Source organism: Novosphingobium meiothermophilum, from assembly GCF_003171715.1.
Taxonomy (GTDB): domain Bacteria; phylum Pseudomonadota; class Alphaproteobacteria; order Sphingomonadales; family Sphingomonadaceae; genus Novosphingobium; species Novosphingobium meiothermophilum.
Window position 1 is genome coordinate 112,131 of sequence record NZ_QGHL01000007.1, and the last position, 461,373, is coordinate 573,503.

Here is a 461,373-nt window from a genome sequence, read left to right on the forward strand (position 1 = left end):
GCGTTCGCCATAACCCCGCTGGCCGCGCGGGTCATGCTGTCGCGGCATGAACATCCCGAAGGCAACCGCATCCTGCAAGCCGTGCAGCGCGGCATCCAGCGCTTCTACGGGCCGGTCCTGCACCGCGCGCTTGACCGGCCGCGGCGCTGGATCATCGGCCTGCTCTTGGTCTGCGTGCTGTCGCTGCCGCTGGTCAAGGTGATCGGTTCAAGCCTGTTTCCGCCTGCCGAAACTCCGCAGTTCCTCGTGCGCGTTGAAATGCCGCAGGGCACCGCACAGCGCCGCACCGATCAGGCGGTGCGCTGGGTGGAGCAGGTGCTGGCCAGCCGCCCCGAAGTGCGCTGGACATCGGCCAATGTCGGGCGCGGCAATCCGCAACTCTACTACAACGTCCCCCAGCGCGAGACCGATCCGGCCTTTGGCGAGGTGGGCGTGGGTCTCCACAAGTGGGAGCCGGGCAGGTCCGATGCGCTGCTGGCCGATCTGCGCCGCCGCTTCGATGCCTATCCGGGCGCGCGCATCAGCATTGTCACCTTCGTCAACGGGCCGGAAAGCGAAGCGCCCATCGTGGTGCGCATATCCGGGCCAGATGTGGCGCGGCTTGCCGTTCTGGCGCGCAAGGCAGAAACCGCCATGGCTTCGGTTCCGGGCGTGCGGGATATCGGCAACCCGCTGCGCCAGCCGCGCACCGACCTGCACCTCGCCATCGATCAGAACGCCGCCGCCGCATTGGGCGCCACGCCGGGCGCGATCCGCGATGCGGTGCAGATCGGCCTTTCGGGCGCCACGGTTGCCAATTTCCGCGATGCCGATGGCGATGACTTCGGTGTCACCGTTCGCCTGCCCAATGCGGGCCGCAACGATCTGGGCCAGCTTGGCAGCATCTACGTGCCTACCCGCAATGGCGCCAGCGCGCCGCTTGTGGCGCTTGCCGCCATGGAACTGCGTTCCGAACCGGCCCGCATCGACCGTATCCGCCGCGCGCGCATGGTCACGCTCACTGCCTATGTCGAACCGGGCGTGCTTGTCTCGAAAGCCACGGCGCAGGTGCTCGACAAGGTCACGGCCGCGCTTGATCTTCCGCCCGGCTATGCCATCACCCTTGGCGGCGAGGCGGAAAGCTCCTCGCGCAGCTTTGCGGGGCTGGTTCCGGCCATCGTCATTTCCTCGCTCGGCATCCTTGCGGTGCTGGTGCTGGAGTTCGGGCGCTTCCGCACGGTGGCGGTTGTGGCGGGCATCGTTCCCTTCGGCTTTCTGGGCGCGGTCGTCGCACTGTGGATCACGGGCAATTCGCTCTCGTTCACAGCGGCGGTCGGGCTGATTGCGCTGGTGGGCATCGAGATCAAGAACTCCATCCTCCTTGTCGATTTCACCCAGCAGCTTGAACGCGAAGGTCTGCCGGTGCGCGCTGCGGTGGAGAAGGCGGGAGAACTGCGCTTCCTGCCTGTCCTGCTGACCTCGGTAACGGCCATCGGTGGTCTGCTGCCGCTGGCGATCGACAACAGCGGCCTGTTTTCTCCCATGGCCATCGCCATGATCGGCGGGCTGATTTCCTCCACCGTGCTGGCGCGCATCGCCACGCCGGTCATGTATCTCCTGCTGGCCCCCGGAAAGGCACCCGAACCGTCCGCTCCGGCAATGGAAGGAGCCTTGGCATGATCCCTTCCGCCCTGCATCGACACGCGCTGCCACTTCTTGCGCTTGTGCTTGGCGCCTGCACCGCCGGGCCGGACTATGTCGCGCCCGAACTGCCTGTCGCCCCGGCGTGGCGCGCACCCGCGAATGGCGGCGCGGCCGCAAAGGCGCCGTGGTGGGAGGCGTTCGGCGATCCCGTGCTCGCCCGGCTTGAGCGCGAGGCTCTGGCGGGCAACCTCTCGGTCGAACAGGCACTGGCCCGGCTCGATCAGGCGCGCGCGGCCTTGCGCGGCACAGGTGCGGCGCGCCTGCCAGCGGCCGAGGCGGGCGCCACCGCCGCTCGTGCGCAACAGTCGCTCAATGCCGGGATCGGCCAGCTTTCGCGCTTCGTGCCCGATCTGCCGCGCACCGTGAACAACGGCGCGGTCACGGTCAGCGCCTCGTGGGATCTCGATCTCGCAGGCGGCCTGCGCCGACGCGAGGAGGCCGCTCGCGCCGGTCTTGCCGAGGCCGCTGCCGGGGTGGCTGCCGCCCGCCTTGCCGTCAGCGCCGAACTGGCGGCGGCCTATTTCCGTCTGCGCGTGGCCGAGGCGCAGCACAGGGCCGTTGCGGCGCTGGTCGATGACGCGCGCCTGCGCGAAAGGATCGGCGCGGCGCGGCTTGGCGCGGGCGCGGCATCCCTGGCCGAGCAGGAGCGCCTCTCCGCCCTTGCCGAACAGGCTGCCGCAAGCCTGCCCGATCTTGCTGCGCGAATTGAGCAGGAGCGCAGCCAGATTGCCGTCCTGTCAGGCCACTCGCCCTCGCTTCCGCCTGATCTTGCGGGCGGATTTGCCTTTGCCGCGCCCGATCCGCTGGCCGGTGTGCCTGCCGCCGTGCTGGCGGCACGTCCTGATGTAGCCGCGGCTGAGGCCCGGCTCATTGCCGCAAACGCGGGGATCGGCGCGGCTTTGGCGGAATACTGGCCCAGCCTTTCGATCAGCGGTCTTCTCGGCCTGCAAAGCAACGTTTTCGGCAACCTTGTTTCCGGCGATTCGGTGGCGGTGCAGGGGGCGGCGGGATTGCGCTGGCGCCTGTTCGATTTCGGCCGCATCGATGCGCAGGTAAAGGCCGCGCGCGGCCGCACGCGCGAAATGCTGGCCGCTTATCGGGAAACGGTCCTGCGCGCCACCGCCGATGTCGAAACCGCCCATGCCGCGCTTGCCGCCTCGCACGAAGCGCTGGCCCGCGCCGAAGCTGAAACCGCGCTCAGCCGCAAGGCGCACGCGCGCGATGCCGCGGCTTTTCGCACCGGGGCCATCAGCCGCGATGCCCTCAGCCTTTCGGCCAGCGCGCTTGCGCAATGCGAACTGCGCCTTGCCGCCGCACGCGGCCAGCGCGCATTGGCGGTGGTGGCTGCCGCGCGGGCACTGGCCCTGCCGGTGGACTGAACCTTGTGGGTGGGTCTGTCGGAAGGACGCAGACGCCAAGCTGTCATGGTGCCGGCTGAGGGGATCGAACCCCCGACCTTCGGTTTACAAAACCGCTGCACTACCGCTGTGCTAAGCCGGCCCAGATTGCGTCGCCGCGTTCCCTAGCGCCGGTCGGCGCGCTTCACAAGGGGCCGATCAAAAGGCCCCGCTCAAATGGCTCCGGCCAAGTTGCTCCGCCTAGCGGGCGCCAAACGTCCATCCTTCGGTGCGGGCAATGGCGGGGGTCAGCTCACGCGGGGCCCACAGCCGCGCATCGCTGGCGGCGCGGCGCAGCCATGCCGCCGTCACCATGGCATCGCAGGTGTGATCGTCGAGCGGGCCTGCCAGCCCCGAAGGCGCGCAGCCCAACGCATGAAGCGCCGCATCGAGTTCGGCGGCGCTGCGCATCTTCGACCGGCCCGCGCTGCGACCTGCGGCCATCGCGGCAATGGTGGTGTAAATCTCGCACACAACCGGCCCTTGCGGTGGCAGCGGGTCAACCGGCCAGACCGCCACGGCCGGTCCCAGCCGGTGCAGCATCCGCATTCCCGAAAGGCTGGATTTGCCCACTTGCGCAGCCCCCACCAGGTTGAAGTTGGAATAGGGCTGGCATCCCATCTGCTGCTGGGCGTGTTCGGTCACGCGAAGGCGGCCCTTGCCCCCGCCGAAATGTGCGCCCTCGCGCCCGCCGTGCCTGCGGAACCAGGCACACAGTTCGGGATGGTCGACCAGGGCCGAAACGCCCAGATGCGGTTCATCGGCGCAGATCGCGTCGATCATGGCCCACAGCTCGCGCGCGCTGGCCGGGCTTGCGGGCCAGCCGGGAAAGAACGCGCCCCCATCGGCAAACGGCAGCGAAATGCCAAGATCCACGCCCACCAGCGTATCGGCGGGGACATCCTCGCGCAGAAAGTCCAGCACTTCCGTGCGTGACCAGCGATGGCCGGGCCGCACGATCTGCGGCGTGTCGTCGCCGCGCCTCGTCATGGCAAGCGCGATGCCCCGGTGCCGTTCGCCCGCCGCGCCCGACCAGTCAATGGCAAGGAAATGTCCGAAGCGATCGGGCGTCATCGTTGCGGCATCAACCCTGCCGTTCGCGGCGTTTTCTGTCCCACCATTCCAGCCGCTTGCGCACCTCGCGCTCGAAGCCGCGCTCGACCGGTTCGTAGTAGGTTTGCGGCGCCATTCCTTCGGGCCAGTAGTCCGCACCTGAAAAGCCGTCTTCGGCATCGTGGTCATAGGCATAGTCCTTGCCGTAACCGATGTCCTTCATCAGCCTTGTGGGTGCATTGAGGATATGGGCAGGCGGCATCAGCGATCCGGTCTCGCGCGCCGATTTCCACGCCGCCTTGTGCGCCATGTAGGCCGCGTTGGATTTGGGCGCGCTCGCCACATAAAGCAGCGCCTGCACGATCGCCAGTTCGCCTTCCGGGCTGCCCAGAAACGCATAGGCGTCCTTGGCTGCAAGGCATTGCACCAGCGCCTGCGGATCGGCCATGCCGATATCCTCCACCGCCATGCGCACCAGCCGCCGCAGCACGTAGAGCGGCTCTTCGCCTGCCACCAGCATCCGTGCCATGTAATAGAGCGCGGCCTGCGGATCGGACCCGCGCACCGCCTTGTGCAGCGCGGAGATGAGGTTGTAATGGCCTTCGCGGTCCTTGTCGTAAACCGCCACGCGCCGCATCAGGAACCTGCCCAGTCCTTCGGGATCAAGCGGGGCGGGAAGCGAAACGTCGAACAGCATTTCCGCCTGATTGAGCAGGAACCGCCCGTCGCCGTCGGCCGATGCCACCAGCGCCTCGCGCGCGGGCGGGGTAAGCGGCAGCCGAAGCCCCGTGATCTCCTCGGCCCGGTTCAGCAGCGTGCCCAGCGCCGCCGCATCAAGCCGGTGCAGGATCAGCACCTGCGCGCGGCTGAGCAGCGCGGCGTTGAGCGCGAAGGACGGATTCTCTGTCGTTGCGCCCACCAGCGTGACCGTGCCGTTCTCCACGAAGGGCAGGAAACCATCCTGCTGCGCGCGGTTGAAGCGGTGGATCTCGTCAACGAACAGCAGCGTCCGCCGACCGGCAAGCGCCATGGCCTCGGCTTCGGCAAAGGCCTTCTTCAGGTCCGCCACGCCGGAAAAGACCGCGCTGATAGCCACATAGCGCATGTCCACCGCCTCGGCGAGGAGGCGCGCGATACTGGTCTTGCCGGTGCCCGGCGGCCCCCACAGGATCATCGAGGTCAGCTTGCCCGCGGCCACCATACGCCCGATGGCGCCATCCGGCCCGGTCAGGTGGTCCTGTCCGATCACCTGCGAAAGATCGCGCGGACGCAGCCGGTCGGCCAGCGGCGCCTGCGCCCCTGCCTGAGGTGGCGGCTGGTCCTGCGGAGGAGGGGCGAAAAGGTCGGCCATGCGCGGCTGAAATAGGCGGCGCTGGCAAAAAATGCACGGGCCTCTTGCAATCCGCCTAAAAAGATATATCTTAGACGCATCATGAAAGGATGTATGCACATGCAATTCGAACAAGGCCGCCCGTGCGGTGGTCGACATGCCATGAAGATCATGGCGATGAAGGGCGGACGCTTCGGCGGACGCTTTGGGGAACATGGCGATGACGGCCACGGATTTGGTGGCCGCCGGGGAAGAGGCGGCGGCCATGGCGGCGGGCCGCGCGGAGGCGGGCACCGGGGCGGGCCCCGTGGGGGGCGCATGTTTGCGGGCGGCGAACTGCGGCTGCTCCTGCTCCATCTGATCGCCGAGCAGCCGCGCCATGGTTATGATCTGATCCGTGCCATCAGCGATCTGACAGGGGGCGAATATGCACCCAGTCCGGGCGTGGTCTATCCCACGCTCAGCCTGCTGGTGGATGAAGGGCTGGCGCTGGAGGAAGCGAGCGAAGGACCGCGCAAGGCGTTTGCCGCAACCGGTGCGGGCAGGGCGGAATTGGCCGGGAAGGACGCCGAACTCGATGCCATTCTTGCCCGGCTCAAGGCGCTGGGCGAAGAACGCGATCGTGCCGAAAGCCCGCCGGTGCGCCGCGCCATTGGCAACCTTCACACCGTGCTGCGCAACCGCGCCATGGCGCAGGACTTCGACAAGGATACCGCGCTGGCCATTGCCGATATTCTCGACGATGCGGCGCGGCGGATCGAACGGCTCTGATGCAGCTCGAATCCGCCCTCTCACAGGCCTTTGACGACGCCTTGGGTCATGGTAGCCTCCTTCCCCTAAACCGGGGGAGGGGGCCCATGGAGAACCTGCAACCGACGCCTGCGCCAACGCCGGGCCATCTCTGGGCCGTGGCGGTGATCAGCCTGCTTTGGAACAGCTTCGGCTGTGTCGATTACACGATGACCAAGCTCGATCCGCTGGCCTACATGCAGTCCGTGGGGATGAGCGCCGAGGAAATCGCCTACATGCAGGCCATGCCCGCATGGCTCAGCGCGTTCTGGGCGCTGGGTGTCTGGGGTTCGCTCGCCGGATCGGTGCTGCTGCTCGCCCGCTCGCGCCACGCGGTAACGGCCTTTGCGGTCTCGCTGGTCGGGCTTGCCGTCAGCCAGTCCTACCATGTGTTCGATACGGCCATGCCTGCCTCGATGAACAGCGGGGCGATGATGGTGATGAACCTTCTGATATGGAGCGCGCTTCTGTTCTTCCTGTGGTATGCGCGCCGGATGGCCGCGGCAGGGGTGCTGCGTTAACGCCGGTTCTGCTTGGCCTTCTGGCGCACCAGCCGCAGGTATGTGTCGGCCACGGCCTGATTGATGCGGTCCCACGAAAACTCAAGGCTGCGCTCTTCGCCCGCTGCGCCATGCCTTGCCCGCAATCCTGCGTCTTCCACGTAGAGACGCAGCGCCTCGGCAAACTGGCGCACCGCGCCCGGCGTGATGAGGCGGCCCGATATGCCATCGTCGACAAGGCTCTGGCTGCCCGTGGCGGCGGCGGCCACCACCGGCACCGCGCAGGCCATGGCCTCAAGCGTCACGTTGCCGAAGGTTTCGGTCACGGACGGGTTGAACAATACGTCCATGCTCGCCACCGCGCGGCCCAGATCCGCGCCGCCCTGAAATCCGGCAAAAACCGCATCCGGCAGCCGCGCGGCGAACCAGTCGTGCGCGGGGCCTTCGCCCACCACCAGCACACGGTGCTTCACCCCGCGCCGGATCAACTGGTCGATCGAATCCGAAAAGACATCCAGCCCCTTTTCCATGACCAGACGGCCAAGGAAGCCGATGACCACCTCGTTGTCGGCAATGCCAAGGCTGCGCCGCCATTCCATGCTGCGCGCCGAGGGGTTGAAGATCTCCCGGTCCACCCCGCGCGACCAGATGTCGATATCGTAGTTCATGCGCTGGTCGCGCAGCACCTGCGCCATCGATTCCGAAGGGGCGACAAGCGCATCGCAGCGCCGGTAGAAGCGGCGCATCAGCGCCTCGATCACCGGCTCAAGCCAGGCCATGTTGTAATAGCGGAAATAGGTTTCGAAGCGCGTGTGGACCGAAGCAAGGATCGGCAAACGCCGCCGCCGCGCCCACGATACCGCGCGGTGCGCCACCACATCGGGCGAGGAGACGTGCACTACATGCGGATCGAAATCAGCCAGATCACGCCGCACGCGCGGGGAAAGCGAAAGCGGAAAACGATACTCCGCCCGCCCCGGAATGGCGAAAGAGGGCACGCCGATCAGTGTTCCGGTGGCCGGAAAGGCGGGGTTTTCAACCTTCGGCGCATATACGCGCACATCCGCTCCCTGCCGCAGCAGATAGCCTACCAGCCGGTTCAGCGCCTGATTGGCCCCGTCGCGCACATAGTTGTAGTTCCCGCTGAACAGCGCCACGCGCAGATCGGAAAGATCGGTGGGAAAGGAAGTCGCCTCGGCCTGGGTCATCGCCTGCGCCATAGACCGATGAAACATGAATGGCGAGTGACAGGCGTGCCGGACAGAGGAGATTTCTCTCGCGATAGGGCTTGCCAGAGGGGCCGGACAAGGCATATGTTCCACTTTTGTTTCCCCAGGGAAACATGGTGGAAGCAGGTCGGACGGTGGTAGCCCTCTGGCGCAATTGCCTGTGCGGCAAGAAAAAGGGCGGCTCCGTGAAGCCGCCCGTTCTCGTTCCTTACGCGGCTTCCTTCTTTCTGGAAGCCTTCTTGCGTTCGTGCGGGTCGAGGATGGCCTTGCGCAGGCGGATGGTCTTTGGCGTCACCTCGACCATTTCATCGTCGTCGATATAGGCGATGGCCTGTTCCAGCGTCATGATCCGGGGCGGGGTCAGGCGGATGGCGTCGTCCTTGCCGCTCGAACGGAAGTTCGTGAGCTGCTTCGACTTCATCGGGTTGACTTCAAGGTCTTCGGGCTTGGCGTTTTCGCCGATGATCATGCCTTCATAGACCTTGTCCTGCGGACGCACGAAGAGCACGCCGCGTTCTTCAAGGCTGTTGAGCGCATAGGCCACGGCCTCGCCCGATGCGTTCGAGATCAGAACACCGTTCAGGCGGCCCTCGATCGGACCTTTGTGTGGGCCATACTTTTCGAACAGCCGGTTCATGATGCCGGTGCCGCGCGTGTCCGAAAGGAACTCGCCGTGATAGCCGATGAGGCCGCGCGAAGGGGCCGAGAAGAGAATGCGGGTCTTGCCGGCGCCGGAGGGGCGCATGTCGGTCAGCTCGGCCTTGCGGCGCTGCATCTTTTCCACGACCGTGCCGGAAAACTCGTCGTCCACGTCGATCACGACGGTTTCGTAAGGTTCGGTGCGCTGGCCGTTCTCGTCGGTATCGAACAGCACGCGCGGGCGGCTGATGCCCAGTTCAAAGCCTTCGCGGCGCATGGTCTCGATCAGCACGCCAAGCTGGAGTTCGCCGCGCCCGGCCACTTCGAAGCTGTCCTTGTCGGCAGATTCGGTCACGCGGATGGCAACGTTGGTTTCGGCCTCACGCAGCAGACGGTCGCGGATCATGCGGCTCGTCACCTTGTCGCCCTCGCGGCCCGCGAAGGGGCTGTCGTTCACCGCAAAGCGCATGGCAAGGGTGGGCGGATCGATCGGCTGGGCAGCGATGGGTTCGCGCACCGAGGGATCGGCGATGGTGTTGGCAACGGTGGCCTTTTCCAGCCCGGCCAGCGCAATGATGTCGCCCGCGCGGGCTTCCTCGACCGGCACGCGGTCAAGCCCGTTGAAGCTCATCAGCTTGGAGGCGCGGCCCACTTCGATCACGTTGCCGTCCGCATCGAGCGCGTGGATCGGCTGGTTCACCTTGATCGTGCCCGACTGGACGCGGCCTGTCAGCACGCGGCCCATGAAGTTGTCGCGATCGAGCAGCGTTGCAAGGAAGCTGAACGGACCATCGACATCGAGGTTGGGGGCGGGGACATGCTCGACGATCTTTTCGAACAGCGGTTCGAGGGTGCCTTCGCGCGCGTCCTGATCGTCGGATGCATAGCCATTGCGGCCGGAGGCATAGAGCACGGGGAACTCAAGCTGTTCGTCGTTGGCATCAAGGCTGACAAAGAGATCGAAGACTTCGTCGAGCACTTCCTGAGGGCGGCCATCGGGACGGTCGATCTTGTTGACGACGACGATGGGCCTGAGACCGAGCGCGAGCGCCTTGCCGGTGACGAACTTGGTCTGCGGCATCGCGCCTTCGGAACTGTCGACCAGCAGGATGACGCCATCGACCATCGAGAGGATGCGCTCCACCTCGCCGCCGAAATCGGCGTGGCCGGGGGTGTCGACGATGTTGATGCGCGTGGTCTCGCCGGTCCTGGGTGAGGTCCATTCGACCGAGGTGCACTTGGCCAGAATGGTGATGCCGCGCTCCTTTTCGAGATCGTTCGAATCCATCGCGCGCTCTTCCACGCGCTGATTGTCGCGGAAGGTGCCGGACTGGCGGAAGAGCTGGTCGACCAGCGTGGTCTTGCCGTGGTCGACGTGGGCGATGATCGCGATGTTGCGCAGGGGCAGCGACATTGAAGAAAGGCTTTCTCAGAAAGGAATCGGTAAGGGCGGGCACAGCCAAGCCTCGCCCAAGTTCGGCGCGCGCTTACAGGCAATTGTGCGTTGCGGCAAGCACGCAGGGAGCGACGAGGCGCGTTGCGGCAAGCACGCGGGGAGCGACGAGGCGCGTTGCGGCAAGCACGCGGGGACAAGGGCGCGCGTTCAGGCAGTTGTCTGCCTTGTCGCCCGAATGGTTTCATATGTCACCACTTTGCAACATTGGCTCCGAAACAACCCAAAAACCTGTCGTTCGGGCGCGGGCAAGGATTGTTCCGGTGCGGCGCGCAGCCTATGGGCGGCGCTGTTGAGAAAGAGGATGAACCTGCAGCAGCGGCTCCTGTCCATTCCACCCGGCAGGGTCTTGCGGTTCGGCCGCGGGCCGGTGTCGGCGGCCAGTGCCTTCTTGGGCCAGTGCTTTCGGGATGCCGCGCTTCATAAAGGGATATCGACGATATGCGTTCCATTTTTGCCGGACGTTGCCGCCAGCGCGCGCTGCTTGCCGGAACCTGCTGTCTTGCGTTTGCCTTTGCCGCTTCTGCCCATGCGCAGGATGCCGCGCAGGCGGGGGCGGTCGAGGAAGCCCTGCCGGCAACGTCCGCGCCCGAACTGGCGAGCGACGGCAACGAAATCATCGTGACAGCGACCAAGCGCGAGCAGACTTTGCAGGACGTTCCGGTTGCCGTGACCGTGACGACGGCAAAGACGCTGGAGCAGGCGCAGATCCGCGATCTCAAGGATCTGGTGAGCGTGGTGCCTTCCTTGCGGGTGACGCAGCTTCAATCGAGCGCGAATACCAATTTCATCATTCGCGGCTTCGGCAATGGCGCCAACAATGCCGGCATCGAGCCTTCGGTGGGCGTGTTCATCGATGGCGTCTATCGCTCGCGCTCGGCCGCGCAGATTGGCGATTTTCCCGATGTGCAGCGCATCGAAGTGCTGCGCGGGCCGCAATCGACGCTGTTCGGCAAGAACGCCAGCGTGGGCGTGATCTCGATCGTCACCGATGCGCCCAAGTTCGATTTCGGCGGCAATGTCGAGGCGAGCTATGGCAATTACGATGCGCTGATCCTCAAGGGCGTTGTCACCGGCCCGGTGAGCGAGCAGCTCGCGGTGAGCCTTGCGGGCGGTATCAACAAGCGCGACGGCTATAATCAGGATCTGGGAACGGGCAATCGCACGAACGAGCGCAACCGCTGGTTCGTGCGCGGGCAGGCGCTGTGGGAGCCGACCGCGCAGACGCGCGTTCGCCTGATTGGAGATTACTCCAAGATCGATGAAATCTGCTGCGGCGTCGTCAATCTCCAGCCCTCGCTGGCAACGCTGGCGATCCGCGCGCTGGGCGGGCAGGTGAACGGGCCCGACGCGATCTTTGCGGACAAGGTCTATTCGAACATCGATTCCACCAACAATATCGAAAACTGGGGCATTTCCGGACAGATCGACCACGACATCGGGCCGCTGACCCTGACCTCGATCACGGCCTACCGGCGCACCAATGCCGTGACCGATCAGGATTCCGATTTTTCGAGCGCGGACCTGATCGGGCGCAATGCCGCCGACCAGTCGATCAAGACCTTCACGCAGGAAGTGCGGCTGGCGACCAACCTTGAGGGGCCGCTGAACTTCATTCTGGGCGGATACTATTTCAATGAAAGCATCGCGCAGGCCAACCAGATCGACTGGGGTGCCAGCGCGCGCGGCTATGCCGATTTCATCATTCGCGGGCTGACGGGCAATGCCCAGTCGCTGCCGCTGCTGGAAACCACCATCGGCAGTCTGACGGGAACGAACCAGACCGGCCGCTTCTTCGCCAACGGGCAGGGACTGGACGAGCGCTACCGCCTGAAGAACGAGGCGTGGTCGTTCTTTGCGCAGGCCGATTTCAAGATCGGTGACAGGATCACCGTGACAGGCGGCATCAACTATACGCGCGACCGCAAGGACTTTGCCGCCACGGCCACATCGAGCGACGTTTTCGCCAACCTCGATCTGGTGCAGATCGGCGCCACGGCGCTTGGCCAGCAGTTCGTGGCGACCGCGCTTGGCACGAGCGATCCGGCCACAATCGCGGCCTTCGCTGCGGCCAATCCCACCCAGTTTGCCGCGCTTCAGGCGCAGGCGGCCAGCTTTGCCGCGCTCAACGCCAACCTTTCGACCACGGCGGCGGCGGCCGACAGCAATCCGCTGACGGTGGGCAACCCGCTGCTGGCGCTCAAGCGCTTGCAGTATCTGCCGCCGTTCCTTGGCGTGCCCAACGCGGTGGAACCGGGGCGCACCAATGACGACAAGTTCACTTATGTGGTGCGCGTGGCCTATGACGTGAACAGCGCAATCAACGTCTATGCAAGCTATGCCACAGGCTTCAAGGCCAGCTCGATCAACCTTTCGCGCGACAGCCGCCCCGCGCTGAGTGACCGCGATGCGCTGATCGCGCGGGGGCTGACAGTGGTGAACCAGACTTATGGCAGCCGCTTTGCCGGACCGGAAACCTCGACCGTCTATGAAATCGGCCTCAAGGCCAACTGGGGGCTGGTGACGGCCAACCTTGCCGCCTTCGACCAGCAGATCGACGGGTTCCAGTCCAACACCTTCACCGGTTCGGGCTTCGTGCTGGCCAATGCGGGCACGCAATCGGTGCGCGGCATCGAGTTTGAAGGCAGCGTCAAGCCCGTCAAGGGGCTGCTGTTCAATGTCAGTATGACCTACCTCGATCCGCGCTACGACAACTTCGTGTTCTCGGCGGTGGGCGATCTTTCGGGCACGCGCCCGGCGGGCATTCCGGCAATCTCTTCAACCTTCGTGGCGACTTATGACCACGAGTTTGCCGGTGGCCATCACCTGATCCTGCGCGGCGATTATCACTATGAATCGCCGGTGCAGATCGTGGAAGGCCTGCCCGGCTTCCTTTCGGGCGGCACCGCGGCGGCAGTGGCGGCAGCGCGCCCGTGGCGCCGCGAGGTGAGCGAGATCAACGCATCGATCAGCTGGGTCATGCCATCGGGTGTGGAACTGACGGCGTGGGGCCGCAACCTTGGCAACAACCGCTATCTGCTCTCGATCTTCGACAGCCCGGCACAGGAAGGTTCGATCTCCGGCTATACCAACCAGCCGCGGACCTATGGCGTGGCGGCGCGCTACCGGTTCTGAGCAGACTTGCGCGCCCGCTCCGGCCTTGCGGCCGGGGCGGATGCGGGGCCTGCCGGTTCCAGACATGAAAAAACCCGGCGCGGTGATCCTCGCCGGGTTTTTTGATTCCTTGGCTGAGCGCTGCCGGTTACTTGGGCGCAAGCACCATCAGCATCTGGCGCCCTTCCATGCGGGGGAAGGCTTCGACCTTGGCGATTTCGGCCACATCGTCCTGCACCTTGCGCAGCAGGTTCATGCCAAGCTGCTGGTGCGAAAGTTCGCGGCCGCGGAAGCGCAGGGTAATCTTCACCTTGTCGCCATCCTCGATGAAACGCACGACATTGCGCATCTTGGTGTCATAGTCGTGGTCATCGATGTTCGGACGCATCTTGATCTCCTTGATCTCCTGCGTCTTCTGGCTCTTGCGGGCAAGGTTCGCCTTCTTCTGCGCCTCATACCGGTACTTGCCGACATCGAGGAACTTGCAGACCGGGGGATCGGCGTTGGGCGAAACCTCGACGAGATCAAGACCGACTTCGGCGGCCTGCTCGATCGCTTCGCGGGTGTACATCACACCCAGATTTTCGCCATTCTCATCGATCACGCGCACCTTGGGCACGTTGATCATGTGATTGAAGCGAGGCCCGCTCTTGACGGGGGGCGCCATCATGCGCCGCGGTGGGGGAGCTATAGTGCTTTCTCCTGCAGTTTACCCAGATAGACGATTGGTGCGCTCCTTATCACAAAGCGCGGCCAGATAAAGGCCCGGATTGCGGGAAGTTCGCAGTTTGTGCCGATTGATGCGAAGGTGTTGCGCGCGCACCGCGGCGCAGCCACGGTTCAGGCCGCCGCGCGCCAGAGTTCGAACCGGGCCAGCCGATCACCCGCCGGAACGATGGCATCGATGCTGCTGGCGGGCTGAAGAGCCGAGACGATGGCCGGATCAGCCGCGTTCATGCCGCCCGTGAGCGCGCCAAAAGCAGGCAGGATCAGGCGGTTCTCGCTGATGACGCCGCAGGCGCGCGCGATCGAACGGCCGCGCACCCTGATCTGGAGCTTGGGATGGAAATGACCGGAAATCTCGCCCCGTTCATGCCCGCGATGCGCCATGTGCCGCAGGGTGATGCCGCGCACTTCGAGTTCACAGGCAAGCGTGCCGCCGGGGGCTGCGGCATCCGCATCGTGGTTGCCGGTGATCCACACCCAGTCGGTTGCCCTGACCAGCGCATCGAGCATTCCCGCGGCATGAGGCTCCATCCGCGCGGCGGCGGCGGCATCGTGGAACGAATCGCCCAGACAGAAGACACGACGCGCGCCCGTCTCGCGCAGGGCCTGCGCCAGCCGTTCCAGCGTTGCCCGGCTGTCATAGGGGGGGAGCATCTGCCCGTGACGGGCAAGGAAGCTGGCCTTTTCCAGATGGAGGTCCGCCACCAGCAACGCATTCTCATCCGGCCAGAACACCGCCCGCGCCGGGCCGAGGCAAAGCTCGTGCCCCATGAAGGGGAAGGATGCGAACGAACCGGGAACCATGGCTTTCTCTTGCCGGAAGGCGATTCCCTTGGCAAGCCTGCGGGCATGAACGACTGGACACAGCACACCGCCCGCGCCCGCACATGGTTCGAATCCCTGCGTGACCGCATCTGCGCCGAGTTTGAAGCGATCGAGCGCGAGGCCGGATCGGACGCCGCGTTCACCTACACGCCGTGGCAGCGCGAGCATGAGGGCGAAGCGGTGGAGAATGGCGGCGGCGGCGTGCAGGGCCTGATGAAGGGCAAGGTATTCGAGAAGGTCGGCGTCAACGTTTCGACCGTGCAGGGCGAGTTTGCCCCGGACTTTGCCGCATCGATCAACGGCGCCAGCGCGCAGGCACCCGGTTTCACCGCAACCGGAATCAGCCTGGTGGCGCACATGGCGAACCCTCACGTTCCTGCGGTGCACATGAACACGCGCTTCCTGACCACCAGCAAGGCATGGTTCGGCGGCGGCGGCGATCTGAACCCGCCGATCCCCTACGCGGAAGATACGGCCGAGTTCCACGCCGAATACAAGGCCGCCTGCGATCGGCACGACCCGGAATATTACCCGAAGTTCAAGAAATGGGCCGATGACTATTTCTGGATTCCGCACCGCAAGGTGCATCGCGGGGTGGGCGGCATTTTCTACGATCATCTGGAATGTGCCGATGACGCCGCCTTCGAGGCGAACTTCGCCTTCACGCGCGATGTGGGCGAAGCCTTCATCAACGTGTTCCCGCGCCTTGTGCGCAGGCGCATGGGCATGACTTTCACGCCGGCCGAGAAGCTGACCCAGCTTGAGTATCGCGGCCGCTATGCCGAGTTCAATCTGGTGTGGGACCGGGGCACGCTGTTCGGCCTGAAGACGGGCGGCAACATTGACGCCATCCTGATGAGCCTGCCGCCCGAAGCGGTGTGGAGCTGAGGGGCGCCGCCTGATCGGCCAATCCCGGCCGTCACGTCAGTTGCATATGCGAGGTATTCCCCCTTGCGGGAAGGGCCTGCTTGCCGCCATCTAGGGCAAAGATGCTCCGCCAATACGAACTTGTCGAACGTGTGCTTGCCTATGATCCGGATGCGGACGAGGCGATGCTCAACCGCGCCTATGTCTATACCGTGCAGAAGCATGGCACCCAGAAGCGGGCGAGCGGAGACCCCTACTTCTCGCACCCGGTAGAAGTTGCGGGCCTGATGACCGAGCTGAAGCTCGATCAGGACACGATCATCACGGCGCTGCTGCACGATACCGTGGAGGATACCCTCGCCACGGTGGACGAGATCGAGCGCCTGTTCGGCCCGGACGTGGCGCGGCTGGTCGATGGCGTGACCAAGCTCTCGAAGATCGAGACGATGAGCGAGAGCGAACGCGCGGCCGAGAACCTGAGGAAGTTCCTCCTGGCGATGAGCGAGGACTTGCGCGTGCTGCTGGTAAAGCTGGCGGACCGGATGCACAACATGCGCACGCTCCACTACATCAAGAGCGAGGAGAAGCGCCGCCGCATCGCGCGCGAGACGATGGACATCTATGCTCCGCTGGCCGAGCGCGTGGGCATGTATGAATACATGCGCGAAATGCAACTTCTGGCCTTCGAGCAGCTTGAGCCGGAAGCCTACGCGACGATCACCGGGCGGCTGGCGGCGATCCGCAGCGAGGAGGGCGCCCAGGTTGATTCCATCGCGCTGGAAATCAAGCAGGCGCTGGCCGAGGCCGGATTGCGGGTCGAGGTTTCGGGCCGCGAGAAACACCCCTATTCGATCTGGCGCAAAATGGCCGAGCGGCATGTCTCGTTCGAGCAGATCACCGACATCATGGCCTTCCGCGTTCTGACCGAAACCGAGGATGACTGCTACAAGGCGCTGGGGATCCTGCACCGCGCGTGGCAGATGATCCCCGGCCGGTTCAAGGACTATATCTCGACTCCCAAGATGAACGGCTACCGTTCGCTGCACACGGCGCTGATCTATTCCAACGCCATGCGGGTGGAAGTGCAGATCAAGACGCGCGAGATGCACGAGCGCAACGAGTTCGGCCTTGCCGCACACTGGGCCTACAAGCAGGGCGGCAAGCCGGACGGGCAGGTGGGCTGGCTGCGCGATCTGATCGAGATTCTCGAAGCCAGCAATGATCCCGAAGAGCTGCTCGAAAACACGAAGATGGCGATCTATCAGGACCGCATCTTCGCCTTCACGCCCAAGGGTGCGCTGTTCCAGTTGCCCAAGGGGGCGACGCCCATCGACTTTGCCTTTGCGGTTCACACCAATCTGGGCGCGCAGGCCGTGGGGGCCAAGATCAACGGACGGCACGTGCCGCTGCGCACGCCGCTGGGCAATGGGGATGTGGTCGAGATCATCAAGAGCCGCAATTCCGAGCCGCAGCTTTCGTGGCTGGGCTTTGTCGTGACCGGCAAGGCGCGCGCGGCGATCCGCCGCTTCGTGCGCCAGAAGGAGCGCGCCGAAGTGGCCGCGATCGGGCGCAAGCTCTATGAGGAGATTGTCGAGCGGCTGCCGACCAAGGTGGGCAAGAAGGCGCTGGGCGATGCGCTGAAGCGGCTGAAGCTGGGATCCGAGGAGGACTTCATGTTCGCCATCGGTTCGGCCAAGCTGGATGACCGGCAGGTTATGGAAGCGCTGGTGCCGGGAAGCGCGGCGAACATTCCGGAGGAAAGCTGGCCAAGCCAGAAGCGCGCCATCGCGGTGCGCGGGCTTACGCCGGGCATGGCGTTCAAGCTGGCGGCGTGCTGCCACCCGGTGCCGGGTGATCGGATTGTCGGCCTGCGCCGCCCCGGCAAGGGCGTGGAAGTCCACGCGATTGACTGCATGAAGCTGGCCGATGGGGTCGATGCCGACTGGATCGACCTGTCATGGGATGCGCGCACCGATGGCGCCGTGGGCCGGATCAGGGCGGAACTGTATAACCGGCCCGGAACGCTTGCGGAAATGGCGGGCATCTTTGCCAAGAACCACGCCAATGTGGTGAACCTTGAGATGACGCAGCGGGAAAACCCGTTCCATACCTACGAGGTGGATCTGGAGGTGCGCGATCTGGCGCACCTGACCCGCATTGTCAGCGCCCTGCGTGCAAGCGAGGCCGTGGCGCAGGCGGAGCGGATCTAGGCCGTTCGGGCGCTGCGTTCCTGCGACCGGGCGCGGCCGCTGAAAAGCCAGCCAAGGAATGCCGTGAGGGCGATTGTCAGCACGTTTTGCAGGGCGGGCGCGCCATCGCGCATGATCTGGTGAGTGAGGAGCGATACCGCTTCCATGATGACGAATGCCGCGCAGACCCCCATGCCCAGCCGTGCGAGGCGAGGGCGCAAGAGTGCTGCAAGCAGAAGCACCGTCAAAAGCAGTTCAAGAAGACCCACGGCCTTGCCAAGCGCAATGGGCAGGTGTGCCGTCCATGCCTTGTGCAGCACGAGTTCGGCGTGGGGCGAGAAAGCCTTGTGCCAGCCGACGAAAGCGTGAAACGCCGCCAACGGCAGCGAGAGCGCTGCGATCAGTGCAAGCCGCACAAGCGCGGGCATCGTCGATTTGGCCATATCGGTTCTCTCCCGTTATTTTTAGAATACCAAATCTAATAATGTGGCGGGAAGGATGCAAGTTACGATGCCAGGGGCGAGCAACCCCACCCCACCGCTTTCGGCTTTTGACCTTGGCGGCGATCTGGTCTATGGTTCGGGCCATAACGGAGCAGGATCGGGCCGGGTCGTATCGGGCGGTCCGCCTTTTTCGTTGCGGTGGAGTTGACGCCGCCACCCAAAGCGCCTAAGCGCGCCTTTCACCTTCGACCGGCGGGCTTTCGGCCATTCAGGGTTATTGCCCTGAAATTAGCGCGATTTTTGCAGGTTTTCAGGTGTGTTTTCGCGATGAGATGGGGCGGCGAAGCTGATTCGGCCGTCCTGTGGAGCAAACGGAGAAGCAAGTGGCTCGTATTGCCGGGGTAAACATCCCCACCAACAAGCGCGTGATCATCGCGCTGACCTACATCCATGGTATCGGCCCGTTCAAGGCCAAGCAGATCGCCGACAAGCTGGGTATCGACCATACCCGCCGCGTTCAGGACCTTTCGGACGCCGAAATCCTTCAGATCCGTGAAACGATCGACGCCGAGCACACCGTGGAAGGCGATCTTCGCCGCGCAGTGGCGATGAACATCAAGCGTCTCATGGACCTCGCGTGCTATCGTGGTCTGCGCCACCGCAAGGGCCTGCCGGTCCGCGGCCAGCGCACCCACACCAATGCCCGCACCCGCAAGGGCAAGGCCAAGCCGATCGCCGGCAAGAAGAAGTAAGACCTGAACTGGTCCTTCTTCCGTCCCCAGTTTCTCGAGGATTGAAAAAATGGCACGCGAACCTCAGCGCATCAAGCGCCGCGAGCGCAAGAACATCACCAGCGGCATTGCCCATGTCAATGCCAGCTTCAACAACACCATGGTGACCATCACCGACGCGCAGGGCAATGCCATCTCGTGGTCGTCGGCCGGCATGATGGGCTTCAAGGGCAGCCGCAAGTCGACGCCCTATGCCGCTCAGGTTGCGGCTGACGATGCCGGCAAGAAGGCCGCCGAGCATGGCGTGCGCACGCTGGAAGTTGAAGTGAAGGGCCCCGGTTCGGGCCGTGAAAGCGCCCTGCGCGCGCTTCAGGCGGTGGGCTTCACGATCACGGCGATCCGTGACGTGACCCCGATCCCGCACAACGGCGTCCGTCCGTCGAAGCGCCGGCGCGTCTGAACCTGCCTCTGGCGGACGGGGCGCAGGTACCGGCACCCCATCCGCCCAAGATCTCGACCGGAGCCGGGCATCATGCATCCCGGCAACCGGCAAAAGCCCGCACAAACCCCAGGGGAATTCCATGACTGTCAACATCAAGAACTGGCAGGAACTGAAGAAGCCCAACACTCTCGAGATCAAGCCGGGCAACGACGCCAAGCGCCGCGCGACTTTCGTCGCAGAGCCGCTTGAGCGTGGCTTCGGTCTCACTCTCGGCAACGCCCTGCGCCGGGTGCTGCTCTCCTCGCTCCAGGGCGCGGCGGTCACTTCGATCAAGATCGAAAACGTCCTGCACGAGTTCTCCTCGCTTGCCGGTGTTCGTGAAGACGTGACCGACATCGTGCTGAACGTGAAGCAGATTGCACTGAAGATGCAGGGCGAAGGCCCCAAGCGCCTTCAGCTTTCGGCAACAGGGCCGGGCGAGGTGAAGGCCGGCGACATCGCCGTGACCGGCGACATCGAGGTGATGAACAAGGATCTGGTGATCTGCAACCTTGATGAAGGCGCGACCTTCAACATGGAGCTGACCGTCGATACCGGCAAGGGCTATGTCCCCGCGGTGTCGAACCGTCCGGTCGATGCACCGATTGGCCTGATCCCGGTCGACTCGCTCTACTCGCCGGTGCGGCAGGTGTCCTACAAGGTCGAAAACGCGCGTATCGGGCAGGAGCTTGACTATGACAAGCTGAGCCTGACGGTCGAGACCGACGGCACCGTGACGCCGGAAGATGCCGTGGCCTATGCGGCGCGCATCCTTCAGGACCAGCTCGCGCTGTTCGTGCACTTCGACGATCAGGTGCCGGTTGGCCATGTGCCTTCGGTGGCGGGCATTGCCGCCCACGCGCCGGAAGAAAGCGACGCCAACCAGCTCAACCGCTACCTTCTCAAGAAGGTGGACGAGCTGGAACTGTCGGTGCGTTCGGCCAACTGCCTCAAGAACGACAACATCATCTATATCGGCGATCTGGTTCAGAAGACCGAAGCCGAGATGCTGCGCACGCCGAACTTCGGCCGCAAGTCGCTCAACGAGATCAAGGAAGTCCTGTCGTCGATGGGCCTGCGCCTTGGCATGGACATCCCCGGCTGGCCGCCTGAGAACATCGAGGAAATGGCCAAGAAGCTCGAACAGGAGCTGCTGGGCTGATGAATTGCGGGGCGCTCCATGGCGGGGCGCCCTGTTTCAGCGGGGTTTTGGTCAGCCCCTGAACTGACCTGGATCGGGGTACCTTGCACGGCCCCCCTACGAACGGAAGGAAAGACACATGCGTCACAAGCTGGGCCAGCGCAAGCTGGGTCGCACCTCTTCGCACCGCATCGCGATGCTGCGCAACATGGCTGCCGCGCTTATCAAGCACGAGCAGATCACCACCACGCTGCCCAAGGCACGCGAACTGCGCCCCTATGTCGAAAAGCTCATCACGCTGGGCAAGAAGGGCGGCCTTTCGAACCGCCGTCTCGCCCATGCGCGCCTGCTTGACGAAACGCAGGAGCAGAAGCTGTTTTCGGTGCTTGCGGAGCGTTACGCCGACCGTAATGGCGGCTACACCCGCATCATCAAGGCCGGATACCGCGCTTCGGACGCGGCGCCGATTGCCGTGATCGAACTGGTTGACCGCGACACCTCGGCCAAGGGCCAGGATTCCGGCCCGGTGATGACCGCGGACGAGGACGAATACGAAGCCGCCTGAGGCTTCGCGATCCGCGCGAACGACAAGGACGGGCGGGGCGCAGGATGCGCTCCGCCCGTTTTCTGTTTGTGACGTAACCGTTTGCGTGCCGGGTGAGGGCGCCTCCATTTTCAGTGCTTTGCTTGCATTGAGGCGAGGTGCCTCTAGTTTCAGCGGCAACCGATATGAGTCGCATGAAAGCCTTCCATGATTTTGTCGCGCCCGTTCCTTGCAGCATGCGCTGCGATTGCATTTGCCGCTCCAGCCATGGCTGCTGATCCCGCGATGACCTATCCGCAGACCGAGCGCGGCGATGTGGTGGAAACCCTGTTCGGCGAGACGGTGGCCGACCCTTATCGCTGGCTGGAGGCGGATGTCCGCGTGGACGCGAAGGTTGCCGCATGGGTTGCGGAGCAGAGCGCGTTTACCGATGCCTATCTCAAGGCTTTGCCGGAACGCGCGGGGTTCGAGCGCAAGCTCAAGGGGCTGTTCGATTATGCCCGTTACGGCCTTCCGCGCGCGGAAGGCGGGCGCACCTTCTACACTTACAATTCGGGCCTGATGAATCAGGCGCAGCTCATGGTGCGCGATCAGGCATCACCGGCCGGGCGCGTGCTGCTTGATCCCAATGGTTGGGCCAGCGACGGGGCGACCGCGCTTGATGCTTGGGAACCTGCGCCTGACGGGGCCACGGTTGCCTATACCGTGCAGGATGGCGGTTCTGACTGGCGCACGATGAAGTTTGTGCGCGCGGCGGACGGTGCGGTGCTGGCCGACGAGCTGAAATGGGTGAAGTTCAGCGCGATTGCCTGGGTCGGCAGCGAGGGCGTGCTCTATTCGCGGTTCGATGCACCCAAGGAGGGAGAGGCGTTTCAGGCGCTGAACTACAACCAGACGGTGTGGTATCACCGGCTGGGCACGCCGCAGAGCGAGGACCGGCCCGTCCTTGCGACGCCCGACAAGCCGAAATGGGGGCACATTGCCCAGGTGACGAGCGATGCCCGCTGGATGGTGGTGACGAGCCATGAAGGCACCGATCCGCTTTCGGCGGTTGCCGTGGCGCCCATTGGGCGTGGCGACTGGAAACCGCGCTGGATCGTGCCTGACATGACCGCGCAGTGGGATTTCTTCGATGGCGTGGGCGACACACTGTGGTTTGTCAGCAGCAAGGACGCGCCGCTCAAGAAGGTGGTCAAGGTCGACATGTCCGGCACCGAGCCGGTGTTCACCACCGTTGTCGAGCAAAGCGATGCCAACCTTGAGGCGGCCGGGATCATCGGCGGGCGGCTGTTCCTGCACTACCTGCGCGATGTGAAGGCGCAGGTGAATCTGCACGATCTGGACGGGCGGTTCGTGAAGGAACTGGAACTGCCCGGCGTGGGTTCGCTGACCGGGGTGAGCGGCAAGCCGCAGGACAGGACGGGCTATTTCGGCTTCACCAGTTTCACCATGCCGGGAACAGTCTATCGCTTTGATCCGCAAAGCGGAAAGGCAACGGTCTGGCAGAAGATCGCGCTCAACTTCGCGCCCGATGATTACCGGGTGGAGCAGGTGTTCTATCCATCTAAGGATGGCACGAGGATCCCGATGTTCGTGGTGCGGCGCAGGGATGCGAAGGGCCCGGTGCCGACGATCCTTTATGGCTATGGCGGGTTCAACATCGCCCTGCCGCCCGCCTATTCGGCCGCGCGCATGGCATGGCTGGAGAGCGGCGGGGCCTATGCCATCGCCAACCTGCGCGGCGGCGGCGAATATGGCGATGCCTGGCACGATGCGGGGCGCCGCGCGCGCAAGCAGAACGTGTTCGACGATTTCATTGCTGCAGGCGAATGGCTGATTGCCAGCGGCATGACACCGCGCGACGGGCTGGCGGTGGAAGGCGGTTCGAACGGGGGGCTTTTGGTGGGCGCGGTGGTGAACCAGCGGCCCGATCTGTTTGCCGCAGCCCATCCGGCGGTGGGCGTGATGGACATGCTGCGCTTCGACCGGTTCACCGCAGGGCGATACTGGGTGGATGATTACGGCCGCCCCGATGTGGAGGCCGACTGGAAGGTGCTGCGCGCTTATTCGCCCTATCACAACATTGCGGCGGGCAAGCCCTATCCGGCGGTGCTGGTGACGACCGCCGATACCGATGACCGCGTGGTGCCAGGCCACAGCTTCAAGTATGCGGCTGCATTGCAGGCCGCAGGGCTGGGGCCGAAGCCGCAGCTTATCCGCATCGAGACGCGCGCCGGGCATGGTTCGGGCAAGCCCGTTTCCAAGCTGATCGAGGAATCGGCCGACGTCTTCGCCTTTCTGGCGCACTGGACGGGGTTGCAGCCAAAAGATTGACCTTCAAGCCACTTCCCCCGGCATCGGGCAACCTGCTAGGGTTGTGGCAACGATGGTTTGGGAGATGATCCGGAAGCGGTCCTTGCACCATGTGCGAGGCTTGCGCGCTGGCCTGTCGGCGGCAGTGCTGGCGTGCACACTGGCAGCTGCTGCAAGCCCGGCCGTGGCAGATGACCATGAGGCGGCAGGAGCAGCAGCTGCTGCGGCCGCGCTGCCCGACTTCGGACGGCCTGCCACAGGCGAGGCCCGCGGTGCGGGAGGTGCGGACAGGTTGCTGCTTCCGCGCGATGCCTATCCCCGGACGAAGCGCGATCCTGTGGTGGAACTGATGTTCGGTCAGCGGGTAGCCGACCCCTATCGCTGGCTTGAGGCCGACCCGCGCAGCGATGCCGACGTGGCGGCTTGGATCGGCCAGCAGAACGGGGTTGCCGCAGCTTATCTGGGCGGTTTGCCTGCGCGCGAACACTTTGCCGCTCGGATCAGGACGCTGTTCGATTTCGAGCGCTATGGCCTGCCGCGCAAGGCGGGGAGCCACTATTTCTATACCCGAAACACCGGCCTTCAGAACCAGTCGGCGCTGTGGGTGCGCAAGGGTGTGGACGGCAAGCAGCGCCTGCTGATTGATCCCAATGGCTGGAGCACGGACGGATCGCTTGCTCTGGCGCAGTGGGAGCCTTCGCCAAGCGGGCGCTATGTTGCCTTTGCCGAACAGGAGGCCGGGAGCGACTGGCGCACGCTGCGGGTGGTGGATGTGGCGAGCGGACGCGTGCTGGGCGCCCCGGTGCTTTGGGCCAACGATACCGAAATCGCCTGGGTGGGCGATGAGGGCTTTCTCTATTCCCGCTTTCCCGAACCGCGGGTGGGCGATGATCCGCGCAGCCCGCGCTTCAACAAGGCGGTGTGGTTCCACCGCGTAGGAACGGCGCAGGATGAGGATCAACTGGTTCACGCCACACCCGACCATCCCGAATGGGGCCACAAGGCGCAGGTGACGAGCGATGGCCGGTGGGCCGTGATCGTGAGCGAGGTGAGCACTGACAAGCGCAACGCGGTGCATGTGGTGCAACTGGAAGGCCGCAAGGCCGGGCAGTGGAAGGTCCAGCCGCTGGTTCCCGACATTGCCGATCACTGGCGCCTGATTGCGGGGCTGGGCAACCGGCTGTGGTTCCTGACCGATCGCGGGGCGCCGCTCTATCATCTGGTGAGCATCGATCTGGCCCGCCCGGCCGATGGCTGGAAAGTGGTGATGGGCGAGCGCGGCAACACGCTGGAAGGCGCGCGCATGATCGGCGACCGGTTCCTGCTGTCCTACCTCAAGGATGGACAGAGCGTGGCGGTGATGACCGACCGCAGGGGGCGTCCGGGCAAGGCGATCACGCTCAACGGTATCGGCACGGCCAGCGGCTTTGGCGGAAGGCCCGGCGATTTCGAGACGTTCTATCAATATACCAGCTTCAACCGCCCGCCCGCGATCTATCGCATGGACCTGCGCAGCGGCGCGATAGCGCCCTTCGCGGTGCCGAAGATGGCCTTCGATCCAGATGACTACGAAGTGGAACAGCGCCAGTTTCCATCGCGCGATGGCACGATGGTGCCGCTGTATCTTGTGCGCAAGCGGGTGCTGGCCAAGGCAGGCAAGCCGCTGCCCACGCTGCTCTATGGCTATGGCGGGTTCGATATCTCGCTGACCCCCGGATATTCGCCGGTGCGGATGGCATGGCTGGAGGCAGGCGGGGCCTTCGCGCTGGCCAACATTCGCGGGGGGGGCGAGTTCGGGCGGGAATGGCATGAGGCCGGGCGCCGCCTCAACAAGCAGAACAGCTTTGATGATTTCATCGCGGCGGGCGAATATCTCATCCGCGAGGGCATCGCCGCGAAGGGCGGGCTGGCGGTTCAGGGATCCTCGAACGGCGGGCTGCTGGTGGGCGCAGTGGTGAACCAGCGGCCCGATCTGTTTGCCGCGGCCAACCCTGATGTGGGCGTGATGGACATGCTGCGCTTCGACCGGTTCACCTCTGGCCGGTTCTGGGTGGACGACTATGGCCGCCCCGACCGGGAAGAGGACTGGCGCGTGCTGCGTTCCTATTCTCCCTATCACAACGTGGCCGCAACGGGAGACTATCCGGCCATTCTGGTGACGACCGGCGAAAACGACGACCGCGTGGTTCCCGCGCACAGCTTCAAATACGTGGCCGCGCTTCAGGCGGCCAAGATCGGCGATCGGCCCCATCTGCTGCGGGTGGAGCCGCGCGCGGGGCATGGCGCGGGCAAGCCGGTGGAGAAGATCATTGGTGCGGGCGCGGATGTGCTCGCCTTCCTGTCGCATTGGACCGGGTTGGATCGCGGCCTCTAGTTCGTTCATAAAAAGCCGCTCAATCATGAACACTGGCTGTCATGGCAGTTCAGCGATGCCTCACCGCGACTCCGGCATGTCCTTGTCCGTGGCAGGAATGATCCTGCCGTCAGGATGAAGGAGCGGACCTATGAAGACTTTCCCGATGGCTCTGGCTGCCGCTGCCGCTGCTGCTGCCGCGGCTACGCCCGCAATGGCATTGCCGCACACTTCAGTCGGTGCGGGGGTGAATGTCGCACTGAACGGCGGTTCATGGTGGAACGACGGGCGCGGCTGGAACGGACCGCGCGGCTGGGACGGACCGCGCGGCGGGCGTGACCATCCGCGCATTGCGGTGGAACAGTGCGTGCGCGCGGCCGAACGTGATGCGCAGCGCGCAGGTTTTCGCCGGGCCAATGTGACCGACATCCGCGACGTGCGCGACACGCGCTGGGGCTATGAGGTGCGCGGACGGATCGAGGTCAATTCCGGCTGGCGCGGGGATGGCCGCTTTGATCGGGGCTGGAACGACAACCGGCGTCGCTTCGACAGCGGGAACTTCCGTTGCCAGATCGAACGCGGGCGCATCACCCGGCTCAACTACAGCGGGATCCGCGGGCTCTGATGCCTGGCCGGCGTCCCCTGGCGAACGGTTCAGGCTTGCGACAGCCTGAACCGTTCATGCCGGAGGGTGCGGACGGAAGGAAACGGCAGATGGTGAAGACGACCGGCAGACTGGCGCTGGCACTGGGTGCGGCTGCGATGACCCTTATGCCGCTGGCGGCCGAGGCGCGGCCTGACCGCGGCTGGGGTGGCAGTTGGAATGGCGGCGGTTGGAACGGGCGGGGATGGCACCGTGACCGGGGCGGCATCGATGGCGGCGATGTGCTGCTTGGCCTGCTGCTGATCGGCGGGATTGCGGCGATTGCCGCTTCGGCCGACAATGCCAACCGGGACCGCAGACGCGAACGCGACGGCGATGACGGCTATCGCTATCGCGACGAAGTTCCTTCGCGCAATGACCCGCGCGGTGGTGGCTGGCAGCAGCCGCAAGCCCGCGATGATGCTGCGCGCGCGCCCTTGCGCGACATCGATGACGCAGTGGACCGCTGCGTGGCCGAGGCATCCGCGAAAGGCGAAGTGGCCGATATCTACAGTGCTGCGCGCAGCGCCGACGGCTTCAAGGTTTCAGGTGCGCTGACCAATGGCGACGGCTTTTCCTGCGACGTGAGCGCTCAGGGCGGCGTCCTGCTCGACATTCGCCGGCGTTGAGGCCGGTCGATCTGAGGAGGGCAGGTCGGGGGCAGGTTTCTTCGTGTTGGTCCCTTGCGGCGCGGGCGCGGCGTGATTATCGGCTTACGGGAAGGTTCTAATGAGGATTCCCGGCGCATGACCACTTTCGATGACCGCGAAAAGGCTTTCGAGGCCAAGTTTGCCCGCGACGAGGAAATGCTGTTTCGCGTCAACGCGCGTCGCAACCGGCTGCTGGGGCAGTGGGCTGCGGAACGCATGGGGCTGGATGCGGCGGAAACCGAAGCCTATGCAAAGTCGGTCGTTCAGGCCGATTTCGAGGAATCGGGCGACGAGGACGTGATCCGCAAGCTGCTGGGCGACCTGATTTCGGCCGGGATCGAGACCGACGAGGCCGAAATCCGCGCCGCAATGGATGCCAAGCTGGTGGATGCGCGTCGTCAGTTGATGGGTGAAGCCTGATGGCCATGCCTGCCTCGGAGATCGAGGCCATGATCCGGGCCGCGCTTCCCGATGCCGAGATCGAGATTACCGATCTGGCAGGCGACGGCGATCATTACGCTGCGCGCGTGGTTTCTGCCGCCTTTGCGGGCCTGCCCCGCGTGAAGCAGCACAAACTGGTCTATGAGGCACTTGGCGGGCGCATGGGCGGACAGCTTCATGCCTTGCAACTGACCACTGCCGTTCCCAATTGAGAGCGCGAAAGGATATCTGATCCCCATGTCGACCGAGCAGCGCATTTCCGAAATCGTCAACGGCAACGATGTCGTCCTGTTCATGAAGGGCACGCCGCTGTTCCCGCAGTGCGGCTTTTCAAGCAAGGCTGTGGCCATCCTCGAACATCTGGGCGTGGAATACGCCGCAGTGGACGTGCTTCAGGACATGGAAATCCGTCAGGGCATCAAGGCCTATTCCGATTGGCCGACGATCCCGCAGCTTTACGTGAAGGGCGAATTCGTAGGCGGTTCGGATATCATGATGGAGATGTTCGAAGCCGGCGAATTGCAGCAGATGATGGCCGACGCGGACGTGAAGTCTGCCTGAACAGGGCTGATGAGGCACGCCTGAGCCGGGGCGGCGCAATGGTGCCGTCCGGCAAGCCAAACCGGCAAACACATGCCAGCAGGCCATGAACGCCGGGATCACGGCGCGGACGCAAACGGCGTTCGCGCCGTTTGGCTTTTCTGTTGGGCGATGCGGGAATACCGGATGTGTGGGGAGGCCGGGAGAGGCGGAGCCAAGGGAGACCGGGGGGACTGGCTCCGCCTCGAGAAGAAGCTACTCTTCGGGACGCAGAGGGTTATGCAGAGATCGTGCCAGAATGGCAAAGTGGCTGTTTTCTGGGGTTCTTCCAATATCCCTGCGGTGCCGGAACAGGCCGGTTGTAAAGCGATCCGACATATCTTGCAGGCTTGGCAAGGCCGCGGCGGCAGGACATGATGGGCGGGATGGAAACGCACGATCTAGAACCGGAAAACCTGCTGGCAAAGACCACTCCGGCCGCAACCATGGTCATCTATCGCCGCGATCCGGCGGGTGGTCCGGCACAGATCCTGATGGTGGAACGCAATGCCAGCCTGAAGTTCGCAGGCGGGGCCACGGTCTTTCCCGGCGGCAAGGTCGATGCAGAGGATTTTGCGCTGGCGGCAAGGCTTTCGGGCCTTGCGCAAATGGAGCATGACGATCTGGCCGCCCGCATCGCCGCCGTGCGCGAGACGCTGGAGGAGACGGGGCTGGTTGTGGGCATAGCGGGCCGCGTCGATGGCGTGATTGCCGCCGAAGCGCGGTCCATGCTGATCGAGACCGGGCATCTGGCACCGGTGCTTGAAAGGTTCGGCTGGCATATCGTGCCGGAAAGACTGACGCTCTTTGCCCGGTGGTGGCCAAGGCACCGGACTGAAAGAATTTTCGACACGCGGTTCTATCTGGCCGATCTTGGAACGGGGGCTGTCGACATTGCAGTGGATGCGACCGAGAACCGCCACATGTTCTGGGCAAGTGCCGAGGAGGCGCTGAGGCTGGCGGAGGATGGGCGGATCAAGGTAATTTTTCCGACGCGGCGCAACCTTGAACGGCTGGCCCAGTTTACCACGTTCGAGCAGGCCCGCGCCCATGCCATCGAAACGCCCGTGCAGACGATCAGCCCCTATCTGGAAAAGCGTGACGGCCAGCATTGGCTGATGATCCCTGATGGCCTTGGCTATCCGGTGCGGGGAGAGCCGCTGGATCTGGCGCAGCGCGGTTGACCGGGCTGTTCGCAGCGCAACCGCGCAGTGTTTTCCCCTAGTCGGTTGGCATCCGGCGTTTACCGGCTTTGGGCAATAGCAAGGCTTCGCTGTTGCCGGGGCTGTTTGTGGTGCCTGTCCAGAAAGCTGCCATCAAGAAAGCTGCCATCAAGGATGAAGGGCTGGCGCATGACGAGGTGCGGCTGGCCCAGCCCGCTGATCCGTCCTTCGGTTCGCCGGTTCATGCGATGCACGAAGCGCTTGCCCGGCTGGACGAATCGCAGGGCATGCCAGAGTGCCGTGAAGGCACCGAATCGCGCGATGCCGGGTGGCCCGGATGGACGAGGCTGGCCGCTCCTGTGGTCCTTTCGGCAGGGTTGTGGGCGGCAATTTATCTTTTTGTTTCGCGGCTTATCACCAGCGTTATGTAACGTAACCAATTGTTGATGACCTGCGCGTTAGCCAATGCTCATGCGTAGCCCACTCGACAGCCTGACCCCCGGTCAGATCACCCGCATCGCCCGTGTCGTTGCCGTAGTGACGGCGGTGGGCCTTGGTCTTGCCTATGTGACGAATGTGCTTGAGCCGGTCTCGTCTGGCATCGGTTCGTTCCTGCTGGGCTGCGCGCTGCTGCTGGCCGCACCGCGCCAGCGCGCTACGGAGCTTCTGGGCGCCCTGACGGTATGGCACTGCTTTGCCGAGTTTCTTTCGACGCTCCAGAGCGGGCATTTTGCCTTCTGGCGGCTTGCGGTGTCGGTGGCGACGCTTGGCGGGGCCATGGCGGTGATCCGTATCCAGCACTTGCGCTTGCTGACGCGCGAGAGCCCGGATCATGCGCTGGGTGATCTCGATCGGCGCACCGTTGGCGGGATCGGTGTGCTGCCGCGCACCGATGCGCAACTGGCCGAATTGCGCAGGGAAAGCGCGGGCAAGGCTTGAGCGCCACGCTCCTCCCGCTCTTGCCAGAAGTGGGGGCGGGCGGATAGCACCGGCGCATGATCGCCGAAGTCGAACCCTTTCACGCCATTGCCGTCAGCCGTCTTGCCCATGACATGGAGGCGGCGGGACGCAGCGTCATTCACATGGAGTTCGGCCAGCCTTCAACCGGAGCGCCCGCAAAGGCCATTGCCGTGGCGCACGCGGTGCTGGACGCCGAGGCGATGGGCTATTGGGAGAGCGTGCCGCTCAAGGCGCGGATCGCCCGCAGCTATGCCGAGAACTATGGCGTGAAGGTCGATGCCGAGCAGGTGATCCTTACCTGCGGGGCATCTCCTGCGTTTGTCATGGGCCTTTCGTGTCTGTTCCGGCCCGGTGCGCGCATCGCCCTGGCGCGGCCGGGCTATGTAGCCTACCGCAACACCTTGCGCGCGATGTATCTGGAACCGGTGGAAATGGATTGCGGCCCGCATGAGCGGTTCCAGGTGACGGCCGCAGCGCTTGATGCGCTTGATCCCGCGCCTGAGGGGCTGATCCTTGCCAGTCCCGCCAATCCGACCGGCACGATCATCGAGCCTGACGAACTGGCCGCCATCGCCGAGGTGTGCCGTCGCAAGGCAATCAGGGTGATTTCGGACGAGATCTACCACGGCCTGACATATGGCAAGACGGCGGCTTCGATGCTGGAGCACTTGCCGGATGCGGTGGTCGTCAATTCCTTTTCCAAGTATTTCAGCATGGCAGGCTGGCGACTGGGCTGGCTGGTGGTGCCTTCGGGCCTGATCGATGCGGCAAGGGCGCGGATGGGCAGCCTGTTTCTAACGCCGCCGGTGCTGGCCCAGAAGGCCGGGCTGGTCGCGTTCGACTGCCGCGACGAGCTTGACGGGCATGTCGGGACTTATGCGCGCAACCGGGCCATGCTGCTGGAGGCCCTTCCTCGGATGGGGCTGGGGCGTATCGCGCCGCCCGATGGCGCGTTCTACATCTATGCCGATGCCAGCGAGTTTACCGACGACAGCCTTTCGCTGTGCGAGGACCTGCTGCGCGACACCGGCGTGGCGACCGCGCCGGGGGTGGATTTCGATCCGGTCAACGGCAAGCGCTTCATCCGGTTCAGCTTTGCCGTCTCGACATCGCTGGTGGAGGAGGCGGTAGAGCGCATGGCACCGTGGTTTGCCGCCCGCCGCGCGAGGATGGCGGCGGCGGTGCGGGCCTGATTGGGTATGTGACCTAGAGCGTCAGGCCGCCATCGACGACGAGAGTATGGCCCGTGACATAGGATGCGAGCGGCGAGGCAAGGAAGATCGCGGCTCCGGCCATGTCGGCAGGGGTGCCCATCCGGCGCTGGGGAATGGCGGCAAGCGCACCTTCAAGGCGCTGCGGATTGGCGGTTGTCACCTTCGTCAGCTTGGTATCGACAAGGCCGGGAGCAAGGCCGTTGACGCGAATGCCATCGGCGGCGAATGCCTGCCCCAGCGTTTTCGTGAGGCTGACCGCGCCTGCCTTCGAAGCGGCATAGGCCGGATTGCCGATGTTGGCCCGGAACCCCGAAACCGAACTGACGATCACGATCGTGCCCCGGCTTTCGGAAAGCTGCGGACGAAACCTCATGCAGCAGTGCATTACGCTGTCGAGGTTGACCGCCATGACCTTGCCCCACCCGTCGGGCGCGAACTCGCCGCGCTTGTAGAGCACCGTCCCCTGCGAGAGGACCAGCACATCAAGCGTTGGGAAAGGGGAGGGGGCAGTCGTGATCGCTTCCGGAGAGGCGACATCGACGCAGGTATAGCCAAGGCCGGAAAGGTCCGAACCTTCGGCGCCGGCATAGTCCTGCGCCGAGGCGCGGGTTCCCCAGACGTGAACCGCAGCACCGCGCTTGCGAAAGCCCTGCGCAATGCCATTGCCGATACCGCTTGACCCGCCGACGACAAGCACGGTCTTTCCGGTGAAATCGGTGTCGTCGATCATCGCCAATCCTTCCATCCTGACCGCCTGCTGCGACGGCATGAAACCTGCTGATGACGCCCGGTCAGGCAGGCAAGTGCCTGATTGCGCAGTTTCTCTTGCGGCTTGTCAAGCCGGGGCTGGACAGGTGCCGACCTTGGCGGCATTGTGCGTTTAATCGATTAATTGATCTTGACGGATCACGTCTCCCTATTGTCAGATCGTGTCATGAGCACAGCAGAGACCGGCCTTGCCCACGCCAGCGCCACGCGCCAGTTTGCCCAGTTCGCCGAAGTGGCGGGGCTTGATCTGAGGCGGCTCTGTCCGGCCGAACTCCATGCATTTGTCGAACAGGCGCGCACCGCCGAATGGCTGCCCGCCCATGTGCAGGTCGATCTGCTTCAGACTGTTGCGATAGAGGCGGGCAGGCCCGATCTGGGGGTGGCATTCGCGATGTGGTGCAACATCCGCGGGTTCGGTCCGGTGAGCCTCCTGTGGGATCACTGTTCGACGCTTGACGAGGCGACCCGGCTGACCCGGCGCTACATGCATCTGGAAAGCGCGGCGATGCGATCCAGCACTGACATCACCGGGCATGAGGCGGCCTTGCGCCATGTGCTGATGGTGCCAGCGCGCCTTGGCGGTTCGCAATACCTTCAGGGCACCCTGACCTTGCAGTTGCGGATCGCGCGCATGATGCTGGGAGATGAGTGGTTGCCGATCCGGCTTGAACTGGATCATCCCGCACCGCCAAGTCATCGCTATCATCAGACCGTGTTCCGCTGTCCGATCGTGTTTGAATCGGATCGCTGCGCACTGGTCTTCCGCAAATCGGATTTGCATCGGCCATCGCCGCGCGCCAATCCCAACATGCGGCAGTATCTGGAACGGCAACTGGCGCAGGCCGGCAGCCAGTGGCCCGGCGATCTGGTGCAGCAGGTGCGCTATTTCATTGCCAGCAACCTGACCGAGCGCAAGGCGAACCTTGCGCATGTGGCCGGTCTTGCCGGGCTTTCGCCGCAAAGCCTGCAACGTCGCCTTGCCGAACGCGGCACGAGCTTTGCGCTGATCCTGGAACAGGTGCGCAAGCAGACCGCTGATGAATACTTCCGCTCGGCGCGCCGCCCGAACCTGACCGAACTTTCGCATCGGCTGGGCTATACCGATGCCAGCGCTGCCAGCCGCTTTCTGCGCCAGCACATGGCGACGGGGGCAAGGGCGCTGCTGGCGCAGGTGCGTTCGGCCAAGGCCATGCCGGAGCGGCGGCTTTACGGCTGAAGCCTGCCGGACAGGCCGCAGCAAACCATCACCCCGGAGAGATCGCGATGCCGCCAATTCCCGATGACACGCCGGTGCTGGTCGGCGCAGGCCAGTTTGTCGAAAGGATCGACGCGCCAGGTTATCAGGGGCTTTCCTTTGCCGATCTTTCCGCACGGGCGGCAGCGGCGGCGCTGGCCGATACCGGGGCGAGTGCAGCCGTGGCGCAGCGGGTGAAGGCAGTGGGGGCGATCCGCACCTTCGAGGAATCGGGTGCAATGCAGGTGCCCTTCGGGCGAGCCAGCCATATGCCGCTGGCGGTTTCCCGGCGGCTGGGCCTCGCGCCGAAGGTGGCCATTCTGGAGAAGGTTGGCGGTCAATCGCCGCTGGCGCTCATGGCCGATCTGGGCAACCGCATTGCCGCGGGCGAGATCGAGGCGGCGCTGATGTTCGGCAGCGAGGCGATCTCTACCGTGCGCCACCTTGTGGGCAGCGGTGAGAGCCGCGACTGGGCCGAAACGGATGATCCCGCCGGCGCCGGTGTTGAATGGATCGACAAGGGGCCGGGTTTCGAAGGCACGCTTTCCGCCGCGAGCATTGCCCATGGCATCCGCGCGCCGGTGACGGCCTATGCCCTGTGCGAAAATGCGCGCCGTGCACGGCTCGGTCTGACGCGTGAGGCTTATGCGCTGGAAATGGGCAGGCTGTTTGCGCCTTTTACCCGTGTGGCGGCAGCCAATCCCTTCAGCGCTTCGGCCACAAGGCCCATGGATGCGGCCGAGATTGCCACCCCCGGCGCGCGCAACCGGATGATCGCAGACCCCTATCCGCTGAAGCTGGTATCGCGCGATCAGGTCAATCAGGCGGCGGCGCTGGTGCTGATGTCGGCCAAGGCCGCGCGCGAGGCAGGCGTGCCGCAGGAGCGCTGGGTCTATCTGCATGGCGCGGCGCTGGCGAACGAACGCGAACTGCTGGAGCGGCCGGACATTGGCGCCTATCCGGCCGCGAACGAGGCCATTGCGCAGGCCTTTGCCATGGCGGGCAGGAGCGCAGCTGACATGGCCGCCTTCGATTTTTATTCCTGCTTTCCCGTGCCGGTGTTTGCCACCGCCATCGACGGGCTGGGCCTTCGCCCCGACGATCCGCGCGGACTGACGGTGACGGGCGGGCTGCCCTATTTCGGCGGTGCGGGAAACAATTATTCGATGCACGCCTTTGCCACGATGATCGAACGCCTGCGCAGCGCGCCCGGCAGTTTCGGCATGGTCGGACTGAACGGCGGCTTCCAGTCGAAATATGGTGCTGCCGTGCTTTCGACCGCGCCCTGCTCATGGCCGGGGTGCGACAGGCAAATGGCGCAGGCGCGCCATGATGGCGTGGCCCCCGCCGCGATGGCAGACAGGCCAGCCGGACGCGGGACCATCCGCACCTATACGGTGACTTATGCAAAGGGGGAGCCGGAAGCCGCCATCGTGATCGGCACGATGGACACGGGCGGGAGGTTCATTGCCGCCACGCGCGAGGCCGATACGCTTGCAGCCATGCTGCGCGATGATCCGCTGGGCCGGGGCTTGATCGTGACGCCGGGCGAGAAGCGCAACGGCTTTGTGCTGGCCTGAGGGAGCGAGGCATGCAGCGATCGCCGACAATGCTTGAGGGAATCCGGGTGGTCGATCTGACGACCGTGGTGTTCGGACCCTATGCCACGCAGATCCTTGCCGATCTTGGCGCGGATGTCGTCAAGGTAGAGGCGCCGGGCGCGGGCGATGCGTTTCGCTGGTCGGGCAAGGCAGCCGCGACGCCGGGCATGGCACCGGCGTGGATGGCGCTCAATCGGGGCAAGAAATCAATCGCGCTCGACCTCAAGGCCGAGGAAGACCGGGCGGTGATGCTTGACCTGCTGCGCGGGGCCGATGTCTTCGTGGTGAACGTGCGGGGCAAGGCGCTGGAACGGATCGGGCTGGACTACGACAACGTGCGCGCGATCAACCCTTCGATCATCTACGTCCATTGCGTCGGCTTCGGGCAGGATGGGCCCTATGCCGATCTTCAGGCCTATGATGACGTGATTCAGGCCGCGACCGGCACTGCCACGCTCCTGCCGCGTGTGGATGGCAACGCGCGGCCGCGCTATCTGCCCTCGCTCATTGCCGACAAGGTAGCGGGGCTCCATGCCGCCTATGCTGCGTTGGCAGCGATTGTCCACCGCCAGCGCACGGGCGAGGGGCAGCGCGTGGAAGTGCCCATGTTCGAGGTATTCTCCAGCTTCATGCTGCTGGAACATCTTGGCGGGCTGACGTTCGACCCGCCCAATGGACCCGCCGGATACCACCGCCAGATCGACCCTGATCGCCAGCCCTTTCCGACGGCAGACGGCCATATCAGCATTGTCCTCTATGATGATGCTTCGTGGGAGCGGCTCTTTGCCGTTCTGGAACAGCCCGATTTCCTGCTGGCCGAGCATCTGGCAACACCGAAGCTGCGCTTGCAGAACTTGGCAGAGCTTTATCGCGCCGTGGCGCGGTTCAGCCCTGCATTCACGACGCAGGAACTGCTGCGCCGGTGCCACGCCGCGCAGATACCGGCGCAGGCCGTGCGCGATCTCGATGACGTGATGAGCGACCCGCACCTTGCCGCGACGGGCTTTTTCCGCCGTCGCCTCCATCCATCGGAAGGTGCCTATTTCGAGCAGTCATCGCCGGTGCGGTTTGGTGCGCGGGGGGCGCAAGAGGGCATTCCCCCGCCACTGCATGGCGAGCACGGCGCGGCATTGCGCGAACACGGGTGGTCAGCTTTCGAGGATTAGGGCGCCGTTCCGGGGCGCGGGTAAAGCCTGACTATTCGATCCTGTCGCTTGAGCCGACAGGACGCATCGGCGGTTCGGGCACGGGTTCCGCCGGGGCAGGAGGCGCATAGCCGCTCTGGACTGGTGCCAGCGATGGGTCGCTGCCCGTGTCGGCAGACCAGACATCGCCCGATGGATCATCCCCGGCAAGATTGCCGGCCGAGTGCGCGGCACCCGCCTTGCCCAGTTCGGCAACCGCGCTGCCGTCTTCCAGCAGAAAGGCAGCCAGAAGCAGGGTCATGAAGGCAAAGACAAGGGCGGTCTTGAGGTTCATGCAGTCATCCGAGGAGCACTGGGCGGCAACAGTGATGGAGGATACGCATCAGCAGAGCCTGCGGGGCAGGTTCTGCGTGTTGGTGATGTTCTGGTTGGTGCGTTCGCGCACGTTGAACGCCGCCTCATAGCGCAGGTTGGTGATCCGCGGGCTGAAATCGGGAAAGATGATCGGACGATAGCGATAATTCACCTCGACGAACATCACGGCTGTTCCTGGCGCGGCGGTGATGCGGTTCCCCGGCCGACCCATGCCAGAGCTAAGCGAGCCATTGGTCCTTCCCGTGCCTTCCACGCCATAGGCCGATCCTCCTGGCAGCGAGCCGAAGCAGCGCTGCCAGTTGATCATCTGGCCGTTGTTCGAGCCGGTCTGCTCGTTGGGTTGCAGTGAGGACAGGATAACGCGCCCATTGGCGGGAAAGTTGAACGGCCTGCCGATGAGTTCGGCACCGGCGAAGACTTCGTAGATGTTCTGCTCGTCGATCCCAGTGCGCACGCGTCCGGCATTGTCGGCCACGGTTATTGCGATCTGGTTCACACGCATATGCGTGACCACGAGGTTGGTCAGTTCGAGACCGCTGAGCAGAACAAACGTGATTGTGGGGATGGCAATAGCAAACTCGATCATCGCCACCCCTGCCGTGCAGGAGGCCAGTTTGCGCAAGTTCCGCCCCAGCTTGTCCATCAGGCGCATCTCAGACACATACCGTGGGTGGAACCCGCTGGCGGGTGTAGGGCTGGTTGCGGATCGCCGTTTCGCCACGGATCGCATAGTTGGGGCTGGTGTTGATGAACTGGTGAATGGGAAACAGACGCGGCATCCGCACAGTCACTTCGTAGAACACCACGTCATCGCCGCTGCCCACGCCTTCGCGTCCGGCATTCGCATCGAAGGCGCCGTTTTCGTTCAGATCGATGAAGCAGTCGCCGGGGTCGTAACGGCCATTGTTGTTATAGTCGGTGACGAGCTTCTCGCTTCGTCCGACGCCGACGAAATCGAAGTAGTTGCGGATGCGAACTTCGTAGGTGGCCTTGCGGGCGACGATGTCGGAGCGGCGCTTGATGGCGCATTCGACCTGCGCAACCACGGTCGTTCCCGTGCAGTTCAGTTCGGGTGCTTCAAGCGATGCCGTGCGCGCCACATCATTGAGCGCACCCTGCACGACCGATCGCAGATAGGCTTGATAACCCAGATCGAAGCAGCCCAGCAACGTTGCCATCAGCGGGGCGGCAACAAGGGCAAACTCGGTGGCGGCAGCGCCTTTGCGATTTTCGCGCAGGGCAAGTGCAGTGCGCTTTACACGGTCGAGGAAACGCATGGCCATCCCCTATTTCACCAGCCTCAAGGCGCCGATCTGGTTGCCGATCTCACGGAACTTGGCGATCAGCGCGGCGCTGCTGGAAGAGACGGACGCTTGTGCCGCATTGCTGGCGCAGCCGCGCACATCGGCGTTTATCGTGGTATCAAACCCAATCACCCATACTGAGACGTTCATGTTCTTGGCGGCGTTGCAGATCATGCGCAGGCGCTGCTGGTGACGCGCAAGCTGGTTCGATGTGGAACAGCTTGTCGATCCCGTCACGCGCATGTCGTTCTGCTCGATGCCGTAGGCGGTCAGCACGTTGCAGTAGGCGGTCTGCTCGCCGTCCGTCATGAAGATGATGTGCCGGTTGCAGGGCATGCCGTTGTATTCGGTGCAGCCATCGGCAAACACGCCGCCGGTTGAGATGAACCGTGCGCCCCAGAGCATCCCGATATCGAGATAAGTGCCGCCGATCGGTTGGAGCGAATTGACATAGTTCTCCATGCCGGTGCGCGTCCAGGTGTTGAGCCGTCGCGCTTCTGTGGGGCAGGCCCAGAAGCCGGTGCTGTAGGCGTTGTTGAGAATCCAGCCGGACGTCGTGTTGCGCGTGGTATTGCTGGTGGAGGTCGAGCCTTGGGTGCGGGTATAGACGACCTCAGGCAGCATCGGTCGCCAGCGGGTGGCGTTGCTGTCGGGAATGCGGTTTATGTCGAGGTCGAAGGCATCGGCAGGGATTGTCAGGCTCGTGCCGCCATTGATCGACGTGGTGGTGTTGCGCTCTTCGATGCAGCCGCTCCAAGTGGCTGTTCTGGTGCCGACTTCGCTGTTGACCGAAGGCAGTTGCTGAAGGTTGTAGGTGCCGCCCGGATTGGCCACGGTGCCATTGGCATCGGTGGCAATGACCATGGTGCCGCCCGGCTGCTTGAACAGCGAGGTGTCATAGGTTTCCTGACGGTAGGTCCAGCTCGTGAAATCGCGGCGGGTCTGATAGGTCGTCGTGGTGACGGTTCGCCACCGCCGACAGCTGCGATTGGTGCCCGATGTGACCGGTGCGCCCGCCCAGCCCCAGTCCTGACTGGCGACGTAGGCCGTGCTGGTCGACGTGCCGCTGTAGGTCGTTTGCGTGGTGGCGGTGGGAGCAGGCCCCCCGCCGTTCACCGCAGCAGACTGCACCCAGGTCTGGCACTGCGAGGTTGAGCGGGTGGCGGTGGGGTGCGGTGTGTCCTGGCCGGTTGTGTTGCCGTTCCAGTATTCCCAGCCGGAAGTCGATGTGGGCGGATTGGCGGGATAGACCAATGTATTGAAGTTCGCTACGCGCGAAGGATAGGTTGTGCTGTCGGTGATGTAGGACGGATTGACGTTGTAGAGCAGCCTTCCGACGTTCACCGTGCTCGAATAGGGGACGATCCCGTAGCGCAGACGAAGGCCCTGTGCCTGCAACTGGGTCTGCACCGGAGCAAGTTCATCATAAAGCGCCATGACCGCATCGCGCAGAGCCTCGATCTTTGGACGCCCATCCACAGGATCGGCCATGGAGCCCGTCACGTCCAGCACGAGCACGACATCGGTGTTCACGAAGTTCAGCGATGCATCGCAGCTGACCCGCAGAGGGATGGAATCGTACCCGAAGATGCCCATCAGCGTCGTCGGGATGCGGGTGGCCGCGGTCATGCGGACGACGCCCGTGGAGGGCCGCGTCACGGTCGGGGTGAACGGGGTGGTGTTGAAGCTGCCCTGCGGAAAGTTGAACGAGAAGAAGCGAACCGCGGTCTGTTGAACCTCGGTGGTCAGATCATCGTTGCGCATGATGCGGCGTGCCGCGAGCGAGCCGGCATCGCACGCGCTTTGCAGGCGTGTCTTGGCGGAATAGGCGCGGCTGAGGTCCACGGCGCTGCCAATCATTGCCGTAAGCGGAATCATCGCAACAGCCGTGATGACCAGGACATTTCCTGATGTTGCCTGCCACAAACGGCTGAAAAACTGGCGTAACGTGTTCATGCAGCCCGAACCTCGACCGATTCCGCGCGCTGTTGCGGGATTCGCTCCATCCGGCCTTTTCCCAGCAAGTGGTTAAGGTTGTCTTGTCGATCCCACGTATGGCCGGTTGGAAATGCGCATCCGGCCTCGGCTGGATGCGCCGATCCTGGGGTTGAGAGGGAGGGGCCGGGTGGGTGTTGCCGCCTGACATGGCGGATTGTTTGCGTTTGACGGGCATAGCAAATGGGGGCCAGCATTGCTGCCGGCCCCCACTCTACGTCCATTCCGGCTTATCAGCGTCGCGGTCGGTTTCGGTTTCAGGGTGACGGGACGCCCATCGGCATGCCATCAGCTCCATTCACTTTCGCCGGTAGAGCGCTGTGTCATCGCCATATCCTGCGGGATGCTTTTCAGGGCACGTAGCCCTTGAGCCGCGATCACTGCCTTGCTTGCGCATAGACAGATGCCGCTATCCCGCCTTCAGGCGACGGACCTTGACAGTCGACATGCTCCTGCCACGCTCCGCCTTTCGCGACAGCTCCGGATCGTGCCTTGCGGACAATCCGTTTCAAGCCATCATCGGGCGTTACCCCATCGCTGGGGCGCCTTTGCTTTGCTGGCCTCATCCTCAGGCGGCCTGCGCCGTCTCGGTCAATTGCAGCAAAGCAAGGGCGGAATGCCTTTTGCCACTCCATCCGGATTTTGCTGTGCCGGGTGCAGGCCAAGGCCCTTGCCGCACATCGCATCCCTTCAGGTCTGGCTTTCCAGCGTTCCTGTTCCGACCATGATGGCAACAGTTTCGCACAGCCGCAGATCAGCTTGGCGCCATTTGCAGGTTGGTTACGCTGTCAACCATTCATGTTCGCGTCACAAACATAATGACACTGTTTTTCAGCTATTTAGGCTGAAAACCTTGAGATGTTTCATGCTTCTGACACTTGCAGGCTGCGCCTCATCGCCGAGTCGCGCAAGCGAAAAGTGCGGGAGTTATCCACAGCCCCCGCACCTTCCGGTGGATAGTATTTTGCAGCGCAAAATGCGGCCTGCCAACCCTCTGGAATCAGGGCCGTGTCCGCATCCGCAGATGCTCAGCGTCCTCTTTGCGCAAGCAGGCGCAGGCGCAGCGCATTCAGCTTGATAAAGCCTGCCGCGTCCTTCTGGTCATAGGCACCAGCGTCGTCCTCGAATGTGACATGGCGTTCCGAGTAGAGGCTGTCGGGCGACTTGCGACCCACGACCCACGCGTTGCCCTTGTAGAGCTTGAGCCGCACTGTGCCGTTGACGCGCGCCTGCGAATGATCGATCGCGGCCTGGAGCATCTCGCGCTCAGGGCTGAACCAGAAGCCGTTGTAGATCAGTTCGGCATAGCGGGGCATCAGCTCGTCCTTGAGGTGTGCCGCACCGCGATCCAGCGTGATGCTTTCGATTCCGCGATGAGCGCGGGCATAGATCTCGCCTCCGGGCGTTTCATACATGCCGCGGCTCTTCATGCCCACGAAGCGGTTCTCGACCAGATCGAGCCGGCCGATGCCATGCTTGCGGCCAAGTTCGTTGAGGGCGGCGAGCAGCGTAGCGGGCGACATTGCCTCGCCGTTGAGCGCCACGCCATCGCCCTTCTCGAAGTCGATCGTGATGTATTCCGGCTGATCGGGCGCGTCTTCGGGATTGACCGTGCGCGAATAGACATAGTCCGGGGTTTCTTCCCACGGATCTTCGAGCACCTTGCCTTCGGAAGAGGTGTGCAGAAGGTTGGCATCGGTGGAAAAGGGGCTTTCGCCGCGCTTGTCCTTGGGAACCGGGATCTGGTGCGCTTCGGCCCAGGCGATCAACGCGGTGCGGCTGGTGAGATCCCATTCGCGCCAGGGAGCAATCACCTTGATGCCCGGTTCAAGCGCATAGGCACCCAGTTCGAAGCGGACCTGATCGTTGCCCTTGCCAGTTGCGCCGTGCGCCACCGCATCGGCGCCGGTTTCGCGGGCAATCTCGATCAGCCGCTTGGAGATCAGCGGCCGCGCGATCGAGGTGCCCAGCAGATAATCGCCTTCGTAGCGGGCATTGGCGCGCATCATCGGGAAGACGAAATCGCGCACGAACTCTTCGCGCAGATCGTCGATGTAGATATTCTCGTCGGGCACGCCCATCAGCTTGGCCTTGGCGCGGGCAGGCTCAAGCTCTTCGCCCTGGCCGAGATCGGCGGTGAAGGTCACGACCTCGCAGTTGTAGGTGACTTGCAGCCACTTGAGGATGACGGAGGTGTCGAGACCGCCGGAGTAGGCGAGAACGACCTTCTTGATATCGGACATGAGCGGAGCGACTCCCCTGAGCAAAAGGTGCCTGAAATGCGCGCCGCGCGCCTAACAGGCGGGACCGGGAACCGCAACCTTTTGCCGAAGCGCGCCCCTGCGGCTGCGCTCAGCCATGCAGATAGACCGCGCGTTCGTGGCTGAAGCAGCGGAAGCCGAACACGCCGTGATAGCTGCCCATGCCGCTGGTGTTGACGCCGCCGAAGGGCAGGTTGTTTTCGAGATAGTGCGAGAACACGCCATTGACCGTGACCCCGCCGGACGAGGTGCGGGCAAGCACTTTCTCGATGTTGGCTTCGTCGCGGCTGTAGATGTAGAGTGCCAGCGGCTTGTCGCGCGCGGCGATATAGCCGATCGCCTGATCGAGCGTGTCATAGGTCATGACCGGGATGACCGGCGCGAAGATCTCGTCTTGCAGGATGGTCATCTGCGGGGTGACATCGGTGAGCATGGTGGGGTGGATGGTAAGGTCATCGGCCTCGAAGGTGCCGCCGACCGCAACGGTTGCACCCTTCGCCACGGCATCGTCGAACATGGCCTTGACCCTGTCGAAGTTTGCCCGGTTCACGATCTGGGCGATGCTGTCCTTCCTGATCTGTCCGGCCTCGTCATAGAGGTTCTTCTGCACGTTGGCCCGGAAGCCTTCGACGAGAGCAGCCTTGCGGTCTTCCTTGACGAAGACGTAGTCGGGGCTGATGCATGCCTGGCCGCCGTTGAACTGCTTGGCCGCAGCAAGCTGGGCGGCCACCTGATCGATATCGGCGCTGTCATCGACGATGACCGGCGATTTGCCGCCCAGTTCGAGCGTGACGCTGGTGAGGTGCCGTGCGGCAGCCGCCATGACGATCCTGCCCACGCGCGGCGATCCGGTGAAGAAGATGTGGTTGAAGGGCAGGTCCAGCAGGGCCGTCGCCACCGAAACATCCCCCTCGAAAAGGGCGACATCACGCTCGTCGAAGGCTTCCTCGATGATGGCGGATGCAACGCGCGCCGTGGCCGGGCACAGGTCGGTCAGCTTGACGATGCAGGTGTTGCCCGCCGCGATGGCGGCGGCCACGGGGCCAAGCGCAAGGCCCAGCGGGAAGTTCCATGGGCCAAGGATGAGGCATACGCCGCGCGCTTCATGGATAATCCGTGCCCGGTCAGCGGGGTTGAGCGAGGAGCCGACTTCTACCGGCATCATCCACGCATCGAGATTGTCGATATTGCGCTGAATGTTGGCGATGACATTCATGACCTCGGTCACGCGGATTTCCGCGACAGGCTTGCGCGTATCTTCAAGGACGGCGGCCACGATGGCATCGGCGTGTGTTTCGACCGCAGCCTTGAGGCGCGCCAGCTTGTCCTTGCGCTCGGCAGCCGATGAAGCCTTGGCTTCCCATTGATGGGTCTGCTGGAGCGCGAAGACACGCGCGATGTCGGTCGCAAGATCGGCGGCGGTTGGCACGGATGTGGTCATGGCAATTCCTGATTGCGTGGCGCGGTTGACAGATGGCGCAGTGGGCATGCGGCCCGCGCGGTTTGCCGGCGGGCCGTTTCAGGAATTGGCGTGGACGTGTTTCGGTCTGCGGATCAAGCGCTACTCGGCGGCCGATTTCATCAGGTGCCATTCCGGCGCCTGATCCAGCCGGGCAAGACGCTCCCACTCATGCTGGATGTAGTCGCGCGTCATGGGCAGGGCGCTGCGGCGCTTAACGCTCTGGATATGGAAGTTGACCATACCGCCATGGCGGAAGCTCTGTTCCGCGCCTGCCAGATAGAACTGCCACATGCGGAACAGGCGTTCATCGTAAAGCGCGATGATTTCCTCACGGTGCAGACATGTGCGGCGATACCATTCGGCAAGAGTATAGGCGTAGTGATAGCGCAGAACCTCAATATCGCCGATTTCCCATCCGGTGCGTTCGAGCGCCGAAACCAGTTCGCTCATCGCGGGAATATAGCCGCCGGGGAAGATGTATTTGCGGGTCCACTTGTCGGTCGTCCCCGGCGGACCGGTGCGTCCGATGGTGTGGGTGAGCATGATCCCTTCGAGATCGAGCAGTTCGTTGGTCTTGGCGAAATACTCGCCGAAATTGGGGGCGCCGACGTGTTCGATCATGCCGACGCTGGTGATACGGTCGAACTGGCCGGTGACGTCGCGGTAATCGATGAGCTGGAACTTCACCTTGTCGGCAACGCCTGCGGCTTCGGCGCGCTCCTGCGCGAAGCGGACCTGATCTGGTGCGAGACTGACGCCCAGCACCTCGCAGCCGAAATGGCGATTGAGGTAGAGCGCCAGCCCACCCCAGCCACATCCGATATCGAGCACGCGCATGCCTTCTGCCCGGCCCGGCTCCAGCCGCAGCTTGGCCGCGATCAGGGCTTTCTTGTCGACCTGCGCGCGTTCCAGCGTGTTCGCAGGATCGGCGAAATAGGCCATGGTGTACTGACGGTCGGTATCGAGGAACAGTTCGTAGAACTCGCGCGTCAGATCATAGTGGTGGACCACGTTCTTTGCGGCCTGCGCGCGCTCGTTGATCTGGTCAAGTCGCGAGATGACCTTGCCCAGCAGGTTGCGCAGCGGACCCTTGCGATCGATGCCGCCGCCGGAATTGGCATTGCCCATGACCAGCAGGATCATGTCGCGGATGTCGTGCGGTGGTTCCACTACCAGGCGGCCATCCATGTAGGCTTCGCCGGCGCCGACGCGGGGGTCCTTGGCCACGTGCATGGCGGCCCCCTTGTCGGTGAAACGGATGGTGACAGGCGAAGCGGCCGGATCGCCATAGGCGTATTCCTTGCCGTCATGGTCAATCACCACCAGCCGACCCTTGCGGATCAACCGCTTCAACATCTGATCAAGCAGCCACATACCGACAGACTATGCCAAAAGCGTTCAATCGCAAGGGTTTTTGCCACCCTGCGGCGGTCCGGGGCGTTTAGCGGCAGCGTGCGCCGCTGCGCTCCAGTTCGCGGCCCAGCAACGCGCCGCCTGCCGCGCCAAGGACGGTGCCCATGGTGCGATCGCCGCGCGAATCGATGGCTCTGCCGATGAGCGCGCCACCGGCGGCACCGATGATGAGGCCGGTCGTGCCGTTGTTGCGGCGGCAGTAGTAGCGACCGTCGCGCCCGCGCCAGACGCGATCGTTGCGGGAGATGCGGCGCGGTTCGATATAGCGGCCGCGGCTGTCATAGACCCGGTCATGCTTGACCTTGTGGTATCCGTGCGCGGGCGCCCATCCCGGCGGGCTGGCAAGAGCAGGAGCCGCAGGAACCGCCAGTGCGGCCATCACAAGGGAAAGAACGGTCTTTTTCATGGATTTCTCCTGAATGCTGTCCGTCTGCAAGGACGGTTGTGGGGGACAACGCAAAGACTTGGCCGCTGATCCCCAACGCGGGATGAACGGCTCGTTGTGCTGAGCAAAGTGCGCCGAATTGATCCCCTTGCGCGACAAATTGATGAGATGGAGCCGGAGTTTGCGCCATGCGTGCACAATCCATTTTCCTACATGTGCCAATATGGTTATCTACTTTCGTCGATTGTTCCAAAAATGCTGCAATGGAGACATCGATGACCAATCCTGAAGTCACCTTCCCCTCGCGCATCGCTCCGGTTACGGCGCTGGCCTATGCCAAGCAGGACGGTTCGGCCGAAGTCGTCTCGCTGGACAAGCCGCTGCCGGTCAGCGGCGGGACAATGGCTTACGCCCTTCCGGGAGGCGCGGCGCAGACGGTGAGCGAGGCATCCCCCCTGCCAGTGCGGACCGCACCGCTGCCTGCCGGAAACGCGCATATCGGCAATGTCTTCCTTGACGACGTGGGTGACGGCCTGACCGTGGCGGGCAGTGTGACGAGTGCGGACGTGGTGGTTTCGGCACCGCTCACCGGATTTGCGGGGGGCACCTTTCAGGTGGTTTCGGGCGGCAATTCCTGCACCGTGAACTACGAACATTCGAACGACGGGATCAACTGGATCGCCATTCCGGTCATCGCGACGAACGGCGCGACCAGTTCCCCTTCGATCACCACGACGGCGGTCGGCCTCTATGCCTTTTCATCCAATGCGGGGTTTGTCCGGGCGCGGGTTTCAAGCTATGGCAGCGGGACGGTGTCGATCGTGCTTGTGCTCAAGCGCAGGCCGCTCAACGTGACGAGCACATCGCTTGCAGGCAGCGGTGCATCGATAGGCAACGTGGTTGTGACCGGCACGGTCAATACCAGCCTTGGCTATACCGACAGCACCACCGCGCTTGCCGCTTCGGCGAGCTTTACCGGCACCGGCAGGGTCGGCAATTCGACCCCGTTCTGCTTTTTCATTGCCACGGCCTTTGCCGATGTGGCTGGAACGCTGTTCATTGAGCATTCGCTTGACGGGGGAACGACCTACCACCCGATCCAGCGCGCGGATGTGCCAGCGGGCGAGGGGCGGCAGCTTGTGGCGCGCATGACCGGAACCTATGGCACGAATACGCTTTACCGGGTGCGTTACGTGAACGGCCTGGCCGCGCAGGGCACCTTCCGTCTTTCGAGCGCATTTTCGGCCCGCTGAGGCGCCTGCGCGTGGCGATGCTTCAGTAGTTCCACTGGACCTGCGCGCGGACCACGTCGCCCTTGGCGCGTCCGGTCCGCCGCTCGTCCGCCTCGTTGCGCTTGATGCTGGAATAGCTGAGCGTGACTTCAAGCTCCTTCATCGGCAGCCACTCCACGCCGGCTTCGTACTCGTCGGTTTCAAGCCGCGGGGCGTTGGTGGCGGCCTTGAAACCGCCCCGATACTTCTGCCAGCGCGCGAAGGGAATGATCTGGCCGACCGGGGATTGCGGCACGCGATACATCGCCATGACATAGCCGCCGGTGGCGCGCTGCGAGCGGATGGTGCCAAGCGCCTGATCCCACTGCGGCGCGGTGCCAAAGGTCCATTCGGCCTGCACGCCGATCGGGGCGGGGTAGATCATCCCGTGGAAGTTCACGTGGTTATCGTCATACGATACGGTCGAGACACCACCGGAGCGCAATTCAGGCCGGAACTGGTTGCGCATGGCGGTAACGCCGAACTCTGCCACCTGGCCGGGAAGGCCGATGCCATCGAGGCGGAATGGCACGGTTGCCATGCCGACCGTCATCAGCCCTCCATTGCGTTCTATGCGGTTGATTCCCTGACCGTTGTAGGCCGCCAGCGCAAAGGCGCCGTAGTTTCCGAACAGCTTCTGCCCATCGGCTGCAAGTTCGTCCCAGATCTTCTGGATCTTGGGCGGGGTGTAATAGAGCACGACGCCAAGATCGCGTTCGCCCGGCACCGGGGCATTTATCGCATCGGTGCGGTCAAGCGGGACGCGGTTGGACGAACTTTGCAGGTTTTCCCAGCCGTAGGGCACCTTCGACTGGCCGAAGCGCACCTTCAGGGTCTTGGCCTTGTCGAGATAGACATCGGCATAGGCATCGCGCATCTGGAAGAAGTGCTGGCGCGGTTCGCTGACCGACTGGTTATTCACTGCGGCCGCCATATCGCCCTGCATGTAGAGCGAGACGCGGTCCGAAATGTCGCCCTGGACGACGAGGCGCGCACGGCGCAGGCTGAAATTGCCGTTCTCGTTGATGCCGCTGTCCTGCACCGAACGCAGCCGCGAGATGCCCGCAGGGGCGGACTTGGGACCGCTGATGATCTCGTTCAGCCGCATCTGGGTGTAGCCGCGGATCATGAGCTTTTCATGCCACGCTTTCTTCTTCTTTGCCGGAGCTTCGGCCGCAGCCAGTTGCACGGGCCGAGCCTGCGCGGCGGGCGGTGCGGCGGAAGTGGTGGCAGAAAGGCCCGCCTGAAGCGTATCGGAAGGCGCGGTGGGGGCGGGCGCAGGCGCAGCTGCCCCCGCAGGCGCGCTGGCCATGCGCGCGTTGCCCTGCATGGCCTGAAGCGCGTGCACCATGGCCTTCAGTTCATCCACCTGCCGCTGGAGGTCGGCGATCTTTGCGGCCTGATCTTCGGGCGCGATCTGCGCCTGCGCCACACTGGCGGCGCTGATGAAAACGCATGCCGCAAGTCCTGCCCTGAAAGCCCTGCCGTTCATTTCCGCGAGAATCTCCGTGTCGGGTTCGGATCGACCCGGAGCGGCCGCTAGAGCGTCAAAATGACGGATATGTGACAGTCGATTGACGCATTCCTGCGGCGTTTGCGTGTTAAAAGTAGCGTAAGATGCTGATAAAAAGATGGAAATGTTTAATTACAATACAGTGATGATCGTCAGAAAAATGTCTTCGGATTGAAAACTTTGATGCGGTCGCGGGGCGCTGCCTGCACCAGCGCCCCGCGTGACTCGCAGCCTTGCACCTGCTAACGGCGCGCGCATGACAGACCTTTCGCTGATCCGTAACTTTTCGATCATTGCCCACATCGACCACGGCAAGTCCACGCTGGCGGATCGCCTGATCCAGTACACCGGCGGGCTGTCCGAGCGCGAAATGTCCGAGCAGGTGCTCGACAACATGGACATCGAGAAGGAGCGCGGGATCACCATCAAGGCGCAGACCGTGCGGCTTGATTACAAGGCGAAGGATGGAAAGACCTATCAGCTCAACCTGATGGACACGCCGGGGCACGTCGACTTTGCCTATGAGGTCAGCCGCAGCCTTGCCGCCTGCGAGGGGGCGCTGCTGGTTGTCGATGCCGCGCAGGGCGTGGAAGCGCAGACGCTTGCCAATGTCTATCAATCGATCGAGCACGATCACGAGATCGTGCCGGTCATCAACAAGATCGATCTGCCCGCCGCCGAACCCGAAAAGGTCAAGGCCGAGATCGAAGACGTGATCGGGCTGGATGCCAGCAACGCGGTGCTGACCAGCGCCAAGTCGGGCATCGGCATCGAGGAAGTGCTGGATGCCGTGGTCGAACGCATTCCGCCGCCAAAGGGCGACCGGGCCGCGCCGCTCAAGGCCATGCTGGTGGACTCGTGGTATGACCCCTATCTGGGCGTGGTCATCCTTGTGCGCGTGATCGACGGGGTGATCCGCAAGGGATTGCAGGTCAAGTTCATGGCCGGCGGAACCGAGCACCTGATCGACCGGGTGGGCTGCATGCGTCCCAAGATCGAGACACTGGACGAACTCGGCCCCGGCGAGATCGGCTTCATTACCGCCCAGATCAAGGAAGTGGCGCAGGCCCGCGTGGGTGATACGATCACCACGGTGAAGCAGGGCGCGAGCGAACCGCTGCCGGGGTTCAAGGAAGTGCAGCCGGTGGTGTTCTGCGGCATCTTTCCGGTGGACGCGGCCGAGTTCGAGAAGCTGCGCGAGAGCATTGCCAAGCTGCGGCTCAACGATGCGTCGTTCAGCTACGAAATGGAGTCGAGCGCGGCACTGGGCTTCGGGTTCCGCTGCGGGTTCCTGGGACTGCTGCACCTTGAGATCATTCAGGAGCGGCTGAGCCGCGAATATGACCTTGACCTGATTACCACAGCGCCATCAGTGGTTTACCGCATCCAGTTGCGCGCCAGCAAGAACGACGACGCGCGCGAGATCCTGCTGCACAATCCCGCCGATTATCCCGACCCCAGCCGTATCGAGCAGATCGACGAGCCGTGGATCAAGGGCACGATCTACACGCCCGACGAATACCTCGGTTCGGTGCTCAAGCTGTGTCAGGACCGGCGGGGAATCCAGACGGGCCTGACCTATGTGGGCGGGCGCGCGCAGGTGACATACGAACTGCCGCTCAATGAAGTGGTGTTCGACTTCTATGACCGCCTGAAGTCGATCAGCCGCGGCTATGCCTCGTTCGATTACGAGCAGATCGGGCTGCGCGAAGGCGATCTGGTGAAAATGAGCATTCTCGTCAACAACGAACCGGTCGATGCGCTTTCGATGATCGTGCACCGCAGCGCGGCCGAGGCGCGCGGGCGGCACATGTGCGAGCGCCTGAAGGATCTTATCCCGCGCCACCTGTTCAAGATCCCGATTCAGGCCGCCATCGGCGGAAAGGTGGTGGCGCGCGAGACCATCAGCGCGATGCGCAAGGATGTGACCGCAAAGTGCTATGGCGGCGACATCACCCGCAAGAAGAAACTTCTGGAAAAGCAGAAGAAGGGCAAAGCCCGGATGCGCGAATACGGCAACGTGTCGATCCCGCAGGAGGCGTTCATCGCGGCGTTGCGCATGGGCGAAGAGTAGGCCCTGCTTCGGACCTGAGAGGCAAAAGACCCGCCGGACTTGCATCTGGCGGGTCTTTGTCTATCAGCGAGCGCCCTGCGGGCCTTTGCGATGCGGTTTTCCCTGTGGGCGTTGTCCTGCCGGATGCGGGCGGCGAGGGCCACGCGGTCCATCGGCGCGCGGACCGTCGGCGCGCGGACCGTCGGCGCGCGGACCGTCGGCGCGCTGGAACTTGCGCGGGCCGTCGTTCGGGCTGCGGCGATTGTCGCGCGCGTGTTCGCGCGGGCCTTCAGGCGCAGGTTCGATGTGGATGCCGTTCTCGTCCTCGCCCTTCGGATCGGCGGTGCGGCGCACGGCATCGGTAAAACGATCCGCAATCGCGCGGGGAACCTGAAACCAGGTTTCGTTGGGGGCAATGCGGATCGCGCCGATTTCCTGACGCGAGACGTGGCCACGGCGGCACAGCGTGGGCAGGATCCAGCGCGGATCCGCGTTCTGGCGGCGGCCGACATCCATGCGGAACCAGACCACATCATCGAAGCCGGGCCGGTGCGCGGTCTGCCTGCGGCCTTCGTCAGAACCGGAAAGCAGTTCTTCCGGCTGGGGCAGGGCGGCGCGATGGGCGCGGACCAGCGCTGCGGCCAGCTCTTCGGCGCTGCGCTGTTCAAGCAGGGTGCGGGCGATGTCGAGGTCTGCCTCGTCCGGCTCTACGGGCGTCAGGATGGTGGCAAGCAGACGTTCGCGATCCTGCGCGCGGATTGCCTCAGGGGAGGGCACCTCGGTCCATTCGGCGTTGATCTTCGCGCCGCGCAGCATCATTTCCACGCGGCGACGGCGCGGGAAGGGCACGATCAGCACGGCGGTGCCCTTCTTGCCTGCGCGACCCGTCCGGCCCGACCGGTGTTGCAGCGTTTCGGCATCGCGCGGGATTTCCACGTGAATCACAAGGCTGAGCGAAGGCAGATCGATCCCGCGCGCAGCCACATCGGTTGCAACGCACACGCGGGCGCGGCGGTCACGCAGGGCCTGAAGCGCGTTATTGCGCTCCGACTGGCTGTGTTCGCCCGAAAGCGCCACGGCAGTGAAGCCGCGCTCGACCAGCGTGGCATGAAGGCGGCGCACGTTATCACGCGTGGCGCAGAACAGCATCGCGGTTTCGGCTTCGTGGAAGCGCAGCAGGTTGACGACGGCCGCTTCAATCTCGGCCGGGGCGACGGCAACCGCGCGATAGGCGATGTCGCCATGGCCGCGCGCTTCACTGACGGTCGAGATGCGCAGGGCATCACGCTGATAGCGGCGAGCCAGCGCCTCGATCGGCTTGGGCATCGTTGCCGAGAACAGCAGGGTGCGACGGCTTTCGGGCGTCGCGTCGAGCAGTTCCTCAAGGTCTTCGCGAAAGCCCATGTCGAGCATTTCGTCGGCCTCGTCGAGGACCACGCAGGCCAGCGCCGAAAGATCCAGCGCCCCGCGTTCAAGGTGATCGCGCAGGCGGCCCGGCGTGCCGACGACAATGTGCGCGCCGCCCTGAAGGGCGCGCCTCTCGCGCGAAGGGTCCATGCCGCCAACGCAGGTGGCGATGCGCGCATGGGTGGGGGCATAGAGCCATGCCAGTTCCCGGCTGACCTGAAGCGCGAGTTCGCGCGTGGGAGCAACGACAAGCGCAAGCGGAGCGACGGCGAAGGGCAGGGCGCTTTCGTCGCCGATCAGTTCGCCCGCCATGGCAAGGCCGAAGGCCACTGTCTTGCCCGATCCGGTCTGGGCCGAAACCACCAGATCGCGGCCCCGTGCTTCGGGCTGGGTCACGGCAGCCTGAACCGGGGTGAGGGCCGTGTAGCCATGATCTTCGAGCGCCTGCGCAAGCGGGCGCGGTAGGTGTGCAAAAGTCATCGTCAAAAAATCGCCATTCCTGCCGCAGATGCGGCATTCGCAAAGGTGTTGGGCCAGTATCGGCTGGGTGGCCGGTCTTTTCCCGGCACGAATCGCCTCAGCCCGTTCCCACACAGTGCACGGCGATACCTGTGCGGCGGCCCCTACACGTCTTTTGCCGGTTTGGCTTCAATTTCTTTTGCGGCGTCGGTTCCGTCCGCGTGGAGCGCCTGAATGGCCGGGGTGTCGGGCCATGCAACCGAATGCGGATGGCATTTTCCCCTGCGGACGGTTGACGCGCCGCCGATTTGCCGACAGGCAGCGCGGCATGATCGATCCCCGCCATTTCCGCAATGTTCTGGGCGTCTGGCCAACCGGCGTCTGCGTGATCACATCGGTTGACGCCGGAGGGCAGCGCCACGGGCTTGTGGTCGGCTCGTTCACGTCGATCTCGCTCAATCCGCCGCTGGTGGGCTTCTTCCCGGACAAGCGCTCGTCAACCTGGCCAAGGATCGCGCAAGTCGGACGGTTCTGCGTGAACGTGCTGGGCGCCGATCAGCTTTCGCTGTGCCAGCGCTTTGCCGCCCGTAGCGACGACAAGTTTGCCGATCTGGCGCACGGCACCACGCCTTCGGGCCAGCCTCTGCTTGATGATGCTATTGCCTGGATCGATTGCCGGGTGGAGCGGGTGGAGGACATTGGCGACCATCTCCTGGTCGTTGGCGCTGTTGATTCGCTCGACCGCCGGGAGGAAGGCAATCCGCTGCTCTTCTTCCGCGGGCAATACCACGATCTGGCGCGCCTTTCCGGAGAGTGAACCCTGACAGCAGGGTGAAGGGGGCGGATGAAGCGGGCTTTTTCTTCCATATGCGAGCGAAAAATCCGCCGATTTTGACATCCGTCAACGTCTGTCCTTCGCGCACGGGATAATCCTGTTTTCGACAGAGCGGTTGGTCACTTTTTCCGACCCGCCAACCTCTCTGGCGATTTCTCCCCAACTTGGGCGGCCCGAATGTTCGTGCCGCCCGATTTTTTTTGACAAGTATATCAGGATCAAGCGCTCCTATTCGCCAATTGCTGCAAAACCTGTCTCATGATACGTGAACCCGCATGTCAACGTGCGAAACCTGTGTGGTCCGTAACCGTGCGATCTGCGCCGGACTTGAACGCGATGAACTGGCCTTGCTTAATGCCATTGGTCGCCGCCGCACCGTTACGGCAGGTGAATCGCTGATCTGGGAAGATGACGATTCCCTGCTGGTGGCCAATGTGATCGAAGGTGTCCTCAAGCTGACCACCAGCACCGAGGACGGGCGCGAGCAGATTGTCGGCGTTGCCTATCCGGCTGATTTCATCGGAAGACCATTCGGACAGACCAGCCGCGCCAGCGTGGTGGCACTGACCGACGCGCGGGTCTGCGTTTTTTCACGCAACGATTTCGACCGCTTCGCCCGCGAGCATCCGGAGCTTGAGCACAAGCTGCTTGAACGCACCTTGTCCGAATTGGACCGGACGCGCTCGTGGATGATGCTGCTTGGCCGCAAGAACGCTGCGGAAAAGATTGCCACGTTTCTGCTGGAAATGTCCGAGCGGCTGGCCGAGACCGGCTGCACGCCCGCGTTCGGCCCGGCAGACAGGTTTGCCCTGCCTTTTTCGCGCCAGCAGGTGGCCGACGTGCTGGGCCTGACCATCGAGACCGTGAGCCGCCAGTTCACCCGGCTGAAGAACGAGGGCGTGATCGACCTGCCATCGCGCCGCGAGGTGGAGATCCTCGATCGTCCGGCCTTGAAGGCGCTGGCTGGCTGACATCCGCGCAGACCGTTCAGCGGCCTCGCCCTGGCAAAACTAAGTCACGGATAGATACGCGCCCAGCTGCATTGACCGCGTGAAGAGAAACACGCGGAAAGGAATGCAGCCATGCGTGAACCACAAAACCCTGAGGCCGATGCGCAAGGGCGAGTCCGGCTTCGTGCCACGCTTGGGCTGGTGCTGGCGGGCGCTGCGCTGTCGGCGTTCCTTTCTGCCGCCGGCCATTCCGGCTGGTTTGAACTGCGCCCGGCAAGCATGGGGGCTGCTGCCATGGCCGAGGCGGCCGGGCCTCCCGCTGCGGCCGATCGGGGCTGATGCGCCGGTTGGCTGGCAGGCCTTCTGCCGGAAGGTTTCGCACAGGAACATGCCTTGAAAGGTAGCGGGCAGGAACGCGGCGAGGTGATCCCAGAACCTCGCACGTTCCTGCCCGCCGTCCCCTGTCGTTGCGCCGCGCGTGGGGGTTGGCGAAGCGACCGGGGAATGGGGTCAGGAGGCCGGGAGCGGCGTCAGAACCGGTAGGACAGTCCTGCGCTCAGCACCCAGGGATCAAGCGAGTGCTTGGTGGCAAGCACTTCGGCGTTGCCGGCATAGAAGCGGGCCGTGGTGTCCATGAAGTATTTCTTGCCATCAAGGCTGATGCCCAGACCCTTGTCGTTCACGGGGATGTCGATCCCGGCCTGAAGGGCAAGGCCTACCTCGTTCGACATCTTCACCTTGGTGACGCCCAGCGGGGTTACGCTGGCACCGGGCTTTTCACCGAAGATCAGGAACATCGAAGGACCGGCACCGACATAGGGCTTGATCCCGCCGCCCATCGGCAGGTGATACTTGAGCGTGAGCGTGGCGGGCAGGATCAGCACGTGATCGACGATGCGATTGGCCGGTGCGAGCGTGCCCGTGCCGCTGACGCGGTGCTGGGTAAAGCAGCAGATCGTTTCGGCCGAGACATTGGGCGAGAAGAAATACTCGACCGCCAGAGTCGGCACGACATTGTCGTTCGCCTTGGTGTTGGCGCCGACGGTCAGATTGAGCGGATCGTTCTTCACTTCGACGATCTTGCCATCGGGCAGAACGCCCGTGCCGAGCACCTTGACCTGCAGCTTGCCCTCGGACGAACCGGCAAGGGCCTGTGTCGGCGACAGCATTGCAGCCGCAGCCGCGATGGCAGGAATGGCGCCGGAAATGACGGCAGTCATCAGCTTCTTCATTGATCTTGTCCTGCGCCACGGCTGGCCAACCCCTCGTTGGCCGAACGTCTCTCCGTGGCTCGCCCAGCCTGATGCACCGCGGCGAATCAGCCGACATTGACGAAGCGCAAAAATGGAAACGCGCAATCTGAGACCAAAGTCTGAGAACGCTTCCGGCGGATTTGACACGGGTCAATGTTCGCCCCGGCATTACGGTGCAGCGCGAAAGGCACATCACTCATGGAAGGGAAGGCTCCATGGAACTGGCAGTATCGCGCGCGGGCCTGTGGCTCGTGGCGCTGTTTATCGCCGTCGCCGCCTGCGCCGCAGCCGTCGACACCGGTTTTGCAATTCATATGGGGCTGGTTGCGCTTGCCTGCGTGATCGGCCTTGTCGTCACGCTGCGCGGCGTCGACCTGTCCAAGGCGATCCTTGCGCCCGATCCGGGCCGCTATGATGACGACGTGATCCGCTGGGGCGTGATCGCGACCGTCTTCTGGGGCATCACCGGGTTTCTCGCAGGGCTTTACATCGCCTTGCAGCTTGCGCTGCCGGTGCTGAACCTGAACCTTGAATGGACCTCGTTCAGCCGTCTGCGCCCGCTCCACACCTCTGCGGTCATCTTCGCTTTCGGGGGCAACGCGCTGATTGCCACGTCGTTCTACGTCGTGCAGCGCACTTGCCGGGCGAGGCTGGCCTTCCCCGGCCTCGCCCGTTTCGTGTTCTGGGGATACCAGCTCTTCATCGTCCTGGCCGCGACCGGCTATCTTCTGGGCATCACCCAGGGCAAGGAATATGCCGAACCGGAATGGTATGTCGACCTGTGGCTGACCGTGGTCTGGGTCGCCTATCTCGCGGTGTTCGTTGGCACGATCGTGAAGCGCACCGAGCCTCACATCTATGTGGCCAACTGGTTCTACCTTTCGTTCATCGTGACCGTGGCGATGCTGCACATCGTCAATAACCTGAACTGGCCGGTCAGCTTTGTCGGCAGCCGCAGCTATCCCATCTTTGCAGGCGTGCAGGGCGCGCTGGTGCAGTGGTGGTATGGCCACAATGCCGTGGGCTTCTTCCTGACCGCCGGGTTCCTGGCGATGATGTATTACTTCGTTCCCAAGCAGGCGGAGCGTCCGGTCTTTTCCTACCGGTTGTCGATCATTCACTTCTGGGCGCTGATCTTCCTCTACATCTGGGCCGGTCCGCACCACCTGCATTACACCGCGCTGCCCGACTGGGCGCAGACGCTGGGCATGGTGTTCTCGATCATGCTGTGGATGCCGAGCTGGGGCGGCATGATCAACGGGCTGATGACGCTGAACGGCGCATGGGACAAGGTGCGCACCGATCCGATCATCCGCATGATGGTGATGGCTCTGGCCTTCTACGGCATGAGCACCTTCGAAGGCCCGATGATGTCGATCAAGTCGGTCAACAGCCTTTCGCACTACACCGACTGGACCATCGGCCATGTGCATTCGGGTGCGCTGGGCTGGAACGGGATGATCACCTTCTCGGCGATCTATTATCTGGTGCCGCGCCTGTGGAACCGCCAGCGCCTCTATTCGCTGCGCATGGTCAACTGGCACTTCTGGCTCGCGACCATCGGGATCGTCTTCTACGCGGCCTCGATGTGGGTGGCGGGCATCACGCAGGGGCTGATGTGGCGCGAATATGGCGCTGACGGATACCTCGTGAACAGCTTCGTAGAAACCGTGGTTGCGCTCAGGCCCATGTTCTTCCTGCGTGCGCTGGGCGGCCTCCTGTTCCTGGCAGGCGCGCTGGTCATGGTCGTCAACGTGTGGCGCACCATTCTTGGCCACAGCCGCGATGAAGCGCCGATGCGCGATGCCGCCTTCGATCCCGAAAAGGACCGTCCCGTCGTCAACGCCGCGCCCGCTGCGGCCTGATCCGGCGATCACGGAGAAAATGCCATGACCACCATCGTGGAAAAGCACAAGAAACTGGAGCGCAACATCACGCTGCTCGGCATTGCGGCCTTTGCCGCAGTGACCGTGGGCGGGATCGTGGAAATCGCCCCGCTGTTCTGGATCGACAACACGATCGAGAAAGTGGAGGGGATGCGCCCCTATACTCCCCTCGAACAGGCCGGACGCGACATCTACGTGCGCGAAGGCTGCTATGTCTGCCACAGCCAGATGATCCGTCCCTTCCGGGACGAGGTAGAGCGCTATGGCCATTACAGCCTTGCCGCCGAATCGATGTACGATCACCCCTTCCAGTGGGGTTCGAAGCGGACCGGGCCGGATCTGGCGCGCGTGGGCAACCGCTATTCGGATGAATGGCATGTCCAGCACCTGAAGGATCCGCGCGCGGTCGTGCCGGAATCGATCATGCCGGGCTATGCCCACCTTGCCGAGAAGGATCTCGACATGGGCGACATGACCGCCACCTTGCGCACGCTTTATCAGATCGGCGTCCCCTATTCGCAGGAAGATATCGCCAAGGCCAACGACGACCTGAAGACTCAGGCCGATCCGGATGCCGATGCCACCGATCTCAAGAAGCGCTACCCCAAGGCGCAGGCTCGCGACTTTGACGGCAATCCCAAGCGGCTGACCGAGATGGACGCGCTGGTGGCCTATCTCCAGATGCTGGGCACGCTGGTGGACGTGAATGCGCCCGCCGCGCAGGAAGCCCTTGCCAAGGAGAAGGGCCGATGAGCGCCCACTCCACCTATGACATGCTGCGGCACCTTGCCGACAGCTGGGGCCTGCTGATGATGACGGTGATCTTCGTGGGGCTGAGCGCATGGCCGTTTCGCCCCGGCGCCAGGGCACTGAACCAAGAGGCCGCCAATTCGATCTTCAAGGACGAGAACGATGGCTAAATCCCGGATTGACGACGCCACCGGCGTCGAGACTGTCGGCCACGAGTGGGACGGCATCGAGGAACTGAACAATCCGCTGCCGCGCTGGTGGCTGTGGACCTTCTATGCCTGCATCGTCTTTTCGATCGGCTATTGCGTGGCCTACCCGGCCTGGCCGCTGATCGACAAGGCCACCGCGGGAACGCTGGGCTGGTCGAGCCGCGGGCAGCTTGAGGGCGAGATGAAGGCGGAGGCGGCGCGCAAGGCCGGGCTGCTTGCAGAACTGGACCGGGCATCGCTTGAACAGATCGCCACCGATCCGCGCCTGCGCCGTGCGGCAATTGACGGCGGGCGCGCCGCGTTCAAGGTCAACTGCATCCAGTGCCACGGCAACGGTGCGGCGGGCAGCCCCGGCTATCCCAACCTCAACGATGATGACTGGCTGTGGGGCGGCGATGTGGCCAGCATCCACCAGACGCTGGTCCACGGCATCCGCCAGCCTGGCGACGATGCCACGCGCATGAGCCAGATGCCCGCTTTCGGGCGCGACGGTATCCTGAACGCGGTGCAAGTGCAGGATGTGGTCAGCCATGTGCGCGTGCTGGCGGGCGAGGAAAAGCCCAGTGCATCCTCGCAGCGCGGTGCGCAGGTCTATGCCGACAATTGCGCCGTCTGCCACGGGACGGCAGGCGAGGGCAGCCGCATGGTGGGCGCGCCGCGCCTGAACGATGCGATCTGGCTTTATGGCGGCGATCGCAAGACGCTGACGCAGACCGTCACCAATGCACGCTATGGCGTGATGCCATCGTGGGGCAACCGCCTCGATCCGGTCACGGTCAAGATGCTGGCAGCTTACGTCCATTCGCTGGGCGGCGGCGAGGAAACGCCGGCACCGGAAGCCGCACCGGCCGAGGCTGCCGCCGGACCGGCTGCCGCCACCAAGTAAAATCCCAGCCAAGGACACACGGTCATGACTGCGCACGATCCCAAAATGAGCGCGGACCATTCCAACGAGATCGGCCTTTACGCCAAGCGCAAGTCGGTCTTTCCCAAGGCCATTGACGGAAGGTTCCGGCGCTTCAAATGGCTCGTCATGGCCGTGTGCCTTGTCATCTACTGGGTGACGCCGTGGATCCGGTGGGATCGCGGCCCCTATGCCCCCGATCAGGCGGTGCTGATCGATCTGGCCAACCGCCGCTTCTTCATGTTCGACATCGAGATCTGGCCGCACGAGTTCTACTTCGTGGCAGGGCTGCTGATCATGGCGGGCATCGGGCTGTTCCTTGTCACCTCGGCGGTGGGGCGCGCGTGGTGTGGTTATGCCTGCCCGCAGACGGTCTGGACCGATCTGTTCCAGCATGTCGACCGGCTGATCGACGGGGATCGCAACGCCCAGCTTCGCTTGCAGAAGGCGCCGTGGAACGCGGAAAGGATCGGCAAGCGCGCCCTGAAATGGGCCATCTATCTGGCAATCAGCTTTGCCACGGGCGGTGCGTGGATATTCTACTTCGCCGATGCGCCAACGCTTCAGCACGAGTTCTGGACGGGCAATGCCGCGCCTGTGGCCTATGCCACCACATTCGTGCTGACGATGACCACGTTCATCTTCGGCGGTTTCATGCGCGAGCAGGTGTGCATCTACATGTGCCCCTGGCCGCGCATCCAGACCGCGATGCTGGATGAGCGCAGCCTTATCGTTACCTACAAGGACTGGCGCGGCGAACCGCGCGGCTCGCTCAAGGCGGCGCAGAAGGCCACCACACCGCTGGGCGACTGCATCGACTGCATGCAGTGCGTGGCCGTGTGCCCCACGGGCATCGACATCCGCGAAGGGCCGCAGATCGGCTGCATCACCTGCGCGCTGTGCATCGATGCCTGCGACAAGGCCATGGCAGACGTGGGCCGTCCGCGCGGGCTGATCGATTACTGCACGCTTGAGGATGCCGAGAAGGAAAAGCGCGGCGAAGCGCCGACGCCGCTGCTCAAGACCATTTTCCGCCCGCGCACGCTGGTTTACTTCGGCATTTGGAGCGCCATCGGCCTTGCCTTGCTGTTCATGCTTGGCCAGCGCGCACGGCTTGATCTGTCGGTGGCCAAGGATCGCAACCCGGAATACGTGATGCTTTCGGACGGGGCCATCCGCAATGCCTACACGCTCAAGCTGCGCAACATGGAAGCGCGCCCCCGCACCTTCACCGTGGCGCTTGAGGGGTTGGACGGCGGCGCGATGTTCACCGACGAGATGGAGGCCGCATCGGCCCGCAAGGCGCTGAGCATCGAGGTTCCCGCCGATACGACCAAGCCGGTCCGGGTCTATGCAATCCGCCCGCGCGGGTCTGCGCCTGCGCAGTTTGCCTTCGTGATGACAGCCAACGACGATGAAGGCGGAACCGACCGGGCGCAAACCACCTTCACCACCGCACAAGGAAACGGCCAATGACCGGGATGCGCCGAAATCAGGGCAAGCGCGCCCCGCGCCCGTTCACGGGCAGGAAGATGGCGGCCATCCTTGTGGGCTTCTTCGCGGTGGTGGTCGGGGTCAACGTGGCGATGGCGCGGCTTGCCAGCTCCACCTTCGGCGGCGTGGTTGTCGAGAACTCCTATGTCGCCAGCCAGCATTTCAACGAACTTCTGGCCGAAGCAAGGGCCGATGCGGCGCTGGGCTGGACCGGCAAGATCGCCCGCGACGGGGAAGGGCGGGCAGCGCTGACCCTTGCCGACAGTTCCGGCAAGCCGATCGGTGCTGCGCGGGTTGCGGCGATTGCCGAACACCCCCTTGGCCAGCGCCCGCTTGCGCAGCTGGCGCTGCATGAAACCGCGCCGGGCATCTATGCCGCGCCGCTTGAAGCCGGCCGCTGGCGTCTGCGCATCACGGTCGAGGCCGACGGGCAGGTGTGGCGCACCATTGGAGAAGTGCAGTGAGCGCGCCGGCCAAGGCTCTTGCCGCGCCCGGCGATGAGATCACCACCGTCCTGGCGGTGCCGGGGATGCATTGCGCAGGCTGCATGGGCAAGGTGGAACGCGCGCTTGCCGCGCTGGAGGGCGTGACGAGTGCGCGCACGAACCTGACCGCACGCACGGTCGAAGTGGTCCATGCGCCTCTGGTCGAGACGCCGGCTCTGCTGGCCGCGCTTGCCGCCACGGGCTTCGAAGCGCAGCCCCGGCAGCTTGAGACCGAGCCGGTTTCAGCCGTCAAGCCGCTGCTCGCCCCGCTGGCCGTTGCGGCCTTTGCCTGCATGAATGTCATGCTGATGTCGGTCAGCGTGTGGTCGGGTGCCGATGGCACCACGCGGTCGCTGTTTCACTGGGTTTCGGCGCTCATCGGGGTTCCCGCGATTGCTTATGCAGGGCGCCCGTTCTTCTCCTCGGCGTGGAAGGTCTTGCGCCGCGGCAGGACCAACATGGACGTGCCGATCTCGATCGGTGTCGTCATCGCCACCGGGCTTTCGTTTTACGAAACGCTGACGCAGGGCCATGACGCCTGGTTCGACGGCGTGCTCATGCTCCTGATGTTCCTGCTTGCCGGGCGGGTGCTCGATGCGATGATGCGCGACCGGGCGCGGTCCGGCGTCGATGCGCTGCTGCGGCAGGCAGCCACGGGCACGATGGTGGTCGAGGCCAACGGCGCGACGCGCTGGGTGGATGCGAGGGATCTTGCCCCCGGAATGCTGATGCGCGTGGCCGCAGGCGAACGGCTTGCCGCCGATGGCGAGGTGCTGCGCGGCACGAGCCGCTTTGACCAGTCACTGCTGACGGGTGAGAGCGCACCGGTGCGCGCCGCACCCGGAACGCTTGTCCATGCCGGAACGCTCAATATCGATGCGCCGGTGGATGTGCGCGTGATGGCCAGCGGGCAGGACACGGCTCTTTCCGAGATCGCCCGGCTGATGGAGGCGGCAGGTCAGTCGCGCTCCAGATATGTGCGCATCGCGGATCGCGCGGCGCAGCTCTATGCGCCTGCGGTCCACACGCTTGCCGCGCTGACCTTTGCCGGGTGGATGATTGCGGGTGCCGGATGGTATCAGTCGCTGGTCATCGCCATTGCGGTGCTCATCATCACTTGCCCCTGCGCGCTTGGGCTGGCCGTGCCCGTGGCGCAAGTTGTGGCGGCAGGGGCACTGATGAAGCGCGGGGTGCTGGTCAAGGACGGCTCCGCGCTTGAACGCATGGCCGATGTGGACCGCCTCCTGCTCGACAAGACGGGCACGCTCACGCTGGGCCGTCCTGTGCCCGATGAGGTGTCTCTGGGCGCACTTTCCGGGCCGGAAGCCTCGGTTGCGCTGGCGCTTGCCAGCCATAGCCGCCATCCGCTCTCGCTCAGCCTCGTGCAGGCGCTGGGCAGCCGCGGCGTGCGCGCCGCCGTGCTTGAGGATGTGCAGGAAGAAGCCGGGCAGGGTGTGACTGCCCGCTGGAACGGTCTTGCCGTTGCGCTTGGCCGCCCGGCTTCGGCGCAAGGCATGGCAACCGCGCTGCGGATCGAAGGCGATCCGGTGCGGGTCATTCCCTTTGCCGATCGTCTGCGCCCCGATGCGGACGAGGCACTGGCGAGGCTGCGCACGCTTGGGGTGGAAGCATCGATCCTTTCGGGCGACTCCGTCCCTGCGGTGAGCGCGGTTGCACGCGCCACCGGGCTGACGGCGCAGGCTGCCGCATCGCCGAACGCAAAGCACGAGGCGATCCAGCGCCTTCAGGCCGCGGGCCGCCGCGTGATGATGGCAGGCGATGGCCTGAACGATGGACCAGCGCTTGCCGCAGCCAATGCCTCGATTGCGCCCGGAACGGCGAGCGATGTGGGACGGCAGGCGGCCGACATGGTCTTCACCGGTGAATCGCTTCTCGCCATTCCGCGAGCCATCGCGGTTTCGCGCGCGACGATGCGGGTGGTCCGCCAGAACTTTGCGCTGGCGATCGGCTACAACTTGCTGGCGGTGCCGCTGGCGATCCTTGGCCATGTGACGCCGATGGTTGCGGCCGTGGCCATGTCGACCAGTTCGCTGATCGTGGTGGCCAATTCGCTGCGGCTGGCAGGAAGCGGAAAATGAACGGTGTTGCCTTCATGCTGCCGATTGCGCTGGGCATGGGTCTGCTGGGCCTTGCCGCGTTCTTCTGGTCGCTCAAGGGCGGCCAATACGGGGATCTGGATGGCGCGGCCGCGCGCATCCTGATTGACGAGGACGAGGGAGGCGACGGGCACGGCGAGCCTGACGGTGCAAGCGGAACCCGGCCATGACCGGCGCCTTTCGCATCCTTGCGCCGCTGGCCGTGCTCCAGATGATTGCCCCGTCCCCTGCGGCGGCAGGGCGCACGATTATGCTGGCGGCCTGCGGGGGCAATGGCGCCAGCATCCCTGTTCGCCTGCCTGCGCGCGAGGATGGCAGCCAGAACCTGCCGTGCTGCAAGGTTTGTCATATCTCAATGCGCAAGCGTTCTGCTGCCGATAGCTGTTGCTCAAACGGCGGGGAAGGCGAGGACGATGGTCATGGCTGGTGAGGTGATGACGAAGCCCGAAGTCTTTGGCGGATGGACCTACTGGCCGGAACTTCTGGCCCGCCCGGTTCCGCGCTATACCAGCTATCCAACGGCGGCCGAGTTTGTCGAGGAAAGCTTCGAGGAACGCCAGTCCAGCGCCCTGCGCGCGCTGCGCGGCACCGTATCGCTCTATCTGCATATCCCCTATTGCCGCGAGATCTGCTGGTATTGCGGTTGCAACACCGGGGCGGCAAACAAAACCCACCGGCTGGCCGCCTACCTGGAAGCGCTGCATCACGAGATCGAGTTGGTCTCCCGGCTTCTTCATCCATCGGTGAAGGTTTCGCGCATCGCCTTTGGCGGAGGCAGCCCCAACGCCATAAGCCCGACCGATTTCGTGCGGATCGTTGATTGCCTGACGCTCAATTTCCGGCTGGTGAATCCGGTCCTATCGATCGAGCTTGATCCGCGCACCCTTGCGCCGGACTGGTTTCTGGCCATTCGCGGGATCGGGGTCATCAAGGCCAGTCTGGGCGTGCAGACGCTTGACCCGCGTGTTCAGACCGCGATTGGCCGCATCCAGCCGCGCGAGATGATCGAGCGTGCGACCGAAGGGTTGCGCAGGGCCGGGGTCAATTCGATCAATTTTGATCTCATGTATGGTCTGCCGTTCCAGACGGACGAGATTCTGGCCGAGACGCTGGATCAGTCGATCGCCATGGGCGCAGATCGCTTCGCGCTGTTCGGCTATGCCCATGTGCCGCACATGATCCCGCGCCAGCAGCGCATCGATGCCAGCCAGTTGCCCGATCAGCGCGCCCGTTTTCGCATGGCGGCCGAAGGCCATGCCCGGCTGGTCGATGCAGGCTACCAGCCGGTCGGCTTCGATCACTTTGCCCTTCCGGACGATGATCTGGCACTGGCGGCCCGCAATGGTGCCCTGCGCCGCAACTTTCAGGGGTTTACCGAAGACCAGTCACCCGCGCTCATCGGCATTGGCGCGTCCTCTATCAGCGAGTTTCCCGACCTTTTCGTTCAGACCGAGAAGAACGCCGGGCGTTATCGGATGCTGATCGGCGCGGACCAGCTTGCAGGGCGCAAGGGGGTTGTGCGATCTTCAGAAGATCGGCGGCGCGGCGCGATCATCACCGATCTGCTGTGCAAGGGCAAGGCAGTGATCGACGCCGATCTGCTGGCAGCGGCGCGCCCGCGGCTTGAGCCGTTCATCGCGCGCGGTCTGGCCCGGCTCGATGGCGCAACTCTGGCCCTCCTTCCCGGAAACGAGCCTTACGCCCGTTCCATCGCATCGGTGTTCGACGCCTACCGGACCGAGGCGCGGCAATTCAGTTCGGCAGTCTGACCGACGTGCCATGACCTGCATCCTGCGCCAAGAATAGCTATGCGTCCGCCTGCGGCGTCTGCACATTGTGCGCGCCAAGGGGTAAGCCGCTCACCTTGTTGCAATGCGAGGGAGCCCGCGATGAAGCCGATCGAAACCATCATGCGGACCGCGCCGGTCATTCCGGTGCTGGTCGTGGACGATGCCGATCATGCGCTGCCCATCGCGCGCGCGCTCGTGAAAGGCGGGCTGCGCGTCCTTGAGGTGACACTGCGCACCCCGGCAGCGCTTGATGTGATCCATGCCATGAAGGCAGTGGAAGGCGCCATCGTGGGTGCGGGCACCGTCACCAATCCCGATGAACTGAAGGCCGCGATCGATGCCGGGGCCGAGTTCATCGTCTCGCCGGGGCTGACCGACAATCTGGGCAGGGCCGCTATCGCATCGGGCATTCCGTTCCTGCCGGGCATCGCATCGGCGGGCGACATCATGCGCGGCCTCGATCTTGGGCTGACGCATTTCAAGTTCTTTCCCGCCTCCACATCGGGCGGCCTGCCTGCATTAAAGGCGTTGGCCGCACCGTTCCATCAGTGCAAGTTCTGCCCCACCGGCGGAATCAGCGCTGCCACCGCGCCGGAATGGCTGGGCTTTGAGCCTGTGCTCTGCGTGGGCGGAAGCTGGGTTGTGGGCAAGGGGGCACCTGATGAGGCAGCGATAGAGGCTGCCGCGCGCGAAGCCGCAGCGCTGGGGCGCTGACACGGCAAGGCACCGGGGCAATTGCGAGGAAAGACGGGGCACATGAAGACGGTCGCAAAGCTCAAGGCCAGGTTGCAGAAACTTCATGAGCGGACGGCCGAAACGCCGCTGTTCAACCCTGTGTTCCAGCTCAGCCACGATCTTTCGCGCCAGATCGAGGCAGGTGATCTCTCGCTCGACGATGTGGAAGCGCTGGTCAGCGAACTGGAATGCGAGGCGCTGCAAAGCCGCGCCGCCCGCCTGCGGCGTCTGGTGGCACCTACGGACACTGCCGAGAACCTTTCGCGCATTGCCGCACTCAATCCTGAAGAGGCGGGATTTTCCGAGTTCTGCGCGCGCTGGGAAAAGCCGCTGCTCCATGCCGTATTCACTGCGCATCCCACCTTCCTGCTTTCGGCGGCGCAATCCGATGCCGTTGCCACCGCCGCGCTGAGCGATGATCCTCAGGGCGCGACTGTCTGCGTCCTGCCTGCTGATGGCGCGAAGATCACGCTGGGCTTCGAGCATGACGAGGTCTGCGCGGCGATCGGGCGCGCCGCAGCCGCGCGTGACCGGATCAATGCCGCGCTGCTGGCCCATGCGCGCCAGCGCTGGCCGGGGCGCTGGCTTGATTTCCGACCGCTGCCGTTCCGCTTCGCCACGTGGGTCGGCTATGACATGGACGGCCGCACCGATATCGGGTGGACCACTTCGGTTGCGTTCCGCCTGCGGGAAAAGGCCCGTCGCCTTGCAGGCTATGCCGCATCGCTGCGCGCGATCGACGATGGCCATGCGCTGCTGGCAACGCTCGATGCCGCGCAGGCCCATTCCGCCGAAATGGCGGCGCTGTTCTCTGCCCCGCTGGATACGCCCGAAGCGCTGGCGGCGGCCGCCAACCGGCTGAGCGCTGATGATCCGGCCAAGCTGCTCAGCCTTGCGCCGCTCATCGCCGCGCTTGAAGCCGAAGCGGCGCAGGCGGACGAGGACAAGGCCGTGCGCCTTGCCACGCTGGCGGCGGCCATGCGGGCGGATGGCCTTGGCCTTGGCTGGATCCACTTCCGTGTCAACGCATCGCAGCTTCACAACGCGCTGCGCCGCCGGATCGATCCCGACGGGACGCTTGATCTTGGCAGCAAGAGCGCGCTTTCGCGCCTGCGCGAACTGCTGGCCGAAGTGAAGCCGCTGCGCGTAAACTTTGCCGCGCTGGCTATCGAGACCAGCACCGCCATGCGCCAGTTCCTCGTCATGGCCAAGATCGTGCAGCATATCGATGCCGATGCGCCGATCCGGATGCTGATTGCCGAATGCGAACAGCCACAGACAGTGCTGGCCGCGCTCTATTTCGCCCGGCTGTTCGGGATCGAGGGCAAGGTCGATGTCTCGCCCCTGTTCGAGACCGAGGCCGCGCTGGAGCATGGCGGGCGCTTCCTTGAGGCGCTGCTTTCCGAGGAAGCCTATCGCAGCTATGCGCGGCTGCGCGGGCGGGTTTCGATCCAGACCGGCTTTTCCGATGCCGGGCGCTTCATGGGGCAGATCCCCGCGGCGCTGGCGATCGAGCGATTGCAGGGCCGCCTTGCAGAAGCGATGAAGGCCAACGGGCTGACCGATGTGGCCGCTCTTGTCTTCAACACTCATGGCGAATCCATGGGGCGCGGCGCGCACCCTTCGGGCTTTGCCGACCGGCTGACCTGGCCGCTTTCCGGCTGGGCACGCCGGCGCTTTGCGCGCAATGGCATCACAATCGAGCCGGAGGCGAGCTTTCAGGGCGGAGATGGCTACCTCTTTTTCCGCAACGATGATCTCGCGCTTGCCACGCTGACCCGCATTGCCGAGCACGAGGCGCAGGAGCAGGACCTTTCCTTCAGGGATCCGTTCTACGATCGCACCGATCTCAGCCTTGATTTCTACCGCTCTATCCGCCGGGTGCAGCGCCAGCATCTGGAAAGCGCGACCTATTCCCGCGCCTTGACCGCGTTCGGGCTTGGGCTGCTGAAAGGCACGGGCAGCCGGGTCTCGCGCCGTCAGTCCGATATTGGCGCGGACCGCACGATGAGCCTGCGCCAGATCCGCGCAATCCCGCACAATGCCATCCTTCAGCAGATCGGCTATCCGGTGAACGTGATTGCCGGTGCGGGCACGGCTGCGGGCGAGGAGATGGAATCGGTTGCCGAACTGCTTGGCCGGTCCACCCGCGGCAACCAGCTTGTGCGGCTGCTGCGTGCCGCCAATGGCCTTGCCTCGATCAAGACGGTTGCCGCGCATGGCGAACTGTTCAATTCCGCCTACTGGGCCAGCCGCCCCTATCGCGGCACCGAAACCGCGCTGGAATCAGCCTGCCTGGCGCTTGCCGAATATCTCACCAAGGATGACCGGGCAGGGGTGTTCCGCCGTCTGACTTCGCGTCTGCGGGTGGACTGGATGAAGCTGCACCGCCTGCTGTCGCTGGTGCCGGGCCAGAAGGCCGGGCGCGATCCGGCTCAGGATGCAGACCGGCGCAATATCGGCCTGCTGCAATCGGTGCGGCTGGCGCTGCTGATGCACATGTTCATCCGCGCCGTGCAGGTGCCGCCCTTTGCCCGGTCGAACGATGTCAGCCGCGAGGACGTGCTGGAAATGGTCCTGTCCTTGCGCGTGGAGGATGCGCTTGCGCAGCTTCGGCGGGCCTATCCGGTGATCGAGCCGGAGATTGGCGATTTTCCGGTGAACGAGGAAACCGACTATCCCGATCATCGCGGCGAGGACTATGGCGCGATCCGTGCGCGGTTCATCGATCCGATCGAGCGGGCCCACGCCCTGAACATTCGCATTGCGGTGGCCATCGCCAACTACTTCGGCGCCCACGGCTAGGCGGTTCCTGAGCCGTGCCGCGCCCGGTTCAGAGCAGTGGGGCAAGCAGCCAGACAACGCCGACGAGCAGGAAAACGCCGGCCACATCCAGCGCGAAGCCTGCCTTCACCATGGCGCGCATAGAACAATGCCCCGTGGCCCATGCAAGGGCATTGGGCCCGGTTCCTGCTGGCAGCATGAAGCCCCATGTGGCGGCGAAGGCGGCAGGCAGGGCAAGCAGGACCGGGTCTGCGCCCAGCGCACCGACAAGCGCCGCCACCACAGGCATGATCCCGCTGGCGGCCGCGATGTTGCTGGCGAACTCGGTAACAAGGATCACGAACGCCACCAGCACCAGCGCGACCAGGGGCAGGGGCACGTGCCTCAGCGGCAGGAGCATGGTGACCATCCATTCGGTCAGGCCGCTGGTGGTCATACCCATGGCCATTGCCAGCCCGCCGCCGAACATCAGCACCACGTCCCACGGGGCGCGGTTGGCTTCGGGCCAGGTCAGCATCCGCCTGCCGGTTCCATCGGGCAGGATGAACAGGACCAGCCCGGCGATGGCCGCCACGGTGCCATCGGTAAAGCCGCCTTCGGGGAACGCTTTCTCGATCAGCGGCTGAAACACCCAGGCGAGAAAGGCGAGCGCGACCACGGGCACGAGCCGCTTTTCCGGCGCGCTCCATTGCGCGGCACTGTGGATCGCGGCGCGGGCCGCAGCCGGATCGAAACTGTCGGCGTCGAGCCGCTGCACCCGCGCGACGATGAAGGCTGCGGTCGGCACTGCGATCATGGCAATCGGCACGCCATACATCGCCCATTGCAGAAAGGTGACGCGCACGCCCAGCGCGCTGTCGATAAGGCCCGCGGCAATCGCGTTGGTGGGCGTTCCGATCAGCGTTGCCAGCCCGCCGATCGAGGCGGCAAAGGCGATACCGATGGGCAGGGCGCCGGCCATGCCGCCGGTCTCGCCTTCGCGCACACCGCCAGCGCGCAGCATGGCGACCGCCATGGGCATCATGATGAGCGCGGTCGAAGTGTTCGAGATGAGGCAGGAAAGGGTGGCCGTGGCGGCCATGACGCCCAGCAGCAACTGGCGCCGTCCGTGCCCGGCCAGCCCCATGATGAACAGCGCCAGCCTTCGGTGCAGGCCCGTGCGCTCGATCGCGAGCGCCAGAAACGCCCCACCAATGAACAGGAACATGATCGGCGAATAATAGGCGGCGGCGGTCTTGTTGGCATCGGCCACGCCGGTCAGCGGCAGAACGAGGAAGGGCAGCATGGCCGTTGCCGACAGCGGCAGCGCCTCGGTCATCCACCAGGCGGCCATCCACACGACAAGACCGGCCGCGCTCCATGCGGTGTCGGGCATTCCGGCAGGTGCGGCAAGCAGCTGCGTTGCCGCAAAGCCCAGCGGCCCTGCAATCAGTCCGATTCTGCGCGCGTCCAAAGCCAGACCCCTTCAGCTCCCCTCGACCGGCGACCGGCCTAGCAGAGGGGTTCGCGCGCTGGCAAATGGGCAGGTGCGGTTTTCAGAAAACCGGTTCGTAGCCCGGCGGCAGTTCGTTGCCCGGCTTCTTGCCATCGGTCGGCTGATGGATGCCGCACTCGGTCTTGTCCCAGCCTTTCCACCGCCCTGAACGGGGGTCTTCGCCGGGCGCCACCTTGCTGGTGCATGGCGCGCAGCCGATAGAAGGATAGCCCTGCGCCACCAGCGGATGGGGTGGCAGGCCGTGCTGCGCGAAATAGGCTTCGAGCGTGGCCTTGTCCCACGAGGCCAGCGGATTGATCTTCAGCCGCCCTTGCGCGTCGGAATGGTCTATCTCGAAGCGGGGAAGGCCCGCGCGGGTCTTCGACTGGAAGCCCTTGCGCCCGGTCAGCGAGGCGTCGTAGTGCAGCAGCGCCCTTGCCAGCGGCTCGACCTTGCGGATCTCGCAGCAGCCGTCGGGATCCCATGACCAGCGCAGGCCGTTCCCGTCCTTCGTGGCGATCACGTCCGGATCGGGTTCGATGATCTGGAGATTGGTCATCCCCAGAAATCCGATCAGTTCGTCACGATAGGCGAGCGTTTCGGCAAAGTGCTTGCCGGTTTCAAGGAACAGCACGGGCACCGAAGGATCGATTTCTGCAACAAGGTGAAGCAGGACAGCGCTTTCGGCCCCAAAGCTCGAAACGATGGCAAGATCGCCAGCCAGCCCGTCGCGGATCACCGAACGCAGCATGTCCTGCGTGTCGGTTCCCCGGAACAGGTGGTTGAGCCGGATCGCGTCGGTTTCGGTAAAGCGCGGGCGGGCGTCGATCAGGTCGATCTTGCGAGCCTCGGTGCGGGCGTTTCTGGTGCTGTCCATGCTTTCAGTCCTTGTCCCGCGGTTCAGGCGGGGTGACGCTTCGCCCATATGGCGGGGCGGCCGTCGACCGTCTTCTGATAGACCTCAGGCCATGTCGTGAAGGCCCTTGCGGCGGCTTCGGCGCTGATCGGCTGTTCAGGCGCGAAGCTGTCGAACCCGCAGCGGCGCATGTGCGAAAGCTGGTCCACCAGCACATCGCCCACCGCCCGCAATTCGCCGGTGTAGCCATGCTCGCGCAGGATGCGCGCTGCCGAATAGCCGCGCCCGTCGGTATAGGCGGGAAAGTTCACCTCGACGAGCGCGATCCGATCAAGATGCGGCAGAAGCGCGCGGGCATCATCGCCCGGCTCGATACGCACGGCGGTGGCGTTCGACTGATCGGCGAAGGCATCGACCGTCACGGCCGGATCGCCAACCGGCTCATCGTCGCGGAAGCGCAGGGTCTGCTCAACCATTGGCGGTCTCCTTGGCGTAGATCGCTTCCTTGAACGGGGTCATGCCGATGCGCCGGAAGGTATCGACGAAGCGTTCCCCCGGTGCGCGCTGGGCGAGATAGACCTCGGTGACCTTTTCGACCGCATCGACGATGCCGTCCTCGTTGAAGCCGGGGCCGGTGATCTGGCCGAGCGAGGTGTCTGCACCTTCGCAGCCGCCGAGGAGAAGCTGGTAGTTTTCCACGCCCTTGCGATCGACGCCAAGGATGCCGATGTGGCCTGCGTGGTGATGCCCGCAGGCATTGATGCAGCCCGAAATCTTGAGCTTGAGTTCGCCCAGTTCGCGCTGGCGGCCAAGATCGCCAAAACGCTCGGAAATCTTTTGCGCCACCGGGATCGACCGGGCATTGGCGAGGCTGCAATAGTCGAGACCGGGGCAGGCGATGATATCGCCGATCAGGTCAAGGTTGGCATTGGCAAGGCCAGCCTCTTCGAGCTTCTGCCAGATGGTGTAGAGATCGGCCTTGCGAACATGGGGCAGGACGATGTTCTGGGCATGGGTCACGCGCAGTTCATCGAACGAATAATCCTTCGCCAGATCGGCCATGAGGCGGATCTGGTCGGACGTTGCATCACCCGGAATGCCGCCAACGGGCTTGAGGCTGATATTTACGATGGCATAGCCCGGCTTCTTGTGGGCATGGATGTTCTGATCCACCCACAGGGCGAAATCGGGATCGGAAAGGTCAAGTTCATCCGGCGCAGCAGGATCGAACGCAGGATCGGCGAAGAAGCCCTTGATCCGTTCGAGTTCCGCCGGTGGCGGCTCAAGGCCCAGTGTCAGGATATGCGCGAACTCCTCCTCCACCTGACGGCGGTATTCGTCGGCGCCGATTTCGTGGACGAGGATCTTGATGCGCGCCTTGTACTTGTTGTCGCGGCGGCCGTGGCGGTTATAGACGCGCAGGCACGCTTCCAGATAGGAAATCATCTGAAGCGGGGGCACGAAATCGCCGATAACCGGCGCGATCATGGGGGTGCGGCCCATGCCGCCGCCGACGTAGAACCGGCAGCCGATCTCGCCCGCATCGTTCTTCACAAGCTGAATGCCGATGTCGTGCAGCTTCATGGCCGCGCGGTCGGTTTCGCTGCCGATGATGGCGATCTTGAACTTGCGCGGCAGATAGTCGAACTCCGGATGGAAGGTCGACCACTGGCGCAGCAGTTCGGCATAGGGGCGGGGATCGACCAGTTCGTCCGCCGCCGCGCCCGCGAACTGGTCGGCCGTGGTGTTGCGGATGCAGTTGCCGCTGGTCTGGATGGCATGCATTTCGACCGAGGCCAGATCGGCCAGCAGATCGGGTGCTTCTTGCAGCTTGATCCAGTTATACTGGATGTTCTGCCGCGTGGTGAAATGGCCATAGCCGCGGTCATATTTGTCCGCGATGTCGCCCAGCATCCGCATCTGGCGGCTGCTCAGCGTGCCATAGGGGATGGCCACCCGCAGCATGTAGGCATGGAGCTGGAGGTAGAGGCCGTTCTTCAGCCGAAGGGGTTTGAACTGGTCTTCGGTGATGTCACCGGCAAGGCGCCGCTCCACCTGATCGCGGAACTCCGCCACGCGGGCATCGACCATGGCCTGGTCATACTGGTCATACTGGTACATGTCAGATCACCCAGGTGCCGGCATCGGGATCGGCAGGCTTGAGGGAAAGGTCGAGCCGCACGGTGGGGCCAAGCGCCCGGATGCGGTCCTTGATATGGGCTGGCCGCACACCTTCTGCGGTGCGGGTGGCATCGATCACGTGGGTATCGGTCACGATCTGCTTGGCATTCTCGCGCGCGATGACTGCTTCGGCATGTTCGCCCGCTTCGACCGCGTCATTGACATGGCGCGACCATCCTTCGCCGGTCCACCACACGACATCGCCGGTGCGAAGATCGTTGCCGGTGATGATCTTGATTTCCCCGGTCTTCATCGGACCGCCTCCAGAACCTTGTTCAATTCCATCATGTCTCCCCGGCCCGCCACTTCACCGATCACGATGAGGGCAGGGCTGCTGACCTTGTTTCTCGCTACCACAGCACCCAGCGCCGCAAGTTGGCCGCGCAGCACGCGCATTTGCGGGCGCGATGCGTTTTCGATTACTGCCACGGGCATTTCGGGCGAAAGCCCGTCTGCCATGAGCTTTTCCGCAATGGCTTCGGCGGTGGCGACGCCCATGTAGATCACCAGCGTGCGGCCAAAGCCTGCAAGGCCCGCCCAGTTCTGATCGCTGAGGCCCTTGCACTGGCCTGCGACGAACGAGACGATGCTGGCATTCTCGCGGTGGGTGAGGGGGATCATGGCTGATGCGGCAGCGCCCATTGCGGCGCTGATGCCCGGCACGACTTCGACCGGCACCCCGGCGGCGATGCACTCCTCTGCCTCTTCTCCGCCCCGTCCGAAAACGAAGGGATCGCCGCCCTTCAGGCGCACGACATCGTTCCCGGCAAGGGCCTCGCGCACCAGCAGCGCATTGATTTCCTCCTGCCGCATGGTGTGGCGAGAGCGCTGCTTGGCGACCGAGATCATGCGGCAGCCCTGCGGGGCCATGGCAAGGATTGCGGGATCGACAAGGCCGTCATGCACCAGCACGCGGGCATTCATCACCAGCCGCGCCGCGCGCAGCGTGAGAAGATCAGGGTCGCCCGGCCCGGCGCCTACCAGATAGACGGTGCCGATTCTCGATGGAGAGTTGCTCATGGGGGCCACATGGGCGCAGGGCGCGCCAGTCGCCAGCGAGAATGCTTTGCCCCCGGACTAGATCAGCTTTAGCGATCCTGCTCGGGCGGGATGCCGGTTTCCTTCGTGCCTGCGCCTGCCGCAATACTGCTCGTGAGCAGGCGCAGGCCCTCGCTGTCGCGCAGGTGCAGATCCTGCTGCGGGAAGGGGATGGAAATGCCGTTTTCCCTGAACAGCCGCCACACGCGCTTGAGCACTTCGGAGCGGATGTTGGCCACGCCTTCTTCCGGGTCGTCGATCCACAGGAACACGGTAAGATCGACGCTGCTTGCGCCAAAACCGCTCAGCAGCACGCTGGGCGGGCGATGTTCGAGCACGCGCGGAGTGGCCTTCGCGGCTTCGAGCAGGAGTTCCTGCACGCGGTCGAGATCGCTGTCATACGAAACGCCGACCGGCACCGAGATGCCCACCTCGCGCGAGGAGTAGGACCAGTTTTCGACCTGGCTGGTCATAAGGATCTCGTTCGGGATCAGATATTCGCGGTTGTCGCGGGTGGTGACGGACACCGCGCGAATGCCGATCTTCTTGACCTCGCCGAAGGTGTTGCCCTTGCCATCGTTCACGGCAATTACGTCGCCCGGCTTGATCGATCGGTCCATGAGCAGGATGATCCCGGCAATCAGGTTGCCGAAGGTTTTCTGAAGGCCGAAACCGATAGCGAGGCCGAACGCGCCCGAAAAGACGGTGAGCGCCGTGAGGCTGATGCCGAGAACGTCTATCCCCATCAGCACCGCCAGGATCCATATGGCCAGCGAAACCAGCTTCTCTCCAAGGAGCTGCTGCGCGCCGTCGAGACTGTCGATCCGGCGGAAGGCTCGTCGAGCCAGCCTGCTGCCCAGCCGCGCGAACAGCACGACAAGCGCCATCACGATCAGGATGCGCAAGGCGCCCCAGACCGAGATGTGATAGCTGCCGATGGTAAAGCCGATTTCGTCGAGCAGGCGGACCGTTTCGGCCACCTGCGTCCTGAAGGTGTTCACGCGTTCGCTCCGTGCGCCGCCCACGCGGCAAGGCCGCGTTCCAGATCGGCAATGAGGTCGGCCGTATCTTCCAGCCCGATGGAAAGTCTAACGCCAAACCGGTCATCCGGTTCCATGCCGACAAGCGGCCACGCGCTTGCCGTGCGGATCGGGGCAGGATCGACCGGCGTTGCCAGACTTTCGAATCCGCCCCACGAATAGCCGATGCCGAAGAGGCCAAGCGCATCGATCAGGGCATCACGGGCCGCGCTGGTGCCGCCTTTCAGGACGAAGCTGAACAGGCCGCAGCCGCCAGTGAAATCGCGCTGCCACAGATCATGGCCGGGCGATCCCGGCAGCATGGGGCACAGCACGCGCGCCACTTCGGGCCGCGCTGCCAGCCAGCGGGCGATTTCAAGGGCTGCTGCGGTCTCGCGCTCCAGCCGCAGATTCATGGTGCGCAGGCCCCGCAGCATGAGGGCTGCATCGTCGGGCGAGACGACCGTGCCCAGACCCTGCGCGCGCAGCCGCAACCTGCGATACCATTCCGGCCCCGCACTGGCGCTGCCCATCATGCAGTCGGAATGGCCGGACACGTGCTTGGTGAGGCTCATCACCGTGATGTCGACGCCGCGAGCAAGGGCCGGAAAACCGAGCGGCGAGGCCCAGGTATTGTCGATAACGCTCACGATCCCGCGCGCGCGCGCCACCCAAGCCAGTGCGGGCACGTCCTGCACTTCCATGGTCAGGCTGCCGGGGCTTTCGAGCAGGACGCAGCGTGTCCGCTCGCAGCAGGCGGCTTCGAACGCGGCAGGATCGCAAGGATCGAACCAGCGGGTTTCGATCCCGAAATCCTTCAGCAGGCCGCGCCCCATGACCCGGCTTGGTTCGTAGGCATTGTCCGTCATCAGCAGAACGTCGCCGGGTCGCAGCACCGTCAGCAGCACGCCGGCAATGGCCGCGACGCCGGACGGGTAGAGCACGGTGCCTGCCGCGCCCGGTTCAAGCTGCGTAAGCGCCTCGGCCAGCGCCCACTGGGTCGGCCCGCCGCGGCGCCCGTAGTAGAATCGGCCGTCCTCGTTGGCCGGCGTGCTGCGCAGCGCCGCCATATCGGGGTAGAGATGGGTGGAGGCGCGCCACACGGGCGGGTTGACCACGGCGGCCGGATGATCGGTCGTGCCGGTCCATTCGCTGCGCCGTCCGGCCATCACGGCGCGCGTGCCGGGGCCGCGCGGTTCATCGTCTTGCATCATGGTCATGTCTGGCCGGATAGCAGCAACCTTGCGCCCCATAAAGCAGGGCGCCGATCTGCCGTGCAGGCGGGACCGCAGGCTTCGGATTGCCGGGAACGGCGGGCCTCAGGCAGGTCCGGTGGCCTTGGGTGTTGCCGGGTCCAGCCCCCACTCGCTCCATGATCCGTCATAGAGCGACACATCGTTCTTGCCGATGAGGTGGGCAGCAAAGATCAGGACATTGGCGGTCATGCCCGATCCGCACGAAGTGATGAGCGGGCGGGCAAGATCGACCCCTGCCGCCTCGAACAGCGCCCTTATTGCATCGGGCGATTTCCAGGTGCCATCGGGATTGAACAGGGTTGAATAGGGCAGGTTGCGCGCGCCGGGAATGTGCCCGCTGGCCAGCGCCGGATTCGTTTCCGGAACCTCGCCGGTGAAGCGGCCCGCGCCGCGCGCATCGACAAGCTGTTCGGCCATGGTTTCAAGGTTGGCCAGAACATCGGCCTTGGTCCGCACATGGCTTTCATCGGACCAGACGGTGAAGTGCCGCTGGCGGAGCGTTTCCACGCCCTGCGCGCAGCGCCGGCCTTCGGCCTTCCACTTGGCAATCCCGCCATCGAGCAGGGCCACGTTCTGCGCGCCGAACTTGTTCAGCATGAACCATGCGCGCGTTGCTGTCTTTACCGGGCTGTCATCATAGATCACGACGCGACTGCCATCGCCGAGGCCCAGCGACTGCATCCTGCTGGCGAACTTTTCGGCCGGAGGGAGGGTGTTGGGCACCGGTGATGCCGTATCCACCAGTTCCGACAGGTCCATGAAAACCGCGCCGGGAATATGGCATGCCTCATACTCCAGCCGCGCCACGCGGCCATGTTCTGGCAGAAATGCCGTTGCGTCGACGATGCGCAGATCGCTCGCGCCCATCTCGTCCGCGAGCCACTGGGTTGAAACCAGCGAATCCATAGATTTCCCGTGCTCCTGCCTGCCTGCTGCCCGGTCGGCTAAGCCAACCGGCTTGTGCTGCGACCCATCTGGCGTGGGTTCATCGGACAGGAGATTAAACAGGCCGCTAACCGGCGTCGACCTCTAAAATCGGTGACTTGGCCGGAAAGGCTGGCAGCGCGCGCAAACCACAGCACGGGATGGTCCAAAAGGCAAAGGCGAAGGCCCTTGCTCCGGGCTGGAGAGGGGTGCAAAGGGCGAACCGGTTCCCGGCGGGGCATGATCGCCTCCGTCGGGCATGGGATGTGATGATGACTGCTTCTCCGCGTTTCCTTGGACAGACGACGAGCCTTCCGGCCTCTCCCGACGAGGCCGTGCTCGACTATGTGCCCAACCCTCGGCCCGGCACGGGCTATGTCATCCGCTTTGCCGCGCCAGAGTTCACCTCGCTGTGCCCGGTGACGGGCCAGCCCGATTTTGCGCATCTGGTGATCGATTATGTGCCGGGCGAAACGATCGTGGAATCAAAGGCGCTCAAGCTGTTCCTTGGCAGCTTTCGCAATCACGCGGGCTTTCACGAGGATGTGACCGTTGGCATCGGCCAGCGCCTGTTCAACGAAATGCAGCCGCGCTGGCTGCGCATCGGGGGCTACTGGTATCCGCGCGGCGGCATTCCCATCGACGTGTTCTGGCAAAGCGGAGCGCCGCCTGCGGAAGTCTGGCTTCCGGATCAGGGCGTGGCATCCTATCGCGGACGCGGTTAGACCCCGGCAGAGGCCGGGCAGGAAGCTGATATCAGCGGTCCTTGCCGCTTTTCAAAGCCCACCGCCCCTTGCGCAGGCGGCGAATGGGCTTGCCGCAGCCCTTGCAGCGCGAGGAATAGTAAAGCGCTTCACGCACCACCGAACTGCGCACTGGCTGGTGCAGCCCAAACAGACATTTGAGCGAGAACATACCCCGATCCAGACCCCCGACAGATTCCCTCCAATCCGGCGAGAACTATCCGATCTGGATCAAAGCAAAAAGTTACAAATGGCGTAAGGCGCCGCTCAAAGCCAAAAAGGGTGGACCTTACCGCAGCGCCAGCGTCTCGTTCCGGTCAATCCCCGACATCGCAAGCCGCGCGGCGCGGCGCGAATCCACCCAGCGACCGTCGGCAAGCTGAACATCGTAGCGCTGATCGCTGGCAAGGGCCTTGCGGTAATGACGCGCGGCGACATCCTTGCGCCCGATCATCTTGTAGGCCGTTCCAAGATTGATGAGCGCGAGCGGATCATCCGCCTTGATCAGATCCCCTCCTTCGATCCGGCCGATGGCAGCCAGCGGGCGGCCCGCCATGATTTCGTTGTAGCCGACTTCTCCGCTCGGCAGCGCGGGGGCGGGCACGGTCAGCGGCGGCGTGATCATGACGGCAGACTGGCTCATCAGCGCGGCTGCAAGGAGGAAGGTGTTGGACATGATGGCTCTCCGGTCTCGAATTGCTCTTGTTGAGGATGAAGATGCCGTGATTCTCGTTTGATGCAACGAAACTGAAACATTGTCATAAAAGTGTAACTCCAAAGCCCGCGGTTTGGTGGAGGTTTTGTCATAATAGTCAAATAACCGTCAGATAATCTGACACAAATCTGTCAGGAAACCGCAAACAGGCTGTCACTTTGCGCGCCTAGACGGCCCATGCGTGACGGTCGGAATCGCTCCGGCCGGGTTTCATGGGGGATTTCTAGTGAAGACGAACCTCGGCCTGTTCCTCGTTGGTTGCAGCGTGCTTGCGCTGGCCGGATGCGGCCCCACCGATATTGCCTCGCCCGGCACCGGCGGCAATGTGACCATCAACAACACCACCAACAATCCGGCACCCACGCCGACGCCCACGCCGACGCCGACGTCGTCGCTGGTCACGCCCGCCGCTGGCTGCCCGACGATTGCCGATCCGCAGGGACTGACCGATTCGGGCACGATCACTGGCCCCGAAGGCACCTGGCGCGTCTGCACCCTGCCGAACCAGATCAACGTCTCCTCGCGTCTGGTGAAGCTGCCGGGGCTGCTCTATCGCCTGAATGGCCGCACCGACGTGGGCGTTGACCGTGGCTTCAGTTCGACAGGAACCAACGTTACCCTCACGATTGATCCGGGCGTGGTGCTCTTTGCCGCCACGGGCACGACCTGGCTTGCGGTGAACCGCGGCAACGCGATCGACGCTGTGGGCACCGCCACGCAGCCGATCATCTTTACCAGCCGCGACAACGTGCTGGGTCTGAACAACGAGTTCTCGAACCAGCAGTGGGGCGGTGTTGTGCTCATGGGGCGCGCGCCGATCACTGACTGCGGCTTCGGTTCGGTGGCCAGCGAAGGCGTTCCCAACACCTGCGAACGCCAGACTGAAGGCGCGACAGATCCCGCACGCTACGGCGGCAACAATTCGGCCGATAGCAGCGGCCGGATGAAGTATGTCCAGATCCGCTACTCCGGCTTCGTGCTCAGCGCGAACAGCGAGCTTCAGGCGCTGACGACCGAGGGCACGGGGTCGGGCACCGAACTTGATTACATCATGGCCTACAACAGCTCGGACGATGGCGTCGAGTTCTTCGGCGGCACCGTGAACCTCAAGCACCTCGTGGTGGTTGGCGCGGATGACGACAGCCTTGATATGGACACGGGCATTCAGGCCAATCTCCAGTATTTGCTCCTGATCCAGCGTTCGGGCCTTGGCGACTCGCTGATGGAACTGGACAGCAACAACAACGAAGCCCAGTTCCCGCGTCAGCGGGCGCGGATCACCAACTTCACCGCGATCCAGCCTGCCACGAGCAGCAACAACGAATCGAACAATCAGGCTGCGATGCTCTTCCGCGGCAACGCCGACGTTGAGCTTTACAACGGCGTTGTCGTTGCCCCGCAGAACGAGTGCATCCGCATGAACGGTTCGGGTGGCGCCAATGCCGCGACGCTGCTGGCCCGATCGGTCGTCATGACCTGCGGTCCGACGAAGTATATCGGCACCGGCACCTACACTGCGGCACAGGTAGCGACGTTCTTCGGAGCTGGTTCGAACAACAACCGCGACGATTTCACCTCGACACTGACGGGTGGCTTCATCAACGGCGCGAACGAAACCGCCGTCACCGCGTTCACCGTGACGGGCGTATCCTCGTTCTTCGACAACGTGACGTGGATCGGCGCGGTGCGCAACGCGAGCGACACCTGGTATGCCGGCTGGACCTGCAACAGCGATGCGGCGAACTTCGGTTCGACCAGCGGCCGCTGCACTGCGATCCCGACGACCTGATCGGCTGCCTTTCGGGAAAGCGGGGGGTGGCTGGCAACGGCTGCCCCCCTTTTCTCGCTACTGACCAAAAAGAACATTCCTCAGGCTGGAATACAATTCCTCAGGATGTTCCCCAGGGGGGACGAAGGACATGACAATGCTGCGGCTTGCCACGACGCTGCTGCTTTCGACGGCGTTCATTGCGCCTGCCATCTCATACGCCCAGGAGGCCGCCCCGGCGTCCGATGCGGCCGAACAGCCAAAGCCTCAGGAAGAGGCGCCGGAAGTCTCGATCCCCGGCGGGCAGATCGTCGTGACTGGCCAGCGTGACCGCAATATCCAGCGGGCTGCGCCGCAAGTCGTCTCGGTGCTGGGCACTGCCGAAATCGCGCGGACGGGTGAAGGCAACATCGCGGGCGCGCTGGGGCGGGTCACGGGCCTCAGCGTGGTCGGCAACGGTTATGTCTATGTGCGCGGTCTGGGCGATCGCTACAGCCTTGCCCTGCTCAACGGTTCGCCGCTGCCCAGCCCCGAACCGCTCAAGCGCGTGGTGCCGCTCGACCTGTTCCCGTCGAGCATCATTGCCTCGTCGCTCGTCCAGAAGTCCTATTCCGTGAACTATCCCGGCGAGTTTGGCGGCGGTGTCATCAACCTTACGACCAAGGCCGTGCCGAAGGAATCCTTCGTGACCGTTGGCGCAGGCGGGGCGTGGGATACCGAGACGACCAACCAGCTTGGCTACACCTATTACGGTTCCAGCACCGACTGGACCGGATTTGACAACGGCCAGCGCGACCTTACGGGGCGGCTTCGTGCCTTCTTCGCCAGCGGCGAGCGGCTCAGCTCCGGCAACATCGACAACATCGCGCTGGCGCAGGGCATCGTGAACACGCGCAACGGGCTGACCCAGCGCATTCCCAACATGCCGGCCAATGGCTCGGCATCGCTTTCGGCCGGAACGTCGTTCGATCTTGGCGGGGCAACGCTCGGCGTCATCGCCACTGCCGGATACAGCAACAAGTGGATCACGCGCGACATCACCAGCCAGACCTCGTTCGAAGCTGATCTCTCGATCCTCCAGTCCGATTTCCACCGTGTCGTGACCGACAACCGGATCGTGGCCAACGGGATGATGGGGGTTGGCGTTGAGTGGGGCCGCAACCGCATCCGCTGGACCAACCTCTATATTCGCGACACCCTGAAGCACACGCGCATCAGCCTTGGTCAGCGCAACCAGACCACGGCCGACTGGCAGCAGCAGGAAACTGCCTGGTATGAGCGCCAGCTCATCGACACGCAGATGGTGGCCGAACTCAAGCTGACCGACAAGCTGAGCGTCGATCTGCGCGGCGGATACGCCAACTCGCAGCGCGAGGCGCCTTACGAACTGGGCTTCGAATATGTGCGCACGAACGTGGCCGCCGACCCTCTCGGCAACCTGTTCGTGAACAACCTTGACGGCAATGCCGGCCGCGCCAACGTCAGCTTTTCCGACCTGAACGAGGATCTGTGGTCGGGCGGCATCGACATTGCCTACAAGATCATGCCCAGCCTGACCGCAACGGTCGGCTATTCCTATGCCGACTTCAACCGCGTCAGTTCGCGCCGCGACTTCCAGTTCCGTGCGGTCAACCTGCCGCAGGGCGTGAACACGCTGCGGCCGGATTACCTGCTGAGCGATGCTGTCATCAAGGCATTCAACATTCGCCTGATCGACGTGAACGAAGGCTTCCCGGCCTTCGTCGCCACGCTGAAGAACCACGCCGCCTATGCCAAGATCGATGCGCAGATCACTGATGACTTGCAGCTCGATACCGGTGTGCGCTTCGAAAAGGGCAACATGGTCGTCTCGCCGCTTCAGGTGTTCAATGACGTTCCGGTGGGTGCGAGCCAGACCCGCATCAACAAGGATTACTGGCTGCCCGCCGCGACCCTGACCTGGCAGATGCGCGATGACATGCAGATGCGGTTCAACGCATCGAAGACCATCGGGCGTCCCCAGTTCCGCGAGCTGATCTTCCAGTTCTATTTCGATCCGGACACCAACCGCGTTTTCCGCGGCAACCCGAACCTTCAGGACAGCACCCTGACCAATGCGGAAGCGCGCTATGAATGGTATTTCGCGCGCGATCAGCGTTTTTCGCTTTCAGGCTTCTACAAGCGTCTTAAAAAACCGGTGGAATCCTTCGTGACGACCGAGTCCGACGAAGTCATCACCAGCTTCGCCAATGCGCCGCGCGCCGATCTCTACGGTGCGGAAGTCGAACTGCAGAAGTATTTCGACCTTTCGGGCTGGGGCGGCATGTGGGAATCGCGGCGGCTCGTGTCGATCCTCAACTATACCTACACAAAGTCGAAGCTGCGGGTGAAGGAGGGTGATACGACCTCCTATTTCCAGGCCGCATCGACCCGCGCGCTCGACTATTTCCGCGATGGCGTTCCGCTCACCGGCCAGTCCGAGCATATCGCCAACCTGCAACTGGGAATCGAGGACACCGACAAGCTTTCGCAGCAGACGCTTCTGTTCAGCTATGCCAGCAAGCGTGTCTTCAGCCGCGGTCTGCTCAATACCGGCCAGCCCGACATCTTCCAGGATCCGGGCCTGCGGATCGACTTCGTCGCGCGGCAGGGCTTCAATCTGTTCAAGAAGGAAGTCGAACTGAAGTTCGAAGCGCGTAACCTCACCGGTCGCCGCAATATCGAGTTCCAGCAGCTTGGGGCCAACCGCGTTGAGGTGAACTCCTACGATGTCGGTCGCACCTTTGCACTCTCGGCATCGGTTACTTTCTGACCCTTTTTGACTTTCCACCCCTCTGGAGGCGGCTCTTCACCGGAGCCGCCTCTTTTTTTTGGGGAAGCAACGCCATGAAAAACCCCGCCGGGTGCGAACCGGCGGGGATGAGACTTTTGCCGTAAGGCCGGGGCGCATCAGGGACGGTCGAGCACGTATCCGAGCGAGCGGACCGTGCGCAGCGGCGATCCTGCGCCGACATCGCGCAGAGCGCGGCGCAGGCGGCTGACCCAGGCATCGACCGTGCGCTCGTCGATCGGCTGTTCGTTCTTGCCCAGTGCCACGATGAGCTGCTGTCGGCTGAAGACGTGGCCGGGCTGCTCCATCAGATAGCGCAGCAGGCGCAATTCGTTCGGCATGAGCATGAGCGGCTTTTCGCGCCAGCGGGCCTGCAATGCCGAGAGATCGAGCGTAAGATCACCCAGCTTGAGGATGCGGGCGGGCGCTTCGTGTTCGGGCAACTGGATCGAAAGGACGCGATCCAGCAGGGCGCTGCGATCAACCGGGCCGAGGATGTAATCGTCGGCCCCGGCGCGCAGGGCGCGGCGCTTGGCCTCCGGATCGTCCTCCTCAAGGATCATCGTGATATGCGCATCATGCCCCAGACTGTCGACAGCGCGCAGCCTGCGACACAGTTCAAGCCCCGACATGTCTGGCAGAACCCAGTCGATGAAGGCCCATGGCCGCCCTTCCATCAGCGGCAGGGGGGCATCGGATTTCCAGCGATGAAATACCACGCGCAGGTCGGAATGCTGGAAGGTCTCGCGCCCCCCCGCAAGATCATCCGTCAGTAGAATGTCGATACGCCGCATGTGCAGAAAGCCCCTGTCCTTGAAGGCTTTCTGTCGCGGCTATGTGACGGGGAAATGACGATGTTACAGCACGGTCCCGTCCATTGGGCCGTGCCATCGAGAAAGATGGAAAAGCAGCCTCAGACCGGCAGGCCGACGTAGTTTTCGGCAATGCTCGTCTGCGCGGCCTTGCTGGTGGAAATGTAATCGAGTTCGGCCACCTGCATTGCCCGTTCGAACGGGCCATCATCGGGAAAGCGGTGCATGAGCTTGGTGAGCGACCACGAGAAGCGTTCCGACTTCCACACACGGGCAAGAGCCTTGGCCGAGTAGGCGCCCACGGCATCGTTGTCGGAGTGCCTGAAATAGCCGACGAGGGCTTCGGTGGCATAGTGGACATCGCTGGCCGCAAGGTTGAGGCCCTTGGCGCCGGTGGGCGGCACGATGTGCGCGGCATCGCCGCACAGCAGCAGGCTGCCGTGACGCATGGGTTCGAACACGTAGGAACGCAGCGGCGCGATGGATTTTTCGATCGAGGGGCCGCGCGTGATGTTGGCGGCAGCTTCGGGGCCGAGGCGGATGGCAAGTTCGTCCCAGATGCGCTCGTCGGGCCAGTCCTCAAGCTTCTCCGTCAGCGGCACGTCGACATAGTAGCGGCTGCGGGTGTGGCTGCGCATGGAGGCCAGCGCAAAGCCGCGTTCGTGATTGGCATAGATCAGTTCGTGGTTGCAGGGCGGGACATCGGCCAGAATGCCAAGCCAGCCGAAGGGATAGACGCGCTCGTATTCGCGGACCGCGCCAAGCGGGATCGCCTTGCGGCTGGGGCCATGAAACCCGTCGCATCCGACGATGAAGCGGGCATCGAGGCGGCGCTCGTTGCCATCGTGCAGGAATGTGACATGGGGCGCATCGCTTTCGATGCCGTGCAGTGCCACGTCGGCCGCGCCATAAATCACTTCAAGTCCGCGCGAAGGGGCGGCATCCATCAGATCCTTGGTGATCTCGGTCTGACCATAGACCACCACGGTCTTGCCGGTCAGGTTTGCCACATCGATGCGGATCAGGCGTTCGCCATCGGCCAGATTGAAGCCTTCCTCGACAAGACCCTCGGCCTTGAGCCGCGCATTCAGGCCAAGCCGCTCCATCAGGCTCACGGTGATCTGTTCCAGCACACCCGCGCGGATGCGGCCGAGGACGTAATCAGGCGTCTGGCGTTCCAGCACGACGCAATCAATACCTTCGGCCTTGAGCAGATGACCGAGCAGCAGACCGGCAGGGCCTGCGCCGATGATGGCAACCTGGGTTTTCATGGCACTGTCTCCCACGCGCCGACACTGGGATGCCGGAAGCTCTGCACCGCAAATTGACAAGGGCGCAGGAATTGCGGAATGCAGCGGCAGGACAATCTTCTGGCACTTTCAGGACATGGCGCGATCGATCCCCAGCTATGCGCTTTATGGCGAAGGCGCGGCCAGAGCGCCGGGAGGATTTGCGCATATCGAGACAATCGCCGAACGCAGCGCGCTGCACGACTGGGAAATCGGGGTGCACCGGCACGATCACTTCGTGCAGGTCTTGCTGGTAGAGGAGGGACATGCGGCGGTCCTGCTGGATGGTGCGGACTATGCGCTTGAAGGGCCGGGGCGGGTCATCATTCCGGCAGGGGCCGTTCATGGTTTCCGGTTTCGGCAGGGAACAGGGGGATTTGTCCTCACCTTGTCGACCGACTTTTCCACAAGGGCATCGGGCGGGGCGGACCCGCTGATCGCCGTGCTTGCGCGGGGCGGGGTGGAGGCTCTTTCGTTCGATACGGCACGACGCGCCTTCTGGCTTGCGCGCGAGATGCTGGGGCTTCAGCAGGAGTGGCAGGAGCACGATCCCCTGTTCATGGCGCTGGCCGAAGCGCTGATCCGGTCTGTTGCGGCGGGGGGCTCGTCTGCTGGCGATGCGCGTTCCGACCGACGGCTGGAACGCTTCCGCCAACTGGTGGAAGTCCACTATCGGCAGCACCGCGATCTTGATTTCTACGCAGGTGCGCTGGGCATGACCCGCCGCACGCTCTCGCGCATGACGGCGGCCAGCCTCGGAACCAGCCCGATGGACGTGATCCATCGCCGTCTGGCGCTGGAGGCGCAGCGCCTGCTGCGCTTCACCAATGCAACCGCAGCTCAGGTGGCGGCCGAACTCGGTTTCGAGGATCCCAGCTATTTCTCGCGGTTCTACCAGCGGATGACCGGTCGGCGCCCATCACGGGAGAAGATGCCGACACACTGAAACGGCTTGTCTCGGCCTGATCTTCCGCTATGAAATCTTCACGGATATGAATTGCGGAGAGGTTTGCAGAATGGTGAAGATCAAGACCACCCATGTCGGAAGCCTCCCGCGTGGCGACGAACTTACCCCTCTGCTGCTGGCGCGCGACAAGGGCGAACCGTATGACGCCGCCGAGTTCGACCGTCTGGTATCGGCCGCGGTGGATGATGCCGTGCGCCATCAGGTGGAGGCCGGGGTTTCGGTTGTTTCGGACGGCGAACTGGGCAAGGTCGGCTACTCCACCTACATGATCGAACGGCTTTCGGGCTTCGGCGGGCACATCGATCGCAAGCCCGCGGCTGACCTTGCCGAAGTGCCCAATCTTGCGAAGAAGCTTTCGGCGATCATGGGCAGTCAGGAGTTCGTGCGCGCATCGTGCATCGGCCCTGTGCGCAAGGTCACGCTTCAGCCGCTGCATGACGATATCCGCCGTTTCAAGGCCGCGCTGGACAAGCATGCTGCGCCAGATACCGAAGCGTTCATGAATGCGGCTTCGCCGGGCCTCATCACCGCATTCCAGGTGAACCGGCATTATCCCAGTCACGAAGCCTATCTTGCCGATCTGGCCGATGCCATGCGCGAGGAATACGAGACGATCGTGGCCGAGGGCTTCTATCTTCAGCTTGATTGCCCCGATCTGGCCATGAGCCGACACACCGGGTATCAGGATCTGTCGGAGGAAGAGTTCCTCAAGGTTGCCGAAGCGAATGTCGAGGCGCTGAATGCGGCTACCGCCAATATTCCGCCGGAACGGATGCGGATGCACATCTGCTGGGGCAACTACGAAGGCCCGCACGATCATGACATTCCGCTGGAACGGGTGATCGACATCGTCCTCAAGGCACGGCCCGCCACGATCCTGTTCGAGGCCGCCAATCCGCGTCATGAACACGAATGGAAGGTGTGGAAGGACGCCAGGCTGCCCGATCACAAGATCCTTGCGCCGGGACTGATCGATACCTGCTCGAACTATATCGAGCACCCGGAACTGATCGCGCAGCGCATCGAACGCTTTGCCGCCATCGTCGGGCCGGAACGGGTCGTGGCCAGCACCGATTGCGGGTTCGGCACCTTTGCGGGCTATGGCAAACTCGATCCGATCGTGACGTGGCGCAAGCTCAGGTCGCTTCGCGAGGGCGCGGACATTGCCGCGAGCCGCCTGTGACGGCGGACGAGCGGCGCGCCGCTGAGGCTGATTGCGCGCGCCTGGTTGCGCTTTATGCCAATCTCAACGACGAAGCTCGCTGGGATGAGGTGGCGGCGCTCTATGCCGAAGATGGCGTGATGTATCGCCCGACCGCCCCCGATGCGGGAATTGCCGGGCGCGAGGCTATCCTTGCCGCCTTCAAGGCGCGGCCGCCCCGCAAGACGCGCCATGTCTGCTCCAACGTGGTCATCGACATCGAAAGCCCGACCACGGCACGCGGCACGAGCGCCATGCTGCTGTTTACCGGCGAGAGCGCGCCGCTGGTCGGCTCGTTCCATGACCGTTTCGTGCTGACGGGCGATGGCTGGCGATTTGCCGAGCGGCGGGGTAGCCTGACCTTCTGATGGCAAGCGCTGCTTCCAACCCGGTCAAATCCGCTATGCGCACGCTCGATGTGATCGAGTATGTCGTGGCGCGCCGGCAGGGCGTGGTGGCGCAGGAGATTGCCGCAGCGCTGGCCATCCCGGTCAGCAGCTTGTCCTATCTGCTCGCCACGCTGACCGAACGGGAATATCTTTTGCGGGAAGGGCGGCGCTATCTGCCCGGACCCGGCCTGCAAAGGCTGCGGGCGCCTGAAGCTGCGCTCACGCTGGAAGACCGGGTGGCACCGCTTGTGCGGGCCTTGCGCGCCGAGCTTAACGAAACATCATCGTTCATGGTCCGGCGCGGCTGGGAAGTCGAGGCGCTGATCACCGAGGCCAGCGATCAGGCGCTGCGCTATGCGGTCGATCCCGGCACGCGGCGGCCGCTTCATGCCCTTGCCGCGGGCAAGATCATGCTGGCCGCCTTGCCCGACGAGGAACTCGATCACTATTTCGCGGGCACGACAAGAGCCATGCTCACCGCGCATACGCGCGTTTCCGAAGGGGACCTGCGGGCCGATATTGTGCAGATCAGGCAGAGCGGCATCTGCCTTGCACGCGAGGAGGCAACGCCGGGGATCTGCGGCATGGCGGTGGCGGCTGTCATGGACGGGCAGATTGTCGGCGCCTTCAGCGTTGCTGTTCCGGCAGTGCGCTTTACCGCCGAGCTTGAGGCGAAGGTCGCGCAGCTTTTGCAGCGCAGTGCAGGCGCGCTGGCGCACTGAACTGCGGCTGCCCGCCTGCGGTCTTGCTCCTGAGGCTGCGTGATTTCAGCCTTGGGCGCCGGTATTGCGCTTTGACAGACCGCTCATGTCCGGCTGACGCCTGAACAGGTCCGGCGCTCCGGGGCGCTCCTCCAGCCCGAACAGCGGAAAAAGGCCGGGATGGCGGCCGAGTCCGTCGTAGAGATCGCAGCACCGCTCGATCCAGTCACGCAGGGGATCGTCGGCGGCAAGGACGGGAATCGTCGAGATGGACGAGATGAAGAGGAATGCCCCGATCACCCTGTAATCGGTGTAGTCGGGATTGGCTCCGCCCAGCCAGCGATGTTCGCGAAGGGCGCTGCGCAGTGGTTCGAGGCTGGCCGATATGCCGGGCAGACGCTCCTCGCGGCCTGCTTGAAGCACGTCAAGCGGCGCGCCAAACTTTTCTTCACGGCTGCGCGTGACGTAATCCTGATCCTGCGGCAGAGACAGGTCGCGGTAGTCCTTGATGAAGCATTTCATCCAGTGCCAGATTGCCGCGTCCCACAGCCACCGTTCGATGACCTTGGTTGACGCCGCAACGCCTTCGTGGGCCATCAGCATGGGCCGATCAGGATACTTCGCGTCAAGATGTTCGGCGATGTTCCAGCTATCGAGGACCCATTCGCCATTGTCCACGATGGCAGGAAGGCGTTCGCTGCGTCCGCCTGTCCGGTCGAGAATGCCGGTGAAGCCCCCCGGCACCAGATCGATGTCGAAGCCCTTGTGCCGCAGCGCAAACTTGGTCGCCCAGACAAACGGGCTGAGCGTAGCGCCAGTGGCGATGTTGAGGTCATAAAGCGTGATGACATTGCCTTCAGCCACGGCGACTCCTCCCGGTGGATCAAGCAGGTCAGGCCGCAAGGAGCGCCGGGCCAGTCGGGATTGGTCCGGCGCTCCCGCTTTCGACCCTGCGGGCCGTCAAGCCTGTGGTCTGCCGCTTATTTGCGAGTGCGCCAGCCTTCGGCATAGTTGTCGCGCGCCACTTCCGAATAGGGGACGGCCGCAACGGTCGCCTTGATTTCGGTCTGCACGTGCGGTTCGACCGTGGGCTTCGTGGTGCCGCCGTTCGGCTCGCCCCAGAGCAGGCTGACCTGCGTGCCCGGCTCCACGTAGCCTGCATCCATCATCGCCAGTGTGAGGAACTTGCCCTCGTTCGCGGTGTAGCCGATCCAGGTGGAAAGGCCGACCATCCTGCCATCGGCAAGCACCTGATCGAAGGGGTGCATCGCATAGACAGCGCTGGGATATTCCATGAACTTGGCGCGATCGCCCTTAGACAGGGCCGATGACTGGACCCGCATCACGTCTTCGTTGTCGAGCGCGAGCGTGACCTTGGTGCGGTGCCTGCCTTCGGCGGCCATGCGTTCAAGCGCGGCACGGCCGATGAAGTCATGGTCGAACTTGACGAAGGGGCCGTAACCCAGGTCCCAAGGGGTCGTGTAATAGCCTTCGATCGTTTCCGGCACATAGCTGCCGCCGACCGAGCACTTTGCCTCATAGGAATTGGCGGTGAGCCATTCGCGGTAGGGTTTGAGCGCCTCTCCGGTGTAGATCGCGGGGAAGGGCGATGGGATCCAGCCCGATTCCAAGGTGTTCGAGGAATAGGCGCGGCCACCCACGAGCGCCATCTGGAACTCCTTGCCCGCTTCCACCAGCGCGGCGTGGACCGCGCCGTAATCCTCCCACGGGCCCATCAGTTCAAAGCCGGGCTGCCCTGCCATGCCATGGCGCAGCGCGCGCACTTCCTTGCCGGCAATGGTCATGCGGCACATGTGGAAGAACTTGAGATCGGGTGCGGTCTTTCCCGTGGCCTTCTCGATGATCTTCATCGCGTTCGGCCCCTGGATCTGGAAGCGGTAGGAATTGCGCTTGCCATCGGTGCGCATCGCCCAGCGCTCGTCGCGTTCCACCGCCACGTTCCAGTTGCCGCTGGCCGCGTGATATTCCACCCATTCGATCGTGGGCGCACGCCCGACGAGGTTGAAGTGGTTCTCGTCGAGGTAGAACAGGATCACGTCGCCGATCACGTAGCCATCGGGCGTGACGGGCACGAACTGCTTGGCACGGTCTGGCTGGAAGTTCCTGAACGAGTTGATGCCGAGGTATTCGAGCATCTGAAAGGCATCTGGGCCTTTCACGGCCAGATCGACCATGTGATAGGACTGGTTGTAAAGCACGGCCGAATGCGCCCATGCCCACTGTTCGCTGCGCCAGTTGGAATATTCGGAAGGCACGCCGGGGTAGACGTTCGGGCCAACCTGCTGGTTGCGGACGAAGGTTACGAGATCACCGGCATTCCGGATGACCTGCTCAAGGCTCTGGGACATGATTACGTGCTCTCCCGATAGAGTTTCGCGGATGGGAAGAGTCTATGCCCTAATTTCGTATGTCTGAAAAGTTCGTAATGCTGAATTGGGTGAAAAATTGTATGCAAAGCATACGAAATCCGCAGGCAGCGCTCCTGGCCAACGCGCGGATGCCCGTCCCATCGGGATCAAGGCCTCCAAAGCAAAAGGGCCAGCCCTTGCGGGCCAGCCCCTTTCCTCAAAGACCTGACAGGCTGCTTAACCTTCGACGTGTTCGGCCAGAACGGTGAGGCCCTTGGCGCTGACTTCCGCGAAGCCGCCCTGAACCTTGATCTCTTCCGGCGCTGCGCCAGCAGCCTTGTAAACCTTGATGGCCCCGTCCTTGACCGTCGACATGAAGGGCGCATGGCCTTCAAGCACCCCGAATTCGCCGTCGGTGCCGGGGACGACGACCATGTGGACTTCCTCCGAGCGAACGAGGCGGGCCGGGGTGACGAGTTCGAAATGGAGAGACATCTCTTGCCTTTCGGTGTCCCCGGCCTGCGCCGGGGAACGAGGTCAATCAGGCTTCGGCAGCCAGCTTCTTGGCCTTCTCGACCGCCTCGTCGATGCCGCCCACCATGTAGAAAGCGGCTTCGGGGAGGTGATCATATTCGCCGTCGACGACCGCCTTGAACGAACGGACGGTGTCTTCGACCTGCACGAACTTGCCGGGGATGCCAGTGAACACTTCGGCCACGTGGAACGGCTGGCTGAGGAAGCGCTGGATCTTGCGGGCGCGGGCGACGGTGAGCTTGTCCTCTTCCGAAAGCTCATCCATGCCGAGGATCGCGATGATGTCCTGCAGAGACTTGTACTTCTGCAGCGTTTCCTGGACGCGGCGGGCGGTCTGGTAGTGCTCTTCGCCGACGACGGCGGGGGTCAGCACGCGCGAGGTCGAGTCGAGCGGGTCAACCGCCGGATAGATGCCGAGTTCCGAGATGGCGCGGTTCAGCGTGGTCGTCGCGTCGAGGTGGGCGAACGAGGTTGCCGGAGCAGGGTCGGTAAGGTCGTCGGCGGGAACGTAGATCGCCTGCACCGAGGTGATCGAGCCCTTGGTGGTGGAGGTGATGCGCTCCTGCAGCGCGCCCATGTCGGTGGCGAGCGTCGGCTGATAACCCACGGCCGAAGGAATACGGCCGAGCAGCGCCGACACTTCCGAACCCGCTTGTGTGAAGCGGAAGATGTTGTCGACGAAGAACAGAACGTCCTGACCTTCCTGATCGCGGAAGTATTCCGCCATGGTGAGGCCCGAAAGCGCCACGCGGGCACGCGCGCCCGGCGGTTCGTTCATCTGGCCGAACACCAGCGCCACCTTCGAGCCTTCCGGCGTCGGGTTGCCGTCGGCATCCTTGGCGATAACGCCCGCATCGAGGAACTCGTGGTAAAGGTCGTTGCCTTCGCGGGTGCGTTCACCCACACCTGCAAAGACCGACACGCCGCCGTGGCCCTTGGCGATGTTGTTGATCAGTTCCTGAATGAGCACGGTCTTGCCCACGCCCGCGCCGCCGAACAGACCGATCTTGCCGCCCTTCGCATAGGGGGCGAGGAGGTCGATCACCTTGATGCCGGTAACGAGGATCGAGGCTTCGGTCGACTGATCGATGAACTCCGGCGCCTTGGCGTGGATCGGTGCGGTCTGCTCTGCGCCCACCGGGCCACGCTCGTCGATGGGATCGCCCACGACATTCATGATGCGGCCAAGCGTCTTGGGGCCGACCGGCACCGAGATCTGCGCGCCGGTGTTGGTGACGGGCTGCCCGCGGGTCAGACCGTCGGTCGAGTCCATCGCGATGGTGCGGACGGTGTTCTCGCCGAGATGCTGGGCAACTTCGAGAACGAGGCGGTTGCCGTTGTTGTCGGTTTCAAGCGCCGAGAGGATCGCGGGGAGTTCGCCGTCGAACGTCACGTCGACGACGGCGCCGATGACCTGGCTGATCTTGCCGGTAGAGGAGAGCACGGTGGCCATGGTTGTTTCCTTGCCTTCTATCTCAGTCGTCAGAGCGCTTCGGCGCCAGCGATGATTTCGATGAGTTCGGTGGTGATCGCGGCCTGGCGGCTGCGGTTATACTGGATGGTGAGCTTGTTGATCAGCTCGCCGGCATTGCGCGTCGCGTTGTCCATCGCGGTCATCGAGGCACCCTGTTCGGAAGCCTCGCGCTCAAGCAGCGCGCCGAAGATCTGCGTGGTGACATAGCGCGGCAGCAGCTCTTCGAGGATTTCCTCCTCGCCCGGCTCGTATTCCACCACGGCGTCGATCACGACGATCTTGGTCGGGGCGGGGACGGGGATGATCTGCGTGGTCACAGGATCCTGCGCCAGCGCCGACTTGAACTTGGGCGCGACGAGATGGGCAACATCGAACTTGCCTGCCTCGAACATGGCCAGCAGTTCCTGCGCAATCGCCGCCGCCTCGTCGAAGCCGGGGGTGCGCACCGTGCTGGTATCGAACCCGGCGGCAATGGCGTTGGGAAAATCGCGCTTGATCGGCGCGCGGCCCTTCTTGCCCACGAGGTAGAAGGTCACGGTCTTGCCCGCTGCTTCCAGCGCCCGCGCCTGAAGCTTGGCTTCCTTGACGATGTTCGAGTTGAGGCCGCCGCACAGGCCCTTGTCGGTGTTGACCACGACCAGCAGGTGGCGCTGGTCCGACCCGGTGCCGCGCATGAGCAGCGGCCCGTTGTCCTGCCCTGCCACCTTGGCGGCGAGGCTGCCCATGACTTCGGCCAGACGGCTGGCATAGGGACGCGCAGCCTCGGCCGCAGCCTGTGCCTTGCGCAGCTTGGCCGCGGCGACCATCTGCTTGGCCTTGGTGATCTTCTGGGTCGATTTGACCGAGTTGATCCGACCCTTGAGTTCCTTCAGCGAGGCCATGACGGCTCCCTTGATCCGACACCCCGCCGCACCGGGCGGGGTGGCGTTGACTTCAAAGACTTAGGCGAACTGCCCAATCACGCGAACTGCTTTGCAAAGGCGTCGAGCGCCGCGACCAGCTTGCCCTTGGCTTCGTCGCCAAGATCTTTGGTGTCACGGATCAGGCCGAGCAGATCGGCGTGTTGCGAGCGCAGGAAGCTCAGCAGTTCGGCTTCGTATTCGTTGACGCGGTTCACGGGGATGGCGTCGAGATAGCCGTTGGTGCCAGCGAAGATCACGCAGGTCTGCTCTTCGAAGCCCAGCGGCGAGAACTGCGGCTGCTTGAGCAGTTCGGTCAGGCGTGCGCCGCGGTTGAGGAGCTTCTGTGTCGAGGCGTCAAGGTCCGAACCGAACTGGGCGAAGGCGGCCATTTCGCGATACTGGGCCAGCTCCAGCTTGATCGAGCCGGCAACCTTCTTCATCGCCTTGGTCTGGGCCGAGGAGCCGACGCGCGACACCGAGAGGCCAACGTTGATGGCCGGACGGATGCCCTGATAGAACAGGCCGGTTTCAAGGAAGATCTGGCCGTCGGTGATCGAGATCACGTTGGTCGGAATATAGGCCGAAACGTCGCCCGCCTGGGTTTCGATGATCGGCAGCGCGGTGAGCGAACCGGCACCGTTTTCGTCGTTCATCTTCGCGGCGCGCTCAAGCAGGCGGCTGTGGAGATAGAACACGTCACCCGGATAGGCTTCACGGCCCGGCGGACGGCGCAGCAGCAGCGACATCTGGCGATAGGCAACGGCCTGCTTGGAAAGGTCGTCATAGACGATCACGGCGTGCATGCCGTTGTCACGGAAGAATTCGCCCATCGTGGCGCCGGTGTAGGGCGCGAGATACTGGAGCGGGGCCGGTTCCGAGGCGGTCGCGGCGATCACGATGGAATATTCCATTGCGCCGTTTTCTTCGAGCTGACGCACGATCTGCGCAACGGTCGACCGCTTCTGGCCAACGGCCACGTAGATGCAGTAGAGCTTCTTGCTCTCGTCATCGCCGGCGTTGACGGCCTTCTGGTTGATGAAGGTGTCGATGGCGACGGCGGTCTTGCCGGTCTGACGGTCGCCAATGATGAGTTCGCGCTGGCCGCGGCCGACCGGCACGAGGGCGTCGATCGCCTTGAGGCCCGTCTGCACGGGTTCGTGCACCGACTTGCGCGGGATGATGCCCGGCGCCTTGACTTCCACGCGCTGGCGCGTGGCGCCTTCGATCGGCCCCTTGCCGTCGATCGGGTTGCCCAGAGCATCGACCACGCGGCCCAGCAGGCCCTTCCCGACGGGAACGTCGACGATCGTGCCGGTGCGCTTGACGACATCGCCTTCCTTGATCTCGGCGTCCGAGCCGAAGATCACGACACCCACGTTGTCTGCTTCGAGGTTGAGGGCCATGCCCTTCACACCGTTCGAGAACTCGACCATCTCACCGGCCTGGACCTTGTCGAGGCCGTGAATGCGGGCGATACCGTCACCCACCGAGAGAACCGACCCGACTTCCGAGACCTGTGCCTCGGTGCCGAAGCTGGCGATCTGGTCCTTGATGACCTTCGAGATTTCAGCGGCGCGGATTTCCATTTTCAGCCTTTCGTAGAGCCTTGAGGCTTCAAGCCTTCATCGCCTGGGCGAGGGAATTGAGACGGGTGCGGATGGAGCTGTCGATCATCTGGCTGCCGATCTTCACGACGAGACCGCCGAGAATATCGGGATCGACATTGGTCTTGAGCTTGATTGCCTTGCCGGTGCGCGCCTTGAGCTTTTCGGTCAGGGCAGCCGTCTGGGCTTCGTCAAGCGGGTGGGCGCTGGTGACTTCCGCGCTGACTTCGCCGCGATGCGCCGCAGCGATCTGGCCAAAGGCACGGATGATGTCGGGCAGGGAAGAAAGGCGGCGGTTCGCCGCCAACACGCCGAGGAAGTTCCTGGTGAGGCCATCAAGGCCGAGCAGCCCGGCGACCGCTTCAATCGCGCGGCCTGCGGCATCGCGGCCCAGCTGGGGGTTGGCAACAAGCGCCTGAAGATCGGCCGATTCGCGCAGTGCAGCAGAAAGCGTATCGAGATTGCTCTCGACGGACGGGACCAGACCCTTCTCGTTCGCCAGTTCGAACAACGCCGAAGCGTAACGTCCTGACAAGCTGGCAGTAATGCCGCCGGAAATCTCCACGCGCCGAGGTTCCTTCATCCAAGGATTAGCCGAAGCGGAACATTGCCGGTCGATGAACAGCCGGTTGCCCGCAGACGGGGCGCGCCTAGCAACGTCGCGGCCTTATGACAAGATGCGACTTGAGCGCTTGTGCATAGGTATGAGACTGCTTTTCACGCAGATCACGCGCCACTTGTCTGCCGGTCCGGCCGACCCTGCGGGCAAGGGCCGTCAATCCGCAGGCTGGCAGGTGTAACGCAGGCGCTCGTTCGGTTCGGGGGGCAGCAGGGCCTTGATCGCCTGCTGGCTCTGGCCGAACTGCCGGGCAGCATCCTCGCCGGCGTTGCAGGCCGGAGCATTCATCTTCGCCCTTGCGGTGCGTGCCTGCGTAATCACGTCCAGCCCGACAAGGTAGCGCTCGACTGTGTAGGTTCCGGTTTCCGGATCGAAGGTGTTGACCGAAACGGTGTCTTCGCCGTTAGGCACGAGGATGCGGCTCCAGCCATCCTGCGCAAGGCCATATTGCGTCTTGCCGTTCATGCAGCCTCCCTCGGACCATTCAATCGGAACGTCGGTGATGTCCGACACCGTGACCCGGCTGCGCTGGGGATCGAGCACGCAGATCATCGCGCCCGTGCTGCCTTTGCGGCTTTGCGCAGGCACGGCGCTGCTTCCGGGTTCGGGGTGGGGCAGAAGCTCCTGCGCGCGCTGGTCGATTGATTCGAGCGAGGGGCGCAGCATCCATGCGGCCACGGCCGCGATGAGCAACACGCCCGCGCCCGCCATCGTCTTTGCGGGCAATCTGCCACGGCTGCGCGATGCCTGAACGAAACCCCAGCCCCCCACGCCCCCAGCCGCCAGCAACAGCAGGGCCGCCAGCGCCAGGCCATTGTCGCGCTCGGCCAGAACGGCGCGCTCGGCATCGCGCAGCGCCTTGTCGAGCGCGCGTTCGCGCTTCTGCTCCTGCGCTTCGCGTTCGGCCCTCAGGCGCGCTTCCTCGCCTGCTGCGCGTTCCTGCTCGGCCCGGTCAAGATCGGCGATGGAGCGGCATGGCAGCCCGCTGGTATGGGCGCTGACATTGGCGCGGCGCAGGAATGCCGAAAGCTCGCGCATGGATATGGCGAAGTAGAAAGCCGAATCGGTGGTATTGTCGCTGACCGTTCCGAACGAGTTGACCCCGATCACCCGTCCGCAGGCATCCAGCAAGGGGCCGCCCGAATTGCCCGAACCCAGTGGAGCGGTGTGCAGCAGCGTATCGAACGAGCGCGAAGACCGGCCGCCCGAAAGGTAGCCGCGCGTCTTGACCGCAGCCTGCGGCCGCACGAGATCGGCCATGGAAAGGCCCTGCGCCAGATCGACATTGCCCGGATAGCCCACGGCATAGACTTCGGCGCCATCGCCGGGCACGCCGCCAAAGAGCGTGATCGGGGTAATTGATCCGCCCCCTTCGATCCGCAGCAAGGCAAGATCATTGCCGGGCGAATAGGCAACGAGACGCGCGGGAAAGCCATTGCGCCCTTCGGCGGGAACCACGCCCACGATGAGCGTGTCATCGCGGCGCAGCTCCTCCACGACGTGGGCATTGGTCACGATCAGTTCGGGCGTGACGGCAAAACCCGTGCCATGCGTGACCAGTCGGGCGCGTTCACCATCGGTCTCGATCAGCACTACGCGCACGACCGAGCGGCTGGCCGCGGTGATATCGGCAGGATCGGCCAGCGCAGCAGTGGCGCCAAGGGCTGCGAAGAGGGCGAGTAGAGTTGTGATTATCGATCTGGCGACACGCATGGCTCGCTTCTTGCGCCGTTTCGCTTTGATCGCAAGGTGCGGGAAGCAATGACCGGCGACGAGGGGCATCAAGGCAAGGGATCAAACCGGAAGCGCAAGGACAGACACTCTCGATGAACGCAGCATATCGCCTTTGCCGCCAGAACAGGCCGGGCTATGCCCACGGTGCCATGACCGACCTGCCGATCTGCGAGGAAGAAGCCTGGCGCGCTGTGCTTGCGCGCGACCGCAGTTACGACAGGCGTTTCGTTACCGGCGTGCTGAGCACCGGCATCTATTGCCGCCCCTCGTGCGCGGCGCGTCATCCCCGGCGCGAGAATGTGCGTTTTTTCGCCGATGGGCGCGCCGCCAGTGCAGAAGGGCTGCGGCCATGCCTGCGCTGCCAGCCGGATGCAGCGGCGCGCGATGAGCGGGCGGTGGAACAGGCAATCAAGACCATCCGGCAGGCGGATGAACGGGGCGAACGGCCACCTTCGCTTGACGAACTGGCGGGGGTGTGCGGCTATTCGCCAACGCATATCCAGCGCCTGTTCAGGCGGCACACCGGCCTTTCTCCGGCAGCCTATGCCCGCGCCCTGAAGCGCGAGCGCATGGCGCAGGGTCTATCGGGGGCGGCAAGCGTGACCGATGCCATCTATGATGCGGGTTTTTCCGGACCTTCGCGCTTCTATGCCGCGGCGCAGGAGCGGCTTGGCATGGCGCCATCGGCGTGGCGCAATGGTGGCCGCGGGGTGACGATCCGTTGGGCGGTGGTGACGACATCGCTGGGGCCAATGCTGGTGGCGGCGACAGGCAAGGGCGTGTGCCGCCTTTCCTTCAACGAGGACGAAAATGCCCTGCGCGCACGGTTTCCCGAAGCGCGGCTTGAAGCGGGCGATGCAGCATTTGCGGCGCTGCTGGGCGAGGTGATTGCCGCAGTGGAGACGCCCGGCCATCATCCGCACATCCCGCTGGATGTACAGGGGACCGCATTTCAGGAGGCGGTATGGCAGGCGCTGCGGCGCATCCCGCCCGGCGAAACCCGCAGCTATGCCCAGATCGCGGCCGAGGTGGGCCGCCCCGGTGCGGTGCGCGCGGCCGGATCGGCCAACGGCGCGAACAATGTGGCAGTGCTGATTCCCTGCCACCGGGTGATCCGTTCCGACGGGTCACTGGGCGGCTATGCCTATGGGCTTGAGATCAAGCGCCGCTTGCTCGACAAGGAGCGCGGTTCGCGGCAGGACTGAGGATGGAGCGCGCGGTGCAGGCAAAGGCAGGGGTCATACGGCGGATCATCGCATTTCCGCTGACGCTGCTTGTAATCGAGTTTCTGGCCGTGGGCCTTGCCGCATCGCTCGGCTCGGCGCTGCTGGTGCGCATGGCCGATCCGCAAGGGCTTTCGGGCCTTCTGGGGGCGACGGGCATCGCGCTGCTGTCGATTGCCGTCTATCTGGGCTGCCGACACTGGATCGAGCGGTCTGCCAACGATGAACTGTCGCCCGGCGCGCTGGCGCGGGAACTGCCGCTGGGGCTGCTGATCGGAGCGGGTCTGTTCACCGCGATGACGGCAATCGTGGCGGCACTTGGCGGGATCACGATCGAGCGGGTCAATGGCCTGGGCGCGCTCTGGGCCATGCTGGGGCTGGCGATCACGTCGGGCACGATCGAGGAAATCCTGTTTCGCGGCATTCTGCTGCGCCACATCGAGGCCATGCTGGGAACATGGGCCGCGCTGGTCATCACTTCGGCGCTGTTCGGACTTGCCCATCTGGCCAATCCGGGGGCGAGCCTGTTTGCAGCCTTTGCCATTTCCATGGAAGCGGGCATTCTGCTGGGTGCGGCCTATCTCTGGACGCGGCGTTTGTGGGTGCCCATCGGCATTCATGCGGCTTGGAACTTCACGCAAGGCTGGGTGTTCAGCGTGCCGGTATCGGGCGGCATCGCGCCGGACGGGCTACTGGTGACAAGCCGCGCCGGGCCGGACTGGCTCACCGGCGGAGCCTTTGGCCTTGAAGCCAGCGCGGTGGCCATGGCGGTCGCCACGCTGGCGGGGCTTTTTCTGCTGCTGCGCGTGGTGCGCGAAGGCGGCATTCGCCCGCCGATGTGGCGAAGCGCCTAGCGCGCCCAGCCTGCCCTCGCTGGCTCAAGCGTTGCAAGGAAGGCTTCAGCGCTTTCGAGATATTCCGTGCGCTTGTCCTCGCTCATCCGCCGCCATGTCGCATAGGGCTGGGCGAGGCGGGGATTGCGGGCAAGCCGTGCCTCGTTGCGGGCCAGAAAATGCCAGTAGAGCGCATTGAAGGGACAGGCATCAGGCCCGGTCTTGCGCTTCACGTCGAACCGGCACTGGCCGCAATAGTTGCTCATGCGGTTGATGTAGGCCCCGCTGGCGGCATAGGGTTTCGACGCCAGCCGCCCCTTTTCAGCATGAAGCACCATGCCGGCAACATTGGGCAGTTCCACCCATTCGAAGGCATCGGCATAGACCGCCAGATACCAGTCTGCCACGTCCTGAGGCCTGATCCCTGCAAGCAGCGCGAAGTTGCCCAGCACCATCAGGCGCTGGATGTGATGAGCATAGGCATTGTCGCGCGTGGCCCTCACGCAGTCGGCAAGGCAACGCATGGGCGTTTCGCCGGTCCAGTAGAAATCGGGCAGGGGGCGCGTGGCATCCAGCCCGTTCGCCTCGGCCAGACCCGGCATGTCCAGCCAATACATGCCCCGGATATATTCCCGCCAGCCGATGATCTGGCGGATGAAGCCTTCGACGGCCTCGATCGGTGCGCGTCCTTCGCGCCATTCCGCCTCGGCCCTGCGGCACAGATCCAGCGGATCGAGCAGCCCGATGTTGAGCGCGGACGAAAGCGCGGCGTGGAACAGGAAATCCTCTCCCGCAACCATGGCGTCCTGATATCTGCCGAACAGGGGCAGCCGTTCCTTCAGAAAGGCATCGCGCGCCGTCTCTGCATCCGCGCGGGTGACAGGCCAGCGGAAATGATCGAGCGAACCGAAGTGGTTGTCGAAGCGCGCTGCCACCATTTCGAGGACCTCGGCGGTAATGGCATCCGGCGCGAAGGCGGGCAGGGCTGGCGGCTGCAATCCCGCTTCCGGGCCGCCGCGGTTTTCCGCATCGAAGTTCCAGCGCCCGCCGACGGGCTTGTCGCCATCCATCAGCAGTCCGGTCCTGCGGCGCATTTCGCGGTAGAACCATTCCATGCGCAGTTCCTTGCGGCCCGCCGCCCATTCGAAGAAATCGGGCAGGGCGCAAATGAACCGCGTATCGGGCAGTATGCGCAGGCGCACGGGCAAGGTGGCGCGCCACTGCTCCATGGCCTGCCGCACGCGCCATTCGCCCGGCTCAGTCATCTGCACGCCGCGCGCGTTGTGGCGTGAAACGGCGCGGGCCACTTCGCCGCCAAAGCTGCCAGTGTTGGCGGGGTCATCAAGACGGATGTAATCGACCGTCCACCCGGCGGCGCGAAGTTCCTCGGCAAAGTGGCGCATGGCGGCAAGGATCAGCGCGATCTTGGCCTTGTGGTGGCGGACATAGGTGGTCTCTTCGGCCACCTCCATCATCAGCACCACGGTGTCGTCCGGCCTGCGGTCGGCAAGACTGGACAGCGCAGGCGAAAGCTGATCGCCAAGGATGGGCACGAGGACAGGGCCGGTCATGCCCTGGCAATGGCCGACGCACAGCCGCGCGCAACCTGCCCGTTGGGGTCAGACGAAGCTGTAGGGATCGATGTCCACCGCCACGCGCACACCGGGGGGGAAGCGCAGAGGATCAAGCCATTGGCGGATCACGCGTTGCAGTTCGGTCGATCGGCGCGCGTTCACCAGCAGGCGATAGCGATAGCGCCCGCGCAGCAGCGAAAGCGGGGCAGGTGCAGGACCAAGGATCAGCACGTCATCAAGCCGGGGCGCGCTGCCGCCGATGCCGCGCGCCGCATCGCGCGCCTCGGCCTCGTCCTCGCTCGAAACGATGATGGCGGCCCAGCGGCCGAAGGGCGGCGCGCCCGCATCGCGGCGGCTTTCCGCTTCGGCGGCATAGAAGGCGTCGCGGTCGCCGCTGGCAAGCGCGGCGATGACGGGCGCTTCGGGGTGGCGGGTCTGGATCATGACCTCGCCGGGCTTTTCGCCGCGCCCGGCGCGCCCGGCAACTTGCGCCACCTGCTGATAGGTTCGCTCGGCAGCACGCAGATCGCCGCCCTCCAGCCCCATGTCGGCATCGATCACGCCAACCAGTGTCAGTTCGGGAAAGTGATAGCCCTTTGTGACAAGCTGCGTTCCCACGATCACGTCAATTGCGCCGCTGCTGGCCATTTCGACGAACTCTCCCGCCTTGGCCGGACTGGTCAGCGTATCGGATGTCACCAGCGCCACGCGCGCCTGTGGCAGGATCTCGGCCACTTCCTCGGCAATACGCTCAACGCCGGGGCCGCAGGCGACAAGGCAATCGGGTTCGTGGCATTCCGGGCAGGCATCGGGCGGCGCGACTTCGTGCCCGCAATGGTGGCAGGCAAGGCGGCGCGAAAGCCGGTGCTCCACCAGCCATGCGGAACAGTTGGGACACTGGAAGCGATAGCCGCAGGTGCGGCACAGCGTTAGCGGGGCATAGCCGCGCCGGTTGAGGAACAGCAGCGATTGTTCCCCCTTGTCCAGCCGGTCCTTCAGCGCGCTGACCAGCGGCGGCGCGATCCAGTGTCCGCGCTCAGGCTGATCGGTGCGCAGGTCCACGATCTGCACGTCGGGCATGGTTGCCCCGCCAAAACGCGCGGGCAGGACGACGCGCTCATACCGGCCGGCCTCGGCCATTTGCAGGCTTTCCAGCGCGGGCGTGGCACTGGCGAGGATGACGGGCACGTTTTCGAAGCGCGCGCGCATCACCGCTACGTCGCGCGCGTTGTAGCGCACGCCATCGTCCTGCTTGAACGAGATCTCGTGCGCTTCATCGACCACGATCAGGCCAAGCGCGGCAAAGGGCAGGAACAGCGCGCTGCGGGCGCCGACCACGACCTGTGCTTCGCCAAAGGCCACGCTGCGCCATGCCCGCCGCCGCTCCGATGCCTTGAGCGAGGAGTGCCACGTGACCGGCGGGACCCCGAAGCGTGCCTCGAAGCGTTTCAGGAAAGTCTGCGTCAGAGCGATTTCGGGCAGGAGCACAAGCACCTGGCGGCCCTGTTCCAGCGCTGCGGCTATGGCTTCGAAGTAGGTTTCGGTCTTGCCCGATCCGGTCACGCCATCAAGGAGAAAGGGTTGGAAGCCCCGCGCATTCACGGCTGCGATGAAGCGCGCTGCGGCCCCTGCCTGCTCGGACGAAAGCGCCGGTGCATCGTGATGCGGGTCGGCCGCGGGATAGGGCCGGTCCGAATCGACCGTCACCGCCTCAAGCAGACCAGCGCCCACCATGCCGCGCAGCACCCCGTCAGAAACGCCCGCGATTGCCGCAAGCTCGCGGATCGTGGCCTGCTGGCCATCGAGCAGTTCCATCGCCCTGGCACGCTGCGGGGTCAGGCGTTCGGCGGTCTTTCCGGTCAGGCGGTATTCGGTGATCGTGCCGCCGCCCTGAAGGGCTGCGGTGCTTGACAGCGCCATCCGCGCCACCGCGGCAAGCGGGGCAAGGTAATAGTCCGCTGTCCATTCGATCAGGCGCCTGAGGGGGGTGGGCAGAGGCGGGACCGGCAGAACCGCAAGCAGCGGTCGCAGCTTGTGATCGGGAACCTCGGTTCCCGCAAGCCGTTCGGCCTCCCAGACCACGCCGATGATCTGGCGCGGGCCGAGCGGGGCAAGAACCACGCTGCCTGGTTCCACCGTCATGCCGGGCGGGACGCGGTAATCGAGCGGGCCAAGCGCGGCATTGAAGACGAGGCATCGGACACGGTTCATGTTAGGCCGTCTATATGGGGCGCGGACGCGGGCGGCAAAGCCTGCGGCGCAAGTGAACTGAGGAGAACGCAAAGTGCCGGACACGAACCTGCCTCTGAACCGCCGCCATGCGATAGGCGCACTGGCATCGGCTGCCGCGCTTTCGGTGGCGGCCTGCTCCGGGTATCAGGGCTTCTCGTTAGAGGAAGCGGTGCGGCGTCTGCTTTTCCTGTCAAGCGACCGCGCCTTCGCCCGACTGCTGGCACCCGGCGGCTTCTGGGACGATCAGATCACCCGTCTGGCCCTGCCCGATGCAATCGGTTCGCGCGGGAATGTTCTTGCCCGCATCCTGACCGGGCCGCTGATGAAGGACCGGTTGCAGCGTGCCTTCAACGACATGGCATTCGATGCTGCCGATCGGGCTGCGCCCTATGTCGCCGATGTGGTGCGCACCATCGGCGTGCGCGATGCCATGGCCCTGCTGCGTGGCGGCGATCCCATGGCGGCAACCGCGTTTCTCCAGCGCGAAATGGGCGGGCGGCTGGTCGAGGTCATGGTTCCCGCTTTCGGCAGTGCCCTGCGCGCCACGCGCGATCCGCTGGTGGGTGAAGTGCTGGCAGCGCTGACCGGGGTGGACCTTGGCGGCATTGCCAGTTCGCTTGCGCGCGATGCCGATGCCGCGATCTTCCGCGCGATCGGCCGCGAGGAAGCCGCGATCCGCGCCAATCCGCGTTCCACCAACGACCCGCTGCTGATTGCCGCGCTGGCGCTGAAATAGTGCGCAGCACTGGTGCATATGTCTGATTAATTCGTATGGTTCGTGCCTGACATCCCGTCCGGCTTTGCCTATAGGCAGGCGGGAATCGCTCTTCGTTCATCTGGAAGGCCCCCATCATGAAGTTCTTCGTCGATACTGCCGATACCGCCGAAATCGCCGATCTTGCCGCTACCGGCCTGCTCGATGGCGTGACCACCAATCCCACGCTGATTGCCAAGGCGGGCAAGGACTTCATCGAGGTGACGCGCGAAATCTGCGGGCTGGTCGATGGGCCGGTCTCGGCCGAAGTCGTCGCGCTCGACCACGAAGGGATGATGCGCGAGGCCGAAGTGCTGCGCAAGATTGCCGACAACGTCTGCATCAAGGTGCCGCTGACGATCGACGGCCTCAAGACCTGCAAGGCGCTGACCGGCGATGGCACCAAGGTCAACGTCACGCTGTGCTTTTCGGCCAATCAGGCGCTTCTGGCGGCCAAGGCGGGCGCCACCTTCATTTCGCCCTTCGTGGGCCGCCATGACGACAATGGCTTCGACGGCATGGACCTGATCCGCGACATCCGCCTTATCTACGACAACTACGCCTTCGAGACCGAAATCCTCGTCGCCTCGATCCGCCATGGGGTGCATGTGCTTGAAAGCGCGCGCATCGGCGCCGATGTCATCACCGCGCCGCCCGCCGTCATCAAGGGCCTGTTCAAACATGTCCTTACGGACAAGGGCATCGAAGGCTTTCTTGCAGACTGGGCGAAGACCGGCCAGAAGATCGTCTGATCTTCCTGTTGCACGGGCGCTGTTTCCTTGGCTGATGAATCCCCCCTCGACCGTTTCCGCGCGGTGCTGACCGGCACCGCGCGCGCCGTTTCGCTTGATCCAGAGGTTGAAGTGGCGTGGACGGCCGATGCGCCGGTGCAGTCGGGCAACGCGATGCGGGTGCCCATGCCGGGCCGCACGTTGCCAGCCGATCAGGTGGCACAGGCGCGTGGCCATGCCGATTCGATGGCGCTGCGCCTGCGCCATCACAATGCCGCCCTGCATGGCCGCAATGCGCCGGCAGAACCGCTGGCCCGCGCTTGCTATGATGCGGTTGAGCAGGTGCGATATGAGGCACTGGGCGCCAATGCCTATGCCGGGATGCGCGGCAATCTGGGTGCGGCGCTCGACATGCGCGTGGCATCCGATCCGATCGCGCGCGCGGCAAAGCCCGAAGACGTGCCGCTGCCCACCGCACTTGCCCTGCTGCTGCGCGAGAAGCTGACCGGGGCCGAAGTGCCAGCCTCTGCCAGCACCGGCATGGCCATGGTGCGAAGCTGGATCGAAAGCAGGATCGGCAACGATGTGGAGGCGCTGGCGCTGTCGCTCGACGATCAGCGCGCCTTCCAGCAGATCGCGCTCGACATGTTGCAGCACCTTGAACTCACCCAGTCTGCCAGCGATCAGGAGGAGGAGACCGACGAGGACGAGGGCGAGCAGCAGGAGGACGAAGGCGAGGAAGAGCCGAGCACGTCCGACGATCAGGATCAGCAGCCGTCCGAAGTGGCGGGTGACACCAGCGAGGGTGACGAGGAATCGGACTCCGAAGAGGAGGTCGAGCAGAACGACGATGCTGCCGATTCCGACATGGCCGACGAGGGCGAGGAAGGCATGTTGCCCACGCGCCCCAACCGGCCATGGACCGATTTGCCCGAAGATTTCGATTACAAGGCATTCACCGTCCAGTTCGACGAAGTGGTTGCCGCGACCGACCTGTGCGACGAGGAAGAACTGACGCGCCTGCGCGCCTATCTCGATACGCAGCTCAAGGGCCTTCAGGGCGTGGTCACGCGGCTGGCCAACCGTTTGCAGCGCCGCCTGATGGCGCAGCAGAACCGTTCGTGGGATTTCGATCAGGAAGAAGGGCTGCTCGATGCCGCGCGCCTTGCCCGCGTGGTGATCTCGCCGGGCCATTCGCTGTCCTACAAGGTGGAGCGCGATGTCGAGTTCAAGGACACCATCGTCACCCTGCTGATCGACAATTCCGGATCGATGCGCGGGCGGCCCATCTCGATTGCCGCGATCAGCGCCGACATTCTGGCCCGCACGCTGGAACGCTGCGGCGTGAAGACGGAGATTCTGGGGTTCACCACCCGCGCGTGGAAAGGCGGGCAAAGCCGCGAGGCATGGCTGGCGGGGGGCAAGCCTGCCCAGCCGGGCCGCCTCAACGATCTGCGCCACATCATCTACAAGAAGGCGGATGAGCCTTGGCGCCGCGCGCGCAAGAACCTTGGCCTGATGATGCGCGAGGGGCTGCTGAAGGAAAACATCGACGGGGAAGCCCTGCTCTGGGCGCACACGCGCCTGCTGGCCCGCCCCGAAGACCGCCGCATCCTCATGGTCATTTCCGATGGTGCGCCGGTTGATGATTCGACGCTTTCGGTGAACAACGCCGGATACCTCGAACAGCACCTGCGCAAGGTGATCGGCTGGATCGAGAAGCAGTCGCCGGTGCAGCTTGTCGCCATTGGCATCGGCCATGATGTGACGCGCTATTACCGCCGAGCCGTGACAATCATGGATGCCGAGCAACTGGGCGGCACGATCATCGAACAACTGGCCGATCTGTTCGAGGACGAATAGCCCCGTCACGGACAAGATGCCGCTTGCACACTTTGCAATAGTGCGGCAGTGTTCGGCATAGTGAACCGGGGGCCGTCTTTTCTTTTGCGCAAAGCGCGGACAGCCTGCGGGTTGGTGGTTTTCGCGCAGGTGCCTTTTGCGCCGATGGCCGCAGCGCAGGATGCCTCTGCTGCTCCTGCGGCATCTGATGCCCTGACCGATGCTCAGCCCATCGAAAGAGCCGCGGGCGCGTTGAAAGACGGCATGCCTGCTGATGTGCGGGCAATTCCGGCGCTGACGCCGGTTTCAATCGTGATCGATGCCGATCTTGGCAGCAAGATCAGCACCACGGGTCAGACCTTTCCCATTCATCTGGCCGAGACCATCGTGATCGATGGTCACGAACTGGCGCCTGCGGGAGCGGTCGGGGAGGGCGAGGTCATCCATGCCAAGAAGGCGGGAGGCAGTGGCGCGCCGGGCGAACTGGTCCTGACCGCGCGCTTCCTCACGGTGAACGGCCGGCCGCTGAAGCTCCGCTCGATGCGGGTCGGGCTGGTCGGAGGTGATGCGGTGAATGGTGTCGTGGCATTCAATGCTGCCACCGCCGCCACGCCTTTGCCCATCGGGATCATCGGCTTTGCCGTGACGGGGCGCAATGTCGTCTATCCGAAGGGAACGGTTGCCATGGCCAAGACGTCCGAGCCGTTCGTCATCGCGGCCGAAGGCGGGGCGACGCAGCCATCAAGCGCAGAGATTTCACCCGGCGATCGTGCCGGAATGCAGGGAAGGGGTAACGAATGAAGCGGACAACGACGCGCGCACTGGTCGCAGCGGTCACATTGGCCATGGCGCCTGCGGCGGGAGGCGTCTCGCACGCCGCAGACAAGGCGCCAGTGGTCATCCCGCCGCCGCCGCCGGGCAAGGGCCAGATCGTGTTCTACCGCACGGGCACGATCATGGGGGCGGCCATGGGCTGCGCTGTGAACGAAAACGGCCAGAAGATCAGCTCGCTGGGCGCGGGGCGCTATTTCATCCTCGTTACCGATCCGGGCCGCCACGAATACACCGTGAAGAGCGAGGCCAAGGACGTGCTGGCGCTTCAGGTCGAAGCCGATGAAACCCAGTATGCCATGTGCAAGATCAAGATGGGGATCATGGCCGGACGGCCCGACCTGCGCCCATCGACCGAGGCGGAGTTCGTCAAGTCGAGCACGGACCGTCTTGTCGATGCCGACGACATGGGGCCGGGACCGGGTGCGCTGCGCCCCGATGAAGTTGCCGCAGCCGTTGCAGCGATGAAGGCCAAGGGCTGAGGGCAAAGATTGCCGTGGCGGGTTGACGTGCCGGTTTTAACCGGGCAGTTAATCCGCCATGAGCACCATGACCGTCAGCGAAGCCGTCCTTTCCCGCCGTTCGATCCGCGCGTTCAAGCCCGATCCCGTGCCGCTGGAGGTTCTCCAACGGATCATGGACAAGGCGCGCTGGGCGCCTTCGGGCTGCAATTTCCAGCCTTGGGAAGCCACCATCGTCACCGGCGCGCCGTTGGCTGAATTGCAGGCGAAGATGCTGGCCGCCCCTTTTCAGGATCCGCCGGAATATTCCTGGTCCGATCCCGAAGTGATCCCCGAATGCAAGGCCCGGCTCCAGCGCGTGGGAGCGGCGATGTATCAGGCGATGGAGATCGGCCGCAGCGATGCCGACGCCCGCGCAGATTTCGTGCGCAACAATGTCACCTCGTTCGGCGCGCCTGCGGTGCTCTTGTGCTATTTCGACCGGCGCATGGGACCGCCGCAGTGGTCGGACGTGGGCATGTGGCTCCAGACCATTATGCTGCTGCTGCGCGAGGAAGGGCTCGATTCCTGCCCGCAGGAGTTCCTTTCGATGCACGCGAAGCTCATCAAGGAGTTCATCGGCGTTTCCGATGAAACGCACATTTTCTTCTGCGGCATCGCCATCGGCCGGCGGGTTGAGGACAATCCCGTGAACGGGTTCGAGCGTGAGCGTGAACCGGTGGAAGGCAACGTGCGCTTCCTCGGATTCTGAGCAAGAAGGGGATGGCGCGGTGAACGTCTCCGAAGCGGTATCCTCGCGCCGGTCCATAAGGCTGTTCCGCCCCGATCCGGTGCCGCAGGACATCTTGCAGCGTGTGCTGGAAAAGGCGCAGCGCGCCCCTTCGGGCGGCAATGTCCAGCCGTGGAATGCGCATGTCATCGCCGGTGAGCCGCTGGCCCGGCTGGTGGAGGAGGTGGCGCAGGCGCTCCCCGCAGGCCGCGCTGCCCATGCGCCAGAATATGCCATCTACCCGCCCGAACTGGATGGCGCTTACGAAGCGCGGCGGTTCGGCGTGGGCGAGGCGATGTATGCCGCGCTCGGCATCGGGCGCGAGGACAAGCGCGGGCGGCTGGCCCAGTTCGTCAGCAACTTTCGCGCCTTCGGTGCGCCCGTGCTGATGCTGGTGCACACCCCGCGCTACATGGGGCCGCCGCAGTGGTCCGATATCGGCATGTGGTTGCAAACGGTTATGCTGTTGCTGCGCGAGGAAGGGCTTGATTCCTGCGCGCAGGAAGCATGGGCGGTTTATCAGAAGCAGGTGCGCGCCTGCGTTCCGATCCCGCAGGATCACATCTTCTTCTGTGGTCTGGCCATCGGCTGGCGCGATCCCGACGCGCCCGTCAACACATTCGCGGTGCCGCGCGCGCCTCTGACCGAGGCCATCACCTTCGACGGTTTCTGAACCGCTTGGCCTGCATCCCCCGCACCAGATGCGGACAGTTTCGCATTGGCAGTGCAGCAACAATCGGCCATCATCGGATAACGAGGTGCGAGGGTGCCGGGCACTGGCTGACATCAGGCCGACGTGTCCGGCAAGGCCGGGTGGTCCTTGCCTTGCGGGCAGTTCGGAATGGGGGCCGGTCATGCCGTGGCGTAACGATGAGGCAGCAGCGGGCGCGGACGAGATTGGCCGCACCGCCCTGCGCGGGCTTGGCCAGCTCGGCACCCAGCGCACGATCATGGCGCTGCTGCTGATCGCGCTGGCGCTGTTCGTGGCCTTCAGCAGTTGGCGGCTGCCGCTGTTGCGTGATGCGGAAGCCGCGCTCTATGATCTGCGCGCCGCCAACTTCGCGCCGCCTGCCGATACTGACCAGCGCGTGACGCTGGTGGTCTATACCGCCGATACCAACCGCGCGACGGGCCAGATATCCCCGGTGGACCGCACGATCCTTGCCAAGGCGCTTGGCCAGATCGATGCGCTTGGCGCAAAGGGCGTGGGGATCGACATCCTGTTCGACAGCCCGCAGGACGACGACGAACTGCTGCGCGCCGCACTCATGGCAATGAAGACGCCCGTCTATCTTGCCTATGCCGACAATCGCACCAATCCCGAAGCAATCACCTACGAACAGGAGCAGGATCTCAAGGCATTCCTCAAGACGGTGCGGACGGACAAGGTCGGCCCGGCATCGATCCTGCTGGAAACCGATGCCGATGGCGTTGCCCGGCGCTGGCCCCGGCAATATCCCGGTCTGCCGCCGCTGCTGTCGCTGGCCCTGACGCAGAACGGTCCCGATGCCGATGCCCGCTTTGCCGCCTATACCGGACCGATCCGGTTTCGGGTGCCTACCGCCACTGACCGGCCCGTCTTCGACAAGATCCCCATCGACCTTCTGGCCGATCCGGAAACCGCTCCGCTTGTGGCCGATGTCGTAAGGGGGCGCTATGTCCTGATTGGCGGAGACTTTTCCGATTTCGACCAGTTCGACACGCCCTTTACCCGCACCGGCAACCCGGTCACGGGCGAGACTCGCATGATCGGTGTGGAAGTCCATGCCTCGATGCTGGCGCAATTGCTCGACAAGGCATGGAAGGCACCGCCTGCCACCTGGATGAAGCTGTTGGCGGCGCTGATTGCGGTTGGACTGGGGGTTGGCACTGCTGCGGCGCAGGTGCGCACGTGGGTTCTGGCTTTGGCGGTTCTGGCGCAATTCGCGCTGTTTCTGATCGTGCCATTCCTGGCCGAGCGGGCAGGCTTCGACACGCTCGATCTTCCCGCCACCGGCTGGCTGGTCGGCTGGCTTATCGCGTTTACCGCGGTCAGTTCGGCGCTGCGCGCGATCAACGCGGCGCAGCGCGAGTTTGCGCAGGGTGCGCTGGGCAAATACCTGCCCCGCTCGGTTGCCTCCGAAATCATGCGCAACCCCGAACGGCTTTCGCTTCACGGCGAGAAGCGCGAGATATTCTGCCTGTTCAGCGATCTGGAGGGCTTCACCAAGCTGACTCACGCGGTAGAGCCGGAAGTGATCGCGCGGCTGCTCAACGATTACCTCGATCGGCTGAGCGCGGTTGTGCTCGAATACGGCGGCACGCTCGACAAGTTCGTGGGCGATGCGGTCGTTGCGTTCTGGGGTGCGCCGATTGCCTATCCCGACGATGGCGAACGGGCGGTGAAGGCGGCATGGGCGATGTATCTTGCCGGCGAAGAGTTCCGCAAGGCAGCGCCCGCCGGGGTTCCCCGGATTGGCCGCACCCGAGTCGGCGTCCACTATGGCGAGGCGGTGGTCGGCAATTTCGGCGGCGAGGGGCGCATCCAGTACACCGCGCTGGGCGATGCCATGAACACGGCGGCGCGCCTTGAAGGGGCGAACAAGGCGCTGGGCACCAGGGTTCTGGTCAGCCGCGAGGCGGCCGAACGATCAGGGCTCGACTGGTTCCGGCCCATGGGCGAGGTGGTCCTGCGGGGACGTGCCACACCCGTCGAGGTGTTTGAGCCGGTTCCCGAAATGGCCGCCGAGGCGCGCGCGCTCTCGGCTGAACTGATCAGCGCCCATTCAGCAGGCGACATGCACCGAGTGCAGGCGCTCACAGACAGGCTGCTGGAAACAGCGCAAAGTGATGATGCATTGATGAACCTCGTCGAGCGATTGCGCGCGAGGCACAAGGGAGAAGCATATGGGTTGGGGTGAACGCAGGCGGATGCGCGCAGGACTTGCCGCGGCAATCGCGCTGGCCGCTACCGCAATCGGCGGGCAGGCGGCTGCGCAATCGGTGGTGGTGCGCTCGACCGGGCCATCGGCGGGCAGCTATCCGCAAGGACGCAAGCTTCCCGCCGATGCCACGGTTGTCCTGAAAGCGGGCGATCAGGTCACGGTGCTCGACAGGGCGGGAACGCGGGTTCTGGCAGGGCCGGGGACATTTATCCTGAACGGCGCGGTCAACCGTGACAATTCGGGGGCAGTGGCACTTGCAGCCATGATGACCCGCGGCGGCAGCGCGCGGACTCGCACCGGGGCCGTGCGTGGTGGGGGCGATGCGCCAGCCGCGCCCGTGGTGGCCAAGCCCGACAATGTCTGGCAGATCGATGTCAGCAAGGGCGGGGCCTATTGCGTTGCCGATCCGGCCGCTCTCGTGCTCTGGCGCCCGGACAAGACTGCGGACGGCACCGGCAAGCTGCTTTCGCAGGATGGCAGCACGGCAGATGTCACCTGGCGCGCGGGCAATCCGCTCAAGCTCTGGCCGGTGGCAAGCGTGCCCGTGATCGATGGGCAGACCTACACTTTCAGCAGCCTGGTTGGCGCGCCGGTGAAAATCCGCACGATGCTGCTGCCCGAAGTGCCCGCCGATGCGGTGGAGTTGGCCGCGCTCATGGCTGAAAAGGGTTGCACGGCGCAGCTTGATCTTCTGGCAGGGCTTTCTGCCGCCAGTCAGGCGGGTGGTTGATTCCGTGCGCAGGCTCATGATCACCGCGGCCTGCCTGCTGGGCGCTTCGGCCATGTCCGGCATGGCCCTGGCGCAGGCGGTGGTTGTCCGTTCCACCGGGCCTTCGGCGGTCAGTTACCCCAAAGGCAAGCGATTGCCGGTCAACGCGCCGGTCGTGCTCAAGGCTGGCGATGTGGTGACGGTGCTTGACCGTGCGGGCACGCGCGTCCTGAAAGGCGCAGGTTCCTTCGTGATCGACAATGCCGTGAACCGCGATCGCGGAGCGGCGGCCCTTCTGGCACGATCGCTCAGCAACCCGGCATCGGTCCGGGCGGGGGCCGTGCGCGGTGCGCCTGCGGGTGATGCCGATGTGGTTCTGCCGGTCAGCATATGGATTGCCGATACAGCGCAGGGCGGCAATGTCTGCGTGCCGCGCGGGAGCGACATCTATCTCTGGCGCGGCAAGGCCGAAGCCCGCGTCTTCACCTGGCTCACCGAGAGCGAGGGCGGCGAGATGGTGCGGATGCAATGGCCCGCGAGGACTGCCGGAATTGCCTGGCCCAAGACCATGCTCGCCCCTCAGGAGGGCCGCACCTACCGCTTCTATGACGAAGCGTCGCCGGAGAAGACGACAGAGTTCCGGATCGTGGTGCTGGAACCCGAAGCGGTGCCTGCCGATGCGGCGGCACTGGGGACGCTGCTGCTCGACAATGGCTGCAAGGCCCAGTTCGAATGGCTGGCCGAAGTGCTGGCGGAAGCGCCTCAGGAATGACGGGCCGCTTGGGGCTGGCTGCTTATGACTTGACCGGGGGCGCAAGGGCAAGGCAAGGCTCCGCGCCATGTCACATGCACCCGCTCCCTTCGCGCCTTCCGCGCCGCTGAGACTTTTCAACAGTCTCACCCGCAAACTGGAAGAGTTCCAGCCGGTCCATGCCGGAGAGGCGCGCGTCTATTCGTGCGGGCCGACTGTCTATAACTACCCGCATATCGGCAACATGCGCGCCTATGTCTTTGCCGATGTCCTGGGCCGCACGCTCACGTTCAAGGGCTATGCGCTCACCCATGTCATCAATATTACCGATGTCGGCCATCTCACTGATGATGCCGATGCTGGCGAGGACAAGATGGAGAAGATGGCGCGGGCGGAGGCCCGGTCCATCTGGGACATCGCGCGGCACTATACCCAGGCCTACTGGGAGGATGTGAAGGCGCTCAACATCCGCCAGCCCGCGCGGTGGACAATCGCCACCGAATATGTGCCGCAGATGATCGCCTTTGCCGAGAAGATTGCGAAGAAGCACTGCTACGAACTCGATAGCGGGCTGTATTTCGACGTTTCCACGGTGGCCGATTATGGCCGTCTCGCCCGCGCGCAGACCGAGGAGGGGGAAGGGCGCATCGAAGCGGTGGAAGGCAAGCGCAACGCTGCCGACTTCGCCATCTGGCGCAAGACCCCGCCCGGCGAGAAGCGCCAGATGGAATGGGACTCTCCCTGGGGCAGGGGCGCGCCGGGCTGGCATCTGGAATGCTCGGTCATGTCGGGCGAAGTGCTGGGTTTCCCGTTCGATATCCATACCGGCGGGATCGACCACCGCGAGATTCACCACCCCAACGAGATCGCGCAGAACCAAGCCTTCTGCTGCACCGATGGTCTTGATCTGCCCGCCAATTCCGGTGCGCGGGTGTGGATGCACAACAACTTCCTCGTCGAGCGTTCGGGCAAGATGAGCAAGTCCTCAGGCGAGTTCCTGCGGTTGCAACTGCTGATCGACAAGGGCTATCACCCGCTCGCCTATCGCATGATGTGCCTTCAGGCACACTATCGCAGCGAACTGGAGTTTTCGTGGGAAGGTCTGGCGGCGGCACTCACGCGCCTCAAGCGCATTCTCATCGCACTTGGCCAGCTCAGGGAGCGCGCCAGTGAGGACAAGGCCACACCGGGGCCGCGCTTCACTTCGTATCTTGAGCGCTTCGATGCGGCGATCTCGGACGATCTCAACACGGCCATTGCGCTGACCGTGTTCGAGGAGGTGCTTGCGCTCAAGAAGGTCGATCCCGCCGAGAAGCTGGCAGCGCTGGCTGCGATGGATGATGTTCTGGGGCTGGGCGTGCTGACGCTTGACCGCAAGGCGCTGCGCATCAGGCCCAAGGACGCAGGTATGGACGAAGCCGGGATCGAGGCCCTGCTTGACGCGCGCAAGGCTGCCCGCACGGAAAAGGACTTCGCGCGTTCGGATGCGCTGCGCGATGAACTGGCTGCGAGGGGCGTAGAGGTGATGGACGGCGACCCCCTCGGCTGGGAGTGGAAAATCACCTGATCGGGTTTCATTTCAGGACCGATACGATATGCCTTGAGCAGGATTCGTCCGGGAGAGCCTGAAAAGATGACCGTTCTGGTGATGAGTGCGCTTGCAGCCCCTCTGGTGGAGGGGCGTTTGCCCGACTGGGTGGAGCCGCGCTTCTTCCGCAGCATAGAGGAACTTTACGCGCTCGCCCCCGAAGCGGAAATCGGCTGGTTCGATGTGCAGGACTATCCGAAGATCGCGGGGGCAGTGCGCCTTGCGACAAAGCTCAAATGGCTGAACTCGATCTTCGCGGGGGCCGATTACTTTCCGCTTGATGTCCTGCGCGAACGCGGTGTCGTGTTCACCAATGGCACTGGCATCAACGCCATCACCATTGCCGAGTTCGTGGTCATGGGAATGCTCACCGTGGCCAAGGGTTACCGCGAGATCGTGCGTTCGCAGGAGCGGCACGAATGGATGGATGATGCGCCGGGCAAGGTGGAACTGGCTGGCAGCCGGGCGCTGATCCTTGGCTATGGCGCAATCGGACAGAAGGTGGATCAGCTTCTGCAAGGCTTCGACATGGATGTGGTCAAGGTGCGCCGATCAGGCGGGGAAGGCACGCTTGGGCCGGATGAGTGGCGCGCCGAACTGGGCACGTTCGACTGGGTGATCCTGTCTGTTCCGGGAACGCCCGAAACCGAAAAGATGATCGGCCCGGCCGAGATCGCGGCGATGAAGCCCGGCTCCACGCTGGTCAACGTGGCGCGCGGTTCGGTGGTCGATCAGGACGCGCTCGTTGAAGGGCTGAAAGCGGGCAGGCCGGGCCATGCCTTTCTCGATACGGTCACGCCCGAACCGCTGCCTGCCGATCATCCGCTGTGGAGCCTGCCCAATGCCCACGTCACCAGCCACCTTTCGGGGCGCGCGCAGACGAAGATGTTCCAGCGTTCGGTGGACCGGCTTCTCACAAACCTTGAAAGGTTCCGCCGGGGCGAACCGCTCCAGCCGCAGGTCGATCTGACGCTAGGTTACTGATCGCAGGTGCGGCTGGGGAAACCCCCGTGCGGGTGAGGAAATCATTGCCGAATTGTGTGCGCAAATTGCGTTTAGCCCCTTGAAGCGGTCTTGCCTCGTGGCCTAGTCTGAACGCCATCGGGGTCGCATTGCAGCGCTTCCGGCTTGGCGGATCGCAAAGGGCGCAAAGCCGGGCGGTTGGCCAGTCGGTGGGAACGAGGGGCAATGCTTGGCATTTTCAGGGTGATAGCGCGTCGCGTCGCGTCGTTCCGGCTGGTTTCGCCAGCGGTGCTGCTGGGCCTTGCTGCGGGGCTTGCCTTGGCCGGCCTGCTGACGCAGGCAGGCGGGGCGCTGCGTGCCTCTCCCGCGCAGGCCGAGGCATCGAGCGCCACACTGCCCGGCCACACCGGCGTAGCCAGCTGCGCGGGTTCCACCTGCCATGGCCGCAGCGTTGCCGATGGCGCGGTGGTGCGGCAGGACGAACTGCTCCGCTGGCAGGAAGAATCCTCACCTTCCGGCGCGCACAGCCGCGCATGGCGGGCGGTTCGGGAACCGCGCGGTCAGGCCATCATCCGGCGGCTCGGACTGGATGCGGCGGGCGTTCAGCGCGATTGCGCCGGATGCCACGCCACGCCCGGTGCGCAGCGCCAGTCGGACGGGGTTGATTGCGAGGCATGCCATGGCAGGGCATCGGGCTGGCTTGCCACCCACTATACCGTGGGCGCGACCCATGCCCGCAACTTGGCGCAGGGCATGACCGATCTCGTCAACCCGCGCGTGAAGGCGCAGGTATGCCTTGACTGCCACTTCTCCGGCGATGCCAAGGGTCAGTTCATTGCTCACCGGATCATGGCAGCGGGTCATCCGCGCCTTTCCTTCGAGCTTGATCTGTTCACCACGCTCCAGCAGCACCACGACGAGGATGCCGATTACGCGCGGCGCAAGGGCGGCAAGACCAACGCCATGCGCATGTGGGCAGTGGGGCAGGCCGAAGCGGTCAAGCGCAGCCTGGAACTGTTCAGCCAGCCTGCCCGCGCGGTTGACGGCATCTTTCCCGAACTGACCTTCTTTGATTGCCATTCGTGCCACCGGCGCATCCACGATGGCGAGGCTGGCGGCAATGTCACCGCCGTGCCCAATCCGGGCCGTCCGGTTGATCCGGGAACGCCTCCTTACAATGACGAGAACATGATCATGCTGCTGGCCGCGGCGAGGGTGGTTGCGCCGGATGCGGCAGCGATTTTCGATACGCGAGCAAGGGCATTCCACCGCGCCATGCTGGTTGGCCGCTCAGAGACCGTGGCCGCCGCGCAGGCACTGCGCCAATCAGCCGATGCGCTGTCGGGCCGCTTTGCCGTTGCCAGCTTTACGCGTGAACAGACCTTCGCGATCATGGAGACCATCGCCAGCGATGCTATCGGCGCGCGCTTCACCGATTATGGCGGTGCGGTGCAATCGGTCATGGCGGTGGACACGCTGCTTGGTGGAATGGTCAATCAGGGCATGGTCCCTGCTGCCGCAGCAAACGGTTTGCGAATCCAGATCAACGAAGCCTATGCCGCCGTGCGCGATCCCAACGGCTTCCAGCCCATGGCCTTCCGTCGCGCTCTGGAGGGTGCCGTCCGCTCCATCCGGAGCCTGCGCTGATGGGTGGCCTTGGGAAAGTCGGGGCGGTCCTTCGCGGGGCGACCGGGGCGGGCGCGTCGCTGGCGCTGCTCCTTTCCGGATGCGGGGGAGGGGAATCGGGATCGGGCGACACGTTCACGCCTGCGCCTGCGCCCACCGCGCCCTCGCGTTTCTTCGTCGATCCCGCGCAGGAGGCGCTGTCCGCAGCCGAGGTGCAGCAGATCGTGGCGCAGGCCGTGGGCGAGGCGCAGGCGCGCAGCAAACCCGCCATCATCAGCGTGGTTGACCGGGTGGGCAACGTGCTGGCCGTGTTCCGGATGAATGGCGCCCCCTCGCGGATGGTCACGAGCCGCCGCACGGCCACCGGGCGCATTTCCAGCCCCGGTATCGATGCGCAGGGTCTTGATGTGGAAGCCACGATGGGGGCCATCGCGAAGGCGATCACAGCCGCCTATCTTTCATCGAGCGGGAATGCCTTTTCCACCCGCACCGCCAGCATGATCGTGCAGCAGCATTTTCCGCCTGCACCCAATACGCCGGGGCTGGAATCCGGGCCACTGTTCGGCGTCCAGTTCAGCCAGCTTCCTTGCTCTGACCTCAATACCCGCTTCGTTTCCGGCAACGCGGGCAGCGCCGCCTTCATCGGGCCGAAGCGGTCGCCGCTGGGGCTTGCGGCCGATCCGGGGGGCTTGCCGCTTTACAAGAACGGCGTGGTCGTGGGCGGCATCGGCGTGATGGCCGATGGCGATTATGGCTATGATCCCGATGTCAGCGATTTCGACGCGGATGACGAGGAATATATCGCGCTGGCCGGGATGCAGGGATTCGCTCCGGCTGAAAGCATCAGGGGGGATCGGATCACGGCTGATGGCACCACGCTGCGCTTTGCCGACGCCGATGTGAGCCGCCTGGCGCCCTTGCAGACCAGCTTTGCTGCGATCAACAATGTGCGCGGCACGCTGATCCCCGTGCGCGGCTACTTTGATGGCAACGCGATCGTCGCCGGAACCGCATATGGCACCGAACGCAGCGGCATTCGCAGGGCCACTGCGGCCGAGTTCGCGCTCGCCGATGCCTATGTCCTGACCGATGGTTCGGGAGCCGCGCGCTATCCGCTGCGTGCGGGCACCGATGGGGCGGCCGTCGGCCAGGCGCTTTCGCTTGCCGAGGTGCGGGCGGTGCTGGAAGAAGCCTTCACCGTGATGACCCGCGCGCGCGCGCAGATTCGCCGCCCGCTCGACAGCCGGGCGCAAGTGACGATCAGCCTTGTCGATACCTTTGGTGAGGTGCTGGGCCAGGTGCGCAGCCCCGATGCACCGGTTTTCGGCATCGACGTGTCCCTTCAGAAGGCGCGCACGGCGGGTTTCCTGTCCAACCCCGTTGCCGCGCAGCAACTGCTGGGCAATCCTGATACCGGCATTGCCCCTTTTGTTCAGCGGATGCGCGATTTCCTTCAGGATCCGAACGCCCTGACCGGCGCAAAGGCGTTTTCCGACCGGGCGACCGGAAACGTTGCGCGGCCCTATTTCCCGGACGGGGAACTGGGCCGTGCGCCGGGGCCGCTGTCACGCCCGATCGATGATTTCAGCCCCTTTGCCACGGGATTGCAGATTGCGCTGGTGGCGTCCAATCTGGTTCAGCATGCGGGCTTCGTGCAAGGCGCAGGAAGCGATACGCCGCAGACCTGCTCGGCCGTGCCCGATACGCCTACAGGGCGCAAACGCATTGCCAACGGCATCCAGATCTTTCCCGGCGCAGTGCCGATCTACCGGGGCAACCGCCTTGTCGGCGCGATCGGGGTTTCGGGTGACGGGATCGATCAGGACGACATGATTTCCTTCCTTGGCCTGCACAATGCCGGGGTGAAAGTGGGCGGCATCGGCAATGCGCCCAGGGACATGCGGTCCGATACGATCCTTGTGGCGCTGGGCAGCCGCAATGTGCGCCTGCGCTATGTGAACTGCCCGTTCGCCCCGTTCCTTGATACGGGCGACCAGAACGTGTGCGAGGGCAAGTGATGCAGCCCGCGCTTGCCTTGCTCGCGCCGCTGCTGGGCATGGGGCAGCCCGCCGATCAGCTCGTCAGGGCAGAGCAGCCATTGCCGGTAGTGGCGGAGACTGCGGCAGGTGAAGCTGCATCCGCCCCGCCCGAAGGCGCGGCTGATGCCGGGTTGCCCGGCGGCCCAATCGATGCCGACAGCGCGCTGATCGATGGCCGCCGCCGCCCCGGCTGGAACAGGCGTCTGCCGGACCGTGCCGATCAGGACAATCCCGGTGCGGTCAACGCTCCGCCGCCAGAAGCCTTCTACGACAAGTATGACGGCGAGGGACCGCTGGGCAACCTTGCGCTCGATGTGGGGGTTCCCGATCGCTGGCGCATCGTCTCTTCGCTTTGCCCGCAGAAGGACAAGGCAACCGGCAGGAAGGACCGTTCGCTCTACACGCTCTTTCCGCGGCTGGAGCATGTCTGCCATTCCGCGCTTGATCCGTTCCATCACAGCCTGCTGAAAGGCGACAGGCCCCTGGCGCGGGGCAAACGGCCGGGTTTTCTCAAGGGCGACGACTGGTTCCTGATTGCCGGCGCCGTGTCCGACACCATCGTCGAGCCGCGCAGCTTTCCCATACCGGTTGGCAACCAGACGACGAGCGACCCCGGCCAGATCGACGTGTTCGGGCGCAGCAACAGCCTTGTTCTGGCGCAGACCTTCATCGCCAGCGTCTCGCTGCTCAAGGGGATGACCGCGTTCAAGCCGCCGACAGTGGAGTATCGCATCGCCATTGCCGGGAACATCAACCACGTGCAGGTGCCCGAACGGCGCGTGCTGTTCGTGGAACCATCGAAAGGCACCCGGCGCACCGATGGCTTCGTGGGGGTGCAGGAAGCCTTCATCGATTATCACCTCGGCCGGTTCGACACCAAGCGCTACGATTTCGTCTCGGTGCGCGCCGGGATCCAGCCGATGCAGTCGGATTTCCGGGGGTTCCTGTTCAACGACAACCAGCTTGGCATCCGCCTGTTCGGCAACCGCGACAACAACCGCTTCCAGTTCAATCTTGCGGCGTTCTGGCGACTGGAAAAGGATACCAATTCGGGCCTCAACGACATCACGCAAAGCCCGCGCGATGATTTCGTGCTCATGGCGAACCTTTACCGGCAGGATTTTCCGGTAGTGGGTCTGACCAGCCAGATTTCCGCCACATGGAACATCAACCGCGAGCGCGGGCAGGTGGCGGTGGACAAGAACGGATTTCCCGTGCGCCCCGCGCTGCTGGGCGATCTGCGCAGCCGCAGCTATGATGTGATCTATCTGGGCTATGCCGCCGATGGCCATATCGGCCGCCTGAACCTGACGGCGCAGGTTTATGGCGCGCTGGGAAATGACAGCAACAACTTCCTTACCAGCGCCCCTTCACGCATCCGCGCGTTCATGGCGGCGGCCGAACTTAGCTATGACATTGACTGGACGCGCATCCGCCTTTCGGGCCTGTGGGCCAGTGGCGACGATGACCCATACGACCGTGTGGAAGGCGGGTTCGATGCCATCTTCGAAAATCCGCAGTTCGCCGGGGCCGATACCAGCTACTGGGTCCGTCAGACCATTCCCTTTGCGGGGGGCGGACGCGCGGTTTCCGTGAATGGCCGCAATGGCATTCTCAATTCGCTGCGCTCCTCGAAGGAGCAGGGCCAGTCCAATTTCACCAATCCCGGCACGATGCTGCTGGGGCTGGGCACGGACTTTGATCTGACGCCAACCCTGCGTGTCTCGACCAATGTGAACCACCTGTGGTTCGAGAACACCAAAGTCCTTCAGGTGCTGCGCAACGAAGGCTCGATCCCGCGTGAGATCGGCTGGGATGCTTCCGTCTCGGCCATCTGGCGGCCCAATGCCTCGCAGAACCTTGTGTTCCGGCTTTCAGGCGCGATGCTTGAGCCGGGAGCCGGCTTTGACGACCTGTTTGCACAGCAGGGCAATGCCCGCCGTTTCTATTCCGTGCTTGCCAACGCGACCCTGGCTTTCTGATGGTTCCGATCATGCCTCTCGTGCGCCGCCTTCGCCCTGTTCCCCTGGCATGGTTCATCATGCTGCTGGCCGCGCTGGCCGCGCTGGCCGCGCCCAGCGCGCTCAGGGCTTCGGGGGAGGAACCGGCGCAGAAGGTGAAGCACCTGCGCGCGCCGCCTGCGCCGCGCGGCCAGCCGGGCGAGACCGCGGCAGAACAGTGGGCCTATGTTGACCGGCAGAACGCGGGCTGCACAAGCTGCCATACGCAGAGCGACCATCGCACCATGCATGCCAGCCCGGCGGTGATCCTGTCCTGCGTCGATTGCCACGGCGGCAACAACCGGGTCTTCGCGGACCGGTCGTGGAACCGCAATTCGATGGAATATGTCGGCGCGATGAAGGACGCCCATGTCCTGCCGAAATACCCCGTTGCGTGGGGCTGGCCGTCCTCGGCCAATCCGAAGCGGTCCTATGCGCTGCTCGCCAAGGAAAGCCCGGAGTTCATCCGCTTCGTCAATCCTTCGGACTACCGCGTGGCGCGCGATGCCTGCGGGGCATGCCACATGGCGATCATCGAGGCATCGGAGCGTTCGCTCATGGCAACGGGGGCTATGCTGTGGGGCGGCGCGGCCTACAACAACGGGATCGTGCCCTTCAAGAACTACATGTTCGGCGAAAGCTTCACCCGCAATGGCGAACCGGCGCTGCTGAAATCCGCATCAAAGGAAATCGGCGCCGATGGAAAGCCGATGTGGGGAACGGTTACGCCACGGGAAAAGGCGCGCGGCGCGCTGCCGGTGCTCTACCCGCTGCCGCGCTGGCACCAGATCCCGCCGGGCGATATTTTCCGCGTGTTCGAGGATGGTGGGCGCGTCATAAACCCGCAGTTTCCCGAAATCGGTCTGCCCAACTCCACGGGTCTGATCCAGCGGCTTGACGAGCCGGGGCGGCCCGATCTGAAGCAGTCGAACCGCGGCCCGGCCACTGGGCTGCGGGTCGCCATTCCCGTGCTCAATATCCACAAGACGCGCCTCAATGATCCGTTCCTGTTCCAGATGGGCACGAACGACCAGCCGGGCGATTATCGCTCATCGGGCTGCGCGGCGTGCCATGTGATCTATGCGAACGACCGAGAACCGCGCCACTCGCTCAATTACGGCAAATGCGGGCGAGACGGGCAGACAGTGACCGCCGATCCCGCCATCAATGGCTTGCGCGAAGGCCAGCACCGCAAGGGCGCCTATGGCACTTACGATGCCGCAGCCCATGAAGCGCACGAAAAGGTGCGCGGCACCGTGCTGGGCGGGAAGGGCAGCTATCTGGGCGGAGACAGGTCTGATCCCTCAGCCTCGGCAGACATGGCGGCCGATTGCGCGCGTGCCATCGCGTCGCCTGCACAACTTGTCTTCGCGCCAGCCCAGGGCGTCGCGCCGCATGGCACGATGGACCACAGCAAGCTGGATAAGGCATCGGCTCATGCCGCCGCGGGGCTGGACGAGAAGGGCCGGGTGAAAGCCGCCGCAGTGCATCGCGCGGATGGCGGCCATGCCGATGCGGCGCAGGATGCGGCCGGTCCCGTCGCCATGCAGGATCGCGAACGCGGGCATCCGCTGGTCCACGCCTTTACCCGCGCCATCCCCACCGCCCAGTGCATGAACTGCCACATGCACCAGCCGAACATCTTCCTGAACACCTATCTCGGCTACATCATGTGGGATTATGAGTCCGATGCGGATTCGCTGTGGCCGGGGCCGGAAAACCGCGCGCCAAGGCCCGCCGGAATGTCGGACGCGGAATACGCCAAGGCATTCAAAAGGCAGTTCTATCCCAACATCGACGAACAGCGCGAAGTGCTCGACCGCAACCCTGAAGGCGCGGCCACGCGCGGCCTGTGGCGCGATGTGGAGTTCCTGCGCAACATCTACGATCTCAACAGCCAGATGAAGGACACCCAGTTCGCCGACTATCACGGCCACGGGTGGAACTTCCGCGCCATCCTCAAGCGGGACCGCCGTGGCAATCTGCTTGATGCCGATGGCGACATGAGCACCTACGGGACCGACAAGGCGCATATCATTGCGCCCGACGATCCCGAAAAGTTCCGCAAAGGCGCGGAGGGCAAGTTCGTCAATGCCGGACCCGACAATCCGGGCAAGGCCGTCCACATGATGGACATTCATGCGCAGATCGGAATGCAATGCGCCGATTGTCACTTCGCACAGGACAGCCACGGCAACGGCCTGATCTATGGCGAGGTCGCCAACGCGGTGGAGATCGGCTGCAAGGATTGCCACGGCACGCCCGATGCCTATCCCAACCTTCTCACCTCAAACCTTGCCGCGCCGGAGAAGGGCAACAACCTTGCCCTTCTGCGCAACGCCGATGGCCAGCGCCGCTTCGAATGGTTCACCGAAGCCGATGGCCGCCGTGTGCTGATCCAGCGTTCGATCATCGATCCCAACCTGTCATGGCGGGTCAGTCTCGTGAAGGATGCGGTCGATGCACGCTATCAGGGCAAGGTGGACAGCACCGGCGCGCCGATCTTCAACCCCAAGGCGGCGCGCGCCAAGCTCATGGCAAAGTCTGCCGCCGAAGATGGCATCTACCGGTTCGGCACCGGCATTCCCAAGGAGCAGCGCGCGCACCGTGATGATGACATGGCCTGCTTCACCTGCCACCTTTCGTGGACCACATCGTGCGCGGGCTGCCACCTGCCGATCGAGGCGAACTGGAAATCGGCCACGCACAAGTATGAGGAAGACTATACCCGCAACTATGCGACCTATAACCCGCAGGTTGCGCGTGACGACATGTTCCAGATCGGCAAGCACCAGCGCAACAAGTCATCGGGTTCCGATCCGGTGCAGTTCGATGCGGCGGGCAATCCGGTTTCGGGCAAGGCGATCACTGCGCCGATCCGTTCCACCTCGGCGCTGATCCTCTCGTCCACGAACATCAACCGTGAACGCATCTACGTGCAGCAGCCGCCGATTTCCTCCATCGGCTATTCATCGCAGGCATTCGCGCCGCACTTTCCGCACACCGTCCGCAAGAACGAGACCAAGCAGTGCACCGACTGCCATGTCAGCCAGGACGACGACAACAACGCCATCATGGCGCAATTGCTGCTGCTGGGCACGAACTACGTGAACTTCGTCGGGCTTAATGCCTGGTTCGGACTTGAGCGCGGCTTCGAGGCCATTCGCGTGACCGAATGGGACGAGCCGCAGGCGGTGATCGGTTCCTACCTCCACCGCTATGCCTATCCCGATTACTGGCGCGAGCATGTGGAGAAGAACGGGCGCGAACTGAAGAACTGGACGCGCGGCCGGATCTTCGACGCCAACCTGTCGGGCGAGACGACCGGGCAGGAGCAGTTTACCAACATCGTCGAAGGCACGAAGGACGCGGTGCGCTGCCTGCAAATGCGCGGTGAATACATGTTCGTTGCCGAAGGGAAGGGAGGCTTTCGCGCCTACGATATTGCTGCGATCGGCGACAAGGGCTTCTCCGAACGGATCGTCACCGCGCCGTTCTCCTCGCTCGGTCACAACACGCACATCAGGACGAAGAACGCCACCTGCATGGCGCTGCCCACCAATCAGGCCATTGCCCCCACCCGCAACACGCCCGAACTGCGCGCGCTGAACCAGGAGCAGCCGTTCTCGCCGGTTTACAGCTACGCCTTCGTGACCGATGCGGTGGAAGGGCTGATCGCGGTCAATGTCGATACGCTGGCCGATGGCGAGTTCCGCAACAACTTCTTCACGCGCGCCTTCACCTTCAATCCTGATGGCGTGCTTGCGGGTGCGCGGCACATCACGCTGGCGGGGGACTATGCCTATGTGGTTACGGACAAGGCGCTCGTCACGGTCCACCTTACAAAGCCGTGGTCGGCGCAAAAGCCCTGCGAAGTCAGTGCGAAGAAGGGCGGCGAGACGTGTCTTGATCCGCGCGTAACCTCGATCGTGCCGCTGCGTGATCCGCGGGCAACGGCGGTGCAGTTCCGCTATCTCTGGGTAACGACCGCCAACGGCCTTGAGCTGATGGACGTGACCGATCTTGCCAGTCCCCGGCCGGTGGCCGAAGCAACCGTGCCGCTCGATGATGCGCGCCGGGTCTATCTGGCCCGCACCTATGCCTACGTTGCGGCAAAGGGGCAGGGGCTGGTGATCGTGGATATTACCGCGCCCACCCGGCCATCCATCCTGCTCAGTTATACTGCCGAAGGCCAGTTGAACGATGCTCAGGACGTGATCGTGGCCTCCACGAATGCTTCCGCCTTTGCCTATGTTGCCGATGGCCGGAATGGCGTGAAGGTTCTGCAACTGACCAGCCCGGCCAGCCAGCCCAACTTCTATGGCTTCTCGCCCGAACCCAGGCCGGAACTGATTGCGTGGGCGCGCACGCCCAGTCCGGCGCTGGCTCTGTCCAAGGGACTGGACCGGGATCGCGGCGTTGACGAGACCGGCGGCCAGATGGCGGTATTCGGCCGGCTGGGTTCTCGTCCCTTCACCCGGCCGGAAATGGAGCAGCTGTTTCTCAACAGCCGGCGCGAGGTATTCCGCGTGTCGAATGCGGTCGACATGAAGCTGTGGGTCGATGCCAGCCCCGCGCCCTTGCTGGCGCGGCCGGCAAATTAGCCCAGCGGCGGTCGTCGCTTGCTCAGTCTTCGTCCAGCAGAAGGATTTCGCATTCCACCTCCATGAGGGGCGCGGGCAGCAGTTCGTGATCGACGCGCATCACGCTGGCATCCGCCACCAGCTTGCCGCGCAGCTTGAACTCGTGGTCGGACAGGACGGCGATGAAGCGTTCCCCATCGCTTACCGCATCGCTTCCGGCAAAGCGCAGGGCGATCATGTGACGCTCTCCGGAAAAGGTGATGCTGGCCCAGGGCACTTCCCTGTGGCTGATGATTTCGGCAAGCGGGCCGCTGATATCGCGGATGGCCCGCAGGAGTCGCTCCGCAACGGACAGGCGGCGCGAAGCAGGCTGGGGACGGGCGAAGGCGGATTGGGCGACATCCGCTTTTGTCTCGAAGCGGTTCAGATCAAGCAGCATGGGTATTCTCCGAAAAATTGTTCATGAAATGTTCTACTCGTGCTATCATGGCAGAGCGCGGTTCCCGCCCGTTGCGCAGGTCGCCCACCAGGCGCGGGTCGTGCGCGGCAAGGCGGCCGAAGCGGGTTTCCGGCATTCCGGTGCGGCTGAGGAACTTTTCGATCTGGCGCAGAAGCATGGCTACGGACCCTCGTTGTCAGGCGGATCGCGGAAAGCGACTCGAAATAGGATTTTTCCTATGTTGATCTTGAAATCCTACAATGATAGGAAAAGTCCTTCGGATATGGAGGAAGACGAATGAGTGGCGGACCAGATGATGGGGCGCGGGAACGGCTGGTCTCGCTTGCCGCTGCGCGAGGCGTCAGCCTTGCCGCGCTTTCCGCGCTGATCGGCCGCAACACCACCTACCTTCAGCAGTTCGTGCGCAAGGGCAGTCCGCGCAAGCTGGAAGAGAATGACCGCCGCACCCTGGCCGAGTTTTTTGGCGTTTCCGAAAACGAACTGGGCGGCGTGCAGCGCGGCACGGCGGTGGCAGCGGGGCAGGGAAGGCAGGGTGTGCCTGCGGCGCGCAGCGCTCCTGCCGAATGGGCCGATATTCCGCGCCTGCCGCTTGGCGCGTCGGCCGGTCCGGGAGCCATGCCCGTCGAGGAAATCCCGTCAGGGCGTCTGCGTTTTTCCCATCGCTGGCTCAAGGCACAGGGGCTTGAGCCGGCAATGCTTTCGGTGATCGAGGTCGAAGGCGATTCCATGGAGCCGACGCTGCGCGATGGCGACGAGATTCTCGTTGATAGGGCGCGCCGGGCGCTGCGTGCCGGAATCTATGTGATCCGTCTGGACGAAATGCTGCTGGTGAAGCGGCTGGAACCCGGCCCGGCGGGCACGGTCCGCATCATTTCCGACAACGCTGCCTATCCTCGGCTTGAACGCCCGATCGAGCATGTCGAACTTGTCGGCCGCGTGGTGTGGAAGGGCGGACGGCTCTGAGTGATCTTGCCATTCGGCACGGCGCGGGCCATTCCCCTGTCCATGACCGAGCAAGCTGCCTCCGCCGCCGAGCCGCCTTTCAAGGTGGCCATCATTCCCGTCACTCCTCTCCAGCAGAATTGCACGCTGGTCTGGTGCTCGAAAACCATGCGCGGTGCCTTCATCGATGCGGGCGGCGATCTGGCAAAGCTGCGCAAGGCAATCGAGATCACGGGCGTGACCATCGAGAAACTGCTCGTCACGCATGGCCATATCGATCACTGCGGCAGCACAGGCATTTTCGCGCGTGAACTGGGTGTGCCGATCGAAGGCCCTCACGAAGCCGACCGCTACTGGATTTCAAGGCTCGACGAGGACGGGCAGCGCTGGGGCATAACCGGCGAGGTTTTCGAGCCGACGCGCTGGCTTGCCGACGGCGACAAGGTCACGGTTGGCGAGGTCGCACTCGATGTGATCCACTGTCCCGGTCACACGCCGGGGCACGTCGTCTTCCATCATCCGCAATCGCGCGTGGCGATCGTGGGGGATGTCCTGTTTCAGGGATCAATCGGCCGGACCGACTTTCCGCTCGGCAACCATCAGGACCTGATCGATTCGATCACCGGCAAGCTCTGGCCTTTGGGCAATGACGTGACTTTCGTGCCCGGCCACGGGCCCAGCAGCACCTTCGGCCGGGAACGTCAGACCAACGCCTTCGTCAGCGACTACGCGCTGAGCTGAGGCTCTCGGTATCTGGTGAAGGGGAGGGCGCTGAAGGCCGCTCCCCTTTGACGCAGGTCACATGTCCAGAGCGATGGAAACCGCCCAGACGCCAAGTCCCAATTGCGCCAGCATCGTCGTCAGCGTGCCGACGCCGCGCAGAAAGCGCAGCGGCCCGCCGTCCATGCCGATGCCGTGGCCCACGCGGCCCAGCATGTAGATGCCGGCCACGCCCGCCAGCCAGATATTGCCGGTGCGTGCCAGTTCGATCACCGCGATCAGGACCACCACGATCGGGGTGTTCTCGATGAAGTTGGCCTGTGCGCGCATGCGGGCGATCAGTTCCATGTCGCCGCCGTCGCCGATGCTGATCTTCTTCGCGCCGCGGATCATGCCGATCCGGACCGAAAGCCAGAGGTTGATTGCAGCGGCCGCCGCCGCCGCGCAGAGCGTGATAGGCAAGGTCATCATGTCTTTGTAAATACTCCCCCGTGTCACCGGCATCCTGCGTGATGCCTGCTCCTGCTAGCCTTGGCGCGCTTGCAAAGCATCAGAAAATCCGTATAGGCGCGCCTTCGCCCGTGATTGGCGAATCCCGTTCCTGCTGGCGATGCGTCGCTGCGTGCGGGTCCTGTGCCACACAGGGCTTGTGCGATGGTCCGGTTTTCCCTATCGCGCCCGCAACAAAACTTCGCAATTCAGGAACAGGTGCCGAAATGGCCGTCCCCAAAAGAAAGACCACCCCGTCCCGCCGGGGTATGCGCCGCAGCCACGATGCTCTCAAGGTCGAAGCGTTCCACGAATGCTCGAACTGCGGTGAACTCAAGCGCCCGCACATGATGTGCAACGCCTGCGGTCACTACAACGGACGCGAAATCATCGCCGTCGGGCTCTAAGCCTGTCTGCGGGAGGGGATTGAAGAGATGAGCCTGCCGCGTATCGCCGTCGATGCGATGGGCGGAGACGAAGGTGTGCGCGTAATGGTCGAGGGTGCGGCCCTCGCCCGGCGGCGCCACGATCGCTTCAAGTTCCTTCTGGTGGGTGACGAGGCCCGGATCAAGCAGGCGCTTGAACGGCACCCGAACCTGCGCGATGCGTCCGAGATCCTTCATGCGCCCGATGTTGTATCGGGCGACGAGAAGCCGACTCAGGCGCTCCGCCGGGCGAAGACCACCTCGATGGGGCTGGCCATCAATGCCGTGAAGCAGGGTCAGGCCGGTGCCGCAGTCAGTGCCGGCAACACCGGCGCGCTCATGGCCATGTCCAAACTGGCCCTGCGCACGATGCCGGGCATCGATCGCCCTGCGCTTTCCGCATTGCTGCCAACGCTGGGTGAGCATGATCTCATCATGCTCGATCTCGGCGCTAACACCGAATGCGATGCGCGCAACCTTGTGCAGTTTTCGATCATGGGCGCGGCCTATGCCCGCATCCTGCACGGGCTGGAGGCACCCCGCGTCCGCCTGCTCAATATCGGTACCGAAGAAACCAAGGGCACGGATGCGCTGCGCGATGCGGCAAACCAGCTCAAGGAGCTGGCGGGTGATCTGTCGGTGCGCTTCGACGGATTTACCGAAGCCGACAAGCTTTCGCGCGGTGATTGCGATGTTGTCGTTACCGATGGATTTTCGGGCAATATCGCGCTCAAGTCGATGGAAGGCGCAGCCCGCTTCGTTGCGGATCTCCTGCGGCGCAGTTTCTCATCGTCTCTGCGTTCGAAGTTCGGCTTCCTGATTTCCCGCCCTGCAACCGAACTGCTCAAGCACCACCTTGACCCCAACAATCATAACGGGGCCGTGTTTCTGGGGCTGAACGGTGTTGTCGTCAAAAGCCATGGAAGTGCATCGGCACTGGGCGTTGCCAATGCGGTCGCCGTTGCCGCAAGGCTGCTGGAGGAAAACCTGACCGAACGGATCGCAGCAGACCTTGCCCGCCTTGGCGCCGATACCATCCGCACGTCGGGCCGTGGCCGGGCCGCCGTGGCAAGTGGCGAGGACGCGGCATGAGCGCGCGTCCGGTTGTCAGATCCGTCATTCGCGGCAGTGGTTCTGCCCTTCCAGCGCGCTGTGTTGCCAATGCCGAAATGGCGCAGATGGTCGATACGACCGATGAATGGATCGTCGAGCGGACCGGCATCAGGCAGCGCTACATAGCGGGCGAGGGGGAAACCACGTCAACGCTTGCCACACTTGCCGCGCAGCGTGCGCTTGAGGCGGCCGGTATCGATGCGGGCAGGGTGGATCTGATCGTGCTTGCCACCGCCACCCCGGATCAGACCTTTCCGGCAACGGCAACGATCGTTCAGCACAATCTTGGCTGCCATGGCGGGATTGCCTTCGATGTCGCGGCAGTCTGTTCGGGCTTCCTCTATGCGATGGCCACCGCGGATTCGATGCTGCGCACCGGCATGGCCAAGTGCGCGCTGGTGATCGGCGCAGAAACCTTCAGCCGCATTCTGGACTGGGAAGACCGCACGACCTGCGTTCTGTTCGGCGACGGTGCGGGCGCAATTGTCCTCGAAGCGCAGGTGGTGGACGACAACGATCCGGCTGCGCCCGGCATTCTCGCCACGCGTCTGCACGCCGATGGTGCGCACAACGAACTGCTCTATGTCGATGGTGGTCCTTCCACCACGGGAACCGTCGGCAAGCTGCGCATGAAGGGACGCGAGGTTTTCCGCCACGCGGTATCCAATCTTGCCAGCGTTCTGCGCGAAGTGCTCGACGCGACCGGCCACCAGGCTGCGGAGATCGACTGGGTGGTGCCGCATCAGGCCAACTTCCGCATCCTCGATGCAACGGCGCGCAAGCTTGATCTGCCCGCCGAGAAGGTTGTTGTCACGGTTGACCGGCACGCGAATACCAGCGCGGCATCGGTGCCGCTGGCCTTTGATGTTGCCGTGCGCGATGGGCGGATCAAGCCGGGCAGTCTCGTGATGTTCGAGGCGATGGGTGGCGGCTTTACCTGGGGCGCCAGTCTCGTCCGCGTCTGATTTTTTCCCATCGATGACGCGCTGACGGCCCGTATCCGGATCGGAATGGCACTGCATTGCACTCCGCAGAATCCGCGTTATTGTGCGCCTTACAAGTCTTACGGATCGGGGGTTCTGGGGGAATGCGTTCAATTGGCACTCTGACGCGGGCTGATCTTGCCGAAAGCATCAACCGCCGTGTCGGTCTCTCGCGTGCGGATTCGCTCGAAATGGTGGAATCCATCCTTGGTCATGTCTGCGATGCTCTGGCGCGCGGCGAGAATGTGAAGATTTCCGGCTTCGGAACCTTTCTTCTGCGTGACAAGGCCGAACGCATTGGCCGCAATCCCAAGACTGGCATCGAAGTGCCGATCACCCCGCGCCGCGTCCTCAGCTTCCGTGCCAGCCAGATGCTGAAGGATCGCATCGGCAAGGGATGACGAGGCGGTTTTCATGAATGCGCCGCTGCTTCATGAAGGTGCGGACGGCAAGGCTCCTGAAGCGCTGCGCACCATTGGCGAAGTGGCGAAGGCTCTTGGCATCAAGCAGCATGTCCTGCGCTATTGGGAGGAGCAATTTCCGGCACTCCGGCCGCTGACCCGCGCGGGCGGCAGGCGGTATTACCGTGCGCAGGATATCGCCCTGATCGCCGAGATCGACCGGCTTCTCCACCGCGAAGGCTATACGATCAAGGGCGCTCGCCAGGCCCTTCGCGGGCGCAAGGTGGATGCTACTGCGCCCGTCGTGGCGCCGCAGCCCGAAAGAAGTGCGCAGGGCGAATCCGCAGCACCCCTGATTGCCTTCCTGCGCGGCATACGCGACCGGCTCGCCACGGCTCTCGACGAATAGCCTGACGGGGCAGGGCTAATCGATCAGCGCCGGTCCAAGGCTTGGATCAAGATCGCGCGGCCGCTTGATTTCCACCAGCCTTGCGCAGCCTTCGGTCACGTCAGCCCATCGTTCCACGTCGAGTTCCAGCACCGCGAAAGTGGCGGTCGGAAACTTCTCTTCCACGATGGTGCGCAGGGGCGATGAACCATCATCGGGAACCAGATCGAAAATCAGGTCTTCAAGGCCGGGATTGTGCCCGATCATCAGCACGCTGGCCGGATCGCCGGGAAGCTCTTTCAGCAGGTCGATCAGCGTTGCCGAACTGGCAAGGTAGATGCGCCGGTCCCATTCCACCTTGAAGGTGCATTTCCACGCCTTGCTGGCTTCCTCCACCGTTTCGGCTGCGCGCACGGCGGGGCTGGCGATCATCCGGTCAAAAGTGCGGCCGGTCTGCTTGATATATTCGCCCATGGCCTGCGCGCCGCGCTGTCCACGCGCGTTCAGCGGCCGGTCGAAATCGCGCGCGCGGGCATCGCTCCAGTCCGATTTGGCATGGCGGAACAGGGCGAGTGTCTTCACGAAATCCCCTCGGAGCGCAACGTTTCGGCCTTCGCATCTTCTGAAGCACGGCCTGAGACGCTTTGTAAAGCAACATCCAGCGTGACCCGGCGGATCGGGGTGCCTGCCGGAAAGGCCGACAGGAGCCGTGAAGGAAAGGCTGAGGACAGCACCACGAAGTGCCCCCTGTCCGTGCCTGAACGGATGAGCCGCCCGAAGGCTTGCGCCAGACGGGCGCGGATGATCCGGTCGTCATAGGCTTGCCCTCCGCCTGCCAGCCGCCGTGCGCGGTGCAGGATCGATGGCTTGGGCCAGGGAACCTGCTCCATGATGACCAGACGCAGCGAATGGCCGGGCACGTCCACCCCGTCGCGCAGGGCATCGGTGCCCAGCAGCGATGCGCGCGGATCGTCGCGGAAGATGTCGACCAGGGTGCCTGTGTCGATGGGGTCGACGTGCTGTGCAAAGAGTGGCAGGCCGCCGCGCGCCAGCCGGTCTGCTATCCGCCCGTAAACCGCGCGAAGCCGCCGGATCGCAGTGAACAGGCCCAGCGCTCCGCCTTCGGCAGCCTCGATCAGGCGGCCATAGGCCGATGCCAGCGCGGGAATGTCGCCCTTGGGCACATCGGTCACGATCAGGACTTCGGCCTGTCGAGCGTAGTCAAAGGGGCTGTCCGCGCTGAACCGGCGCGGGGCGATTTCAAGGTGCTGGGCGCCGCTGCGTTCAATGGCGCTGGTCCAGTCATCGCCATCGCGCAGGGTCGCCGATGTCATCATCACCCCGTGTGCTGGGGCCAGCACCGTTTCGGCAAAAGGCTTCATCGGATCAAGGAAGTGGCGATGCAGCCCCACATCCCATTCGCGTCCGTCAGACCGCTCCACGGCAATCCAGTCAACGAAATCGGGATCGCCCGGTCCACCCAGCCGCGCCAGCAGGCCAATCCAGCCCGCAATCAGATCGCTGCGCCAGCCAATGGCTCCGCGCGCGCCTTCGATGCGCGCACGGGCAGGGCCATCAAGCCAGTCCGGTCCGTCCTCGATCAGCGCTTCGAGCCGCAGCCCCAACCGCACCAGCGGCTTGCGCAGAGCTTCCAGCGCTTCCTGCGCCCGTCCGGCGATTTCGATGAAGCTGCCGTCAAGCTGCGCGGCTTCGGTTTCAAGGCCATAGCCAGCTTCCTGCCCGCCGCTCTCATCGCGGGCATAGGCAAGGGCGCGCGCCGCGTTCAGCAGTTCTTCCACCGGGCCGGAGGGCGTGCCTTCCACCACCCGCGCAAGCCAGCCATCGCCTGGCAGGGCCTCTGCTGCCTCGCGTGCCTGCGCAATCGCGCGGGCTCCTTCCTCGTCATAGCTGGCCACATCGGCCAGCCGCGCCGACAGCCCGCGGCGGCGTCCGCGCGATTTGCCTTCCGGCCCGATCACCCAGCGCCGCAGTTCGATCGTCTCGGCGCCCGTCAGCGCGGCCGAAAAGGTTGAATCCGCCGCCTCGAACACGTGGTGGCCTTCGTCGAACACGATCCGGGTTGGCCGTTGCGCCACATCCCGGCCCCTTGCCGCATTCACCATGACCAGTGCGTGGTTGGCGATGACCAGTTCGGCATCGGCCGATGCCCGCGCGGCCCGTTCGATGAAGCATTTGCGATAGTGCGGGCACCCGGCATAGACGCATTCGCCGCGCTGGTCGGTCAACGCCGCGATGCCGCGCTTGCGGAACAGCGTGCCAAGCCACCCCGGCAGATCGCCGCCGATCATGTCCCCGTCCTGACTATAGGCTGCCCAGCGAGCCACGAACTGCGCAAGGATTGCCGCGCGTCCGCCAAACCCGCCCTGCAGCGCATCTTCCAGATTGAGAAGGCAAAGGTAATTCTCACGGCCCTTGCGCACCACCACCGGCGGCTTTCCGTTCCGCGCTGCGGGAAAGGCGCGGCGGCTTTCGCGCCGCAATTGCCGTTGCAGGGCCTTGGTATAGGTCGAGACCCAGACCGTCCCCCCCGATTGCTCTGCCCAGAGCGAGGCCGGGGCGAGATAGCCGAATGTCTTGCCCGTTCCGGTTCCTGCCTGTGCAAGAACCACGTGCGGCTGGCGCTGCTGCTGGCGCGGGGCGAACATGCGCGCAGCCTCGCAGGCATACTCGCGCTGCGCCGGGCGCTGTTCAGCCCCGGCGCCGGTCAATTCGCCAAGACGGGCAATCACGGCCTCGTCGCTCAATACGATCTGCGCAGGCTGGGGCCGGTCGCTTGCCTCTTCCCATTCGGGGAGCTTTGCAAACAGCCAGCGCTCGGCCCGCTGCGGCCTCGCGATGCGCGGCGTCAGCAGGGTGGCCCAGGGCCAGCGCATCCGGACCAGTGCCTGCAATACGGTCCATGCGCCCTCACGCTCGGCCCAGTCTTCGCGCTCGCAGGTGGCCAGCAGGGTCTCGGCGGCCTGTTGCAGCAGCAGCGGAACAGCATCGTCGGCCGCGGGTTCTGGCAGATCGAGCGCGTGGGCCAGCCCCTTGGGCGTCGGCACCATGAACCGCGCCGGATGGACGAAGGCGAACAGTTCCAGCAGATCAAGGCCCGACAGATCGGGATAGCCAAGGCGGCTGGCCACGAGCGGGGCGTTGAGCAGGAGCAGCGGGGTATCGGCCGCCGCCACGATGGCATCGCCTTTGCCCACACCGCGGGTTGCTTCGCCATCGCGCAGCCAGCATCCGCCGTGGCTGGCGTGAATCGCCGGAAGCAGAAGGGCAGGACGCGCGCTCACTGCGCCAGCGTTAGAACAGGAATGGAACAGGGGGCAAGCCCGATCCGGCTTCGCTTAATTCCGCCGCACGGGCGCCGTCCTACACTGCGGGAACCAATACCGGACCGGCGCGAGCCATCCGGCCCATAGTGGAGAATGGGAAATGGCAGTCATCAACACCAATATCGCGGCCGTGCGTGCGGCCAATGCATCCAATTCGGCCAGCAAGATGCTGGGCGTGGCAATGGAACGTCTCTCGACCGGCAAGCGCATCAACGGCGCGAAGGACGATGCGGCGGGCCTTGCGATCACCACCACCATGACCTCGCAGATCAAGGGCATGAGCCAGGGCGTGCGCAACGCCAACGATGGCATCAGCCTTGCGCAGACCGCCGACGGCGCTCTCAACGAAGTAACGGCCATGCTCCAGCGCATCCGCGAACTGGCAGTGCAGGCCGCATCGGGCACCTATCAGGCATCCGACCGCGACGCCATGCAGTCCGAAGTCGAGAACCTCACCAGCCAGATCAGCGAAGTGCTGACCAAGACCACGTTCAACGGCAACAACCTGTTCACGGTTGCCACGAACCCCACGCCGGCCGACAACCTCTCGTTCGTGATCCAGACCGGTGCGGAAACCACGGACAATGTCACGCTGACAAGCGTTGCCTTCGATGGCGACGTGCTCTTCGGAACGGGCAACACGGCCTATACGGCTGGCGGCACGCAGTCGCTCAAGGTCAACGATACGGTCGCGGGCGATGGCAGCGGCGTGGCCAATGCCATCGCCACGATCACCAATGCCGATGCCGCGCTTGCCGCGGTCAGCGCCACGCGCGCGGGGCTTGGCGCCGGGCAGAACCGTCTGGAATCGGTCATCAACAATCTCAACGACAACGTGACCAACCTATCCGATGCCCGCTCTCGCATCATGGATACCGATTATTCGGCGGAAACCACGCAGATGGCCAAGGCGCAGATCCTCAGCCAGGCGTCCACCGCCATGATCGCGCAGGCCAATCAGGCCCAGCAGAACGTGCTCTCGCTCCTGAAGTAACCCCCTTCAGTCGGGCCTCCACGGGAAGGCGGATGCTGCCCTCGCGCGGTGTCCGCCTTCTCGTCGTAGCTTTTGCTTGCGCAAGCGGCTCTGCCGCGCAAAAGGGCGGGCGCTATGACAGACGCCATCATCACCGCCGCCCAGACCTCCAAGGCTTGGCCCTTCGAGGAAGCCCGCAAGCTCATCAAGCGGTATCCCGGCGGCAAACGCGATGCATCAGGCAATCTCGTACCGGTCCTGTTCGAAACCGGATACGGACCGTCGGGCCTGCCGCATATCGGCACTTTTCAGGAAGTGCTGCGCACAACGCTGGTGCGCCGCGCCTACGAGGTGCTGACAGGTGGCCACCCCACGCGCCTCGTCGCCTTCTCGGATGACATGGACGGCCTGCGCAAGGTTCCGGACAACGTGCCCAACAAGCCGCTGCTTGATGCGCACCTGGGCCATCCCCTCAGCCGCATTCCCGATCCGTTCGGCAAGTTCGAAAGCTTCGCGCATCACAACAATGCGATGCTGCGTGATTTCCTCGATCGTTTCGGCTTCGATTACGAGTTCGTCTCGGCCTCGGATCGCTACAATTCGGGTGCCTTCGACGAGGCCCTGAAGAATGTCCTGCGCAACTGGCAGGCGATCATGGACATCATGCTGCCTACCCTGCGTGAGGAACGCCGCAAGACCTATTCGCCGGTCCTGCCGGTGTCGCCCAGCACTGGCGAAGTGCTTCAGGTGCCGGTCGAGGTTGTTGACGCCGAAGCCGGCGTCGTCCGCTTTGCCGACAGCAACGGCGAGACGGTTGAACAGACCGTGCTTGGCGGCAAGTCCAAGCTGCAATGGAAGGTTGACTGGGCAATGCGCTGGGTTGCGCTGGGTGTAGATTATGAAATGTGCGGCAAGGATCTGACCGACAGCGTCACCCAGTCGGGCAAGATCGCCCGCGTGCTTGGCGGCCAGCGCCCAGAAGGACTGATCTACGAGCTTTTCCTCGACGAAAAGGGGGAGAAGATCTCGAAGTCGAAGGGCAATGGCCTGACGATCGAGCAGTGGCTCGAATACGGCAGCGAGGAAAGCCTTGGCTTCTACCTGTTTCGTGAACCCAAGAGCGCCAAGTCGCTGCACGTGGGCATCATCCCGCGCGCGGTCGATGAATACTGGCAGTTCCGCGAGAAGCTGCCCGATCAGCCGGTTGAACAGCAGCTTGGCAATCCGGTGTGGCACCTCCTGCGGGCCAACGGCTATCAGGGCGGCGATGGCGACAGGCTGCCTGTCACTTATGGTCTTCTCCTGAACCTCGTCGGCGTGCTGGGCGCGCAGGCAACGCGCGATCAGGTCTGGTCCTATCTTGGCAACTATGTGGAGGATGCCGATCCTTCGGCGCATCCCGCGCTGGACGGTCTTGTCACCCGCGCGCTTGCCTACAACCGGGATTTCATCGCTCCTACACTCAAGCGCCGCAAGCCCGAAGGCAACGAGGCACTGGCCCTTGCCGCTCTCGATGAGGAACTTGCCGCAACCTCCGACGATGCGAGCGCCGAGGAACTTCAGAACATCGTCTATGAGATCGGCAAGGATCCCCACTACGGATTCGAAACCCTGCGCGACTGGTTCAGGTGCCTTTACGAAACCTTGCTGGGATCGAGCGCCGGGCCACGCATGGGCAGCTTCATTGCGCTTTATGGCATCGGCAATACCCGCAAGCTGATTGCCGAGGCCCTGGAAAGCTGAGCTGCCGGAAGGCTAATCTTCAGCGCGCCGCACGGGTGGAGGCGATCCACCCGTGCACCTTGGCTTCCAGCACTTTCATCGGCAGCGCGCCGCTGCCCAGCACCTGATCGTGGAACTGGCGGATGTCGAAACGCGGGCCAAGCGCCGCCTGCGCTTCGGCGCGCAGCCGCTGAATGGTCAGCGCGCCGATCTTGTAGGACAGCGCCTGACCGGGAATCACGATGTAGCGATCCACTTCCGCTTCCGCATCGCTGCGGCCCATGCCGGAATTGGCCAGCATGTAGTCAACCGCCTGATCGCGGCTCCAGCCTCTGGTGTGAAGGCCGGTATCCACCACCAGACGCATGGCCCGCAGCATCTCGTCATCCAGCGTGCCCCAGTGCGCCATCGGATCCTTGTACAACCCCATCTCATAGCCCAGCGTTTCGGCATAGAGCGCCCAGCCTTCGATATAGGCGGTATTGCCGCCGAACCGCTGAAAATCGGGCAGGGAGGTATTCTCCTGCGCAAGGCTGATCTGGAAATGGTGGCCGGGCGCGGCCTCGTGCAGGTAAAGCGTGGCAATTCCCGTCAGGAATCGGCTCTTGAGATCGTAGGTGTTGAAGAAGAAGGTGCCCGGCTGGTGCCCGTCGGGCGATCCCTGCGCATAGCTGCCGCCCGCCTCGAACTTCGCGCGATAGGGCGGGTAGGGCTGTATCTGCAAGGGCGTGCGCGGCAGGTGCAGGAAATAGCGCGGAGCCAGCGCATCCACCTTGCGGCCGACCTGACGATAGCCTTCGGCCAGTTCCTGCTCGGTTCGGGGGTGAAAGCGCGGATCGCTGCGAATATGATCGAAGAAGCCCCGCAGCGGCCCTGCAAACCCCAGCTTGCGCTTCACCTCGTCCATTTCGCGCTGGATGCGGGCCACCTCTGCAAGGCCCAGTTCGTGCACTTCGTCGGGATCGAGATCGAGGGTCGTGTTGGCCCGCACCAGCGCCCGATACAGCGCCGCACCGCCAGGAAGCGCGGAAAGTCCCACCGTCTCGCGCGCGGCCTTGCGGTATTCGTCTGCCAGAAAATGCCGCAGTTCGCGGTAGGCTGGATAGATCTCGCGCCGGGTGACATTGAAGATCTCGCGCCGCAGGCGGACGCGTTCGGCGGCCGGGATGCTGTCCGGAAAGCGCCGCGCTGCCGCGAAGAAGGGCGATCGCTCCACCGGCTGCGCGAGCAGACCGTCAATCTGGGCAATCATGTTGTCAACGGTAAGGCGGGGCGCGGTCACGCCCCTGTTCATGCCCTCGCGGAATCGGGCTATCGCCTGATCGAACACCTCCGGCAGGGCGCGGTGCCGCGCGATCAGCAGGGCATAATCCTGCGCGCTGTCCAGAGCGATGCCGCTGCCCGGCGAGGATATCTCCGGATAGGAAACATGAAAGCCGCCGAAATGGTGAAACGGCTGGACTTCGCTAATCGCCAGCGCTTCGGGTGTCAGCAAGGCCTGTTCGGCACGCTTGGCATCTTCCAGAACCGCGCGTGAAATCTGCCGTTCGGCATCAAGCTGGTCGGGCGCGATTGCTTCCAGCTCTGCCAGCGTTCGGGCATTGGCGGCGCGGTGCTCGGCGGCAAGGCGCGGCGTGAACAGCATCCGGAAAGCACTGGCGGACACAGGCTTGCCTTGCTGGATCGCCCCCAGAGGATCAAGGCCAAGCATTTCGGCCTGATCGCGCGCAAACAGACGCTCAAGCCTTGCCGTGGCCGATGCTTCCGCGCGCAGCGGGGCTTGTGCCGCAGCTTCTTCCTGCGGTGCCGATTGCCGGGGCTGCGGCGAAGAGGATGCCGGGCTGGCTGCAAGCAATGCAGCGGTGATGGCGCTACCTGTGATCTTCCGGATCGCGCAGGACAGCGGGCTGGCCCCGTCGCTCATTTCCACGGGCGCGCCCTGTACCAGCGGGTCAGAACATACTTGACGCCGCGCACCACCGGCATCCCGGCATGCATGGCGCAGGGGTTGGGTGTGCCGTCGGGCTTCATGTTGTTCCAGATGAGCAGGGCGCCCGGCTGCGGCGGGATCGAAAGGTCGACCTTGGTGAAATCGGTCGTGCCGCCCTCTTCCACCGCGTTGAGATAGGCCATCGCGGTCCAGCTGCGCTGTCCGCCGCGCTTCTGCTCATCCTCCCAGAACGGTTGCGAAGGCAGAAAGTGATCGAAGTGGCCGCGAAACTCCTGGCCCGGCTGGTAGCGCTGCCCCTGTATCGTCTCGCCCAATGCCGGGTCTATGCCCATCAGATCGTCGATGCGCCGCTGAAGCATGAGGATGAAAGGATCGAAAGGGTCCATGTCTCCACTGTAGCTTGTCCGCCCGGTCTTGTCGGTTCCTTTGTAGGTTGGCGAGGGGCGGGCGACCGCATCCACCTTGGCCATCAGCGTCGCGCACTCCGCTTCACTGAAAAACTGCGCAACACCAAAGATTTCCAGACCATCAACCGGAAGCTGATAGACGCCGGGATCAGCCCTGAGCCGCGCACGCACGATTTCCCCGACGCGCCTGAGCGCAATTGTCTGCGATGAAGACTGAGTTTTTCTGCGAAACAGCGACATGCCAATAAACGTCTTGCTTCAATGCCTTCGGCTTCGCAAGAGCCGTCATTTAGTCCGATGTGGACGCTTAACGGCGAAATCCCCAAGCATTTTCTTTATGCTTGGGTTAACCATCCATCATGTTCAAAGAAGATAGCGGTCGCTGAAGGGTTGCAACTGGATACGGATTGAGCGCGGGGCGGCTCGGATTCTTCCAGTCAGAGCGGGGATATGGTGCCCGCAGCAGCCTTCTTTGTCCGGGAGGAGTATTGTTTGGACGCCTTCACCGACATGGAACTCGATAGCCTCAAGCTTGCCGTCGCACTTTACGCGCTCAGGCGCAAACGCGATGATGCCTGCGCGCGCAAGGGTCTGTTCGGAGAGCCAGGATGGGATATCCTGCTCGATCTCTACATTGCCGAACGGCGCAGGACCGATGTTCAGGTTTCCAGCGTCTGCCTCGATGCGGGCGTGCCGTCCACCACGATCCTGCGCTGGATTGCGCGGCTCGAACAGGAAGGCCTGATATATCGCATTGCCGACAGTTGCGATGCGCGCCGCCGCTATGTCCGCCTGACGGAGGATGGGCGTGAACTGATGCGCACTGTCCTGCGATCCATGTCGGGGGTTCTTGCGCCCTGACAAGATCGGCCCCTCTCACCCGCCGGGGTGAAAGAGGCCGATTGTGGCTGAACGAATACGGGAAATGCCCTACCAGAAGAAATCGTAAATAACGTCGACGACTTCTCCTGAATAGATGTCGACCAGCAGGACATCGTCAAAGTAGCGGACCCAGCGATAGGGACCGTAGGCCGGAGGTAAACGGAACGCCCAGGGGTCATTGATCCAGTAACTGCTGGCAAAGAACCCCTGGTTCAGGAAAATGCCGATCGAAAGCCGGTTGTAGCCATAACCCCGGAAAGGTGCGTAATAGGGCGGGAGCCGGAACAGTGCGCGGTTGGCCTGACGGTAGCGGTTCCAGTCATAGCGGTTGTCACGACGCCAGCTGCCATCCCAGCGCCGATAGTCACCCTGATAGCCGCCGCGCGACCAGTTGTTGCCCTGCCAGGAATTGCTTCTCCAATCGTTGCGGCGCCAGTCGTTGTCGCGCCTGCCGCTGTTGGCCCAGGACCCGCCGCGATTGCCGTTCTGCCAGTTGTCGCGCCAGCGTTCGCCGTCGCGCCAGCGGTCGGTGCGGTCCCGGTCGCTATTCTGGCCGTTCCACCAGCTCCCGCGATTGCGCTCGTCCCGCCCCCGGTTACGATCCGTATAGGTGGTGTTTCGGCCTTCGCCGCCGCCGTCGCGGGCCTGATCGCGATTGCGCTCCCGGCTCCAGTCGCGCTCCCTGCCACGCTCACCCGCGCCAGTGCGGTTGTTGGTCCAGCGGCCATCTGCGCTGCCCTGCGCCATTCCCGGAGCCCCTGCAGCAGGATCAGCGCCACGGTTCGCGCCCCAAGAGCCACCGCTGCTCCAGTTCCGCGAGGGGGGCGCGCCGACGGGCACCGATGCGCCGCCTCCATTGGCATTGGCGGTATCGCGCACGGGCGGGGCAGGGGGACTCATGCGTCCGTCCCTGTCCCCACGCCAATCGCCAGACGAGGGGCGCTGCGATGCGGCCGGAAAGGCTGGATTGGCCTGTGCCGATTCCCTTGCGGACCGAGGTGTTCCGGCGGATGCCTGTCCGCGTGGTTCAAATTGCGGCTGCGATGCAGTGCGTGCTCCCATGCCGTCGCCGCCGCGCATCCAGCCGCCCCTTGCGCCGCCATCCCTGCGGCTTTCGACCGCGCCGCTACTGCGCCAGTTCCCGCGCTGCTCGCTTTCCTGCGCCGCAGCCGTGGCAGGAACAGTGGCGGCGGCAATGCCTGCGGCCAGTGCCAGCAGAGCAGCGCTTCTGAAGATTGATTTGTCCGGCATGGTTGCCGACCCTTTCCGCTCGATGAGGCTTCGCCCAAACCGGATGCCTCGATAACTCCCGATAGATGATTCGCGCTGTCGGCTGGCTGAACCGGTAGCGCGCCATTCGTTCATGTTTGCACGGAGAAAGATGAATGGTCCTGGACCTTGAAAGTCTTCCCGGCGATGCCGCGCAGCGCCTTGCCGAAGCCGCGCGCAATCGTCGTCATGCCATGCATACTCCGGTGATCGGCACGTCCGATGGTGATCTGCGCATCATGGTCCTGCGCGAGGCGCATGCCGATCTTGCCTGCCTTCGCTTTCACACTGACCTGCGCAGCCCAAAGGCGGTGCTGATCGGGCAAGGGGCGGCTGTCTCTGTGCTGGCCTATGATCCGGTCGAGCGCGTGCAACTGCGCATGAAGGGCACCGGGCGCATCGAGCATGAAGGGCCGGTGGCCGATGCCGCATGGGCATGTGCGGCCGCATCAAGCCGCAGATGCTATTTGGCCGAGGCGGGGCCGGGGGCTGAGCTTGGCAGGCCCGGTTCGGCATTGCCCGAAGCCTTGCTCGATCGCGCGCCGCTGCTGGAAGAAACGCTGCCGGGACGGGCGCATTTCGCCGTACTGCTGGTCGAAGTTCTCAGTCTTGACTGGCTGCGCCTCACGCATCGGGGCGGGGAACGCGCCCGCTTCGCCCGCAGCCATGCCGCTGCGCCGTGGGAAGGGGCATGGGTAGCGCCCTGATCGGGCCTTCCTGATACAGGAAAGGCCCCGCAACCGCCCTGTTCAGATGCGGATGCGGGGCCTTCTCCGCTCAGGTCGTCAGGCGCATCAACGGGTCAGCTTCTTGTAGGCAAGCCGTGTGGGACGGTCTGCCGCATCGCCAAGACGGCGCCGCTTGTCCTCTTCATAGGCGGCAAAGTTGCCCTCGAACCATTCGACGTGGCTGTTGCCCTCGAAGGCGAGGATGTGCGTGGCCAGACGGTCAAGGAAGAAGCGGTCGTGGCTGATGACCACGGCGCACCCGGCGAAGTTCTCGATCGCGTCTTCCAGCGCCGCCAGCGTTTCGACGTCAAGGTCGTTGGTCGGTTCGTCGAGCAGGAGGACGTTGCCGCCTTCCTTCAGCATCTTGGCCATGTGCACGCGGTTGCGTTCACCGCCCGAAAGCTTGCCGACGTTCTTCTGCTGGTCCTGACCCTTGAAGTTGAACGCACCGACATAGGCGCGCGTCGACATGTCCTGACCGTTGACCTTCATGTAATCGAGGCCGTCCGAGATTTCCTCCCAGACGTTCTTCTTGGGGTCAAGATGGTCGCGGCTCTGGTCGACATAACCCAGATGCACGGTTGAACCGATTTCGATGGTGCCGCTGTCGGGCTGTTCCTTGCCGGTGATGATCTTGAACAGGGTGGACTTGCCCGCGCCGTTCGGCCCGATCACGCCCACGATGCCGCCCGGCGGCAGCGTGAAAGAAAGGTTCTCGAACAAGAGCTTGTCGCCGTAGGCCTTGGAGATGTTCTTGGCTTCGATCACCTTGCCGCCAAGGCGTTCGGGCACCTGAATGACGATCTGCGCCTTGCCCACGGGGCGGTTGTCCTGCGCGTTCTGGAGTTCCTCGAACTTGCGGATACGCGCCTTGGACTTGGTCTGGCGCGCCGCCGGGGTTTGCCGGATCCATTCGAGTTCGCGTTGCAGGGCTTTCTGCTTGCCGCTTTCCTCGCGCTCTTCCTGTTCAAGGCGCTTGGCCTTCTTTTCGAGGTAGGTCGAGTAGTTGCCTTCGTAGGGGAAGTATTTGCCCCGGTCGAGTTCGAGGATCCAGCCCACCACGTTGTCAAGGAAGTAGCGGTCGTGGGTGATCATCAGCACCGCGCCCGCATATTCCTTGAGGTGGTTTTCAAGCCATTCCACGCTTTCCGCGTCAAGATGGTTGGTCGGTTCGTCCAGCAGCAGGATGTCGGGCTTCTGGATCAGCAGACGGGTCAGCGCGATGCGGCGCTTTTCACCGCCCGAAAGGCTTTCCACCGACCAGTCGCCCGGAGGGCAGCGCAGTGCTTCCATCGCGATCTCAAGCTGGTTGTCGAGCGTCCAGCCGTCCACCGCGTCGATCTTGGCCTGAAGATCGCCCATTTCCTCCATCAGCGCGTCGAAATCGACGTCTTCCGGCGGATCGGCCATGATGTTCGAGATTTCGTTGAACCTGTCCACCAGATCGGCAGTTTCGCGCGCGCCGTCCTTGACGTTTTCGAGAACGGTCTTGGTCGGATCGAGCTGCGGCTCCTGCGGCAGGTAGCCCACGGTGATGTTCTCGCCCGGCCAGGCTTCGCCGGTGAAGTCGGTATCGATCCCCGCCATGATCTTCATGAGCGTGGACTTGCCCGCGCCGTTGGGGCCGACGATGCCGATCTTGGCGCCCTGATAGAATTGCAGGCTGATGTTGTTGAGCACCGGCTTCTGCGCGCCGGGGAAGGTCTTCGTCATGTTCTTCATGACGTAGGCGTATTGGGCAGCCATCTGTGGTCCTTGGATCTCTGGCAAAAGGGCTTTGCGCCGCCTCTACCTGCTGGGAACCGTGCGGGCAAGCGGCGCCTGACGATCGGCGCTCTCTCTTCCGTCTCCCTGCACTTCGGTGCGGGGCAAAGGCAGCGGCACGGCAGGCAACAAGGGTGGGCGGAGGGGCTTGGCAGGCAGGCACCACCGCTTTAGGCACCGTTTAATGCGAAACCAGTTCCGTGCCCTAGCGCTTGCCGCCGCCGCCATGACCACCGCCATTCCCTTTGCCGCGCGGGCGCAGGAACCTCAAGGCGACGTCGCATGGGATATTCTAGCCGGGCTGACCAGCGAAGTCGGGCCGCGCATGCCCGGTACCGAGGCCGAAGCGCGGGCGCGGGTCTGGGCCGAGGCGCGGCTCAAGGCACTGGGTTTCAGCAATGTCGTGGCCGAACCTTTCACTTTCCGCGGCTATTTGCGCGGACGCGATGAAGCCAGCCTGGTTGCGCCCATTCCGCTCCGGCTCGCCATTACGGCGCTGGGCTACAGCGGCACCACGCCCGATAAGGGGATTGAGGGTGAGGTGGTCTATTTTCCGACCCTCGACGCGCTCAGGGCAGCGCCTGCCGGATCGCTCACCGGCAAGATCGTCTTCATCGATCACGCGATGAAACGCACGCAGGATGGCAGTGGCTATGGCCCCTATGGCGCTGTGCGGCGGCAGGGCCCGGCCATTGCCGCAGGCAAGGGCGCGATGGCCGCGGTGATCCGTTCCATCGGAACCGACAGCCATCGCAATCCGCATACCGGCAGCACCAGTTTCCCGGAAGGCGTGAAGCCCATCCCGGCAGGCGCGGTTTCCAACCCCGATGCCGATCTCATCGCGCGCATCGCCCGCAGCGGCAAGCCTATGCGCCTGAACCTCGTAATGACGGGCAGAACGACCGACAACCTGCCATCGGGCAATGTCCTTGCGGAATTGCCGGGGCGCGATCCCTCGCTGCCGCCGATCCTGCTGGGCTGCCATCTGGATAGCTGGGATCTTGGCACCGGGGCTATCGACGATGCCGCAGGCTGCGCGATCATCACGGCGGCTGCGCTCAACGTTCACAAGACACAGCAGCCCTTGCGCACGATCCGGCTGCTGTGGGCCGGGGCCGAGGAACTGGGAGGCTGGGGTGGGCGCGCCTACGCCCAGCGCCACACCGAACCACATGCCCTTGCCATGGAAAGCGATTTCGGCGCAGGCAGGGTCTGGCGCGTGAGCTTTGCCATGGCGGACATGAACAAGCCTCTGGCAGACCGCATTGCCGCCGCGCTTGCCCCGCTCGGCATCGTGCGCGGCGAAGGGAAAGCCACGGGCGGCACCGATGTCCGCCCGGTGATCGAGCGGCAGAAGCTGGCTGTCGTCGATCTCGATCAGGATGGCACGCATTACTTCGATCTGCACCACACGCCCGATGACACGCTCGACAAGGTCGATGCCGCCGATCTCGCCCAGAACGTGGCAGCGTGGACGCAAACCCTGTCCATCCTGGCCAACGAGGCCGGAACGATTTCGGCGACGCCCTGACGTCAAACCTCTTCGGGGAACTCCAGCACCGTGGTCATCCCGCTGCTGCCATCGATGGTCAGCGTGCCGCCAAGCTGCATGGCAAGACCCTGAATGATCGTCGTGCCAAGGCCGCGCCACGGCTTTGGCTCGGCAGGCTCTGGACAGGAACCCCGGCCATTGTCCGAGATCGTGAGGCATAGCCGCTTCCCGGCAACCCTCTCCAGCCGCAGCACGACTTCGCCCGGCTGCCCTTCGTCAAAGGCATGGCTCATGGAATTGTTCAGCACTTCGGTGATGAGCAGCATCAGCGTCATCAGCCGGTCCACCGCGATGCGGGCATCCACGGCCTCGACGAAGATGGTCACATCGGTCGCACCTGCCACATCCTGCGCTTGCTGAACCACTTTGGCGATCTGGTCGGGAAGGGACAGCCCATGCGCGGCGGGATCGTATAGTTGGCGATGCACCCTGCCCATGAGTTCGATCCGCGCGTCCGCGCTGCCGAGGACGCCCAGCGCGACTGCGGGATCACGCTCGATCTGCCTGCGCTGCAAGCGGAGCATGGCGGAAATCGAGGCGAGGTTGTTGGCTACGCGGTGCTGAAGCTCCTTGAACAGCAAGGTGCGCTGTTCGGCCATCGCTGCCAGTTCCCGCTGGCTTTCGACCAGCTTTTCCTGCCGCTGCTGCAAGCCGTGGATAAGAAGGATGTCCACCAGCAGAACCGTGGCGAAGAACGCCAGCGCGGTTGCCACGGGCGCGTTCAGGGTGAAACTGCCCAGCGGCTCTATGAAGAAATACCACGCCGCCAGCAGGCTGAGCGCGGCACTCAGCACGGCAGGGCCGCGTCCTGCGAGAAACGCGGTGAGGATTACAGCCGGAAAGAACGTGAGAAACGGAAATCCCGGCGGCAACAACCGGTCCGAGGCAAACCTGACAATCACCGCCAGCGCGGACAGCGCAATGGCGAGCAGATAGCCCGCAAGCCTGTTCCTTACCGGTTTCGTCAGGGTGCGCTGCTTCAGGCCCATGTCCCCTTGGGGTTATCCACACCTGCGCTGCTTTGGCAATTGCGCACTCATGGGCAGGCAAGAAGGCCCGCCAGTGACGCTGGCGGGCCTCAGTGTTCTCATGCCTGTGCGGTGCAGCGCTGGCTCAGATCCGCTCGATGATGATGGCGGGCGCCATGCCGCCAGCCGCGCACATCGTGACCAGGCCATAGCGCCCGCCCGAACGCTCCAGTTCATCGAGTGCGGTGCCGATGAGGATGGAGCCGGTCGCACCGATGGGATGACCAAGTGCCATTGCGCCGCCGTTGATGTTCACTTTCTCGCGGTCGAGATCGAGGTCGCGGATGAACTTCTCGGCCACCACCGCAAAGGCTTCGTTGATCTCCCAGACGTCGATGTCATCCTTCGTCAGTCCGGCCTTGGCCAGAACCTTCCTCGCGGCCGGAACCGGGGCATTCAGCATCAGCGTGGGATCATCGCCCTGATTGGCATAGGCCACGATCCGCGCGCGCGGCTTCAGGCCATGCTTTTCGGCGTAGGCGGGCGATACGATCAGCAGCGCTGCCGCGCCGTCCACCACGCCCGATGAATTGCCGGCATGGTGGAAATGCTCGATCTTGAGGTCGGGATAGCGCCGGTTGATCTGCTTGCGGAAGGTGGTGCCGCCAAGATCGAAGTCCGCCATGGCGGCAAAGCTCGGCTTGAGTGCGGCCAGTCCTTCGGCGGTGGTTTCCGGCCGCGGAAACTCTTCGTGATCGAGCGCAACCGAGCCGTCCTCGTTATAGACCGGGACGACCGACTTGGCGAAGCGGCCTTCCCGGATGGCGCGGTCGGCACGCTGCTGGCTGACCAGCGCCAGCGCATCGAGCGCTTCGCGGCTGATGCCTTCCATGCTGGCGATTGCATCGCCGCACACGCCCTGATGCGATTGCGGATGCAGCGCATCAAGCGCCATGTTGCCCGAACCCATTCCCAGCGGCCTGATCCCGGCATTGGCCTGTTCGGCGGCATGGGCCTGCGTGAAGCTCATCATTTCGGTGCCGCCTGCGATAACGCAGTCTTCCATGCCCGACATGACCGATGCACAGGCAAGGTTCACCGAAGTGATCCCGCCGCCGCAGAACCGGTCAAGCGTCGTTCCGCTGGCGGAGATATCGTAGCCTGCGGCCAGTGCTGCCATGCGGCCCAGATCGCCGCCTTGCTTTCCCACTTGCGAAGAAGTGGACCAGATGATGTCGTCGACGGTCGATGTGTCGAGGTTGTTGCGCTCCTTCAGGGCCTTGAGCACGGTGGCTGCAAGGTGCTGTGGGTGAAGGTGCGACAATGCGCCCTTGCCGGGCTTGCCGATTCCGCGCGGGGTTCGGACGGCGTCGATGATGTAGGCTTCTGGCATGACATGCTCTCCGGGCAGTTATTTAACCGTTCGATTAACGCACGCTGCCCGCAGGTGCAAGCCTTATCCCCAAGGCTCGACAGGCAGCGCGCAACATGCAACCCTTGCCGTCATCATCACAACGAGGCCCCATGCTTCACCACGAACTGCTTGAACAGGCGCGCGGATTTTCCGGCGCCATCATTGCCCTTCGACGCGCGATCCATGCCGAGCCGGAACTGGGACTGCACACGCCGAAAACGCGCGACAAGGTGCGGGCGGCGCTGGCCCATCTGCCGCTCATCTGGCGTGAAGGGCCGTCCACCACCGGTCTGGTTGCCACGCTGAAGGGGCGTGCCGGACCGGGCCGCAGGGTGCTCCTGCGGGGCGACATGGACGCATTGCCCATGAACGAGGAAACCGGGCTGGACTTCGCATCCACCATACCCGGTGCAATGCACGCCTGCGGCCATGATACGCACACGGCCATGCTGGCAGGCGCTGCCGAAGTGCTCTGCGCGCGGGCCGACCAGCTTGCGGGCGAGGTGCAGTTCATGTTCCAGCCCGGCGAGGAAGGGTTTCACGGCGCGCGTTTCATGCTGGATGACGGGCTGATTGATCCTCTGCCCGATGCGGCCTTTGCGCTGCATGTCATGCCCAACAGCCCGCATGGGCTGGTGGCGGGCAGGGCAGGGGCGCTGCTGGCTTCGGCCGACCAGTTCGACGTGGTTGTCGAGGGGCGTGGCGGCCATGCCTCGATGCCGCACGATGCGCTTGATCCCGTGCCCGTTGCCTGCGAAATCGTGACCGCACTGCAAACCGCCGTCACCCGCCGATTTCCGGTCAGCGATCCGGTCGTTGCCACGGTGGCGAAGATCGAGGCGGGCACCGCGCACAACGTGATTGCCGACCGCGTGGCCATGCGCGGGACGCTGCGCACGCTTTCGCCGGCAAACCGCGCCCGGCTGCGCGAAGTGCTGGAACAGATCGCCAGCCATGTCGCGGCTGCCCACGGCATGACTGCCAGCGTCACCATCACCCCAGGCTTTCCCGTGACCGTCTGCGATGCCCGTGCGGTTGATCTGGGGGAAAGGGTGGTGCGTGAAATCGCGGGTGCGAAGGGCTTTCACCGGCTGGACCACCCGATCATGGGGGCAGAGGATTTTTCCTACGTGCTTGAGCGCGTGCCCGGTGCGATGTTCTTCCTTGGCGTGGCGCACGAAGGGGTGGACTGGCGTTCGTGCTGCTCGATCCATTCGACGAGGATGATTGTCGATGAAAGCGTGCTGCCGCTGGGCGCTGCGGTGCTTGCGGGCTGCGCCGAGCGCTTTCTGGCCGAAGGCTTTTCCGGATGACCGAAGTTATCTGGTGGAATGGCGTCATGCCCTCGCTTGAGCGGCTGACCCGGCTGGGCAGCACATCCATGCCCGCGCATATCGGCATCGAGTTCGTCGATTGCGGCCCGGACTGGCTGCGTGCGCGCATGCCGGTCGATCATCGCACCCACCAGCCCTACGGACGGCTTCACGGCGGCGCATCGGTGGCGCTGGCAGAAACCATCGGTTCGATGGCAGGCGCGATGGTGGTCGATCCGGAGCGCTTCCTTGGCGTGGGCATGGAGATCAACGCCAATCATGTCCGCCCGGTGCGCGAAGGCTGGGTCTATGCCACGGCCCGGCCCGAAGCGCTGGGGCGCACCAGCCATGTCTGGTCGATCAGGATCGAGGACGAGGGCGGCAGGCTGGTGTGCATCTCGCGCCTGACGCTGGCGATCATCCCGGTTGAACGGAAATGAACTTCGCGCAAGGATTTTCCCCAATGACAGAAGCCGGCGAAGATGGCCGCGTGATCCCCTTGTCGGGTATTCACAACTTTCGCGATTATGGTGGCTATGCCGCTCGCGCCGGGCGCCTGCGCCGGGGTGTGCTGTGGCGTTCGGGCCATCACAGCGAGGCCACCGAGGATGATCTGGCGCAGGTTGCCCGGATCGGCCTGGCCACGGTGATAGACTTGCGCGGCGACAGCGAGCGTCGCCAGAACCCGTGCCGCCGTCCGCCCGGTTTTGCGGGCGAAGTCCTGTTTCATCCGGGCGAGACGGCCATGCAGGCTGGCGGCGCTCCCGGCCGCGCTGTGCACGAGGAAGCCGCCGCCGAAGTGCGCAGCGCCGCCGATGCCCGCCGCGCCATGGAAGCGCTCTACCGGACCCTTCCCTATCGGCCGGTTCTCGTTGGCACTTTCCGGCTCTATATGCGCGCCCTTGCCGAAAAGCCTTGCCCAAGCCTGCTGCACTGTCTGGCAGGCAAGGACCGCACGGGCCTTGCCGCCGCGCTGGTTCATCATCTGCTGGGCGTCCATCGCGATGACGCCATGGCCGATTATCTCCTGACCAATAGCGCCGGCAACGCCGAGGCCCGGATCGAAGCTGGTGCGCGCCATGTGCGCGAAGGCTTCGGGCGCGATATGGAGGATGCGGCCATCCGCGTGCTCATGGGGGTTGAACCCGCTTTCCTCGATACGGCGCTTGGCGCCATTGCCGAAAGTCACGGCAGCCTTGAAGCCTATGCCGCCGATGTGCTTGGTGTGTCGTCCGATCTGCTTGCTGCGATGGAGCGCAATCTTGTCGAGGCGTAACCGGGCGCCCGGTTTGCGGCGGAAAGATTTTCTCGGTCCTTCCTGAGGAAAAACCGCCCTGCGCGGACTCGCTTTTGCCGCACCATCTGCCTATTTCGCGGCCATGATGCCGCCGCCGGTCAAGGCTCGCGATCGGCGTCTCAGACCGACAGGATGATTGCCATGGCCACCACGCACAAGACCCGAATGCTCATCATCGGCTCCGGCCCCGCCGGGCTTTCCGCCGCAATCTACGGTGCGCGTGCGGGCATGCAGCCGATCGTGGTGCAGGGGCTTCAGCCGGGCGGGCAGCTTACGATCACGACCGATGTCGAAAACTATCCCGGCTTCCGCGACGTGATTCAGGGGCCGTGGCTCATGCAGGAAATGCAGGCCCAGGCCGAACATGTCGGCACTCGCATGATCTGGGACACGATCCTTGATGTCAGCCTTGAAGGACCGCCGTTCCGCGCCACGGGCGACAGTGGCGACATCTATGAAGGCGATGTGCTGGTCATTGCCACGGGCGCGCAGGCCAAGTGGCTTGGCGTTCCCGGCGAACAGGAGTTTTCGGGCAAGGGCGTATCGGCCTGCGCGACATGCGACGGCTTTTTCTATCGCGGCAAGAAGGTGGTGGTCATCGGCGGGGGCAATACCGCCGTGGAAGAGGCGCTTTACCTGACCAACCATTCACCCGACGTGACGCTCATCCACCGCCGCGATTCGCTGCGCGCCGAAAAGATCCTTCAGGACCGCCTCTTTGCGCACCCGAACGTCAAGGTGCTGTGGAACCGGAAGGTTGACAGCTTCGTGGGCGAGGATGGCAAGGGGCTGACCGGCGTGAAGCTGATCGATACCGTGACGGGCGAGGAATCGCTTGTGGAAACCGATGGAGCCTTCGTTGCCATCGGCCATGCGCCCGCAACGGAACTGTTCAAGGGCAAGCTGGAACTCGACGCCAACGGCTACATCGTCGTCGAGCCGGGCACACCCAAGACCGCAATCCCCGGTGTCTTTGCCTGTGGTGACGTGATGGATCACACCTATCGTCAGGCCGTGACGGCGGCAGGCACCGGCTGCATGGCCGCGCTCGATGCTGAACGCTTCCTCGCCGAACATGACTTCAAGGCAGCGCAGGCGGCCAAGGTCTGAACCGGCGTTGCCGATCGGCTGCGAGGAGGCGGGGTATCCGTCAGCAAGCCCGACCGGCCAAGTCCTTTCGTTCCAGCATGTCCACCAGCCGCGCGTGCAGCCATTCGCGCGCGGCAGCGTCTGAAAAGCTGTGCGATGCGCTGTCGACATGCTCGATGCGCGGATCGGCGCGGTCCCACACCTCGGCGAACATCTGCGCTGTCCGGTCGCCACATGCCAGCAGGATCGAAACCGGCCCGTCGAATGCGGCAAGGCCGGTGCTCATTTCGGAAACCAGTCCGGCCGGGGCCGCGGGCTTCGTGGCGGCCGCGCTGCGCAGTCCCTTCGCCAGCTTGCCAAGGTTAACCCCGCCGGTAAGCAAACGCCAAACCTCGCGCGGGTTCGTGAGCTTGGCGATATAGCGGCGGCGGATGGCCGATGCGGGCATGGTCTGCGGCGCTTCTTCCCCGTCAATTGTCCAGGGATTGGCCAGCACCAGCCCTGCCAGTGGCAGCTCGCGGGCAAAGAGCATGAGGGCGGTGGCCGCATCGCAGTTGCCAAAGGCCACCACGCGCGAGATGTGCGGTGCCGCTGTCCTGAACGCGGCAAGGGCGGCGGCAATATCGGGTGCGCAATGGCGGAAGGTGGGGTTCTCGCCCTCGCTGTCGCCAACCCCGCGCCGGTCATAGCGGAACACCGGAAAGCCTTCGCGGGCCAGACGTGCGGCCAGTTGCGCCTGCCCGCACCATGCGCCGGATCGCAGTTCGTTGCCGCCGGAAACCAGCAGAAGTCCAGTCGCGCCACTGGCCTCGCCAATGTCGAGCGTGCCGAAGAGTTGCGCACCCTCGCACCGGAAAGTCAGGTGCCGCCGGGTCATGGAGCCACTTCCTCCAGAACGATTCGGGCCAGAGCCGCCGACTGATCGGGGGCAGCCGCTGGTTCGGCGCGCAGCCACAATCCGGCTCCGCCCAGTTCACTCTGCGCGATGATGCGCTGCCCTTCGATTTCGGGTGTTGTGTTCTCCAGTCCGGCTATCAGCGACGGCCCGCAGTGCCAGCCTGCCAGTTCCAGACCCGTTTCGCGTCCCTGCTCCAGAAGCTCGGCTGCGTTCTCGGCTCGCCCGGCTTCACGCGCGGCGATGGTGCGGGCGCGCAGCAACTGGCGGAGGATGCTTGCCCCTTTGACCGGTTCCAGCACCATGCCCGGAAGCACCTTGGGGAAGACCAGCGCACCGCCGCGCACGGCCAGCACATCACTGGCCCGGAAATGGCTTGCAGCCAGAGCCATGGCGCGCCGCCAGCCGTGAAGGCTCTGCGCCGAAAAATCCTGCTGGCTTTCGTTGCAGCCCGGCAGATCGGGCAGGAAGCAATCTGTCCCCGCCGCATCCAGCAGGCGCATGGTATCGACCAGCATCCGCCGCATCCGGTTGGCCTCGTCGAAAAGCGGCGGAACGATCAGCAGGCGGACCTTGCGACGCCGATCGAATGCGAGGGCATATTCCATGCTCTGTCCGTGCGGGCCGGGACAGGGCCATGGAGCGATGGAACCGGCGGTCACGCCGATCTCACCCCGGCAGCCTCTGCGCCAGCTTCGCTTCCAGAAACGCGGTCAGATTGCCAAAGGTTTCGAGCAGTTCGCCGTCAACCTCGTCATCTTCGATCACGATGTCGAGGCGATCCTCTATTTCCGTCAGCAGGCCAGCCACGGCCATTGAATCCAGTTCGGGCAGATCGCCAAACAGGCCGGTCGAAGCATCAAATCCCGCCACACGCTCGGCCGAAAGGCCCAGAACGTCCTGAAGGATTGCGCGAAGAGTGCGGTCAATATCGCTCATCAGGCCCCGTTTGCAGTTCGATTGCGCCTTGCTGCGCCTTGCTTCAATGTGCCCTTAGACACCCGGATTTGCCGATACAAGAGGCAGCGGCGCCGACCCGGCCGGAGCTTTTCGTGCCAGCGCGGTTCCTGCAAGCGCCCTCAGCATGGCCGGCCAGTGGCGGACGGCACCCTTGCGCCACGCCCGCAACCGCCAGCGAGGCCGCACCTCTTCCATCCAGTCACGCTTGTAGGGATCGTCCCCGGTGCCGAAGTCGATCAGGGCAACCTTGTCGGTGTCGATCACGTGCTCGAACATCGCCGCGCTCAGCAGGGTGCCGGGCGATGCCTTGCGGAAGCGTTCGTCGTGGGCCAGCTTGTGAATGAAGGCGGTTTCGCCTTCCACGGTCCAGAACTGCGCTGCCACCGGTTGGCCATTGATGCGGGCAATGCCAAGTCTCAGCCGCCCGGCGGCGCCATCCGCCTGCGCCCAGCAGCGCAGAAAGTCGGGCGATCCTTCGCCGGGCTTCCAGCTCAGTCGGTAAACCGTTTCGTAGGCGTCCCATTCGCCGGGATCGAAGCGCGATGATATATTCAGTGATACCACACCCTTGCGACCCTTTCGTCGCACCGTTTCGCGCAAGGCGCCTGGCCTTTGCGCCCAGTATTCGGCAAAACTTCGCCCCTTGACGGGAAGCACGTGGTTCAGGTCGCAGACCTGTGAAAGCACGATCCAGCCCGCCCGGCGAAAGGCAACGCCAAGCGCGGCAGCATCCGCTTCGGGCATTGGTGCAAAACTTGCCCGGCCTGCGGGCAATGTTCGTGCAATGTCGTAAAGAAGGCTGCTTTCACCAAGTGGACAAACGAAAAAGCTGTACCAGTTTGCCAGTGCCTCCGCCCCGTCATGGGCTTCGATCCAGGGCAGGACGGCAACGCCCTTATCTCCGGTCGCGAGGCTGATGCGCGCCTTTGACCGGTCAAGGCAATGGTCGGCAAGAAGCGCCAGCCAGTCCATCCGCTCGAACGGCGAAGCGCCTTGCACGCCAAGAACCCGCGTGTCGGCTTGCGCTTCGGCAAGACTGGCATGATAGACGTTCACTACGATCTGCATTCCTCTGCCGAGACCTGCGTGCCCGAAAGCCCCGATCCCACCGTCTTTCCGCTCGATCACCTCGCCTTGCGCGGCGAACGCGGCGCGCCCGCGCTGGTGTTGCGGCATGCAAGGCTTAGCCATGAACAGTTAAACGCGCGTGTAGGCAGCCTTGCCGCGTGGCTGAAGGCGCGCATTCCCGAAACTGGCGCAAGGATTGCCACCTGGCTGCCCAAGACCGAACTGGCCTGTATCATGCCGCTGGCAGCAGTCCGCGCCGGTCTGGTCCATGTGCCGATAAATCCCCTGCTGAAGCGGGCGCAGGTTGCGCACATCCTTGGCGACAGCGGGGCTGCGATGCTCATTTCGAACAGGGCGCGCCTTGAAACACTTGAGGCTGGCGACGCGCCTTGCCCCTGCATGGAGGAGGGCGGGGCATGGGAAGAGGTCGGTGCGCTGGCCGGGCAGTTGCCTCCCTCTGACGCCCGACCGGAAAGCCTTGCCGCCATCCTCTATACCAGCGGATCGACCGGGCGGCCCAAGGGCGTGATGCTCAGTCAGGCCAACCTCTGGCTCGGCGCGGTCAGCGTTGCGCATTACCTGAAACTTGGCCCGCATGACCGGGTTCTGGCGGTCCTGCCGCTGGCGTTCGATTATGGACAGAACCAGTTGCTTTCCACATGGTATGCGGGCGGCAGCGTGGTGCCGCTCGATTACCTGACCCCGCGCGATGTGGTAAAAGCGGTCGCGCGGCACGCCATAACCACCATTGCGGCTGTTCCGCCGCTCTGGCTGCAACTGGCCGAAGTTGATTGGCCGGTCGATGCGGTAAGATCGCTCAAGCGGCTGACCAACAGTGGCGGCGCGCTTACACCCTCGCTCGTGCGCGGCCTGCGCACCCGTTTTCCCGATGCGGACCTTTATCCCATGTATGGTCTGACCGAAGCCTTCCGCTCAACGTATCTTGATCCTGCGCTGGTCGATGCGCATCCCACATCTATCGGCAGCGCCATTCCCTTTGCCGAGATCCTCGTCGTCAATGACCGGGGCGAGGAGGCCGGGACCGGAGAGGAGGGGGAGCTGGTCCACGCCGGCCCGCTGGTGGCACAGGGTTACTGGCGCGATGCCGAACGCACCGCCGAGCGTTTCCGGCCCGCGCCCGCCTTCTCGCGCCTTGGGGGCACTGCTGTCTGGTCGGGTGACAGGGTGACGCGCGACGCGCAGGGACTGCTGCATTTCGTGGGGCGGCGCGATGCCATGATAAAGACCAGCGGCAATCGCGTCAGCCCGCAGGAGGTTGAGGAAGCGGCCGTGGCGACAGGCATCGTTGCAGAGGCAGTGGCAATTGGCCTGCCTGATCCGCAACTGGGACAGGCGATCCACCTCGTCGCACGGCTGGCTGCGGGGGCAGATCCCGATGCGCTGCTCCCCGCCCTGGGCAGCGCATTGCCCAATTTCATGGTGCCGCGCCACGTGCACTGGCGCGCGGTCATGCCGGTCAGCCCCAATGGCAAACTTGATCGTGTGGCGCTGGCGGCTGAACTGGCCGAAGGAGCGCGGACATGAAACCGCTTGGACCGATACCAGCAGGCTTTGGAGCAATCGATGGTGTGCTGGCCGTCGATGGCCGCAAGGTAACAGACCTGGTGGCAGAGGCTGGCGGGACCCCGCTCTTTGTCTATTCAAGCGCCATGCTGAGCGCACGCATGGGCGCTCTGCGTGCGGCCATGCCAAAGCGGCTTTCCATCCATTATGCAGTCAAGGCAAATCCTTACGCGCCGTTGCTGAGGCATATGGTGAGCCTTGTCGATGGGTTTGACATTGCATCGGGCGGTGAACTGGCAATCGTGAAAGAAGCCGGGATCAATCCGGAGAAGGTCAGTTTTGCCGGGCCGGGCAAGCGCGATGCCGAGATCGAGATCGCCATTGCGGCAGGCGTCACGCTCAACCTGGAATCCGAAGGGGAAGCAGAGCGGGCGTTCGCCATTGCCGACCGGCTTGGCGTGATCCCGCAACTGGCGGTGAGGGTGAACCCCGATTTCGATCTCAAGGGATCGGGCATGAAGATGGGCGGCGGGGCCAAGCCGTTTGGCGTCGATGCCGCGCGAGTGCCCGCACTGGTGCGCCGCATCATGGCAACAGGGGCGAACTGGCGGGGCTTTCACATCTTTGCCGGAAGTCAGGCGCTGGATGCAGGCGCGATCATCGAGACGCAGGCGCAGACACTTGCCCTTGCTGCGCGACTTGCAGACGAAGCTGGCGCGGTGCTGCCAAAGTGCAATCTGGGAGGCGGCTTCGGGATACCGTATTTTCCGGGTGATGAACCGCTCGATATCGCGGCGGTCGGCGCAGCCCTCGATGAACGGTTTGCCAACCTTCCCGCTGCGCTCAAGGATACAGCGTTCTGCATCGAACTTGGCCGCTATCTCGTTGGCGAAGCCGGGGTTTATCTGGCGTCGGTGGTTGACCGCAAGGAAAGTCACGGAGAAGTCTATCTCGTTACCGATGGCGGTCTGCATCACCAGCTTGCCGCATCGGGCAATTTCGGCACAGTCGTGCGCCGCAACTATCCCAGCGCCATTGCCACGAGGTTCGGGGCGGCGGCGGAAGAAGAGGCGAACATCGTGGGCTGCCTGTGCACGCCGCTTGACCGGCTGGCCGACAAGGGCGGCTTCCCGCGCGCCGATGTGGGCGATCTCGTGGCGGTGTTCTGCGCTGGGGCCTATGGCGCCACGGCCAGCCCGGCAATGTTCCTGGGTCAGGGACCGGCGCGCGAAATCCTTGTCTGACGGGGCCAATTGTGACTGGGCCGTCTATGAGGTCCGACGGCGCCTGAAAGGCCGCCAGAACCGGCGATTAACCGTTCGATATGTGGCAGTCCCGATGTGGCACAAGGGTCAGCGCCGCCTTGGCGTCACCTCTTGCAGCAATCAAGGCTAACGCAATCTTCACCCTTTTTGGCGATAGCCGGTGATGAATTGCGGTCCTTGCGCCCCGGCCACCGGCCGGACGCCGCAGGGCATATCGCAGCAAGAAGGAATGGCCATGCCCTTGAATGCCCGCGTAACCCGTATGCTTGCCGGAACGGCAATGCTCAGCCTTGCGCTTGCGGGATGCGGCGGAGCGGGGGGCGGTCAGCAGCTTCCGCCTGCCTCGTTCGTGGCCCTTCAGGAAGGGCCGGGCGAGGAATACGTCATCGGCCCGCTCGATGAACTGACGATCTTCGTGTGGCGCAATCCCGAACTGGGCGCTTCGGTGCAGGTGCGGCCCGATGGCCGGATCACCACGCCGCTCATCACCGACATGCCCGCCGTGGGCAAGACGCCCTCGATGCTGGCAGAGGACATCAAGCTCCAGCTTTCGCAGTATATTCAGGAGCCGATCGTCTCGGTCATCGTCAACAAGTTTGCCGGAACCTTCAGCCAGCAGGTGCGCATCGTCGGAGCGACCGAAAAGCCTGCCTCGATCCCGTTCCGTGCCAACATGACGCTGCTTGACGCCATGATCGCGGTGGGCGGCCTGTCGGAATATGCGGCAGGAAACAAGGCGCGTCTGGTGCGGTTCGACAAGCAGTCCGGCGCGCAGAAGGAATATGCCGTGCGCATCGGCGATCTCCTGCGCAAGGGCGATACCAAGGCGAATGTCCTGCTGATGCCCGGCGACGTCATCATCATCCCCGAAAGCATGTTCTGAGCAGCGGGCGGGGGATGGAGCAGGCATGACCAGCATCTACGAGGAAGTGCGCATCGCGCTCCACGGCATCTGGCACCGGCGCTGGATTGCCCTGGCCATTGCCTGGGCGGTTTGCCTGCTGGGCTGGCTGGCCGTGACACTGATACCCAACAGCTATGAGTCCAAGGCGCGCATCTTCGTCCAGATCGACGATGTGCTGGCCGATCAGATCGGCATTCGCGGAGATCGCAAGCGCGATATCGAGCGCGTGCGCCAGACGCTGACGAGCGCAGTCAACCTTGAAAAGGTCATCCGCGCAACGCGGCTGGGCGATGCCGTGGGCACCGACGCGCAGATGCAGGCCGCTGTCGAATCGCTGGGGCGCAACATTCAGGTTGTCAGCCAGCAGGATAACCTCTTCGCGATCACGGCCACGACGCGTGGCGGCGGTCGCAGCGATGGCGAGAACGCCCGGCTGGCGCAGGATGTGGTGCAGAAGATGATCGACATCTTCCGCGAGGAGAACCTTGCCGGCGGGCGCGGCGAGATGACCGAGACGCTGGCCTTCATGGATCAGCAGCTGGCCAACCGCAAACGCGAGCTGGAAGCGGCGGAACTGAAGCGCACCGAGTTCGAGGCCAAGAATGCCGGGATCCTTCCCGGCATCGGTTCGATCACGACGCGGCTCGAAGCTGCGCGCGGCCAGTTGCGTGATGTCGAATCGAACCTGCTGGCAGCGCAAAGTGCGCTGGCATCGATCAATGGCCAGCTTTCAGGCACGCCGCAGACCATTGCAGTGCCGGGGGCTGCGGGCGGTGCCAAGGGCGCGCTGGCGCAGGCGCAGTCAGACCTCGCCTCGATGCGCGCGCGCGGGCTGACCGACAGCCATCCTGATGTCGTTTCGATTCGGGCGCAGATCGCCAGTCTCCAGAAGGCAGCGGCCAGCGAAGGCAGCGGCGGCGGAACGCCGAACCCCGCCTATTCCTCGCTTGCCTCGATCAAGGCGGACCGTGAGGCCAGCATCGTGGCGCTGCAATCGCGCAAGGCGTCCTTGCAGGCCGAGATTGCCCAGCTTGCCGCGCAGCAGTTCAGCGAGCCGACCGCGGCCGCAGAGGCTGCGCGCATCAACCGCGACTATGATGTCCTCAAGGAGCAGTATGACAAGCTCCTGCGCGACCGCGAGCAACTGCGGCTGCGGGGCCAGGTCGAAACCGAGCGCGATGCGGTGAAGTTCGAAGTGATCGATCCGCCCACGATGCCACGCGGGCCTTCGGCGCCGGACCGTCCGCTTCTGCTGGTCTTCGTGCTCTTGGCCGGAATTGGCGCGGGAGGGGGCGGGGCCTTTGCGCTCGCCCAGCTCAAGTCTGCCTATTCGACCACGGGTCAGCTTGAACGGGCGACCGGCCTTCCGGTGCTGGGTGCGATTTCGGAAGCCCTGACGCGTGATGCCCGCGCACGGCGCGCAAGGCAGCTCAAGTGGTTCGCAGGCGGCTTCGCCGGTCTGTTCGTGGTCCTGTTCGTCCTGCTCGGCGTCGAGATGCTGAAGCGCGGAATGATGGCTTGAGGAGCGGAGCGCGATGACCGACCAGACAAAGATTCCGCTGCCGCCTTCAGGCCCCTCGTTGATCGAGCGCGCGTCCGGCAGCTTCGATTTCCGGGCGGTTGCCCGCAGTCCCCTGCCTGACCTGCCGCCGGAGCCGAACGTCAGGCCGGCATCGGCTGCGCGCCAGGCCGCCGTCGAGGTCGTTCACGAGACCGCTGTTGCCCAATCTGCTGACGAACCAGCTGTGGCCTCGGCTGCGCCGGTGCAATCCATGCCCGCGCCCGTGCCGTTCAGCGGACCGCGCCATCGGATCGACCGCGACCATCTGCGCGAGCAGTGCCTGATCGAGCCTGAGAGCGCCGTGACCGGGTTGCTGGAGGAGTTCCGCATCGTGAAGCGGCAGTTGCTCCGCACGGCGGCGGCATCGCGGGCCGGTCATGGACCGGTGCGCGGCGAGCGCATTCTTATCGCATCCGCGCATCCCGGTGAGGGCAAGACCTTCTGCGCGGTGAACCTTGCGATTTCGATTGCCGCCGAAAAGGACAACGAGGTTCTTCTGGTCGACGCCGATTTTGCCAAGCCATCGGTGCTTTCCACGCTTGGGCTGCCCGGCGGGAAGGGCCTGATGGACGCGCTTGCCGATCCTTCGCTGGCGGTGGAGGATTGCGTCATCGGCACCGATATTGCCGGGCTGTATGTGCTGCCCGCAGGCAACGCGACGGGATCGGACACGGAGTTTCTGGCCTCGGCGCGGACCGAGCAGGTGCTTGCCCGGCTGACCGCCCATGCTCCCGGCCGCATCGTGATTTTCGATTCGCCTCCGGTTCTGGCGGCATCGCCCGCCACGGTTCTGGCCAACCACGTGGGCCAGACGGTGGTGATCGTGCGGGCCGACATGACTGGCGAGGCAGCCCTTCGCGATGCGGTGGGCCTGCTGGGCGCATGCGAGGATATCAAGCTGCTGCTCAACGGCACGCGCTTTTCCACCACCGGGCGCCGCTTTGGCACCTACTACGGTTACAAGGAGTGACCGGCATGGCATGTCCTTCCCGCAAGACGGTTTCAAGCTGGCTGGCTCTGGCCGCTGCCGTCCTCGTGGCATCGCCGCTGCACGCGCAGACCATCGGCTACGAGAGCCTCGACGGCGATACTTCGGCGCCGCGCAGTTCTTCGGTAAAAGGCGCAAGCGCTGCCCGCACCACGGTTCGCCCCTATATAGAGGCCGTGCAGAACGTGCTGTGGGAGCTTTCGCCGGGCGACGATGTGCTGACTTACAGTTCGCTCGCGGCCGGGGTTGACGTATCGCTGGTGGGACGCCGCACCGAGGGGGCCATCTCCGTGCGCTACGAGCGGCGGATTTCGCAGTCCGACCGCGTGGCCGATGGCGACATACTTTCCGGCCTGGCCCGCGTGCGGCATGACCTTGTGCCGCGCAAGCTCTCGATCGAGGCAGGCGCTCTGGCAACGCGCACCAGCATTGGCGCAGGCGGCGCGGCTGCGCTGAACTCGCTGGCATCCGATGATGTCGTCAGCCAGATCTATTCGGTTTATGCAGGCCCGGCCTTCTCGACGAACGTGGGCGATGTGGCCATGTCGGGTTCCTACATGGTCGGCTACAACCGGCTCGATCAGGAGAACGTGCTGCAAGGCGCAGCAGGCCAGCCGCTCAACGACCTGTTCGACGAATCTTTCGTCCAGTCGGCCCAGCTTTCCGCGGGTGTCGCACCGGGAACCGTGCTGCCCATCGGGCTGACGGCAACCGGATCGTTCTTCCAGGAAGACATATCCAACCTTGACCAGCGCGTGCGCGACATGCGCGCCGGGGTTCAGGCGATCCTTCCGGTATCGAGCGAACTTTCGCTCGTGGGGGCGATTGGCTATGAGGACGTTGAGGTTTCATCGCGCGATGCGCTGCGTGATGGCAGCGGCGCCCCGGTGATCGGACCCGATGGCCGCTTCGTGACCGATACCTCTCGCCCGCGCCAGCTTGCCTACGAAACCGAGGGGCTGACCTGGGATGCAGGGGTGATGTGGCGGCCGAGCCGCCGAACGGCGCTGTCGGCCTTTGTCGGTCGGCGCTATGACAGCACCACCTACTACGGCAGCTTCTCCTACGTCCCCGATTCGCGCAGCGCGCTGACCATTGCGGCCTATGACAATGTTTCAGGCTTCGGCGGGCAGTTGACCCGCGCGCTGCGCGATCTGCCGACCGATTTCGAGGTGAACCGCGATCCCTTCAACGGGCAGATCAGCGGCTGCGCGCTTGGCTCGCAGGGCGGGGCCTGCGTCAACAATGCGCTGTCCTCGGTCGCCTCTTCGGTATTCCGGGCCAGAGGCGTCAATGCCACCTATTCCCGCCGCCTGGGACGGCTTCAGGCAGGGATTGGCGCAGGCTACATCCGCCGCAGCTTCATCGCGCGCGCCGATTCTGTGCTGGGCGCCGCAAACGGCGTGATCGATGAAAGCTACTACGTCGATGCCGGGATCAACGGCCCGATCGACCGGCGCTCGCGTTTTGCCGTTTCGGCCTATTCGGCGTGGTTCCAGTCGGGCGCTGCCGGACTTGGCGACACCAATGCGCTGGGCATCAATGCTGCCTACTTCCGCAACCTGACCAATCGCCTCGCAGCTTCCGCAGCCGTGAGTTTGGACAGTTTTAACCGTAATCTGCTTGAAGATCAGACGGTGGCGTCGGGCCTTGTCGGCCTGCGCTATTCCTTCTGAAGCCCGGAGACGGCCACGATGTACGATGAATACTATGGCCTCGCAGGCCGCCCGTTCCAGCTTACGCCCGATCCGCGCTTCTATTTCGAGAGCGCGACGCACCGCAAGGCGCTGTCCTATCTCGGCTATGGTCTGGCGCAGGGCGAAGGCTTCATCGTCATTACCGGCGAGGTCGGTGCAGGCAAATCGACGCTGGCCGCGCATCTCATGGCTACGGTCGATCGTCAGAGGCTGACCGCCGCACAGATCGTCACGTCCGCGCTTGATGGCGAAGAACTGATCCACGTGGCTGCGCGCGCCTTTGGGCTGGAAGTTGCCGGTCACGACAAGGCCACTGCGCTTGCACAGATCGAGGCATTCCTGCACCGCGAGGCGCGTGAGGGCCGCCGGTGCCTGCTGGTGGTGGACGAATCGCAGAACCTTTCGATCGAGGCGCTGGAAGAGCTGCGGATGCTTTCCAACTTCCAGCTTGGCGCGCACCCGCTCTTGCAGATTCTGCTGCTCGGCCAGCCGGAGTTTCGCACCCTCCTTCAGGCATCGCCCGAACTTGAGCAACTGCGCCAGCGGGTGATTGCTTCGCATCACCTCGATGCGATGGAGCCGGGCGAAGTCGGCCCCTATGTCCAGCATCGCCTGGCCCTTGTGGGCTGGCAGGGCCGTCCCGCCTTCGAACCGCGCGTCTTTGCCGATCTTGCCAAGGCCAGCGGCGGCGTGCCGCGGCGGGTGAACCAAATTGTCAACCGTCTGCTCCTGATGGGCGCGGTGGAACAGCGTGATACGATTGATGCGGCGATGCTGGAGGCCGTGCTGACCGATCTTGCCGGTGACGGCTTCGCATCGTCGCAGCCGCAGGTTACGCCGGTGCCGATTGCGGAAGCGCCAAAGGTGGAACTGGCCTCGCAAGGCGCGCCGCAACCCCTTGCTGCCACGCCGGGTCTTGAACCTGCACCCGCCGCAGCGCTTGACGAGGCCGCGTGGCGTGCGGCCCTTGCTGAACGCGATGAGCAGATTGCCGAACTTCAGCAGGCCATCATCGAACTGGCCGACACGCGCAGCGCGCCCGCCGCGCCGATGATGCCCGATTTCGAGACGCAGGCCCGCCTTGAGGAGGCACAGCGCCGGATCGCTGCACTGGAAGAGAAGGCGGCAATGCCCCCCGTGGCGGTTGATGCAAATCAGGCGGCGCTGCTTGAGGATCTGGTGGGTGCGCTGGAAGATGCCCATGCCCGCATTGCCGCGCTCGAAGCGCGTCCGGCGGCTGATGGCGTGATGCAGGCCATCGAGGACGTGCAGCGCCGCATTGCCGCACTGGAAACCCGCACTGCCGAACAGGAGCAGGCCATTCGCCACACGCTGACCATGCTTATCGAATGGATCGAGGGCGAAGACTTTCAGCGCGCCGCCGCCTGAGCGGCTCGATGGGGGGACACGATCATGAGCGCGCCTGCTGAGATGCTGAACGGCATGTCGGTCGATGTGGAGGACTGGTTCCAGGTTGGCGCGTTCGAAACGGTGATCGACCGCGCCGACTGGGACGCGATGACCTGCCGGGTCGAGCGCAACTGCGCCGAGATTCTGGCGCTATTCGATGTGGCCGGGATCAGGGCGACGTTCTTCACGCTGGGCTGGATCGCCGAACGTTATCCGGCGATGATGCGCAGCATTGCCGATGCCGGGCACGAAATTGCCAGCCATGGCTGGGACCATGCGCGCGTGTTCACGCTGGGCCGGGAAGCCTTTGCTGCCGATATCGCCCGCGCCCGCAAGGTTCTGGAAGACACGACCGGTCAGGCTGTGACCGGTTATCGTGCGCCAAGCTTTTCGATCGATGCCCGCACCCCCTGGGCGCATGAAGTGCTGGCCGAACAGGGCTATGCCTATTCTTCGTCGGTGGCCCCGATCGTGCACGATCACTATGGCTGGCGCGAGGCACCGCGCTTTGCCTTCCGGCCGGTTGCAGGCAGTGGCTTGCTGGAGATTCCCGTCACCACCGCAGAAGTGGCCGGGCGGCGCATGGCGGCGGGCGGCGGCGGGTTCTTTCGTCTGTTTCCCTATGCGGTTTCGCGCTGGGCCATCCGTCAGGTGAACCTGCGCGACCACCGCCCCGCGATATTCTATTTTCACCCTTGGGAAATCGATCCTGGCCAGCCCAGACCCGAAACCGCGCCGCTCAGATCGCGGCTGCGCCACTATACCAATCTAGATGTCATGGCGGGCAAGCTGGCGCGGCTCGTGCGTGATTTCCGGTGGGGACGGATGGATGAGGTGGCCTCGCACGAAGCGGCTCGAACATCGGTGAGCATGGCCGCATGAACGCACCTTTCCTGCCTTCGCGCGTCAAGGTCAGGCTGGCTGATCCGGGTGATCGCGGGGCGGTGGCCCGGTTTCTTGATGAACATCCCGATACCGAAGCCTTTCACCGGCTGGAATGGCTCGACGCGGTCGAGCGCGCCACCGGGCACCGCGTGCGCTTGCTCCTGTCCGAGCGGGATGGTGCAATCCGGGCGGTTCTTGCCCTGCATCAGGTCCATTCGCCGCTGTTCGGCCGGGCGCTGGTTTCAACCGGTTTCGGCGTTGGCGGCGGTGTGGTGGGCGAAGGAGACGATGCCCTGTTCGGGGCTGTTCAGGAACTTGCCCTGCGCCTGCAATGCCCGACGGTGGAATTGCGCGGCGGTGCCTTCCCGCATGGCTTCGGGTGGCACATCAAGGCCGACAGCCACGCCGGCTTCATCGCGCCCCTTGCCGCTGATGACGAGGCACAACTCCTGGCGATCCCGCGCAAGCAGCGTGCCGAAGTGCGCCGCGGTCTTGGGTATGGCATGGAGGTGCGCGTGGGCCGCGAGGCGCAGGACAGGGCGATGCACTATGCCGTCTATGCCCAGTCGGTGCACAATCTTGGCACTCCGGTATTTCCGCGCGCCCTGTTCGATGCCGTGCTTGATGCTTTCGGCGATGACGCCGACATCCTGACCGTGCTGCACGGGGGGACGCCGCTTGCCTCGGTTCTCAGCCTCTATCATCGCGGCGCGGTCATGCCTTACTGGGGAGGCGGTGTGTTTGCGGCGCGGACAATGCGCGCCAATGACGTGATGTATTATGCGCTGATGAACCATGCGCGCCGCCGGGGATGCGATCGCTTTGATTTCGGGCGGTCGAAGGTCGATACGGGCGCCTATCACTTCAAGCGCAACTGGGGATTTGTGCCGCAGCCCTTGTCCTATGCCCACTGGACGGCGGATGGGCATGCTCCGCGCGATGTCAACCCGCTAAGCCCCCGTTACCGGGTGAAGATCGCGCTGTGGCAGAAACTGCCCCTGGGGCTGGCGAACCGGATCGGGCCGTTCATCGCAAGGGGGCTTGCATGAACGAGGTGCTGTTCCTTGCCCATCGCATTCCTTTTCCTCCTGACCGGGGGGACAAGATCCGTTCCTGCCACATCCTGCGCCACATTGCCGGTCTGGCGCCGGTTCACGTCGCCTGCTTTGCCGATGACGCTGCCGACACGGTCCACGAGGGCGATCTGGCCGCCATCGCGGCAAGCCATTGTCTGGTCATGCGCGGGCGTTCGCTGGTGCGGGCAGGGGTGCAAGCGCTGCTGGCGGGAAAGCCGGTAAGCCTGACCGCCTTTGCCGATCGGCAGATTGCTGCCTATGTCGCGCGTATTCTGGCCGAACGGCCCATCGGCGCCATCTATGTCTTTTCCGGGCAGATGGCGCAGTATGTGCCTGCGGATTTCGCCGGGCGCATAGTGATGGATTTCGTTGATGTGGATTCGGCCAAGTTCGAAGCCTATGCTGCCGGTGCCGTCCCACCGATGCGAATGCTCTATCGGCGCGAGGCGCGTCTGCTGTCGCGCTTCGAAAGCGACATTGCGCGAAGGGCCAGTGTCAGCCTGCTGGTGACTGACGAGGAAGCGGAGCTGTTCGGCGAGCGGCTTTCTCCGGGACCGCAGCCCAAGGTCCGGTCCTTGGGCAACGGCATCGATACCGCCTTTTTCGATCCGGCCGGAGTTGAGGCTGCCGAAGCGGCCGCGCGATCGGGGCCGCAGATCACCTTTACCGGCCAGATGGACTATCCGCCCAATATCGCCGCGGTCGAGATGTTCGCCCGCAAGGTCATGCCGCTCGTCCGGCAAGAGTTTCCCGCCGCCTGTTTCAACATCGTCGGCCGGGCGCCAACCCCTGCCGTGCGTGCGCTGGGCGGCATTGGCGGAGTGCTTGTGACAGGGGCGGTGCCCGATGTGCGCCCGTGGCTTGCAGGCTCGGACCTGGTGGTGGCGCCCCTCATGATTGCGCGCGGAGTTCAGAACAAGGTGCTGGAAGCCATGGCGATGGCCCGGCCGGTGCTTGCAACGCCCGCCGCCGCGACAGGCATTCCCGCACGCCATGGCGAGCAGATCGTCGTTTCCGAAGGTTCGCAGGCGCTGGCGGGTGAGGCCATTCGGCTTCTGCGGGACAGGTCGCTGGCCGATGCCATCGGCCGGTCGGCGCGGAGCTTCGTGCTGAAGGAATGCAGCTGGCCGGGCGTGCTTGAACCGCTTGGAGGACTGCTTGGCCTGAATGATGCGGAACGTCCGCGTGCTGCCGCCTAGTTCCGGTCTGGCGTCGCCTGCTGGCTGTGCATGGGCAGCGCTTTCCCCGGCATGGCGGCGTGCGCTCATGCTTCTGGGGCTGGCGTGGCTGGGCAATCTTGTTGTTTTCGCGTCCGACTGGAAGGCGATGGCGCTGCAATGGTGGGACAGTTCCACCTATAACCATATCCTTCTGATTCCGTTCATCCTCGGCTGGCTGATCTCGCTGCGCTGGCGCGAGGTTCTCAAGATCACGCCGCACGGGTGGTGGCCGGGGCTGATCCCGTTCACGGGCGCCTCGCTTCTGTGGCTGCTGGGCCATTTTGCCGGAGTGGCGCTCGCCACGCAGCTTGCCGTCGTGCTCATGGCGCAGGCAAGCGTGCTGGTCGTGCTGGGTCTAAGGGCATCGGCGGGCCTGCTCTTCCCGCTGGCCTACATGCTCTTTCTGGTGCCTGCTGGCGATGAACTGATCCCCGCCCTGCAAAACATCACCGCCGCGATCACAATGGCCCTGCTGGATATCAGTCGCGTGCCTGCACAGATCGAGGGTGTCTTTATTACTACGCCGGGCGGCTATTTCGAGGTTGCCGAAGCCTGCTCCGGGGTGAAGTTCCTCATCGCCATGATCGCCTATGGCGCGCTTGTCGCCAATGTCTGCTTCCGTGCCTGGCCCCGCCGGATCGGCTTCATGGCCCTGTGCGTGGCGACGCCCATCCTCGCCAATGGCGTGCGCGCATGGGGCACGATCTACATCGCGCAAAGCCACGGGATAGAGTTTGCGGTCGGGTTCGATCACATCTTCTACGGCTGGATATTCTTTGCCGTGGTCATGGCGCTGGTCATGGCGGCGGCATGGCGTTTCTTCGATCGCGCCATCGATGACCGGATGATCGATGCTGACGCGATTGCAGCCAGCGGGCTTGTGCAAAGGCTGGAGCGCTTCGGGATCGGCGCGGGCAGGGGTGTGGCGGCCATGGGCGGAATCGTGCTGCTTGCCGCGGCATGGGCGCTGGGCGCCTCGCGGATCGAGGCGGAAGTGCCGCGCCAGATCTTCTTTCCGCAGGTTCCGGGATGGCGGCAGGTGGATTATCAGCCGCTTGCACTCTGGCAGCCCCGGCATGCTGGTGCGGACCATGTCCTGCTCGGCCGCTTCATCGACGCGCGCGGGCATGTGGTGGATGTGTCTTTCGCGCTCTATGCTGCGCAGGGCGATGGGCGCGAGGCGAGCGGTTTCGGCGAGGGGGCGCTCACCCCAGACAGCGGCTGGTCGTGGGAACGCAACCCAGCGCCGCTGGCAGGCGGCAGCGCCATGCGGATACAGACGGCCGGGCCAGTCTATCGGCTGGCCGAAACCTTCTACCGCACCGGGAATGTTCTGACGGGCAGCAACGCACGGCTGCGTCTTGCAAACCTTGCCGATCGTCTGCTCCTGCAAAAGGCAACCACGGCAACCCTTATCGTCTCGGCCGAAGACAGTGTGGAAGGCCGGCCGCCAGCGGCGGAATCAATGCGGGCCTTCCTTGATGCGATCGGGCCGGTCGGGGCGTGGATGGACCGCGCGGCTTCCGGCAGTTAAGGGCCGACAGCATGTGCGGGATAGCAGGCATCGTTCACACGGAAGGGCTGAAGCCCGTCGATCCCGATCGCCTGCGCCGCATGTGCGATGCGATCAGCCATCGCGGGCCTGACGGCGAGGGCATATGGACCGCGCCGGGCATCGGCCTTGGTCATCGCCGCCTGTCGATCATCGACCTTGCCGGATCACCCCAGCCGATGCTCGCTGCCAGCGGTGATGCGGTCATCGTCTTCAATGGCGAGATCTACAATTTCAGGGAACTGCGCAAGGAACTGCAGGGGCAGGGTGCGGTCTTTCGCACGGACGGCGATACCGAGGTGATTCTCGAAGCGTGGCGGCACTGGGGCGTCGAATGCCTGCCGCGTCTGCATGGCATGTTTGCCTTTGCGCTTTACGATCTGAAGCAGCGCATCACCCTGCTGGCGCGTGACCGCTTGGGGGTGAAACCGCTTTTCACGGCGCGTCTTGCCGATGGCGCGGTCATTTTCGGGTCCGAACTGAAGGCGCTCCTGGCCCATCCCTCTTTGCGGCGGGATATCGATCCCTTGGCGATCGAGGATTATCTTGCCTGGGGTTACGTGCCCGATCACCGCTCGATCCTCAAGGGCGCCAGCAAGCTCCCCGCCGGGCATTACCAGTTGCTGCGCCATGATGCGCCGCCCGGCCCGCCAGTGCAGTGGTGGGATGTATCCTTTGCCGAACGCACCCGCGAGAAGCCGGCCGATCTGGAAGCGCACCTTCTGCACCACATGCGGGAAGCTGTCACATCGCGGATGCTTGCCGATGTGCCCCTCGGTGCCTTTCTGTCGGGCGGCGTCGACAGTTCCAGCGTGGTCGCCCTCATGGCCGAGGCAAGCGCCGATCCGGTCAAGACCTGCTCCATCGGGTTTGACGTGTCGGCACTCGACGAGACTGCCTATGCGGACAGGATCGCCGCGCAACACAGGACCGACCACCGCAAGCGCACGGTATCTTCCGACGATTTCGCGCTCATCGACCGGCTTGCCGACATGTTCGACGAGCCGTTTGCCGATGCATCCGCCCTGCCGACGTTCCGCGTCTGCGAACTGGCGCGCGAACATGTCACCGTGGCGCTGTCGGGGGATGGCGCGGACGAGGCTTTTGCAGGCTATCGCCGCCAGACCTTCCACCATCGGGAAGAGCAGGTGCGCGCGTTCCTGCCCGCCGCGTTGCGCCAGCCTCTGTTCGGCACTCTCGGCCGCATCTGGCCGAAGGCGGACTGGGCGCCGCGCCCCTTGAGGGCGAAGTCGACCCTCCTCAGCCTGGCCCGTTCCGGCGAGGAGGGCTATGCGCACGCGCTTGCCGTAACCGCGCCGGATCTGCGCAACGCGCTTTATACCGATGATTTCAAGCGGTTGCGCGGCGATTACCTCGCTGAACAACCGCTGGTAGCACTGATGCGCAATGCTCCGGCACAATCGGGTCTGGACCGGGCGCAATATGCCGATCTCAAGTTCTATCTGCCCGGAGACATTCTGACGAAAGTGGATCGCACCAGCATGGCCGTGAGCCTTGAGGCGCGCGAGCCGCTGCTGGATCATCGTCTTATCGCGTTCGCTTCACGCCTGCCCGAAGCGGTGCGCGTGCGCGGCACTACCGGCAAGTGGCTTATGAAGCAGACCATGCGCCGCTATCTTCCCGATGAGGTGCTGTTCCGTCCGAAGATGGGCTTTGTGACGCCGATTTCCGCCTGGCTGCGCGGTCCGCTTGCGGGCGAGGCTCTGGGCCTTGCGTCAAGCGGCCCGCTCGCGGCGACCGGATGGTTTGATGCCAACCGCCTCGATGCGCTGGCCAAAGCGCACGTTGCCGGGCGCGCAGATCACAGCCGGCTGATCTGGCAGATGCTTATGTTGCGGAAATCATTGGCGCGGCTCGGTTGATTTGCCCTTAACCCCCTAAGGGTTCGGTAAGCCAATCTTCACCATTACGGACTAATCCGGTGTGGAAACAACGTCTGTGGGTCCATGCTGAAGAAACTGCGCTCTCCGCTGTATCTCGCGCTGCTGATCCCGGCGTTGTTGGCGCTGACCGATTTCGTCGCGCCGCTGGATCACGTGTATCGCAACATTCATGCGAAGCTGGGCGGCAAATCCTCAGCCGAATCAATCGTTGTCGTCACCTTCAGCAATGCATTCGAAGTGGCCGATGATTCCGGGAAATCAACGGCAGTCGGATCACGCGACCTTGCTCTCGTTCTTGAGAAGCTTGCGCTTCAGATGCCTCAACGGGTTGTCGTGGACAGTCCCGTTGCCTTTGGCGTGGACCGTGAAGGTGACAGCGCGCTTGCCTCTGCCTTCCTCAAGCTGCACCCCGATGCCATAGTCGTCGTCAGGAGCAAGAAGAACAACACCCTTGCGCTCGAAAGCAGGGCCGAAGACTTTGCAATTCCCGCAGACAATCAGATTCCCGGCGCCAAGGTAGCCCTGTCGGCGTGGGGGACCAACTTCATCGACTACGGAGTCGCTTCACGATATTCGATCGATCTTGGCGGACGGCGCTACCCCACCCTTCCGGCAGAGCTTGCCGGGGTCCAGACCGGGCCGCAGGACCGATTTCAGGCAGATTATCTGCTCGACATCGATTCGATCCCGCATCTGAGCGCAGGCAAGTTCCTGAAGGGTGATTATCCTCCGGGACTGCTTACGGGCCGCACCGTGATCGTCAACTCGACCGGTGTGGCAACTCCGCTGGGGCTTTTCGGTCGCGGGCGGGTCCATCCGCTTGCGCTCGATCTTGCCGGGTATCAGAGTCTGCGCAAACCCTTCGCGTTTGATCTGGGGCACTACCTGCTGCTGGGAGTTGTCTGGCTTCTGGTAAACTGCGCCAGCAGGCGGGAAAGGCGTCGCCAGAAGTTCCTGTTCTATGGGCTGGCGGTCGGGGCGGCGGTGTTCGCGCCGGCTGTGCTTTTCGGCATCGGGCTGAGCGTCGAACCTTCCGCCGCCATGCTGTGCCTGATGATCTATGGCGCGGCGCGGCTGTGGCAATTGCGCATGCGCAAGATCAAGCACACGAGCGAGGCCGGCCTTCCCAACCTTCTCGCGCTCAGCGCGCAACCGGTCGAGGTGGGCCACGACGTAATCGTTGCCGTCATCGCGCGCTACGAGGAGATTCTGGCAACGCTGCCCAAGGATCTTCACGGTGAATGCGCGCGCCAGATTGCAAGGCGCCTGTCCGTCGGATCAGGGATCGAGACGATCTACAAGGGTGAGGGCGGGCATTTTGCCTGGACCGAGGAAGCCCGCCCGCTAGAGATGCAGTTGAATCATCTCGAAGGATTGCGCGCGCTCTTTGCAGCCCCTTTGCAGATCGGCAGCCATACCTTTGATACCAATATCCATTTCGGCCTTGACCGGAATGAAGGCATCGATGCGCCGACGCGCGTCAATTCGGCACTGGCAAGCGCGAACGATGCGCTGGCCAGCGGCCGGGCAATCGAACTCTTTGAGGCCGCACGCCTTGCCGAAGCTCCATGGGAGCTTTCGCTTCATGCCAGGATCGACGAGGGGCTGCGCAACGGCGAAATCTGGCTTGCCTATCAGGCCCAATGGGACATGAAGCGCGGCCTGGCGTGCGGCGCGGAGGCGTTGGTCCGCTGGAATCATCCGACGCGCGGGCCGATTGCTCCCGATGCCTTCATCCTTCAGGCGGAAAGGGCCGGGCGAATCGATGCCCTGACATACTGGGTGCTCGAAGAAGCCATAACCGCAACGCTGACCCTCAACGGCAGCGTTCCGCCCTTCCACATGAGCGTCAATCTTTCGGCGCAGATGGTCGACAAGCCTTCACTTGTCTCGAACTTTGTCGAGATTGTCCGCCGCCGCGGGATCGACCCCCGCCTCCTGACCATCGAAGTCACGGAAACCTCCAGCGTCAGGAACCGCCCGGCTGCCGTGCAGAATCTTTCGCAGTTGCGCGCGATGGGCTTTCGTCTTTCGATCGATGATTTCGGGACCGGCGAGGCCAGTCTGGCCTATCTGGCGGATCTGCCGAGCGACGAACTGAAGCTCGACCGGCGTTTCGTCTCCAGAATCCTGACACACGATCGTGAGGCGAAGATCGTGCAGTCCACCATTCATCTTGCCCATGCCCTTGGCCAGACCGTGGTGGCCGAAGGTATCGAGGATCAGCCGACCTATCAGGCGCTCGTCAGGCTGGGCTGTGATGTCGGCCAGGGCTATTTTCTGGGCAGGCCGCAGCCCTTTGCCGAGTTTCAGCGCTTCCTTCTCAAAATGGGACAGCGCCGTTTTGGAAGTGTTTAGAAGTTGTTAACCATGTTTGATGGTGTTAACCGTGTGTCTCCAATCGTGGATGGAGGCACGAATGTTTGCAGCTCTGAATGCGGTTATCGAAATTCTCCGCTGGTTCTTCCTTTGATCGGGTCTCACTGGTTTCTGTAATGAAACCAGTGGCTTGATCAGCATAGGCGCTGTCGCTCGTTGCGGCAGCGCTTTTTGCTTGGGCGCACAATGATCGCCCGAGTCGTGGTCAACGGCTTGGGGGGAAATTGCGCTAGTTCGCGATGGGAAGAGGTTTGGACAGCCTCTGGCATCCGCAATTACCGCGGAGTTGCGACATCATCGCAGCGTTACGATTGGCCGTGGCCCAGCGCGAGATAATCCTGGCTTTGCATTTCCATCAGACGGCTGACCGTCCGGTCGAACATGAAGCGCCCTTCCTCGTCGCCCTTGCCGCTCCCGTCATAAAGCTCTGAAGGCTGGGCGTCGGCTGTGGCGATAAGCTTGACCTTGTGTTCGTAGAGTGCATCGATCAGCGTGATGAAGCGCGCGGTCTCGTTGCGCAGTTCCGGACCGAGCCGGGGAATCGCCACCACGATCACGGTGTGATAGTGGCGCGCAACGGCAAGATAATCCGCTGCGCCGCGGGCCTCGCCGCACAGCCTCTTGAAGCTGAACACACCCACACCCTTGAGGCTCTTGGGAACGTGCATCACGCGCCCGCCGCCAACATCAAGATCGGCGCTCGGCACGTTCTCGCTGTCTTCGGGTGGATAATCCGTCAGACGGAAGAAGGCATCGCGCACTTTCGCGGTGCTCTCTGGCCCGATGGGGACGTGCCAGGTGCCAACCCCTTGCATCCTTTCCAGTCGGTAATCGGTCGGGCCGTTCAGGGGCAGCACGTCCAGCCGTTCCTGCACCAGTGCGATGAAGGGCAGAAAATGCTCACGGTTGAGGCCATCCTTGTAAAGATCGGATGGCGGCCGGTTCGAGGTGGTTACAACGGTAACGCCGCCATCGCGCATGAGCGCGGTGAACAGCCGACTCATGATCATGGCGTCGGCACTGTTGTTTACGACCATCTCGTCGAAACACAGCACGCGTGTTTGCGCGGCGATGGCAGCGGCAACCGGAGGAATCGGGTCGCCGGTTTCCTTTTCGCGCTCCACGCGCAGGCGCGCGTGCACTTCAAGCATGAATTCGTGAAAGTGCGCGCGGCGCTTGGCGGGCACTGCCAGATTGGCATGGAACAGGTCCATCAGCATGGACTTGCCGCGGCCGACACCGCCCCACATGTAAATCCCGCGCGGTGGAGGCGGTGTCTTGGCGCCCAGCAGGCGCCCTAGCAGACCGGGCGAAGAAGGTGGGGTTTCCAGCTCGCGCTGGAGCGCATCAAGCCTTGTGGCCGCGGCTTCCTGTTCCGGATCAGGCCGCAATTCGCCTGCCGCAACCAGTTCATGGTAGCGTGCGAGGACGGAGGTCATCGCCGGGTGGGTTTGCGAATGGTGCCGTTGAAGGCGGCGATGGTCTCGGCCTCCTGCATCACCAGGCCGCGCAGGAATACCAGACGCCCGGTTTCGCGCAGGACTTCCGTCACGGCATCGAGCGGCTTTCCTATGTGGCCTGCGCCAATGAACTGCGTGGACAGATCAAGCGTGACCGAACCGGCCGCATCGCCATCAAGCAGTGTCCGCATTGCGGCGAACAGGGCAATGTCGACAAGTGACAGCGTCACCCCGCCATGAACGGCATCGAGCAGATTCGAATGCCGCCTTTCGGGGAACATCCGCAACCTTGCCCGGCGAATGCCGTCAGGCCCCTCTTCGATGCGCGTAAGCATCCGGCCCATGGTCTGGGCATTGAAGCGGGTTTCGTCGATGAGATTCCATGTGAACCAGCCGGGATGGTCCTCGGCCGGTTCATAGCGGAAGGTTTGTTCGCTCACCTTGACTGATGCTTCACCGGTCGGACACCACACCAATCAGACGAGGCGCTCGGCCTGCATCTTCTTGATTTCTGCGATGGCGCGGGCGGGCGAGAGGCCCTTGGGGCACACGTTGGCGCAATTCATGATGGTGTGGCAGCGATAGAGACGGAACGGGTCTTCCAGTTCGTCAAGCCGTTCGCCGGTCATCTCGTCGCGGCTGTCTGCCAGCCACCGATAGGCCTGAAGCAGGATGGCCGGGCCAAGGAACTTGTCCGAGTTCCACCAGTAGCTGGGGCACGAGGTGGAGCAGCAGGCGCAAAGGATGCACTCGTAAAGCCCGTCAAGCTTTTCACGCTGTTCGGGCGACTGGAGGCGTTCCTTGCCCGAAGGCGTGGGCGATACGGTCTGAAGCCAGGGACGAATCGAGGCATACTGGGCGTAGAAGTGCGTGAAATCGGGCACCAGATCCTTGATCACTTCCATGTGCGGCAACGGGGTGATGCGCACTTCGCCTGAAAGATCCTCGATCGCGGTGGTGCAGGCCAGACCATTGCGGCCATTGATGTTCATGGCGCACGAACCGCAGATGCCCTCGCGGCAGGAGCGGCGGAAGGTGAGCGTGGGATCCTGCTCGCTCTTCATCTTGATCAGCGCATCGAGCACCATCGGGCCGCACTGCTCAAGATCGATCTCGAAAGTGTCGTAACGCGGGTTTTCGCCGCTGTCGGGATCGTAACGATAGACCTTGAACTTGCGGACTTTGCCTTGGGTCGGCGATGCGTGGTGACGTGCCTTGCCGGTGATCGTGGAATTCTTCGGAAGCGAGAAAGTCGCCATCTTGGTTTCCTGTGCCGCGAAGTTCGCAAGAGTTTGAGTGAGTCGTCCTTAGCGAATGCAGCGCGGGGGGCAAGAGGCAGTGGCCTGCCCAATGGTAGAGGGGCTGGCCAGCTGCTATCGCTACAGGGTATGTGAACAAGACGGGGCAGGTTGGCGCAAGCGGACTATGCTCCCGCCGGTTCGATCAGCCGGGCGCTGATATCCGCGCTTTGGCGCGATGCGTGAAATCAGGCCGGTTCCGGCGCGCGCGCCGGCTCCACCGCTTCGGTGACCGCGGCGAGGAACTGGTCGGTTGCCCGGTCCCAGTTGTAGCGTGCGCCCTGCACCGCAGCGCCAAGCCGGTCGCATTGCAGTGCCTTGGCAATCGCGATCGACAGGTCTTCATCCAGCGCGCCGACCGTCATCGGCAGATTTGCGTCAGGACCGCGTCCGGCAATACCGATTACGTCGAGCGGACCGGGCACGGGATAGGCCGCAACCGGCAGGCCGCAGGCGAGCCCCTCGATCATCACGAGGCCGAAAGTATCGGTCCGGCTTGGGAAGACGAACACATCGGCCGCGGCATAGGCGCTGGCCAGCGCTTCACCGTGGAGCGGGCCAAGGAAGACGGCATCGGGATAGCGCGCCTTCAGCCGGACGAGATCGGGGCCATCGCCCACCACCACCTTCGTGCCGGGCACATCGGCATCAAGGAATGCGGTCAGGTTCTTCTCGATCGCCACGCGGCCGACATTGAGCAGCACCGGGCGAGGCAGGCTGGCGATTGCGGGCAGCGGTTCGGCGTGCGGATTGAACAGGCTGCGGTCAATTCCGCGCGTCCACAGGCGGGTGTGGCAAATGCCATGCTGCGCCAGCTCGGCGGCAAGAGTGGGCGTTGAGACAAGCACCGCGCGGCTGGCAGCATGGAAGCGGCGCATCAGCGGCCAGAAGTGTGCGGGCGACAAGCCGGTGCGGACGGCGGCATATTCGGGAAAGCGCGTGTGGAAGGCGCTGGTGAACGGGACCTTGTTGGCCTTGCACCAGCTCCGCGCGCTCCAGCCGATGGGGCCTTCGGTGGCGATATGGACGACATCGGGCGCAAAATCTGCCAGCGTCCGGCGCGTGCCGAAGCGCGGGGCCATGGCAAGTCGGATCTCGCTGTAGCCGGGCAGGGGCAGGGTGCGGAACTGGCCGGGGGTGATAAGCTCTACCTCATGCCCGCGCGAGGCGAGGCGGTCGACCGTGGCAGCCAGCGTGCGGACAACGCCGTTGACCTGTGGGTGCCAGGCATCGGTGCAGATCGCGATTCTCATGCCACGTTCTCCTCGGCCATCTGTTCCTCGCCGCGCTGTGCTTCGGAAGCTGCATCTTCCAGAGCGGGAATGGGCTTGAGGCTGGCCTTGAGCGCGGCGGCGCGGCGGGTCTCCTCGGCCCAGTCGATGATCGACATATGGCCCTGATGGTCTTCGGCGAGAGCGGTGCAGCTTTCGACCCAGTCGCCGTCATTGTAATAGGTGATGTCGCCGATCTGGCGGATTTCGGCGCAATGGATGTGGCCGCAGACCACCCCGTCCACCCCCAAGTCGCGCGCGGCGTGGGCCACGGCCTCCTCGAAATCGCAGACGAACTGGACCGCGTTCTTCACACGCTTCTTCAGATAGGCGGAAAGCGACCAGTAGGGCCGCTTGAACTGGCGACGGATCATGTTGACCCAGACATTGGCCCGCAGCAGCAGCGAGTAGGCCTTGTCGCCAAGGAAGGCGAGCCAGCGGGCATAGAGCACCACGCCATCGAAGCCATCGCCATGCGTCACAAGCAGGCGGCGGCCATCGGCGGTTTCGTGGATCATATCGAGCGCCAGTTCCACGCCGCCGAAGCTCATGCCTGCATAGGGGCGCAGCATTTCGTCATGGTTGCCCGCGATCAGGATCACCCGCGTGCCGCGATGCGCCATCTTGAGCACCCGGCGAACCACTTCGTTGTGCTCATCGGGCCAATACCAGCCCTTGCTGAGCCGCCAGCCATCGACGATGTCGCCCACCAGATAGAGCGTTTCGCATTCGATCGAAGAGAGGAAATCCAGCAGCATCGAGGCATTGCAGCCGCGCGTGCCGAGGTGCACGTCGGAAATCCAGATGGTGCGATACTTGCGCTTGGGCCGGAAGCCGCGCGGTTCCGGCAGGTCCAGCCAGTCGGGAATGGAAACGCTGACGGTGGTGGCTGAGCGGAAAAGCATCTGGCCGTCGATTCTGGCACGGGTTGCCATTGGCGCACCTATTCTTGGGTGGGGTAATCCAAACTGGTGCCGCTGTGGCGGATTCGCATTGCGTGCGTGTGGCATGGTGTCACGCAGGTGAAACAAGTGGGGAACGAATGCCGACAAGCGGTGGTGACGGCGCGCCAATGAGGCGCTAGAGAATCGCGGGATGCTGACCAGTCTTTCGATCCGCAACGTCGTCCTCATCGAAGCGCTCGACCTGTCGTTTGCCGGGGGGCTGGGCGTGCTGACGGGCGAGACGGGCGCGGGAAAATCGATCCTGCTTGATGCGCTGGGACTGGTGCTGGGAGACAGGGCCGACAGCAGTCTGGTGCGCAGCGGCGAGGATCAGGCTAGCGTGACCGCCACCTTCGAGTTCGACCGACTGCCCGACGGCATCCGCCATGCGCTGGCCGAGGCAGATGTGGAAATCGAGCCGGGCGAGCCGCTCATCATCAAGCGGCGGCTCAAGGCTGATGGCGGATCGAAAGCCTTCGTCAACGACCAGCCCGTGGGCGTGGCGCTGCTGCGCGAACTGGCCCGCAGTCTGGTGGAACTGCACGGGCAGCATGATGACCGGGGGCTGGTGAATGCCCGTGGGCACCGCGCCCTGCTTGATCGCTATGCCGGGGCCGACGTGGCCGGGGTCGAGGCGGCATGGATCAAGTGGCGCCGCGCCGAGGATGCGCTTGAGCAGGCACGGGCGCGGCTGGCCGAAGCGCGTGAAGAGCAGGACCTGCTGCTGGCCCATCTGGCCGAACTGAATGCCCTGGCGCCGGTCATCGGCGAGGAGCAGGAACTGGCCGGCCAGCGTGCCGACATGCAGAAGGGTGAACGGCTTTCGGGCGATCTGGCCGAACTGCAACGCCTGTGGGAAGGTTCGGATTCGGCTTTGGCCACCTTGCGCAGCGCCGCCCGGCGGCTTGACCGGATCGCGGGTGAGCATCCCATGTTGGCCGAAGCGCTTGAGGCGCTGGACAGGGCCGTGATCGAGGCGGGAGAGGCAGAGGACAAGCTTGCCCGCGCGGCCGAGGATCTGGCCCATGATCCCGCGCTGCTCGACCGGATCGAGACGCGCCTGTTCGATCTGCGCGCCGCAGCCCGCAAGCACGGATGCACGGTGGATGATCTGCCCCACCGGATGCAGGAAATGCGCGCCGCACTTGACGCCATCGAAGGGGGCGAGGAACAGATCGCCGGGCTTGAACGCGCCGCGCGTGATGCGGCGCTCGATTATCAGGCCAAGGCTGAATCGCTTTCGGTGATCCGGGCCGAAGCGGCGCGGCGGCTCGACAAGGCGGTTGCGGCCGAACTTGCGCCGCTGAAGCTTGATGCCGCGAAGTTTCACACCGCGGTTCTTCGATTGCCCGATGATCGCTGGGGCGCTGGCGGCATCGATGCGGTGGAGTTCCTGATTTCCACCAACCCCGGTGCGGACTTTGCGCCCCTGGGCAAGATTGCGTCTGGCGGCGAACTTTCGCGCTTCATCCTTGCGCTGAAAGTGGCGCTGGCGGAAGAGGGCGGGGCCGCAACGATCATTTTCGACGAGATCGACCGTGGTGTGGGCGGCGCGGTGGCGAGCGCCATTGGCGACCGGCTGGCGCGGCTGGCGCGGGGCGGCCAGTTGCTGGCCGTGACGCATAGCCCGCAGGTGGCTGCGCGCGGAGACCGCCACTACATGATCGCCAAATCATCCGAAGGCACGGTCACGCGCACCTCGGTCAGTCTGCTTGATTCGGCAGCGCGCAAGGAAGAGATCGCGCGAATGCTTTCCGGCGCGGAAGTGACCGACGAGGCACGGGCGCAGGCAAATCGCCTGCTGGAAAAGGCGTAGTGTTTGCGCGGCGCACCGTGCTGGTGGGCGCGGGCGCTGCGCTTCTGGTGGCTGGGAAGGGTCTGGCGATGGAAGAGGTCGAGCCTGAAAACGTCTATGCGATCATCGGCCAGATGAGGGCCGTGCCGGGCAAGCGTGAAGAATTGATCGGCTATCTCGGCGAAGGTTCAAAGGACATGCCCGGCAACCTTGCTTATCAGATCTGGCGCGACAAGGGCGACGAGAACAGCGTGTGGATCACTGAAGTCTGGCGCGACGAGGCTGCGCACAAGGCGAGTTTGGCGCTTCCGCAAGTGCAGGAAGCGATCCGCAAGGCGCGGCCGATCATTGCGGGTTTGGGCGCAAGGGCAGAAGTGGAGCAAGTTGTTTGAGTTTCCATCACCTCCCCGCTCTCTGCTCGGTAGAGGAGACGGAGAAAGTTGCGCCATGACCGCACTGACCGAAGCCGAAGCCGCCAACGAGCTGATGCGCCTTGCAAGGCAGATCGCGCGGCACAACCGGCTCTACCATGCCGAGGATTCGCCGGAGATTTCCGATGCGGAATACGATGCGCTGGTGCGCCGCAATGCCGAGCTTGAGGCTGCCTTTCCCCACCTGATCCGCGCCGACAGTCCGAGCGCACAGGTGGGGCACGAGATAGCATCCTCGCCGCTGGGCAAAGTCACGCACGAAGTGCGGATGATGAGCCTCGACAACGCTTTCACCGATGAGGAGGTGGAAGAGTTCGTCGCGCGCGTGCGCCGGTTCCTTGCCCTTCCGGACGATGCCGAAGTGGTGATGACCGCCGAAGACAAGATCGATGGCCTGTCCTGTTCGCTGCGTTATGAAGACGGGCGGCTGGTGCGCGCCGCCACGCGCGGGGACGGGCAGGTGGGCGAGGATGTTACCGCCAACGTTGCCCATATTGCCGACATTCCGCAGGAGCTGAAGGCCGCCGGGCTGTTCGACATTCCCGCCGTGTTCGAGATTCGCGGCGAGGTCTATATGGCCAAGGCTGATTTTCTCGCGCTCAATGCCCGTCAGGCCGAGAAGGGAGAAAAGGTCTTTGCCAACCCGCGCAATGCGGCCGCCGGATCGCTGCGGCAGAAGGATCCGGCGGTGACAGCGAGCCGGCCTTTGCGCTTTCTCGCGCACGGCTGGGGCGCGGCCAGCGAAGTTCCGGCGTCCAGCCAGTTCGAGATGATGCGCAAGATTGCCGATTGGGGCTTGCCCGTTTCAGACCTTCTGGTCCGGTGCGCTTCGGCTGCGGAAATGCTGGCGCATTACCGCGCCATTGGCGCGCGCCGCGCGGATCTGCCCTATGATATCGACGGCGTGGTTTACAAGGTTGACCGGCTCGACTGGCAGGAGCGGCTGGGCTTCGTCGCCAAGGCGCCGCGCTGGGGGATTGCGCACAAGTTTCCGGCGGAACGGGCCGAAACGACGATTGAGGCCATCGACATTCAGGTAGGCCGCACCGGCAAGCTGACCCCGGTGGGAAGGTTGCGCCCGGTGCTGGTGGGGGGAGTCACGGTCACGAATGTCACCTTGCACAACCGCGACGAGATTGCCCGGCTCGGCCTGCGGGTGGGGGACCGCATCGTGCTTCAGCGCGCAGGTGATGTGATCCCGCAGGTAGTGGAGAACCTGACACGCGAGGTATCGCGCGAAGCCTATGCTTTCCCCGATCATTGCCCCGAATGCCATTCCGAAGCGGTGGCCGAAGACGGCGAGGTCGATGTGCGCTGCACCGGCGGGCTGATCTGCCCGGCGCAAAGGGTCGAGCGCCTCAAGCACTTCGTCAGCCGTGCCGCGCTCGATATCGAGGGGCTGGGCGAAAAGACCATAATCGAGTTTTTCCAACTGGGCTGGCTGGAAAGCCCGGCGGACATCTTCCGCCTGAAAAGGCGCCGCAGCGAGATTCTTGGCCGCGAGGGCTGGAAGGACAAGTCTGTGGACAACCTGTTGGCAGCGATTGAGGCCAGGCGCGCGCCCGATGCCGCGCGGCTCCTGTTCGGGCTGGGCATCAGGCATGTCGGCGCGGTGACGGCGCGCGACCTGATGAAGCGCTTTGTCACGCTGTCGGCACTTCGCGCGGCAGCGGTGAAAGCGCGCGACGGTGATGCAGAGGCGGCGGGGGAGCTGCTTTCCATCGATGGCGTGGGGCCGGTCGTGGTCGGGGCGCTGGGCGATTTCTTTCATGAACCGCACAACCAGGCGGTCTGGGACGATCTCCTTTCCGAGGTTTCGCCACCGCCCTATGTGGTTGAAACGAAAGCAAGCGCAGTGGCGGGCAAGACAATCGTCTTTACCGGCAAACTTGAGACCATGAGCCGCGACGAGGCCAAGGCTCAGGCCGAAGCGCTTGGCGCGCGGGCGGCAGGTTCGGTTTCGGCCAAGACCGATCTGGTCGTGGCCGGGCCGGGCGCCGGATCGAAACTCAAACAGGCCGCAGCGCTGGGCATCGAAGTGATCGACGAGTCGGCATGGGCCGAAATCGTCCGGAACGCGGGGTAACACAATGCTTGATGAACTGGCGGCCATTGGTGCCGAGGCGGGCGCGCTGCTGAAGGCGCGAAGGCAGACGATTGCCGTGGTCGACGGATCGACCGGGGGTCTGATTTCGGCAAGCCTGCTGGCAATGCCGGGTGCTTCGGCGTTCTTTCTGGGCGGTTCGGTGATCTATTCGATGAAGGGGCGGCGCATTGCGCTGGGGCATGAGCCCGGCTCGCTGCGGGGATTTACATCGGCGACCGAGCCTTATGCCCTTGCGCAGGCGCGCCTGATCCGTGAACGGCTGGGCGCGGATTGGGGAATGGCCGAAACCGGTGCATCCGGGGGCAGCGCGCATCCTCTTGGCGTCGCTTCGGGGACGAGCGCAATCGGCCTTGTCGGACCAGACGGAATCGAGGCGTCCGTGCTTGTCACCAATGCCAGCGACAATCGCCTTCAGAACATGCAGGTCTTCACCAGGGCGGCGCTTGTTCTCCTGCGCGATACCCTTCAGGTTCACTCGGCCGCGTAATCCGGTCTGCGCTTTTCGAGGAAGGCCTGCATCCCCTCGCGGAAATTGGGACTGGCCGCCGTCATCAACTGGTTGCGGTTCTCCAGCGCGATGGCGGCTTCGAGGCTGGGAGCGTCGATGGCGAAGTTCAGCCCTTCCTTGGTCATCCTGAGACCCATGGGCGACGCGCCCAGAAGATCGGCGACGAGGCCTTCTCCGGCCTCTTCAAGCTGGTCGTCGGGGACGACTTGCGAAACGAGGCCGGTGGCCAGGGCGCGTGGGGCGTGGATGAAGCGCCCCGTCAGCATGAGTTCGCTTGCTACTGATGCACCGACGAGCCGCGGCAGGAAATAGCTGCATCCCATGTCGCAGGCCGAAAGACCCAGCTTGATGAAGGCGGCGTTCATGCGCGCGCTTTCACCGGCAATGCGGATGTCGGATGCCAGCGCCAGCGAAAATCCGCCGCCACAGGCCGCACCATGGACCAGCGCGACGATGGGCTGCGGGCAGCGGCGCATCTTTACATAGACTTCGGCCAGATAGCCCTGAAAGCCGAATCCTGCGGCAAATGGGGGCGTGTCGCGGTCGGTGCTGCGTTCGCGGATGTCCAGACCGGCACAGAATGCCTTGCCCGCGCCCCGCAGGACAACCACGCGGCAGTCCCGATCATGATGCAGTCGGCCGAAATAGGTGTGAAGATCATGCACCATCTGCAAGGAGATGGCGTTGAGCACATCGGGCCGGTTGAGCGTGACCCAATCGGCCTGCCCGCGCCTTTCGACGATGAAGGTGGCATATTCCATAATGCGCGGCTCCTCTCGTTTAATCGAAAGGTTAAACGCATTCCCGGTGCGCTGGCAATGCGCTTTGCTGCGCTCTCACCAGCGCTTCGACCACTCAGGCAAGGCGCCCACGCGCGAGGAACGGACGCGGCCAGCAGCGCGGCGGCGCAGCCACAGGATAGACCAGTCGCCCCGCACCATGCGGGCAGCCAGACGAAGTCCCGCCTTGCGATAGGCGGCACGCACGGCGGCTTCCTGCGTTTCCAGCAACCCCGCCAGCAGCACGCTTCCGCCCGGAACAACTGCACGGGCAAAGGCAGGGGCAAGTTTGACCAGCGGCCCGGCGATGATGTTGGCGATCAGCAGGTCATAGGGTGCTGCCGCTTCAAGCAGCGGATGATCCATGCCGGGGGCGATGACCATGGCCATGCGCCCCGGCCCGTCGCCCAGCGCAATGCCATTGTTCGCCGCGTTTTCAGCCACGACGGGGCCGCACACGGCATCGATGTCGCTGGCAATGGCGCGGGCCGTGGGCCACAGATGCAGCCCGGCAAATCCGAGCAGGCCCGTTCCCGTGCCGATATCGGCCAGATTGCGCACCCGGACCCCCTGCCGCTTCATGTGGCTGAGCATGGCGAGGCAGCCCGCGGTGGTGGCGTGCTGGCCGGTGCCGAACGCCTGGCTGGCAGGAATGACGAAATCGCGCACGCCCGGCCGGGCGAGAGGGGGGTATTCCGGGGTGTGAACGTGAAACACGCCCTCGCGGATCGGTTCGACACCCTGCTGGCTCAGCGTAACCCAATCGGCATCGGGAAGTTCTTCGATGTTCAGCCGGGGCGGCGTGCCTTCGAAAAGATCGGCAATGGCGTTCTGATCGGCTTTCGTGGGCTTGCGATCGAGCCACGCTTCAAGCTGCCAGTCATCGGGCTTGTCTTCGGCAATCTCGCTTCCGGCGATGACGATTTCGGGATCCCAGTCCCATGCATCCTCGTGCGCCACCAGCGCGGCCTGAATGATCGACCGCGGGGCAAGAACGGTGATCTTCCAGCTCATCGCGCCAGTGCCTTGTCAAGCCGGTCGCGTGCGGCGGCGGCAAGAGCCTTGCAGGCGGCCGGGTCGGCCAGCGGCTGGTCGCCTGCCATGCGCTCGAACATCGCGCTCGCGCCGGGGTGCGGGGTCAGCAGGATGCCGCAATCCAGCGCCTCAACCTGCGCGAAGGTGCGGCGGAACATGGCCACGCGCTCTGGATGATCGGCAAAGCGATAGGTGCCCAGCGGAAGGGCGGTGAGGCTGTCCACATAAGTGACCGTTCGGCAATCCCGATCGCCTGCGGCCCCTTCGCATGATTTCCAGTGCCAGCTTGTCGATCCCTCGGTGTGGCCGGGCGTGGCAAAGGCCGTAAGCCGCAGCGGGCCGACCGATACGACATCGCCAGTGCGGATGATCCGGTCCACCCGTGCCTTGGGGGAACCGTGGATTTTCTGCGCCTGCGGATCGGCCGGGCTGACCTTGCCGCTGCGGATAACCCGCGCGGCCTCGCGCGTGGCGACAAACCTTGCGCCGGTGGCCTTCAGGATGGCGGCAAGGCCGCCCACGTGATCGAAATGTTCATGGCTTGAGACGACAAGCCGCACATCCTGCGGATCGAACCCGGCCTTGCGGATGTTGGCGAGGATGGAAGGGGCGGCTTCCTCGGTCACGGCATCGACAAGAATATGGCCTTCGGGGCCAGCGACAAGCAGGGCGGAGACGGTGCAGGTGCCCACATACCAGACATTGCCGAACACGCGCGCCGGGGGCGCAGGGTCGGAAAAACTCTCCTTGCCCTCGCACTGTCGGATGATTTCGCGCGTGGCTGCGGGATCGGCGGGGGCAGGGGATGCTGCGGCTGCGGCTGCGGCTGCGGCAGCGAGGGCAAGGGCAATGCTCATGCCGTCAAGCGTCTAGGCATGGGGCAGGGGGCGCGCAACCGCCTTTGTCGGCATGAGTGGCGGCGCCTGCCGGGGCTGTCCTTTTTTACATCCCGCATACGCTTGCGCGGCAGGTCTTTTCGACTAATAGGACTTCGTTCCTTTCGCGGGCTTCCCGCAATCCTTGTACCTAGTCGAGGGGGTATATCCATGGCGCAATCGCGCAAGGCACGGCCGATTTCTCCGCATCTCCAGATCTGGCGCTGGGGTCCGGCCATGCTGGTTTCGATCCTTCACCGCATCACCGGCAATGGTCTTGCCTTTGCGGGGCTTGGTCTGCTGCTGTGGTGGATCGGCGCTCTGGCCAGCGGCGAGCAGGCCTATCAGATCTTCCTCGATTGGGTATGGCTCGGCACCGCGGGCGGCGTGCAGGCATTCACCGCCATTCTGGGCAAGGTTGTGCTCGTGGGCCTGACATGGGCCTTCTTCCAGCACGCCGCCACGGGCATCCGCCACCTCATCCTTGACATCGGCGCAGGCTACGAGCTTCAGACCAACGCCCGCTGGTCGATCCTGACGATGGTCTTTTCGATCCTTCTCACCATCGCCTTCTGGGCCTTCGTGCTGCTGCGCTGAGCGCCGGCACCGACGATATAGCAAGAGAGGCATCCAACATGGGTAACGGCACCTCCATCGGCCGCGTGCGCGGGCTTGGCTCAAGCCATCAGGGCACGCATCACTGGCTGACCGCGCGGCTCACGGCCGTGGGCAACCTTGTTCTCATCACCTTCCTGATCGTCAGCCTGGCACTGCTGCCGGATCATTCCTTCGCCACGGCGCGCAGCTGGGTGGCGCGTCCGGTGCCGTCGGTGGCGCTGATCCTCATCATGGTGAACACCTTCACCCATGCCCGTATGGGCGTGCAGGTAATGCTTGAGGATTATGTCCACGAAGAAGGCGGCAAGATCGCGGCGTGGCTGCTGGTCAACATCGTGCCCTTCGCGGCTGCCGCTTTCGGCATTCTTTCGGTTCTGCGCATTGCTCTTGGGGGCGCATAAGACATGACTTCGACTCAGCCTGCCTACAAGATCATCGACCACACCTATGATACCGTTGTCGTGGGTGCGGGCGGTTCGGGCCTGCGCGCCACGATGGGTTCGGCACAGGCCGGCCTGCGCACGGCCTGCATCACCAAGGTTTTTCCCACCCGTTCGCACACCGTTGCAGCGCAGGGCGGGATCGCCGCCAGCCTCGGCAACAACTCGCCTGACCACTGGACCTGGCACATGTACGATACCGTCAAGGGATCGGACTGGCTGGGCGATCAGGACGCCATCGAATACATGGTGCGCGAAGCCCCTGCCGCGGTTTACGAGCTTGAACATGCCGGGGTGCCGTTCAGCCGCAATCCCGAAGGCACGATCTATCAGCGTCCGTTCGGCGGTCACATGCAGAACATGGGCGAAGGCCCTCCGGTGCAGCGCACCTGTGCCGCAGCTGACCGCACCGGCCACGCCATGCTTCACGCGCTCTATCAGCAGAGCCTGAAGTATGATGCGGACTTCTTCATCGAATACTTCGCCATCGACCTCATCATGGAGGATGGCCCGGATGGTGTGCCGGTCTGTCGCGGGGTGATCGCGCTGTGCATGGATGACGGTTCGATCCACCGCTTCCGCAGCCATGCCGTTGTGCTGGCCACGGGCGGTTATGGCCGTTGCTACTTCACCGCGACTTCGGCCCACACCTGCACGGGTGACGGGGGCGGCATGGTGCTGCGTGCGGGGCTGCCGCTTCAGGACATGGAGTTCGTGCAGTTCCATCCCACCGGCATCTATGGCGCGGGGGTGCTCATCACCGAAGGCGCGCGCGGCGAGGGCGGCTATCTCACCAACTCCGAGGGTGAGCGCTTCATGGAGCGTTACGCACCTTCGGCCAAGGACCTTGCCTCGCGCGACGTGGTTTCGCGTTCGATGGCCATGGAAATCCGCGAAGGGCGCGGGGTGGGGCCGCACAAGGACCACATCTACCTGCACCTCGATCATATCGATGCCAATGTGCTGGCGGAACGCCTGCCGGGCATCACCGAAAGCGGCAAGATCTTTGCAGGCGTCGACCTTACCCGCCAGCCGCTCCCCGTGGTTCCGACCGTGCATTACAACATGGGCGGAATCCCGTGCAATTATCATGGCGAAGTCGTCACCATCGGTCCGGACGGCAATCCGGAAACGGTTGTCCCCGGCCTGTTCGCGGTGGGCGAAGCGGCATGTGTTTCGGTCCACGGCGCCAATCGTCTCGGCTCGAACTCGCTGATCGACCTTGTCGTGTTCGGCCGTGCCACGGGTCTGCGCCTCAAGGAGCTTATCAAGCCCGGCACGTCGCACAACTCGCTGCCGAAGGACAGCGCGGACATGGCGCTTTCGCGTCTTGACCATTTCCGCCATGCCAAGGGCGGCTCGCCCACGGCACAGGTGCGCACCGAAATGCAGCGCACCATGAGCCAGCACGCCGCCGTGTTCCGCACCGACGAACTGATGGCCGAAGGCAAGGTCAAGCTGGCCGAAACCTACAAGCGCATGGAAGACATCCATGTTTCCGACCGTTCGCTGATCTGGAACTCGGACCTTGTCGAGACGCTGGAACTGGACAACCTCATCAGCCAGGCCACGGTCACGATGCATTCGGCCCACAACCGCAAGGAAAGCCGCGGCGCCCACGCGCACGAGGATTTCCCCGATCGCAACGATGCCGAGTGGATGAAGCACACGGCCGCGTGGTTCAATGGCTGGGGCGGCAAGGGCGGCGAAGTGCGCATCGATTATCGCCCGGTCCACGAATACACGCTGACCGACGATGTCGAATACATCAAGCCAAAGAAGCGCGTTTACTGAGCGCGGCTTTTCTCAGGCACAAGCAATGCGGCGCCGGGGTGCAAACACTCCGGCGCTTTGCTTTGCGCGTCAGGGTATGCGCTGGACGACCGCCCTGCTTTCGAAGCTGACGGAACCGGTTTTCGCAGCGGGGACTTTGGCGGCCTGATCCCTTTCGGCCCTGTTATCGGCCTTCTTGTCCTTGGCGTCCTTGGAGGCCGCTGCTTCGCGTGCCTGCCAAAGGGCATCGGCGTCGGCCTTCGTGGCGGGGCGAGCCGGATAGGCGCACCCGCGCTGTTCGCCCACGCCCTTGAGGTAGGCGCGGCGGACCGAACCTGCATAGATCGCCTCGTTCCATTTGCGCTGCTGGGCATTGGCCCCGCTGATTTCGCGGATCACGCCGCCAAAGGGAATGAGCGAGCCTACTACCGATTTGGCCAGACTCCCGACCTTGATGGTGGAATTGCTCTCGTCGCGGGCCACGTCGATATCGTCGCCCAGAACCGCATCAAGTTCGGCCACGGCGGCAGCGATGGCGGTGCAGCGTTTCAGACCGGCAAGATCGTAGGGCTTCTCGCGTGCAGTCTGGAGAAGCTGGGGCACTTCGTCCTTCCTGAGGTTGAGGTCCGACAGGGGTTTGGTGACGACATCGCCGGGCGTGACCTTCTCCTGCGCCACGGCAGTCTGCGCCGCAGCAGGCGGCACGCTTGCCCATGCCAGCAGAGGTAGCGCCAGCGCCAGCAAGATCGGGGCGTGGCAGCGATTGTTGGCAGTGATGAGCGACATGGTTGCTCCTTCCTGCCTTGACTACGCCATGACCTGCCTTTCGGTTCCGTGAACCCGATCTACAGCAGCGCGGCAAAGGTGTCGCACTGGTCCTCGTCTGCGGTTTCCAGTCCGCGCCGCAGCCATTGCTGGCGCTGGGCCGCGCTGCCATGGGTGAATCCTTCCTCGACCGGACGGCGCCCAGCGGCCTTCATCAGCGTATCATCGCCGATCTGATGAGCAGCGCGCATCCCTTCCTCGATGTCGCCCGGTTCGATCCGGTCTCGGTTCCTGCCCGCCCAGACCCCGGCATAGCAATCCGCCTGAAGTTCAAGCGCGACGGACAGGCGGTTCGCCTGACTGGGGCTGCGCTGCTGCAACTTGCGCACTTCGGTGGAGGTGCCCAGCAGGTTCTGGATGTGATGGCCGTATTCGTGCGCCATCACATAGACGCGCGCGAAATCGCCGCCCGCACCCATCTGCTGGTCCATCTGGGTATAGAAGTCGGTATCGATATAGATGCCGTTGTCGGCCGGGCAGTAGAACGGTCCCATCGCGCTTTGCGCCGCGCCGCAGCCGGAACTGCCGTTCTGTGCATAGAAAACCAGCTTCGGCGCCTCGAACGGCACATTGGCCTTACGGAACAGCGGTTCCCACGTCTTGTTGAGCGAGGAGAGCGCATTGCAGCTTTCGCGGCTGAAGGCATTGGCCGAACAGCTTTCCGCAAGGCTTGCTCCGCCCTGCTGCTGCGGCGCGGGCGCCTGGGTCTGCACCTGTTGCAGCGTGCCCAGCATCTGCGCCGGATCGACGCCGAAGACCAGCGCCGCGATCAGCGCGATGACAATGGAGCCGCACCCCAGCTTGCCACCGCCACCGAGGGGGAATCTGCCGCCGCCGCGCTGGTCCTCGACATTGATAGAACTGTCGAAATCATCGAGCCGCATCGCATTGCCCCTCTTTTTCGCGTTCCGTCTGGACAAGCCGCACGTCTGCCGCAATGCCATCCGGACATGTCCATCCTTTCATGCCGGAGTAACCAAATGTTCCTGAAGGGCAAGTGCGCGCTGATTACCGGTTCAACTTCGGGCATCGGTCTTGCCTATGCACGGGCGCTCGCCGCCGAGGGCGCCGACATCGTCCTCAACGGGTTTGGCGATCCTGCCGAGATCGAGACCCTGTGCAGCGAGCTTGCCGCGACAAGCGGCGGGCGGGCGATCTTCGCCGCCGGAGACCTGACCCGGCGCGAGGGCACCGAGACCATGGTGGCAGCGGCACTGGCCGAGTTCGGCGCGATCGACATTCTCATCAACAATGCCGGGATGCAGCATGTTGCCCCGGTCGAGGACTTTCCGGTGGAGAAGTGGGATGCGATCATCGCGCTCAACCTGACATCGGCCTTCGATGCCTGTCGGCTTGTCATTCCGGGCATGAAGGCAAAGGGCTGGGGCCGCATCCTGTTCACGGCCTCGGCCCATTCGCTCACGGCCTCGCCGTTCAAGGCGGCCTATGTCTCGGCGAAGCACGGCATCGCCGGATTGACCAAGACCCTTGCGCTGGAACTGGCAACCCACGGCATCACCGCCAACTGCATCAGCCCCGGCTATGTCTGGACGCCGCTGGTGGAGAACCAGATCCCCGATACGATGAAAGCGCGCGGTCTGACACGCGAACAGGTCATCAACGATGTGCTGCTGACCCGCCAGCCGACCAAGCAATTCGTCCAGCCGGAAGACGTGGCGGCGCTCGCGCTTTTCCTGTGCCGCCACGAGGCGCGCAACATCACGGGCGCCAACTACAACATGGATGGTGGCTGGGTGGCGGAGTGAAGACGCGCCATCGGTAACATTGCGGATGGCGGCAGCCGTCCCGGCCGTGGCGACAAATGGGAACTTGCGCTGGCCTGCGGCTTTTGACAGCAAGGAGCTGCGACGAAACGTTTGAGGGCCGCGATGAATCGTGCTGTGGGCTGGCGATGGGCAAGGCGGGCGGGGCTGATGCTCTGCGCGGCCCTGACGCTGGGGGGCGCGCGTCCTCCGGCACGCCCGTCCGCCTTGCCGAAACCGCCCAGTCCGATCGAGATGGCGCTGCGCGGCCATGTCGAAGCGCTTTCCAGCGATGACTTTGCCGGGCGCGAACCGGGGACCGAGGGCGAGAGCAAGACCTTGCGCTATCTGGCCCGCCAATGGTTCGACATCGGGCTTGAACCGGGCACCAACATTCCGGGCAGCGGGTGGTTCGCGCCGGTCGATCTGATCGAGCGGCAACCCGTTTCCTCGCGTGCGGTCTTTACCCGTTCGGGGCGGCGCGTGCCCTTGCCTGCCGAAAGTGTTTATGTGGTCACATCGGGCCTGCGCGGCCTTGTTCAGGATGCACCGCTGGTCTTCGTGGGCCACGCCGCCGGAGCGCCGCCACCGCGCGCCGAAATGGCCGGCCGTATTGCGGTGATGCTTGACAGTCTGCCCGCCGGTATCAGTCATGATGCGGCGGGCGACAGGGTGGGCCGGCTGCTCGATGCCGGCGCGCTGGCGGTTCTCACGGTGCTTGATGACGAGCGGACGCTGCCCGACGTTGTCGCCCGCCGCAGCAGGGCAGGTCATGCCGTCGCGGGAGGTCCGGTTGTCAGCGAGATCGAGGGCTTCATAACCCCCGAAGCGCTGGATCTTCTGCTGCCGGGTGCGCACCATGCCTCGCTTGCCCGGCTGAAGGCCGAGGCTGCAAGCAACCGCTTTGTGCCGCACCTTCTGGGGCTTCAGGCAACCCTTGAGGCGACCAGCCGGGAAACCCGTATCCGCACGCACAATCTGATCGGCCGGTTGCCGGGCCGCAGCCGCGATGCCGGGGCGATTCTGGTGCTGGCTCATTGGGACCATTTCGGAACCTGTGCTGCCCCCCCGGCACAGGACGTCATCTGCAACGGCGCGATCGACAATGCCTCCGGCCTTGCGGTCGTTACCGAAACCGCGCGCCTTCTTGCCAAGGGGCGGCCGCTTGAACGGGATGTCTATTTTCTGGCAACGACCGCCGAAGAAGTGGGGCTGCTGGGTGCGGTGGCCTTCGCCGAAAACCCGCCAATACCGCTGGACCGCTTCGTTGCCGCGCTCAATGTCGACAGCACCGGGCTGGCCCCCGCGGGAAGCCCGCTGGGCATTGTCGGCAAGGGGCTGACACCGCTTGATCCGTTGATCGAGGAAGTGGTCCGGCGGATGAAGCGCAGACTGGCCGACGGCGATGGGGCGAATGCCTATATCCGGCGACAGGACAGCTGGGTGCTGCTGCGCCATGACGTGCCCACGGTCATGGTCAGCAACAGCTATGGCGACATGACGCTGCTCGAACGGTTCATGCAGGAAACCTATCACCGCCCCTCCGATCAGGCGGGGGCAGGCATCGATTATGGCGGCATGGCGGATGATGTGATGGTGCAGGTGGAACTGATCCGGACATTTGCCGATCCGCGCCGCCTGCCCGCGCGGGGATGGCCGGGGAACGGATTGCCGTTGACGGGAAGCGCTGCAAAAGGGGGCGGAGCAGCCCTGGAACCGGGTCAGGCGCGGCAGGGTCAAACCCCCTAGCGGAACCGGTCCTTCCTGTTTACATGGGCCGCCACGAATCTCCCCGGATACAAAGAAGTGGCTCCCATCATGGATATCCCTCTCGGCCTTACCTTCGACGACGTGCTGCTGCGTCCTGCCGAATCGGATATCGTGCCTTCGCAGGCTGACACCCGCACGCGGCTGACGAAGGAAATCAGCCTCAACATCCCGGTGCTGTCATCGGCCATGGATACCGTTACCGAGGCCGACATGGCGATCGTCATGGCGCAGCTTGGCGGCATCGGCGTGCTGCACCGCAATCTTTCGATCGAGGAACAGTGCGCGGCGGTGCGTGCGGTCAAGCGGTTCGAGAGCGGGATGGTGGTCAATCCGATCACCATTTCGCCCGACGCCACGCTGGGCGAGGCCAACGCGATCATGCGCACCAACAGGATCAGCGGCATTCCTGTGGTGGAGGCTTCGGGCCGTCTGGTCGGTATTCTCACCAACCGCGACGTGCGCTTTGCCGACAATCCCAACCAGCCCGTGCGCGAACTGATGACGCACGAAAATCTCGCGACGGTGAAGCTGGGCACGAGCGGCGATGAAGCGCGGCGCCTTTTGCACCAGCGCCGGATCGAAAAGCTGCTGGTGGTGGATGATGATTTCCACTGCATCGGCCTTATCACGGTCAAGGATATTGAAAAGGCCGTGACTTTCCCCGATGCTACCAAGGACGCGGCCGGGCGCCTGCGCGTGGCAGCCGCCACCACTGTTGGCGACAAGGGCTTTGCCCGGACCATGGCTCTGGTCGAGGCGGAATGCGATGTCGTCATCATCGATACCGCGCATGGCCATAACCGGGATGTTGCGCGCGCCGTTGAAGCGGCCAAGAAGCTGTCCAATTCGGTTCAGGTCATTGCTGGCAATGTCGCGACAGGCGAGGCCACGCGGTCGCTGATCGATGCGGGGGCTGATGGTGTGAAGATCGGCATCGGTCCCGGCTCCATCTGCACCACGCGCATCGTCGCGGGCGTGGGCGTGCCGCAGCTCACCGCGATCATGGAATGCGCTGCCGAGGCGGAAAAGTCGGGCGTGCCGGTGATTGCCGATGGGGGCTTGCGCACTTCGGGTGATGCCGCCAAGGCGCTGGCGGCAGGGGCAAGCTCGGTCATGATCGGATCGATGCTGGCCGGGACCGAGGAAGCGCCGGGCGAGACGTTCCTCTATCAGGGGCGCGCCTACAAGTCGTATCGCGGGATGGGGTCGGTCGGTGCCATGGCACGCGGCAGTGCAGACCGCTATTTCCAGCAGGACATCAAGGACCAGATGAAGCTGGTGCCCGAAGGGATCGAAGGGCAGGTGCCGTTCAAGGGCCCCGCCAAGGATGTGGTCCACCAGCTTGTCGGCGGGATAAAGGCGGCGATGGGTTATACCGGCAGCCGCACCATCGAGGACTTGCGCAAGCGCGCGCAGTTCGTGCGCATCACCAATGCGGGCCTGCGCGAAAGCCATGTCCACGACGTGACGATCACCCGCGAGGCACCCAACTACAAGGTGGGCTGAAGCCGCACAGGGACCGGGCGATGACACCGGCGGCGAGGGTTCAGGCTGCGATCGACCTGCTTGACGAAGTGATCGGCGCGGCACGCGCGCAGGGCGCCTCGGCCGATCGCATCGCGGCAGACTGGTTCCGTTCGCGCCGTTATGTCGGCTCCAAGGACCGCCGGGCGATCCGGGAACTGGTGTGGGGCGCGATCCGGGTTTGTGGAGAGGTTCCGCCATCCGGTCGGGCTGCCATGTTGCGGCTTGCAGCCGATGATGCCGCCTTGGCGGCGCTGTTCGATGGATCGAACTATGGCCCTGCTCCGGTCAGACCGGGCGAGCCGGTTGCGGCGGGCGGCATTGCCCCGGCCTGGCTGGTGGAACGGCTTGCCGCGGCCGGGCTTGGCCCGCGGGATCAGGCATCGTTGTTGGCGCGCGCGCCGCTCGACATCCGGGCCAACAGCTTGAAAGTCGGGCGCGAGGCCCTGCGCGGCAGGCTGCCGGTGGAGGCAGAACCGCTGGCCGTGCCGGATGGCCTGCGTCTGCCTGCGGGAACCCCGGCCGAAGGCTGGCCGGAGTTTGCCGAAGGGCTGTTCGAAGTGCAGGATGCCGGCAGCCAGCTTGCCTGCATGGCGCTGGCCGCCAGCCCCGGCGAACGGGTGGTTGACCTGTGTGCAGGCGCGGGTGGCAAGACGCTCGCGCTGGGTGCGGCAATGGCGAACCGCGGGCAATTGCTGGCCTGCGATATCGACCGCGCACGCCTTTCTCGCCTGCCCGAACGTGCGCGCCGGGCCGGTGTGCTGGCGCAGGTGCGCCTGCTTAATCCCGGACGCGAGGCCGAAATGCTGAGCGACTGGCAGGCACGTGCCGATGCAGTCATGATCGATGCCCCCTGTTCAGGCACGGGCACATGGCGGCGCAATCCCGAAGCGCGCTGGCGGCTCGATCCGGCGGCGATCGACCGCTACTGCCGGATGCAGGCCGGAGTGCTTGATGTGGGGGCAGGGCTGGTGCGCCCCGGCGGACGATTGACCTACGTTGTCTGTTCCCTGCTCGATGCCGAAGGCGCCGACCGCATCGATGCGTTTCTTGCCCGCAATCCCGGCTGGGAGCCTGCAACGCCATCGCTGGGCGGGGGTGCGCCGCATCGCAAAGGGTGGCGGCTCGTGCCCTTTCGGGACGGGACCGACGGGTTTTTCTTCGCAACGCTCGTGCGGCGTGTTAATTGAAGCGACATGGACGACGGTGCATCCCGTGACAGTCTCCGGTTCAAGGAGTTGCACCGCAGACAGTTGCGTCCGAAGGAGTTGCTGATGCGTTACGCCCCCGCCGCGTTTGCTCTTTCGCTGCTGGTCGCCGTGACCGGCAGTATGGGGTCTGCGCGGACGAACGGCCCTTCCGATCCGCGCGTGGTCGCCCTTCTGGCCGAGGGTCGCGCTGCCCTCGCCAAAGGCGACGTGAGCGGCGCGACGGACCGCTTCGAGGCTGCGCTGACGATCGAACCGGGAAGCGCAGCGGCGCTTCTCGCTCTGGCCGATGCGGCCCGGCGGGACGGCTTGCAGGGCAAGGCGATCCATTATTACCGGCAGGTGCTGGCGAGCGACCCCAACAATCTCATGGCAATTTCGGGTGAGGGCGGCGCCATGGCCGAGAAGGGCGCGCTGGAAAAGGCGCGGCGCAACCTTGCCCGGCTTGAGGGGCTGTGCGGCAAGGGCTGCGCCGAAACCGCCGAACTGGCCGCTGCCATCGCGCGTGGCCCGATGACCAAGGTTCTGGCTGCCGAAACCGTCACGGCTGACACCACGGTCGAAAACAACTGAAGGCAGTCAAGGCAGGAAGCGCTGCGGCGCAGGCCTGCCCGCGACTGTTTCGGACAGGTTCAGATAAGGTCACGAAACTCTTCGACGACCTGCCGATAGACTCGCTTCTTGAACGGAACGATGAGTTCGGGGAGCTGGTCGGGTTCCACCCACTGCCATGCCTCGAACTCGGCGTGCTCATGGGCGTCAAGGCGGATATCCGCATCCTGTCCGTTGAAGCGCATGAGCAGCCATTTCTGCCGCTGGCCGCGATACCTGCCGCCCCACATCCGACCCATCAGGAAATCCGGCAGATCGTAGAGCAGTTCCTCGCGGGTTTCGGCGATGATGGTCACGAGGTGCGGGGCAATGCCCGTTTCCTCTTCCAGTTCGCGCAAGGCGGCAAGGTGCAGTTCCTCGCCGTCATCGATGCCGCCCTGCGGCATTTGCCAGGCCTCCGATTCCCGGTTGTCGATCCGCTTGCCGACAAAGACCCGTCGTGCGTGGTTGACCAGCATGATGCCGACACATGGACGATAGGGAAGCCCGGCAAACGGATCTGTCATTTCAACCTTTCCAGCAGCAGCCGAACGGCCTTGAAGATCGACTGCATGTCTTCCTGCGCGCTTGGGATGGCCTTGCGCAACTGGGTGAAGCCGTGGATCGTGCCCTTCATCTCAAGGAACACGACTTCGGCCCCGGCCCGGATCAATTCCGCGCCATAGACCCTCCCGCTGTCGCGAATCGGATCAAGGCCCGCCGTCACTAGCACTGTTGGCGGTGTGGTCGAATGGTCGGAATAGATCGGATAGGCGCGCTTGTGCCCGGTCATGGCGCGATAGGCATCGGCAAACCAGCGCATGGTGTCCGAAGTCAGGAGGAAGCCTTCGGCGAACTGGGCGAACGATTCATGATCGGGCCTGTCATCGGAGAGCGGATAGATCGGCACCTGCATCACAACCGGCGCGGCAGCGGGCTGGTCCATAAGGGCCTGTGTGACCACGATGGCAAGATTTCCGCCTGCCGAATCGCCCATCGGAATAAGGCCAGTGATCTCGCGGCCAAGCGTGGTGGAATTGCCCGCGATCCAGCGTGCGGCGGCCTCGCAGTCATCGGGCGCGGCGGGGAAGGGATGCTCAGGCGCCAGACGGTAATCGACCGCGATCACCGGCAGATCGAGCTCCGCGGCGATTTCGGTGCAAAGGCTGTGGTGGCTTTCAAGATCGCCGATGACGAAGCCGCCGCCGTGGAAGAAGACCACCGCCGGACCTGCCTCGCGCGTTTCGCGCAGGTCATAGAGCCGCAGCGGGATCTCTCCGGCAGGGCCGGGGCAGGAAAGATCGCGGATCACCGCAAGCGCGCGCGGCTCTGCTTCGGCGAGTTGACCCATCGCAATGTAGCTGGCCCGCGCTGCCTCCAGACCGAGCTGGCTCATCGGCGGCGCATCGGTGCTGTTGAGAAAGGCGAGAAAGGCCTGAACATCGGGGCGCACGTAATGGGTCGTCTGTTCGGTCATGAATTGCTCCTCGTCCCGTTGGCAGGAATCGTTATGAACGTCGGTGTAAGTTTGGTTTTGCAACTTGACTGGCAAGGCCGATGGGAATCAAGAGCGCAGGAGGATTTTTCGGCTCGCGCAGATTTTCTTCTTTGCGAACCCGGCACGAGAGGCATAGGCGCGCTGGCATGATCGGGTGAAAGTCCCGGCGCGCAGCAGAGGACGATATGGCGACACTTGTTGATGGACCGGATGCGCTGACGGGCGGCAAGGATACCGGCGGAACCGATGCGAAGGCCCCCGAAGCGGTGGTCGTTCGCTTTGCCGGGGATTCGGGTGACGGGATGCAGCTGACCGGTGGTCAGTTCACGCTTTCCACCGCGCTTGCGGGCAACGATCTGGCGACCTTCCCGGACTTTCCGGCCGAAATCCGCGCGCCGCAGGGCACGCTGTTCGGCGTTTCTGCTTTCCAGATCAATTTCGGGTCGACCGAGATCGACACCGCGGGTGACCAGCCCGATGTGCTGGTGGCCATGAACCCGGCCGCGCTCAAGACGAATGTCGGCGCGCTCAAGCCCGGCGGGCTTATCATTGCCGACAGCGGCGAGTTCACCAAGCGCAACCTTGAAAAGGCGAAATACGAGGTAAACCCGCTGGAGGACGGCAGTCTCGAAAAGTGGCAGCTTCTGGCCTTCGACATCTCGGCCCTCACGCTTGAGGCGGTCAAGCCCTTCGGCCTTGGCAACAAGGAAGCCCTGCGCTGCAAGAACATGTGGACGCTGGGCCTTGCCCTGTGGATGTTCGACCGTGACCGCCAGCCGCTGATCGATTGGCTCAACGCCAAGTTCGCTAAGAACCCGGTTCTGGCCGAGGCCAATATCGCCGCGCTCAACGCAGGTCATGCCTATGGCGAAACGGCCGAACTTTCAGGCCCGCTCAAGCAGTATCACATTGCCCCGGTCGAAAGCGAACCGGGCCTTTACCGAACGGTGACGGGCGCGGAAGCCATCAGTCTTGGTCTGGTTGCGGGCGCACAGCTTGCCGATCTGCACATGTTCTTCGGTGGCTATCCGATCACGCCGGCATCGGCGATCCTGCACAATCTTGCCCGGCTCAAGGAGTTCGGCGTCACCACCTTTCAGGCCGAGGACGAGATCGCGGCCATCGCATCGGCCATCGGCGCAAGCTATGCCGGCCAGCTTGGTGTAACCTCGTCATCCGGTCCCGGCATTGCCCTCAAGGGCGAGGCCATGGGCCTTGCCATCATGACCGAACTGCCGCTGGTGATCGTCAACTCCCAGCGCGGCGGCCCTTCCACGGGCCTGCCAACCAAGACCGAGCAGTCCGACCTCTATCAGGCGGTCTATGGCCGCAATGGCGATGCGCCGATGCCGGTGATTGCCGCCCGCAGCGCTTCGGACTGCTTCGAGGTTGCCATCGAGGCCTGCCGCATTGCGGTGGAATACATGACCCCGGTCATGCTCCTGACCGACGGCTATATCGCCAATGCGGCCGAGCCTTGGAAGGTGCCCGATCCGGCGAGCTTCAGGCCCTTCCCGGTCAAGTTCCTCGAAGCGAAGAACGGCCCCAACGGCGAGCTTCTTCCTTTCGCGCGCGACGAGAAGGGCGCACGCCCATGGATCCGGCCCGGCACGCCCGGCCTTATGCACCGCATCGGCGGGATCGAGAAGAACCCCGGCACCGGCAATATCGACTACAGCCCGGCCAGCCACCAGATCATGACCGATGCCCGCAAGGCCAAGGTCGACGGTGTGGCGAAGAGCATTCCGCCGCAGGAAGTCAGCCATGGCGAGACTTCGGGCAGGCTCGTGGTCGTGGGCTGGGGCAGCACTTATGGTCCGATCCATCAGGCCGTGCGCCGCGCCCGCCGCAAGGGTCTGGACGTGAGCCATGTCCATGTCCGCCACATCTGGCCGATGCCATCCAACCTTGGCGATCTGCTGCGCGGCTACGACAAGGTGCTGGTGCCCGAAATGAACACCGGCCAGTTCAAGACCGTGCTGCGTGACCAGTTCCTGATCGACGCCCAGCCGCTCAACAAGACCAGCGGCCAGCCCTTCACCATCGCGGAAATCGAAGCCGCGATCGAGGAGGCGCTGAAGTGATACTGCCAACCGGCAATCGCGGATCATGGTGCGCGATTGTGGATGGTGCGCGGATACCGTGTGTTCACGAGTATTGGAAAAATGGAATGCGCTATGAAGATCCGGGATGCATGCCCGGCGTCGGAAAGTGGCCAAATTTCATCAAGGCAATTCAAGAGAATCAGGTGGTCCTGCTAACTCGAAGCAAGGTTTCAGACGCTCCTCAAAGGAAAAGTGGAAAGTCGATGGCACGTTCGGCTTATCTCTCTGTCTGGGAAGTCAGAAATGTTGAAGCTGATGAGCGCAGCCTGCGCTTTGAGTTCAGCAACCTCCTGCACTCGTTCGAATGATTGGACGAAACCAATGAACGACATGACCCCCATCGCTAAGGTCCAGACCACGCTCAAGGACTGGGAAACCGATCAGGAAGTGCGCTGGTGCCCCGGTTGCGGAGACTATGCGATCCTCAAGGCCGTGCAGCGCACCCTTCCTGAGATTGGTGCCGATCCTTCGAACACCGTGTTCGTATCGGGCATCGGCTGCTCCAGCCGCTTTCCCTATTACGTGGAAAGCTATGGCTTCCACACGATCCACGGCCGCGCGCCCGCCTTTGCCACCGGCATCAAGCTCGCAAATCCGGACCTCGACGTCTGGCTGGTGACGGGCGATGGCGATGGCATGTCGATCGGCGGCAATCACACGATGCACATTCTGCGCCGAAACGTGAACGTGCAGATCCTGTTGTTCAACAACGAGATCTACGGCCTGACCAAGGGGCAGTATTCGCCGACGAGCCGCGAGGGGACGAACAGCCCCACATCGCCGCTCGGTTCGGTTGACCGTCCCGCGCTGCCTTGCGCTTTCGCGCTGGGATCGGGCGCGCGCTTCATTGCGCGGGCCTATGACGTGTCGAAGAACCTTCCCGGCGTGCTCAAGGCGGCTCATGCCCACAAGGGCGCGGCCTTCGTGGAAATCTTCCAGAACTGCATCGTCTATAACAAGGACCGCTTCGACGATTTCGTGGCGAAGGGCGTTGCCGATCAGAACCAGCTCTGGCTGACCGATGGCGAGCCGATGCTGTTCGGTTCGGAAAAGTCGGGCGGGGTGAAGGGCATCGCGCTCGACATGGAGACGCTGACGCTCAAGGTCGTCGATGTGATCGATGGCGACTGGCAGGCCGCAGGCGTGCTCGTCCACAATGTCAGGAACCGCGCGCTGGCGCACATGCTGGTGGAAATGCCGTTCGGCCCATTCCCGATGGCGCTGGGCGTGATCTATGACGATCCGCGCCCGACCTACGAGGAAACGCTGCTCGGTCAGGACGAACAGGCCCGCAAGGGCAAGGATGCCAACCTCGCCAAGCTGCTCGGCAAGGGGCAAACCTGGACAGTTCAGGCGGCCTGATCGGATCACGACCCCGGCCTGTCCCTATGGGCAGGTCGGCAAGACTGGAAAGGCAGCGGCGGCAGCGCCAATAGGAGTGCATGAGCGCACCCCATATCGTCTGGTTCCGCCGCGATCTTCGCCTTGCCGATCAGGCGGCACTGCTGGCAGCGGCGAAGGCCGGTCCGGTCATCCCGGTCTATGTGCTTGATGACCAGACGCCCCGGCACCGCCGGATGGGCGGCGCCTCGCGCTGGTGGCTCCACCACAGCCTCGCCAGTCTTGATGCTTCGCTGCGGCGGCTGGGTTCGCGCCTTGTTTTGCGGCGCGGGCGCTCCGAGGACGTGCTGACGGCGCTTGTGGCGCAAACCGGCGCGGCTGAGGTGCACGCGCTGCATCACTATGAGCCGTGGTGGCGCAATGCCGAAAAGGCCGTTGCAAAGACAGTGCCCCTGCATCTCCACCATGGGAACTATCTGGCGCCTGCCGGTTCGGTGCTGACGGGTGGCGGCGCGCCCTACAGGATCTTCACGCCCTTCTGGAATGCCCTGAAGGGCCGGATGCCGCCGCCCCTGCCAACAGCGGCCCCTGCGGCACTCGATACCCCCGCAAGCTGGCCCGAAAGCGAAAGGCTGGAAGACTGGGCCTTGCTGCCGACCAGCCCGGACTGGGCGGGCGGAATGCGAGAGACGTGGCAGCCCGGCGAGGCCGGTGCGATGGAGCGGCTTGACAGCTTCGTGGCCAAGGCCCGGCGCTATGACGAATGCCGCAATCTGCCTTCGCTTGAAGGAACATCGCGGCTTTCCCCGCACCTGCATTTCGGAGAGATCTCGCCCGCAACCGTCTGGCACCGGGTGGCGGATGCCGGGGGATCGGTCGATGTGTTCCTCAGCGAACTGGGCTGGCGTGACTATGCCCAGAACGTGATCTTGCAGATGCCCGAATACGGATCGCGCAACGCCCGCGAAGCCTATGACCGGTTGCAGTGGCGCGATGATCGGCAAGACCTGCGGGCATGGCAGCAGGGGCGCACCGGCTATCCCATCGTCGATGCGGGAATGCGCGAGCTGTGGCACACCGGCTGGATGCACAACCGCGTGCGGATGATCGCAGCCAGCTTTCTGGTGAAGCATCTCCTGATTGACTGGCGTGAAGGTGAGCGCTGGTTCTGGGATACGCTGGTCGATGCCGATTACGGATCGAACGCGGTCAACTGGCAGTGGACGGCCGGGACGGGCGTTGATTCCAACATGTTCGTGCGGATCATGGCGCCGCTCACCCAATCGCCCAAGTTCGATGCCGCCGGTTATATCCGCAGATGGGTGCCGGAGCTGGCGCACCTGTCGGATGCCGATATCCACGATCCCGCCTTGCCGCCGCGTGGCTATCCGCGCAAGCTTGTGGCCCATGCCGAAGCCCGCGCCCGCGCCCTTGCCGCGCACGATGCAATGAAGGGGCAAGGCTGATCTTGCGCCGCCCTGCAATGCACCACATACAAACGCCATGACCGCACAGATGCCGACACGGGGCGCGCACCTTCTTTTGGGGGGCTGGAACATGTCCGGTGCAGGGCGCTGGGCGGCGCACCTGTTTGCCGGATCGTTCGGCAAGGTGGTGGAACGGATCGACCGCGGCCTGATGCACGGCACGATTCACGCGGTCCTTCCGGATGGATCGCAGACCACCGTGGGCGGGCGAGGCGAAGGCCCGGTGGCGCGCATCCGCCTTCATAGCTGGAACGCGCTTGTCCGGCTGGCGGCCGCAGGTTCGATCGGCTGGTATGAGGCATGGGCGGCAGGTGAATGGGATAGCCCCGATCCCGTGCCGATCTTCGATCTGTTCATGCGCAATGCCGCCACACTGGGCGATGTGGGGCGCGCGAAGGGGCCCTGGCGGCTGGCGGGGCGCGCACTCAACCTTCTGCGCAGGAACTCGAAGACTCAGGCCCGGCGCAACATTGCCGCGCACTATGACCTTGGCAACGATTTCTACCGGCAGTGGCTGGACGAGACGATGAGCTATTCCAGCGCTTCGTGGCAGGGCATTGCCCCCGATGCCTCGCTGGCCGAGGCGCAGGCCAACAAGGTGGACCGACTGGCCGCAAGGCTTGACCTCCGGCCCGGAAGCGAGGTTCTGGAGATCGGTTGCGGCTGGGGGTATCTCGCGCGCCGTCTGGCGCAGACCGCCGGCGCGCGTGTGACGGGCATCAGCCTTTCCGACGAACAGCTTGAATGGGCACGGCGTGAGCTGGCGGCGAGCGGCCTTCAGGGCATCGATTATCGCCATCAGGACTACCGCGACGTTTCCGGGCAATTCGATGCGATTGCCAGCGTCGAGATGGTCGAGGCGGTGGGCCGCGAATACTGGCCCTCGTTCTTCGATTGCCTGGCACGCTGCCTGAAACCGGGCGGGCGCGCTGCCCTGCAATACATCACCATCCGCGACGATCTGTTCGACGCCTATGCCGCAAGCGCCGACTTCATTCAGGCCTATGTCTTTCCCGGCGGGCTGCTCATCAGCGAAAAGGCCTTTTCCATGCTTGCGCAGGAGCGCGGGCTGAGCTGGCAGGACCGCGAGGACTTCGGCGCCGATTACGCGCGCACCCTGAAGCTGTGGCGCGATGCACTGGACAAGGCCGCAAGCGAGAACCGCCTGCCGCAGGGCTTCGATCAGCGCTTCATCGATCTGTGGCGCTATTACCTGATGTATTGCGAAGGGGGCTTTCGTGGAGGCGGGATCAACGTCAGCCAGATAACGCTGGTCAAGCGCTGAGGCTCAGATCCGCCGGAACGCCGGGGCCGGGCGGTTGCGCGCTACGATGGTGTCGAGCACGACAGGGCTGAGCAGATCGTCGAAAGCGCAGCCGACGCGGCCTGCATCCCACCAGACGACGTGCGCCTGAAGCGCGGCCATGCCGGGCAGGGTCAGCCAGCAGCGGTTGCCCGGATACATCTTCTTCAGTGCGTTGGCGCAAAAGCCGCTGAGCGACAGATCGAGAACCACCGTCGGAAATCCGCGTCCGCCCGATGGCCGCAAGGTTGCCGGAATGTTGACTCGTTCGCGCGGGGCGCTGCGATCTTCGAGCGCAGCCTGCGCATAGACGTTGGTGTTCCAGTCGGTCGTATCCATGCCGGGCGCCCTCATTCGCCGTGGCCTGCCTGGCTGGCTGCCCGCAAACCTTTGCAAAGAATCGACGACAGTCGTTAACGCGCGGTTTTCAGTCTTGGTTAACCCGTTCCCGGTGCGGGCTGGAAAACTGTTCACCAAGAAGGGCCACGATCCGCTCCGCCACAACTTCGGGTGGCTTCACGCTTTCGGGATTCTCGCCCGGATAGGCTTTGGCGCGCATCTTGGTGCGCGTGGCGCCCGGATCGACAATGGCAACACGGATCGAGGCGGTGTTGCGCACTTCCTGCGCATAGGACGACAGCAGATTTTCGAACGCGGCCTTGGTTGCACCATAGGCGCCCCAGTAGGCCCGCGGCGAGGCGCCGACACTGCTGGTGAGGCCGATGACGCGCGCATCACGGCTCTTGCGCAGCATGCCGTCAAAACCGGCCAGAAGGGCCTGCGTGGCCAGCACGTTCAGGGTAAGTGCCTGATTGAACTCGCGTGCGTCGATCTGCCAGACCGGGGTGAGCGTGGGAAAGCCCGCAGCATTGATGACCAGAATGTCGAGCGCGTTCCACCGGCCGGAAATGGCAGTGGCAAGGCGGGCGATGCCATCGGCTTCGGCAAGATCGACCGGCGCGATCGTGGCCGTGCCGCCTGCTTCGAAAATCTGCTCCTCGACGGCTTCGAGATCCTTGGCCGTGCGCGCCACGAGAATGACATGCGCCCCTTGCGCGGCCAGCGCCTTGGCCGTTGCGGCACCGATCCCGCGGCTGGCACCGGTGACAAGCGCAAGCTGGCCTGCCAGCGGCTTTTCAGGAGTGCTGGTGGCATCCGTCACGTCAGGCCACCTTTTCCACGGGCAGGGTCAACTGATCGGGGTTCTCGCGCTCGGCAAGATCGGTCAGCCGGGTGGGATAGTCACCGGTGAAGCAGGCATCGCAATACTGCGGGCAATCCGGATTGCGGCGCGCTTCACCCACGGCACGATAGAGCCCGTCGATCGAGACGAAGGCAAGGCTGTCGGCGTGGATGAACTCGGCCATGGCTGCCACGTCCATGCGCGCGGCAAGCAGCTTGGAACGTTCAGGAGTATCCACGCCGTAAAAGCATGAATGCTCGGTCGGCGGGCTGGCAATGCGCATGTGCACTTCGGCAGCGCCCGCATCGCGCATCATCTGCACGATCTTGAGGCTGGTCGTGCCGCGCACGATCGAATCGTCAATGAGGACGATGCGCTTGCCCGCCACCAGCGCGCGGTTCGCGTTGTGCTTGCGCTTCACATCGGCATTGCGTGCGCCGTCCGATGGCTGGATGAAAGTGCGGCCCACATAGTGCGAGCGGATGATGCCGAGTTCGAAGGGAATGCCTGACTGCTGGGCATAACCAAGTGCGGCGGGCACCCCGCTGTCGGGCACGGGGATCACAAGATCGGCATCGGCCGGGCTTTCCAGCGCAAGCTGCATGCCGATGGCCTTGCGCACCTGATAGACAGAGTTGCCGCCCATCAGCGAATCCGGTCGGCTGAAATAGACATGCTCGAAGATGCAGGGGCGCGCGGCGGGCGTCCCGAACGGGCGGTGCGTGCTGAGCGTGCCATCAAGGCCGACCTGAACCAGTTCGCCCGGCTCGACCTCGCGGACGAACTCTGCCCCCACCACGTCGAGCGCCACGGTCTCGCTGGCGAAGATGATGGCATCGCCGATGCGTCCCATCACCAGCGGACGGATGCCCAGAGGATCACGGCAGGCGATCATCCCTTGCGGGGTCATGCAGATCAGCGAATAGGCGCCTTCCACCAGCCGCAGCGCATCGACGAAGCGATCCAGCAGCGTGGGGTAGCGGCTCGTCGCCACGAGGTGGATGATGACTTCGGTGTCCGAAGTGGACTGGAAGATCGCGCCCTTGCGCACGAGATCGCGCTTGAGGAACATCGCGTTCGAGATGTTGCCATTGTGCGCAATGGCAAAGCCGCCGGATGCGAGATCGGCAAAGAGCGGTTGCACGTTGCGCACGCCCGCGCCGCCAGTGGTGGAATAGCGCACGTGCCCTGCCGCCATCGAGCCGGGAAGCTCTGCCAGCATGGAACTGCTGGAAAAGTTCGCCGCGACATGGCCAAGTCCCTTGCGCGAATAGAACTCCTGCCCGTCGAAGCTGGTGATACCGACGGCTTCCTGGCCGCGATGTTGCAGCGCATGAAGGCCCAGCGCCACTGTCGCGGCAGCGTCACGAACGCCCAGTACGCCAAAGATGCCGCACTCTTCGCGCAGCTTGTCGTCGTCGGTGCCTATGTCCCAGGGCGTGGCGTCGGGGAAAGCGTGATCTGTGGTCATGGGGCCTGTGGACTCGCGTGGACGCAAACGGCGTCGGCCAAAGCTGGCGCCCAAATGGCGACCTTTGCCGCGCATGGCAAGTGCTGCGTGATGCACAGGCACGATGCAGGAAAGCTTGCGCGCAATTCCGGCCGGACGGCGATGCGGAATATTAACCGTTTCCGTTCAAGAACAGGCAATGCGCTCCGCCCGAATGCTTGCCAGCCCGGCCGCACTGGCAACAGCCTATTTCCTTGCAGCCGCCTTTGCCGTGGCATTTGCGCGTTTCGCGGGCGGGGTGGCGATGGTCTGGCTGGCGAGCGCGGTGCTGGCCGGACGCCTCGTCCATGTGCCGGAGAGGCGCTGGCCGCACTGGCTCATGCGATGCGGGCTTGCCAGCGCGCTGGCAACCGGGCTTTTCGGTCTGGGCTGGCTTGCCGCCGTGCCCTTTGCGGCGATCAACATGATCGAAGCGGCAGGCGCGGCCTTTGTCTGGCGCCGGATCACGCGATCATTCTGGCCGGGCGATACGCTTGAATGGGTGGCCAGCTTCTATATCGGCATCGGACTGATGGTGCCGCTCCTGTCGGGCTTCCTTGCGGCAACGGCAGCGTGGGTCATCCTCGACATGCCGTTCATCGACAATCTCACGCGCTGGATCATCGGGCATTCGCTGGGCCTGCTTTCATGCCTTCCGGTGTTCCACTTCATCTATGCAAGGTTGAGCAAGGGACAGAGCTTCCTGCCCGATCCGCGGCAATTGCCGATGACCCTCGTCGTTGTGGGCAGCTTCACGCTGCTTACGATGCTGGTGTTCGCCATGGATGTGCGGGCATTGCTTGTCTTTCCGCTTGCGTTTTTCGTGGTCTGCGCGGCCACCCTGCCGAGCGCGGTGGTCACGCTGCTGCCGATCCTCCTCATTCTGATCGGCGGGGCGGCAACGGCGGCACAGATCGGCCCGATTGCGCATATGGAGATGGACTATGGCGACCAGATCCAGTTCTTCCAGCTCTATGTCGGGGTGACAGTGCTTACGGCACTCCCGCTGATGTGCGAGCGGCTGCGCCGGGTTGAGGAAATGCGCCGGATGCGCGCACGGATTGCCGAACTGGAAGACCGTGCCGGGCAGGCCGTTCCTGATCTGACCTGCTGATCGGCCGCACGGAGCCATCAGGCTCCTTGCGGCAATACCTCCACAAGTGGACAGACGGCCTGTGCGGACAGTTCCCTGATGGACAAGCATTGCCGTTTGGCCTTTCACGCCCTAAATCGCTGCGCGTGCAAGCCGCCGTGCCGGCGCTGCGTGCGGACACATGGCGTTCAATCCGAAGGGCTGCTGCTTGATCCTCTCCCCGTTCGAATGGACCATTGCCAAGCGATACATGCTGCCGGGACGCGGCGAGGCATTCATCGCGCTTGTCGCCGGAATCAGCCTCGTGGCGGTCATGCTGGGTGTTGCCGCGCTGGTCATCGTGATGAGCGTGATGAACGGCTTTCGGGCCGAACTGCTCGACAAGATCGTTGGCCTGAATGGTCACGCCATCATTCAGGCCTATGGCGGTCGGCTGGACAACTGGCAGGATATCCTGAAGCGTGTGCAGGCAACGCCGGGCGTGACCCATGCCTCGCCGCTTATTGAACAGCCGTTGCTGGCCAGCTTCAACGGCCGCGTCGAAGCGGTGCTGGTGCGGGGCAACACCGAAGAGGACATCCGCCGTCTGGAGGACAAGCGGGTTGACGGGGTGATGGCCGCGCTCAGGCCGGGTTCCGGCCATATCGCGCTGGGATCCCGGCTTGCGCAGAACCTTGGCGCGCGGGTGGGCGATACCATCACGATCATCAATCCGCAGGGCCGGGCCACCCCATTCGGCACGGTCCCGCGCGAGATCGGCTACAACGTCGCCGCCATCTTCGAGGTGGGCATCTACGATTACGACAACGCCTATGTGGTCATGCCCATACCCGATGCGCAGACCCTGCTGCTGACGGGCGATACCATCGGCATGATCGAGGTGACGACCCGCAACGCCGATACGGTGATGCAGACGCTGGGAGGGCTGGCGAAGGAACTGGAAGGCACCGCGGTTGTCACCGACTGGCGCACGATCAACGCCAGCCTGTTCGAGGCACTCGCGGTGGAGCGGGTGGCCATGTTCATCGTGCTCTCGATCATCGTGCTGGTGGCCGTGTTCAACATCCTGTCCTCGCTCATCATGCTGGTGCGCGCCAAGACGCGCGACATCGCCATCCTTCGCACGATGGGGGCAACGCGCCGCAGCCTGCTCAAGATCTTCGTGACGATCGGCTTCGTGATCGGGGCGCTGGGCACGCTGACGGGCCTTGCGCTGGGCTTCGTGTTCCTGTTCTTCCGCCAGCCCATCGTCAATGCGATCCAGTGGATCACGGGACAGAACCTGTGGGACCCCTCGATCCGCTTCCTCACCGAACTGCCTAGCCGTTCGGACCCGGTGGAAATACTCGTCATCTGCCTGATGGCGCTTCTCTTCAGCTTCCTCGCCACGCTCTATCCGGCGCTGAAAGCCGCCAGCACCGATCCCGTGCAGGTGCTGCGCTATGAGTGATCCAATGATTGCAAAGCCTGTTGTGCGCCTTCATGATCTGCGCCGCTCCTTCAGCCAGGGCGGCGTGACGATCGATGTCCTGCGCGGGGTCAACCTTGAAATCCGGCCCGGCGAGATCGTCGCGCTTCTGGGGCCTTCGGGTTCCGGCAAATCCACCATGCTTCAGGCGATCGGCCTGCTGGAAGGGGGTTTTTCGGGACTGATCGAGATTGCCGGAACCGATGCCTCCAGCCTTTCTGGAGACGATCGCACGGCCCTTCGCCGGGATCATCTGGGCTTTGTCTATCAGTTCCATCACCTGCTGCCCGATTTCAATGCGCTTGAAAACGTGGTGCTGCCGCAGATGGTGGCAGGGACCGCTCGCGCCATTGCCGAGGACCGGGCGCGCGAACTGCTGACGGCGCTTGGTCTTGCGCAGCGACTCGATCACCGGCCCAGCCAGCTTTCGGGCGGAGAGCAGCAGCGCGTTGCCGTGGCGCGCGCGCTTGCCAACCGGCCCGAACTGGTGCTTGCCGACGAACCTACGGGCAATCTCGACGAGGCGACCGCCGACCGGGTGCTGGAGGAGTTCCTCAAGCTGGTGCGCGGCGAAGGCAGTGCGGCGCTCATCGCCACGCACAACGAGCGGCTTGCCCAGCGGATGGACCGGGTCGTGCGGCTTCACGAGGGCGTGCTGCACTGAGCCGCAATCCGTCAGCTTTGGCGGATTGATCGCGCGCGCCGGTCATGCCAGCCTGCTGGCCGGAAACGCGACAGGGGAGCATGGCAAGGATGAGCGCGCCTTCGACGATTGCCGATTTCAAGGTGAAGAAGCCGGGCGGCGAGATGGTCGATCTTGCCGAGAAGCTGGGCAAGGTGCTGCTGGTGGTGAACACCGCATCCAAATGCGGCTTCACCCCCCAATATGACGGGCTCGAAAAGCTCTGGCGCACCTACGGCGAGCGGGGTTTCGAGGTGCTGGCCTTCCCGTGCAACCAGTTCGGCGGGCAGGAGCCGGGCACCGCGGACGAGATCGAGAGCTTCTGCAAGGTCAACTTCGGGCTGAGCTTTCCGCTGATGGCCAAGATCGAGGTGAATGGCGACAACGCCGATCCCCTGTACGACTGGCTCAAGCAGGAAGCGCCGGGCGTGTTGGGCACCAAGGCAATCAAGTGGAACTTCACCAAGTTCCTGATCGACCGCGATGGCAAGGTGGTGCGCCGCTATGCCCCGACCGACAAGCCTGAAAGCATAGCCAGGGATATCGAGAAGCTGCTCTGACATCCGTTTCGGTTCGGGGGAAAAACGGGCCGCGCCTCTCGCAAGAGCGCGGCCTTTTTCATACCTTGCAGTCATGCCCCACGCCCCCTTCGTTCCGCTGCGCATCTTCTCGTCCTACACGATGCTGGACGGCGCGATCGATCCCAAGGTCATCGCCAAGACCGCGGCCGAGCGCGGGTTTCCGGCCGCTGCCATTACCGATCGGAACGGCCTTTACGGCAGCGTTGCCTACGCCAAAGCCTGCAAGGACATGGGCGTGCAACCCGTCATCGGCACGATGCTGGCAGTTGCACGGCCGGAACGCGAAGGCGCCGGTGCCGGGGTGGGCGGGGGCTTCGGCCCCGCCGCGCCCACGATCGACTGGCTGGCGCTCTACGCAAAGGATGCGCGCGGCTATGACAATCTGTGCCACCTTGTAAGCCGCGCACATCTTGACCGGCCGCTCGAGTTCGACGCGCATGTCGTTCTGGCCGATCTGGTTGGCCATACCGAGGGGCTGATCTGCCTGACGGCGGCGGGCGAGGGCGCCTTGGCGAGGCTGCTTGCCGGACAGCAGAATGCCGCCGCCCAGACCTATCTCGACCGGTTGCAGGAATTGTTCCCGCAGCGCCTTTATATCGAGATCGCACGGCGCAGCGACCCGGTCGAGGAAGCCGCGGAGGAAGCGCTGATCGATCTTGCCTATGCCCGCGATCTGCCGCTCGTGGCGACCAACCCCGCCTGCTTTGCCGAACGCGGGTTCTACGAGGCGCATGACGCCATGCTGTGCATCGCCAGTTCCACCCACGTTGACAGCCCTGACCGCCCCCGGTCGAGCCGCGAATGGTGGATCAAGCCCGCCGAGGTGATGGAGGAACTGTTCGGCGACCTGCCAGAAGCGCTGGCCAATACGCTGGTGGTGGCGCAGCGCTGCGCGGTCATGCCGCCCAAGCGCAAGCCGATCCTGCCAAGCCTTGCCGGCGACAAGGAAGGCGAGGCGCGCATGTGCGCCGAAGACAGCCGCAGGGGCCTCGTCCTCAGGCTGAAGCCCTATTACCCGGAAGGCACGCATGCCGAACTGGAAAAGGTGCTTTGCCTTGGGCCTGAGACAGAACCAGAGGCATCCGATTATCCGGCACTTCGGGAAGCGGGCGCGTGGGACGAAGTGCTCGATTACCGCAAGCGGCTTGAGTTCGAGATCTCGATCATCAACCGCATGGGTTTCGGCGGCTACTTCCTGATCGTGGCCGACTTCATCAAGTGGGCGAAGGAAAACGACATTCCCGTAGGGCCGGGGCGCGGTTCGGGCGCCGGATCGCTGGTGGCATGGGCGCTCACGATCACCGATCTCGATCCGATCAGGCTGGGCCTGCTGTTCGAGCGCTTCCTCAATCCCGAACGCGTCTCGATGCCGGACTTCGACATCGACTTCTGCGAAACCCGGCGCGGCGAGGTGATCCGCTATGTCCAGCGCAAATACGGGCTGGATCACGTTGCGCAGATCATCACCTTCGGCAAGCTGAAGGCGCGCGCCGTGCTGCGCGATACCGGCCGCATTCTCCAGATGAGCTACGGGCAGACCGACCGCCTGTGCAAGATGGTGCCCAACCATCCGACCGATCCGTGGCCTCTGCCGCGCGCCCTGAACGGTGTTGCGGAACTGAAGCGCGAGTATGACCGCGATCCCGAAGTGAAGCGCCTGATCGATCTGGCGATGCAGCTTGAGGGCCTGCCGCGCAACAGTTCGACCCATGCGGCGGGCGTGGTGATCGGCGACCGGCCACTGGCGCAGCTCGTGCCGCTCTACCGCGATCCGCGATCAGACATGCCGGTCACGCAGTTCGACATGAAGCATGTCGAGGATGCCGGGCTGGTCAAGTTCGACTTCCTCGGCCTCAAGACGCTGTCAGTGCTGCGCAAGGCCGTGGACCTCATGAAGAAGCGCGGCATCGAGATCGATCTGTCCGCGCTCGCCTGGGATGACGAGCAGACCTACAGGCTGCTCCAGTCGGGCGATACCGTCGGCGTGTTCCAGCTTGAATCGGAAGGGATGCGACGCACCCTTGCCGCGGTGAAACCTACCAATTTCGGCGACATCATCGCGCTCGTCTCGCTCTACCGGCCGGGGCCGATGGACAATATTCCGCTGTTCGGCCGCCGCAAGAACGGTCTGGAGAGCATCGAGTATCCACACCCCAAGCTTGAAGGCATTCTGTCCGAAACCTACGGGATCTTCGTCTATCAGGAACAGGTGATGCAGGCCGCGCAGATCCTTGCGGGATATTCGCTGGGCGATGCCGATCTGCTGCGCCGCGCCATGGGCAAGAAGGTGCAGGCCGAGATGGACGCGCAGCGACAGCGCTTTGTCGACGGATGCCGCGAGGTATCGGACATTCCGGCGGACAAGGCCAACGAACTGTTCGACTTGATCGACAAGTTCGCCGGATACGGTTTCAACAAGAGCCACGCGGCGGCCTATGCGCTGCTGGCCTATCAGACGGCATGGCTCAAGACGCACTATCCGCACGAGTTCTATGCGGCTTCGATGTGCTTCGACATGCACCAGTCCGAAAAGCTGGCGGTGTTCGTCGACGACATGCGGCGTAACGGGGTGGCGCTTGCCGGGCCGGACATCAATCGCTCCGAGGCCGAGTTTACCGTCGAGCGCACACATGACGGGTTTGCCGTGCGCTATGCACTGGCGGGCCTGAGGAACGTGGGCGAGAAGGCGATGGAGCAGATCGTGGCCGAGCGTGAGGCAAACGGACCGTTCGCTTCGCTCGACGATCTGTTCCGGCGCATTCCGGCAGGCGCGATGAACCGCCGCCAGTTGGAAGCGCTGGCGGCAGGCGGCGCGCTCGATGGCCTTGAGCCCAACCGCGCGAAGATCATCGCCAACGCCGAACTGCTCATGGCGGTTGCCGACGAGGCTGCGCGTTCGCGCACATCGGGGCAGGGCGGGCTGTTCGGTGGCGACGATCACGCCACGCCCGCAACGCGCCTTGCCGAAACGAAACCGTGGAGCCGGGCCGACCAGATGGCAGCCGAGCGCGAGAACTTCGGTTTCTATTTCGCCGCGCACCCGGTGGAGGAATATCGCGCGGTCGCCTCGGCCAATGGCGCGCGCACATATGCCAGCCTGATGACTGGTGGCGGCGAAGGCGGAGGGCGGACCGGAGCGGTCATGGCCGCGCTGGTGGAGAATGTGCAGAAGCGCAAGACGAAGAAGGGCAAGGACTTCGTCATGGCCGATTTTTCCGACAGTTCCGGTCTGTTTTCTGCATCGTGCTTTGAAGAGAGCCTTGTCGAACCTTTCCAGCAATGGGCGCGCGATGGCACTTGCGTCCTGCTGAGCGTGGAACTTGACCGGCCCAACCCGGATGAACCGCCGCGCGTGACCGTGCGCAGCGCGCGCCCGCTGGCGTCAGTCACCAGCGCTTCGCGGATGTTGCTGAGGCTGGAAGTGCGTTCGGCGCAGGCGATTACCGAACTGGCCATGCTGTTGCCGCGCGGCGCCGACGGAAAGGGCGAGGTGCTCGCCCGGCTGAAGACCGGAGGGCCGAAAGAGCCGCTGGTCCGGCTGGGAAATGATTTTAAACTGGACAGCGACTTAATCGAGCGATTGATTCCGATAGAAGGGGTTGCCAATGTAGCTCTGACCGCAAGACCGGAAAGGCACCTGCGGCTGGTTGAATAGGATCATTCGGGAGAGAGATGATGCAGCAGGCCGGACAGTCGGGGCAGCACGGTGGCGCTCTTGGCGCAATGCAGGACTGGAAGCTGCGCGTCACTCATCTGATCGACCATGCCGCGCGCGAACACGGCACGCGGGAGATCGTCAGCCGCTGGGCCGATGGCACCGAAAGCCGGACCAACTGGGCCGGCATACGCCACGATGCCCTGCGCATGACTCAGGCCCTGCGCCGTATGGGCATTCAGCCCGGAGATCGCATCTGCACGCTGGCGATGAACCATCACCGCCATCTCGTGACATGGTATGGCGCGGTGGGGGCGGGCGGCATCCTGCACACGCTGAACCCGCGCCTGTTTGATGACCAGCTAGAGTATATCGTAAATCATGCCGAAGACCGGGTGATGCTGTTCGACAAGGTCTGGGCGCCCATCGTCGAACGGATGAAGCCTCGCTGGCCCACGGTCGAACATTACATCTGTTTCGACAGCAGCGAACCGGCGCAGCATTTCGAGGACTGGATCGGTGCCGAGGACGGGCAGGCCGAATGGGTCGATGGCGACGAGCGCGATCCGTGCATGCTGTGCTACACCAGCGGCACGACGGGCAATCCCAAGGGTGTGCTCTATGAGCACCGCTCGACCGTGCTTCACGCCATGACGGCGGTGACGCCGGTAATCTTCGGCATGGATTGCCGGTCGGTGATGTTGCCGATCGTGCCCATGTTCCATGCGGCGGCATGGGGTCTGCCGTGGGCAGGGGCAGCGGCCGGGGCAAAGATCGTCTATTCCGCCGTCAACGACGGGCAGGTTCTGTGCGATCTGATGAACCGCGAGAAAGTGACCTGCTCGGCCGGGGTTCCAACCGTGTGGCTGGCTCTGCTGCAACATGTCGATGCTACGGGTGGCGAGATTCCGCCAACGCTGGATACCATCGTGTGCGGCGGATCGGCGATGCCCCGCGCCATGATCGAGCGGTTCATGCGCGCCGGGCGGCGGGTCGCCCACGCATGGGGGATGACCGAAACATCGCCCATTGGCACGACCGGCTGCGAAACCTGGAACTGGGACGAGTTAAGCTTTGACGAGAAGGTCAGTGTCAAGGCCATGCAGGGTCGCCCGCCCTTCGGCGTTGAAATCCGCTGCGTGGACCTTGGCGATCCCGAAAAGGTGCTGCCGCGCGATGGTGTGACCGCCGGGGCCTTGCAGGTGCGCGGCCCGTGGATCATCAAGCGCTACTTCAAGGCAGAGAAGGATGCCGTGGTAGCCGGGCAGTGGTTCGACACCGGCGATGTCGGCGTGATTCATCCCGACGGCACCCTGCAACTGACCGACCGCACCAAGGATGTCATCAAGTCGGGCGGTGAATGGATCAGTTCGGTCGAGCTTGAGAATGCTGCCGTTGGCCACCCTGCGGTGGCCGAGGCGGCTGCCATCGGCGTCTATCATCCCAAGTGGGACGAGCGGCCTTTGCTTGTGGTCGTGACCAAGCCGGGGATGCACGTGACCCAGACAGAACTGAAAGCCTATCTGGCACAGCACGTTGCCAAGTGGTGGGTGCCTGATGCCGTGGCCTTCGTCGATGCGATCCCGCACACTGGCACGGGCAAGATCAGCAAGAAGGACCTGCGCGAGCAGTTCCGCGAATATACGTGGGATCAGGTGGCCTGAAGGATCGGCGGGCGGGCAGGCTGGGCCGCGGCACGGTTCGCGGCTTGGCCCGCCTGTAATCCAGATTCGCGCCTGCGCCTGCGTATGGGAACAGGCGCTACTGTTCCAGCAGCCGGGGCATGAGCTCCACGAAGTTGCAGGGGCGGTTGCGGCTGTCGAGCTGTTCGTCGAGTATGCCGTCCCAGCCATCCTTCACCGCGCCGTTGGAACCCGGCAGAGCGAAGATGTAGGTGCCGCGAGCCACCACTGCGCAGGCACGCGACTGGATCGTGCTGGTGCCGATGGTCTTGTAGGAAAGCCAGCGGAACAGTTCCCCGAAGCCGGGAATGTCGCGCGTCTTCACGCGGTCAAGTGCTTCGGGCGTAACGTCGCGCCCGGTAAGGCCGGTGCCCCCGGTGATGATGACGACATCGGTGCCGCGATCATCGATCCAGTTGTTGAGCCTGCTGGCGATGCGGTCGGCATCGTCCTTCTCGATGGCGCGGGCGACGAGGCGATGGCCCTTGGCCCTGATACGTTCAGCCAGAATATCGCCTGAGGTATCCTCTGCGGGGCCTCGCGTGTCCGACACGGTCAGCAGGGCGATATTGACGGGCTTGAATTCGCGCGTGAGATCAATTGCCAAGCAAGGCCACCTTTGCATGATCCGGCCGTGGTGCAGCGAGCCTCACGTTCTCGGCCCCGGCCAGCCCCGGAAACTTCGGCCACATGCCCTGAACCAGACCGATGCGGCTGTCGGAAGGGCCGCCAGCCTGCCGTTCATACATCCAGTAGTTGCGCATGACGATGGCAACATAGCCACGGGTTTCCCAATAGGGAATCGATTCCATCCACAGCAAGGGATCTTCGCCGCCGCGGATCTGCGTGTTCCAGCGCGCTACCGGAAGCGGACCTGCATTGTAGGCAGCCATGACCTTGGGCAGCAGCCCCTGAGTCGCTTCGGCCTTGCGCAAGTGTTCAAGATATTGCTGGCCGAACGCAAGGTTGACATCGGGCTGATCGAGCTGGCTGTCGCGTCCGGCCATCGCAGGCTCGACCTTGGCCATGTCGCGCGCCGTTCCGGGGCGAAGCTGCATGAGGCCGCGTGCGCCCGCCGGGCTGACCGCCGAAGGGCGGAAGTTCGATTCCTGAAGCGAATGCGCAAAGACAAGCGCGGGGTCCACCTTCCAGCCAGTCGCCGGGGTCCACTTCGGTGCGGGGAAGCGGGCGGCTTCATCGGGACGGGCGCCGGGCGGCGCGTTATAGGCCATCCAGAGCTGGGTGGACGGAAGGCCAAGATCACGCGCAAGGCGCGAGAGCGGCGCATATTGGCGGGGATCGCCAATCCGGGCCTGATGGCGCAGAACTTCATCGGCAAGGCCGTCCTTGCCGATCTCGGCAAGCTGCACGGCGGTGCGCACATTGGGCACATCGCGCAGCGCAAGCCAGTCTGCCTGCGAGAAATCGGGTGCAGAGACAGGCGCAGTCTCGCGCAGGCCGAGTGCCTCTGCGGCCATCATGCCATAGAGCGTATCGCGCAGTCCGGCAGCCTGACGCAGTGCCGACGCAACCTTTTCAGGCTTGCGGCAGCGCTGCCACGAACGGCTGGCCCAGTAGTGCGCAGCGGCGGCAAGCTCTTCGTTGCGGGCACTGCCAGCGGTCCTTTCGAAGGCATCGGCAGCGGCAAGGCAATCGCCCATGCGCCAGCTTGCCAGACCTGCCGTCCAGAAGGCTTCGGCCAGCCAAGGACCAGCACCGCCATCAGCCGCCGTCAGCGCAATGGCGCGCGCAGTCGCATCGTCGTTGTTGATATAGAAGGCCCAGCCGATCTTCTGGCGCCATTCGGCCCGCGCTTCGGCCGAGAGCACGGCGTCTATCCCGTCGAGAAGGACGCGCGCACCGACCGGATCGTCGAGCTTGATGCGTTCCTGAATGGCTGCGGCAATGGCCGGTGGCATCGTGCCGTCATCGATAGAACGGGGACGAATGCGCTTGGATACCGTTGGCAGGGGCACAAGCCGCTGCGCCTGCGGCAAAGCGGGCAGTTCGGTGGCCCCGCGCTTCAGCGCAAGGCGGCCGAGCTGTTCGGCCCAGGGAAGGTGCGGAGCGCTGCCGAGAACTTCGGTAATGGGCGCAAGTTCGGCCTTGGGCGAACTTGCGGCAAGCATGTATTGCGTCCGCGCCACGGCATGGAGGGGGCCGTCGCTGCGCTGGGCGAGGAGCGCCTGCACCTGTGTCCAGTCGCTGCGGTCGATCGCGGCGAAGAGGGTCTTGTAATAGGTGCGGTCTTCGGCACCGAGCAGACTGGGAACCGCGCTGCGATCAGCCCGGCCGCGGAAATAGTCCACAGCGGCGCTGTTGGCCTTGGCGGGAGCAGCCGCAAGCATGACCGGGGCCGCCAGAAGGGCTGCAAGAGCGACGCGCGCCATGCGATTGGACCGTCCCGGTTTCAAATCGAACTACCCCCTGTGAACCCCATCATCGTGAATGAACCCGATCATCGGGATGAAGCATCACTGTCCTGTCCATGCGAGCCAGTTGGCCCAGAATGACCCTTTCAACTGCGGTCTTGCGAGCATGGCTTCCAGATCCCGTGCAGCCATGACCGGCACCGGTGCATCTTCTTGATTAATTGCGGGTAAACTTTGAGCTGAAATCGGCAGATCGTGGCCGAGCAGCGCCGAAATGCCCGATGCGCCGAAGATGAGCAGCCTGCGCGGTGCGGCCAGCGTGATGTGGTGCATCAGGATTGTGCCCAGCCCGGCGCTGTTCAGCGCGGCCCAATCGGGTGCGGGCATGTGCGCCGGACACGCCGAGGCGATGTAGCAGTCGGTGCGCGAAAGACCGGCTGCCGCAAGAAATCCGTCGAGAAGCCTGCCTGCAAGGCCCGTGAGAAGGCCGGTCTCGTCATCGCCCATTGGCATGGGCACCACGATCATCAGCGCTGCCCGTGCAGGACCGGCAGGAGGCAGGCGGCGCAGCCCGGACGGTGCGAGAAGGGGTTCTTCCAGCCACCATTTTGCGAAAGCATCAAGCGTCTGCGGCCAGTTGGCGGGATCGGCCAGCCTTGGCGGTGGTGGTGATTCGGCAGGGGGCTTGCGCGGTGCCGCGGGGGCTGGCCGGGCCGCTGTTGCGTTCGCCGCTTCGGCTGCGCCAGCCAGCCAGTCTGCCGGTTCATCAACATAGGCATGATCGACACCAGCCAGCCGCCACCAGTCCAGCGCTGCCGTAACGGCAGCGTGCCAGCCGAGGTCATGCATGTCGGCGGTATCGGGCAACCTGTGCTTCCTCCCAGTCTGTTTTGCGGTCTTGACCTTGGCGGTAGCCTCTTTCAAGGCACAAAGCGACATCGCACAGCGCAATCAAGCAAACGGTGCAATCAAGCAATTGGTCGGGAGTGACAGGGGCATGAGCGAACGGGAATCGATGCCGTATGACGTCGTCATCGTTGGCGGCGGACCGGCGGGGCTGGCGGCCTCGATCCGGCTGAAGCAGGCCAACCCGGAAATATCGGTCTGTATCCTTGAAAAGGGTTCGGAGATCGGCGCGCACATCCTTTCCGGCGCGGTTGTCGACCCCAAGGCTCTCGACGAACTCCTGCCCGACTGGCGGACGATGGGTTGCCCGATGGCCGAGGTGCCGGTAACGGACAACTGGCACTGGGTCCTGTCGAAGACCGGCAAGATAAGCATTCCACACTGGCCCATGCCCCCGTTCATGTCGAACGACGGGAATTATACGGGAAGCCTCGGCAACCTGTGCCGCTGGCTGGCCGAGCAGGCGATGGAACTGGGCGTCGAGATCTTCCCCGGTTTCCCCGCAGCCGAAGTCCTGTTCGACGAGACCGGCGCGGTCATGGGCGTTGCCACCGGCGACATGGGCATTGCCAGGGACGGGTCGAAGAAGCCCGATTATCAGCCGGGCATGGAACTCCACGCAAAATACACGCTGTTTGCCGAAGGCGCGCGCGGGCACCTGACCAAACGGCTGAAAGCGCACTTCGACCTTGAACGCGATTGCCAGCCGCAGGTCTATGGCATCGGCATCAAGGAGCTGTGGGACATCGATCCCGAAAAGCACGTGCCCGGCCGTGTGATTCACACCCAGGGCTGGCCGCTTTCGGAATCGAACTCGTGGGGTGGCGGTTTCCTTTATCATCAGGCGAACAATCAGGTTGCGCTGGGCTTCGTCACCGCGCTCGATTACGCCAATCCCTATGTCTATCCCTTCGAGGAGTTCCAGCGCTGGAAGCAGCATCCGGAAATCCGCGCCATTCTCGAAGGCGGTCGCCGCGTGTCCTATGGTGCGCGGGCAATCAATGAAGGCGGCTGGCAATCGGTGCCGCGCCTGTCGTTCCCCGGCGGTGCGCTGATCGGCTGTTCGGCCGGTTTCGTGAACGTGCCGCGCATCAAGGGCAGCCACACCGCCATGAAGAGCGGGATGCTGGCCGCCGATGCCATCGTGGCTGCCATCGCGGCAGGGCGCGAGAAGGACGACATGGTGGAATATGACACTGCCGTGCGCGAAAGCTGGATCGCAACCGAGCTGAAGAAGGTTCAGAACGCGCAGCCGCTTGTGGCCAAGTTCGGTGGTGAACTGGGCACCGTGCTGGCGGGTGCAGACATGTGGCTGCGGACCCTTGCGGGCTTCGGCATCTGGAAGCCGATGAAGCACCACAAGGATGCCGAAGCCACGCAGCGCGCCGATCTGTTCAAGCCCATTGCCTATCCCAAGCCCGATGGGGTCATCAGCTTCGACCGGCTGACCAGTGTGTCCTTCTCCTATACCAATCACGAGGAGGACCAGCCTTGCCACCTCGTTCTCAAGGATCCGACGGTTCCCACGCGGATCAACCTGCCGATCTATGCCGCGCCGGAAACGCGCTATTGCCCCGCCGGCGTCTATGAATATGTCGGCGTGGAAGAAGGCAATCCGCGCCTCCAGATCAATGCGCAGAACTGCGTCCACTGCAAGACCTGCGACATCAAGGACATGACCCAGAACATCGACTGGGTGACGCCCGAAGGCGGCGGCGGTCCGAATTATCCCAACATGTGATCTGGGCAGAAGACCATCTGGCAGAGGCGTCGGGGCTTGCTCCGGCGCCTCTTTTGGTTTCAGGGAATGCGCATGACCTTGCGAGAAACCGCCTTTGCCAAGATCAATCTTGCCCTGCACGTGCGCGGGCGCAGGGATGACGGCTACCATGATCTGGAAACGCTGTTCGCCTTTGTCGATGCGGGAGACGAACTGGCAGCAAGCCCTGCGCAGGCGGATTCGCTGCGGGTTACGGGCGCGTTCGCCAGTGCGCTTGATGATCCTTTCGGCAATATCGTGGCCAAGGCCCTTGGCGGCCTGCCGCACAGCGGGGGCTGGGCGGTGACGCTCGAAAAGAACCTGCCGGTGGCCGCAGGGCTGGGCGGTGGGTCGGCCGATGCGGGAGCGATCTTCCGCATGGTGCGCCGAGCCTGCGGGCTTCCCGATGACTGGCTTGCCCGCGCGGCGAAGCTGGGCGCGGACGTGCCTGCCTGCGTTGAAAGCGTGGCCTGCATCGGGCGCGGCACAGGGACCGATCTTGCGCCGGTGGCGAATGATCTTGCCGGAACGCCCGTGCTGCTCGTCAACCCGCGCATCCCGTTGGCGACGGGGCCGGTGTTCAGGGCATGGGACGGCGTGGATCGTGGTGCGCTGGAAGGCGCAAACCTGCGCGAAATGGCGCTTGCGGGGCGTAATGACCTTGAGGCACTCGCGCTGCGCCTCGTGCCGGAAATCGGCGGGGTGCTGAATGCCCTGCGCGGCACCGGAGCCTGGCTTGTGCGCATGTCGGGATCGGGCGCGACCTGCTTTGGGCTTTACGACACCACCGATCGGCGCGATGCGGCACGCGCGGCAATGCAGCCCGGCTGGTGGACCATGGCGGGGATGCTGCGATGAGCGAAGCCTTCCGAATCATTGGCACCCCGCGCTTTGGCGGCATCCTTGTGGTGTCCGACCATGCCTCGAACCATGTGCCGGATGATATTGCCCTTGGCATTGCGCCAGACCTTCTGGACCAGCACATCGCCGTCGATATCGGGGTGGCTGAAGTTGGAGCGATCATGGCGCAGCGCACAGGCATCGCGGCGTTTCAGGGCGCGGTCAGCCGTCTTGTGTGCGATTTCAACCGGGAAGAGGATGCCGCCGCCGTAATCCCGGTGGAAAGCGATGGCCATGCCATTCCCGGCAACGCGCTGGATGCGGCCAGACGCGAGGCGCGGCTGGCACGGTTTTTCCGGCCCTATCACGATGCGCTGGAAGATCTGTTGGCCAAGGTGCCGCAAGCGCTGATCGTCTCGCTGCACAGTTTTACCCCCCAACTCGCATCGCGCGACGAGGCGCGGCCATGGCATGTCGGCGTGCTTTACAACGAGGATGACCGGGCCGCGCGCATCGCCATCGCACTGCTTGAAGCCGAGGGTCTGTGCGTAGGCGATCAGCTTCCCTATTCGGGTAAGCTGCTCAACGCGACGATGAACCGCCATGCCGAGAGCGAGGGGCGGCCCTATATGGGGATCGAGGTGCGGCAGGACTTGATCGCGGATGCGGCAGGACAGGCAGTCTGGGCCGCGCGGCTGGCCCGGATTGCCAATCAGGTTGCGCTTGAAATGGGTTGATTTGCGCCTGTTTGCAGCGGACGCCTGCTCACATAGTTGTAATTAATACTTTCGACATCAGCCGGTCTGCTGCGGTAGGGAACCGGACAGGTCGCGCACCGGAAAATGCCGATTCCGCCAAAGGAATCCAAGTGGAGTTACACAAGATGCCCGCCTATCGTTCACGCACCACGACCCACGGCCGCAACATGGCGGGCGCGCGCGGTTTGTGGCGCGCCACCGGGATGAAGGACGAAGATTTCGGCAAGCCGATCATCGCTGTGGTGAACAGCTTCACCCAGTTCGTGCCAGGCCATGTGCACCTCAAGGATCTGGGCCAGATGGTCGCGCGCGAGATCGAGGCCGCTGGCGGGGTTGCCAAGGAGTTCAACACCATTGCGGTGGATGACGGCATCGCGATGGGCCATGATGGAATGCTCTATTCCCTTCCCAGCCGCGATCTTATTGCCGACAGCGTTGAATACATGGTCAACGCGCACTGCGCCGATGCGATGGTGTGCATTTCCAACTGCGACAAGATCACGCCGGGAATGCTGATGGCGGCGATGCGCATCAACATCCCTTGCGTCTTCGTCTCAGGTGGTCCGATGGAAGCGGGCAAGGTCATCCTCAATGGCAAGGAGCATGCGCTCGATCTGGTAGATGCGATGGTGGCTGCGGCGGACGACCGCTATACCGACGAGGAAGTGACCGCGATCGAACGCTCCGCCTGCCCGACCTGCGGATCGTGCAGCGGCATGTTCACCGCCAATTCGATGAACTGCCTGACCGAGGCGCTTGGCCTTTCGCTGCCGGGCAACGGATCGACGCTGGCCACCCATGCCGACCGCAAGCGCCTGTTTCTTGAAGCGGGCCGTCTGGCCGTGGACCTGTGCAAACGCTATTATGAAGAGGACGACGCCAGTGTCCTGCCGCGCTCGATCGCCGGCTTCGATGCCTTCGAGAATGCGGTGTGCCTCGATATCGCCATGGGCGGATCGACCAACACGGTGCTGCACCTGCTTGCCGCGGCCTTCGAGGCGGGGGTCAACTTCACCATGGCCGACATCGACCGGTTGAGCCGCCGTGTGCCCTGCCTTTCCAAGGTGGCCCCGGCCAAGGCCGACGTCCACATGGAGGACGTCCATCGCGCAGGCGGCATCTATGCCATTCTGGGAGAGCTTGAGCGGGCCGGTCTGCTGCACACGCATGTTCCCACGGTCCACAGCCGCACGCTGGGCGAGGCGATCGAGCGCTGGGATGTGCGCCGGACCGCTTCCGAAAGCGTGCGCGAGTTCTTCAGGGCGGCACCGGGCGGCGTGCCCACCCAGGTTGCCTTCAGTCAGGACCGGCGCTGGAAGGAACTGGACCTCGACCGCGAAACCGGCGTGATCCGCAGTGCCGAACACGCCTTCAGCAAGGACGGCGGGCTGGCGGTGCTTTATGGCAACATTGCGCGCGATGGCTGCATCGTGAAGACGGCGGGCGTGGACGAGAAGATCCTGAAGTTCACCGGCCCGGCCAAGGTCTATGAAAGCCAGGATGCCGCCGTGACGGCAATCCTGACCGGACAGGTCGTTGCCGGTGACGTGGTGGTCATCCGTTATGAAGGGCCGAAGGGCGGCCCCGGCATGCAGGAAATGCTCTACCCCACCAGCTATCTCAAGTCGAAGGGGCTGGGGGCTGCCTGTGCGCTGCTCACGGACGGACGTTTTTCGGGTGGCACATCGGGCCTCTCGATCGGTCATGTCTCTCCCGAAGCGGCCGAAGGCGGCGAGATCGGGCTGGTCGAAGACGGCGACATGATCGAGATCGACATTCCCAATCGCACCATCAACCTTGCCATTGCGGAAGCGGTGCTGGCTGAACGCCGCAAGGCGCAGGATGCCAAGGGATGGAAGCCCGCCGAAGCCCGTCCCCGCAAGCTGACGACCGCGCTCAAGGCCTATGCCGCGATGACCACCAGCGCGGCGCGCGGCGCGGTGCGCGATCTTTCGCAGATCGGGGTGGACTGATGCAGCAGGGCGGGCTGGTCCTCCTCGCGGGCGTCGGGCTGGCCGCAATGGTGCTGACCGGATGTTCGCGGGGCGAGGACAAGCCGCAGGGGCGCGTTATCGATTGCCAGCTGGCCGGAGCGGCGAAGTTCACGCCCGACTGCTTCGTTCAGGATTCGCGCATCGGGCAAAGACGCTTCCTGATCGTGCAGCACCGGGATGGCGCATTCCGCCGGTTCGAAATGGTGGACGACGGGCGCGGGGTGATTGCCGCCGATGGTGCCGACGAGGCCACCGCGCGATGGTCTGCCGAAGGCGTGCTGGAAGTGACCGTGGCCGGTGATCGCTACCGCTTTCCGGCGCAGGTAAAGGCCGATGCCCCGCAGCCGTGATGCCGTCTTGCGGCAAGTCCTGACCGTTGCACAGATGCGCGCGGCAGAGGCAGATCTCATTGCCGGCGGGACAAGTGTCGATGCGCTGATGCAGGTGGCGGGGCGCGGTGCGGCAGAATGGGTGCGCCGCGTGGCAGGCGGCGGTTCGGTGACGGTGCTGTGCGGGCCGGGCAACAACGGCGGTGATGGTTGGGTGATCGCGGAGACCCTGCGCGAGAATGGCAACTCCGTCAGGGTCATTGCCGCCCGCGAACCGGCCACACCGGCAGCGGTGAACGCGCGTGCGCGCTATCGCGGCGAAGTGGCGATGCCCGATGCGGTGCCGGGCGGAGATGTGCTGGTTGATTGCCTGTTCGGCAGCGGTCTCACCCGTGCCTTGCCCGATGATCTGGCCATTCTGCTGACGCGCATGGCCGCATGTCACCGGCACCGCATTGCCATCGATGTGCCCAGCGGAATCGAAAGCGACAGCGGCGCAGTGCTGAACCGGGGCCTTCCCGAATGGTCGCTTACGGTTGCGCTGGGTGCCTGGAAGCACGCGCATTTTGCCATGCCGGGCTGCGCCGCGATGGGGGCGCTGCGGCTGGTGGACATCGGCGTGGCAGAGGTGCCGGGCGCTGCGCGCCTGCTTGCCCGCCCGGCTGTCGATGCGCCTGCGGCCGATTCGCACAAGTATCGGCGCGGAATGCTGGGGATCATCGGCGGCGCCTTGCCGGGGGCGGCAGTGCTGGCGGCCGAGGCTGCCCTGCGGGGCGGCGCGGGCTACGTGAAGCTTGCAACCGGAACGGTGCTTGCCGCTTCGCTGCCGGAACTGGTCGTTACCGGGAATGCTGCCGACTTGTTCAACGACAGACGTCTTTCCGCGCTGCTGATCGGGCCGGGGCTTGGCCGCGATGATTCTGCCGCCCGGCTGCTGGCAAGTGCGTTGCAGTCCGGATCGCCCTGCGTGATCGATGCCGATGCGCTTGTGCTGCTGCGGCCTGCGATGCTTGCGGGGCAGGCATGCGTGCTGACGCCGCACGAAGGCGAAATGGCGGCGCTTGAGCACAGCTTCGGCCTTTCCGGTGATGGCTTGCGGCGTGAGCGCGCCTTGGTGCTGGCGCGGGCAACCGGCGCGGTTGTGGTGCTGAAAGGGCCGGACAGCCTGATCGCATCGCCTGATGGACATGTGATTGTGGCGGCGCGCGCATCGTCATGGCTTTCGGTGGCGGGGAGCGGCGATGTGCTCGCCGGCATAATCGCCAGCCGCCTTGCGGTGCATCGGCAGCCCTTGCGCGCGGCGGAAGAGGGCCTATGGCTCCACGCCGAGGCGGCCCGGCAGTGCGGGGCCGCATTTACCGCCGGGCAACTGGCCCGCGCCGTTCAGAGCGCGCTTAGGGAATGTATTGAATGAACAAGCCGGGCCTGATCGTGCGCGTTGCCGCCAAGGGGGAAGGGGCAACCGCCGATGGCCGATATGCCGCGCTGGCGGCGCCGGGTGACGAATTGCGGGATGATGGTTCGCTGCTCAAGGGACCGAACCATGTCGATCCGGCCTGCCGCCACTTTCCCGCATGTGGCGGCTGCCAGTTGCAGCACCTTTCGGAAAGCGCGCTGGCCCGGTTCGTGGCCGACCGCGTGGTCGGCGCGGCCAGCGGTCAGGGCATTGCCGATGTCGTCGCCGCGCCCGCGCACCTTTCTCCGCCGCACTCACGCCGCCGTGCCACGCTGCATGCACAGGCCATCGGCAAGCGCGTGGTCATTGGCTTTCGCGAACAGGGATCGCACCGGATCGTCGACATGCGCGAGTGCCATGTGCTGGCACCATCGCTGGTGGCGCTGGTTGCGCCGCTGCGCCGCCTGCTCGAAGGCTGGGGCGAACGCAAGCTGGCCGTGGATGTCGAAATGGCCTTGTGTGATCAGGGTGTTTCGGTGGGGCTGAAGGGGCTTGCGGCCGAAGGTCTGGCCAAGACCGAGGCGCTGCTCGATTTCGCCCGCGACCATCAGCTTGCCCGCTTGACGCTCGACAGCGGGTTTGGACCCGAAGGGGTGTGGGAGCCTGAACCGGTCACGGTTACGCTGGGCGGCACGCCGGTTTCGCTGCCGCCGGGCGCTTTCCTGCAGGCCACCGCGGATGGCGAGGCGGCGCTGGTGAATGCGGCGCGTGAATGGCTGGAAGGGGTGGCAACCATTGCCGACCTGTTTGCAGGACTTGGCACTTTCGCCTTCGCGCTTGCGGGGCCGAGGACCAAGGCGCTGGCCGTTGAGGCGGCGCGCGATGCCTTTACCGCCTGTCAGGGGGCGGCACGGATCCATGGGCGGCCGGTTCATGCCCTGCATCGCGATCTGTTCCGCAATCCGCTGCGGGTGGAAGAGCTAGACCGGTTCGGCGCGGTTCTGCTCGATCCGCCGCGCGCCGGGGCGCAGGAGCAGGTGGCGCAGATCGCGCTGAGCAAGGTGCCGCGCGTGGTCTATGTCAGCTGCAATCCGGCGAGCTGGGCGCGAGATGCGGCGAAGCTGATTGCGGGTGGCTACAGGCTGGAGCAAGTGCGCCCGGTGGGCCAGTTCCGCTGGTCGACCCATGTGGAACTGGCCAGCCTGTTCGTGCGGGATTGACGGTCAGAACACCACGCGCGCGGCGTGATAGATGAGCGCCATGAGCGCGAAGGTAGAGGCGGTGAACAGCAGGAAGCGGATCATTACCTTGTTGACCGTGGATTGCACGATGGAATGCACCACCCTCAGGGCGACATAGACCCATGCCACCGTGGCACTGGTGCCGTTGCCTTGCCCGGCAAGTGCGATCACCGCGCAGACCGCGTAGAACAGCGTCGGCGCTTCGTGCAGGTGATTGTAGTTGTGGGCCTTCCACTGCACCGGGGCGGGCAGGATGTCATCCAGCGTGCGTGTCGGATCCTGAGCGAGATTGTCGGGATCGAGCTTGGCAGCATTCATCGCCGGAATGCGTGTGGCATACATCCACAGCCACATGACCATGGTCCACGCCATCAGCGCGACCGCCGGTTGCAGGATCTTTGCAGGTTCCATTCGGTATTCTCCCCCTTCGTCGTGATTTCTAGCCGTGCGCCAGAGTCGCCAGCAGCGCGCGCAGCGCGAGCACCGTCAGGCAGATCGTGGACAGCAGGAACAGCAGGAAGCGCACCGGCACCCGGTTGACCGTTGCCTGCCAGACCGAGTGCACCACCCGCAGCAGGACATAGGCCCACGCCAGTGCCACGTCTGCCGCGCCCGGCCCCATGATCGCCAGAATGGTAACGGTTGCATAGAACAGCGTAGGCTGTTCCATCAGATGCGCGTAGTTGTGCGCCTTCCAGTTGACCTGATCGGGCAGGACGCCTTCCAGATCCTGCCCGCGTCCGCCGGGTTTGGCATTGCCAAGGCCGCCCAGCTTCCTGAGCGCGGGAAGGCGGCTGCCCGCCATCCAGAACAGCATCACGATCGACCACAGCACCAGCAAAGCTGCCGGTGTCAGGATTTGCGTCTGCATCCGATTTTCTCCCCCCGGACCGGAAAGAGACTGCGTGGATGAAGTTCGATTGTCAAATGCAACTTATCGCCGCAGCGTGACTCGCCGGAAATAGCCCCAACGCCCGCGCAATGTGCGCAAGGTAAGCCCCCGGTCTGCGGCGATGCGCATGGCGGCACCCACAAGATCGCGGCGCGGGCTTACGTGAAAGCGGGCAAGCCAGCGGTTCATCAGGCCGCGCAAGGGGCCGGGCAGGCCCTCGAAGTCGCCGAAGTCGACCACGTGAAGTGAACCACCGGGGGCAAGCAGGCTGGCGGCATGGCCCAGCGTGCGTTCCCAGTGCGGGATCATCGACAGGGCATAGGAAATGACCACGCGATCAAACGTGGTGCGGCCGAACAGCACCTTTGCATCGAAATCGGTGGCATCGCCGCGCGCCAGCGTGCAATCCGCACCAAGGCGAGTGCGTGCGACCGAGAGCATTTCCTCCGAAATATCCAGCCCGTGAAGCCGCGCACCGGGCCAGGCGCGCGCGATGCAGGCAAGATTGCGCCCGGTGCCGCACCCCACTTCGAGAACGGCCATCCCCGGCGCTGCTTCCAGCCCTGCGATCAGGCCATCGCGCCCGAAAAGGTAATACTTCCGGGTGGCATCATAGATGTGCTTCTGGCGCCGATAGACCGCGTCCATCAGCGCGCCATGTCCTGCGGGTTGAGCCTTCGCTGCCATCAGGCCAGTTCGTAAACATGAACACCGCCATAGATCGACGAGCGATCCTGCGCGGTGCATTCGGCGGAAAGTGCCTCGTGATAGTGCCAGCGTGCCAGCAGCGCATCATCGAGGCGGCCCGGCAGCAGACTCGGCTCGGCGGCGGTGCGGAACAGCACGCGCGCAGCGGGACGCGCGGTGCGGGTGATTTCCCGCCACAGGGCATCAAGCTGCTCGTCGCTCATCCAGTCCTGCGCATCGAGCAGCACATAGCGATCGAGCGAGGCGTCAGGCTGGCGGCACAGGTGTTCGGTCAGGTTGGCATGACAGACATCGACCCGGTCTGCCCGGTCGCGCACTGCCTGCCAGTTGGCGGCCTGCAAATAGGGTGGCAGGGGAGCGTCATCGCCGCGCCCGTAACCCCGGCCGAAGGCTTGCCAGGCGAAGTAGTTGTCCTCCACCGGAAAGTCGCAGGCAAGACGGGCGAGGCGCCGCCGCAGCACTTCGGCCATGGGTTCGTTCCCGGCCAGTGCCTCGAACTGCGCGGGCGGAATGCCCAGCCCGAAAAGCGAGGCGGGCTGATCGGTCAGCCAGCGCACGAAGCGCTTGTCGAAAACCGGCGCCATCTCGCGTTCGAACACGCGCCGCTGTTCATCAAGGCTGCGCGCGGCGAGGATGGCCGAAAGGTCGATCCGGTAAAGCCGGGCGAGGAGATGGGCGATGCCGATGAAGTTGCCGAGGAGGCCGCGCTTGTAGATGTTGCCCGCAAACCCGTTGATCCGGCGGCGTCCGACGATGTCGCGCCCTTCCCAGTAACGGCGCGTCGGCTCGTCGAGATGCGGGGCCAGGTGTTCGCGGTAGGCAGCGATATTGGCCGCGCAGTCAGCCTCGGCAAAGAAGCGCCGGAAGTGCTGATAATCGGGCAGGTGCCGCGCCGAGGCGAGCTTCAGCTTGTTGAGCGCGATATGCGCGGTGTTGAGATCAACCGCAGTGATCTTTGCCGGGTCGGCTGTGAGATAGGACAGGACATTGCAGCCCCCGCTGGCAATCGCGATGATCCGGCTGTCCGGCCGGATTGCCAGCGCCTTCATGTCGACTTCGGGGTCTTCCCAGATCTGGGCATAGACGAGGCCGCGAAAGGCGAGGGCAAAGGCATGATCGAGCACGCGGCTTGCAGCACCCGTGCCCTTGCGGACGACCGAGCGCGTTATGGGATGGGAACCGGCGCGTTCCAGCATGGCAATGACCCTTGGCAGGATTGGCTTCGGCCATGCTACTGGAACGTGACCATTGCGCCCGTGTGGCACATGGCCGCCAATTGTCAGGAAGCTGTAAGACGAACGCTCAAGTCTGCGCGATCATGGCGGCAAAGGCTGCCGGATCGACATTGCCCCCTGAAAGAACGATCGCCGTGCGCCCATCGGTCGGCACCTTTCCGGCCAGAACCGCCGCAAGCCCGGCCGCACCGCCCGGCTCGATCACCAACCGCAGCCTTGCAAAGGCGAGGGCCTGCGCCGCGCGCACTTCCGCTTCGGTAACGCTGATTCCCTTGAGGCCGCGCGACATCATCACGGCGAAGTTTATCGGAAAGGTGGCCGGTGTCTGAAGCGCATCGCAAGCGGTCGGCGGGGCGCCTGCCGACACGCGCTGGATAGTGCCGCTTTCCAGACTGCGCGCCACATCGTCCCAGCCTTCCGGTTCAACCGGAACAATCTCGGCATTAGGCAGGGCAAGGGCCAGCCCCGCAGCCAGTCCCCCGCCGCCGCAGGGTGTGACCACGCGGGTGGGCGTCCCGCCTGAAAGGCATTCCATCTGCGCGGCGAGTTCTACCCCGCAACTGCCCTGTCCTTCGATCACCCAGGGATCGCCATAGGCGTGGACCAGCGTTGCGCCGCTTTGCGCGGTCAGCCGCAGGGCCACCTCATCGCGGTCCTCGCCGCCGGGGCGGTCGTAAAGGACGATTTCGGCGCCAAGAGCGCGGGTGGCCTCAAGCTTTACGGCAGGCGCATCATTGGGCATGACGATCCGCGCGGCAATGCCCAGCCTGCGCGCGGCCCAGGCCACGCCCTGTGCGTGATTGCCGCTCGATACCGCGACGATTCCGCGCTGGCGTTCTTCATCGGTCAGGTCCGAAAGCCTGTGCCAGGCGCCCCTGATCTTGAATGCCCCCACCGGCTGGAGGCTTTCGGCCTTGCACCAGACAAGAGCGCCTCCGGGCAGTTCAAGCGGCAGGAGCGGGGTTTGCGGAAGAAGCGCGGCGATCTTCTCGGCTGCGCGCACCACACCCGCGCGCGTCGGCATACGGCAATCGACAGAAGGAATTGGTTTTGTCATGCCACTCCTCTAAAGGCGTGCTCCATGATTGTCCTGCGCAAGCATGGCGCGGGATGCAAAAAGACAGTTGGAGTCACCATGGCAAAAGTTCTCGTCATCGGCGCAGGCGGCGTCGGCTCGGTCGCGGTCCACAAGATGGCGATGAACCCGGATATCTTCAGCGGTATCGCGCTGGCCAGCCGCACCAAGGCGAAGTGCGATGCCATTGCCGCCTCGGTGAAGGAGCGCACCGGCGTTGACATCGATACCTACCAGATCGATGCTGACGATGTGGCAGCGACGACCGCGCTCATCAACGCGGTAAAGCCCGTCCTCGTGGTCAATCTTGCGCTGCCCTATCAGGATCTCAATGTCATGGATGCCTGCCTTGCCGCGGGCGTCAACTACATGGATACCGCGAACTACGAGCCGATCGACGAGGCCAAGTTCGAATATTCGTGGCAGTGGGCCTATCAGGACAAGTTCAGGCAGGCGGGTCTGATGGCGCTGCTGGGTTCGGGCTTCGATCCGGGCGTGACCAGCGTGTTCGCCACATGGCTCAAGAAGCACAAGCTCGACACGATCCGCACGCTTGACATCCTCGACTGCAACGGCGGCGATCACGGTCAGCACTTCGCGACGAACTTCAACCCGGAAATCAATATCCGCGAAGTGACCGCGCCCGCCCGCCATTACCTGAAGGGGGAATGGATCGAGACGCCTGCGCTGACCATCCGCCAGCAGTTCGACTTCGAACAGGTCGGCCCGAAGAACATGTATCTCATGTATCACGAAGAGCTTGAGAGCCTTGCCAAGCATCTGCCCGAAATCGAACGAATTCGCTTCTGGATGACCTTCGGTGATGCCTATATCACGCACCTTACCGTGCTCCAGAACGTGGGCATGACCCGGATCGATCCGGTGATCTACGAGGGCAAGGAGATCATCCCGCTCCAGTTCCTGAAGGCCGTTCTGCCTGAGCCGGCCTCGCTTGGTCCCACGACCAAGGGCAAGACCAACATCGGCGACATCGCCACAGGTCTGAAGGACGGGGTGGAGAAGACCTTCTACATCTACAACATCTGCGACCATGAAGACGCCTATCGCGAGACCGGCAATCAGGCGGTGAGCTACACCACCGGCGTGCCAGCGATGATCGGCGCGGCGCTGATGGTGCAGGGCATCTGGAAGGGTGAGGGCGTGTTCAACATGGAACAGTTCGATCCCGATCCCTTCATGGACATGCTCAACCGGCACGGGCTGCCGTGGCAGGTGAAGGAACTGGCAGGGCCGCTGGAGTTCTGATTGTTCCTGCCGCTGCGGAGGCGGGGCGTTCAGCCGGTTGCAGTGCGGCTTGTGGGTGCAAGGTTGCGGGCCGTTCTGCGGTCCCTGCCGCAGTTTGAGGATTGAAGATGGAAACCAGAGCCGGTGATCCGGGAGCATTTGCCCATTTCGATCTTGGTCGTGTGGACAGCCCGGCTTTCGTGGTCGACGCTGCAAGGCTCCGCGCCAATCTGACGGTTCTCGCCGATGTGCGTGATCGCGCCGGGATCAAGGTTCTGGCGGCGCTCAAGGCCTTCTCGATGTGGAAGGTTGCGCCGATTATCGGCCAGTATCTCGATGGAGTGTGCACGTCCGGCCTGTGGGAAGCGAAGCTGGCGGCCGAGCACTATGCGGGCGAGATCGCCACCTATTGCGCGGCCTACAAGGCGCAGGACATGGCGGAAATCCTGCGACTTTCCGACCATGTGATCTTCAATTCGCCAGGGCAGCACGCCCGCTTTTCCGCCGAGATCGCGCAGGCACGGGCCGCAGGCGACGTGTTCGACTTTGGCCTGCGGATCAATCCGCTGCACGCCGAAGGCGAAGTGCCGCGCTATGATCCGTGCGCGCCGCATTCGCGCCTCGGTTTTCCGGTGGACCAGTTGCAGCCCGAACATCTCGATGGCGTTTCGGGCCTGCATTTTCACACCCTGTGCGAGCAGGACTTCGAACCGCTGAAACGCACGTGGGACGCACTTGAGCCAAGGATCGCGCCATACTTCGGACGGCTCAAGTGGCTGAACTTCGGCGGTGGTCATCACATTACCCGCGCCGATTACCAGCGCGACGATCTGGTTGCCTTCCTGCGCGAGGTAAAGGCACGCACGGGCTGCGAGATCTACCTTGAACCGGGTGAGGCGGTTGCGCTCGATGCCGGCATTCTCGTCGGCACGGTGCTGGATAGGCACTGGAACGGAATGCAGCTTGGCATCACCGACATTTCCGCCACGTGCCACATGCCCGATGTGATCGAGGCGCCCTATCGCCCGGCAATGCTGGGCGAACTGCCGATCGACGAATACGAGGATGGCGGGGAGGGCGGCGTGCCCGTGCGCCTTGGCGGCCCTTCATGCCTCGCCGGAGACGTGATCGGCGATTACCGGCTGCCGGGCGGAATGGAGCCGGGAACACGCTTCGCTTTCCTCGACCAGGCCCATTATTCCATGGTCAAGACGACCACCTTCAACGGTGTGCCGCTTCCTTCGATCTGGCTCTGGGACAGCGAAACCGACGCACTGGAGAAGCTGCGCAGCTTCACCTACGAGGACTTCCGCGACCGCCTTTCCTGAGGCATGGTGCCCGCCAGAACAGACATGGCGGGAGAACAGGGATGGCGGGTGAGCTGCTTGATGGCGTGACGAGTGATCCGGTCCGGATGGGCTGGATGCAGGGCTTTCCGCCTTCTGCGGACAAGCTGCTGCTTGCTGCGCGCGCCGATCACATGCGCTTTCCGATGATCCGCTGGTCCTATTCGAACATGCGCCAGTTCGTGCCCTCGCGGCGTGTTGCGGCCGCAGTCGGCGCAAAACCCCTTGCACGCGCGCTGCGCGATGATCTGGGGCAGGTGCGGTTCGTGCCGCTGGGCGCGGATGCTCCGGTGACGCTGGAACAGTCGCTTACCGATGCCTTTACCGACGCGATCATGGTGCTGCACCGGGGTGAAGTCGTGTTCGAACGGTGGTTCGGCGTGACCGGGCCAGATACGCGCCACATCGCCTTTTCAGTGACGAAGAGCTTCGTCGGCACGCTTGCCGAAATGCTGGTCGAGGGAGGGCGGATCGATCCTGATGCTACCGTGGACGCCATCCTGCCCGAACTGCACGGCAGCGGGTTTGCCGATGCCACGATCAGGCAGGTCATGGACATGACCACCGCGCTCGATTTTTCAGAGGACTATGCCGATCCCAATTCCGGCATCGGCGCCTACAGCGCGGCTCTGGGGCTGACGCCAAGGCCCGCTGGCTATGCCGGGCCGGGGGATCTTGCCAGCTATCTTCCTACCATTGCCAAGGCTGGTGAGCATGGTCAGGGATTCACCTATCGCACGCCCAATACGGAAGTCCTGGCGTGGATCATCGCGAGGATCGAAGGGGCCCACTTCGCGGACGTTCTTTCATCGCGCCTGTGGCAGCCGCTGGGAATGCTGGGGGATGCCGATCTCATTGTCGATCAGGCCGGAACAGCCTTTGCCGGTGGCGGGCTGAACCTGCGGCTGGAAGATCTTGCCCGTTTTGGCGAGGCCATGCGGCTGGGCGGACTTGGCGTGATTGCAGAAGGCGTGGTCGAACGGGTGCGGCGAGGCGGCGATCCCGCCCTGTTCGATACGGCGCGCTATCCGCAATTGCCGGGATGGAGTTATGGCAGCCAGTGGTGGCACGCGCACACCAACAGCGGCTGTTTCAGCGCGCGGGGCATTCATGGGCAGACGCTGTGGATCGATCCGGTTGCAGAGATGACGATTGCACGATTCGCATCGCATCCGACTGCGGCGAACGGCGCGAATGATCCACTGTCGCTTCCGGCGTGGGCCGCGCTGGCAGATGCGCTAAGGTGCTGATTTTCGGCGATCTGTCTGGAAATGTTTCATTTTTCTGACATCTTTGTTGGGGCGTGAGATTTTCACTTGAGATTCAGCGTGGGGGGCTTATTACCGCGCTCTCGCTGCCCCATGGGGACTTCCAAACCGCAAGGCAGCTTTGTTCAACTGTTCCGTTTGGGGGTCCCTTGAGTTGCACATCCATCCTGACGCACTGGCTGTAGTTCGCGCCTCCGCGCCTGAACAACCCGCCATTCTGAACCGCCCGCACGCTGCTGCGCGCGCTGCCCGCTTCTTCGTCGAGAAGTTTCCGGGCAAGTCGCTCTATGCGGTGAAGGCGAACCCTTCGGCAGATCTCATCCGCATCCTGTGGGACGCGGGCGTGACGCATTACGATGTCGCCTCCATCGGCGAAGTGCGTCTGGTGCGTGAAACGCTGCCGCAGGCAACGCTGTGCTTCATGCACCCGGTGAAGGCACCTTCCGCGATCCGCGAGGCCTATCATGAGCATGGCGTGCGCGTGTTCAGCCTCGATTCGTTCGAGGAACTGGAAAAGATCAAGACGGCCACCGCCGACGCCGATGGCAACCTTGCCACGGATCTGACGCTGTGCGTGCGCCTGCGCGTTTCGTCCGAATATTCCGAACTGAGCCTTGCCTCCAAGTTCGGCTGCGATCTGACGCAGGCGGGCGAACTGCTTCAGGCCACGCGGCAGGTGGCGGATTCGCTGGGTGTTTGCTTCCACGTCGGCAGCCAGTCGATGAGCCCGCACGCCTATGTCCAGGCGCTTGAGCGCGTGCGTGCGGCGATCGTGGATGCGTCGGTCCTGGTCGATATCATCGATGTCGGTGGCGGTTTCCCGTCGATCTATCCGGGCATGGAACCACCGCCGCTCGAAGATTATTTCGGCGTGATCGACCGCACCTATGAATCGCTGCCGGTGTCCTATTCGGCCGAACTGTGGTGCGAACCGGGCCGGGCACTCTGCGCGGAATACAACTCGATGATCGTGCGGGTCGAGCGTCGCCGCGGCACGGAGCTTTACATCAACGATGGCGCCTATGGCGCACTGTTCGATGCCGCGCATGTGGGCTGGCGCTTCCCTGTCCGCGTTCTGCGCGATGAGGTTGCCAACGATCTGGAAACCGAGATCGAGATGGAGGGCTTCAGCTTCTATGGCCCGACCTGCGACGACATGGACCACATGGAAGGACCGTTCGAACTTCCTGTTGACGTGAAGGCAGGCGATTACATCGAGATCGGAATGCTGGGTGCCTATGGCGCGGCCATGAAGACCGCGTTCAACGGCTTTGGCGCAACCGAAGTCTTCGAGGTTTCGGACGAACCGATGGCCAGCCAGTATCGCGGTGATCGCCGCGATCCGCGCGTTTCCGACAATGTGGTTTCGCTGCGCTGATCCAAAACGACGCAATCTGGTTCGGATAAGGCCCTGCCGGAAGGCGGGGCCTTGTTCTTTTCTCATGGTCTGAGGCAGGTGCAATGCTTCTGCGCTGATCGGGAAGGCGCGAACGCTGGCGCAGGGAGCGCATCCGCGTATGGCTGGTGTGCTGGCTCAGTGAAGTTTCAGAACCCGACGAACCTTGCCGCCTCATCTACGCTCTTTCGCCTGCTCACCACGGCATTGGCGGGAAAGGCGGGATCGGGCCAGCCTAGGGCAACGGCCTTCATGATGACCTGATCGTCGGGGATGCCGGCATGTTCGCGCACGACGGGCGACTGCATGATGCCTTGCGAGTTGATTACGCAGCCAAGACCGCGTGACCATGCAGCATTGACCAGTGCCGTTGTCACCGCGCCGCAATCGAAAGCGGTGTCGTCGCTATCAGCCAGTTCTCGATCATAAGTGACGATCACGCAGACGGGGGCATCGAACTGGCGGAATCCGCGCAGGACCCAGTCCTGACGGGCAGCGGCATCATCGCGCGCGATGCCCATGGCACCGAAAAGCTGTTTGGCGACCTCTACCTGCCGGTCACGGTGCACGCCCTTGAATGGCTGGCCCCGGCGGAATTCGCGGCTGTCCGGTTCGCCCGCCAGAATCCTTGTCGTATTGCCCTTGCGGATGCGTTCGAGCGGCTCGCCGGTGATGACATGGAAGTGCCAGGGCTGGGTATTCATCGAAGAGGGAGAGCGCATCGCGAGGGCAAGGATCTCTTCGATCAGCGATTTCGGCACCGGCTTGTCGAGATAGCCGCGGATAGAGCGTCGGCCGAGAACCACTTCATCGTAAGACGGAACCTCCATGCAACCTCCCGGATTTAATTGAGCGATTAAGGCTAGCGTGGCGGACGAGAAAGGCAAGCATGTTGGCTTTGGTTCAGGCCGCAACCACAACGAAAAAACCCTCCCGCATAACGGGAGGGCTTATCGGTCAGGCTCGCATACCGGATCAGGCAGCCCGGCGCAGCTCCAGTTCCATGCGCTGCCAGATTTCCACCAGCGCCGCGGTCAGTTCGTCCATCATCGCTTCGGTGTGCGATGGTCCCGGCGTGAAGCGCAGACGCTCTGTTCCGCGCGGCACGGTGGGGAAATTGATGGGCTGCACATAGACGCCGTATTCCGCCAGCAGGATGTCGCTGATCTTCTTGGCGCGCACGGGATCGCCCACCATCAGCGGAACGATGTGCGTGGTCGATGGCATGACCGGCAGGCCCGCCTCCGCAAATGCCTTCTTGAGATAGGCGGCGGCAGCCTGCTGGCCTTCGCGTTCGACGCTCGAGGTCTTGAGATGGCGCACTGATGCGAGAACACCGGCCACCAGCACCGGAGAGAGCGAGGTGGTGAAGATGAAGCCCGGCGCGTAGGAGCGGATCACGTCGATGATCTTGCGGTCAGCCGCGATATAGCCGCCCATCACGCCGAATGCCTTGCCCAGCGTGCCCTCGATAATATCGATGCGGTGGGCGGCCTCATCGCGGTCGGTGATGCCGCCGCCGCGCGGGCCATACATGCCGACAGCGTGCACTTCGTCGATATAGGTGAGCGCATTATACTTGTCGGCAAGATCGCAGATGGCGTGGATCGGCGCCACATCGCCATCCATCGAATAGACGGATTCGAACGCGATCAGCTTGGGCAGGGCCGGATCCGTTTCGGCCAGAAGCTGTTCGAGGTGCGCCACATCATTGTGGCGGAAAACGCGCTTTTCCGCACCGGAATTGCGGATGCCCGCAATCATCGAGGCGTGGTTCAGCTCGTCCGAGAAAATCACGCATCCGGGCAGGATCTTGGCGAGCGTGGACAGCGTGGCATCGTTCGAGACATAACCGCTGGTGAAAAGCAGGGCGGCGTCCTTGCCGTGCAGATCGGCCAGTTCAGCTTCAAGTTCGATGTGATAGTGCGTGTTGCCACCAATATTCCGCGTCCCGCCCGATCCTGCGCCCACGTTGTGCAGCGCTTCTTCCATGGCGGCGATCACCTTGGGGTGCTGTCCCATGGCGAGATAATCGTTGGAGCACCAGACCGTTATCGGCTTCGGGCCGTTGTGGCCGGCAAAGCAGCGTGCGTTGGGGTAGGCGCCCTTGTTGCGCAGAATGTCGATGAAAACGCGGTAGCGGCCTTCGGAGTGCAGACGCTCGATAGCGGAATCGAAAACCTGATCGTAATTCACTCCGCCGCTCCTTCCTGCAACCGGGGCTGTGACGCTCCCGGAAGGCCCTGAACCCGTGGACCTATCGGCGATATGGGGGCGCTTCTACGCGGGTTGAAGGGGCTTTGCCAGTGTCAATTCGGGCCTGTGTCCCAAAGGCGGAGACGAGGCCGCTGCGGCAGGCGGGGCCTTTGGCGCGAGATCGGGAGCGATGCTGAAGCCCTTTTCCGCTGCGGCATCGCCGATCCAGTCGGCATCGTGCGAAGGCAGGATGACCAGGCGCGGCTCCTTCTTCTCAAGCGCATGAAGTGCCTTGACCCAGCCGATGACGGCATGGCGATCCTCCTGCACCAGAAAATCGGTAAGCAGGCGCGAGCGCGGCACGGCTTTTTCGATGTTGAAGGCAAGCGATGCGGTGTCTCCCGCGAAGAGAAACTCACGCCCGTTGGCAAGCTTCACGAAGATCATTTCCGATGCCGGGGTGTGGCCGGGGGTCTGGATCAGCACTACGCCAGGGGCAATCGCTTCGATCGGTGCAAGGCTGCGCGTGCCTTTGATGTGGCTGCCGTTCTCGCGGTAGAGCGCATTGATGGTGGCGAGCATCCCCGGTGTCAGAATGGCCTTGCCCATGATTCCGTCGAAGCGCGGATGATCGAGAAACAGGCCGACGTGATCCAGATGGGCATGGGTCAGCAGTATCAGCCCCGCCTCGTCGATCCATCGCTCGACCAGCGCGGCCGCAGCCGGATCATAGTCCTTGAAGCCCGTGGCCAGCGCGTCGGCCCGGCTCAGGCCGGGATCGATCACGATGCTGCCTCCGGGCGCCTCGATCTTCCACGCGATGACGCCTGCCGTCGTTGGCCTGAAACCTGTTCCGGCCGCCAGCGCCGCCGAAGGCACCTCGCGCGAGGCGACGAGCGCAAAGTGGATGGCCGTGGGCTTGTCTCCCGGAAAGGCATCGGCGGCCCTGCGCACTGCGGCCATATCGAAGGTGCGTGGCGGGATGGAAGCGGGGCCGGAATCGACCAGCAGCCAGTAATAGGCCAGCCCCGCCACTGCGAGGATGGCTATGGCCACTTTCGATAATGGACCCAATGTCCCGCCCCCCGCGCTGCTGAACCTAGAACACCGCCGTGCGGCCAAGGCCATATTCGGCAAGCGCCGAACCTAGCTGCTCGATTTCGATTCCGCCACGGGTGAACAACGCCAGATCGGGAGCAGGCCGCCCATCGACTATCGGGCACTGCCATGGCTGCCCCGCCGTCAGCGCGGCGATGCGGCGTGCGATGCCGTCAGAACCGTCGACAAAGGCAACGCCGGGGCCGAAGGCGGCGGCCAGTTCGTCCTGAACCAGCGGAAAGTGGGTGCAGGCCAGAACCACCGTATCGATCCGTTCGCCGCCGGGCTGTGCGCGCAGTGCCGCGGCCGCATCGGAAAATACCTTGGGATCAACGGGCTGGCCACGCAGCTTCGCCTCGGCCGCGGCGACCAGTTCCGGCGCTCCGTGGCGCAACAGGTGCTTGTCGGCGGCAAACTCGGCTTCAAGCCGGTCCACATAGGATTGGCGGATCGTCGCCTCGGTGCCCAGCAGGCCGATAACTCCCGTCCGGGTCATCGCGGCGGCGGGCTTTATCGCGGGGACGGTTCCGACGATAGGCACTTCGAGCACTTCGCGCACCGCGGCCAGCGCAATCGTTGAGGCCGTATTGCAGGCAATGCAGACCAGCCGGGGGTGAAGACGCTCGGTCAGGCGGCCGAGAAGGCCCGAAACACGTGCGGCAATCTGCGCTTCGGTCTTCGCGCCATAGGGCAGGCCGGCATTGTCGGCGACATATATTACCGGGGCTTCAGGCAGCAGCGCGCGGACCTTGCGCAGGACCGACAGGCCCCCAACGCCCGAATCGAACAGGAGGAGCGGCGCGGCAGGATCGACGGACGGAGGCTTGGCGGGAACGGTCATGGACGCGCGCCTTGTATCGGGATTGGCAGCAAATTGGGAAGTGGCCTCTTTCGCTTGTCACCCGGTTGCGGATATGAGCAGGCGGTGGACATGCTTCTTTCCCTGCTCGCCGGCTACCTGCTTGGCTCTGTGCCCTTCGGCCTCATTCTCACCCGGATTTCCGGCGGCGGCGATCTGCGCGCCATCGGATCGGGCAATATCGGCGCCACGAATGTGCTGCGCACCGGGCGCAAGGGCATTGCGGCGGCAACCCTGCTGCTCGATCTTGGCAAGGGACTTGCCGCAGTGCTTCTGGCCCGCCAGATCTGGCCGGGTGCCGAGGCTCTCGCAGCGCTTGGGGCGGTGCTGGGGCACTGTTTCCCCCTGTGGCTCCGCTTCAAGGGCGGAAAGGGCGTGGCCACCATGATGGGCATTTCGCTTGGCCTCGCGTGGCAGATCGGGCTTGTCTATGCTCTGGTTTGGCTGGGCGTGCTCTTTGCCAGCCGCATTTCCTCGCTTGGCGGGATGAGCGCTGCTGTTGCCGCACCGGTCGCGGCACTCGCGCTTGGCTTTGGCGGCTATGCTCCGGTTCTGGTCTTGCTGGCGCTTCTGGTGATCTTCCTGCACCGCGAGAACATTGCCCGTCTGCGTGCGGGAACCGAACCGAAAGTCGGCAGCGGCAAGTGATGGCATGCGGCGCGCCTGCGGCAGCACCTGCGCTGACCCGCGATGAGGCGTTCGCGCGCATCCGCCTCTTGCGTTCACCCAATATCGGTCCGGTATCCTATCGCCAGCTTTTGCAGCGCTTTGGGACGGCGGCCGCTGCGCTGGATGCGCTGCCCGATCTCGCAGGACGTGGCGGGGCGCGCTACCGTGTGGCGGCAGCAGACCGGATCGAGGCCGAGATTGGCAACGTGCGCAAGGCGGGCGCGCGCTACCTCTTCCATGACGGTCCCGATTACCCGCGCCTGCTGGCCGCGCTGGAAAATCCGCCTCCCATCCTGACGGTTAGGGGCGATGCGGCGCTGCTTTTGCGGCCGTCGGTTGCGCTGGTGGGTGCGCGGAATGCCTCGGCTGCGGCAACCAAGCTTGCGCGCGAATTCGCAAGTGCGCTGGCCGCCCGTGGCTATTGCGTGATTTCGGGTCTTGCGCGCGGCATCGATGCTGCGGCCCATCGCGGCGCCCTTGCGGGAATGGCGGACGGCGGCGGCACGGTGGGAGTTATCGCCTGCGGTATCGACATTGCCTATCCCCCGGAAAACGCCGAACTTCAGGATCAGGTCGGCCGTGACGGATTGCTCGTGGCCGAAATGCCGCCGGGCACAGAGCCATTGGCCCGGCATTTTCCCCACCGCAACCGCATCATCGCCGGTCTTGCCACGGGCACACTCGTAGTGGAGGCCGCGCCGCAGTCCGGCTCGCTCATCACCGCGCGCCTTGCGGCCGAATCCGGGCGCGAGGTCATGGCGATACCGGGATCGCCGCTCGACAGCCGTTCCCACGGGTGCAACCAGTTGATCCGCGACGGTGCGATACTGGTGCAATCACCCGATGACGTGATCGAACTGCTGGCAGGGTTCGACGGGCGGCCGCGCTCGGCATTCCGCGAAGGCGAGGTGCCGTTCGCCATCGGCGAGGAAGAGGAACCGGCAGATGTTGCCAGATTGCTCACACAGGCGCCCGTGGCGGTAGATGAACTGATCCGGCAAAGCGGGGCAAGTGCGGGAGCCGTCCAGATGGCCCTCATCGAACTGGAACTGGCCGGGCGGTTGCAGCGCCATGCCGGGGGCAGGGTCAGCCTTTCGGTGTGATCCGGCTATGGGGCGAGCCTCGCGTTCGAGGCGCTTGACGAACTGCCATGGCAATCCCCACCCTCGCGCACACGTACACGTAAGGACCGATTTTTCAGATCATGCAGCTTGTCATCGTCGAATCTCCGGCCAAGGCCAAGACCATCGAGAAGTATCTGGGGCCGGGCTACAAGGTGCTCGCTTCCTACGGGCATATCCGCGACCTGCCGGTAAAGGACGGCTCGGTCCGTCCCGACGAGGACTTCGCGATGGACTGGGAACTTTACGGCGACAAGCAGTCGCGGGTGAAGGCAATTGCCGATGCGGCCAAGGGGGCCGACCGCCTGATCCTTGCGACCGACCCCGACCGCGAGGGCGAAGCCATATCCTGGCACGTGCGCGAACTGCTGGCCAAGCGCCGGGCCCTGCCCAAGGCAGTGGAGCGCGTTACGTTCAATGCGATCACCAGGCAGACCGTGACCGAGGCGATGCAGCGCCCGCGCGAGCTGGATCAGGATCTGATCGATGCCTATCTGGCGCGGCGAGCGCTGGATTACCTGTTCGGCTTCACGCTTTCTCCGGTGCTGTGGCGCAAGCTGCCGGGGGCAAAGTCTGCCGGGCGGGTGCAGTCGGTAGCGCTGCGCCTCATCGTTGAGCGCGAGCGCGAGATAGAAGCTTTCCGGGCGCAGGAATACTGGTCGGTCATTGCCCGGCTCGAACATGCCGGAACCACGTTTGCCGCAAGGCTCGTCAGGTTCGATGGCGAGAAGCTCGACAAGCTGACGCTTGGCGATGAAGGCGCGGCGATGAGGGCAAAGGCCGTGGTCGAGGCGGCCACCTTCCGCGTGGAGGAGGTCGAGACCAGGCCCACCCGGCGCAATCCCTATCCGCCGTTCACCACCTCGACCCTTCAGCAGGAAGCCGCGCGCAAGCTGGGCTTTTCGGCCAGCCACACGATGCGCGTGGCGCAGACGCTCTACGAGGCAGGCGCGATCACCTATATGCGCACCGATGGCGTGCAGATGGACCCCAGCGCGATTTCGGCCGCGCGCAAGGCCATCTCGGATCGCTTTGACGGGCACTACCTTCCCGAAAAACCCCGTCATTACGAGACGAAGGCCAAGAATGCTCAGGAAGCGCATGAAGCGATTCGGCCCACCGACTTTGCGAAGGACAGGTATGGTTCGGGCGATGAGGCGCGTCTTTACGACCTGATCTACAAGCGGGCCATGGCCAGCCAGATGGCGTCTGCCAGCATTGAGCGCACCACCGTGACGCTGCGCGATGGAACGGGCCGCAACGAACTGCGCGCAACCGGGCAGGTCATCAGGTTTCCGGGCTTCCTTGCGGTTTACGAGGAAGGTCGCGATCAGAAACAGGATGGCGAGGATGAGGAGGCAACACTGCTTCCGGCGCTTGCGGCGGGCGATTGTCCGGCAAAGCGCGGCGTCGAGGCGACCCAGCACTTCACCCAGCCGCCCCCTCGCTATTCCGAAGCGAGCCTTGTCAAGCGTCTGGAGGAACTGGGCATCGGGCGGCCTTCGACCTATGCTGCCACCTTGCAGGTGCTGAAAGACCGCAATTATGTGCGCACCGAGAAAAACCGTTTCTTTGCAGAGGAATCGGGTCGTCTTCTGACAGCATTTCTCGAAAGATTCTTCCCGCGCTATGTCGCCTACGAGTTCACCGCCGGAATGGAGGAGGAACTTGACGATGTTTCCGGTGGGCGCGCCCGGTGGAAGCAGGTGCTGGCCGATTTCTGGCGGGACTTCAAACCCAAGTCCGACGAAGTCATGGAGAAGAAGCCGAGCGAGGTCACGGCCGAACTCGACGCGTTTCTCTCGGATTACTTGTTCCCCCCGCGCGAGGATGGCGGCGATCCGCGCCAGTGCCCGAAATGTCAGGCCGGGCGGCTTTCGCTGCGCGGCGGGCGGTATGGCGCGTTCGTCGCGTGCTCGAACTATCCGGAATGCAAATATACCCGCAAGTTTGCCCAGCCCGGCGGGGCAGAGGCCGAGAGCGGCGAGGACGGCGTTCTCGGACAGGATCCGGCAACGGGGCAGGATGTCGTCCGCAAGGCGGGGCGCTTCGGCCCCTATGTGCAGCTTGGTGAAGGCAAGGACGCAAAACGGGCCTCGATCCCCAAGGACATGGGCGAGATCGATCTCGAAGGGGCGCTGAGGCTTCTGTCCCTGCCGCGCGAGGTGGGCATCCATCCCGAAAGCGGAAAGCCGATCACTGCCAGCATTGGCCGTTACGGACCCTATCTGGCGCATGATGGCAAATACGCCCGGCTCAAGAGCACGTCCGAAGTGTTCGAGACGGGCATGAACGCGGCAGTGATGATGCTCGCCGCTGCTGCTGCTGGTGCGGGCGCACGGGGCAGCCGGGCTGCGGCGGAACCCTTGAAGGTTTTCGGGGCGCACCCGGTTTCCGGCGGCGAGATCAGGCTCATGGCAGGCCGCTATGGTCCCTATGTCACCGATGGCACCACCAACGCCACCCTGCCGAGGGACAAGCAGCCTGAAACCCTGACCGCAGAAGAAGCCGTTGCGCTGATTGATGAACGTGCGGCAAAGGGGCCTGCAAAGGGCAAGAAGGGGGCGGCCAGGAAGACCACCGCCAAGAAAGCGCCTGCAAAAAAGGCCCCCGCCAAGAAGGCGGCTTCCAGCAAGGCCGCATCAGGCACAGCAGCAGGCCGAAAGGCGAAGGCGGAGCAGTGACCGCACCGACCGGATGCTCGCTGGCATCCGGTCGTCATGAATCAGCGGCGGGTAGTGCCTGCCAGAAATGCGGCAAGGGCCTTGGCCGTAGCGGCATGACCAAGCCGGTTCGGGTGCACCGGAATGCCATCGCCCGGCGGCGCAGTCAGGCCATTTGCCCACGGCTTGGCAGAGCAGGGGGCGTGCGGTCTGGACATGGCCGACAGGCGGAACACTTCGGCCCTTTCCTGCCGTGCCACACGTGCCGTCATGGCGGCAAGACGGGTGGCGGCGTCCCTGCTCTGGGCCAGACGCCTGCTGCTGATCGGCAGGGCAGCGCAAGGAGTGCGGGCAGGAAGAACGGTCATGTAATCCACGAACACGATGCGTGCTTCGGGTGCCCGCTGACGGATCTGCCGCACGATCTGGCGCATCCTTTCTTCGTTGCCTTCCCAGTCCGCGTCGCTGATCTCGCGCCAGGCCTGACAGCGCGGGAGGGGATTGGTCATCGTCTCGCAGCCGGCGGCAAAGATATTGCCCACGAAGTTCACATCGTTGCCGCCAATCGTGATCGTCACCAGCCGCGTATCTGCGGTTATGCTTTCGATCTGTGCGGGAACCTCGTCCCAGGGGCCAAGCACGTATTCGGTGGTGGCTCCGCTGCATGTTGCGTCGACAAGCGCCAGCTTCAGATGGCTTGCCAGCAGGTTGGGATAGTTGAGCGTGCCTCTGCCGCACCGTTCCGGCGAGCCCGGCGTATTGGGGCCTACACCGGGGCCTGCGGCAAACGAACTGCCCAGCGCCACATAGCGCGCACCTTCGGGCAGGGCCTGCGGCTTGGCCCAGGCTGGAAGCGCCGCCAGCGCCATCAGGATGAAAGGCATGGCAAGACGCTTCACTTCACCCACTCCAGTCCGATTTCCTCGTAGATTTCCTTGGCATCGGCCCAGCGCTCGTCCACCTTGACGTGCAGGAAAAGGTGCACCTTGCAGCCAAGCAGTTCTGCCAGTTCCTTGCGCGCGGCTTCACCGATCGCCTTGATCCTGGCGCCACCCTTGCCCAGCACGATGGGACGCTGGGTTTCGCGTGCAATCACGATCTGCTGGTGAATCTCGATCGATCCATCCTTGCGCGTCAGATACTTTTCCGGGCGCACCGTGCTGTCATAGGGCAGTTCATCGTGGAGCTGGCGATAAAGCTGTTCGCGGGTAATTTCGGCGGCCATCAGGCGTTCGCTGGCATCGGAAACCTGATCTTCGGGATAGTTCCATGGGCCTTCGGGCATGAGCGCGGCCAGCCGCTGCTTGAGTTCCGGCACGCCATCGCCGGTCAGCGCGGAAACGAAGAACACTTCGTCGAATGCGGCTGCGGCGCTGAGCGCCTCGGCCATGACCAGCAGCGGTTCCTTGGGTGTGGAGTCGACCTTGTTCAGGACAAGGATCTTGCGCTCCGGCCGGTCGCGCAGACTGGCGAGGATCGGGTCGAGGTAATCCCGTTTTTTCTTGCGCGCATCGACCACCAGGAGGATCGCATCGGCTTCCTGCGCGCCGTCCCATGCGGCATTGACCATCGCACGGTCAAGCCTGCGCCGGGGCTCGAAAAGGCCGGGGGTATCAGCCAGAATGATCTGGGCTTCCCCTTCGATCGCGATGCCGAGCAGGCGAGCACGGGTGGTCTGCGCCTTGGCAGAGACGATGGCGACCTTCTGGCCGACAAGTGTGTTGACGAGGGTTGATTTGCCGGCATTGGGCGCGCCGAGCACGGCCACGAGGCCACATTTTTCGGTCATGGGTCTGGTCTTTTCGAGAGGGATTGGATGCCTTTAAGGCAATTCGGCCTCAGGCGTAAGCCTGCATGAAGGCGCGCGCGGCGGCGGTTTCGGCTTCCTGCTTGCTCGATCCGCGAGCGCTTGCCTCGCCCACGCCCTTGACCGCGACGGACACGGTGAAGGTGGCGGCGTGGTCCGGGCCTTCGCGTGCAACCAGGGTATAGACCGGCGGCTTGCGCCGGTTGCCCGCAGCCCATTCCTGAAGCGCGGCCTTGGGATGCTTGCGCTGGCCAGTGCCCGATGCCATGGGTTTTGCCCATAGCCTGCGAACCAGCGCCCGCGCCGCATCGAAGCCCTGTTCGACGAACACCGCCCCGATCAGGGCCTCCATGACGTCACCGAGGATGTTTTCGCTCTGCGCGCCGCCGTCATCGCGGGCCTGTTTGCCAAGGCGGATATGTTCCGAAAGGCCGATGCTGCGCGCGACATCGGCGCAGGTCCCGCGGCTGACAAGTGCGTTGAGCCGCTGCGATAGCTTGCCTTCGGCCGCATCGCTCTGCTCGTGCAGCCATTCTGCAATGACCAGCCCCAGCACCCTGTCGCCAAGAAACTCCAGCCGCTGGTAATCACGCGCTTCGCCCATCGAACCGTGGGTGAGCGCATCGGTCCACAGGTCGATGCGCTTTGGCTCATGCCCGGTCAGGCTGGAGATGAAGGCAAGGGCCGAGGCGGAAAGCAGGCTCAGAACGTGCCTCCGATCCGGTTCCAGCGCGCGGCGGTGAACCATGTCCACGGCAGGAACCAGTTGGCGCTGCCATCAGTCGACCACATCATGATCGTAGCACGACCCACGAGATTGTCCTGTGGCACAAGGCCGATCCCGCCACCTTCCATGGCCGGGAAGCGGCTGTCCATCGAATTGTCGCGATTGTCGCCCATCATGAAGAGGTGGCCTTCAGGCACGACCACTGGCGGAGTATCGTCAACCGCGCGCTGGCCAAGGTCCAGCACGTTGTAACTGCGTCCGCCAGGCAGGGTCTCGCGGAACTGCGGATAGTGGCAGGTCTGCCGCCCGTCCGCCTCGGTGACGGCGAATTCGGCCGCCACGCAATCGGTATTGGGGCTTACGGCGATCACGAAGTCCTCGATCCGCTGCTTGGGCACGGCCTGCCCGTTGAGATGCAGCACGCCGCCGATCATCTGCACCGTATCGCCGGGCAAGCCGATCACGCGCTTGATGTAGTCGATGTCGTTGCCCGGAGGCGCCTTGAAGATCACGATCTCGCCGCGTTCGGGCTGGTGCGCGAAAATCCGTTTGGGCAGCAGCGGAAGGCTGAAAGGCAGCGAATACCGGCTGTAGCCATAGGGCCACTTGGCGGCGAGCAGATAATCGCCCTTCACCAGACGTGGCAGCATCGATTCCGAGGGGATGTTGAAGGGCGAAAAGATGAAGCTGCGAAAGATCGCCACGATCACGATCAGCTTCAGCAGGAAGACGGGGAAGCTGTCTTCCTTCTTTTCCTTCTTCAAGGGCTGCGGCGCCAGTGCAGCGTCAGCCTGTGCAGGATTGGCCTGCGAAGGGGCGGTGGAGGGTGTCGGGGGGGCTTCGGGCGTATCCTGCATCGTCGGGGTCATGTTGCCCCCGCTGGCCTTCGTCAAGTGTGTTATTCGTGTAATACGCCGGTTGAAATACGTTTGCGCATGGCGCGCGCCTGCCAAGACCATGCTTGGCGCAGACCGGCTTAGCGGGCATTAGGGCCTTGTGCAGTTGCGAAAGGATGAGGATCACGATGACGTTAGCGCAAGCAGGAACGCTCTGGGCCGCGCTGGAAGCCCTGCCTCGGCCCACGCTTTCGGCCTTGTTCGCGGCAGGCGATCGTCTCGGCCGATATTCCGCCACGCTCGATCTTCCCGGTGGACCGATCCTGTTCGACTGGTCGAAGACGCATCTTTCGCCTGAGGTCGAGGAGCTGCTTGGCGCGATTGCAGAGGCGATGGACCTTGCCGGGCGTCGCGATGCCCTGATTTCGGGGGAGAAGATCAACAATACCGAAGGGCGCGCCGCCGAGCATACGGCCGAGCGGGGCATCGGCAAGGATACCAGTGTCGAGGAGGCTGATGCCCTCCACGCGAGGATGCGGATGCTGGTCGATGCCATTCATGAAGGCGCGCTTGGCGAGGTGAAGAGCCTGATCCACATCGGTATTGGCGGGTCGGCGCTTGGTCCGGCTCTGGCCATCGATGCGCTCACCCGCGAGGGGGCAAAACTTGCCGTCCATGTCGTCTCCAACATCGATGGCTGCGCGCTGGAAGCGGCCATGAAGGCGTGCGATCCGCATTCCACCCTGATCGCGGTGGCCTCGAAGACCTTCACGACGACCGAGACGATGACCAACGCGGCATCGGCGCTGGAGTGGCTGCGCGAGGGCGGGGTGGCCGATCCCTATGGCCGGGTTGTTGCACTCACCGCATCGCCCGAAAAGGCGGTGGAGTGGGGCGTGGATGAAACGCGCGTCCTGCCGTTTTCGGAAACGGTTGGCGGACGTTATTCGTTGTGGTCGTCGATCGGCTTTCCGGTTGCCATGGCGCTGGGCTGGCAGGGCTTTGCCGCATTTCTGGATGGCGCTGCGGCAATCGACCGGCATTTCATCGATGCGCCGCTTGCCGGCAACGTGATCGTCCGGGCTGCTTTTGCCGACCTTTACTATACGCAGGCGCGCCAGTGCCAGACCCGCGGCGTCTTCGCCTATGACGAGAGGCTCCGGCTCCTGCCCGATTACCTTCAGCAGCTTGAGATGGAATCCAACGGCAAGCGGGTTCTGGCTGATGGAACGCCGCTGGCCCGGCCCAGTGCCCCGGTAACATGGGGCGGTGTCGGCACCGATGCGCAGCACGCGGTTTTCCAGCTCCTGCATCAGGGCACCCATCTGATCCCGGTCGATTTTCTTGCCGTCAAGACGCCGGGGCACGATCTCGATCCGGTGCATCACCAGATCCTGCTGGCGAACTGCTTTGCGCAGGGTGCAGCGCTCATGGCGGGCAAGGCATCTGATGATGGCGCCCGCGCCTATCCGGGGGATCGCCCTTCGGCCACGATCCTGTGCGATGACCTCAATCCCGCCACGCTGGGCGCGCTCATCGCCTTTCATGAACATCGCACTTTCGTCTCGGCGGCGATGCTGGGGATCAACCCGTTCGACCAGTTCGGGGTGGAACTGGGCAAAGCCATTGCAAAGCAGATCGAGGCAGGCGGCGGCGACGGCTTCGATCCATCGACCGAAGCCCTGCTGGCCGCGGCGGGGATCGGCGGCTGATGGCAAAGCGCTGACCCGGCCGCGGTCTCCTGTGTCAAAGCCTCTGGTCTTGCCGATGGCAACGGGCCATATGCCCCGTGCAAGGAGTGCAGGACATGGCAGCAGGTGAGTTCGACTACGACCTTTTCGTGATCGGGGCCGGTTCGGGAGGAGTGCGTGCAAGCCGCATTGCCGCCAGCCACGGCGCGCGCGTGGCAGTGGCCGAGGAATATCGGGTGGGCGGCACCTGCGTCATCCGGGGCTGCGTTCCGAAGAAGCTGCTGGTCTATGGATCGCACTTTGCCGAAGAACTTCAGGATGCCGCCAATTATGGCTGGACCGTCGATGGCATGCGGTTTGACTGGCCAACGTTACGTGACGCCGTGCTCAAGGACGTTGACAGGCTCAATGCGGCCTACACGACGACGCTTGAGAGCAACAAGGTCGAGAGGTTTCTGGAGCGTGCGACCATTGCAGGGCCGAACGCCGTCAGACTGGCGAGTGGGCGGACCGTTACGGCACGCTACATTCTGGTGGCGACCGGTGCCTGGCCGGTGATGCCCGATTTCGAGGGGCGCGAGCATTGCATCACCTCGAACGAGGTGTTCCATCTGGAGCAGCTTCCCCGCCGGGTCGTGATTTCCGGCGGCGGCTATATCGCGATGGAGTTTGCCGGCATTTTCAATGCGCTTGGTTGTCACGTAACGGTTGTGAACCGCAGCGAGACGATCCTGCGCGGCTATGATGACTCGCTGCGTGACCGCCTGCTTCAGATCACCATGGCGCGCGGGATAGACTATCGGCTGAACTGCCATATCGAGCAGGTCTTGCAGCAGGACGACGGTTCGCTGGTCGTTCACCTTGATCGTCACCGCGAGCCTCTGCACGCCGATGTGGTTCTGGTGGCCACCGGCAGGCGTCCCAAGACCGATGGGCTGGGGCTTGAGAATGCGGGGATCACAACGGGCGAACGCGGCGAAATCCCGGTTGACCGGCATGGCAAGACCGTGTGCGACAGCATCTATGCCGTGGGTGACGTAACGGACCGCGTCCAGTTGACGCCTGTCGCCATCCGCGAAGGCCATGCCTTTGCCGACCGGGTGTTCGGCGGCAAGGACACCGAGGTCAGCTATGACTGCATTCCCAGCGCCGTGTTCTCGCAGCCCCCGCTGGCCGGGGTCGGCCTGACGGAAAGCGAAGCGCGCAAGGCTCATGGGGGCAACATAAAGGTCTATTCCTCGGACTTCCGGCCGATGAAGAACATTTTCGCGCATCGCCCCGAACGGGGACTTTACAAGATGATCGTCGAGGCGACGACGGGCAAGGTTCTGGGCATTCACATGATCGGCCCGGATTCCCCGGAAATCCTTCAGGCGGCGGCCATTGCGGTCAAGGCCGGGCTGACCAAGGCCGATTTCGATGCAACGGTTGCCTTGCATCCCTCGATGGCTGAGGAACTGGTTCTCATGCGGTAACGTTACGTCACGGTTCTTGGTTTAAGGGGGGGATCGGGCGCATTTGAATGGAGCCGCAAAGGCTCATATTCCGGCGAACCACTGATAGCCGGAGTGATCTTCCCAGTATCCGCCCTTGCCGCCGTATATCCCCGCGAGCGAGGCGACGGCTTCGATCCGCATGACATATTTCGCCTGCTTGTATCCCAGCGCACGTTCCACACGCAGGCGGACCGGGGCGCCATGCGCAACGGGGAGGGGTTGCCGGTTCATGGTGTGGGCAAGGATCGTCTGCGGATGGAAGGCATCGACAAGATCGATGCTCTCGTAAAAGGGCATTCCTGAGAAATCATCTGCACAATGGAATACAAGATATTGTGTTTTATCAGAAATACCTGCCATCTTGAGAATGGATGCTAAAGGCGTTCCGGTCCATTCAGCAATGGCGCTCCATCCTTCCACACAATCGTGCCGCGTAATCTGGGTGCGTTGCGGACCTGCCTTCAACTCGGCAAGGGTCAGGCGCAGGGGGCGGCGGACCAGCCCTGATACCTCAAGCCGCCAATCGGCAAAGCCCTTGGCCAGATGCGCCGCAAAGTCCGGCGAACGCGGCAGGAAGTTCCCGTTCACCCGGAAGCGCGGAGAAATATCGACCGGGGCGAACTCAGGGGCCAGCGCATTGCGATCGGTGAGGAAGCGCTGGCCGGAAAGCGTAGCTTTCTCGCCAAGAGTCAACACCTTGCGCACCGTGGGCGAAGTGGTGATGCGCTCGCACCCGGCCAGCGCGGCGCTGCCTGTCGCTACCAGCATCGAGCGGCGGGAAAATCCGGTCATGGCCTGTTCTCCTGTGCCTGAGGAAGTCTGAACCAGCCGGTGATGATCGCCCGCATTTCATTCAGGGGGCCGGCAGCAAGGATCATCAGAAGATGGATGAAGATAAACAGACAAAGTGCTGCTGAACATATAAAATGAATGGACCGGGCGGACTGCCTGCCACCAAACAGGTCCAGCAGCCAGGGAAAGGCTGCATTGAGATTGGGTGACATGGTTATGCCGGTCAGGATCGCCAGCGGAATCAGCCCGAAAATGACGCCCAGATAGGCCAGTTTCTGGAGCGGGTTGTAGCCTTTCGCGGCGTGCCCGGAGGCGAACCGAAGGCGCACATGCGCCACGATCTCCTTCCAGAGACGGGAAGGGGATATCTCCTTCCATCTCGGAAGAAGATCATTCCTCAAATGCTTGCTACAAAGCGAATAAATGAGAAATGCCGTGATTGAGACGACCAGCAGCCAGGCAAAGAAGAAGTGCCATTGCCGACCCTCGGCAAGGCTGTAGTAATTGGGGATCGTCAGCAAGGGTGGGATTGCCTTGGTCGAATAGGGCGTGTGTCCGAGAAAGCCGGTGGTGTTGAACTCGATCTGTCCGACCCGGAGGAACCCCGCCTCTCCATTGCGGCCTGCTGCCAGCCAAGCGTGATCGAAATTGGCACCCGCCTTGCCCCAGTAGAGCCGGGGATGCGCATTGAAAATCGTGGCCCCGCTCATCAGCAGAACGAAAATGCAAAGGGCGTTGATGCCATGCCAGATGCGCACCGGCAGGCTGATCCGGTAAACAAGCGGGCCGCAGGGCGAGTCTTCGCCGTTTTGTGACGTAACGCTTGCGGAATTGGCCGTCACGACTGCGCTCCACTCCATTGCCGGGCGAGTGTGCCAGCTATGGTGCGATTGGCAAGGCCCCGGTCAGGCGGTTCTCAGGCCATCGGCTGGCCGCGCTTCTGCCAGACGGACAAGGACGCTGCGGGTGAAGCGGCGCCTGGCGGATGCTGCCTCGCATTCCGGTGGCACGGCGCGCACCGCAGCCAGCCCGGCGCTGGCTATGAAGGCCACCTTGCGGGCGTTACTAACGAAAACGCGCTCGTCCCACGCATGTTCGCCCCGGCGGGCCACCTCGCGTGCAATCTCGCCATAGATGCTGGCTGCCGCAAGGATCGCCCAGCGCTGACGCGGTTTCAGGCGGGCGGCGCCGATCCTTGCCGAACACTCGTGTAAATGCGCCATGGCGCACATCTCGCCCACGATCCGTGCCAGATCGGCGCGGTGCCGAGGCTGATCGATCTGGCTGGCGGCAATACCGGCGTCGGCAAGCCAATCTGCCGGAATGTAGCAGCGGCCAGCCGCGGCATCCTCTGTTACGTCACGTGCAATATTGGCCAGCTGGAAGGCCAGGCCAAGGTCGCAGGCCCGGTCGAGCGTATCGGCATCTTCGGGCGAAACGCCCATGACCACTGCCATCATCACGCCGACCGCACCAGCCACATGCCAGCAATAGCGCATGAGGTCGGCTTCGGTTTGCGGGCGCCAATCGGCACTGTCGAGGGCAAAGCCTTCGATCACCGCGTCGGCCATTGCTTCAGTCAGCCCGGTTTCACGGGCGACCAGCCCAAGCGCGTCAAACGCGGCATCGCCGGTTCGCCTGCCTGCAAAGGCTGCCTGTGTGAGGTAACGGACGTGGTGCAGGCGCTCGGCCATGCCGGTCTGGGGACCAAGCGTGCCGCCATGGTCCTGCCCGTCGATCACATCGTCGCAGCGGCGGCACCAGGCATAGAGCAGCCACACGCGTTCGCGCGTGATCCGGTCAAACAGGTGGCTAGCGGCGGCAAAGCTTTTTGAGCCGCGCAGGATGGCTTCTCTGGCATGGGCAACAAGCGCGGTACGGTCCGCCATGGTCTTTACAGGTCATCCGCCTTCATCGCGAAGATCGGCTTGTGCGGGACATAGGCGGCCATCCGGGCGAGCAGGATATCAAGATCAGGTTCGGCAATGATGATGCCGGCATGGGCTTCGCGGATGAAGCCCACCTCGATCATATGGTGATGGAACGCGAGCAGGTGGTCATAGAAGCCGAAGGCATTGAGCAGGCCCACAGGCTTGGCATGATACCCAAGCTGCGCCCAACTCACCGCTTCCCACAACTCGTCCATCGTGCCAACCCCGCCGGGAATGGTGAGGAATCCATCCGACAGATCGGTGAAGCGCTTCTTGCGTTCGTGCATTCCCGAAACGACGTGCAGTTCGGTGCAATCGTGGTTTGCCACCTCGGTATTGACCAGTCCTTCGGGGATGATGCCGATGACTTCGCCGCCGGCATCAAGCGCGCCATAGGCAACTGCGCCCATGAGGCCGAGCCGCCCCCCGCCATAGACAACGCCGATTCCGCGCCGGGCCAGTTCCTGTCCGATTTCGCGGGCAAGCGTAACGTAACGGTGATCCTGCGGCGTGGCCGAACCGCAGTAAACAGCAAGACGTTTCAAGCAAGATCCTCCAGCATCAGCCTGGCCGTGGCCTTGGCGGAGCCGACAACGCCGGGGATCCCCGCGCCGGGATGGGTGCCGGCACCGACAAGGTAGAAATTGGAAATCGCGTCATCGCGGTTGTGCGCCCGGAACCATGCGCTTTGCGTGAGCAGGGGTTCAAGACTGAAGGCGCTGCCAAGATGCGAAGACAGATCGGTCCTGAAGTCGCTCGGCGCGTAATGAAACTTCGTTACGATACGCGAATGGATATCCGGGATGAGGCGACGGCCGACCTCGTCGAGAATACGCTTTTCAAGGATCGGTCCGACTTCATTCCAGTCAACCGGGAGTTTGCCCATATTGGCCACGGGCACGAGCGCGTAGTACGTGCTCTTGCCTTCCGGCGCGACCGAAGGGTCGGTCACGGTGGGGTGATGGAGGTAGATCGAGAAATCCTCAGGCAGGACCCCGTGGGTATAGATATCGTCGAGCAGACCCTTGTAGCGCGGGCCGAACAGGATCATGTGATGCGGAATGCCCGGCCATGTGCCTTCCAGGCCGAAGTGGACGACAAAGAGACTGGGCGAATATTTCTTTTTCCCAAGCGATTTTGCACGCCGTTTTGCATGTTGATTATCAGGCATGAGATCGCGGTAGGAATGCATGATGTCGGCATTCGAGGCAACCGCATCGAAGTTTGCCGACCATCCTGACTGCGTGCGCACACCCGTTACGCGCGCGCCCAGCGTTTCGATGTGCACGACCGGATCGCCGATGCGCACTTCGCCCCCGATGCGCCTGAAATGGGTCAGCATTCCTTCGATCAGCCGGTTGGTTCCGCCTCTGGCCCACCAGACGCCGCCATCCTTCTCCAGCTTGTGAATGAGGGCATAGATCGCGCTCGTGGTCATCGGGTTGCCGCCGACGAGCAGGGTGTGGAAGCTGAATGCCTCGCGCAGCTTCTCGTTCTTCACATAGCTTGAGACCATGGAATAGACCGAGCGCCACGCCTGATAGCGCGACAGCGCAGGCGCGGCCTTGAGCATCGCGACGAAATCAAGGAACGGCACCGCGCCAAGCTTGACATAGCCTTCCTCGAAAACACCCGCCGAGTAACGCAGGAACTCGTCGTATCCGGCAACATCATCGGGGTTCAGCTTGGCGATCTCGGCGCGCAGCGCGGCTTCGTCGTTCGAATAGTCAAAGTTCGTGCCATCGGCCCAATTGAGCCGGTAGAAGGGCATGACGGGCATGAGATCGACATCGTCGGACAGCCTGTGGCCCTTCAGCGCCCACAATTCCTCAAGGCAGGCCGGATCGGTGATGACGGTCGGCCCGGCGTCGAAGGTGAAGCCGTCCTTTTTCCAGTGATAGGCGCGGCCGCCCGGCTTGTCCCGCGCCTCGATCACCGTGGTCTGTATGCCGCCGGACTGGAGCCGGATGGCAAGGGCAAGACCGCCGAAGCCCGAACCGATTACGCAAGCACGCTTCATCTGGTGGTTCCCGAATTTGAAAGAGGCCGGGGCCGGGCGCCCAGGCCGGTAAGGACGCCCAGCGCGCGGGTGATCGGCAGAGGTGGCTTGCCCGCAAGGATGCGGGCCTTGTCGAGCACGGTCGTCCGACCGGCGTAGAAGCGTTCGATCAGGCCATGGCGCAGGCTGTAGAAGCGTTCAAGCACGCGGTAGCGGTCCTGCGGTTCCGCACCGGCAAACAGCAGCGCCGACAGCGCGCGGAAGTAGGCCGAGCGCTGCCAGTGTTCACGCGCCCAGTGCTCACTGAAAGCGGCAAGTGCATCGCCCCCCAGATTCTTTTCGCGGGCAAGCGCAAGAGCATACTTCACGGCGTCGGGAAGCGAATAGCTGGTGACGGCCTGAAATAGACCCGCGCGCACCCCGGCGCGGGCAACTGCCCCGCCGCTGGCGCGCCAGAATGCGCCAAAATCGCCCCCGGCCACAACGGGCAGAACGCCGTGCTCCTCGTCGAGAACCTCTTCGACCTGCCAGCCGCGAGCCGTGACGTAGTTGTCGATCCGCGCGCGGATGGCGTTGATGTCAAGATCCGGACCGTCGGCATAGTAGGTGTCTTCAACGAAGATTTCATCGGCCTTGAAGGGCAGGCAATAGACGAAGCGATAGCCGTCGATCTGCTCGACCGTGGCATCCTTGACCACGGGCGCATCAAGTCCGTGGGGCGCCGAAAGCCGGAAGCGGCGTCCGACGAACTTCTGCCAGCCGCCGCAGAGGTGACTGACATCGCGCAGGCCTCGCGCGTCGATTACCGCGCCTGCCTCGATCCGCGTGCCGTTCGAGAGGGTGGCGTTTGTTGCACTGCATGCCAGCGCCCGCACGCCCGTGAGGATTGCCCCGTCGCCAAGCCTTTCGCGCACGATCCTGTCGAAGCGGGCCGAGGTGATGGAATAGTAGCTCGTGCGCAGCCGCCGCTCATAGCGCGGGAAATGCACGGTATATTCGGGCCATGCCGCCACGATCATGCCGTCGAGCAGTTCGCGCCCGGCCTTGCCCACATCGGTGCCGAAGAACGACCAGACGTGATTGCCGCCGATGGTGCTGCCCTGCTCGACCAGCACCAGTTCCAGATCCGGCCGCTCGCGCTTGAGCGCAAGGGCCACCAGTCCGCCTGCGAGGCCCCCGCCGAGAATTGCGATGTCGCACTTGCGCACAGTCATGCTCCTGCGCTTAGGGCCATGCGGTTGCCGGTGCAACCACCGGCTTGAGACCTGCCGGACGACCCGTCAGAAAGGGCATGGCGGGCGGGGCGTGATGGCGCGATGCGCACCACGAAGCCACGCGGCTCACCTCACGGGGAGGGCTGATTTTCTTGACCGATAGCCTCAGGCCCAGCGGCATCGGGTTGCCACTTGATGCCGGTCAATGTCACCTTTCGCATCGTGCCTGACAACGGCCCCGCAAGCCCGGCAGAACCGGGAGCGGATCATGGAGAGGAAAAGATGGGCGAGCAAGCACTGCGCACTGCGGGCCAGCCTGATGCCGCGGCGGCCGATACGCCTTCCGGCGGCCATTTCGATGTCCTCATCATTGGTGCGGGGATTTCCGGGATCGGATCGGCCTGGCACCTTCAGGACCAGTGTCCCGGCAAGACCTATGCCATCATCGAGGCCAAGGATACCTTTGGCGGAACCTGGGAAACGCACAAGTATCCCGGCGTGCGTTCGGACTCCGACCTTTACACCTTCGGTTATCGCTTCAAGCCATGGGTGGGCGCTCCCATCGCCAGTGCGCAAGCCATACTCGATTACATGGGCGAGGTGATCTCCGAGGCCGGGATCGGGCGGCATATCCGCTATGGCCACACGGTGCTCAGCGCCAAATGGTCCAGCGTCACGAATCTCTGGACCGTGGAGACCCGCCGCCGCGACGGGGAGACAGTGACGTTTACGGCCGGCTTCCTGTGGATGTGCCAAGGATACTACGACCACCAGGTTCCCTACATTCCGCCCGAATGGAAGGGCGTGTCCGATTTCAAGGGCCTGTTCGTTCATGCCCAGCTCTGGGATCCGGCGACCGAATGGGAGGGCAAGCGCGTGCTGGTCATCGGATCGGGGGCAACGGCGGCAACCGTGGTTCCCGCCTTTGCCGAAAAAGCCGAAGTCACGATGCTCCAGCGTTCTCCGACCTATTTCTACTGCCATCCCAACCAGAACGAACTGGCCGACCGGCTGCGCCAGATCGGCATTGACGAGCCGACCATCCACCGCGTGGTGCGCGCCCAGATCATGCACGATCAGGCCGTGATCGACCGGCGCTGTGTTGAGGAACCCGATGTTGTCTTCGAGGAACTGAAGGCGGCCGCACGGGCCTATGCCGGAGAGGACTTTTCCTTCGAACCGCACTTCACGCCGAAATACCGTCCGTGGCAGCAGCGGCTTGCCTTCTGCCCGGATGGCGACCTGTTCCGCGCAGCGGCGCAGGGCAAGGTGCGCGTCGTTACCGACACGATCGACCGCTTTACCGAGAAGGGAGTGCTGACATCTTCCGGGGAACTGCTGGAGGCCGACATCATCGTTGCCTGCACGGGGTTTCACCTCAAGGTGCTGGGCGACATTCCGTTCGAGGTTGATGGCAAGCCGATCAGGTGGGGCGATACCGTGACCTACCGCGGCATGATGTTCACCGGTGTGCCCAACATGGTGTGGGTTTTCGGATACTTCCGCGCAAGCTGGACCTTGCGGGTCGACATGCTGGGTGATTTCGTCTGCCGCCTGCTGCGCCACATGGACGAACTGGGTGCGCGCAAGGTGGAAGTTGCATTCCGCGATGAGGACGCCGGGATGGAGATCCTCCCCTGGATCGAACCGGAAAACTTCAATCCCGGCTATCTCATGCGCGATCTCGACAAGATGCCGCGGCGCGGAAGCAAGGACGAGTGGCGGCACAACCAGAACTACTGGCTTGAGCGCGAGGTGATCCCCGCGATAGATCTGCATGGGCAGGAGTTCGTTTACGATGGCGTGCGCCGGGCAGCGCGCGTTGCGGAGGAAGCGGCGTAACGCGCGGCAAAAAGCAATGCGGGGCAGGGGCGGTGTTGCCCCATGCCGCATCGATTGCCGAATGGATTCGCTATCGCGGTCATCTCGTGCTAGGCGTGCCGATGCTGACGTCGAATTTTGCGACGGACTTCGGCAGAGACTCCCGTTGATGCGGCCATTCAGGCGGCATTTGCGGATTTTGACGACGGGCTCCTTTCAATTGACGATTCTGACGCACGACCCTGCGGCACTTGCGCCGCGGGGCAACCATCGTTCTTGAAAGGAACATCCCATGCCCGTAGGCACCGTAAAGTTTTTCAATACCGACAAGGGCTATGGTTTCATCCAGCCCGACAACGGCGGCGCTGACAGCTTCGTTCACATCTCGGCCGTTCAGGCGGCCGGCATGGCGACGCTCGATAAGGACCAGCGCGTGAGCTACGAAATCGAAACCGGCCGCAACGGCAAGGCTTCGGCGGTCAATCTCGCTTCGGCCTGATTGAGGCCATCGGCAGGGCGCAGGTCTTTTCAGATGATCCGCGCCCTGCCATGGCAGGGCCATGAGCCTTGCCCATGACAGCGGCGCGCTGGGTGCCGAACTTGCCATCAGGATGCGCCGCGCCGAGTTCAACCGTGCGCTGGCCGAGGGTGATCTTGCCGCGATCGCTGGATTGCTGGCACCTGAAGTCATTCTCATCACGGGGACGGACAGCGCCGTCATCGCGGGCCGGAAGGCCCAGCTTTCGGCATGGAAGCGCGAGTTTTCGGCAAGGCCGCGAACGCACTACACCCGCACTCCGCAAACCGTCATCGTCTCTACGGTAGAGCCGATCGCCATGGAGCACGGACACTGGCAGGGCGTGATCGAGGGGACAGGTGCAGCGGTCGCATCAGGCACCTATTGGGCAAAGTGGCGCGAGCGGCCGGGCGATGGCTGGGTGCTGATCGCCGAGATTTTCCTGACACTGGCCTGAAGTGACACTGGCCTGAGGTGAGATTGGCTTGGAGTGCCAGCGAGATTTGGTCAGCGCCATTCAAGCAGAAAGGGCGCTCCCTGCAGGAAACGCCCTTGCTGTTTTCAGTGGTTCAGCGCGAAGCTGGCCCTGCTCACGGGTGAGGCGCTGCTCGCCAGAAGGCGAGGCAGTCCCGTGTTGCGGGGCAGTCAATCGTTCGCGGCAGCAGCCTTGCTCGCGATGGGCTTCACGTCCTTGACATCGAAGCTGACCGGGCGGCCATTGAAGCGGCCGGTGACGGCGCGCTTGGTCACGCGCAGTTCGAACGGCTGCTTGCCGCCATTGGCCGTGCCCTTCAGCACCTTCACGTCGCCGATCTGTTCGGCGGTGTAATCATACTTCACGCCCTGATAGGTGAACGAACCGGCTTCCGGCTCGGCGGCGAGGGCGGGAACGGCAACCAGCGAAGCGGCTGCGAAAGCGAGGACGGTCTTGAACATGGCAATGTCTCCTGAAAGATAAGGAAAGATTGCCTTCAGCACCCCTTATCTTGTTGCGTTGCAGCATAGGGATTGGGTGCGGTGCGGCAATTGTAATTGCCGGAAAATGAGTTGCAGGAATCGCAAGTCATTCTGGTTTTCCAAGAAATCAATCACTTGATTAAGGCGCGGGCCAGCATGACCTGCACCAAGGCCCGTAATGCGTCATCCGGGCAAAGCCCCGCGTGATGATTCGTTGCGCGTGTTTGCGGCTCGGTAGCAAGGAGATTGCGCCGCTCCCCGGCCTGACAGTTCAACGCTTGCGCACGAACTCCGCACGCAGCACCAGGCCCTTGATCCCCGGATAGCGGCAGTCAATCTCTTGCGGATCACCCGTAAGCCTGATCGACTTGATGAGCGTGCCCTGTTTCAGGGTCTGGCCCGCGCCCTTCACTTCAAGATCCTTGATGAGCGTCACCTGATCGCCATCGGCCAGAAGATTGCCCACGGCATCGCGCACTTCGACCGCATCGGCGGCTGCGCGACGCGCCGCCAGCTCGGATGCGGGCATCCATTCGCCGCTGTCCTCGTCATAGACATAGTCTTCGCTGTCGCTCATCGCTATTCTCCGGCTGTCGCCGACGCAGGGCTGGTCGGCGGGAGAACCGGCCGTCATGGACAGAACGATCATCCGCCTTGGCGCCTGCCATGTGGATCAGGCCACCGCAACCCTTGTTGCCGCATTCATGGATGATCCGGCAATGTGCTGGATGTTTCCCGATCCTGCCGTGCGGGCGCGGCGCTTGCCCGGATTGATGCACTGGAGCGTGACCGATCATCTGCGGCACGGCATGGTGCTGGGCACGGCCGGGGCGGAAGCGGTGACGCTGTGGCGGCCGCCGGGTGCGGTGCATGAGCACGCACCGCTGACGCCGATCATGCTTGTCCGCTTTCTTGCCATGCTGGGGACCGCCGTTCTGCGAGCGGAGCGGCTTGACAGGACGATCGAAAGGCATCTGCCTGCGGGCGAGGCGCAGTTCTATTTGCGCATGGCGGGGGTTCATCCCCGATGGCAGGGCAAGGGGCTGGGTGGCCTTGCCATTCGTTCCGGGCTTGCCGAAGCGGAAGCCGCCGGGCTGCCGCAGGTGCTTGAAACGGCCAAGGAAGGCAATGTCGGCATCTATCGCGCGCTGGGCTTCAAGGTCATCGATACATGGCGCGTGGCCCGCAACGGTCCGCTTTTCTGGACCATGCAGCGCGAAGCCGCGCCTCAGGCCAGGGCATCAACCAGCAGCTTGGCGCCTAGCACCACCATCAGCAGGTAGATGATCGCATAAAAGCGATCCGGGCGCAGGCGGCGCACGAGGCGCACGGCAACCAGCGTGGTAACGATGGCAAGGGGAACCATCAGCAGCGCTGCCAGCATCACATCGGGCGTGAAGGCCCCCAGCAGCACATAGCTTGGCACCTTGAGCCAGTTGATGGCCGCGAACAGGATGGCGTTGGTTCCGGCATAGGTCAGATGCGGCAGCCTGCGCGGTGTGACCCACATCTGGAATGGCGGACCGCCTGCGTGGGCAATCTGGCTGGTGAAGCCCGTGGCCATGCCGAACAAGGCGCCCACCCATCCCGGTGACGTGGATGGCGCGACAACCCTTCCGCCACGTTCAATCCACAGGCGATAGAGACCGAACAGCAGCGTAATCGCCCCCAGAACGCCCATCAGCGCCTTTTCCTCGATCGCACTGGCCAATGCCCAGCCTGCGGATATGCCCACGATGGCGCCGGGCAGCATCCATCCGACGATCCAGCGGTCCCACGCATGGCGGAATGCCCAGACGCTGACCACGTCCTGGACGATCAGCACCGGCAGCAGGACGGCCGCAGCGGTCGATGGCGGAAGGGCAAGCGCGGCTATCGGCGTCCCCAGCGCGCCAAGCCCGGAAAAACCGCCCTTCGCCATGCCGATCAGGATCACGGCCAGCGAGCAGGCAACAAGCGTTGCGGGATCGGACAGGATCATCGGCAATCCGGGGCGCGGATCATGCGCCGGGGGACCATCCGGGGTCTGCCAGGATGAAACCATCGAACGAGAAGCCCGGCGCGACCACGCAAGACACCAGACTGTAGCCGCAAGGGCCTGCGGATGGCTCTGCCGACTGCCACTGATCGCGCGGCACTATGCCTTGAAGGTTGTGGCGAGGAGCGGTTGCGGGGCCAAGCAGAATTGTGCGCGGGGCAGCATTGTCTGCTTCGGCGATCTGAAGCGTCAGCGGATTACCTCCCTGCCAGAACCACAGTTCGTCGGCATCGATCTTGTGCCAGTGCGAACGCGCGCCCACAGGCAGCAGGAACAGGATGGCGGTGCTGGCGCTGCGGCCCGACGGAGTGGCCTCCGCACGCCAGGTTTCACGATAGAAGCCGCCTTCGGGGTGCGGTTTCAGATCGAGGCTGGCGATCAGTTCCTGCGCCGAAGCCATGTCCGCACCCGTCATGTGCCGCGCGTCGGGTCAGTCGCGCAGCAGTTCGTTGATGCCCGTCTTGCTGCGGGTCTGGGCGTCAACCGTCTTGACGATGACAGCGCAGTAGAGCGAAGGGCCGGGGGTGCCGTCGGGCAGGGGCTTGCCTGGCATCGCGCCGGGCACAACCACCGCATAGGGCGGCACGCGGCCGATGTGGACTTCGCCCGTCTGGCGATCGACGATCTTGGTGGACGCGCCGAGATAGACCCCCATCGAAAGCACTGCGCCTTCGCCCACGATCACGCCTTCGGCCACTTCGGAACGCGCGCCGATGAATGCGCCGTCCTCGATGATGACGGGGCCTGCCTGAAGGGGTTCGAGCACGCCGCCAATGCCCGCGCCGCCGGAAATGTGCACATTCTTGCCGATCTGCGCGCAGGAGCCGACCGTAGCCCAGGTATCGACCATGGTGCCTTCATCGACAAATGCGCCGATGTTCACGAAACTGGGCATCAGCACCACGCCCCGCGCGATGTGCGCGCCCTTGCGCGCCACTGCCCCCGGCACCACGCGAAAGCCCGCATCGCGGAAGCGGCCTTCGTCCCAGCCGGCAAACTTCGAGGGCACCTTGTCGAACGCAGGCGCGCCGCCCGAACCATTCTCGATCACGGCGTTGTCATTGAGCCGGAAGGACAGCAGCACTGCCTTCTTGAGCCACTGGTTGACCCGCCATGCGCCATCGACCTTCTCGGCAACACGCGCCTTTCCGCTATCAAGCAGCTCAAGCGCGGCTTCGACCACTTCGCGCACCGCATCGCTGGCGGGGGTGACATTGGCGCGGTCTTCCCATGCAGCTTCGATGGCGGCTTCAAGCGAGGTCGTCATGGCGTATCTCCGATTGGGCGCAAGCGGGCTGCGCGAAGTGCAGGGCGGACTAGCCGAGGCCGCCCGGATCGGCAAGCGCCCCCAGCGCATGATCGAGCCATTTCACGATATCGTCGGTCACGGCATCGATGGCGGCATCATCCTTGGCGCGGTCGCCCCAGTCAGTGGCGAGGTCAAGCCAGACGGTCTGCATGCCAAGGGCCTTGGCGGGGGCGAGGTTGCGCGCCATGTCCTCGATAAAGACGCAGCGTTGCGGGTTCAGGCCAAAGGCTTCAACCAATCCGGTGTAGGCGGCCATTTCAGGCTTGGGCCGGTAGGCCATGGCATGGATATCCCAGATGCCGTCAAAGCTGCCTGAAAGCCCAAGCGCGGACAGAACCCTTGCGGCATAGGCATCATCGCCATTGGTAAAGACCAGCTTGCGCCCCGGCAGCGCGGCCAGACGATCCGCAAGCCGTGGAGCCTCGGCAAGCGGCGAGAAATCGATGTCATGAACAAAATCAAGGAAGGTATGGGGATCGGTGGCATGATAGTGCATCAGGCCGGAAAGCGTGGTGCCGTGATCGTGGAAGTAGAGTTTCTGCACCCGCCGCGCCTCGGTTGCATCGCAGCCCAGCAGGTTCTGGATGAACTGGCCCATGCGCAGATCGATCTGGTCGAACAGCCGGGTCGTGGGCGGGTAGAGCGTGTTGTCGAGATCGAAAATCCAGCAGTCCACGCCGACAGGATCGAAAGCCATCGGGTATGTCATCCTTCGGGATTGAACGTATTATCCTGTTATTCCGGGTTATCCGGCATTTACGGCCAGCAACATATGGTCAAGATAACAGGACTTTCTTGAACGCAGGACGGATTGATGCGCAAGCCCGAAATGCCCGGTCGATGGGTGGCCCTGGTAATGCTTCTGGCGCTTTCGGCCTGCGGTGGCGGCGCAGGTTCGCCCGGTGCCGTGGTGAGCACGCCGCTTCCCACGCCAGCGCCCACACCGGCACCCACGCCAACGCCAACTCCCGCGCCAACGCCTACCAGCTTCAACACGGCAGAGTTTCGTCGCTCTGACGGGCCGGGGCTGCACGGAGCAGTAACCGCTTGGCAGGCGGGCGCTACCGGCAAGGGCACGACCATTGCCATCATCGATTCGGGGATAGACACCGCCAACAACGAGTTTTCCGGCCGCATCTCGGCGGCATCGCGCGATGTTGCCGCAAGTCGCCCGATCAGCAATCCCGAAGACGATCATGGCACCATGGTTGCGCTTCTGGCCGCGGCTGCGCGCAACAGTTCGGGCATCATGGGCATGGCGTGGGATGCCACCATCCAGATGCTTCGGGCCGACACGCCGGGATCGTGCAGCGGCAGTTCGGGCTGTTCGTTTTCGGATGCTAATATTGCCGCGGGCATCGATGCGGCCATTGCCGCGGGCGCAAGGGTCATCAACCTGTCTCTTGGCGGCGATCCTGCCAATGGCATGTTGCGCGCGGCCATCGGCAGGGCAAGCAGCGCCGGCGCAGTGGTGATCGTTTCGGCGGGCAATGATGGCGCCAAGACCGGCAGCGGGATCGATCCCGAAAATCCCGATCCCTTCGCTGTCTCGGTATTGCAGGCCGCTGGCGGCAACGCGATCATCGTCGGGTCGGTCGATGCAACGGGCATGGCATCGGCATTCAGCAACCGCGCCGGAACATCGGCAGCCGGCATGCTCATGGCGATGGGCGAGGAGGTCTGCTGCGTTTACGAAGGCAGCCAGATCAAGACGACCACCAACGGCGAAGGCACTTTCGTGACCGTGGTCAGTGGAACCAGTTTTGCCGCGCCGCAGGTATCGGGAGCCGCAGCGCTGCTGGCGCAGGCATTTCCCAATCTGACCGGCAGCCAGATCGTCAACCTTCTGCTGACCACCGCGCGCGATGCGGGCGCGCCCGGCACCGATGTCATTTACGGGCGGGGCATACTCGATATCGCGCGCGCATTTTCGCCTCAGGGCAGCACCAGTCTGGCCGGAACGCAGGTTCTGGTGCCGCTGGCGTCACCTAGCGCAATTGCCAGCCCGGCCATGGGTGATGCCCTGACGGGGAGCGGTGCCCAGACGGGCGCTTCCGCCGGTGCCGGGCTGCGCACGGTCATTCTCGATGGCTATGGCCGGGCCTATGCAATGAATCTGGCGCACGGTCTGCGGGCATCGCCCGGCTTCCAGCCCCTCCTTGCGGGACTTTCCGCTTCGGTCCGCCCGGTGGCGCTTGATATGCAAGACGCATCTCTTGCATTCACGGTCGACCGGCGGTTCGGCGCCGTGCCCATGCGATTGGCCCCGACAGAGCGGGAGCAGGCTCGCGTGCTGGCATCGAGCCTTGTCGCGCGGCTTGGTGACCGCCTCGACATGGCGCTGGGCTGGTCGGTGCGCGGTGATGCGCTGGCAGCGCGGCTTTCGCAGCGGCGCGAGCCGGATTTCCTCATCGCCGGGCGCGATCCGGGCCTTGGAGAACGCACCCGCATGGCCATGGCGCTGCGCTACCGGCTTGGAGCCACGGGCCTGAGCTTCGCCGCGGAGGAGGGCTATCTGTCGCAGGCAGCGCTACCGGGCCTGCCGGGATTGCAGGGCGCGTTCATGCAAGCGGCGCAAGGGCGCCTGTCCCGCGCCGAACGGCTGGCGCGTTTCGCGATCACGCTGGATGGAGGCGGCGCGAGATTGGCCGAGGGTGAAGGTGGGGCTTCGGGGCTGGACTGGAGCATCGGGCTGGGTCTGCTGCGCGAGGAACAGACCGTGCTTGGCGGGCGCTTTTCGGCAGCGCTTGGCGGCGGCGGAGGCTCTACCATCAGCGTGGAACCTGCCCTGGCATGGCGTTTGGCCGGGGGGTGGAGCCTTGGCGCGCAGGCGCGCGCAGGGCTGACGCGCCGGCCTGCAAGCGTGATCCTGCCGGGCGGCATGGAACTTCTTTCGTCGGCATGGTCCGTCGAGCTGGAACGCCGCGGCCTTCTTGTCGAAAACGACCGGTTGGGGCTGCGGCTGGCGCAGCCCCTGCGGGTGGAGCGCGGCGGACTGTCGCTCAACCTCCCGGTCGGTTGGGACTATGCCACGCAGACGGCGCAATTTGCGCCCACCATGCTTTCGCTTGCGCCAAGCGGGCGCGAGATCGATGCGGAACTGGCATGGTCCGCGCCTCTCGATCAGGGCAGTATTGCTGCCAGCACTTTCGTGCGGCGCGAACCGGGGCACCGCCGGGGCGCACCAGCCGATGCCGGGTTTGCGGTGCGCTGGTCGAAAGGGTTCTAGGGGCCAAACCCAATCAGGGTGCCCCGGAGGGGTTCGACCAGAATGGCCCAGCGCTGCGTCGGCAGGACTAGAAATATCGACTATTCCTGCGCCCCGCCTTCTTGCGCTGAGCCATTCTGCCTCGAACCTCGAATGCGCCCTGATTGGGTTTGGCCCCTAGCGCTTGGGCGCGATGTGCCGCAGGCGGCCGTCTTCGCCATCCTCAAGGACATAGAGCGTGCCGTCCGGGGCCTGCGCTATCTCGCGGATGCGGTTGCCAAGCTCGATGCGTTCCACCTCGCGGGCAGTCGTGCCGTCAATGGCAACGCGCACAATGCCGCCTGCACCAAGCGCCGCGATGAGCGCCTGTCCCTGCCACTGGGGAAAGGCCTTGCCGGTGTAGAAGATCATGTTGCCCGGTGCGATTACGGGGTTCCAGCTTATCGCTGGCTGGGCAAGGTCGGGGCGTGTGCGGTTGCGGGGGATGGGGCGGCCGTCATAGTGATCCCCGTCGGATACGAGCGGCCAGCCATAGTTGCGCCCCGGTTCGACAAGATTGATCTCGTCTCCACCTGCCGGGCCGTGTTCAATATCCCAAAGCCTGCCATCCGGCGAAAAGGCGATGCCAAGCAGGTTGCGGTGGCCCCATGACCATATCTGCGCCGGAACGCCGCCCTTTTCTGCCAGCGGATTGCCGGGCGCGGGGGTGCCATCGGGCAGAAGGCGGACGATCTTGCCGAGATTGCCGGTGAGATCCTGCGCCGGGGTCATCTTCTGGCGATCACCCGATGTGATGAACAGGTATTGGCCATCAGGCGAGAAGGCGATGCGGTGCGAATAATGCCCTTTGCCGCTGACCTTGGGATGCTGGCGCCAGATGACGGTGAGACCTTCAAGGCGCGGCTTGCCATCCAGCACCAGCCGCGCGCGGCCGACAACCGCGCCGCGTGTATCGCCTTCGCCGGGTTCCGCCCAGCTGAGATAGATCATGCCGGATGAGACGTAATCGGGGGCGGCGACCACATCGCCAAAGCCGCCCTGTCCGCCGTAGGCGACAGGCGGAACGCCCGCGACATCGCTGCTCGTCGCCTCGCCTTCGCGCCACAGCTTGAGCCGACCCTTCTTTTCGGTCACGAGCGCGAGGTCGGTGCCGGGGAGGAAGGTCATGGCCCAGGGTTCATCGAACGTTGCCACATCGGTCACGGAAAGACCGGTGGTTGCGGTTTCGACGAGCTCTGCCTTCTGGGCAGAGATTGGTGCGCCGCAGCTTGCGAGAAGAAGGGCGAACGGCGATAGCGAACGCAGCAGGGGATTCGTCATGACTGCCTTAATGCCGTCAAATCAGGCCGGTGCCACTACCCTTTCGTGCCCCGCTGCAATGTGCCCTCTTGTCATCGGCGTCGATGAGGCCGGGCGCGGGCCTCTGGCCGGACCGGTGGTGGCCGCAGCCGTAGTGCTGGGCAGCGGGCACCCACACGATCTTGCCGATTCCAAGAAGCTTTCGGCAAGGCGGCGGGCAGCGCTGGAAGCTGCGATCAAGCAGACCTGTCGCTGGGCGGTGGGCGTGGTCGAGGCCGAGGAGATTGACCGCATCAACATTCTGACCGCGACGATGCTGGCCATGACCAAGGCGGTAGCGGCGCTGTGTGCCCAGTTCGGGTCGGGCGAGGCCGTGGGCGAAGTGCTGATCGACGGGAACCTGACGCCGCAGGGCAGGGCGGGGCAGTGGTGCTGGCCCGCACGCGCCATCGTGGGTGGTGATGGCAGTGAACCTTGCATTTCGGCTGCCTCGATCATCGCCAAGGAGCATCGTGACCGGATCATGCGCGAGGCCGCACTGGCCTATCCGCACTATGGATGGGATCGCAACGCAGGCTATGGCACGGCTGCCCACATGGCGGCGCTGCGGCTCCACGGTCCAAGTCCGTTCCATCGCCGCAGCTTTGCTCCGGTGGCGCAGCTTGCTCTGTCTTTTGAAAAATAATTCCGTGATGCGGCTTTCGGGGTGCACCACCACATCTTGAGTCTGTTTGGCGCAGATGGACTCAACATCTCGATCCGGACTCGTTCCGTTCTCGTTTTCTTGACTGAGCGACTCGCGCAATTCTGGCGAGTCGCGGCTTGACGTGCGAGTCGCGATGACTCAAACGGTGGGCTTATCCACAAGGTTCGGGGACAAGATATGGTGGCCGCGGTCAAGGAACGTGCAACGGGCAGCAAGCTGGCGGCAAGGGCGCTGCGGGCCGCCCCGGCCAAGGTGCTCAAGGCCGATGTCGCCTTGCCGCTCAACCGCATCCTGCGCGGGGACTGCATCGGTGAAATGCGCAAGCTGCCCGATGCCTCGATCGACATGATCTTTGCCGATCCGCCCTACAACCTCCAGCTTGGCGGTGATCTGGCGCGGCCCGATGGCAGCCATGTGGATGCCGTGACGAACGACTGGGACAAGTTCTCCAGCTTTGCCGCCTACGATCAGTTCACCCGCGAATGGCTGACCGAGGCGCGGCGCCTGCTCAAGCCGGATGGCTCGATCTGGGTGATCGGCAGCTATCACAATATCTTCCGCGTGGGCACGATCCTTCAGGATCTGGGCTTCTGGATTCTCAACGACATCATCTGGCGCAAGGCCAATCCGATGCCCAACTTCAAGGGCACGCGCTTTACCAATGCCCATGAAACGCTGATCTGGGCATCGAAAAGCGAAAAGTCGAAATACACATTCAACTATCGTGCGATGAAAACGCTCAACGACGAGTTGCAGATGCGCTCTGACTGGGTTCTGCCGATCTGTTCAGGCCCGGAGCGGCTGCGGCGCAACGGCGCCAAGGCGCATCCGACGCAAAAGCCCGAAGCCCTCCTGTACCGGGTCATGCTGGCCACGACCAACAAGGGCGACGTGGTGCTCGACCCGTTCTTCGGCACGGGCACGACGGGCGCGGTGGCCAAACGCCTGGGGCGTGACTGGATCGGCTGCGAGCGCGAAGCCGATTACATCGAGGTTGCCGAGGAGCGGATCGAGATGGCGCTGCCGCTCGACGAATCTGCACTGGTGACGATGCAGTCGAAGCGCACTGCGCCAAAGGTTGCCTTCGGAGCGCTGGTGGAAAGCGGCTGGCTGGCGCCGGGCACGCGCCTTGTGGCGAAAAAGGGGCGGTTCGAGGCGGTGGTGCGCGCGGACGGATCGTTGCAGGCAGGCAGCGAGACCGGCTCCATCCACGGGCTGGGAGCCAGGCTTCAGGGCGCGCCCTCGTGCAATGGCTGGACCTTCTGGCATGTCGAGCATGAAGGCGAGGTCAAGCCTATCGACGCGCTGCGCCAGCTTTACCTCCTTGCTGTCGAGGACTGATGCAGACGGTTTACATCCGCCCCATCGGCCTTGCCGAAAGTCCGCAGTCTGAAGAGGGCGCGGCGATAAGGCTGGGTGGCGGGCTGGTCTATGCCAGCCGCTTCGCGCTGATCGTGCGCGATGGGGGAAAGGTCGTCTCGCGCCGGTTGCTTGGCGCGGCCGAGGTGCCGGAGGCGATCAGCGCTTTGCCCGATGCGCTCGTGCCGGAAGCGGCGGTGCAGTGGGATAACCTGCGCCTTGTCCACTCGCCGCTCGCTTGCGGCGCCCGCACCGTGCGGCTCGATCAACCGCAGGTCATGGGCATTCTCAACGTCACGCCCGACAGCTTTTCGGACGGTGGCAAGTTCCTCGACGATCCTGAGGCCGCGCTGGACCATGCGCATGCCATGGTTTCCGCCGGGGCGGCCGTGATCGATGTCGGCGGGGAATCAACCCGCCCCGGCGCGGCTGCGGTGTGGGAAGGCGACGAGGTGAAGCGGGTGGTGCCGGTGATCGAAAGGCTGGCGTCATCAGGAGCCGCGATTTCGATCGACAGCCGCCGCTCCAGCGTGATCGAGGCCGCGCTCGCGGCAGGGGCACATATCGTCAATGATGTTTCGGCCATGCGCCACGATCCGCGGACCAAGCAGATCGTGGCGCAATCGGGTGTGCCAGTGGTGCTGATGCACGCGCCGGGAAGCGATGGCGATCTTCATGCCGACGGGCAATACGCCGATGTCGTGCTTGATGTGTTCGATGCCCTGAAGGAGCGGCGTGATGCCGCGCTGGCAGCAGGTATTGCCCGCCACAACATTCTGCTCGATCCGGGCATCGGTTTTGGCAAATCGCTTGCCCAGAATCTGGCGCTGGTGAATGCCTTGCCGCTGTTTCATGCGCTGGGGCAACCGATCCTGTTCGGCGCCAGCCGCAAGCGCATGATCGGGGCGCTTTCCAACGAGGTTGCCGCGCACCGGCGCATGGCCGGATCAGTCATGCTGGCGGCAAAGGCCATGGATGCCGGGTGCCAGATGGTGCGCGTTCATGATGTTTTCGAAACGGTGCAGGCGCTTCATGTGTGGCGGGGGCTGCGCGATGCGGCGCTGACCGATTTCAGCCAGTTGGCGTAAGTCACGCCTTTCCGAAATCCCGGTTCAGAGCGAAACGCCGCCGTCAGCCACGAGACAGGTGCCGGTGATCGTCGCCGCAGCATCGGACAGCAGGAAACCGATCTGCGCCGCCACTTCATCGGCCGTGGCGAAGCGGCCAAGCGGCGTAGCCCCGGAAGCCATGGCGGCAAGCGCTGCCTCGCGGCTGCCATGCTCTTGCGCCATCTGGGCAAACCAATCGGCCTTGTCCCAGATTGCGGTGTCGACGCCGCCGGGGGCAATGGCATTGACGCGAATCCCGTGCCCAGCCGCTTCGGCCGCCGCCACTTTGGCAAGCTGGATGGTTGCGGCCTTCGATGCAGAATAGGCTGCCGTTCCGGCTGCTGCCTTGATCCCCGAAACCGATGCCGTAAGCACGATCGCCCCCCGGCGGGCCTGCTGCATCAGCCGCATGGCAGCGCGCAGCGAAAGGAACATGCCGTCAAGATTGGCCGACATTGTTTTGCGCCAGGTGGCAATGTCCAGGTCGGTTATGTTGCCGCTGGTGGCGATGCCTGCATTGAGCACCGCGTGATCGAGCCGGGCAATGTCGCGTTCCAAGAGCTTCCACAGCGCGGGATCGGCAACGTCCCCGCCATAGGGCCTTACCTTGCAGGCAAGGCCAAGCGTATCGAGCGCAGGACGATCAAGGTCGATCAGCACCAGTTCGGCGATCCCGCGTGCATCGAGCCAGCGCGCCACGGCCGCGCCAATCCCCGATGCGGCCCCGGTGACAAGCGCCACCCGCCCGGAAAACTCGCCATGATCTGCCATGGCTGCGATCTAGCGCCAATCAGGCGGCGTTGTCGATGCCAAGTTCCGACAGCTTGCGGTAGAGCGTGGAACGGCCGATGCCCAGCCTGCGCGCCACCTCGGTCATCCGCCCGCGATAGTGCCCGATGGCCAGCCGAATCACGTCTGCCTCGATCTCCTCAAGCGGGCGCAGGTTTCCATCGGGTGCGAAGAGCGTGATCCCCGCGCCATCCGAAACCTGTGGCACGCGGCGGTAGCCTTCACCGATCAGGTTGGAAAGGTTCGGAAAATCCTGCGGCGTCAGCGCCTCTCCCTCGCAGAACACGGCGGCGCGGAACAGCGTTGCCTGCAATTGCCGAACATTGCCCGGCCAGTCATAGGCGGCAAGCAGCGCCAGCGCGCCATCGGTGATGCCCAGCGGTCTCAACCCCGGCTGTTCGCCGATGCGGGCAAGGAAATGGCGGGCAAGCGCCGGGATGTCGCCCGGACGTTCGCGCAGCGCGGGAAGCAGCACCTGCGTCTGGCCTAACATCTGGTGGAGTTCCGCGCGGAAATCGCCGGTTTCAACCAGATCGCGCAAGCCCGCATTGGCGCAGGCAATCAGCCGCACATCCACCCGGAAAGAGTGCCGCGCTCCGATCGGCTGCACATCGCCGCGCTCAAGAAAGCGGACAAGGCGTTCCTGAACCGCATCGGGAACCCGGTCAATCTCGTCGATTACCAGCGTTCCGCCGTCGGCGTGTTGCAGCAGTCCGACGTGGCGCTCGAAGGCGCCGGCAAAAGCGCCCTTCTCGTGGCCGAACAGCGCGGATTCGATCTGGTTGGCTGGAAGCGCGCCGGCATTGAGAATGCGCAGAGGTATCTTGCCGCGCGGGCTTGCCGCGTGCATCGCCCGCACCAGCATTTCCTTGCCCGTGCCGCTTTCACCTTCGATCATGACGTTGGCATGGGTGCGTGCGGCCTTGGCCGCCACCGCCAGCGCTGCGCGAAAGGCAGGAGCGGCACCGATCATCGAATCGAAGTCCAGCGGGGCGCCCAGCTTTTCGGTCAGCGGTTGCAGTTCGCTTGCGTCGGTCTCGCGCGAGGTGGCGCTGCGCAGCGCCTGCAACAGCCGTTCGGGTGCAACCGGCTTGATGAGATAATCGGTTGCGCCGGCCCGCATCGCCTCGACCGCAAGCAAGGGTGAATTGCTGGTGGTGAGCATGAGGATGGGCAGGGCCGGACGACGTGCCTTGAGTTCGGCGATCAGCGAGCAGGCATCGTCGCCGGGAACCCACTGGTCGAGAATGATTGCACCCAGTTGCATCCCCTGACGCGTGCCCAGCGTGGCAATGGCGCTTTCGGAATCGCGGGCAATGATCGTGCGCCATCCTTCCCGCGAGGCGAGCGCCGATATCAGGCGGCACTGCGCGGGTTCATCGTCGATAAGCATAAGAAGGCGCTGTTCGGGTTCGTGCATAACCTCTGCTTTTGACTCCCCCCGCATTTCCGTCAGGCGCGCAGCAGTAGGATATTTGGGTAAAGACCCGATTAAGCGCGATGACAGTGTTCGAAGCGGAGTTCGGCAGCGTGGGGCAAGCCATTGCCCCTGTCGGCACTTGAGCCTGGGTCAGGCCGTCGCTAGAGCATGAGCGTCGCGCCACTTGCGGCGCAAGCAACATTGGGGAAGAACATGGCTCCTGCAAACGATATCAAGGCCGCCAAGGCCACATACGAAGGCTTCGTCAACATGGTGAAGTGGTCGACGCCGGCGATCTTCGTGATCGTTTTCCTCGTCATCCTCGCAATCCAGTAACCGCACCATGGCGGGGGCAATGAAGATCGCCGTCCTTCGGGAACGCGCGGCGGGGGAGACGAGGGTTTCGGCATCGCCGGAGACGTGCAAGAAGTTCATTGCCCTTGGGGCGAAGGTTGCGATTGAGAGCGGGGCGGGGATCACGGCCTCCATCTCGGACGAGGAATATCGCGCGGCGGGCGCGGAAGTTTGTGACAATCCTGTCGTGGGTGCGGACATTGTGCTGGGCGTGCAGGGGCCGGAGCCGGAGCTGCTGGCGGGCGCCAATCCCGGCGCGTGGATCGTGGCTGGGCTTGATCCCTTCGGCAAGCGTGCCCGCATTGATGCCTATGCCGCTGCCGGATACGAAGCGCTGGCGATGGAGTTCATGCCGCGCATCACCCGCGCGCAGTCGATGGACATCCTGTCCTCGCAGTCGAACCTTGCCGGATACAAGGCGGTGCTGGTTGCTGCGAACCTCTATGGCCGCGCGTTTCCGATGATGATGACGGCGGCGGGCACGGTCTCGGCTGCCAAGTGTTTCGTCATGGGCGTGGGCGTTGCCGGGCTTCAGGCCATTGCCACTGCCCGCCGTCTCGGCGCGCAGGTTTCGGCGACCGACGTGCGCTCGGCCACCAAGGAACAGATCCAGTCGCTCGGCGCCAAGCCGATCTTCGTGGAGAGCGTTGCTGGTATCGAAGGCGAGGGTGCCGGTGGCTATGCCACGGAAATGAGCGAGGAATACCAGAAGGCTCAGGCCGAACTGGTCAGCGCGCACATCGCCAAGCAGGACATCGTCATCACGACCGCGCTCATTCCGGGGCGCCCTGCACCGCGCCTGATCTCGGATGCGCAGATCGCCACGATGAAGCCCGGATCGGTGATCTATGACCTCGCCGTGGCGCAGGGCGGGAATGTTGAAGGTTCTGTGGCCGATCAGGTGGTCGAAAAGCATGGCGTGAAGATCGTCGGCTATGCGAATACGCCCGCGCATCTGGCGGCCGACGCTTCGGCGCTGTTTGCGCGCAACCTGTTCAACTTCCTGTCGGCCTTCTGGGACAAGGAACAGGGCAAGCCTGTTCTTGACGAGGAAATCGGCAACGCCATCCGGTGCACGCAGGGCGGCAAGGTGGTCAACGAACGTCTGCTTGGCTGAGGGGGAAGACCGTGGACTTCATTTCGATCCTGAGCATTTTCGTGCTCGCCTGCTTTGTCGGGTATTACGTTGTCTGGTCGGTCACGCCGGCACTGCACACACCGCTTATGGCGGTGACGAATGCGATTTCATCGGTGATCGTGGTCGGCGCGCTGGTGGCGTCGGCTGCGGCGGGTAGCCCCTCGGCCAAGTGGCTGGGGCTGGGCGCGGTGGTGCTGGCCTCGGTCAACATCTTCGGCGGGTTTGCCGTGACTGAGCGCATGCTTGCGATGTACAAGAAGAAGGAGAAGAAGTGATGCGCTTCACGCTCCTTTCGCAAGCCGCAACCGAGGCTGCCGGCGGCACGGCCGCATGGGTGGCGCTGGCCTATCTCGTTTCCGGCGTCCTGTTCATTCTGGCGCTGCGCGGGCTGTCCAGCCCTGCAACGAGCCGCGCGGGCAACCGCTATGGCATGATCGGCATGACCATCGCGGTCGTGACCACGCTGCTTACGCACTCGATCGCCAGCCTGCCCGAAATCATCGTCGCGCTCGCCATTGGCGGCGGCATCGGCTTCGTCATCGCGCGCAAGATCGCGATGACCGACATGCCGCAGCTCGTGGCGGCGTTCCACTCGCTGGTGGGTCTTGCGGCAGTGCTGGTGGGCCTTGCGGCCTATCTCAATCCCGATGCCTTCGGGATCATGCTGCCCGATGGACAGATCAACCCGGTCAGCCGCATCGAACTGGGCCTTGGCATCGCCATCGGTGCCATAACCTTCTCCGGTTCGGTCATCGCCTTCCTCAAGCTGGCAGGCAAGATGAGCGGATCGCCCATCCTGCTGCCGGGACGCCATGTGCTCAACCTCGGCACACTTCTGGCGATCCTTGGCCTTGTGGCCTGGTTCACGCAGGACCAGTCTGCATGGGTGATTGCGACGATCACCGTGCTCTCGTTCATCATCGGCTTCCTGCTGATCATCCCGATCGGCGGGGCGGACATGCCGGTGGTCGTCTCGATGCTCAACTCCTATTCCGGGTGGGCCGCGGCGGCGATGGGTTTCACGCTGCACAACACGGCGATGATCGTGACGGGTGCGCTGGTCGGCTCCTCAGGCGCGATCCTCTCCTACATCATGTGCAAGGCGATGAACCGCGGGTTCCTTTCGGTGATCGCGGGCGGGTTTGGCGCCGATGCGTCTGCGGGCGCCGGCGGCGCAGCACGCGAACAGCGTCCGTGGAAGCGCGGATCGGCCGAAGACGCGGCTTACATGATGAAGGAAGCCGAGAACGTCATCATCATTCCGGGCTACGGCATGGCCGTGTCCCAGGCGCAGCACGCGCTGCGCGAGATGGCCGACGTGCTCAAGAAGGAAGGCGTCAACGTCAAGTATGCGATCCACCCCGTTGCGGGCCGCATGCCGGGACACATGAACGTGCTGCTCGCCGAAGCCAACGTGCCCTATGACGAAGTGTTCGAACTGGAAGACATCCAGAGCGAGTTCGCGCAGGCGGACGTGGCCTTCATCATCGGCGCCAACGATGTGGTCAACCCGGCGGCAAAGACCGACAAGTCCAGCCCGATCTACGGCATGCCGGTGTTCGACGTCGACAAGGCCAAGACGATCTTCTTCGTCAAGCGCTCGATGGGCGGCGTGGGCTATGCCGGTGTCGACAACGACGTGTTCTACATGGACCAGACGATGATGCTACTGGCCGATGCCAAGAAGATGGTCGAAGACATCGTCAAGGCGTTGCAGCACTGATGCACAAGGCTGCCGCTGTCATCGCCACGGCCTTGGCGGTGGCAGCATGTTCGCCTTCGAAACTGGCTTACGGAAAGGTCCGCTCGGCTCTGGTCGATGCGGGCCTTTCCGCTCCGAATGCCGCCTGCATGGCAGAGCGGATGACAGACCGGCTGAACATCGGACAGTTGCAGCGGTTGCAGTCGTTGCGGGCGCCCAGGCGAAGCCTTGCCGATTATGTCGATACGGTGCGTCGTCTGGGCGATGCCGAACTGCTGGGCGTGACCGCCAGCGCGGCGGCCCTTTGTGCCAGCGGATTTGCACCAGAGAAAAAGTCGGCAAGCTGACGAACCCGGATCATGCCGGAAACGCTGGCACACCGGGGTCTGCACGGAGACTGGACCTGACCGGCCGGGTTGCGTAAGGCCCGACGCGACAAGGGCGGTGGTCTGCCTTGGGGAGAACATGTCTTGAGAAAGATCGGCCTGATCGGTGGCATGAGCTGGTTTTCCACGCGCACCTACTATGAAGATATCAACCAGCTTGTGCAGGCCCGCACATCCACGCTTTCGAGCGCGCCGTTGCTGATTGAAAGCCTTGATTTCAATGGGCTGGCCCGGTTGTCTTCAGCCGAGGAATGGAGCCATGCGGCAGCCGTTCTGGCCGATAGTGCTCGCCGCCTTGAACAGGCGGGGGCAACGGCGCTGCTGATCGGCGCGAACTCGATGCACAAGGTTTATGACGAAGTCGCTGCCGCCGTTGCGGTTCCGGTGATCCACATTGCCGACGCCGTGGCGCAGCGGCTCAAGGCTGATGGTGTGACCACGGCGGCACTGCTTGGCACGCGCTATGTCGTGATGGAAAGCTTCTACCGCAAGCGTCTGGTCGGCCATGGCATCACGCTGCTGCCGCCGGTGATGGAGGAGGTCGAGGAAACCGACGCCATCATCTATGACGAACTCATGCAGGGCAAGGCGACCCGGTCGGCAGAGCGCAGCTTCAAGACCATGCTGACCAACATGGAGCAGCGCGGCGCGCAGGCTGCAATCCTTGCCTGCACCGAGCTCGACATGGTGATCGATGTCGATGCCAATGTCCTGCCGATCTATGATTGCACCCGGATCCATGCCGAGGCAGCGGCAGACTGGATTCTGGGCTGATACGGCGATGATGCAAGGGCGCGCTGCATGGGCCAGCGATCCTGCGGCCACGCGAGGGCGCGAGTTCGGACTGGATGACAAGGCATCGCGCGGTCCGCGCAGCGCGTTTCAGCGCGACCGTGACCGTATCATCCATTCGATCGCCTTTCGGCGTCTGCGCCACAAGACGCAGGTTTTCATTGCGCCCGATGGCGATCACTACCGTGTCCGGCTGACCCACAGTCTGGAAGTGGCGCAGATCGGGCGGGTGATTGCCCGCGCGCTGGGGCTTGACGAGGATCTGACCGAGGCGCTGTGCCTGGCTCACGATATCGGCCATCCGCCTTTCGGCCACGCCGGCGAAGATGCGCTTGAGGCAGCCATGGCCGGGGCAGGGGGGTTCGATCACAATGCCAATACCCTGCGGGTGCTGATGCGGCTTGAAAGCCCCTATTGCGGGCACGAAGGGCTGAACCTTTCGTGGGAGACGCTGGAAGGGCTGGCAAAGCACAATGGCCCGATCCTTGAACCGACATGGGCGCTGCGCGAACTGGACGCAGCATTTCCGCTCGATCTCGGCACCTTCGCCTCGCTGGAAGCGCAGGTTGCGGCGATCTCCGACGACATCGCCTACGACAATCACGACATCGATGATGGCCTGCGCGCCGGGTTCCTGTGTCTTGACCAGTTGCTCGAACTGCCGTCACTGGCCGATCAGTGGCGCACGATCGAGCGCCGCTATCCCGGTGCGCCGCAGGACCGGCTTCTGCGCGAACTGGTGCGCGGGCAGATCGGACGGATGGTCAACGACGTGATTGCAACTGCTACGGCCAATATCCGCGAAACTGGCGTTGCCAGCGCTGACGAGGTGCGCCTTGCCGGGCGGCCGCTGGCCACTTTTTCGGCCGCGATGGGGGAAGAGGAGCGGGCGCTCAAGCAGTTCATGTATCAGCGGCTCTATCTGCACGAGGAGCAGCGCCAGACGGCCGACCGTGCGCGGGACGTGATTGCGGCGCTGTTTGCGGCCTATGCGGCCGACCCGGCGCTGATGCCTGAAAGCTGGCGGCTGTCTCTGCCCGGCGAAGAACCTGCGCGCACACGCCACATCGCCGATTTCATCGCAGGCATGACCGACCGTTATGCCATCGACTGTCATGCCCGCCTGTTCGGCCGGACGCCCGAAGGGCTAAGGAATGTCTAGCGGGGCAAGGTCTGCGCGGGCTCATGGCTGAAAAGACACGAGTGGTGCTGCTGGGGGCGACCGGGCTTGTCGGGCGCGCGGTCATGGCCGAGGCGGTGCAGCGTCCTGACATCCATCTGATGGCAGTGGCCCGGCGCGAAGTGCCGCTTCCCAAGGGTGCGCGCATGGAAATGCTGTTGTCCGATACTGCGCACTGGCCCGATGCCATTGCGGCGGGCAGGCCGTACGCGGTGGTGATTGCGCTGGGCACGACAATCCGTGCCGTGGGCGGAGATCGCCAGGCGTTCAGGGCCGTGGACCACGATCTCGTGCTGGAATGTGCAGCGGCGGCAAAGGCAGCAGGCGCCCGGCAACTGATTGTCGTTTCCTCGGCAGGCGCGCGGTACTCTGCTCGGAACTTCTACCTTTCGGTCAAGGGCGAGGTGGAGGACAAGCTTGCCCGCATGCAGTTTGACCGGCTTGACCTGCTGCGGCCGGGACTGCTCAAGGGGCGCCGGGACGGGACGTTTCGTCCCGCGGAGCGCATCGGCATGATGCTAAGCCCGCTTGCCGATCTGCTGCTGCAAGGGAGATGGCGCAAGTTCCGTTCCGTCAGGGACAGAGACCTTGCCCGCGTGATCCTTGCGCTGGCCGGAGCGAAGCAGCGCGGCCGGCATGTCCATCACCATGACGAGTTTTGCCGTATCCTGCGCCGGGGATAAGATTGCCGCACTGCGGTTGACAGTGCGTTGCAGTGCAGCGAAGAGGAAGCGTCGCTGATCGCGCGGGAGAGCTTTCCCGATTCGTTCAGTATCGGGAGACGCCGAAGGAGCAACCGCCCCGGAATCTCTCAGGCAAAAGGACCGCGTGGGTCAACAGCGACACTCTGGAAAGAGTCGCTTCCCGTAACGGGAAGGGCCGCCGAAGGGGTAACCCCATCCAAACCCGTCAGGAGAGGCGGGCGGGGGAAAGCTCTCAGGTTTCCGTGACAGAGGGGGCGCCGCATGGCGTCTGAACTGCACGGGAACGATATTTGTGAGCGACACTTACGAAATTGACCGGATCAAGGAACGCGAACCAGCCGGTCCGCTGGCGCTTGCGCTTGACCATTGGCACCGCGAAAGAGGCGGACGGATGGTCGAGTTTGCCGGTTACTGGATGCCTGTCCAGTTCGAAGGGATCATTGCCGAGCATCTCTGGACACGCTCCAGCGCAGGCTTCTTCGATGTTTCGCACATGGGCCAGATCCATGTTTCGGGCGCAGGGATCGAAGCAGCGCTGGAAGCGGTTCTTCCCATCGATCTTTCAACACTGCCGCTGGGCGGCGTGCGCTATTCGCTCCTGCTGAACGAGGCAGGCGGTATCCTCGATGATCTGATGGTCAGCCGCTGGGGACAGGGGTTCTATCTCGTCGTCAATGGCGCGACCAAGTGGGACGATCTTGCTGTCCTGCGCGAAAGCCTTCCCGATGGTATCACGCTGAACCATCTGGAGGACCGCGCGCTCTTCGCGCTTCAGGGGCCAAAGGCATTCGATGCGCTGGAGCCGCTGGTTTCGGGCGATTACCCGCTCTCCGCGCTCACGTTCATGCGCGGCGGGCAGTTCCGACTTGGCGGGGTTGAAGCATGGATCAGCCGCACAGGCTATACCGGCGAGGATGGATTCGAGATTTCGGTGCCCGCGGAAAGTGCCGCACAGATCGCCGATCTCGTCTGCGCCCAGCCGCAGGTCAAGCCCGTCGGCCTTGGCGCACGCGACAGCTTGCGGCTTGAGGCCGGGCTGCCGCTTTACGGCCATGACATGAACGAGGCGCTCGATCCTGTGAGTGCCGACCTTGCATTCGGCATCAACAAGCGCCGCCGCAGCGAAGGCGGCTTTCCCGGCGCGGACGTGATCCTTCCCCTGATTGCCAGCGGTGCGGCAACCCGCCGTGTCGGCCTTGTGATCGAGGGACGCATGGCCGCACGCGAAGGCGCCAAGGTGCTTTCAGGCGATGCCGAAGTCGGCACCGTCACTTCCGGCGGCTTTTCGCCCAGCCTCGAACGCCCCATCGCCATGGCCTATGTGCCCGCTGCTCTGGCGGCGCCCGGCACGCCCCTTTCCATCGACATGCGCGGCCGCAGGCTGGCGGCGCAGGTCGTGCCAATGCCCTTCGTTCCCCATCGCTACCATCGCAAAGGAGCCGCCTGATGACCCGCTATTACACCAAGGACCACGAATGGATCGCGGTCGAGGGCAATGAAGCGACGGTGGGGATCACCGATTACGCGCAGGGCCAGCTTGGCGACATCACATTTGTCGAACTGCCCGAAGCGGGCGCCGATGTCGGCATCGGTGACAGCGCCTCGGTGGTCGACAGCGTGAAGGCCGCCTCGGATGTCTATGCTCCTGTTTCGGGCAAGGTCACTGTGGTCAATGCTGCGCTTGAGGACGAGCCGGAGCTGGTCAACACCGATCCGGAAGGGGAGGGTTGGCTGTGGAAGATGACACTTGCCGATCCTGCCGAACTCGCCGGTCTCATGGACGAAGCGGCCTATCAGGCATTCGTGGCGGAGCTTTGATCCCATGCGCTATCTCCCCCTGACGGATGCCGACCGCAGCGCCATGCTCGCGGTGATCGGCGCTGGCTCGATCGATGAGCTTTTTGCCGACGTTCCCGCCGAGGCCCGCCTTGCCGCACCGATTGCCGGCCTGCCCGGCCACGCCAGCGAAATGGCGGTGGAGCGGCACATGGCGCGGCTTTCTGCCAATAATACTACGGCAGGCGCGGTGCCGTTCTTTCTGGGAGCGGGGGCCTATCGCCACCACGTTCCGGCAAGTGTCGACCACCTGATCCAGCGTGGCGAGTTCCTGACGGCCTATACCCCTTACCAGCCCGAAATCGCGCAGGGCACCTTGCAGGTGCTGTTCGAGTTCCAGACGCAGGTGGCGCGCCTGTTCGGGACCGAGATCGCCAATGCTTCGCTCTACGATGGGTCGACCGCGTGCTGGGAGGCCATCGCCATGGCCGGGCGCATCACCAGGCGCGGCAAGGCGGTGCTTTCGGGCGGTCTTCACCCACACTATGTGGAAACGGCGCGCACGATGGCGCGGTTCACGGGCGACCGGCTCGATACGGCAGCGCCCGAACTTTCCGCGACGCCCGATGACGAGGCAGTAATCGCGCGGATCGATGGCGAAACGTCCTGCGTCGTGGTGCAGTATCCCGATATTCTGGGCCGCATTCCCGATCTGGCGAAGATCGCTTCGGCCGCGCAGGCTGCGGGCGCCCTGCTGATCGCGGTGGTGACAGAGCCGGTGGCGCTCGGCGTGCTGCAAAGCCCCGGCAGCCTCGGTGCGGATATCGTGGTGGGCGAAGGCCAGTCGCTGGGCGTTGGGCTTCAGTTCGGCGGTCCTTACCTTGGCCTGTTCGGCTGCCGCGAAAAGTATGTCCGTCAGCTCCCCGGTCGTCTGTGCGGCGAGACGGTGGACGCGGATGGCAAGCGCGGCTTCGTGCTGACGCTGTCCACGCGCGAGCAGCATATCCGGCGCGAAAAGGCGACGAGCAATATCTGCACCAACTCCGGGCTTTGTGCGCTGGCCTTTTCGATTCACCTGACGCTGCTTGGCGGCAAGGGGCTGGCCGCCATGGCGAAGCTGAGCCATGCCGCTGCGCGCAGCACGGCCGCAGCGCTTGCCGCCATCCCCGGCGTTGCGGTGGTCAACAGCCATTATTTCAACGAGTTCACCGTAACCCTTCCGCGCGATGCCCGGCAGGTGGTGCGCGCGCTGGCGGACCGGCAGGTGCTGGGCGGCGTTTCGCTGGGCAGGCTCTACCCGCGCGAAGAGGGGCTGGCGAAAGCCATGGTCGTGGCGGCAACCGAATGCACGACAGATGAGGATATTGCGGCGCTGGCAGCGGCGCTCAAGGAGGTGCTGGCATGAACGTGATCAACCCCGCTGGCTGGCGCCCTGCCATGGGCGAGAATGTTCCCGGCACCCCGGTGCAGACCTTTACCGGCAACCGTGCCTTGCAGCTTGAGGAAGCACTGCTGTTCGAGCTTGGCTCGGCGGATCGTTCGGGCGTCGATTTTCCGGCGACGGACACGCTCGACCTTGCCGGCCTCGGTCCGATGGCCCGGAGCGATATCCCGGATCTTCCGGGGCTGTCAGAGCCTGAAACCGTGCGCCATTACACCCGTCTTTCGCGCCAGAACTATGCCATCGATCTGGGGCTGTTCCCGCTCGGCTCATGCACGATGAAGCACAACCCGCGGCTCGACGAGAAGGTGGCACGGATGCCTGGGTTTGCCGATGTGCATCCGCTCCAGCCGGTCCAGACCGTGCAGGGCGCGCTGGGTGTCATCAATGAACTGGCGCAGTGGTTGATCGAACTGACCGGGATGCACGGCGTGGCCATGTCGCCGAAGGCGGGCGCGCATGGCGAACTGTGCGGGCTGCTGTGCATCCGCGCCGCGCTTGAGGCCAAGGGAGATCCGCGCGACGTGATCCTTGTTCCCGAAAGCGCGCATGGCACCAATCCCGCCACGGCCGCATTTGCCGGCTTCAAGGTGGAGAACATTCCCGCCACTGACGAAGGCCGGGTGGATACGGCGGCGCTCATCGCGCGGCTTGGTCCCGATGTTGCTGGCGTGATGATTACCAATCCCAACACCTGCGGGCTGTTCGAGCGCGACCTGAAGGTGATTGCCGATGCGGTTCATGCCGCGGGCGGATATGTCTATTGCGATGGTGCGAATTTCAATGCCATCGTGGGACGGGTGCGCCCCGGCGATCTAGGTGTAGATGCCATGCACATCAACCTGCACAAGACCTTCTCGACCCCTCATGGCGGCGGAGGCCCCGGATCGGGTCCGGTTGTCCTGTCCGAGGCACTGGCCCCGTTCGGTCCGCTGCCCTTCACCGCGAGGCAGGCAGATGGTTCGATCAGGCTGATCGAAGAGGAGCAGGCGCACGAAGATCACCCGCAGGCGTTCGGCCGCATGTGCGCCTTCCATGGTCAGATGGGCATGTTCACCCGTGCGCTTGCCTATATCCTCAGCCATGGCGCGGATGGTCTGCGGCAGGTGTCGGGCGATGCGGTGCTGAATGCCAACTATGTTCTGCGCAGCCTTGACGATGTTCTCGACGCGCCTTTCGGCAATGCCGGGCACTGCATGCACGAGGCGCTGTTCTCGGACGATGGCTTTGCCGAAGGGTTCTCGACACTCGATCTTGCCAAGGGCCTGATCGACGAGGGCTATCACCCCATGACGGTCTATTTCCCGCTCGTCGTCCACGGCGCGATGCTGGTGGAGCCGACCGAAACCGAAAGCAAGGCCGGGATCGACCAGTTCATCGGAGCGATGCGCTCGCTTGCCCAGCGCGCGAGGGCAGGCGATGAACTGCTCAAATCAGCGCCGCATCTCGCGCCGCGCCGCAGGCTGGACGAAACACTGGCAGCCCGCAGGCCAAGGCTTGTTTACCGCGAGGGCTGAAGCACGCGGAATGCCGCTCCGGTCTGCCCCGGAGCGGCATTCCGCGCCTTTGCCCGCAGGTTCAGTTGATGGCTTTCTCGCCGGCCTGCCCAACCGACTGGATATCGCGGCCAAGACCCTTGACCGTGTTGCAGGCGCCAAGGCTGGCCAGAACGCTGCCGAGCACGGCTGCGACCATGAGTTTGCGCATCATCTCTCTTGCCTTCCAATAAGCGGGCCAATGAACGGGTTTCTTGAACCCTGCCACGCCGGTTGTTAACCGCTGCTTGCAACGCCCTTTGGTGAAAGCGGTTCCACAACCGGACCTGCCTCGTTCTGGCGCGTCTTGCTGCGCAGATGTTCACGCCAGGCAATCAGCAGGCTTGCCGAAATGATGACAGGCGCGCCGATCCATGTCGAGGCCGGGGGCAGGTGATTGAAGATCAGCCAGCCCCAGAACGTAGCCCAGCCCAGCTGGATATAGTCCACCACCATCACGCTTGCGACAGTGCCGTATCGCAGCGATGCCGTCATTGCCACCTGTGCGAACAGCCCGCTGATGCCAATGCCTGCCAGCATGAGCCATCCGACAGCATCGTGGCTGGCTCCGGTGCGGAACAGGAACAGGCCCAGAAACGGCGCGCTGATGGCCGAGAAATAAAACACGACCGTCAACGGTTCCTCGGTCCGGCCAAGATCACGCACCTGAATTGTCACGAGCGCGACCATGAAGGCAGCGGCAATGCCCGTCACAACGCCCAGCACGGGCAGGTTCGCCTGATCGGGACCAGCCATGACCACCACCCCGCCAAGGCCAAGCAGGACAGCAGACCAGCGCCACGGGCCAACTTTTTCCTTCAGCACCAGCGCGGCCAGAATAACCGCGAAGATGGGCGTGGTGAAACCCAGCACCGTCGCTTCGGCAAGCGGCAGCAGACGCACCACGCCGAGAGTCAGGAACATGCCGCTTCCGCCGATGAGCGCGCGCCGGGCATGAACCGCCAGCCTTTTTGTGCGCAGCCGGTGAAGCTCTCCGCGCGAGAGCAGCCAGAGGAAAATGCCAATGGCCGGAATGACCTGCCGCCAGAACAGGGTTTCGGGCAGGGCAATGCCGCGTTCGCCCGTCAGCTTGACCAGCAGCAGCATGACGGAAAACAGCACGGTGGCGGCAAGGCGCAGCGCCAGCGCCAGCATGGGGCGGTCATGAGAGGGCATTGCCGGTGCCATAGGGCCTTGGGGCTTGCGATCAACCCCTTCGTTGCCCATCTGCGCGGTGATGGAAGACTGGTTCGCCCGGATATGGCAGTTTCACCTTGCAGCGGGCAGTTTGGCCCTGGCGCTTGCGATACTGGCCGGGTGGGCCGATCGGCGCAGGCTGCGGCGCACCAACCTTGATGCAGTTGGCTTCATGCCATGGACGGTGATCTACCTCGTGTCCTTTTTGGCGGCCTGCGTGCTGATCGGCCTTGCCGCGCGCGAATGGTTTGCGGCCTGACGCCCTTTGCGGGGCGAAGAACACGCGGTGACAGCGATCAGAGACAGGCTTCGAGGTAGGCCTGATCGAAGCCGAACTGGCGTGCCTTTTCAAGCGTGTAAGGGCGGAGGCCCGACGAGCGGAACTCGCCGATGATCTTGCCGTCGTCGGTCTCGTCGAGATACTCGAACTTGAACAGTTCCTGCGTCACGATCACATCGCCTTCCATCCCGATCACCTCGGTGATGTTGGTGGTGCGTCGCGAGCCATCGCGCAGGCGCTTGACCTGAACGATGATGTCGACGGATTCCGCGATCTGGCGGCTGATGGCCTCCTTGGGGATCTTGATGTCGCCCATCATGATCATGTTTTCCATACGGCCAAGGCATTCGCGCGGGCTGTTGGCGTGAAGCGTGCACATCGAACCATCGTGGCCGGTGTTCATGGCTGCCAGCAGGTCGAAGCATTCCGCGCCGCGGATTTCGCCAAGGATGATACGATCGGGACGCATGCGCAGGGCGTTTTTCACCAGATCGCCGATGGTGATTGCGCCTTGCCCTTCAAGGTTCGGCGGGCGCGTTTCAAGCGGCAACCAGTGCGGCTGCTGGAGGCGCAGTTCGGCCGCGTCTTCGATCGTCAGCACACGCTCGCCCGGATCGATCATCTTCGACAGGGCATTGAGCATGGTGGTCTTGCCCGAACCGGTGCCGCCCGAAATGACGATGTTCATGCGGCAGGCTCCCGCGATCTTGAGCGCGGTGCACATCTTGTCCGACATCGAGCCGAAATCGCGCAGCATGTCGAGCGTGATCGGCTTTTCGGAGAACTTGCGGATCGAGATGGCAGTGCCGCGCAAGGACAGCGGCGGCACGATCACGTTGACGCGGCTGCCATCCTTGAGGCGCGCGTCGGCCAGTGGCGTCGTCTGGTCGACACGGCGGCCAACCTGATTGACGATGCGCTGCGCGATCTGGAAGAGGTGGCTTTCATCGCGGAATCGGATCGGCGCGAGCTGGAGCTTGCCCTTTTTTTCGATATAGGTCTGCTCAGGCCCGTTGACCATGATATCCGAAACATCGGGATCGTTGAGCAGCTCTTCCAGCGGACCGAAGCCGAGCAGTTCGTCGATCAACACCTTTTCGAGCGCAAACTGCTCGCGCCGGTTGAGCGTGACTTTCAGTTCGGCCAGCACTTCAAGGATGATCGGTCGGAACTCTTCGGAAAGTTCATCCTTGGTCAGCGTGGCCGCCGCTTCCGGGTCGACCCGTTCGAGAAGACGCGGGAGAACCTGTTCCTTGATCTTGTGGACCGAGGCTTCGAACCCTTCGGCCTGATAATTGCCTTCGGCAACGCCATTGGCGCGGTCGGCAAGACGGGTGAGCGCATCAGCCTTCAGGGCTGCGGCATTGGCTGCGCCATCATTGCTGTCGAAGGCCGGAAGCGGCGGGAACTGTTCGCCTCCCATCGGCATAGGCACGGGCGCGGCAGGCGTGGCCGGTGGTTCGGTTGCACGCATCGGGCGCGCCACGCCGAACGATGGACGCGATCCACCGCCCATGGTTCCGGCCATTCCCGTCTTTCGCCCGAACGCGCTCATCCAATGACCCCAATTCGCTGCATAATGCCATATCGTCAGGCGTCGTGCCGATCCTTGCGGACGGGTTCTTCGCCGATGCTTCACCATTCCTATCCAGAAATCGTTCAAGGATTCCTAACGGCTGACCATCGAAGGCTTTGGCAATCCGGCGACAGGGATGCTAGCGCACGCACCAGCATTCCCAGGGGGGGAATCCGGACAGGAAGCGGCAGAATTGTCGGAGAACAACAGATCGGGCCTGCTTCTGGCCTTGGGTGGTTTCGCGCTCCTTTCGGCAGGAGACGTGCTGGTCAAGAGCATGGCAGGCGCATGGCCTGGTTCGGCCATTGGCGCGCTGCGCTATGTCATCGGCGCCATTGGCCTGGGTGCGATCCTGCTGGTGCGGGAAGGGCGCGCGGGCTTTGCACTGCCGCACTGGCCTTGGCAGGTCCTGCGGGGTTTCAGCGTGGCGGTTTCCGCCGTTGCCGCATTCACCGCCATGCACCTCATGCCGATTGGCGAAGCGACAGCAATTTCCTTTACCAGTCCTATGATTACCGCGCTTCTGGCGGCGCTTTTGCTGCATGAGCCATTGCGGCGGCAGACGTGGATTGCCAGCGCCATGGCCTTTGGCGGCGTGTTGCTGATCCTTCGGCCCAATTTCGCCCTCCTTGGGTGGGTTGCGCTTCTGCCGATGATTGCGGCCTGCGGCATGGCGCTGCTGATGATCGCCAACCGCAAGGTGGCAGGAACGGGCAGCGTCCTGTCGATGCAGTTCAACGTGGCGGCCATCGGTGCGGCCTTTCTGTGCGTGGCCGCTTTTGCCGGGCATTACAGCGGCATCGCGTTGTTTCATGTGCCACCCCTGCCGGTTGCGGTTCTGGCGAAGTCGGCCGTGATCGCCGTCAGCGCAAGCACCGCGCACGCGCTGATCTACCTTGCCACGACGCGCACCGGAGCGGCGGCAATAGCGCCGATGACCTATGTCCAGCTGCTGATGGCCGGAGGCTTCGGGTGGGCCTTGTTTGGCGAAAGGCCCGATCTGCTTTCGGCCCTTGGCGCCACGATGATCGTGGCGGCAGGGCTTTACCTGTGGCGGTCGATGAAACCGTCCTGATGGCGCGCTCCGTCAGAGCGCCTGAAGCAGCGGTTCAAGATCGGCAAGCAGCACCGAGGGGCGATCCTTTTCGGGAAGCGCAGCATCGCTCCCAATGATGCCCGTCGCCAGACCGACCGACATGGCCCCCACGGCATTGGCCATGCGCATCTCAAGCGCAGGATCATCACCCACGACCACCATGTCCTTCGCTGCCGATCGGGGCAGGCCCATGACCTTCATCGCGGTGTCGAAGGCCACCTTCGATGGCTTTCCGAGAATGCGAGGGCGCTTGCGCGTCATGGCGGTGAGCATGGCGTTGATCGGAAAGCTCGCGCCGATGGCACGGCCGTTCTCGGTCGCGAAAAAGGGCACATTGCTGGCCGTAACCAGACGCGCGCCGTTCCACAGCGAATGACAGGCCGCTTCCAGCGCGCTGAAATCGAACTCGCGGAACCAGCCGGTATAGACCGCTTCCACGCCATCGGCTGCCTGCGATGGACCCACCACGTCGAGTCCGGCATCGATCAGGGGCGCGGCGCATCCCGGATTGCCAAGCACGCGCACCTTGCCCGTGCCTGTCTCGCCCAGCCAAGCCGCTGCCGAGGAGGAAGGAGTGAGCATCTGGCTGTCATCAAGCGCAAAGCCCGCATTGCGCAGCGATTGTGCATAGGCCGCGGGAGGCTTGGCCGTGCCATTGGTGAACACGACGAATGGCCTGCCGCTGGCCCTCAGCGCTTCGAGTACGGCAATGGCGTGGGGCAGGGCGCGATGGCCCCCGCTCTTGGCATCGCCGAGCGCGATAGTGCCGTCCATGTCGAAGATGAAGCCGGCTGCGCCGCGCAGGCGCGCCTTTGTCTGGGGCGTAAGGGTCAAAGTGATGCTCCGGCATGGAGTGCGAGGCGGAAGCCTTCGCGCTCGATCACGATGTCGCGCGCAGTCGGTCTTGCGGCGAGCTGGCGCAGCAACGAAAGAATGGGGGCCGCCTGCGGCGAGTAGGTTGCGCGCGAAGGTCCGGCGGCAAGCATGGCATCGACCTGTTCGGCCGGCATGACCGCACGCAGCAGGAACTCCTCATCAGGCATGTCTGAGCCGAACTGGCGGCGCAGGTCGGAAAGCGCCGGAAAGGTCGGCTCCTTTTCCAGCTCGCGCGCGCGGGGGCGGTCCATGATGGTTGCCAGAACCTGCGGATCGACGGGAGAAGTGGGCTTGCCGAACTTGCCCATGCAATAGCGGATGACCTGATCGGATACCTGTCCGTAGCGGCGCTCTCCAATGACGTTGAACAGGGCCTGCGTCATGACCATTTGCGGGAAGGGCGTGACCATGATCGGATAGCCAAGGTCCGCGCGGACCTGCCCGGTTTCGTTGATGACGGCTTCCATCCGGTCTGAGAGGCCCAGCTCCTCAAGCTGCCGGGCAATCGTGGTCATCACTCCCCCGGCGATCTGGTGGCGCAGGAAGCTGGCATCGAAGTTCTGCGGCCTGCCCGGCGGCAGTCCTTCGGCCAGTGCGACATTCTGCCAGTAGGTGGTGAGCCGTTTGAGTGCAGCCTTGTCGATTCCGACTTCAAAGCCCGCTTCCTCAAGGTTGGCAACCATGCGGTTCGCCTCTGGCAGCGAGGAACCATCGCCGCCGGGGCCGACGCCCACATGAATTGCGGAGATGCCAAGTTTAGCCGCCTCAAGGCTGGCGAGCATTCCCTGACCGACCGTGGTGTGGGCATGGATTTCAAGCGGGCGGTCGCCGATGGCCGCCTTCACCGCCGGGACCAGCGTGCGTGCGCGGTCCATCGAGAGAAGCCCTGCCGGATCCTTGATGTAGAACAGGTCGATGTGCGGGCTTTGCCCGACCGCGCGGGCAAAATCGGCATAGAACTGGTCGGTGTGTATTTCCGAAAGGGTGAAGGTCAGCGCGGCCATGACCTCGGCCTTGCCTTCCTCCTTCACCAAACGCGCTGCCTCGATCACGGCGGGCACTTCATGCATCGGATCGAGCAGCACGAAACGGCCCACGCCGTTGCGCTGGAGCGCGCGATAGACCAGCCGCATGAACTCCGGATCGGCCTGCTGCCATGCGATGAAGCGCAGGCCCGTGGTGATGAACTGGAGCGGTGTTGACGGCATGGCGGCGGCCATGCGGCGCAGGCGCTCCCACGGATTGTTGCGGAAATAGCGGACCGCAACGGCCATGTGGCTCGACGAGGTGAAATCGATGGCGCGAAAGCCGCATGCCTCGGTCAGGGCCGCGGCCTGGAGCATGTGTGCGGTGTTCAGGCCCGTGGCGCCCCACAGGCTTTGATTGCCATCGCGCATGGTGACATCGACGAGACGGATCTGGGTCATTGGCCAAGTCCTTCGAGAAACCCGGTATCGACGCCGCCAGCGATGAAGCGCGGATCGGCAATGATCCGGCGGTGCAGCGGCGCGGTGGTCGGCATCCCTTCTATGTGCAGCGCCGCCAGCGCCTTGCCGAGGCGGTGGACCGCCTCTTCGCGTGTCTCGCCATGGACGATGAGCTTGCCCATCAGGGAATCATAGAACGGCGGCACCTCTCCGCCCACGCTGATGTGGGTATCGACGCGCACGCCTTCACCGGCGGGCCAGGCCGCGCGGCCCGCGCGCCCCGGCGATGGGCGGAAACCGGCATCGGGATCTTCCGCATTGATCCGCACTTCGATGGCATGTCCATGCGGGCGCACCATGTCCTGCGTCAGCGTGAGCGGCTTGCCCATGGCGACCAGCAGCTGCTGCTCCACCAGGTCCACGCCGGTGATCGCTTCGGTGACCGGATGCTCCACCTGAATGCGGGCGTTGAGTTCAAGGAAATAGAACGAGAAATCATCTGCATCGACAAGGAATTCGGCCGTGCCTGCGCCCCGATAGCCAAGGTGCCTTGCGAGGCGGACGGCTGCCTGTTCGATACCCTCGCGTGCCGCCAGCGGCATGGCGGGGGCAGGTGCTTCTTCCACCAGTTTCTGGAAGCGGCGCTGGATGGAGCAATCGCGCGTGCCAAGGTGAATGGCGTTTGTGCCATCTCCCAGAACCTGCACTTCGACATGGCGACCGCGCGCGACGAAGCGTTCGACATAGACCGCGCTGTTGCCGAATGCGGCCTGCGCTTCGGCTTGCGCCATGTCGAGTGCGGCGTCGAGGTCTTGCGCCCGGTCGACCCGGCGCATGCCCTTGCCGCCGCCGCCCGCCACGGCCTTGAGCAACAGCGGGAAGCCGGTTTGCGCCGCACGGGCATGAACTGCCTCTCGCGTTTGTGCAGCACCGCCCGGCAGGACCGGCAGACCGGCCTCGACTGCAAGCGCGCGGGCGGCCAGCTTGTCGCCCATGCCTTCGAGCGTCGAAATGGCAGGGCCGACGAACCGCAATCCGGCGCTCTCCACGGCGCGGGCGAAAGCGGCATTCTCGGACAGGAACCCATAGCCCGGATGGACCGCATCGCAGCCAGCCCGCACTGCGGCATCAACAACCCTTTCGATCGCCAGATAGCTTTGCGGCGAAGGACCGGGGCCAACAGTGACGGCGTGATCGGCAAGGCGCGCCGGAAGCGAGCCGGCATCGGCTTCGGACACGGCCAGCACGGTTTCAATCCCCATGCGCGATGCAGTGCGGATCACGCGGAGCGCAATCTCTCCGCGGTTGGCGATGAACAGTTTGCGGATCATGGTTTTACCAGTCTTTGCAGGCCCGTGGCCGGGTGGGCGCCGCGCGGCTCAAGAGAGCCTCACGAGTGCAGCCCCCTTGGGCACGAGCGTGCCATCGGGCACGAGGATTTCCGCGACCTTGCCACTGCGCCCAGCATGCACCGGGTTCATCAGCTTCATGGTCTCGACAATGCCGATCACCGTTTCCGGGCCCACCGCATCGCCGGGCCTGACAAAGGGCGGAGCGCCGGGTTGCGGTGCATGATAGAAGGTGCCGGGCAGTGGAGAGCAAATCGCATCGGGATCGGCGGCGACCGCGTCGCCAGCCTCGGTGGCGGCCTCGCCCATGGCACCTGCCCACTGCCATTCCTGCGTTATTGCCGGTTCACCTTGCGGACCATCGGCTTTGCCCACCCGCAGCCGGAAACGGCGCGTGGCAAGATCAAGCTCGCGGTAGCCCGACTTTTCGAGGATGGCCGCGATCTCGGCGATGTCCTCATGGCTGAGCGGAAGATCTTCGGTCATGGCGCAATCAGTTCCTTGCGGCCAGCATCTCGCGCGCAGCGGCAATCACCGCGTCGGAGAAGGCTTCGTCGTTGAAGTGTGCATCCACGGCCATTACCGGGACGCCTTCGGGCATCACTCTGGCGAGATAGTCGGCAAAAGGGGCGGGGACGCTGGTGTCCTGAATGTGCCCGGCCGCGCTGTCGTGGCTGGAAAAGCCGCCGAGCGGGGTGAAGACGCGCACAGGCCCTTTGGCTTCGCGCACATTCGCGGCCAGATGATCGGCAAGGCGCTTCAGATCATCGATCGTGGTGCGCACCGCGGTCAGCTGCGGATTGTGCTTGTGGTAGCGCCGACCGGGAAACTGCGCCTGGGCCACATCGAAGGGGCCGCCAACGATGAAATCGGCATTGCCGGGCGCAAGGATCGTGGGAATCCCCTTGGCCAGCGCGGCCTTGCCGCGATCCGGCCCTGCATCGGCAAGGCCGCCAAGCAGATGATCGAGGATTTCGGTCTGCGACAGGTCAAGCACGAGCGCGACATCCTTGTCGGCCGCCAGACAGTCGAGCGTGGGTCCGCCAGCGCCCGACGAATGAAACACCATGACCTCGCAGCCGTCCGCCTCAAGGGCCTGCCGGATGCGCTTCACGCTGGCCTCGGTGGTGCCCAGCGTGGTGACGAGAACGAGCGGCCTGTCCGGCCCCTTGTCGCGGTCATAGCCTTTGGCCATGCCCGCCACCGCATTGGCGGCGTTGCGGAAGACATCGCGGCTGATGGTGTTGATGCCGGAGATGTCAGTCACCGCGTTCATCATCGCGATGTCCTTCACGCCCATGTAGGGCTTGGTGAAGCCGGATGCCATCGTGGAGACGATCAGCTTGGGCAGGCCATAGGGGAAACTTTGCATGACCGCGCCCGCCAGCGCCGAACCCATCGACCCGCCAACAGCAAGGATGCCTGACAGTGGCGAGTGCGCGTCCCATTCATGCGCGGCCACCAGTGCGCCCCGGATCATCGCGTCCTGACACTTGCCCTCATGGCCGAGCGCGCGCACCTCCTCGATGGTCATGCCCGCCGCTTGTGCGACCATTTCCGGCGAGATTTCGGCGCCGCCCACAGTGCGCCGGACACTGGGATCGAGATGGATCACCCTCACGCCCGCCGCTTCGAGCGCGGCACGGGTGAAGCGGGCTTCCTCTTCCTTGGTATCCTGCGTGCAGATGAACAGGACGCTGGGAGCGTCTGCTGGGGCTTGGGGCATCGTCGATTTCCTCTCCTTGGCCTTATTGCTGCGATACTGCGGTTGACTTTGCACCAGTGTTTCGGGATTTTGCGTTGCATGAGGTGAAACGCAGATTTCACCGAGTCCGTTCGGGACTCTTCCGGAGAGGTGCCATGCTGGACCGCAGGGTCAAAACCGTTCGCGCGCTTGAACGCGGGCTGGATGTGCTGATCGAGGTGCAGACGCGCAAGGCCGCGAGCCTGCACGAACTCCACCTTGCCACCGGTCTGCCCAAGGCCACCCTGCTGCGCATGCTGGTCACGCTCGGCCAGAAGGGTCTGGTCTGGCAGCGCCTTGCCGATGGCGCCTATCTTCCGCACGTCGATCGTGTTGAGCGCGCATCGGCCATGTCGGCGGCCCAGATTGCCGAAGTGGCATCACCCTACATGAAAGCCCTTTCCACCAAGGTGGCCTGGCCTTCCGTGCTTGCAGCGCCGCGGCTCGATCACATGGAGATCATTGAAACCAACAGCCCGCTGTTCCGTCTGGATTCGGCGGTGCTTGGGCCTGTCGGGGTCAAGCTTTCCTATATCCACACCGCCACGGGCCGCGCCTATCTGGCGGCATGCAGCGATGCCGAGCGCGATGCCATCATCGACCGGCTGCGGCCGGCCAATGCAGCCGAAGGCAGCGAGGAGGAACTGCGGCAGGTGCTGCGCAATGTGCGCCAGCGCGGCTATGCCACCCGCGATCCCCTGTTGCCCTGGCCGGACCGTTCAAAACAGCTGGTGTTGCGCGACGGTCGGCGCTCGATGGCCGTGCCGATCCTCGTGCGCGGCTCGCCAATCGCGACGATCAACGTGACATGGCCGGGGCGGCGCGGAGCCGATGAAGCCGTTGTCCAACGTCATCTCGAAGCGCTGAAGGCAACGGCACGGGCAATTGCGGGCGCATTGGAGCAGTCCATGACTTAAGTTTCACTGGATGAAATCAGTTTGTCTCGCTGATTAATTGTTGGGGCCAAATAGGGGATGCTCGGCGCATGGGAGATGAGACGCACATGCGCCGATGGATCATAACGGCAGGATCAACGTCGCTTGACGGCCTGCGCCTAGAGCGGGCCGAGCAGCCCCGGCCGGGGCCGGGCGAAGTTCTTGTAAAAGTGCGGGCATGCTCGCTCAACTATCGCGATCAGGCGATCCCGCTTGGTCTCTACCTTGGCGGCGTGGTGCAGGCCGATACGGTGCCGTTGTCCGACGGTGCCGGTGAAATTGCAGCACTTGGCGAAGGCGTAACTGGGCTTGCCGTTGGCGACCGGGTTGCCGGCATCTTCTTTCAGGGCTGGATGGATGGTCCGCCCAATCCGGGCATGGGCGCGGCCCTTGGCGCTCCGCCTGCGCCGGGCATGTTGCAGGATTATGTGGTTCTCCCCGCGCATGGCGTGGTGAAGCTGGCAACGACGCTCGATTTCGTCGAGGCCGCATGTCTGCCCTGCGCCGGAGTGACGGCGTGGAATGCTTTGATGGAAGGGCCGCGCCCCGTCAGGGCCGGAGATAGCGTGCTGGTTCTGGGCACGGGCGGGGTTTCGCTGCTTGCCTTGCAGATTGCCAAGGCCGCGGGCGCAACGGTGATCGCCACTTCCTCCTCCGATGAAAAGCTGGAGCGGGTTAAGGCTCTGGGTGCGGACCACGTCATCAATTACCGCACCACGCCCGAATGGGGCGCACAGGCAGCGCACCTTGCAGGCGGCGGTGTTGACAAGGTGGTCGAAGTCGGCGGAGCCGGCACGCTCAAGCAATCGATCATTGCCGTGGGTTTTGCCGGAGAGATCGCCCTGATCGGCGTGCTGACCCGCGAGGGCGACACCAACCCGCATGGGTTGATGTTCAAGGGCGCGTCAATCCGGGGCATTTTCGTCGGCTCGAAGGGCATGGCCGAGCGTCTCAACGCCTTCGTCGACAGCCATGGCATCAAGCCCGTTGTCGACAAGGTTTTTGATATGGAGGACGCGCTTGCCGCCTATGCCTATCAGTCATCGGCAGCATTGTTTGGAAAAGTGGCAATAACGCTCTAGAAACAATCAAGCGGCGCCACCAGCCACAGATAGGCGGGGTGCAGGAGAGGAACAGCATGGGGCAAGTGCTTGGCTTTGGCCAGCCAATGGGCGGTATCATCCAGACGGCATTCGTGGTCGAGGATGTTCATGCCTCGATCGCGCATTTCCAGCGGGATTGCGGGGCGGGGCCATTCTTCCTGCTCGACCATTTCCTTGGTCCGGATCAGTTCTATCGGGGTGCGCCGTCAACTGCCGACGTGGCGATTGCCATGGGATTTGCAGGCCACATGCAGATCGAACTGATCCAGCCGCTGGATGAAAACCCTTCGGTTTATCGCGAAACGATCGAACAGCGCGGCTACGGCTTCCATCACTTCGGTATCGCCTGCGCGGATGTCGATGATGCGCTCGCTGCCTATGAAGCGCGCGGCTATGCGCTGGCCTTCAAAGCCGCCGTGCCGACCGGCGGGAGCGTCGCCTATCTTGAAGGCGGGAGCGCTGCGGCGCCCGGATTTGTTGAACTGATCCCTGCAACGCCGGGGATGGACGCGCATTTCACCTCCATGTGGCAGGCAGCGCAGGGCTGGGACGGAACCGATCCGGTCCGCCCGTTCATCTGACCATCGTTCGAAGCAGCAGGAAGGGCAGAGTGACAGCAATGAGCGAAGGCCAGCCAAGCAGCCGAGGCTACCAGATCTGGGTTACGGCCCTGCTCAGTCTCAATTTCGGGATACTGTTCTTTGATCGCAATGCGCTCAACTTCCTGATGCCATTCGTGCAGCCGGATCTGAAGCTGTCGAACACGCAGGTCGGCATGTTCAGTTCCGCGCTTTCACTCACCTGGGCGTTGTCCGGTCTTTTTGTCGGGCGGATTTCAGACAAGCTGGGATCGCGCAAGCCCGTCATCGTGGTGGCAACAATTGCCTTTTGCGTCTGCTCGTTCATATCCGGCCTTGCTTCCTCTTTCCTGATGCTGCTGGGCGCGCGCCTGCTCATGGGCGCGGCCGAGGGCGGGGTCATGCCGGTCAGCCACTCGATGATCGTGGCAGAGGTGGCGCCCGAACGGCGCGGACTGGCAATGGGCGTAGCGCAGAACCTTGGTTCGAACCTGCTGGGTTCGGGGCTTGCGCCCATCCTGCTGGTGCCGGTTGCCATGGCGGTAGGCTGGCGCACGGGCTTCTATCTCGCGGCGCTGCCCGGCCTCGTCACTGCGGCGCTGATCTGGTTCACCCTGCGCGAACCTCCTGCCGAGGTGCATGATGCAGCCGCCCCCAAGGTTACGCTGCGCGAGGCATTTGCGCATCGCAATGTCGTGCTTTGCGCGCTCATTTCGATCCTGCTCGTTGCCTATCTGGTCGTCTGCTGGGCGTTTATGCCGCTTTTTCTGACCAGCATTCGCGGCTTCGATCCCGAAACGATGGGCTGGCTCATGGCAACGCTGGGAATCTCTGCGGGGCTGGGCAGCTTCGTCGTTCCGGCAATCTCCGATGTGATCGGACGGCGGCCGGTGATGATCTTCTTTGCGTTTCTTGGCGTCATCCTGCCGCTGGGCGGCCTGTATTATCAGGGTTCGGTCTGGGTGCTCGCGGCCATCTTCTTTTTCGGGTGGGGGCTGAATGGCCTGTTCCCGATGTTCATGGCGACCATTCCGGCGGAATCGGTTGACCCGCGCCTGACGGCGACACTCACCGGGGTGGTGATGGGAACGGGCGAGGTGCTGGGCGGGGTTCTTGCACCGTTTCTCGCAGGGGCGCTCGCAGATGTTTACGGGCTTGCGGCGCCGCTCTGGCTGATGGCCTGTTGCGCCCTGCTTTCCGGAGCGCTGGCGCTTGGTCTCATTGAATCCGCGCCGCGCGTGGTCGCACGGCGCGCGGCACCGGCATTGGCGATCGGGGCCTGAACCGACGGACTACGACGATGGGAGAAGAACCATGGGTGCGCTTCTCAAGTTCCATACCGGAGACGTTGCCCCGCAGGAGCGGGCAAGATACTGGAACGAGATTGCCGACCGGGTGTTTACCGGGACTTTCGTGAACGTGCCGGGCGAGGAGTTCGCCGGCCGGATGCTGGCCTGGCGGGTGGGCGATCTCGACATGATCCGCACTGACTCCACGCGGTCGGGCGTCGGGCGCACCCCGCTTCCCCAGGACGAGGAGCGGCTTATCCTGCATTTGCAGTGCCGGGGCAGCAGCGAGCATTCGCAGGGGCGCTCGCACTGCGCGCTGGAACCGGGCGACTTCGTGCTGGCCAGTCCGCACGATTCCTACTCGATCCAGTTGACCGGGCACGAGATGCTGGTCGTCGAGTTCCCGCGCGCGCCGCTGGTTGATCGCTTTCCCGGCGTTGACGATGCCCTGATGCAACGCATGTGCGGGGCTACGCCGGGCGGGCGCGTGTTCCATGATTTCCTGCTTTCGCTGTGGCAGCAGGGCGAACGGGCCGGCGAGGATCCCGAATGGGAGAGCGGGGTCAACGCCGTCTTCTATGATCTTGCAGCCATGGCCATGCGCGGTGCCCAGCGGCCGCACGCGGGACAGGGTGATGCCGATATGCGGCGGCGTATCGTCGCCATGGTTTCGGCCAATCTTGAAGACCCGGCACTGCGCACCGCGTCGATCGCGGATGCCTGCAATGTTTCGGTTCGCACGGTGCAGAACGTTTTCGCCGCCATGGGAACCACGCCATCGGCCTATATCCTTGAACAGCGGCTTCGCCGCGCGGCGGACCGCCTCATGGCGCGCCCGGATGCCAGCATTACCGAAATAGCGTTTGAACTGGGGTTCAACGACAGCGCCTATTTCACCCGCTGCTTCCGCCAGCATTTCGGAGCTGCCCCGCGAGACTGGCGTCTGGGCAAAACGAAAGAACTTTGAATCATGGCTTTGCCGCGCATCACGGCTGTTGCGCGGCAGTCCTGATCGGTTTGCGCGCCAGTGCAAGCCGCGCGTCTTGGCCAAGGGTAAAACCTCTGCATTGGGCCGGGAATTGGCGTTCCGGCCGTGGGGTTCAACAATCAGAACAGGGAGAGAATGACATGAGATTTGCACCCGTCTCCACTATGGCGCTGGCAACAGCCATCGCTGTCGGCACCTTCGCCGCGCCAGTCATGGCGCAGGATCAGGCTCAGGCTGAAGACACCGGCGGCATCGCCCAGATCGTTGTGACGGCACAGAAGCGCACGGAAAACGTGCAGGACGTGCCGATTGCGATCACCGCCTTTACCGCCAGTGCTCTTCAGGAGCGCGCAGTGGGCGATGTGTCCGCGCTTTCGGGCATCACGCCGAACGTCACGCTGGACGCATCGACGCCGTTTTCGGGTTCGAGCGCCGTGCTTGGCGCCACCATCCGCGGCATCGGTTCATCGGACTTCGCCTTCAACATCGACCCGGCCGTGGGCGTTTATATCGACGGCGTCTATCTGGGCCGTTCGATCGGTGCGAACCAGGATCTGCTCGATGTGGAACGCATCGAAGTGCTCAAGGGGCCGCAGGGCACGCTTTTCGGACGCAATACCATCGGCGGCGCAATCTCGATCGTGACCCACAACCCCGGCAAGGATTTCAAGGTCAAGGGAGACATTACCACCGGACGGTTCAACCGTATTCAGGCGCGCGGCCTCGTTGACCTGCCGCTGACCGATGGTCTCAGCTCGTCGGTGGCCTTTGGGCTGCACAAGCGTGACGGCTTCCAGAAGCGCGTTCCCTATCCGAACCCCGGCGCCAATGACAGCTTCACGCTTTTCCCGGCTTCGGGCTATGAAACGCGCGAGCGGCAGGGTGGTGACAATTCGTGGAACCTTCGCGGCAAGCTGCGCTGGGATGATGGCGGCAAGTTCCGCGCAACGCTGAGCGCGGACTATACCAACATCGATCAGGAATCGACTGCCAACACCGTTCTTGCAGTCACGCCCATTCCGGGGCCGTTCGCAGGTCTTGCGGCAAACAACATTCCCGGCACCGCGCTTGATGTCGTGACCGGAAGCTCCGGCTTCCTGTTTGCCGGTCTCTACAACTTCTGCATCAGCTCCACCGCCGAGCAGATTGCTGCACGCAACGCGACCAACCTTTGCGGTCCGCGGTCGAGCAATGCCGGTTATCTGACGCTGCCCGGACTTGCCAGCCGCAACGTCGATGGCAATCCTTTCAATAACCTGCTTCCCTACGACAGCCGCTGGGTCAATACCGACAAGGACATCAGCTATGCCGACGGGAACAACTTCTCGAAGCTGAAGCAGTGGGGTCTTGGCCTCAACCTCGAATATGACCTGACCGATACCGTCGCGATCAAGTCGATCACGTCCTATCGCGAAGTGGACTTCAGGGCCGGGGTGGACCTCGACAACTCGCCGCTGCCGATCCTCCAGACCAGCTTCATTGTCGACCAGTATCAGTTCAGCCAGGAACTTCAGCTTACCGGTTCGGCGATGGATGGCGCGCTGAACTTCGTGCTGGGCGGCTATGGCTTCAAGGAAAAGGGCGATCTGCGCGACTTTGTGACCTTCTCGGCGGGGCTGCTCCAGGTTGATGGTCCGGGCAAGGTCGATACCGAAGCCTATGCCGGTTTCGGCCAGATCGACTGGCGCGTGAACGACCTTATCGGCATTTCGGTTGGCGCCCGCTACACCAAGGAAAACAAGCGCTATGACGGCGCGCAGGCCGACGTGAACGGCTTCAACTACAAGCTCTTCAACTGCATGGATCTCAACCCGGCGACGGGCAACCCCAGCGCTGCCTGCGCCACGGCGGTCGGCTTCCCGATCCCCAGCGAGCCGTTCCGCTACTATCCTACCTCGCCGAACAAGCAGACTTTCGACGACTTCTCCTACAAGCTTGGCGTGCAGTTGCACCCGACGGATGACGTCATGGCCTATGGCTCATTCTCGCGCGGCTACAAGACCGGCGGCTGGACCACCCGCCTGTCGAACCCGCTGCCGGTTGCCCCGACTTTTGGCGAGGAAGTGGCGGAGACCTTTGAAATCGGCGTGAAGTCGCTCCTGCTTGACCGCAGGTTGCAGCTCAATGCCGCCGCATTCACCACCAACTACAAGGGCATCCAGCTCAACTTCCAGCAAGGTGTTTCGCCGACGATTCAGAACGCCGGTGATGCGCGCATCCGCGGTTTCGAAGTGGAAATGGTCGCGGCCCCGACGAAGGGCTTCACCGTTACCGCATCGGCGGGCTACATCGACGCGTTCTACACCAACGTGCTTGCCCCTGCGCAGGTTGCGCCCAATCCGTTCCAGCTTGGCGTGCAGCGCGGTTCGGCCCTGCCCAAGGCGCCGAACTGGAAGATCAACCTGGCGCCGCGCTATGAAACCGAACTGGGCAATGGCGCCAAGGTGGTCTTGCTGGCTGACTGGACCCACACCACAAGCATGCGCAACGACACCGAAGGCACGATCCTGCTGCTGCGCCCGACGACCGACATCGTCAATGCCAGCATCCAGTATCAGGCTCCGGGCAACCAGTGGAACCTCACGGTGGGCGGCACCAACATCACCAACGAGCGTTACCTGATCACCGGTCAGGCCCAGATCGCTGGTGGTCAGATCTACGGCACCTACAACCGCCCTGCCGAATGGTACGTGCGGCTTGGGTTCGAGTTCTGATCTGACGTTTTGCGCGGGCAGGGCGCGCCCTGTGCGTTCCTGCCCGCGCACCAGTTCAAGTGGAGAGAGACGATGCCAGAGGCGGCGCACAGCGAGTTCTGGAAAGACATCAAGCCGGTGGAGAAGGTCTTCCGCGAAGGCGGGCTGCCGGAAGTCTATATGCCCAAGATCGCGGAAGGCGACGAACGCTACTGGGTGCCGATTTCCGAAACGGTGTTCTCCAAGCCGGTCTGGATCAGCCCGACCAAGAACATGTGGGCCGACGTGCTGATGAGCAAGAAGGCGGGGCTGGTGAACCGCCATTATCATCCGCACCCGATCTGGGCCTATACGATCAGCGGCAAGTGGGCCTATCTTGAACATGAATGGACCGCGACGGCGGGCGATTTCGTCTATGAGACGCCGGGTGAGAGCCACACGCTGGTCTGTTATGAGCACGAAGATCCGATGAAGGTCTTCTTCGTCGTATCCGGCCCGCTCATGTGGCTGGATGACGATGGCAACACCGTGGGCCATTACGATGTGTTCGATTACATCAAGGCCGCCCGCGAACATTATGACCGTGTCGGCATCGGTGCCGATTACGTCGATACCCTGATCCGTTGAGAGGAACGCGCGCGATGTCCGTGATGACCGCACCGCCTTCGAACAAGGCCGAAATCGTTGACGTGCCCTTCGCGCACAAGGAGCTTGTCGCCCGCCTTAGCCCAGGCGGCCGCTACATCGATGCGCAGACCGACGTCGACAGCCCGTGGGTGCCGTTCGGAGACAATGCCGCGATCAAGCACTTGGCGTTCGATGTGCGGCAGAACCTGTTCTCGAACATACTGTGGGTGAAAGGACCGGGCGTGATCGGCACGCACCTGCATCGCGGCACGATCACCATGGTCTGCCTTGAAGGCAGCGTGCGCTATCTTGAATATGACTGGGTGGCCAGTCCCGGCGGCCTGATCCTTGAGGTTCCCGGCGAAAGCCACACGCTCGTGACCGAGCATCCGCATGGGTGCAAGCTGTTTGGCTGGATGCAGGGTCCGATCGACTTCTTCGACGAGCACGGTGCTCTCGTCGAGACGGCTGACGTGTGGTGGTATATCCATCATTACGAAACCTACTGCCGCGAGCACGGTATTCCCATCAATTCCAAGCTCTATCTGTGAGCCTGACCAAGCCTGCGAGGAAACGATGGCCACGATGAAAGCGCCCCCTTCCGGGGCATACAAGATTGTCGACGTTCCCGAACTCTATGGCGATCTGATCAGGGCGAAAGGCGTGGAGGGCACCTATGTCGGTTCCTCCGAGGCGGAAAGCCCGTGGGTTCCCTTCGGGGACAACGCTGCCATCCGTCATCTGGCGTTCGACGTGCGCGAGAACGTCTATGTCAACATCCTTTGGATCAAGGGCCCCGGCGTGATCGGCACGCACAAGCACCGGGGCCGAGTCTGGGCAGTGGGTCTGGAAGGATCGTTCCGCTATCTTGAATACGACTGGGTTTGCCGTCCGGGCGATTTCATCACCGAAACACCGGGCACGGCTCATACGCTGGTGACGGATGATCCCAACGGGATGAAGGCGCTGTTCCACATGCAGGGCGCCAACGAGTTCTTTGATGAACACGGCAACCACGTGGAAACGCTCGACGTCTGGTGGTTCATGAACCATTACGAGAGCTATTGCCGCGAGCACGGCATCGCCATCAATCCCGCGCTTTACCTTTAAGGCGGGCGGCGCATGACGGTGGCTGCGATGGATGGAAAGGCCCCGGTTCCCAAGCTGCCGGGCAAGGCGGCCGGAACCTATCTGCGCAACTCCTGGTATGTTGCCGGTTGGGCATCGGAGCTTGGCGATGCGCCGCAGCAGCGGACTTTCCTGGAGGAACCGGTAGCCCTGTTCCGCGATGGTTCCGGGCTGGCGCAGGCGGTAAGCGGGCGCTGTCCGCACCGCTTTGCGCCGCTGGGCCACGGCAGCGTTGTGGATGGCGCCTTGATGTGCCCTTACCACGGGCTGCGGTTCGACGGTGCAGGGCGCTGCGTTCATAATCCGCATCCGGGCGGGCAACTGCCGGATGTGCAGATCAGGGTCTATCCGCTGGTCGAGCGTCATGCGTTGCTCTGGATATGGATGGGCGATGCGGAAAAGGCCGATTCCGCCTTGATCCCGGATTTTTCGTGGCTTTCCAACCCCAGATGGGAGGCCGTGCGCGGCTCCACCCTCGCCGAGGGGCATTACGAACTGTACAGCGACAATATCCTTGATCTCAGCCACGCGAATTTCGTTCATCCCGCACTCGTCGCCAGTGCCTTCACCGAAGGCGAGCGCAGGTTCTGGCAGGAAGGCGAGAACGTCTTTGCCGAATATGTCCGTCTTAATGATTACCTTTCGGTGGGCATTTCAGCGGTCATGGGCACCGAAGGACGCAGGCAGGACTTCTATGGTCTGGTCCGGTGGCATGCGCCAGCCGTGCTCTATTTCGACTTCCGAGCCGGAGAGCCGGGCACGCCCCGCGAGGCGTGCACCCTGCTGCCCTCGCTCCACGCCTTCACGCCGGAAACGCCCGACACGACACACTACTTCTGGGCCACCGCGCGCGACTACAAGCTGGGCGATGCCGAATTCACGGCAATGATGCGCGGCGCGCTGGAATATGCCTTCGAGCAGGAGGACATGCCGATCATCCGCGACAGTCACCGGCTGATGCGGGGCGAAGACTTCTGGGATCTGCGCCCCCTTGTCCTTGGCGGCGATGGTGGCGGCGTGCGCGCCCGGCGAATGCTGCAACGGCTCATCGAACGCGAGCGACAGGCAGGCGCTGCTGGATAAGCGCCAAGGCTTGGCATCGAGTGCGATGAAGCGCGAGTGACATGGTGACAAACAGAGGGATGCCAATGGGAACGCTTGACAAGTTCAACATCGCTGGGCGCACGGCACTCGTCACCGGCGCTGCATCGGGCATCGGTCTGGCCTATGCCGAGGCCATGGCCGAGGCCGGTGCTGCGGTGACGCTTACCGACATCGACGCGGAAGGCGCCGAACGCGAGGCGGCGCGGCTGCGCGCCGAGGGATACGAAGCTCGCGCGGACCAGCTTGATGTTTCGGACTGGGATCAGGTGGTTGCTGCATTTAATGCCCATGCCGCAGCTTATGGCGGGCTGGACATCTGCTTTGCCAATGCCGGGATCGATACCGGTGCGGGCTTCTGGAATCCGGCGGGCCATCGCAATCCTGAAGGGCAGGTCGATACCTACGATCACGAGCGCTGGAACCGCTCCATCGCGGTAAACCTCAACGGCGTCTTCTATACCGTGAGCAACGCGGTGCGGATCATGAAACAGGAAGGGCGGGCGAATGGCCGGACGGGCGGCTCGATCATCACCACCGCTTCGAATGCCGGTTTCGTGACCGAGCCGATCGTGGGTCTGCCCTACATGCCGGCCAAGGCCGGTGTTCTGCACATGGTGCGCGCGCTGGGGCTTGAACTGGCCGAGTTCGGCATCCGGATCAATGCCATCGCGCCGGGGCCGTTCGTCACCAATATCGGCGGAGGCTGGGTGAAGAAGGATCCCGTGGCTCGCGCGGCATGGGATGCCATAATTCCGCTGGGCCGGATGGCTGAAACCGACCAGATCAAGCCCCTTGCCCTGCTGCTGGCGTCCGATGCTTCCGATTACATGACCGGCAGCCACTGCGTGATCGATGGCGGCATGATGCTGGGCAAGTTCAAGTAGGGAGGCTTTGCCATGCGCGCCGCCGTGATGCAGGGCCTGCACCGGCCTTTGGCGATAGAGAACGTGCCCGATCCTGTGCCGGGCGAGGGCGATCTGGTGGTGAAGGTGGGTCGCTGCGGTATCTGCGGCTCGGACCTGCACATGACCGAAGACCCGGCCTATGGTCAGGGTGCTGGTTCCATCCTCGGCCACGAGTTCGCCGGCGAGGTGGTGGCGCTGGGCAAGGGCGTGGAGGGGCTGAAGCCCGGCGATCTCGTTGCTGTCATTCCCCTGCAAAGCTGCGGGAATTGCCACGCCTGCCGGACGGGCGCCGTGCAGTGGTGCGAGCAGTTCGGTCTGCAAGGTGGCGGCTATGCCGAATATGCCCTGACCCGCCCGAACCAGTGCGTGCGTCTGCCGGCGAGCGCCAGTCTTGCCGATGGTGCGATTGTCGAGCCGCTGGCGGTTGCCTTGCATGGCGTCGCGCTGAGCGGGATGCGCATAGGCGACAGGGTTCTTGTCGTCGGTGCGGGGCCTATCGGGCTTGCGGTTGCGTTCTGGGCGCGGCGCCTTGGCGCGGGGCGGGTGGTTGTTCAGGACATTGCCGAATGGCAGCGGAACCGCGCCTTGCAGATGGGAGCGCATGATTTCGTGGTTGACGCCGCCGACCCTGTCGGTGCCGCCCAGCGCGCACTGGGCGGCAATGCCGACGTAGTCTTCGAATGTGTTGGCGCGCCGGGGCTGATCGCGCAATGTGTGGAACAGGTGCGCAATGATGGTGCCATCGTGCTTCTTGGACTTTGTACCAAGCCCGATACCTTCAACAGCTTTGTCATGTTGTCCAAGCAGGTCCGGCTCGTGACATCGGCCTTCTTTACCCGTCAGGAATACGAAGCGGCGCTGGATGCGCTGGATCGTGGCGCAGTAGAGCCGCGGCTGCTGGTGACCGATACTATCCCGCTTGGGGCAACGCCTGAGGTGTTCGAGGGTTTGCGCAGGCGCACGCACCAGTGCAAGGTGCTGATTGATCCGGCAAACTGAATGACTTGACTGGCGGTTCCATCAGGCCGCCGCTTTCTTCGCGGAGCGGGCAACCTCTTCCGGTCAATTTATGCAATCGATTGTTGTAATCGCCATGAAGCTGTGACATGGTTCATCCCGCAAAGCCAGAAAGGCAACCGGGGGAGTGTCGGAATGAGTGCAGGCGCGGATTTCAGCGGGCCGGTGCCGGGCGTTGAGGCGGTTGGCAAGCCGCGTCCGCGGCTTTCCCTGTTGCGCATTCTTGAGATGAACCTTGGCTTTCTGGGCCTTCAGTTCAGCTTCGGCCTGCAACAGGGGAACATGGGGCCGATCTACAGCTATCTTGGCGCCGACGAGGCGCAATTGCCGTTGCTCCAGCTTGCGGGGCCGATCACGGGCCTGGTGGTCCAGCCGATCATCGGCGCGATGAGCGACCGGACCGACAGCCGCTGGGGGCGGCGCACGCCCTATTTCCTGATCGGTGCGGTGCTCTGCGCCCTTGGCCTGTTCTTCATGCCGTTGTCCTCCTCGATCCTCATGGCCATGTCGCTGCTCTGGATTCTGGATGCGGGCAACAACATCACGATGGAGCCTTACCGGGCCTATGTCTCGGACCGTCTCAATCCCGATCAGAGGCAGCTCGGCTTTCTCTCGCAAAGCGCCTTTACCGGTCTGGCGCAGATGCTGGCCTTTCTCACCCCTTCGCTGCTGGTGGGGCTGGGCATGGATCAGGACTGGGTGGACGATCACGGCATTCCCTATACCGTGCGCGTCGTGTTCATGGTGGGGGCGGCGCTGTCGCTTGTGACCATCCTCTGGTCCATCGTGCGCGTGCCGGAACTTCCGCTCTCGCAGGCCGAACGCGATCATATTCGCGCGCAGCCGAAGGGTGCTTGGGCAACGCTGCGCGAAATCGGCGCCGCGATCATCGAAATGCCGCAGGCCATGCGCAAGCTTGGCCTGATGAGCCTGTTCCAGTGGGCGGGCATGTCCGGTTACTGGACTTATGCGGTCTATTCGATGAGCCGGTCGGTCTATGGCACGACCGATGTGCACAGCAGTGCGTTCCATTCCGCCGTGCTGACCAACGGCGAAGTGGCGGCATTCTACAACGCGGTCGCCTTTGTCACCGCATTTGCCATGGTCCCGCTGGCCCGGCGCATCGGGCCGGGGCCGCTTCATGCGCTGTGCCTGTTTGCCGGAGGGCTGGGAATGGCCGTTTTGCCCAACGTGACCGACAAGGCCCTGCTTTTCGTTCCAGCAATCGGCATCGGACTGGCCTGGGGGAGCATCATGGGCAATCCCTATGCCATCCTGACCAATGCGATCCCGCCTGCCCGCACCGGCGTTTACATGGGCATCTTCAACATGATGATCGTCATTCCCATGCTGATCTTCGCGGTGGTGATGAGCAGGCTGGATCTCGGCTTCGTTGCGCTTGGCTTCGATGCCTACAAGCAGGTGCTGGGCGGTGATCCGCGCAACATGCTGATGTTTTGCGGTGCGAGCCTTGGGCTGGCGGGTCTTTCGGTGCTCTGGGTCCGCGAAGGGCGGGCAAGCGCGGTTGCACATCAGGCTCTGGCGGCTGCATGATGGCACGGATCGTCACGCTTGATGCAGGCCAGGGCACGATGGCCTGGGAACTGCGCGGGGATGCAGGCGTGCCGCTATGGCGCCACTTCGGGCCGCGGGCGGAGGTGGCAGGGTTGGCACCGTTGGCCGATGAGCGCACACCCGCATCCTTCTCGCTCGACCATGATGTTCCGCTGACGATTGCGCCCGTGGGCGGGCAGGGCTGGTTCGGGCCGGAACAGGTTCGTCTGCGTCGCGAAGGTGCGGCGCTTGCACTGACTTTTGCGCTCGCCGATTGCAGGGTCGAACACGATTGCGCCCTGTTCATCCTGCGTGATGGAGTGGCAGGGGTGGAACTCAGCCTGTCATTCCGTATCAAGGGCAGGGCGTGGACCTGTGCAAACAGCCTGCGCAATGTGGGCGATGCGCCCTTCGAAGTGGAATGGCTGGCCAGCGTTCTTGTGCCGGTGGCCGCCGAGGCGCGCGAGATTGTCTCATGGCGCGGCCGCCACAATGCCGAGCTGGTCGAGTGCCGCGATCCCATGCCGGGGCAGATCTGGCTGCGCGAGGGGCGCAGGGGCATTTCCGGCCATGGCGGCCCAGCCGGATGCTACATTCTTGATGAAGGCGCGGGTTTTGCCAGCGGCACCGTGCGTGCCTTGCAACTGGCGTGGTCGGGCGACAGCCGTTTGGCCGTGGAGCGTGACGACGAAGGGTTCTGGATCGCCAGCGCCGGGGCGGTGCTTCAGCCAGGAGAAGTGCAGTTGCAGCCGGGCGAGGAATGGTCAGCCCCCGATGCCATCGTGGCGGTATCGTGCGACGGTCGCAACGCAGCCGCCGCCGCCTTCCACGATGCCGTGCGTGCCCGTTTGTGCTGGCCGGGAGAGGCAATGCGGCCAAGGCCGGTTCATCTCAATTCGTGGGAAGCCTGTTACTTTGACCATGACGAGGAGCGCATCATCGCGCTGGCCGAGGCCGCCGCGGCAATAGGCGTTGAGCGCTTCATCCTTGACGACGGCTGGTTTGCGGGGCGCCGCGATGATGCTGCCGGGCTGGGCGACTGGACCGCCGATCCGGCAAAGTATCCGCGCGGGCTTCTGCCACTGGCCGAGCGTGTGAAGGCGCTTGGCATGGAGTTCGGCCTTTGGGTCGAACCGGAAATGATCAATCCCGACAGCGATCTTTATCGCGCCCGACCCGACTGGGCACTGGCGCTTGGCGGGCTTGGCCGTCCGACCGCGCGCAACCAGCTTGTGCTCGACATGCGTCGCGGGGACGTGCGCGATTACCTGTTCGGGTGCATCGACCGGCTGCTTTCGCACTTGCCCATCAGCTATCTCAAGTGGGATCACAACCGCGACCTTGCCCCCGCTGGCGGCGCTGCGCAGGTGCGCGGGACATATGCTCTGATGGCGCGGGTTCGCGCTGCGCATCCTCATGTCGAAATAGAAGCCTGCGCCGGGGGCGGCGGACGTAACGATGCGGGCATGGCGGATTTCTGCCATCGCTGGTGGACCAGCGACAACATCGATGCCGCAAGCCGCATCGCCATCCAGCGCGGCTTTCTGGCATTCCTTCCGCCGGAAGTCATGGGATCGCATATTGCGGCAAGCCCGGCTCATGCAACCGGGCGGCGCCATGCGCTGGGCTTTCGTGCAGCAATGGCCATGTGCGGGCACCTTGGCGTGGAAATGGACCCGCGCACACTTTCCGATACCGAACGCGCCGAACTTGCGGGCTGGATCGCGTTTCACAAGCAATGGCGCGGCCTGCTGCATCCTGGCAGCGTTTGGCTGGGTGAAGGGGCTGACGGGCTGGTCTGGCAGGCGCAGGGCAACGAGCACGAGGTGCTGCTGTTCGTCATCCGGGCAGCGCCGCCGCAGGATCGTCGTCCGCAGCCGCTGCCGCTGCCGTTCGCGGGAGCGCAAGGCCACTGGCAGGTCCAGTTGCTGCGCGTCGGTGGCGGAGAGGGCGGACATGCCAGCCACAGCGCCCCGTTCTTCGATGCGATGGTGCAGGCACCACTGGCCATCCCGGCAAGCTGGCTGGCGCGCCATGGTTTGTCACTTCCGCCAACGAAGGCCGAAACCGTTCTTGTCTATCACCTTTGGCGCACAGTCTGACGGTCACACGTTCAAAGCCAATCAGAAAGTCCTTCATGTCCGAGATTCTCGTCCATTCCGATGCCAAGGCCGCCTTCGGTGCGACCCGCTGGGAACCTTGCGCTTTTGCTGCGCCCAAGCGCATCCCGATCATCGGTGCGGACCAAGTCGTCAGGCTGTTTGCCGACCTCGATCTGTGGGACTGCTGGCCGCTGGCGCACGAGGACGGCCGGACCGTCAGCCATCAGGGGCGAAACTGGTGGTTCTTTCTTTCAGCGCCGGCCTTTCCTGATCCCGTGGACCGCCATGGCCATGCCCGTATCCGGTTGCTGTCGCTTGGCGCTGATGGCTGGCACGATCACGGCAATGCCTTCCCCGACGGATTTACCCCCGGCAGCCGCGAATGGGCAGGCTCATGTGTCCTGATGGACGATGGCGTGACGGTGCAGCATTTCTTCACCGCATCGGGCCGCCGTGGTGAGCCAGCGCCCACCTTCGAACAGCGCCTGTTCGCAAGCGAAGGGCGATTGGGCACTGATGGGCCCGGTGACTGGCAGGTTCCGCGCGAAATCGTTGAAGCCGATGGTGTGCGCTATGTGCTCGACCGGCAGGACAAGGGCGCGCCGGGCCTTATCAAGGGGTTCCGCGATCCGGCCTGGCTGCGCGATCCCGCAACCGGCAAGGCGCACCTGTTGTTCACCGGCAGCGCGGCATGGTCGAACCATGCTTTCAACGGGGTGATCGGCATTGCCACACTGGAACACGGCGAATGGCGTCTCGGCGATCCGCTGGTCGAGGCCGTGGGAGTGAACAACGAGCTGGAGCGGCCGCACGTGGTGATCCGCGACGGGCGTTATTACCTGTTCTGGTCAACCCAGACTCACACCTTTGCGCCCGATGCGGCGGCCGGGCCCAATGGCCTTTATGGCATGGTTTCCGAGAGCATCGAAGGCCCCTGGCGTCCGGTCAACACGGGGGGGCTGGTCGCGGCAAACCCGGACGCAGAGCCGAAGCAAACCTACAGCTGGTGGGTTACGGGTGAGGGCGAAGTGTGGAGCTTCGTTGACTACTGGGGTATGGCCGGTCGCACGCTTGCCGATCATCCCGAATTGCTGCGCGGCAATTTCGGCGGAATCCCTGCGCCGCGCTTCTGTCTGGAGTTTGACGGCGACCGGGTTTTGGTGGCCTGATCGCTGACGCCTTAGCGAATGCCCGCCCGTTCAATAGTGGTCTTTGCGCAGGGGCAGCCGCCCATAGCCGCCAGACGGCTTTCGTGCGATCAGGCGCTTTCGCGCACTATCAGTTCGGGTTGCATAACCGTAGAAGGCGCGTCCTCGCCCGCGATCCGGCGTTGGAGTGCGGCAACCATGGCCTTGGCACCTGCCGCAATATCCTGACGCACCGTGGTCAACTGAGGGACCATGCGGGACGCAATCGGCAGGTCGTCGAAGCCGGTGACGGCCACTTCATCGGGCACGCTCCGGCCGCGTTCATGCAGCAGCCGGATCGTGGTCATCGCGATGATGTCGGATGCGCAGACGATGCCGTCCACTGCCTTGCCAAGCTGATCCAGATGTCCGGCAATCTGGTCCGCCATCTCGTCGCTTGCAAGATGCGTGGAGAAGGGCTGAAGACTGGCACCTGCTACGGCAGATACGGCACTGTTTGCGCCATGAAGCCGGTCGGCGATCTCCGGGCCATTGGTATCTCCAAAGAACGCCAGACGCCGTGCGCCTCTCTTCAGAAGGTGTTCGGCGGCAAGCCTTCCGCCGGCAGCGTTGTCGACCCCGACCGTGCACTGCACCTGACCTTCGCGATGGCTGCCCCAGACAACCAGCGGCCGGTATTCGCGCGCGACACGTTCGATCACTGCGCTCTGGTTCGACTGACCGATCACGAATGCGCCATCGAGCATTCCCGAATCGACGATGCGGTCCAGCCATTCGTCATCACCGGGAATGACGCGCGAAAGCATGATGTCATGTCCGCTTTCGGTAAGTTCATCAGCCAGATAGCCGAACAGGGTCATGAAGAACGGGTCGGAAATGTGCTGGCGGCGTTCGTGGCCCAGGGGGATGACCACACCGATCACGCCTGTCTGCTGTGTGCGCAGGCGCCGAGCCATCTGGTTCGGTCGAAACCCATGTTCGCGGGCCAGCGCCTGAATGCGCTCGCGCGTTTCCTTGTTGACCAGCGACTTGTTTGCAAGCGCGCGCGATACGGTCCCAGCCGAAACGCCCGCCATGCGCGCGAGTTCGGCGATATTCCTGATCTTTTGCGGCTTGTGCGCGTCGTTCATCGCAAGAGGTGTTCCTCGGTGAATGCAGGGTTTTCCCCGCCCCGGTTCCGTTCGGCCGGTGTGATGGAGCGCATTACCAGCGAATGTCAACCGGAATGGACCAAGCTTTCCGGCGTTGCAGACGCTTTAGGTGTTGCGCGAGTGCAACGAGATCATCTTCGTCGCGGCTTCGGATACAATCGATTGCGAAAAGGATTGCAAACGATTGTATCACAGATTAACAAGCCCTGACTGATTCCTGCAAACGACGCAGGAGCTTTTTGGCGGGAGGAAATATGAAGCTGTCTCCACTTTATGCCTGTGCATCGTTCGTTGCGCTTTCCGCAGCGCTTGGTGCCGCGCCGGTCATGGCGCAGGATGCCGCGCAGAGCGACGCCGCGCCCGAAGCTGTCGGGCTAGACGCCATCGTCGTGACGGCATCGGGCCGCGACAAGACCCAGCTCAACAGTGCAATTTCGGTCAGCTCGATTTCGGCTGACACGATCCAGGCAATCCGCCCGACTTCGGAAGCTGAAGTTTTCCGCGCCATTCCGGGCATTCAGGTTGCGGGCACGGCCGGTCCGGGCGGCAACTCGAACATTGCGGTTCGCGGTCTTCCCGTAGCGACGGGCGGTTCGCCCTTCGTGCAGATCCAGGAAGATGGCCTGCCGACCGTCCTGTTTGGCGATATCCAGTTCGGCAACAACGACTACTGGACCCGATTCGATGCCTCGGTCGCCAATGTCGAGGGCGTGCGCGGCGGTTCCGCCGGCACTTTTGCCTCGCAGGCACCGGGCGCGGTCATCAACTACATCAGCCACACCGGCAAGCAGGAAGGCGGTTACGTCTCGATCAACCGCGGTCTGGGCTATGACGAGACGCGCGTCGACTTCCGTTATGGCGGCCCGATCAACGACACCCTTTATTTCCACGTCGGCGGCTTCGTGAAGAACGGCCGTGGTCCGCTCCAGATGGATTACACGGTGTCCGATTCCTTCCAGGTCAAGGGTAGCGTCACGAAGGAGTTCGATGAAGGCCGCGGCTACTTTCGCGTGCTCTTCAAGGTGGCCGATACGCAGGAGCCGAACTATACCGGCTCGCCAGCTCTGGCCACGGTCAACGGGCGCAAGATCAGCAATGTGCGTGCCTTCCCCGGTTTCGATGGGCGTGAAAGCTCGAACTATTCGATCTACAATCAGGACTTCCTGATCTACAATCGTGAGGGCAACCTTGAGCGTGTCCGCATGGACGGCATCACCACCAAGGCAACATCGTTCGGCGGCCAGTTCCACTACGAGTTCGACGGCGGGATCACCGTCGACAACAATATGCGCTATACCGACATGAGTGGCGCCTTTGCTTCGCCGTTCCTGAACGTGGCGCGGACATCTTCGGTTCTTGGCTCGACGGTCAACGGACGGACGGTGGCTGCCATTCGCTATGCCAGCGGCCCAAAGGCGGGGCAGCTCTTCACCGACACCTATCTCGACAACAACGTGAACGTGCGCACCAACATCCGCGACATTGGCAGCTTTGCCAATGATCTGACTGTTGCGGGCAAGTTCGATGTGGCAAGCGGCAAGCTGACCACCCGCGCTGGTCTGTTTTTTATGAACCAGAAGATCGCGATGGACTGGCACGTCAACAAGTCGCTGCGCGAACTGAACGGCGACAATCCCTCGCAGCTCGACCTGTTCGACAGTGCGGGCAACAAGCTGACTCAGGCGGGCCAGTCGGGCTACAACAACAACTGGGGTGAATGCTGCGCGCGCGACTATGATCTGTCCTACGCCAACACTGCGCCCTATCTCTCGCTCGATTTCGATCATGACCAGTTCGGGGTCGATGGCTCGGTGCGCTTCGAGCGCGTGAAGGCCAGTGGCTATGCCATCGGCGGCGGTTCGGAGTTTCTGGTCAACAGCGGAGGCGTGAACATCCCCACGATAACCGCCAACGGTGTGCGCGAGAACCTCGACTATACCCGCAGCTATACATCTTGGACGGTGGGCGCCCTGTTCAAGGCCACCCCGAACATCACGATCTTTGCGCGCACCTCGCGCGGCGGCCGCTTCAACAGCGATCGTCAGACGCTGGGCGGCAAGATCCGCAACGACGGGGCACTGTGCACTTCCGCCGATATCGGGCGCAATGGCTGCTCGGCTGATGGCGTGACGCCCTCGGTCGATTTCGTGACCCAGCACGAACTGGGTGTGAAGAGCCGCGGTGATCTGCTGGGCGGCAGGTTCACGATGGAAATGACGCTGCTCAAGGGCAACTTCAAGCAATCGACCTACGAACTTTCGGCAACCCGCTGCCCCGGCGGTTCGGGTGGATGCGTGATCGACGCCAAGTTCAAGTCGACCGGCGCGGAGTTCTTCGCAACCTATCGCAACGGCGGCTTCAGCTTCACCGGCAACGCCACCTATTCGAAGGCGCGCCGCCAGGCTGCCGGGGCAACCGCGTTCAGCCGTGCACCGGGCCTGCCGGATCTGATCTATACCGCATCGGCCAACTATGACTTCGGTGATCTGGTCACGCTGGGCCTTGCGGTCACGGGCCAGACCAGCTCGATCGATGATGCCGGTTTCGAGTATCCGGGCAACGCGATCTTCAACCCGTCGATCCGCGTCTATCCCATCCGCAACCTCGAACTCGGATTGCAGGTTTACAACGTGTTCAACACGTTCGACCTGCGCGGTAACGGCAACGTGGTCGATCCGTCGGTTTCGCCCACGGTCATCTCCGGCGCTCCGGCACTTGGCCGCACGGTGTCGGCCTCGGTCCGTTACAACTTCTGATGCCGGGCATGGCGGCGCCCTGCAAAGGTGCGCTGCCATCCCCGCTTCGGGTCGCAAGGCAGGGCGGGCTGAGTGCGCGACGCGCCTCTGCCCGCCATTGTCTTCGGGTTCACGTTTCCACATCGCCGCAAGAGCGATAGGGAGCGACTGACGAGAGGGCGCTAGGCAAAGGCAGGCCGCATGACAAATCCCGACCTTCTGATCCGCAGCATTGCCATTGTGGGAGGCGGCACGGCAGGCTGGATGACAGCCGCGGCCCTCGCACAGGCGCTCAGGCACAATTGCGCCATCACGCTGATCGAATCCGACGAGATCGGGACTGTCGGCGTGGGAGAGGCAACCATTCCGCCGATCCGCACCTTCAACGAGACCTTGCAGATCGACGAGCGCGAATTTGTTCGCAGAACGCAGGGTTCATTCAAGCTCGGCATCGAGTTCGTCAACTGGGGCAGCCTCGGTAACCGCTATTTTCACCCGTTCGGACCGCACGGGCGCGCCTTCGACATTGTCAGCCTGCACCACTACTGGTTGCGTGCGAGGGAGGCCGGAGAAAGAGCGCCGCTCGACGATCACTCCATGGCGTGGGCGCTGGCGAAGGAAAATCGCTTCGCCCGGCCATCGCCCGATCAGCGGCACGTTCTTTCAACTTTCGACTATGCCTATCACTTCGACGCCGGACTCTATGCCCGGTTCCTGCGCGAATATGCCGAAGCGAAGGGCGTTGTGCGGATCGAGGGCAAGGTCGCAAGCGTTGGCCAGAACGCCGAGAACGGCTTTGTCACCGGTGTGACACTGGAGGACGGACGCACGATCGATGCAGAACTTTTCGTGGACTGCTCCGGTTTTCGTGGCCTGCTGATCGAGGGGGCTTTGAAGGCGGGCTATGAGGACTGGACTCACTGGCTGCCCTGTGACCGGGCGGTGGCCGTGCCGTGCGAGAATGCCGGGCCGCTCACGCCCTACACGCGATCGACCGCGCAGGAAGCGGGCTGGCAATGGCGCATTCCCCTGCAACATCGCACGGGCAACGGCTACGTGTTTTGCAGCCATTTCCTGTCCGAGGAGGAGGCCGCAGTCAGGCTGATGGCGCGTCTTGACGGAAAGGCGCTTGGCGAACCGCGCCCGCTGCGCTTCGTGACAGGACGGCGCAAGGCGTTCTGGGACAGGAATGTCGTGGCGGTGGGGTTGTCGAGCGGCTTCATGGAGCCGCTCGAATCCACATCGATCCACCTCATTCAGGCCGGCATTTCCAAGCTGCTCGCGCTTTTTCCCGATCGCACTTTCGATCCGCTGGTGATCGAGGAATACAACAGGATCGCGGTCAACGAGTTCGAGCGCATCCGCGATTTCCTGATTCTGCATTACAAGCTGACCACCCGCACCGACAGCGAGCTTTGGCGCTATTGTGCGAACATGCCTGTCCCCGATACGCTTCTCACCAAGATCGAGCATTTCCGCCGCTATGGCAGACTGGTGCAGCGCGATGCCGATCTGTTCGGCGCGCCATCGTGGCTTGCGGTGCATGTGGGGCAGGACAATATTCCGGAGCGCACCGATCCGCTGGCCGATTATCGTGGCATCGACGGGCGCGACTGGCTGGCAAAGCTGCGCGCGGCAATGCACCACGCCGCCTTGCAGCAGCCAGCGCATGAGGACTTCATCGCCGCCCATTGCAAGGCGGGATAGAGATCAGGCGTGAGCGAGGGGCATGCCCTGATGCAGCAGGCCGTCATGCTGCGCGAGGCGCAGGACATGGCAGGCGCGATCGAGGCGATCAGGGGCGCACATCGCCTTGCGCCCGATGATCCGAACATTGCCCTCGGCCTCGCGCAGATTTCCTTCGAGGCCGGACTGCCCGCTGCCACGCTCTATGCCCGCGCCGCAGACCTTGCGCAGGGCCGCCTTGATGTTCAACGCAGCCACGCCGTCGCGCTGGCCGCCGAAGGCGCGGTGGCCGAAGCTGATGCATTGCTGGCGCGCCTGCTCGAAAGCTATCCCGGATGGATCGAGGGGCATCGCTGCCTGTCCGGAATACGGACCACCGCAGGCGATCCGGATTTCGCTCGCAGTTTTGCCGAAGCGGTGCAGCGCAGACCCGAAGACTTTGCGCTGCGCATGGCATGGTTTCATGTTCTGGCAACTGCCCGCCAGTGGGAGCCTGCCCGGCAGGTCATTGCCGAGGCTGAGGCTGCGCTGGGCGAGCGTCAGGCATCTCTTCTGGGCAAGCTGTTCATCGCCAGCGAAAGCGGCGAAGAGGCGGACAATCCGGCCCTGTTCGATGGCGTTGAGCAAATCGCTGACGTTGGACTGGACATTGCCCGCGCGCGCCACTTCCTGCGCACGGGGCAGGCCGCCCGCGCGCGCGATGTCTGTGCGCGGCACCTTGGCGCGCCGACCATCCGCGCTTTCTGGGCCTATCTTTCGCTCGCATGGCGATTGCTGGATGACGCGCGTGCCGACTGGCTCGATGGCGGGATGCGCCATGTGTGCCATTACGATCTGGACTTCACCGCTGATGAGTTGACCCGGCTTTCCGCCTGCCTGCGCTCGCTCCACACGATGCAGCAGCCGTGGCATGAGCAATCGGTGCGGGGCGGAACGCAGACCGAACGGCCGCTTCTGCTGCGGCTCGATCCGGTCATTGCCGGTGTTCGCCGCAAGATCGAGGCAGCGGTGCGCAGCTACATTGCACGTCTGCCACCGCCCGATCCTGCGCACCCGCTGCTTGCGGCACCGCGCGGCCTGTTCCGCTTCGCCGGGAGCTGGTCGGTGCGGCTGCGTCCTGGCGGCTATCATGCGGTGCACACCCATCCGATGGGCTGGATCTCTTCGGCGCTTTACGTGACCGTGCCCCGGCCGGAACAGCGCGGCCCGGCGCCTGCCGGAAATCTGCACTTCGGTGCGCCCCCGCCAGAACTCGCCCTGCCGCTTGAACCCTATGGCGAAATTGTGCCCCAGCCGGGCAGGCTGGCCCTATTCCCGTCCACCATGTGGCATGGCACGGTGCCCTTCGATGATGGCGAACGCATGACCATCGCCTTCGATATCGTTCCCGTCATGAAAGCCTGAAAGATGCGCCCGCGTTATCATTATGCCCCGGCCGCCAACTGGCTCAGCGATCCCAACGGGTTGGTCTGGGCCAATGGCGAATGGCACATGTTCTATCAGTATAACCCGTTTGGCGAAGATTGGGGGCACATGTCGTGGGGCCATGCCACGAGCCGCGATCTGGCGCGCTGGCAGGAACTGCCTGTGGCGCTGGAAGAGGCGGACAGCACGATGATCTTTTCCGGTTCGGCGGTGATTGATCGCGATGATACAGCCGGGTTCGGGCACGGGGCCATGATCGCCGTCTATACCGGTGCGCGGACGGACCGGCAGCACCAGTTCCAGTGCATTGCCGCCAGCACCGATTGCGGACGAACCTTTGCGAAGTTTGCCGGCAATCCCGTTCTCGACAGGCAGATGGCTGATTTTCGCGATCCCAATGTCTTCTGGCATGCGCCATCGGGCCAGTGGGTCATGGTGGTGGTCCTTTCCGACGAGAACCGTGCCTTGCTCTACGGCTCGGTCGATCTGAAGCGCTGGCACGAACTTTCGCAGATCCCGCAGGACGGCGCGCCGGGGCATTTGTGGGAATGCCCTTTTCTGATTCAGCTTCCGGTCGAGGGAACGGACGCGACGCGCTGGCTGTTCAAGGTGGACGTGCTTTCAGGCGCGCCGGGATCGGGTGCGCTCTATCGTGTCGGCCAGTTCGACGGGGTGCGGTTCGTGCCTGAAACGGGCTGGCAGGTGGCCGACCATGGTGACGAGTTCTATGCCGCAATCGGCTGGATGGAACCACGCGATGCGGCGGGGCGTCCGGCATGGATTGCGTGGATGGGCAATCATGCCGTGCAGAAGCACTTGCCCCAGCAGGGCTGGCGGGGCGCGATGAGCCTGCCGCGCAGGCTGTCGCTTCGCCAATCAGGCGGGGGATTTAAGCTTGTGCAGCAGATTGAACCGGCGTGTCGTGCCCTGTTCGGCGCGGCAGAGCCTTTGCTGCTGGCGCAAGGGTGCTCTCCGCTGGCATCGGCCGCCCTTATAGAACTGCCCGCAGAGCAGGATGTGCGCCTTGATCTGGCGGATTATCTGGGACGCAGCATTTCGTGCAGCATAGCAGGCGGCGTGCTGGCCGTTCAACGCACCGATCCCGTAACCCCGCAGCTTGATCGAAGCTGCAAAATGCACCTTGGCACGGGGCCGGTGGAGTTGTGGATCGACAGCGGCAGCATCGAAGTGATCGCCAATGGCGGGGCGCAGTGCCTCACCTTGCAGCACCGTATGGCGGGCGAAGCCTATGCGATGCGGGGCGAGGGTTTCGCTAGATTTCGCTATCTGCTTAGCAGCGCCTGACGGCCCAGTTCGATGGCGCCGGTAATGCCGGCATCGTCGCCAAGGCCGGGAGTGACGATATAGCGCTCAAGCCCCGGATCAAGCCGGGGATGGCGCACATATCCGGCCAGTGCTCTTTCGGTCTGCTCGCGAACGGCCTCGATCAGTCCGGCAGCCTTCATCACTCCGCCACCGAAGATCAGCCGGTCGGGCATGTGCAGCAGGACCAGTGTGCTGGCAAGGTGCGCGATATAGCCCGCGACGAGATCGACTTCTTCCGGGCCGAGCCGGTCGAGACTTTTGCCCCAGCGCTGCTCGATGGCTGGCCCGCAGGCCAGCCCTTCGAGGCAATTGCCATGAAACGGGCAGATGCCCTCGAACGCATCGCGCGAGCGGTCATGCGGGGGGCGGATGTGCCCGCTTTCGAAGTGGGAAATGCCCATGATTGATCGCCCTTCATGGACAACGCCCGTGCCGATGCCCGTGCCGATGGTGGTATAGGCCAGGGTGCGGCAGCCTTGGCCTGCACCTTCGAGCCATTCTCCGATGGCCGCACCGTTCACGTCGGTATCAACCTTGATCGGCGCCCCGAAGCTGCCAAGCGCATCGTGAAAGCGCGCCCCCGCCCAGCCCGGCTTGGGGGTGGTGGTAAAGGTGCCATAAGCTGCCGAGCAGGGATCAATGTCAATCGGCCCGAAGCTCGCCACGCCAAAGGCGGAAATGGGACCATGCTGCGCGCTGCTTTCGGCAAAGAAGCTCTGCATTGCAGGCCAGGTCTGCTCAGGCGTGTTGGTGGGAATGCGCACGCGGGCGAGGATAGTGCCATCGCGCCGTGCCAGCGCGAGCACGAACTTGGTGCCGCCTGCCTCGACCGCTCCGATCAGACCCTCCTCGCTCATGCCGTCATCCTCTTGTTCTGCAAGCTCACGCTGCGACGTTGCAGAAACCGCGCATGACTGCAATCGATGCGCATACGAATATTGCTGGGGTTGAAGGCCAGTTCCGTCGTTCTGCGGCTGCCAAATTGTGCGCTGGCCCCTAAAGTGCGGCAACACCCTCTCTCACGGACATTGAAACGCGATGACAACGCCCGATACCGCCGCAGGCAAGATGTCCACTCCGGATGCGGCCGCCGTTCCGTGGTGGCGCGGCGCAGCGATTTACCAGATCTATCCGCGCAGCTTCTGCGATTCCAACGGGGACGGCATTGGCGATCTGCCGGGCATTACGTCACGGCTCGATCATGTTGCGCGTCTTGGCGTCGATGCCATTTGGGTTTCGCCGTTCTTCACCTCTCCGATGAAGGATTTCGGCTACGACGTGGCCGATTACTGCGGCATCGATCCCATCTTCGGCACGCTTGACGATTTCGATGCCATGGTGACGCGCGCGCACGAGCTGGGGCTGAAGGTCACGATCGATCAGGTCTATGCCCATACATCTGACCAGCACCCATGGTTCGCGCAAAGCAGGCAGGATCGGACCAACCCCAAGGCCGACTGGTATGTCTGGGCCGATCCCAAGCCCGACGGCTCGCCGCCGTCGAACTGGCAATCTGTGTTCGGCGGCCCCGCGTGGACATGGGATGCGCGTCGGCGACAGTATTACCTGCACAACTTTCTTTCCAGCCAGCCTCAGATCAACGCGCACAACCCGCAGGTGCAGGAGGCTCTGCTTGGCGTAATGCGTTTCTGGCTTGATCGCGGGGTCGATGGCTTCCGGCTCGATGCGCTGAACTTCCTGATGCACGACCAGACCCTGCGCGACAATCCGCCGGCGCCCGACGATGGCCGCCGCAAGACGCGCCCGTTCGACTACCAGCTAAAGCTCTACAACCAGTCGCACCCCGACATCATCCGTTTCATCCGGCGTGTGCGAAGGCTTTGCGATGAATATGGAGCGGTGTTCACCGTTGCCGAAGTGGGCGGCGATCTGGCCGAGACCGAGATGAAGGCCTTCACGGCCGGTAACGACCATCTCAACAGCGCCTATGGCTTTGACTTTCTCTATGCCGACAGGCTGACTCCGGGAATCGTGAAGCAAGCAGTCGAGAAATGGCCCGATGCGCCGGGGATTGGCTGGCCAAGCTGGGCTTTCGAAAACCACGATGCGCCGCGCGCGCTTTCGCGGTGGTGCGCTCCTGAGCACCGCGAGGCGTTCGCGCGGGTCAAGGCCATGCTCTTTGCATCGCTGCGGGGGAACATCATCGTCTATCAGGGCGAGGAACTGGGCCTCGTGCAGGTCGACATCCCTTACGAGCAGTTGCAGGATCCCGAAGCGATCGCGAACTGGCCGCTGACACTTTCGCGCGATGGTGCGCGCACGCCGATGCCATGGGCGGTGCAGGCAGCGCAAGGCGGGTTCAGCGCGAGTGCGCCGTGGTTGCCGCTGGGCGAAGAGAACCTTGCACAGGCGGTCGATCGTCAGAAAGCAGATGCTGATTCGCTGCTCAACCTGACGACACGCCTGCTGGCGCTGCGGCGCGCCAATCCGGCTATGCGGATCGGCAGCTGCGATGTTCTCCATGCAGACGAATGCCTGCTTGTCATCCGGCGGGTTTCCGGTAAACAATCGATTGCAGGATTGTTCAACCTTGCGTCGTTTCCGGTAGTCTGGCCGCAGGAACTGGCGCTTGACGGACAGGAACTCGCGTCGGTCAACGGCGCGGCAATCGGGCGGCTCCCGCCATTCGGCGCGCTGCTGATCGAAGAGAGGATCTGATGCGCTATACCTTGATGCTTGCAGCGCCGCTGGCGCTGGCGCTTTCGTGCGCCTTCATAACGCCCGCAGTGGCCGAAACCGTTACCGCTTCATCCCCGGACGGCACACTTGTCGTGACCGTGACGACCGATGCCGACGGACGCCCGACCTACAGCCTCAGCCGCAAGGGCAGGCTGCTCATCGGCGCGTCAATGCTCGGCTTCATTCCCAGCGACGGACCCACGATGCAGCGCGGCAACAGGATCGTCGGTCACGAGACGGGTGGCGGCAAGGAAACATGGGAACAGCCATGGGGCGAGCGCCGCTTCGTCAACGATCATCACAATGAACTGCTGGTGCGTTTCGAGCAGGTGCCGGATTGGGGTGGGCGGCGCATGAACGTGCGCTTCCGGCTGTTCAACGATGGTTTCGGCTTCCGCTACGAAATCCCGGAACAGCCCGCAATGAAGGTGATGAGGATCGCCGATGAACTGACCGAGTTCAACATCGCGCAGAACGGCACGGCGTGGTGGATCCCCGGCGGCGAATGGAACCGTTACGAACAGGTCTATCAGAAAACCCCGATCGACGGCGTATCCACTGCACACACGCCCATCACCATGAAGCTGGCGGACGGAACCCACCTTGCGTTCCATGAGGCTGCACTGGTCGATTATTCGGCCATGTGGTTCAAGCGCCAGACCGGCACCGCGTTCCGCACCACGCTTTCGCCTTCGGGCAACGGGCCGAAGGTGGTGCGTGCGCTGCCTTTCAACACGCCGTGGCGCAGCTTGCGCATTGCCGACGGTGCCAGGGGGCTGGTCGAGAACGATCTGGAACTCAATCTGAATGAGCCGAACCGTCTGGGAGATGTTTCGTGGTTCAAGCCGATGAAATACATCGGCATCTGGTGGGGCATGATCCGGGGGGACTGGTCATGGGCCGAAGGCCCCAACCACGGCGCCACTACCACGAGGGCAAAGCAGTATATCGATTTCGCCGCTAAGCACGGGTTTGGGGGCGTGCTTGTCGAAGGCTGGGACAAGGGCTGGAACGGCACCTGGTTCGGAAACGGCAGGGATTTCAGTTACACCGAGGCCACGCCCGACTTCGACCTTGAAGCGGTGGCCAGATATGGCGCCCAAAAGGGCGTGATGCTGATCGGCCATCACGAGACCGGCGGCAACATCGCCAATTATGAAGCGCAGCTTGATGATGCGATGAAGCTTTATGACCGGCTTGGCGTGCGCGCCGTGAAAACGGGTTACGTCGCCGATGCGGGCGGCATTCTGGCTCCCGGTGATGCGCCGGGCACCTACCGGGCCGAGTATCACGACGGGCAACGCGCGGTGCAGCATCATCTCAAGGTCGTGCAGACTGCGGCAAGATACCGCATCGCCATCAATGCGCACGAACCGGTGAAGGATACCGGCTTGCGCCGCACCTATCCCAACTGGATCGACCGCGAAGGCGCGCGGGGCATGGAATACAATGCGTGGGGCCAGTTTGCCAACGGCCCGGACCACGAACCGACGCTGGTCTATACCCGGATGCTGTCCGGTCCGATGGACTTCACGCCGGGCGTTCTCAGCCTTGAGGGTGCCAACAAGGTGCCGCTGGCATCGACGCTCGCCAAGCAGCTTGGCCTTTATCTGGCGATCTATTCACCGATCCAGATGGCCGCCGATTTCATCGAGAATCTGGAAGCGCACCCCAGAGAACTGGCGTTCATCAGGCAGGTGCCCGCAGACTGGTCGGAAAGCCACCTCATTGCCGGCGAAGTGGGCGATTATGCGATTTTCGCGCGCAAGGACCGCAACAGCGATGACTGGTATGTGGGCGGCGTGAACGACGCAACACCGCGCGATCTTTCCCTGAAGCTCGATTTCCTCGATCCCGGACGGGTCTATACCGCCACGATCTGGAAGGACGGCGAGGGCGCAACATACGAGACAGAAGCGCGTCATCGCATCGTTTATGCCACGCTGAAGGTGAAGAAGGGAGATGTGCTTCCCGCATGGCTTGCGCCGGGTGGCGGCCTTGCGGTGCGTTTGAATCCCGGCAAATAGCCACCTGACCGGCAGGGAAGGGCCGGGAGAAAGAGGCGGGAAGGGCAAGTCGCGTCTGCCCTGCCGCTTTGCCTTTGCGGTGCATAGCTATCCTGCATACTTATGCGTGCTGAACCCTGCCCATGATGGGTTTAGGGGCTTGGGCGAGGCACGGGCTTTTTCGCGCGCTGCGCGCCCCGCCCGCAGTGCCAATGGGAGAATTGCGTCGATGATCGAAAAGAGCTGCTCGGCCCTGCTGCTGTTCGGCGCGACCGGGGACCTTTCGCGGCGCATGCTGCTGCCCTCGCTTTATGCCCTGCACGAGGACGGGCTGATCCGTTCCGATCTGCGTATCGTGGGCACCGCCCGGTCCGAACACGATGATGCCGAGTTCCGCGAGTTTGCTCGCGCGGCTCTGGCCGAGTTCCTGCCGGAAGACCGCAGGGACGAAGCCAAGCTGGCCAGCTTTCTGGAAAGGCTTGAATACCAGACGCTCGATGCCTCGAACATCGACGGCTTCGGCGAACTGGCCGCAAAGCTGGGCGATACCTCTTGCGGCCTGTCGATCTTCCTTTCGACCGCACCTTTCCTCTTTGAACCCACCATTGCCGGATTGAAGCAGGCCGGGCTGACGCACGGCAATGTGCGGATCGGCCTTGAAAAACCGCTGGGCAATGATCTGGCCTCGTCAAACCGCATCAACGATGCCGTGGCGGCCGCCTTTGCCGAGGATCAGATTTTCCGGATCGATCATTACCTCGGCAAGGAAACCGTGCAGAACCTCATGGCGCTGCGCTTTGCGAACATGATGTTCGAACCGCTCTGGAACGCGGGCGGCATCGATCATGTCCAGATCACGGTGAGCGAGACCGTGGGTCTTGAAGGGCGCAAGGGCTTCTACGACGATACTGGCGCGCTGCGCGACATGGTGCAGAACCACATGCTGCAACTTCTGGCGCTCACCGCCATGGAGCCGCCCGCAAACCTTGATGCCACCTCGATCCGCGACGAAAAGGTGAAAGTCCTGCGCGCGCTGCGACCCGTGAAGGCCGAGGAAATGGTGCGCGGACAGTATCGTGCAGGCGCGGTGAAGGGCGTTTCGGTCAACGGCTATCAGGAGGATCTGGGAAGTCCTTCAGACACCGAGACTTTCGTTGCCATCAAGGCCCACGTCGACAACTGGCGATGGACGGGCGTGCCCTTTTATCTGCGCACCGGCAAGCGGCTGGGCGAGCGGCGGAGCGAGATCGTCGTCGAGTTCAAGCAGGTGCCGCACAATGTCTTTGCCGAGCGCGGTGGGCGGCTGCGGGCCAATCGCCTCGTGATCCGGCTTCAGCCCGAAGAATACGTGCGCTTGCAGGTCATGGCGAAGGAGCCGGGGCTGGACCGTGGCGGCATCGTGCTGCGCGAGGTGAACCTCGACCTTTCGCTGACCACTGCCTTTGCCAAGGCGCGCCGCCGGATTGCCTATGAACGGCTGCTGCTGGACCTGATCGAAGGCGAACAGACGCTGTTCGTGCGCCGAGACGAGGTGGAGGCCCAGTGGCGCTGGGTGGATGCAATCCGCAAGGTCTGGGCCGAAACCGACATGGAGGCCAAACCCTATGCCGCCGGAAGCTGGGGCCCCAACGCGGGTATCGCGCTGACCGAACGGGACGGGAGAAGCTGGAATGACTGAGCTGGTTCCGGTCATGGTGCAATGGGCTGATCCGGGCGATGCTTGTGCCGTTGCCGATCACATCGCCCGCGTGGTCTCGGCACCGGGGCACAAGCGCATTGCCTTTACCGGCGGCTCCACCCCGATCAGGGTGCTGGCCCTGCTGAAGGATCGCCCGCTCGACTGGCGCAGCGTAACCATTGCGCTGACCGATGATCGGCGCGTGCCTGACGATCATCCCGCCAGCAACTTTGCCAAGATTCATGCCGCCCTCGGCACTTCGGGCGCCACGTTCGAGCGGCTGGAGGAAGGAGCGGAAGTTGCGCCCTTCGATCTTGTCTGGCTGGGCATGGGCGAAGACGGCCACGTGGCATCGCTCTTTCCCGAAATGCAGGCCCATGTGCGGCCGGGACCGGCCGTTATCGCCACCACGCCCATTCCGCTGCCACCCGAAGCCCCGTTTGACCGACTGACGCTCAACGCAAAGGCGCTGAAGGCCACACGCGAAATCATCCTGGTGGTGACCGGGCATTCCAAGAAGGCGCTGCTGGAAAGCGCGCTTGGCGGCAATGACCGCTACCCCGTCACCGAGTTTCTGCACGGCTACGGCCCGCCTGTCACCATCTACTGGAGCGAATGATGCCGCTGAACCCTGTTGTCGAGCGCGTGACCCAGCGCATCGTCGAACGCTCGCGCAAGAGCCGCGCGGCCTATCTCGATCTGATCGAGCGTTCGCGCGATCAGGGGCTGAACCGGCCGCAGCTTTCGTGCGGCAATCTGGCGCACGGGTTCGCGGCTGCCGGTGATGACAAGGCGCTCATCAAATCTGGCAAGGCGATGAATATCGGCATCGTCACCGCCTATAACGACATGCTTTCTGCGCATCAGCCCTATGGTCGCTATCCCGAACAGATCAAGATCTTCGCGCGCGAGGTGGGCGCCACGGCGCAGGTTGCGGGCGGCGTCCCGGCCATGTGCGACGGTGTGACCCAGGGGCAGGATTCGATGGAACTGTCGCTGTTCAGCCGCGACAATATTGCCATGGCTGCCGTCGTTGGGTTGAGCCACGCCATGTTCGAGGGCGCGCTCCTTCTTGGCATCTGCGACAAGATCGTTCCCGGACTGCTGATCGGCTCTCTGCGTTTTGGCCATTTGCCCACCATCCTTGTTCCGGCAGGCCCGATGCCCAGCGGCCTTCCCAACAAGGAAAAGGTGCGCATCCGCCAGCTCTATGCCGAGGGCAAGGTGGGGCGCGAGGAACTGCTGGAAAGCGAGAGCGCAAGCTATCATTCCCCCGGAACCTGCACGTTCTATGGCACGGCCAATTCCAACCAGATGATGATGGAAATGATGGGCCTGCACATGCCCGGTTCCAGCTTTGTCCAGCCGGGCCTCAAGCTGCGTCAGGAATTGACGCGCGCGGCGGTGCACCGCATCACGCAGATCGGTTGGAACGGCGATGATTACCGCCCGCTTGGCCGGTGTATCGACGAGAAAGCCATCGTCAACGCCGTGGTTGGCCTTCTGGCAACGGGTGGATCGACGAACCATGTGATCCACCTGCCCGCCATAGCGCGCGCGGCGGGGATCATGATCGACTGGGACGATATGGACGAGCTGAGCAGCGCCGTCCCGCTGATCGCCAGTGTCTATCCCAATGGTTCCGGGGACGTGAATGCCTTCGCGGCTGCGGGCGGAATGCCTTACGTGATCCGGGAACTGATCGGCGCGGGGTTGGCCCATGCCGACATAATGACGGTCTATGGAAAGTCGCTTGCGGAAGGTGCGCAGGAGCCGGTGATGGATGGCGATGCGCTGAAATGGATCCCTGCGCCGGAACAGTCGGGCGATGAAACCATGCTGCGCCCCGTGTCTGCCCCGTTCCGCACGGAGGGCGGCTTGCGCCTGCTGAAGGGTAATCTGGGGCGGGGGACCATCAAGGTCAGCGCGGTCGATCCCTCGCGCTGGACGATCGAAGCCCCAGCGCGGGTATTTCAGGATCAGAACGCCGTGCTGGCAGCCTTCAAGGCGGGCGAACTTGAGCGTGATGTGGTGGTCGTCGTCCGGTTCCAGGGACCAGCGGCCAACGGAATGCCCGAACTGCACAAGTTGACCCCGCCGCTGGGCGTGCTTCAGGATCGCGGCTTCAAGGTTGCACTCGTGACGGATGGGCGCATGTCGGGCGCATCGGGCAAAGTTCCGGCTGCCATTCATGTTTCGCCTGAAGCAAAGCAGGGCGGCGCGCTGGCCAAGCTGCGCGATGGCGACATGGTGCGGGTCTGTGCAGTCACAGGCACGCTGGAGGCACTGGTGCCCCAAGCCGAGTGGGCAGCGCGTGAACCGGCGCCCGCGCCTGCTGCGGCAGACGGTGTGGGCCGGGAACTCTTCGCACTCATGCGCCTTCATGCAGACGAGGCCGAGCGCGGCGGATCGGCCATGCTCGCCGCGGCAGGGCTTTAGGTCCAAGGTTGGCGGCACGGCCGCGTAACAGCCCCGGCACGGGAAGGGGGAGAGAAGAGGATGCAGGTCGTCGCGGTTGATATTGGCGGAACCCACGCGCGCTTTGCCATTGCGGAAGTTGCGCAAGGGCGCGTTCTTTCTCTGGGCGATGCCGTAACCCTCAAGACCGCAGAGCATGGCTCGTTCCAGCTTGCCTGGGAAGATTTTGGGCGGACGGTCGGCGCGCCGCTGCCATCGGCTGCGGCCATTGCCGTTGCCGGGCCGGTAGGGGGTGAAGTTATCCGCTTCACCAACAATCCGTGGATCATCCGCCCAGCGCTGATTCCCGAAAAGCTGGGTGCGGAACGGTTCGTCGTCGTCAATGACTTTGCCGCCGTGGCTCATGCCGTGGCGCAGGCCGGAGACGACCATTTCCTGCATCTTTCTGGGCCTGATGCACCGCTGCCCGAAACCGGTGTCATCAGCGTTGTCGGCCCCGGAACGGGGCTGGGCGTGGCCCAACTATGGCGCGATTCCACGGGCTACCGGGTTGTCCCGACAGAGGGCGGGCATATCGATTTTGCCCCGCTCGATGCCATAGAAGATGCCATTCTGGCGGGCCTGCGCAAGCGGCACCGTCGCGTATCGGTGGAACGGGTCGTTGCCGGGCCGGGCATTGTCGACATCTACGAGGCGCTTGCCCACCTTGAAAACCGCCCTTTCCGCCCGCTAACCGACCGTGAACTGTGGGAACTGGGCACGCTTGGGCACGACAGTCTGGCTGCCGCGGCGGTGGATCGGTTCTGTCTTTCGCTGGGTAGCGTTGCGGGCGATCTGGCGCTTGCCCACGGCGCCACGGGCGTGGTCATGGCAGGCGGGCTGGGCCTGCGTATCAAGGATACGCTTGTGCGTTCCGGCTTTGCCGACAGGTTTCGTGCCAAGGGCCGCTTCGAAGGATTGATGGCGGCGATCCCGGTCAAGCTCATCACCCATCCGCAACCCGGCCTGTTCGGAGCCGCAGCCGCCTTTGCGCAGGCATACGCCAACTGACGATTCTGTCGATGGCCATGCCGCTGCCCGGCGACTAACGCGTGGCAGTGGTTGAATTGTGGCATGCGCCTTAACCGGTCAATTAATTCTGGTGGATTTGTGCCATCGGCAGGTTATGACCGGAAGGACTGTTTTGGCGGTGCCGAAGGAAAGGGTGGCCTGATGGAATACGAAACCATTCGCGTTGAACGCAGCGGCGAAGTGCTCAAGATCGTGCTCAACCGGCCGGAGCGGCTCAACGCCTGCCCGCCCAACATGGCGCTTGAACTGGCCAATGCGCTGAATGATCTGGGCGGTGCGCGCGCCGTGCTGATTACGGGCGAAGGCCGCGCGTTCTGTTCAGGGGCGGATCTGGCGGCCCGCGGCGAACGTTCCATTTCCGGCGGGCGCGGTACCTATACTGCTCTGACACAGGCCTATAATCCCCTCATGCTCACGCTCTCGCGCCTCGCCGTGCCGGTCGTGACGGCGGTCAATGGTCCGGCGGCCGGGGTCGGATGCTCCATCGCGCTCGCGGCTGATTTCGTCATCGCCGGGCGCAGCGCCTATTTCCTTCAGGCGTTCGTCAACATCGGGCTTGTTCCCGATGGCGGTGCCTCGTGGATGCTCACGCGGCTTGTGGGCAAGGCCCGCGCCACCGAGATGATGATGCTGGGCGAGAAAATCGGCGCAGAGAAGGCAGAAAGCTGGGGCCTCATCTACAAGGCCGTGGACGATGCCGCCTTGCAGGATGAAGCGATGGCGCTGGCCAAGCGGCTCGCCGCCGGTCCGACCGTGGCACTTGGCACCATGCGCCAGAACCTCGCGCGGGCGCTTGAACTCGATTATGCCAGCGCCTTGCAGGTCGAGGCGGAAGGCCAGTGGATTGCCGGCGACAGCGCCGATGCGGCCGAAGGTGGCCTTGCCTTTCTGGAAAAGCGCAAGCCGGTCTTCAGCGGCAAGTAGGCGGCAATCGGTGCGGGCGGCCGATCGGGGCGCGCCCGCACTGGATGCGTTTCCGCCTTGTTCAGGCGCGCAGTTCCTCATCCAGAAACGCAGCCACCGCGGCCAGATCGACATCGCGTGCTACAAAGGTCTGGCCGATCCCGCGCATGAGCAGGAAGGGCAGGGTTCCCGCGTCCATCTTCTTGTCGTGCAGCATGTGGCCGACAAGGGTCTGCCCGTCGCAATCGAGACCAAGCGCAGCAAGGTTGGCCGGCAGGCCGGCCGCGCCGACATGCGCCGCGATGCGCTGCGCCGCGCCCGTGTCCATCAATCCCAGACGGGCAGAAAAACGCGCGGCCAGCACCATGCCAAGCGCCACGCCTTCACCATGCAGAAGGCGGTCCGAAAATCCCGTTTCGGCTTCAAGCGCATGACCGAAGGTGTGGCCAAGGTTGAGCAGGGCGCGCAAATCCTGCGTTTCCCTTTCATCGGCCGCCACGATCCGCGCCTTTGCAGCGACACTGGCGGCAATTGCGGTTTCGCGCGCCTCGGCATCGCCTTCCAGAAGGCGCGCGCCATTTTCCTCGCACCAGGCAAAGAAGGGCGCATCGTCGATCAGGCCATACTTGATGACTTCGGCATAGCCGGCGCGCAGATCGCGCAGCGGCAGCGAATCTAGTGCCAGCGGATCGGCCAGCACCAGCGATGGCTGGTGAAACGCCCCGACAAGGTTCTTTCCTGCTGCGGTGTTGATTGCGGTCTTGCCGCCAACGCTTGAATCGACCTGTGCCAGCAGGGTGGTGGGGATCTGGATGAAACCGCAGCCCCGCTTGACCATCGAGGCGGCAAAGCCGGTCAGATCGCCGATCACGCCGCCGCCCAGAGCAACGATCCTGTCCTTGCGCTCAACCTCCTGCAGCAGCAGCCATTCCACCACGCGCGCGAGATATTCCCAACTCTTGGTTGCCTCTCCGGCGGGCAGGACAAGCCATTCGCTCGCGATGCCGACAGCCTCGAACGATGCCTCGACAGCGGCGCGCCACTGGCGGGCGACATTCTCATCGGTGACGATGGCAACGCGGTTCTTGCGCAGCAGCGGACGGCAATGCTGCCCGGCCCTTGTCAGCAGACCGGCCTCAATGCGCACCTCATAGGGGGCGCCAGCTATGGCAACCGGGATTACAGCCATTCGTCGATTTCTTTCAATATCTTGCAGGCAGTCATGTGATGGGGCTGCGCCGCACTCACAACCCGGATCGGGGCCTGACGATAGAAGGGTTCGCGCTCTGCCTTCAGGCGGGTGAGGATTTCGCGCGGATCGCCCGTCCTGAGCAGGGGGCGATTGTCCTTGCGGCCGACGCGTTCAAGCAGCGTTTCGACATCGCTGTCGAGCCAGACGGCAATGCCCTTTTCCAGAATCAGGGCGCGGGTTTCGGCATCGCAAAAGGCGCCGCCGCCGGTGGAAAGCACCTTGCGATCGACATGGCGGCCACTTCCCATCAACCGGGCGATGACCCTGCGTTCACCGTCGCGGAAATAGGGTTCGCCATAGGTTGCGAAGATTTCGGGGATCGGCATCTGGGCCGCCTTCTCGATTTCCTCGTCGGCATCAACGAAGGGCAGATGGAGCAGGGCAGCCAGCTTGCGCCCGACCGTTGTCTTGCCCACGCCCATCATCCCCACCAGCACCAGCGGACGGTCTATCCGGCGCGCGATCCGGGCGATTTCCGCAGGGGAAAGAGTGGACGCTGCTTGTTCCATTGCCGCGCCGCCTATACTTGCGCTAGTGCCCGTTGCAAGCACCGCATGACGTGATGCAAACAGCAGGTCCGCCTGAACGATAGCCGGAAGTGCGTTGATGAAGAAGATTGCCGTGGCTGGTCTGGTTCTGCTGGCCGCATTTCTGTTAATGGCCTGGATAAGGGGCGGCGCGCAACCGATGGACTGGATTGAACAGCCGGTAGAAGGCGGGATGACGCGATGAACAGGTCACGGCTGCTCATTTCCGCAGGTGCGATGACAGGCGTTGCCGCGCTGGCACTGATTTCGGGCGGGCTCTTGGCGCAGGAATCGCTGCTGCCACCGGGCTTTGACAGTCCGCCTGCGGCGCGTCCTTCACCCGCGCCACGCCCGTCGCAGGCCACTCGCCCGGCAGCCACGCGCGCCCCTGCCCCCGCATCCGCGCCAAGCCCGGTTGCCGCGCAACCCGCAGCCCCTGCTGCGGCCAGCCCTCCCAGCGTTTCCGCGCCGGTGGTGCAGCCTGTTCCTGCCGCCACTTCTGTTGCCACCGCAACAGGGCTGAGTGACGAGGAACTGCTCCAGTCCATCGATCCCGAACTGCTGGCTCGCCTGCTCGAATCAGCGCGGCCCAAATCGGACATACCTCCTGGCGGCAGACGAAGCCTTGAAGTGGTCGGGGTGGTGGACGAGCGTGACGGCGGGCTGCCCATGGCCTCGACGCGCAATCTGAATGGCCCCTTCGTCGAAGCTGTCATCGGCAAGACGCGCGGCCGGTTCGTTTCGCGATGGGGGCATATCCTTTTGCGGCGCGCACTGGCGAGCCGCCTTGCCACGCCCGTTGGCATGAACGGTGCCGATTGGGCGGCCATCCGCGCCAGCCTGCTCCTGCGCATGGGCGAAGCCGATCTGGCGCGCTCGATGGTGCAGGCGGTCGACAGCGGAGACTTCACCCCCGCACTCGAAGACGCCGCCATGGCAAGCTATCTGGCCACGGCCGATCCGGTGGGCCTTTGCCCCATAACCGCGCTGACTGCGGCACGCCGCGAGGGTGCGCAGTGGGAACTGATGCGCGCCATCTGCGCCGGGTTCAGCGAGGAAGGCGGCAGCGCGATGGCCCAGCTTGATCGCGCCATGCGCCGTGGCACCGCCAGCAAGATCGACATTCTTCTGGCGCAGAAGTTCGCGGGCGCCGCAACCAACGCCCGCCGTGCCGTGAAGATCGAATGGGACGGCGTCGAAACGCTGACTCCCTGGAGCATCGGCATGTCTTTCGCCACCGGACTTGAGCCGCCGGAGTCCCTGCGCGCCAGCAGCGGGACGGATTACGCGCTGATGGCGGCGCGCGCACCGATGCTGCCGCCTGCGGCAAGGGCTGCGGCGGCCGATGTGGCTGCGGCACGCGGGGTGTTTTCCAGCGCTGCGATGATCGATCTCTACAGCCAGATCTATGCCTTGCGCGGCGCATCGGCGACGAACGGCGATGTCGATCAATGGACACGCCGCGCCGAGAGCCTGCGCACAGCCTATGTGGCCCAGGACGCCGGCGACAGGCTTGAGGCAATCCGCACGCTGTGGGGCGACGGGCGCGACCCCGACCGTGCCTATGCCGGGCTGGTGCTGACTTCGCACGCCGCCGCGCGCGTGATCCCGGCCGAGAACATCGCAGACGAGGCCGCGCCGCTGATTGCGTCGATGCTGACTGCGGGCCTTGATCGCAACGCGCTCAAGTGGGCACGGTTCTGCCCGGTCGGCAGCGAGGCATGGGGGCTTCTGGTCCTGTCGAATCCGGGGCGTGCCACGACCGTCAGCGGCGAGGCGCTGGGCACATTCCTTGATGGCGACGATTCGGAAGGTTCGCTGCGCACGCGCTTCCTGCTGGCCGGGCTGATGGGGCTGGGCCGTGTCGATCCGGGCGCGGCTCGCGATCTGGCGGCCAAGCTTTCGGTCGATTTCAACCGGCAGACCCGGTGGACGCAGGCCATCGATTCCGCTGCCGCATCCGGCAATCCGGCTCTGGTGTCCCTGCTCGCGGCATTCGGCATGCAGGCGGACAGGTGGGACCGCATGACCCCGCTGCACCTTTACCATATCGTATCGGCATTGCAGCGCGTCGGCCTTTCGGCCGAAGCACGGATGATTGCCGCCGAAGCGGTTTCAAGGGTCTAGGCGCGCGTTGCAGGAACAAGGGAGGCGAAGGTGAAGCCGACGCCGGAACCGGAAGTCGAGCTGTTCCTTGCCATGCTCGCGGCGCAGCGCGGGGCGGCTGCCAATACCTTGGCGGCCTATCGGCGCGATCTGGCCGGGGCGGCGCAGGTCATCGGCCCGCTTGCGAGGGCCACCACACAGGCGCTGGAGCGGCTCGGCGCGGCATGGTCAGGGCTGGCGCCGTCCTCGCTGGCGCGCAAGGCATCCGCGCTGCGGCAGTTCTATGGATTTCTGGTGGACGAGGGATTGCGCGGCGATGATCCGTCAAGCGCCTTGCCTCGCCCGCGCGCGCGTCGGCCGCTGCCGCGCCTGCTCGGCCATGCGGAGGTTGCGGCACTGTTCGAGGCGGCCGAGGCCGATGCGGCGGGCGGCTCGCCGGAAGCGTTGCGGCTGCTGGCATTTCTCGAACTGCTCTATGGATCGGGTCTGCGCGCCACGGAACTGGTCTCGCTGCCCCTGTCGGCGGTCCCCCGCGATGCGCCGTTCCTTGCCATCACGGGAAAAGGCGGGGCGCAGCGCATGGTGCCCGTTTCCGCCCGCGCAACGAAAGCTCTGGCCGAATGGCTGGCAGTGCGCGGACGCGGCGGACGCTATGTCTTTCCTTCGCCACGCGGAGGTCACCTTTCACGGGTGCGGCTTTTCCAGTTGCTGCGCGATCTGGCGTTGCGGGCAGGGCTGGACCCGGAAAAGGTCAGCCCCCATGTCTTGCGCCATGCCTTCGCCACGCACCTGCTTGAAGGCGGGGCCGATCTGCGCGTGCTTCAGACCCTGCTGGGCCATGCCGATATTGCCACCACGCAGATCTATACCCACGTCGATGCGGCAAGGCTTGTCCAGCTCGTCAACCAGCGTCATCCGCTTGCACGTGGTTGACCAAATCTCCGCTCCGGCCTAGCGGAAGGCCCATGATTTCCTATCTCGAGTTCGAAAAGCCGGTCGCCGCGCTCGAAGCCCGCATTGCCGAACTGCGCGAAACCGCGCAGAGCGGCGATATCGATATCGCGTCGGAAATCCGGCGGCTTGAAGCAAAGTCGGCGGATCTTCTTGCCAGCACCTACCGGGCTTTGACTCCCTGGCAGAAGACCCAGGTGGCGCGGCATCCGGCCCGTCCGCACATGCGCGACTACATCGAGAAGATATTCACCGGTTTCATGCCGCTCGGCGGCGACCGCTGCTTTGGCGAAGATCAGGCAATCATCGGTGGCTTCGCACGGCTTGGCGATGATTATGGCGGCCGCCGGGTCATGCTGATCGGGCACGAGAAGGGCCACGATACGCAAAGCCGCATTCGCCACAACTTCGGCATGGGCAAGCCGGAAGGCTATCGCAAGGCGATCCGCTTGATGGAACTTGCCAGCCGGTTCGGTCTTCCGGTGGTGACACTGGTCGACACATCAGGTGCCTTCCCCGGTGTCGAGGCGGAAGAGCGCGGACAGGCAGAGGCTATTGCCCGATCAACCGAGGCCTGCCTTGCGCTGGGCGTGCCGATGGTGGCAACGATTGTGGGCGAAGGCGGATCGGGCGGCGCCGTGGCGCTTGCCAGCGCCGAGCGCGTCTTGATGCTTGAACACGCGATCTATTCTGTCATTTCGCCCGAAGGTTGCGCGTCAATTCTCTGGCGCACAGCGGAAAAGGCGGCCGATGCGGCAGAGGCCATGAAGGTCACGGCGCAGGATCTCCTGTCGCTGGGCGTGATTGACCGCATCGTGCCGGAGCCGATCGGCGGCGCGCACCGCGATCCTGCCGCAGCCTGCACGGCGCTGGGCAAGGCGATTGCAGAAGAACTGGCTGGCCTTGCCGGAAAGTCGGCGGACGAACTGCGCAATCTCCGGGCCGAGCGTTTCCTGCGCATCGGCGCCTGAGGCCACCCCCGCTGACCTGATTTTGTGTATGCTCAATTGCCAAACTGGCCTTGGGCGACCTTCTTTGCGACGAGCAGCGGGGGATGTCGGTCTGTCGGGTGGCGTTCAGGCTGGACGTGGCAATGATGTTGTCCGATGTTGTCGGGTAGCTATCGGGGAGAGTTTCATGTCGATCATCGCTCGTTCGCGTGCCGGATTGCTGACCGTTTCGGTGCTTGGTCTCTCGGTCCTGCCGGCCTGCGTGGGGCAGGGCGGCGCGCCCGCGAACGCACAGGGCACCGTCCAGACCATCAGTGCAGCCGACAAGAAACAGGGGGCCGAAGCGCATCCGCAACTGCTCCAGGAGTTCGGCGGCGCAATGACAGGGCCGCAGGCTGCCTATGTCGAAAGCGTTGGCCGGTCGATCGCAATGCAGTCAGGCCTTGGCAATGCCAGCACCGATTTCACGGTCACGCTGCTCAACTCGCCGGTGAACAATGCCTTCGCAATTCCCGGTGGCTACATCTACGTCACGCGCCAGCTTGCCGCGCTGATGAACAACGAGGCCGAACTGGCAGCGGTGCAGGGACACGAGGTCGGCCATGTCGCCGCGCGCCATTCCGCCAAGCGGCAGAGCGCCGCCACCCGCAACTCGCTGCTTGGAGCGCTCGGAACGGTGCTTGCGGGTGCGGTGCTCGGCAATGGTGCACTTGGCCAGATCGGACAGCAGATCTTCTCGACTGGCAGCCAGCTTCTCACGCTCAAGTATTCGCGCGGTCAGGAAACCGAGGCCGACAATCTTGGGATAACCTACCTCCAGCGAAGCGGATACGATCCGCGCGCGATGTCGACGCTCCTGCAAAGCCTTGCGAATCAGAATGCGCTCGATGCTGCGCTCAAGGGAACGGCCAATCAGGTGCCTGAATGGGCCAGCACCCACCCCGATCCGGCATCGCGCGTGCGGGCCGCGCTGGTTCGCGCGGGTGCCAACGCCACAGGCCGGACCAACCGCGATGCGTTCCTCGCCGGGATCAACGGGCTGACCTATGGCGATGATCCGGCGCAGGGCATCGTGGACGGAAGCCGATTCACCCATCCGGTGTTGCGCCTTGCGTTTCAGGCGCCGAACGGGTTCTACCTGGTCAACGGAACGCGTGCCGTCGCCATTTCCGGGCAAAGCGGCAAGGGTGAGTTTTCGACCGCGAGTTACAGCGGCGACCTGAACCGCTACGTGACTTCGGTTTTTGCCGGTCTTTCCAGCCAGCAGCGGCTCGCGCCGCAATCGATAGAGCGCACGACCGTGAACGGTATTCCCGCCGCCTATGGCTTTGCCCGCGCCAACAGCGGCAACGGGCAGGTCGATATCGTGGTCTTCGCCTACGAATTCGGCCCGACGCAGGCTTATCATTTTGCCACGATCAGCCAGGCCGGGCAGGCACAGCAGTTCGATGCGATGTTCAATTCCGTCCGGCGGATCAATGCCGCCGAGGCATCGGCCGTCAAGCCGCGCAGACTTTCCGTGGTGACTGTAAAGGCTGGCGACACTGTGCAGACTCTGGCCGCGCGTATGGCATTCACTGATCGCCAGCTTGACCGCTTCCTCGTGCTCAATGGCCTCACGGCATCAAGCAGGTTGCAGGCGGGCGACAAGGTCAAGCTTGTCGTTTACTGAACACAGGTCCGCAACAGCTCGCTTGCTCAGCCCCGCAAGGGTATTGGTGCGCGCTTGCGCTGGAGCACACACGAAGAAGGGGCGCCCTGCTGGGGCGCCCCTTCCGGTTTGCGTGATGGCGACCGGTAAGGCCGCGGCGCTCTATTAGAGCGAGTTGTCCATCGAGGTGGCGACGCCCGTGAAGGTGTTGCCGAGCGAGCTGCCGAGCTGGGTCATGGCGGCGATCGCGGCGACAGCGACGAGGGCGGCGATCAGGCCGTATTCGATCGCGGTGGCACCTTCGTTGTTGGCGAGCAGGTTACGGAAAAGCTTCATGGTCGGTCTCCTAGAGTATGGTCTTCTTCTTCCCGTCCCGCCCCAACTTTGTCCCCGGAGCGAGCATTCGTAGAACTACGTGGCAAAGCCTAAGAAGCAGTTAAGGCCCCTGAACTTTCTCAAGGGTATTTTCGTTCACAGTGACGTACATGTTGTACATGGCACTGCCGAACTGCTTCATGCCAAAGGTTGCAGCCAAGCCGATCAGCGAAATCAGCAGGCCGTATTCGATGGCCGTAGCACCGCATTCGTTGCGAATGATGTTTCGAAGCAAGGTCTTCATCGTCGTTCCCACGAAAGCGGCCCTGTGGTTTTTACGTTGGGTTCCCTAAGAAAGGGTTGATAGTCGGGATGCGTGTGGAAGATTCCTCGACACCGGTGATTGTCGTTGCGCTGGCCCTGATGGATGGTGAGGGGAGGGTGCTCATGCAGCAGCGCCCGGCAAACAAGGCTCATGGTGGGCTATGGGAGTTTCCCGGCGGCAAGCTGGAGGCAGGCGAAACCTGTTGCGCGGCACTTGTAAGAGAAATCGACGAGGAACTTGGCATCGTCCTCGACGAAGGCGATCTCTTCCCGATTTCTTTTTCCACAGAATGGCTTGCGGCTAAGGAGCGGGTGATGCTCCTTCTGCTTTACGGAGCGCGGCGCTGGCAGGGCGAACCTCGCCCGATCGAAGCGGGTTCGGCGCTTGTCTGGGCATCCGCTGACGACATTTCCCGTTTTGCGGTGCCCCCGCTGGATGTTCCCTTGGTGCAAGCGGTCATTCCCTTGCTGTGACTTGTTCTGGGGGGTTGCCAAAGCGAAAAGAGCGCCCTAAAGGCGCGTCTCCCAAGCACCCGTAGCTCAGCTGGATAGAGCATCAGACTACGAATCTGAGGGTCGGACGTTCGAATCGTTCCGGGTGCGCCATTCCCCTTGCGGTTTGGTTTGGGATGACATTGGCAGGCACCCGTAGCTCAGCTGGATAGAGCATCAGACTACGAATCTGAGGGTCGGACGTTCGAATCGTTCCGGGTGCGCCATTTCTTCCAACACAATGATCCCCCCTGTGTTGCTATGGCGCAGTCGCGTGCGCGATCCGGACGCGGCTTCGCGCGTATTTTCCGTCTTTGTGGTAAGTGTCGCAAAATATTTCAGTTTGAATGACGGCTTTACCTGTCAGGCGATAATTTTCGGGTTGTGCTATTACGAAATTATGCGAAGCTACAGTATAGCTTCATGACAAATATTGAGAAATCTGCTCGTTTCAGGACTGATCCAGAGAGATGCGTTACACCTCATCCCTGTTGGCTGTTGTTGCCAGTTTCTTTCTTGTGTCTTGCGTCGACAAAGAAGGCAGGGTCAGGAGCAATCTGATTGAGTTCGGTTTTTCGGATTCGGTCGCACGGTGTATGGCCCGGCCGCTGGCGCAGGATCTCAGCATCGCCCAGTTGCAAAGGCTTGGGGCACTGGCCAAGGCTTTCAAGGCTTCAGATCAGCCGCGCGGCACGCAGCGCGTTCTTGAACGGTTGGCTGGGATGGGCGATCCGGAAATCATCGGTGTGGTCGGACAGGCCACGCTTGGCTGCATGTTTGCAGGCTGAACGAAGGCGCGTTGAAGCGGCCGCGCTGGGCGGTCTATCGCGGCGCCCACACCACAAGCTTCACCGGCCCGGCCGCGGGCAGGCGGTCGGTTGGGCCAAGGCCGTTAAGCGCCCGGAAGCGCTGTTCGCGCAAGTTGTCATAAGCCATGCGTTCCGACAGTGCAGCGATGGTGTCTCCCGGACGGATTTCGACCACTTTGACCCGCCTTACCCTGACATTTGCGGCTTCCTGCGCCGATAGGCGCTGAACCGAAGCGATAATGCTGTCGATTTGTGGTTGTGCTTTCATGCCCTTGTCGATGGCAACAATGCGGATGTAGCCCTGATTGCTCCAGCGATAGACCGCGAGCGTGACATCAACCATGGCCGCTTGCGTGCCGGTGCGTGCAGAGCCGGTAGCGCGGACAATGCCGCCAAGATCGGCTACGGACGGCGTTGGTGGCGCTTTGCCCGGCTTGAACTCGTCGGTCCAGCTTTTGGCGAACAATTGCTCGGCCGTGCCACTTCCGGCGTGCATGGTCATCACAACGATCCCGCCCGCCTTGTTGGTGAACACGACCTTCTGGCCGTTGCGCATGGCCCAGCCATCGGGAATCGTCAGTGCCAGACCGATTGCCGGATGCCGGAATACGCGCCCGTCCAGAATGCCGTCGTTCGGTCCGTCGTCAAACAGCATCCCGTCCAGCGCGCGGATATAGGCGGCACGGGCGGCTGGCGATGTGGGCGGGCCGGTAAAAGTCTGTGCCGCCGTGGTGATAAGGCTCAGCCGCTCCGCATTGACCGGATGCGAACGCAGCCAGTAATCCATCGCGCCTTCGGAGCGTGCGCCGAACTCGGCATTGTCCAGCTTCTCGTAAAGATCGAGTGCGCGGATGCCGCGATACATGCCCAGCGGGTCCATTCCCAGCTTGGACAGGAACTTGACCCCGCTGATATCGCACTGATGCTCCTGCGCCCGGTCGAGAACACCCAGCACAAGGTCGCCGGATACCTTGGCCATGTTGCCGACCTCCGGCAGGAAGGTGCCCAGCACCGCCGCTCCCGCCTTTTGCGGTGTGCGCAGGGCCATATCGATGTTGCCGTGGCGGAAGATCACGTGACCCGCCTCGTGGCCCATAATGCCGATGAGATCTTCCTCGGTATTCGTCAGTGCAAGAAGCTGGCGCGTGATATAGGCATTTCCATCGGGGTAGGCGAAGGCATTGAGAACCGGCGAGTTCAGAAGCGTCACCCGATAGCCGCCACGCGGCGCAAACGTGCCCGCTGCCAGCGAGATGCGCGTAATGGCAGACTGGACAAGGGCGGTCTGCGGCCCGGAGAATACGCCGCCATATTCCTTCAGCATCGCCTCGTGGGCGGGAGAGGTAGCTGGCACGGGTCCGGGCTGCGGAAGGAGATTGGGCAGTTCGAAGCCGTTGGCGCCGGTGCCTCCTGGAAGCGGCAGCGGCAATTGCGGCAACCCCGGAAAGGGCAGGCCCGGAAATGTCGGACGCGAGGCTGATTGTGACCAGGCCGGCCCGCTCGCCCAAGGCAGCGCCGCCAATGCCATTGAAATCGCCACGAAGAGCCGGAGCAACTGAGGCCTGCTCTGGCTCCGAGCCAGCAAGATATCTTCCGGCGCCGTCATGCTTGCTTCTCCATCATTGCCTTGCGGCCAAGCTGTCTGTCGGCAAACAGGGCGAGCATGGCCGGCGTTGCCGTCAGGTCGAACAGAACAGCCGCCAGGATCGACGCGGCAATCATCCAGGATTGCTGCGCGGTCAGGGCAAACTGGCTGAAGCCCAGCAGCGCAAAGCCGCTGGCGAGCACCACGCTTGTCACGACGATTGGCGTGCTCACCTGCGCCATGGTCAACGCCGTGGCGGTTGCCGCATCCAGTCCTTGCCGCACAAGGCGGTCGAACTTCATGAAAATGTGGGTCGTATCATCCACCACGATGCCCAGCGCCACGCTCAGCACGGTTGTGGCGGCGAGGTTCAGTTCACCCGAAATCCAGCCCCAGGCGCCGAACACAAGCGCGACCGGCAGAACATTCGGGGCAAGGCTGAGCAGTGCCTGTCGGCCGCTGCGAAAGGCAAAAGCCATGCAAATGGTAATGCTGATGATCGTCAGCACCGTTCCCTGCGCCGTATTGGCGATGTTGTCCTCGCCAAGCCGGGCAAAGACCACGGCCGCGCCGCCCGCAAGGGTCGGCCGGTCGGGAATGGTTCGCGCTGCGGCAGCCCTGACTTCATCGACAACGCGCAGAAGATCGCCGTTGCTGGAAACGCCTGCATCGACAGTGCGCAGCAGATAGGACCGCTTGCCCGCTTCGAATGGCGAGGCAACACCTGCGTCCTCAAGCATGGCAACCGAAGGCACTGCAACGTCGATTGCCTCTGCGGCCTGCGCTGTGCTTATGACCAGGCTGGACCTGTCCGATGTGGCGCCATCTGCTGCTTGTTCAAAGGCGCTGCGCAACTGCGAGGGCGTAAGCGCGGCGCGAACGCCGGTCATCCGCGCCAAGTCCCGGTCGAACGTCTGTTGTCGCTCGATAAGCTCGGACGCCACCGGCCATCCACTGGCAGCCTCGCGATCGGCGTTGTCAGCCTCGGTGGCGATACTGAACGACTGGACGGCGGTGTAATCACGGTTCAGCAGATCGAGGCCCTTCCTGAACTCGGCCCTTGGCGAAAACCATCCGGCCATCGAATCGTGCAGGAAGCTGTTGGCGATACCCGGAAGAAGCAGCGCTGAGATGGCCAGCGTTGCCAGCAATACGCGGGGTGGATGGCGGCTGCACAGCGCGCCCAGCCGGTCGAGCGCACGGATGCTGGAATGGCCAAGCCCCTTGCCGCTTTGTCCGGTGCCCAGAACGAGTGCTGGCACGACTGTCAGGGTAAGGAAAACGGCGAAGAATGCGCCGAAGATCATGACAAGGCCCATCGTCCGCACGGCCGGAGAACTGTTGTAAAGCAGGACGGCCTCACCGATGGCGGTTGTCGCGCTGGTGGTGCAGATGGCCCAGAAGTTGTGATCGAGCGTGTGTTCGAGCGCCTCGATGCGGGTGGCGCCTTCGCCAAGCCGCAAGGAGAAGCCGCTGATCACGTGCAGCGCTTCGGCGACAGACAGCGTGGCCACCAGCAGAAGTCCCGAAAAGACCAGAATGGTTACTGGCGCACCTGTCCAGCAGAGCGTTCCGAGCGCTGCAATGCACGCCGCAATGCTGATGCCCAGCACGATGGCAGCCTGCGCCATGCTGCGAAACAGCGCGAAGAGAAGGACGAAGAACAGCACAAGCCCGACCGGAGCAAGCCGCATTGCGTCTTCCGAAAGGATCTCCGCCAGCGCGCTGTCGAACAGCGCCGGTCCCACAAGCGTAACCTGATCGCCGCCACGCAAGCCCTGAACATCGACCCGTGCATTCGCCACGGCATCCTTTAGGGCCGCGAGGCGCGCCTGCCGCTCGCTGCCATCCTTTCCCATATTGACTGCCAGCAGGACCAGAGCGCTGCTGCCGTCGCGTGCCACGAGGCGTCCACCCAGCGAAGGCAGAGCTGCCGCATCGCCGCGCATCCGCGCGAAACCGGCATCTTCCAGCAATCCGTCGGGATGAATGAAGGGCACGATGCGGTAGCGGTCGCGATCTGATGCCGCCGTGCCGGAGTCACTCAGCCTTACCAGCTTGCGAGCGGTCAGCAGGGACTTCTGCTGGTCCACATGCGGCATTCGTGAAGCAAGATCAGCCAGCTTGGCAAGTTGCAGAAGGCTGGTGGATTCGAAGACCTGGCCCGATTCCGGCCGGTAGATGATTGCAAGCGATTCCCGGCCGCCTGCAGTGATCGATGCAAGCTGATCGGACAGGCTCAGCTCGGCGTTGCCGGCATCAACGAACCTGCGATAGTCGTGCTGTATCTCCAGCGAACGCAGTCCCATCCCGGCAATGACGCAGACCAGCAGCGCAACGCCCAGCATCGCCCACCGCATCCGGACGATGAAGCGGGCAATCCGCTGCGACAGCAAGAAGGGGCCTGCCTGATCGCCGGACGCATTTGGCGGCGTTGAAGATGCGATGTTCACGCGCGATGGGCCGTCAGCGCCTCCGGTGATCGGTCAGGCAATTTCCGGCACCCCATCGGGCATGATGCAGGATTTTACCGAGGGCGATTCCTGTTTGTTCGTGGCTTCGTTGCGAATGGTCACGGTCGATTCCGAACAGGGCACTTCAACCTTCACCGAAGCGCTCTTGTAGGTCTGGCCGCTGATCGTCTGTTCTTCGGCGGGCGGTGTTGCTTCGGTCCAACCGGCCGCACGCGCCCAGCCAGAGGCGACATAACCCTGCTCAGGGTCCTGCCTTGCAACAAGCAGCCAGTTGCCATTGTCTGCCGACCCCATGACGAATGCGGGCGTCTTGGGCTGGAGGCTGGACAAGGGCTTGCGCGCGGCTGCGGTCGATGGGTTCAGCGGCATGGCCGCAGCGGGTTGCCGAAAACCGCCAATTGCCCGCAAGGTGCCTGCGGGCGGCGATACAGTTTCAAGCATGGCAAGCTGCACTTCGCGCGGCTCATAGACTGGCTCGCCCTTGGGTTCGGCCAGCGCACAGCCATTCTTGAGCGCAATCGATACGGGACGCTGCGTCAGTGCGGCCTTGTAGCTGGCTTCCGCAACCTTGCGCTCGTCCGATTTCTCGATCAGTTTTCCAAGGGCAAATCCTGCCGCGCCACCGATGGCGCCATACTTGGCAATGCAGCCCGCGCTGGCTCCGCCCCTTTCGTTCTTGCACAGTTGCGAGCCGATGACCCCGCCCAGAATTGCGCCGCCGATTGCGCCGAAAAGGCCCGCGTTCTTCTTCTTCTTTGGCTTGGCTTCATCGGCGATCTTCTTTTCCTGCAACTTTTGCAGACAAGGTGATGTTTCTGCCGAAGCTGCAACTTCTGCGGAGGAAGGGTTCTGTGCTGCGGAGCCAGAGGCACTTGCACTGCCGGCCGACAAGCTGCGCACTGCGGATTGCGCCGCCGCCGAAGGGATGACCAAGGCTGCATTGCTGTTCTCGACGATTCGGCCGTCAATATTTGCCGAAACGACCGCAGCGCAAACGAAGCTGCTGATTGCTATGGAAATATTCTTTCCCATGACGCTTTTTTGCCCCCGAAGCGCGAAACTGATCCGAATATGAGTGAATGATATTGGTGAGTCCACGGCCAAGATAAGCTTTTTTGTCATGGATCACCGTCAGAAGTGCTTGACGAAGGTTTTAAACTTGCGATCTTCAAGAAGTTCATTTGATCCGTTTTGGGGGTGTCGCCGATGCGCAGCCGGTTCTCTTGCGATCCTCGCAGAAATTACACTTTCTTTACAATGGGAGGTATTGCCAGCATTGCTGCGCTTATGGCCATGCCGGGTGCAATTTCGGCGCAGAAAGCCTTGCCGGGAAAACTGATCGGCCGTTCCGGAGCGGATCTGGCAGCCTATGCCGAAGCTCCGGTCTGCGCCGAGAGGGTGGTCGTGACGATCGTGGGGCAGAAACCGGATCTGTTCAAAGGCGGCATTTCACCCGCGGCCCGTTTCTTCGGCGCCGTCCGCGCAGGCCACAGCCTTTCCTGTCCCAAGATGCAGCGGATGGTGGCCAAGGGGATAAACAACGACAAGGTGATCTTTTCCGGCATGGCAGATCGCAGCAACAACTGGGAAGCGGTGATCCTTGGCGCCACAGTGCTGGACGTGAGCGCCGAGAACGCTCTTGCCGCCCAGAAGGGGCCAAGCGAACGTTCGGTCTTCCTCAAATCACCCAATCTGGTTGACGCGCATACCGTTGTGGCAACAGCCAAATCCGTGCGCTACCTTTGCCATGATCCTTCGCCCAAGGGATGCGGCATCGTCTCCGAGTTTGCCGAGAGCGCTGGCGGTGTCGTGACCGTCACGAACCGATATCCGCTAAGCGCCGCCGGAACGGTGGCGGTGGTTTCGACCACGGCGCAGTATCGCGACGGATTGCTTTGCGCCGATGCCCAATCCTCGAACGTGAAGATCGAAGACGCGCGCATGAGCCCGGAGGCGCGCAACGACTACATGGAGCAGGTGCGCGACCGCATGCGTTCAAGCGGGGATGTCTGCACGGGCTTTTCCGGCAATGTCCGCACCGGGTTGACAGTGAATGCCTTCAGCACGGTCGGCCGCAAGCTTGGTGAGCCTACTGCCGCGCGCTTCCAGCCAAATCTGCCCAATCTGGCATTCGCCCAATGATGTCTGGCGAAGAAGGCGCCTTGCGTTCGGCGACTGGCCGGACTGTCGCCGCGGTGGCGGCACTGGCGGCTGCTTTCGGGGGAGACGCATCCGCGCTCGCACGTGCTGGAAACCCGGAGCGGGAGATTGCCGAATCGCGTTCGGGCGCTCTTGCCGGACTTTCGGTGGTCGAGGCACGGCGCTGTCCTGCCTTTGGCGAAACAGGCTACGTCGAAGGAATTGGCGACAGCACACAGTTGCGCAATGCCCGGCTTGGCGAAATTGATTTCGTCCGATCCGGCCTTTCCTCGCTCGGACAGATTGCCGGGGACGGCCGCCTTTCCGCTGCGGGGCGACAGCAACTGATGGCACTTGGCAGCTGGAACGTGGTCTCCTCGCTCACCAACTGGACCATGCTGTCTATTGCCGAGCAGGCTCTGGTCGATCCGCAAGTCGTGCCTGGCGGACCGTTTCCGCTCTCCCTGATCGACAGCGCGTCAGCCGAAATGTCTCGCCTCGATCTGCGATACCTTGCGCCGGAAGCAGGTGCGGCGGTCCAGCGCTTGCGAACCGCTCTGGGCCGCTGCGCGGCGACAAGTTATCAATCTCTTCTCGCCCGCAACGAAAGCAGCTTCGCCTCAGAGGTCGAGCGCGCGCGCAGCACGGAGGAGCTGAACGCACTGGCCGCGCGCTATCAGCTTTCCAGAGCATCGACGGAACCGGCCGCAAAGGCATTTCTCGATCGGATCGAAGCGCGAAGAGCAAAGCTGGCCGCGCTGGTGCGCGCGCCGCGTGCTCCCGCCGGAACGCGGCCTGCCGCTGTTGGTGCTGCTGCCTTCACACCGGTGCAAATGGAAACGGCCCGCCGTTTCGCGCGCGCAGCCTCAAGCGGCAACGAACAGGGGGCGCTCAAGGAACTGGCGGAGGATGTGGTGATGTCCACCCCAAGCGGCACCTATCGGGGCAGGAGCGAGGTGGCCGCCGCTGTGCGCGAGCAGAACAAGAGCGGCAAGTCCGGCTCGATGGGTGAGCCGTTCGGCGATGCGCGCGGTATCGGCATGCGCGGACGCGTCGGCAGCTTTGGCGTCACCAGCAGGCTGGGTTTCAACGCCGAGAACAAGATCAATCGCATCAACGTGAGCCTCGGCTCGAACTGAAGCCGACATCGGCATCCGGTGAAGGAGAGCACTCACGCACTGGGCCATGTAACCAATCTGGTTTCCATAAATCGAATAGGTATCCATTCGCGTTTCAGTTGTCGCAAGAGCGTTGCGAACTGCGGGCGGTAGGGTATAGGCAAGCCGTGCGTTCTGGAAATTGCAGAACGTGAGGCTGCCAGAAAAGGAAACCCAGACTTGGCAAAGTCCGCCAGGCCCAGCGCCCCCAAATCCGCCGCCAAGACACCCCGCAGACCCGCCGCGCGCAGCGCTTCTTCCGCTGCGGCAAGCGCAGCGCAAGCCGAACCGGTTATTGCATCGTCCGTTGCCGAAGAGGCCGCTTTTGCGCTGCGCAGCCTGCAGCAGGCCCATGCCAACAACAAGCGCTACGATGCCAGCGACGAGGAACTGCTCAAGTTCTACGAGCAGATGGTTCTGATTCGCCGGTTCGAGGAAAAGGCGGGCCAGCTTTACGGACTAGGCCTGATCGGCGGTTTCTGCCACCTCTACATTGGTCAGGAAGCGGTCGCCGTCGGGCTGCAATCAGCCCTCAAGGAAGGGCATGACAGCGTCATCACCGGCTATCGCGATCATGGACACATGCTGGCCTACGGCATCGACCCCAAGGTCATCATGGCCGAACTGACCGGGCGCGGCGCGGGCATCTCGCGGGGCAAGGGCGGCTCGATGCACATGTTCAGCACCGAGCACAAGTTCTACGGCGGTCACGGGATCGTGGGCGCGCAGGTGCCATTGGGGGCCGGACTTGCCTTTGCGCACAAGTATCGCGGCGACGGCGGCGTCTGCATGGCCTATTTCGGTGATGGCGCGGCCAATCAGGGGCAGGTTTACGAGACCTTCAACATGGCGGCGCTGTGGAAGCTTCCGATCATCTTCGTGGTCGAGAACAACGGTTATGCCATGGGCACGGCGGTGCGTCGCGGCTCTGCGGAAACCCACTTCTATCGCCGTGGCACCGCGTTCCGCATTCCCGGCATGGACGTGAATGGCATGGACGTGCTGGAAGTGCGCCAGGCGGCCGAAGTTGCGCTTGAATATGTGCGTGCAGGCAACGGTCCAGTGCTCATGGAACTCAAGACCTATCGCTATCGCGGCCACTCGATGTCAGATCCCGCCAAGTATCGCAGCCGTGAGGAAGTGCAGGAAATGCGCGACAATCACGACCCGATCGAAGGCGCCAAGGCCGAATTGCTGAAGCGCGGCGTGGCAGAGGAGAAGATCAAGGAAATCGACAAGCGCATTCGCCAGATTGTCGCGGAATCGGCAGACTTTGCCGAAACCTCACCTGAGCCGGACTTGGCCGAACTCTACACCGACGTTCTGGTGGAGACCTACTGAAATGGCGATCGAACTGAAGATGCCCGCGCTTTCCCCGACCATGGAGGAAGGCACACTCGCAAAGTGGCTGGTTAAGGCTGGCGATGAAGTGAAGTCTGGCGACATTCTTGCCGAAATCGAAACCGACAAGGCGACGATGGAGTTCGAGGCCGTCGATGAAGGGGTGATTGCCGAACTGCTTGTTGCCGAAGGCACGGAAGGCGTGAAGGTCGGCACCGTGATTGCCACGATCAAGGGCGAAGACGATGACGCTGCTACGGCGTCGGCAGCCGTCGCGCCGCTGTCTGCCCCCGTTGCCGAAAATGCACCTGCGGGCCTTGATGCCAAGGCCAAGGCAGCTGCGGCCATTGCGCCGCGCAGCGATGCAAAGCCCGCAGCCGATCCGGAAATCCCGGCAGGCACGGCGATGGTGCCAACCACCGTGCGCGAGGCACTGCGCGATGCCATGGCCGAGGAAATGCGTGCCGACAGCCGTGTCTTCGTGATGGGCGAGGAAGTGGCGGAATATCAGGGCGCCTACAAGGTCACGCAGGGGCTGCTTGACGAGTTCGGACCGCAGCGGGTGATCGACACGCCCATTACCGAATATGGTTTTGCCGGGATTGGCGCGGGCGCGGCCATGGGCGGTCTGCGTCCGGTGATAGAGTTCATGACCTTCAACTTCGCCATGCAGGCGATTGATCATATCATCAACTCCGCCGCCAAGACCAACTACATGTCGGGCGGACAGATGCGCTGCCCGATCGTGTTCCGGGGCCCCAACGGCGCGGCAGCCCGCGTCGGCGCCCAGCACTCGCAGAACTACGGCCCATGGTATGCCAGCGTGCCCGGCCTCGTGGTGATCGCGCCCTATGACAGCGCCGATGCCAAGGGCCTGCTGCGCGCCGCGATCCGCAGCGAAGACCCGGTTGTCTTCCTTGAGAACGAACTGGTCTATGGCCGCACTTTCGATGTGCCGCAGATCGATGATTTCGTGCTGCCTATCGGCAAGGCACGCATCGTCCGTCCGGGCAAGGACGTGACCATCGTCTCCTACTCGATCGGCGTCGGCTTCGCGCTTGAAGCGGCGGAAGCGCTCGCGGCCGAGGGCATCGATGCCGAAGTGATCGACCTGCGGACGCTGCGCCCGCTCGACAAGGAAACCGTTCTCGCCTCGCTGGCAAAGACCAACCGCATGGTTGTGGCCGAAGAGGGCTTCCCGGTCTGTTCGATCGCATCGGAAATCATCGCCATTGCGATGGAAGAAGGCTTCGATCACCTCGATGCTCCGGTGCTGCGGGTTTGCGACGAGGACGTGCCGCTGCCCTATGCAGCCAATCTCGAAAAGGCGGCGCTGATCGATGCCGCGAAAATCGCCGCCGCCGTGCGCAAGGTGTGCTATCGCTAAGGACCGGGTGGTCGGCTTGACCGTGATGCAGGGGTGCCGCGCCGCTGGCACCCCTTTTTTGCATGTGGCGCTGACCGGCCCTGTTTCCGCGCTTATGGAAGGATAGCGCACTGCGCATGTCATCGCCGCCGAACGATCTTGATCCCCAACATCGCATTGCGCTTGCCTATGCCCCGAAGTCCGCACGGGCAGCATGGCTTGCGCTCCTCGCGTTCGAGCAGCGCATGGCCGATACCGCGCGCCCCGGCAGGGAGCCGATCATGATCCAGTTGCGGCTTGCCTGGTGGCGCGACCGGCTCGCCGAGGACGGGACCAACTGGCCGGTGAGCGAACCATTGCTGGCGCAGCTTGTATCGTGGCAGGGGCGGCATGGCGCGCTAGGCGCTCTGATCGATGGCTGGGAAGCAATGATCGTCGGCGAGGATGGCGGCACGCAGCTTTGCGAGGCACGGGTGAAAGCGCACCTCGCCCTTGCCGACCTGCTGGGCGTGACCGCGCTGGAGCCGGTTGAGCGGATGGCGCGCGATCTGGCGACGGGTAAGGGGGATGTCAGCCCCGGTCCGCCCGTTGCCCGCCCCATGCGGCCTTTGGCGGTGCTGCGCGTCCTTGCCCGGCGCGAGAGAAGGGATCGCAGATCCAGCCCCTTTGCCGACCTTTTGCGGGTCATGCGCGCCGGATTGCTGGGCTTCTGACAATCCTGCCAAAGCGGAACCGTCTGTCTCTGCCGCCTTTGTGCGCGAACCTTTAGGCTGCCCGCGTTCTTGCGGGAGGGGTTGCGATGCTTCGAGGTCTGCTTGGCGCGCTGGCTGCGCTCCTGCTTGCAGCAGCGGGCGTGTTCTGGTGGCAGGGGCGTGCCGCCAGCAGTCTTGATTCAGCAGTTCCGGCGCCGCCTGCGGCTTCAGCAGACGAACTGGAACCGGAAGACCTGCCAAGCGCCGATGTGGAAGGGCTGATGGGCGCCGCGCCGCCGGAGGCTACCGCCATCGGCAGGGAAACGCGGCGCTTCAACCTGCTCGACAAGGATCGGGACAATCGCATCAGCCGCACCGAAATGCTCAGCACCCGCGCCAAGGCGTTTCGCAAGCTCGACAAGGACGGCAACAACCTCCTCACTTTCGAGGAATGGGCACACGCCACGGTCGACAAGTTCGCTGCCGCCGATGCCAATGGCGACCTGTTCCTGACGCGCGAGGAGTTTGCCACCACGCGGCCGAAGGACAAGCCGAAGATCAAACAGAAATGCGTCTGCAAATAGGCTTCAGACGAGGGCGCCTGTCCATTTGGAGAGATCGCGTTTGGCGCGTTCGGTATAGGCTTCCTTGCGCACCTTTTTCTTCACATCTGCCAGTGGCGGGAACAGCCCGAAATTGACGTTCATCGGCTGGAAGCTTTCAGCCTCTGCATCGCCGGTGATATGGGCAAGCAGCGCGCCCAGCGCTGTTGTGCGCGGTGGTGCCTGCCATTCACGCCCGGCCAGTTCGGTCGCCGCCATAAGGCCCGCCAGCAGACCGACCGCACCGCTTTCGACATAGCCTTCGCAGCCGGTGATCTGGCCGGCAAAGCGGATATGCGGGGCACGCTTCAGGCGAAGCTGCCGGTCCAGCAGTGTGGGGGAATTGATGAAAGTATTGCGGTGCAGGCCACCAAGCCTTGCGAACTCGGCCCGCTCCAGGCCCGGAATGGTGCGGAAAACGCGGACCTGCTCGGCGTGCTTGAGCTTGGTCTGGAAGCCGACCATGTTCCACAGCGTGCCCAGCTTGTTGTCCTGCCGGAGCTGGACGACGGCATAGGGCCAGCGGCCATTGGGGTGTTCCGGTGTTGCCCAGTGCGGGTTGTCCAGCCCGACCGGCTTCATCGGGCCGAAGCGCAGCGTTTCCTCGCCGCGGGCGGCCATGACCTCGATCGGCATGCAGCCGTCGAAATAGGGGGTGTTTGCCTCCCATTCCTTGAACTCGGTCTTCTCGCCTGCCAGCAGTTCCTCACGAAACGCCAGATACTGCTCGCGGGTCATCGGGCAGTTGATGTAGTCGCGTCCATCGCCTCCCATGGCAAGCGAGGCTTCCGCGCCCTTGTCCCAGCGCGAGGCCATCCAGGCCACATCCATGTCGATACTGTCGCGATAGACGATGGGAGCAATGGCATCGAAAAAGGCAAGGCTTTCCGCACCGGTGGCGGCACCGATGCTGTGCGCGAGGGAGGGCGCGGTGAGCGGACCAGTGGCGATGATCGTCAGTCCGTCCGTTGGCAGCACATCAACCCGCTCACGCACGATTTCCAGCGTCGGCTGAGTGCGCAGGGCCGCCTCGACCTCGGCTGAAAACACGTCGCGATCCACGGCCAGCGCAGAGCCTGCCGGAACCCGCGCCTTTGCTGCTGCTGTCATCAGCAGGCTGTCGCACTGGCGCATTTCATGATGCAGCAGCCCCACTGCGTTCTTCTCGTCGTCGTCCGAGCGGAACGAATTGGAGCAGACCAGTTCGGCAAGACCAGCGCCGTTATGGGCCGGTGTGGTATCACCGCCTCCGCGCATTTCCGAAAGGCGCACGCGGATGCCGCGCCGGGCAAGTTGCCAGGCGGCTTCGGAACCGGCCATGCCGCCACCGATGATGTGAACCTGATACGTCATGGGTTGCGCCTTGGCATTGCATGGCGGCTGCGGCAATAGCGTTGCGAGGACTGGCGAAGGGGGAAAGTGTGGCAGGTGGTGCCCTGATGGAAAAGCGGCCCTGGCTGGCGGCCAGTCTTGTTGCCGGAACAAGCTACTGGCTGGCGGCCAAGGGGCAGGTTCCGGGGCTGTGGCTGATTGCCTGGAAGGGGCTGGGGGTGGCCTTGCTTGCCGCTTATGCCTGGGCACATCACCCTTCGCGCAATGCGCATCAACTGGCGCTGGTCATGGCGCTGGGGGCCATTGGCGATATGGTTCTTGAAGTCCATTTTGCCGGCGGCGCGGTGGCCTTCCTGCTGGGGCATCTGGCAGCTATTGCGCTTTACCGGCGTTTCCGGCGCGAACGGCCTGCGCCCAGCCAGAAGGCGGCGGCCATCGCCACCTTGCTGGGGGTGCCGCTTATTTCGTGGCAGCTTACCGGCCGGGCAGACGTGGCATTCTATGCTTTTGGCCTTTCCGGCATGGCCGCAGCGGCATGGCTCAGCAGCTTTCCCCGTTACCGGGTGGGGCTGGGTGCCATGATGTTCGTGGCATCCGATCTGCTGATCTTCGCACGCATGGGGCCGCTGGCAGGGACTGCTGCAGCGCAAATGCTGATCTGGCCGCTCTATTATTTCGGCCAGTTCCTGATCTGCACCGGGGTCATTGCCACCTTGCGGGCGCGCGGCGAGTTTGCGCAGGAATGACGGACCGGGTTCAAGTCAGTCTGCGACAGGAAGAATGACCTGTCCCGCAGTGTCCCGCTGCAACGGGCCACTGGCAATGGCCGCGCTCCACGGCAGGTCGGCGTAGATGTGCGGGAACAGCGCGCCACCGCGCGACGGTTCCCACCGCACCGCTTCGCCAAGCTGCGCCAGATCGACGGCAACGACGTGAAGACCGTCCTGCCCGGCGAAGTGTTTGTCCACTGTTTCGGTCAACTGCTCGGCCGTTGAGAGGTGAATGAAGCCATCCGCCAGATCGACAGGCGCTCCCCGGCACACGCCATCAGCCTTGAACTGCGCCATCTGCCCGGATGTGAGCACCTTGTAGGCGACAGCAGGAGGAGACGACATCATCACTTTGGTCAAACCTGCGTTGCGTCTGACGCTGTCCCGCCGGCTTCGGCTTCCGGGCCGTCCGCGCCATCTTCGGCCTCTGCCAGGCGCACGGCGCTTACCACATGCTCGTCGCCAGAAACGTTGAACAGGCGCACGCCCGCGCTGCCGCGTCCGATCACGCGCAGCGAATCGAGCGGCAGGCGGATGAGCTTGGCCTGATCGGTAACGAGCATGAGCTGATCGGCCTGTGTTGCCGGGAAGCTCGCCACGACCGGGCCATTGCGTTCGATGTTGTCAATATTGGTAATGCCCTGTCCGCCGCGTCCGGTGCGGCGGTATTCATAGGCAGAAGACAGCTTTCCATAGCCGTTGGCGCAGACGGTGAGGATGAACTGCTCGCGTGCCGCCAGTTCGGCCATGCGCTCGGCCGAAAGCACGGGCTCGCCTTCCTTTTCACCCTTCCACGGGGCAAAGCGCAGATAGCCCTCGCGCTCTTCCTGATCCTTCACGCCAACACGGTGCAGGATCGAGAGCGAGATGACCTCGTCATCGCCCTTCAGCGTCATCCCCCGCACGCCGGTGGAGGTGCGGCTGGTGAACTCGCGCACTTCATCGCCCGCAAAGCGGATTGCCTTGCCCGACCGCGTGGCCAGCAGCACGTCATCGCTCGGCTCCAGCAGTGCCACCCCGATCAGCCGGTCATCACTGTCCTCTTCGAACTTCATCGCGAACTTGCCGTTCGAGGGAATGTTGGCGAACGCATCCATCGAGTTGCGGCGCACGTTGCCCTTTGCCGTGGCGAAGACCACCGAGAGCTTGCCCCATTCGGCCTCGTCTTCCGGCAGCGGCAGCACGGTGGCGATGGTTTCGCCCTGATCGAGTGCAGGCAGCATGTTGACGACCGGGCGCCCGCGCGTGGCCGCCCCGCCTTCTGGCAGACGCCATACCTTGAGGCGATAGACCTTGCCCGCCGTCGAGAAGAACAGGACCGGTGTGTGCGTGCTGGCCACGAACATCGTGGCAACGGCATCCTCGTCCTTGGTGGCCATGCCCGAACGACCCTTTCCGCCCCGGTTCTGGGCACGGAAGGTGGAAAGCGGGGTCCGCTTGATATAGCCGTCGAGGGTGATGGTCACGACCATGTCCTCGCGCTCGATCAGGTCTTCGTCCTCGATGCCGTCGGCAGCAGGCGCGATCTCGGAAAGGCGCGGCGTGGCGAAAGCCAGGCGCACTGCAAGCAGTTCCTCGCGCATGACGCCATAGAGCTTGGCCCGGTCGGCAAGGATGGAGAGGTATTCGGCAATGGCCTTGGCCAGCCCCTCCAGTTCATCGCCGATCTCGTCGCGGCCCAGCGCCGTCAGGCGGTGCAGGCGCAGGTCGAGGATGGCGCGGACCTGGATTTCCGAAAGGCGATAGGTGGCCGCATCGGCAACGCCGGCATCCTCGATCGCCTCGACAAGGCGGATATAGGGCGCAATCTCGCCCATCGGCCATTCGCGGGCGAGCAGGGTGTCACGCGCAACCTGCGGATTGGGCGAGCCGCGGATGATCCGCACCACCTCGTCAAGGTTGGTCACGGCAATCACGAGGCCCAGCAGGATATGCGCCCGGTCGCGTGCCTTGTTCAGTTCGAATTTGGTGCGGCGGGTAATCACTTCCTCGCGGAAGCGCACGAAGGCTTCGATGATATCTTTCAGGTTGAGAACTTCGGGCCTGCCGCCGCGAATGGCCAGCATGTTGGCCGGGAAGCTCGATTGCGCGGGCGTGTTGCGCCAGATCTGGTTGAGCACCACTTCGGGCGTGGCATCGCGCTTGAGATCGATGACCACCCGCACGCCTTCGCGGTTGGATTCGTCGCGGATGTCCGAGATGCCCTCGATCCGCTTGTCCTTGGCCGCCTCGGCGATCTTTTCCACCAGGTTCGACTTGCCGACCTGATAGGGAATGCTCGTCAGAACGATGGAACGCCGGTCGCCCCGGCCTTCCTCGATTTGATGGCGGGCGCGCATGATGATCGAGCCGCGCCCTTCATGATAGGCCTTGCGCGCACCGGATGCACCAAGGATGAGGGGGGCGGTGGGGAAATCGGGTCCGGGGATGATCTGGATCAGTTCGTCGATCGTGATCCGGGGATTGTCCATGTAGGCAAGGCAGCCGTCGATCACCTCGCCCAGATTGTGCGGGGGGATGTTCGTGGCCATGCCGACGGCAATCCCGCCCGCGCCGTTGACCAGCAGGTTGGGAAAGCGTGCGGGCAGGACCTGCGGTTCATGCTCGGAGCCGTCATAGTTCGGGCTGAAATCGACGGTATCCTTGTCGATATCGGCAAGCAGCGCATCCGCGACCTTGGCCAGACGGGCTTCGGTATAACGCATCGAGGCCGGTGGATCGGGGTCCATCGAGCCGAAGTTGCCCTGTCCGTCGATCAGCGGCAGACGCATCGACCAGTCCTGCGTCATCCGAGCGAGCGCATCGTAGATCGCGCTGTCGCCATGCGGGTGATACTTGCCCATCGTATCGCCAACGATGCGGGCTGACTTGCGATAGGCCTTGGTCGAGACGAACCCGTTTTCGTGACTGGTCCACAGGATGCGGCGGTGGACGGGCTTCAGGCCATCGCGCACGTCAGGCAGCGCGCGGCTCACGATCACGCTCATCGCGTAATCGAGATAGCTGGTCTTCATCTCGTCGACGATGTCGATCCGCTGGAACTCGCCGTCGGGGGCGGGGGCAGGGGGGTCGATGATCGTGGTGTCGTCGCTCACGGGAACAGCTTTTCGTTATGGGAACAAGGGATGATCTGCGGCCCTAGACCCATCGGCCGCCAATGGCCAGCAACAGACCGCCCAAGACCGGCGTTAAGGCCCGGTTTTCCACATTTGCGAGCCGCTGCGACCAGTTGCATGAATATCGGGGTGAAGCGTCATTCAATCAGCGTTCACGGGAACAAGGATAGCGCACAGACCGTTGCCAAGGGGACATTTCCGCGCCACTAGCGGAAGCCGACAATCTGGCGAGAGGGCCGCAAGGGAACACGCATCCGGGCAGGGTCGCCCGCGTGGGCCACCGGTCGAAGAGGAGACGAGTTCTATGCGTTCGAACTTCAAGCGTATTACCGGAAGCATGATCGGCAAGACCGCGCTGGCCGTGGCGCTGTGCACCGGCGCGCTGACTGTCGGCGCAACCGCGGTCGCGGCCAAGGAAAAGGAACAGAAGGCTGCCAAGGCGACCTACTCGAAGGAGTTCGTGGCGGCGGCCGGTCCTATCCAGAAGTCGATGACCGCCATTGACGAAGTGAAGAAGAAGGGTGGCGATGCCGCCGCGCAGAAGGCCGCCGCGCCCAATGCTGCCGCCGAACTGGCTGCGGCCGAAGCCGCAATCCAGACCCCGCTTGATCGCATGGCGGCCGGCGGCTGGGCGGTAAGCCTCGGCGGGTTGCTGAACGATGTGGGGATGCGCCAGCGCGGCATCCAGTACATGCTCGACAGCGGACAGGTGCCTGCCGCCAACCTGACCGAGTATCAGTTCTACCTCGGCAACTTCGCCTATTCCAACAAGGACTTCCCCACGGCGGTGAGGGCGCTGACGGCGGTCGTTCAGGCAAATTACAACGATGACAGTGCGGCCGAACTGCTGGCTGATGCCTATGCCCAGCAGGGCCAGAACGCAGAGGCACTCGCTGCGCTGAAGATGGCGCTGGATGTGCGCAAGGCAGCAGGCCAGCCCATTCCCGAAGCGTGGTTCAAGCGCGCCAACCTCATCGCCTACAAGAACCGTCTGGGCGAGCAGGCGATCGAATGGTCGACGCTTATGGTCGAGAACGAACCGAATGCGCTGAACTGGCTTGGTGCCGGTCAGCTCGTGCGCGAGTTCGGTCAGTTCACCGCGCAGGAATCGCTCGATCTGGGACGTCTCCTGCTGCGCGCCGGCGGGTTCCAGAACGATCCGAAGTATGTCGAGCGCGAATATGTCGAGTATATCGAGGCTGCTGACCCGCGCCGCTTCCCCGGAGAGGTGGTCAAGGTTGCCGAGGCAGGGATCAAGGCAGGTGTGCTGCGCGCCAACGACGCCTTCGTTGCCGATGCGCTTTCGCAGGCCAAGAGCCGAGTGGCAGCCGACAAGGCATCGCTGCCTGCGCTCGACAAGGAAGCCCGTGCGAGCAAGGATGGCCGCAGCGCCGTCGCCATGGCCGATGCCTATCTGTCCTACGACGAACCAGCCAAGGCCGAGGAAATGTACCGGATGGCGCTGGAAAAGGGCGGCGCGATCGACCGCGATCGTGCGCTGACCCGGCTTGGCATCGCGCTGGTCGATCAGGACAAGTTCGACGAAGCCAAGACCGTGTTTGCCCAGGTTGGCGGAACCCGTGCCAAGCTGGCGCGGCTCTGGTCGGCCTTCGCAACCGTGCAGGGCCGTCCCTGAGCATTCGCCGTCCTGAGCTTTCAGGGCCTTGCGGCAAGACGGAAAGGGCGGCCTGAACAGCCGCCCTTTCTTCGTCTGGTGTGATGGTGTGTGCAGCCGGGCTGATGCCAGCGGCGATCAGGCTACCGGATGAAACTCGCCCGAAGCCTCGTCAAGCAGATTGAGCACGCCGTCGTTGATCGCAAAGAAAGCGCCGCGCAGACGCAGGCTGCCTTCCTTCTCCTTGCGGCTCACGAAAGGAAATGTCCGCAGATTGGCAAGGCTTTGCCGCACGCCCGCCAGTTCCATCGCGAGTTCGGCGGCGCGGCCTTCGGTGCCGTGCTGCGCAACCACCGCCTCGCGCGCTTCGTCCAGAAGCGAAATCCAGTCGGTTATAAACCCACCGTCGCCATGTTTTGCACCTTTCAGGCTGTGGGTCAGCGCTGCCTTGCATCCGCCGCACATGCCGTGCCCCATGACGACGATTTCCTTGACCTCAAGAACCTGCACCGCGAACTCCAGCGCTGCGGACACGCCGTGATGGCCCGGCGCGGTCTCGAAGGGAGGGACCATTGCGGCAACGTTGCGGACGACGAAGATCTCGCCCGGATCGACATCGAAGATCTGCGCGGGATCGACCCGGCTGTCCGAGCAGGCAATGACCATGACTTGAGGCGACTGGCCTTCGCTCAGTTCGCGCCAGCGTTCAAGGTTCGGCTTCCAGCCGGATTCGCGGAAGCGGCGATAGCCGGCGAGCAGGCGCTCAAGCCCTGGTGAGTTCTCGTTCATCGCCTGAGCTAATGGCCGCATCGATTGGGTCTTTCAAGAGCGGAAGGAACGGCCTATCTCGCAAGCCATGACCGAACCTGCCCAGACCATCCGCCCGGAACGCCAGCGCAAGCCTGACTGGATCCGTGTCAAAGCGCCCACCAGCAAGGGTTATGGCGAAACGCGCAACCTGATGCGCGAACTTGGGCTGAACACGGTGTGCGAGGAAGCGGCCTGTCCGAACATCGGCGAATGCTGGACCAAGAAGCACGCCACGGTGATGATTCTGGGCGATGTCTGCACGCGCGCCTGCGCCTTCTGCAATGTGAAGACCGGAATGCCCCGCGCGGTCGATCCGATGGAGCCTTTCAACGTTGCAACGGCGGCGGGGAAAATGGGGCTTGAACACATCGTCATCACGTCGGTTGACCGCGACGATCTGCCCGATGGCGGGGCAGGCCATTTCGTCAAGGTCATCAGGGCCCTGCGCGAAATGACCCCGGCCACCACCATCGAGATCCTGACGCCGGATTTCCGCAACAAGATGGAAGCCGCGGTCGAGGCGATCGTCGATGCGGGGCCTGACGTTTACAACCACAACCTCGAAACCGTGCCCCGGCTCTATCCCACGATCCGCCCCGGTGCGCGCTATTACGCGTCGCTGCGCCTGCTCGAACAGGTCAAGCGGCACGATCCGCGCATCTTCACCAAGTCGGGCATCATGCTTGGCCTTGGCGAGGAACGCCTTGAAGTGCATCAGGTCATGGATGACATGCGATCTGCCCAGATCGATTTCCTGACGATGGGCCAGTATCTCCAACCCACGCCCAAACACGCGAAAGTGATGGAGTTTGTGACGCCCAAGGCTTTCGAGGCTTATGGTGCGATCGCGCGCGCGAAAGGTTTCCTTCAGGTCGCCTCCAGCCCGCTCACCCGGTCAAGCTATCATGCCGGCGACGATTTCCGGCAGATGCGTGCCGCACGCGAGGCGCAGCTTGCCAAGGCTGCACTGAAAGCCTGATCTTGCCCCGCATTTCGGAAACCCGGACCCTGCCCTGGTCGGCTGAGCAGATGTATGATCTGGTCGCCGACGTGCGTCGTTATGCCGAGTTTCTGCCGTGGGTGGTGGCCACGCGCATCAAGTCCGACAGCGAGACCGAAATGGTGGCCGACATGCTGGTAGGCTTCAGCGCCCTGCGCGAACGCTTCACCTCGCGCGTGCACAAGCGGCGTCCGGACGAAAGCGGGACGGGTGAAATCAGGGTCGAATACATCGACGGGCCGCTCAAGCGGCTTGAGAATGACTGGACCTTCACCGCCAGAGCCGACGGTGGCTGCACCATCGGCTTCAGCGTGGATTTCACGTTCCGCAATGCGATTTTCGAAAAGCTGGCGGGGCAATATCTCGATGCCGCATTCCGCAAGATGGTCGCCGCGTTCGAGAAGCGCGCCGAACAGCTTTACGGCAGCAGCAGCGCCAGCGCGGTCATCGCTGCTTCATAACGCACTTCGGCGCGCGTCTGCGCCTCGTCGAATACCTTGAGTTCGGCGTTCGTCGCTTCGGGATCCTCGCCGCGCTTCGCGCAGGCGAAGACCACGGTTCCCACGGGCTTGTTCTCGGAACCGCCATCTGGCCCCGCAACTCCCGTAATCGCCACGGCAACGTCGGCCTTGGACCGGTGCAGCGCGCCTTGGGCCATCGACCATGCTACCGCGATGGACACTGCACCGAAGGTATCGATCAGATCCTCCGACACGCCGAGCATTTCGGTCTTCGCCTCGTTCGAGTAGGTCACGAAGCCGCGGTCGAGGACGGCCGAGCTGCCGGGCACTTCGGTGAGGGCGGCGGCCACCAGACCGCCGGTGCAGCTTTCCGCCACGGCAACCGTGCGGCCGATGGCCGAGTTCTCGGCAATCACCCGGCGGGCAAGGTCGCACAGCGGGGCGGGAAGAAGGCAATGCATGGTCATGGGATCAGGCCAGAACCGTGCTGCCGGGGCATTCCGCCGAATCATGCCAATCACACATCGTCCAATTCCTCGTTCAGGTTTCAGTGGCAACCAGAGTTGCCGCCGCCTGGGCTGCAATTCCCTCGCCGCGGCCGGTCATGCCAAGCCGTTCCGTGGTTGTCGCCTTGACGGATACGGCAGCGCTGTCAATCCTGAGAATCCGGGCAAGCGTCTCACGCATGGCCGCTTTGTGCGGTCCGATTTTCGGTGCCTCGCAGATGATCGTGACATCGACATTGCCGATACGATAGCCGGCCTCCTGCACGAGGCTGACAGCATGGTCCAGAAATCGGTCGGATGAAGCGCCCTTCCACCGGGGATCGGATGGCGGGAAATGATCGCCGATATCACCCGCTGCAATCGCGCCAAGCAGAGCATCGACAAGCGCATGAATGGCCACGTCAGCGTCGGAATGCCCTGACAGTCCCTTGTCGTGAGGGACCTTGACGCCGCAAAGCCACAGAGCTTCCCCTTCAACAAGGCGGTGCACATCAAAGCCTGTGCCCATTCGGACCGGCAGGGTCATGGCCTTCCTTCTCTCGCTATGCCTGCCTGTCTCCGTTTCGGATGATGCGGCAGGATATTCCAGCAGATCATGCGCGAAGGTTACCTTGCGCAGCGCCTCGTCGCCTTCGACCAAAAGCACCGTGTGGCCCGCTGCCGTCGCGACTTGCGCATCATCTCCCGCGTCGGGCAGTCCTTGCCAGTTTCGATGTGCGGCAAGAATTGCCGTGAAATCGAAGGCTTGCGGAGTCTGCACACGGTAAAGCTCCTCGCGGGCAACGGTTGCCGCCATGGTGCCATCGGCGCCGCGCACCATGCTGTCGACCACAGGCAGCACCGGAACAGCCGCGCGCCCCTTGCGGAGTGCTCCGAGCAGGCGGGCGATCACGGGTTGCGGCAGCACGGGGCGCGCGGCATCATGAATGAGCACGGTTTCGGGAGGGGCGCCCGCCAGTTCTTCAAGCGCGCGGCGCACCGATTCCTGTCGTGTTGCACCGCCGGTCACGAACACCACCTGCCGAAGACCAGCAAGAGCGGCCTCGGCTTCGGCTTCCCACCCAGAAGGTATCGCCACGACGACCGGTGCGATGCCCGCACGCAGCAGGCTTTCAACCGAATGCCTGAGCAGCGGCTTGCCTTGCCAGATCACGAATTGCTTCGGCAGCTTGGTGCCCGCCCGCAATCCTTTGCCTGCTGCCACGACGACGGCTGCGCCGCGCGATTGCGCGGTGCTAAGTGTCTGCTCGGTAGCCGAGGCTTGATCGTCTGCTGCGCGTTCCATTGCCCGCGCCTCTACCAGCGCACTGGCTTCAGGAGCAACAACCTTGCCGTTGCATTTGCAATCGACTATGCGCGTGCCTGTTTTTTAGGCAGAATGACCCCAGCATGTCGAGCATTCCCGTCCCGCCAGTTCTGGCCCCGATCCGCGTAGGCCCCGTCACCATCGATTGCCCGGTGGTGCTCGCGCCGATGACGGGCGTGTCCGACCTGCCTTTCCGCACCATCGTGCGTCGCTTCGGCTCCGGTCTCAATGTCACCGAGATGATCGCCAGCCCTGCGGCCATCCGCGAAACGCGCCAGTCGATCCAGAAGGCGGCCTGGCACCCGATGGAGGAGCCGGTCTCGATGCAGCTCGTCGGTTGCGAACCGGAGCAGATGGCCGAGGCCGCGAAGCTATCGGAAGACAAGGGTGCGGCGATCATCGACATCAACATGGGCTGCCCGGTGCGCAAGGTCGTGAACGGGGATGCGGGCTCTGCCCTGATGCGCGACATTCCCCTTGCCACGCGGCTGATCGAGGCAACGGTCAAGGCCGTGAAGGTTCCGGTCACGGTCAAGATGCGCATGGGCTGGTGCCATGACAGCCTGAACGCCCCTGAACTTGCCCGCATCGCGCAGGATCTGGGCGCGCAGATGATTACCGTTCACGGCCGCACCCGCAACCAGATGTACAAGGGCCACGCCGACTGGGCTTTCGTGCGCCGGGTGAAGGAAGCGGTGAGCATTCCGGTCATCGTCAACGGCGATATCTGCGGGATCGACGATGTCGCCACGGCTGTGGAACAGAGCGCGGCCGATGGCGTCATGATTGGCCGAGGATCCTATGGACGTCCCTGGCTGCTGGGGCAGGTGATGCACTGGCTGCGCACGGGCGAGCGGCTGTCCGACCCCACGCTTGCCGAGCAATATGCCCTGATTGTCGAGCATTATCACGCGATGCTTGCCCATTACGGAACGGTCACGGGCGTCAACATGGCGCGCAAGCACCTTGGCTGGTACACCAAGGGGCTGCACGGCTCGGCTGATTTTCGCAACAAGGTCAACTTCATTGACGATCCCGATGCGGTGCTCGCGAGCCTTGCCGAGTTCTATGGCCGGGCGATAGATCATCAGCTTGCCACGCAGGACAGCGCGGCGGGCGTCGGGATCGGCCAGCGCGCAGCGGCATGATCGCCTTTCCGGAATGGCATCGCAGCGAACCGGGGCAGAAGCCCGACCCAAAGCGCGTTGTCTCCAGCCTGCCACTGGCCCTGCTCCAGCTTGATCCCGATCTGGTCGTGGCGTCGGTCAACCCGGCGGCCGAACAGCTCATGGGGCAAAGCTACCGGCGTCTTGTGGGCCGCAAGGTTGCGGACCTGTTTGACTTTGAAGAGCCGCTGATCCTTGATCGCCTTGCCGAGGGCGAGGCGCACCTCTTCGCGCGGGGAGTGCGCGTGCGGATACTGGGGCAGGCAGCACGCGAGTTCGACGTGATGATCAGCCCGGTCAATCATTGCCCCGGCTGGCAACTGCTGATGCTTCACGAAGGCGTGGGTGTGGAGGCGCTGACGGGGGATGGTGCCGGTGCCGGGGGAGGCGAGGGCGTGGCCTTGCGCGCGCCCGAAGTGCTTGCCCACGAAATCAAGAATCCGCTTGCCGGCATTCGCGGCGCCGCACAACTGCTTGACCGCAAGCTGGATGATCGGGACAGAGCCCTGACCGGGCTGATCACCGGCGAGGTCGACCGGATCGCCAAACTGATCGATCAGATGCAGTCGCTGTCCCGGCGCAGCCTTGAGCCGGCGCAGCCCTGCAATCTTCACGAAGCGGTGCGTCGTGCCGAAGCGGTTCTGACGGCCGGGCATCCCGGCAGCGTTGCGATCCGCGAAGAGTTCGACCCTTCGCTGCCCGCAGTGACAGCGAATCCCGATGCCTTGGTGCAGGTGCTGCTGAACCTGCTCAGCAATGCGCGCGAAGCCTGCGAGGGTGTGCCCCATCCCGCCATCACCGTGCGGACCCGATTCGCGAGCGGCATCCAGCTGCACGCCGGGCCAGGCGGCAAGCCTTTGCGCCTGCCGATAGAACTTCGTGTTTCAGACAATGGGCCGGGCATTGATCCCGTTCTGCGCGATCACATTTTCGAACCGTTCGTCACTGGCAAGAAGCACGGGCAGGGCCTTGGCCTTGCGCTGGTGCAGAAGCTGGTGCGCGAGATGAATGGCCGCATCACGCATGATCGTGACGAGGTGAAGGGGGTGACCCATTTCCGTCTGCACCTTCCCGTGGCGGGGTCCGTATCCTGATGTCCAAACGTATCCTTCTGGTCGAGGACGATGCGTCGATCGCTTTGGTTATCACGGCCGCACTGGAAGCCGAGGGCTTCACGGTGGACCGCTGCGAATCGATCGCCGAGCGTGACCGTCTGCTTGCCGGGCACGGCTACCTGCTGCTGATGACCGATGTCATGCTGACCGATGGCGATGGGATCGCCACGCTTGGCCCGGTCCGCGAAGCGCATCCCGATCTTCCGGTCATCATCCTTTCGGCACAGAACACGCTCGATACGGCGGTTCGGGCCAGCAATACCGGCGCCTTTGAATACTTCCCCAAGCCTTTTGATCTTGAAGAACTGGTCCGCACCGTAACCCAGGCCATCGGCAGGGCCGAGGCCGCAGCAGCCACCGCAGAGCCGGAGGTGCCGCAGGGTTTGCCGCTGGTCGGGCGCAGCGCTGCCATGCAGGCGGTCTATCGCATGATTACGCGCGTTCTGCGCAACGATCTGACCGTCCTCATTCTCGGCGAATCCGGAACCGGCAAGGAACTCGTGGCAGAGGCCATTCATCAGCTTGGAAGCCGCCGCTCCGGCCCCTTCATCGCTGTCAATACGGCCGCGATTCCAGCCGAGCTGATCGAAAGCGAACTGTTCGGCCATGAGAAGGGAGCATTTACCGGTGCGGTTGCGCGCTCCATCGGCAAGTTCGAACAGGCCAGTGGTGGCACGCTGTTCCTCGACGAAATCGGCGACATGCCGATGCAGGCGCAGACCCGCCTTCTGCGCGCGTTGCAATCCGGTCGCATCCGGCGGGTTGGCGGACGTGACGAGATAAAGCTGGACTGCCGGATCATCGCGGCCACGAATCGCGATCTCCTGCCGATGATTTCCGCCGGAACGTTCCGCGAGGATCTCTACTATCGGCTCGCGGTCGTTCCGATAGAGCTGCCGCCGCTGCGCGAACGCGCCGATGACATCGAGGCGCTGGCACGCCATTTTCTCGTTCAGGCGGCGAGCGAGGGCCTGCCGCGCCGAAATCTTTCCAAGTCGGCGGCCGAGGTGCTGGCGCGCCATCCGTGGCGCGGCAATGTCCGGGAACTGCGCAATTTCATGTATCGGCTGGCCCTGCTGGCGCGTGAGGAGGTCGTCGATGCGGCGGGCGTCGAAGCTCTGCTGGATGCGTCGGGTGCGGCAGGCGCGCCGGCCTCGCACAGGCAGGACGATGACAGGCATACGGGCGCGCCGCCTGCGGCCTTGCCTGCCCAGACGGCCGGTCCCGCCGATCTCTCCGCTGCGGTCGAATACTGGCTCGAAGCAAATGCCCCGGCGCAGGGTGAGGTTTATGACGCAGCGCTTGCCGCCTTCGAGCGTCCGCTGTTTCTTCACGTGCTTTCACGCACAGCGGGCAACCAGCTTCGGGCCGCGCAGATTCTGGGGATCAATCGCAACACCCTGCGCAAGCGGCTGGTCGAATTGCAGATCAATCCTGAGGATGCGGCGACGACCCGTCATTAATTCTGCTTGCAACGGCGCAACAGTGGTGTTGTATATGTGCAACGATGCAGCAGTCAGGCAAAGACACCTCGCGCCGAATGCCCCGCTGGTTCCGGCGTCTGCTGGTTGCGCTGCGGCGGGCCAATGTCTTCTTCCTGCTTGAGCTTGCGGCATCCACAATCCTTGTCCTGATGCTTTCGGTCAGTTGGCTGACCGTGACCGGATCAACCGGCGAGGGGCAGATCCTTCCCTCAAGGCTCACCTCAAGCCTGCTGATCGGCACGCTTGTCCCTGCCATGACCTTGCTGGTGCTGGCAGGACGGCGATTGGCCATCCGGCGTGCGGCCCGCAGCGTGCTTGGCTCAAGTGGCCGCCTGCATGTGCGCCTCGTCTGGCTCTTTTCGCTGATCGCGGCGATTCCGACGCTGCTCGTGGTGGTATTCGCCTCGCTGCTCTTCCAGTCCGGGGTCGAGTTCTGGTTTTCCGACAGTTCGCGGGGAATGCTTGAAAATGCCAACAAGCTGGCGCGCGGCTATTACGAGGACAAGCTGCGCGACGTTTCCAACCAGACCGTTGCCATGGCGGGCGACATCCGCGACTTTCTCGATCAGGCCAATATCGCCTCGATCGAGTTTGCCGAAGGCTATTCCTTTCAGGTCCTGAGCCGCCAGCTCAACGAATCCGCGATTGTCGAACGTGGCTCGGACGGGAGCCTGCGCACTGCGGCCATCGTCGATCCCGACAAGAACACCGAGCGCGAGCGCGTCACGCCGCAGGATATTGCCCGGATCGAAAAGGGCGAGGGGGTCGTGGTCAAAGCCTCGGCCGAAAGGATCGAGGCGATCACTCCGATCGATCGCAAGCGCGAGATCTACCTCTATACCGCGCGCAATTCCGACATGCTCGCGCTTGGCCAATGGGAGCGCGCGCAGAGCGTGCTCAAATCCTACGACATGCTGACAACGCGCGCGCGCGCGCTGCAACTGCGGTTCAACATCCTGCTCTTCGCGGTAAGTCTCGGCCTTGTCGCCATTGCGGTCTGGGCGGCGCTGCGATTTGCCGACCGCCAGGTGGCGCCTCTGGCCGAACTGGTTTCGGCGGCGCGCACGATCGGCAGCGGCAATTTTGCCATGCGCGTCGCGCAAAGCAGCGGCACCGACGAGGTGGGCCTGCTCGCCCGTGCTTTCAACCGCATGACCCAGCAGCTTGAAGGGCAGACAAAAGCACTCGTTTCCGCAAATGCCCAGCTTGAGGTGCGCCGCGCCTTCATCGAAGCGGTGCTTGAATCGATCACGGCCGGGATCGTCTCCATCGGTCGCGATGGCTCGGTCCTGCTTATCAATTCTTCGGCCCAGCGAATGCTTGTGCCTGCCGATGCACCCAGCCCCATCGGGCGGCCTCTGGCCGAAGTTTCCCCGGTGTTTGACCAGCTCGTGACGTCGGGACAAGCCAATCATGTCATCCAGCAGCCGATGGGCGGCGATCTGAGAACGCTTGCGGTGAGGGTGGTCAAGGACGACAACGGCCATGTCATCACCTTCGAGGACATCTCGCGCCAGTTGCTGGACCAGCGCCGGGCGGCATGGTCGGACGTTGCCCGGCGCATCGCGCACGAGATCAAGAACCCGCTGACGCCCATCCAGCTCGCCACCGAGCGGCTCAAGCGGCGCTATGGCCGCCAGATTGCCAACGATCCCGAACTTTTCGAGGAACTTACCAGCACGATCATTCGTCAGGTTGGCGATCTGCGCAAGATGGTCGACGAGTTTTCCTCGTTCGCCCGTCTGCCCAAGCCGGTGTTTCGAGCCGAAGATGCCAGTGATCTGGTGCGACAGGCCCTGTTCCTTCAGGAAGTAGCGCATCCGGCGCTCGATTTCAGCTTCGCGTGTGACGTCAGCACCATGCCGCTGCAATGCGATCGCCACCAGTTCGGACAGGTCATGACCAACGTCCTCAAGAATGCGATCGAGGCCATTGAGGCGCGGGCAAAGCACGAGGACATCGATTATCGCGGGCGCATCGCGGTCACGCTTTCAGGCGATGAAACGTCCGTCACGGTTGAAGTGGTCGATAACGGCATAGGGCTGCCGGCAGAGCGTGATCGCATTCTTGAGCCCTACATGACCACGCGCGAGAAGGGCACGGGCCTTGGCCTTGCCATCGTGCACAAGATTGTCGAGGAGCATGGCGGCGAGATGGCTTTTGCTCCCGAACCCACTGGTGGCACGCGCGTCATCATGCGCTTTGCGCGTGATCCGCTTTCCGCATCTCCGGCATCTGCTGCACACGCTGAACAGGACTGACAGGACCCCGACATGGCACTCGACATCCTCATCGTGGACGACGAACGCGATATCCGCGAACTAGTTGCGGGAGTCCTTTCCGACGAGGGCTATGGCTGCCGCCTTGCTGCCGACAGCACTGCCGCGCTTGCCGCCATTGATGAACGCCGCCCCAGCCTTGTCCTGCTTGACGTATGGCTTCATGGCAGCCCCATGGACGGGCTGGAAGTGCTGGACGAGATCAAGAAGCGCGAGCCGGAACTGCCGGTCATCATCTTTTCCGGCCACGGCAATATCGACACCGCGGTATCCGCGATCAGCCGCGGTGCGATGGACTTTCTGGAAAAGCCCTTCGAAGCCGAACGCCTGCTGCTGCTGGTTGAACGCGCAACCGAGACCGAGCGCCTGCGCAGGGAAAACCAGCGCCTGCGGCAGGGCTTCGCCATGGCTGAGGAGTTCACCGGCAACAGCTCGGCCATCAATCAGGTGCGCGCCACGTTGAAGCGCGTGGCGAATACCGGCAGCCGCCTGCTGATTTCCGGGCCTGCCGGATCGGGCAAGGAAGTGGCGGCGCGCCTGCTGCATTCGTGGAGCCCGCGCGCGCAGAATGCCTTCGTTACCGTGAACTCCGCGCGTATCACGCCCGAACGGTTCGAACAGGAACTGTTCGGCGAAGAATCGGACGGCAAGCTGGTTCGGGCAGGGCTGCTGGAAATGGCCGATGGTGGCACTCTGTTCCTTGATGAAGTGTCGGACATGCCGCCGTCCAGTCAGGCACGCATCCTGCGAGTGCTGACCGAGCAGTCCTTCGTCCGGGTCGGCGGGCATCGGCAGATCCGCGTCGATGTCCGCGTCGTATCCTCTTCCTCGCGGCCTCTTGAACGCGAGATTGCCGAGCGCCGCTTCCGCGAGGATCTCTACTACCGGCTGAATGTCGTTCCGGTTGCGATTCCCCCGCTGGCAGAGCGGCGCGATGACATTCCCGCGCTGGTCGATCATTTCTTCACGCGCTACGCCAACGAGCAAGGCGTTCCCCCGCCTGCGGTAACACCCGAAGCCATGGCCGCGCTCCAGAGCTATGACTGGCCGGGCAACGTGCGGCAACTGCGCAACGTGGTTGAAAGGACGATCATCCTTGCCCCGCGCGAACGCCTTGCGCGGATCGACCCCGACATGCTTCCTTCCGAGATCGTGGCAATGCCCATGGGCGGCGAGACCGGTGCATCGGCGCTGATGGGAGTGCCCCTGCGCGAGGCGCGCGAGAACTTCGAGCGCGAGTATCTCAAGGTCCAGATCCGCCGCTTCTCCGGCAACATTTCGAAGACCGCAGCCTTCATCGGGATGGAACGTTCTGCGCTCCATCGCAAGCTCAAGCTCCTTGGCATGGCCGAACGCCGCGAGGGCGAAGACGAGGACTGACTGTCGGGTGATACCGGTGGGCGAGGGCTACGCATTCGCATGAATTGGCCCCCCTCCTCAATTTGGCATGTTTACCTTCGGTCGATGCGGCCCTACATTGCCCGACGAAGCCGGCCGGAACGGGATTTTGCCTTGGTGCGCATCCCCCGATGGCCAGATTGCCTGTGACCGGTTCCGGTGCAGGCCAATACCAAACGGAGTCACGTGAAATGACCGGAAAGACCTTGTCCGCTCGCCCCCGGCCCAAACCGGAACCCGCCCCCGCGGTCGAAGCTCCTGCGGTTACCCCCGGCGCGACAGGCGGTAAGGGCCAGAACCTTCAGGACCTCTTCCTCAATCATCTGCGCAAGAACAAGATCCCGGTCACGATGTTCCTCGTGAAGGGCGTCAAACTCCAGGGAATCGTCACCTGGTTCGACAATTTCTCGATCCTTCTGCGCCGCGACGGACAGTCCCAGCTGGTTTACAAGCACGCAATCTCGACGATCATGCCCGGTCAACAGCTTTCCGTTGCGCACTTCCAGACAGGTGGCGACGAGAACGGCAAGAAGGCGCGTCTTTTGCAGGAAGTCTTCCTGTCAAGTGTCCGTGATGCGGCGGTCCAGGTCACAATGTTCCTTGTCAACGGTGTGATGCTTCAGGGGCGGGTGGCGTCCTACGATCTCTTCTGCATGCTGCTTGAGCGTGAGGGCTACGTCCAGCTCGCCTACAAGCACGCTGTTTCGACGATTCAGCCTGCCGGTCATGTGGACCTGACTGGCGACTGGGATGGTGAGGATTCCTGAGCACTTTTGAATTTGGCAACAACGCCGGCGACATTGCCGGCGAAGTCACCCGCGGCGCACGCGCCATTGTGGTCCTGCCTGATATCCGTCAGCGCGGCGGCGGTCTTGGTATCGATGCCGAGTCCCGGCTTGAGGAAGGGCAGGGCCTCGCCCGCGCGATCGGGATCGAGGTGGTTGATGCCTTCATTCTGCCTGTCCGTAACGTTCGTCCGGCCACGTTGTTCGGTGAAGGACAGGTGGAACGAATGGCCATTGCGTGCAACCAGTCCGACGCCGAACTGGTCATCGTCGATGGCGCGCTTTCGGCAATCCAGCAGCGCAATCTCGAAGAGAAGCTCAAGCGCAAGGTCATCGACCGCACGGGCCTGATCCTTGAGATCTTCGGGGAACGTGCAGCGACCGCCGAAGGACGGCTTCAAGTTGAACTTGCCCACCTTGATTATCAGGCGGGGCGTCTGGTGCGCTCGTGGACGCATCTTGAGCGCCAGCGCGGGGGCTTCGGCTTTCTCGGAGGGCCGGGCGAGACCCAGATCGAGGCCGACCGGCGCCTCATCCGCGGACGCATGGCCCGGTTGCGCCGCGAACTTGAGCAAGTTCGTCGCACCCGCGGCCTGCATCGCGAACGTCGCCAGCGCGCACCTTGGCCAGTGATTGCGCTTGTTGGTTACACCAACGCCGGAAAATCCACCCTGTTCAACCGCTTGACCGGGGCTGACGTCATGACGGAAGATCTTCTCTTCGCCACGCTTGATCCCACTATGCGTGCCATCCGCCTGCCCGGCGTCGAGAAAGCAATTCTGTCAGATACGGTTGGCTTCATCTCGGATCTGCCGACCCAGCTTGTAGCGGCCTTCCGGGCAACGCTGGAGGAAGTGACCGCAGCCGACGTGATCGTCCACGTGCGCGATGTGGCCAATCCGGCCAGCGCAGACCAGAAGGCCAAGGTGGAGCAGATCCTCGCCGATCTGGGTGTGATCGGGGAAGGGGGCGCCAAAGTCCCGATCATCGAGGCGTGGAACAAATGGGATCTTCTCTCGCCTGAGGAGCGGGCGGTCCGCAGCGATCTCGTCGCAGCCAAGTTGACGCAAGTTCCGGTCGTCCCGATTTCTGCGCTGACCGGCGAAGGGATAGACAGGCTGCTTGAAAAGCTTGGCGAATTGCTCACGGGCGGCGCGCAGGTCGTCGAACTTACCATTCCCCTGTCTGATGGACAGCGGCTGGCATGGCTCCATGCGCATGGGGAGATACTGGAGGAGCATGAGATCTCTGGAGAGGATCGGCCTGCGATGCGCATCAGGGTGCGGCTGAGCCAGCGCGAACTGGGGCGCTTTACTGCCCTGAACGCTTGACTGCCTGCCACAGGGATTCCTGTTCATCGAGCGAAAGATCGGCAAAGCGGCCTTCGGCAAGCTGCTCCATGGCGCGAAAGCGGCGTTCAAACTTGGCGTTGGCCGCGCGCAGTGCCTCCTCAGGGCCTATGCCATGCTTGCGCACAAGATTTACGGCAGCAAACAGAAGATCACCAGCTTCGGCAACGCGTTCCTCGTCTGAGGAAGCCTGTGCAAGTTCTTCTATTTCTTCAAGAACCTTATCTCTAGCACCATCTGAATCCGGCCAGTCAAAGCCTTGCCGGGCAGCGCGCTTCTGGAGCTTTTCAGCGCGCATCAGTGCCGGGAGGGAAAGCGCCACACCGTCAAGGGCGCTTTGCGCGCCTTTGGCGGCGCGCTCGGCGGCCTTGGCAGTTTCCCAGCGATCTTCGCGTTCCTCTTCGTTGCCATCAATGCCGCCGAAGACATGGGGATGGCGGGCTTCCATCTTTTCCGAGATCGTTGCGGCGACATCGTCGAAATTGAACAGGTCGAGTTCCTCGGCCATGCGGGCGTGGAAGACGACCTGCAAAAGAAGATCGCCCAATTCCTCCTTCAAACCCGGCATGTCGTCGCGGGCTATGGCGTCCTCGACTTCGTAGGCTTCCTCAATCGTGTAGGGCGCGATTGTGGCGAACGTCTGGGCGCAGTCCCATTCACAGCCGCGCTCCGGATCGCGCAGGCGCGCCATGATGCCCAGCAGGCGGACGAGATTGGTGGTGGGGTTTTGGTTCATTGCATCAGTCCGGATTTTGGTGCCGCCGGATTTTGGGCGATGTCGAAGCGGAGGCAGCAGAAGCGTCGCAGGAACACGGCTACGCAAACAAAGAAATAAGTTCGATAATAAGTATTATGTAAATTAGGATTGCGATGGCTTGGCACCATCATCACCAGCCCAGCACCGAAAACAGCAAAGCCGCCGCAAGGATCAGGAAAGCCCACAAGGCTCCCATTCGCAGCCCTTCCGACATCCCGATCCGCTGGCCGCGCCAGTTGGCCACAAGCAGCACCAGCGCCATGACCAGACCGATGAACCGGACAATCTGATCCGCGCTCACAGAACGATCTCCATGCCGTCGTATGCCGGTTCGACATGATCCGGGGTTTCCGCACAAAGCGTCCGGTAATCCATCGACTTGTCGAGATGCGTGAGGATGCCGCGATCAGCGCGGCTCGCCTCGATCAGTTCCAGTGCCATGGCAAGATGCGCATGGGTTGGATGTGGCTGGCGCCGCAGACAATCCACCACCAGAACGTCAACCTTGTAGAACAGGTCGATCATCTCCTTGGTAATCTCGCTGAAGTCTGTGGCGTAAGCTATGGCTTTTCCGGCCTGAGCGAAGCGATAGGCAGTTGACTGAGCCGGGCCGTGCGGCATCTGGCAGTGGCTGATTCCGATGCCGCACAGCATCCTCACGCGGTCCAGATTATCGAGTTCGCAGATCGTGTGGTATCCGTGCTGCCCGGCAAAGACGTAGCCAAAGCGCTGGCGCAGGCGCCGGACCGTCTCTCCGGCGGCATAGGCCGGGATCGGCCCGCCGCGTCCGTATCGCAGGGGCCGCAGATCATCGATTCCATGGCAGTGATCGGCGTGGTCATGTGTCCACAGCACCCCGTCGACACGGTCTATCCCGCAGGCCAGGAACTGCTGGCGAAGGTCTGTGGGCGTATCCACCAGCAGACGGCTGCCGTCCTCTCCCTCGACCATGATCGCCACGCGCGTGCGCCGGTTGCGCGGCTCATTCGGATCGCAATCGCCCCAGTCATTGCCGATGCGTGGAACGCCCGTGGACGTGCCGGAACCGAGTATGGTCAACTTCATGACCGCGCCTTCACAGCGACGCTTTGCGGAACAGGTTGAAGAAGTTTCTGCCGGTAACGTCCGCCAGCGCTTCCGTGCTGGTGCCGCGCAAGGTCGCGACGAAAGCGCATGTGTCCGAGACAAAAGCCGGTTCGCATGTCTTGCCGCGGTGAGGCACCGGTGCCAGAAACGGCGCATCGGTTTCGACCAGCAGCCGGTCCTCAGGCAAGCTGGCCGCTATGGCCTGCAAGTCTTTCGCATTCTTGAATGTTACAATTCCTGAAAGTGATATCGAAAGGCCCAGGGCCAGCATCTTCGAGGCAAAGTCGGCCGATGCCGTGAAGCAGTGGATCAGCGCGGGAAAGGCCCCCTTCCCCATTTCCTCTTCAATGATCCGCGCCGTATCCTCCTCGGCGTCGCGAGTGTGAACGATCAGCGGCAGGCCGGTTTCGCGCGCAACGGCGATGTGCACGCGAAAGAGATCCTGCTGGACCCCGCGGTCGGAATGGTCGTAGTAATAGTCCAGACCAGTCTCTCCGATGCCGATCACCCTCGGATGGGCTGCCGCCTTCAGCAGCGCTGCCTCGCCCAGATCGGCATGTGCATCGGCCTCGTGCGGGTGAATGCCGATGCTCGCCCAGACATCACCCTCGCGCTCGGCCGTGCCGACAATATCGGGCCATTCGCGCAGTCGGGTCGAAATGTTGAGAAAACCGCGCACACCGCTTTCGCGTGCGCGGCCAAGCACTTCACCCTGCTGCTCGACGAGCCCCTTGTAGTTGAGATGACAGTGGGAATCGATCAGCATCATTGCGCGGCAGGCTCCTCAGGCAGATCGAGCCTGGGAAAGGCTGGAACCGGCTGCGCGATATGTTCGCCAGTGGCGACCCTCGCCAGATACCAGTCGGCATCGGCAAGGTCGGCATAGGCCCGCGCTTCGAGCGGAATGCCGAGCTGATCCAGCACCTTGGCCGCTGCCGCGGGCACGACCGGGGCAATTGCGATCGTCAGGTCGCGGATCGCCATGAACAGGGTTAGCAGAACGGCCTTCATCCGTTCGGGATCGGTCTTGCGCAAGGCCCAGGGTGCCTGCTCGTCGACATAGGCATTGCAGGCAAAGACCGCGCGCATCCATGCCTCGATACCCGCAGAAAAGTTCAGCGCGGCAAACTCGCGCGGCAGTTCGTCGTGACACGCGCTGAAGACCGTCGCCAGAAGTCTGTCGTCGGCCTCGACCGTCGAGAACTTCTCCAGTTTTCCGCCCATGTTCTTGAAGATCATGGACAAAGTGCGCTGAACCAGATTGCCGTAGCTGTTCGCCAGTTCGGCGTTGCACCGAGTGACGATGGCTTCGGGGGAATAGGAGCCATCCTGACCGAAGGCGACTTCGCGCATCAGGAAATAACGCAAGGGATCAACGCCGAAGCGCTCTGCCAGATCGAGCGGATCGGTGACATTGCCCAGCGACTTCGATTCCTTCTGCCCGCGGTTGAGGAGGAACCCGTGGCCGAACACCTGCCTTGGCACGGCCACGCCCGCACTCATAAGGAACGCAGGCCAATAGACCGCATGGAACCGCACGATGTCCTTGCCGATCAGGTGCAGATCTGCTGGCCAAAACCTTGCAAAATCTCCGCCTTCATCAGGAAACCCCAGCCCGGTCAGATAGTTGGTGAGCGCATCTACCCACACATACATCACATGGCCATCGCTTCCGGGCACCTTGATGCCCCAGTCGAAGCTGGTTCGCGAAACAGACAGATCGCGCAGACCGCTTTCGACGAAGCGCATGACCTCGTTGCGACGGCTGTCAGGCTGGATGAATTGCGGGTTTTCCGTGTAGAGCCGCAGGAGTGGCTCGGCATATCTGGAGAGTCTGAAGAACCAGCTTTCCTCGACTGTCCACTCGACCGGCGTGCCCTGGGGCGAAAGCTTTTCGCCACCCTCCCCGACTACGAGTTCGCTTTCGTCATAGAAAGCCTCGTCGCGCACCGAATACCAGCCTTCATACCGATCGAGGTAGAGATCGCCGCGCGCTTCCATGCGGCGCCAGAGTTCTTGCACCGATGCGTGATGACGTTCTTCGGTGGTGCGGATGAACACATCATAGGATACATTCAGTCTATCGCACATCTCTATGAAATAGGATGACATTTCATCACAAAGTGCGCGCGGGGTCATGCCCAGTTCGCGGGCCTTCTGGGCCATCTTCAGGCCATGTTCGTCTGTGCCAGTCTGGAACCTGACGTCCCGCCCCATTGCCCGCTGGAACCGTGCGATCACGTCTGCGGCAATGGCTTCGTAGGCATGGCCGATATGCGGCTTGCCATTGGGATAGGAAATGGCGGTGGTGATGTAAAAGGGTTCGCCCATCGGGCCGGTCACTTTCTGGTCTGAAGGCAGGAGACTTGATGCGCCCCTTCCCTAATCGGCGCAGCCGATGCCAGCAAGGAGCCGATTTCGGTCATCAGCATTCCCGCGTCGAAGTTGTAGATGGGCGCTTCTGCGGCAAGCCTGACCAAACGGGCATGGACATCCACCAGACGCAGGCGCTCAGGATCAGCGGCGCGGTTCAGCGCACGCACCACCGTCATCCGCGCGGCCTCGATCGTCGCGGCGAGGCGTTCGCGATCAGGCCGCGCTCCCAGCACACTGGTCAGCGATGCGCGCAGGGAAAGATCCGGATCGCCACGCTCAAGCAGCCTTTCGAAGATGGCGTGCGCCCTCGCCAGATCCTGTCCGGCAAATGCGAGCGCCGCCCCCGGCGCGCCTCCTGCGAGCAGAAGCGCCATCCGGCGGGTGTCGGCATCAAGATGGGGCGCTTCGGCATCGAGCGCACGCGCGACATCGGCCTCGGTCAGCGACTGGAAACGCAGGATCCGGCAGCGCGAACGCACTGTTGGGAGCAAGCGCCCAAGAGCATGGACAACCAGCAGGAAAAAGGTTCCGAGCGGCGGTTCTTCGAGGCTCTTGAGCAGCGCGTTGACAGCATTCTTCTCAAGCAGATCCGCTGCATCGATGATGACAGCGCGCCGCCGCCCCAGCGTAGGCCGTGTCGTCAGCCGACGTTGCAATGCGCGCACCTGATCGATCGTGATGTTGCGCTTCAACTGGAACGGCTTGCCATCATCCCGCTTCTTCGCCTCGTCATCGTTGGCCGGAAGCGGCGACAGGACCAGAATATCGGGATGGGCTTCAGCCGAAGGCTGCGACACGCCCGGTTCCGCCACGAGTTCGGCTGCTGCCGCCATCGCGAAGCTGGCCTTGCCCAGCCCTTCCCGCCCGGCCAGAATCCAGCCGTGGTGCATGCGCTCGCCCATCATTGCGGCACGCCAGATCCGCCATGCCTCATCGTGCCCGATCAGGGGAGCGGGGCCAGTCATGCGGGAAGATGAGGCCCAAGGGCGGCCATGATGCGGTGATGCACATCATCGACGGTGCCGAGCGCATCGATCACTACAAAGCGCTCCGGTTCCTGTTCGGCAAAGCCCCGGAATGCACTGGCCACGCGCACGTGAAACGCGGCCGAACGGCCACCGATCCGGTCGGCATCATCACCATCGCGCTTGGCAAGCCGCGCTGCCGCTGCTTCGGGCGGGAGAGTGAGCAGTATCGTCACGTCGGGGAGGAGAGAACCGCTACCAATGCGGTGAAGCGTCATGACCTCTTCATCGCACAGACCACCGCCTGCGCCCTGATAGGCGCGGCTGCTGTCCACGAAACGGTCACAGATGACCCAGGCACCGCGCGCCAGCGCCGGCCGGATCAGGCGCTCCACATGGTCGGCGCGTGCGGCGGCAAACAGCAGGGCTTCAGCGCGTGCTCCCCACCCCTCGCCTTCGGTGCTCAGCAGCATCGCACGGATCGCCTCGGCACCGGCCGTCCCGCCCGGTTCGCGCGTGGTGACAACTTCAAGTCCGCGCTCGCGCAGGGTAGCCGCCAGAAGCCTGCCTTGCGTGGATTTGCCGACACCCTCGCCGCCTTCGAAGGCAATGAAGCGTCCTGCCGAATGGCTTGCAGCGTTCATCGTCCGAAGATCCCCAACATGCCATCACGCAGGCGTGCCAGCATTCCGCCTGCGGCAACGTCCTGCCCGGCGACGAGCGGAAGGATTCGCACCGGCTCTCCCGGAACCCGCACAAGCAGACTGGCAACCGCATCTCCTCGCGATACCGGGGCCTTTAACGGCCCCCTGTAGCGCACCGAAAGCGTGTAGCGGGCCTTTTCGCCTTTCGGCACCGTCACGCTCAGCTCTCTTGGGGCAATCAAAGGCACGCTGCGCTCCCTTCCGCCCTGCACGCTTGCCGTCGCAACTTGTGCTCCCTTGGAAAAGATCGGCTTTGCATTCCAGGCAGCAAAGCCCCACTCGATCAGGGCACGCGACTGGCGCGCCCGGTCCTGCGGCCTGTCATAGCCCCCAAGCACCATGACCAACCTGCGTCCATTTCGTTCGGCCGAACCGACAAAGCCATAGCCCGCCTCGTTGGTAAACCCTGTCTTCACACCATCGGCGCCCTGCACATAGCCGTAAAGTGGATTGTGGTTCGGCTGGGTGATCCCGCCCCAGGTCATTTCTGCGTGGCCATAGAAGCGCCGGTAGAGATCGGGAAAGCGCGTCATGAGAGCACCGCTCAATGTGGCAAGGTCGGCGGCGGTCACGTAAGTTTCGCCTTCGTCCATCCAGCCGTTGGGGGTGTTGAAGTGGCTGTCACGCATCCCAAGGTCTGCTGCCGCCGCATTCATGAGCGCAGTGAAGGCGGGCACAGATCCGCTCGCCCCCTCCGCCAGAACGACGCAGGCATCGTTGGCCGAAACCGTCACGATGCCCTCGATCAGTTCCGCCACTGTCGGCTGCGCATCGGCAGGCAGGAACATCGTGCTGCCCACGCCGCGCCATTTGCGAAACGTTTCAGGCCGCACGCCCAGGCGCTGGTCCAACCGCAGCCGCCCCTTGCTGAGAAGGTCGAAAGCCACATAGCTGGTCATGATCTTGGTGATCGAGGCGGGAACGAACCTGCGGTGCACGTCTCTGGCATAAAGAACGCGCCCCGATCCGACATCCACGAGCAGGGCAATCGGTGCATCGATCGCCGGCATGGCCTGAGCGGTCCCGGACTGACCGACGGTCGCTGCAACGTCAGGAGAGGCCGCAGAGGTGGCCCCCCCCGCAAATGCCGCCAGAGCCATGCCAATCAGGATATTCGAGCGCAACTGCATTCCCCGCAAAACGACAGGGACCAGATCCGCGCACGACAGGCTTAAGGCGCGGTCATGATCCGAGCGTCGGCATAGCCTTGCGCGCGCACCTTCGCCAGCGCTGCATCGGCTTGTCCACGATCGTCATGCGGCCCCACCCGCACGCGCCAGAACTTCCCTGCGGGCGAAACAGTGCCCCCCACCGTCCGGGCCACGCCTTCGGCCCGTGCCCTGGTCGAGAATGCACCCACCTGCACGAACAGGCCGCGCTCGGCCTTGGCGGTGGTGCCCGGTGCCGGGCGGGCAACCGACACAGCCTTTGCGTCTGTTGCCGGGTGCGGTTCAGGCTTGGCGGGGGCTGGGGGCTGGGTGGCAGTGACGCGGTTCGCCTGCTCGGCCGGCTTTGCCGGTGGCTTTGGCGCGGGCATTTTCGTTTCCTGCGCCATCGCTGTGCCAATGGCTGCGGGTGGAGCGTCCACAGTTGTGGCCGGCATCGCAACCGTTCCCAGCTTACGCCGCAGCGCGGCAAGCAGGCCCGGCGGCGTGTCCATGCGCACGGGCGCCTCGGCACCGCTGCGCAACAGTGCACGCTCCGCCTCAGGCGGGTTGACCCTGCGCACCCGAACCGCAACGCGACCGTTCTGCGGCGCGCCAAGCTGGTTCCATGCAGCCGGTGACAGCGCAAGAAGATCAGAGCCGGTCATCGGGCCGCGCATCGTCAGCCTGACCAGTATCGTCCGGCCGGTCTCCAGCGAAGTAACCTCGACATAGCTTGGCAGAGGGAGCGTGCGATGCGCTCCGGTTATGCCTGTGCCCAGCGCACCATCTGCGGCCCGCTGCGCCTGCCCGACCGAATCGTAGTTGAGCGTATCTGCGGGCGTGTAGGTGACGCCATCGATCACGAAAGGGGCGCCCAGAACCATCGGGTAATCCCCGGCCGGTCCGCGTGCGGCACCGTCTGGAAGAGCGGAAACCCGCGCATTGGCACCACCACAGGCGGCCAGAAGCAGGGTGGAAGCGAGAGCGATCCGGCTAGCGGCTGATTTCATCTGCAAGAAGTCCTACGGACAGAGCGTAAAAGTTCGAGCAGTTGTAATCGAGGATAACCCTATAATTTCCGGTTAGCAGATATCCGGTCTTGCCGCGGCCATCCGGTTCCAGCAGCGTTGCCATCACATTGTCTGCCGGCCACGCGCCCGATCTGGGAACCACGCCCAGCGCACGCCATTCGGCCATGGTCTTCCATCCGGTATGCCGGTCGAACACGCGCGGGCAGCGCGGGCTGCGCAGCGATGTGCCCAGCCTTTCGCGGTTAAGCTCATCAGGCACGCTTACCGCAAGGCCCCATGGCTGACCCGGCCGCCAGCCCGCATCGCGAAAATAGTTGGCGATGGAGGCGAGGGTGTCCGCACGGTTCGACCAAATGTCGGCAAGGCCGTCGCCATCCGCATCCACGGCGACGCGCAGATAGACGGATGGCAGAAACTGCGGATTTCCGAATGCCCCTGCCCAGCTTCCGACCAGCCTTGAACGCGGAACTCCCCGGTCCACCATCTTCATCGCCGCGATGAACTCGTCAGCGAACAGTTCCCGGCGCCGTCCTTCGTAAGCCAGAGTCGCTAGCGAGCGCGGCAGATCGAAGTTTCCGGTGTAGCTACCGTAATCGGTCTCGTGCCCCCAGATGGCGAGGAGAATCGGCCCCGGAACACCGTAGCGCGCCGATATCGTGGCGACTTCACGCGCCGCTGCCATTAATTGCTGTCGCCCACGTGCAATCCGCGAGGCATCGACATGGCTGCGGCGATAAGGCTCGAATGCCGGGATTGCGCCGCTGTTCGATCCGGGCTGCGCCCTGTCCAACTGGACAACGCGCGGATTGAAGGTCAGGCCTTGCGTCACCTCGGCAATGGTGCGCTCGCTCACGCCCTCTGAACGGGCGCGTGCGCCAAGAAGCTGCAAATAGCCCTGAAATCCTGCTTCCGAACCGACCTCCTGCGCAACTGACGGGGCAGGCTGCATAAGCCAGCCGAGAAAAGCAACGGCGCCGATCAAAGCCCGCTGAAGCTTTGGGGCCATCTTGAGGCCCTTCGCATTCGTCCGGTATTCCATCCCGAACCTGTCGCACGTCTGCGCCACAATGGGAATCCCCCTTTGCGCCGCCACGCAAAACCGCTAACGGCTCCCCGTCGGCGGCGCGTTCGTCGATCTGCGGACAGGTGGCCGAGTGGTTTAAGGCAGCGGTCTTGAAAACCGCCGTGGGTGCAAGCTCACCGTGGGTTCGAATCCCACCCTGTCCGCCATTTTCACCCGTTTTGCTTCACGGCAAGCATCACCTGATGCCTTGCCAACGACGGTGCTGGCTACGTCACTCGATCTCAGGGCTGACCGGGTTCGGGCGCGTCGGGCCGCTGGGGAGCGCGGCGCATCCTTGCGGAAAGCATGATGCCTGCGATCATGGCGGCCATGAATGGAGCGGTTGCCGCAGGGGCCAGCACCAGATCGACCAACGCGGGACCGGGGCAGATGCCTGCGAGGCCCCAGCCCACGCCGAACAGCACGGCGCCGCCGATCAGCCGACGGTCGAGCATCTGCCGATCCGGCTTGTCATAAGCTTCGCCGACCAGGGGGCGCTGGCGCCGGTTGGCCAGCCAGAACAGCGGAGTTGCAGTAATCACCGCGCCGCCCATCACGAAGGCAAGGCTTGGGTTCCACGTCCCGGCCAGATCAAGGAAGGCCAGCACCTTTGCGGGGCTGCTCATGCCTGAAACCAGCAGGCCGAAGCCGAAAGCCAGACCTGCAATGAATGCGACAAGCGTTCTCATGCCAGTCCCCCATGGCGGATTATCCACACCGTCAGCATCGCCACGGCCATGAAGATCAGCACCGACACCAGCGAGCGCAGGGAGAACCGCGAAAGACCGCAAACGCCATGGCCGCTGGTGCAGCCATTGCCAAGGTCGGTGCCAATGCCGACGAGCAGCCCTGCCCCCACCAGTGTCCACACCGGAATATCGTTCAACCCTTCGATCGCCTGCGCCACATTGCCTGTCAGCAGCCAGACCAGGGCAGCGAGCGCCATCCCGCCAATGAAGGCGATGCGCCAACCGCGCGCCGGTCCGCCAACCGCGCGCCGGAGTATTCCGGTAATCCCCGCGATCTCGCCTGCGAGGAAATAGAGCCCGCCCGATGCCAGCCCTATGAGCACGCCCCCGGCAAGGGAGATTGTCCAGCCATCAGGCATTGTTTCATTTCCTCAGAACAGAAAGCCGGCCGAAAATCCTGCGGCCGTTTCAGCCAAGCGGATATTGGCTTCGCCACCACCATAGGGCTGCGGAATCGATCCCGAACCGTAAACCCAGTTGCGGGGTGCGTGCATGACATACCCGGTAAGTTCAAGCTTTCCGTCAACCTTGACCGTTGCGCCAGCGGTGAAATGATCGGTGACGACCCCCGGAGCCAGAAGATTGAGAAAAGTCTGCGACGCGGGAACCGGGTTATCCGATCGGCCATACCCTGCGCGCAGGGTCAGCGTGTCGCTGGTTTTGTAGGCAATGCCGAACTTCACCACGTCGATGTTCTGCCAGCCAAAGCCGGGGCCATTCTCGGATCCGAAGAGATTCCCGGAGAAGAGCGGTGCAAGCGGATTGCCGACAGAAGCCACGCCCGCATATTCAATGCGCTTGTAGTCCGCGCCCAGCGTGAGCCTGCTGCTTGGCCGGAGCGCAACGCCGAAACCCCAGGACGCGGGAACATCGAAATCCCCCCGCCCGGCAAACAGGCCTGCATACTTTTCGAACCGCCCGGACCACACCTTTGACTGATAGAACGCCCCGACTGATACCGACTTGCCCAGATGGCCCAGATAGCCGACGCGCAAGCCTGCACCGAAGGCCCAGTCGTCGCCGTTGTTCGTCATTTGCAGCGGCGCGCTGCTGGCCGCGGTGAATGGCTGGATGCCAGTCATTGAAAAGCTTTGCAGCAGCAGAATGGGGGAAATGCCAATGCTGTGGCCTTCGGCAATCCGCGCCGCGATGGTCGGTGTGATGAATATCTGACGCAGATTCACCCCGGCCTCACCCTGCGCACCGAAGTTGCCGAACGGATTGGCATCGTAGTTGGTGTTCATGCCGCCGTTGCCGACAACGGTGATTCCAGCCGCGAAAGTCTTGTTCAAGGGCTTCACGTAGGCCACTTCAGGCAGGACGAAGGGGTTTGCGCCATTGCCTGACCATTTGCCGCCCAGCGGAACGTTTCCGGTGATTTCGACGCCGCGGCTCGGCACAAACACCTCGATCCCCAGATCAAGACGCTCGCCCAGATCAACTGCGGCAGCGGGATTGGCCGCAATAGCCACGGCATCATCGGGCATGGCGATGGCAACCCCACCCGCGCCCTTTGCCTTTGCGCCCATTCCGTTCACGAAGTAACCATCGGTTGCATTGGCGACACCCGAAAACGCAAGGGCGGCACCGACAGCCAACGCAGCGCGGAAGAAATGGCGATAAGTCATTGAACGGATCCCTCATGGCCCGGACCTGCACCGGGCGAACAGATGTTTGCGCTGCCCATACCGCCCTTGGCGGTGCAGAGAACAAAGCTTTCACTTGGTTGCTGAAAGCGCAGGTTGCCGACAGGCGGTCTGCCTCATCACACTATGCCCACCGAAGTGCGCATTGCGCCGCGTTCGTCAATCCCGAAGGGTGAGCCTCGGTGCTGGCGGTCAATCCCGCTGGTTGCGGTGCTTCCTGTCCTCGCGGAAGGTGCTGTAACGGTCGAGCACGGCGCGCATCTCGTCTATTGCCTTCTGTCTTGCACGGGCATCGCGGATAGCGACAAGGCGACGTTTCAGGCTTGTGGCGAGGTCGGCATAACTGTTCTGCCAGTCGCGACCGATAGCCTCATGCAGTTCAGCCGATCCCGTAGCCGTGCGCCGCGCCGCAGTGCCGGGCATCAGTTCATAGGTTTCACCGATTTCAGGGATGATGATGGATGATGCCAGCCCGCGTTTCTGCACTTCGCTGCGGAGAGTTTCTACGGCCCCGCTTTCTCCGTGGTCGAGGAACAGGCTTCCCGCAATCGGCCCACGCTCGGCGATCCAGTCGAGCAACTCGCCCTGATCGGCATGGGCGGAATAGCTTTCGATCTCGCGAATGCGCGCCCGCACGGCAACATCACGCCCGGATATACGCACCCGCTGCGCACCATCCAGAATGACGCGTCCAAGCGAACCTTCCGCCTGAAAGCCGACGAACAGAATGGTCGAATCGCGCCTTGGAAGATTGTAGAACAGATGGTGCCGGATCCGGCCAGCCTCGCACATGCCAGAGGCTGCGAGGATGATTGCTCCTGAAACGGAATTGAGCCGCATGGATTCGGTCACATCGTTGACATAACGAATGGCAGAATGGCCGAAGACGTCGGCGCCTCCCGTATCCTCAAGCTGACTGGCATACTTGCGGAACACGCCTGTCGCCCGGTTTGCGAGCGGTGAATCCACGAATGCGGTTGCGTTGCCGATCCTTCCGCTGGCAGAAAGTGCAGCAATATCAAGGAGAAGTTCCTGGGTTCGCTCCAGGGCAAATGCGGGAATTACCAGATTCCCGCCGCGTCGGCGCGCCTCCACGATCTCGGCAGCGAGCAGTTCACGCCGTTCGGCGATCGTGGCGCGCTGGCGCAGACGATCACCATAAGTGGATTCGCAGATCACGTAATCGAATCCGGCCGGGGATTCCGGATCGGCGTGAAAGGCCTTGTTGTCCGGTCCTATGTCACCGGAATAGAGCAAGCGCACCCCGCCAGCCTCGACCTCGATCGAGGCCGAGCCGAGAATGTGCCCGGCATTCCAGAGTCTGACCCGAAATCCGGGTGCCGGTTCGAACCATTCTTCCAGCGCCACCGGCCTGCTTGCTCGCCAGATCGCTATGCCATCCGCCTCGGTGTAAATGGGCTGAAAGGCGTCATCACCGGCCCGGTCGGCGCGTCGGTTGCGGCGCTCTGCCTCCGTTTCCTGTATCCGTCCGGCATCGGCCAGCATGAACTCAAGCAGATCGGCCGTCTCGGCAGTGCACCATACCGGCCCGGTATAGCCTTCGGCGGCCAGACGCGGAAGAAGACCGCTGTGATCGATGTGGGCATGGCTCAGAACCACCGCGTCGACTGATTGCGGATCGAAAGCAAGAGCCTGATGATTGAGACTTTCGAGCGTGCGTGATCCCTGAAACAGGCCGCAATCGAGGAGGACGCGCGATTTGCCGTGACGAAGTTCAAGGCAGGAGCCGGTGACTGTACGTCCAGCGCCGTGAACTGTCAGGGAAAGCGTCATGGAGGACTCCTGCTTGGCCAATCTCCGCTTGCAGCAATTTCCTGTAAGGTATGCCGAAGCTTGCATCATTGCGACAGAACAAACAACATCGGCGCAGCAGGTGCTAACGGCTGCCTGCCCGTGATGGGGATGGTAACGGCGCGCCCGCAGGGCTTGTTGCTGGTGGAAGGCCCAGGAAAAGCATGTTCAGGATCAGGCTGGTCGCGATCGACACCTACCCGGAGAATACGGCATTCCTTCCGCGCAGGGGGAGCACATACGGGGCAGAACAGTTCCGCGCGCTGCGCAAGATCGAGGTCTGCCATGAAAACACGGCCATCCTCGCCACGCTGGCAATCATGGATGACGAGCACCTGCTCCAGCCTGGAGAGATCGGGCTGGGAGAACAGGCGTTTCGCAGAATGGGTCTGCCTGAGGGCACCGCTGTTGCCATTGCCCAGGCCAAGCCGCCTGCGAGCCTGGAAGCGGTGCGCCGAAAGATCCGCGGGGACACCCTTGCCGACGATGAGATTGCCGCCATCATTCGCGACATTTCCCGGCATCACTATTCGCCGATGGAGATTGCCGCATTTCTTGTGGCGTGCGCCGGGTTCATGACCACGCAGGAAACCCTTGCGCTGACAAGGGCCATGGCTAACGTCGGCAGCAGGTTGCAGTGGGAATCCCCGCTGGTTGTCGACAAGCACTGCATTGGCGGTATTCCCGGCAACCGGACTTCAATGATTATCGTGCCGATCGTGGCCGCACACGGCCTCATCATTCCCAAGTCGTCTTCGCGGGCGATAACATCGCCCTCCGGCACTGCCGATACCATGGAGGTGCTCGCCAACGTCGATCTTTCTGCCGAACGGATGAAAGAGATCGTCGCACGAGAGAACGCGGTTCTGGCGTGGGGCGGCAGGGTCAACCTCTCTCCGGCAGATGACGTGCTCATCTCGGTGGAACGACCGCTGCGCATCGACACTTTCGAGCAGATGGTGGCTTCGATCCTGTCCAAGAAGCTGGCCGCGGGATCCACCCACCTCGTGATCGACATCCCGGTCGGGCCGACGGCGAAGGTGCGCGATCAGACCGAGGCTGTCCGGCTGCGCAAGTTGTTCGAATATGTCGCGGGCAAGGTGGGCCTTGCGGTCGACATCGTCCTGACTGATGGGTCGCAACCCATAGGTCGCGGCATCGGCCCCGTGCTCGAAGCGCGTGACGTCATGGCAGTGCTGCGTAACGATCCCGATGCTCCGTCGGATCTCAGGGAACGTTCCTTGATGCTGGCAGGTCGCTTGCTTGACTTCGACCCGCGTCTGCGTGGCGGACAGGGATATGCGCGGGCGGCGGAATTGCTCAATTCAGGGGCGGCGCTTGCCGCGATGGAGAGATTGATCGACGCGCAAGGCAGGCAGGAGCACGAGGCCGAGGTCGGTCATCTTGTACACGAGGTGCTGGCGCCTTGCGATGGGCAGGTCGTCGCGATCGATTGTCACCTCATTGCCCGCGTTGCCCGCCTTGCCGGGGCGCCGATGGACAAGGGCGCCGGGATAGACCTGCTCCGCAAGGTCGGCGATCCCGTCGGGAAAGGCGAGACACTTTACCGGATACATGCAACCTCGCAGGCAGGTCTTGGCTTTGCTGTCGAACTGGCCTCGCAGGATGCCGGGTTTGTGGTCAGGCAATGACAGCGATCCTTCACTATTTCCGCACTGACGCCAGACCAGCCATGCGCCTGGCCAAAGCGCTGGGCATGGCGCATGCGCTGATAGTACACCGAAGGTTTCCGGATGGGGAAAGCCTGATCAGGGTTGGACCTGCGGCGGACACCTGCCTCATCCACTGCTCGCTGCATAATGCCGATGCACGGCTCATGCCGTTGCTGCTCGCCGCTTCTGCCTTGCGCGAGGGCGGCGCAAAGCGGCTGATCCTGATTTCCCCGTATCTTGGCTACATGCGTCAGGATTGCGCCTTCACACGCGGAGAAGCCGTCTCGCAGCGCGTCCTGGGCCGGCTCCTGTCCGGGCATTTTGATGCCCTCCTGACTGTAGATCCGCATCTTCATCGCACGTCGAGACTGGAAGATGTCGTGCCGGGCATTCCGGCCATCAACGTGCCCGCCGCGCCTGCGCTTGCCGCTGCTGTTGTCGGAATTGCAGGCGCCCAGCCATCAGAAGGGTGTGTTCTCGTTGGACCGGACGAGGAATCGCGCCCCTGGGTCGAAGCCGTGGCCGCACCCATCGGACTTGAGATCATCGTTGGCCGCAAGCATCGCACCGGGGACCGTTCGGTGCAGATCGAACTGCCCGCTGCATCCGCAGTGCGCAACCGGCAGGTAATTCTCGTCGATGATGTCATTTCCAGCGGCGGAACGATGCTGGCATGCGCACGGCAACTGCAAGCAGCAGGGGCAATCGCCATTGCGGCGGTGGCCAGCCATTGCCTTGCCCGCCCTGCCGATCTTTCGGCACTTGCAGCCACCGGCATAGGTCCTGTCCTTGCCACCGACAGTGTTCCGGGAAAGCCCTGCAAGATTGCCATGGCGGGCTATATCGCAGAGGCTGTCAGAAAGGCGGCTCTCGCCTGACTGAACGTCTGGCGCGCTGCCGGAGACATGCACCGAAGCGGGAACGCCTGATCGCAAAGGCCGCAATGCAATGCCCACCCCCGTCAGCTTGAAAGGGGTGGGCTGCAAGTCTGGACAGAAGCAAACGGTGCCAGCCAGAGGGCCGGTCAGGGCTGGCCGCGACCATACCAGTCGGGCACATCAACGCCCATGTCTCTTGCGCGCTCTCTTGCCATCGTCTGCATTTCGGTGCGGATGCGGGCGCGTTCCTGTTCGGTTGTGGCATTGCGCATCCGCTGATGGAACTGAAGTCGCTCCTGCTCAGTCAATGCCTGTGCCAGATAATAGCCATCGCGCTGGCCGCTTCCTGCACGTTCAGGCCCGAAGGGAGCATCGACACCGAAATTGCGCGCGCGTTCCCGGATCATCTCCTGATTCTCCGCGCGCACACGCTGGCGTTCCTGTTCGGTTGTGGCATTGCGCATCCGCTGATGGAACTGCTGCCGTTCCTGTTCGGTCAGCATCTGCCAGCCTGAAAGCTGACCTTCGATGTTGCGGCTGATCTGAAGTCGATCACGGTCCTGAAGCTGGTCCCGATCCCGTGTCCGATCACGATCGCGGTCACGGGTGGCATCCCTATCGTGCAGCCGATCGCGATCCTGCATCCTGTCCTGATCGCGCATCCGGTCCATATCTCCGGTGCGGCCCTGACTGGGCATCTGCATCGTTCCAGAGGACATCCCTCCCCCGCCATGCCCTCCGGCGCGCTGGGCCAAGGCGGCGGGTGCCATCACGGTCATGGCGGCGGCACAGGCAAGCAAGCTGGTCATGATCCTTCGTGACATTACAACTCTCCTTGTTTCTGGTGAGGGCGGCAACTTCGATCCCGGCATCGGAATTGGTTCAGAAGACGGGGCTGACCTTTCAGCGGCTCAACGACCGCTGCGGATGTCCGGCCCGATCCGCCGGATGACGTCGCGTGCATCGAACGCCTTGAGATTGGTTGTCGGCATGAAGCCACGGCCCATCCGGATTTCCGCAGTCACTTCAAATCGTTCGACCTGGCGCGTGTCGACCCGGCCTGTCCAGAAGGGATCGCCGAAGTATGGATCCCATGTCTGCCAGCCCAAGCCCGGTCCATAGTAGCGCCAATAGGGCCGCCAGTAGGCATAATCATCGTAGAACCACGGACGGTAGAGCGGATCGGGACGAAAATCGCGCTCAACCCGGCGTTCGGTTTCCCGATCCTCGATCACGAACCAGTCATTACCCTGTTGCAGAGTGAGTTCGGCGGCCCGGTAAAGGAGCGAAGCCTCTACCCGCTCGCGCGAGGTAAAGCTGTTGCCGGCAAAGGTTACGCGGAAGCGGTCCGGGGCAAGCTGGACCTCGGAATATCCTCCCTCGCTCCTGCTGGCAGACGATATCGGCTGATATGGTGTCGGTGTTCCGGCACATCCTGCAACAAGCAGCGCCAAGGCCACTGCTTCTGCCATTCGCGAACCGCTGCCCATACTTGCCTCCTCTATCCGGTTTGAAACTTGCTCCAATGTCGAAGAATACGGGTGTTATGGCCTGCTCCGGATTGTCCCGTCCTTGATCGATATCAACCAGAACGGACTGTTTCGAAACTTCTTCGCGCCGACCGGCTCACGCGCGCACGAAGAAAAAGGCGCGGGAAAATGCCTTCCCCGCGCCTTCCGGATTGTGCCGAACGTCGGTCAGGTCAGATGTGCAATGCCCGTCCGTAGGCTGCCAGCACGCTTTCGTGCATGGATTCGCTGATGGTCGGATGCGGGAACACCGTGTGCATCAATTCGGCTTCGGTGGTCTCCAGCGTCTTGCCGACAACGAAGCCCTGTATCATCTCGGTCACTTCCGCGCCGATCATATGCGCGCCAAGAAGTTCGCCGGTCTTTGCATCGAACACCGTCTTCACAAAGCCTTCCGGCTCACCAAGCGCAATTGCCTTGCCGTTGCCGATGAAGGGGAACGTGCCAACCTTCACCTCGTGCCCGGCTTCCTTTGCCTTGGCTTCCGTCAGGCCGACGCTGGCGATCTGCGGGTGACAATAGGTGCAGCCGGGAATGTTGGCGCGGTCCATCGGATGCGGGTGCACGTCCTTGTTGCCCAGTTCGGCGGCAATGGCTTCCGCGGCGATCACGCCCTCGTGGCTTGCCTTGTGCGCGAGCCAAGGCCCCGGCGTCACGTCGCCGATGGCCCAAAGGCCCTTGACGTTGGTGCGGCCATAGCCGTCGATGGCGATAATGCCGCGTTCGGCCTTCACGCCCAGCGCTTCAAGCCCGATATTCTCGGTGTTGGGAACAATGCCTACAGCCACGATCACATGGCTGAAATCGGCTTCGGCAACCTTGCCGTCTTTCCCCTTGATCTTCGCCTTCACGCCAGATGCCGATACGGCAAGGCTCTCGACGCCGGCGCCGGTCATGATCGTCATGCCCTGCTTGGTCAGCGCCTTTTCAAGGAAGGTGGAAACGTCCGCATCCTCGACTGGCACGATCCGGTCCATCATCTCCACCACGGTCACGGCAGCGCCCATGTCGTTGTAGAAACTGGCGAACTCGATGCCGATTGCGCCCGAACCGATGACCAGCAGCTTCGTCGGCATTTCCTTGGGCGTCATGGCGTGGCGATAGGTCCAGACACGTTCGCCATCGGCCTTGGCAAAAGGCAGGTCACGCGCGCGGGCACCAGTGGCGACGATGACGTGCTTTGCCGAAATCGTCTCGGTGCCCTTCTCACCCGTCACTTCAACGCTTGTCGCGCTTTTCAGAACACCGTTGCCCATATGCACGGTGATCTTGTTCTTGCGCATCAGGTGCGTGACACCCTGGTTGAGCTGCTTGGCAACCCCGCGCGAGCGCTTGACCACGGCGTCAAGGTCAGCCCGTATATTGTCGGCCGCAAGGCCATAGGCAGCCGCGTGCTTCATGTGGTTGAGCACCTCGGCCGAACGCAGCAGAGCCTTGGTGGGAATGCAGCCCCAGTTAAGGCAGATGCCGCCCAGATTCTCCCGCTCGACGATGGCGGTCTTCAGGCCAAGCTGTGCGCAGCGGATGGCCGCGACATAGCCGCCGGGACCCGATCCGAGAACGATGACATCGTAGTTTTCAGCCACGCAAATGCTCCTTGAAGGCCCTCTTCCGGCCGATTTTCTAGCGGATCGAGCAGCACGTTGCCGCTCGCAGATTTGTCAGGCCACCAGTCCCAGCGGGTTTTCGATCAGCGCCTTGAAAGCCTGCATCAGTTCCGCCCCGTCTGCGCCGTCGATCGCGCGGTGATCAAAGCTTCCCGTGGCCGACATGACCGTGGCAATGCCAAGCGCGCCGTCGATCACATGGGGCCGCTGTTCGCCCGCGCCCACCGCCATGATCATGGCTTGCGGCGGATTGATGACGGCATCGAAGCTCTTGATACCGAACATGCCGAGGTTCGACAGCGACGCCGTGCCGCCCTGATATTCGTGCGGTTGCAACTTGCCCTCACGGGCCTTGGCTGCGAGCGTCTTCATCTCGGTGGCAATGGCCGAAACCGACTTGCTGCCCGCATCGACGATGATCGGCGTGATGAGGCCGGATGGAGCGGCAACGGCCACCGAAATGTCGGCGCGTTTGAAGCTGCGCAGTTCATCACCCGCAAAGCTGACGTTGCACTTTGGCACCTGCACCAGCGCCTTGGCCAGGGCCTTGATGATGAGATCGTTGACCGAAAGCTTCACGCCCTGCGGTTCGAGCGCCGTATTGAGCTGCCCGCGAAGCTTGAGCAGAGCATCGAGACGGATATCGACCGTCAGGTAGATATGCGGAATTGTCTGCTTGGCCTCGGTCAGGCGGCGCGCGATCGTCTTGCGCACGTTATTGAGCTTCTGCGCTTCGTAGGGAATACCGAAATCGGGCACCGCAGGGGCAGCAGCGGCAGTGGGCTGGATCGGAGCCGGTGCGGGCGCAGCCACCGCCGCAGCCGCTGCCTGCGGCTTTGCTCCTTCGACGTCTGCCTTGACGATGCGCCCGTTCGGACCCGATCCGGCAACTGCGGCAAGATCGATGCCCCGGTCTGCGGCAATACGCCGCGCCAGAGGCGTGGCAACAACGCGATCACCCTTGGCTACTGGTGCGCTGGCCTTTGCCGGCGCGGCAGTCGGCGCTGGGGCCTGAGTGGCAGGCGCTTTCGCCGCTTCGGCGACGGGGACGGCTGCAACCGGCGCAGGTGCGGGCGCATCGGCATCTTCGTCTTCCCCGGCGATCACGGCGATCACGGTGCCAACCTTCACGCCTTCGCTGCCTTCGGGCACGTCGATCGACACGACAGTGCCCTCGTCGACCGCTTCGAACTCCATAGTGGCCTTGTCGGTCTCGATCTCGGCCATGATGTCGCCAGAGGAAACCTTGTCACCCACCTTGACCAGCCACCTGGCGAGGGTCCCTTCTTCCATCGTCGGAGACAGGGCGGGCATCTTGATGGCGATGGGCATGGGAGCGCGTTTCCGTATCCTTGGAGGGCGGGATCAAGGCCCCTGAGAAGGAAACCTGACCTGCATCTTTTGTCGGCCCCATTTCACCAACATGGCGCGTCGGGTCAAGTAGCTTGGCGCTTGCGCTGAATACGAATTAGCCGATACCAAGGCATCGAGAGGATAGGCGGCATGACACAGCGCATCTACCTGGTAATCATGGACGAAACCGACGAGGCGAGAAGCGCGTTGCGCTTTGCCGCCCGCCGGGCGGTGCGGACCGGCGGCACCGTGCACATCCTCGCTCTGGTGGCGCGCCAGCAGTTCGTGGCCTTCGGCGGGGTGCAGGCCACGATGGAACAGGAAACGCGCGATCGGGCCGAGGTTCTTGCCATGACCGCCGCGGGCAGCCTTGCAAGCGAATCGGGGCTGACACCCGTTATCTCTGTCCGTCAGGGCGACGGGCCGAAAGTGGTGCGCAGGTATCTTGACGAGCATCCTGAGATTTCGGCGCTGGTGCTCGGCGCGGCGCAAGGCAATTCGCCGGGGCCGCTGGTTTCGCACTTTTCGGGCATTGCCGGACAATTGCCGTGCCCGCTGATGGTGGTTCCGGGCGGAATGTCCGATGAGGAGATCGACCGCTTCAGCTGATCGGCCGCCCTTTCGTCATTTCCGGCGTCCCTGATGCCGGATGTTTGCGGGACGCCCACGCTTGCCCACACCAAACTTGCCCTGCTTGCGCGGTTTGGGTTCCATGCGACCGCCGCGCCGCTCGATGCGCTGGACTCCTTCGGCAACATCCACTGGCTCGAACTTGAGAGCGCCGGTCAGCGGATTGGCTTCGGCAAGGCGGAGCTTCAGGATTTGCCCCATGGCAAAGGTTTCGCCGCTTGTCTCGCCGACAAGACGCTGCGCCTTCTCCTCATAGGTGAAACGCTCTGCGCCTAGGGTCGAGACGGGAACCAGCCCATCGCCGCCAAGACCGATGATCGTGGCGAACAGGCCGAACTTCTGCACGCCTGTGATGCGCGTGTCGAAAACCTCGCCCACCTTTCCAGCAAGCCACGCAGCAACATAACGGTCAATGGTCTCGCGCTCTGCCTCCATGGCGCGCCGCTCGGCATTGCTGATGGCTTCCGATACGCGGGCAAGATCGGCGCGGTCGCGGTCCGATAGGCCCGATGCGGGCGGCAGCCCGGTCCGGGGGCGCGGCTGTTCAAGGCCATAGGCATCGACCAGCGCACGATGCACCAGTAGGTCCGAATAGCGGCGGATGGGCGATGTGAAATGCGCATAGGAACCAAGCGCCAGGCCGAAGTGGCCAGCATTGCGCGGGCCATAGTAGGCTTGTGTCTGGCTGCGCAGCACAGCCTCCATGATAAGCGCCTTTTCCGCGTCGTCCGACACATCCTTGAGCATCCGGTTGAACAGGGTCGGCGTAATGACCTGCCCCAGCGCAAGCTTGCGACCGAAGGTGGCGAGATAGTCCTTGAGTGCGATCAGTTTCTCGCGGCTCGGCGCTTCGTGGATGCGATAGACAACCGGGGCCACCTTGGCCTCCAGCGCCTTTGCGGAAGCTACATTGGCCGCGATCATGAAATCCTCGACCACGCGGTGCGCATCAAGCCGCTCGCGCATGGCAATGTCCACAAGTCGACCGTGCTCATCCAGCACAACGCGGCGTTCTGGCAGCTCAAGGTTGAGAGGATCGCGCGCGTTGCGGGCCTTTTCCAACAGCCGCCATGCGTCCCACAGGTTTTGCAGGTGCGCTTCGGCCTCGCCAGCATCAATGCGGCGCTGCGCTTCCTCATAGGCGATAACTTCGGCGATACGCACGATGGCGCGGGTAAAGCGCCATTCGCGGATGTGGCCGGAACCGTCGATGTGCAGGTGACATGCCATGGCGGCACGATCCGCTCCCGATTTCAGCGAACAGACGTCAGCGCTGAGCACTTCGGGCAGCATCGGCACCACGCGGTCGGGAAAATAAACAGAGTTGCCACGCTTGCGAGCTTCACGGTCAATCTGGCCGCCCGGCCGCACATAGAAGCTGACATCCGCGATGGCGACGATTGCCCTGAAGCCTCCTTCTCCATCGGGTTCGGCCCAGATCGCATCGTCGTGGTCACGCGCGTCGACCGGGTCGATGGCCACGATCGGCAGGGCGCGCAGGTCTTCGCGGTGATCTTCACTGAGTGGAAGTCTGGCGGCGGTTTCGGCTTCGGCCAGCGCACTATCTGGAAAGACAAAGGGAATGCCATGCCGGTGGATCGCAATCAGGCTGAAAGAACGCGGCGCCAGCGGGTCGCCCAGCACGGCCACGACCTTCATGCCCGACCGCGAGGAGCGACCCGCCGGTTCGGCCAGCACGAGCTGGCCAGCCTCTGCGCCGCCAAGATCGGAAATCGGCGCGGCGTTGCGCACGCGCTTGTCCACGGGAGCCAGCCAGCCCTTGCCAGCACCGTCAATCTCGACCACGCCCATGAGCTGGTCTTCGCCGCCTTGCAGCTTCTTCATCGGATGGGCGATCCAGCCCTTGCCCGCTTCTTCCGTGCGCGCCAGCACCCTGTCGCCCACGCGCAGCGCGGGTCCACGATCCCGCGCCTTGCCCTTGGGTTCGACCACGCGCAGCCGTGGCGGCGGGCTGGCATCATCTGGTTGCCAGCTATCGGGAATGGCCACAGGTTCGCCTTCGTCGATCTCGACGATCCGCAGCACTGTCACACGCGGCACACCGCCCATGGCGTGAAACGCGCTGCGATTGCCGTCGATCAGCCCCTCTTCGGCCATGTCCTTGAGCAGGGCCTTCAGCGCAATCTTCTCCGCGCCTTTCAGGCCAAACGCCTTGGCGATCTCGCGCTTGCCGGCAGGTTCTGCCGATCGGGCGATGAAATCGAGCACCTGCTGGCGCGTTGGGAGCCCCTGAGGAAACGAATGCTTTGCCATCGGCGGCATGTGGTCCCTAAGTGTGCCGATGGCAAGCGTTCACGGTCTGGTCAATGGTCCGAACTGGCCGCCGGGCACTGCTGAAGCCACAGGACTTTCGCTGCCATCGGCGGCAATGGCGCTGACGCCGAACAGCCAGTCGTCCGCGCGGACGCCGCGAAGGCTCACACTCGTTCCGCCTGTTTCCTGCACTCGCGTGTCCCACATCGGCGCATCGGTGCGTCGCTGCCACACCACGTAGCGGACGGCACCCGGCACGGCCTGCCATTCAATATCGGTATCCGGCTTGACCGCTCCCTTGACGACGGGAGCGGGCGGCATCGGTGTGCGGGCCAGCCTGGCGAGCGCGCGGACATTCAGCCGGGTCACTCTTGCAAGGTAGGGAAAGTCCATCTCGTCAGCGGTATCGCCATACTTCACGCCATCTTCGGTGCGCAGATCCTGATGCTGATGCTCGTAGTCCTCAACCGCCACCGTGAAGCGGACCGCTGGATAGCCCTTGTCGGAGAAGGGCAACTGGTCGCCGCCCCTGCCCATGCGGTCGGCGCGCCAGATCTGCCGGACAGCAAGGCCCTTGCCCGCATCGGCTTCGGCAAGCGAGGCAACCCAGCGTGAAATGTTGCGCGAAGGGCTGTCATTCTCGCCGCCGAAGCGGCGCATCTGGGCGCGCAACGCGTCGGTGGAATCGGCTCGCAGACCTTCCGACAGAACGCGGACATGGGCATTGTCCCTGTAGCCATCCGAACCGGTGCTGCCACCAACGATATCGTTGTTGAGAACGGCCTTTACGGTCCATCCCTGAGCTGCGGCATAATCGGCAAGAAGCTTGCCGCCCAAGAGGCCCTGCTCTTCGCCCGAAAGCGCGGCATAGACGATGGTGGTCGGAAACTTTTCGCGCGAGAGGACGCGCGCCGCCTCAAGCACCAGCGCGGTCCCTGATGCATTGTCGTTGGCACCCGGTGCGTCCTTCACCGCGTCGAGAACGTCTGACACGCGGCTGTCTATATGGCCTTGAACGATAACGACTTCACTCGGTCGCTCGGTGCCGCGCTGGATTGCAACCACATTTACCAGACGCGTCGGCACAGGCACGCGGTCGCCAGAGACAACGGCTTCCGGCAGAACGATTTCAAGGCAGTTTCCGCAGGCGGCAGAAGTCTTGCGAAACTCTGCTTCGGCCCATTTGCGCGCGGCGCCGATGCCGCGCTTGGGATCGGTCTGCGAGGACAGCGTATGGCGTGTGCCGAAGCTGACGAGTTTTTCCACATCCGCCCGCAACCGGGCTTCGGAGATGGAGTCTTCAGGGGCGGCAAAGGCCGAGGTGGCCGCGAAAAGCGGAAGCAGGATCAGGAAGTTGCGCATCGCCGCGTCATGCAACGTCGCGATTATTGCCACAAGCCGGGGAAGTGAAAAGGGTGACGATTTTTTCAGCCACCCTTCCCCGCGGTCAGTAGGCGCGCGCGATGAGGATCTTCTCCACCGCAGGTTCACCCGTGAAGGGGCATGTGCCCTCAGGCGGGCCTGCATCCATTGGCGTATTGCGGATGGTAAGCTTCAGCGCCTTCAGCTGCTCGACCACTCTCGCCAGAGCCTCGCCGGTGGGCCTGCTCCATCCCAGCTCAACCCAACCGGGATATTTGACGCCTTCGGCAAAATAGGCCCTCAGCCCGTCAAGATCGGTCACGTCGCGCACGATCCGGTCGTGAAGGCGTTCGCGCGCCTCCTTGTGAAGCGCGTTCTGGATGTCTTCAAGTTCGGCGCCTGCAGCAGCAATGAAGGCCTCGCGGGCCTGCGCGACGAAGTTCGGCTTGGCATCGGCGCGCCACAGCCGATCGCGGCGAAGCGCCGAAACCTGCCCCGAATCCGCGTCGCGTCCGCCGATTTCGAGAATCAGCGGAACCCCCTTCTTGACCCATGCCCACCGCTTCTGCGTTGCCTTGCCGGGCCGCTTGTCAAGCAGGACGCGGACGCGTTCTGCGAAAGCGGACTGTTTTGCCAGCGCCGCGCGGATCTCCTCGCAGTAGGCCAGCAGCGCCTCGTCGGCATCGGTCTCGCGCAGCATGGGCAGGATCACGATCTGCTGCGGGGCAACCTGCGGCGGCACGCGCAGACCGTCATCGTCACCGTGGGTCATGATGACACCGCCGATCAGCCGGGTTGAGACGCCCCACGATGTCGTGTGCGCCAGCGTCTGCTGACCATCCTTGTCCTGATAGCGGATGCCGGCAGCCTGCGCGAAGGTCGTGCCCAGATAGTGGGAGGTGCCTGCCTGAAGCGCCTTGCCATCCTGCATCATCGCCTCGATCGAATAGGTCTCGACCGCGCCGGGGAAACGCTCGTTCTCAGGCTTCGCTCCGGCGATCACCGGCATGGCCAGCGGACCTTCGGCAAAGGCGCGATACATTTCCAGCGCGCGCAGCGTCTCCTTCATGGCATCGGCCTCGTCGACATGCGCCGTATGGCCTTCCTGCCACAGGAACTCGCTGGTGCGCAGGAACATGCGCGTGCGCATTTCCCAGCGCACCACGTTGGCCCACTGGTTTGTGAGCAGCGGGAGATCGCGCCACGACTGCACCCAGCGCGCCATGGCGGCACCAATCACCGTTTCCGATGTCGGCCGCACCACCAGCGGTTCTTCAAGCCTTGCTTCGGGATCGGGCGCCAGTCCGCCCTTGCCATCGGAAATCAGCCGGTGGTGGGTGACAACCGCCATTTCCTTGGCAAAGCCTTCAACGTGTTCGGCTTCCTTGGCAAAGTAGGACAAGGGAATGAACAGCGGGAAATAGCAGTTCTCGACGCCTGCTTCCTTGATCTGTGCGTCCATCAGCGTCTGGATGCGTTCCCAGATGCCATAGCCCCACGGCTTGATCACCATGCAGCCCCGCACGCCGGATTCCTCGGCAAGCTCGGCTTCGGCGATCACCGCCTGATACCACTGGGCAAAGTCGTCGGCGCGCTTGACGTTGAGCGCGTGCTTTATCGTAGGCTGGTTCATGAGGTGGCGCGATAAAGCGCCAGACGGCTTCCCGCAATGCCCGCGTTGGGATTGCGGGAACCGATTTAGCCTGTCAGCTGGTCGAGCTTCTTCTGCATCTCGGCCATCTGCTTGCGCAGGGCATCAAGATCATCGGCATCAGCAGCCTGCTTCGGCTCCGCCGCCGGCTGGGCCGTGGGCACGAAGGCGGCTGCGGCAGCCTTGAACATTTCCATGTTGCGCTGCGCGATCTGCGCCAGCGGATTGGCACCGATGCTTTCCTCGATCGCCTTTCGCATCTTGGCCTGATTTTCGCGGAAGTGCTCCATCGATGCTTCGAGGTATCCGGGCAGGAATGCTTGCATGGAATTGCCATACATCGAAATCAGTTGCCTCAGAAAGTTGGTCGGGAGCATCTGCTCACCGGCGGACTCTTCCTCCATGATGATCTGTGCAAGGATGGAGTGCGTCAGATCCGCACCCGTCTTGGCATCGATCACTTTGAAGTCGATGTTGTCCTTCACCATCTGCGCCAGATGGTCGAGCGTGATGTAGCTCGATGTGCTCGTATTGTAGAGGCGACGGTTGGCGTATTTCTTGATTATCACCGTGCCGCCGTTCTTGGATTCACTGGCCATAGGTGGGCCCCCGCTGCGACGTCCTAGGATATTAGCACGTGCAGCATGTGCGGCGCAACAAATCTTAACAAGTCTGGTTAGCCGCCGTTTTGGCGCGAAAACCGTTCTCCGAGCAGGGTCAGCAGTTCATACTGCGACAGCCCGGTCAGCCGTGATGACTCGGGAAGGCTGTATGCGGCAGTCAGCCAGTCTCCCTCACGGCATTGCGGCAGAGCCTCCAGATCGACAATGGTGAGATCCATCGATACACGGCCAATCACTGGTGCGATCGTGCCGTCATGCGTGAACGCGCCCTTGCCCGCCCAGCTCCGCAGATAGCCGTCGGCATAGCCGATGCTGAGGGTACCCACGCGCATCGGCCTGCTTGCGGTAAACAGCGCGTTGTAGCCGACAGTATCGCCCGGCCGAAGCTTGCGGACCTGAATGAGCGCAGCCTCCGGGCGGATTACCTGCGCAATCCTGCCTTCCAGTTCCGGACGCACGATGCCGCCATAAAGCGCAATGCCGGGGCGGGTGATATCGGCATGATAGTCTGCGCCGAGCGCGATACCGGCGCTGTTGGCCAAGCTGTAGCGCTTCGCCGCAACCGTGCTGCGCACCTGCGCGAAGCGATCGCGCTGGATGAGGTTCAGCGCACTGTCCTCGTCAGCACTGGCAAGATGGCTCAGGCAGATGTCGATATCCAGACTGCGCAGCAAAGGATCGGCTAGATCATCCATGGACAGTCCGAGACGGCTCATGCCGGTATCCACCATGAGATGACAGATGCCGCCGCCGGTCTGCGTCCAGATTGCGGCCTGATGGAGGCTGTTGATTACCGGCCGCACCCCCGTCTGGCGCGCAAACGCTGCCTCTTCGCGGGTAAGCGGGCCATGCAGCACAGCGATCATGGCGGGTGATGCGTGTGGCAAAAGCGCGGGCACTTCAGACCAGTGAGCCACGAAGAAGTCCCGGCAACCCGCGCTGGCCAGTGCTTCGACAACGCGCCCGGCGCCGAGGCCATAGGCATTGGCTTTCACCGCTGCCCCGGCCGCAGCATTACCGGAAAGGGCATCGAGAGCGCGCCAGTTCGCCACCAGGGCTTCCCTGTCGAGAGCAAGGCGCAGGGTTGACGACGGGAGGAGTATCGAAATCTCAGTCGTCCTTGAAATCGCTGGGCATTCCGGGCTTCAAGCCCCAGAGCGCCACCAGAAAAGCCACCAGAACCACGGCCCAAGTGTACCACAATCCTGCGTGGGGATCACCCGTGCGCGCAACGATATAGCTTGAAATGAGCGGCAGGAACCCGCCGAAATAGCCCGTGCCGATATGGTAGGGTATCGACATCGAACTGTAGCGGATGCGCGGCGGGAACATTTCCGAAAGAAGCGCCGCCACCGGCCCATAGGTAGCGCCGGAAAGCGCCATGAGCAAAAGCAACGCAGCGATGACTATGGCGATCCTGCCTGCCGATGGCGTCACCTTTGCAAAATCATAACCATGCCCGGAAAGCTCGGCCTGCAGGGCCGCGATCCGTGCCGCGGCCTTCTCGTCCCATGGATAGCTGTCAACCATCATGGGATCGGCGCCGATCGACACGCTGAATACAGGCGCCTCTGCCAGTTCATAGCTGATGCCGGACGCGGCAAGGTCCGAGAGGAGTTTGCCGCAGTTGCTTTCCTGTTCCGAAGCGAAGGGGCTGTAATGGCAGTCCGGCCCGGAAACGACGACCGGGTTGCGCCGAGCGGCCTCGGCCAAGCCGGGGTTGGCTGCCGAACCGATGACCCAGAAAATCGGGAACAGGAGTAACAGGGTCAGCGCATATCCGATGACGATGGGCTTCTTTCGTCCGACCCGATCGGACCATGCACCGGCCAGAAGATAGAAGCCCATACCGACCGCCCCCGCCACACCAACGATGATTTCGGCAAGGGTATCGTCCACGCGCGCAGCCGATTTCAGAAAACCGAGGCTGGAGAACATCGCCGTATACCAGATCACCGTAAGGCCCGCGGCAATGCCGAAAAGGGCGATGAAGATGCGGCGCTTGTTGCCCGGATAGGTGAAACTTTCGACGAAAGGATTGCCCGCGAGTTCGCCCTGCTCCTTCATGGCCTTGAACACGGGGCTTTCGGAAAGCTTGACCCGCATCCACAGCGAGATGGCCAGCAGCGCAAGACTGACAAGGAAGGGCACACGCCAACCCCAATCGAGCCAGACGGCCTCGCTCATCAGTGCCTTGCTGGACAGAACGACGATCAGGCTAAGGACGAAACCGCCAACCACGCTGGCCTGAATGTAGCTTGTATAATAGCCGCGGCGGCCATCCGGGGCATGTTCGGCCACGTAGATTGCGGCACCACCATATTCCCCGCCAAGAGCAAGACCCTGAAGCACCCGCAGGAGAATGACGATGGCCGGCGCGATGATGCCTATGCTGTCGGCAGAAGGAATCAGGCCCACACCGGCCGTGGCGATTCCCATCAGCGTGACCGTGACCAGAAACGTGTATTTGCGGCCAAGCCTGTCACCCAGATAGCCGAACAGGACAGCCCCCAGCGGACGGAAGCCAAAGCCAACGGCAAATCCGGCCCAGACCAGCAGAACCTGAAGCGTCGCATTGTCGGAAGGGAAGAAGGTCTTGCCGATGATTGCAGCAAGCGTGCCGTAGATGAAGAAATCATACCACTCGAACACGGTGCCAGCCGAACTTGCGGCAATGACCAGCCTGATATCCGATGCCGATGGCTCGGCCACCGTCTGACTGGCTTCCTTGGCCGATAGGTCTGAGCCTGACACGCTGCTTTCCCCCAATCCCGTTCCCTGCCTTCAGGGCCTCGCTGCCAGTCGCTCTAGCCAAGCGCCCGGCGCCACGGCAAGCCCTGCTTTTTGTGCGGGATCACCCCGTGCGAAGCGCGTCAAGCGCGGCATCCCATGCCAGCAGAATCGCCGGGTGCCGCGCGCTGTGGGCGCGGGCCGGTTCCAGCAACGCAAGCCCCGGCCAGTCTGGAAAGTCATCGCCGCCTGAAAGCCATTCGGCGATGGCGTCCCGCGCAGCCGCTATGGCCGCTGCGTCCCTGCCAGCGGCACTGCGCAGGAAAAGCGCGGCGGCTGCCTGACCGATGGCGCAGGCGTGCGGGCGCGCACCGATCCGCACGATGGCGCCATGACCATCCGCTTCCAGCGCCAGCTCGATCATGCTCCCGCAGGTGCGCGAACGCGCGATGCCGCGTAGGGGCCAGGTATCGTCCCACGGGTGGCCCGCAAGTTCCATGGCTGTCGCCAGAACTTCGGGCGTGTAGAGCCCACGCGAAGCGTTCATCTCAATCGCCCAGAAGCTGCCTGCGCGCCTTGCGCCGGGCCAGGTCGCTCGCCTGTTCGGCCGCCTGTTCGCGCCGTTCGGAGATCAGCGTCAGAAGTTCTTCGCTCGCCGCATTGAGGAAGGGATAGGCTCTCGCCTCTGTCATCCAGCCGGGGCGGCCGTCCTCACCCCATGCCAGATCATAGCCGAACACCACGATGGAATAGCCCATCACCACGATGATGAAGCCTTTGACTACACCGAAGCCCAGCCCCAGAAGGCGATCTACGGGACCGACAGCGGAGTCCCGACTTGCCGAGCCGATGCTGCGCGCCAGCATTCGCGTGCCGAGATATGGAATCAGCAGCAGCAGGAAAAAGGCCAGCACTCCTGCCCCGGTTTCGGTCGGCAGATGCCCTGACAGCCAAAGCGTGGCTGGTGCGTGTCCATAATGGACGGCAAGCAGGGCAAGACACCACGCCGCCAGAGACAGCACTTCCTCGACAAAGCCGCGCAGGAACCCGCCAACCGCACCGATGCCGACAAAGAGCAGCACAACATAATCGAAACCGGTCATGCCGCGGTTCCTATGAAGCGCCCATGACCCGGTCAATCAGATTTGGCAGCAGGCGCAGCGGAGAATAGTGAAGGCCCGGCGCCTGCTCAGCCCCCGCTTCGGGGCCGCATCCGCGGGTAAAGCCAAGCTTGGCCGCTTCGCGCAGGCGGATCGGGGCGTGGGCCACCGGCCTGACCTCGCCCGAAAGGGAGACTTCGCCAAACCAGATCGACGTGGCGGGCAAGGGCCGTTCGGACAGTGCGGAAACGAGCGCGGCGGCAACGGCCAGATCCGCTGCCGGATCGGTAAGCCGATATCCCCCCGCAACGTTGAGATAGACTTCGGCTGTCGAGAAGTTCAGGCCGCAACGCGCCTCAAGCACGGCAAGCAGCATGGCAAGGCGCCCGCTATCCCAGCCCACCACCGCGCGGCGGGGCGTCGCCCCACTGGCAAGCCGCACGGTGAGCGCCTGTATCTCGACCAGCACGGGCCGTGTGCCTTCCAATGCCGGGAAAACCGCGCTTCCCGCAACCTCCTCTGCACGTCCGGAAAGAAACAGCATCGAAGGATTGCCCACTTCCTCCAGCCCTGCACCGGCCATTGCGAAAACGCCGATCTCGTCAACCGCACCAAAGCGGTTCTTGATCGCGCGCAGAATGCGATACTGGTGGCTGCGCTCGCCCTCGAAGCTCATTACCACATCGACCATGTGTTCAAGCACCCGCGGACCGGCGATCGAACCGTCCTTGGTGACATGGCCGACGAGAACGAGCGAGACGCCATTCTCCTTGGCATAGCGGATCAGTTCGAACGCGCAGCCGCGCACCTGACTGACGGTGCCGGGGGCTCCCTCGATTTGATCGGAGTGCATGGTCTGGATCGAATCGATGACCAGAAGCGCTGGCGGCGGCATCGCACCCAGCGTTGTCAGAATGTCGCGCACGGACGTGGCCGAGGCGAGCCGGATCGGTGCCTTGCCAAGGCCAAGCCGATCGGCGCGCAGTCGCACCTGATCAGAGGCTTCCTCGCCGCTGATATAGACGGCTTCCGCCCCGGACAGGGCGACCCTCGCCGCCGCCTGAAGCAGCAGCGTCGATTTGCCGATGCCAGGATCGCCGCCCATGAGAATGGCGCAACCGGGAACCAGCCCCCCGCCCAGCGCACGGTCCAGCTCGGCAATGCCGGTCTTGCGCCGTTCCGGCAGGGCAACCGGCTCGTCAAGGCTGACAAAGGCAACCCTTCGGCCGCCGCTGGAAAGATCGTGCTTTGCGGAAAAGACGGTTTCCGGGGCTTCTTCGGCCAGTGTGTTCCATTCACCGCAATCGGCACATTGCCCTTGCCAGCGATGGGTCACGCTTCCGCAGGCTTGGCAGGCATAGCGACGTTTGGGTTTGGCCATGCCCTGTGATTACCAGAACATAGAAAGAACGCAAGCCACGCGCCGGCGTTGTGGAAGTCAGTCTGTCCTGGAAATGGTGCCCCTGGCCCGACTCGAACGGGCACGTATTTCTACAAACGATTTTGAGTCGTTCGCGTCTACCATTCCGCCACAGGGGCACGCGCGCCGCCGAGCCTTAGCCAGCGGCGCGGATAAAGGTCAAGCGTTACGGACAGCCCCGGCGAGCAACTTGTGCAGCTTCGAATGAAGTGCGTCATTGCCGGCCAGAACGGTCTCGTCACAGACAGGAAGCGAACGCCCCTTGAAGTCGGATACGAAGCCCCCGGCCTCGCGCACGAGCAGGCATCCCGCAGCCGTATCCCACGGATGCAGCCCGCTTTCCCAGAACCCGTCGAAACGTCCGGCGGCAACCCAAGCCAGATCGAGCGAAGCCACCCCGAAGCGCCGGATTCCCGCAATGCGCGGGCCCAGTTCCGCATAGATGCGAATCCATTCGCCCATGTCGCCACGCCCGGCAAAGGGAATGCCCGTGGCGATCAGCGCTTCATCCAGATGTCGGCGCGCCGATACGCGCAGCCGTCGGTCCTGAAGCCATGCACCCTGCGACTTTTCGGCCCAGAAGCTTTCATCGGTAATCGGCTGATAGACCAGCGCTGCGGTTATTTCACCCCAGCCTTTCCCGTCGGGCGTTGGCTCCTGCACCGCTATCGAGATGGCGAAATGCGGGATGCCGTGAAGGAAGTTGGTGGTGCCATCCAGCGGATCGATGATGAAGCGCGGCTTGCCGGGTTCCCCGGCAATCTCGCCGCCTTCTTCCATCAAGAAGCCCCAACCGGGGCGCGCGGTGCGCAGTTCATCCCAAAGCGTGCGTTCGGCGTGCTGATCGGCCTTCGACACGAAGTCGGCCGGTCCCTTCTTCGAGACCTGAAGGTGTTCAATCTCGCCGAAGTCACGGCGCAGGCGGCCGCCCGCCTTGCGCGCCGCGCGCTCCATCACACGCATCAGGCCGGAAATGGCTGCCATCGATCAGTTCGCCTTGCCGACGTAGGTGCGCTCGTAAACATCGACGATGATGCGCGTGCCGCTTTCGATGTGCGGCGGAACCATGACGCGCACGCCGTTGTCGAGGATGGCGGGCTTGTAGGACGAGGAAGCGGTCTGCCCCTTCACCACGGCATCGGCCTCGACGATGGTAGCTTCGACCTGTTCGGGCAACTGCACCGAGATCGGCCGCTCGTCATACATTTCGAGAAGGACCGTCATGCCATCCTGAAGAAAGGCGGCCGCATCGCCCAGAAGATCGGACGGCAGCGTGATCTGATCGTAGGTTTCCACGTCCATGAACACCAGATCATCGCCTTCGGCATAGAGGAACTGGAAGTCCTTCGTGTCGAGGCGCACGCGCTCGACCGTGTCGGCGCTGCGGAAGCGGACATTGGTCTTGCGGCCGTCGATGAGGTTCTTCATCTCGACCTGCATGAATGCGCCGCCTTTGCCGGGCTGGGTGTGTTGGGTCTTCGCGACCTTCCAGATGCCCTTTTCGTATTCCAGGATATTGCCCGGACGGATGTCCACGCCGCTGATCTTCATGATGGAAAGAGCCTTGCCATAGGTTTGCAAAGCGCGCGCCTTAGCGCCTCGTGCCGGTTGCTTCAAGCCGCTGCGGCATGCTAGCGCGCAAATGATGAGACGGCTGTTCCTGATGACAGTGATTGCGCTGTGCGCCACAGATGTTGCCCATGCTGTTCCTGGCGGGCGCCTTGGCGTGCTGCAACAGGGCGCATGGACCTGCGAAAAGCCTGGCAGCGCCGAGGCTCTGCCCGTGGAAGTTCCGGAACTGAACTTCACGACCATCCCCGATTCCAGCTACATCGCGCCGGATGGCGGGCGCGGCAGCTATCTCAGGCTGGCGGATCGGCTGACGCTCACCAGTGGCCCCTTCGCCGGGCGCGGCTTCGTGATGGATGGCGAGGAGATCCTGCGCGAGCTTGATACGAAGGAGAGCATGACCGGTTTGCGCTGTGTCCATTCCGGCCCGGTTTCACTGGCTTCCTGATTCCCGCATGAGGGTCTGGCGCGGCAGACTGTCGCGGCGCATACGGTAATAGGCCCAGACGACTATTGCGACGAAGATCGCGGTGCCCGCAGTCACGCTTCCGGAAAAATCTGCCACCACGGCCAGCGCTTCGGGATTGTCGGTGCCCGCCACGATTCCAGCGAACACGATGTTGAACAGGCTGTCACCCACGATCAGCCCGGTTGCCGTGAGCACGCCCATACGTTCGGCAAGTTCCGGCGCGTTCTGACGCGCCGCCCATCTGTTGTACAGGTGTCCGAGCACAGTGCCGAGAATGACGGTCGAGGTGACCTGCGTTGGCAGATACATCCCCATCCCCACTGCAAGTGGCGGCAGCGCGCCGCGCTTTGTGCGCTTCAGCAGCTCATCCACCACGATGACGGCGGCCCCAATTGCCGCACCAAGGCCGATCAGGCTCCAGTCAAGGCTGCCCCCAAGCACGCCCTGCGCAATGGCGGAAATAAGCGATGCCTGCGGTGCCGACAGCGCTTGATCGCCTGCCCCAGGTGCGCCCTGAAATCCGAAGGTCGAGTTGAGCAAATCGAGAATGGGCGGAATTACCAGCGCACCGAACAGGACGCCGAGGATCAGCGCCACCTGCTGCCGCCATGGCGTTGCCCCTACGAGCTGACCCGTCTTGAGATCCTGCAGGTTGTCGTTCGAGATCGTGGCAACGCCGAAAACGATCGCTGTCACGAACAGGGCAAAGGCAACCAGCGCCTTTGTATCGGCAGTGCTTGCGCCTTTGCCGAAGAACACCAGCAGCAGCACCGAAATGCCCAGCGCTGCCAGTATGCCCACGCCGGAAATCGGGCTGTTGGATGCACCGATCAAGCCGGCCATGTAACCGCAGACCGATGCAATCATGATCCCGGCAATCAGCACATAGACAACCGTCGCCAGCAGCGTCAGCCCCAACGATGCAGCGAGTGGACCGCCTGCGGCAAAATCCGCGAGCAGCAGGCCAATGGGAAGCATCGAAAGGAGGATCGTGCCCCCGACAATGCCGATGGGAATGTCCCGTTCAGTAAGCGCCAGCGCGGCCAGCCCGCCGTCTTTTCGCGCGCGATTGGCAGAAATCGCTGCGGCAATCCCGCGCACAATCGGCCCGATCACGCGCAGCAATGTCCAGATGGCGGCAATGCCGATTGTGCCGGCACCGATGAACCTGACCTGCTGCCTGAAAACCGTGGTGACCAAATCCTCAAGGCTGATCCCCTCAGGTGCGCCTGCCGCGGTCAGATGCGGCAGCAAATAGCCAAAGCTGATGAGGATGCCGGCAAGCATGGCAACACCAACCGCAAGCCCAACGAGGTGCCCTACCCCGACAAGCGCCAGCGAGAGGCCGCCGAAGAGCATCGATCCGCCGGAACCGACCTTGAAGACGCCGCCAATTTCCTCGGCCGCCAGCTTCATCTTGGCAAGCAGGGGATAGAATGCAGAGAGCAGCCCGCCAACTGCGACAGCGACCAAACCCCTGCGGTTCTCATCGGCACCGCCTACGCCCGCGCCAACCTTCAGGACTTCCGCGGCCGCAACACCTTCAGGATAAGGCAGGTCCGATCCAGTCACCAGCGCACGGCGCAGCGGGACCGAATACATGACCCCCAGCAGCCCGCCAACGGCGATGACCGCCACCGATTCCCAATAGGGAAATCCTGTCCACCAGCCCACCATGACCAGACCGGGCAGGACGAACACGATGGCTGACAGCGTTCCGGCCGAACTGGCAATCGTCTGAACGATGTTGTTCTCCTGGATCGTCGTGCCTGAAAACGCGCGCAGGACCGCCATCGAGATGACCGCAGCCGGGATCGAGGTGGCAAAGGTAAGGCCGATGCGCAGGCCGAGATAGACATTGGCCGCAGTGAAAACGACCGTAAGGACCGCGCCGAGGACGATACCCCGCAAGGTCAGTTCACGTGGTGATCCGCTACCGCTCATGCCCGCTCCGCTAACCCGTCCATCGGCCAGCCGAAGAAGTGGCACGCAAGCCGCATGAAAGGAAGCGTCACGCAGGCGTTTTGCGCATCATTTCGGACGTTTCAATCGTCTTCCGATACACGCGGGTTGGCGCGGATCGCATCGAGGAAGGCCGTTACCGCAGCCACTTCGTCTCCGCCCCAGATCGCATTGCTGATTGCCAGAAAATCAGCCCCTGCCCTTACCAGCGGCCCGCAGTTTTCCGGCGTGATCCCCCCAATTGCAACGCAGGGCAATTCGAAAATCGACTGCCACCATTCAAGCAGATCAAGCCCGGCGATGTGCTTTGTGTCCTTGGTGCTTGACGGGAAGAATGCCCCGAACGCGACATAATCCGCCCCCGCCTCGCCAGCCTCCATCGCAAAATGGCGGCTGTCATGGCAGGTTACGCCGATCTGGGCATTGCGGCCAAGTCTGTCGCGGGCTTCGCGCACGTCACCATCGTCCTGCCCAAGGTGCACGCCATCGGCGCCAAGCCGCTTTGCAAGGCTGATCGAATCGTTGACGATAAAGGCCACATCGCGCTCGGCGCAGATACGCTGCAAGGGTTCGGCCAGCTTTGCCGCCTCATGTTCGTCAATACCCTTCACGCGGAACTGGAAGGCCGCCACCGGGCCCGCATCAAGCGCGCTCTTCAGACGATCGGGAAACGCCCCGCCCACGTCGAGCGGCGAAATCAGATAGAGTTCGGATGAAAGCCTGACCATGGCGGGCGCCATATCCGCGCATCCGGCGCCCTGCAAGAAAAACGCCCCGCCCCGGCTTGTGCCGGTGGCGGGGCGTGCCTTTGCCGTCCTCTCAAACGGAAACTTTATGCAGCAACCAGCGTCTTCTGGGTGGAACCTGCGAAGATCTCGTCAATCGCGGCGCCAAGGGTTGCGTCGAACTCGGTATCGCTCATCTGCGCCCGCAGGTCTTCCAGCAAGGCGCGCGAGAAGCTGGCGATGATCCCTTTGTTCTTGGCAAGTTCGACACAGGCTTCAGGACGCTTGTAACCGCCCGAAAGCGCGACGACGCGCAGCACCTTGGGGTGCGAAACAAGCGGGTCGAACGTGCCTGGCATCACAGGGAGCGAGAGTTTGAGCATGACCTGTGTTCCATCGGCCAGCCCATCGAGGTTGTTCAGGATTTCCTCAAGCAGGATCGCATCGCATTCAGCGCGCGTCTCGCTCTTGATGTTCACTTCTGGTTCGATGATCGGCATCATGCCATGGGCCAGAACCTGCCGACCAACTTCGAACTGCTGGGCAACAACAGCGGCAATGCCTTCGCGGTTGGCCGAATTGATGACCGAGCGCTCCTTGGTGCCATAGACGCCCAGTGCCTTCGAGCGGACAAGAAGTTCATCAAGCGTGGGCATCGGCTTCATCAGCTGGACGCCGTTCGCTTCGTCTTCCAGACCCTTGTCGATCTTGATGAAGGGAACAACGCCCTTCTCGATCAGGGCTTCGGGAACCGGCTTGCCGTCCACGGTGCCGTCCATCGTGCGTTCGAACAGGATGGCGCCGATCACCTTCTCACCGGTGAAGGCTGCCGATCGGATGATGCGGGCGCGCATCTCGTGGATCAGGCCGAACATCTCCTCTTCGGATGCCCAGGCGCCTTCTTCGATGCCGTACCCCTTCAGAGCCTTCGGAGTCGAACCGCCCGACTGGTCGAGAGCGGCAATGAAGCCGTTGCCTGAAGCCATTTTGGCGGTCATTTCGGTCGTGTTCATCAGCCCGTCCTGTTCTCGCGGAAAGCCTGCAATTGCTACTCCGCATACCTATGCACAATTGCGTCATAAAAAGACGCCCGTCACGAGAGAGGAGCGTCCGTTGCCGCGCATTCCTATGCAGGCGTGCGCAATAATGGAGCGCGTGCCGCAGTGCAACACGCGCTCTCGACTTTTTATGCCTCCAGCGCGGCGACGCCGGGCAGTTCCTTGCCTTCCATCCATTCGAGGAAGGCTCCACCGGCGGTCGATACGTAGGAAAAATCGCCCGCAACGCCTGCATGGTTTAGCGCGGCCACCGTGTCCCCGCCACCGGCGACCGAAACCAGCGAACCTTCCTTCGTCAGCGCGGCGGCGGTCCGTGCAAGTGCCACCGTAGCGGCATCGAACGGCGCGGTTTCGAAAGCGCCCAGAGGACCGTTCCAGACCAGGGTGCGGCAGGTCTTGAGCGCATCGGCCAGTGCCTCGACGGCCGCCGGGCCAACATCGAGGATCATTTCGTCCTCGGCCACTTCGTGCACATTACAGGTGCGCAAGGACGGAGGATTGGCAGCGAACTCCTTCGAGACGACCACGTCATAGGGCAGGTGCACCGTGCAGCCGGCCTTGTCAGCATTGTCGAGGATTTCCTCGGCAGTGCCGGTAAGATCATGCTCGCACAGAGACTTGCCGACATTCACCCCGCGGGCGGCAAGGAACGTATTGGCCATGCCTCCGCCGATAATGAGGTGATCCACCTTGCTGACAAGGTGCTTGAGCACGTCAAGCTTGGTCGAAACCTTTGCGCCGCCAACCACGGCGGCAACCGGCCGCTCCGGCTCACCCAGTGCCTGCTGCAATGCTTTCAGTTCGGCTTCCATGGCGCGTCCGGCATAGGCGGGCAACACCTTTGCCAGCCCTTCGGTCGAAGCATGGGCACGGTGGGCGGCGGAAAACGCATCGTTGACATAGGCCGAGCCGAGACGGGCCATGGCAGCAGCCAACGCAGGATCGTTCTTTTCCTCGCCCGCGTGGAACCGGGTGTTCTCCAGCACTGCAATCGCGCCAGCAGGAAGCGCGGCAACCGCGGCCTCTGCCGCTTCGCCCGCACAATCATCGATGAACGATACCGGGCGACCCAGCACGCCAGACAACGCCGCGACGACCTGCTTCAGGGAATACTGCGCGTTGCGTTCCCCCTTCGGACGGCCGAAATGGGCAAGAACCAGAACCTTCGCGCCCTTGTCGGCCAGTTCGCCAAGCGTCGGCACAGCCGCACGCAGGCGCGTGTCGTCTGTCACCACCCCTTCGGCCATGGGCACGTTCAGATCCTCGCGGACCAGCACGGCCTTGCCGGAAACATCCCCCAGATCGTCCAGCGTCTTGAAGCTCATTCCTCGATCCTCACTTCATCGCCCACGACGATCTCGCCGTCGGTCAGCACCCGGCCGAGCACGCCGCCCCGCCAATCCGGCACAAGCGCGGCCCGCAAACCGGGCAGTATCTCGTCCATGCGGTGGCACGGATCGCATTCACAGGTCACTTCGATGCGCAATGCCGGGCCAATGGCTATGACCTTGCCCGGCTCGCGCGGCAGGCGAATGCCCTCGACCAGCAGATTGGCGCGGCGCACATGCCAGGGCAGTGCTTCATCTTCGAAGCGGCCGAGATCCACCATGGCGGCAGACCAGCTTTCCGCCTCGATCAGCGAAACCTGCCTGCGTCCCGATTTTCCGGGAAGTATCACACCGCGGCAGTTCCCGATGACACCACATTCGCGCGTCACCGCAACGTGATCGAGCGTCTCGATCGGTCCGCGCGGCCGACTGTGCCGTGCAATACCGCCGAGACGCCCGTTCATGTCAGCGCTTCCTCAGAGGAACTTCGCCATCGCGCCCGCAGTGTCGAGCATCCGGTTGGAGAAGCCCCATTCGTTGTCGTACCACGAAAGCACTCGCACCAGCTTGCCTTCAAGCACGGCCGTTTCGAGGCTGTCGATGGTCGAGGAGTGCGGATCGTGGTTGAAGTCGATCGAGACCAGCGGTTCGTCGGTATAACCGAGCACGCCCTTCAGCGGGCCTTCGGCAGCGGCCTTTAGCAGGCCGTTGACTTCCTCGACGCTGGTATCGCGCTTCGGCGTGAAGGTCAGGTCCACGACCGAGACATTGGGCGTCGGCACGCGGATCGACGATCCGTCGAGCTTGCCCTTGAGGTCGGGCAGAACCTCGCCAACCGCGATAGCGGCGCCGGTGCTGGTCGGGATCATGTTCATCGCGGCGGCGCGGGCGCGGCGCGGATCCTTGTGGATCTGGTCAAGGATCTTCTGATCGTTGGTGTAGGAATGGATCGTGGTCATCAGCCCGCGCTCGATCCCGATGGCTTCATGCAGCACCTTGGCCATCGGCGCGAGGCAGTTGGTGGTGCACGAGGCGTTCGACACGATCAGGTGATCGCCGGTCAGCTTGTCGTGGTTCACACCGTAAACGACGGTGAGGTCAACGCCCTTGGCCGGTGCCGAGATGAGAACACGCTTTGCGCCTGCATCAAGGTGCTTCTGGCCACCTGCGCGGTCGGTAAAGAAGCCCGTGCATTCCAGCGCGATATCGATGCCGTTGGCGGCATGCGGCAGGTTGGCGGGATCCTTCTCGGCAGTTACCTGGATGCGCTTGCCATTGACGATCAGGTCGCTGCCATCGACTGACACCTCACCCGCAAAGGGGCCGTGCACGCTGTCGCGCTTGAACAGCAGCGCATTGGCCTTCGCATCAGCCAGATCGTTGATCGACACCAGTTCAAGGCCGCATTCGGGCCGCTCAAGAATGGCGCGGGCCACATTGCGCCCGATGCGTCCGAAACCGTTGATCGCAACCTTGATCGCCATGTCAGCTTTCTCCTGTTGAACTTAAGCAACCCGCGCGAGGATCTGCGGGACAATCTTTCCGGCAGTAAGGCCGAAGTGGTCGAAAAGCACTTCGGCGGGTGCCGATGCGCCGAACGAATCAATGCCGATGGTCAGCCCGTCACCGACATATTTCTGCCAGCCCAGGGTAACGCCGGCCTCGATCGAGACCTTGAGCGCATCGGGGGGCAGGAGGTCGGCCCTGTAGGCGGGATCCTGCTCGTCGAACAGTTCCCAGCAGGGCATCGAGACGACATCGGCGCCAATGCCCCGTTCCTCAAGAGCCGCCGCGGTCTTCATGGCGACCTCGACTTCCGATCCCGTCGCAAGCAGCACGACCTTGCGCGGCGCCGCCGCGGCAACAAGCCGATAGGCGCCTTTCGCGCTCTTCATCTCGGCATCGAAGCGCACCGGGGGCAGGTTCTGGCGCGTGAGGGCCAGAACGCTCGGCCGGTCCTTCGCCGCCAGCGCCAGCGCCCATGCCTCTGCAGTTTCGATCGCGTCTGCGGGGCGGAACACCAGCAGGTTCGGAATCATGCGCAGGCTCATCACATGCTCGACCGGCTGATGTGTCGGTCCATCTTCGCCAAGCCCGATCGAATCGTGCGTGAACACATAGATCGCGCGCAGGTGCTGAAGCGCCGACATGCGCACCGCGTTCCGGCAATAATCCGAGAACACGAGGAAAGTGCCGCCGTAGGGGATAATCCCGCCGTGCAGCGCCATGCCGTTCATCGCCGCGGCCATGCCAAACTCGCGGATGCCGTAATAGACGTAACGGCCATCATAGCTTGCCGGGGTGAACGGCGCGGTCGACTTGGTCTTGGTGTTGTTCGAGCCAGTGAGATCGGCCGAGCCGCCCACCATTTCCGGCACGTGCGCAGTCAGCGCTTCCAGCGCCATTTCACTTGACTTGCGTGTAGCGACCTTGGGCGGGTTGGCAATCAGCGACTGTACATAGGCATCATACCCGGTATCGGCCGGAAGCTCTCCGGCCATGCGCCGGGCCAGTTCGGCTGCCTTGGGATTGCTGGCAGCGCGTGCTTCCCATGCCGCGCGCGCGGCCTTGCCGGCCTCCGCCGAAGCGCGCCAGTTGGCAAGAATGTCGGCCGGAATCTCGAACGGCGCAGCGGTCCAACCCAGATACTCACGCGCAGCTGCAATTTCATCTGCGCCCAGCGGAGAGCCGTGAACGCTGTGGCCGCCCTGCTTGTTCGGCGCGCCCTTGCCGATCACGGTGCGGCATGCCACGAGCGAAGGCCGCGGATCGGCCTGCGCCTCTGCCAGAGCGCGCGCAATATCGGCAAAGTCATGTCCGTCACAGGCGGTCACATGCCACCCCGATGCGGCATAGCGCGCCAGCACGTCTTCGCTGGTGGAAAGCGAGGTATCGCCGTCGATGGTTATCTTGTTGTCGTCCCAGAGCACGTTGAGGCGGCCCAGGCCAAGCGTTCCGGCAAGGCCCACGGCTTCGTGGTTGATGCCTTCCATGAGGCAGCCGTCGCCGGCGATCACCCAGGTGCGGTGGTCCACCAGATCATCGCCGAAGTGCGCATTCAGATGGCGTTCGGCCATGGCAAAACCCACCGCCATGGCCACCCCCTGCCCCAGCGGGCCGGTGGTCAGCTCCACGCCGGGAATCAGGAAGTTTTCGGGGTGGCCTGCACACACGCTGTCCAGTTGCCGGAACTTGCGGATGTCATCCATGGTCGGGCTGTCGTAACCCGTGAGGTGCAGCAGGGCATAGATGAGCATCGAGCCGTGACCTGCCGAAAGGATGAAGCGGTCACGGTCAGGCCATGCCGGGGCGGCAGGATCGTGTTTCAGGAACTGGGTCCACAGCACGGTGGCCACGTCGGCCATGCCCATCGGCATTCCCGGATGGCCCGAATTGGCTGCCTGAACTGCGTCCATTGCAAGCGCACGGATCGCGTTGGCCATGGGTGCCAGCGCGGCGGTATCGCGTGTCATGCCAGAAATGCCCTTCCCTGTTCGTGCGGTAGGTTCACGCCATGTGTCAGCGGAGAGCACGAAATCCGCTGATTCGGAAGCGGTGCCTCTTTGGTCACGCACGCGCGCAGGGTCAAGGCTGGGCCGTGCTGATCCAGCCAGAGCAGCGCGCGATGGCAAAAGGTGCGCGGAGATGTGTGGCCCTTATGCACTACACGGCGAGAGCCAGCATGGCCGCCAAGATGGTCCCTGCCTTTGCGCGCTTAAACTGTGGGCGGCGGGCATCGCGTGGTTGTCAGGCAGGGGCGTTCTGCTAGTCTTGCGCGTCATGGCGGACACAGCACTCGACAGCGCAATCACAAGGCTGGAACAGGCTCTTGACCGGGCGGAAGCTGCCGCCGGGCGACTTGGCAGGGGCGCGGACGAAACCGCGCAGGAGCTGGCATCGCTCAAGCTGCGCCACCGCAAGCTTAAAGATACGGTTGCACAGGAACTGCGCCAGCTTGATCTCCTGCTGGCGGGGCTGCCGAAATGAGCAACGTCACGCTGGAGATCGCTGGCCGCCCATTCGCCGTGTCCTGCGCCGATGGCGAAGAGGCGCACATCGAAATGCTGGGGCGCATGATCGATGATCGCGCGCGGCGCATCGGCAGCGGGCAGAGCGAGCCAAGAATGCTTCTGTTCGCGGCCCTCATGCTGGCCGACGAGCTTCACGAGGCGCATCGCCAGACCCCGGCAGCCCCCCCGCAGGCAGCGGCTCCGATTGCCGCACCGGCGCAAGATGATGCGGCAGCGGTGGAACGGATCGTGCAACTGGCCGAGCGGATCGAAAACCTTGCCGCAACCCTTGAGCAGGCGGTTCATAGCGCCTAGATGGAACGCGACGGGTTCTGCCCGGCACGAGCCGCATGAACATCCCTGAGGCTATAAGCAATCCAAGGGGGCTGCCCCTGTCCGGGATCCTGGTCCTGGGTATGCGGTCCCCACCTGACGTCGAGGCGTCAGAGGATTTTCCGAGCAAACGACCCATGGTGGGCCCGTCACCCCCCGCAGAATCGCCGCCGGTGGAATGGTCCGGCGAACTGAAAGCTGGAGCCATCGCGTGGATGCCAAGACTGCGTTGCGCAAGGAATTGAGAGCGCGGCGCAAAGCCCACGTCGCTGCGCTCGATCCGAAGATCAGGGCGCTCATGTTCATGCGCCCGCCCTCGGCGGTTGAGGCCATGGTGCCGAAGGGCGCGACCATCGGGGTCTATCTGGCGGGCAAGGCCGAGGCGCCGGCCGCCGCCTATGCCCGGCATTTCCATGAAGCTGGGCACAAGGTGGCCCTCCCCTGGTTCGCTGATCGCGATGCCCCGATGACATTCCGGCAGTGGCAGTCGCCATGGCTTGATGACCTCCTTGTCGAAGGGCCATGGCAGGGAATTGCACAACCTATTGCCGACGCCCCCGAACTCGTCCCCGATGTGCTGTTCGTCCCGCTGGTGGGCTTCAGTGCCCATGGACACAGGCTGGGACAGGGTGGCGGGCATTATGACCGCTGGCTCTCCGCAAATCCTGGGGCCGTTCCGATCGGTCTTGCATGGGATTGCCAGAGGGCCGACGATCTGCCCCGCGAGACACATGACCGTCCGCTGCGCGCGGTGATAACGCCGACGCGGATATACGGACCATGGGAACATGCCGCATGAACAGACCCGAACCCTCTGGCCCGGAAAAGCCCGACTGGAAGCCCACCTGGCGTAAACCCGCAGGGATCATCGCGTTGGTGCTGGGGCTGATCGTCTACGCCATGGGCGTGGCTTCGGCATCCACCGTCATCGGGCAGTGGCATGTGCTGCTTCAGACGCTTGCCTATATCGTGCTCGGAACGATCTGGCTGCTGCCGCTGCGGCGCTTCCTGATCTGGATGGAAACGGGCCGCTGGGGATAAGCTCGCCCGCAGGAACTTCCTGAGAGAACAGGCACCGTCACCAATTTTCCGAAATCCCAAGGTGGCGCGAGTGACGGGGCTTGAACCCGCGACCTCCGGCGTGACAGGCCGGCACTCTAACCAACTGAGCTACACCCGCGTGCCCCTTGGGAGCCGCGCATCTATGGCAGGCAATCCGGCCTGTCAACGGGCTGCAACAATGATTTTTGAGCGTTCCCGGACAGCCTCGCCAGCAACGAAAAAGGGCACCCGAAGGTGCCCTTTGCAATCATCCCAATGGCGCGAGTGACGGGGCTTGAACCCGCGACCTCCGGCGTGACAGGCCGGCACTCTAACCAACTGAGCTACACCCGCTCGCCGTTGGGAGCGCTGCCTCTATGGCAGACTTTGCAGGCTGTCAACGCTGTTCGTGCAGCATTTTTCACACCCTGCGGATTTCCGTCAGACAGCCGTAAATCCGGTCAGTCCGCCAGCAGCAGCACCGGGGTTTCGATCAGCGTCTTCACATCCTGAACGAAGCTTGCGGCATCGTGCCCGTCAACCACGCGATGATCGCAACTGATCGAAATGTTCATCAACTTGCGCTTCTCGATCCTTTCGCCGCCCATGCCATCGGGCACGAACATGGGGCGCTCGACGATGCGGTTCGGCCCGATGATCGCAACTTCCGGCCGGTTGATCACCGGGGTTGTCGCAACACCGCCCAACGGGCCAAGCGAGGTGACAGTCAGGGTCGAACCCGACAACTCCTCAGGCTTCGCCTTGCCGCTGCGCGCCGCCTCGGCAAGGCGGGCGATCTCGCGCGCCAGTTGCCAGATGTTGAGACCCTGCGCATTGCGAATCACGGGAACCATAAGGCCAGCGGGCGTCTGGGCCGCCATGCCAAGGTGCACCGCGCCATAGCGCGTCACGATCCCCGCCTCGTCGTCATAGCGCGCGTTGATCATCGGGAAGCGCGGCAAGGCGCGGCAAATCGCCGTCACAAGGAGCGGCAGCATCGTCAGCCTCGGCTTGTCGCCGCGATTCGCATTAAGCTGGGCACGCATGGCCTCCAGCGCGGTTACATCGCACTCCTCCACATAAGAAAAGTGGGGAATGTGCCGCTTCGATGCCGCCATGTTCTCGGCAATCCGGCGGCGCATGCCGATGACCTTTATTATCTCGTCGCCGCGTTCCGGCCCGGCGGCGCGGTATCCGCCCATGGCATTGTAGGCAAGGAACTGGTCGAGATCGGCATGACGGATGCGCCCCTCTTCCGAAGGACGCACTTCGGCAAGGTCGATGCCCAGATCGCGCGCCCTTTGCCTCACGGCGGGGCTGGCGAGAACCTTTGCTCCACCCGATGCATCCGCCAGCGCAGGCAGAACGGGCGGCTTTTCGGCAACCGCGCGCGGCGGCGCGGCGACGACCGGTTCAGACCTTTGCAGCCCGACGGATGATGGAGCCGGTTCCTCGCGCACCTTGGCTTGCGGGAGGGCATTTGCAGGGGCGGACTCTTCAGACGGCTGCGCAGGGGTGATCTCGCGGGTCTCGCCAGACGATTGCTCCTCGCCTTCCCCCTCTCCCTCGGTCTCGATCACGACAAGAGCCGAGCCAATGGCGACGACATCGCCAACCTCGCCCGCCACCGACACGACCCTGCCTGCAACCGGGCTTTCCATCTCGACCGTTGCCTTGTCGGTCATCATGTCGGCAAGGCGGCCGTCCTCTTCGACCATATCACCGACTTTCACGTGCCAGGCCACGATCTCTGCCTCGGCAATACCCTCACCGATGTCGGGCAGACGGAATGTATAGGTTCCCATAGGGTTCAGGCTTTCATCAGGCGGTCGATCGCCTCGCCAATGCGGACGGGACCGGGAAAATAGGCCCATTCGAGGCTGTGGGGATAGGGCGTGTCGAAACCGGTCACGCGTTCAATCGGCGCTTCGAGGTGATAGAAGCAGCGTTCCTGGACCAGCGCGGAAAGTTCCGCACCGAAGCCCGAAGTGCGTGTTGCTTCGTGCACGATCAGGCATTTGCCGGTCTTTTCCACCGACTTTTCCACCGTCTCGATATCAAGCGGGACGAGCGTGCGCAGATCGATGATCTCGGCATCGACGCCCTTCTCCGCACAGACCGCGCTGGCGACATGAACCATTGTGCCATAGGCGAGCACGGTAAAGGCATGGCCCGGCCGCACGATCCGCGCCTTGCCGAGGGGAATCGAATAATATCCTTCGGGCACCGCGCTGTCCGGATGCTTCGACCACGGTTCCACCGGCTTGTCGTAGTATCCGTTGAATGGTCCGTTGTAGATCCGCTTCGGCTCGAAGAAGATCACCGGATCGTTATCCTCGATCGCCGCGATGAGCAGGCCCTTGGCATCGTGCGGCGTGCTTGGCACCACGGTTTTCAGGCCGGCCACATGCGTGAACAGCGCCTCCGGGCTCTGGCTGTGGGTCTGGCCGCCGAAGATGCCGCCGCCGAATGGCGAACGCACTGTCATGGGCGCGGTGAACTCGCCCGCCGAACGGTAGCGCAGGCGGGCTGCTTCCGAAACAAGCTGGTCAAGGCCCGGATAGATATAATCGGCAAACTGGATTTCCGGCACCGGGCGCAGGCCATAGGCCCCCATGCCCACGGCCACGCCAATGATCCCGCATTCGCTGATCGGGGTATCGAACACGCGGGTCTTGCCGTATTTCTTCTGCAAGCCTGCGGTTGCGCGGAACACGCCGCCGAAATAGCCGACATCCTCGCCCATCACGACGACATTGGGATCACGCTCCATCATGATGTCGAGCGCATCGTTGATCGCCTCGATCATGTTGAGACGGCGGGTGGGAGCTTCGGCAAGGCTCACCGGGGTTTCTTCGTAGGTCATGCCTGATTCCACCCTTCCGACCATTCCGGCCATTTGACCCGGCGCTCGTGGATGGCCTGCTCGCTCTGCTCCTTGAGATGCCAGGGCAGTTCCTCGAACACGTCCTCGAACATGGTGTGGAAGGGATGATGCAGCCCGTGCCCAAGGATGCCGTTCTTCTCGGCTTCCTTCGTGGCAACCTTCACCTGTTCCATCAGTTCGCGGTCCATCGCGGTGTGCTGATCTTCCGACCATTCGCCCAGCGCAATGAGATGCTGCTTCAGGCGGTTTACCGGATCGCCCAGCGGCCACTCCTCGCGCTCCTGCGCCGAGCGATACTGGCTTGGATCATCGGACGTGGAATGCCCTTCTGCGCGGTAGGTGAAATGCTCGATCAGGGTTGGCCCGGCATTGGCACGGGCGCGGTTGGCCGCCCATTGGGTTGCGGCATAAACCGCCAGCGGATCGTTGCCATCAACCCGCAGCCCCGCGATGCCATAGCCAATGGCGCGGGCGGCAAAGGTAGTGCGTTCAGCGCCGGCAAAGCCCGAAAAGCTTGAAATGGCCCACTGGTTGTTGACCACGTTGAAGATAACCGGTGCGTTATAGACAGCCGCGAAGGTCATGGCCGAATGGAAATCACCCTCGGCGGTGGACCCTTCGCCCACCCATGCCGCCGCGATCCGGCTGTCACCCTTGATCGCGCTGGCCATGGCCCAGCCCACCGCCTGCGGAAGCTGCGTGGCCAGATTTCCCGAAATGGTGAAGAACGAAGCCTCGCGCGCCGAATACATGATGGGAAGCTGCCGTCCCTTCAGCTTGTCGGCCCGGTTCGAGTAGATCTGGTTGATCATCTCGACGATCGAATAGCCGCGCGCGATGAGAATGCCCTGCTGGCGATAGCTGGGAAACACCATGTCGTCGCCCGCCAGCGCCATGGCCGGGGCAACGGAGGTGGCTTCCTCGCCTGTGCACTTCATATAGAAGCTGGTCTTTCCCTGGCGCTGCCCGCGATACATGCGGTCATCGAAAGCGCGCGTCAGGGCCATCGCGCGCAGCATCCGGCGCAGGGTATCTGCATCAAGCCTGGGATCCCACGGCGCGGTCGCCCGATGCTGGTCGTCAAGCACGCGCACAAGATCGAGGCACAGGGGATGGGTTTCGGCAGCCGGACATTGTTCGTCCGGGCGTGGCTGCTCTCCGGCGCGGCTGATCTTCAGATGGCTGTAGTCAACCTTGTCGCCCGGCCGGAACCGCGGTTCCGGCACGTGCAGCGCCAGCGACGGCAGATTGCTGCGCGCGTTACCGCTCATGATACGAACACCTGCATCCCTTGTCTCCCGCATCGAATCGCACCGCAATGCCGGTAAATAGCAATTGATGCAAAGTTATAAGATGGTGTTATTTTATTACGCGTCGGTTTCCGAGTCAATCACGGTCTAAACGGCGACAGGAGCCGAAAGCGCACCCTGCGGGGTATAGCCTCGAACCTCGAAATCCTCGATCCGATACTCGAAAATCGAAGCAGGCCGCCGCAGGATCGCAAGGCGCGGCTCGCCCGATGGCTGGCGGGATAGCTGGGCCTCCACCAGTTCGGCATGGTTGAGGTAAAGGTGCGTGTCACCTCCCATCCACACCAGTTCGCCGGGCTCCAGATCGCACTGCTGCGCCAGCATCCTGATGAAAAGCGCCGCCCCCCACAGGTTGAACGGCAACCCCAGCGCGACGTCACAACTGCGCTGATAGAGCAAACCGTTCAGCCGGTTGCCGCTCACATGGAACTGATAGGTCTTGTGGCACGGCGGCAGCGCCATGCGGTCAAGCTCGGCAACGTTCCAGCCTTCCACGATATGGCGGCGGCTGCCGGGATTGTCGCGCAGCGAACGGACAACTTCGGCCACCTGGTTGACGCCCGGTTTGCGCTCGCGGAAAAGTCCGCCATCGACCGCTTCGTAAACCGGCCAATTCACCCATTGTTTGCCATAGACCGGGCCAAGATCGCCCCATTCGGCGGCGAATGCGGCATCGGCCACGATCCTCGCTGAGAAGTCTGCCCGTGAAATGTCCGATCCCGTGGCCTTGCGATAACGGTCCAGTGGCCAGTCGGTCCATATTTCCACCCCCTGGCTGCACAAGGTGCGGATATTGGTATCCCCGGTCAGGAACCAGAGGAACTCGCGCGTCGCGGTTTTCCAATAGACCCGCTTCGTCGTCAGCAGCGGCATCCGCTCGTCCGAAAGATCGAAACGCAAGGTTGCGCCGAAGATCGAACGGGTTCCCACACCGGTGCGATCGACCCGTTCGTCCCCGCGCTCCCAGATCGCGCGCATCAAGGCAAGATACTGGTCTTCGAAATGCCGGTCCGGCTCTGCTGTGGGAAGCTGCATGGCACGATTCTATGCGCCAGCCACCCGGCAAGGCCAAGGGCTGAAATCACGGTGTCTGCCACGTAGATGCCCTGATAGGGCAGAGAAGCGCCTGTCAACGGCGTAACAGTATGCCTTTGCCATGCAACCGGCGTTTCCCGCATTTTTCCGTGAATGGATTTTCCGGCCCGAACGGCTGCTATGCCTGCTCGTGCCCGCCATCTTCGTGCTGACTGCGCTCGCTCCGCGCGGTGGCAGTGGGGCTTTGCTTCTTTCCGCTTCCAATGCACAGGCAGGCCCAGTCATGCAATGGGCGGTGCAGCATGGCGCGGCCATCGCGGGAAGCACAGCAGTTGGTGGAATTGTGCTGGACCGCGCGCCCCCCGGCCTTCTGCCCAAGGCAATGAGTCACGGCATGATTGCCATTGCCATCCCTGCCGCGCTTTGCGCCGACCAGAACCAGAATCGGACCCGACCATGAGCGAACTCGATACACTGCGGGCGATGGGAATGCGCGTGCTTGGCGGCATCTGCGCCATTTCCGGAGCGATCATTTTCATTGGCGCCTTCTGGGCGCAATCAGGACTCATTCCCCCGTTCGCTGCCGCTGTCGTTTCTGGACTGGCGCTCATGCTTGTCGTCCAGGGCCGTAACGATGCTGCCGCACGTCACGCCATGGCGGCCGCCGTTATGAGCTTCCCGATGATCCTGCTCTACCAGTGGGCAGGCTATCCGTGGATGATCGACATGCACATGGTCTTCTTCGCTGCGCTGGCCACCATCGCCGTGCTGGCTGACTGGCGGCCGATCATCACCGCGGCGGCTCTCACCGCGGCGCACCATCTGCTTGGCAATTTCATTGCGCCAGAACTGGTCTATGGCAGCGCGGGCGACATCATGCGGGTGATCCTTCACGCCGCCATCGTTCTGGTGGAAACCGCAGCGCTCGTCATTCTCAGCCAGCAGCTGGAAAAGCTCATCCGCGACCAGGCAGCAGCGAGAGCGGCAAAAGAACTCGCGGATGCGCAAGCAGAAGCCGAGAGGCGCCGGATATCCGAAGAACAGCATCGCGTCATCTCGGCAATTGGCAAACGGCTTGAGCAACTGGCTGCCGGAGACGTGGCCAGCAAGATCACCGACCCGCTGCCCGAAGCCTATCTCGGCCTCAAGGACAGCTTCAATGCGGCAATTGACGACATTGGCAGGCTTGTCAGCGCGGTTAGCGCCACCACGGAACAGATCGCACAGGGCTCGAGCGAAATTCGCATGGCGTCGGATGATCTGGCCCAGCGCACCCAGCATCAGGCCAGCGTGCTTGAGGAAAGCTCGGCAACCACCAGAGCGTTGACCGCAGAAATCCGCCAGACCGCAAGCGGAGCCGATGCGACCCGGCAGGCCATATCCGAAGCGCAGGAATCCGCGCTTGCAGGAAGCAAGGTCGTCTCCTCGGCCGTCGAGGCGATGACGGGAATCGAGCGGTCGGCGGCCGAGATCGGCCAGATCATCACGCTGATCGACGGAATCGCCTTTCAGACCAATCTGCTTGCCCTTAATGCAGGTGTCGAAGCCGCGCGCGCGGGCGATGCCGGCAAAGGCTTTGCGGTCGTGGCCAATGAAGTGCGTGCGCTTGCGCAGCGCTCTGCCGAAGCGGCCAGCAGCATCCGCAACCTGATCCAGACATCGGGCGAGCAGGTGGCACAGGGCGTCAGTCTGGTCGGGCAGACCGGCGAAGTGCTTGGGCGGATCTTTGCCCAGATCAGCACTGTCAGCGAGGCAATCGCCGGAATCACCGAAACCACCTGCAGGCAGACCGCAGTGCTGGGCGAAGTGAACGAATCCTTCGCGAAGCTCGACATGGTCACGCAGCAGAATGCCGCGATGGTAGAGCAGAGCAATGCCGCCGCGCACGAACTGGCGCGCGGGGCCAGCGAACTGCGCGAACTGGTGCGCCGCTTCCGAACGTGCGAGACGGCGCGTTCAGGCGGCATTGCGCAAGGCTGGAAGGCCGCCGCATGAAACCGGCGTAGGACATCGATGCCGCCAATGCGCAGGGTTCAAAAAACTTTGTCCACCCCGCTTGCCAGCCTCTTTTGCGCTGCGTATAGGGCGCGCCTGCCTCGCAGCCGGTTCGCCGGTTGCTGATCGGTCGGGGAGTAGCTCAGCCTGGTAGAGCACTGTCTTCGGGAGGCAGGGGCCGGAGGTTCGAATCCTCTCTCCCCGACCACTTCATCCCTTCTCATTCCTCCGCATGCGAACCTCTGCTGGCATCGTCATGATCTGGCGATGCAGGTGAGCCGCGTCCGCTTCCCGATCAGGCGCAATACTATCTTTAGATATACTACATTATACCTTTAGATCATTTCGCCGTGAAAAATGCAGGACAGGCCGCCAAGCGGTTTCCGCGCGGGAACCCCCTTTGCACTCGCCCCTTTCGCTTGGGGATCAACTGCAAAGGAACTGACACGTGCTGTCCAAACCGATGAAATTCGCTCTTATCGCCACGATCGCCCTTCCGGCCGCAATCGCTGCCCCAGTGCAGGCCCAGTCCCAGGCGCAACCACAGGGCGAGGCGCAAGCATCAGCCATGGCCCAACCGACCGAAGGCACTGTCGTCTATGATGCAGCCGGCAATCAGGTCGGCACAATCAAGACCGTTGCCGCCCCCAACTTCGTGATCGATACTGGCAAGAACACGGCGACGCTCGCGGTTTCCTCGCTTGGTCAAGGCCCGAAGGGGCCGGTCATCGGTTTCACGCGCGACGAACTGGACGCCGCTGTTGAAAAGGCTGCCGCCGAAACCGCTGCTGCGCTTGCTGCGGCAATCGTCGTCGATGCCCCGGTGCACGCTTCGGATGGCGTAACCGTCATCGGCAAGATCAGCGAGGTTGCCGAGGCAGACTTCGTGCTCGATACCGGCACGGCCAAGGTGAAGCTGCCCCGCACGGCGGTTGCCAATGGTCCGAACGGCCTGTTCATCGGGATGACAGCGCAGCAATTTGCCGACGCCACCAAGAGCGCCGCAACCGGGCAGATGTAATCTTCGGGCCGCTTACAGACCCGACGGCGGAGCGGCAGTGAACCTGCCGCTCCCACCTCATCCGCCGCGCAGGAGCTGCACCCCCCAGTCGCGTTCGAACAAGTAGAGCAGGATGCGTGCAGCAGCACCGCGTTCGGATGAAAGGCCGCCATCGCGTTCCATCAACAGACGCGCGTCATCGTGTGCCAGCGGCAGCAGCCGCGCGATCTGATCGAGATCGGCGACACGGAATGGTGTGTCGCCCGATTGCCGGGTGCCGAGAAGCTCGCCCCCGCCCCGCAGGCGCAGGTCTTCCTCTGCCAGCCTGAAGCCGTCCTGCGTCTCGCGCATCAGGGCAAGACGCTCGCGCCCCGTCTCGGACAATGCGTCTCCGCGCAGCAGGAGACAAGTCGATTGCTGGCTGCCCCGCCCAACCCGTCCGCGCAACTGGTGCAACTGTGCAAGGCCAAAGCGCTCCGCCTGCTCGATCACCATCAGTGTGGCATTGGGCACATCCACGCCGACCTCGATCACGGTCGTTGCCACAAGCAGCTTTGCCTCGCCGCGGGCGAACCGCTGCATGGCGCTGTCCTTGTCTTCAGGACGCATCTGCCCGTGAACCATTTCCACGCCATGTCCGAAACGCTCGCGCAGCATGGCATGGCGAGCCTCTGCAGCGGCCAGATCGGCGCTTTCCTGTTCGCGCACCATGGGGCAGACCCAATAGGCTTGCGCGCCCTTTGCAATGTGCCGCCCGATTGCCTCGATCACGTCGCCCAGTCGCTCCTGCGCAATCACGCGTGTGTCGATCGGCTGCCTGCCCGGCGGCATCTCGTCGAGCCGCGAAACATCCATCTCGCCGTATTCCGCAAGGGTCAGCGTGCGCGGGATGGGTGTTGCTGTCATGGCAAGACAATGCGGGGTGCGCCGCCCCTTCTGGCTGAGCATCAGGCGCTGCCCCACCCCGAAGCGGTGCTGTTCGTCGATCACCACCAGAGCCAGATTGCGATACGTCACCGCGTCCTGAAAGATCGCGTGCGTGCCGACGCAAATGTCGATGCTGCCATCAACCAGGCCCATCAGAATGGACTCGCGTGCCTTGCCCTTGTCGCGGCCAGTGAGCAGCGCAATCGTCACCCCCGTGCCAGCGGCCATGCGCTGAAGAGTTTCGGCGTGCTGGCGGGCAAGGATTTCCGTCGGCGCAAGCAAGGCCGCCTGTGTGCTGCATTCCACCGCCATCAGCATGGCATGAAGCGCCACCGCGGTCTTGCCCGATCCCACATCACCCTGAAGCAGCCGCAGCATCGGCGCGCCTTGGGCAAGATCGCTTTCGATCTCGGCTATGGCCCGCTTCTGAGCACCCGTCAGCTCGAACGGCAAGGAAAGGCGGGCGCGCAGGTGCCCATCGCCATGCAGCGGGGTGCCCTTGCGCGCCCGGTTGCTCTCGCGCACCAGCATGAGTGCAAGGCTGTTGGCGAGCAATTCGTCATAGGCCAGCCGGTCACGCGCGGCCTTGTCGTGGCCGTGGTGCGCACGCTGCAAGGCATCGTGCCATGCCGGCCAGTCCATTCGCGCCACCAATCCCGGCTCGATCCACTCCGGCAGGTGTGGCAACTGGGCAAGGGCTTGCTGCACCAGCGCCTGCACCCGCCCCTGCGTCAATCCTTCGGAAAGACCATAGACCGGCTCGTTCAACTGGCCGAGCATGGCCGCGCCATCGGCGCTCACGTGATCCGGATGGACGATCTGCCACGTCTGCCCGAACTGGTCCAGCCTGCCTGCAACCCAGCGCCGCGCTCCAACTGGGAGCTGCTTCTTGGCGGTATAGGATGCGCGCCCGAAGTAGGTCAGCGCCACGATATTGCCGATGTCATCCTCGGCCATGACCCGGAACGGTCCCCGCCCGGATGACTGGCGATGCTCGCGCGGCGTGAGCGCGACCACGATCTGTTCGCCGGGCGCGGCCTCATCGAGGCTGGCAACGGCGCGCCTCTGCACAAACCGTTCCGGAAGATGATATGCCAGATCCCTGATCCGTTGCAGGCCCAGCCGCTCCAGCGGACGCGACAGGCCCGGCCCGACGCCCTTGAGACCGGCGGACTGCGCAAACAGACAATTGAGCACTTCGGGCCGCATGGTGCCGACATAGGCGCAACCACGGCCCTGCGCCAATGCCGCCGGCATGGAATCCTCCGGCTATTTTGCTTCGCGCATGCCATTTTGATTCCCATTTTGATTCAACGCATGGATGCGGCCGCGCTTCGGGTGCTTGCTGCGCCGGACAAGCACGGCAAAAAAGGAACGAATCCATGCTGATCCCGCACGGCACCATCATCGCTCTGGTTGATGGGAAGAACTGGGAACTTTGGCGCAACACCGGCAACGAGGCCGCGCCCGAACTTTCTGCGCTGCCCACACCAAAGCTTAACGAACACAATCACAGCTCAGGCGGACGTCATTACTCCAGCGCGGGCAATCCCGCCGGACACCTTCTTGACGAGGACGCTCACGCAGCAGCCGTGACGGGATGGCTCAACCGCGAAGTGCAGGCGCACCGGATCGCGCAGCTCGTCGTCATCGCCGCGCCCCGGACCCTTGGCGAGATGCGCCATCACTACAGCAAGGCCACCCAGCAGGTGATCGTGCGCGAGGTCTCGAAGGATCTCATTGGCCGCCAGCCTGCCGACATTATCGCGGCCCTGCGCGGCTGAAAACCGGACACCGCGCCGATACACCATCCCGCCGCTCGGCGCGCCATGCGACGGGATGGTGGCGGACTGTCAAAAACCCCCTGTCGCAACAGATCGAATCATGGCCCATCGAACAGGGCGCGAAGCCTTGTTTCGCGGCGTTTTTGCGCCTAACGGCCTTGCTGATGACCGATCCGACAAGCCCATTGGAAACTCCTGCGGCAAGCACCCAGCAAGCCTCAGCGCAACCCGACCTGCAAGCGCGCCTTCGCCGTCTGCAATTCAGGGCATGGCATCGCGGCACCCGCGAGGCGGACTACATGATTGGCTGCTATTTCGACCGTTTCCACGCCCAGTGGTCCGAAGATCAGGTTACCTGGTTTGAAGCCCTGATCGAGGAGGACGACGTCGACATCATGGCGTGGGCGCTTGGCACGCAGGAAGTGCCCGAAGAATATCGCGGCGTCATGATGGACGCCATGCGGCGGCTCGACTACGTCGACATTCCGCGCTGACGTTTTCGTTTCGGCCCCACCCGCTCCGCCATGTCCGATCTGTCCCGCATTCTTTCCGCCAGCTCGCCGCTGACCCTGGCCTCGGTTGCGCGCGGCGCGCAGCCGCTCGTGCTGGCAGACCTTGCACGGGCGAGCACGGGACGCGCGGTATTCATCGCGCCGGACGATGCCGCGATGCGGGCAATTGCCGAAAGCGCAGCCTTCTTCGCGCCTGATCTGGAAGTGATCGAGTTTCCGGCATGGGACTGCCTGCCGTTCGACCGTGCGTCACCAGCCCTGTCCATCAGTTCGCGCCGCCTGGCCGCGCTCTCGCGGCTCCAGCGCAAGCAGACCGGCCCGCAACTCGTGGTGACGACGATCAACGCCGTCCTCCAGCGCGTCCTCACGCCGTTCCGCATCCGTGAATCCACCCGCCTCCTCAGCCCCGGCATCGAGATCGGACGCGAAAGCCTGATCGCGCTGCTCCAGCGACAGGGCTATTCGCGCACCGACACGGTGGCCGATGCCGGGGAATATGCGGTTCGCGGATCGGTGTTCGATATTTTTCCGTCAGGTCTCGATCATGGCTTGCGGCTCGATTTCTTCGGCGACGAGCTGGAAACGCTGCGCCTGTTCGATCCGGCCACGCAGCGTTCGGTGCAGCCGGTAGAAACGCATCTTCTGCTCCCCGCCAGCGAGGCCCTGCTCGATGAAGGGAGCATCAAGCGTTTTCGCGGCCGCTATCGCGAGCTTTTCGGCGCCAACGCCACCGGTGATCCGCTCTATCAGGCAGTAAGCGAAGGTCGCCGTCTGGCCGGGATGGAGCACTGGCTGCCCTTGCTGGAAGACCGGCTCGTCACGCTGTTCGATCATCTCGACGCCGGTGATCTGGTGCTGATCGATGCGGTTGCCATCAAGGCGGCCGAACAACGCATTGCCGATATTGCCGACTATCACCAGTCGCGCGTCGAGTCCTCCTCCAAGGCTCCCGGCAGCTACCGGCCTCTGGCAGAAACCGCGCTCTACCTTTCACACGGGGAACTGCAGCGCGCGCTTGCCGCATGGCCGGTCCACCGCACGACGATCTTTGCCGAGCCGGAAGCGCCCCAGGTTGTCGACTTCGGATTTACCTCCAGCCATGATTTCGCGCCCGAACGTGCGGCTGCTGCGGCGGGCTCCAGCAACATTTATGAAGCGGCTGCCAGGTATATCGCGGCGCTTGGCACGCGCGGCCGCAAGCCCATCATTGCCGCCTACACCGCCGGTTCACGCGCGCGCCTTGCCTCGCTGCTTGCCGAAGCGGGCAAGGCTGCGCCGCTCATGGCCGAAACCTGGCAGGAAGCGCTTGGCCTTGCCGCATCTGGCAAGCCTGTCGCCGTGGTCCTGCCGCTCGAACAGGGTTTTGCCAGCGCCGATCTGGAACTGCTGACCGAACAGGACATCCTTGGTGATCGGCTCGTCAGGCGCAAAAGGAAGCGCAAGGACGCCGATGCCTTTCTGGCCGAGCTTTCAGCGCTTACCCCCGGCGATCTCGTTGTTCACATGGACCACGGGATCGGTCGCTACATCGGCCTCGAAGCCATCGGCGTGGGAGATAGCCCGCACGATTGTGTCCAGCTTGAATACGCCGGGGGCGACAAGCTCTATATTCCGGTTGAAAACCTCGATGTCCTTTCGCGTTATGGCTCGGACGCCGAAGGCGTCGCGCTCGACCGGCTGGGCGGCGAGGCATGGCAGCGCCGCAAGGCGCGGATGCGCGAGCGCATTCTCGAAATGGCGGGCCAGCTCATGGCCACCGCCGCCCGGCGCGCGCTGCGGCAGGGCACCGTATTGCCGGTCGACCCGGCCAGCTATGGCCCCTTTGTCGATCGCTTCCCCTGGGAAGAGACCGAAGATCAGGAACGCGCCATCGACGATGTGCTGTCGGACATGGTTTCCGGAAAGCCGATGGACCGGCTCGTGTGCGGCGATGTGGGCTTCGGCAAGACCGAGGTGGCGCTGCGGGCGGCATTCGTCGCGGCCATGCAGGGCCAGCAGGTTGCGGTCATTGCACCGACCACGCTGCTGGCACGCCAGCACTATGCCAGCTTCGTCGAGCGTTTTCAGGGCTTCCCGCTGGAGATCGGCCGCCTGTCGCGTCTCGTGCCTTCCAAGGAAGCAGCGGAAACCCGCGCCGGGCTGGCCAGCGGCAAGGTCGATATCGTCATCGGCACCCATGCGCTCCTGTCGAAGTCGATCGAGTTCAAGCGTCTCGGCCTTGTCATTGTCGACGAGGAACAGAGATTTGGCGTCACCCACAAGGAGCGGCTCAAGGAACTGAAGACGGACGTTCACGTCCTCACTCTCACCGCCACGCCGATTCCGCGCACCTTGCAGATGGCCATGTCGGGCCTGCGCGAACTGTCCACCATCCAGACCCCGCCGGTCGACCGGCTTGCCGTGCGCACGTATGTCATGCCGTGGGATGACATGGTCATGCGCGAGGCCCTGCTGCGCGAACACCAGCGCGGCGGACAGAGCTTCATCGTGGTGCCGCGTATCGCCGACATGCCCGAACTGGAGGAATGGCTGCGGCTCAACGTTCCCGAAGTCCGCTTCGTCACCGCGCACGGGCAGATGACCCCGACCGAGGTCGAAGACCGCATGGGCGCGTTCTACGAGAAGAAATACGAGGTTCTGCTGTCGACCACGATCGTCGAGAGCGGCATCGACATTCCCTCGGCCAATACCATCGTCATCCATCGCGCCGACCGCTTCGGCCTTGCCCAGCTTTACCAGCTTCGTGGCCGCGTGGGACGAGGCAAGATCCGCGCCTATGCCTATCTCACCGTGCCGGAAAATACCGCCCTCACCGAAGTTGCCGAAAAGCGTCTCAAGGTTCTGGGTGACCTCGACAGTCTGGGTGCTGGTTTCCAGCTTGCCAGCCATGATCTCGACATTCGGGGCGCCGGGAACCTGTTGGGCGATGAACAGTCGGGCCACATCAAGGAAGTCGGCTTTGAACTCTATCAGTCGATGCTGGAGGACGCGATCCTTGCCGCCAAGGCCGGTGACATCGGCCTCGCGCGCGAGCGTGAGGCGCTCAGCCCGCAGATCACGCTCGATGCGCCGATCATGATCCCGGAAGACTACGTGCCCGATCTGGCGGTGCGCATGGCGCTCTATCGCCGCATGAACGATGCTGAAGGGCCTGAAGCGGTTGAGGCCCTTGCCGCCGAAATGATCGACCGTTTCGGCCCCCTGCCCGCTGCAACGCAAAACCTGCTGCGCCTGATCGAAGTGAAACGGCAGGCCATTGCCGCCAATATCGCCAAGATCGATGTCGGCCCCAAGGGCGCGCTTGTCAGCTTCCACAAGGACAGTTTCCCCGATCCGGCAGGGCTCGTTGCCTATGTCGCGCGCCTCAACGGTGTGGCAAAGCTGCGGCCCGACAACAAGCTGGTGATCCAGCGCGCGTGGGGCACTGCGGAGGGGCGGCTCAATGGCCTGGTGCAACTGACCAAGGGCCTTGCCGCCATCGTGAAGCGGGCAAGGAAGGCGGCCTAGCCAGCAATATTGACCAGCGTCTCCAGCGTTGCGGCATCAACCGGGCCGGAGCGCAGAAAGCCCTGAAACACGTCACAGCCTTCCTCCGCCAGAACCGCAAGCTGGCTGTCCCGCTCGATCCCCTCGACCACGATCTTCTGGCCGAGCGCCCTTGCCATGGCCACGATGGCCCGCAGTATTGCCCGGTCGCGATTGTCGCTGTCCACGTCACCAATCAGCGAGGCATCGAGCTTCAGCGTATCGATGGGCAGTGCTTTCAGCGTGCGGAAATTCGCATATCCGGTGCCGAAATCATCCAGCGCGATGCGCACACCCAGCCCGGCCAGTTCGCCCAGAACCGCCGCTGAACGCACAAAATCGGCAATCAGCGTCTGTTCGGTCACTTCAAGCGTAATCAGTTCCGGGCAAACTGCGGTATCGTGCAGCACTTGCCGGAACATCGCCGAAAAACCCTGCGCTGCAAGATCTTCAGCAGTGATGTTGATCGACAGCGGCACCAGCCCTTTCCAGTTCTCGTCGCCGGACAGCGCCCTTCGCACGATGTGGCGCGAAAGCTGTCCGACATGATCGCCGCGCTCGGCTATGGCAAAAAGCGTTTCCGCCCCGATCCGCCCCAGTTGCGGATGGTTCCAGCGTGCCAGCACCTCTGCCCCCGCCAAAGCCCCATCTGCCACCCGGTATTGCGGCTGATAGACCAGACCGATCTCGTTGCGCGCCATCGCGCCAATGAGATCGGCCTCAAGGCGGGCGGCGCTGCGTCCGCGCGCACGGTGCGAACCATCCGCCCACAGCACGCGGGTTCCTGCCTTCTGCTCAAGACTGGTCAGCGCCTGATCGAGCCGGTCAAGCAGTTCGCGCCCGCTTGCGCGGCTGCTCTTGCGCAGCAGCGCAATGCGCGGGAGCAGATGCAGCACTTCGCCATGAAGCGGCAAGGCACGCCCCACGGTCTGCCCAAGCGCCTCTGCCAGCCATTGCCATCGCTCGCGGCTGAGCGGCGCAGTCGCCGCGACAAGAAACTGACCGCCGCCAATGCGCGCAACAAAGCCCGCAGGGCCAAGCTCTTCCAGTGCGAAATCACGGATGCGCCGGGCAATCTCGGCAAGCGCCATATCGCCGCCTGCATGGCCATAGGCGATATTGACCGAGCGGAACCGGTGCAGGCCCAGCAGCATGGCCTGAAGGTGGCCCCTGTCGGCGGCAGCATCAAGCCAGGCTATGGCCTCGCTGCGGGCCGGCAGCCCCGTCAACTCGTCGCGCACGAAAGAACCGGCTGCCTGATCCATAGCGGGCTGGCCTAACCTGAAAAACCTTGCAAAACCGTTCCGCCACTTGCCGCCTCCCGGTTTTGTGCATTGCGCCAAGGGCCCGCACCCCATATCCCTCCCGCCACGACCGCTTGCAAAGTGGACCATGCCGGGAGGCAAAAAGACTATGCCGGATTATGCCTGTCTCGCGCTACTCGCTTCACCTACCGAACGCGCGCAGGAAGCCAGAGAGACCCTTCTGCGGCAACGTGCATGGGTTCCGCTTGACGAGGCTGACGCCGCCGTTGTGATCGGTGGGGATGGCTTCATGCTGCAAACCCTGCACACCATGCTCGACATCGACCATGTCGTTCCGGCTTTCGGCCTGAACCTTGGCACGGTTGGCTTCCTGATGAACAAGTATCGTTCCGGCCGCCCGATCGAGGAGCGGCTTGCCAAGGCAACCGCCATTGCCATCTGCCCGCTGCGCATGACGGCCACGACCAATACCGGCGAAGAGCATTCGGTCTGCGCCATCAACGAAGTCTCGATTCTGCGCGAAACCCGTCAGACCGCCAAGCTTGAGGTAAGCGTCAATGGCAAGGTCAGGATGCCCGAACTGGCCTGCGACGGCGTTCTGGTTGCCACCCCGGCAGGCTCCACCGCCTACAATCTTTCGGCGAACGGGCCGATCCTCCCGCTCTCGTCCAACATGCTTGCGCTCACCCCGATCAGCCCGTTTCGTCCGCGTCGCTGGAGGGGGGCAATCCTGCCCGATACCTACGAGATCGTGTTCAAGGCGCTCGAATCGGTGAAGCGTCCGGTGCTGGTCGTGGCCGACCAGAAGGAAGTGCGCGATGTCAGCGAAGTGCGGGTGAAGGCATGGCCCGAACATCGCCTTACCCTGCTGTTCGATCGCGGTCAGAGCCTTGAGGACCGCATCTTCGCGGAACAGTTCATGGTGTGACGAAAAATCTGAAAACAGGTGCTTGCCAAACCCGAAAGCCCTGTTATTAGCGCGCACCTGCCCTGGGCAACCGGGGCTGCTCCCTGATAGCTCAGCGGTAGAGCACTCGACTGTTAATCGAGCGGCCGTAGGTTCGAATCCTACTCAGGGAGCCACTTCCGCCTCTTCAGGCGTCCTTATCCACTCACGTCGGTCAGCGCATTTCCGCCTTTGGCGATGGTAGTGCGTTGTTCCTGATCTGTGGCTCTCCGCGTATCGCGCCCTTCCATGTCACCGCCTCCACGGCGTTGTCTGCAATCAGGCAGTAGCGATCGAGGACGGTTGCGGGATTGTCGGTCCGGATCGCGATATTCTGGCCCAGAAATGCGTTGTGCGCGATCACCACGTGGCTCTGCCCGAAGGAAAGCTGGCTCGACATGCGGAAGCGCGGCTGTTCCTGCCCGCCATACCCCTTGTTCTCGAAGCGATTGCCCATCACCAGAACATCCGCGCAGCCGCCTTTGCCAGAGAGGAACAGGTTCTGCGCCACAATCCCCCTGGCATCGTTGTCCATGATGACGACGTTCTCCAGCGGGATACCGGTATGGTTCTTCTGGTAGAAGTCGGAGTGCAGATCAAAATAGCTGAAGATCGTCAGTCCGTCTCTCGTCACGGCAGCCGGGCCCCAGGGGCCGATGCTGCCCGCAATCTGCGCTGATGCAGCCAGACGGCTGTTGTCCAGCACCTGCGCCGACCATCCCTGCAAGCCGTTCAGCCATGCCGCCAGATCGGCAAAGGTATAGCCCGAACCGCTGTCTTTCGCGTGGAGTGCCTCGTCGTTGCCAGTGATCAGCTCGCCTACGATCCTTCCATCCACACGCGCAATGATCCGGCGCGACCGGGCAAGGTTGTTGCCGGAGCATTCCAGCGTTGCCGCCATGCCCGGCCTGTCGAACCTGACCTCCAGTGCCGGGCGATAGACCGTCCAGTCCAGCGTGCTGTCCCAGTCGACAACACTATTGCCGTAAATGCAAAGCCCTTCGGTGAAGATGTCGGCCGCGCCTTTCTCAAGCGTGCAATTGCGCGCCAGCGAGCAGCCATACATGGCGTTGAGAAGGTTCGACGCGCGCACTTCGGTGAAATAGGGTTTTCCCCGTATCATCTGGGCAATGCTGCGCGACCCCATCCGCCACAGAGCAGCCCTGCCAGCGGGCGCGCTGTTGGTCATGCGGCAACCATCCAGCCAGTGCTCACGATTCTCAGGCCGTTCGTGAAAGACGTGAAACATGTTTCTGAAATCAAGTGTGATGTTGCGCCCCCGAAAGCAGAGCGGGCCAAGCCTCGGCCGCATGGTGCCACCCGTGTCGATGCCGCGCTGTCCGATCGTGCGGGCGGCCTTGCCGATGACCACCGGAACGCTTGCCTCGATCACGGTGTAGCCCAGCGTCTCATGGCTGACGGACAGGCTGCCCCAGTCATGCAGGCCGGGTTCGGCAATGAGGATGCGGGGAAAGTTCCTGCCTGCGCTGCGAATGAACTCGGCGGCATCGCGCAAGGTGCGATAGCGCTTTCCCGGCACCGTTGGCCGCGATGGCGCAACCACCAGTTCCGCATCATGCATCGTCGCGCGCGGATAGAAGCGGTATGGCCCGATGACACGCGGCTGCATCGAGGGATCTTGCGGAATGGCGCGGAAATAGACTTCGGCGCCTCCATCGGGATGATCGGCCATGCTGCGGCCATCATGCGTCAGCTTGGCCCACCAGCCTGAAGCGTGTCGCAGTGCGCCATTGGCATCGCGGTATTTCAGAACGCCAGGGCGTTCGATCCTTGCGACATTGCCTTCGTAGCAGACTTCGACTGCCGCCAGTCCGAAGGTGTCGACACAATCGCCAAGGTTGTTTGCGCCTGCTGCAACACCGACAACCAAGGCATCGGTGAAAGCCTGTTCAGGCGGCACCAGCAGGCGCACGGCAGGCTTGGCCGTGCGCCGCTCAGGATCGACCGGCCTTTGGTTGGCAAAATCGCTTCTTTGCCAACTTCCAGCAATACCCTGCCACAGAGGGCCCGGACTGATCGCAGCGAGATCGGCTTGGACAAGCAGGGGCAAGCCGACGAGGCGCGCCGAGGATGGCAAAGCGGCCAGAACTTCGGCCCTTGGCCACCCCGGAAGGGCACAGCTGGCCACGCCCGCCAACAAGGCCGCGCTCGCTTCGCGCCTCGAACAGCGTGTCCATGGCGGTGTCCAAGAAGGCGGAGCCTTGCCCGAATCCGTTCGACCATTGCCCATGCCGCGCACCTGCCTTCGGCGGCAACCATAGCTGCGCCATGCTGTTCGGCAAGATTGTCAGGGGCAAGCGGTGCGCCGAACGGCCTACCCTAGGGGATGCGGCCAATTCTTCCGGCGGCCAGAGCATCGATCACGGCCGGGTGAAACGGCTCGACAAAGCGCAGGCGCGCGCGAAAGCCCGCGGAATGCAGCACCATGGCAGCGCGGCCTTCAATGCCCGGAAACGTAAGCCACACGAGCGTTCCCTCACGCGGGTTTTCCGGACAGTCGATCACCGCCTCGCGGCAATCGAGCATGTGAACCCCGACCTTCGCGCGCAGAACGCCGCGGCGATAAGTGGCGCAAGGAACTGCCGGGGCCGCGCGCCCGGCAGTTGCGCTCCACGGCTGCTCTGCAAGTTGCACGTTACGATCAAGCCACATTGCGCCTTCTCCGCCAGCCGGTTGCTGTCAGTAAGGCAGAACGGCAGGCCGCAAGCGCCATTCAGCCCGCAAGTCAGCCGTCTGGCTCGCCTGCGGGCTGATACGTAAAGGGCTTAAAATCCGGCGGTTCTGCCCGGCACCAGTGGCTTGGCTCCGTCACCCACGATGACGAATGCTGCCCAGTAGAAGGGATGCGACGTGTTGGGATCATCCATCAGCCTTTCCTGCGCGCGCTCAAGCCCAGCGGCAAGAGGTTCGCCGGGGCCGGCTTCGATCACCCCGCTGATAAGACGCTTGGTCGCGTCGAAATCGTCGGGCACGGGCCAATGGCTGGCTACCACCGACCGTGCCCCCGCGCCCACGAATGCGCGCACGAGACCGTCAAGCGCATAGTTGCCGCCGGTCGTCACCCCGGCCTCGCGGCTTGCTGCAACAGATGCAACCCCGGCAGTATCGCAGGCCGAAAGAATCACGAGATCGGCATCCAGCCTCAGATCGAAGATCTCGCGGAAGCTCAGCAGTCCGTCCGATCCGCCATCGCCGAAACTTGTCACCAGAGCCGGACGGGCCGGACAATCGGCACGCGGCGCTGTCACCAGCCCGTGCGTTGCAAAATGCACGATCCGGTATTGGTCAAGATCGGCTTTGGCCAGCAAGGCGTTGTCGTTGAAGGCCGCGTCGGTCATGACCACGCTGTCGCTCTTGCCCAGCCGTTGCTGTGCATGAAACAGTTCGGCCGCCGAAATCGGGTTCCGCCATGTGGCCAGAGGCCAGTCGCATTCGTCAGCCACCGCGGCTCTGATCGGCCGGGCGGAGGGCTTCGCGTTCTGGCCCAGACCCAGATAGCTGTGCGCCGCGCGTGAAGGGGCCAGCTTGCGGATATCGAGGAACCCGCGCGGGCTGACCGCAATGGAAACCTCACGCCCTCGCGCAAGCCACGCAATGCCGGTAAAATCGAAGGGATCGCCGTCGGGGCTTTCCATTCGCTTGTCATATGCGGCAATGCCCCGGTCATCGGTCACGAGCACACCGGGCGGCAACTGGAGCATTGCGCCATCCGGTTCAAAGACGAGGTGCCGCGTCTTGCCAAGCAGATCCTCGACCCCGCCGAATACAGTCCGGAACAGGCTGCGCGAGGTGTGGAGATCGAAAGGATAGTTCACCTGCCGCCCGTTTTCGACCTTGACGATCGTCTCGCGCAGTTCCCTTACCGTTTCGGCCAAAGCCGAAGGACTTGCAGCGATAGCGACAATCCGCGCATCATCGGGCGTGATGAACAGGCCGTAACTCGCCCCGCCCACCATCATCAGCTTGTAATAGCCTTCTCCGGGAAGGAGGGCCGCCTGCAACTCGGCAATGTCAACGGCCCTGGGTGCCAGCACGCTGTAGCGCGGATAAGCGGAAAGCTTGCTGACCAGCGCGGTCTGCTCCTGCTTCAGATAGGCAAGGTTATCCTGTGCAGTCTTGAGCGCAGGCGCCTTCTGGGCGTCGGTCTCGGCGGCAAGGGCAAGCTGCTGCACAGCAACTTCGGCGCGCGCAATATCGCGGCTTCGTGCAAGCGAGAGACGGAACAGCGCCGCCGCCTCGTCGTTTCCTTCGGACATCTGGCGGGCCAGAACTGCCTGCGTCTGCGCCACGCCGGGCCGTTGCAGCACCTGCGCCGCGGCAAACATGGCGGAAGCGCTCCGCATACCGCCTTGCCGGGAAAGCAGATCGAAGTAGGGATTGAGCAGTTCGCGCAAGGTAACGCCTGCGTCCGGCACACCAAAGCTGTCGTTCACAACCTTGCCGAAGAGGGCAACCGCGCCGCTTTCATCGCCATTTCGGCCCATCCATGCGGCCTTGCGCGCCTGCGTTGCCAGAAGGACCGGCGATTGCGGAAACGATTCTTCCAGCAGGGCAATCGCGCGATCGAAGGCTGCGCCGGCATCGCCCTTGCGGCCCTGTATTTCGGAAACGAGGGCTATTTCGATCGCGATTTCCGAGCGCAGCCAAGCGGTCGAGGCAACACGGCCATCGCGCACGGCGTCAAGCCGCCTTGTCGCCCGATCAAACCCGGCCATCGCATCGTCGAAGCGGCGCTGCATCCGCGCCGCGGTTGCCGCAAGCGCTTCGGCCTGCGCATCGAGAATCTCGCCCCGCTCAATGTCGGTAAGGCCGGGATCGACCGCGCCAAGCCGCTTCAGCCCACTGCTTTCGCGGTTGATCTGCTCGGCCAGCGGCAGGTTGATGACGCCCGCGGCAAGGCTCGTTCGGTCGAAGGCATCACCGATGGCGCTGACCGGTTTGTTCAGCTCCTCGATGGCACGGTCAGGGCGCTGCTGGTTCAGTTCGTTGATCGCGCGGTAATTGCGCAGCAAGCGCTGGTTGAGACCATCACCGCGCGCGATGCCTGCGGCAGCCTGATGGAAAAGCCGGTCCGCAGCAGTGAAATTGCCAAGGTTTGACTGCTGCAACCCCTGATTGGCCAATGCCTCGACAAGACCCGTCCCGCCGGTGGGCCGGTCCTTGGCGGCGAGTGCCTCGAAGAACTCGGATGCTTCGGCAAACCTTCCGCCATTATTGCGCAGATATCCCTCATCGCGCACGCCCAGCCGGTCCAGTTGCCCCGCCTGCACGCGCGCGAAGGCGGCAGGATCGCTCACCTCGGTGCTGGCCACGCGGATTTCACCCGGAACCGGCTCGTCCCGGATCACGCTGGCCAACGCCAGCCTCAGGGCCGGGTCATAGCCTGCCAGCCCTTCAACCAGATACGTGACGCCGCCCTTGCGCATGGCATAGCGCCGGTATTCGATCGCTCCGGTCTCATCCCGGCAGCGGGCGGCAGCGACCCTGCCGATGGCCGGGATCGTGGCGGCCCCCGTGTCACCGCAAACCAGCACCACGCCTGCAAACCCGCTAGGCTCGGCTTGCAGCGCCACATCGCGCTTGACCGCAATCAATGTGCCCACCGCACTTGCCGCATCGCGGCAGGACAAGCGGTAACCCCGGTCGAATATCCCGCCGAGGCGCTGGTCGAGCGGTGCATTCTGCGCGGTGCAGATCACGCCCGCGCTTCCCACCCGAAACGAATTACGCACCGACAGCGGCTGCTTCTGTCCGTCTGCCGCCTGCACCTGTCCGCCAAGGCCGACGCTGGCCAGAACGACCGCAACCCCAGCCAGCAACCAGCCCATGAGGCTACGCTGCGCGCGTGATGTTCCAGGCTCAACGCTCACCGGCCATCTCCTTCATTGCCGCGGCCACCCGATGCGGAACCGATGAGCGCTGGATTGCCGCTGCCTGCCACTGGCTGCTCGATCGGCGCCTGCGCATCCAGCGGGCCGCTGTTCACCAGTGGCATTGGCGGGGCAATCGGCGCAGAGGCTGCCGCATCGCCTTCCGCCACCTGAACCAGCGCCTGCTCGTCCTCTTCATCAAGCAACCCGTCGGGATCGCCCGTCATGGGCGGGGTATCGCCCAGCGTGCCCAGATTGTTGATCTGGAACTGTCCACTGATCGCCCCGATGACATCAGGCCCATCCCCTTCCACGCGGCAGACCGGCACCGAGAACAGGCAGCCGTTGATCTGGCTGTCAGCGGCAAGCTGGGAAAGGTCTGCCGCAGTGTCCAGAATGAGATCGTGCGCGGCAAGCCCTTCAACGATTCCCGTCGGTGTCTGGAAAGCACCATTGATAATGACCGAAAGCGAACCCGGCGTCGCATTTGCCGGCAGCGTCACATCGGAAAATGCGATGTCGGCAAAGAAGCCAGCAGGGTTGAGCGCGGTTCCGGTGTTCTGGATATAGAGCGTTCCGGTGGGATAGAGATCAAGTCCAAGCGCCCGCAATACACCTTCCGGCCGCTGCACTGCCGCCGGCGCATTCAGATCGGCGATGCGCCCGGCATAGAGCGGATCGGCGGCCAATCGGGTGAGGATGTCGGGCGCGGCGACGTGGATGTTGGCCGCGTTGATCTCGACGATTCCGCCAAGCGTGGTTCCGGTCGAGGCCAGCGAAATCAACCCGCTTGCGGCATCCAGCTCGAAGCGGCCCGTGGAGAACTCCAGAATGTTGCCCGCACCAAAGCCCGTGCCGTTGATGGCACCCGTCACACGGATGCTTCCGCCCGCGGTCTGCGTGGCGGCATTGCCGGTAGCAAGAATCAGGGTGCCGCTTGCTCCCGCCAGATTGCTGGTTCCTGCGGCGCCGCCCGCGGTCACATCAAGACGGCCTACCTGCATGTCGATGGCATTCGCCGCGTTGTCCGGTGCGGCAATCGTCAGCCGTCCGGCCGATATCAGTCCGAACTCGCCATTCGAAAGGGCATAGCCTGAACCGCTGAGGCCATCGCCCAGCAGAACCGGGCCGGTCGCGCTCGATATGAGTTCGACAGAGCCGCCATCCGCGGTGCGGATTCCCGACGGTCCCTGTGCGCTGGCACCATTGTCGGTTATGGCGATATCGGCAGAGACGATGCGCAGCGCAGGCGCCGTCCAGCGCCGCGCAACGGTTGCCGTTGCTGCCGTCGCAACGTCGATCCGTTCGAATGCGGTCAGCAGTCCGCCCGACATGGCTCCGACAGAGGCCGTCGCGATCCGCCGGGCTGCGGCAGAATCGGTAATCGTGATCGTCCCTGCGGTGGCAACCGGCGTTGCCGCCAGAAGGGTGCCATAATTCACCGATCCGGGCATGATGCCTGCTCCCAGCATCGAGGCGTTGCCAACCAGCAAGCGTCCGGTAGCATTGACCAGCGCCCCGCTTGACGCGTTGAACACCGCACCCGCCGTCACGCCCGCAACGCGAACGTTGCCGCCCGAGAGCAAGGCCACCTCCTGCGCCGCAATCGTGCCGAGATCCAGCGCGCCGCTGCCGCTGGCCAGGACGTTCAGGCCGGCACTCGCCCCGGCAAGGGTGATCCCTCCTGCGCGGGAGAAAAGTTCGATGTTGCCGTTCGCGCTCGACAGGGCACCAAAGGTGCCGTTCCCGCCGCTGACAACGCCAATGCCTTGCGCGGCATCGAATGCCTCAAGCGTTGCGGTTGTCCCCGCATAGACGCGCAGCAAGGACGCACTCGATGGCTGGGCCACGGCCACGGCGCCGGATGTGGCGACCGGCGCTGCGGCGAATATCTGGTCCTTGTCGAAACCGTTGTTCGGCAGCGCAGGATTGGGCGGCGGCACCATCGACCGGTTCGCCATGAGCACGCGCCCGGTTGCACCCATCCGGGATGCAGTAATGCTGTTTCCTGCCAGCAACAGGGTATCTGCGCCGGTAATCTGGCCAGTCAGAAGGTTCTGCTGTGCCAGCACGGCAACATCTGACGACGCCGCAAGATCGCCCGTTTGCGCGCTTGACCCGGCGGATAAGAAGATTGTGCCGGCCGCCGGTAACGAGGTTGGCGATTGTCCCGCCGTCACACGCCCAAGGGTTATGTTGCCGTCGCTGCTCACCGAGACCGAAGATACCGCATCGAGATTGCGCGCGACGACTGGCCCTGCTGCGGAAATGTCGATCAGATCCCCCGCGGTCACATCATCAAGCGTGGCACGGCCACCCGCCCTGACGAGGATCCTGCCGGGGCTGCTCAGGCTGCCGAACTGGATAAGTCCGTTTGCAACAAGCTCAAGATTGCCGCCCGACTGAAGGTTGGCATGTCCTGCCAGATCACCGCCCGAAAGGAGGGTCAGGCTGTCGGTCCCGCGCAAGGTGCCAAGCGTTGCCGGGGCCGGATCGGCAAGAACCCAGTTGCCTGCCGTTATCTCAACATTGCGAGCGGTAAGCGCCGACTGGTCGAGCGTGAGCGACAGACTGTTCGGCGAGGAAACCGACAGGTTGCCGGAAAGCGTTGCCGTCCCGTTGGTCATTGCGATCGTATCGACGCTCGCACCGGGCGCTACCGATCCGGCCTCGGCCACCATGGTAAGGTTGGTTCCGTTGAAGGTGCTGTTGCTCACAAGCAGGGCCAGTGCACCCTGGGCAATGCCCGTGACACCGCTGACGGCACCCGTCCCGGCGTTTGCGCTGGCACGGAAGAGGAGATCATTGGCATCAAGCCGCCCCGTCTGGGCAGGCTGATTGAAGCGATTGGTCACAACCAGCTTCGCCCCCGAAATCTGGCTGAGCGCGGGAAGGGTGCTGACCGTAGCATCTCCGCCATTGCCAATTGCCGATCCCGCGCCGCCGTTGCCTCCTTGCGCATCAGCGGCAAATGTCGAAGCAGCAGCAATCGTCACCGGCGCACCTCGCACGAGCAGCAATGAACCGCCGCCGAAGGCTGCGCCGCCATTGCCGCCCAGGCCGCTCGCCGCGTTGCCCGCGCCGCCGTTGCCGCCCGTAGCCGATGCCAGCGCCTCGATCTGGCCATAGCTGGCTGAACCCGTGTTGAGGGTGCCGGTGTCAACGCCACTGGCTAGCCCCATCTGGATAGTGCCGCCTCTGCCAATCCCGCCGGTTCCGCCATTGCCATCAAGCGCATCGCCGCCATTGCCACCTGTTGCCAGCGCGTTCGCCGCCACCGTGCCAACGGTCATCCTGCCATTGCCAGCGGTGCCGAAGATCTCGACGCTGCCGCCAAGAGCATTGCCGCCAGATCCGCCCGGATCGGTGGGATCGCCCTGGTTGGGCTGTGCGCCCCCGCTGCCCCCGGTTGCCCCTGCATCGGCAATCAGCGCACCGATCTGCACCAGGGCTGCACCATTCACGCTGCTGATGGCGTATATCTGAATCTCGCCGCCTCTTCCTTCGCCACCGGGGCCGCCCGCGCCGGCAGCGCCGCCGAACCCTGCCGCCGATGCCTCAAGGCTGGTCAGATCAAGCGTCCCCTGCCGCGCCGACGAGCCGACGAAGCCACCTGCGCCTGTGCCTCCGGAATTGCCAGCACCGCCAGTGCCTTGCGCCATCAGTTGCGCGGACCCGCTTACGGTAAGAATGCCATTGTTGCCGTCCACGGTGGGCGTGCCGACCGTGAGCAGGGCTGTGCCACCCGTGCCAGCCCCACCTGCACTGCCCAGACTGTCGACATCGGCGCTTCCGCCGGTTCCGTTCGCGCGGATGAGCGCGTTGCCGCCCAGTGCAATCGTTCCTCCTCCACTGAATAGGCGCGCAGTGCCGCCGGTTCCCGCGCCGCCCTGCACGGCCGATGCACCGCCTTCGCCATCGGCAAGGATCGTTGTCGCCCCGTCAATGCCGATCTGTGACCCTGAAGCGGCAATGATCTGAGCATTGCCGCCCTGCCCGGCTCCCCCGGCAAAGCCGACAGGATCGATGCCGCCAAGGCCGGTTGCGTCAAGAACAAGCGTTCCCGCGTCAAGGCTTATACCGTTGCCAAGCTGCGCGGTGATGCTCCCACCGCGCCCTGCTCCACCGTCGGCACCTGCACTGTTGCCGCCCTGCCCGCGCGCCGAAAGCGTGATCGACTGCGCATCAATGGTATTGCCCGCAGTCTGCCCTGCCGATCCCAGCAAGATCGTGCCGCCCAGTGCCGAACCACCGGCCGCCGCACAGGTTTCCTCGCACAAGCCGGCCGATCCGCCAAGGCCATTCGCTTCCAACCGCAGCGCCGTCTCGACTGCCATGGTGCTGGAGCCGGCATCCAGTTGCAGATCGATCGTGCCGCCCGATGCACTGCCGCCACTGCCCGGCACACCGAAGGACTGTCCGGGGCCGCCATCGCCACCAGCCCCGCCTATGGCACCGGCATCAGCCAGCACGGAACCGAACCGGTGCCCGCCTGCCGCCGTGCCGTTACCCCGCACTGCGCCGAAAATGATCTGGCCGCCCTGCGCACCGCCGCCGTTGCCGCCGCTCTCGCCTGCGACGGGTCCAGTGTCGCCCAACCCGCCTGCACCGCCAAAGCCCTTGGCCGAAACTTCAAGCCCATCGGTGCGAATGCTGCCACCATCGGGTGCGGTGTTCAGCCGGACGAGGCCGCCCAGCCCTGTGCCGCCATTGCCTGCGGCGGCACTGCCAAAACCGTTGCTTGCGCCATTGCCGCCAAATCCGTTCGCGCTCAGCAGCATGCCGGCGGCATCGATCACGCTTTCCGCGCGTGCATCCCCGCTCGCGGTAAGGAAGATGCTGCCTCCAGCACCAATGCCCCCATCACCCTGACCGAATCCGCCGCCGCTGCCCGCACCCTCCGCAAGAACCCGCATTTCTCCGGGTGTCGTGATCGTGGCGGCGTCCGCCCTGATCGAAACCACACCACCTTGAGCATTGCCCGGCGCAAGCCCCGTGCCTGCCACGCCGCTGGCGTCAAAGGTGACGCCCGCCAAAGCGCCCAGCACCACGCTGCTGAGGTCCGCGCTCAGACTGACAGTGCCGCCCTTGCCCTGTCCGGCAGTTCCTGTGGGAATGCTGAAGCCCGTTTCACCGCCCACACCAACCGCAGCAAACGTGGTAATACCCGATGCCAGAAGGTTCGCGCCCGCTATGTCGACAAGAGTGCGGCCTCCTTCGCCGGTGCCGCCTGAAGCAAAACCCCGTCCGCCAAAGCCGTTTGCCAGCACTTCGAGCGAGGCCGATGCGGTCATCTCGCCGCCGGCAAGGGCAACGCGCGCTTCACCGCCAAGGCCAAGCCCACCGGCCCCACCCGGCCCGCCAAGGCCCGCGCCCCCGGTGCCGTTCGCCTGCACGGTGAGCGCGTTTGCGAAGGCGATGCTGCCGCCGATCCCGGTGGCAACCCTCGCAAGACCGCCCCTCCCCGCGCCGCCGTTGCCACCCTCGAACTGGTCCCCGCCAGTGCCGTTGGCGCTCAATAGGCTGCCTGACTGAACCGTTATCGTGCCGCCTTGGGCCAAAACCTCGGTGCTGCCGCCTCTTGCGTTTCCAGCGGTCAACCCGCCAAAGGCTATGCCGCCGCGCGCGTCGGCCGCCAGTTCGAGGTTCTGGAACACGTCCAGTTCGCCGCCATTGCGGGTTTCAACCGTCACGCGCCCGCCAACGGCTTCGCCGACCCCGCCATAGCCGAAGGTCGTGAAGGCATCGGCATTGGCCCGAAGGCTTCCGCGCATGTCGAACCTTGTGGTGTCCTGCACGCTGATCAGAACCTGCCCGCCTTCGGCCGCACCGCCAATGCCGCCCGGCTCATCGCCAACGCCAGCGGTGGCATTGGCGAATATGTTGATCGCCTCGAACATGCGAATGCCGCCGCCATCGGCGCCCGTGCTGGATATATTGACCTGTCCGCCGGTCGCATTGCCGCCAAGGGTTTCGCTTGTCCCGCCAACCGCGGAAACATCGACGACCACCGGGCCAAGCCGCAGGTTGGCGCCGCTGGTTGCGAGCATGTTTGCCGCGCCCCCGCGGCCCTCGCCACCCGGTCCTGTGCGTCCGCCCGCTCCGTCGCCACGGCTTTTCAGGCGCATCGTGTTGTCGATCGTGATGGTCGAGGCACTGTTCGCCTCGATCCGGGTCTGCCCGCCAATGCCGCTGCCGCCATCAGTCAGGCAGGAAACGCAACCCGTTCCTGCCGCGCCATAGCCTGATGTATCCGTTTCCAGCGAACCGCCGATCGAGATGAGCGATGCCTGAGGGCCGCCCGCCGTCACGCGGGCAATGCCGCCGAAGCCGGAACCGCCGCCCGCATCGCCAACCTGCGAACCGCCACCTTCGCCGAAAGCCTGAAGGATGGCATCGCCCCCGATCGTGATGCTGCTGCCGTTGAATGCCTCGATGCGGGCAAGTCCGCCGATCCCGTCTCCGCCTGAGGTATCGGGCTGGAGCGTGAAGCCGCCGACCGCGCTTGCACTCAGAAGCGCGCTTCCCGCAATGGTTATGGTGCCGCCATCCAGCGCCAGCAGATCCGCTCCTACTGCCACGGCGGGGTTCGCGGCATTTGTTCCGAAGACGTCGCCCCGCAATTGGAGGTTGCCGGCCACATTTACGAAACCGGTGCCTTGTGCGAAGAGAATCGAGCTGCCACCGGTTGATCGCAGAAACACATCCGAAGCGAAGATCAGCCCATCAGGGGTTTGCGCACCGAACTGAATCCCGCCCGTGGCCTGCGCCTCAAGCGCGGAGGAGATGAAGCTGTCGCTGCCGATAATATTGGCGGAACCTGTGCCACCGCCTGGAGACGCGCCGAACTGCACGTTCCCGCCAATCACGTCACGCCCAGCCGAAAGGACGATGGCATTGCCATCGACATCAGCCGCCCCGGCAATGTCGAAGCCAAGCGAACTGCCCGCGCCGATGGCCATGGTCAGCGCATCGTTCTTGGGCACAGCGACCATATAGATGCGGTGGACATTGATGCCCGATGCCGCCGGCCCCGTGATCGTTCCCGTATTGAGAATGGCAAGGCCCGACGAACTGCTGCCCGATGTAACCTCTATGTCGAACAGGCCGCTGGGCGAGAAGGTCATGGTTGCTGCATCGGCCGCCACCAGTGCCGCCGAACCGTTAACCTCGATCCGTCCATTGTTCTCGATGTTCGGCGCAACCAGCGCCAGATAGGAGCCATCCTGCGACGCAGTGATCTGCGCCCCGTTCGTCACGGAAATGCGCGATCCCGGCACCGTGGCGGGCTGGAACACATACGATCCGTTCGTGTCGAAATTGCCCGCCGCATCGAAGCCGAGGTCGGAAGTCGTCAAGACGAGATTGCCAACATTGAAGATTGCCGACGAGCCGATGAGAATGCCGCCGGGGCTGTAGAAGAACACCGTCCCGCCCGGCCGCGGTCCGGCCACGGCACTTTGAATCTGGGAAATCACCTCGCCGTTGAACTGGATCGGCCGGTTCGAACCGGTCGGGATGATGCGGTTGAGCACGGCAAAGTCGGCAGGGCCGCTCACCCCGTTGCTGAAGGTCGCGGTCGTCCCCGAAGTCTGGAAGATGATCGGCCCGCCTGTCGGCGCGCTGTCGGTCGGTGTCCAGTTGATGACCGCGCTTGGGCCGGAAACCGTGATCGCTGTCGTCGTCGGGCCCGTATCAATCGTAACCGACCCGAAGGTCGCCGTCGGCGTTGCCTGAAAGGACTGCGCCCGGATCGCCGGACCAGCGGCTACCAGCGCCGTCGCCAGCGCAAGGCCCGATGCCGAAAGAAGCTGCGAACGGGTGAGAGGAAGAAGGGCGCGCATCAGAAGCTCCTCCACGGCACCAGCCGTGTCGTCAGCGAAACCAGAAAACGGGGATCGGGCTTGCGCCCCTGAAGCCCGGCACTCTCCAGCGGCACGGCAAGCGTGGCGTCCAGCCGCAGGCCGCTGGCCAGTTCACCCCGGACTCCGCCGCCTGCCGATGTCAGCCGCTGCGAACCGGCAAGCCCCTTGTTCCAGACCCATGCCGCATCTGCAAAGACAAAGGGCTGGACCCGCAGCCGCCCGCGCGATGCCAGCGCAAGGCGCGGCCCGCGCAGTTCAACCGTGCCGCCCACGGCGCTGTCGCCGATCAGTTCACCCGGATCGTATCCGCGCCCGACCGTGAAGTTGCCGGCGGAAAACTCCTCGAAAGCGAACAGGGGCCTGAACGCATACTGTCCGCGCGGTGCCAGCAGGAAAGAAACATCACCGAGCGAACGTTCATATTCGCCCTGCCAGCGCAGCACCGTGGCGCGCGCCGAGCCGTCAAAACGGCTTGTCGGAACAATCGCCGCGCAGCCTGCCCCCACGCATCCTTGCGTGGCGTCGAGCACGGAAAGGCCCTGCCGCAACTCCAGCGATGACGCGAGGCGCCATTGCGGACGGGCATGGCGCGTGTCGATAGCGTCAAGATCAAGCCGGCCCCACGCCACGCGGATGCGATCACGCGTGAGCGGTCCGATCAGGTCAACCTCCTGATTGACCAGATCGAAACCGCCACTGAGCCAGAGATTGCGCGCGAGCGAGCGTTCAAGCGGATAGCGCGCATAGATCCCGGCATAGAGCGTGCGCGCATCAAGCGTCACATTCGCAGGCAGACCGGCAATGCTCGGCCTTGTCCAGGCATAGGTAAGCTGTCCGCCCACCACCAGCCCGTGCGAACCGGGCCGAAACTCGTGCGAACCCTGAAGGATATGCTGTTCGCTGAAATCGGACGTCGCGTAATAGGAGATTGCGGTTGCATCGCCCATCCCGGTCAGCCCGAAGAACTGCGCGCGCGCCTGCCCGCCAAACCGCCCCGTTGCCTGTGCGGCAAGGTTCTGCACCGTGAGGTCGAGCGCAAACGGATCGCGCACCACGCTGACTTCGGCTACCAGTTCGCCGGCGGCCGTTCCCGTTGGCTTGAGCGTAAGCTGGACATTGTATCCGGGAAGATCGCGGGCCAGCAGCAGATAGCGCTCGGCGCGCTGCTGGTTGAACACCTCTTCGCGGGTCAATGCGGAAAGATACTGTTCCAGCTTGCGTTCGACGCCGCGCGTTTCGCCGCGCGCCCGCACGGCGGCAATGCGCGCATAGATCACCTCCATGCGCACCTTGCCGTCCTCGATCTTCTGGGTAGGCACCTGCACCGCAGCCAGATAGCCCCGGTTGCGCAGGATGGTGCCTGCCGCATCGCGGATTTCGCAAAGGACCGAAATCGGCTGCGGCGTTCCGGCGAGCGAAGTCCACGCATCGGCCAGCGCGGCGGGCGCGAGTTCCTTGAGGCCGTTGAACATGACCTCGCGCAACGTCACCTTGATGTCGGCATACTGCGGATCATCGAGCGGACAGGGCGACCGCTCGATCCCGCCCTTGATCGAAAGACGCGCCGCAGGCGGGGGCGCCTGTGTGGTCACGCCGCGAAGATCATCGCGCGATGGCGGGCTGATGGCCTGCCCCGTCAGGCCCTGCGCCGATGCAGCCGATGCCGCAGCAAGCAAGGCCACGCCGGCAGCGCCAACCCCGCGCCGCAGCAGACGCATAGTGCCCGGAAACTCCAAACCCATTATCACTCGCCCCCAATCGGCAATTTCGTGAGGCGGCCCGTTCCCGTTTTCTTTTATGGCAGGACACTAGTCCTGTCGCATCATTGCTGCAATCCGCGCCAGCAACGATCCGGAAAAATGCTGGTTAATTTCAGACAGGCTTTTGCACGCAATGGGACCAACCGGCGGGCAGGCGCCCGCCGCCCCACGCCGGCTCTCGCAAGGTTATTGAGCGATCAGGCCACCACGCCGTGACAATGCTTGTATTTCCGGCCCGAACCGCATGGGCAGGGCGCATTGCGGCTGATGCCCTGCCCCGCATAGGGATCGCCGCCTGCCAGCGCCGCCGCAGCCGCATCCCCGGCAACCAGCGTGCCCCCGGCCGAGGGCGGCAGCGTTCCGAACAGACCGGCTGAGGGGAGCGGTCCTTCGGCCGGAACCGCATCATTCTCTCCGGTGAAGGGATCGATATGGCTGGTGAGAAAGTCCGGCAGTTCGGGAAGCTGGAAATCGTCCATAGGACGCAGCCTGATCTCGCTCGTCATCAGGATGCGCGTCACGTCTTCGCGGATCGCCTCCAGCATTCGTTCGAACAGGCCGAAGGCTTCCTGCTTGTATTCATTGATCGGGGTCTTCTGCGCATAGGCGCGCAGGAACACCACCTGACGCAGCGCATCCAGCGTGGCGAGGTGCTCCTTCCAGTGATGGTCGAGCCGCTCCAGCAGGATCGACTTTTCCAGACTGCGCCAGGCATTGGCATCGACTTCGACCACTTTGGCATCCATCTTCGCATCAGCCATGGTCTGGATGCGTTCCTCGATCAGTTCCGGCTCGATCGCCTCTTCCTGCATCCATTCATCGAGGGGCACTTCCATGCCGAGCACTTCGGCTACGCGCGCCTTCAGACCCTCGATGTTCCACTGTTCCGGATAGGAACCCGGCGGGCAGGCATCGGCAACAATCGCGTTCACGGTATCGTGGCGCATGTCGGTCACAACGTCGCCCACCGCCTCGGCGTCCATGATGTCCGCACGCTGCTCGTAGATGACCTTGCGCTGGTCGTTCATCACGTCGTCGTATTCGACGACCTGCTTGCGAATGTCGTAGTTGCGCGCCTCGACCTTCTTCTGCGCTGTCTCGATCGCCTTCGAGAGCCACTTGGAACCGATCGCCTCGCCATCGGCAAGGTTGTTGTTCATCATCTTGGCGAACAGAGTATCCGGCCCGAAGATGCGCAGCAGATCGTCCTCAAGGCAGAGATAGAACTTGCTCATGCCGGGATCGCCCTGACGCCCGGAACGCCCGCGCAACTGGTTGTCGATCCGGCGGCTTTCATGGCGTTCGGTGCCGATCACGCACAGCCCGCCCGCGGCAAGAACCTGCTGCTTCTCTGCGGCCACCTCGGCCTTGATCCGTGCGATTCCCGCCTCGCGCTCAGGCCCATCGGGAAGATCGCGCAATTCGTCCTCGATGCGGAACTCGACATTGCCGCCAAGCTGGATGTCGGTGCCGCGGCCTGCCATGTTGGTGGCGATCGTCACCGCGCCGAGCCGCCCGGCCTGCGCCACGATGTGGGCTTCCATCTCGTGGAAGCGAGCATTCAGCACATTGTGCTTAACCCCTTCCTTGCGCAGAAACTCGGAAAGCAGCTCCGATTTCTCGATCGAAACCGTGCCGACCAGCACGGGCTGCCCCTTCTCGTGCCTTTCGCGGATCAGACGGGCAATCGCCGCAAACTTGTCCAGCGTGTTCTTGTAGAACTCGTCTTCCTCGTCCACCCGCTGAACGGGCACGTTGGTCGGGATCGAGACGACATTCATCTTGTAGATGTCGAAGAACTCGGCCGCTTCGGTGGCAGCCGTCCCGGTCATGCCAGCCAGCTTGGGATACATGCGGAAGTAGTTCTGGAAAGTGATCGAGGCCATGGTCTGGTTTTCCGGCTCGATCCGCACGCCTTCCTTGGCCTCTACCGCCTGATGCAGGCCGTTCGACCAGCGCCGCCCGTCCATCATCCGCCCGGTGAACTCGTCGATGATGATGACCTTGTCGTCCTTGACGATATAGTCGGTGTCACGCTTGAACATGACATTGGCCTTGAGCGCCTGATCCAGATGGTGGACCACCATCGTGTTCTCGACATCGTAGAGGTTCGAGCCGACCAGCAATCCGGCCTCTTCCAGCGCGCGCTCTACCCATTCCACGCCGTCTTCGGTCAGGGTGATGTTCTTGGTCTTCTCGTCCGCCTCGTAAAGATCAGGGCTTATCTGCTTCACGATGGCATCCACCGAAACGTAAAGCTCGCTCTTGTCGTCGGTCGGCCCGGAGATGATGAGCGGGGTGCGCGCCTCGTCGATCAGGATCGAGTCCACTTCGTCGACGATGGCGAAATTGAACGGGCGATGCACCATGTGTTCGCGCGAATGCTTCATGTTGTCGCGCAGATAATCGAAGCCGAGTTCGTTGTTCGTTGCGTAGGTAATGTCCGAGTTATAGGCTTCGCGCCGCTGCTCCTCGCCAAGGTTGGGCACGATCACGCCCACCGTCAGCCCCAGGAACTTGTAAAGCACGCCCATGGTCTCGGCGTCGCGGCGGGCAAGGTAGTCGTTCACGGTGACCACATGCACACCCTTGCCCTCAAGTGCGTTGAGATAGACCGCCAGCGTCGCCACCAGTGTCTTGCCCTCGCCCGTGCGCATTTCGGCGATCTCGCCGCGATGCAGCACGATGCCGCCGATCATCTGCACATCGAAGTGGCGCATCCCCAGCGTGCGCACCGAAGCCTCGCGCACGGTGGCAAAGGCTTCGGGCAGAATGTCGTCGAGCGTCGCGCCTTCGGCCAGCATCTGGCGGAATCTGGGCGTCTGCGCAGCCAGTTCCTCGTCGGAAAGTGCCTGCATCCGGGGTTCGAATGCGGCGATCTGGCGCACGATCTTGTCGAGCGACTTTACGTAGCGGTCGTTGGAGGAACCGAAGATAGCTTTTGCGATGGAGCCGAACATGGGCGAAATCATCCTGTGGAATCAATGCGGGGTAGAGAGCCGCGCAGATGCGGCGCGGCCATGCGGCAGGCACGGCTGCCACCGGAAAGGGGAACCTGTGCGCAGCCCTATTCGCGGGCGCGGTCACTCAGCTCGACGGTGCGGACCGGGGTGAGAGCCGGCAGCGGAAGCCAGATCGTTCGGCGGACCTTGCGGCAAGGCTGCGCAAGGGTGCCGGTGCGCGCGGCACAGCGCTGCTGGCGTTGCTCGACCGTTTGCGCGGCCTGAGCCGCAGCGCCGCTTTCTGCCACTTCCGCGCGCGAGAAGGCCACCGCCACATCGGGCAGCGATAGTCCGGTCAGCACGGCCAGAAGAGCAAGCAGAAGGCGCATCGGCAAGCGAGATAGGCATTATGCGCCGGTTCGTCCATCACGAAAACAATCGGCCTGCCGGTTCAGCAGGCAGTTGAAGCCGCTTCGCCCGCGCGCTAGGCGCATGAGCCATGTCAGACGCCGTCTCCCCGCTCGCCACGCCCTTTCCTCCTCTGGCGCCGATTGCCGGTGTCACGCCGCGCATTGCGCGCGCGGGATACAAGGACTGGGGCCGCTGCGACCTGACTTATGTCGAATTGGCCGAAGGCACTGCCGTTGCCGGGGTCTTCACCCGCAACCTGTGCTGCTCTTCCGAGGTCGAACTTGGCCGCACCAACATCGCGCAGGGCCGCGCCCGCGCTCTGGTGGTCAACGCGGGCAATTCCAATGCCTTCACCGGGTATCGTGGACGCGAGGCGGTGGAGCAGATCATGGACCAGGTGGCAACGCACCTTGCCTGCCCGCGCGACGAGGTTTTCGTGTCCTCAACAGGTGTGATCGGCGTGCCGCTGCCCAAGGACAAGGCGCAGGCCGGTGTCGAAGCCGCGCTGCACGCCCCGCCCTGCTCCTGGGAAGATGCCGCGCGCACCATCGGCACCACCGATACTTTCGCCAAGGGCGCATCGGCCAGCGCGATGATCGGCGAGGTGCGCGTGACTTTCAGCGCCATCATCAAGGGCAGCGGCATGATCGCGCCCGATATGGCAACGATGCTTGGCTACATCTTCACCGATGCGGCCGTCAGCCCGGCTTTCCTTCAGGAATGCCTCTCGGCAGCCAACCGGCGCACGTTCTCGTGCATCACGGTCGACAGCGACACCTCGACGAGCGACACGGTTCTGGCCTTCGCGACCGGCAAGGCCGGGAATGCGCTGCTGTCGGGCTTTGATTCGCCTGGAGCCGATGCCTTCGCCGCAGCGCTGGAGGACGTGTGCCGCCAGCTTGCGCACCTTGTCGTGCGCGATGGCGAGGGCGCGCAGAAGTTCATAGCCATCACCGTTTCAGGCGCCGTCTCGGATGAAAGCGCGCGCAAGGTCGGCCTCGCCATCGCCAATTCGCCGCTCGTGAAGACCGCGATTGCAGGCGAAGACGCCAACTGGGGCCGCGTCGTCATGGCCGTGGGCAAGGCGGGCGAGCCTGCCGACCGCGACCGGCTGTCCATTGGCTTCGGCGGAATCTGGACCGCGCGCGATGGTCAGCCCGTTCCCGATTATGACGAGGCGCCCGTTGCCCGCCATCTCAAGGGGCAGGACATCTCGATCGAGGTCGATCTGGGGCTGGGCAGTGGCAAGGCGACGGTCTGGACCTGCGATCTGACGCATGGCTACATCTCGATCAACGCGGATTACCGGTCATGAGCGCAGCGCTCGATGCGGCCGTTTGCGCCCTGATGCGCGAAACGGCGGAAAGAACGCTGCTCAAGCATTATCAGCGCCTTGGCTCAGGCGCGGTAACGAACAAGGCCGCCGATGATGTCGTGACCATTGCAGACACCGAAAGCGAGACCATGCTTGCCGAAGGTCTTGCGCGGATCATTCCCGAAGCGGCAATCGTCGGCGAGGAAGCGGCCCATGCCGATCCCGCCATCCTTTCGCGCCTGTCCGACAGTCTGTGCTGGATCATCGACCCGCTTGACGGGACGAACAATTTTGCCGTTGGCAAGCCGCCTTTCGGCATCCTGATTGCGCTTGCCGAAGGCGGCGAGACCGTCGCGGGGTGGATCTATGATCCGCTGTCTGGTCGCCTGTGCACCGCACATCGCGGGCACGGGGCATGGATCAATGGCGAACGGCTCTCAGCCCGCACCAGCGGCGCGGAAAGGCCCATTGCGGCGATCTCGCTCGTTTTCGTCGACAAGGCAAAGCGTGCCGCGCTGATGCAACACATCGCCCCGCATTACACTCTGGTGGACATTCCCCGCTGCGCCGCAGAGCAGTATCCCCGCATCGGGCTTGGCACGAACGACGTATCGCTGTTCGAGAAAACCCTTGCATGGGACCATGCAGCGGGCGTGCTGTTTCTCAACGAGGCGGGCGGCAGGGCGGCGCGGCCCGATGGCTCGCCCTACCGGGTTGACCGCCATCTCGAACCGGGCCTGATCGGCGCGGCCAGCCCCGCCCTGTTCGATGACATGGCCGAAAGGCTGGCGAAGCTGGGCTAGGATGAAGCCGGCCTGGAACATGGCATTTGCGCCCCCGCAAGGCCGGGGCACGGCAGGCAAGACGACCGGTCAAAGAACGCTTTCAAGCCATCCCTTGAGCTGGCTCTTGGGGGCAGCCCCCAGCTTCTGCGCCACGGGCTGGCCATCCTTGAACAGGATCAGGAGCGGAATGGACTGCACGCCAAACTGGCTTGCAGTGTCGGTGTTTTCCATGATGTCGACCTTGGCGATCTCCACCTTGTCGGCCAGTTCTTCTGATATCTCCTCAAGCGCCGGTGCGATCATCTTGCACGGCCCGCACCAGTCGGCCCAGAAGTCCACGAGGACGGGCTTGCTGCTGCCCAGAACTTCGCTGGCAAAGCTGGCATCGGTAACGGCCTTGGTCGGCATCTTGGGTAAACTCCTGTCTGTTTGAACGCCAATCTAGGCGCTTGTGCGCCATGCGCAACCGATCAGCCCGAAAAGGAATCCTGAACCACGTGAAGGCGCAGCTTTTCCTGAAGAACCACCTCGCGGGGCACCACGAACAATTGCGGGGTGTGCGTGTAAAGAAGCGCAGCCTCCACCGGCATTCCCGGATGAATTGCCTCCATCGCAAGAACGTAGGCAGCCATCTGGCGCATGTAGGCGGCGGGAATCTCGTCAGGCGAACGCGGCGGGCGTCGCGATGTCTTGAAATCGACAATTCGGATGCAGTCCTTGCCGATCACCAGACGATCAACCGTTCCGCTCAGAACACGGCCGCCAACCACGGCGGCAAGCGGCACTTCTGCCAGCGAATCCGGCCCGAACACATCCGCCCAAGCGGGGTCGGCAAGCACGGCAAGCGCCGCATCGACCATCTGCGCATGATCGGCAGCATCGAAATCGGCCGCCGCGCGGGCAAGCCAGGCAAGACCCGCATGACGTCTGGTTTCCGGATCGACTTCGGGAAGCCGCTCGATCAGGCGGTGCATCAAGGTGCCGCGCCTTGCCGCCAGCAATCCATGCGGGCCTGCCGGTGCGGGCGGATCAGGGGCATCCTCTTCGCCCAGCGACGACGGTGCCAGCGGGCGCGGCGGCCGGGGTTCCTCGCCAACCGGCTTCAACAGCGCATCAGGCAGGATGATGCGCGGCCCTGTCGCTTCATCCCGTCGAGGCGCGGCAATCGGCGCAGCAGGGCCGCCCAGCTGCTTGAACCCACCCCAAAGCGGATGATCGCGCCAGTCCTGTCCGAACAGAGGCTCCAGTCTGGCATACCAGCTATCGGGAGCGATCTCCTCGCCGCCCTTGATCGGCTTGCGCCCCTTCGCGCCGGCAATGAACAGGGCTTCTTCTGCGCGGGTCATGGCCACATAAAGCAGGCGCCAGTGCTCTTCGCGCTCGGCACGCATGGCAGCCGCCTCGGCCTCAAGCACTTCTGCGGGCTTTTCCTCCTTGCGCAGCGGCGGAAGCGGCACCTTGCGCTGCACGCCCGGCAAATCCTCGATCAGTTCCAGATCGCGCGGTCGCGAAGCATCGGGATCATCGGCAGCATCGGCAAGAATGACGATGGGCGCCTGAAGACCCTTCGAGCCATGCACCGTCATCACTCGCACCAGCCCTTCGGCCTTTCCGGCCTCGCGCTTCAGTTCGCCCTCGCCGGCATCGAACCAGTGCAGAAACCCGTTCAGGCTTGCCACGTTGGCGCTGGCATAGGCCATGGCGGCATTGACGAGTTCGTCGATGGGATCGTTCGCCTCGCGGCCCAGACGCGCGACCAGTCGCGCCCGGCCGTCCCATGGCCCCACCAGCAGCCAGTGCAGGAGAACCTGCGGCGGATCGAAATCGGCCCGGTCGAGCAGCTCCAGCAGTTTGCGGACAGTGGCCACAACGAAGGGGTCGCGTTCATGGCGCAGCCTATCCCACAGCCTGACGCCACGGGGGCGATACCCGTGCTTCAGCAGGTCTTCCTGCGACCATCCGATGAGCGGTGAGACAAGCAGCGAGGCAAGATTGAGATCATCAAACGGCTGAGCGGCAAAGCGCAGGGCCGCGACAAGATCCTTCACCGGCAGTGGAGCGCCCAGACGCAGGCGGTCCACCCCCGCAACCGGAACCCCGCGCGCATAGAGCCGCGCCACGATCAGCCCGGCCAGTTCCTTGCGCTTGCGCACCAGAACCATGATGTCACCGGCCCCGGCCCGCTTGGGCCCGCCCTTCGCAAGGGTGAAGCCATGGTCCAGCCAGTCCCTGACCTGAAGGGCTATCCGGTCGGCCAGCTTGCGGTCTGGGCGCGAAAGCCATGACTGGCCATCATCGGTATCCGTCCCGGCTTCGGCGCCATCGCCATGCGCTTCGTCTTCGGGCGCATCGTCGGCCACAATCTGCCAGATGCCCACGGTGCCGGGCATATCAAGCCCGACATGACGATCCGGCGGCTTTTGCAGGCCGAGACTGTCCCAGCCGATGCCGGCAAGGGCCGCATCCACGAAATCCAGAATGGGTCGGGCCGTGCGGAAAGACTGGCCAAGCCCCAGCTCCAGCAGTTCGCGGTCCGGATCGCCCAGGACGGTGGCCACTTGCGCCAGCTGGCGGCGCACCCGTTCGCTGGCCCTTGCGAAGTTTTCCGGGCTGGTGCCCTGAAAGCCGAAGATCGCCTGCTTGTAATCGCCCACCACGAAGAGCGTTCGCAGCGCTGTGCCATGCTGCCCTTCCCCGGTGAAGAAGTCCGATACCAGCCCTTCAAGCACGATATCCCACTGGGACGCATTGGTATCCTGCGCTTCATCCACAAGAACGTGATCGAACTGGCGATCCAGCTTGAAGCGGATCCATGCAGCGCTCGTGCGCCGGGTCAGAAGATCGGCGGCAGTGCGGATCTGGTCATCGAAGTCGATGAAGCCTTCGCGTGCCTTGGCCGCATCCCACGCCAGCGCGAAACGCCTGCCGACGCCAAGCGCCTTATCCAGCAGCGCTGCCAGTTCAATCCTGCTGCGACAATCCCTGACCGCGGCCAGGCAATCGATCACCCTCGCCGCATACTCCGGATAGTCAGGCTGATGCTTTTCGATGTTGGTGGTGGATCGGGGCTTGCCTTCGGCCGTCAGGAACACCGCAGCAAAGCTATCGAGCGACTGGAGCCGCTGTTGCGACCCTGCGGCAAGCCAGTCGCCAAGGACATTGGCGGCATCGATGCCGGTCTTGCGCCCCCACGCCGCATTCATTTCCATGCATCTGCGCACCGAACGGATGTCGAAGGCGTCATCGGCGCAAAGGGCGGCAAGGGCTTCCTCACCGGCATCCTCATCAAGGCCGATCAGGCGGTTGATGCGCGGGCGCAAAGGGGGCTGCCATGCGCCCGCGCCCTGCCAGAGATCGTGCGCTCCGGCGCAGCGCAGCAGGAATGCCTCTACCTGCCCTTCGCTGAAACGCAGCGACAGCGACGCCAATTGCTCGATCAGGGCATCATCGCCCTGCTCCTGCGCGCCGACGAGCATCTCCGCCAGCACCTGTCGCACCAGCACGGCGCGGTCCCGGTCTTCCATGGCGCGCGTGCCGGGACGCAGACCGGCTTCAACGGGAAACGCGCCCAGCAACCACTGGCTGAAAGCATGGATGGTCTCGATCCGCAGCCCGCCGCCCGGACAGTCGAGCACGGCGGCAAAGCGGCTGCGTGCGCGGGCCAGTGTCTTCGGATCGCACGGCGCGCCGATGGCCAGCATGTCCTTTGCCAGCAGCGTATCGTCCATCCGCACCCAGCTCGCCAGAACCTCGTTCACACGGGTGGCCATTTCGGCCGCGCCTGCCTTCGTGAAAGTAAGGCACAGGATCTGGTCCGGCTCGACGCCATCCTGCAACAGCAGACGCAGGACGCGCGCCGAAAGCACCTGCGTCTTTCCGGTTCCTGCCGAAGCAGAAAGCCAGACGGTGCGCTGTGGGTGCACCGCATCGGCCTGACTGGCCTTAAGCGGATAGACCTTGCTCATGCCTGCGGCTCCCCATCGCCTTCGCGGCCCTGCCATTCGTCAAGGCGCATGAGCTGGTCATAATCGGCATAGCCGGGGAGGTTCGGGTTGAGGCGCGCCGTGAACGGTTCGCTGCCCAGAAGCCACCGCGCGATCGCATCGCGCAGATAGCGCTCGGTTTCCGGCAGGAAATCCTCGCGCCTGACCCCGGCCTTCTTGCGTCCATCAAGGATCGGACTGTCGGCATAGCCAAAGCCACGCTGTTTGTTGCGGCCAAGCGACCAGTATTCGAATACCGATGGCTCTCCTGCCACGCCTGCCATCCCGCCCCGGCTGGCGATCAATCCGATAAGGCCAAGCTGCAGCGCAAATCCTTGCTCCACCATACTTCCGGAGGGCGGCTTGCCGGTCTTGTAGTCGACGATGGCCAGCGTGCCGTCAGCAAGCCGGTCGATCCGGTCGGCCCGGCCGTGAATGCGGATACCGTCAACCGTGATTTCGCCTTCGCACTCCACCGCAAGAACCTCGCGCCCTTCACCCGCCAGCAGGTCTGTGCGTTCCTCGATCCACAGCAGGGCATCGATCAGCCGAGGCTTCCACATTGCGCGCATGAAGGGGTGCGCACTCATTTCGTCGAACATGCGCTCGGCCAGCGGCACAAGGTTGCCGGGTATGCCGCCGCCTTCGTGCCATGCTTTCAGCACATCGTGCACCGCCGTGCCTTTCCACGCCGCGCTGGGATCGGCATCGATGGGATCAAGCTTGCGCAAGCCCAGAATGGCGCTGGCATAGAACTGGTAGGGATCGCTGCGCAGCCGATCGAGCGCCGTGACCGCGATCGGCACCCGGCGCTGCTCAGGTGCAGGCATGGGTTGCGGGCGCGGATGAGGCGGCACCGGATCGGGATTTGCAAGTGCGCGCGCCAGTTCGACCGCCCGCTTTTCCTTGCGCAGATCATCAGCCAGCATGGCTTCCATCCGCAGCAGGAACCGCGAGGGGATCACCGGGCCACTGGCATCGCGCACGGCGTAGCTGAGCACGACTTCGGGAGCGCCAAGCGCCGAGGCCAGATCGTGTGCGGCAAGACCAATGCGGAAATCCGCTCCCGGAATGCCCAGCGCCCGCAGGATGGCAGGTGCAAGGATCGGGTCGGGCGCAGCGCTGCCCGGCCAGGTGCCTTCGGTCAACCCGGCGCAGATCACCAGATCGGCCCGGCTCATCCGGGCTTCGAGCAGGCCGTAGATGGCAAGGCGGGGATGGCCGCCATAGGGAGGCCGAACGGCACAATCCTGCATGGCATCGCGCAGCAGGGCAGACAGTTCCTCGCACGGCAGATGAAGCGCAGCCAGAGGTGCCGCCTCGCGCCATTGCTCGATGAAGCGGGCGAGACTTCGCCCGTCGGCATTGGCCCAAAGTCCGGCTCCGCACAGCAGTTCGCCGACTTCGCACAAGGTATCGAGCGCCGCGTCCAGCCCGACCTTTCCTTCCAGCGAAACGATCGGAAACAGCAGGTCTTCAACCGATGACCACCACACTGCAAGACCGGGGTAGCGTTCCTCGGCACGCTCGGCGGCCTGCCGGATGGCGGCAAGTCCCGGCCCCGGTCGCGG

The 461,373-nt window shown here is 63.7% G+C and carries 403 protein-coding genes, 9 tRNA genes and 2 riboswitches (2 of these 414 running past the window's edge); of the genes, 230 read left to right on the forward strand and 182 right to left on the reverse strand.

What is annotated here, in order from left to right; translation table 11 throughout:
• Both DKM43_RS04740 and DKM43_RS04745 read left to right on the forward strand, forming a co-directional pair.
• Positions 1–1,659: the 3' portion of an efflux RND transporter permease subunit gene (locus DKM43_RS04740; RefSeq protein WP_109797342.1), read on the forward strand. It extends 1,425 nt beyond the left edge of the window; the window shows 1,659 of its 3,084 coding nt (coding positions 1,426–3,084); its start codon lies off the left edge, out of view; its stop codon occupies positions 1,657–1,659.
• Complete coding sequence (locus tag DKM43_RS04745; RefSeq protein ID WP_109797343.1) at positions 1,656–3,062, forward strand: efflux transporter outer membrane subunit; 1,407 nt, start codon at positions 1,656–1,658, stop codon at positions 3,060–3,062. Before DKM43_RS04740 ends, DKM43_RS04745 begins: the two co-directional genes overlap by 4 nt.
• Positions 3,063–3,108: 46 nt before the next feature.
• Here DKM43_RS04745 and DKM43_RS04750 read toward each other — a convergent pair.
• From DKM43_RS04750 to DKM43_RS04760, 3 genes are all read right to left on the reverse strand, one after another.
• Positions 3,109–3,183: transfer RNA gene (locus tag DKM43_RS04750), tRNA-Thr, on the reverse strand.
• Positions 3,184–3,281: 98 nt separating this feature from the next.
• Entirely contained in the window at positions 3,282–4,154 is an 873-nt protein-coding gene (locus DKM43_RS04755; protein ID WP_109797344.1) for a hypothetical protein, read from the reverse strand.
• Positions 4,155–4,164: 10 nt separating this feature from the next.
• Positions 4,165–5,484 (reverse strand): replication-associated recombination protein A, encoded by a 1,320-nt coding sequence (locus DKM43_RS04760; protein WP_109797345.1) that lies wholly within the window; start codon positions 5,482–5,484, stop codon positions 4,165–4,167.
• Positions 5,485–5,583: 99 nt separating this feature from the next.
• Between DKM43_RS04760 and DKM43_RS04765 the strand changes: the two genes are divergently transcribed.
• A complete protein-coding gene (locus DKM43_RS04765; RefSeq protein ID WP_109797346.1) occupies positions 5,584–6,234 on the forward strand; it encodes a PadR family transcriptional regulator in 651 nt (216 codons plus the stop codon).
• 86 nt (positions 6,235–6,320) lie between these two features.
• Positions 6,321–6,773: a hypothetical protein gene (locus DKM43_RS04770; protein WP_109797347.1), complete on the forward strand. Its 453-nt coding sequence runs from the start codon at positions 6,321–6,323 to the stop codon at positions 6,771–6,773.
• On the opposite strand, the gene DKM43_RS04775 is transcribed toward DKM43_RS04770, so the two are convergent.
• Positions 6,770–7,960: a glycosyltransferase family 4 protein gene (locus DKM43_RS04775; RefSeq protein ID WP_109797986.1), complete on the reverse strand. Its 1,191-nt coding sequence runs from the start codon at positions 7,958–7,960 to the stop codon at positions 6,770–6,772. The genes DKM43_RS04770 and DKM43_RS04775 overlap by 4 nt on opposite strands.
• Before the next feature lie 229 nt (positions 7,961–8,189).
• Positions 8,190–10,034, reverse strand: coding sequence for a translational GTPase TypA (gene typA, locus DKM43_RS04780; protein WP_109797348.1), 1,845 nt, complete (start codon positions 10,032–10,034; stop codon positions 8,190–8,192).
• Positions 10,035–10,514: 480 nt separating this feature from the next.
• On the opposite strand from typA, the gene DKM43_RS04785 reads away from it, so the two are divergent.
• Positions 10,515–13,208 carry a TonB-dependent receptor gene (locus tag DKM43_RS04785; protein WP_109797349.1) on the forward strand — a complete coding sequence of 898 codons (2,694 nt, stop codon included), beginning with the start codon at positions 10,515–10,517 and terminating at the stop codon, positions 13,206–13,208.
• Positions 13,209–13,335: 127 nt separating this feature from the next.
• On the opposite strand, the gene infC is transcribed toward DKM43_RS04785, so the two are convergent.
• Together infC and pdeM are read right to left on the reverse strand one after the other, a co-directional pair.
• Complete coding sequence (gene infC / locus DKM43_RS04790; RefSeq protein ID WP_109797350.1) at positions 13,336–13,857, reverse strand: translation initiation factor IF-3; 522 nt, start codon at positions 13,855–13,857, stop codon at positions 13,336–13,338.
• A 170-nt stretch (positions 13,858–14,027) separates the two neighbouring features.
• Entirely contained in the window at positions 14,028–14,717 is a 690-nt protein-coding gene (pdeM, locus tag DKM43_RS04795; RefSeq protein WP_109797351.1) for a ligase-associated DNA damage response endonuclease PdeM, read from the reverse strand.
• Positions 14,718–14,762: 45 nt separating this feature from the next.
• Here pdeM and hemF point away from each other — a divergent pair, with 45 nt between their 5' ends.
• The gene (hemF, locus tag DKM43_RS04800; protein WP_109797987.1) at positions 14,763–15,626 is read left to right on the forward strand and encodes an oxygen-dependent coproporphyrinogen oxidase; all 864 of its coding nucleotides are present in this window, start codon (positions 14,763–14,765) and stop codon (positions 15,624–15,626) included.
• A 101-nt stretch (positions 15,627–15,727) separates the two neighbouring features.
• On the forward strand, positions 15,728–17,815 hold the full coding sequence (locus DKM43_RS04805; RefSeq protein ID WP_109797352.1) for a RelA/SpoT family protein: 2,088 nt from the start codon (positions 15,728–15,730) through the stop codon (positions 17,813–17,815).
• Here DKM43_RS04805 and DKM43_RS04810 read toward each other — a convergent pair.
• Entirely contained in the window at positions 17,812–18,237 is a 426-nt protein-coding gene (locus DKM43_RS04810) for a hypothetical protein (protein WP_109797353.1), read from the reverse strand. The genes DKM43_RS04805 and DKM43_RS04810 overlap by 4 nt on opposite strands.
• Positions 18,238–18,304: 67 nt before the next feature.
• Here DKM43_RS04810 and DKM43_RS16445 point away from each other — a divergent pair, with 67 nt between their 5' ends.
• From DKM43_RS16445 to DKM43_RS04890, 16 genes are all read left to right on the forward strand, one after another.
• Positions 18,305–18,445 carry a hypothetical protein gene (locus tag DKM43_RS16445; protein WP_161554035.1) on the forward strand — a complete coding sequence of 47 codons (141 nt, stop codon included), beginning with the start codon at positions 18,305–18,307 and terminating at the stop codon, positions 18,443–18,445.
• A 175-nt stretch (positions 18,446–18,620) separates the two neighbouring features.
• Positions 18,621–18,989: a 30S ribosomal protein S13 gene (gene rpsM, locus DKM43_RS04815; RefSeq protein WP_109797354.1), complete on the forward strand. Its 369-nt coding sequence runs from the start codon at positions 18,621–18,623 to the stop codon at positions 18,987–18,989.
• Between the two features lie 49 nt (positions 18,990–19,038).
• A complete protein-coding gene (gene rpsK / locus DKM43_RS04820; protein ID WP_011446170.1) occupies positions 19,039–19,428 on the forward strand; it encodes a 30S ribosomal protein S11 in 390 nt (129 codons plus the stop codon).
• Between the two features lie 121 nt (positions 19,429–19,549).
• Positions 19,550–20,611, forward strand: a complete 1,062-nt coding sequence (locus DKM43_RS04825; RefSeq protein WP_109797355.1) for a DNA-directed RNA polymerase subunit alpha — start codon at positions 19,550–19,552, stop codon at positions 20,609–20,611.
• Positions 20,612–20,729: 118 nt separating this feature from the next.
• Positions 20,730–21,155 carry a 50S ribosomal protein L17 gene (gene rplQ / locus DKM43_RS04830; RefSeq protein WP_109797356.1) on the forward strand — a complete coding sequence of 142 codons (426 nt, stop codon included), beginning with the start codon at positions 20,730–20,732 and terminating at the stop codon, positions 21,153–21,155.
• Positions 21,156–21,401: 246 nt separating this feature from the next.
• Positions 21,402–23,468, forward strand: a complete 2,067-nt coding sequence (locus tag DKM43_RS04835; RefSeq protein WP_236632389.1) for a prolyl oligopeptidase family serine peptidase — start codon at positions 21,402–21,404, stop codon at positions 23,466–23,468.
• Between the two features lie 163 nt (positions 23,469–23,631).
• Positions 23,632–25,821, forward strand: coding sequence for a prolyl oligopeptidase family serine peptidase (locus DKM43_RS04840; RefSeq protein ID WP_269089604.1), 2,190 nt, complete (start codon positions 23,632–23,634; stop codon positions 25,819–25,821).
• Positions 25,822–25,951: 130 nt separating this feature from the next.
• Positions 25,952–26,425, forward strand: coding sequence for a hypothetical protein (locus DKM43_RS04845; RefSeq protein WP_109797358.1), 474 nt, complete (start codon positions 25,952–25,954; stop codon positions 26,423–26,425).
• A gap of 89 nt (positions 26,426–26,514) precedes the next feature.
• A complete protein-coding gene (locus DKM43_RS04850) occupies positions 26,515–27,072 on the forward strand; it encodes a hypothetical protein (protein ID WP_109797359.1) in 558 nt (185 codons plus the stop codon).
• A 117-nt stretch (positions 27,073–27,189) separates the two neighbouring features.
• Positions 27,190–27,513, forward strand: a complete 324-nt coding sequence (locus DKM43_RS04855) for a DUF1476 domain-containing protein (RefSeq protein ID WP_109797360.1) — start codon at positions 27,190–27,192, stop codon at positions 27,511–27,513.
• On the forward strand, positions 27,513–27,746 hold the full coding sequence (locus DKM43_RS04860) for a BolA family protein (RefSeq protein WP_109797361.1): 234 nt from the start codon (positions 27,513–27,515) through the stop codon (positions 27,744–27,746). The genes DKM43_RS04855 and DKM43_RS04860 overlap by 1 nt, the downstream gene beginning before the upstream one ends.
• Before the next feature lie 25 nt (positions 27,747–27,771).
• Positions 27,772–28,095, forward strand: coding sequence for a Grx4 family monothiol glutaredoxin (gene grxD, locus DKM43_RS04865; protein WP_109797362.1), 324 nt, complete (start codon positions 27,772–27,774; stop codon positions 28,093–28,095).
• A gap of 404 nt (positions 28,096–28,499) precedes the next feature.
• Positions 28,500–29,297 carry an NUDIX hydrolase gene (locus DKM43_RS04875; RefSeq protein ID WP_201739784.1) on the forward strand — a complete coding sequence of 266 codons (798 nt, stop codon included), beginning with the start codon at positions 28,500–28,502 and terminating at the stop codon, positions 29,295–29,297.
• Positions 29,298–29,389: 92 nt separating this feature from the next.
• Positions 29,390–29,707, forward strand: a complete 318-nt coding sequence (locus DKM43_RS04880; protein WP_145960472.1) for a hypothetical protein — start codon at positions 29,390–29,392, stop codon at positions 29,705–29,707.
• Positions 29,708–29,747: 40 nt separating this feature from the next.
• A complete protein-coding gene (locus DKM43_RS04885) occupies positions 29,748–30,215 on the forward strand; it encodes a hypothetical protein (RefSeq protein ID WP_161554036.1) in 468 nt (155 codons plus the stop codon).
• 56 nt (positions 30,216–30,271) lie between these two features.
• The gene (locus DKM43_RS04890) at positions 30,272–31,429 is read left to right on the forward strand and encodes an aminotransferase class I/II-fold pyridoxal phosphate-dependent enzyme (protein ID WP_109797366.1); all 1,158 of its coding nucleotides are present in this window, start codon (positions 30,272–30,274) and stop codon (positions 31,427–31,429) included.
• Positions 31,430–31,442: 13 nt separating this feature from the next.
• On the opposite strand, the gene DKM43_RS04895 is transcribed toward DKM43_RS04890, so the two are convergent.
• Positions 31,443–32,180: an SDR family NAD(P)-dependent oxidoreductase gene (locus DKM43_RS04895; protein ID WP_109797990.1), complete on the reverse strand. Its 738-nt coding sequence runs from the start codon at positions 32,178–32,180 to the stop codon at positions 31,443–31,445.
• Between the two features lie 204 nt (positions 32,181–32,384).
• Here DKM43_RS04895 and DKM43_RS04900 point away from each other — a divergent pair, with 204 nt between their 5' ends.
• The 3 genes from DKM43_RS04900 to DKM43_RS04910 are packed head-to-tail and all read left to right on the forward strand — an operon-like array spanning position 32,385 to position 36,219.
• Positions 32,385–33,434: an AraC family transcriptional regulator gene (locus DKM43_RS04900; RefSeq protein WP_109797367.1), complete on the forward strand. Its 1,050-nt coding sequence runs from the start codon at positions 32,385–32,387 to the stop codon at positions 33,432–33,434.
• Between the two features lie 47 nt (positions 33,435–33,481).
• On the forward strand, positions 33,482–35,032 hold the full coding sequence (locus DKM43_RS04905) for an acetyl-CoA acetyltransferase (RefSeq protein WP_109797368.1): 1,551 nt from the start codon (positions 33,482–33,484) through the stop codon (positions 35,030–35,032).
• A 29-nt stretch (positions 35,033–35,061) separates the two neighbouring features.
• A complete protein-coding gene (locus tag DKM43_RS04910) occupies positions 35,062–36,219 on the forward strand; it encodes a CaiB/BaiF CoA transferase family protein (protein ID WP_236632390.1) in 1,158 nt (385 codons plus the stop codon).
• A 31-nt stretch (positions 36,220–36,250) separates the two neighbouring features.
• On the opposite strand, the gene DKM43_RS04915 is transcribed toward DKM43_RS04910, so the two are convergent.
• The 8 genes from DKM43_RS04915 to DKM43_RS04950 all read right to left on the reverse strand — a co-directional run bounded on the left by DKM43_RS04915 (position 36,251) and on the right by DKM43_RS04950 (position 45,414).
• On the reverse strand, positions 36,251–36,532 hold the full coding sequence (locus DKM43_RS04915) for a hypothetical protein (protein ID WP_109797370.1): 282 nt from the start codon (positions 36,530–36,532) through the stop codon (positions 36,251–36,253).
• A 48-nt stretch (positions 36,533–36,580) separates the two neighbouring features.
• Complete coding sequence (locus DKM43_RS04920; protein WP_236632391.1) at positions 36,581–37,159, reverse strand: pilus assembly protein; 579 nt, start codon at positions 37,157–37,159, stop codon at positions 36,581–36,583.
• A 67-nt stretch (positions 37,160–37,226) separates the two neighbouring features.
• Positions 37,227–37,856: a TadE/TadG family type IV pilus assembly protein gene (locus DKM43_RS04925; RefSeq protein WP_236632392.1), complete on the reverse strand. Its 630-nt coding sequence runs from the start codon at positions 37,854–37,856 to the stop codon at positions 37,227–37,229.
• Positions 37,857–37,859: 3 nt separating this feature from the next.
• A complete protein-coding gene (locus tag DKM43_RS04930; RefSeq protein ID WP_109797372.1) occupies positions 37,860–39,833 on the reverse strand; it encodes a TadE/TadG family type IV pilus assembly protein in 1,974 nt (657 codons plus the stop codon).
• Positions 39,834–40,900: 1,067 nt separating this feature from the next.
• Complete coding sequence (locus tag DKM43_RS04935; RefSeq protein WP_109797373.1) at positions 40,901–42,115, reverse strand: argininosuccinate synthase; 1,215 nt, start codon at positions 42,113–42,115, stop codon at positions 40,901–40,903.
• A 109-nt stretch (positions 42,116–42,224) separates the two neighbouring features.
• On the reverse strand, positions 42,225–43,622 hold the full coding sequence (locus DKM43_RS04940; protein ID WP_109797374.1) for an aldehyde dehydrogenase family protein: 1,398 nt from the start codon (positions 43,620–43,622) through the stop codon (positions 42,225–42,227).
• A 72-nt stretch (positions 43,623–43,694) separates the two neighbouring features.
• Positions 43,695–44,951, reverse strand: a complete 1,257-nt coding sequence (locus DKM43_RS04945) for a cyclopropane-fatty-acyl-phospholipid synthase family protein (protein WP_330857612.1) — start codon at positions 44,949–44,951, stop codon at positions 43,695–43,697.
• A gap of 85 nt (positions 44,952–45,036) precedes the next feature.
• Positions 45,037–45,414, reverse strand: coding sequence for a glycine zipper 2TM domain-containing protein (locus DKM43_RS04950; protein ID WP_109797376.1), 378 nt, complete (start codon positions 45,412–45,414; stop codon positions 45,037–45,039).
• Between the two features lie 254 nt (positions 45,415–45,668).
• On the opposite strand from DKM43_RS04950, the gene DKM43_RS04955 reads away from it, so the two are divergent.
• On the forward strand, positions 45,669–46,646 hold the full coding sequence (locus tag DKM43_RS04955) for a hypothetical protein (protein ID WP_145960474.1): 978 nt from the start codon (positions 45,669–45,671) through the stop codon (positions 46,644–46,646).
• A 22-nt stretch (positions 46,647–46,668) separates the two neighbouring features.
• Here DKM43_RS04955 and DKM43_RS04960 read toward each other — a convergent pair whose 3' ends face one another.
• Positions 46,669–48,156, reverse strand: a complete 1,488-nt coding sequence (locus tag DKM43_RS04960; RefSeq protein ID WP_109797378.1) for a porin — start codon at positions 48,154–48,156, stop codon at positions 46,669–46,671.
• A gap of 277 nt (positions 48,157–48,433) precedes the next feature.
• On the opposite strand from DKM43_RS04960, the gene lepA reads away from it, so the two are divergent.
• A complete protein-coding gene (gene lepA, locus DKM43_RS04965; protein ID WP_109797379.1) occupies positions 48,434–50,251 on the forward strand; it encodes a translation elongation factor 4 in 1,818 nt (605 codons plus the stop codon).
• A gap of 63 nt (positions 50,252–50,314) precedes the next feature.
• Here lepA and DKM43_RS04970 read toward each other — a convergent pair whose 3' ends face one another.
• Positions 50,315–52,117, reverse strand: a complete 1,803-nt coding sequence (locus tag DKM43_RS04970) for a DEAD/DEAH box helicase (RefSeq protein ID WP_109797380.1) — start codon at positions 52,115–52,117, stop codon at positions 50,315–50,317.
• Between the two features lie 307 nt (positions 52,118–52,424).
• Between DKM43_RS04970 and DKM43_RS04975 the strand changes: the two genes are divergently transcribed.
• The 3 genes from DKM43_RS04975 to DKM43_RS04985 all read left to right on the forward strand — a co-directional run bounded on the left by DKM43_RS04975 (position 52,425) and on the right by DKM43_RS04985 (position 54,220).
• Positions 52,425–52,913, forward strand: coding sequence for a flavin reductase family protein (locus DKM43_RS04975; protein ID WP_109797992.1), 489 nt, complete (start codon positions 52,425–52,427; stop codon positions 52,911–52,913).
• Between the two features lie 293 nt (positions 52,914–53,206).
• The gene (locus DKM43_RS04980; RefSeq protein WP_109797381.1) at positions 53,207–53,902 is read left to right on the forward strand and encodes a Crp/Fnr family transcriptional regulator; all 696 of its coding nucleotides are present in this window, start codon (positions 53,207–53,209) and stop codon (positions 53,900–53,902) included.
• Positions 53,903–54,013: 111 nt separating this feature from the next.
• On the forward strand, positions 54,014–54,220 hold the full coding sequence (locus DKM43_RS04985; protein WP_109797382.1) for a hypothetical protein: 207 nt from the start codon (positions 54,014–54,016) through the stop codon (positions 54,218–54,220).
• Between the two features lie 191 nt (positions 54,221–54,411).
• On the opposite strand, the gene DKM43_RS04990 is transcribed toward DKM43_RS04985, so the two are convergent.
• The gene (locus DKM43_RS04990) at positions 54,412–55,113 is read right to left on the reverse strand and encodes an OmpW/AlkL family protein (RefSeq protein ID WP_109797383.1); all 702 of its coding nucleotides are present in this window, start codon (positions 55,111–55,113) and stop codon (positions 54,412–54,414) included.
• Positions 55,114–55,349: 236 nt separating this feature from the next.
• Here DKM43_RS04990 and ccoN point away from each other — a divergent pair, with 236 nt between their 5' ends.
• The 12 genes from ccoN to DKM43_RS05050 all read left to right on the forward strand — a co-directional run bounded on the left by ccoN (position 55,350) and on the right by DKM43_RS05050 (position 68,309).
• The gene (gene ccoN, locus DKM43_RS04995; protein ID WP_109797384.1) at positions 55,350–56,999 is read left to right on the forward strand and encodes a cytochrome-c oxidase, cbb3-type subunit I; all 1,650 of its coding nucleotides are present in this window, start codon (positions 55,350–55,352) and stop codon (positions 56,997–56,999) included.
• Positions 57,000–57,023: 24 nt separating this feature from the next.
• Positions 57,024–57,773 (forward strand): cytochrome-c oxidase, cbb3-type subunit II, encoded by a 750-nt coding sequence (gene ccoO, locus DKM43_RS05000; RefSeq protein WP_109797385.1) that lies wholly within the window; start codon positions 57,024–57,026, stop codon positions 57,771–57,773.
• The gene (locus DKM43_RS05005; RefSeq protein WP_109797386.1) at positions 57,770–57,940 is read left to right on the forward strand and encodes a cbb3-type cytochrome c oxidase subunit 3; all 171 of its coding nucleotides are present in this window, start codon (positions 57,770–57,772) and stop codon (positions 57,938–57,940) included. The genes ccoO and DKM43_RS05005 overlap by 4 nt, the downstream gene beginning before the upstream one ends.
• Positions 57,933–58,865 (forward strand): cytochrome-c oxidase, cbb3-type subunit III, encoded by a 933-nt coding sequence (gene ccoP / locus DKM43_RS05010; protein ID WP_109797387.1) that lies wholly within the window; start codon positions 57,933–57,935, stop codon positions 58,863–58,865. The genes DKM43_RS05005 and ccoP overlap by 8 nt, the downstream gene beginning before the upstream one ends.
• 24 nt (positions 58,866–58,889) lie before the next feature.
• Positions 58,890–60,359 carry a cytochrome c oxidase accessory protein CcoG gene (gene ccoG, locus DKM43_RS05015; RefSeq protein ID WP_109797388.1) on the forward strand — a complete coding sequence of 490 codons (1,470 nt, stop codon included), beginning with the start codon at positions 58,890–58,892 and terminating at the stop codon, positions 60,357–60,359.
• Positions 60,356–60,841, forward strand: a complete 486-nt coding sequence (locus tag DKM43_RS05020) for a FixH family protein (protein WP_236632394.1) — start codon at positions 60,356–60,358, stop codon at positions 60,839–60,841. The genes ccoG and DKM43_RS05020 overlap by 4 nt, the downstream gene beginning before the upstream one ends.
• Positions 60,838–62,961, forward strand: coding sequence for a heavy metal translocating P-type ATPase (locus DKM43_RS05025; RefSeq protein ID WP_109797389.1), 2,124 nt, complete (start codon positions 60,838–60,840; stop codon positions 62,959–62,961). Before DKM43_RS05020 ends, DKM43_RS05025 begins: the two co-directional genes overlap by 4 nt.
• Entirely contained in the window at positions 62,958–63,149 is a 192-nt protein-coding gene (ccoS, locus tag DKM43_RS05030) for a cbb3-type cytochrome oxidase assembly protein CcoS (RefSeq protein ID WP_109797390.1), read from the forward strand. The genes DKM43_RS05025 and ccoS overlap by 4 nt, the downstream gene beginning before the upstream one ends.
• Positions 63,146–63,409 carry a hypothetical protein gene (locus DKM43_RS05035; protein ID WP_109797391.1) on the forward strand — a complete coding sequence of 88 codons (264 nt, stop codon included), beginning with the start codon at positions 63,146–63,148 and terminating at the stop codon, positions 63,407–63,409. The genes ccoS and DKM43_RS05035 overlap by 4 nt, the downstream gene beginning before the upstream one ends.
• Positions 63,399–64,748: an oxygen-independent coproporphyrinogen III oxidase gene (gene hemN / locus DKM43_RS05040; protein ID WP_109797392.1), complete on the forward strand. Its 1,350-nt coding sequence runs from the start codon at positions 63,399–63,401 to the stop codon at positions 64,746–64,748. Before DKM43_RS05035 ends, hemN begins: the two co-directional genes overlap by 11 nt.
• A gap of 120 nt (positions 64,749–64,868) precedes the next feature.
• Complete coding sequence (gene eda / locus DKM43_RS05045) at positions 64,869–65,483, forward strand: bifunctional 4-hydroxy-2-oxoglutarate aldolase/2-dehydro-3-deoxy-phosphogluconate aldolase (RefSeq protein ID WP_109797393.1); 615 nt, start codon at positions 64,869–64,871, stop codon at positions 65,481–65,483.
• A gap of 42 nt (positions 65,484–65,525) precedes the next feature.
• The gene (locus DKM43_RS05050; RefSeq protein ID WP_109797394.1) at positions 65,526–68,309 is read left to right on the forward strand and encodes a phosphoenolpyruvate carboxylase; all 2,784 of its coding nucleotides are present in this window, start codon (positions 65,526–65,528) and stop codon (positions 68,307–68,309) included.
• A 28-nt stretch (positions 68,310–68,337) separates the two neighbouring features.
• Here the strand turns inward: DKM43_RS05050 and DKM43_RS05055 are convergent, their stop codons facing one another.
• From DKM43_RS05055 to sseA, 9 genes are all read right to left on the reverse strand, one after another.
• Positions 68,338–69,741, reverse strand: coding sequence for an SLC13 family permease (locus tag DKM43_RS05055; RefSeq protein ID WP_109797395.1), 1,404 nt, complete (start codon positions 69,739–69,741; stop codon positions 68,338–68,340).
• A gap of 82 nt (positions 69,742–69,823) precedes the next feature.
• On the reverse strand, positions 69,824–70,639 hold the full coding sequence (locus tag DKM43_RS05060) for a phosphoadenylyl-sulfate reductase (RefSeq protein WP_109797396.1): 816 nt from the start codon (positions 70,637–70,639) through the stop codon (positions 69,824–69,826).
• A 23-nt stretch (positions 70,640–70,662) separates the two neighbouring features.
• On the reverse strand, positions 70,663–71,094 hold the full coding sequence (locus DKM43_RS05065) for a DUF934 domain-containing protein (protein ID WP_109797397.1): 432 nt from the start codon (positions 71,092–71,094) through the stop codon (positions 70,663–70,665).
• Positions 71,087–72,739: a nitrite/sulfite reductase gene (locus DKM43_RS05070; RefSeq protein WP_109797398.1), complete on the reverse strand. Its 1,653-nt coding sequence runs from the start codon at positions 72,737–72,739 to the stop codon at positions 71,087–71,089. Before DKM43_RS05070 ends, DKM43_RS05065 begins: the two co-directional genes overlap by 8 nt.
• A gap of 1 nt (position 72,740) precedes the next feature.
• A complete protein-coding gene (locus DKM43_RS05075; RefSeq protein ID WP_109797994.1) occupies positions 72,741–73,037 on the reverse strand; it encodes a DUF2849 domain-containing protein in 297 nt (98 codons plus the stop codon).
• 11 nt (positions 73,038–73,048) lie between these two features.
• Positions 73,049–73,819 carry a uroporphyrinogen-III C-methyltransferase gene (cobA, locus tag DKM43_RS05080; protein ID WP_109797399.1) on the reverse strand — a complete coding sequence of 257 codons (771 nt, stop codon included), beginning with the start codon at positions 73,817–73,819 and terminating at the stop codon, positions 73,049–73,051.
• A gap of 68 nt (positions 73,820–73,887) precedes the next feature.
• Positions 73,888–74,838, reverse strand: a complete 951-nt coding sequence (locus tag DKM43_RS05085) for a mechanosensitive ion channel family protein (RefSeq protein WP_236632395.1) — start codon at positions 74,836–74,838, stop codon at positions 73,888–73,890.
• A complete protein-coding gene (metC, locus tag DKM43_RS05090; protein ID WP_236632396.1) occupies positions 74,835–76,076 on the reverse strand; it encodes a cystathionine beta-lyase in 1,242 nt (413 codons plus the stop codon). The genes DKM43_RS05085 and metC overlap by 4 nt, the downstream gene beginning before the upstream one ends.
• A gap of 99 nt (positions 76,077–76,175) precedes the next feature.
• Positions 76,176–77,018, reverse strand: a complete 843-nt coding sequence (gene sseA, locus DKM43_RS05095) for a 3-mercaptopyruvate sulfurtransferase (RefSeq protein WP_109797400.1) — start codon at positions 77,016–77,018, stop codon at positions 76,176–76,178.
• A 287-nt stretch (positions 77,019–77,305) separates the two neighbouring features.
• Here sseA and queF point away from each other — a divergent pair, with 287 nt between their 5' ends.
• A complete protein-coding gene (gene queF, locus DKM43_RS05100) occupies positions 77,306–77,761 on the forward strand; it encodes a preQ(1) synthase (protein ID WP_407938482.1) in 456 nt (151 codons plus the stop codon).
• A gap of 31 nt (positions 77,762–77,792) precedes the next feature.
• On the opposite strand, the gene DKM43_RS16450 is transcribed toward queF, so the two are convergent.
• Positions 77,793–77,951 (reverse strand): hypothetical protein, encoded by a 159-nt coding sequence (locus DKM43_RS16450; protein ID WP_161554038.1) that lies wholly within the window; start codon positions 77,949–77,951, stop codon positions 77,793–77,795.
• Between the two features lie 117 nt (positions 77,952–78,068).
• Positions 78,069–78,455, reverse strand: coding sequence for a hypothetical protein (locus DKM43_RS05105; RefSeq protein WP_109797401.1), 387 nt, complete (start codon positions 78,453–78,455; stop codon positions 78,069–78,071).
• 265 nt (positions 78,456–78,720) lie between these two features.
• Between DKM43_RS05105 and DKM43_RS05110 the strand changes: the two genes are divergently transcribed.
• Positions 78,721–80,283: a hypothetical protein gene (locus DKM43_RS05110; RefSeq protein ID WP_109797402.1), complete on the forward strand. Its 1,563-nt coding sequence runs from the start codon at positions 78,721–78,723 to the stop codon at positions 80,281–80,283.
• A gap of 130 nt (positions 80,284–80,413) precedes the next feature.
• Positions 80,414–83,053 carry a TonB-dependent receptor domain-containing protein gene (locus DKM43_RS05115; protein WP_109797403.1) on the forward strand — a complete coding sequence of 880 codons (2,640 nt, stop codon included), beginning with the start codon at positions 80,414–80,416 and terminating at the stop codon, positions 83,051–83,053.
• Positions 83,054–83,190: 137 nt separating this feature from the next.
• On the opposite strand, the gene DKM43_RS05120 is transcribed toward DKM43_RS05115, so the two are convergent.
• Both DKM43_RS05120 and pobA read right to left on the reverse strand, forming a co-directional pair.
• On the reverse strand, positions 83,191–83,865 hold the full coding sequence (locus tag DKM43_RS05120; protein ID WP_109797404.1) for a response regulator transcription factor: 675 nt from the start codon (positions 83,863–83,865) through the stop codon (positions 83,191–83,193).
• A gap of 119 nt (positions 83,866–83,984) precedes the next feature.
• Complete coding sequence (gene pobA / locus DKM43_RS05125) at positions 83,985–85,154, reverse strand: 4-hydroxybenzoate 3-monooxygenase (protein ID WP_109797405.1); 1,170 nt, start codon at positions 85,152–85,154, stop codon at positions 83,985–83,987.
• Here pobA and DKM43_RS05130 point away from each other — a divergent pair.
• The 4 genes from DKM43_RS05130 (at position 85,153) to DKM43_RS05145 (ending at position 88,451) form a co-directional block, all read left to right on the forward strand.
• Positions 85,153–86,118, forward strand: coding sequence for a helix-turn-helix domain-containing protein (locus DKM43_RS05130; RefSeq protein WP_236632397.1), 966 nt, complete (start codon positions 85,153–85,155; stop codon positions 86,116–86,118). The two genes, pobA and DKM43_RS05130, sit on opposite strands and share 2 nt — an antisense overlap.
• A 73-nt stretch (positions 86,119–86,191) precedes the next feature.
• A complete protein-coding gene (locus DKM43_RS05135; protein WP_109797998.1) occupies positions 86,192–87,322 on the forward strand; it encodes a cobalamin-independent methionine synthase II family protein in 1,131 nt (376 codons plus the stop codon).
• The gene (locus tag DKM43_RS05140) at positions 87,319–87,708 is read left to right on the forward strand and encodes a nuclear transport factor 2 family protein (RefSeq protein WP_201739786.1); all 390 of its coding nucleotides are present in this window, start codon (positions 87,319–87,321) and stop codon (positions 87,706–87,708) included. Before DKM43_RS05135 ends, DKM43_RS05140 begins: the two co-directional genes overlap by 4 nt.
• The gene (locus DKM43_RS05145; RefSeq protein ID WP_236632398.1) at positions 87,708–88,451 is read left to right on the forward strand and encodes an IclR family transcriptional regulator; all 744 of its coding nucleotides are present in this window, start codon (positions 87,708–87,710) and stop codon (positions 88,449–88,451) included. Before DKM43_RS05140 ends, DKM43_RS05145 begins: the two co-directional genes overlap by 1 nt.
• Positions 88,452–88,496: 45 nt before the next feature.
• Here DKM43_RS05145 and DKM43_RS05150 read toward each other — a convergent pair whose 3' ends face one another.
• From DKM43_RS05150 to DKM43_RS05185, 8 genes are all read right to left on the reverse strand, one after another.
• Positions 88,497–89,294 carry a beta-etherase gene (locus DKM43_RS05150; protein ID WP_109797409.1) on the reverse strand — a complete coding sequence of 266 codons (798 nt, stop codon included), beginning with the start codon at positions 89,292–89,294 and terminating at the stop codon, positions 88,497–88,499.
• A 116-nt stretch (positions 89,295–89,410) separates the two neighbouring features.
• Positions 89,411–90,799, reverse strand: coding sequence for a syringate O-demethylase (desA, locus tag DKM43_RS05155; RefSeq protein ID WP_236632399.1), 1,389 nt, complete (start codon positions 90,797–90,799; stop codon positions 89,411–89,413).
• Between the two features lie 237 nt (positions 90,800–91,036).
• Positions 91,037–91,294 (reverse strand): ATP synthase F1 subunit epsilon, encoded by a 258-nt coding sequence (locus DKM43_RS05160; protein ID WP_109797411.1) that lies wholly within the window; start codon positions 91,292–91,294, stop codon positions 91,037–91,039.
• Between the two features lie 46 nt (positions 91,295–91,340).
• Positions 91,341–92,786 carry a F0F1 ATP synthase subunit beta gene (gene atpD / locus DKM43_RS05165; protein ID WP_109797412.1) on the reverse strand — a complete coding sequence of 482 codons (1,446 nt, stop codon included), beginning with the start codon at positions 92,784–92,786 and terminating at the stop codon, positions 91,341–91,343.
• Between the two features lie 29 nt (positions 92,787–92,815).
• Complete coding sequence (locus DKM43_RS05170) at positions 92,816–93,688, reverse strand: F0F1 ATP synthase subunit gamma (protein WP_109797413.1); 873 nt, start codon at positions 93,686–93,688, stop codon at positions 92,816–92,818.
• 77 nt (positions 93,689–93,765) lie between these two features.
• On the reverse strand, positions 93,766–95,295 hold the full coding sequence (gene atpA / locus DKM43_RS05175) for a F0F1 ATP synthase subunit alpha (protein ID WP_109797414.1): 1,530 nt from the start codon (positions 95,293–95,295) through the stop codon (positions 93,766–93,768).
• Positions 95,296–95,323: 28 nt separating this feature from the next.
• On the reverse strand, positions 95,324–95,878 hold the full coding sequence (locus tag DKM43_RS05180; RefSeq protein WP_109797999.1) for a F0F1 ATP synthase subunit delta: 555 nt from the start codon (positions 95,876–95,878) through the stop codon (positions 95,324–95,326).
• Between the two features lie 210 nt (positions 95,879–96,088).
• The gene (locus tag DKM43_RS05185; RefSeq protein WP_201739787.1) at positions 96,089–97,645 is read right to left on the reverse strand and encodes a S1 family peptidase; all 1,557 of its coding nucleotides are present in this window, start codon (positions 97,643–97,645) and stop codon (positions 96,089–96,091) included.
• A 170-nt stretch (positions 97,646–97,815) separates the two neighbouring features.
• Here DKM43_RS05185 and ada point away from each other — a divergent pair, with 170 nt between their 5' ends.
• Both ada and DKM43_RS05195 read left to right on the forward strand, forming a co-directional pair.
• Positions 97,816–98,871 carry a bifunctional DNA-binding transcriptional regulator/O6-methylguanine-DNA methyltransferase Ada gene (gene ada / locus DKM43_RS05190; protein WP_109797415.1) on the forward strand — a complete coding sequence of 352 codons (1,056 nt, stop codon included), beginning with the start codon at positions 97,816–97,818 and terminating at the stop codon, positions 98,869–98,871.
• A 2-nt stretch (positions 98,872–98,873) separates the two neighbouring features.
• Positions 98,874–99,743: a CPBP family intramembrane glutamic endopeptidase gene (locus DKM43_RS05195; protein WP_109797416.1), complete on the forward strand. Its 870-nt coding sequence runs from the start codon at positions 98,874–98,876 to the stop codon at positions 99,741–99,743.
• Here the strand turns inward: DKM43_RS05195 and DKM43_RS05200 are convergent.
• Together DKM43_RS05200 and DKM43_RS05205 are read right to left on the reverse strand one after the other, a co-directional pair.
• Positions 99,740–101,293 carry a cryptochrome/photolyase family protein gene (locus DKM43_RS05200; RefSeq protein ID WP_109797417.1) on the reverse strand — a complete coding sequence of 518 codons (1,554 nt, stop codon included), beginning with the start codon at positions 101,291–101,293 and terminating at the stop codon, positions 99,740–99,742. The genes DKM43_RS05195 and DKM43_RS05200 overlap by 4 nt on opposite strands.
• A 48-nt stretch (positions 101,294–101,341) precedes the next feature.
• Positions 101,342–103,507 carry a primosomal protein N' gene (locus DKM43_RS05205; protein ID WP_109797418.1) on the reverse strand — a complete coding sequence of 722 codons (2,166 nt, stop codon included), beginning with the start codon at positions 103,505–103,507 and terminating at the stop codon, positions 101,342–101,344.
• 73 nt (positions 103,508–103,580) lie between these two features.
• On the opposite strand from DKM43_RS05205, the gene DKM43_RS05210 reads away from it, so the two are divergent.
• The 16 genes from DKM43_RS05210 (at position 103,581) to DKM43_RS05285 (ending at position 126,120) form a co-directional block, all read left to right on the forward strand.
• Positions 103,581–104,264, forward strand: a complete 684-nt coding sequence (locus tag DKM43_RS05210; RefSeq protein WP_109797419.1) for a DUF4197 domain-containing protein — start codon at positions 103,581–103,583, stop codon at positions 104,262–104,264.
• Between the two features lie 116 nt (positions 104,265–104,380).
• Complete coding sequence (gene fsa, locus DKM43_RS05215; RefSeq protein ID WP_109797420.1) at positions 104,381–105,034, forward strand: fructose-6-phosphate aldolase; 654 nt, start codon at positions 104,381–104,383, stop codon at positions 105,032–105,034.
• A 27-nt stretch (positions 105,035–105,061) separates the two neighbouring features.
• Positions 105,062–106,876, forward strand: coding sequence for a cobaltochelatase subunit CobT (gene cobT / locus DKM43_RS05220; protein WP_109797421.1), 1,815 nt, complete (start codon positions 105,062–105,064; stop codon positions 106,874–106,876).
• Between the two features lie 114 nt (positions 106,877–106,990).
• Positions 106,991–107,656: a hypothetical protein gene (locus DKM43_RS05225; RefSeq protein ID WP_145960475.1), complete on the forward strand. Its 666-nt coding sequence runs from the start codon at positions 106,991–106,993 to the stop codon at positions 107,654–107,656.
• Complete coding sequence (locus DKM43_RS05230; protein WP_109797423.1) at positions 107,653–108,168, forward strand: DUF2846 domain-containing protein; 516 nt, start codon at positions 107,653–107,655, stop codon at positions 108,166–108,168. Before DKM43_RS05225 ends, DKM43_RS05230 begins: the two co-directional genes overlap by 4 nt.
• Positions 108,169–108,226: 58 nt before the next feature.
• Positions 108,227–108,898, forward strand: coding sequence for a nitroreductase (locus DKM43_RS05235; RefSeq protein ID WP_330857613.1), 672 nt, complete (start codon positions 108,227–108,229; stop codon positions 108,896–108,898).
• A 19-nt stretch (positions 108,899–108,917) separates the two neighbouring features.
• Positions 108,918–109,589: a nitroreductase gene (locus tag DKM43_RS05240; RefSeq protein ID WP_109797424.1), complete on the forward strand. Its 672-nt coding sequence runs from the start codon at positions 108,918–108,920 to the stop codon at positions 109,587–109,589.
• Between the two features lie 181 nt (positions 109,590–109,770).
• On the forward strand, positions 109,771–111,816 hold the full coding sequence (locus tag DKM43_RS05245) for an adenylate/guanylate cyclase domain-containing protein (protein WP_109797425.1): 2,046 nt from the start codon (positions 109,771–109,773) through the stop codon (positions 111,814–111,816).
• Positions 111,803–112,570 carry a hypothetical protein gene (locus DKM43_RS05250; protein WP_109797426.1) on the forward strand — a complete coding sequence of 256 codons (768 nt, stop codon included), beginning with the start codon at positions 111,803–111,805 and terminating at the stop codon, positions 112,568–112,570. The genes DKM43_RS05245 and DKM43_RS05250 overlap by 14 nt, the downstream gene beginning before the upstream one ends.
• Before the next feature lie 16 nt (positions 112,571–112,586).
• Positions 112,587–113,321, forward strand: coding sequence for a hypothetical protein (locus tag DKM43_RS05255; RefSeq protein ID WP_161554039.1), 735 nt, complete (start codon positions 112,587–112,589; stop codon positions 113,319–113,321).
• A 67-nt stretch (positions 113,322–113,388) separates the two neighbouring features.
• On the forward strand, positions 113,389–114,867 hold the full coding sequence (gene cysS / locus DKM43_RS05260) for a cysteine--tRNA ligase (RefSeq protein WP_109797428.1): 1,479 nt from the start codon (positions 113,389–113,391) through the stop codon (positions 114,865–114,867).
• 66 nt (positions 114,868–114,933) lie between these two features.
• Positions 114,934–115,872: a D-2-hydroxyacid dehydrogenase gene (locus tag DKM43_RS05265; RefSeq protein WP_109797429.1), complete on the forward strand. Its 939-nt coding sequence runs from the start codon at positions 114,934–114,936 to the stop codon at positions 115,870–115,872.
• A 222-nt stretch (positions 115,873–116,094) separates the two neighbouring features.
• Positions 116,095–117,498 carry a multiheme c-type cytochrome gene (locus tag DKM43_RS05270; protein ID WP_330857614.1) on the forward strand — a complete coding sequence of 468 codons (1,404 nt, stop codon included), beginning with the start codon at positions 116,095–116,097 and terminating at the stop codon, positions 117,496–117,498.
• The gene (locus DKM43_RS05275; RefSeq protein WP_109797431.1) at positions 117,498–119,495 is read left to right on the forward strand and encodes a heme-binding protein; all 1,998 of its coding nucleotides are present in this window, start codon (positions 117,498–117,500) and stop codon (positions 119,493–119,495) included. The genes DKM43_RS05270 and DKM43_RS05275 overlap by 1 nt, the downstream gene beginning before the upstream one ends.
• Before the next feature lie 38 nt (positions 119,496–119,533).
• Positions 119,534–121,498 carry a hypothetical protein gene (locus DKM43_RS05280; RefSeq protein WP_407938486.1) on the forward strand — a complete coding sequence of 655 codons (1,965 nt, stop codon included), beginning with the start codon at positions 119,534–119,536 and terminating at the stop codon, positions 121,496–121,498.
• A gap of 11 nt (positions 121,499–121,509) precedes the next feature.
• Positions 121,510–126,120 (forward strand): LVIVD repeat-containing protein, encoded by a 4,611-nt coding sequence (locus tag DKM43_RS05285; RefSeq protein ID WP_236632400.1) that lies wholly within the window; start codon positions 121,510–121,512, stop codon positions 126,118–126,120.
• A 22-nt stretch (positions 126,121–126,142) separates the two neighbouring features.
• On the opposite strand, the gene DKM43_RS05290 is transcribed toward DKM43_RS05285, so the two are convergent.
• The gene (locus tag DKM43_RS05290) at positions 126,143–126,538 is read right to left on the reverse strand and encodes a hypothetical protein (protein WP_109797434.1); all 396 of its coding nucleotides are present in this window, start codon (positions 126,536–126,538) and stop codon (positions 126,143–126,145) included.
• A complete protein-coding gene (locus DKM43_RS05295) occupies positions 126,528–126,716 on the reverse strand; it encodes a hypothetical protein (RefSeq protein WP_109797435.1) in 189 nt (62 codons plus the stop codon). The genes DKM43_RS05290 and DKM43_RS05295 overlap by 11 nt, the downstream gene beginning before the upstream one ends.
• A 119-nt stretch (positions 126,717–126,835) precedes the next feature.
• Here DKM43_RS05295 and DKM43_RS05300 point away from each other — a divergent pair, with 119 nt between their 5' ends.
• Positions 126,836–127,522, forward strand: a complete 687-nt coding sequence (locus tag DKM43_RS05300) for a S24 family peptidase (protein WP_109797436.1) — start codon at positions 126,836–126,838, stop codon at positions 127,520–127,522.
• A gap of 42 nt (positions 127,523–127,564) precedes the next feature.
• Positions 127,565–128,242 (forward strand): MBL fold metallo-hydrolase, encoded by a 678-nt coding sequence (locus tag DKM43_RS05305; protein WP_109797437.1) that lies wholly within the window; start codon positions 127,565–127,567, stop codon positions 128,240–128,242.
• Positions 128,243–128,299: 57 nt separating this feature from the next.
• On the opposite strand, the gene DKM43_RS05310 is transcribed toward DKM43_RS05305, so the two are convergent.
• A complete protein-coding gene (locus DKM43_RS05310) occupies positions 128,300–128,692 on the reverse strand; it encodes an MAPEG family protein (RefSeq protein WP_201739788.1) in 393 nt (130 codons plus the stop codon).
• Between the two features lie 245 nt (positions 128,693–128,937).
• Between DKM43_RS05310 and rpmF the strand changes: the two genes are divergently transcribed.
• From rpmF to DKM43_RS05335, 5 genes are all read left to right on the forward strand, one after another.
• The gene (gene rpmF / locus DKM43_RS05315) at positions 128,938–129,117 is read left to right on the forward strand and encodes a 50S ribosomal protein L32 (protein WP_109797438.1); all 180 of its coding nucleotides are present in this window, start codon (positions 128,938–128,940) and stop codon (positions 129,115–129,117) included.
• A gap of 27 nt (positions 129,118–129,144) precedes the next feature.
• Positions 129,145–130,227: a phosphate acyltransferase PlsX gene (gene plsX / locus DKM43_RS05320; protein ID WP_109797439.1), complete on the forward strand. Its 1,083-nt coding sequence runs from the start codon at positions 129,145–129,147 to the stop codon at positions 130,225–130,227.
• Positions 130,224–131,213 (forward strand): beta-ketoacyl-ACP synthase III, encoded by a 990-nt coding sequence (locus DKM43_RS05325; protein ID WP_109797440.1) that lies wholly within the window; start codon positions 130,224–130,226, stop codon positions 131,211–131,213. Before plsX ends, DKM43_RS05325 begins: the two co-directional genes overlap by 4 nt.
• A gap of 122 nt (positions 131,214–131,335) precedes the next feature.
• Positions 131,336–131,632: an integration host factor subunit alpha gene (locus tag DKM43_RS05330; RefSeq protein ID WP_201739789.1), complete on the forward strand. Its 297-nt coding sequence runs from the start codon at positions 131,336–131,338 to the stop codon at positions 131,630–131,632.
• Positions 131,633–131,645: 13 nt separating this feature from the next.
• A complete protein-coding gene (locus DKM43_RS05335; RefSeq protein WP_109797441.1) occupies positions 131,646–132,041 on the forward strand; it encodes a MerR family transcriptional regulator in 396 nt (131 codons plus the stop codon).
• Positions 132,042–132,056: 15 nt separating this feature from the next.
• On the opposite strand, the gene DKM43_RS05340 is transcribed toward DKM43_RS05335, so the two are convergent.
• Together DKM43_RS05340 and DKM43_RS05345 are read right to left on the reverse strand one after the other, a co-directional pair.
• The gene (locus DKM43_RS05340) at positions 132,057–132,602 is read right to left on the reverse strand and encodes a SixA phosphatase family protein (RefSeq protein ID WP_109797442.1); all 546 of its coding nucleotides are present in this window, start codon (positions 132,600–132,602) and stop codon (positions 132,057–132,059) included.
• Positions 132,599–135,322: an ATP-dependent DNA helicase gene (locus tag DKM43_RS05345; RefSeq protein ID WP_109797443.1), complete on the reverse strand. Its 2,724-nt coding sequence runs from the start codon at positions 135,320–135,322 to the stop codon at positions 132,599–132,601. Before DKM43_RS05345 ends, DKM43_RS05340 begins: the two co-directional genes overlap by 4 nt.
• Before the next feature lie 142 nt (positions 135,323–135,464).
• Between DKM43_RS05345 and DKM43_RS05350 the strand changes: the two genes are divergently transcribed.
• Positions 135,465–136,358 (forward strand): flagellin N-terminal helical domain-containing protein, encoded by an 894-nt coding sequence (locus DKM43_RS05350; RefSeq protein WP_109797444.1) that lies wholly within the window; start codon positions 135,465–135,467, stop codon positions 136,356–136,358.
• Positions 136,359–136,472: 114 nt separating this feature from the next.
• Positions 136,473–138,080, forward strand: a complete 1,608-nt coding sequence (locus DKM43_RS05355) for a lysine--tRNA ligase (protein ID WP_109797445.1) — start codon at positions 136,473–136,475, stop codon at positions 138,078–138,080.
• A gap of 19 nt (positions 138,081–138,099) precedes the next feature.
• Here DKM43_RS05355 and DKM43_RS05360 read toward each other — a convergent pair whose 3' ends face one another.
• Positions 138,100–139,983 carry a DUF885 domain-containing protein gene (locus DKM43_RS05360; RefSeq protein ID WP_109797446.1) on the reverse strand — a complete coding sequence of 628 codons (1,884 nt, stop codon included), beginning with the start codon at positions 139,981–139,983 and terminating at the stop codon, positions 138,100–138,102.
• On the reverse strand, positions 139,980–140,588 hold the full coding sequence (locus DKM43_RS05365; protein ID WP_330857615.1) for a prolyl hydroxylase family protein: 609 nt from the start codon (positions 140,586–140,588) through the stop codon (positions 139,980–139,982). Before DKM43_RS05365 ends, DKM43_RS05360 begins: the two co-directional genes overlap by 4 nt.
• A 339-nt stretch (positions 140,589–140,927) precedes the next feature.
• Here DKM43_RS05365 and DKM43_RS05370 point away from each other — a divergent pair, with 339 nt between their 5' ends.
• Positions 140,928–141,278: a MarR family transcriptional regulator gene (locus tag DKM43_RS05370; RefSeq protein WP_109798003.1), complete on the forward strand. Its 351-nt coding sequence runs from the start codon at positions 140,928–140,930 to the stop codon at positions 141,276–141,278.
• 69 nt (positions 141,279–141,347) lie between these two features.
• Here the strand turns inward: DKM43_RS05370 and DKM43_RS05375 are convergent, their stop codons facing one another.
• Positions 141,348–142,550 carry an RcnB family protein gene (locus DKM43_RS05375; protein WP_236632401.1) on the reverse strand — a complete coding sequence of 401 codons (1,203 nt, stop codon included), beginning with the start codon at positions 142,548–142,550 and terminating at the stop codon, positions 141,348–141,350.
• Positions 142,551–142,684: 134 nt separating this feature from the next.
• Here DKM43_RS05375 and DKM43_RS05380 point away from each other — a divergent pair, with 134 nt between their 5' ends.
• Positions 142,685–143,275: a flavin-binding protein gene (locus DKM43_RS05380; protein WP_236632402.1), complete on the forward strand. Its 591-nt coding sequence runs from the start codon at positions 142,685–142,687 to the stop codon at positions 143,273–143,275.
• Positions 143,276–143,362: 87 nt separating this feature from the next.
• On the opposite strand, the gene ettA is transcribed toward DKM43_RS05380, so the two are convergent.
• Positions 143,363–145,042 (reverse strand): energy-dependent translational throttle protein EttA, encoded by a 1,680-nt coding sequence (gene ettA, locus DKM43_RS05385; RefSeq protein WP_109797448.1) that lies wholly within the window; start codon positions 145,040–145,042, stop codon positions 143,363–143,365.
• A gap of 244 nt (positions 145,043–145,286) precedes the next feature.
• On the opposite strand from ettA, the gene DKM43_RS05390 reads away from it, so the two are divergent.
• On the forward strand, positions 145,287–146,591 hold the full coding sequence (locus DKM43_RS05390; protein WP_236632403.1) for a M20/M25/M40 family metallo-hydrolase: 1,305 nt from the start codon (positions 145,287–145,289) through the stop codon (positions 146,589–146,591).
• Between the two features lie 2 nt (positions 146,592–146,593).
• Here DKM43_RS05390 and DKM43_RS05395 read toward each other — a convergent pair whose 3' ends face one another.
• Together DKM43_RS05395 and DKM43_RS05400 are read right to left on the reverse strand one after the other, a co-directional pair.
• Complete coding sequence (locus DKM43_RS05395; RefSeq protein ID WP_109797450.1) at positions 146,594–147,601, reverse strand: sensor histidine kinase; 1,008 nt, start codon at positions 147,599–147,601, stop codon at positions 146,594–146,596.
• A gap of 124 nt (positions 147,602–147,725) precedes the next feature.
• Positions 147,726–148,973 (reverse strand): acetyl-CoA C-acetyltransferase, encoded by a 1,248-nt coding sequence (locus DKM43_RS05400; RefSeq protein ID WP_109797451.1) that lies wholly within the window; start codon positions 148,971–148,973, stop codon positions 147,726–147,728.
• 131 nt (positions 148,974–149,104) lie between these two features.
• On the opposite strand from DKM43_RS05400, the gene DKM43_RS05405 reads away from it, so the two are divergent.
• The 4 genes from DKM43_RS05405 (at position 149,105) to trxB (ending at position 152,714) form a co-directional block, all read left to right on the forward strand.
• The gene (locus DKM43_RS05405; RefSeq protein WP_109797452.1) at positions 149,105–150,307 is read left to right on the forward strand and encodes a M20 metallopeptidase family protein; all 1,203 of its coding nucleotides are present in this window, start codon (positions 149,105–149,107) and stop codon (positions 150,305–150,307) included.
• Positions 150,304–150,747 (forward strand): hotdog fold thioesterase, encoded by a 444-nt coding sequence (locus tag DKM43_RS05410; RefSeq protein WP_109797453.1) that lies wholly within the window; start codon positions 150,304–150,306, stop codon positions 150,745–150,747. The genes DKM43_RS05405 and DKM43_RS05410 overlap by 4 nt, the downstream gene beginning before the upstream one ends.
• A 23-nt stretch (positions 150,748–150,770) precedes the next feature.
• A complete protein-coding gene (locus DKM43_RS05415; RefSeq protein WP_109797454.1) occupies positions 150,771–151,583 on the forward strand; it encodes a tyrosine-protein phosphatase in 813 nt (270 codons plus the stop codon).
• Positions 151,584–151,745: 162 nt separating this feature from the next.
• The gene (gene trxB / locus DKM43_RS05420; RefSeq protein ID WP_109797455.1) at positions 151,746–152,714 is read left to right on the forward strand and encodes a thioredoxin-disulfide reductase; all 969 of its coding nucleotides are present in this window, start codon (positions 151,746–151,748) and stop codon (positions 152,712–152,714) included.
• A 40-nt stretch (positions 152,715–152,754) separates the two neighbouring features.
• Here trxB and DKM43_RS05425 read toward each other — a convergent pair whose 3' ends face one another.
• The 4 genes from DKM43_RS05425 to DKM43_RS05440 all read right to left on the reverse strand — a co-directional run bounded on the left by DKM43_RS05425 (position 152,755) and on the right by DKM43_RS05440 (position 155,604).
• The gene (locus DKM43_RS05425; RefSeq protein ID WP_109797456.1) at positions 152,755–153,570 is read right to left on the reverse strand and encodes a hydrolase 1, exosortase A system-associated; all 816 of its coding nucleotides are present in this window, start codon (positions 153,568–153,570) and stop codon (positions 152,755–152,757) included.
• A complete protein-coding gene (locus tag DKM43_RS05430) occupies positions 153,567–154,196 on the reverse strand; it encodes an alpha/beta hydrolase family protein (protein ID WP_109797457.1) in 630 nt (209 codons plus the stop codon). Before DKM43_RS05430 ends, DKM43_RS05425 begins: the two co-directional genes overlap by 4 nt.
• 61 nt (positions 154,197–154,257) lie before the next feature.
• The gene (locus DKM43_RS05435; RefSeq protein ID WP_109797458.1) at positions 154,258–154,527 is read right to left on the reverse strand and encodes an acyl carrier protein; all 270 of its coding nucleotides are present in this window, start codon (positions 154,525–154,527) and stop codon (positions 154,258–154,260) included.
• A 54-nt stretch (positions 154,528–154,581) separates the two neighbouring features.
• On the reverse strand, positions 154,582–155,604 hold the full coding sequence (locus DKM43_RS05440) for a GNAT family N-acetyltransferase (protein ID WP_109798006.1): 1,023 nt from the start codon (positions 155,602–155,604) through the stop codon (positions 154,582–154,584).
• Between DKM43_RS05440 and DKM43_RS05445 the strand changes: the two genes are divergently transcribed.
• The 13 genes from DKM43_RS05445 (at position 155,590) to DKM43_RS16660 (ending at position 173,960) form a co-directional block, all read left to right on the forward strand.
• Positions 155,590–157,161 (forward strand): acyl-CoA ligase (AMP-forming), exosortase A system-associated, encoded by a 1,572-nt coding sequence (locus DKM43_RS05445; RefSeq protein ID WP_109798007.1) that lies wholly within the window; start codon positions 155,590–155,592, stop codon positions 157,159–157,161. The two genes, DKM43_RS05440 and DKM43_RS05445, sit on opposite strands and share 15 nt — an antisense overlap.
• A complete protein-coding gene (locus DKM43_RS05450) occupies positions 157,158–158,384 on the forward strand; it encodes a pyridoxal-dependent decarboxylase, exosortase A system-associated (RefSeq protein ID WP_109797459.1) in 1,227 nt (408 codons plus the stop codon). The genes DKM43_RS05445 and DKM43_RS05450 overlap by 4 nt, the downstream gene beginning before the upstream one ends.
• A 256-nt stretch (positions 158,385–158,640) precedes the next feature.
• The gene (locus tag DKM43_RS05455; RefSeq protein ID WP_109798008.1) at positions 158,641–159,288 is read left to right on the forward strand and encodes an XrtA/PEP-CTERM system exopolysaccharide export protein; all 648 of its coding nucleotides are present in this window, start codon (positions 158,641–158,643) and stop codon (positions 159,286–159,288) included.
• 25 nt (positions 159,289–159,313) lie between these two features.
• Positions 159,314–160,831, forward strand: coding sequence for an XrtA system polysaccharide chain length determinant (locus DKM43_RS05460; protein ID WP_109797460.1), 1,518 nt, complete (start codon positions 159,314–159,316; stop codon positions 160,829–160,831).
• A gap of 13 nt (positions 160,832–160,844) precedes the next feature.
• Positions 160,845–161,840, forward strand: a complete 996-nt coding sequence (locus tag DKM43_RS05465; RefSeq protein ID WP_109797461.1) for an AAA family ATPase — start codon at positions 160,845–160,847, stop codon at positions 161,838–161,840.
• A gap of 5 nt (positions 161,841–161,845) precedes the next feature.
• Positions 161,846–163,534, forward strand: a complete 1,689-nt coding sequence (locus DKM43_RS05470; RefSeq protein ID WP_109798009.1) for a preprotein translocase subunit YajC — start codon at positions 161,846–161,848, stop codon at positions 163,532–163,534.
• 18 nt (positions 163,535–163,552) lie between these two features.
• The gene (locus DKM43_RS05475; RefSeq protein WP_109797462.1) at positions 163,553–164,944 is read left to right on the forward strand and encodes an XrtA/PEP-CTERM system-associated ATPase; all 1,392 of its coding nucleotides are present in this window, start codon (positions 163,553–163,555) and stop codon (positions 164,942–164,944) included.
• 42 nt (positions 164,945–164,986) lie between these two features.
• Positions 164,987–165,847 carry an XrtA system polysaccharide deacetylase gene (locus DKM43_RS05480; protein WP_109797463.1) on the forward strand — a complete coding sequence of 287 codons (861 nt, stop codon included), beginning with the start codon at positions 164,987–164,989 and terminating at the stop codon, positions 165,845–165,847.
• The gene (locus tag DKM43_RS05485; protein ID WP_109797464.1) at positions 165,844–166,899 is read left to right on the forward strand and encodes a FemAB family XrtA/PEP-CTERM system-associated protein; all 1,056 of its coding nucleotides are present in this window, start codon (positions 165,844–165,846) and stop codon (positions 166,897–166,899) included. The genes DKM43_RS05480 and DKM43_RS05485 overlap by 4 nt, the downstream gene beginning before the upstream one ends.
• Entirely contained in the window at positions 166,896–168,125 is a 1,230-nt protein-coding gene (locus DKM43_RS05490) for a TIGR03087 family PEP-CTERM/XrtA system glycosyltransferase (RefSeq protein ID WP_109797465.1), read from the forward strand. The genes DKM43_RS05485 and DKM43_RS05490 overlap by 4 nt, the downstream gene beginning before the upstream one ends.
• On the forward strand, positions 168,094–169,680 hold the full coding sequence (gene xrtA, locus DKM43_RS05495; protein WP_236632405.1) for an exosortase A: 1,587 nt from the start codon (positions 168,094–168,096) through the stop codon (positions 169,678–169,680). The genes DKM43_RS05490 and xrtA overlap by 32 nt, the downstream gene beginning before the upstream one ends.
• Positions 169,681–169,691: 11 nt before the next feature.
• Positions 169,692–171,581: an XrtA/PEP-CTERM system amidotransferase gene (locus DKM43_RS05500; protein ID WP_109798011.1), complete on the forward strand. Its 1,890-nt coding sequence runs from the start codon at positions 169,692–169,694 to the stop codon at positions 171,579–171,581.
• 84 nt (positions 171,582–171,665) lie between these two features.
• Entirely contained in the window at positions 171,666–173,960 is a 2,295-nt protein-coding gene (locus DKM43_RS16660) for an EAL domain-containing protein (protein ID WP_236632406.1), read from the forward strand.
• Between the two features lie 326 nt (positions 173,961–174,286).
• Here DKM43_RS16660 and zapE read toward each other — a convergent pair whose 3' ends face one another.
• The 5 genes from zapE to DKM43_RS05530 form a co-directional block, all read right to left on the reverse strand.
• The gene (gene zapE / locus DKM43_RS05510) at positions 174,287–175,420 is read right to left on the reverse strand and encodes a cell division protein ZapE (protein WP_109797466.1); all 1,134 of its coding nucleotides are present in this window, start codon (positions 175,418–175,420) and stop codon (positions 174,287–174,289) included.
• The gene (locus tag DKM43_RS05515; RefSeq protein WP_109798013.1) at positions 175,417–175,881 is read right to left on the reverse strand and encodes a PaaI family thioesterase; all 465 of its coding nucleotides are present in this window, start codon (positions 175,879–175,881) and stop codon (positions 175,417–175,419) included. Before DKM43_RS05515 ends, zapE begins: the two co-directional genes overlap by 4 nt.
• A gap of 36 nt (positions 175,882–175,917) precedes the next feature.
• Complete coding sequence (locus tag DKM43_RS05520) at positions 175,918–176,700, reverse strand: succinate dehydrogenase iron-sulfur subunit (protein WP_109797467.1); 783 nt, start codon at positions 176,698–176,700, stop codon at positions 175,918–175,920.
• 227 nt (positions 176,701–176,927) lie between these two features.
• Positions 176,928–177,992, reverse strand: coding sequence for a glycosyltransferase family 4 protein (locus DKM43_RS05525; RefSeq protein WP_109797468.1), 1,065 nt, complete (start codon positions 177,990–177,992; stop codon positions 176,928–176,930).
• The gene (locus DKM43_RS05530) at positions 177,989–178,945 is read right to left on the reverse strand and encodes a UDP-2,3-diacylglucosamine diphosphatase (protein ID WP_201739790.1); all 957 of its coding nucleotides are present in this window, start codon (positions 178,943–178,945) and stop codon (positions 177,989–177,991) included. Before DKM43_RS05530 ends, DKM43_RS05525 begins: the two co-directional genes overlap by 4 nt.
• A gap of 160 nt (positions 178,946–179,105) precedes the next feature.
• Between DKM43_RS05530 and recN the strand changes: the two genes are divergently transcribed.
• From recN to DKM43_RS05550, 4 genes are read left to right on the forward strand one after another with little or no spacing between them, the layout of a single operon-like run.
• Positions 179,106–180,770 carry a DNA repair protein RecN gene (gene recN, locus DKM43_RS05535; protein WP_109797469.1) on the forward strand — a complete coding sequence of 555 codons (1,665 nt, stop codon included), beginning with the start codon at positions 179,106–179,108 and terminating at the stop codon, positions 180,768–180,770.
• Positions 180,770–181,141 carry a putative quinol monooxygenase gene (locus DKM43_RS05540; RefSeq protein ID WP_236632407.1) on the forward strand — a complete coding sequence of 124 codons (372 nt, stop codon included), beginning with the start codon at positions 180,770–180,772 and terminating at the stop codon, positions 181,139–181,141. Before recN ends, DKM43_RS05540 begins: the two co-directional genes overlap by 1 nt.
• Positions 181,142–181,196: 55 nt before the next feature.
• Complete coding sequence (gene ligA / locus DKM43_RS05545; protein WP_109797470.1) at positions 181,197–183,266, forward strand: NAD-dependent DNA ligase LigA; 2,070 nt, start codon at positions 181,197–181,199, stop codon at positions 183,264–183,266.
• 4 nt (positions 183,267–183,270) lie between these two features.
• Positions 183,271–183,774, forward strand: coding sequence for a CinA family protein (locus DKM43_RS05550; RefSeq protein WP_109797471.1), 504 nt, complete (start codon positions 183,271–183,273; stop codon positions 183,772–183,774).
• Here DKM43_RS05550 and DKM43_RS05555 read toward each other — a convergent pair.
• From DKM43_RS05555 to bla, 3 genes are all read right to left on the reverse strand, one after another.
• Positions 183,759–184,556 (reverse strand): enoyl-CoA hydratase/isomerase family protein, encoded by a 798-nt coding sequence (locus DKM43_RS05555; RefSeq protein ID WP_109797472.1) that lies wholly within the window; start codon positions 184,554–184,556, stop codon positions 183,759–183,761. The genes DKM43_RS05550 and DKM43_RS05555 overlap by 16 nt on opposite strands.
• A gap of 75 nt (positions 184,557–184,631) precedes the next feature.
• Positions 184,632–185,588, reverse strand: a complete 957-nt coding sequence (locus DKM43_RS05560) for a 50S ribosomal protein L11 methyltransferase (RefSeq protein WP_109797473.1) — start codon at positions 185,586–185,588, stop codon at positions 184,632–184,634.
• Positions 185,585–186,466 (reverse strand): subclass B3 metallo-beta-lactamase, encoded by an 882-nt coding sequence (gene bla, locus DKM43_RS05565; protein WP_109797474.1) that lies wholly within the window; start codon positions 186,464–186,466, stop codon positions 185,585–185,587. The genes DKM43_RS05560 and bla overlap by 4 nt, the downstream gene beginning before the upstream one ends.
• Positions 186,467–186,655: 189 nt before the next feature.
• On the opposite strand from bla, the gene sdhC reads away from it, so the two are divergent.
• From sdhC to sdhA, 3 genes are read left to right on the forward strand one after another with little or no spacing between them, the layout of a single operon-like run.
• Positions 186,656–187,081, forward strand: coding sequence for a succinate dehydrogenase, cytochrome b556 subunit (gene sdhC, locus DKM43_RS05570; protein WP_109797475.1), 426 nt, complete (start codon positions 186,656–186,658; stop codon positions 187,079–187,081).
• 38 nt (positions 187,082–187,119) lie between these two features.
• Complete coding sequence (gene sdhD, locus DKM43_RS05575) at positions 187,120–187,503, forward strand: succinate dehydrogenase, hydrophobic membrane anchor protein (protein ID WP_109797476.1); 384 nt, start codon at positions 187,120–187,122, stop codon at positions 187,501–187,503.
• 3 nt (positions 187,504–187,506) lie between these two features.
• Positions 187,507–189,336 (forward strand): succinate dehydrogenase flavoprotein subunit, encoded by a 1,830-nt coding sequence (gene sdhA, locus DKM43_RS05580; protein WP_109797477.1) that lies wholly within the window; start codon positions 187,507–187,509, stop codon positions 189,334–189,336.
• Between the two features lie 69 nt (positions 189,337–189,405).
• Here sdhA and DKM43_RS05585 read toward each other — a convergent pair whose 3' ends face one another.
• Entirely contained in the window at positions 189,406–190,101 is a 696-nt protein-coding gene (locus DKM43_RS05585; protein ID WP_201739791.1) for a hypothetical protein, read from the reverse strand.
• Between the two features lie 59 nt (positions 190,102–190,160).
• Positions 190,161–191,024, reverse strand: coding sequence for a KPN_02809 family neutral zinc metallopeptidase (gene ypfJ / locus DKM43_RS05590; protein ID WP_109797478.1), 864 nt, complete (start codon positions 191,022–191,024; stop codon positions 190,161–190,163).
• Between the two features lie 96 nt (positions 191,025–191,120).
• Between ypfJ and DKM43_RS05595 the strand changes: the two genes are divergently transcribed.
• The 5 genes from DKM43_RS05595 to DKM43_RS05615 all read left to right on the forward strand — a co-directional run bounded on the left by DKM43_RS05595 (position 191,121) and on the right by DKM43_RS05615 (position 196,978).
• Complete coding sequence (locus tag DKM43_RS05595) at positions 191,121–191,906, forward strand: 3-hydroxybutyrate dehydrogenase (protein ID WP_109797479.1); 786 nt, start codon at positions 191,121–191,123, stop codon at positions 191,904–191,906.
• Between the two features lie 168 nt (positions 191,907–192,074).
• The gene (locus tag DKM43_RS05600) at positions 192,075–193,652 is read left to right on the forward strand and encodes a M28 family metallopeptidase (RefSeq protein ID WP_236632408.1); all 1,578 of its coding nucleotides are present in this window, start codon (positions 192,075–192,077) and stop codon (positions 193,650–193,652) included.
• Positions 193,653–193,721: 69 nt separating this feature from the next.
• Positions 193,722–195,179: an IMP dehydrogenase gene (gene guaB, locus DKM43_RS05605; RefSeq protein ID WP_109798016.1), complete on the forward strand. Its 1,458-nt coding sequence runs from the start codon at positions 193,722–193,724 to the stop codon at positions 195,177–195,179.
• 20 nt (positions 195,180–195,199) lie between these two features.
• Positions 195,200–196,387, forward strand: coding sequence for an RsmB/NOP family class I SAM-dependent RNA methyltransferase (locus tag DKM43_RS05610; RefSeq protein WP_109797481.1), 1,188 nt, complete (start codon positions 195,200–195,202; stop codon positions 196,385–196,387).
• 84 nt (positions 196,388–196,471) lie between these two features.
• The gene (locus DKM43_RS05615; RefSeq protein ID WP_109797482.1) at positions 196,472–196,978 is read left to right on the forward strand and encodes a tetratricopeptide repeat protein; all 507 of its coding nucleotides are present in this window, start codon (positions 196,472–196,474) and stop codon (positions 196,976–196,978) included.
• Between the two features lie 59 nt (positions 196,979–197,037).
• Here DKM43_RS05615 and DKM43_RS05620 read toward each other — a convergent pair whose 3' ends face one another.
• Together DKM43_RS05620 and DKM43_RS05625 are read right to left on the reverse strand one after the other, a co-directional pair.
• Entirely contained in the window at positions 197,038–197,523 is a 486-nt protein-coding gene (locus DKM43_RS05620; RefSeq protein ID WP_109797483.1) for an RNA pyrophosphohydrolase, read from the reverse strand.
• A complete protein-coding gene (locus DKM43_RS05625; protein ID WP_109797484.1) occupies positions 197,520–198,473 on the reverse strand; it encodes an alpha/beta hydrolase in 954 nt (317 codons plus the stop codon). The genes DKM43_RS05620 and DKM43_RS05625 overlap by 4 nt, the downstream gene beginning before the upstream one ends.
• A 206-nt stretch (positions 198,474–198,679) precedes the next feature.
• Between DKM43_RS05625 and DKM43_RS05630 the strand changes: the two genes are divergently transcribed.
• From DKM43_RS05630 to DKM43_RS05645, 5 genes are all read left to right on the forward strand, one after another.
• Entirely contained in the window at positions 198,680–200,578 is a 1,899-nt protein-coding gene (locus DKM43_RS05630) for a 2-oxoacid:acceptor oxidoreductase subunit alpha (protein WP_236632409.1), read from the forward strand.
• The gene (locus DKM43_RS16340) at positions 200,575–200,907 is read left to right on the forward strand and encodes a hypothetical protein (protein ID WP_145960477.1); all 333 of its coding nucleotides are present in this window, start codon (positions 200,575–200,577) and stop codon (positions 200,905–200,907) included. Before DKM43_RS05630 ends, DKM43_RS16340 begins: the two co-directional genes overlap by 4 nt.
• A gap of 13 nt (positions 200,908–200,920) precedes the next feature.
• Positions 200,921–201,961 (forward strand): 2-oxoacid:ferredoxin oxidoreductase subunit beta, encoded by a 1,041-nt coding sequence (locus tag DKM43_RS05635; protein WP_109797485.1) that lies wholly within the window; start codon positions 200,921–200,923, stop codon positions 201,959–201,961.
• Between the two features lie 80 nt (positions 201,962–202,041).
• On the forward strand, positions 202,042–203,406 hold the full coding sequence (locus tag DKM43_RS05640; RefSeq protein ID WP_109797486.1) for a cryptochrome/photolyase family protein: 1,365 nt from the start codon (positions 202,042–202,044) through the stop codon (positions 203,404–203,406).
• A 37-nt stretch (positions 203,407–203,443) separates the two neighbouring features.
• The gene (locus tag DKM43_RS05645) at positions 203,444–204,712 is read left to right on the forward strand and encodes an SAM-dependent methyltransferase (protein ID WP_109797487.1); all 1,269 of its coding nucleotides are present in this window, start codon (positions 203,444–203,446) and stop codon (positions 204,710–204,712) included.
• A gap of 3 nt (positions 204,713–204,715) precedes the next feature.
• On the opposite strand, the gene DKM43_RS05650 is transcribed toward DKM43_RS05645, so the two are convergent.
• The 3 genes from DKM43_RS05650 to purF form a co-directional block, all read right to left on the reverse strand.
• Positions 204,716–205,069 carry a PilZ domain-containing protein gene (locus tag DKM43_RS05650; protein ID WP_109798018.1) on the reverse strand — a complete coding sequence of 118 codons (354 nt, stop codon included), beginning with the start codon at positions 205,067–205,069 and terminating at the stop codon, positions 204,716–204,718.
• An 88-nt stretch (positions 205,070–205,157) separates the two neighbouring features.
• Positions 205,158–205,892, reverse strand: coding sequence for an SDR family NAD(P)-dependent oxidoreductase (locus DKM43_RS05655; RefSeq protein WP_109797488.1), 735 nt, complete (start codon positions 205,890–205,892; stop codon positions 205,158–205,160).
• A 1-nt stretch (position 205,893) separates the two neighbouring features.
• Positions 205,894–207,384: an amidophosphoribosyltransferase gene (gene purF, locus DKM43_RS05660; RefSeq protein WP_109797489.1), complete on the reverse strand. Its 1,491-nt coding sequence runs from the start codon at positions 207,382–207,384 to the stop codon at positions 205,894–205,896.
• A 178-nt stretch (positions 207,385–207,562) separates the two neighbouring features.
• On the opposite strand from purF, the gene DKM43_RS05665 reads away from it, so the two are divergent.
• The 6 genes from DKM43_RS05665 (at position 207,563) to DKM43_RS05690 (ending at position 216,545) form a co-directional block, all read left to right on the forward strand.
• Entirely contained in the window at positions 207,563–208,516 is a 954-nt protein-coding gene (locus DKM43_RS05665; RefSeq protein ID WP_161554040.1) for an MASE1 domain-containing protein, read from the forward strand.
• A 187-nt stretch (positions 208,517–208,703) separates the two neighbouring features.
• A complete protein-coding gene (locus DKM43_RS05670; protein WP_109798019.1) occupies positions 208,704–209,945 on the forward strand; it encodes a lipoprotein-releasing ABC transporter permease subunit in 1,242 nt (413 codons plus the stop codon).
• Between the two features lie 4 nt (positions 209,946–209,949).
• Positions 209,950–210,627 (forward strand): ABC transporter ATP-binding protein, encoded by a 678-nt coding sequence (locus tag DKM43_RS05675; RefSeq protein ID WP_109797491.1) that lies wholly within the window; start codon positions 209,950–209,952, stop codon positions 210,625–210,627.
• Positions 210,628–210,716: 89 nt separating this feature from the next.
• Positions 210,717–211,205, forward strand: a complete 489-nt coding sequence (locus DKM43_RS05680) for a glutathione peroxidase (protein ID WP_109798020.1) — start codon at positions 210,717–210,719, stop codon at positions 211,203–211,205.
• Between the two features lie 73 nt (positions 211,206–211,278).
• Positions 211,279–214,881 (forward strand): DNA polymerase III subunit alpha, encoded by a 3,603-nt coding sequence (gene dnaE, locus DKM43_RS05685; RefSeq protein ID WP_109797492.1) that lies wholly within the window; start codon positions 211,279–211,281, stop codon positions 214,879–214,881.
• A 17-nt stretch (positions 214,882–214,898) separates the two neighbouring features.
• Complete coding sequence (locus DKM43_RS05690; RefSeq protein ID WP_236632410.1) at positions 214,899–216,545, forward strand: long-chain fatty acid--CoA ligase; 1,647 nt, start codon at positions 214,899–214,901, stop codon at positions 216,543–216,545.
• A gap of 97 nt (positions 216,546–216,642) precedes the next feature.
• Here DKM43_RS05690 and moaB read toward each other — a convergent pair whose 3' ends face one another.
• From moaB to DKM43_RS05705, 3 genes are all read right to left on the reverse strand, one after another.
• A complete protein-coding gene (gene moaB, locus DKM43_RS05695; RefSeq protein ID WP_109797493.1) occupies positions 216,643–217,170 on the reverse strand; it encodes a molybdenum cofactor biosynthesis protein B in 528 nt (175 codons plus the stop codon).
• Positions 217,160–218,953 (reverse strand): lytic transglycosylase domain-containing protein, encoded by a 1,794-nt coding sequence (locus tag DKM43_RS05700; protein ID WP_109797494.1) that lies wholly within the window; start codon positions 218,951–218,953, stop codon positions 217,160–217,162. Before DKM43_RS05700 ends, moaB begins: the two co-directional genes overlap by 11 nt.
• Positions 218,954–219,037: 84 nt before the next feature.
• A complete protein-coding gene (locus tag DKM43_RS05705) occupies positions 219,038–219,802 on the reverse strand; it encodes a uracil-DNA glycosylase family protein (protein ID WP_201739793.1) in 765 nt (254 codons plus the stop codon).
• A 130-nt stretch (positions 219,803–219,932) separates the two neighbouring features.
• Between DKM43_RS05705 and DKM43_RS05710 the strand changes: the two genes are divergently transcribed.
• The 7 genes from DKM43_RS05710 (at position 219,933) to DKM43_RS05740 (ending at position 228,137) form a co-directional block, all read left to right on the forward strand.
• Entirely contained in the window at positions 219,933–221,582 is a 1,650-nt protein-coding gene (locus DKM43_RS05710) for an electron transfer flavoprotein-ubiquinone oxidoreductase (protein WP_109797496.1), read from the forward strand.
• Positions 221,583–221,654: 72 nt separating this feature from the next.
• Positions 221,655–222,458: a 4-(cytidine 5'-diphospho)-2-C-methyl-D-erythritol kinase gene (locus DKM43_RS05715; RefSeq protein WP_109798022.1), complete on the forward strand. Its 804-nt coding sequence runs from the start codon at positions 221,655–221,657 to the stop codon at positions 222,456–222,458.
• Positions 222,455–223,177, forward strand: a complete 723-nt coding sequence (locus DKM43_RS05720) for an N-formylglutamate amidohydrolase (RefSeq protein ID WP_109797497.1) — start codon at positions 222,455–222,457, stop codon at positions 223,175–223,177. The genes DKM43_RS05715 and DKM43_RS05720 overlap by 4 nt, the downstream gene beginning before the upstream one ends.
• A 146-nt stretch (positions 223,178–223,323) precedes the next feature.
• A complete protein-coding gene (ilvD, locus tag DKM43_RS05725; RefSeq protein WP_109797498.1) occupies positions 223,324–225,171 on the forward strand; it encodes a dihydroxy-acid dehydratase in 1,848 nt (615 codons plus the stop codon).
• Positions 225,171–225,542: a hypothetical protein gene (locus DKM43_RS05730; protein ID WP_109797499.1), complete on the forward strand. Its 372-nt coding sequence runs from the start codon at positions 225,171–225,173 to the stop codon at positions 225,540–225,542. Before ilvD ends, DKM43_RS05730 begins: the two co-directional genes overlap by 1 nt.
• Positions 225,526–226,935 (forward strand): NAD(P)H-hydrate dehydratase, encoded by a 1,410-nt coding sequence (locus DKM43_RS05735; protein WP_109797500.1) that lies wholly within the window; start codon positions 225,526–225,528, stop codon positions 226,933–226,935. Before DKM43_RS05730 ends, DKM43_RS05735 begins: the two co-directional genes overlap by 17 nt.
• Positions 226,932–228,137: a class I SAM-dependent RNA methyltransferase gene (locus tag DKM43_RS05740; RefSeq protein ID WP_109797501.1), complete on the forward strand. Its 1,206-nt coding sequence runs from the start codon at positions 226,932–226,934 to the stop codon at positions 228,135–228,137. The genes DKM43_RS05735 and DKM43_RS05740 overlap by 4 nt, the downstream gene beginning before the upstream one ends.
• A 3-nt stretch (positions 228,138–228,140) precedes the next feature.
• Here DKM43_RS05740 and DKM43_RS05745 read toward each other — a convergent pair whose 3' ends face one another.
• From DKM43_RS05745 to DKM43_RS05765, 5 genes are all read right to left on the reverse strand, one after another.
• A complete protein-coding gene (locus DKM43_RS05745; RefSeq protein ID WP_109797502.1) occupies positions 228,141–228,569 on the reverse strand; it encodes an MAPEG family protein in 429 nt (142 codons plus the stop codon).
• A gap of 28 nt (positions 228,570–228,597) precedes the next feature.
• A complete protein-coding gene (locus tag DKM43_RS05750) occupies positions 228,598–229,029 on the reverse strand; it encodes an MAPEG family protein (RefSeq protein ID WP_109797503.1) in 432 nt (143 codons plus the stop codon).
• A gap of 63 nt (positions 229,030–229,092) precedes the next feature.
• Entirely contained in the window at positions 229,093–229,737 is a 645-nt protein-coding gene (locus tag DKM43_RS05755; RefSeq protein WP_109797504.1) for a class I SAM-dependent methyltransferase, read from the reverse strand.
• Positions 229,737–230,954: a DUF3419 family protein gene (locus tag DKM43_RS05760; protein ID WP_109797505.1), complete on the reverse strand. Its 1,218-nt coding sequence runs from the start codon at positions 230,952–230,954 to the stop codon at positions 229,737–229,739. The genes DKM43_RS05755 and DKM43_RS05760 overlap by 1 nt, the downstream gene beginning before the upstream one ends.
• A gap of 106 nt (positions 230,955–231,060) precedes the next feature.
• The gene (locus DKM43_RS05765; RefSeq protein WP_109797506.1) at positions 231,061–232,050 is read right to left on the reverse strand and encodes a threonine ammonia-lyase; all 990 of its coding nucleotides are present in this window, start codon (positions 232,048–232,050) and stop codon (positions 231,061–231,063) included.
• Between the two features lie 78 nt (positions 232,051–232,128).
• Here DKM43_RS05765 and DKM43_RS05770 point away from each other — a divergent pair, with 78 nt between their 5' ends.
• From DKM43_RS05770 to DKM43_RS05785, 4 genes are all read left to right on the forward strand, one after another.
• Positions 232,129–233,334, forward strand: coding sequence for a saccharopine dehydrogenase family protein (locus DKM43_RS05770; protein WP_109798023.1), 1,206 nt, complete (start codon positions 232,129–232,131; stop codon positions 233,332–233,334).
• Between the two features lie 107 nt (positions 233,335–233,441).
• The gene (locus tag DKM43_RS05775) at positions 233,442–234,641 is read left to right on the forward strand and encodes a carboxynorspermidine decarboxylase (RefSeq protein WP_109797507.1); all 1,200 of its coding nucleotides are present in this window, start codon (positions 233,442–233,444) and stop codon (positions 234,639–234,641) included.
• A 41-nt stretch (positions 234,642–234,682) separates the two neighbouring features.
• Positions 234,683–235,909, forward strand: coding sequence for a serine hydrolase domain-containing protein (locus tag DKM43_RS05780; RefSeq protein WP_109797508.1), 1,227 nt, complete (start codon positions 234,683–234,685; stop codon positions 235,907–235,909).
• A 172-nt stretch (positions 235,910–236,081) separates the two neighbouring features.
• Positions 236,082–237,305, forward strand: coding sequence for a type III PLP-dependent enzyme (locus DKM43_RS05785; protein ID WP_109797509.1), 1,224 nt, complete (start codon positions 236,082–236,084; stop codon positions 237,303–237,305).
• 167 nt (positions 237,306–237,472) lie between these two features.
• Here DKM43_RS05785 and DKM43_RS05790 read toward each other — a convergent pair whose 3' ends face one another.
• The 4 genes from DKM43_RS05790 to murI form a co-directional block, all read right to left on the reverse strand.
• Positions 237,473–238,153 (reverse strand): nitroreductase, encoded by a 681-nt coding sequence (locus tag DKM43_RS05790; RefSeq protein ID WP_109797510.1) that lies wholly within the window; start codon positions 238,151–238,153, stop codon positions 237,473–237,475.
• Between the two features lie 145 nt (positions 238,154–238,298).
• Positions 238,299–239,519, reverse strand: a complete 1,221-nt coding sequence (hemA, locus tag DKM43_RS05795) for a 5-aminolevulinate synthase (protein WP_109797511.1) — start codon at positions 239,517–239,519, stop codon at positions 238,299–238,301.
• Positions 239,520–239,603: 84 nt separating this feature from the next.
• Complete coding sequence (locus DKM43_RS05800) at positions 239,604–240,575, reverse strand: MBL fold metallo-hydrolase (protein WP_161554041.1); 972 nt, start codon at positions 240,573–240,575, stop codon at positions 239,604–239,606.
• Between the two features lie 43 nt (positions 240,576–240,618).
• Positions 240,619–241,458, reverse strand: a complete 840-nt coding sequence (gene murI, locus DKM43_RS05805) for a glutamate racemase (protein ID WP_109797513.1) — start codon at positions 241,456–241,458, stop codon at positions 240,619–240,621.
• 90 nt (positions 241,459–241,548) lie between these two features.
• On the opposite strand from murI, the gene plsY reads away from it, so the two are divergent.
• The 3 genes from plsY to topA all read left to right on the forward strand — a co-directional run bounded on the left by plsY (position 241,549) and on the right by topA (position 245,950).
• On the forward strand, positions 241,549–242,124 hold the full coding sequence (gene plsY, locus DKM43_RS05810; protein WP_109798024.1) for a glycerol-3-phosphate 1-O-acyltransferase PlsY: 576 nt from the start codon (positions 241,549–241,551) through the stop codon (positions 242,122–242,124).
• A complete protein-coding gene (gene dprA / locus DKM43_RS05815; protein ID WP_109798025.1) occupies positions 242,124–243,248 on the forward strand; it encodes a DNA-processing protein DprA in 1,125 nt (374 codons plus the stop codon). The genes plsY and dprA overlap by 1 nt, the downstream gene beginning before the upstream one ends.
• Positions 243,249–243,349: 101 nt before the next feature.
• The gene (gene topA / locus DKM43_RS05820) at positions 243,350–245,950 is read left to right on the forward strand and encodes a type I DNA topoisomerase (RefSeq protein WP_109797514.1); all 2,601 of its coding nucleotides are present in this window, start codon (positions 243,350–243,352) and stop codon (positions 245,948–245,950) included.
• A 41-nt stretch (positions 245,951–245,991) separates the two neighbouring features.
• On the opposite strand, the gene DKM43_RS05825 is transcribed toward topA, so the two are convergent.
• From DKM43_RS05825 to lepB, 4 genes are read right to left on the reverse strand one after another with little or no spacing between them, the layout of a single operon-like run.
• Entirely contained in the window at positions 245,992–246,837 is an 846-nt protein-coding gene (locus DKM43_RS05825) for an SGNH/GDSL hydrolase family protein (protein WP_109797515.1), read from the reverse strand.
• Positions 246,825–247,718 carry a GTPase Era gene (era, locus tag DKM43_RS05830; RefSeq protein WP_109797516.1) on the reverse strand — a complete coding sequence of 298 codons (894 nt, stop codon included), beginning with the start codon at positions 247,716–247,718 and terminating at the stop codon, positions 246,825–246,827. The genes DKM43_RS05825 and era overlap by 13 nt, the downstream gene beginning before the upstream one ends.
• A 49-nt stretch (positions 247,719–247,767) precedes the next feature.
• Positions 247,768–248,484, reverse strand: coding sequence for a ribonuclease III (rnc, locus tag DKM43_RS05835; protein ID WP_201739794.1), 717 nt, complete (start codon positions 248,482–248,484; stop codon positions 247,768–247,770).
• On the reverse strand, positions 248,439–249,320 hold the full coding sequence (gene lepB / locus DKM43_RS05840) for a signal peptidase I (RefSeq protein ID WP_109798027.1): 882 nt from the start codon (positions 249,318–249,320) through the stop codon (positions 248,439–248,441). Before lepB ends, rnc begins: the two co-directional genes overlap by 46 nt.
• Before the next feature lie 167 nt (positions 249,321–249,487).
• Between lepB and pgi the strand changes: the two genes are divergently transcribed.
• Together pgi and gorA are read left to right on the forward strand one after the other, a co-directional pair.
• Complete coding sequence (gene pgi, locus DKM43_RS05845; RefSeq protein WP_109798028.1) at positions 249,488–251,011, forward strand: glucose-6-phosphate isomerase; 1,524 nt, start codon at positions 249,488–249,490, stop codon at positions 251,009–251,011.
• A gap of 95 nt (positions 251,012–251,106) precedes the next feature.
• The gene (gene gorA, locus DKM43_RS05850) at positions 251,107–252,465 is read left to right on the forward strand and encodes a glutathione-disulfide reductase (RefSeq protein ID WP_109798029.1); all 1,359 of its coding nucleotides are present in this window, start codon (positions 251,107–251,109) and stop codon (positions 252,463–252,465) included.
• Positions 252,466–252,528: 63 nt separating this feature from the next.
• Here gorA and DKM43_RS05855 read toward each other — a convergent pair whose 3' ends face one another.
• The 6 genes from DKM43_RS05855 to crtY all read right to left on the reverse strand — a co-directional run bounded on the left by DKM43_RS05855 (position 252,529) and on the right by crtY (position 258,422).
• Positions 252,529–253,278 carry a molybdopterin-binding protein gene (locus tag DKM43_RS05855; RefSeq protein WP_109797517.1) on the reverse strand — a complete coding sequence of 250 codons (750 nt, stop codon included), beginning with the start codon at positions 253,276–253,278 and terminating at the stop codon, positions 252,529–252,531.
• A complete protein-coding gene (locus tag DKM43_RS05860) occupies positions 253,275–254,120 on the reverse strand; it encodes a cytochrome b/b6 domain-containing protein (RefSeq protein WP_236632411.1) in 846 nt (281 codons plus the stop codon). The genes DKM43_RS05855 and DKM43_RS05860 overlap by 4 nt, the downstream gene beginning before the upstream one ends.
• 63 nt (positions 254,121–254,183) lie before the next feature.
• The gene (locus DKM43_RS05865) at positions 254,184–255,167 is read right to left on the reverse strand and encodes a phytoene/squalene synthase family protein (RefSeq protein WP_109797519.1); all 984 of its coding nucleotides are present in this window, start codon (positions 255,165–255,167) and stop codon (positions 254,184–254,186) included.
• A 5-nt stretch (positions 255,168–255,172) separates the two neighbouring features.
• A complete protein-coding gene (locus tag DKM43_RS05870; protein WP_109797520.1) occupies positions 255,173–255,754 on the reverse strand; it encodes an LOG family protein in 582 nt (193 codons plus the stop codon).
• Complete coding sequence (locus tag DKM43_RS05875; protein WP_109797521.1) at positions 255,751–257,229, reverse strand: phytoene desaturase; 1,479 nt, start codon at positions 257,227–257,229, stop codon at positions 255,751–255,753. The genes DKM43_RS05870 and DKM43_RS05875 overlap by 4 nt, the downstream gene beginning before the upstream one ends.
• Positions 257,226–258,422, reverse strand: a complete 1,197-nt coding sequence (gene crtY, locus DKM43_RS05880; RefSeq protein ID WP_109797522.1) for a lycopene beta-cyclase CrtY — start codon at positions 258,420–258,422, stop codon at positions 257,226–257,228. Before crtY ends, DKM43_RS05875 begins: the two co-directional genes overlap by 4 nt.
• Before the next feature lie 282 nt (positions 258,423–258,704).
• Here crtY and DKM43_RS05885 point away from each other — a divergent pair, with 282 nt between their 5' ends.
• From DKM43_RS05885 to DKM43_RS05895, 3 genes are all read left to right on the forward strand, one after another.
• Positions 258,705–260,264, forward strand: coding sequence for a flavin-containing monooxygenase (locus DKM43_RS05885; RefSeq protein WP_109798030.1), 1,560 nt, complete (start codon positions 258,705–258,707; stop codon positions 260,262–260,264).
• Between the two features lie 271 nt (positions 260,265–260,535).
• A complete protein-coding gene (locus tag DKM43_RS05890) occupies positions 260,536–260,742 on the forward strand; it encodes a cold-shock protein (protein ID WP_109797523.1) in 207 nt (68 codons plus the stop codon).
• Between the two features lie 61 nt (positions 260,743–260,803).
• Entirely contained in the window at positions 260,804–261,217 is a 414-nt protein-coding gene (locus tag DKM43_RS05895) for a YybH family protein (protein ID WP_109797524.1), read from the forward strand.
• A gap of 188 nt (positions 261,218–261,405) precedes the next feature.
• On the opposite strand, the gene DKM43_RS05900 is transcribed toward DKM43_RS05895, so the two are convergent.
• Positions 261,406–261,696 (reverse strand): hypothetical protein, encoded by a 291-nt coding sequence (locus DKM43_RS05900; protein WP_109798031.1) that lies wholly within the window; start codon positions 261,694–261,696, stop codon positions 261,406–261,408.
• Positions 261,697–261,988: 292 nt separating this feature from the next.
• Entirely contained in the window at positions 261,989–262,294 is a 306-nt protein-coding gene (locus DKM43_RS05905; RefSeq protein ID WP_109797525.1) for an alkylphosphonate utilization protein, read from the reverse strand.
• 55 nt (positions 262,295–262,349) lie between these two features.
• On the opposite strand from DKM43_RS05905, the gene DKM43_RS05910 reads away from it, so the two are divergent.
• A complete protein-coding gene (locus tag DKM43_RS05910) occupies positions 262,350–263,000 on the forward strand; it encodes a GNAT family N-acetyltransferase (protein ID WP_109797526.1) in 651 nt (216 codons plus the stop codon).
• On the opposite strand, the gene DKM43_RS05915 is transcribed toward DKM43_RS05910, so the two are convergent.
• From DKM43_RS05915 to DKM43_RS05930, 4 genes are read right to left on the reverse strand one after another with little or no spacing between them, the layout of a single operon-like run.
• Complete coding sequence (locus DKM43_RS05915) at positions 262,946–263,698, reverse strand: sulfite exporter TauE/SafE family protein (protein ID WP_109797527.1); 753 nt, start codon at positions 263,696–263,698, stop codon at positions 262,946–262,948. The two genes, DKM43_RS05910 and DKM43_RS05915, sit on opposite strands and share 55 nt — an antisense overlap.
• Before the next feature lie 19 nt (positions 263,699–263,717).
• On the reverse strand, positions 263,718–264,170 hold the full coding sequence (locus DKM43_RS05920; RefSeq protein WP_109797528.1) for a cupin domain-containing protein: 453 nt from the start codon (positions 264,168–264,170) through the stop codon (positions 263,718–263,720).
• A gap of 15 nt (positions 264,171–264,185) precedes the next feature.
• Entirely contained in the window at positions 264,186–265,022 is an 837-nt protein-coding gene (gene dapD / locus DKM43_RS05925; protein ID WP_109797529.1) for a 2,3,4,5-tetrahydropyridine-2,6-dicarboxylate N-succinyltransferase, read from the reverse strand.
• A 49-nt stretch (positions 265,023–265,071) separates the two neighbouring features.
• Positions 265,072–265,761 carry a pyrimidine 5'-nucleotidase gene (locus tag DKM43_RS05930; protein ID WP_109797530.1) on the reverse strand — a complete coding sequence of 230 codons (690 nt, stop codon included), beginning with the start codon at positions 265,759–265,761 and terminating at the stop codon, positions 265,072–265,074.
• 117 nt (positions 265,762–265,878) lie between these two features.
• Here DKM43_RS05930 and DKM43_RS05935 point away from each other — a divergent pair, with 117 nt between their 5' ends.
• Positions 265,879–268,293 (forward strand): S8 family peptidase, encoded by a 2,415-nt coding sequence (locus tag DKM43_RS05935; RefSeq protein WP_109797531.1) that lies wholly within the window; start codon positions 265,879–265,881, stop codon positions 268,291–268,293.
• Between the two features lie 156 nt (positions 268,294–268,449).
• Here DKM43_RS05935 and DKM43_RS05940 read toward each other — a convergent pair whose 3' ends face one another.
• Positions 268,450–269,592, reverse strand: coding sequence for a PQQ-dependent sugar dehydrogenase (locus tag DKM43_RS05940; RefSeq protein WP_109797532.1), 1,143 nt, complete (start codon positions 269,590–269,592; stop codon positions 268,450–268,452).
• Between the two features lie 58 nt (positions 269,593–269,650).
• On the opposite strand from DKM43_RS05940, the gene DKM43_RS05945 reads away from it, so the two are divergent.
• The 3 genes from DKM43_RS05945 to folP all read left to right on the forward strand — a co-directional run bounded on the left by DKM43_RS05945 (position 269,651) and on the right by folP (position 272,724).
• Entirely contained in the window at positions 269,651–270,256 is a 606-nt protein-coding gene (locus tag DKM43_RS05945; protein WP_109797533.1) for a ribonuclease HII, read from the forward strand.
• 198 nt (positions 270,257–270,454) lie between these two features.
• Positions 270,455–271,618, forward strand: a complete 1,164-nt coding sequence (locus DKM43_RS05950; protein ID WP_109797534.1) for a site-specific DNA-methyltransferase — start codon at positions 270,455–270,457, stop codon at positions 271,616–271,618.
• Positions 271,615–272,724 carry a dihydropteroate synthase gene (gene folP / locus DKM43_RS05955; RefSeq protein WP_109797535.1) on the forward strand — a complete coding sequence of 370 codons (1,110 nt, stop codon included), beginning with the start codon at positions 271,615–271,617 and terminating at the stop codon, positions 272,722–272,724. Before DKM43_RS05950 ends, folP begins: the two co-directional genes overlap by 4 nt.
• 24 nt (positions 272,725–272,748) lie before the next feature.
• Here folP and DKM43_RS05960 read toward each other — a convergent pair whose 3' ends face one another.
• Positions 272,749–273,516 (reverse strand): SDR family NAD(P)-dependent oxidoreductase, encoded by a 768-nt coding sequence (locus tag DKM43_RS05960; RefSeq protein WP_109797536.1) that lies wholly within the window; start codon positions 273,514–273,516, stop codon positions 272,749–272,751.
• A gap of 19 nt (positions 273,517–273,535) precedes the next feature.
• Entirely contained in the window at positions 273,536–274,954 is a 1,419-nt protein-coding gene (locus tag DKM43_RS05965) for a sigma-54-dependent transcriptional regulator (protein WP_109797537.1), read from the reverse strand.
• 213 nt (positions 274,955–275,167) lie between these two features.
• Between DKM43_RS05965 and DKM43_RS05970 the strand changes: the two genes are divergently transcribed.
• The 12 genes from DKM43_RS05970 to gcvPB all read left to right on the forward strand — a co-directional run bounded on the left by DKM43_RS05970 (position 275,168) and on the right by gcvPB (position 285,944).
• Complete coding sequence (locus DKM43_RS05970; RefSeq protein WP_109797538.1) at positions 275,168–275,290, forward strand: aa3-type cytochrome c oxidase subunit IV; 123 nt, start codon at positions 275,168–275,170, stop codon at positions 275,288–275,290.
• A gap of 19 nt (positions 275,291–275,309) precedes the next feature.
• Positions 275,310–276,425, forward strand: a complete 1,116-nt coding sequence (locus tag DKM43_RS05975) for an NAD(P) transhydrogenase subunit alpha (protein ID WP_109798032.1) — start codon at positions 275,310–275,312, stop codon at positions 276,423–276,425.
• An 11-nt stretch (positions 276,426–276,436) separates the two neighbouring features.
• Positions 276,437–276,721: an NAD(P) transhydrogenase subunit alpha gene (locus DKM43_RS05980; RefSeq protein WP_109797539.1), complete on the forward strand. Its 285-nt coding sequence runs from the start codon at positions 276,437–276,439 to the stop codon at positions 276,719–276,721.
• Complete coding sequence (locus DKM43_RS05985; RefSeq protein ID WP_109797540.1) at positions 276,721–278,169, forward strand: NAD(P)(+) transhydrogenase (Re/Si-specific) subunit beta; 1,449 nt, start codon at positions 276,721–276,723, stop codon at positions 278,167–278,169. Before DKM43_RS05980 ends, DKM43_RS05985 begins: the two co-directional genes overlap by 1 nt.
• Positions 278,169–278,495, forward strand: coding sequence for a hypothetical protein (locus DKM43_RS05990; RefSeq protein WP_109797541.1), 327 nt, complete (start codon positions 278,169–278,171; stop codon positions 278,493–278,495). Before DKM43_RS05985 ends, DKM43_RS05990 begins: the two co-directional genes overlap by 1 nt.
• Before the next feature lie 123 nt (positions 278,496–278,618).
• A complete protein-coding gene (locus tag DKM43_RS05995) occupies positions 278,619–279,308 on the forward strand; it encodes an aspartate/glutamate racemase family protein (protein ID WP_109797542.1) in 690 nt (229 codons plus the stop codon).
• A 10-nt stretch (positions 279,309–279,318) separates the two neighbouring features.
• Positions 279,319–280,488 (forward strand): deoxyguanosinetriphosphate triphosphohydrolase, encoded by a 1,170-nt coding sequence (locus DKM43_RS06000; RefSeq protein ID WP_109798033.1) that lies wholly within the window; start codon positions 279,319–279,321, stop codon positions 280,486–280,488.
• Positions 280,489–280,511: 23 nt separating this feature from the next.
• Complete coding sequence (locus tag DKM43_RS06005; RefSeq protein ID WP_109797543.1) at positions 280,512–281,189, forward strand: NAD(P)H-binding protein; 678 nt, start codon at positions 280,512–280,514, stop codon at positions 281,187–281,189.
• 53 nt (positions 281,190–281,242) lie between these two features.
• Positions 281,243–281,343: riboswitch (glycine riboswitch) on the forward strand.
• A riboswitch (glycine riboswitch) is annotated at positions 281,344–281,469 on the forward strand.
• A 33-nt stretch (positions 281,470–281,502) separates the two neighbouring features.
• The gene (gcvT, locus tag DKM43_RS06010) at positions 281,503–282,657 is read left to right on the forward strand and encodes a glycine cleavage system aminomethyltransferase GcvT (protein WP_109797544.1); all 1,155 of its coding nucleotides are present in this window, start codon (positions 281,503–281,505) and stop codon (positions 282,655–282,657) included.
• Positions 282,657–283,028 (forward strand): glycine cleavage system protein GcvH, encoded by a 372-nt coding sequence (gene gcvH, locus DKM43_RS06015; RefSeq protein WP_109797545.1) that lies wholly within the window; start codon positions 282,657–282,659, stop codon positions 283,026–283,028. Before gcvT ends, gcvH begins: the two co-directional genes overlap by 1 nt.
• A 4-nt stretch (positions 283,029–283,032) precedes the next feature.
• Positions 283,033–284,391 carry an aminomethyl-transferring glycine dehydrogenase subunit GcvPA gene (gene gcvPA / locus DKM43_RS06020; protein ID WP_109797546.1) on the forward strand — a complete coding sequence of 453 codons (1,359 nt, stop codon included), beginning with the start codon at positions 283,033–283,035 and terminating at the stop codon, positions 284,389–284,391.
• Complete coding sequence (gene gcvPB, locus DKM43_RS06025; protein ID WP_201739795.1) at positions 284,388–285,944, forward strand: aminomethyl-transferring glycine dehydrogenase subunit GcvPB; 1,557 nt, start codon at positions 284,388–284,390, stop codon at positions 285,942–285,944. Before gcvPA ends, gcvPB begins: the two co-directional genes overlap by 4 nt.
• A gap of 61 nt (positions 285,945–286,005) precedes the next feature.
• On the opposite strand, the gene DKM43_RS06030 is transcribed toward gcvPB, so the two are convergent.
• Both DKM43_RS06030 and DKM43_RS06035 read right to left on the reverse strand, forming a co-directional pair.
• A complete protein-coding gene (locus DKM43_RS06030; RefSeq protein WP_201739796.1) occupies positions 286,006–286,137 on the reverse strand; it encodes an entericidin A/B family lipoprotein in 132 nt (43 codons plus the stop codon).
• A gap of 62 nt (positions 286,138–286,199) precedes the next feature.
• The gene (locus DKM43_RS06035) at positions 286,200–287,138 is read right to left on the reverse strand and encodes a DMT family transporter (protein WP_236632413.1); all 939 of its coding nucleotides are present in this window, start codon (positions 287,136–287,138) and stop codon (positions 286,200–286,202) included.
• A gap of 61 nt (positions 287,139–287,199) precedes the next feature.
• On the opposite strand from DKM43_RS06035, the gene DKM43_RS06040 reads away from it, so the two are divergent.
• Positions 287,200–287,418 carry a hypothetical protein gene (locus DKM43_RS06040; RefSeq protein WP_109797548.1) on the forward strand — a complete coding sequence of 73 codons (219 nt, stop codon included), beginning with the start codon at positions 287,200–287,202 and terminating at the stop codon, positions 287,416–287,418.
• Between the two features lie 37 nt (positions 287,419–287,455).
• Here the strand turns inward: DKM43_RS06040 and DKM43_RS06045 are convergent, their stop codons facing one another.
• The gene (locus DKM43_RS06045; RefSeq protein ID WP_201739797.1) at positions 287,456–288,994 is read right to left on the reverse strand and encodes a CpaF family protein; all 1,539 of its coding nucleotides are present in this window, start codon (positions 288,992–288,994) and stop codon (positions 287,456–287,458) included.
• Positions 288,995–289,208: 214 nt separating this feature from the next.
• Here DKM43_RS06045 and DKM43_RS06050 point away from each other — a divergent pair, with 214 nt between their 5' ends.
• Positions 289,209–290,090, forward strand: coding sequence for a DMT family transporter (locus DKM43_RS06050; protein ID WP_109797549.1), 882 nt, complete (start codon positions 289,209–289,211; stop codon positions 290,088–290,090).
• Positions 290,091–290,102: 12 nt separating this feature from the next.
• On the opposite strand, the gene DKM43_RS06055 is transcribed toward DKM43_RS06050, so the two are convergent.
• The 5 genes from DKM43_RS06055 to DKM43_RS06075 are packed head-to-tail and all read right to left on the reverse strand — an operon-like array spanning position 290,103 to position 295,489.
• Entirely contained in the window at positions 290,103–290,945 is an 843-nt protein-coding gene (locus DKM43_RS06055) for an HAD-IIA family hydrolase (protein WP_109797550.1), read from the reverse strand.
• Positions 290,942–292,414 (reverse strand): biotin carboxyl carrier protein, encoded by a 1,473-nt coding sequence (locus tag DKM43_RS06060; protein ID WP_109797551.1) that lies wholly within the window; start codon positions 292,412–292,414, stop codon positions 290,942–290,944. Before DKM43_RS06060 ends, DKM43_RS06055 begins: the two co-directional genes overlap by 4 nt.
• Positions 292,411–293,745, reverse strand: coding sequence for an acetyl-CoA carboxylase biotin carboxylase subunit (locus DKM43_RS06065; RefSeq protein ID WP_109797552.1), 1,335 nt, complete (start codon positions 293,743–293,745; stop codon positions 292,411–292,413). The genes DKM43_RS06060 and DKM43_RS06065 overlap by 4 nt, the downstream gene beginning before the upstream one ends.
• A gap of 48 nt (positions 293,746–293,793) precedes the next feature.
• Entirely contained in the window at positions 293,794–294,249 is a 456-nt protein-coding gene (locus DKM43_RS06070) for an acetyl-CoA carboxylase biotin carboxyl carrier protein (RefSeq protein ID WP_109797553.1), read from the reverse strand.
• Between the two features lie 7 nt (positions 294,250–294,256).
• Positions 294,257–295,489, reverse strand: a complete 1,233-nt coding sequence (locus DKM43_RS06075; RefSeq protein WP_109797554.1) for a Tm-1-like ATP-binding domain-containing protein — start codon at positions 295,487–295,489, stop codon at positions 294,257–294,259.
• Positions 295,490–295,623: 134 nt separating this feature from the next.
• On the opposite strand from DKM43_RS06075, the gene DKM43_RS06080 reads away from it, so the two are divergent.
• The 15 genes from DKM43_RS06080 to DKM43_RS06150 all read left to right on the forward strand — a co-directional run bounded on the left by DKM43_RS06080 (position 295,624) and on the right by DKM43_RS06150 (position 312,699).
• Positions 295,624–296,424, forward strand: coding sequence for an IclR family transcriptional regulator domain-containing protein (locus tag DKM43_RS06080; RefSeq protein ID WP_109797555.1), 801 nt, complete (start codon positions 295,624–295,626; stop codon positions 296,422–296,424).
• 68 nt (positions 296,425–296,492) lie between these two features.
• On the forward strand, positions 296,493–297,524 hold the full coding sequence (locus DKM43_RS06085; RefSeq protein WP_236632414.1) for a zinc-dependent alcohol dehydrogenase family protein: 1,032 nt from the start codon (positions 296,493–296,495) through the stop codon (positions 297,522–297,524).
• Positions 297,525–297,580: 56 nt separating this feature from the next.
• The gene (locus tag DKM43_RS06090) at positions 297,581–298,126 is read left to right on the forward strand and encodes a VOC family protein (RefSeq protein WP_109797556.1); all 546 of its coding nucleotides are present in this window, start codon (positions 297,581–297,583) and stop codon (positions 298,124–298,126) included.
• A 38-nt stretch (positions 298,127–298,164) separates the two neighbouring features.
• Positions 298,165–299,406, forward strand: a complete 1,242-nt coding sequence (locus DKM43_RS06095; RefSeq protein ID WP_109797557.1) for an MFS transporter — start codon at positions 298,165–298,167, stop codon at positions 299,404–299,406.
• 31 nt (positions 299,407–299,437) lie between these two features.
• The gene (locus DKM43_RS06100) at positions 299,438–300,379 is read left to right on the forward strand and encodes a helix-turn-helix domain-containing protein (RefSeq protein WP_109797558.1); all 942 of its coding nucleotides are present in this window, start codon (positions 299,438–299,440) and stop codon (positions 300,377–300,379) included.
• A 161-nt stretch (positions 300,380–300,540) separates the two neighbouring features.
• A complete protein-coding gene (locus tag DKM43_RS06105; protein WP_109797559.1) occupies positions 300,541–303,114 on the forward strand; it encodes a TonB-dependent receptor in 2,574 nt (857 codons plus the stop codon).
• Between the two features lie 72 nt (positions 303,115–303,186).
• Positions 303,187–303,720 (forward strand): 2,4'-dihydroxyacetophenone dioxygenase family protein, encoded by a 534-nt coding sequence (locus tag DKM43_RS06110; protein ID WP_109797560.1) that lies wholly within the window; start codon positions 303,187–303,189, stop codon positions 303,718–303,720.
• 14 nt (positions 303,721–303,734) lie between these two features.
• Positions 303,735–304,271: a 2,4'-dihydroxyacetophenone dioxygenase family protein gene (locus DKM43_RS06115; RefSeq protein ID WP_109797561.1), complete on the forward strand. Its 537-nt coding sequence runs from the start codon at positions 303,735–303,737 to the stop codon at positions 304,269–304,271.
• A gap of 25 nt (positions 304,272–304,296) precedes the next feature.
• Complete coding sequence (locus DKM43_RS06120; RefSeq protein ID WP_109797562.1) at positions 304,297–304,830, forward strand: 2,4'-dihydroxyacetophenone dioxygenase family protein; 534 nt, start codon at positions 304,297–304,299, stop codon at positions 304,828–304,830.
• A 12-nt stretch (positions 304,831–304,842) separates the two neighbouring features.
• Positions 304,843–305,931: an aromatic ring-hydroxylating dioxygenase subunit alpha gene (locus DKM43_RS06125; protein WP_109797563.1), complete on the forward strand. Its 1,089-nt coding sequence runs from the start codon at positions 304,843–304,845 to the stop codon at positions 305,929–305,931.
• Positions 305,932–305,996: 65 nt separating this feature from the next.
• Complete coding sequence (locus DKM43_RS06130; protein ID WP_109797564.1) at positions 305,997–306,836, forward strand: SDR family NAD(P)-dependent oxidoreductase; 840 nt, start codon at positions 305,997–305,999, stop codon at positions 306,834–306,836.
• A 12-nt stretch (positions 306,837–306,848) separates the two neighbouring features.
• A complete protein-coding gene (locus DKM43_RS06135) occupies positions 306,849–307,856 on the forward strand; it encodes an alcohol dehydrogenase catalytic domain-containing protein (RefSeq protein ID WP_109797565.1) in 1,008 nt (335 codons plus the stop codon).
• Between the two features lie 246 nt (positions 307,857–308,102).
• Positions 308,103–309,428, forward strand: a complete 1,326-nt coding sequence (locus DKM43_RS06140) for an MFS transporter (RefSeq protein WP_109798038.1) — start codon at positions 308,103–308,105, stop codon at positions 309,426–309,428.
• The gene (locus tag DKM43_RS06145; RefSeq protein ID WP_236632415.1) at positions 309,425–311,530 is read left to right on the forward strand and encodes an alpha-galactosidase; all 2,106 of its coding nucleotides are present in this window, start codon (positions 309,425–309,427) and stop codon (positions 311,528–311,530) included. The genes DKM43_RS06140 and DKM43_RS06145 overlap by 4 nt, the downstream gene beginning before the upstream one ends.
• 35 nt (positions 311,531–311,565) lie before the next feature.
• The gene (locus DKM43_RS06150) at positions 311,566–312,699 is read left to right on the forward strand and encodes a glycoside hydrolase family 68 protein (RefSeq protein WP_109797566.1); all 1,134 of its coding nucleotides are present in this window, start codon (positions 311,566–311,568) and stop codon (positions 312,697–312,699) included.
• A gap of 89 nt (positions 312,700–312,788) precedes the next feature.
• Here DKM43_RS06150 and DKM43_RS06155 read toward each other — a convergent pair whose 3' ends face one another.
• A complete protein-coding gene (locus DKM43_RS06155; protein ID WP_109797567.1) occupies positions 312,789–313,808 on the reverse strand; it encodes a LacI family DNA-binding transcriptional regulator in 1,020 nt (339 codons plus the stop codon).
• A 275-nt stretch (positions 313,809–314,083) separates the two neighbouring features.
• Between DKM43_RS06155 and DKM43_RS06160 the strand changes: the two genes are divergently transcribed.
• The 4 genes from DKM43_RS06160 (at position 314,084) to DKM43_RS06175 (ending at position 320,980) form a co-directional block, all read left to right on the forward strand.
• The gene (locus DKM43_RS06160) at positions 314,084–316,585 is read left to right on the forward strand and encodes a TonB-dependent receptor domain-containing protein (RefSeq protein WP_109797568.1); all 2,502 of its coding nucleotides are present in this window, start codon (positions 314,084–314,086) and stop codon (positions 316,583–316,585) included.
• A 180-nt stretch (positions 316,586–316,765) separates the two neighbouring features.
• The gene (locus DKM43_RS06165; protein ID WP_109797569.1) at positions 316,766–318,271 is read left to right on the forward strand and encodes a tryptophan halogenase family protein; all 1,506 of its coding nucleotides are present in this window, start codon (positions 316,766–316,768) and stop codon (positions 318,269–318,271) included.
• Between the two features lie 9 nt (positions 318,272–318,280).
• Positions 318,281–319,654 (forward strand): putative 2OG-Fe(II) oxygenase, encoded by a 1,374-nt coding sequence (locus tag DKM43_RS06170; RefSeq protein ID WP_109797570.1) that lies wholly within the window; start codon positions 318,281–318,283, stop codon positions 319,652–319,654.
• A gap of 3 nt (positions 319,655–319,657) precedes the next feature.
• Complete coding sequence (locus DKM43_RS06175) at positions 319,658–320,980, forward strand: glycoside hydrolase family 32 protein (RefSeq protein ID WP_109797571.1); 1,323 nt, start codon at positions 319,658–319,660, stop codon at positions 320,978–320,980.
• On the opposite strand, the gene DKM43_RS06180 is transcribed toward DKM43_RS06175, so the two are convergent.
• Positions 320,959–321,858, reverse strand: coding sequence for an ROK family protein (locus DKM43_RS06180; protein ID WP_109797572.1), 900 nt, complete (start codon positions 321,856–321,858; stop codon positions 320,959–320,961). The genes DKM43_RS06175 and DKM43_RS06180 overlap by 22 nt on opposite strands.
• Positions 321,859–322,039: 181 nt before the next feature.
• Here DKM43_RS06180 and DKM43_RS06185 point away from each other — a divergent pair, with 181 nt between their 5' ends.
• The 7 genes from DKM43_RS06185 (at position 322,040) to DKM43_RS06215 (ending at position 331,798) form a co-directional block, all read left to right on the forward strand.
• A complete protein-coding gene (locus DKM43_RS06185) occupies positions 322,040–323,680 on the forward strand; it encodes an alpha-amylase family glycosyl hydrolase (RefSeq protein ID WP_236632416.1) in 1,641 nt (546 codons plus the stop codon).
• Positions 323,680–325,728 carry a glycoside hydrolase family 97 protein gene (locus tag DKM43_RS06190; protein ID WP_109797573.1) on the forward strand — a complete coding sequence of 683 codons (2,049 nt, stop codon included), beginning with the start codon at positions 323,680–323,682 and terminating at the stop codon, positions 325,726–325,728. The genes DKM43_RS06185 and DKM43_RS06190 overlap by 1 nt, the downstream gene beginning before the upstream one ends.
• Before the next feature lie 208 nt (positions 325,729–325,936).
• Positions 325,937–327,385: a glucose-6-phosphate dehydrogenase gene (gene zwf / locus DKM43_RS06195; protein WP_109797574.1), complete on the forward strand. Its 1,449-nt coding sequence runs from the start codon at positions 325,937–325,939 to the stop codon at positions 327,383–327,385.
• Positions 327,378–328,004: a 6-phosphogluconolactonase gene (locus DKM43_RS06200; protein ID WP_109797575.1), complete on the forward strand. Its 627-nt coding sequence runs from the start codon at positions 327,378–327,380 to the stop codon at positions 328,002–328,004. Before zwf ends, DKM43_RS06200 begins: the two co-directional genes overlap by 8 nt.
• On the forward strand, positions 328,004–329,824 hold the full coding sequence (gene edd, locus DKM43_RS06205) for a phosphogluconate dehydratase (protein WP_109798041.1): 1,821 nt from the start codon (positions 328,004–328,006) through the stop codon (positions 329,822–329,824). The genes DKM43_RS06200 and edd overlap by 1 nt, the downstream gene beginning before the upstream one ends.
• A 60-nt stretch (positions 329,825–329,884) precedes the next feature.
• A complete protein-coding gene (locus tag DKM43_RS06210; RefSeq protein WP_109797576.1) occupies positions 329,885–330,853 on the forward strand; it encodes a glucokinase in 969 nt (322 codons plus the stop codon).
• Between the two features lie 162 nt (positions 330,854–331,015).
• Positions 331,016–331,798 carry an enoyl-CoA hydratase-related protein gene (locus tag DKM43_RS06215; protein WP_109798042.1) on the forward strand — a complete coding sequence of 261 codons (783 nt, stop codon included), beginning with the start codon at positions 331,016–331,018 and terminating at the stop codon, positions 331,796–331,798.
• 61 nt (positions 331,799–331,859) lie between these two features.
• Here the strand turns inward: DKM43_RS06215 and aroB are convergent, their stop codons facing one another.
• Positions 331,860–332,966: a 3-dehydroquinate synthase gene (aroB, locus tag DKM43_RS06220; RefSeq protein WP_109797577.1), complete on the reverse strand. Its 1,107-nt coding sequence runs from the start codon at positions 332,964–332,966 to the stop codon at positions 331,860–331,862.
• A complete protein-coding gene (locus DKM43_RS06225; protein ID WP_109797578.1) occupies positions 332,957–333,538 on the reverse strand; it encodes a shikimate kinase in 582 nt (193 codons plus the stop codon). The genes aroB and DKM43_RS06225 overlap by 10 nt, the downstream gene beginning before the upstream one ends.
• A gap of 97 nt (positions 333,539–333,635) precedes the next feature.
• On the opposite strand from DKM43_RS06225, the gene DKM43_RS16755 reads away from it, so the two are divergent.
• From DKM43_RS16755 to DKM43_RS06245, 5 genes are all read left to right on the forward strand, one after another.
• Entirely contained in the window at positions 333,636–333,761 is a 126-nt protein-coding gene (locus DKM43_RS16755) for a hypothetical protein (RefSeq protein WP_269089608.1), read from the forward strand.
• A complete protein-coding gene (locus DKM43_RS06230) occupies positions 333,758–335,683 on the forward strand; it encodes a hypothetical protein (RefSeq protein WP_201739798.1) in 1,926 nt (641 codons plus the stop codon). Before DKM43_RS16755 ends, DKM43_RS06230 begins: the two co-directional genes overlap by 4 nt.
• Positions 335,684–335,713: 30 nt before the next feature.
• Entirely contained in the window at positions 335,714–336,595 is an 882-nt protein-coding gene (locus DKM43_RS06235) for a tyrosine recombinase (RefSeq protein ID WP_109797580.1), read from the forward strand.
• Between the two features lie 32 nt (positions 336,596–336,627).
• A complete protein-coding gene (locus tag DKM43_RS06240; RefSeq protein WP_109797581.1) occupies positions 336,628–337,584 on the forward strand; it encodes an acetyl-CoA carboxylase carboxyltransferase subunit alpha in 957 nt (318 codons plus the stop codon).
• Positions 337,585–337,750: 166 nt separating this feature from the next.
• Complete coding sequence (locus DKM43_RS06245; RefSeq protein ID WP_109797582.1) at positions 337,751–339,235, forward strand: M48 family metalloprotease; 1,485 nt, start codon at positions 337,751–337,753, stop codon at positions 339,233–339,235.
• Between the two features lie 144 nt (positions 339,236–339,379).
• Here the strand turns inward: DKM43_RS06245 and DKM43_RS06250 are convergent, their stop codons facing one another.
• On the reverse strand, positions 339,380–339,550 hold the full coding sequence (locus DKM43_RS06250; RefSeq protein WP_109797583.1) for a Flp family type IVb pilin: 171 nt from the start codon (positions 339,548–339,550) through the stop codon (positions 339,380–339,382).
• A 100-nt stretch (positions 339,551–339,650) separates the two neighbouring features.
• Positions 339,651–339,833 (reverse strand): Flp family type IVb pilin, encoded by a 183-nt coding sequence (locus tag DKM43_RS06255; protein WP_109797584.1) that lies wholly within the window; start codon positions 339,831–339,833, stop codon positions 339,651–339,653.
• 68 nt (positions 339,834–339,901) lie between these two features.
• Between DKM43_RS06255 and DKM43_RS06260 the strand changes: the two genes are divergently transcribed.
• From DKM43_RS06260 to DKM43_RS06275, 4 genes are all read left to right on the forward strand, one after another.
• Entirely contained in the window at positions 339,902–340,327 is a 426-nt protein-coding gene (locus DKM43_RS06260; RefSeq protein WP_109797585.1) for a (deoxy)nucleoside triphosphate pyrophosphohydrolase, read from the forward strand.
• 55 nt (positions 340,328–340,382) lie between these two features.
• Positions 340,383–340,459, forward strand: a tRNA-Arg gene (locus DKM43_RS06265).
• A 36-nt stretch (positions 340,460–340,495) separates the two neighbouring features.
• Positions 340,496–340,572: transfer RNA gene (locus DKM43_RS06270), tRNA-Arg, on the forward strand.
• Positions 340,573–340,815: 243 nt separating this feature from the next.
• Positions 340,816–341,133 carry a hypothetical protein gene (locus tag DKM43_RS06275; RefSeq protein ID WP_109797586.1) on the forward strand — a complete coding sequence of 106 codons (318 nt, stop codon included), beginning with the start codon at positions 340,816–340,818 and terminating at the stop codon, positions 341,131–341,133.
• Between the two features lie 34 nt (positions 341,134–341,167).
• Here the strand turns inward: DKM43_RS06275 and DKM43_RS06280 are convergent, their stop codons facing one another.
• The 3 genes from DKM43_RS06280 to DKM43_RS06290 all read right to left on the reverse strand — a co-directional run bounded on the left by DKM43_RS06280 (position 341,168) and on the right by DKM43_RS06290 (position 346,005).
• Positions 341,168–342,508 carry a M48 family metalloprotease gene (locus DKM43_RS06280; protein WP_161554042.1) on the reverse strand — a complete coding sequence of 447 codons (1,341 nt, stop codon included), beginning with the start codon at positions 342,506–342,508 and terminating at the stop codon, positions 341,168–341,170.
• A 248-nt stretch (positions 342,509–342,756) separates the two neighbouring features.
• A complete protein-coding gene (locus DKM43_RS06285; protein ID WP_109797588.1) occupies positions 342,757–345,192 on the reverse strand; it encodes an efflux RND transporter permease subunit in 2,436 nt (811 codons plus the stop codon).
• 33 nt (positions 345,193–345,225) lie between these two features.
• On the reverse strand, positions 345,226–346,005 hold the full coding sequence (locus DKM43_RS06290; protein ID WP_109797589.1) for a hypothetical protein: 780 nt from the start codon (positions 346,003–346,005) through the stop codon (positions 345,226–345,228).
• On the opposite strand from DKM43_RS06290, the gene DKM43_RS16345 reads away from it, so the two are divergent.
• The 7 genes from DKM43_RS16345 to DKM43_RS06320 all read left to right on the forward strand — a co-directional run bounded on the left by DKM43_RS16345 (position 345,974) and on the right by DKM43_RS06320 (position 352,492).
• Positions 345,974–346,288, forward strand: a complete 315-nt coding sequence (locus DKM43_RS16345; RefSeq protein ID WP_145960478.1) for a hypothetical protein — start codon at positions 345,974–345,976, stop codon at positions 346,286–346,288. The two genes, DKM43_RS06290 and DKM43_RS16345, sit on opposite strands and share 32 nt — an antisense overlap.
• Positions 346,289–346,470: 182 nt before the next feature.
• Positions 346,471–347,355 (forward strand): hypothetical protein, encoded by an 885-nt coding sequence (locus DKM43_RS06295; RefSeq protein ID WP_145960479.1) that lies wholly within the window; start codon positions 346,471–346,473, stop codon positions 347,353–347,355.
• Positions 347,352–348,491 (forward strand): nuclear transport factor 2-like protein, encoded by a 1,140-nt coding sequence (locus DKM43_RS06300; protein WP_109797591.1) that lies wholly within the window; start codon positions 347,352–347,354, stop codon positions 348,489–348,491. The genes DKM43_RS06295 and DKM43_RS06300 overlap by 4 nt, the downstream gene beginning before the upstream one ends.
• Before the next feature lie 198 nt (positions 348,492–348,689).
• The gene (pdhA, locus tag DKM43_RS06305) at positions 348,690–349,850 is read left to right on the forward strand and encodes a pyruvate dehydrogenase (acetyl-transferring) E1 component subunit alpha (RefSeq protein WP_109797592.1); all 1,161 of its coding nucleotides are present in this window, start codon (positions 348,690–348,692) and stop codon (positions 349,848–349,850) included.
• A gap of 1 nt (position 349,851) precedes the next feature.
• Positions 349,852–351,237, forward strand: coding sequence for a pyruvate dehydrogenase complex E1 component subunit beta (locus DKM43_RS06310; RefSeq protein WP_109797593.1), 1,386 nt, complete (start codon positions 349,852–349,854; stop codon positions 351,235–351,237).
• 116 nt (positions 351,238–351,353) lie between these two features.
• Positions 351,354–351,929: a hypothetical protein gene (locus DKM43_RS06315; RefSeq protein WP_109797594.1), complete on the forward strand. Its 576-nt coding sequence runs from the start codon at positions 351,354–351,356 to the stop codon at positions 351,927–351,929.
• A gap of 86 nt (positions 351,930–352,015) precedes the next feature.
• A complete protein-coding gene (locus DKM43_RS06320) occupies positions 352,016–352,492 on the forward strand; it encodes an EF-hand domain-containing protein (protein ID WP_109797595.1) in 477 nt (158 codons plus the stop codon).
• A 3-nt stretch (positions 352,493–352,495) separates the two neighbouring features.
• On the opposite strand, the gene trmFO is transcribed toward DKM43_RS06320, so the two are convergent.
• On the reverse strand, positions 352,496–353,863 hold the full coding sequence (gene trmFO / locus DKM43_RS06325) for a methylenetetrahydrofolate--tRNA-(uracil(54)-C(5))-methyltransferase (FADH(2)-oxidizing) TrmFO (protein WP_109797596.1): 1,368 nt from the start codon (positions 353,861–353,863) through the stop codon (positions 352,496–352,498).
• 86 nt (positions 353,864–353,949) lie between these two features.
• Here trmFO and DKM43_RS06330 point away from each other — a divergent pair, with 86 nt between their 5' ends.
• On the forward strand, positions 353,950–354,588 hold the full coding sequence (locus DKM43_RS06330) for a lysoplasmalogenase (RefSeq protein ID WP_236632417.1): 639 nt from the start codon (positions 353,950–353,952) through the stop codon (positions 354,586–354,588).
• Between the two features lie 15 nt (positions 354,589–354,603).
• Here DKM43_RS06330 and DKM43_RS06335 read toward each other — a convergent pair whose 3' ends face one another.
• Positions 354,604–354,957 (reverse strand): DUF952 domain-containing protein, encoded by a 354-nt coding sequence (locus tag DKM43_RS06335; protein WP_109798043.1) that lies wholly within the window; start codon positions 354,955–354,957, stop codon positions 354,604–354,606.
• A gap of 11 nt (positions 354,958–354,968) precedes the next feature.
• On the reverse strand, positions 354,969–357,707 hold the full coding sequence (gene gyrA / locus DKM43_RS06340; RefSeq protein WP_109797598.1) for a DNA gyrase subunit A: 2,739 nt from the start codon (positions 357,705–357,707) through the stop codon (positions 354,969–354,971).
• 325 nt (positions 357,708–358,032) lie between these two features.
• On the opposite strand from gyrA, the gene DKM43_RS06345 reads away from it, so the two are divergent.
• Entirely contained in the window at positions 358,033–359,364 is a 1,332-nt protein-coding gene (locus DKM43_RS06345; RefSeq protein ID WP_109797599.1) for a tetratricopeptide repeat protein, read from the forward strand.
• 117 nt (positions 359,365–359,481) lie between these two features.
• Here the strand turns inward: DKM43_RS06345 and DKM43_RS06350 are convergent, their stop codons facing one another.
• Positions 359,482–360,132, reverse strand: a complete 651-nt coding sequence (locus tag DKM43_RS06350) for a carbonic anhydrase (protein WP_236632418.1) — start codon at positions 360,130–360,132, stop codon at positions 359,482–359,484.
• Positions 360,133–360,187: 55 nt separating this feature from the next.
• On the opposite strand from DKM43_RS06350, the gene lipA reads away from it, so the two are divergent.
• Positions 360,188–361,132 carry a lipoyl synthase gene (gene lipA, locus DKM43_RS06355; RefSeq protein WP_330857626.1) on the forward strand — a complete coding sequence of 315 codons (945 nt, stop codon included), beginning with the start codon at positions 360,188–360,190 and terminating at the stop codon, positions 361,130–361,132.
• A 2-nt stretch (positions 361,133–361,134) separates the two neighbouring features.
• Entirely contained in the window at positions 361,135–361,614 is a 480-nt protein-coding gene (locus DKM43_RS06360; protein WP_109797602.1) for a type II toxin-antitoxin system RatA family toxin, read from the forward strand.
• Here the strand turns inward: DKM43_RS06360 and DKM43_RS06365 are convergent.
• Together DKM43_RS06365 and DKM43_RS06370 are read right to left on the reverse strand one after the other, a co-directional pair.
• Positions 361,572–362,075, reverse strand: a complete 504-nt coding sequence (locus DKM43_RS06365; RefSeq protein ID WP_109798044.1) for a CinA family protein — start codon at positions 362,073–362,075, stop codon at positions 361,572–361,574. The two genes, DKM43_RS06360 and DKM43_RS06365, sit on opposite strands and share 43 nt — an antisense overlap.
• A gap of 79 nt (positions 362,076–362,154) precedes the next feature.
• Positions 362,155–363,405 carry a bifunctional 2-C-methyl-D-erythritol 4-phosphate cytidylyltransferase/2-C-methyl-D-erythritol 2,4-cyclodiphosphate synthase gene (locus DKM43_RS06370; RefSeq protein ID WP_109797603.1) on the reverse strand — a complete coding sequence of 417 codons (1,251 nt, stop codon included), beginning with the start codon at positions 363,403–363,405 and terminating at the stop codon, positions 362,155–362,157.
• 104 nt (positions 363,406–363,509) lie between these two features.
• On the opposite strand from DKM43_RS06370, the gene dusB reads away from it, so the two are divergent.
• The 7 genes from dusB to hflX all read left to right on the forward strand — a co-directional run bounded on the left by dusB (position 363,510) and on the right by hflX (position 372,984).
• Positions 363,510–364,574, forward strand: coding sequence for a tRNA dihydrouridine synthase DusB (dusB, locus tag DKM43_RS06375; RefSeq protein ID WP_109797604.1), 1,065 nt, complete (start codon positions 363,510–363,512; stop codon positions 364,572–364,574).
• Positions 364,571–365,686 (forward strand): two-component system sensor histidine kinase NtrB, encoded by a 1,116-nt coding sequence (locus DKM43_RS06380; RefSeq protein WP_109797605.1) that lies wholly within the window; start codon positions 364,571–364,573, stop codon positions 365,684–365,686. Before dusB ends, DKM43_RS06380 begins: the two co-directional genes overlap by 4 nt.
• The gene (locus tag DKM43_RS06385; RefSeq protein ID WP_109797606.1) at positions 365,686–367,170 is read left to right on the forward strand and encodes a sigma-54-dependent transcriptional regulator; all 1,485 of its coding nucleotides are present in this window, start codon (positions 365,686–365,688) and stop codon (positions 367,168–367,170) included. Before DKM43_RS06380 ends, DKM43_RS06385 begins: the two co-directional genes overlap by 1 nt.
• Positions 367,171–367,247: 77 nt before the next feature.
• Positions 367,248–369,452: a sensor histidine kinase gene (locus tag DKM43_RS06390; RefSeq protein WP_236632420.1), complete on the forward strand. Its 2,205-nt coding sequence runs from the start codon at positions 367,248–367,250 to the stop codon at positions 369,450–369,452.
• Between the two features lie 12 nt (positions 369,453–369,464).
• Positions 369,465–370,850, forward strand: a complete 1,386-nt coding sequence (gene ntrX, locus DKM43_RS06395) for a nitrogen assimilation response regulator NtrX (RefSeq protein WP_109797608.1) — start codon at positions 369,465–369,467, stop codon at positions 370,848–370,850.
• A gap of 209 nt (positions 370,851–371,059) precedes the next feature.
• Entirely contained in the window at positions 371,060–371,635 is a 576-nt protein-coding gene (gene hfq / locus DKM43_RS06400; RefSeq protein WP_109798045.1) for an RNA chaperone Hfq, read from the forward strand.
• Positions 371,632–372,984: a GTPase HflX gene (gene hflX, locus DKM43_RS06405; RefSeq protein WP_109797609.1), complete on the forward strand. Its 1,353-nt coding sequence runs from the start codon at positions 371,632–371,634 to the stop codon at positions 372,982–372,984. The genes hfq and hflX overlap by 4 nt, the downstream gene beginning before the upstream one ends.
• Here the strand turns inward: hflX and mazG are convergent.
• The 10 genes from mazG to DKM43_RS06450 form a co-directional block, all read right to left on the reverse strand.
• Positions 372,965–373,738 (reverse strand): nucleoside triphosphate pyrophosphohydrolase, encoded by a 774-nt coding sequence (gene mazG / locus DKM43_RS06410; RefSeq protein WP_109797610.1) that lies wholly within the window; start codon positions 373,736–373,738, stop codon positions 372,965–372,967. The genes hflX and mazG overlap by 20 nt on opposite strands.
• Before the next feature lie 151 nt (positions 373,739–373,889).
• Positions 373,890–374,060, reverse strand: coding sequence for a hypothetical protein (locus tag DKM43_RS16455; RefSeq protein WP_161554044.1), 171 nt, complete (start codon positions 374,058–374,060; stop codon positions 373,890–373,892).
• On the reverse strand, positions 374,057–374,824 hold the full coding sequence (locus DKM43_RS06415) for an MBL fold metallo-hydrolase (protein WP_109797611.1): 768 nt from the start codon (positions 374,822–374,824) through the stop codon (positions 374,057–374,059). The genes DKM43_RS16455 and DKM43_RS06415 overlap by 4 nt, the downstream gene beginning before the upstream one ends.
• 10 nt (positions 374,825–374,834) lie before the next feature.
• Positions 374,835–375,611 (reverse strand): TatD family hydrolase, encoded by a 777-nt coding sequence (locus DKM43_RS06420; RefSeq protein WP_109798046.1) that lies wholly within the window; start codon positions 375,609–375,611, stop codon positions 374,835–374,837.
• Positions 375,611–377,176 carry a methionine--tRNA ligase gene (gene metG, locus DKM43_RS06425; protein WP_109797612.1) on the reverse strand — a complete coding sequence of 522 codons (1,566 nt, stop codon included), beginning with the start codon at positions 377,174–377,176 and terminating at the stop codon, positions 375,611–375,613. Before metG ends, DKM43_RS06420 begins: the two co-directional genes overlap by 1 nt.
• Before the next feature lie 8 nt (positions 377,177–377,184).
• On the reverse strand, positions 377,185–378,186 hold the full coding sequence (locus tag DKM43_RS06430) for a DNA polymerase III subunit delta' (protein ID WP_109797613.1): 1,002 nt from the start codon (positions 378,184–378,186) through the stop codon (positions 377,185–377,187).
• The gene (gene tmk / locus DKM43_RS06435; RefSeq protein WP_109797614.1) at positions 378,183–378,830 is read right to left on the reverse strand and encodes a dTMP kinase; all 648 of its coding nucleotides are present in this window, start codon (positions 378,828–378,830) and stop codon (positions 378,183–378,185) included. Before tmk ends, DKM43_RS06430 begins: the two co-directional genes overlap by 4 nt.
• On the reverse strand, positions 378,827–379,900 hold the full coding sequence (locus DKM43_RS06440) for a D-alanyl-D-alanine carboxypeptidase family protein (RefSeq protein WP_236632421.1): 1,074 nt from the start codon (positions 379,898–379,900) through the stop codon (positions 378,827–378,829). The genes tmk and DKM43_RS06440 overlap by 4 nt, the downstream gene beginning before the upstream one ends.
• Positions 379,901–380,061: 161 nt before the next feature.
• Positions 380,062–381,048 carry an SPOR domain-containing protein gene (locus DKM43_RS06445; protein WP_109797615.1) on the reverse strand — a complete coding sequence of 329 codons (987 nt, stop codon included), beginning with the start codon at positions 381,046–381,048 and terminating at the stop codon, positions 380,062–380,064.
• Positions 381,032–382,075 (reverse strand): lytic murein transglycosylase, encoded by a 1,044-nt coding sequence (locus DKM43_RS06450; protein ID WP_407938483.1) that lies wholly within the window; start codon positions 382,073–382,075, stop codon positions 381,032–381,034. The genes DKM43_RS06445 and DKM43_RS06450 overlap by 17 nt, the downstream gene beginning before the upstream one ends.
• 134 nt (positions 382,076–382,209) lie before the next feature.
• Here DKM43_RS06450 and DKM43_RS06455 point away from each other — a divergent pair.
• Positions 382,210–382,299, forward strand: a tRNA-Ser gene (locus tag DKM43_RS06455).
• A gap of 75 nt (positions 382,300–382,374) precedes the next feature.
• Here the strand turns inward: DKM43_RS06455 and DKM43_RS06460 are convergent.
• From DKM43_RS06460 to DKM43_RS06475, 4 genes are all read right to left on the reverse strand, one after another.
• The gene (locus DKM43_RS06460; RefSeq protein WP_109797616.1) at positions 382,375–382,821 is read right to left on the reverse strand and encodes a DUF6691 family protein; all 447 of its coding nucleotides are present in this window, start codon (positions 382,819–382,821) and stop codon (positions 382,375–382,377) included.
• Positions 382,818–383,240 (reverse strand): YeeE/YedE family protein, encoded by a 423-nt coding sequence (locus DKM43_RS06465; RefSeq protein WP_109797617.1) that lies wholly within the window; start codon positions 383,238–383,240, stop codon positions 382,818–382,820. Before DKM43_RS06465 ends, DKM43_RS06460 begins: the two co-directional genes overlap by 4 nt.
• A 12-nt stretch (positions 383,241–383,252) precedes the next feature.
• Positions 383,253–384,509 carry an OmpP1/FadL family transporter gene (locus DKM43_RS06470; RefSeq protein ID WP_109797618.1) on the reverse strand — a complete coding sequence of 419 codons (1,257 nt, stop codon included), beginning with the start codon at positions 384,507–384,509 and terminating at the stop codon, positions 383,253–383,255.
• 210 nt (positions 384,510–384,719) lie between these two features.
• Positions 384,720–386,321, reverse strand: a complete 1,602-nt coding sequence (locus DKM43_RS06475) for an MBL fold metallo-hydrolase (RefSeq protein WP_109797619.1) — start codon at positions 386,319–386,321, stop codon at positions 384,720–384,722.
• A 182-nt stretch (positions 386,322–386,503) separates the two neighbouring features.
• On the opposite strand from DKM43_RS06475, the gene DKM43_RS06480 reads away from it, so the two are divergent.
• Positions 386,504–387,991, forward strand: a complete 1,488-nt coding sequence (locus DKM43_RS06480; RefSeq protein ID WP_109797620.1) for a thymidine phosphorylase family protein — start codon at positions 386,504–386,506, stop codon at positions 387,989–387,991.
• Positions 387,988–388,890, forward strand: coding sequence for a ribose-phosphate diphosphokinase (locus DKM43_RS06485; RefSeq protein ID WP_109797621.1), 903 nt, complete (start codon positions 387,988–387,990; stop codon positions 388,888–388,890). The genes DKM43_RS06480 and DKM43_RS06485 overlap by 4 nt, the downstream gene beginning before the upstream one ends.
• Positions 388,891–389,036: 146 nt before the next feature.
• Here DKM43_RS06485 and DKM43_RS06490 read toward each other — a convergent pair whose 3' ends face one another.
• The 4 genes from DKM43_RS06490 to DKM43_RS06505 form a co-directional block, all read right to left on the reverse strand.
• Positions 389,037–389,699: a hypothetical protein gene (locus tag DKM43_RS06490; protein WP_109797622.1), complete on the reverse strand. Its 663-nt coding sequence runs from the start codon at positions 389,697–389,699 to the stop codon at positions 389,037–389,039.
• Positions 389,700–389,801: 102 nt separating this feature from the next.
• On the reverse strand, positions 389,802–390,380 hold the full coding sequence (locus DKM43_RS06495; RefSeq protein WP_109797623.1) for a CC0125/CC1285 family lipoprotein: 579 nt from the start codon (positions 390,378–390,380) through the stop codon (positions 389,802–389,804).
• Positions 390,381–390,592: 212 nt separating this feature from the next.
• On the reverse strand, positions 390,593–392,005 hold the full coding sequence (gene lpdA / locus DKM43_RS06500) for a dihydrolipoyl dehydrogenase (RefSeq protein ID WP_109797624.1): 1,413 nt from the start codon (positions 392,003–392,005) through the stop codon (positions 390,593–390,595).
• A 75-nt stretch (positions 392,006–392,080) separates the two neighbouring features.
• The gene (locus tag DKM43_RS06505) at positions 392,081–393,358 is read right to left on the reverse strand and encodes a pyruvate dehydrogenase complex dihydrolipoamide acetyltransferase (protein WP_109797625.1); all 1,278 of its coding nucleotides are present in this window, start codon (positions 393,356–393,358) and stop codon (positions 392,081–392,083) included.
• Between the two features lie 171 nt (positions 393,359–393,529).
• Here DKM43_RS06505 and DKM43_RS06510 point away from each other — a divergent pair, with 171 nt between their 5' ends.
• A complete protein-coding gene (locus tag DKM43_RS06510; RefSeq protein ID WP_109797626.1) occupies positions 393,530–393,988 on the forward strand; it encodes a universal stress protein in 459 nt (152 codons plus the stop codon).
• Positions 393,989–394,003: 15 nt separating this feature from the next.
• On the opposite strand, the gene DKM43_RS06515 is transcribed toward DKM43_RS06510, so the two are convergent.
• The 12 genes from DKM43_RS06515 to efp all read right to left on the reverse strand — a co-directional run bounded on the left by DKM43_RS06515 (position 394,004) and on the right by efp (position 406,720).
• Complete coding sequence (locus DKM43_RS06515; RefSeq protein ID WP_109798049.1) at positions 394,004–396,283, reverse strand: ribonuclease R family protein; 2,280 nt, start codon at positions 396,281–396,283, stop codon at positions 394,004–394,006.
• A gap of 39 nt (positions 396,284–396,322) precedes the next feature.
• Positions 396,323–397,645, reverse strand: coding sequence for a M28 family peptidase (locus DKM43_RS06520; RefSeq protein WP_109797627.1), 1,323 nt, complete (start codon positions 397,643–397,645; stop codon positions 396,323–396,325).
• 85 nt (positions 397,646–397,730) lie between these two features.
• On the reverse strand, positions 397,731–399,278 hold the full coding sequence (gene proS, locus DKM43_RS06525; protein ID WP_109797628.1) for a proline--tRNA ligase: 1,548 nt from the start codon (positions 399,276–399,278) through the stop codon (positions 397,731–397,733).
• Positions 399,279–399,343: 65 nt separating this feature from the next.
• Positions 399,344–399,895: a polyhydroxyalkanoate synthesis repressor PhaR gene (gene phaR, locus DKM43_RS06530; protein ID WP_109797629.1), complete on the reverse strand. Its 552-nt coding sequence runs from the start codon at positions 399,893–399,895 to the stop codon at positions 399,344–399,346.
• A 77-nt stretch (positions 399,896–399,972) separates the two neighbouring features.
• Entirely contained in the window at positions 399,973–401,028 is a 1,056-nt protein-coding gene (gene alr / locus DKM43_RS06535; RefSeq protein ID WP_109797630.1) for an alanine racemase, read from the reverse strand.
• A 1-nt stretch (position 401,029) separates the two neighbouring features.
• Positions 401,030–402,673: an MFS transporter gene (locus DKM43_RS06540; protein WP_236632422.1), complete on the reverse strand. Its 1,644-nt coding sequence runs from the start codon at positions 402,671–402,673 to the stop codon at positions 401,030–401,032.
• A 100-nt stretch (positions 402,674–402,773) separates the two neighbouring features.
• On the reverse strand, positions 402,774–403,196 hold the full coding sequence (locus DKM43_RS06545; protein WP_109797632.1) for a Fe-S cluster protein: 423 nt from the start codon (positions 403,194–403,196) through the stop codon (positions 402,774–402,776).
• Between the two features lies 1 nt (position 403,197).
• On the reverse strand, positions 403,198–403,752 hold the full coding sequence (locus DKM43_RS06550) for a CvpA family protein (protein WP_109797633.1): 555 nt from the start codon (positions 403,750–403,752) through the stop codon (positions 403,198–403,200).
• A gap of 10 nt (positions 403,753–403,762) precedes the next feature.
• Positions 403,763–405,130 carry a DNA repair protein RadA gene (gene radA / locus DKM43_RS06555; protein WP_109797634.1) on the reverse strand — a complete coding sequence of 456 codons (1,368 nt, stop codon included), beginning with the start codon at positions 405,128–405,130 and terminating at the stop codon, positions 403,763–403,765.
• A 74-nt stretch (positions 405,131–405,204) separates the two neighbouring features.
• Positions 405,205–405,288 (reverse strand) — tRNA-Leu (locus tag DKM43_RS06560).
• A 40-nt stretch (positions 405,289–405,328) separates the two neighbouring features.
• Entirely contained in the window at positions 405,329–406,153 is an 825-nt protein-coding gene (locus DKM43_RS06565; RefSeq protein WP_109797635.1) for an inositol monophosphatase family protein, read from the reverse strand.
• A 3-nt stretch (positions 406,154–406,156) separates the two neighbouring features.
• A complete protein-coding gene (gene efp, locus DKM43_RS06570; protein ID WP_109798050.1) occupies positions 406,157–406,720 on the reverse strand; it encodes an elongation factor P in 564 nt (187 codons plus the stop codon).
• Positions 406,721–406,811: 91 nt separating this feature from the next.
• On the opposite strand from efp, the gene DKM43_RS06575 reads away from it, so the two are divergent.
• Complete coding sequence (locus DKM43_RS06575) at positions 406,812–407,186, forward strand: hypothetical protein (protein WP_109797636.1); 375 nt, start codon at positions 406,812–406,814, stop codon at positions 407,184–407,186.
• Here DKM43_RS06575 and DKM43_RS06580 read toward each other — a convergent pair.
• From DKM43_RS06580 to tkt, 7 genes are all read right to left on the reverse strand, one after another.
• The gene (locus DKM43_RS06580; RefSeq protein ID WP_109797637.1) at positions 407,172–409,151 is read right to left on the reverse strand and encodes an OPT family oligopeptide transporter; all 1,980 of its coding nucleotides are present in this window, start codon (positions 409,149–409,151) and stop codon (positions 407,172–407,174) included. The two genes, DKM43_RS06575 and DKM43_RS06580, sit on opposite strands and share 15 nt — an antisense overlap.
• A gap of 101 nt (positions 409,152–409,252) precedes the next feature.
• A complete protein-coding gene (thiE, locus tag DKM43_RS06585) occupies positions 409,253–409,897 on the reverse strand; it encodes a thiamine phosphate synthase (protein WP_109798051.1) in 645 nt (214 codons plus the stop codon).
• Between the two features lie 104 nt (positions 409,898–410,001).
• Positions 410,002–410,907, reverse strand: coding sequence for a fructose bisphosphate aldolase (locus DKM43_RS06590; RefSeq protein WP_109797638.1), 906 nt, complete (start codon positions 410,905–410,907; stop codon positions 410,002–410,004).
• 173 nt (positions 410,908–411,080) lie between these two features.
• Positions 411,081–412,277 (reverse strand): phosphoglycerate kinase, encoded by a 1,197-nt coding sequence (locus DKM43_RS06595; RefSeq protein ID WP_109797639.1) that lies wholly within the window; start codon positions 412,275–412,277, stop codon positions 411,081–411,083.
• Positions 412,274–412,744 (reverse strand): MOSC domain-containing protein, encoded by a 471-nt coding sequence (locus DKM43_RS06600; protein ID WP_109797640.1) that lies wholly within the window; start codon positions 412,742–412,744, stop codon positions 412,274–412,276. The genes DKM43_RS06595 and DKM43_RS06600 overlap by 4 nt, the downstream gene beginning before the upstream one ends.
• A 12-nt stretch (positions 412,745–412,756) precedes the next feature.
• The gene (gene gap, locus DKM43_RS06605) at positions 412,757–413,764 is read right to left on the reverse strand and encodes a type I glyceraldehyde-3-phosphate dehydrogenase (RefSeq protein WP_109797641.1); all 1,008 of its coding nucleotides are present in this window, start codon (positions 413,762–413,764) and stop codon (positions 412,757–412,759) included.
• 21 nt (positions 413,765–413,785) lie between these two features.
• Positions 413,786–415,753: a transketolase gene (tkt, locus tag DKM43_RS06610; protein ID WP_109797642.1), complete on the reverse strand. Its 1,968-nt coding sequence runs from the start codon at positions 415,751–415,753 to the stop codon at positions 413,786–413,788.
• A 307-nt stretch (positions 415,754–416,060) separates the two neighbouring features.
• On the opposite strand from tkt, the gene DKM43_RS06615 reads away from it, so the two are divergent.
• The 4 genes from DKM43_RS06615 (at position 416,061) to DKM43_RS06630 (ending at position 417,664) form a co-directional block, all read left to right on the forward strand.
• On the forward strand, positions 416,061–416,267 hold the full coding sequence (locus DKM43_RS06615; protein WP_109797643.1) for a hypothetical protein: 207 nt from the start codon (positions 416,061–416,063) through the stop codon (positions 416,265–416,267).
• Entirely contained in the window at positions 416,264–416,605 is a 342-nt protein-coding gene (locus DKM43_RS06620; protein WP_109797644.1) for a cell division protein ZapA, read from the forward strand. Before DKM43_RS06615 ends, DKM43_RS06620 begins: the two co-directional genes overlap by 4 nt.
• Positions 416,606–416,834: 229 nt before the next feature.
• On the forward strand, positions 416,835–417,422 hold the full coding sequence (locus DKM43_RS06625; protein WP_236632423.1) for a 5-formyltetrahydrofolate cyclo-ligase: 588 nt from the start codon (positions 416,835–416,837) through the stop codon (positions 417,420–417,422).
• Complete coding sequence (locus tag DKM43_RS06630; protein ID WP_109797646.1) at positions 417,419–417,664, forward strand: DUF2842 domain-containing protein; 246 nt, start codon at positions 417,419–417,421, stop codon at positions 417,662–417,664. The genes DKM43_RS06625 and DKM43_RS06630 overlap by 4 nt, the downstream gene beginning before the upstream one ends.
• 62 nt (positions 417,665–417,726) lie before the next feature.
• On the opposite strand, the gene DKM43_RS06635 is transcribed toward DKM43_RS06630, so the two are convergent.
• From DKM43_RS06635 to thyA, 6 genes are all read right to left on the reverse strand, one after another.
• Positions 417,727–417,803, reverse strand: a tRNA-Asp gene (locus tag DKM43_RS06635).
• Positions 417,804–417,941: 138 nt separating this feature from the next.
• Positions 417,942–418,018 (reverse strand) — tRNA-Asp (locus tag DKM43_RS06640).
• Between the two features lie 107 nt (positions 418,019–418,125).
• On the reverse strand, positions 418,126–419,469 hold the full coding sequence (locus DKM43_RS06645) for a dihydrolipoamide acetyltransferase family protein (protein ID WP_109797647.1): 1,344 nt from the start codon (positions 419,467–419,469) through the stop codon (positions 418,126–418,128).
• A gap of 5 nt (positions 419,470–419,474) precedes the next feature.
• The gene (locus DKM43_RS06650; protein ID WP_109797648.1) at positions 419,475–420,530 is read right to left on the reverse strand and encodes an alpha-ketoacid dehydrogenase subunit beta; all 1,056 of its coding nucleotides are present in this window, start codon (positions 420,528–420,530) and stop codon (positions 419,475–419,477) included.
• Entirely contained in the window at positions 420,527–421,822 is a 1,296-nt protein-coding gene (locus DKM43_RS06655; protein WP_236632424.1) for a 3-methyl-2-oxobutanoate dehydrogenase (2-methylpropanoyl-transferring) subunit alpha, read from the reverse strand. The genes DKM43_RS06650 and DKM43_RS06655 overlap by 4 nt, the downstream gene beginning before the upstream one ends.
• 126 nt (positions 421,823–421,948) lie before the next feature.
• Positions 421,949–422,896 carry a thymidylate synthase gene (gene thyA, locus DKM43_RS06660; protein WP_109797650.1) on the reverse strand — a complete coding sequence of 316 codons (948 nt, stop codon included), beginning with the start codon at positions 422,894–422,896 and terminating at the stop codon, positions 421,949–421,951.
• 456 nt (positions 422,897–423,352) lie between these two features.
• On the opposite strand from thyA, the gene DKM43_RS06665 reads away from it, so the two are divergent.
• The 3 genes from DKM43_RS06665 (at position 423,353) to DKM43_RS06675 (ending at position 425,912) form a co-directional block, all read left to right on the forward strand.
• Positions 423,353–424,891, forward strand: coding sequence for a methyl-accepting chemotaxis protein (locus DKM43_RS06665; protein WP_161554046.1), 1,539 nt, complete (start codon positions 423,353–423,355; stop codon positions 424,889–424,891).
• Between the two features lie 131 nt (positions 424,892–425,022).
• Positions 425,023–425,099: transfer RNA gene (locus tag DKM43_RS06670), tRNA-Pro, on the forward strand.
• Positions 425,100–425,354: 255 nt separating this feature from the next.
• Complete coding sequence (locus DKM43_RS06675) at positions 425,355–425,912, forward strand: hypothetical protein (RefSeq protein ID WP_109797652.1); 558 nt, start codon at positions 425,355–425,357, stop codon at positions 425,910–425,912.
• A gap of 57 nt (positions 425,913–425,969) precedes the next feature.
• Here DKM43_RS06675 and recG read toward each other — a convergent pair whose 3' ends face one another.
• A complete protein-coding gene (recG, locus tag DKM43_RS06680) occupies positions 425,970–428,027 on the reverse strand; it encodes an ATP-dependent DNA helicase RecG (protein ID WP_109798052.1) in 2,058 nt (685 codons plus the stop codon).
• Between the two features lie 173 nt (positions 428,028–428,200).
• Between recG and DKM43_RS06685 the strand changes: the two genes are divergently transcribed.
• The 3 genes from DKM43_RS06685 (at position 428,201) to mfd (ending at position 432,621) form a co-directional block, all read left to right on the forward strand.
• A complete protein-coding gene (locus DKM43_RS06685) occupies positions 428,201–428,602 on the forward strand; it encodes a host attachment protein (protein WP_109797653.1) in 402 nt (133 codons plus the stop codon).
• 164 nt (positions 428,603–428,766) lie between these two features.
• Entirely contained in the window at positions 428,767–429,096 is a 330-nt protein-coding gene (locus DKM43_RS06690; RefSeq protein ID WP_109797654.1) for an FAD assembly factor SdhE, read from the forward strand.
• Positions 429,097–429,126: 30 nt separating this feature from the next.
• Positions 429,127–432,621, forward strand: a complete 3,495-nt coding sequence (gene mfd, locus DKM43_RS06695) for a transcription-repair coupling factor (RefSeq protein WP_109797655.1) — start codon at positions 429,127–429,129, stop codon at positions 432,619–432,621.
• Here the strand turns inward: mfd and DKM43_RS06700 are convergent.
• Positions 432,618–433,904 (reverse strand): bifunctional diguanylate cyclase/phosphodiesterase, encoded by a 1,287-nt coding sequence (locus tag DKM43_RS06700; protein WP_109797656.1) that lies wholly within the window; start codon positions 433,902–433,904, stop codon positions 432,618–432,620. The two genes, mfd and DKM43_RS06700, sit on opposite strands and share 4 nt — an antisense overlap.
• 148 nt (positions 433,905–434,052) lie before the next feature.
• Between DKM43_RS06700 and DKM43_RS06705 the strand changes: the two genes are divergently transcribed.
• On the forward strand, positions 434,053–434,832 hold the full coding sequence (locus DKM43_RS06705) for an NAD kinase (RefSeq protein ID WP_109797657.1): 780 nt from the start codon (positions 434,053–434,055) through the stop codon (positions 434,830–434,832).
• An 80-nt stretch (positions 434,833–434,912) separates the two neighbouring features.
• Positions 434,913–434,987, forward strand: a tRNA-Asn gene (locus tag DKM43_RS06710).
• A 38-nt stretch (positions 434,988–435,025) separates the two neighbouring features.
• Here DKM43_RS06710 and DKM43_RS06715 read toward each other — a convergent pair.
• The 7 genes from DKM43_RS06715 to DKM43_RS06745 all read right to left on the reverse strand — a co-directional run bounded on the left by DKM43_RS06715 (position 435,026) and on the right by DKM43_RS06745 (position 453,697).
• Positions 435,026–436,921 carry a hypothetical protein gene (locus tag DKM43_RS06715; RefSeq protein WP_109797658.1) on the reverse strand — a complete coding sequence of 632 codons (1,896 nt, stop codon included), beginning with the start codon at positions 436,919–436,921 and terminating at the stop codon, positions 435,026–435,028.
• Positions 436,922–437,190: 269 nt separating this feature from the next.
• On the reverse strand, positions 437,191–437,523 hold the full coding sequence (locus tag DKM43_RS06720) for a hypothetical protein (protein ID WP_109797659.1): 333 nt from the start codon (positions 437,521–437,523) through the stop codon (positions 437,191–437,193).
• 113 nt (positions 437,524–437,636) lie between these two features.
• Entirely contained in the window at positions 437,637–440,741 is a 3,105-nt protein-coding gene (locus tag DKM43_RS06725; protein ID WP_236632425.1) for a CHAT domain-containing protein, read from the reverse strand.
• Positions 440,738–448,585, reverse strand: a complete 7,848-nt coding sequence (locus DKM43_RS06730; RefSeq protein WP_145960480.1) for a hypothetical protein — start codon at positions 448,583–448,585, stop codon at positions 440,738–440,740. The genes DKM43_RS06725 and DKM43_RS06730 overlap by 4 nt, the downstream gene beginning before the upstream one ends.
• On the reverse strand, positions 448,585–450,348 hold the full coding sequence (locus DKM43_RS06735) for a ShlB/FhaC/HecB family hemolysin secretion/activation protein (RefSeq protein WP_236632426.1): 1,764 nt from the start codon (positions 450,346–450,348) through the stop codon (positions 448,585–448,587). The genes DKM43_RS06730 and DKM43_RS06735 overlap by 1 nt, the downstream gene beginning before the upstream one ends.
• Positions 450,349–450,563: 215 nt before the next feature.
• The gene (secA, locus tag DKM43_RS06740) at positions 450,564–453,326 is read right to left on the reverse strand and encodes a preprotein translocase subunit SecA (RefSeq protein ID WP_109798053.1); all 2,763 of its coding nucleotides are present in this window, start codon (positions 453,324–453,326) and stop codon (positions 450,564–450,566) included.
• Between the two features lie 107 nt (positions 453,327–453,433).
• Positions 453,434–453,697, reverse strand: coding sequence for a hypothetical protein (locus DKM43_RS06745; protein WP_109797663.1), 264 nt, complete (start codon positions 453,695–453,697; stop codon positions 453,434–453,436).
• Positions 453,698–453,807: 110 nt separating this feature from the next.
• On the opposite strand from DKM43_RS06745, the gene argJ reads away from it, so the two are divergent.
• Positions 453,808–455,034, forward strand: coding sequence for a bifunctional glutamate N-acetyltransferase/amino-acid acetyltransferase ArgJ (gene argJ / locus DKM43_RS06750; protein ID WP_109797664.1), 1,227 nt, complete (start codon positions 453,808–453,810; stop codon positions 455,032–455,034).
• Positions 455,031–455,837, forward strand: a complete 807-nt coding sequence (locus DKM43_RS06755; RefSeq protein WP_109797665.1) for an inositol monophosphatase family protein — start codon at positions 455,031–455,033, stop codon at positions 455,835–455,837. The genes argJ and DKM43_RS06755 overlap by 4 nt, the downstream gene beginning before the upstream one ends.
• A 69-nt stretch (positions 455,838–455,906) precedes the next feature.
• Here the strand turns inward: DKM43_RS06755 and trxA are convergent, their stop codons facing one another.
• The 3 genes from trxA to addB all read right to left on the reverse strand — a co-directional run.
• Positions 455,907–456,227, reverse strand: a complete 321-nt coding sequence (gene trxA / locus DKM43_RS06760) for a thioredoxin (protein ID WP_109797666.1) — start codon at positions 456,225–456,227, stop codon at positions 455,907–455,909.
• A gap of 62 nt (positions 456,228–456,289) precedes the next feature.
• Entirely contained in the window at positions 456,290–459,784 is a 3,495-nt protein-coding gene (gene addA / locus DKM43_RS06765; RefSeq protein WP_109797667.1) for a double-strand break repair helicase AddA, read from the reverse strand.
• Positions 459,781–461,373, reverse strand: the 3' portion of a protein-coding gene (addB, locus tag DKM43_RS06770) for a double-strand break repair protein AddB (protein WP_109797668.1). Its footprint extends 1,410 nt past the window's final position; only the last 1,593 of its 3,003 coding nucleotides appear in the window; the start codon falls outside the window, past its right edge — the gene reads right to left on this strand; it ends in the stop codon at positions 459,781–459,783. The genes addA and addB overlap by 4 nt, the downstream gene beginning before the upstream one ends.

Coding starts and splice junctions, on each gene's coding strand:
- DKM43_RS04745 (WP_109797343.1), top strand. CDS start 1,656: ATGATCCCTTCCGCCCTGCATCGACACGCGCTGCCACTTCTTGCGCTT.
- DKM43_RS04755 (WP_109797344.1), bottom strand. CDS start 4,154: ATGACGCCCGATCGCTTCGGACATTTCCTTGCCATTGACTGGTCGGGC.
- DKM43_RS04760 (WP_109797345.1), bottom strand. CDS start 5,484: ATGGCCGACCTTTTCGCCCCTCCTCCGCAGGACCAGCCGCCACCTCAG.
- DKM43_RS04765 (WP_109797346.1), top strand. CDS start 5,584: ATGCAATTCGAACAAGGCCGCCCGTGCGGTGGTCGACATGCCATGAAG.
- DKM43_RS04770 (WP_109797347.1), top strand. CDS start 6,321: ATGGAGAACCTGCAACCGACGCCTGCGCCAACGCCGGGCCATCTCTGG.
- DKM43_RS04775 (WP_109797986.1), bottom strand. CDS start 7,960: ATGACCCAGGCCGAGGCGACTTCCTTTCCCACCGATCTTTCCGATCTG.
- typA (WP_109797348.1), bottom strand. CDS start 10,034: ATGTCGCTGCCCCTGCGCAACATCGCGATCATCGCCCACGTCGACCAC.
- DKM43_RS04785 (WP_109797349.1), top strand. CDS start 10,515: ATGCGTTCCATTTTTGCCGGACGTTGCCGCCAGCGCGCGCTGCTTGCC.
- infC (WP_109797350.1), bottom strand. CDS start 13,857: ATGATGGCGCCCCCCGTCAAGAGCGGGCCTCGCTTCAATCACATGATC.
- pdeM (WP_109797351.1), bottom strand. CDS start 14,717: ATGGTTCCCGGTTCGTTCGCATCCTTCCCCTTCATGGGGCACGAGCTT.
- hemF (WP_109797987.1), top strand. CDS start 14,763: ATGAACGACTGGACACAGCACACCGCCCGCGCCCGCACATGGTTCGAA.
- DKM43_RS04805 (WP_109797352.1), top strand. CDS start 15,728: ATGCTCCGCCAATACGAACTTGTCGAACGTGTGCTTGCCTATGATCCG.
- DKM43_RS04810 (WP_109797353.1), bottom strand. CDS start 18,237: ATGGCCAAATCGACGATGCCCGCGCTTGTGCGGCTTGCACTGATCGCA.
- DKM43_RS16445 (WP_161554035.1), top strand. CDS start 18,305: ATGCCAGGGGCGAGCAACCCCACCCCACCGCTTTCGGCTTTTGACCTT.
- rpsK (WP_011446170.1), top strand. CDS start 19,039: ATGGCACGCGAACCTCAGCGCATCAAGCGCCGCGAGCGCAAGAACATC.
- DKM43_RS04825 (WP_109797355.1), top strand. CDS start 19,550: ATGACTGTCAACATCAAGAACTGGCAGGAACTGAAGAAGCCCAACACT.
- rplQ (WP_109797356.1), top strand. CDS start 20,730: ATGCGTCACAAGCTGGGCCAGCGCAAGCTGGGTCGCACCTCTTCGCAC.
- DKM43_RS04835 (WP_236632389.1), top strand. CDS start 21,402: ATGGCTGCTGATCCCGCGATGACCTATCCGCAGACCGAGCGCGGCGAT.
- DKM43_RS04845 (WP_109797358.1), top strand. CDS start 25,952: ATGAAGACTTTCCCGATGGCTCTGGCTGCCGCTGCCGCTGCTGCTGCC.
- DKM43_RS04850 (WP_109797359.1), top strand. CDS start 26,515: ATGGTGAAGACGACCGGCAGACTGGCGCTGGCACTGGGTGCGGCTGCG.
- DKM43_RS04855 (WP_109797360.1), top strand. CDS start 27,190: ATGACCACTTTCGATGACCGCGAAAAGGCTTTCGAGGCCAAGTTTGCC.
- DKM43_RS04860 (WP_109797361.1), top strand. CDS start 27,513: ATGGCCATGCCTGCCTCGGAGATCGAGGCCATGATCCGGGCCGCGCTT.
- grxD (WP_109797362.1), top strand. CDS start 27,772: ATGTCGACCGAGCAGCGCATTTCCGAAATCGTCAACGGCAACGATGTC.
- DKM43_RS04875 (WP_201739784.1), top strand. CDS start 28,500: ATGGAAACGCACGATCTAGAACCGGAAAACCTGCTGGCAAAGACCACT.
- DKM43_RS04885 (WP_161554036.1), top strand. CDS start 29,748: ATGCGTAGCCCACTCGACAGCCTGACCCCCGGTCAGATCACCCGCATC.
- DKM43_RS04890 (WP_109797366.1), top strand. CDS start 30,272: ATGATCGCCGAAGTCGAACCCTTTCACGCCATTGCCGTCAGCCGTCTT.
- DKM43_RS04895 (WP_109797990.1), bottom strand. CDS start 32,180: ATGATCGACGACACCGATTTCACCGGAAAGACCGTGCTTGTCGTCGGC.
- DKM43_RS04900 (WP_109797367.1), top strand. CDS start 32,385: ATGAGCACAGCAGAGACCGGCCTTGCCCACGCCAGCGCCACGCGCCAG.
- DKM43_RS04905 (WP_109797368.1), top strand. CDS start 33,482: ATGCCGCCAATTCCCGATGACACGCCGGTGCTGGTCGGCGCAGGCCAG.
- DKM43_RS04910 (WP_236632390.1), top strand. CDS start 35,062: ATGCTTGAGGGAATCCGGGTGGTCGATCTGACGACCGTGGTGTTCGGA.
- DKM43_RS04915 (WP_109797370.1), bottom strand. CDS start 36,532: ATGAACCTCAAGACCGCCCTTGTCTTTGCCTTCATGACCCTGCTTCTG.
- DKM43_RS04920 (WP_236632391.1), bottom strand. CDS start 37,159: ATGATCGAGTTTGCTATTGCCATCCCCACAATCACGTTTGTTCTGCTC.
- DKM43_RS04925 (WP_236632392.1), bottom strand. CDS start 37,856: ATGGCCATGCGTTTCCTCGACCGTGTAAAGCGCACTGCACTTGCCCTG.
- DKM43_RS04930 (WP_109797372.1), bottom strand. CDS start 39,833: ATGAACACGTTACGCCAGTTTTTCAGCCGTTTGTGGCAGGCAACATCA.
- DKM43_RS04935 (WP_109797373.1), bottom strand. CDS start 42,115: ATGTCCGATATCAAGAAGGTCGTTCTCGCCTACTCCGGCGGTCTCGAC.
- DKM43_RS04940 (WP_109797374.1), bottom strand. CDS start 43,622: ATGCCCACTGCGCCATCTGTCAACCGCGCCACGCAATCAGGAATTGCC.
- DKM43_RS04945 (WP_330857612.1), bottom strand. CDS start 44,951: ATGTTGAAGCGGTTGATCCGCAAGGGTCGGCTGGTGGTGATTGACCAT.
- DKM43_RS04950 (WP_109797376.1), bottom strand. CDS start 45,414: ATGAAAAAGACCGTTCTTTCCCTTGTGATGGCCGCACTGGCGGTTCCT.
- DKM43_RS04955 (WP_145960474.1), top strand. CDS start 45,669: ATGACCAATCCTGAAGTCACCTTCCCCTCGCGCATCGCTCCGGTTACG.
- DKM43_RS04960 (WP_109797378.1), bottom strand. CDS start 48,156: ATGAACGGCAGGGCTTTCAGGGCAGGACTTGCGGCATGCGTTTTCATC.
- lepA (WP_109797379.1), top strand. CDS start 48,434: ATGACAGACCTTTCGCTGATCCGTAACTTTTCGATCATTGCCCACATC.
- DKM43_RS04970 (WP_109797380.1), bottom strand. CDS start 52,117: ATGACTTTTGCACACCTACCGCGCCCGCTTGCGCAGGCGCTCGAAGAT.
- DKM43_RS04975 (WP_109797992.1), top strand. CDS start 52,425: ATGATCGATCCCCGCCATTTCCGCAATGTTCTGGGCGTCTGGCCAACC.
- DKM43_RS04980 (WP_109797381.1), top strand. CDS start 53,207: ATGTCAACGTGCGAAACCTGTGTGGTCCGTAACCGTGCGATCTGCGCC.
- DKM43_RS04985 (WP_109797382.1), top strand. CDS start 54,014: ATGCGTGAACCACAAAACCCTGAGGCCGATGCGCAAGGGCGAGTCCGG.
- DKM43_RS04990 (WP_109797383.1), bottom strand. CDS start 55,113: ATGAAGAAGCTGATGACTGCCGTCATTTCCGGCGCCATTCCTGCCATC.
- ccoN (WP_109797384.1), top strand. CDS start 55,350: ATGGAACTGGCAGTATCGCGCGCGGGCCTGTGGCTCGTGGCGCTGTTT.
- ccoO (WP_109797385.1), top strand. CDS start 57,024: ATGACCACCATCGTGGAAAAGCACAAGAAACTGGAGCGCAACATCACG.
- DKM43_RS05005 (WP_109797386.1), top strand. CDS start 57,770: ATGAGCGCCCACTCCACCTATGACATGCTGCGGCACCTTGCCGACAGC.
- ccoP (WP_109797387.1), top strand. CDS start 57,933: ATGGCTAAATCCCGGATTGACGACGCCACCGGCGTCGAGACTGTCGGC.
- ccoG (WP_109797388.1), top strand. CDS start 58,890: ATGACTGCGCACGATCCCAAAATGAGCGCGGACCATTCCAACGAGATC.
- DKM43_RS05020 (WP_236632394.1), top strand. CDS start 60,356: ATGACCGGGATGCGCCGAAATCAGGGCAAGCGCGCCCCGCGCCCGTTC.
- ccoS (WP_109797390.1), top strand. CDS start 62,958: ATGAACGGTGTTGCCTTCATGCTGCCGATTGCGCTGGGCATGGGTCTG.
- DKM43_RS05035 (WP_109797391.1), top strand. CDS start 63,146: ATGACCGGCGCCTTTCGCATCCTTGCGCCGCTGGCCGTGCTCCAGATG.
- hemN (WP_109797392.1), top strand. CDS start 63,399: ATGGCTGGTGAGGTGATGACGAAGCCCGAAGTCTTTGGCGGATGGACC.
- eda (WP_109797393.1), top strand. CDS start 64,869: ATGAAGCCGATCGAAACCATCATGCGGACCGCGCCGGTCATTCCGGTG.
- DKM43_RS05050 (WP_109797394.1), top strand. CDS start 65,526: ATGAAGACGGTCGCAAAGCTCAAGGCCAGGTTGCAGAAACTTCATGAG.
- DKM43_RS05060 (WP_109797396.1), bottom strand. CDS start 70,639: ATGGACAGCACCAGAAACGCCCGCACCGAGGCTCGCAAGATCGACCTG.
- DKM43_RS05065 (WP_109797397.1), bottom strand. CDS start 71,094: ATGGTTGAGCAGACCCTGCGCTTCCGCGACGATGAGCCGGTTGGCGAT.
- DKM43_RS05070 (WP_109797398.1), bottom strand. CDS start 72,739: ATGTACCAGTATGACCAGTATGACCAGGCCATGGTCGATGCCCGCGTG.
- cobA (WP_109797399.1), bottom strand. CDS start 73,819: ATGAGCAACTCTCCATCGAGAATCGGCACCGTCTATCTGGTAGGCGCC.
- metC (WP_236632396.1), bottom strand. CDS start 76,076: ATGACCATGATGCAAGACGATGAACCGCGCGGCCCCGGCACGCGCGCC.
- sseA (WP_109797400.1), bottom strand. CDS start 77,018: ATGGATTCGCTGGTTTCAACCCAGTGGCTCGCGGACGAGATGGGCGCG.
- queF (WP_407938482.1), top strand. CDS start 77,306: ATGATGACTGCTTCTCCGCGTTTCCTTGGACAGACGACGAGCCTTCCG.
- DKM43_RS16450 (WP_161554038.1), bottom strand. CDS start 77,951: ATGTTCTCGCTCAAATGTCTGTTTGGGCTGCACCAGCCAGTGCGCAGT.
- DKM43_RS05105 (WP_109797401.1), bottom strand. CDS start 78,455: ATGTCCAACACCTTCCTCCTTGCAGCCGCGCTGATGAGCCAGTCTGCC.
- DKM43_RS05115 (WP_109797403.1), top strand. CDS start 80,414: ATGACAATGCTGCGGCTTGCCACGACGCTGCTGCTTTCGACGGCGTTC.
- DKM43_RS05120 (WP_109797404.1), bottom strand. CDS start 83,865: ATGCGGCGTATCGACATTCTACTGACGGATGATCTTGCGGGGGGGCGC.
- DKM43_RS05130 (WP_236632397.1), top strand. CDS start 85,153: ATGGCACTGTCTCCCACGCGCCGACACTGGGATGCCGGAAGCTCTGCA.
- pobA (WP_109797405.1), bottom strand. CDS start 85,154: ATGAAAACCCAGGTTGCCATCATCGGCGCAGGCCCTGCCGGTCTGCTG.
- DKM43_RS05145 (WP_236632398.1), top strand. CDS start 87,708: ATGGCAAGCGCTGCTTCCAACCCGGTCAAATCCGCTATGCGCACGCTC.
- desA (WP_236632399.1), bottom strand. CDS start 90,799: ATGTCCCAGAGCCTTGAGCAGGTCATCCGGAATGCCGGTGATCTCGTA.
- DKM43_RS05160 (WP_109797411.1), bottom strand. CDS start 91,294: ATGTCTCTCCATTTCGAACTCGTCACCCCGGCCCGCCTCGTTCGCTCG.
- atpD (WP_109797412.1), bottom strand. CDS start 92,786: ATGGCCACCGTGCTCTCCTCTACCGGCAAGATCAGCCAGGTCATCGGC.
- DKM43_RS05170 (WP_109797413.1), bottom strand. CDS start 93,688: ATGGCCTCGCTGAAGGAACTCAAGGGTCGGATCAACTCGGTCAAATCG.
- atpA (WP_109797414.1), bottom strand. CDS start 95,295: ATGGAAATCCGCGCCGCTGAAATCTCGAAGGTCATCAAGGACCAGATC.
- DKM43_RS05185 (WP_201739787.1), bottom strand. CDS start 97,645: ATGCGTGTCGCCAGATCGATAATCACAACTCTACTCGCCCTCTTCGCA.
- ada (WP_109797415.1), top strand. CDS start 97,816: ATGACCGACCTGCCGATCTGCGAGGAAGAAGCCTGGCGCGCTGTGCTT.
- DKM43_RS05195 (WP_109797416.1), top strand. CDS start 98,874: ATGGAGCGCGCGGTGCAGGCAAAGGCAGGGGTCATACGGCGGATCATC.
- DKM43_RS05200 (WP_109797417.1), bottom strand. CDS start 101,293: ATGACCGGCCCTGTCCTCGTGCCCATCCTTGGCGATCAGCTTTCGCCT.
- DKM43_RS05205 (WP_109797418.1), bottom strand. CDS start 103,507: ATGAACCGTGTCCGATGCCTCGTCTTCAATGCCGCGCTTGGCCCGCTC.
- fsa (WP_109797420.1), top strand. CDS start 104,381: ATGAAGTTCTTCGTCGATACTGCCGATACCGCCGAAATCGCCGATCTT.
- DKM43_RS05230 (WP_109797423.1), top strand. CDS start 107,653: ATGAAGCGGACAACGACGCGCGCACTGGTCGCAGCGGTCACATTGGCC.
- DKM43_RS05235 (WP_330857613.1), top strand. CDS start 108,227: ATGAGCACCATGACCGTCAGCGAAGCCGTCCTTTCCCGCCGTTCGATC.
- DKM43_RS05245 (WP_109797425.1), top strand. CDS start 109,771: ATGCCGTGGCGTAACGATGAGGCAGCAGCGGGCGCGGACGAGATTGGC.
- DKM43_RS05250 (WP_109797426.1), top strand. CDS start 111,803: ATGGGTTGGGGTGAACGCAGGCGGATGCGCGCAGGACTTGCCGCGGCA.
- DKM43_RS05255 (WP_161554039.1), top strand. CDS start 112,587: ATGATCACCGCGGCCTGCCTGCTGGGCGCTTCGGCCATGTCCGGCATG.
- cysS (WP_109797428.1), top strand. CDS start 113,389: ATGTCACATGCACCCGCTCCCTTCGCGCCTTCCGCGCCGCTGAGACTT.
- DKM43_RS05265 (WP_109797429.1), top strand. CDS start 114,934: ATGACCGTTCTGGTGATGAGTGCGCTTGCAGCCCCTCTGGTGGAGGGG.
- DKM43_RS05275 (WP_109797431.1), top strand. CDS start 117,498: ATGGGTGGCCTTGGGAAAGTCGGGGCGGTCCTTCGCGGGGCGACCGGG.
- DKM43_RS05280 (WP_407938486.1), top strand. CDS start 119,534: ATGGGGCAGCCCGCCGATCAGCTCGTCAGGGCAGAGCAGCCATTGCCG.
- DKM43_RS05285 (WP_236632400.1), top strand. CDS start 121,510: ATGCCTCTCGTGCGCCGCCTTCGCCCTGTTCCCCTGGCATGGTTCATC.
- DKM43_RS05290 (WP_109797434.1), bottom strand. CDS start 126,538: ATGCTGCTTGATCTGAACCGCTTCGAGACAAAAGCGGATGTCGCCCAA.
- DKM43_RS05295 (WP_109797435.1), bottom strand. CDS start 126,716: ATGCTTCTGCGCCAGATCGAAAAGTTCCTCAGCCGCACCGGAATGCCG.
- DKM43_RS05300 (WP_109797436.1), top strand. CDS start 126,836: ATGAGTGGCGGACCAGATGATGGGGCGCGGGAACGGCTGGTCTCGCTT.
- DKM43_RS05305 (WP_109797437.1), top strand. CDS start 127,565: ATGACCGAGCAAGCTGCCTCCGCCGCCGAGCCGCCTTTCAAGGTGGCC.
- DKM43_RS05310 (WP_201739788.1), bottom strand. CDS start 128,692: ATGATGACCTTGCCTATCACGCTCTGCGCGGCGGCGGCGGCCGCTGCA.
- rpmF (WP_109797438.1), top strand. CDS start 128,938: ATGGCCGTCCCCAAAAGAAAGACCACCCCGTCCCGCCGGGGTATGCGC.
- plsX (WP_109797439.1), top strand. CDS start 129,145: ATGAGCCTGCCGCGTATCGCCGTCGATGCGATGGGCGGAGACGAAGGT.
- DKM43_RS05325 (WP_109797440.1), top strand. CDS start 130,224: ATGAGCGCGCGTCCGGTTGTCAGATCCGTCATTCGCGGCAGTGGTTCT.
- DKM43_RS05330 (WP_201739789.1), top strand. CDS start 131,336: ATGCGTTCAATTGGCACTCTGACGCGGGCTGATCTTGCCGAAAGCATC.
- DKM43_RS05335 (WP_109797441.1), top strand. CDS start 131,646: ATGAATGCGCCGCTGCTTCATGAAGGTGCGGACGGCAAGGCTCCTGAA.
- DKM43_RS05350 (WP_109797444.1), top strand. CDS start 135,465: ATGGCAGTCATCAACACCAATATCGCGGCCGTGCGTGCGGCCAATGCA.
- DKM43_RS05355 (WP_109797445.1), top strand. CDS start 136,473: ATGACAGACGCCATCATCACCGCCGCCCAGACCTCCAAGGCTTGGCCC.
- DKM43_RS05360 (WP_109797446.1), bottom strand. CDS start 139,983: ATGAGCGACGGGGCCAGCCCGCTGTCCTGCGCGATCCGGAAGATCACA.
- DKM43_RS05370 (WP_109798003.1), top strand. CDS start 140,928: ATGGAACTCGATAGCCTCAAGCTTGCCGTCGCACTTTACGCGCTCAGG.
- DKM43_RS05375 (WP_236632401.1), bottom strand. CDS start 142,550: ATGCCGGACAAATCAATCTTCAGAAGCGCTGCTCTGCTGGCACTGGCC.
- DKM43_RS05380 (WP_236632402.1), top strand. CDS start 142,685: ATGGTCCTGGACCTTGAAAGTCTTCCCGGCGATGCCGCGCAGCGCCTT.
- ettA (WP_109797448.1), bottom strand. CDS start 145,042: ATGGCTGCCCAATACGCCTACGTCATGAAGAACATGACGAAGACCTTC.
- DKM43_RS05390 (WP_236632403.1), top strand. CDS start 145,287: ATGACCACCGCCATTCCCTTTGCCGCGCGGGCGCAGGAACCTCAAGGC.
- DKM43_RS05395 (WP_109797450.1), bottom strand. CDS start 147,601: ATGGGCCTGAAGCAGCGCACCCTGACGAAACCGGTAAGGAACAGGCTT.
- DKM43_RS05400 (WP_109797451.1), bottom strand. CDS start 148,973: ATGCCAGAAGCCTACATCATCGACGCCGTCCGAACCCCGCGCGGAATC.
- DKM43_RS05405 (WP_109797452.1), top strand. CDS start 149,105: ATGCTTCACCACGAACTGCTTGAACAGGCGCGCGGATTTTCCGGCGCC.
- DKM43_RS05410 (WP_109797453.1), top strand. CDS start 150,304: ATGACCGAAGTTATCTGGTGGAATGGCGTCATGCCCTCGCTTGAGCGG.
- DKM43_RS05415 (WP_109797454.1), top strand. CDS start 150,771: ATGACAGAAGCCGGCGAAGATGGCCGCGTGATCCCCTTGTCGGGTATT.
- trxB (WP_109797455.1), top strand. CDS start 151,746: ATGGCCACCACGCACAAGACCCGAATGCTCATCATCGGCTCCGGCCCC.
- DKM43_RS05425 (WP_109797456.1), bottom strand. CDS start 153,570: ATGACCCGGCGGCACCTGACTTTCCGGTGCGAGGGTGCGCAACTCTTC.
- DKM43_RS05430 (WP_109797457.1), bottom strand. CDS start 154,196: ATGGAATATGCCCTCGCATTCGATCGGCGTCGCAAGGTCCGCCTGCTG.
- DKM43_RS05435 (WP_109797458.1), bottom strand. CDS start 154,527: ATGAGCGATATTGACCGCACTCTTCGCGCAATCCTTCAGGACGTTCTG.
- DKM43_RS05445 (WP_109798007.1), top strand. CDS start 155,590: ATGATAGACGTTCACTACGATCTGCATTCCTCTGCCGAGACCTGCGTG.
- DKM43_RS05450 (WP_109797459.1), top strand. CDS start 157,158: ATGAAACCGCTTGGACCGATACCAGCAGGCTTTGGAGCAATCGATGGT.
- DKM43_RS05455 (WP_109798008.1), top strand. CDS start 158,641: ATGCCCTTGAATGCCCGCGTAACCCGTATGCTTGCCGGAACGGCAATG.
- DKM43_RS05460 (WP_109797460.1), top strand. CDS start 159,314: ATGACCAGCATCTACGAGGAAGTGCGCATCGCGCTCCACGGCATCTGG.
- DKM43_RS05465 (WP_109797461.1), top strand. CDS start 160,845: ATGACCGACCAGACAAAGATTCCGCTGCCGCCTTCAGGCCCCTCGTTG.
- DKM43_RS05470 (WP_109798009.1), top strand. CDS start 161,846: ATGGCATGTCCTTCCCGCAAGACGGTTTCAAGCTGGCTGGCTCTGGCC.
- DKM43_RS05475 (WP_109797462.1), top strand. CDS start 163,553: ATGTACGATGAATACTATGGCCTCGCAGGCCGCCCGTTCCAGCTTACG.
- DKM43_RS05480 (WP_109797463.1), top strand. CDS start 164,987: ATGCTGAACGGCATGTCGGTCGATGTGGAGGACTGGTTCCAGGTTGGC.
- DKM43_RS05485 (WP_109797464.1), top strand. CDS start 165,844: ATGAACGCACCTTTCCTGCCTTCGCGCGTCAAGGTCAGGCTGGCTGAT.
- DKM43_RS05490 (WP_109797465.1), top strand. CDS start 166,896: ATGAACGAGGTGCTGTTCCTTGCCCATCGCATTCCTTTTCCTCCTGAC.
- xrtA (WP_236632405.1), top strand. CDS start 168,094: ATGATGCGGAACGTCCGCGTGCTGCCGCCTAGTTCCGGTCTGGCGTCG.
- DKM43_RS05500 (WP_109798011.1), top strand. CDS start 169,692: ATGTGCGGGATAGCAGGCATCGTTCACACGGAAGGGCTGAAGCCCGTC.
- DKM43_RS16660 (WP_236632406.1), top strand. CDS start 171,666: ATGCTGAAGAAACTGCGCTCTCCGCTGTATCTCGCGCTGCTGATCCCG.
- zapE (WP_109797466.1), bottom strand. CDS start 175,420: ATGACCTCCGTCCTCGCACGCTACCATGAACTGGTTGCGGCAGGCGAA.
- DKM43_RS05520 (WP_109797467.1), bottom strand. CDS start 176,700: ATGGCGACTTTCTCGCTTCCGAAGAATTCCACGATCACCGGCAAGGCA.
- DKM43_RS05525 (WP_109797468.1), bottom strand. CDS start 177,992: ATGAGAATCGCGATCTGCACCGATGCCTGGCACCCACAGGTCAACGGC.
- DKM43_RS05530 (WP_201739790.1), bottom strand. CDS start 178,945: ATGGCAACCCGTGCCAGAATCGACGGCCAGATGCTTTTCCGCTCAGCC.
- recN (WP_109797469.1), top strand. CDS start 179,106: ATGCTGACCAGTCTTTCGATCCGCAACGTCGTCCTCATCGAAGCGCTC.
- ligA (WP_109797470.1), top strand. CDS start 181,197: ATGACCGCACTGACCGAAGCCGAAGCCGCCAACGAGCTGATGCGCCTT.
- DKM43_RS05550 (WP_109797471.1), top strand. CDS start 183,271: ATGCTTGATGAACTGGCGGCCATTGGTGCCGAGGCGGGCGCGCTGCTG.
- DKM43_RS05555 (WP_109797472.1), bottom strand. CDS start 184,556: ATGGAATATGCCACCTTCATCGTCGAAAGGCGCGGGCAGGCCGATTGG.
- DKM43_RS05560 (WP_109797473.1), bottom strand. CDS start 185,588: ATGAGCTGGAAGATCACCGTTCTTGCCCCGCGGTCGATCATTCAGGCC.
- bla (WP_109797474.1), bottom strand. CDS start 186,466: ATGAGCATTGCCCTTGCCCTCGCTGCCGCAGCCGCAGCCGCAGCCGCA.
- sdhC (WP_109797475.1), top strand. CDS start 186,656: ATGGCGCAATCGCGCAAGGCACGGCCGATTTCTCCGCATCTCCAGATC.
- sdhD (WP_109797476.1), top strand. CDS start 187,120: ATGGGTAACGGCACCTCCATCGGCCGCGTGCGCGGGCTTGGCTCAAGC.
- sdhA (WP_109797477.1), top strand. CDS start 187,507: ATGACTTCGACTCAGCCTGCCTACAAGATCATCGACCACACCTATGAT.
- DKM43_RS05585 (WP_201739791.1), bottom strand. CDS start 190,101: ATGTCGCTCATCACTGCCAACAATCGCTGCCACGCCCCGATCTTGCTG.
- ypfJ (WP_109797478.1), bottom strand. CDS start 191,024: ATGCGGCTCGATGATTTCGACAGTTCTATCAATGTCGAGGACCAGCGC.
- DKM43_RS05595 (WP_109797479.1), top strand. CDS start 191,121: ATGTTCCTGAAGGGCAAGTGCGCGCTGATTACCGGTTCAACTTCGGGC.
- DKM43_RS05600 (WP_236632408.1), top strand. CDS start 192,075: ATGCTCTGCGCGGCCCTGACGCTGGGGGGCGCGCGTCCTCCGGCACGC.
- guaB (WP_109798016.1), top strand. CDS start 193,722: ATGGATATCCCTCTCGGCCTTACCTTCGACGACGTGCTGCTGCGTCCT.
- DKM43_RS05610 (WP_109797481.1), top strand. CDS start 195,200: ATGACACCGGCGGCGAGGGTTCAGGCTGCGATCGACCTGCTTGACGAA.
- DKM43_RS05615 (WP_109797482.1), top strand. CDS start 196,472: ATGCGTTACGCCCCCGCCGCGTTTGCTCTTTCGCTGCTGGTCGCCGTG.
- DKM43_RS05620 (WP_109797483.1), bottom strand. CDS start 197,523: ATGACAGATCCGTTTGCCGGGCTTCCCTATCGTCCATGTGTCGGCATC.
- DKM43_RS05625 (WP_109797484.1), bottom strand. CDS start 198,473: ATGACCGAACAGACGACCCATTACGTGCGCCCCGATGTTCAGGCCTTT.
- DKM43_RS05630 (WP_236632409.1), top strand. CDS start 198,680: ATGGCGACACTTGTTGATGGACCGGATGCGCTGACGGGCGGCAAGGAT.
- DKM43_RS05635 (WP_109797485.1), top strand. CDS start 200,921: ATGAACGACATGACCCCCATCGCTAAGGTCCAGACCACGCTCAAGGAC.
- DKM43_RS05640 (WP_109797486.1), top strand. CDS start 202,042: ATGAGCGCACCCCATATCGTCTGGTTCCGCCGCGATCTTCGCCTTGCC.
- DKM43_RS05645 (WP_109797487.1), top strand. CDS start 203,444: ATGACCGCACAGATGCCGACACGGGGCGCGCACCTTCTTTTGGGGGGC.
- DKM43_RS05650 (WP_109798018.1), bottom strand. CDS start 205,069: ATGGATACGACCGACTGGAACACCAACGTCTATGCGCAGGCTGCGCTC.
- purF (WP_109797489.1), bottom strand. CDS start 207,384: ATGACCACAGATCACGCTTTCCCCGACGCCACGCCCTGGGACATAGGC.
- DKM43_RS05665 (WP_161554040.1), top strand. CDS start 207,563: ATGCGCTCCGCCCGAATGCTTGCCAGCCCGGCCGCACTGGCAACAGCC.
- DKM43_RS05675 (WP_109797491.1), top strand. CDS start 209,950: ATGATTGCAAAGCCTGTTGTGCGCCTTCATGATCTGCGCCGCTCCTTC.
- DKM43_RS05680 (WP_109798020.1), top strand. CDS start 210,717: ATGAGCGCGCCTTCGACGATTGCCGATTTCAAGGTGAAGAAGCCGGGC.
- dnaE (WP_109797492.1), top strand. CDS start 211,279: ATGCCCCACGCCCCCTTCGTTCCGCTGCGCATCTTCTCGTCCTACACG.
- DKM43_RS05690 (WP_236632410.1), top strand. CDS start 214,899: ATGATGCAGCAGGCCGGACAGTCGGGGCAGCACGGTGGCGCTCTTGGC.
- DKM43_RS05700 (WP_109797494.1), bottom strand. CDS start 218,953: ATGGCGCGCGTCGCTCTTGCAGCCCTTCTGGCGGCCCCGGTCATGCTT.
- DKM43_RS05710 (WP_109797496.1), top strand. CDS start 219,933: ATGAGCGAACGGGAATCGATGCCGTATGACGTCGTCATCGTTGGCGGC.
- DKM43_RS05715 (WP_109798022.1), top strand. CDS start 221,655: ATGACCTTGCGAGAAACCGCCTTTGCCAAGATCAATCTTGCCCTGCAC.
- DKM43_RS05720 (WP_109797497.1), top strand. CDS start 222,455: ATGAGCGAAGCCTTCCGAATCATTGGCACCCCGCGCTTTGGCGGCATC.
- ilvD (WP_109797498.1), top strand. CDS start 223,324: ATGCCCGCCTATCGTTCACGCACCACGACCCACGGCCGCAACATGGCG.
- DKM43_RS05730 (WP_109797499.1), top strand. CDS start 225,171: ATGCAGCAGGGCGGGCTGGTCCTCCTCGCGGGCGTCGGGCTGGCCGCA.
- DKM43_RS05735 (WP_109797500.1), top strand. CDS start 225,526: ATGCCCCGCAGCCGTGATGCCGTCTTGCGGCAAGTCCTGACCGTTGCA.
- DKM43_RS05740 (WP_109797501.1), top strand. CDS start 226,932: ATGAACAAGCCGGGCCTGATCGTGCGCGTTGCCGCCAAGGGGGAAGGG.
- DKM43_RS05745 (WP_109797502.1), bottom strand. CDS start 228,569: ATGGAACCTGCAAAGATCCTGCAACCGGCGGTCGCGCTGATGGCGTGG.
- DKM43_RS05750 (WP_109797503.1), bottom strand. CDS start 229,029: ATGCAGACGCAAATCCTGACACCGGCAGCTTTGCTGGTGCTGTGGTCG.
- DKM43_RS05755 (WP_109797504.1), bottom strand. CDS start 229,737: ATGGCAGCGAAGGCTCAACCCGCAGGACATGGCGCGCTGATGGACGCG.
- DKM43_RS05760 (WP_109797505.1), bottom strand. CDS start 230,954: ATGCTGGAACGCGCCGGTTCCCATCCCATAACGCGCTCGGTCGTCCGC.
- DKM43_RS05765 (WP_109797506.1), bottom strand. CDS start 232,050: ATGACAAAACCAATTCCTTCTGTCGATTGCCGTATGCCGACGCGCGCG.
- DKM43_RS05770 (WP_109798023.1), top strand. CDS start 232,129: ATGGCAAAAGTTCTCGTCATCGGCGCAGGCGGCGTCGGCTCGGTCGCG.
- DKM43_RS05775 (WP_109797507.1), top strand. CDS start 233,442: ATGGAAACCAGAGCCGGTGATCCGGGAGCATTTGCCCATTTCGATCTT.
- DKM43_RS05780 (WP_109797508.1), top strand. CDS start 234,683: ATGGCGGGTGAGCTGCTTGATGGCGTGACGAGTGATCCGGTCCGGATG.
- DKM43_RS05790 (WP_109797510.1), bottom strand. CDS start 238,153: ATGGAGGTTCCGTCTTACGATGAAGTGGTTCTCGGCCGACGCTCTATC.
- murI (WP_109797513.1), bottom strand. CDS start 241,458: ATGACCGTTCCCGCCAAGCCTCCGTCCGTCGATCCTGCCGCGCCGCTC.
- plsY (WP_109798024.1), top strand. CDS start 241,549: ATGCTTCTTTCCCTGCTCGCCGGCTACCTGCTTGGCTCTGTGCCCTTC.
- dprA (WP_109798025.1), top strand. CDS start 242,124: ATGGCATGCGGCGCGCCTGCGGCAGCACCTGCGCTGACCCGCGATGAG.
- topA (WP_109797514.1), top strand. CDS start 243,350: ATGCAGCTTGTCATCGTCGAATCTCCGGCCAAGGCCAAGACCATCGAG.
- era (WP_109797516.1), bottom strand. CDS start 247,718: ATGACCGAAAAATGTGGCCTCGTGGCCGTGCTCGGCGCGCCCAATGCC.
- rnc (WP_201739794.1), bottom strand. CDS start 248,484: ATGGTTCACCGCCGCGCGCTGGAACCGGATCGGAGGCACGTTCTGAGC.
- lepB (WP_109798027.1), bottom strand. CDS start 249,320: ATGCAGGATACGCCCGAAGCCCCCCCGACACCCTCCACCGCCCCTTCG.
- pgi (WP_109798028.1), top strand. CDS start 249,488: ATGACGTTAGCGCAAGCAGGAACGCTCTGGGCCGCGCTGGAAGCCCTG.
- gorA (WP_109798029.1), top strand. CDS start 251,107: ATGGCAGCAGGTGAGTTCGACTACGACCTTTTCGTGATCGGGGCCGGT.
- DKM43_RS05855 (WP_109797517.1), bottom strand. CDS start 253,278: ATGACCGGATTTTCCCGCCGCTCGATGCTGGTAGCGACAGGCAGCGCC.
- DKM43_RS05865 (WP_109797519.1), bottom strand. CDS start 255,167: ATGGCGGACCGTACCGCGCTTGTTGCCCATGCCAGAGAAGCCATCCTG.
- DKM43_RS05875 (WP_109797521.1), bottom strand. CDS start 257,229: ATGAAGCGTGCTTGCGTAATCGGTTCGGGCTTCGGCGGTCTTGCCCTT.
- crtY (WP_109797522.1), bottom strand. CDS start 258,422: ATGACTGTGCGCAAGTGCGACATCGCAATTCTCGGCGGGGGCCTCGCA.
- DKM43_RS05885 (WP_109798030.1), top strand. CDS start 258,705: ATGGGCGAGCAAGCACTGCGCACTGCGGGCCAGCCTGATGCCGCGGCG.
- DKM43_RS05890 (WP_109797523.1), top strand. CDS start 260,536: ATGCCCGTAGGCACCGTAAAGTTTTTCAATACCGACAAGGGCTATGGT.
- DKM43_RS05895 (WP_109797524.1), top strand. CDS start 260,804: ATGAGCCTTGCCCATGACAGCGGCGCGCTGGGTGCCGAACTTGCCATC.
- DKM43_RS05900 (WP_109798031.1), bottom strand. CDS start 261,696: ATGTTCAAGACCGTCCTCGCTTTCGCAGCCGCTTCGCTGGTTGCCGTT.
- DKM43_RS05905 (WP_109797525.1), bottom strand. CDS start 262,294: ATGAGCGACAGCGAAGACTATGTCTATGACGAGGACAGCGGCGAATGG.
- DKM43_RS05910 (WP_109797526.1), top strand. CDS start 262,350: ATGGACAGAACGATCATCCGCCTTGGCGCCTGCCATGTGGATCAGGCC.
- DKM43_RS05915 (WP_109797527.1), bottom strand. CDS start 263,698: ATGATCCTGTCCGATCCCGCAACGCTTGTTGCCTGCTCGCTGGCCGTG.
- DKM43_RS05920 (WP_109797528.1), bottom strand. CDS start 264,170: ATGACGGGTGCGGACATGGCTTCGGCGCAGGAACTGATCGCCAGCCTC.
- dapD (WP_109797529.1), bottom strand. CDS start 265,022: ATGACGACCTCGCTTGAAGCCGCCATCGAAGCTGCATGGGAAGACCGC.
- DKM43_RS05930 (WP_109797530.1), bottom strand. CDS start 265,761: ATGGCTTTCGATCCTGTCGGCGTGGACTGCTGGATTTTCGATCTCGAC.
- DKM43_RS05935 (WP_109797531.1), top strand. CDS start 265,879: ATGCGCAAGCCCGAAATGCCCGGTCGATGGGTGGCCCTGGTAATGCTT.
- DKM43_RS05940 (WP_109797532.1), bottom strand. CDS start 269,592: ATGACGAATCCCCTGCTGCGTTCGCTATCGCCGTTCGCCCTTCTTCTC.
- DKM43_RS05945 (WP_109797533.1), top strand. CDS start 269,651: ATGTGCCCTCTTGTCATCGGCGTCGATGAGGCCGGGCGCGGGCCTCTG.
- DKM43_RS05950 (WP_109797534.1), top strand. CDS start 270,455: ATGGTGGCCGCGGTCAAGGAACGTGCAACGGGCAGCAAGCTGGCGGCA.
- DKM43_RS05960 (WP_109797536.1), bottom strand. CDS start 273,516: ATGGCAGATCATGGCGAGTTTTCCGGGCGGGTGGCGCTTGTCACCGGG.
- DKM43_RS05965 (WP_109797537.1), bottom strand. CDS start 274,954: ATGCACGAACCCGAACAGCGCCTTCTTATGCTTATCGACGATGAACCC.
- DKM43_RS05970 (WP_109797538.1), top strand. CDS start 275,168: ATGGCTCCTGCAAACGATATCAAGGCCGCCAAGGCCACATACGAAGGC.
- DKM43_RS05975 (WP_109798032.1), top strand. CDS start 275,310: ATGAAGATCGCCGTCCTTCGGGAACGCGCGGCGGGGGAGACGAGGGTT.
- DKM43_RS05985 (WP_109797540.1), top strand. CDS start 276,721: ATGCGCTTCACGCTCCTTTCGCAAGCCGCAACCGAGGCTGCCGGCGGC.
- DKM43_RS05990 (WP_109797541.1), top strand. CDS start 278,169: ATGCACAAGGCTGCCGCTGTCATCGCCACGGCCTTGGCGGTGGCAGCA.
- DKM43_RS06000 (WP_109798033.1), top strand. CDS start 279,319: ATGCAAGGGCGCGCTGCATGGGCCAGCGATCCTGCGGCCACGCGAGGG.
- DKM43_RS06005 (WP_109797543.1), top strand. CDS start 280,512: ATGGCTGAAAAGACACGAGTGGTGCTGCTGGGGGCGACCGGGCTTGTC.
- gcvH (WP_109797545.1), top strand. CDS start 282,657: ATGACCCGCTATTACACCAAGGACCACGAATGGATCGCGGTCGAGGGC.
- gcvPA (WP_109797546.1), top strand. CDS start 283,033: ATGCGCTATCTCCCCCTGACGGATGCCGACCGCAGCGCCATGCTCGCG.
- gcvPB (WP_201739795.1), top strand. CDS start 284,388: ATGAACGTGATCAACCCCGCTGGCTGGCGCCCTGCCATGGGCGAGAAT.
- DKM43_RS06030 (WP_201739796.1), bottom strand. CDS start 286,137: ATGATGCGCAAACTCATGGTCGCAGCCGTGCTCGGCAGCGTTCTGGCC.
- DKM43_RS06035 (WP_236632413.1), bottom strand. CDS start 287,138: ATGCCCTCTCATGACCGCCCCATGCTGGCGCTGGCGCTGCGCCTTGCC.
- DKM43_RS06040 (WP_109797548.1), top strand. CDS start 287,200: ATGGAAGACTGGTTCGCCCGGATATGGCAGTTTCACCTTGCAGCGGGC.
- DKM43_RS06045 (WP_201739797.1), bottom strand. CDS start 288,994: ATGAGCGCGTTCGGGCGAAAGACGGGAATGGCCGGAACCATGGGCGGT.
- DKM43_RS06060 (WP_109797551.1), bottom strand. CDS start 292,414: ATGACCCAGATCCGTCTCGTCGATGTCACCATGCGCGATGGCAATCAA.
- DKM43_RS06065 (WP_109797552.1), bottom strand. CDS start 293,745: ATGATCCGCAAACTGTTCATCGCCAACCGCGGAGAGATTGCGCTCCGC.
- DKM43_RS06070 (WP_109797553.1), bottom strand. CDS start 294,249: ATGACCGAAGATCTTCCGCTCAGCCATGAGGACATCGCCGAGATCGCG.
- DKM43_RS06075 (WP_109797554.1), bottom strand. CDS start 295,489: ATGCCCCAAGCCCCAGCAGACGCTCCCAGCGTCCTGTTCATCTGCACG.
- DKM43_RS06080 (WP_109797555.1), top strand. CDS start 295,624: ATGCTGGACCGCAGGGTCAAAACCGTTCGCGCGCTTGAACGCGGGCTG.
- DKM43_RS06085 (WP_236632414.1), top strand. CDS start 296,493: ATGGGAGATGAGACGCACATGCGCCGATGGATCATAACGGCAGGATCA.
- DKM43_RS06090 (WP_109797556.1), top strand. CDS start 297,581: ATGGGGCAAGTGCTTGGCTTTGGCCAGCCAATGGGCGGTATCATCCAG.
- DKM43_RS06095 (WP_109797557.1), top strand. CDS start 298,165: ATGAGCGAAGGCCAGCCAAGCAGCCGAGGCTACCAGATCTGGGTTACG.
- DKM43_RS06100 (WP_109797558.1), top strand. CDS start 299,438: ATGGGTGCGCTTCTCAAGTTCCATACCGGAGACGTTGCCCCGCAGGAG.
- DKM43_RS06105 (WP_109797559.1), top strand. CDS start 300,541: ATGAGATTTGCACCCGTCTCCACTATGGCGCTGGCAACAGCCATCGCT.
- DKM43_RS06110 (WP_109797560.1), top strand. CDS start 303,187: ATGCCAGAGGCGGCGCACAGCGAGTTCTGGAAAGACATCAAGCCGGTG.
- DKM43_RS06115 (WP_109797561.1), top strand. CDS start 303,735: ATGTCCGTGATGACCGCACCGCCTTCGAACAAGGCCGAAATCGTTGAC.
- DKM43_RS06120 (WP_109797562.1), top strand. CDS start 304,297: ATGGCCACGATGAAAGCGCCCCCTTCCGGGGCATACAAGATTGTCGAC.
- DKM43_RS06125 (WP_109797563.1), top strand. CDS start 304,843: ATGACGGTGGCTGCGATGGATGGAAAGGCCCCGGTTCCCAAGCTGCCG.
- DKM43_RS06130 (WP_109797564.1), top strand. CDS start 305,997: ATGGGAACGCTTGACAAGTTCAACATCGCTGGGCGCACGGCACTCGTC.
- DKM43_RS06135 (WP_109797565.1), top strand. CDS start 306,849: ATGCGCGCCGCCGTGATGCAGGGCCTGCACCGGCCTTTGGCGATAGAG.
- DKM43_RS06140 (WP_109798038.1), top strand. CDS start 308,103: ATGAACCTTGGCTTTCTGGGCCTTCAGTTCAGCTTCGGCCTGCAACAG.
- DKM43_RS06145 (WP_236632415.1), top strand. CDS start 309,425: ATGATGGCACGGATCGTCACGCTTGATGCAGGCCAGGGCACGATGGCC.
- DKM43_RS06150 (WP_109797566.1), top strand. CDS start 311,566: ATGTCCGAGATTCTCGTCCATTCCGATGCCAAGGCCGCCTTCGGTGCG.
- DKM43_RS06155 (WP_109797567.1), bottom strand. CDS start 313,808: ATGAACGACGCGCACAAGCCGCAAAAGATCAGGAATATCGCCGAACTC.
- DKM43_RS06160 (WP_109797568.1), top strand. CDS start 314,084: ATGAAGCTGTCTCCACTTTATGCCTGTGCATCGTTCGTTGCGCTTTCC.
- DKM43_RS06165 (WP_109797569.1), top strand. CDS start 316,766: ATGACAAATCCCGACCTTCTGATCCGCAGCATTGCCATTGTGGGAGGC.
- DKM43_RS06175 (WP_109797571.1), top strand. CDS start 319,658: ATGCGCCCGCGTTATCATTATGCCCCGGCCGCCAACTGGCTCAGCGAT.
- DKM43_RS06180 (WP_109797572.1), bottom strand. CDS start 321,858: ATGAGCGAGGAGGGTCTGATCGGAGCGGTCGAGGCAGGCGGCACCAAG.
- DKM43_RS06185 (WP_236632416.1), top strand. CDS start 322,040: ATGACAACGCCCGATACCGCCGCAGGCAAGATGTCCACTCCGGATGCG.
- DKM43_RS06190 (WP_109797573.1), top strand. CDS start 323,680: ATGCGCTATACCTTGATGCTTGCAGCGCCGCTGGCGCTGGCGCTTTCG.
- zwf (WP_109797574.1), top strand. CDS start 325,937: ATGATCGAAAAGAGCTGCTCGGCCCTGCTGCTGTTCGGCGCGACCGGG.
- DKM43_RS06200 (WP_109797575.1), top strand. CDS start 327,378: ATGACTGAGCTGGTTCCGGTCATGGTGCAATGGGCTGATCCGGGCGAT.
- edd (WP_109798041.1), top strand. CDS start 328,004: ATGCCGCTGAACCCTGTTGTCGAGCGCGTGACCCAGCGCATCGTCGAA.
- DKM43_RS06210 (WP_109797576.1), top strand. CDS start 329,885: ATGCAGGTCGTCGCGGTTGATATTGGCGGAACCCACGCGCGCTTTGCC.
- DKM43_RS06215 (WP_109798042.1), top strand. CDS start 331,016: ATGGAATACGAAACCATTCGCGTTGAACGCAGCGGCGAAGTGCTCAAG.
- aroB (WP_109797577.1), bottom strand. CDS start 332,966: ATGGCTGTAATCCCGGTTGCCATAGCTGGCGCCCCCTATGAGGTGCGC.
- DKM43_RS06225 (WP_109797578.1), bottom strand. CDS start 333,538: ATGGAACAAGCAGCGTCCACTCTTTCCCCTGCGGAAATCGCCCGGATC.
- DKM43_RS16755 (WP_269089608.1), top strand. CDS start 333,636: ATGAAGAAGATTGCCGTGGCTGGTCTGGTTCTGCTGGCCGCATTTCTG.
- DKM43_RS06230 (WP_201739798.1), top strand. CDS start 333,758: ATGAACAGGTCACGGCTGCTCATTTCCGCAGGTGCGATGACAGGCGTT.
- DKM43_RS06240 (WP_109797581.1), top strand. CDS start 336,628: ATGATTTCCTATCTCGAGTTCGAAAAGCCGGTCGCCGCGCTCGAAGCC.
- DKM43_RS06245 (WP_109797582.1), top strand. CDS start 337,751: ATGTCGATCATCGCTCGTTCGCGTGCCGGATTGCTGACCGTTTCGGTG.
- DKM43_RS06250 (WP_109797583.1), bottom strand. CDS start 339,550: ATGAAGCTTTTCCGTAACCTGCTCGCCAACAACGAAGGTGCCACCGCG.
- DKM43_RS06255 (WP_109797584.1), bottom strand. CDS start 339,833: ATGAAGACCTTGCTTCGAAACATCATTCGCAACGAATGCGGTGCTACG.
- DKM43_RS06260 (WP_109797585.1), top strand. CDS start 339,902: ATGCGTGTGGAAGATTCCTCGACACCGGTGATTGTCGTTGCGCTGGCC.
- DKM43_RS06275 (WP_109797586.1), top strand. CDS start 340,816: ATGCGTTACACCTCATCCCTGTTGGCTGTTGTTGCCAGTTTCTTTCTT.
- DKM43_RS06295 (WP_145960479.1), top strand. CDS start 346,471: ATGGGAGGTATTGCCAGCATTGCTGCGCTTATGGCCATGCCGGGTGCA.
- DKM43_RS06300 (WP_109797591.1), top strand. CDS start 347,352: ATGATGTCTGGCGAAGAAGGCGCCTTGCGTTCGGCGACTGGCCGGACT.
- DKM43_RS06310 (WP_109797593.1), top strand. CDS start 349,852: ATGGCGATCGAACTGAAGATGCCCGCGCTTTCCCCGACCATGGAGGAA.
- DKM43_RS06315 (WP_109797594.1), top strand. CDS start 351,354: ATGTCATCGCCGCCGAACGATCTTGATCCCCAACATCGCATTGCGCTT.
- DKM43_RS06320 (WP_109797595.1), top strand. CDS start 352,016: ATGCTTCGAGGTCTGCTTGGCGCGCTGGCTGCGCTCCTGCTTGCAGCA.
- trmFO (WP_109797596.1), bottom strand. CDS start 353,863: ATGACGTATCAGGTTCACATCATCGGTGGCGGCATGGCCGGTTCCGAA.
- DKM43_RS06330 (WP_236632417.1), top strand. CDS start 353,950: ATGGAAAAGCGGCCCTGGCTGGCGGCCAGTCTTGTTGCCGGAACAAGC.
- DKM43_RS06335 (WP_109798043.1), bottom strand. CDS start 354,957: ATGTCGTCTCCTCCTGCTGTCGCCTACAAGGTGCTCACATCCGGGCAG.
- DKM43_RS06345 (WP_109797599.1), top strand. CDS start 358,033: ATGCGTTCGAACTTCAAGCGTATTACCGGAAGCATGATCGGCAAGACC.
- DKM43_RS06350 (WP_236632418.1), bottom strand. CDS start 360,132: ATGAACGAGAACTCACCAGGGCTTGAGCGCCTGCTCGCCGGCTATCGC.
- DKM43_RS06365 (WP_109798044.1), bottom strand. CDS start 362,075: ATGCATTGCCTTCTTCCCGCCCCGCTGTGCGACCTTGCCCGCCGGGTG.
- DKM43_RS06370 (WP_109797603.1), bottom strand. CDS start 363,405: ATGGAACGCGCAGCAGACGATCAAGCCTCGGCTACCGAGCAGACACTT.
- dusB (WP_109797604.1), top strand. CDS start 363,510: ATGTCGAGCATTCCCGTCCCGCCAGTTCTGGCCCCGATCCGCGTAGGC.
- DKM43_RS06380 (WP_109797605.1), top strand. CDS start 364,571: ATGATCGCCTTTCCGGAATGGCATCGCAGCGAACCGGGGCAGAAGCCC.
- DKM43_RS06385 (WP_109797606.1), top strand. CDS start 365,686: ATGTCCAAACGTATCCTTCTGGTCGAGGACGATGCGTCGATCGCTTTG.
- DKM43_RS06390 (WP_236632420.1), top strand. CDS start 367,248: ATGCCCCGCTGGTTCCGGCGTCTGCTGGTTGCGCTGCGGCGGGCCAAT.
- ntrX (WP_109797608.1), top strand. CDS start 369,465: ATGGCACTCGACATCCTCATCGTGGACGACGAACGCGATATCCGCGAA.
- hfq (WP_109798045.1), top strand. CDS start 371,060: ATGACCGGAAAGACCTTGTCCGCTCGCCCCCGGCCCAAACCGGAACCC.
- mazG (WP_109797610.1), bottom strand. CDS start 373,738: ATGAACCAAAACCCCACCACCAATCTCGTCCGCCTGCTGGGCATCATG.
- DKM43_RS06415 (WP_109797611.1), bottom strand. CDS start 374,824: ATGAAGTTGACCATACTCGGTTCCGGCACGTCCACGGGCGTTCCACGC.
- DKM43_RS06420 (WP_109798046.1), bottom strand. CDS start 375,611: ATGCTGATCGATTCCCACTGTCATCTCAACTACAAGGGGCTCGTCGAG.
- metG (WP_109797612.1), bottom strand. CDS start 377,176: ATGGGCGAACCCTTTTACATCACCACCGCCATTTCCTATCCCAATGGC.
- DKM43_RS06430 (WP_109797613.1), bottom strand. CDS start 378,186: ATGACTGGCCCCGCTCCCCTGATCGGGCACGATGAGGCATGGCGGATC.
- tmk (WP_109797614.1), bottom strand. CDS start 378,830: ATGAACGCTGCAAGCCATTCGGCAGGACGCTTCATTGCCTTCGAAGGC.
- DKM43_RS06440 (WP_236632421.1), bottom strand. CDS start 379,900: ATGCCGGCGATCGATGCACCGATTGCCCTGCTCGTGGATGTCGGATCG.
- DKM43_RS06445 (WP_109797615.1), bottom strand. CDS start 381,048: ATGAAATCAGCCGCTAGCCGGATCGCTCTCGCTTCCACCCTGCTTCTG.
- DKM43_RS06450 (WP_407938483.1), bottom strand. CDS start 382,075: ATGGCCCCAAAGCTTCAGCGGGCTTTGATCGGCGCCGTTGCTTTTCTC.
- DKM43_RS06460 (WP_109797616.1), bottom strand. CDS start 382,821: ATGAGAACGCTTGTCGCATTCATTGCAGGTCTGGCTTTCGGCTTCGGC.
- DKM43_RS06465 (WP_109797617.1), bottom strand. CDS start 383,240: ATGCCTGATGGCTGGACAATCTCCCTTGCCGGGGGCGTGCTCATAGGG.
- DKM43_RS06470 (WP_109797618.1), bottom strand. CDS start 384,509: ATGACTTATCGCCATTTCTTCCGCGCTGCGTTGGCTGTCGGTGCCGCC.
- DKM43_RS06475 (WP_109797619.1), bottom strand. CDS start 386,321: ATGACGCTTTCCCTGACAGTTCACGGCGCTGGACGTACAGTCACCGGC.
- DKM43_RS06480 (WP_109797620.1), top strand. CDS start 386,504: ATGTTCAGGATCAGGCTGGTCGCGATCGACACCTACCCGGAGAATACG.
- DKM43_RS06485 (WP_109797621.1), top strand. CDS start 387,988: ATGACAGCGATCCTTCACTATTTCCGCACTGACGCCAGACCAGCCATG.
- DKM43_RS06490 (WP_109797622.1), bottom strand. CDS start 389,699: ATGACCAGCTTGCTTGCCTGTGCCGCCGCCATGACCGTGATGGCACCC.
- DKM43_RS06495 (WP_109797623.1), bottom strand. CDS start 390,380: ATGGGCAGCGGTTCGCGAATGGCAGAAGCAGTGGCCTTGGCGCTGCTT.
- DKM43_RS06505 (WP_109797625.1), bottom strand. CDS start 393,358: ATGCCCATCGCCATCAAGATGCCCGCCCTGTCTCCGACGATGGAAGAA.
- DKM43_RS06510 (WP_109797626.1), top strand. CDS start 393,530: ATGACACAGCGCATCTACCTGGTAATCATGGACGAAACCGACGAGGCG.
- DKM43_RS06515 (WP_109798049.1), bottom strand. CDS start 396,283: ATGGCAAAGCATTCGTTTCCTCAGGGGCTCCCAACGCGCCAGCAGGTG.
- DKM43_RS06520 (WP_109797627.1), bottom strand. CDS start 397,645: ATGCGCAACTTCCTGATCCTGCTTCCGCTTTTCGCGGCCACCTCGGCC.
- proS (WP_109797628.1), bottom strand. CDS start 399,278: ATGAACCAGCCTACGATAAAGCACGCGCTCAACGTCAAGCGCGCCGAC.
- phaR (WP_109797629.1), bottom strand. CDS start 399,895: ATGGCCAGTGAATCCAAGAACGGCGGCACGGTGATAATCAAGAAATAC.
- DKM43_RS06545 (WP_109797632.1), bottom strand. CDS start 403,196: ATGAACGCTTCGCGTGGGCTCTACACGCCCGAAGTTCTGGCGACAGCC.
- DKM43_RS06550 (WP_109797633.1), bottom strand. CDS start 403,752: ATGACCGGTTTCGATTATGTTGTGCTGCTCTTTGTCGGCATCGGTGCG.
- radA (WP_109797634.1), bottom strand. CDS start 405,130: ATGGCCAAACCCAAACGTCGCTATGCCTGCCAAGCCTGCGGAAGCGTG.
- DKM43_RS06565 (WP_109797635.1), bottom strand. CDS start 406,153: ATGGCAGCCATTTCCGGCCTGATGCGTGTGATGGAGCGCGCGGCGCGC.
- efp (WP_109798050.1), bottom strand. CDS start 406,720: ATGAAGATCAGCGGCGTGGACATCCGTCCGGGCAATATCCTGGAATAC.
- DKM43_RS06575 (WP_109797636.1), top strand. CDS start 406,812: ATGATGAGACGGCTGTTCCTGATGACAGTGATTGCGCTGTGCGCCACA.
- DKM43_RS06580 (WP_109797637.1), bottom strand. CDS start 409,151: ATGAGCGGTAGCGGATCACCACGTGAACTGACCTTGCGGGGTATCGTC.
- thiE (WP_109798051.1), bottom strand. CDS start 409,897: ATGGTCAGGCTTTCATCCGAACTCTATCTGATTTCGCCGCTCGACGTG.
- DKM43_RS06590 (WP_109797638.1), bottom strand. CDS start 410,907: ATGAACACGACCGAAATGACCGCCAAAATGGCTTCAGGCAACGGCTTC.
- DKM43_RS06595 (WP_109797639.1), bottom strand. CDS start 412,277: ATGAGCTTCAAGACGCTGGACGATCTGGGGGATGTTTCCGGCAAGGCC.
- DKM43_RS06600 (WP_109797640.1), bottom strand. CDS start 412,744: ATGAACGGGCGTCTCGGCGGTATTGCACGGCACAGTCGGCCGCGCGGA.
- gap (WP_109797641.1), bottom strand. CDS start 413,764: ATGGCGATCAAGGTTGCGATCAACGGTTTCGGACGCATCGGGCGCAAT.
- tkt (WP_109797642.1), bottom strand. CDS start 415,753: ATGACACGCGATACCGCCGCGCTGGCACCCATGGCCAACGCGATCCGT.
- DKM43_RS06615 (WP_109797643.1), top strand. CDS start 416,061: ATGGCGGACACAGCACTCGACAGCGCAATCACAAGGCTGGAACAGGCT.
- DKM43_RS06620 (WP_109797644.1), top strand. CDS start 416,264: ATGAGCAACGTCACGCTGGAGATCGCTGGCCGCCCATTCGCCGTGTCC.
- DKM43_RS06630 (WP_109797646.1), top strand. CDS start 417,419: ATGAACAGACCCGAACCCTCTGGCCCGGAAAAGCCCGACTGGAAGCCC.
- DKM43_RS06645 (WP_109797647.1), bottom strand. CDS start 419,469: ATGGGAACCTATACATTCCGTCTGCCCGACATCGGTGAGGGTATTGCC.
- DKM43_RS06650 (WP_109797648.1), bottom strand. CDS start 420,530: ATGACCTACGAAGAAACCCCGGTGAGCCTTGCCGAAGCTCCCACCCGC.
- DKM43_RS06655 (WP_236632424.1), bottom strand. CDS start 421,822: ATGAGCGGTAACGCGCGCAGCAATCTGCCGTCGCTGGCGCTGCACGTG.
- thyA (WP_109797650.1), bottom strand. CDS start 422,896: ATGCAGCTTCCCACAGCAGAGCCGGACCGGCATTTCGAAGACCAGTAT.
- DKM43_RS06665 (WP_161554046.1), top strand. CDS start 423,353: ATGAGCGAACTCGATACACTGCGGGCGATGGGAATGCGCGTGCTTGGC.
- DKM43_RS06675 (WP_109797652.1), top strand. CDS start 425,355: ATGAAATTCGCTCTTATCGCCACGATCGCCCTTCCGGCCGCAATCGCT.
- recG (WP_109798052.1), bottom strand. CDS start 428,027: ATGCGGCCCGAAGTGCTCAATTGTCTGTTTGCGCAGTCCGCCGGTCTC.
- DKM43_RS06685 (WP_109797653.1), top strand. CDS start 428,201: ATGCTGATCCCGCACGGCACCATCATCGCTCTGGTTGATGGGAAGAAC.
- DKM43_RS06690 (WP_109797654.1), top strand. CDS start 428,767: ATGACCGATCCGACAAGCCCATTGGAAACTCCTGCGGCAAGCACCCAG.
- mfd (WP_109797655.1), top strand. CDS start 429,127: ATGTCCGATCTGTCCCGCATTCTTTCCGCCAGCTCGCCGCTGACCCTG.
- DKM43_RS06700 (WP_109797656.1), bottom strand. CDS start 433,904: ATGGATCAGGCAGCCGGTTCTTTCGTGCGCGACGAGTTGACGGGGCTG.
- DKM43_RS06705 (WP_109797657.1), top strand. CDS start 434,053: ATGCCGGATTATGCCTGTCTCGCGCTACTCGCTTCACCTACCGAACGC.
- DKM43_RS06720 (WP_109797659.1), bottom strand. CDS start 437,523: ATGTGGCTTGATCGTAACGTGCAACTTGCAGAGCAGCCGTGGAGCGCA.
- DKM43_RS06730 (WP_145960480.1), bottom strand. CDS start 448,585: ATGCGCGCCCTTCTTCCTCTCACCCGTTCGCAGCTTCTTTCGGCATCG.
- DKM43_RS06735 (WP_236632426.1), bottom strand. CDS start 450,348: ATGGGTTTGGAGTTTCCGGGCACTATGCGTCTGCTGCGGCGCGGGGTT.
- secA (WP_109798053.1), bottom strand. CDS start 453,326: ATGTTCGGCTCCATCGCAAAAGCTATCTTCGGTTCCTCCAACGACCGC.
- DKM43_RS06745 (WP_109797663.1), bottom strand. CDS start 453,697: ATGCGCCTTCTGCTTGCTCTTCTGGCCGTGCTGACCGGACTATCGCTG.
- argJ (WP_109797664.1), top strand. CDS start 453,808: ATGTCAGACGCCGTCTCCCCGCTCGCCACGCCCTTTCCTCCTCTGGCG.
- DKM43_RS06755 (WP_109797665.1), top strand. CDS start 455,031: ATGAGCGCAGCGCTCGATGCGGCCGTTTGCGCCCTGATGCGCGAAACG.
- trxA (WP_109797666.1), bottom strand. CDS start 456,227: ATGCCGACCAAGGCCGTTACCGATGCCAGCTTTGCCAGCGAAGTTCTG.
- addA (WP_109797667.1), bottom strand. CDS start 459,784: ATGAGCAAGGTCTATCCGCTTAAGGCCAGTCAGGCCGATGCGGTGCAC.